The sequence below is a fragment of the Rubritalea spongiae genome, from assembly GCF_042652385.1.
In the GTDB taxonomy this organism is placed as follows: domain Bacteria; phylum Verrucomicrobiota; class Verrucomicrobiia; order Verrucomicrobiales; family Akkermansiaceae; genus Rubritalea; species Rubritalea spongiae.
This window is the reverse complement of sequence record NZ_JBHSJM010000001.1, coordinates 2,184,465-2,645,837: the sequence shown is the minus strand read 5'-3', so window position 1 is coordinate 2,645,837 and position 461,373 is coordinate 2,184,465. Positions and strand designations below refer to the sequence as shown.

Sequence of the window (461,373 nt, the reverse complement as noted above, 5' to 3'; positions counted from 1 at the left end):
CTTCGAAATGGATGGAGATGCAGAGGCCGAATCTGCTGATAAATTTAATAGCCAAGAGGGCGAATTCGTCGCCGGTGGAGATCGGCTCGAAGAAGGTGAACAAAGCCCCGGAATGCCAGTAAAAGCAAGACATCCATATAGAGACATTAGCTCTTCAGGAAGTCCATTTTCAGCAGATATAGCTCGATCTGATTCAGTCCTACGAGGTCCCACATGGTGGGCTTTGAGAGACTACGCGAATCTCTATAAGCAACTAGCAGGCAACTCTGGAAACCATGCACTAGCAGCGCGCTCCTATTATCCAAACTCAGTGCCAGGAAATGACTCTTTCTATAATCTGAGCTCCACTCTGACTCCTTTTGTGGGAAGATCTTTATGGGATTCGGAAATAGAACTTGGCGGAGCCCCCGGAAGCTTCCAAAGAAGATATATCTATAGACCTGCAAAATCCACGTATGCACCATCCTTTATAGGGTCTAGCATGCTTGTAGGGCTAAGCGCCACTCCAGCCAACACACTAGAGATCACAGTCGATTTCCTCGTCTTTCTCTGGAACCCCTACAATTGTCAGATAGATTGCCCAAATGGCGTTGTTTTAGCGCTTGGAGCCGAACTTCCTAATGCTGTGAGTATCTGGAAAGATTCACCAGGCTCTACTCCTTCTGAAATTAGATACCGACTAAGTGACTTAAGCCTCCAAAACCTCACTAATAAATATACAAATAGCATATCCTATCACATTAAGGGTGTAGGCGGTGGCAACTTATCTCTTAAACCTGGAGAAATAGTTGTTGCCTCTACTTCTGGGATAGATGGCGAACTAAATATTGGCTATGACGGGTGGGATATTGACTCAGGTCTTCGCTTAGATACTGGATTGCCCCTAGACCAAGATGATAAAATTTATTACAATCTTATCACAAATGCGGCCGTGGGTGGGCGGAATGAATGGGGGCTGCATCTTCCTGATCACGGAACTCTTGTTGACTTAACACAAGCAGATACTTTTGGGCCGCAATCTCAATATATAGGATTCCCCTTCAACGGGTCGCTAGGATCTAACGATTTTAAAGAATTAAAACAATTCGATCCTTCACTAGGCTACAATTCTGGGAACGGAGTCTATACCACCCTCGATCAGCTAAAGGGATCCAAACTTACCTTCGGCTTGCAGAGTTTGATGATGAAGCCAGCATATTGGGACGGCCCCGGCGCAAACCCAGTAGAAGTCTTTTCTCGCTTTAATCCTGTACCCACAATCGTGAAAAGGGAATTCAACAGAGTCTGCGGTCCAAACCAATTGTTCCATATCGTCTCAGGCACAGACATTAATCAAATTTTTAGTGAACACGGGATCGACTTTTCAGCTAGACCTGACGGCAGAGCTCACTGGGGACTTAATTCTAGATCCACCTCTACCGAACGTTTTCCGATGATACATATTCCACGATCTCCCTTACTCTCTGTAGCAGCTCTATCCCACGCGAACATTTCGCTCTCCGCCAATGAACCTTTCCGTGTTATTGGAAATTCTTGGTCATCTCCATATATCCCGACAAGCTCAGTATATGGTTCAGTGCACGATGAAGGTAATTATATTCAACGTACCGCACATGACCTCTCCTGGCACATGAATGATGCACTATTTGATCGCTATTTCTTCTCAGGTTTTTCCGGTGAATCCCCAAATGAGATAATCTCATCCTTTTACGATGGAAGTCATGGTGACGCCGAGGCCAGCCCTATTCTCAAACCTTATATCCCTTCAGACTCTACTCCCAATACAGTCTACAAAACTCTCAACATTGACGACAACAACGATGGATACAAAAAAACATCTGCATACGCACTTATTGACGGAGCATTTAACATCAATTCAACATCAGTAAATGCTTGGGAAGCCCTGTTAAAGTCCAATAAAGATATGGCCATCAAGTTTGCCGAAGGTGAAGAAGACACCTCTGACGGCACTCCATATCCTAGCGGAAATTTCCCCGTAAATGTCAATGACGGTGCTATCGAACATTGGGCGGGCTTCGCTAGATTAACCGACGATCAAATCAAAGAACTAGCCTCAAACATCGTAAAAAAAATTAAAGAAAGAGGCTCCCGAAATGGCCCATTCATGAGCCTCTCTGATTTTATAAATAGACCCATGGGACTCCACCAAGGTCTTCTTCAAGAAGCAATTGATGAAACTAGAATCAACGAAGAAGTCAGAGATTCCCTCGGCTCACTCTTACCCGTTTATGAATCAACGCCAATGAGCCATTTCCAACACGATCAAACTATAAATGATCTCAACGGTAACCAAGTGATTGAACGCTCTACTGCCATGGGCATCCCAGGTGAAATCAACCAAGCTGACCTACTCTTACCCATCGCCCCTCGTCTGCGCCCGAGAAGTGATACATTCACCATCCGAGCCTACGGAGAATCTCTAGATGTAAATGGCAAAAAACTAGCCGAAGCCTATTGCGAGGCAGTAGTTCAACGCATTCCAGAATACGTAGACTCCTCTCTCAACGACCCATGGGACGATCCCTCTACAAGCCCACATACATTCCCTAAACTCAAACCAGAACTCTCCACCGTCCTACAAGGCGTCAATAAAGCACTCGGAAGAAAATATAAAACCCTCTCCTTCCGATGGCTCAACCCAGATGAAATATGAAAAGCCCACTAAAAACCCTACTCCTCCTTTTCGCTCTATTTTGTAGCGCCCATGCTCAAAATGAACCCACTGCTACCAGATCGAAATCAAGCTTCACCTGCGTGATTTGGGATAAACTCGAGGCAACGCAATTATTCTACCAATACAACAAACAATTCCATCCATTAGAATTGCGTAAAGGCACTCGTTCGAAACCCTTCCCCATTGAGAAAAGTGACTTCTTCACTCTTTACACGGAAAAGATGGTCGATGGTGAAAAACAGTTCCTGCCATATGCTCAGAGCAAAATGCCCAACTTCAAGCAACGCGCGCTATTCTTACTTCTGCCCGATCCCAGCTCCACTGAAAGACCTCTCCGAATCATAGGTGTAGACGATTCTCTGGGAAGCTTCCCTCCTGGCTCATATAAATTCTTCAACCTAACCAAGACCCCACTTCAAACTCTCATCAACGGTGAAAAATCTCAAATCTCAGCAGGCGGCATCGAAGTTGTCGATGCCAATATCCCGAGCAAAGGCGGACTGCTTCCCTTCGTAGTTGGCGCTAATAAAAAGGTCATCTTTGAAACTCGCATCTTCAGTCAACCAAAGGAACGTAAAATGGTCTTCCTTTTTCCACAAACCGCTAAAAACAAACACTGTCCAATTCAGTTAAAATTTCTCTCCCAGCTCGTCAGCCCCAGCGAACTTGCAGCACTACGTTAACCAGCTAAGAGGCTATAAATACCCACTCATCACACTTCCTGAAAGATCTCCTCCAGAAAGCACAAAGGCCAAAGATAAGTTTTAGCTGACAACTACTTGCTCGAACTTAGTTTTTGCTAGACCGACTCCTAAAATGACGTGATCGGGGAGCCTCAAAACTTACGAATTGAGCATGCGTAATGCTCCACGCAGTAAATCCTCGGCGCTCACATTCGGGTCTGCCGCACACACAGCTTTCACTGCCTTACCTGCCTCCGCCTGCTTATAACCAAGACCTATAAGCGCTAATTGTGCGTCATTCGCAGCACTAGGAACCACGCTCTCACTCGCCGCTTTCCAACCATCGGCAACCCCCACCTTGTCCTTTAGCTCTAGCACGATTCGTTCTGCAGTCTTCTTGCCGAGCCCCTTAATCTTAGACAGACTAGCCACATCATTTTCCACCACCGCTGCCTTGAAATGCTCCACCGGCATTCCACTCAGCACCGCCATTGCGATCGCAGGACCAATTCCACTCACCCTATCGATCAGCAGCAAAAACATGTCCCGCTCAGCATCGCTTGAAAAACCATACAGCGTCTGTGCCGTCTCACGAATGTGTAAATGAGTGCGTAAATCAATTCCATCACCCTCTACTGGATTAAGCTGATCATAAGTCGAAAGAGGAACATGCACTAAATACCCCACCCCATTTACATCTACAACTAAGCGGTTTGGCAATGCCTCCAATACTCTCCCTCTCAATCTCGCTATCATGCTCCTTGCTATAACTTTCTGAATATATAAATGCCAGAGATATCCTCCCTTTTCACCAAATAATTAAGAACTTTTAATGAAACTCGAGGGACAATTTACCACAAGCTCCCTTACAAACCTTTCTGCTAAACATAAGCTTACTCATACAATTCTTCACATCTAAACAAAATTTCTAGCTCTTTTCGCTTGGCACACTCCTAAGAAATTTATTAATAGTTACATTTTGCGTTCGCTATTTGCAACAAAACCTGCTATGCTTCCCCTCGTTATGGCAACTACTAAAAGAACTCGCTTCTCTCGTCGCGTCCCAGATCACGTGACTGATGAGATCGTTCATGTCCTCGGAGCGGATGAACGCTTCTTTGGTTTCAATGAACTTTTCGAGAATGTTTTTGACCGTCTCAAAGAGCGCAACGCAGTTAGCGGTGGAGAAGAAATGCTTCGCTTGCGTGCTTATGAGAAACTTCAGAACCTCGTCACTCGTGGCATGGTTGAAAAGCAAGGCAAAGAATACAAAGGTCTCGCTCGTCTTCCTGAAGCACACAGCTCATTCGAGACGGAATAAGCATTCCTTCAATAATTACTATTATTTAAAACGACCCATGCTGAGCATTCAGCATGGGTTTTTTCTTGCCCTAGAAAAAGGAGCTTGCCCAGCAACTCACTAAGAACATAAAACTTAATACGTAAAACCTACACCAATTTTATGCTCGAAAGCTATTACCCAGTCATCCTCCAAGCCCTCACCGCCATTGGTTTCGCATCCGTAGCACTAGGCCTCAGCGTCTTACTTGGAAAAAAAGGACGCCGCGATGGAGATAAAGACACAGTCTACGAATGTGGCATGCTTCCCATCGGCAATGACTCACCGCGCTTCAGCGTAAAATTCTATATGGTTGCCATGCTCTTTGTCCTCTTCGACATCGAAGTCGTCTTCATGTACCCATGGGCAGTCCAGTTCTCAGAACTCATCGCCCAAAGTTCAGCCGCACTCTACAGCATCCTCGGCTTCATCAGCATTCTTGCCGTTGCTTACGTGTACGCACTCAAAAAAGGCGCACTCAGCTGGAACGATTAAAACAAGCTTACCATGCCAACTCGGCAATGTGTAGATCCCGCTAACAAATACCAGGAACCCCAATTTAAAGGAAAGCGAGAAATGCAGCTTTCCTTTTTTATATGCATCCTGCTTTTCCTACTTCCAGAGTTCACCTCCGATCGCTCCACTCTAAGCACCGCTTTTCAGCAAATCCCTACCGTTCTCTTTACTCTCTCTGTAATTCTCTACTTTGTTGGTTGCTGGCGAACCCTCCGAAGTAAAACTTACTCTCGAGCCTTATTCCTGCTCGCATTTATCCCTTTTCTAGGCTTTATCCTAATCTATTTTTTGCCTCAGAATAAAAAATACGCACCACGTCATTTTGCATGAATAGGAATACTCATTCTCCACTTGCGCGTAGCTCTGACTTGTCCATACTCCTCACGTGACTGACAAGAACCAGATACGCGAAAATCTACGTAGCGAAGGCTTTGAACTCATCGACAACACACTCACCCTACTTGTCGATAGCCTAGCAGATGCCCTAACTTCATTGGGCGAAGACGATCTTCTTCCTTTCCTTCCTTGGCGTGGTGAAACGCCAAAATCTGACCCGCCGGAAGGCATTCAGCAACTTTACTCTATCGGCTTCCAGCTTCTCAACATGGTGGAAGAACGCGTCTCCGCCGCCATCCGCCGCGAACGCGAAAAAGCACTCGGTGCCGAATCTATCAGAGGCCTTTGGTCACGCTCACTCGCAGAAATGAAAGAACTCGGCATGAGCGAAGATCAAATCCTCGAGGTCTTCAAGGACGTGCACGTCGAACCTGTGCTCACTGCACACCCAACTGAAGCCAAACGTGCTACAGTTCGTGAGCGCCACCGCGAAATCTATCAAAACCTCGTCACCAGCGAGTACCCTAAATTTACCGAGCGCGAAAAGAGCCGCCTGCAAAACAAACTCACCGCCGCTCTCGAGTCTCTCTGGCGCACTGGTGAAATCCACATGACGCGCCCAGACCTCAACATGGAACTGCGCAATGCTCTCTACTATCTCCGCGAGATGTACCCCGCCGTACTCACGCGTCTCGATGAGCACCTCCGCGAAGCATGGAAAGATGCAGGCTTCTCCGAAGATAAACTACAGGACCTCAACGCTCTGCCACGCCTCACCTTCGGCACTTGGATCGGCGGCGACCGCGATGGCCACCCACTCGTCACTCCAGAAGTGACCGAGCGCACACTCGGCGACCTCCGCTCACACTCATTCGTTCTTCTCCGTAAAGAACTTAAAGACCTCGCCTTCCACCTCACCATCTCCAGCCAGTTCCAGGAAATTCCAGAGGAACTCACAAAGCGCATCGAACTCCTCCGCGTCGATCTTAAAGACCCAGTATGGGCCAATGAAATCATCGAACAAAACCGCGATGAACCGTGGCGCCAGCTCGTCTACCTCATGCGTGGCAAGCTCTACGAAACTGCGTCCAACAAAGGCGGCTACCACGGCCCAGAGCAACTCGATGCTGACCTCGCACTTCTCGAGACTACCCTCGCAACCACAGGCTGTGCCCATCTCGTCGAGCAATACGTCACCCCTCTCCGTCACAAGGTAAAAACATTTGGTTTCCACCTTGCGACCATCGATATCCGCCAAAACTCCGAATACCACGATAAAGCGGTCAGCCAGCTGCTAGTACGTGCTAAAGTGGAAGACGGCGAAAACTTTGCGGATTGGTCAGAAGAAAAACGCTGTGAATTCCTTTCCAAAGAGCTCGAGCACACACGCCCATTCATTCACAATCGCTGCAGCGCTGGACCTGAAGCTGATTCCGTACTCAACTCCTACCGAGTCATCGCGAATCAACTCCACAACTACGGCAACCATGGCATCGGAGCATTCATCGTCTCCATGACACGTTCGGTCTCCGACCTCCTCGTCGTATACATTCTTATGCGTGAAGCTGGCCTCCTCATCAATACTGAAGACGGCCTAGCATCACCGATCGAAGTCGTCCCTCTTTACGAAACCAAGGAAGACCTCGATGCCTCAGAAGGGCTCCTCTCCGGATTCCTCGACCACCCAGTCACCAAGCGCAGCTACAAACTCCGCTTCCAAAACCAGCCGCCATTCCAGCAAGTCATGCTCGGTTACTCGGACTCCAATAAAGACTGTGGTATCCTCACTGCCGCTTGGGCACTCCACCGCGCAGAAAAAGCCATGGTCGATGTCGCTGCAGAACGCGGCATCAAACTAGGTTACTTCCACGGCCGTGGCGGCACCATTTCTCGTGGCGCAGGCCCGACACAGTGGTTCATGGCTGCGCTTCCACACGGCTCCATGTCTGGTCATTTCCGCATGACCGAACAAGGGGAAACCATTGCGCAAAAATACGCCAACCTTTCCAACGCGACCTACAATGCTGAGGTCCTACTTGCATCTGCTGCCTCCACTGCCGCAGAACACAAATTTGGCAATAAAGAAGACGACCCGTGCATCCAGTTCGTTTCTCGTCTCGCAGAAGGCTCAGAAGGCGCCTATAAAGAACTGCTCCGCACCGAAGGCTTCATCCCCTTCTACCGTGAAGCCACCATCATCGATGCTCTTGAAAATTCACGCATCGGTTCCCGTCCATCACGCCGTACCGGCAAAACCAGCTTCTCACTGGATGACCTCCGCGCCATCCCATGGGTCTTCTCATGGACCCAAGCTCGCTTCTACCTTCCTGGCTGGTTCGGCACAGGTACCGCACTTAAAAAACTGAAAGATGAGAATCCAGAGGACTTTGCCACACTCAAAGATAACCTCCCAAATTCCGTCTTCCTTACCTACGTCCTCACCAACGTAGAAACTAACCTTGCAAGTGCAAACCGCGAGCTCATGGAAAGCTACGGAGCCCTTTGCACCGACGAAGCACTCCGCGACAAATTCCTCGGCCTCATCGTCGGCGAGTACGAACTCACCCGCGACATGCTCCACGAAGTATTCAACGGGTCCTTCGAAGAACGCCGCCCACGCATGCACAAGACCCTCGAAATTCGTGAAGAACCACTCAGAGTCCTTCACAAACAACAGGTCAACCTCATTAAAGAATGGCGCGCATTGAAAGCCGGTAGCAAAGAAGAGGAAGCCGAAGCGCTCTTCCCTAAAATCCTTCTTTCTATCAACGCGATCTCCAGTGGCCTTCGCACTACTGGTTAATCACGACACTCATTTAAACAAATAAAAGCCCGCTCCATTCACTGGATGCGGGCTTTTTTTACGCCTAAATAATGAAAAAATATGAATAGTGTGTTGCCCCCCAAACGCACGCTATCCAAGGTTCCTATCTCCCAATGAAAGCTTGGCTCTATAAAATCTTGTTAGTTTTGGCCCACTACAAGAAGGGTCGCCCAATTACGTTTAATTCCCGATGAGATGCGTAATCTCACACGCTTTAAGCTAATCTGCTTCGTCATGCGTATACATGTAGCACACGCTTCATTAAGAGCAGATGAATGCTATGCTATATTTTTCAACAAACGAATGGTAAAGGCAGTCCCTACATTTAATTCACTCTCCACACTAATCACTCCACCGTGAGCTTCGACAATCGCCTTACTAATCGATAATCCTAGCCCTGTACTCCCGCCTTCGCTGGCGCGCACATCGTCTACCTTGTAAAATCGATCAAAAATATGTGGTAAAGCCTCCTCTGAAATCCCAGGCCCAGTATCTTTCACCACAAGCTCTATCCAATCAATACCCTGCTTCATTGAAACATCAATCTTTCCCCCATTCCGATTGTATTTGATAGCATTGCTTAACAAATTAATCAGCACCTGCTTCATTCGCTGAACATCGATCATTATATCCACAGGTTCAAGTTTAGCCGACATCCTGATATCCCGCTTTTGGGCAAGCGGCTCTAACAAAGTGACTACGTCCTCCACCAGTATCGCTAAAGACCCAGAACTCGGCTCCACTGAAAATTCTCCAGAATCTACCTTGGCCAACTCTAACAAAGATTCTATCAAACTCTGCATATGCTCTGCAGACTCGTGGCACACCTGAATCGTTTCCCTGTATTTTTCTGGGGAACGCTCACGCATTAAGGCCAACTCAGTCTTCGCTAAAATCACCGCCAGCGGAGTCCGCATCTCGTGAGACGCATCACCTGTAAAACGAATTTGCTGTAGAACAGATGCCTCAATTTTCTCAAACGAATCATTCAAAACTTTCCCCAAATCACCCAGCTCATTCTCTACCCGATCTAAATCAATACGGCGTGACAGATCACCTTCCGAAATCTGCACCGCAGTTTGAGCCATCGATCGTAAGGGCAACATCGCACGACGAGCAATCCACCATCCGCCGGCAAAGCCCACAAAGATAATCGCCGAACCAATACCTATCAGTTTCGCCCGAAAACTCGACAAATCCGCTGCAATACGATCTCCAGATACTCCCACCAGTACACCACCCCGTGGTGTCGGTTGAATCACCTCCCTATTCGCTCCATTCCAACGCGCTTGCACCCCTATTTCCAGAGTCTCATTCTTATTTAAGATAGTTGGTATTTCTAGACCCTCTGGAGCATTCTCGGACCGGTATAACTCGTCCTCTGACTCCCACGCCAATACATAGTATCCCTGATTCTCAACTACTGCTATCGGTCGTTCGTGCCGCACTCGTTGAACTCTGGGCTCAGATCCAGTAGCTCGCTGCACACCTTCCCCCTCACGGGAACCTCTTCTCGGCTCACTTTCCAGCCTCCCCGGCCTCCAACCAAAGTCTCCCCGTCCTTCCGAATGACGAGGCGGTGGGCGCATGCCTCGATCCCTCGACGGCCCTCCAATCTGTGGTGGGCGCTCACCTCGCATCGACATTTGCCGCATACCTTCATCACCTCCACCCTCTTGTTGATGTGGAACCATTACAAATGCCGGTAACAGCGCGTGCACAGGATTCCACAAATCTTTATCTAACAGCTGAACTTTTACTTCCCGCTCATAAAAGTAAAACGAGGTCAACATCCCGCCCACTATCACCACCAGCAGGATACTATGCCACGATTGAATCTGCCACCTTAGCGAACGGAAGATCCTCATGATGCCTCATCTATATAGTACCCATGACCTCGCTTTGTTTTCACAAACTGCGCGCCCAGTTTCTTGCGAACATTACAGACATACACTTCCAAAATATTTGAAACCACCTCTTTCTCTTCAGCAAATAAATGCTCAAACAGGTAGCTTCTCGACACCACCTTGCCCCTTTGAGTAATCAAACTATCAACCATTCTGTATTCTAACGCCGTTAGATCCACCACTTCCCCACCCTTACGAACCTCCTTTTTCCCGGTGTCTAGGGTCACATCTCCTACAGTAATCACAGGACTACGGCTCCCTCCTCTTCTCCTTAACAAAGCACGAATCCTCGCGCAAAGTTCCATTAGGGTGAATGGTTTCACCAGGTAATCATCAGCACCTGCATCCAAACCTCGTACGCGATCTTGCGCCGAATCACGTGCAGTCAGCATTAATACAGGTACCTCCAGATTCTTTGCTCGTAGTTTTTCTAAAATCTCCCAACCATTCATTCCCGGTAACATCACATCCAGCACCACAACATCATACTCGAAATTACTCGCCCGGTAACACCCCTCCTCGCCATCCGCCACAGCCTCCACCAGATAACCCTCTTCGCACAGCGCTTCCTTCAGTGTAGCCCTCAGCGGCGCATTATCCTCAACTAACAGAATCTTCATCTTTTTTATATTCTATGAAACTTTGTTTTAAATAGCCACCCAAAGTTCACTCACTAGCGAGCCTTACATATAAATGGGCACGCTCTATTCTTAACACGACAACATTAATATAAGATTAAGACGCACTCCTACTTATCCCTATCAGGAAAACATCACAACTTCCTAAGCCGTGTGAAAAAATTGATTTACTTCACAATGAGAGCTTACTTCAATTACAGCAAGGCGGTGAGGGAGGAGTTGATAAACATCAATAACTCCTTTGCCAACGCTGCTAAAATTGAAATGTGCCTCAAGGCTTTTTCTTAACGCATTTAGCCCCTTAACTTCATATCAGATACGATCCAGTCGTGCGGTGAGGCAATTTGTCTACACGACCTACTGACAATACGCCTATCTTCCAACAACCACGTCGTCTCAAGCTATAGACAAATCTATGAAAAACCCATTCTTAAAATTCCTCGCCTGCACCCTCGCCATAGCTTTCACCACGCACTCCGATGCGCTTGCTAAACCAAAGAGAAAGAAAAATAAAAAGAAGAGACCCGCTACAAAATCCGGCCATGCTTCCGAACTCCCAACCATCGAAAACCTCGGTAAAAACCAACTCAACTCAAATGGTAAACTCTACTTCGTAGACGAACGCACCGACATCTTCGTCGATGGAGAAGACAGCGAATTCGCAGACTTACAAGAAGGCATGCAAGTCTCTATCTCATCCCGCGTCAAAGAATATGGCAGGAATGGAGAACAAACTACCTACCTTGCCACCCGTATCTCCGCTCGCGAAAATAAAGAAATGAAGTCGGACAAAAACGCAAAAAACAGCAACAAAAAAAATACACGGAGATAACACGGAGCTGCGAGGATAAGCATGGCCATTAGCGACTTTTTTTGGGGAGTGCTTAAGTATGCTTCTTGAGTAGACGGTGCTATAAAGCCAGTATGAAAGACGCCAGAAGCGTATTTGTCCGGAGAAGCTACTTTTCCATACACCTAAATACCACACGTCATCTGACCGATACGTGCTAAACATCTTATGAATGTGACGTTATAGACTACTTAGGCAGGCTTGACCGCTGTACTGATTTTTGTGTAGATTTTTTGGTAACCATGATGCTAAGAATTTTATTCCTATCTTTCGTAGCAATATCTCCATCACTATGTGGCGCTAACCTTGCCGTGAATGGCGGATTCGACTCTACTGGAACACCCTTGCCTGGTTGGGATCTTAATGCTCCAGCTGGAACAACATTCAATCAGACAAATATAGATATACACTTCGGTGCGTCCCCAACCACTGAAAGCTTCATGGCTAGGTTTGCGGGTTCAAAAGCGGAAGCCTCCGTTTCACAAATTGTAGCTACGGTTACTGGGCAGGAATACCATGTGCAGTTTGATTATGGCTTCAGTAACATTAACCCAGCAAGTAATGATCAAGGACCGATCAACGTCGTTGGAGGAATGCGTTTCACTGCCGGCTCTGAGGACGAAAACACCTCAGCTCCTAGCTACTGGGCTGAAAGCTATGATGCCATTTCCAGCACATCTGGTCAATTTGTAACGTATGAATTCACCTTTACTGCGCAAACTGATACAACCAAGATTACATTTTTAGACATTCTAGAAGTTACTGGTAATCTGAATGATGGATCAGGACCGATGTCCAGTGGACATGATGCCGATTCCTTTCTCGATACCGTCATTCTCACCAAAGTTCCAGAGCCATCGACCAGCGCTCTAACGCTACTTTCAAGTGGTCTTTTATTGTTACGTCGCCAACGCTAAACGGTATTGGGAATCCAGTCGATCTTCTTGAACTTCGCACCATCAGCTCGTATCAAGACTCTCAAAAACTAAAAAGCAGCCGAGTTACCCCAGCTGCTTTTTTTAATTTCAATTCTTAGATCAGAAACCTTAAATCCCCTATTCCCACTCGATCGATGCCGGTGGCTTCGAGGAAATGTCATAGAGTACGCGGTTGATGCCCGCCACTTCATTAAGAATGCGGCTCGACACTTTACGCAACAATGAAGCCGGGAGGTCGACCCAGTCCGCAGTCATAGCGTCTTCAGAAATCACGGCACGGAGGTTTGTTGCAAATTCGTAAGAACGCTCGTCACCTTTCACACCCACAGTCTTCACCGGAATCAGTCCAGCATATGCCTGCCAAGTTTTTTGGTACCAGCCACTCTCCTTAAGTTCCGTGATAAAGATGTGATCGCAGTCGCGAATAATATCGAGACGTTCCTTAGTCACCACACCCGGACAACGCACTGCGAGCCCTGGTCCTGGGAACGGGTGACGGTCGAGGATATCTTGCTCGATTCCCATATTCGCACCGAGTTCGCGCACCTCGTCTTTGAAGAGTTCAGCAAGTGGCTCCAGCACTTTACCTTCCTTCTGCATTTCAAGGATACGGTCCACACGGTTGTGGTGCGTCTTGATCGTAGAAGCTTTTGAGTTTTCGTTAGAAGCGGACTCAATAACATCTGGGTAGAGCGTGCCCTGAGCAAGCATCTCAGCATTCCCAACAGCATCCCAGAACACATCGATAAACATGTTACCGATGATCTTGCGCTTCTTCTCAGGATCGCCTTCACCAGCCAATGCATTAAGGAAACGTTCAGACGCATCAACAACCTCAATCGGCACCCCCATGCGCTTAAAGTTTCGCTCGACTTCTTCAGTCTCATTCTTGCGCATCAAGCCTTGATCCACATAAATCGCTTTCACATTCACCCCAGCTTCGTGCAAAAGCACTGCCAGAACTGTAGAGTCCACACCTCCTGAAACACCACAAACCACCTGCTTATCACCGACCTTTTCACGAATTTCATCGATAAGCTCTTGCTTGAAATCTTCAATATGGAATGGCGCGAGCTCACCTGCGTGCTCGAGGAAATTTCTGAGAATTTGCGTCCCCTCGTGGGAATGCGTCACCTCTGGATGAAATTGAATTCCGAAAAATGTTTCACCCCATTGCAGCGAAACAGGAGTCCCGTGCTGATTCTTGGCAATCACCTTGCAGTTCTCACCTAGCGTATTGACCGTGTCTGAGTGACTCATCCAAACCTGAGATTCCTTGGAAACCCCAGCGTAAAGCCCAGTAGACTCGACAGGGTAAAGCCCAGCTTGACCGTATTCGCGATGATTCGATTTCTGTACACAGCCACCAAACTTAATGTTTAAAATCTGCATTCCATAGCACACACCGAGCACTGGCACGTCATAGCCCTTGAGCATTTCAAAATCAATATCCGGAGCGTCTACGTCGCTCGTGCTCTTCGGCCCACCAGACAAAATAATTGCCCCAGGCTTACCAATCGCATCGAGGTGTTCAGGCAAATAGAGTTTTGCAAAATAACCGAGTTCGCGCACGCGGCGCACAATCAGCTGAGTGTATTGGGAGCCGAAATCGAGAACGGCAACATGATTGATTTCTTCCATTGGATAAATGAGTTAATTCTGAAAAGTGAGCTATTCGCTCTTAGAAAATTTTTAGCAAAGCCACGCAGTCTTTCCGTTTTGAGTCTTATGTAGCTAAAACATAACACCTAAAACAACGGCGAAGACCTTAAGCAAGCGGCTGATAATTCGTAGGTTCCTCAGTAATGGTAATGTCATGAGCGTGAGACTCACGGAGACCACCTGCAGTGATTTGCGTAAATGCTGCGCGCTCGCGAAGTGTCGGAAGATCCTGTGCACCTACGTAACCAAGCCCTGAGCGAAGTCCGCCCATCAGCTGGAATACCACATCAGCCACGGGACCTTTGTATGGTACACGACCTTCTACACCCTCAGCCACCATTTTGCCTGAAGCATTCTGACTGTAACGATCCTTAGAACCTTTACGCATTGCACCTAGTGACCCCATACCACGATAGGTCTTAAAGCGGCGCCCTTGGAAATGTACTGTCTGGCCTGGAGACTCACGCGTACCAGCCAGCAGCGAACCGAGCATCACTAAGTCAGCACCAGCTGCCATCGCCTTCACAATATCGCCAGAGTAGCGGATACCGCCATCGGCAATCACCGCCACGCCACGCTCGCGACAAACGGAAGCAACATTTTGAATCGCAGTGAACTGAGGCATCCCCACACCTGCTACCACACGGGTGGTACAGATAGAACCAGGACCAACACCCACTTTCACCGCAGAAACGCCTGCGTCACAGAGGTCAGTCGCACCTTGAGCAGTCACCACATTACCAGCAACCACAGGAACACCGAGTGTCTTAAGATTTTTAATCACGTCGATCACCACCTTCGTGTGACCAGTGGCAGCATCAATAAAAAGTGCATCCACACCAGCCGCGACCAAAGCCTCAGCGCGCTTCATGTGATCCGGTCCAGGACCCACAGCTGCACCACAGCGAAGCTGACCATTCTCATCCTTCGCAGAATGCGTGAATGTCATGCGCTTCTCGATGTCTGCACCAGTGATCAAACCAGCGAGCTTACCGTATCCATCGATCAGCGGAAGCTTCTCAATACGGTTTTCATAAAGAATCCGACGCGCTTCCTCGATGCAAGTATCCGCTGGAGCCACCACTAGGCGCTCGATCGGAGTCATCACATCTTTGACAATGCGATTCTTGTTCTCCACATAGCCGATATCACGACCAGTCACCATGCCTTCGAGCGTATTGTCGGCATCGACCACTGGGAAGCCTGAGAACCCTTCCTGGGAAATGATCTCACGCACATCCGCCAGCGACATGTCTTTACTCACTGTTACCGGATCGTGAATCACAGCATTCTCCGAGCGCTTCACCTTAGCCACCATTGCCGCTTGTTCAGCAATCGTATTATTGCGGTGAATCACCCCAATACCACCCTCGCGTGCGAGAGCAATAGCGAGCTCAGCTTCTGAAACTGAGTCCATCGCTGCGGAAACTACAGGAACGTTGAGACCAATGTCCTTGGTCAACCACGAGGAAATGTCCGTCTCGTTTGGAATTACAGCACTGTGCTGCGGTACGAGAAGAACGTCGTCAAAAGAAAGTCCGAGAGAAATCTCTGCCATGCACGACACAAGGGACTTTTTTACTAACTTGCAAGTCCAAATCCACCAAGAGTCATTTTTACCCATTTCCCAGTCGATGCAATCAAGAGGACGGCTAAACAAATTGCCTCACATTTGCCGCAAAACAAAAAACTCCTTCTTGATTTTATCATCAGTGCCCAAAAACTAACCAGTCCTAACTTTTCTCCTATCATGCTCGCTATCTATTAAACAAACCTCACCAGAGCTAACCAAGACGCAGTCATTCTCAAACAAATCAGAATGGGACACTACACCGCAATTTAAGAATGGATTCAAAAAGCATCAAAGTCCGTCGACCTCAGCATTCAGCTCATCGAGCACAAGTTCATTCACATCTATCGACACCCGCAGTTTCATCCCTCAGAAGAATTCAGCAACTGGCTCAGAATAGACAAAAAACAACTGTCTAACCACCAGTTTCTATGCTCAATAACTAGTCAACTTCTGACTTCCAAACTACCATCCTTCTAGTGAAACACGTCTACACACTTTCCGAACTCCGCGATCCTTCTTTTGTCGCTGAAATGCCTAAGGCGAAACTCGCCGTCATTGGCTACCCGATCAAGCACTCGGCCTCACCACAGATGCACCAAGCCGCGCTTGATGAAGCAGGAATCGACCTCCAATACATCCGCGTCGAAGTCGAACCTGGCAAAGTGAATGAATGCTTCAGCGAAATGGAACGCCTCGGATTCGTCGGCTGCAACGTCACCGTCCCGCACAAACTCGAAGCGATGGAACTCTGCGACGAAGTCACTGACGACGCCCAAGCTCTCGCAGCCACCAACACTATCCATTTTAAAGACGGCAAAAGATACGGCCATAACACCGACGGACCAGGACTCGCACAAGCAATCCTCGAGGATTTTGGAAAATCGCTCACCGAACTCCGCGTCCTCATCCTCGGTGCTGGTGGCGGAGCCGGTCGCGCCATCGCCACCCAGTGCGCCCGCGAGGGCTCATCACGCATTTATCTCTCAAATCGCACAGTGGAAAAACTCGAGCCCATCGCCAAAAGCCTCACCGACGACTACGGCGCAAAACTCGTCTATACACTTTCTAACGATGACGAAGCCCTCACCATCGCCGCGGACAGAGTCGACCTCATCATCAACTCCACCTCACTTGGACTCAAAGAAGACGACCCATTGCCAATCCCTGCTTCAGCATTAAAAAGCACACATCGCGTCTACGATGCCATCTATAACCCAGCGGTCACCCCACTTCTAGCAGAAGCTAACAAGATTGGAGCCACGACATCGAATGGTCTCTCCATGCTACTCCACCAAGGCGCCATTTCCTTCGCATTCTGGCTCGGTCAAAAACCAAGTATCGACGCCATGCGTAAAGGACTCGGTAAGTAAACCGCGAACTTAGTCCTCCGCTTTCACTGGATCGTATTCCATCCAGTGAAAAGCCTTCACCTCATCAAGTTGAAGCTCACGCTCGCCGTCCTCTCCTGCTTTGTATGAAAGAGCTGCTTTCACACGAATCAAACCTGTACTATCTTTCTTCCTGATCACCCTTTTCTGATCATCCTCGCTAGCCACATCTATAGCGTCAAAGGCCTCTTTGAGCTTTAGGTAGCTAGGGTGCTCAGAACTCACTGTAACCTGAGGAGACTCTTGGTAACGGACTCCTGCTACAACCTTAGGCTGATAGAAAATTAACTTTAGCTCTCCTTCATCTTGCGAGCTATATCGCCGTCTTACATACAGCTTAAACGTCCAACTTCCCTGGGTCGGTGCACCAAACAAAAACTCCGTCCAGTCAGCATCCTGATAACGCACATGTTGCTCCCAATCGAGTTTCCAGCCGTCTCCCTTATTCCAAAATACTAATTCGTAGGGCTTCTGCTGCGCATCCTCGGCTAACAGTTCTATACGAGGAAATTCCCCATCATCCTTATAGGCAACGCCCAATTTCGTCATCCCTCCCCTTAACTCCTGCTCAACCGTTTGTTCGTAATAATACTGCATTTTGAGCAACTTACTCACCCCATCAACCACATACTCAGATCGCTGATTAAAATCATCTGTACTGATAAACCCTTTGTAAGCAACTAAGCTTTTCTTATAGGCATCGGCAGTTTTCTCACGGAGCTCACGCGCTGAATCCATCTGATTCTCTTTTGCTTCGCCGGAATCACCACGTGTATTCTGGAAATAAATGGTCCCCCCTGCCACAGCTATCAACAAAAAAAGCCAGGAGGCAACGGCGAAGCGTACTTGTCGCTTGCGTCGAACCATTTTCATCGACACGAAATCTGCAATATCCTTTCCTGGAACCCCGTGGTTGCCATCCCTGTCCACTGCCGCCGTAATATCCGCGACCGAAGCATATGTCGCGTCATGCTGTGGCGATTTCCCACAAAGAGAACACAAACTAGGTTTCCCAACGCCGAGAGGGGCTGAAAACACGGCATTGCAACGCACGCAATGAAATTGCCCTTCTCGAATCGATGTCTTTTCCGTCGCCATATTCAAAGTAAAGTATGACACATCAGCGAATTCCCCACGTGATAGCAAGAGGGAAGTTTAACCGAGCTCTAAACAAATCTCGAAATCACTGGTCCTAACTTTTCTACAGTAGCTTCTGGCCAGTATTCCTTTGGCGTAATAATCGCATTCTCCAACGCACGGTGCTCCACCCATTCGGCATCCACCGGAATCGCCGCTACCGCTCGCTTCAAGACGCGTTGTGCGAGTTCAGCATTTGCCGTCAAATGCCCAATCACCGTTTGCACATTCACCGCTTCTTCCTCCTCATGCCAGCAATCGTAATCCGTCACCATCGCCATCGTCGCCAATGCCATTTCAGCCTCACGCGCTAACTTAGCCTCAGCCACATTAGTCATCCCAATCACATCAAAGCCAAGCTGCCGATTCGCCATACTCTCCGCTTTCGTTGAAAATGCTGGACCGTCCATATTCACGTAAGTTCCACCATCATGCACTGTCGCGCCCTCAGCCTTAGTCGATGCTAATAAAATCTCTCTCAACTCTGCACTCACCGGCTCTGCAAAACCAATGTGAGCTGCAATTCCTTCACCGAAAAATGTATGCTCAGCCCTCCGGCTCGTGCGATCAAAATACTGATCAGGAAGCACCACATGCCGCGGCGCATACTCTTCCTTCAAACTCCCCACCGCTGCCACACAGAGCACGAATCGAACACCCAAGCTCTTCAGAGCCCAAAAGTTTGCCCGATGATTAATCTCTTGAGGCAAAAGCCGATGTCCGCGACCATGACGCGGCAGAAACCAAACCTGTTTGCCGGCAATCTCACCACCAATCAAAACATCAGAAGGATCTCCAAATGGAGTCTCCACCACCCGCTCTTCAGTCTGAGTAAATCCCTCCATCGCATAAAGCCCACTGCCTCCAATAATTCCAATCGCCTGATTCATGCGCGCAGCCTCGCACAACACCTCAACCCCACACAAGCCCAGAGTAGACAACAATCATTAGACTTCCCTCGCCATTCAAACCGTGGAAAGTCACATCGCCAAAATCTGGTAATCCCCCCATCGCGACCACGCCCTTCAAACCCCGACATCCTACCTGCAGACCTTCGACACTACGAGCCCCTACTAACCTTCTCAGCCATTTCACACAAAATGCCCTCCAAAGCCTCCATACTCCGCATCTCTGGCATCGCCACTATTTGTATTCTTTGTTACGTCGTGATCATCAATATCACTAACGCCAAACAAAGCCCCATAAGCCAACTCAGCCCAGAAGAATACGCCGACGGTGAAAAGCGTGCCGCAGAAGCAGCCAAGCGTGTCCAGCCACAGCTTACCCGCGACCTCGAAGCTAAGGGGCTCAAGCTCGGCTCACCCGTCTTTATTCGCATTTTTAAACAAAGCCGTGAACTCGAAGTCTGGATCGAAAACCCCGAAACCAAAAAATTCACACACTTCCGCAACTACCCCATTGCCGCCATGTCTGGCGACCTCGGCCCCAAACTAGCCGAAGGCGACCGCCAAGCCCCAGAAGGATTCTATGCTGTCAGCCGCCGGCTCATGCACCCACGCAGCCTCTACCACCTCGCCTTCAACATCGGCTACCCCAACCGATACGATCGCGACCACCACCGAACCGGTTCCGCCATCATGGTTCACGGCAATCGAGCTTCCATCGGCTGCTACGCCATGACCGATGAAAAAATCGAGGAAATCTACACCCTTTGCGATGCAGCCCTAAAAAATGGCCAAGCCTTTTTCCGCATCCACAGCTACCCCTTCCCGCTCACCGAAGGAAAGCTCCAACAACACGCAGACCACCAATGTCACAGCTTCTGGAAAGAACTACAACCCGGCTTCCAACATTTCGAAACCCATAACCGCCCACCCAACGTCCTCATGGAAAATGGAAACTATGCTTTCGAGCTAGATTCCTAATTCAAACACACTTCACACTTCACACTTTCCCCTCATCACTTATGACTTCCGCATGCAGCTCGTAGATCAATGGCTCGGTTCGAATATCGATTATTCAAGCGCCCTCGAGACCCAAGAAGCCAAACTTCTTGAAGTCCTCGAAGGCCAATCCCCGAACACCTTTTTCCAGCTCGAGCACGCCCCGATCTACACCATCGGCCGCACACGCGACCAATCCTCTCTGCGCAATCCCGAACTCCTCCCCCACCCAGTAGTAGAAATCAATCGCGGCGGCCAAGCGACCTATCACGGCCCTGGCCAACTCGTCGGTTACCCCATCGTCGACCTCCGCCCACTAGGCAAGGATCTTCACACCTACATCCGCGCTATTGAACAAGCCCTCATCGACACCTGCCAAGAATTCGGCATCGATGCCCACCGCCGTGATGGCCTCACTGGCGTCTGGGTAGACAATCGCAAACTCGCTTCTATCGGAGTCGGCGTGCGCAAATGGATCGGCATGCACGGCTTCGCCATCAACATCACCAAGGAAAGCCTCCGCGGCTTCCTCTCCATCACCCCCTGCGGACTCGATGGTGTAAAAATCACCTGCGTCGCCCACGAAGCTAAACGCGACATCACCGTCCAAGCGTTCGCCAACAAGGTCTCCGTCAACATGCTCAACCGACTTTCTGAGCTCGAGCAATAAAAAAGCCGAACCTCTATGGCTCGGCTTCAATGTGAGTAACAGAAACAACTAACGTCCAGTCGCAAGACGGTCTGCTAAGATCTTAGGCAGCCCCGCATCGAGAATCTTCTTCTGGGTCGTTTCAATGTCGTACTCAAGACGACGGAAAGTTACGATTTTGCTATCAGTATCATAAATACAATAGGAAGCTCTCCAGTCTCCGTCACGCGGCTGCCCCACTGAACCAGCATTGATAAAATACTTCATCCCCGGCTCGATAGCCACGGACTCTGGATCTACTTCTTGCACGCGAGTGCCGCGCACAAATACACGAGGCACGTGCGTGTGTCCGTGGAAACAAACTTGGGTAAACTGATAGGAAAAGTTAGACATCGCGTCGAACTTGTTCGTCACGTAGTTCCACACATTTGGCTGGTCGAGCGTAGAGTGAACAATTGTAAAATCTTCAACTTGGCGAACCATGCGCATACGCGCAAGCCATTCACGTTGCTCAGCAGTCAACTGGTCACGTGTCCACTGAAGTGCTTCCGCTGCAGTTGGATTCATCATTTCAAGAGAATGCTCACCACCTGCATCTTCATCATGATTCCCTTTCACTACCGGACATCCCATTTCTTGAACTTTTTCGAGACACTTCACTGGATCAGCGTTGTACCCGACAACGTCTCCAAGGCACACGTAACTGTCACAGCCCTGCTCATCTGCATCGGCCAGGACAGTCTCAAGGGCCTCCCAGTTTGCGTGAATATCTCCGAATAAAGCTATTTTCATATAGAAATTGGTGGTTTAACCAGAGGGGAATTCTGGATAAAGAAGCAATGCACATAGACGATGTTAAGGAAAAGAAAAAAATGCAATTCTCTCAGTATGTACGAGAAAAATTTCTGATCCGGCAGCGCTTTTATTGATTGCTATTTGCTAAATACTCCAACCTTTCTAGCAATTCTTTCACGCCATACATTGGTTTATAAGGATCCTCGACCGCATAGTAATTTTTTAATAGCGCCAGCGCTGTCTCACGATCGCCATATAAATCCTCAAAACTCAAAGGGTCAACCACTTCAACCCTTGGATGCATCTGTAAGGCACACAAACCATTTAACAAAGATGGCACCCTATTCTGAGGATTTTTAAAAAGCTCTCGCCCCAACTCATATGCCTCATCTACTCGCTCAGGCACACGTAACAGTGCATAAAATAAATTCCTCAGTACGCTCTCTCTTCTAGTTTCAGGCAAATCAATCTCAGAGAGTGTCTGCTCTAAGGTTTCAGCCACTTTCTCGTAATCTGGCTCCACAGTCGGCCGAGACCACATTCTCGCCTTCGCCATCCTTAACTCGTAACTCTCTGGATTCGCTCTAATTCCTCTGTCTAAAAAATTCTCCCCTTTACGCGTGTACTCTTCTGCCAATTTCATCCGCTTCAATGGTGCCAAATCCCTGTTCTCACGACTCGCACTCGCCGCATTATACGCCATGTGCCAACTACCTAAATCCCAGTAATACGCATTATAAGGGTCCAGCAATACAATGCTTTCAAACGAATCCTCCAGCCCACTCCAATCACTCCGACTGAGCTCCCCTGATGTTCTAAGAGCGTACAAAGCTGCTAAAGTAGGTCGCAAACTCCCAAACGACGCAATAAACCCCTTCTGACTCAAACTCGCACGAGCCTCCATATCAAAGGCGGGTGATAAAACCTGCCGATCCTGTAGTTCCTTACTGAGCGATTGCTCAAAAGGCATCCGCAATGCGCCAAACAAGGCTAACACCCCAAATACCACCACACTCTTGAACAAAGTCTGATTCACTACAACTCCTTTCGGCGAAAGACAAACCACGACAACACAATGTACACTGCAGAGTACAAACAGCCAACCAACGTGACTCGTCCGACTTCTCCCACTCTCAGCTGTTGTCCATTGATCACTCCCTCCTCAATACCTAACAACTTAAAATCAGGAAACAACAGAGCCACCCATCTCGAAGCCTCTAACATCATTGAGCTTCTACCTAATTCCTGCTGTTGGAAAAAATATTCACGAGCTTCCGCCTGAATCAAGCCCACCAGCACCACAACCACTGTGATCACAATAGTAAAAATGGTCGATGTCGAAAAGGTCGAAACCAACAAGGCCACTGCAGCCACCACCATCGCCTTCAAAAAAACAGCGAGAACTCCAGCCTGAAAACTCCAGGTCACCCCCTGCTCACTAATCTTCATCACTTGCACATCGATCACCTCTGCTGGCACTTTCTGTGCCTGCATCGCCATGCGAAGCTCCGCTATCGTCCCATTCACCTCATTGACCAAAATAAGCGAAAACAAAGCATCCATCACTAATAACCCCAGCCCCACTAGTGCCATCACTCCCAACCATTTCCCAATCAAATAATCTAAGCGAGGGACCGGTTTACACAAAATCGTATACAAGGTCCTATCCTCTAAGTCCTTCGGAATTAACAGAGCTGTGGCCGATAGTGCCAAGATCACCGAAAACATGTTCATCGCAAAAAATCCAGCTCCCTTGATCACCCGTAAATTCTGTTCCACTCCATCGACAGCGCCAAGTTCGCGCATATCGACAAACTGCAAACCTAACAAAATTAACACAAAAACCACCAGAAAGTAGAACACCTTCATCCGCACCAGCTGAGTGAAAGTATGACTCGCAATCACCCCAATTCTAGCAGCAGATATAAAACCAATATTCTTCATCTAACGCGCCTCCTCTCCTACTTGTTTCGCAATATCGATAAACAAATTCTCAAGACTCTTATGCGGTGCACCAGACGCCACAACAGCTCCGCCCTTACTCTCTACCAGCTCTTCAATCTCATCTAACACTGACCTTCCCACACCCTCGATCACTACCTCCTTACGATTCTGAACCGATGTTAATTCTTCTATCGTTCCCTCTCGCACCATCTTCCCATTAAAAATAATTCCCACTCTATCGCAAACCTCCTGCACTTGCTCTAACAAATGAGAGCACAAAAACACCGTAGTCCCTTGTTGCTTTAGTCGAAAAATTAAATCCCGAATCTGCCGCGACCCCACAGGATCAACCCCAGCAGTTGGCTCATCTAACACAACCAATTGTGGTTTCTGAATCAATGCCTGTGCCAACCCCACGCGCTGCAGCATCCCTTTCGAATAACCACCCAAACGCCTCTTCCGTGCGTTCTCTAAAGACACTAGCTCCAACAACTCGTCAATCCGCCCCCTCAGTTCCTTCCCACGCATACCACAGAGCTTCCCATAAAACTTGAGAGTCTCTTCTGCGGTCTGGTGTTTATAAAAATACGGATTCTCAGGCAGAAACCCCACGAACTGTCGCGCATCCACTTTCATCGAATCACAGCCAAACACTTTACACACACCGCTCGTCGGTTCCTGCAATCCCAGCAAGGCCTTCATCGTAGTGGATTTCCCTGAACCATTCGGTCCAATCAAGCCATACACCTGCCCTTGCTCGATCTCCAAACTCACCTCATCGACTGCACGAAATGTCTTCCGCCGAAAAGACGAAGAAAAAGTCTTTACCAGATCTACGATCTCTACTGCCGCTGCCATGAATCAAAACAATACGACTAACAACACGCATGACAACCCAAATGAAAACATCTCATAAAACAAACACTCGCAGCAGGTGACTGGCAGCAATATGACACTCTTGCCTTTAGACCTACTCAACACCCCGCTTGACTCCACCACCCCTCGAATGTAGCACTTGAGCACACTATTTCTGACTTCTTATTCTCATGTCAAAGCCAACTACCAAACCAGCCCGTCCATTCTTCTCTTCAGGTCCATGCGCGAAGCGACCTGGCTACGATGTTGCCAACCTCAACCAAGATTGTCTCGGACGCTCACACCGCTCTGCAATTGGCAAAAAAGTACTCCAAGAGGCTATCGACAAGAGCAAGACAATCCTCGGCATTCCAGATGACTATCTCGTGGGCATCGTCCCAGCATCTGACACTGGTGCCGTCGAAATGATTTTATGGCACGCTCTCGGTGCACGCGACGTCGATGTTTGCCACTGGGAATCATTCGGTAAAGGCTGGCTCACAGATGTGACTAAGCAGCTCAAGCTCGAAAACGTCAACGAAATCACTGCTGACTACGGCGTCCTACCAGACCTCACTCAGGTCAACCCAGCCAACGATGTCGTTTTCACATGGAATGGAACCACCTCTGGCGTACGCGTTCCAAATGCAGATTGGATCAGTGACGAGCGCGAAGGCCTCACCATTTGCGACGCCACTTCAGCAGCATTTGCAATGGATCTTCCATGGGAGAAGCTCGATGTCACCACCTACTCATGGCAAAAAGTTCTCGGTGGTGAAGGTGCACACGGAATGGTCGTTCTCAGCCCTCGTGCAGTCGAGCGCCTACAGACCTACAAGCCAGAACGCCCACTACCGAAAATTTTCCGTCTCACCAAAGGTGACGAAATCATCGAAGGCATCTTCAAAGGCGCCACGATCAATACACCATCCATGCTCGCAGTAGCGGATTACATCGATGCCCTCAACTGGGTCGAATCTATCGGCGGACTCAAAACAATGATTGACCGCGCATCTGCCAACGCAGCCGTGATCGAGAAATTCGTCGCTGAACGCGACTGGGTCAATAACCTAGCTATCGATCCAGCTACAGCTTCCACCACTTCCGTCTGCCTCACTCTCGACCTTGCAGCCGACCAAGTAAAATCTATGGTTAAACTTCTCGAAGCTGAAGACGCTGCCTACGACATTGGCGCCTACCGCGATGCCCCAGCAGGCCTCAGAATCTGGTGTGGTGGCACTGTTGATAGCACAGACCTCGAAGCCTTAATCCCATGGCTCGACTGGGCCTACGCAGAAGTCAAAGGCTAGCCCCCCTCATCAAACTCGCCGGTAATGGTTGTCTCGCGCAAGCGCTACGCCCCTTACCACTTTGAATTGCGCGTTAAAATCTACGTGTACTCAAACATTTTCAAACTCTGGCCTCTGGTCAGAGTTTTTTCTATAAAGGTGTCACCGTTCTTATTTCAGCCTTTCTGAGTATCAGATCCAAAACGTCAAAACACCTCCATATATTTTATTTCTTACGGAAAAACTTAAGCTGATGAGCTTTGTTAACAGCAGCTGCGGCATTGACCACCTGTAGCTTATCATAGATACGGCGTATATATGTCGCGACAGTACTATAGCTTATGCCAAGCTGATCGCTGATCTCTTTTTTAACAAGACCTTCAGCTAAAAGGCTAAGAATTTCCATTTCACGACCGGAAAGGTTTTTCTCTATTTGAATCACTGGTGATTCACTCTTCAACTGGTTTGCAAGAAAATGCGCAATACGCCAATCAAGGGAGGCTCCACCCTGCATCACTGTTAAGATAGCTTCCTTTAATTGATTAACAGAAGTCGACTTAGTGAGATAACCATCCGCCCCCTGTTGGATCGCAAGGAGAACATCGCTTTCTTTAAGAGATTGTGTCAAAATGATGATTTTACTCCCAGCAGCCCTCTTCTTGATCAAAGGGAGAGCTTCTTGTCCACTCATCTGAGGTAAGTTGAGATCGAGTAGAAAAAGGTCGATGGTCTGAGAAGGGTTATTTTCAAGGTGGCGTAATGCGTATTCAGCCGTGCCAAACTGCTCAATTAGGTCGATATCGGGGTCCTCTTGTAAGGCAAGTTCAACCACTTTCCGGTATTCCTTGTTGTCCTCTATGAGTAACACTTGGGTGGGTTTTGGCATAATTAGATTAATAGTAAAGGGTGAGTGAAATATGCGTTCCGTTGGGTGATAATTTGCTACTAGTTATTTTACCACCTAAAAGAAGGGCTCGACGTTTTAGGGAAGCAGGCAAACCTCCATCTACTCCTAAGCCGTTATCTTCTACAGTAAGCTGGAGTTGGGATCGGGAGGCTGTGAGATGTGTGCGGATTTTAGTGGCTTTAGCATGCCTAAGAATGTTGGTGAGCGCTTCTTTGTAAAAAAGAAACACGCCTATTCGTGCACGAGGTTTTAACCGGGTAAGATGCTCTTCACCTTCGAAGATTAACTCTGAATCCGTATCGGCGAGGAGGCGGGTCGAAAGCCGTTTCATCTCTTCCACGACGTCTTGATAGAGATGCTCGGCTTCAATCATATTGGTGCAGTAGCGAGTGGCCGCTATTGATTGATTAGATAAATGAGTAATTCGAGAAATAACATCTTGTAGCTTCGTATTATTAGTTGCTTCTTCTCTCGCTAAATTTCCTAACATACCAATGGCGTGAAGATTCGCACCAAGTTCATCGTGAAGATTCGCAGCGATACGTATGCGGGTCTGCGCGATAGCTCGCTTACGATTATACCAAAGAATAGCGACGATAATTATCGTAACTACAACAAAGCTGAAGAGTGACTTTTTTAAAAGTTCATGGTTACGTTTTTGACTGTCGTACCGTTGATTGAGCTCTGTTTGGATGAGAGACTTCATTCTCTCAAGATCATGGCGCATAGCAAGTTGATTAAGCCATTCCCGTATTGGCTGAATATTACCAAAATGGTTACGTCCGTCGGTCAGAGATTCTATTTTACCATGCCTAAGTCCCTTTTCTAGATTTTCAGTAAAACTCTTTCCTCGAATAACATTATCCCCTTTGGAAAATAACTCAACTTCAGTAAAACCAACGCAACGCATCACCCCTGAAGCCTCTGGTGCTTGGTAAGGTTGAATAATACGTATGCGCAGATAACGGCACAGAGTTTCAGTAAAAGGAATAATAATAATGGGGCCTGTGGCATAAATATTTTTCCGGTTATACTTCGCAAGGGCTGCTACATTAGAAAAATCAGCATCCGTTGCACCCTCCACCACCATTTCAAGAGGTATTGCGTAATCTCCGTGCTGAAGACGAGGAATAGTCTCAACAATGTCGCAGCTATGGAAATGGATACGATTGACTGGTAAGGTTTCCTTAAGATCAAGAGTAAGTGAATACGAGAATTTCTTATTTAAAAAGGCAACATAGGCTGAGCTTTTTTTCCCTTGAGCGGCATCCATCAGATAAGGTGTATGCCCATCCACAACCGAAACTTTTGGCGACCCAGTACGAACAATCGTCCTTTGAGAGGAGGATACAGTTACTTTCTGATGAAGCGCGATATTCTCTTCCCCACGCATCACCATGACTTCTGAAAAACCCATGGCATATTTCCCCTCGATGCCACTTAGAGATAATTTACTACATTGAATACGAATCCATGAAGCCGATCGGCCTTCTGTAGGAATAATCAAGGGAGCTATGCGTGGTAAGACCTTATCCGCTTCTGTAAAAGAGGCGATGACTGTCCCCTCTGTTTTTTTCCCATTACCTATCACAACATCAAACTCAGAAGGGAACCCAATAGATTGAACCTTTTCTTGAGGATCCCGCCACAGCATTGGTATCAATATGATTTGATCTATAGGCTGCTCTGCACTCCATTCGATCTGTACCCATTCATCACTCTGCGGATCTTTCCGAGCCTTCGATTGCCAACCATAATTGCCTACCCCATTGCGAAGAGTCATCTCAGCTAGCTCCCCCAGCTCTAAATTGATCGCTTTAAGTCGTTCTTCTAAACGCACAAGGGGCCAATGCTTGACATCCAACGCCTTAACTTCTGAAGCCTCCCCCAATTCAAGCACTCCTGTACTGAAGACAAGGAGCAAGAAATATTTGATCAGTTTTTTAAGCACTTTGATACGTAATTAATCATATTATTCATATAACAACGTTATACACAATGTTAGATCATTGCAGAAATGCACTACAGTGAATAAATGAGATAAAATAAAGTTAAGACTATAGCTGTCGAGACATTTCCAACCAGTAATTTAAAGAATACGCGTGTCCACAGATTGAGTGACTACCCAATCAATTACAATTGATAGTATAAGACTCACCCCCAATATACACCCCTTCAAAAAACCTGAATCATTAACCATAATATAAACTAATACACACTTCGTATTGTATGCACGTTAACTGTGATCCTAGCCAGTTAGAACAGATAACGTGAACTAACTACTTCCCTGAGGAGTTCACAACACAAACTCTAGTACAACCTGCTAATAGAGGTAGAGGCTCATGACTCGTTAACTAGGAAGTAAAAAACTCAACCCAATCACATCAAAAAATTTATAGAACTACATTAAGCGTCACCCCCCTAACAACATGACGCCTCTATTTTAATATTCACAACTGTGACATTTCCCCTGCTAAAACGAAACCTCAATTGATTCATTTAACCCCTCAATTGATTCATAATGAGTACATTAAAAAAACCACTCGAAAAAAAAATGCATACTCCATTATCAAAAAAAGCAACTACCAACCAAAGGGCGATTACACTTCTAATTACCACCTTGATTTCTGCATCCAGTTTTACTGCACATGCACAAAACCCAGGAGACCGAGCTCAGAAATACAGAGGAACGTGGTGGGGGAACATCCATCCCTCATTACTGGACGATAGACTACTAAGCCTAAAGACAATAGATGGTTGGGGAATAAATTTCACCAGTGGAGCGAGCGCATCAGCTAATCACTTTGCTCCCGTTCCATTGCTCAGTGGCTTAGCAGGATATAGTGATTGTTTCCCTGCTACTAACGATAATACCATGCAAGGTTACATCGATAAAATACGAGGTGCAGGCTGTATGGTAAGGGCTTACACGAACTGTGAAAACTTTCTAGGAACCAACGGAACTCAGCACGAAGCATTTGTAGCAAGTTGGAAAAATTGGTGTGATACCAACGCGACAGCTCAGGCTTTTATTAACAGCCAATCTTACCATACCAAGGACGGGTATCCAGATCGTCCATACTTGTTTTGTTATGCTGAGTTCATTTTGAAACATTATTCTCTGACCTATGGTCATAAAATCGACACTTGGGTATTTGATGATGCGCAGGGCTCAATGGCAGCCCAGGGAGATAATCCCACAAGTGGTAATGAAGATGATCAGAGACTCTATTTGGCATTTGCAGATGCGGCTCGTGCGGGTAACGATGATATTGCGGTAGCGTTCAATAATGGTCGAAGCACTGTTAATTACGACAGCTTTCCTTACGCTCATGCGGTTCGTGGAGATGATTTCACCTTTGGACATGCTTTTGGAGGAAATACGGATCACGCGAGTAAAGAGAATGGCGCATTTTACAGAAATTACCAACACATAACTCGTATGACGGAAACTAACGGTTACGTTCATGCCGGTGGTGCATGGTCTTGGGATGACAATATTGTAGGACATTTTATGACTAAATTATCAACCACAGCTTGGGATTATGGACCAGTTCCAGCGTGGGAACAGGATGATTTAAATCAATGGCATGAGGAAGCCCTCTTGGCAGGTGGAATGACAGTCTGGGGAGGCTCATTTAATAGGACTGTAACGACTGTCTATCCTTGGGTGTATGATCAGTTAGAAGCTGTAGATAATTACTTATTTGAGAATGGAATTTCGATTAACTCTTTCACTCCTGATCCTGATAAAGTGTACCACATTGAGAATCCGACGCATGGATTCCGCATCGCCGCCGACGGGAATAGTGAAACCCCTTATACCACCTCTCTTGGCGTGAACAATGACGACACACGTTGGAAATTTGTTCCTCAAGGAAATGGCTACTACCATATCCAGCGTGCCGCAGGGGGAGTAAAGCCACGCCTTCGCACCGATAACACGTCTAGTCCAGACATGCAGGCAACCTCAAGCTCAGGAGTCTACACTTACTATTCAATAATGACTAGTAGTCACGCAGGAGGCACTTATTACTTAACGCTCCCAGATGGGCCTGCGGATTATCAGCGCATGGGTGTGCATTCTGACGGAAGCATGGACTTCGACACGATCTCCAACGTAGGTGAAAATTTCTCTCTACGCATCGTGGAGGCTGACGAAAAAGTGAACCCAGTTGCTCGATGGAACTTCGATGAAGAAACTGGGAACATTGTGAATGATATCACAGACAATGGACATGATGCTACGGTTTCTGACGGAACATGGGGTGATGGAACGCTCGATTTCAATGGTACCAGCAGCACCGTGCAACTACCTAACAGTGTCTTCTCCGGAATCAGTGATGAGATCTCGGTTGCCATGTGGATCTATGGAGACACGAACCAGCCACGCAGAGACTCGATTTTCTATGCTACTAACGCCTCTGGGCAACGTGTACTCAATATCCACCTCCCGTGGAATAACTCACAAGTATACTGGGATGCTGGAAGAGATGCGTCAGGAAGCGTTGATCGAATCAACCTCACCGCAAATGCAACCACCTTCAAAGAACAGTGGAATCATTGGGTATTCACGAAAAATGCCACCACAGGAACAATGGCCATCTATGTGAATGGAGCTCTTTTCCATCAAGGGGCTGGATTTACCACTCCCATCCAAGGCATCACCAATGCGTCTATTGGCTCAGCGATAAACTCACTCTTCTATGATGGAGCGATCGATGACGTCGCCCTGTATGACACTGCATTAACCGCAACCGAAGTGACCAACCTTTACAATGAAGGCTTTTTTAACCCACTTGCGGTGTGGAACTTCAATGAGGAAGCTGGCACCCTTGCCGAAGACAGCTCAGGTAATGGCTACAACGGCATTGTCACCAATGGAACATGGGAGACTGGAGCACTAAGCTTCAATGGCACTGACACAAAGGTCTCCATTCCTGCCAATTTGTTCAGCGAAATTACTCATGAGATCAGTATTTCGATGTGGATTGATGGTGATGACACCCAAGCGAGAAAAGATTCTATCTTCTCGGCCTTCAATAGTGCCGGTAACCGCGTCTTCAATATTCACCTTCCCTGGTCTGACTCACAAGTCTACTGGGATGCTGGTGTAGGAGACCGCATTAACGCAACTGCCGACGCTTCCTCCTTCAAAAACGGGCTAAACCATTGGGTGTTCACCAAAAATGCAATCACTGGCGAAATGGCAATCTACCTTAACGGATCACTCTTCCAAAGTGGCACTGGCAATACATCCGCCATGAGTGGGGTCATCAGTGCATTCATCGGTTCCGAAAATGGGAGTTCATTCTATGCCGGAGCGATCGACAAACTATCGATCTACAACATTGCCTTAGACGCTCAAACTATCAGTGAGCTATTTCATATTGAGAACCAATAGTCTCCAGCATTCTACTCAATCAAAAGCCCTTATCTTGTCTTTAAATCAAAGTAAGGGCTTCCCACTCCCATTCGCCACCCGCTGTAAAACCTTTCGTTCCTTTTGGCAAACAGCACCTTTAACGAGTAATGCATATAATTAAATTTCAAATTATTACAAAAAAATAAGAGGTATCCTAAGAGCCATTACATCAGCTCCATTAAACGATATCAAATTCCCAAAAAAACTATGAAAATGACTACCTCACTCCTAGGGTTTTCCCTAGTCAGCATGCTCGCACAGCCTTGCCTAGCTCAGAATGACAAACCTAACATCATCATCATTTATGCTGATGACTTAGGCTATGGTGATATTGGTTGCTATGGGGCAGACCCCAATATTATTCAAACGCCTCGCATTGACAGTCTCGCTACTGACGGGAGGAAATTCACCGACGGTCATTCTCCTTCAGCAGTTTGTACTCCCTCGCGATATTCCTTCCTCACAGGGATTTACCCGTTTCGTGACAATATTTACACCCCGATTTTCTTGCGAAATCGTCTGATTATCCCTGAAGACACGACCACTCTTGCCGATGTTTTCCAGCAAGACGGTTACAGCACAGGGATCATTGGTAAATGGCATCTTGGCTTTCAAAATTCTAATCCAGTCGATTGGAATGCTGAACTCAAGCCGGGCCCCTTGGAACTGGGATTCGACTACTACTATGGAGTTCCTGTCGTAAACAGTAATCCTCCGTTCGTTTATGTCGAAAACCACCATGTGGTAGGGCATGTCTACGATCCAAACTCTCCCGATTACGACCCCTTCGATTACAGCCAAGGTGCCGGGAGCCAAGGTTATACTCAGCATCCCATTCATGAGAAGAATAAGGTCGATGACATCGGAGGCGCACAGGCAGCCCATGCTCTTTACCGAGACTATGAAGTAGGCCTCCACCTCGCGGACAAGACCATTGAATGGATCGATCAGAATAAAGACGACCCCTTCTTCCTCATTCTCTCGACTACACATATTCATCACCCTTTCACACCCGCACCTCAATTCCAGGGCACAAGCGGTGCAGGCCTCTATGGTGATTTTCTACATGAGTTAGACCATATTGTAGGAATGATTTTAGATAAGCTGGAGGCAGAAGGGCTTGATGATAATACTATAGTCATCTTCACCGCTGATAATGGGGGGATGGGCAACGAAACCGCTCGGACGGACGCCTTTGCCAATGGGCACAGTATTAATGGGGATTTACTAGGCTTTAAGAGTGACGGTTGGGAGGGCGGTCACCGCGTTCCTTTTATCGTTAAATGGCCTAATAAAGTTCCTGCGGGCACGGTCTCTGACCAGCTTATTAGTGCCGTGGATTTCATTCCTACTCTTGCAGCTCTCTCCGATATCGATGTCTCCGGCATCGAGATCATCGATGGGGTTGATATGTCCGAAGCTTTTACTGGTAACCCTACCAGTCAAATTCGAGACCACCTTATTGCAACTCCGCTTAGGAGTAATTTATTGACCATACGCCAAGGAGACTGGGCCTATCTGAGTGGGCAAGGTTCTGGAGGCTGGAACGGCGGAGTCACTTCTCATACGATGTCTGGTCCTCGCTCCACCAACTTCACTGGAGATATTAATTCCGATATTATCAATGGCTCTGTTTCGGCAAGCGCCCCCCCCGCTCAGCTCTATGATTTGAGTAACGATCTATCCCAAACAACAAATTTATACAATAGTGAATCAGCCAAAGTCTCGGAGCTATCATCTCTATTGGAATCTATCGTAAATCTAGAGCATCTCCGGGCTGAAATTCAATGGTCTGTTTCTCCAATTTCGACCAGTGAATTAGATGTAAATAATGCAGGTGATACCGTCATAGCGATTAATAATTCAAGCAACTCATTTGCTGCTATGAACCCAACTATTCTAGTTAACGACGTGGAATTTACTTCGAGTGGAGACGATTTATCTTCAGATTTCTCTGGAGATGGCTGGACGCCAAGTGACGTAGATGCTAACTATGATCTTTTACTCTCTAGTGTAGACTTCAAGAACTCTGGAACAGATTTCGAAAATGTAATTACCTTTGAAAATCTCAAGGTAGGGCGACCTTATCTTGTACAAGTCTGGTATGCAGCTAGTGCGCAGCCTCGAACCATGACCCTTGATAGTTTTGACTCCGATGGGTCAGGTAACCCTGTCTTAAATGGCTTAACGTATGCGACCGGAACTTTTATAGCGAGATATAATACACAAAGTATTGCAATGGCTGCGAGTAGCAGCGGGCCTCGCCTTACCGCATATCAACTCAGAGACTTAGGGGCTATCTACGATACCTGGATTGCAAACCAGCCAATCCCAACAACTACAGATAAAGATGCGGATGAAGATCAAGATAACATCCCAAATGTAATGGAGTTTGTATTGAATGGTGATCCAAATTCTCATGACACAATTATTCTTCCACAAGTAACATTAGAGTCTGATGGCAGTCGCACCTACCACTTCGTAAGGAGAATAGACTCTACGCTAGCTACCTCTCAAGTTATCGAATACAGCTCAGATCTAGAGTCTTGGTCGGAACTAGCTGAAAGTGAAATACCTAATGATATATCTGTGAACCCCGTAAGCAACAATCCAGAATTAGAAGAAGTATCTGTCAATCTACATAATTTAGAACTAGAAGGTAAGGTTTTCCTTAGATTACGAGTAAATTAAAAAAACAAATAATTATACCATCCGTATAAATGTCAACAGTTCTGGCGACTATACATTCAATTCTACAAAGTTATATAAATGCGTCACCCGAAAATTTTAAAAACCAATTTTTAAGGGGTAATTGAACTTAATAAAAAGTATGAAAAAAATAAAAAGTATTGCTGCTATAACTATACTAGCAGCTGGAGCTACCCAAGCTGCTACTATCACTTGGACTGGTTTCAAAACTACAGGAGATCCAACCGATGTTTTGAACGCAGGTACTACAGTTGAGGCATTTAACGCTACTAATGACACAGGTAATGTTACAGTCAATGGCGTAACATTCACCAATACAGATACTTTGCTAAGTAACGGTGCTGGCCCATTCTTCACCGATTTCACTAGTTCCGATCCAGGGTATCAAGCACTTCTCGAAACTACCGATTTTGCTCCTAATACTGGCGCTACTTTTACACGCAGTTTCTCTGGATTAACTACAGGGCAAGAATACGCCATTCAGTATTGGTTTGTTGCTAATAATGTAACCACACGTACAATGACAGTCACAGCAAGCGGAACCAGCACTACAGGCAGTGGTGATCTCATTTTAAATGCTAATGGGAATGGTACTGATCTCAACTCTGCTATCGGAACCTTCACTGCCGATGCTGCAACGCAGGATTTCACAATCATCTCAAGTGCAAATGGTGTCCGCATCACCGCATTACAACTTCGCGCTGTTCCTGAACCGAGCTCAGCAGCTCTTCTCAGCATTGGCGGACTTTCTCTTATTATGCGCCGCGCAAAAAAATAGAAAGCGAATCTGAAAGCGAATATTATGTGTTAAGCGATGGCTTCCGAGCCATCGTTTTTTTTTGAGCTGGCCTGACCCCGTAGAACTGCACAGCTCTACGGGGTCAGGCCAATTTGAGCTACTACTCCCAAAATAGCAAAAATGGCACCACCGATTAAAACAAGTGCGATCAATTAAGCTTCACCTTTTAATCTTCTCCCCATTTCAACAAATACAATTACACCTGCCCCTTATACCACTCCACAGCCTGCGTGATCGCGCCGGAAATATCAGTCTGCGGCTTTGCAAAAGGTGGAACAAACCACGGGTAACCACCAACTAAGTCAGTGATCACCGCCACCTCTCCATCACAAGTTTTCTCACCACAGCCAATCCCAATAGTAGGAACAGATAACTCACCTGTCAGACGCTCAGCCGTCACAGCGACTACACTCTCTAAAACGATCGCGAAAACTCCCGCATCTTCTAAAGCATGGCACCCCTCAAGAATAGCTTCAAATTCCTCCTCCGACTTCCCCTTTTTTTTATAGCCACCCTCCTCTAATACGCGCTGCGGTAGCATACCCATATGACCAAACACGGGAATCCCCGCATCCACAATAAGCTTCACCTTTTCAGCCTGGCGCACTCCACCTTCCAGCTTCACTGCATCAGCACCCGCAGCTACTAACAACTTGGCATTCTCCAACGCCTGCTCAGGAGTATCATAAGAATGGATCGGCAAATCACCCACCACCAGCGCGTTCTGGTTGCCTCTAGCCACCGCCGCCACATGGTGCAGCATATGATCCATCGTTACGTGCGTCGTGTCTGGATAACCCAAAACCACCATTCCAAGGGAATCACCAACCAATAGTACATCCACCCCTGCCTCGTCTAACAAACGAGCTGTGGGATAGTCATAAGCAGTAAGGCAGGAAATGCGTTTCCTGTTTTTTCGAGCTCGTAGAGCCTCAGCTTTCTCTTGGCTTGGATTCATAATCTACAAAAAAGTTACCACACTGACTGCACCAATGTCAGCGGTGGTTCATCGGAATCGAGATGCTCATAGTGCTCCGAAATAGTAACAGTGTCACCAGGTAATATCAAATGTGGCCGGATATCATTCAACGGCTGCAACACAAAACGCCGCTCTAAAATGCGTGGATGCGGAATCGTCAAAATCTCTTCTTTAATCACCCCACTTCCAAAATACAAAATATCTACATCGATCACCCGAGGTGCATTATACGCATGCACCGCCTCTCGCCCCATGTGAAATTCCACCCCTTGAGTCATTCGCAGTAGATCATAGGGCTCCCCAATGTAATCAATTTCGATGACCGTATTATAAAAATCCGGGTCATCGCTGGCGCAATCCACTGGCTGGCTTTGATAGATCGGAGCCTGCAGATAGAGCGACTCAGGATCGACTATACCGCGCAGCATGTTGCGCGCCACCTTGATGTTATTGAGGCGATTCCCTAGGTTTGAACCCAGTGCTAAACCAACGCGTAAAGCCATCGCCCCATCACATTTTAATGTTTACTTAAGCTCCAAGACATCCTGCATGTCGTAGAGACCAGCCGGCTTGCCTTGAATCCAAATCGCAGCACGCACGGCGCCACTTGCGAAAGTCATGCGACTCGATGCCTTATGCGTCAGCTCCACACGTTCACCATCAGCAGCAAACATCACTGTGTGATCACCCACCACGTCACCACCACGAAGCGTGTGCATCCCGATTTCTTTCGACGGTCGAGGACCGATGTTACCCTCACGACCGTGTGTCACATCGTCTTGATAGGTAGTATTCGTTTCGTCGTTAAGAATTTCTAACAACCGACGTGCAGTGCCAGATGGAGAATCGATCTTGTGTTTGTGGTGCATTTCAGTCACTTCTATGTCGAATCGATCATTACCAAGAATCTGTGCCGCCTTCTGAGTTAAATAGAAAAGTGTGTTCACTCCCACCGAATAGTTCGCTGCGAATACGATCGGAAGCTTCTTGGAAGCCTCTACGATACGCGCCTTTTCTTCATCGCTGTGACCAGTAGTCCCGATCACCAAGGGCACATTCTTTTCAAGCGCCTCTGCAAGCACACTTTCAGTAAAGCTATGTACAGTAAAATCGATCGCTGCGTCTACCCCAGCGAATGCTTCCGCTAGGTTTTCGTCGTGATCGTGCGTCTTTGCTACTGCGGCATTCGCATCCGCTTCAGCAGCTTCGATAAGAGCCTGCCCCATGCGGCCAGAACGTCCAAGAATGAGAAGATTAGTCATAATTTGAAATGCTTTGAAAATGGTTAGACGAGAGAATACTTCTGCAGAAGAACGCGCACTTGCTCGAGCTGTTCACCATCAAGCTGAAGCATCGGCAGACGAATTTCATTGGAACAAAGACCCATCAACGCCGCCGCTGCTTTAATTGGCATCGGGTTAGTATCTACACTCATCAAGGTACTCAAGAGGTCAAAGTATTCCTCTTGTATCGCTTCAGCTTTTGCCACGTCATTGGCGAGCATCGCATTCACTAGCTCAGAAACCTTATCTGGTACGATATTCGACGCCACTGAAACCACACCGCAAGCACCGCGTTTCATAAACTCAATAGTCATCGGGTCATCCCCTGAAAGAATTTCAAAACCCTCGGGAAGCGCAGCTTTGAGTTGATCCACACGCTCTGCACAACCACTCGCTTCCTTGATAGAAATCACATTATCACAATCTGCAGCCAACCGCGCTGCAGTCTCTGGAGCAATCTCCACTACTGAACGCCCTGGCACTGAATAGAGCATAATCGGCAAAGAAGTGCTCTCAGCCACTGCGCGAAAATGATGGTACAACCCTTCTTGAGACGGTTTGTTGTAGTATGGAGTCACCTGCAATGATGCATCCACTCCGATCGCTTCAGCTTCTTCAGTCAAATGAATCGCTTCAGATGTAGAGTTTGCACCAGTTCCGGCAATCACTTTGATCCGGCCCGCTACAGCATCCACAGCCATGCGAATCACCTCGAGATGCTCATCGGCATCCAGAGTCGGCGACTCACCAGTAGTTCCAACGGGGACTATCCCCTGAACACCACCTTCGATCTGCTTTTCGATCAATTGGCGGAATGCTTCTTCGTCGACCTTACCATCGCGGAAAGGTGTAATAATAGCTGTATGCGTGCCTGCGAACATGTGCGCAGCCTAATCACGGAAACTCACGAGTCAACGTTAGTTTTATCGACGATTCAGTAGCGTATCGCCCCATTAAAAATGGACACCTTAAAATATTCTCAGGCGTTCATATGCTGTAAAATCCGTCACGGGCAAACTTGCTTACCAGCGACAGATTAACTAAACTCAAGTTTGAATACTACTGCAGCCAACAGAATCATGCCCAAAGCGAACTCTTGGCCAATCGCTAACATTACACTACACACCAGCACCTAGACCTTTAATGCCAACGTAAATCGATATTGGGTAGGTGAAATGTATTTCCCCATCGAGCAATCGGGTTTTTATCCCGAGTTGGTCTCCAGTGAGGTCTGCACGAAAAATGTCTCTTAACTTTTCATCATCTCCAGGATTAGGAAACGACGCTGCCAATTGTCGCTCAAGCTCCATCTCAACTTCGTAGCCAGACCTCTGTATGTCAACCAGACCCGAAGAGGCTAACATAGAGTCAAATTCTTCGTCCGATAGCGCCTGAGTATGGGAAGGGTCCCGTAACCGCTCCATCTCATTATAAGCATCGACACACTGCGCAGGAAGCACCGGATCTGCAATCAACACACGCCCGTTGGGCTTGCAGACACGAATCATCTCCGACAAAACCGAAGAAGGGCTGGTGAAGTGATGGAATGTATAGCGAGAAATCACCACTGAAAATGTATCATTCTCAAATGGCAGTTTCGTTGCTGTGCCAACCTGCCAATCCATATTGAAAAGAGATTCTGATCTTTGCCGAAGTTGAGCCTCTTCAATCATCTTCTCGGTTAGATCGATCCCTGTCACCTTCTTTGCTTTTTTAGCGAATTCGCAAGCCACTATGCCAGGCCCACATGCCACATCCAACACTGTGTCATTAGAATCGACCTTAGAAAGCGTGATAAGAAGATCAACTGAATCAAGATGTCCCTTCAGTAAAGTAAACGGAATCGCCTGCTTGGTGAATTGTTCTCGTATGCGTATGTTGTGTTCTGATTCTGATGGCGTCATGCGGGTATGAATAATCAATTCCCTCAGATATTTCTTGTACCAGACTGATCGAGAATTCCACGCAGCTGCTTGCGATAGGCCGCGGGAGTCAGTTGAAAAATACTTCTAAACGCCTTGGTAAACTGGCTCTGGTCGTAAAAACCGACCTCAGCAGCTAACTCTGAAAGAGAAAGTTCACTCTTCAAAAGTAACCTAGCCCTTTCAGTACGGGAGTTCAGAGAATATGCCTGAATCGTAGTCCCGTAGCATTTCTTAAACAACCTATTACAATGTTCTTTTGAAAAAGGCATCTTGTCTTCGATATGTCGAAAACAAGCATCCGCGCCTACGCCAGTATCCATCATTTTCTTAAGCCTCAAAGGCACCCAATGAATACAAGTCAGCTCGTCCTCTTTAAGCTCATTACTCAGATCGACACCACATTGTTCCAAGATTTGCATTATGGAACCAGTAAGTGCACCCTTCATCGCCTCGTCAGCATCATAGTAATCCTGCATCCATTGAACAAAACGACGATACAGTTTCTCATCATGAACTAGGTTTCTAGGAGCCGCTTCATCCCCTGAAGAAGCTAAAATGGAACAATCCATCGATAGGACATGCACTCCAGAAAAGTCCATAGAAGTCGAAAGAATTCGATGAACAAACCCGGCAGGAATGAAGCAAATCGTTCCTTTGTTAAGGTCCAAAATGCGATCTACGATATTCATCTGGATCGTACCGCCTTCAACAGCCGCGATCACCGAATAGTCATGACTATGAATCCTTTCGCAGCCTAACCTTTCAGAGGAAAATCGAGCATCTACTACCATTGTTTTCTCACAAAACATGTGATTCCTTTAGCCGAGTGAAGTTAAGTAATTATTCATGACTGATTTAAGGATAGCTGACTAAGCTGGAAGTTACTACAAAAAACAGTCCTCTCCAAACTATTTGAAAGCTCCAACTCCAATCCCCCTTAGACCCCCTCCAAACACCACAACGCTCCAAAATGCCGATATCTCCAGACATAGAACAACAACTCACCAAACTCGGCGCCCCGCCCTCGACCTTGGTTGAAAAATTTATCCAAGGCTCAGGCTCCGGTGGCCAAAAAATCAATAAAACGGCCTCCTGCGTCTACCTCAAACACTCGCCCACAGGCATCGAAATCAAATGCCAATCTGACCGATCGCGCGAACAAAACCGCCTCGCCGCACGCCAAGAACTTATCAAAAAATTACTGATCCTCTACCAAAAAGCGGCCGCTGAAAAACGCGACGCCAGAGAAAAGAAGCGACGCACCAATCGCCCCCGCTCGCGCAATTCCAAAAACAGGATGCTCAAAAATAAAAAACACAACTCCCAGAAAAAGAACCTCCGCAGAAAACCGAACGCCCACGATTAGAACTCCCAGTCTACCTCCCGCATTTGCCTTGCGCTCAAACTACTTCCCCCGTATGACCAACGGCATGTGGAAAGGACGTTTCTCAAAAGCAACAGCAGACCTCGTACAACAATACGGCGAATCCATCTCCTACGATTGGAGACTTTATAAACACGACGTCGCGGGCTCCATTGCTCACGCTCGTGCACAGGTCAAAGCAGGTATTCTCACTCAAGACGAATTCGAACAAATCGAATCAGGCCTGCGCGACATCGAAAAAGATATTGATGCCGGCAACTTCGACTTCTCAATCGAGCTCGAAGACATCCACATGAACATCGAGTCCGAGCTCACTAAGCGCATCGGCGCCGTCGGAGGAAAGCTCCACACTGCTCGTTCACGCAACGACCAAGTCGCTACCGACACTCGCCTATACTGCCGTGAAGAAATCGACACCATCACCACGCAAGTCAAAGAACTTCAAGTAGCTCTTCTAAAGAAAGCAGAACAATACGCAGATGCAGTCATCCCTGGCTACACCCACCTTCAGCGCGGCCAGCCAGTCACCGTCGGCCATCACCTTCTCGCCTACGTCGAAATGTTCGCCCGCGACATCGATCGTCTCACTGACGCCCGAAAACGTGTCAATGTCTCACCTCTCGGCTCAGGTGCTCTCGCAGGCTCCACTATCAATCTCGACCGTCAACAAATCGCCGACGAGTTAGGTTTTGATAGAGTCACCACCAATTCCATGGACGCCATCTCTGACCGCGACTACATCATGGAATTACTCTTCGACTTCGCCCTCATCGGCACTCACCTGTCCCGCATTTCAGAAGATCTCATCCTCTGGTGTTCCAGCGAGTTCGGCTTCGCTACCCTTTCCGATGCCCACACCACTGGCTCATCACTTATGCCTCAGAAGAAGAACCCAGATGTCTGCGAAATCACTCGCGGTAAATCTGGTCGACTCTACGGTAACCTCGTTTCACTTCTTACCGCTGCCAAAGGTCTCCCCCTCACCTACAACCGCGACCTACAAGAAGATAAAGAACCTCTCTTCGATTCCATAGACACCATCAAGATTGCCCTCGCTGTAAATGCAGAAATGATCGCCGACATGACCGTCAATATTGAAGAATGTAAAGCAGCAGCATCCGACCCAATGCTCCTCGCAACAGATCTCGCTGACTACCTCGTCAAAAATGGCGTCCCATTCCGTTCCGCCCACGAACTCGTCGGCCAAGCCGTCGCAGTCGCAGTCGAGTCCAAGACTCCTCTCGATCAGATCGACCTTACTAAAATTTCCGAACACTACGGCGCTGACGCAAGCGCAGTTTTCTCACTAGAAACTGCTCTCAAAGCACGCACCAACCCAGGCGCCCCAAGCATCGAGAACGTCAAAGCCGAAGTCGCTCGTTGGAAAAATACTATCTAACAGCCAATATCACTTCACTCTCTTTCATTTCCAAATGCCCTGGGATCCTTTTTTCCTAGGGCATTTTTTTGACTTCGCTCAGTAGGCTGATACTCTAACGGAGGCATCTCTTAAGCTCTACCCCATGTCACTCCAAGACCTCATCTCACATAAAGTAGCCCATGAAGTCCTCACCGAAGACCATCTTCCTGAGCTCCATGAACACGAGGCTATCGGCACATGTATCCTCTATAATGCCACCGACCTCCATCAATGTGACCTTCAAAACGTCAATGACCTCCCTCAAAACCCTGACAAAAAAAACACCTGGATCCATTGGAGAAACCTCAATTATTGCCCTGAAACCATTGCTCTCTTCGATAAGTTCCAGCTGCACGCCCTGATCGCCGAAGACATCATAAACACCGACAGCCGTGTCAAAATCGAAGAGCTCGAAGACTCTATCTTCGTTTCTACCAACATCCCGATCAACTCTGTCGACGGCTTAGAAATGCGTCTTCAACATTTCTGTTTAGTCCTTACAGAAAACACTTTAATCACGTTTAGCGAAGCACCTGATTCCTTATTGGGCGATATTTTAAGACGCCTTAATTCCCCCAAACGAAGAATCAGAAAACAAGGAGTCGACTATCTTTTCTGGGCCATTTTAGACGCCATCGCCGACTACAATACTCTTTACGTCAACAATCTAGCAGACCACTTAGATGGTCTCGAAGACGACCTCATTGAGTCGAACCACTCTCTCACACTCCCCATCATCCACGCCACCCGTCGGCGCATTACGCAGTTCCACAGACTCACTCAACCATGTCGCGATATAGCATCGCGCCTCACTCGCTCAGACTCAGACCTCATCGCTGAATCCAGCACCCTTTTCTTTCGCGACCTCTACGATCACACCACTCAAACAGTGGAAGCCACTGAATACCTTCGCGAACAGGCATCAAACTTACTCGAGCTCTACTACACGACTACCAGCCACCACATGAATGAGGTGATGAAAGTACTCACCGCCGTGTCAGCTATTTTTCTCCCTCTCACCTTTCTCGCCGGTATCTATGGCATGAACTTCGATTACATGCCCGAGATCCACCACCCTGCAGCTTACCCCATTTTCATGACTCTGCTACTAGGCATCGCGCTCAGCCTCACTGTATTCTTTAAAAAGAAAAACTGGTTTTAACCAAAACTCTCAGCACTTCTTTACCCTTTTTCACAATGTCATCAGTTACTTCAAACAAGACACTCCATACACTAATCCTCTTGTTAGTGTGTTCCCTAACAAGCCTAGCCCAGACCCAAAAGTCCGATAATAAAGCTCTCGTTTCAGAAACCATCGATGCTGAACGCACTGAGTCGCTTGAGTCCTCAGTTATCGAAGACATCAAAACGACAGAACAGAAAATTAAAAAGACTCAGGCCCAGTTAGACCTCGTCACTAACTATCGAGCCAATGCCGAAAAACGCATTCAACTCATCGAGTCAGCTGGTCTCTCAATCGACGCCAAAACTGGCCAACTCCTCCGCCAACAGCGTTCCCAACTTCCTACAGTCTACTCACTTAAGCAACAACTCGATCAGGTCAATGTGGAGATCACTAATGCCGAAATCACTCTCCTCGATCTAAGCAATAGCCTTGAACCTCACCATCAAGATACCGACACCCTCGAAGCCAACTACGAGAAATACATCTCCAAACTCGACGAACTCGCTAAAATCACCCGCGAAACTCTCAACACTACACAATCCTATACCTACTACCTCGACGAAAGACTTCTCTGGATCCCTAGTATCAAACCTGTTCAATTAGGAGAATTCAAAACAGAGCTCTCTGCTATTATAAAACTGTTCTCCCCTTCCTCACTAGAGTCACTTTTTAAAAGCCTTCGCCGCGACATCATAAAATCCCCTCTACTGTGGATCGCAGTCCTCTTTCCCCTCATCATCCTTTTCTTCTTCACTTCTAAAATCAAGCGCGCCCTCGAAAAGCTCGCCTCTAGAGCGCAGCATCGCGACTGCCTTACCATCGCGCCCTCCTTCTTTTCCACCGTCCTTTCTCTACTTCTTTCCCAGCTGCTCCCTCTCGCCCTCTTTTTTCTCGCCTGGCGCTGCGACTCACCCGTCAATTGGAGCTCCGGCTTCTTCGCCGCTGCCATAAGCGTATCCTTACTTTCATTCCTTAACATTATCGCCACCCAATACGGACTGTTAGAGTCCCACTTCGGCACAGAAAAGCACAAGACTAAACTCCTTCATTTCCATACAGCGTGGGCGCTTGTTGCCATCCCATCGCTGCTTTTCCTCTCCTACTCTTTACACTCAGCCAGCATGTCTCCTACAGGGCGCATCAGCTTCATGCTCGCTATGGCTCTCTGCCTATACTTTGCCCACAGCTTACTCAAACCTAGCAAACGCCTTCTAGCTAGTGAACACACCCCAAATTGGCTACTCAAAACCCTCTACTCCATCGGTGTGCTCACCCCTCTCATTTATCTCCTTGGTTATGCCATCGGTTACATTGCCTCCGTCCAGACCCTCCTAGACCACACTGTCATCACTATCGTTTTCATCGCTTCTATCAGTATTTTTGCTCGCCTCAGCTCACGTTGGGTTCTCATCTCCCGCCGCAATTTTGCAAAACACCAAGCCCGTAAAAAACACGAAGCCCTTAAGGCTGAACAAGGAAGCAAAAACTCCAACGACATCCCATCCATCGAAGAAATTGAAGCCAACTCCGTTGATATTCAGGCCATCGCAACACAAACAAAAAGTATCATACGCTTCCTCACTACAGTCATCAGTATGATAGCCCTCTGGAATATCTGGTCGCCAGTGCTACCCGCCTTCACCGCTCTTGATAATGTCACTGTCGTTCAATCTCACCATCCAGCTTACTCCTCCGATGCACAAACAGAAGAAAACTCATCTTCTGCTAACTCAAACCCAGTTTCGTCCATTACCAGCGCCACCCAATCCTCAGACGATAATTCCACCTTCTTCTCCAATTCTATCAGCCTCGGTGACATTATTGGAGCCATTCTCATTATCGCCTTCACCCTCGTCGCAGCCAAAAACATTCCCGGTCTGCTTGAACTTAGCGTCCTCCGTAGGATCAATCTAAAGCCCGGTGGAAACTACGCTATCACCACAGTCTCACGCTACCTCATCATTACTAGCGGAATCCTTGCGGCCTTCGCTCAGGTCGGCGTCACTTGGAGCAGTGTAAAATGGCTCGCCGCCGCTGTCACTCTCGGTATCGGTTTTGGTCTCCAAGAAATTTTTGCCAACTTCGTCGCCGGCCTCATCATTCTTTTCGAACGACCAGTCAGACTTGGTGACATCGTCACCATTGGCGATGTCACTGGCCGAGTCAGCCAAATTAAAATCCGTGCCACCACCATCCAACAATTCAATAACCGAGAACTCCTCGTGCCCAATAAAGAATTTATCACTGGCCAACTCATCAACTGGTCGCTCTGCGACAATACCCTCCGCTTCGAAATTCCCATCGGAATCGCCTATGGCTCCGACACACAGAAAGCCACTGAAATTCTCCACGAAATCATTTCCAAACACCCACACGTCCTCAAAGACCCTGAACCTGATGTGCTCTTCCAAGAATTTGGTGCCAGCTCGCTCAACTTCGTCCTCCGTGGCTTCGTCAACCACTACCAATACCTCCTCAGCACCCAAAGCGAACTCCATTACCAAATCGATGAAGCATTCCGCGAAGCCAGTATCGAAATCGCTTTCCCACAAACCGATATCCACATCAAAAGCCTCCCAGCAAAAGCTCTCGAAGATATTCCAGAACAACAGTAGCCCTTCAATTCCTCACACCCTTAGGTTTTTCTTTACCATCGTCCCACATCCGCTACACAGCTCTGCATCAACTTTCTGTAGATAACTCAAGACAGTTATCCCTACCTTACCAAACGCTATGAAACCTTTCCCATTCGACGTCTTCGAGCCAAAGTGGCAATCCATCTGGGATGAAAACAAAACCTTCCGCACGCCCAACCCAGGCGACGCGGATTTCGACGCGACCAAGCCAAAGTACTTCGTCCTCGACATGTTCCCATACCCATCTGGCGCCGGTCTCCACGTCGGTCACCCAGAAGGCTACACCGCCACTGACATCCTCGGCCGCTTCAAGCGCATGAATGGTTTTAACGTCCTCCACCCGATGGGTTGGGACGCCTTCGGTCTACCCGCGGAACAATACGCAATCAAGACTGGCCAACACCCGCGTATCACTACCGAGCAAAACATCGACAACTTCCGCAAACAGCTCAAGTCCCTCGGCTTCGGCTACGATTGGGACCGTGAAATCAACACCACCGACCCAGGATACGTCAAGTGGACTCAGTGGCTCTTCATCCAGCTCTACAATTCCTATTTCTGCGAAGACGACAAAAAAGCCAAGCCAATTTCCGAGCTCGAAGCCAAAGGCCTCTCTCGCGAAGAAATCGACGCCCAGCGCCTCGCCTTCATCTCCGAAGCACCCGTCAACTGGTCACCCGACCTCGGCACCGTCCTCGCCAACGAAGAAGTCGAGGAATGGAAGGCAAAAGGTCACACCGTCGAGCGCCGCCCACTCAAGCAGTGGATGCTCCGTATCACCAAATACGCTCAGCGCCTCATTGACGAACTCGAGCCACTCGATTGGCCAGATTCCATCAAAGCCCTCCAGACCAACTGGATCGGCAAGTCCACCGGCGCTGAAGTCAAATTCGACATCGAGGGCAATGAAGTCACCGTCTTCACCACCCGTCCAGACACCCTCTTCGGCGCGACCTACATGGTGCTCGCACCCGAGCACGAACTCGTCAAAAAAATCACCACAGCAGAGAAGAAAGCAGAAGTCGACGCCTACATCACTGCCTGCGCGTCCAAGTCCGACCTCGAACGCGGTGACCTCAACAAAGACAAATCTGGTGTCTTCACTGGCGCCTATGCCACCAATCCAGTCAACGGCGAGCAAATCCCCGTCTGGATCGCTGACTACGTCATGATGGGCTACGGCACCGGCGCCATCATGGCCGTTCCGGCGCACGACGAACGCGACTATGAGTTTGCTCTAAAATTTGGAATCGATATCCGCATAGTAGTTATTGATCAAAATCCTGACCAAGCAGAGCCTAACAGTGGTCAAATAAAATCTACGCCCGGCGTCGCCGTAAACTCCGGCTTCCTCGACGGCATGAAGACCAAAGACGCCAAGAAAGCCATGATCCAGTGGCTGCTCGACAACGACAAAGGCACCTTCAAGACCAACTTCAAACTCCGCGATTGGCTCTTCTCACGCCAGCGTTACTGGGGTGAGCCCTTTCCTGTCCTTTGGGAAAATGGCCAGCATTCCGTCGTCTCCGAAGACGAACTTCCCATTCTCCAACCAGAGATGGACGACTTCAAGCCCACCGGAGACCCACGTGGCCCCTTGGTCAAAGCGACCGATTGGATCAAGTACTCCGAAACCGCAGAGCGCGAAACCAACACCATGCCACAATGGGCTGGTTCCTGCTGGTACTACCTCCGCTACTGTGACCCGAACAACTCCGAGCGCTTCATCTCTAAAGAAGCAGAAACCTACTGGAGTGGCGAAGGCGCCACCGTCGACCTCTACGTCGGCGGCACCGAGCACGCCGTCCTCCACCTTCTCTACGCCCGCTTCTGGCATAAAGTTCTCTACGACCTCGGTCATCTCTCCACCAAGGAACCTTTCCAAAAGCTCGTCAACCAAGGCCTCATCCTCGGCGAAGACGGACAGAAAATGTCCAAATCCATTGGCAACGTCGTCAATCCAGACGAAGTCGTCGAACAATATGGAGCCGACTCACTCCGCCTCTACGAAATGTTCATGGGCCCACTCACTCAAGTGAAACCATGGCAGATGAAAGGCGTCGAAGGCGTATCGCGTTTCCTCGGCAAAGTCTGGCGCGCCGTCTTCACTCAAAACCAAGCCGGCGAGTGGCAACTTTCTGAAAAGGTTGTGAACGAAGAAACTTCCGATAAAGCCCTCCTCAAGGTCGTCCACGAAACCATCAAAAAAGTCGGCGAAGACATCGAGTCTCTCTCCTTCAACACGGCGATCTCGCAAATGATGATCTGTACCAATGCCTTCACCAAGGCAGAGAAAATCCCAGTGAGCCTACTCGTCGATTTCCTCAAAGTCCTCAACCCATTTGCCCCACACATCACCGAGGAAATCAATCAACAACTCGGCAACAGCGAACTCCTCTCCGAGCAAGCATGGCCTCTATACGTCGAAGAATACCTCATCGAATCTGAAATCCAACTCGTCGTTCAAGTCAACGGCAAGGTCCGCGCCAAACTCACGGTTGCTAAAGATTCTTCTAAAGAAGAAGTCGAAGCCCTCGCCCTCGCCGACGAAAAAGTGAAGAGCTTTACCGATGGCAACACCATCCGCAAGGTCATCGTCGTCCCAGGCCGCCTCGTCAACATCGTCGCGAACTAAAGCTGCTGATTATTCACTCATACAGCCACAGCCTCACCAGCTGTGGCTTTTTTATTCTCCTCTTCCAGCACTTGCACACCCTTCCTAAAACTGCCACCTTGCCAGCAACGCGTCATGTCCACAGCCACTCTCAAACTCGCCGTCCTCAACGGCAAACCAGAAATTTTCCACACCCTCCAAGGCGAGGGCGTCAGCATGGGTGTGCCCTCCATCTTCATTCGCTCCTCACTCTGCAACCTCCACTGTACCTGGTGTGATACCGACTATACTTGGAACTGGGAAGGAACCCCGTGGCCACACGAAAATGACCAAGTCGAAGGCTATAAAAAATTCAAAAAGTCAGACTACATCCTCGAATGCCCGATCGAAGAGGTGGCTGCTCAAGTTCAGCATTTCCCTTGTAAAAACCTGATCCTCACGGGCGGTGAACCCCTCCTACAGCAAGACGCTTGGCTCGCCCTCATCAATTTCCTCCGCAGCAGTGATCCAAGCTATCGCTTCGAAATCGAAACTAATGGCACCCAACTTCCTAATTCGGAAATGGCAGAAGCCATTGACCAATTCAACGTCTCCACAAAGCTCAGTAATTCCGGCAATCCAGCCAAACTCCGCGACAACCCAAAAGCCATGCAATGGTTCGCGCAGTCGCCAAAAACCTGGTTCAAGTTCGTCATCCAAGACCCGACCGACCTCGCCGAGATGCAGGAAATCGAATTGAAATATACAATCCCTCGAGAACGTATTCTTCTCATGCCCGAAGGCCGCGACGAGAAAACATTGCACCGACGCCGCTTATGGCTCGCAGACCTATGTCGCGATCACGGTTACCGTTTCTCCGACCGACTGCACATCCAACTCTGGGGCGCCAAACGCGGAGTCTGATTTTCCCTTAAAAAATTTGTAACTTTCTCGCAACTTTTACCTAGCTCGCAAGTTCAACCCACTGAAGCCACCACAAGACATGAACACAAACGAAAACAACGACCCAGTCTGGAAATTGCTAGAAAATGCCTCTGAGCAAAAAGCTAGCCCTTTGTTTTCGCGTAATGTCATGCGAGACGTACGCCAAGAAGAGCAACTCTCTAAACCTTGGTGGAAGAAGCTTCTCAGCCCAGCCCCTGTTATCGGAACCCTCACAACCGCAGCAGCTTGTGTCGCTCTAATAATCAGTACTCAGCCCACTGAAGTTCCATATGCCCCTCCTGTAGCTCAGACTGAAACCATTTCTGCAGATCAAGGCCTTAATGCCCTCGCTGATACTATTCCGACAGACGATAGCTTCAGTGACCTCATTGATCCTCTTTCTCTTGTTGCAAGCAGTGACATTGAGTTACTTTCTGACTTCGAAATGCTCATGGAATTGTAACAATTCCACTTTATAAAATATTTTTATAAATAATTCTTAATAATTCGAAGTTTTAAAATAAATTTGACAAACGCTAGGTTTTTATAAAAAATTCTAGTAGTTAGATTCAAATTTATGAACTTCCTTCGCATAGTCTCCTTCATCGCTCTGAGCTGCAGCATGCTTCATGCAGGTAGCTTTAAGCATGTAGTGATCGATCCAGGCCATGGAGGAAAAGATAAAGGAGCCTACTGGGGTGGTGTTAAAGAATCTGACATCAACCTCAAAGTCGCGAAAAAGCTCGCGAACATTCTCCGAGCGAATGACCTTGAAGTCACACTCACGCGAGACTCCGACCAATTTGTCTCACTCAGCCGCCGTGCCGAACTTTCAAATCGCTACCGTGACACCATTTTCATAAGTATTCACTTCAATGCCAGCACGCACACATACGTCCACGGAGTTGAAACATTTTACGCAAGCAGTAAGGGCAAACAACTGGCAAATGCGATTCACTCTAGCATGCTAGAGCGCTTAAATGCCAAAAACCGCAGAATCCGTCTCGGTGATCGCTACGCAGTACTTACCAAAACCAACTGCACTGCAGTTCTCGTAGAATGTGGCTATATTAGTAATTGGGCTGAACGCCAGAACTGTAAACGCTCGTGGTATCACTCTCTTACAGCAAGCGCTATCGCTGATGGAATTCTTCATTATCGGTAGAATTTTCAGTGCGAAGTGGGGAGTTTCCTGTTAGTCATCATTGCGTGATCCGTACTCTCTTTTTTCTTCTCGTAATTGTCAGCACTCTCAATGCGCAATCCTATGTTCCCAGTGGCGAGCGCCCTCCGGCCTTCCCCCGCGAATTCCGTGGTGCATGGGTAGCCACTGTCTACAACATCGACTGGCCGAGCCGCCAAGGCCTTAGTGCTTCGACTCAGAAATCCGAACTCTTGGCTCTTTTAAATAAAGCTCAACAGCTCAACCTTAACGCCATCATCTTCCAAGTCCGTCCAAATGCAGACGCCCTTTATCAATCCAGACTAGAACCATGGAGTCATTGGCTCACCGGGACCATGGGGAAATCCCCAGGCTACGACCCGCTCCAGTACTGTATCGAGCAAGCCCATGCCAGAGGCATCGAAGTTCACGCGTGGTTCAATCCATTCCGAGCGCTCCCTAATAAGTCATTGCCGACCTCGAGCAACCATGTGAGCCGCACCCACCCACAACACACCAAAACTTACAAAAACTATAAATGGCTTAACCCGGCCGATAGCTTCACCCAGAAGCGAGCTCTCGCTGTCATTATGGATGTCGTCAATCGCTATGACATTGATGGCGTACACATTGATGACTACTTTTACCCCTATCCCACCCTCGTTGGTGGCCGCCCCTCACCCGATTTTCCTGACGGTAAATCCTCAGCCCAACGTCGCGCTTATGTCGATGGCTTTGTCAAAGATATGTACCGCTCAATCAAATCAAAGAAGCCATGGGTGCGAGTCGGCATCAGCCCTTTTGGCATTTGGCGACCAGGCGTTCCAAGCGGAATCGAAGCGGGAATTGATGCCTATGAACACCTCTGCGCTGATTCGCGGAAATGGCTCAAAAATGGTTGGTGTGACTACCTTTCGCCGCAGCTCTACTGGCGCATCTCACCTCGCAAACAATCTTACACAGCTCTGCTGACTTGGTGGAGACAACAAGGAACACGCCCAGTCTGGCCAGGCATAGCCACTGCAAGAATTCAGAGCTCAGATGACCCTGGCCGTCCCGCCTCAGAAATTGTCAATCAGGTCAAACTCTCACGCAGCGTCGGCCGCAACTGGGCTGGAGCCCTCCATTGGTCTATGAAATCACTCATGCAAAACCGTGGCGGCATCTCCAGCAGCCTCGAAAAAGGCCTCTACTCAGTTCCCGCTTTGGTTCCTCCAATGACTTGGATCTCTAAAAAAGCGCCCTCTGCACCTAAAATTGCAGCCAAGTCTTCGGGTGGGAACACTAGCGTAAGTATTGGTCGCGTTTCAGGCGTCCAACGCTATGCAGTCCAAGCACGCTATGGCAAATCTTGGAGCTCTGTCGCAGTCACAGCTCAAGCGAGTATCACTCTCAAAGGACGACCAGACGCTATCGCTGTCACCGCTGTTGATCGTTACGGTAATGCCAGCGGCCCTTCAGTGCTAGGAATACAACGTTAGCAAAAGCTCATAAATAGCTGACTTATCTGGCTTGACAAAGATTCTTCTGCAGTCATATCCCTCGGCCGCTCCTGCTCGCTATTTCTAGCTTTACTTCTGCTAGATTTACTGAGCATATACTAAAGAACTCTTAACAGCTTCGCCTAGCCACCTCACTCTCATGAAGATTAAACTCTTTCTTTCCGCTTCACTCGCAACGCTAGGGATCTGGCTCGCAGCTGCCTATTTCCACACAATTGATGTAGCTAGCTATCAATCTCATGAATCAACTCCTGAGACTGCACAATTAGAAGAAAAGCAACCAGCGGCTAAGCTCAACAAAGAGTCTGAGCTTGAGACACTCTCCTTAAATCAGTAAGACGTCACAAAATTTCAGCGAAAAAGCTCTGACTGTTCACACCGTCAGAGCTTTTTTGTTTCTCGGTAATTTTAATATTTATTCGCCGAGTAGCGTACTGCGGCTGTAAAGCGAAACCACGGGAATACCGCGAGCTTCGATCGCTGCGCGACCTCCTTCTTCACGATCCACAAGTACAAGTGCGAACTTCACAGTACCACCTGCACGCTCGATTGCTTCAATCGCTTTGATTGTGGAACCACCCGTAGTAATCACATCGTCAACAACTACGACTTGGTCGCCTTCTTTAAAATTCCCTTCGATCTGCTTTCCACGTCCATGTCCTTTAGGCTCTTTACGGATATTGAAGACTTGAATCATTTCGTCGGGATTCTCCATAGCAGAAGTCATTCCAACAGCTAGGGAGATCGGATCTGCACCCATGGTCATGCCACCAATCGCATCAATCTCAAGACCTTCAGATTGGATTCGCTCGCGTACTACCTTCCAACCCAATTGACCGACCAAGCGTGCGCCGACTGAATCAAGTGCTGTCACGCGACAGTCGATATAAAGGTCAGACTTGGCTCCAGACGCGAGGGTAAATTCACCAGTACGTACTGACTTTTCCAACAAAAGGGATTTCAAAGAGTCGTAAATCTCAGACATGCCAGCAGCATTTACTTGTGCTCGTAAAATGTAAAACCTTATCCGATCGCTCAGAAACAAAAATGCCCACAGCCTTGGACTGTGGGCATTTTGAAAATGTGATTAAGAAATCTAGTTTCTAGTGAGTTATCGGAGCCGATTCAGCGGCTGCTGCTTGTCTCTCGTCATAGGCCGCTTTGTTTTCTTCGTAAGCTGAGACGGACATATCGTTCGCCCACTTAGTGAATGATTTCTGAGACTCGACAACCATGGTGCCGATCATGTCAGCGTGACCTTCACCACAGAGCTGACCACAGACTACAGAAGTCTCGAGCTCTTTGAGTGGAGTGAACCACATTGGGATGTCTTTGCCTGGGATCGCATCCTGCTGTATACGCATTGGGATGATAGAGAAGTTGTGGATCACGTCAGTGGAAGTCGTCTGAACGATAGCTGGACGGTCAACTGGAAGCTTGAGAGTCGAAGCGATAAAGTCATCAAATCCGTTTGGATCGTTAGGGTCGATACATGCATCGCCTTGGGTACTTACAAGATCGCGATCGATGAAGCCGAACTTGCCGTCGTTGCCAGCGTAGTGGTACTTCCAGCCGAACTGGTAACCAATCGCACGAACACGTACCGGGTTTTCTTCAACAACCTTGTCGTAAGAATCTGTACGGTCAGCCCAGAGAGGAAGCGCGAAACCAAGAAGGAGAACTGCTTCAATAATGATCACACCAACCTCAAGGTGAGTGGAAACGTGGTTCTTCACACCGTGATATTGAGCCTTCTTGTTTTTCTTCTGATGAAATTTAAAGAGACAGACAAAGAAAAAGATCGTCCAACCAACGAAGAGCGCAAGCATGAACCAAGTGATAACATCCATCATGTGACCGACTTGGTCACCGTGTGCGGAATAGTTTTCAGGAAGGCCAAGCCAATCAGATGGAGAGAAGAGTGAAGCGAGTGTATGGTTGCTGAACATAGTGTGTGTTAGAGCAAGTAGTTAGAAAATGTGTTTAGGCCTCGTACGGGTCCTGAAATTGTGGATCGAAATTTGCCTTTGAACGGCGTGCAATACGGAAGATGACAAAACCTAGTGTTCCGAGAATTGGAATGAGTAGGCAGAGCATGAATAGAATAGCATAGCCTGCAGCGTTGTCTCCAGCCTTCTCGAAGGCATTAGCACAGGTTGTACAAGCGATATTTAGGTTGCTAATCATTTCTTTTCCTTTCTTAGTTAACTATACAGTTTCTTAGCTTTTTTGATAAAGTAGACGCCATATACTGGTGTGATTAGTGCGACTACTGCACAAACCCAGCCCACATTCTTCCAAAAAGATGCATCTTGAGAAACACCACCGGTAAATGCCCAACCCGCTACGAGAGCGAAGAAGAGTGTGACTACTGTGATGAATACGATATGGAATCCTTTAAGAGACATGGTTCTGGTTACTTAGAGTTTAGTGAGATGGATTAGCATCACCATAACCTGCAGGCATCAATCCGTCAAAAGTGATTGGATCATGGAATGCCCATCCGAAAAGCCAGATGAGAACTGCTGCAAATACAAGTGACCCAAAGAAGATCCAGTAGATCCCTTTTTTCTCATGGTTAAGGTGCATGAAAATATAGCCAACGAAGAACATCTTGGTCATTGCGATTGCGAGACCGAGAATCATATCCCAGACGTCGAATCCGTGACCGCCAATGTCGAGAGCTTCTACAGTAGCAACTAGAACAGTAACTACAGTTCCGACGAAGAGACCTGCTCCAACGAGTCCGTAGACTTTGAAGTGTGATTTAATTTCTTCAGGAGAATCTGCCATTTTGAATAGTGGTTAAATGTTAGTGAGCTAGTTTAAAATTACATGAGGTAGAATACTGGGAATACGAGAATCCAGACGAGGTCAACAAAGTGCCAGAAGAGACCGCCAACTTCCACTCGGTTCGCAAGCCAATCTGGATTGCTAAGATACATTTTACGACCGAAGAAGAGGTAGTAACCGAGAACGATTGCACCACCGATCACGTGAAGACCGTGAAGCCCTGTGATCGTGAAGTAGATCGCATAGTAGTTATTCATCTTAGGTGAGAATACAGAGTCGAAGCGAACGTCAGGTCGGTCAACATGCACGTGATGCGGGAATGTTGCTTTATGCTCGTCTGTCATGCCGATCACATCATAGATCATATGAGGCTTGTGATCATCTTTAACCTGCATCCAGTTCTCAGCAGTGATATTGTAATCGAGTTGAGCGTAACCGTACATTTGCTGCCAAGTGACACGGTACATGTCGATTTCTGTCGGTGTGCGCCCCTCGCCTGTGAGCATATCTTTCTTCTCCTTAAGGTGCTCAGCGAGATACCCACGCCAAACTTTATGAGTTTCCCAAAGTTTGCGGATCTTGTCACCACCCTCACCATGGAGGTGAAGAATTGGAGATTTCTCAATTAAAGCATCAGCGTCGAGACCTTTGCTCTCAGCTTTCATCACAAGGTGACGGAAGTCGATCGCATCGACATAGTGATATACAAGTGCTGAATCACCAGCTGTACCACTGATCACAGTTCCATCCAGAAGAGACACGTTAGTGGATTCACCTTCTTGGGAATTAGAAATACGTCCCCAGCCAGTGTCGAGTTTAAGCTCTGAACCTTTGGCGTCGAATATCATGTTGCCATTAGCGAGAAGGAACTCGTTGTTCTCTTCCGCTTGCTTGACAAGCTGTGTGTGGACGTCTGCAACAGTCGATTTCACTTTTGAATCGTAATCCTTAAGCCCCTTGAGCTCAGGGAATTTACCAGAGCGAACCTCAATCCAAGCATCCTTAAGAAGCTTGGTACGGAGCTCTTGGTTATGAGTACGCGCCTTGATGAATTCAGCTGCTGCTGTATCCAGCACCTCTGTTGAAAGTGGTGTGCCTACTGGGTAAAGAACCTTCTGAGTGAATTTCCCACCAGTGATTTCGCGTACTTGATACGCTTCTTTAAGCGTTGGAGCTTCAGAGCTTTGAGCGAGAATTTCAGCCACGTAATTTGGAGCAGCACTCTCGATCTTGAAATTGATTGAATCCGCTTCTACCGCATAAACATTACCGTGAGTCGGGTCTCCCTTTTCATATTCAAGGTGACCTTCAACCCATGCGTAATCATTGGTCTGGGTGCCGTGGTGCTCGAACTTACCTTTGTATTCCTTGGCCTTGAAGACCATGAAGATTGCAGCACAGAGGATAGTGAATGACATGTTTCCGACAAACATACCCCACTTGCGGAGCTTGAGACCGGCCCAAGCAAATACCACTGTCACTGAGGAAGCGATCAGAATGAAGGTGTTAATCAAACCCGGAAGGACTGGAAGCACACGCTCAGGCCATGGGTAATCCGCGAATACACGGAGGAAGATGTAGGATGAGAACAGGCCACCGAAGAGCATGACCTCTGAAGCGAGGAACAGCCAGATCGCGATCTTAGAGTTATTAAGACCGGTGTCCTTGCGTGGGTTAACGATATAAGGAATTTCCATTTTGAAATAGAGTCGTTAGATTATTTTGAAGTCTGCTAGCTAATTAAGCCTTGGCCTCGTCGTTAGATTTAGAAGCTACCTTCTTAGGCTCTTCCCACTGGGTGTAGAAATCTTCTTCACGGTCTGGACGAGAGTACTCGTAAGGACCGCGGTAGACAGCTACGTCGAATTCGAAGTTGCCGTGTCCTGGAGGCGTTGGAGTCGCCCATTCGAGAGTTGTTGCATCCCATGGGTTATCAGTGGCTTTCTTACCAGCGAACCAAGATGTGAAGAGGTTGATGATAAATGGAAGCTGAGCTGCTGCGAGTACGAATACAGCGATGGACATGGTATAGTTGAGATCGATGTTATCACGAACAATTTGTCCGAAAACGTTAGACGAATCTGCATCTACAACATAAGCGTCACCTCCATTGTACCAACGGCGGTGGAAACCAGCCATACCCTGCATAAGCATTGGGAAGAATACGAAGTTGATCGCGATCAGCGATGGCCAGAAGTGAAGGTGACCAAGGAAGGTATTCATGTGGCGACCGAACATCTTAGGGTACCAGTGATAGATACCAGCGAAGAGACCGAAGAGAATACCAGGTGCAACCACATAATGGAAGTGACCAATCACATAGTAGGTATCGTGAAGGTGGAGACCAACAAGGTTGAATGCGAGCGGAAGACCGGTGAGACCACCGATACCGAACATTGGAAGGAATGCACATGCCCAGATCATCGGCATAGTGAAGCGAATGGAGCCGCCCCAGAGTGAGATGATCAGTGAGGTAATGAGAACCACAGACGGTACGGAGATCAGAACAGTAGTGATCTGGAAGAAGGTAGAGATGCTAGATCCCATTCCAGTGATGTACATGTGGTGAGCCCATACGATGAAGGAAAGGAAACCAAGTACCAACACCGCATACACCATAGACTTATAGCCCCAAAGTGGTTTACGTGTATTCACTGGGATGATCTCAGCAACCGCAGCAATCGATGGAAGAAGAAGTACGTATACTTCTGGGTGACCAAGGAACCAGAACAAGTGCTGGAACAGAAGCGGTGAACCACCACCAGCTTGCTCGATCACTCCAGTTGCAGAAGTGTAGAGACCAGATGGCTGGAAGAATGAGGAACCGAAGAAACGGTCAACAACCTGCATGATACCAGCAACTTCGAGCGGCGGGAATGCAAGGAGTAGGAGGAATGCAGTTACAAGCATTGCCCATACAAGGAATGGCATACGCATCCAAGTCATCCCCTTCGCGCGAAGGTTAATAATGGTTGTAATCACGTTAACTGAACCTAATAGGGACGAAGAAATCAATAGCACAAGACCGAGCAACCACTGAGTCTGACCAGTGAAGAACTGGTTTGGATGTTGTGAATCTGCAATCGATGCAAGCGGTGGATAGTTTGTCCAACCTGACTTCGCTGTACCAGATTCGAGGAAGAATGAACCACACATCATGAGTCCTCCAACGAGGTAGATCCAGTAGGACATCATGTTCAGTTTAGGAAATGCCATATCAACAGCACCTACCTGAAGTGGTGTAACGTAGTTACCAAAAGCACCGAAGCCAAGTGGTACAACACCGAGGAAAACCATGATCGTACCATGCATCGCGCCGAACATGTTATAAGTTTCACCAGTCACTTTTCCATCAGTGAGCCAGCGGCCTTTCCAGGTATCCGTGAATACCCAGCTCAACCATTCTGGAAGCGGCTCGTTAGGATAGGCAATGCTCCAACGCATCACCATCATGAGGAAGAAACCAAACAGTAGGAACAGCAAAGCTGTAAGACCGTACTGAATACCAATGACCTTATGATCAGTGGAAAAGATATATTTCTGTATGAAACTTGGGTTGTGGTGATCGTGGTCGTGGTCACTCATAATTTTACGTCACTAATTGTGAAAGGTTGCGTGGGTCTAGATGAATTACTGGTCTGCGTCAACGACTTCTCCAGTCTTGATGTTAAGCAGAGTTTCAGGGGTAAGAGCTGGGGCTTCGAACTTCGCATCGCGGTGCTGAGCGAGATCGCCTGCACTGAATGGTTTCTTGCCGTATTCCTTAGAAATGGCACGAATCTCAGCAACTTGTTCAGGTGAGATAATTTCACCGACTTTGTTGCCAAAGCTATTTTGAAGATAGTAAGAAAGTGCCGCAATGTCGTAGTCGCTCCAGCCATCAGCCATTGGAGGCATCGCGCCATTGTATCCAGTGCCCTTAACTTCAATAGGTCCGGAAACACCGTGAATCATTACAAGAGCTGGTGACTTAGCGGACCCAGTAACCCACTCAGATCCTGCAAGTGGAGGGTAAACACCTGCTACACCTGCTCCTCCAGTTCCGTGACAAGAAGCACAGTTCTTATAAAGAGCGGAACCGCGCTTCATGTACGCGTCTGCTGCGAGCGCTGTTGGGATGGTCGAACCACCTGATTCAAATTCAGCACGAACGTAACCTTCCTTAGTAAAGGCGTCGTAGTCGAAGAGATTTTCTGAATCTAGCAGCACCGAACCACCAACTACAGCGACGATAAAGCCGGCGATCATGATCCAGATAGATACTGGCTCGAGACCGTTTTCACGGAGTTGTTGTTCACGGGAAGCCGCTGCTGCACTGCGCGTCACTTCTTCGTGCGCTTGTGCAACGTTTGTGGATTCTTCAAGATCCGGCTTTGTTGGATCTACTGGTACTTGATCAGTTGACATCGGAATGGTGCGGTTGGTGAGTGAAAATTGAGTTAGCTGCAAGCTCTTTGTAACATGCAGCTTGATATTCTTTACTTAGCGGATGCTTTTTTCTTAGAGCGGGCGTGGTTCATTGCGTAAGGCACTTCGGAATCACGCTTCATGTTGAGAAGGTAGGAAGTCAGCGCAAGTGCTTTTGGCTTAGCAACGACTTGCTCACCATTGGGACCTTCCAGAGCATTTTCATATCCTTGACCGAACACTGGTTGCTCGTCGAACATGTGCTTATTGGAAGGACAAACTGAATTCGGTTTCGCAAGGCGCGCATTGTAAAGCTGAGCAAAAACAGCCTTCTCTTTGTTAAATTTCTGATCCACAGTGAGCTCTTCTACTTTTACGCCGAGCTCTGCAGCGATCTTTGCATTTTCTTCAGCTGCTTGGATCTCGATACGACGACCGTAGTTACCGAGGTCTGGGCCGATACGAGTTTCACCAATCCAGGCAAACTCTTCACCTGCGTAGTCCCAAAGGTTGGACTCACGGCGAGTGTCACCTAGGTTTGGGTCTTTCTGAATACCTGCAAGATCAGGACGACCAAGGTCATTTCCTGCGTATGTAGGGCGTGAAAGCTGGCTGTGACACTGAGCACAACCTTCTGCTCCATAAATTTCGGAACCGTTTTGAGTGCGGCCAGCCTTCACTGGTGCATAATAGCCAGTCTTGCCATCATCCACTTCGTCGAATTGTGGAATCTCGACATTACGCATGGAGGCGTACGGGACAGCTACAACAACGAGCCATGGGAGCGCGAAGCTGGCAGCGAGGCCGATGAAGAATGTTTTAACAGTCATGATTTCGGAAAGCGTAAGTTAGATAGGAAAATGGATTAAGCTGCTGGAAGTGATGGCTCCTCGTGTTCGAGAAGTGTTGGATGGCTGCTGCGACGACCGAGACGTAGCCACATGAGAAGAAGGTGGAAGCAGAAGAAGACGTTTGCCAGAGCAACGAAGCCCCACCCTACTGTCACGCCCACTGCGTATGGAAATACACGCGCTTGAGCTGATTCATTTGGCACAGTCAGTGTCTCAAGGCTGTAACCGTGCATGAATGCACCGAGGATACAGCAGAAAAGAGCAATGAATACAACTCCGTAGAGTGAAAGCCAGAAGTGTTGGCGAATCAAACTACCAGCTATCCACTCGCGGTTCGTCACACGTGGTACGATGAAGTAGATCGCTCCAAACATACTCATGGAGAAGAAGCCGTAGAGGCCGAGGACTTCATAACCGTAGGTTCCGCCGAATGCGAATTGCGTAAAGCGGAGCGCGTCTGGCAATGCGAGCGCACCACCGGCAACAGTCGTTGCAAGAAGACCAATAATACCTGCGATGGTGAATCGGAGTGATGGTGAGTGAGCCACAGTAGATGATCTACCAGAAGTCGTTTTGAGAATGTTCACAGCTACACAGAGCGCTGGAATAATCACCAGTACTGCAGCGCCTGCTCCGAAGAACTGGAGGAATGCTGGAAGCGGAGCGCCCATGACTTTCTGCATACCAGCCCAAGGCCCGACGATTGCAAGCCCCCAGAATCCAAGAAGCGCAAGCTTGTATGAGTACACTGGGCGGCCAGTCACCTTAGGTGTGATGTAGTAAGCTGCAGCAATTGCAACTGGTGTAAAGAAAAGGAAGAACAGCGCTGAGCGGAACCAAGCATTAATACCTGCAGCCATTACTGCATTACCTTCTGCTGCAAATGCATCAATGAAGAAGTAACCTGAAAGCATCACCCACGGGAACCAGAAGAGTGCTGCGAGAAGGTACCACTGGGACACATAGACGTGACCACCGCGGCGTACGCGGAAAGAAATTACAGACCAAATACCGATACCGAAGTAACAAGCAACCAACACTGGGAACACCCAGTTTGGGAAGTACATCCATGGCTTTCCAGTACCTTGACCAAGAAGGATACCGAACAAACCGATTGAAATAATGAAGTTCCAAACGTGGCCGATAGTGAGAATCACTCCTGCCTTCTTAGATTCTTGGCGAGAAAGACGCGCCATGAGCCAAATAATCACACCGAATGCCGACTGAGCACCCCATCCGTAGATGAATGCAGCCATGTGCGCGTTCATTACGCGTCCAGCATTGAGGAAAGAACACTCACCGAGGAAACCTGGTGCGTAGTATTTTGCGGAAGCAATCACCCCGAGGATGAGAGCTACAGCCAACCAGGCTGCACCGCTTGTGAAGAAAAACATCACTGGATGACGAAGTGAGCGGTCAATCTGAGCTCTCAACTTCTTGTCTTCCACTTGCTGGCTTGTGATTTCTGATGCCATAGATCTATTTCTTTAGAAATTATTGTTTAGCTGGAGTTTCCTCTGCAGCTTTGTCAGCTGCAGCAGGCTCTTCTTTTTCTGCAGACTCTTCAGCTGCTTCCTCTTGCGCAGCAGCGTCTTCAGCTACTGGCTCTTGTCCGAAAGTACGATTGTGCTTCATTTCAGATGGCTTAGGACCATCGAGAAGTCCGATTTCTTTACCGAGACCGAAAACGTCATCAGGCTTCACCTGCACCTTGTTGTCACCCACTTCTTTGTAGGTGTTAAGGTCAGCTGCCTGCTCAGCGTCTACCTTGCGCTTAGTATCCACGCGTGGCTTAGCAACTTCAGTTTCATAATCTACAACATCGTCAGCGACGAAATTCTTAACAACAACTGCGGCAAGCGCGAACGCCGCGAAGAGAGCTAGCCCCCACCAAAAGGTGTTGAAGCGGCGCAGCGGTGTGTCTCTGAGATTAGGTTCCATGAGTGAATGATCGGTTGATTGGAAAAGTGAGTAGAGTCGGAATTAGTTGTGAAGATTTGCAGACTCGAGGATGCGTGGATCGCGGTTCGGGTAGGTATTTGCACTACCGAGGTTGCGTAAGAAGATAAAGGTGAAAAATGCTCCAACTGTGAGGAATGCGACAATGTCACCGAGGTAGGCAGCGTACGGCGCGGTGAGAAGGAGTTCACCCTCGTGTCCTACAAATTTATTCATTACAGAGAGTGAAGGTCCACGCTCAGGTATCACCGCGATGTAGAGATCGAGAACATGCATCACGAGAAGGTAAATACAGATTGGAACGACGAACTTCACAGTCTTTTTCATGTAGTGTGGAAGAAGAATCACGAACGGAAGTGCGAAGTGAAGGAACACGAGGAGTGTGCTCCAAAGGTTCCAGTTTGTAGAGCCATCAGAAGAGTTACGAAGAAGGAAGTAAGTAGTTTCTTCCGTGATATTCGCATACCAGATAAGCATGAACTGTGAGAAGGAGACGTATGCCCAGAAGATCACAAATGCGTGCATCAGCTTACCCATGATGTGGTAGTGCTCCTTAGAGGTCACCGTCGTGAGATATCCTTTAGAACGAAGCCATGTGAGCGTAAGGATGAGGATCGCCATGGAGTTAAGAGCGCAACCCGCAAAGAACCAAACACCGTACATTGTAGAGAACCACTTATAGTCAGTCCCCATCATGAAGTCGAAAGCAATGAAAGTCGCAATAACCGCAAAGAATGGCATCACTGCGCAAGAAAGCTTACGAGCAAGGATCAAACGACGAGTTGTCGGATTCGGATCAGAATCTTGATCGATAGAGATCTTACGAAGACCCCAAATACCAGCACCAAGGATGACGAAGAAACAAATCACACGAACAAGCCAGTTCTCAAGGGTCATATACCAATGCTTGTTAATCAGAAGATGATCGTGCGCATCGTGAGTCGCTTTGAGTTGCTTCACTTTAGGAGAAGTGTACGCGCCACCAGGAGCATTTGGATCAATATCTTCTGTTCCAGGAATAGTCTTAGCATTGTAACCAACTTTTTCCCCATCAATGACAGCATCAACAGCTTCTACAGTTTGCTGTACGTAACGATGACGGTTCATCCACTCGTACAGATCATCTTGAACAGATGGAATCATCAGTGGAATGGCGATTACAGCCATGAATGGGAAAACAAAACCTAGGTTCTCCATGATGCGGCGGATGCTGACCCCCCAACCTGAGTTAGTTACATGGTGTAAGGTCGTCCAAAAAACACCACCCAATGCGAGGGTAATGAAAAAGATGAAGGCGAAGAGCCATGAGTAAGCGTAGCCGCTCCCCCATTTTTCGCTCTGAAAGAGGAAGAAGGATGCTACGGCTCCAACAGCAAATACGATAAGAGAAACCATCTTAAGAAGACCAAGGTCTTTCTTAGCGATTTGTTCGCCGTTTGCTGGGATGTCCTGTGATGTGACGTGATGTGCCATGGGACTAGTGAATGTTAGGAAATGATTAAGTTAGATGAAAATTACTTAGCTTGTGCAGCGATTCCTGCATCGAAAGCGTCTTTGACTTGGTCGAGGGGAACCTCGCGAGAATACTGAAGTGCACGAAGGTAGGCAACAATGGCCCAGCGGTCTTTCACGTCTACTTGGTAACCGAATGCAGACATGCCGCCACGGCCGTTAACAATGATGTCATAGATTGCACCGTCAGGAAGTACTGTACTTTGAAGGTTAGCAACACCTGGGATGCCGTAACCAGCTGCCACACCTTTGCCGTTTCCGGAAATGCCGTGACAGACAGCACAATTTGCGTTGAAAACCACCTTGCCGCGCTTAATGAAAGCTGGAAGGTTTTCCTCGTTGAGGCCGAGCTCGTCCACTGGAAGACCATTACCGAACACTTCATCGTTGAGGAGACCTGTGTGGTAGTAGTCGTTGTTGTTAGTGAATGACTTGCTAGATGCATCTGCGAGATCAGCAGGTTCAAATCCTTGTGGAAGAGTTTCAGCCACTGGCTGGCGTGCACCTAGGCCATCGTGGAAGAAATCAGATGCCTCCTGTGGATCGATGCGATCCTGTTCGTCCATGTCAGGGAACAAACGGAATGGCGTGTGCTTGAATTTTTCGCCGCGGAATCCACCAACGCTGATCACAAGAACAGCGAGAAGAGCGTAAACAATAAAGAAATAGCGCATGAGTCTAAATAGGGATAATGGTTTAGTCTTCTTCCTCGACGAGTTCGATGTTTGAGCCCCCTGCTTCTTCGAGCAGAGCCTTTGTTTCTTCAGCTGAGAAGTTTGGATCGCGGGCTTCTATAGCGATGAAGAAGCCGTCGTCAGTCACACGGTGAAACTGGCGGCTTGCGAAAAGCGGATGGTTCAGGCGTGGAAGCCCCATCAGACCGAGAACACAGAACAGAACTGTGAAACCAGAAAAGAGAATGGTGAGCTCAAACATGATCGGGAAGAACGCCGCGGTAGTGAAGATGTTTGCTGGCTTGGACTGAACCACCGTTGGGTAGATCAAAACCTGGGTAATGAAGGCCAAGCTGAAACCAGTCAAAAGACCGGTCGAACCGCCGAAGAATACGAAGTATGGAAGAATGGAACGACGTACGCCCATTGCATCATCCAATCCGTGAATCGGGTAAGAGGAATAGCAATCCCACTTTTTGAATCCTGCATCACGCACCTTCTCTGCACCTTTGTAGAGTGCTGATGCGCTTTCGAATTCGGCGAGGTAGCCGTAGACGCGTTTTACTGATGTACTCACTGTTCTGTGATTAGGTAAATGTTAAAGGATGGTGTTAGCTGGGATTAGCACTCAACGTTTGGATTCTCGTTGAGCTCGTATTGGTAAGCGGCCTCGCTTGCAATACCTTTATCAGGATGTGCCTTCTTATCGTCGTAGTGAGCGTCTGCTTCGAGCAGTGTCCACTTGACCTCAGCAATGTTGATACATGGAAGGAACCGAAGAAAGAGCAGGAAGAGCGTGAGGAACATACCGATAGTTCCGACGAAAGTCATGATGTCCACAGGGCTCGCTTCGTAGTACTTCCAGTCACCTGGGAGCCACATACGTGGGAGAGTGGTCACGATGATTACGAAACGCTCAAACCACATACCAATGTTTACCAGCATACAGGTACCCATTACGATCCAGAGGTTTTCGCGGCATTTCTTGAACCAGAAGATCTGTGGTGCAATCACGTTACAGAACATCATGGAAACGTACGCCCACCAGTAAGGACCAGTGATACGAAGCTTGAAGGCCTCCATTTCGAATTTAGCACCTGAATAGTATGCCACGAAGAGCTCCATGATGTAGGCGTAACCAACGATCGTACCGGTCGCGAGAATGATCTTACACATGTTTTCAATGTGCTTCATTGTGATCACGTCGTGTAGACCGTAGATAGAACGAGCTGGAACCATGATAGTGATAACCATTGCAAACCCACCGAAGATCGCACCTGCCACGAAGTATGGCGGGAAGATTGTCGTGTGCCAACCCGGGACAGTAGATGTCGCGAAGTCAAAGGAAACGATAGAGTGCACGGAAAGAACGAGCGGAGTAGAAAGTGCCGCGAGAAGAAGGTACATCATCTCATAGTGGCTCCACTGGCGGTTACCGCCGCGCCATCCGAGTGAGAACACTCCGTAAAGGAACTTGCGGATACCTGGTTTCGCACGATCACGGATGGTTGCAAGATCAGGAACCATGCCCATGTACCAGAAAATAAGAGAGATAGTGAAGTAAGTAGAAACCGCAAATACGTCCCACAGAAGTGGTGATTTGAAGTTCTGCCAAATAGCATTCGCGTTAGGAATAGGAGCTAGGAACCAAGCCATCCAAACACGACCGACGTGGAAAGCAGGGAAAATACCCGCACAACAAACCGCGAAAATCGTCATCGCTTCCGCCGCTCGGTTAATCGAGGTTCGCCAATTCTGACGCGTCAGGAACAAAATCGCCGAGATCAATGTACCGGCGTGACCAATACCAATCCAGAAAACGAAGTTAACAATCGGCCAACCCCACATCGTGCGGTTCGTGTTACCCCATACACCAACACCAGTGGAGACGAGGTAAGTAAGACCACCGCCTACACCAATAAGTGCGATGAGTGCACATGGAATGAAGAGGATCCACCAAAGTAGTGGTTGTGGTTTCTCCACGATACCGGCGATACGGTCGGTAATCCATGCGTAGGAGCGGTTGTTAAGGATAAGTTTTTCACGCTCCAGAACTGGTAGCTTGAAGTTCTTATCTTCAGTGTTTGCGGGTGCTGAATCAGCCATGATAGGTGTTCTTGATTAGATTTGGTAGAGTAGTTCGGTCGCTCAGATTAGTGCATGTGGACAGTTGCTTTACCGACTGTCTTAGCTCCAGGCATTGACGTGTTAGGATTCTTCACACGTGCGAGGTAAGATGTACGTGGGCGAGTGCCGATGTAGTTGAGAAGGTCGTATGCACGATCATTGAGAATCTCGTTGTTCGCATTCTTGATGCGGCGAATCATCGATTTCGGATCCAGAAGGTTACCGAAGACAATCGCACCAGCACCACAAGCGTCCTGACATGCTACGCGCACACCGTCAGTCTTAGGCATCAGTTTCTCAGCGGTAATTTCTGCTGTGGTAGAACCACCAGCTGCGCCGACAGCATCCTTCTTAGCGAGACGCTTAGCATCAATCTTCGCAGACTGAAGACGCTGCACACAGTAGGTACATTTTTCCATCACACCACGCATACGAACAGAAACGTTCGGGTTGCGCTGAAGTGATTGGGAATCGCCTTCCTGCTTCACACCTGCTGGACCTTTATAGAGGTTTTTGTGAATGAGCGGGTTGCGCTTGTTGTAGTCGAAGAAGTTGAAGCGACGCGCTTTGTATGGGCAGTTGTTCGCGCAGTAACGTGTACCGATACAGCGGTTGTATGCCATGGAGTTGAGTCCGTCTTCAGTATGAACTGTCGCGTTCACGGGGCAAACTGTTTCACACGGTGCAGACTCACACTGTACACATGCAACTGGCTGCGGAATCATCTCGGGAGATTTTTCCCAAGAGTCAGTTCCTTCAGCATACTCGTCAGGTGCTGCAAAGTAACGATCCATGCGGATCCAGTGCATTTCACGACCCATTGCCACCTGTGTTTTACCAACAACTGGAATGTTATTCTCAGCCTGACATGCTACGAGACATGCGTTACAGCCATTACAGACGTTAAGGTCGATAGTCATTGCCCATTGTTGGGACTTATCAGAAAGATGTGGAGTACCTTTACGATCCTCTGGCTTGTAGAGGCTCATGTTCATTGGAGCGTGGGAATCCATCCCCTGCTTTTGAACACCTTTAAGCTGAGCTGCGTAATCTTTGTGGTATTTCTTATCCTCTGCTGTAGAGATTTCACGAGCGAGCGCACGACCATACATGGAATGATGTTCTTGTGTACGCGCCATCTTGTATGTTGCGCCATTTTCAACACGAGCGATTGTTGCACCCTGTGCGAAATAATCCGCATCACCACGAAGTGGATAAGCATTGAAACCAGTGTTAAGACCAACAACGGAAACGTTGTTTTTACCGTCTTGACTATATGCGATACCACCCTTCTTGAACTCGCTTGCGAAGTTTTCATCGTAACCTTGGCCATAACCGAGGGAAATGGAAATCACGTTCTGAGCCATACCGAAGGCTACAATCACTGGAGCTTCAAGAGTCTTACCGTTGATAGAAATCTTGGCAACTGGAGCGAAAAGGCTTGGACCTTCGCCCTCTTCAGGCACGTCAGACTTCTTGAGCATCCTATCTTTCTCGATACCGAGCGCTCCCCACCAAGCTGCACCTTGCTTCTCGAGCTCTACGAGCTCTTCGTAAATGCCTAGATCTTTTGCAGTCTCAGGCGCGAGGTAAATAGCGTTATCCCAACAAACTTTGGAGATTGGATCTGGAGCTTCTTGGAGCCATGCGTTGTCGATGTAGCGACCGTCGAGAACAGAACCGTCAGTTGCATAAACAATGTCGAGCTTCTGCGCACTTGGCTCAGGCTGCGCCGCAAGTGTTGGCACAGCTGGAGACTTACCACGAGCTTTGCGATAGCGTGACTTAAAGAAACCTTCACGAAGAAGCTTCATCCAAGCTGCCTGAGTCGCTTTAGCGCCAGATGCTTTCGCTACTTCAGTTTCGAAAGTTTTACGTACGGCTGTGTATGCTGGGGAAGTTTCTGATCCATTAGAATCATGAAACTTGCCGTCGAGAATTGCGGAGAGAAGTTCAAGCTCGGAAACACCACCGTATAGAGGGAGAATCATTGGCTGAACAATAGTATACACACCGCTTGATGTGTAAGAATCACTCCAACTTTCAAGGTAATGCGCCGCAGGGATGTGAAGGTCTGCAGCATTTGCAGTAGCGTTCACACGAAGACCGAGCTGCACAGTTTTTACTTTATCGAGCGCAGCTGCGATTGACGCATTTTCTAGCACTGGGTTCGCAGGTGTCAGAAGAATAACTGTATCGAGCTGACCGCCATCGATATCTGCGAGGAGTTGTTTCGCTGAACCGAGACCACCCTTGTTAGTCTTCACTGGATTCAAAGTCTTACCGAATGAACCAAGCTTCTGGTTAATAAGATGTGCGAGATCGTGGAGTTCTTTGTCGTAACGTGAACCGAGAAGCACCACTGCTTCACCACGGTTCTTAAGAAGATCTTTTGCACACTCGTTAATCCACTTTGCTTTCACACCTGTGAACTCACCACCAGGAACAGTCACTGACACGCCGAGCGCTTTAGCAACCTGTGCAAGGAAGCGGCCCACCTGTGATGGCGCCACTGGAGCACGGTGATCAGCCATACCACCTGTGAGCGAGTATGTTGGTTCAGCGATGTAAAGGCGATTGAGATTTTTCTGATTTTTTAGAGCATCTTTATCATAGTCGCGCCCATTGACATGGCGGCGATCGTAGAAACCTTTTACCGGACCTTGTTTATCAAGCTCGAGGAAATCGGAGTCGATAGAAAGAATACAGGATGCATTTGAATAATCTGCCACTACTTCAGCACCAGAACCGAAGATTGCCTCGTTAGACTCTTTACGCCCAGCACCAGCAAGTGCCTCGTAGCTGTAAAACTTAGCTTCTGGAAGCTTTGCCGAAAGCTGTTTACGAAGGCTTGTGCGCGTAGCGGAGTCATCTTCACCAAAGACAAAACCAACTTTACCAGACTTAGTAAACTCCACCAGCTGCTTCACTGCTGCATCGCGGGAAATCTTATTCCCTTTGTTCAAAAAGTCACGGGACCGAGCGGGATTGTAGAGATCGAGCACAGATGCTTGATCAAATGCACTGTGACCATCGTTATCTGGATGAATACGATTAGGCTCGAGCTTTGTCGGGCGACCTTGATAATTAGTCACCACTGCTGGCACTGCACCACCAGCTGCTGGTATAGAGGATGCATAGTAAAGCGGCTTACCTGGAATCACCCACTCAGGAGCATTTACGTAAGGAACGATAAGCGTCTCAGGGCGACGACATGCCGCGAGACCAAAACCTGCGAGCGCTGTTGACGCCCCCATTACTTTTAGGAAATCACGACGTGAAGATTCACGATCTTCTTCGTCAATCATGGTTTCAGCTGCACGTGGAAATTCACGCTCTAACCACTGACGGAGACCAGAAGTATCTTCGAGTTCACCAGCGCTGCGCCACACTTTTGTTGTGGACTCACCAGCAGGAATTTCAGGATGTTGCCATTTGCGTTTGCTCATATTAGGCAGAAAGGTTGGTAGTTAGATGGTGGAAATTAACGGTGACAAGTTGCGCAGCTTTCTTTCGGCTGAACGTCCCAGTGGTTCTTAAGGAAAGTACCCACTTCTTTTTGAACTTCTTCTTCAGAGGCTGTAGCGTCGTATTCTTCGCCAAACACCGCCTTCTGGAACTCAGGATGAGCTTCTACATAATTTTTCGCTGTATACTGAAGGTTAAACACCTCCTCTAGCGGTCGAAGATGCTTCTCAGGACTACGGTGACAGTCGAGACAGAAACCCATACTGTGATCCTTCTCTTGATAAACTGTACGCATCTCATCCACATTACCGTGACAGCTCACACAAGAAATACCGCGGTTAAGGTGAGCAGAGTGATCAAAGAAAACATAATCAGGCGATTTGTGAACGCGCACCCACTTCACTGGCTGACCAGTATAACCCTCATAAGACTCATCAATCGCAGCACGTAGCGGCGTAAGCTTTTCGGAATCAGTCTTCACATGCTGGTGACATGTCCAACAACGATCAGCTGTCGGCACATTCGCGTGACCAGACTCTTCAGCAAAGGAGTGACAGAAGCGGCAATCAAGACCGAGCTGCTTCACGTGAAGCTCATGATCGTATGGAATCGGCTGATCAGGCATATACCCCACGCGCTGAGTCTTAGGCGTAGCGTAATATGTGAATGCGGCGACGATACCAATAGCGAGTGATCCTACACAGATCGCTATTTTGAGCGGTAGTAAGTTGGTCCAGCGAGGAAAAATATTAGCCATGACGTGTCGGTGCTTGTATGTGCTTGTGAAATTTTTCACAAGGCTTTTTTGAGAACTATTTTGGCGGGGCGAGTATCAATACGAAACCTCATCTGGCAACCCGAAAAACTGCCATAAAATAATTTTTCTCCTAATCCACTCATTCTCTGTCTCACATAACGCATCCTGCACAGCGTGTTCAGCATTTTAATTAGTTAGGAAAACTTAGACAACGCCTAGGAGAACAACTTTACCGTCACCCGATTACCGACAAAATAAACAATACAAAACATTCTATTTCAATCGAATATAAAACCTAACATCAAACATCGACAGGCAACACAGCATTAACAAGCTCCTTACCCGCCTCGAACGCCCGTAAATTCTCCACCGTGGTCTCGACAATTCCACCCAAAGCCTCGCGTGTAAAAAATCCTTGATGCCCAGTGATGAGTACATTGTGAAAAGTCATCAAACGCATCAATACATCATCTTGAATGATACCCGATGACTGATCATCAAAAAAATAATCCTTCTCCTCTTCATAAACATCCATCGCTAGATAACCGAGCTGACCCGACTTCAGCGCCTCAATTGCCGCACGCGCATCCACCAATCCACCACGTCCCGTATTAATAAGCGTGAATCCTTTCTTCGATTTCGCGAAAGTTTCCTCGTCGTACAAGTGATAGGTTTCTTTCATCAGTGGACAATGAAGGCTCACTATGTCCGACTCCGAGAACAAAGATTCTTGATCAACCAAGCGATACTGCTTGGCCTCATCACTCGGGAAAGGATCGTAAACAATCACCTCACAACCGAAGCCCTTCATAATTTTCGCGAACAACAAGCCAATCTTCCCCGTTCCGTACACCCCCACAGTTTTCCCAACTAAATCAAAACCCAACAAGCCGTTGAGCTCAAAATTCCCCTCACGCACTCTATTATATGCACGATGTGTCTTGCGATTCAATGTCAGCAACATCGCCACCGCGTGCTCAGCCACCGCATTCGGCGAATAAGCCGGCACCCGCGTCACCGCTATTCCTAGCTCTTTCGCTGCAACGATATCCACATTGTTAAATCCCGCACAACGCAGCGCCACCAGCTTCACCCCACACTCACTAAGCTGCTCTAACACGGGACGTGTCAATTCATCATTCACAAACACGCAAACCGCATCGTAGCCCTCCGCCAAGCCCGCCGTCTCTTGCCGCAAATGGTTTTTTAAAAATAAAAATTCGTACTCCGCAGAATACTCCCCAAACAACTCCCTATCATACTCCTTCACTGAATAAAATGCCACCTTCATAACACCTAATAACAAGCAAATTCAGCGCCAAGCATCGAGCCAAATCCACTAAGTGGCAGAGGTTTCACATAACTCTCTCATTCAGCTTTAGCTGAAGAAACCGACACCGGCTAGTTCCCTACCATACCACCTGCAGATGCAACAGTCACGCAACTACACCGTCAACCAGAGAAGAATCCACAACGGAAAAGAAGCGTTGGCCATTACCATGATCTACCGAAAGCAACTCTAGCGTCCCCCTCTTCACATCAAAGCACCAACGGATCAGGCCACCATGCACACCCACTATAAAAGTAATGTCCGACAGACTAAACCTGCCAGACCCAGCATGAGCCATCATATTTAAAATCAATAGTCTACACCTAGTACTGGCGCGAGAACTTGGAAAAATCTGCTTTGCGCTTTTCTACGAATGCTTCACGACCTTCCGCAGCCTCATCAGTTCCGTATGCTAGCCGTGTCGCCTCTCCAGCAAAAACCTGCTGCCCGACCATTCCATCATCAGTCATGTTGAACGCGTACTTGAGCATCTTCTGCGCCGTTGGCGATTTATCATTGATGATACACGCCCACTCGAGCGCCTTCTTCTCAAGCTCAGCATGCGGCACAACCTTGTTTACCATCCCCATCTCATATGCATCCTGGGCGGTGTAGCGCAGCCCGAGAAAGAAGATTTCACGTGCACGTTTTTGCCCTACTTGCTTCGCCAAATACGCCGATCCATAGCCCGCGTCGAAACTCGCCACATCCGCATCTTTCTGTTGGAACACAGCGTGCTCTTCCGATGCTAATGTTAGATCACAGATCACATGGAGAGAATGTCCACCACCAACCGCGTAACCCGGCACCACAGCCATCACCACCTTCGGCATGAAGCGAATCAAACGCTGGACCTCTAAAATATGCAGGCGTCCGAGCCCTGCACCAGTCGCGTCTTCCGTTCCTGCATATTTATAACCATCCTTACCTCGAACCCGTTGGTCACCACCTGAGCAAAATGCCCAACCACCATCCTTCGGACTCGGGCCATTACCAGTCAAAATAACCACACCGACAGATTCATCCGTGCGAGCATGCTCGAGCGCCTGATAGAGTTCATCGACAGTCTGTGGGCGAAATGCATTACGACATTCAGGACGATTAAATGCAATCCGCACCGTACCGCCTACCTCAGCTTCGTGAAAGGTAATATCCTCAAAGTCATAGTCTTCGACTTCCTTCCAGTCCTCTGCATGAAAAATTTCTGAAATCATGCCTTCATTTAAACCTCTCGCGACCGACATGCGAGAGCAATTTAGTCAGTGCGAATTAAACTAATAGACACGCTGGATTACTCAACTTGCCCTGAGCATCGAACTCCACCCCTTCCGCCGCCAGCAAATCTAACTTTCGCGTGACCGCATCCCCTTCAGTCTTCCCCATATAACCTGCAATCTTCAACTGACTGTTTATCACCCTGTGACAAGGAACTTCCGGCGCATTCGGATTGCGTTTTAAGGCCTGGCCCACCGCTTGGGAAGACCCGCAGTTTAACTTTTCAGCCAAAGCTTTATAAGTAGTCACCTTCCCTTTGGGAATTTGCACAATTGCATCGTAAACGCGTTGTTCGAAGGCTGTGGGTTGGCGATTCATTCTACTTGGATATAAGCGTTCTAAACGCGAACGGAAATCTAACTTTGTTGCACAAAGGGAGGAATCGTCGCGCCCATCGCATCGGCTGCCGCGCGTAACAACTCAGCCTCACGGCTCGCCAAAACTCCATCAGCCATCACAGCAAGCCCACAAGCGTGCAAGACATCGCGCTTCATCGGTGGAGTCGACTCAGCCAGTTTCTCTAACACATCCTCTATCAGATGTAGCCCACATTGGTCCGGAGGCAAAATACCAGCTAAGCGTACACCATGTTGCGCTAAATCTTCCGCCGCGCTCACATATGCTGCTTCCAAATCCTCTCCATCAGCAGCACCAACTCCAGCCATCGTCGAAATCAACACATTCAACTCAGCATTCAACTGGCCTAACTTGTGATAGCGAATCCGCGCATCGCGACTTCCTTCAAAATAGGCAGAGAGATGGCTTTCCAAAACTTTCTGTAACATGAATTCGAAAATATCCACCTGACCATCGCTAGCTATCAACCACTGACTCGCCTTAATAAAGCGCTCATATTCTGGCTGCGACAACCGACGCAATGCCGGAATAGAAAGGTCAATCAAAGCAATCTTCTGCGACGAATGCTCATTCGCCAATTCCCCATACCACTGCGTAGCTAATTCGACAGCAGCCTCACCCATTTGCTTTTGCAGATACTTTAATTCCTTGCCACGAAGTTTTCGATCAGAAGCTAACAATAAACCGAAAATGAGCGCCTGCGCTTGCTCGCGATCGTGACACGCATCGACCCAGGATCTATCGAGGCTATCTAACACTGCAGCGCCAACGGCCACATTATTAAGCTCAGAATTGCCTAACTGGCTCCACTGCTCTCTCCCAACATTAGACTGTTGCGGTAGAGCACCACCTCCAGCGAAACCACTCATCCGTGCGTCTGGCTGCATTTCCCTGCGAGACGAAGCCACTTCCGGAATTACAGAACCTTCAAACTCACCATTCCAGTCTCCTTCAATCGCTTTGATTCTTACGTCCAGCGGTGGGTGGGTCGCAAAACCATAGGAAAACATCCCACCATCAGCAAAAAACATATGACTCGCTTCGCCAGCCTTACCAGCTTTCACTTCAGACCCATATTCTTGGCCACCAATTTTTTTCAACGCACCTGCAATACCCGCAGGGTCACGCGTAAACTGAACTGCTGAAGCATCTGCCAAATACTCACGCTGACGCGAAATCGCAGCCTGAATCATCCGCGCGAAAAAGACGCCTATCGCTCCCACTACTAACAATGCGATCGCCGCCACTAAGCCAATTAACGCTCCATTGTTATTCTCTCGGCTCCGACGCATGCTCACAAATTGCATGTGGAACAACAACTCACGTCCAATAATCGAAAGCATCATAATGCCAAACAACCAGCCAATCAGCCGCATGTTCAGCTTCATATCACCATTGAGAATATGACTAAACTCATGAGCGATCACCCCCTGCAGTTCTGATCTAGTTAAACGCTGGATACATCCACGCGTCACACCGATGACAGCATTTCCAGGTTCAGTCCCAGCGGCAAAGGCATTGATACCTGCCTCGTGATCCATCACCCATACTTGAGGAACCGGCACGCCAGAAGCTATCGCCATTTCCTCCACTACGTTCATCAACTTCCGCTCGTCAGTATCAGTCGTGTGCGGATCGACTTGGCGCCCTCCCATGTCACGCGCCACCACCTCACCACCTGCACTGAGTTGAAAGGATTTGAATAAATTTCCCGCGAGGATGACTCCAGTCGTTAGAATCGCAATCGTTGCAAAGCGCTCTAGATCCCAGAACTCTCCTTGCTCTACGATCCGAGCTCCTGAACTATCCACATAGCTCACGGTCTGACTCATAAAATACAATCCAAGGATCGCATAAATTGCCAGCACCACACCAATCAGAGCCACGATGAAGTAAAATACTAACAACTTGGTCCGACGCCGTGCGTCATCCTGCGCTTCGTAGAAATTCATGAACGAGAATTAGAAATAACTAACTGCACCTACAAACGCAGATCTTAAAATTCTACTTTCACCGCCTCACGCTCGCTCGCGTCAGAGACTTCGAAAAGAATCGCTTCACCAAAGTTAAACATTCCTGCAATGATGTTCGTTGGGAAAGTTTCGCGCTTCGTGTTATAAGTTGTCACCGCATCATTATAGGCCTGACGCGAGAAGCTCACTTTGTTTTCTGTCGAAGTTAGCTCTTCGCTCAACTGCATCATATTTTGATTCGATTTGAGATCTGGGTACGATTCAGAGAGCGCAAAAAGATTTCCTAGCGCACCTCCGAGTGCGCCTTCGGAAGCCATCAGACTCTTCATATTTTGCGCATCATTAGGATTCACATCCTTACGTGCAGATTCAGCTGTATTGCGCGCTTGAATCACTGCTTCCAAGGTCTCGCGCTCGTGCGCCATATACTTTTTCGCCGTCTCCACAAGGTTCGGAATTAGATCGTGACGGCGCTTAAGCTGCACATCAATCTGCGAAAAAGCATTCTTATAACGGTTTCGCAATTTCACTAAACCGTTATACATCCCAATCACCCAAAAAACGGCGACAGCGACAAGCGCTACAAGAATAATAAGCGTGATCGCCACACCACCAAGAGCGAGGGTTTGCATAAAGAAAGGACTGATAGTTTGCATAATGTTAGACTACTTAGTTTAAAATATTTCTCAAGTGAGATGCACTAAATCTTCACTAATTCCATACTTCTATCCATTACAAAAAATATTGGAATCTATAAACAACTCTCCGATACAACCCGGATTTCAAGTGCAGCCTCATTTTCTCCTTGCTCCACGTTGCTACTTATTCGCTACTTAAGCCAGTGAAACATTCCATCCTCGTTGCTGGCAAACCTGCCCTGAAATACGCCAAAGACGGCGTTGCTGAATACCAAAAGCGCCTCACCCGCTACGGTTCCTACGAACTCAAACATGTCAAAGATGGATCGAGCGAAGACGTCTCAAAACGACTACATGACGGCAGTACTAACAGCATCCGCATAGTCATGGATGAACGAGGAGAGCAACTCACTACTGAACAGCTCTTCAAAAAAATCAACCAATGGGAAATGCGTGGTGAAAAACGCGCCACCTATCTCATTGGCGCATCAGATGGGCACACCCAAGAACTCCGCGACCAAGCAGACCTCGTCTGGGCACTTAGCCCGCTTACCCTCCAGCACGAACTCGCCCTCGTCGTCCTGTTGGAGCAGCTCTACCGTATCGCCACCATGCAACGCGGTGAGCCCTACCACCGCTAAGCGCCAAAGAGTAAATAACGCCGTACCATATCTAGCGCCTTCTGGCTTACACAGGCTTTGAACGATTCGCGGTCGCGAGGCCAAAATTGCTCAATAGCATAAGCGTTATCTCCTTTAGCCGCAAAACCTAGCCAGACGGTACCAACAGGTTTTTCTGCACTCCCTCCAGTGGGACCAGCAATCCCTGTCACAGCAACAGCAATGTCTGCTTTGCTTGCTCGCAATGCACCTTCTGCCATAGCCGTCGCCACCTCCTCACTCACAGCTCCGAACTCTTCTAATATCTCAGCACCGACTCCTAACAACTCCTGCTTCGCCTCGTTAGAATAGGTCACAAATCCATGTGTAAACACCGCCGAAGCTCCCGAAACATCTGTAATTCGGCTGGAAATTCTCCCGCCAGTACAACTCTCCGCAGTGCTCAGTTTCTTCCCTTGATCAGCCAACAACTGCACTACGACTTCTTCGATACTACTGCCATTTTCGCTGATCAAATGCTCAGGATATTCACTCAGAGCGAAATCGCGAGCCTGAGCGACGACTGCCGATGAGCCAATCAAACGTAAATCTACTTCTGATGGACGAGCACAATAACCAACTTCCAGACCAGCCATACTATGCAAATTGGCATCCAGCCGTTCATGAAACGAACTCTCACCCACACCAGTAAATCGCAACTCTAACATTCTGTGATCATCAGCGATCTCTGCCAAAGCCCGAAGCCTATGAGGAACCTCAGCGCGATACATCGGATACAATTCATTCGGTGGCCCAGGCAGTAAAAATACGGCACAAGGAGAACTCTTCCCAAGTCTAGGCGGCACATACACGCCAGGTGCTGTGCCATTTGGATTCGGAAGCACTTCTGCTCCGCACGGAATCAAGGCCTGCTTCTTGTTAGAATCAGCCATTGGCTTCCCTAAACGTTCAAAAAACTCCACCACACAGCGCAAGGCGTGCTCATCCTCGATCAACTCGACCCCCATCGCCTCAGCAGTAGCCTCACGAGTTAAATCATCACTCGTCGGCCCTAACCCTCCAGTCACAATCAACACATCGGCACGCTCCACACTTTCTTTCATAGCCTCAACCACTGGCATACCATCTGGAACAGTAGTTTGCTTCGCCACTCTCAACCCGAGATTGAGTAACTCTTTCCCCAGCCATGCTCCGTGACTATTCAGAGTCGTGCCTAACAGCAGCTCTGTACCTGTGTTGAGAATCTCAATGCGCATGGCAAAAGGCTATGCACAATTCAAGCATTGGGCTATCTAGCAATTTACTTTTTTTGAACTGCTATCAGCGTGATATCATCCGATTGAAGAGCTCCAGAAACAAAGCTATTAATCGATTTCATCAAATTCTTTAACACGCTTTCCACACCTTCACTCGAAGATTCCTTCAAAATCTCCACCATCCGCTCTGCCCCGAACTCATCCTCCGCCAAGTTGTTAGCTTCTGTCACTCCATCGGTATAGAGCAATAAGGTATCACCCTCTTCTAAATCAAATTCATGCAGCCGCGTGATACGGTCAAACACAACTCCATCATCCAATCCTATCGCCAACCCAGGAGGCTTAACCCACTCGATACTATCTGTCGACTTCCGATAGATTGGAGCCTTGTCATGCCCCGCTCGCACTAGCTGAACATGTCCATTTTCTTCATTAATAATATAGAGAGCCAAGCTCACGAATGAATCTTCCTTGATGTCATTAAACATCAGCTTATTTACCTGACTCACCGCTGATAAAGGATCGGTACCTCGTCTTAACTCAGCCCTCAACACGCTCCGGCACATTGCCATCAGCAAACCTGCCGCCACACCTTTACCCGATACATCAGCAATCGCTATCCCCCACCTTCCTTCGCCTAGATCAATGTAATCATAATAATCACCACTTATCATTCGCGCTGGCCTATTCAAACCTTCGATCTCATAACCTAACACTTCAGGCTTCCCCTTAGGCAACAACACCTGTTGGACTTGTTGGGCAGTCCGAAGTTCACCTTCGATCTTGCGCTTCTCTCCAGCCTCTTGATGGATCGTAGCATTACCTAAAGCGAAAGCTGCTTGCTCACTCGCTGAGCGAAATAAAGTAAACTCACTCGTTGTAAACAGCCCTTCTTTTATAGGTCTCGCTACCGCCAGCACTCCTAGATCGCGTCCTCCATAAGTTAGCGGAGCTAACATTGCCGTCACATCGCCTTCATAATGCAGAAATGCATCATTAAAAGCTTCATGATATTTCACGTCATCCACTTTCTGAGGAACCCCTGCTGACAGCACTGAGCCTAACATCCCTTCACCCGCAGGAACCTTACTGAGCTGAACGTGACTCTTAAGCACATCCATATCTCCACCAGTTTTCTCAAAAACCTCCATTGGCAAACCAATTAAAAGAGGGCATTTTTTAGAGATATGCTTTGGCAACAAATAACGCCCAGACCCGCTCAACAAATAAAGCGCACCGCCTTTAGACGACACCACTTCTTTCACTCCATCCACGATCTCCCTATGGAGAGTCGATGCCGAATGATCTTCTTCCAATGCGATCCCCAGCATATGAAGAAAATCGAACAAGCGGTTCCCTTCTCCCTCTAGTGTCTTTTTCATTCCCTCAGTAACCTCTAACAACGCTTTAGTTTTGCGCCATTTAAGTAACAGCAGGAAAAGCAAAAAAGTCGAAAAGCACAGGCTTAAAGCTAGAGCATTTTCAATTTCATCCACATAGGACGCCCCCGTTAGTACCGTGCTCATTTGCAGTGAATCAGTATACTATTCATGCTGCTCAGAGTTTCGAGCTCGCAGCTCCGCCTCCAAACAATCCAGTACAGTTGAAAACTTCTCAGTGTTCGAATCATCGGCATCAACTAATGTCTGATGAGCATCAAAAACATGTTGCGTATTATCTGTCGCACCAGCAGCTCCCAGCTCCACCAGTGAAGAACGAATCTCCTCCTCTTCACCTTCCCAAGATGGCTTAGGTGGGTTGATCAACATTAAGGCACTTAAGCCAAGATCATCAAGCGATCTACTATTTTTCTCATTCGCAGAGGCCACCTCCATCAACCCTCCTTCAACTCTAGCAATGCGCATAGCGATACCCGCCATCGTCCCCATGAAAGTCGAGTCCATCCCCGTGCACGCCTCAAGATCAACCACCAAATGAGTCAAACCTGATCGAAGTTGTCTATCGGACCAATCCTTCAGTCGCGGGCTATTTGCAAATGACCCCTTACCCTCACAACGGATCCACCCGAGCCCCTCTCTCTTGCTCGCTAGAATGATATTCGATTTATTCACAGTCGGAATTGCTGATCTACCCGTCAGCCAATACCCCGATAATACGCTTCTGACTTCACCAGTCAACTCATAGCCGACTTAATTTCAAACGAAAGCCTCCACCTGCTAATCCAATGTTCAGCATGACACATCATTGCCATAAATAGGACTGATCATGTGCTATTAACTCCCCCCCGACATACAGCTCAGAGCGCCAGTTCAGCACTCGACCATCCTGCTGATATTCCTCACCAATTACCGAGAACTCAGTCACCCCTTTGCGCTTAGATGCTGGAAATCCTCTAACTTTTTTGTGCACCTTTGAGGCAGTCCCCGCCTGCCTGTACAAAAAAACAATCTCCACTGGACCCGTAGAATCATGCATCTCTCCCTTACTCCACTCCACAGTATAATAGCCACCTAACCTCCCCGCTCTTTCTTCAGCACTCACCGCACCCCGCAGACGCTTTTGTTGCTCAGACCGAGCCACAGGCGAATCCCTATCATAAATCTCAGTTTGCTTTAATTGATAGACGCTCACATCCAACTCAGGGGCGTTCGATGCACAGGCACTCAACAAAATTAACGGCGCAGCCAACAGCTGTAAACTAACATTCATGACGTCAATTGATTAAAAAAATCCAAAAATGCCAATCCCCAATATTGCCAACAGATCTTTAATCTGTAAAAACTAACCTCAGCCATCACAGATGATCGAAGAAATACACAAAAAGGTCAGCGCCTTTCTCAAAACCAAAGGCCTCCGCAACACACCTCAACGTAACGCTATCATTGACGTTATCTTCGAGTCTGATGAACACTTTACTGCCGACGAACTCTGGGAGCGCATTCGTAAATCCAATTCTAAAGCTTCTAGAGCCACCGTCTATCGAACTCTGAGCCTGTTAGTCGAAGCCAACCTCCTCCACGAAATCGACCTCGGCGAAGACCTCAAAACATACGACCCAAACTTTCACGACAAACCCGCACATAACCATCTCATCTGCGTGGATTGTGGAAAGGTGCTAGAATTCGAAGACTCCCATTTGGAGCTACTCAATGATTGCCTCACCAGACGCATGGGCTTCCGCCCAAAAAGCCAATCTATCCGCATTGAAGCCAATTGCGAAAAACTCCGCACCTCTGGCACCTGCCCAGACCTCATCAATGCCCGTGTCACAGGCAAACGCATACCTAAGAAACGCTAACTATTTTCGCGCCTTTCTAGCTTGCACTTCCGCACAGGAGAACTATAGATAACCCACTATTTCTCTTAGTCCCCTGTCGCATCTAACATCACCTTCCAAGCTGATACCACCAGTCCATCACCCTATGAAAGACGCATCCTTTTTCGAGAAACACCAACTACTCGATCATGGTGAGGGACTCTTCGACCATCTTCCCGGCTTCCTCTTCTTCGTAAAGGACATCAACTTCAAGTTCGTCTCCGTCAACCAACGCCTAGCAGATAAGCTCGGTGCTCCGTGCCCAGAAGCCGTCCTCGGAAAAAGCGATCACGATTTCTGCCCACCTTCTCAAGCCGAAATCTACGCAAAAGATGACCGACAAATCGTCGAGACCAAACAACCCATGTACAACAAGGTCGAACTCGTCCCCCGCGGAAAAGGCTTCGTCGACTGGTCCACAACCACAAAAATACCTCTTTTCAACAGAAAAGGCGAAGTCGTTGGCATCGCTGGCACCACCCGCCCATTTTCTACCGGCACCTCCGCCATCGACATCCACTCGGAGCTCGGCGCCCCACTCAGAGCTATGCACGAGCGCTTCGCCGAAAGCTTAAAAATCCCAGAATTGGCCAAAATAGCGAACCTCTCAGTCAGCGCATTTGAAAGAAAATTCAAAAAACAGTTAGAAATGACCCCGCGTCAGTACATTCGCCACCTGCGCGTACACGACGCTTGCTACAAGCTGAGCCACACCGACTCTCCACTCGCTGAGATCTCAGCATCATGTGGCTACGTCGACCAAAGCCACTTCAGCAGAGAATTCTCACGCATCATCAACGAAACCCCTCTGCAATACAGAAAACGTCACAGGGCCAACCCAGGAAAGTAGACTCTTTGCCGATTTTATACAAAACTCTCCCCTAGCAATACAAGACACAAACCAAAAAAAGGAACATAACCTTCACACGCTACGGCAGGTGAATCCTTTTCATCAATAAACCAAAACTCAATACATACTTATCATGGCACTTAAAATTCACAACGCGATGTGGCCAGGCCTCGTCGGCAAAGAAGAAGGCACTGATCACCCACCGATCTCCCTAGACTGCATGCTCGAGCTTACTAAAAACGCTGACATCAACGGCGAAAAGTTCGATGGCGTTGACCTCTTCCTCTTCCACCCACACACAGATCCTGAAGCCTCCGAAGACGATATCCGTCGCATGGCTGACAAAATCGCTGACAGCGGATTCAAGATCGGCTCCCTCGTGGCTCCAGTTTGGCCAGGTACAGTCGGTGGTTGCGCATTCGGCTCCCAAGATGACCGCGACAACTTCGTCCACGCTGTAGCGATCTCAGCAAAAATCGGTGAAATCCTCAAACAACACGGCGCTCGTGAATACGGCGTGATCCGCATCGACTCCGCAGGCGGCCCTGAAGACTTCGCTAAAGACGAAGCTGCAAACACCAAACTTCTCGCAGAAACATTCCAGCGCGCAGGCGCTGTAGCAGCTGAGCACGGCGAGCGCCTTGCAGCTGAAGGTGAGATCTGCTGGGGTGGCATGCACTCATGGAAACACATGCTCAACACTCTCGAGGAAACAGGTATGCCATCCACCGTTGGCTTCCAAGCTGACCTCGCCCACACCTACCTCTACCTTCTCGGCTACAATGCTCCTGAAGCAGCTCTCCTACAAGAAGGATACAGCGAAGAGCAGTTCTGGGAAGCATACAAGACCATGACTGACGCCCTTCGTCCATGGACAATCGATTTCCACGTCGCACAAAACGACGGTTCCGTCCACGGCACTGGCGACCACGACAAAACTGGCCGTCACTGTCAAGCTGACGACCCTAAAGGCAAGCTCGACATCACACGTTGTGCTGAAATGTGGCTCAAAGACTACGACCAGCGAGGCATCAAGCACATCTGCTGGGACGGCTGCATGTTCGACAATGACGTACTTGAGTCACCTAAAACTTGGGACGCCATCCTCGAAGCATCCATCAAAGTGCGCAATGCAGTAGGCTAATCAGACAATAGCGGTTCATCGGACCGCTATCTTTCTATCTATCACAATCTAACTTAGAAAAAATTATGCCAACAGTCACAGCAAACGGCATCCAGATGCACTACCAAGAGTCCGGCTCAGGCGAGCCACTCATCTGCATCATGGGCATTACCGCCCCAGGCGCAGTCTGGGAAGCACACGCAGAAGAATGGTCAAAACACTTCCGCTGCATCATGCCCGACAACCGCGGCGTCGGTCTCACTGACAAGCCAGCAGGCGCATACACATCAGAAATGATGGCCGACGATTACGCAGCACTCATGGACGAGCTCGGTATCGAATCCGCACGCGTTGTTGGTTGCTCAATGGGCTCTATCATCGCCCAGCAGCTCATGCTCCGTCACCCTAAGAAAGTGAAATCTGCAGTTCTCATGTGCACATGGGCACGCACCGACAACTACGCAAACGGCATCTTTCAGCACATGCAAACATGTAAGGCGCGTTTCACTCCAGGTGAATTCATGCACTACATCCAGACGCTTATCTTCGCTAAACCATTCTGGGATAATGCAGATTGCTTCGCCTCACTCGCAGAAGGCCAAGACGCCGCCGACACAGACCCAACACCACAGCCGCTTCACGGTCTCCAAGGCCAAGCAGCAGCTTGTACGTCTCACAACACCCTCGAGGACCTTCCAAAAATCCAAGTTCCTTGTTACGTCACAGGCGGCATAGACGACATCTTTACTCCTCTCTGGATGGCTAACGAAGTAGCTAACGCAATTCCTAACTGCGACACCTACTTCTACGACAATGCAGGTCACGCATTCCACTTCGAAAACGTAGAGACCTTCAACGCGAAAACCACTGAATGGCTCCTCGCCAACTAACGCAAAAGGGGCCCCAGCCCCTTCCCACTTAACTCAAAACTATAAAAATCAACAAATTATGAGCGATATTAAATTCGGATCACAAGTTTACACATGGTTCATGGACGGCTATGGCGACGGCAATGACAACAAGCTCGCCCACATGTCCAAAGTCATCAAAAAAGCAGGACTCACCGGCATCGAGCCAATGGTCCTCGAGCCATACGACAACTACTGGTTGGGCGATTGGAAAGACCCAGCAAAAATGAAGGCTGACCTCGACGAAGCCGGCATCGAGCTCATCGCACTTCCAATCATCTGTAACTGGGATCAAGAAAAGGAAACAGACTCCGAGCGTGCATGCGCAGATTGGGCTATCGAAACTCTCGCTGAGCACTTCCCTGGCGTACCTCTTGGTACAGTTCCACTTCCTAGTGGCCGCAGCGAAAACCTTCAACAACGACGCCTCAACCTCGTCAACAACGTCAACGCAGTCTCTCGCCGCGCTGCAGAGAAAGGTATCAAATGCTCTTTCCACCCGAACTCACCACCACAGTCACTCTGCCGCACACAGGAAGACTACGACATCGTACTCTCCTCACTCGACCCAGAAGCTACTGGCTGGACTCCAGACGTCGGACACATCATCCGCGGCGGCATGGATGTGATCGCTACCATGACTAAATGGCAGCACCTCATCAACCACATGCACTACAAAGATTTCTCAGGAAACGGCCCAGAGCCATGGGCTCAAATGGGAACCGGCAAAATCGACTTCCACCAAATCACAGAATTCCTTCTCCAGCGTAACTACAAAGGATGGATCGTTTGTGAAGACGAGTGCGAACACGCAATCAAGCACCCAGACGAAGTCACCCTTCAAAACGGTGAATGGTGTAAAGAAAATCTCTTTCCCCTTCTTGGCTAAGCTTTAGCAACCATTTTTTCAGCGCTCCCTCTTGCTTATTAGAGTGGAGCGCTTTATGCCTCCCAGGTGGCTCACTCTGGAACTGATAAATTCCCCTCCACATTTTCCCAACAACTTAATTAGCACACACTTCAAATGAAGAATCTTTACAACGTAAAAGACGCTCCGAAAAAAGACGACCTAGCTCTACGCGTCTACACATCTCGCCTTCTCGGCCAGGAACCAGACCTCGTCCTTCATGGCGGCGGTAACACCTCTGTGAAGACCACAGTCAAAGACTTCTTTGGCAACTTCGTAGACGTTCTTTGCGTCAAAGGTTCAGGTTGGGATCTTGCAACCATCGAAAAGCCTGGTTTCCCAGCAGTTCGCATGGACACTCTCCTCAAGCTCGCTGAGCTCGACACGCTTTCTGACGCCGACATGGTCGAACAACAACGCCTCGGCCTCCTCGACCCAGCTGCGCCAAATCCTTCTATCGAAGCGATCGTTCACGCAGTCATTCCTGCAAAATTCGTAGACCACACTCACGCGGACGCCATCCTCGCTCTCACCAACAACCCAGCTGGTAAGAAGCACATCAAGGAATGCTTCGGCGATTCCATGATCGTAGTCCCATACGTAATGCCAGGTTTCGTGCTCGCTAAAGCAGTGCAAAAAGCGATTGAAGGCAAAGACCTTTCCAAAGTCGATGGTCTCATCCTCATGAACCACGGCATCTTCACTTTCGATGACGACGCTAAGAAGTCCTACGACTTGATGATCAAAAAGGTCACACAGGCAGAGAAATACATCGCAACTCAGCTCAAGCCCAACCCAATCAAGAAGGCAAAAGTAAAAACTGACCTACTCGGTCTCGCTGCACTTCGCCAAGCAGTTTCCAAACAACGCGGCACAGCATGCATCGCTCGCCTTTCTACTTCAAAAGCAGCTAGCGCATTCGCAGCCAGTGAGAAACTTGCAAACATCTGTAAAAAAGGCCCAGTCACTCCAGATCACACGATCCGTACTAAGCGCCTTCCGCTCTACCTCGCTGACGGCGGCGACGCTACTAAAGCAGTAGCCAAATACGCGAAAGACTACACTGCTTACTTCGACAAGCACGCTACAGAAGAAACCATTCTCGACACAGCACCACGTTGGGGCGCATGGGCAAACCACGGCGTTGTATCTTTCGGTGCAACTCTCAAGGAAGCGAACATCATCGCGGACATCGCAGAGCACTCCGTTGACACTATTCTTAAAACCGAGCACGCATTCGGCGCTTGGAAAGCTCTCCCAGCAAAAGACCTCTTCGAGATCGAATACTGGGAACTCGAACAAGCTAAGCTGAAAAAAGGCGGCTCCAACAAGCCCGTTCACCAAGGCAAAATCGCTCTCGTAACAGGTGCTGCTGCTGGTATTGGTTTCGCATGTGCTGAACAACTTGCACTCCAAGGCGCAACAATCATCGGCGCTGACCTCAACCCTGAGATCGTCGAAGCAATGGAAAAAATCGGTGGACTCGGCATCGTTGCAAACCTCACTGACGATGCCGCTATCAAGGACGTTGTAGAAACCATCGTTTCTAACTACGGCGGACTCGACATCCTCGTTTCTAACGCAGGTATCTTCACCGCAGGCGCTTACCTCGAGAATCTCGAACAGTCTAACTGGGACAAGTCCTTCGCAGTCAACCTCACTTCTCACCAGAAGCTCCTCCGCGAAACAATCCCATTCATCAAGCTCGGCCTTGATGGAGCCATCGTTCTCGTTGGTTCACGTAACGTCAATGCCCCAGGCGCAGGCGCAGCATCCTACTCCTGTGCAAAAGCTGGCCTCAATCAGCTCTGCCGCGTAGCAGCTCTCGAGCTCGCTCCTGAAGGCGTACGTTGTAACATCATCCACCCGGATGCAGTATTCGATACCAAACTCTGGACTCCAGAAAACCTTCAGCGTTCCGCTGAGCGTTACGGCCTCACAGTAGAACAATACAAGACACGTAACCTTCTGAAAACTGAAATCAAGTCCGCTAACATCGGCCAAATGGTATCAGCTATGGCTTCTCCACTCTTCGGCAAGACCACTGGTGCTCAAATTCCAGTCGACGGCGGAAACGACCGCATCATCTAATCCCACATCCATTTACCATCATGTCAAATTTCGCACCAAAACTGCTCAACGACCCACTCAAGGCGGCAGACGAACTTCTCGAAGGTCTCGTCGAAGCATACAACGGCCAGTGCTACAAAGTCGGCACTCGCTCCATCGTTAAGAACGACATCCCTGACGGCAAGGTTTCCCTTCTCGTTGGTGGTGGCGCAGGCCACGAGCCAATCTACCACGCAATGGTAGGTACCAACATGGCTGACGGCGCAGCATGCGGCGACATCTTCGCAGCTCCAGCTCCAAACATCGTTCAAGAAGCAACTTCCGCAATTGATCGCGGCAATGGCGTTCTCTACCTCTACGGCAACTACGCTGGCGATGTTATGAACTTCAACGTCGGTGCTGAAATGGCCGAAGCTGAAGGCGCTGAAGTCAAAACAGTGCTCATCGCGGACGACATCGCTTCCGCTCCACCTGAGCGCAAGAAAGACCGCCGCGGTATCGCAGGTCTCGTACCAATCGTAAAACTCGCAGGCGCAGCATCTCAGACAGCTGAATCACTCGAAGACCTCGCTGCAGTAACTGAAAAAGCATGCCTCCAGACTCGCTCCATCGGGGCAGCTATGGCTCCCGGCTCCATCCCTGCTACTGGCAAGCCAACATTTGAGCTCGAACCAGGAATGGTCGGCCTCGGCATGGGCATCCATGGTGAAGCAGGCGTAGGCGAAATCCCACTCCCACCAGCTGACGAACTCACAGTTCAGATGCTCGACCTCATCCTCGAAGACTTTGAAAAAGATGCTGACGTAGAAGCGCTCAAATCTGGCGATGAAATCGTTCTCTTCATCAACTCACTCGGTGCTACCACCATGATGGAATGCCTCGTATGCATGCGCAAAGCTGCTGAGTACCTCGAAGAAAAAGGCATCGAGATCTTCGACGTGGTTATGGGACCTTACGTGACTTGCCAAGAAATGGCAGGCATCTCCTTCTCTGTCACTCGCGTTGACGAAGAGCTCAAGCAGCTCTGGTCCATGCCTTGTGAATCCTTCTGCTACTCCAAGATGGAAGGCCCAATCAAAGGTGGTACAGCGACAGTCACTAAAACAGGAAATGGCAACACAGGCGTAGCAAAAAAAGCAAAAGCAATCGCGCAGAAAGCTCTCAACCTTTCCAAGTCCACTGAAGGCCTAAGCGTTGAGCAAGCTCAGCAAATGGCTCTCAATGTCGCAGACAAGATCATCGCTGCTGAACCAATTCTTTCCCAAGCTGACCGTGACCTCGGTGACGGCGACCACGGCCTCGGTATGCAGCGCGGTTTCACAGCTCTCAAAGCAGCTGTCGACGGCACTAAATTCGACAACCTTCGCGAGCTCTATCAAACTGCAGGCACAGCACTCCTCTCCACTATGGGCGGAGCTTCTGGTGTAGTCTTTGGTTCACTCTACCTCGCAGGTGGCAAAACCATGCACGGCGCAGAGTTCTTCGGCTCACACGAGCTCGCTCACCTTCTTGAGCAAGCTCTCAAGGACGTCATGAGCCGCGGTGGTGCTAAGCCTGGCGACAAGACTATGATCGATGCCCTTCACCCAGCTGTAGAAGCTGCTAAAGCCAACATCGACAAGCCACTTTCCGAATCCATCAAGGCTGTTGCTGAAGCTGCCGAAGCTGGAAAAGAAGCATCAAAAGACATGATCGCTACTATGGGCCGCGCTAAGACGCTCGGTGAAAAGACCCTCGGTCTCCCAGATGCTGGCGCAATCTCCGTCACCATCATCCTCCAAACAATGGCGGATTACATCAATGACTAAACCAATTTCGGCTCCCGCGAGCCGCTAACAGAAAACTAGCTCGTGGCCTCAGCTGCGAGCTACTATTCACTCTAACTAATAAATAACCAAAACTAACACTATGGCAGATACAGACGATATCAGAGAAGGCGCAAGCTTCGGTCTCGACACACCAGCCTCCACCGAAGGCTTCTACCTCAAAGGCATCAACAACTCCGATTGGGGCCTTAAAAACCGCATGTCCCGCATCTTCAACAAGAAGTCCGGCAACTCCGTAATGCTCGCATTTGACCACGGTTTCCTCATGGGACCTACTTCTGGTCTTGAGCGTGTTGACCTCAACATCGCACCAATCGTAGAGCACGCAGATTGTATCATGGGTACACGTGGCATGATCCGTTCATCCATCCCAACTGATTGCTCCAAGCCAGTATGTCTTCGTACTGACACAGGCACAACTATCCTCACCGAAATGAACCACAACGTTCTTATCGCTGAGGAAGAAGCTATCCGCATGAACGTTTCTGCTATGGCTGCTATGCTCTCCGTCGGTGAAGATGAAACTGAGCACAAAACAATCGCTAACTTCTCACGCCTTGTAGACATCGGCTCCAAGTATGGTATCCCAGTCATGGGTGTTACTGCTGTTGGTAAGAAAATGGCGCGTGACGCACGTTACTTCGCTATGGCTTCCCGTGTATGTGCTGAAAACGGTGCATCCATCGTTAAGACTTACTACACAGAAGGTTTCGAAAAAGTAGTAGCTTGTACTCCAGTACCAGTTGTTATCGCAGGTGGCAAGAAACTCCCTGAACTCGAAGCTCTCGAGCTTTGCTACAACGCTATCCAGTGCGGTGCAGCTGGTGTTGACATGGGCCGCAACGTATTCCAATCCGAAGCTCCAGCTGCTATGATGGCTGCTGTTGCAGGCGTTGTTCACGACGGTCTCACACCACAAGAAGGCCTCGACCTCTTCGAAACTAAGAAGAACGAAGCTTAATTCATTCTCATACCAATCCTCTGGCGGTTCGCCGTCAGGGGATTTTTTGCCTCAAAAAAACCACCCATACACCCCAATATTACGGGTAATTCTGTTTTTTTATTCTTTTTTTGATAAAAACCGAAAAACCTGTAGTACAAATCACCACGACTCAATGAAAGCACCGATCATTCAAGCCCTAACTCTCTCGCTCACGGCAGTCACACTCTACGCCGCTGAGGATCATCTCGTTTTTGAACCACAAGGTTCAGCTAACGGCAAACACGTTGTCCTTCTCTCTGGCGATGAAGAATACCGCTCAGAAGAGTCCATGCCGATGATGGCTCAGATTCTAGCAAACAACGGCTTCAAAGCCACTGTGCTCTTTTCATTGAATGAAGATGGGACAGTAAATCCTGAAGCTGGTACAAGCCTCAGCAACTCTGCTGCACTTGATGACGCAGACGCGATCGTCATGTGTATCCGCTTCCGCCACTGGGGTGACGAAGCAATGCAGCGCTTTGAAAATGCTCTCAACCGTGGAGTCCCAATGGTTGCACTCCGCACATCCACTCACGCCTTTAACTTTAAAGACAAATCCAACAAGTGGGCTAAGTACTCTTTTGATGCAAAAGCTGACACAGGCTGGGAAGGTGGCTTCGGCCGCCAAGTACTCGGTGAAACCTGGGTCAGCCACCACGGCAAACACAAAAAAGAAGGCACACGCTCCAAGATTGAAACTGCAAACGCGAAGCACCCAGTGCTCAACGGTGTAGGCCCAATTTTTGGCACGACTGATGTCTACGGCGCAGCACCACTCGCTCCATCCACCATCCTTCTCCGCGGCGAAGTCACTCAGACTCTCGACCCGGAATCTCCAGCTGTCGAAGGCGCTAAAAATGCCCCAATGATCCCTATCGCTTGGGTGCGTGAATTTGACAATTCTGGAGAAAAGAACAATCGTATCCTCACCACCACTATGGGCGCAGCCACCGACCTGAGCGAAGAAAACCTCCGCCGCCTCGTCGTCAATGGCGTCTATTGGGGTCTCGAGATGGAAGTTCCTGCGAAAGCGGACGTATCCATCAAAGGAGAATACGCACCGAGCCCATACTCCTTCAAAAAATACAAAAAAGGCCTCAAGCCAGCAGACTTCATCGTGAAGTAACTCAATTTCCATTCAATTATTATGAAACACTTATCCTATCTTGCATTGAGCTCTGCGATTGCAGTTAGCTCAATTGCCACTCTTTACGCGGACACCACCGCCGATAAGAGCCAGGTAGCTGTGTCACAGACTTCTGGCGACACACTTAAAATCGCACCTAATAGCCACATCACCGTCATCGGTGGAGGTCTCGCTTCTCGCATGGTAAAGTTCAGCGAGTTCGAAACAGAGCTCCAAGTACGCTACCCAGACCTCAAACTCACCATCCGCAACATGGGTGATGAGGGTAACACTCCTGGTTTCCGTCCACATCCTGGACGTGATGCCGATAAACAATTTGCTTTCCCTGGCGCTAAAGAACTCGTCCGCAAGGACCTCCAAGCCAACAGCAAACCAGGCGGCCACTTCGAGACTCCTGACCAATGGCTCACCAAACTCAACACTGACGTTGTCATCGCCTGCTTCGGTTACGCTTCCGCATTTGACGGTCCGGAAGAACTCGATCGATACAAAAAAGAACTCGATGCCTTCCTCAAGCACACCAAAGCCCAAAAGTACAATGGCAAGTCTGCTCCTCAGATCGCGTTAGTTTCTCCTATCGCATTCGAAGACCAATCTGCCGATTTTGACGTTCCTAACGGTGAAACAGAGAACAAGAACCTCGCTCTCTACACTACGGCAATGAAAGAAGTCGCCGCAGCCAATGGCGTCCTCTTTGTCGATGCTTTTAGCGCATCATCCGACTGGTACAAAAACGAAGAAGAATACCTCACTCAAGACGGCTTCCAACTTAATCGCCAAGGTTACAAAGCTCTTGCATCATTCCTCGCCGATAGCGTTTTCGGCAAAGCTGAAGAAAAAGCTGAATCCAACCGCGAAGCTATCCTCGCAGCTGTTGAAGAGAAGAACTGGGTCTGGCACAACTACTTCAAGATTCCAAATGGCGTCCACGTCTACGGTCGTCGCTTCAAGCCATACGGCCCAGGTAACTACCCAGACGAGCTCAAAAAGGCCGCTGAAATGACAGCAGTCCGCGACCAAGCAATCTGGGCTGCTAACAATGGCAAAACTTTTGACGTCGCAGCTGCTGACGAAAAAACGCACAAGCTCCCTGAAGTTGAAACCAACTATACGCCAAGTAAGAAAAATGGTTCCCTTGATTATAACAAAGGACAAGCTGCAGTAGACGCGCTCAACGTGGCTGAAGGTTACAAGATTGAGATGTTCGCCTCTGAACAAGAATTCCCAAATCTCGCTAACCCTGTACAGATTTCCTTCGATAACAAGGGCCGCCTCTGGGTTGCTTGTATGCAATCCTACCCACACTGGCGTGTTGGCGATCCAAAACCTAAAGACACACTCGCGATCTACGAAGACACAGATGGCGACGGCAAAGCGGACAAAGAAACAATCTTCACTGACGAGCTCCACGTCCCGATGGGCTTCGAATTCGCTCCAGAAGGCATCTACGTTTCCCAAGCTGACTCACTTGTACTCCTTAAAGACGAAAACGGCGACGACAAGTGCGACAGCAAGGAATATATCCTTTCTGGTTTCGACGACCACGATACCCACCACGCGATCTCTGCATTCTGCACCGATCCATCTGGCGCTATCTACATGGGTGAAGGTATCTTCCTCCACTCCAATGTCGAAACAGCACATGGCACTAAGCGTGGTACAAATGGTGGATTCTGGCGCTATAACCCGAATAAAAAACACCTCGAGCGCGCAGCTCAGTACAACATCCCGAATCCATGGGGTATTGCATTCGATGACTACGGGCAGAACTTCCACCTCTATTCCTCTAGCCCAGCTGTGGGTTGGATGAACTACACTTCTATCAAGCCCAAATACGGCAGAAGCATGAAGCAGTCTGACATCCTCACGTCTGATAAGGTTCGCCCGACATCAGGACTTGAGATTGTCTCCAGCCGCCACTTCCCAGATGAAGTTCAAGGTGACATCCTCATTAACAACAATATCGGATACCTCGGCATCAAGCAGCACAAGCTCCTTGAAGATGGTACAGGCTATAAAGCGGAACACCGCCAAGACCTTCTTGTTTCTGATGACAAAAACTTCCGTCCAGTCGACCTTGAGTTCGCTCCAGACGGCTCACTCTACCTCATCGATTGGTCAAACATCTTGATCGGCCACATGCAGCACAGTGCACGTGATCCACACCGCGATCACAGCCATGGCCGCATCTACCGTATCACTTATCCATCGCGTCCACTCGTTAAGCCGGCAAAAGTCGCAGGTGCGCCTATCCCTGAACTCCTCGAAAACCTCAAACTCCCTGAGTACCGTACACGCTACCGCACTCGCCGTGAGCTCCGTGGCCGCAATGCTGACGAAGTCGTTGCTGCAACTAAAACTTGGGCGAAAAGCCTTGATAGCAAAGACCCTGAATACGAGCGCCTTCTTCTTGAAGCTCTCTGGGTTCTCTGGGGCGTCAATGAAATCGACGAACAATTCGTGACTAACTTGCTCAAAGCAAAAGACTACAAAGTACGCGCAGCTGCTGCACGTGCCGTTCGCTACAACCTTGATAAACTTAGCAATGGCCAAGAGCTCCTAGAACTCGCCGCTGCTGATGATCATGGCCGTGTACGTCTAGAAGCCATCAACACAGCAAGCTGGTTAGATAAAGAAGACGGCGTTGCTATTCTCGAAATCGCGGGTAAAAAACCTATCGATTCATGGATCAAGCAAGCATACAGCTACGCCAAATCTGACCTCACTGGCTCTGTAGTCAAAAAAGAAGTCGATCAAGAAGAAGTCGCATGGAAAAAACAAGGAATGAACAAAAAGCAAATCGCTTGGCTCAAGAAAGGCCGTGAGGTCTACCACCGCGAAGCTCACTGTGAAACTTGTCACCAGGCTGACGGAAATGGTCTTCCAGCAGCGAACTTCCCACCAATCTCCGGCACCAAGTGGGTCAACGAAGATCCTGATCGCCTCATCAAGCTCACGCTTAAAGGCCTCATGGGTGAGATCGAAGTCAAAGGTAAGAAGTACAATGGCTCTATGACTCCATTCGAAGGACTTCTTAAAGACGACGAACTCGCTGCAGTACTCACCTACGTACGTAGCAGCTTCGGCAACGACGCCAAGCCAATCACTACCAGCCAGGTGAAGAAGGTACGCGCTGAAATCAAAGACCAGGTAGGACTCTTCGACGCAGCCGAGCTCCTCAAACAGCACCCACACAAGTAAGCGAAAAGCGAACTAACACATTTATCAAAGCCACTCCAGCACATCGCGGAGTGGCTTTTTTACGTCCTAGCCATCACTATAAGTTTCAACGATTAGATATTCCAATTCGAAAAAACTTCACACTTCACACTTTCAAGTTGGCGCATACAACTTCAAACTCCAGTCCATGCAACAGTACCTCGACCTCTTACAAGATGTCCTCGACAATGGTGAAGAGCGCCACGACCGCACCGGCACAGGCACCATTTCCGTCTTTGGTCGCCAGTCCCGCTACGACCTCCGCCATGGATTCCCCTGCCTCACCACTAAAAAGTTGCACCTCCGCTCCATCATCCACGAGCTCCTCTGGTTTCTGAAAGGCGATACCAATATCCAATACCTCAAAGAAAATGGCGTCCGCATCTGGGACGAATGGGCAGATGAAAATGGCGACCTTGGTCCAGTCTACGGCCAACAATGGCGAGCATGGGCGAAAGAAGATGGCTCCACTATCGACCAAGTCGCTAAACTCATTCACGACCTCGAGCACAACCCACACTCACGCCGCCACCTCGTCTCCGCCTGGAACGTCGGTAAAGTAGAAGAAATGGCACTCCCACCCTGCCACCTCCTTTTCCAGTTCTACGTCCACGAACCAAGCACCCAAGGAGGCAAACCTGGCCTTTCTTGCCAACTCTACCAGCGCAGCGCCGACCTCTTCCTCGGTGTCCCATTCAACATCGCCTCCTACGCACTCTTCACTATGATGATTGCTCAAGTCCTCGGCTACGAAGCTCGTGACTTCGTCCACAGCTTCGGCGACCTCCACCTCTATAAGAACCACATCGAACAAGCAAAACTCCAGCTCACTCGTACCCCCCACGAACTCCCTACCATGTGGATCAACCCAGAGATCAAAAACATAGACGATTTCACCTACGACGACTTCCGTCTCGAAAACTACGAAGCAGACCCACACATCAAAGCAGCAGTCTCCGTCTAATGCCATGGAGAATCCCCACCAAACTCCCCAAAGCACGCCTCAAGTTAGCGACGAAGGTAAGTTTGCCTCCACATATAGATACCTAAAGCTCTCCATCTCCAGCGCCATAAGTCTCATCATCGTTGGACTCATCGCTTGCACACTCGCTCTAAGCTATAATCTCACAAGATTAGCTACGATCTCGATGGGCGTAAGCGGTATAGGACTAGCAATGATTGCTCTTGCTCTTTTGGTGATCATACCTTTCATCATGTGGGGCTTTCAAACTGGTGTAAAAGAAGCCAAACGCAATATCGTAACACTTAACACTAAACGGCACAGCCGTGACCATCTATGAATCTACCAAGAAAAGGCAGCAAAATCATCACCCTCGACGACGTCCAGTACCGCTGGCGCGCCTACTCAACCGCTAAAGGAACGGAAGTCCGTATCGCCTTTAACGAAATCGAAGGAGGACAAATCCTCGTCGCCCAAGTCCCAAAACTTTTTAATCTCAAATGGGTCGAACCAATCATCGACTTCGGTCTCGAAAATGGCTGGGAGCCAGACGAATACGGAGATCCACTTTACATCCGAAAAAACCGTGAAACCTTCAGACTTCTCGAAGAACACGAGATCGAATAAGAACAACATTACCCAACCTAACTTCTAACTACCCAATTCTAGAAAAATGAAATTCCTTCACACACGCATCCGCGTCAGCGACCTCGACAACACCATCGACTTCTACCAAAAACTCGGCTTCGAGCTGCGCGACCGCAAGGACTCGCCACAGGGCAACAAACTCGCATTCCTTGAAATCCCCGGCGCTGAACACTTCCTCGAGCTCTGCTACTCACCAGAATTTAAAGTCGAATTCCCAGAAGACCTCATGCACACCTGCGTCGGCGTCGAAGACGTCATCGCCTACTGCGACAAACTCGAAAACGACGGCATCGAAATCTGGCCTGGCAATTGGCGCGAAAAATTCGCTGACCCAGCAAACCGCCAAATGGCATTCGTCACCGACCCTGATGGCTACGAAGTAGAAATCCTTCCTATTCCATAAGGCACAATAATTTTCCAACTCAAGCGCCACGCGCATTGTAAGAGAGCTGAATCACTAGATTCAGCTCTCTTAGTTTTCTCCCACAAAAAAACGGCCAGCGTGTGAGGCTGGCCGTTTGAAAATGAAAATATGTTCTTAAGCCGGAGCTCCGACGACTTCACCCGCGAGCGGATCGTCATCTTCCTTATCGTCAGTCGGCTTCTTCGGCGTTGCTTCTGCACTCTCAGGAGCCACTGGTGGCTCTGGTGGAGTTGGAGAACTAGGCGGATTGCTCATTTCACCTTTATAAAGAAGGTCAGTGATCTGCTTGCCATTTAGAGTTTCATACTCGAGCAAAGCCTTAGCGATGCGATCGAGCGCCTCACGGTTCTCAGTGAGTAAATCCATCGCACGCTGATACGCTCCATCGATAAAGCTCTTAATCTCAAAATCGATCTTACGCGCGGTCTCTTCGGAGTAGTCCTTACTACCACCACCATAGAATTCACCAGCATCGCTTGATTTGTATTCAATCATACCGAGTTCATCGCTCATCCCCCACTCACAAACCATGCTGCGCGCCATACTTGTCGCTTGGCGAATATCGCCCATTGCTCCGTTAGTCGGGTTACCAAACATGATTTCTTCAGCCACACGGCCGCCCATAGCGACACAAAGCTGATCAATCATTTCAAGACGGCGATAGCTAAACTTATCTTCAGTCGGCAAGAACATCGCCATACCGAGCGACGGTCCACGCGGAATGATCGTCACTTTGTGCAGTGGATCAGTATGCTCTAACAAAATATTGAGAATCGCATGACCAGCTTCATGATAGGCAGTATTCTCTTTTTCCTTATCAGAGAGAGCCAAGGAACGACGCTCGCGTCCCCAGCGTACTTTATCACGCGCTTCTTCAAGCTCAGCGTTACTAATTTCTTTCTTACCAGTACGAGCCGCAAGAAGCGCAGCTTCATTCAGCAGGTTGGCTAATTCAGCACCAGAGAAACCAGGAGTTCCCCTTGCGATCACTCCAAGATCAACTTCACTAGAAATCTTAACCTTCTTAGCATGCACACCGAGAATCTGCTCGCGACCCTTCACATCCGGAAGAGACACGCGTACCTGTCGGTCAAAGCGACCAGGACGAAGTAGCGCAGGATCGAGCACGTCTGGACGGTTAGTAGCGGCAATAATGATCACGCCTGAACGCGCATCAAAACCATCCATCTCTACCAACAAGGCGTTGAGCGTTTGCTCACGCTCGTCGTGACCACCACCCATGCCGTGACCACGATGACGACCTACGGCATCGATCTCATCCACGAAAATAATACAAGGTGCACTCTTCTTCCCTTGCTCGAACATGTCGCGCACGCGACTCGCACCGACACCTACAAACATTTCGACAAAGTCAGAACCTGAAATCGAGAAAAACGGAACTTCAGCCTCACCTGCAATCGCACGCGCAAGAAGTGTCTTACCAGTACCCGGAGGGCCTACCATCAACACACCTTTTGGAATGTTTGCACCAAGCTTTTCAAACTTTTTAGGAGCCTTGAGGAAATCAACGATCTCATAGAGCTCTTCCTTCGCTTCAGAAATCCCAGCTACGTCCTTAAATGTCACGCGTCCTTTATCCTGAGCGAGAAGCTTAGCCTTACTCTTACCAAAGTTCATCGCCCCCTTACCCGCATTCTTCATTTGAAAGCGGAATAAGAAAAACAACACAGCAACGATCAACAGAATTGGGAAAATCTGCATTAAGATGAACCCCATCGTATTACTCTCTTGCTTGTTGCGAGCAATGTTGTTCACCAGCGCTACGTCTTCATCGGGCAGCTTGAAGAGGTTAATATCGACCTTGAAGCGCTCATATTGAGGCTTCGCATCCGCTAACAATGGATACACCTTGCGCGTTCCTTCGAGAACAGCATCGTTACTGCTCGAGGTCTTGTACAACTTTAAGCCCTTATCTCCTCCAAAAATAACCTCATCAAAGGCCATCCACTTGCGTAAATCCTGTAGCGAGCCAGAAACAGAGTCACCACCTTGGGAAATTTCTGAAACGATCTGCAAAGGTACGCTTTTATCACTCAGCAGACGGTCGTATTCTGCTTGCTGTAAATTCGTATTGAGCACCACGCGAAAACTCTGAAGTTCGGGTTCTGCCTTTAAATCACGATATTCAGTAACATCGCGCACGCCCTTCAATTGACCTGAAGTATTCGTGTCCTTCGTTACAAACTGAAGTTGATCAGTAGGCATCACCTGAAGTTCCTTCATCACCTCAGCTTCTGCTTTCTGAATCTCAGGCTGAGGCTTTCCAGCGAGCTCTTCGCGCACTTTCTTAACCGCAGGAATCTCTGCAGGATTAACCACCTGTCCTTTCTCGTAACTCTTACGGAAAGCTGCGAAATCAATCTCTTTTCCACTTTTCTGAGCTGTACTCATGTATGCTGCTACCAGCACCCCGATAGCTAAAGTGAACAAGATCATCACTCTCCAGTTAGGCCCTTTCTGCTGTGGAGATTGGCCACCTTTTGCAGGCTTCTTCTCTAGTGGTGGTTTCGGTGGTTGTTGATCTGACATAGGTGTAATGGGAAAATCTTTTCTGTAAAAAGCTGATAGCACGCGGTCTTTGGCAAACTCGCTTCGCGAGACGTTAGTACGGGTTTAGGAAAAATAAATCCTTTTTTCTGTCGGCTTGCCAGATGTGTCCCACAAGTGCAACATACTATTCAGTGAAATCGCCCTCGCAACCAAGAGATCATAAAGGAAACGCTCCTATTTTCAAGTCAAGTTCCATGCTGAAAGGATGGACAAGAAAGGCTCCACAAGGAGCTCACATGGTAGCCTCTCTTGTCGAAGTTTTTGCGGCATTCGTCTCACTCGACGAACAAGTCGATGCCGCTGAAGCCGAGGTCGCGCTCGATTTATTGCGCCACGCCTTCCCTGAAGCCGACCACCACTGGCTCGCCCGTAGGCTCCAAAAAGCCCTACGCTCTCCCACCAGTACAGCCGCTCTCGCCTCAAAACTTGGGGTCCAACTCAACCACGAAGGACTGGTTTCACTCGGTCTCCAGCTCTATCTACTCATTGATGCATCCTCCCGCCGCAACCGCGGTCGCAGAGCTTTCCTCGACCTTTTCCATCAGCTTGACGGCAATGGACTAGGGAAAATTATTCTTCAAGAAATAGAAGAAGGCTACTCAGGCAGCAAGAAACTCCCATTCACCCGTCTCATCTGCTCGACTGAAGAATCCGCAGACCTAAATCTCCCCTTCTCCCCTGAAAACTACGCTTTCCGTATTTATCAAGCCGGTCAGGTCATCATCATCCGTAACACTGGAGACCAAGCTATCTCCCTCAGTGGGTCTTCGCTGATCCCCGGCGGCATCATCCGCCTGCGCTCCCACCAGCGCATCATGCTCCCCAACTGGACACTCTCCTATAACGACCTCAACTTTTTCCTTAACTACAAGCGAACTGGCCAACCGCGTACCCTCTATCTTCACGAATCTGAGGGAGGGATCGTCTCCGAACGCAGCCGCACACGTCTCTCCAATATCCGCATCGACTTCGGTATCAGTGCAGAACTCACCGCCATTCGTCCCACCAACATCACTCTCAGCGGTCTCCCTCTCGAAGTGAACCAAATGCACGAGCTGACCTTCCACGACTTTCTCACCCTAAAAACTGGCGCCGAAGTCCAGCTCGAAAGCATCCGAAATCAAGCACTAGAAGCGGGTGGACGATTCCGCCTAAGTCGTGAAAAGCAAACCTGCCTCGTCTCAAATGACCCATCGGCAATCGGTAAAGGCGACCTCCTCATCTCTCCCGGACTCGCTGGAAAAATCACACTCAAGATCACCTACGACCCTGCGAGCTCAGTCGGTGAATTAGAAATTCTCGAGTCTGAACGAACGCTCCTAATGAACGGCCAACCAGTACGATCCGGCGCCTACCTCATGGACGGAGCCATCATCCGGCTCAGCGCCAGCCAAGCCGTCCGCTGCCGCTTTTCAGACGGCCTCATCGATGAAGAGCGAACCGTCATTAAAGAACTCCACCTAGACGGCATAACCCACAGATTCACTCGCAATACTACAGCTCTCGATAGTATCGACTTTAAAATCCAACGGGGCGAAATGCTCTGCATCATGGGGCCATCAGGCTGTGGTAAATCCACTTTGCTCTCCGTCATCGCTGGCCAACTCAAGCCCAACAGAGGACACGTCCGCTTTAACAGCATTTCACTCTACGAACACCGAGCACGGCTCGCTCCCTTCATAGCCTTCATGCCCCAGGAGGAAGCGCTCAACCCCCACCTCACAGTCCGTGAGCACCTCACCCACGCCTGCACCATCCGCAGACCTCACCTCGCCAGCCCCGAACATTCTCGCCGCGTCGATAGCATTCTAGCCGAACTCGCACTCGAACCACTCGCCGACAGAAAAGTAGGTTCCCCGGGAGATAAAACTATTTCCGGAGGCGAACGCGGCAGGCTCAACCTAGGACTCGACCTCGGCTCGGCTGCCGAAATATTCCTCTTTGATGAACCCATCTCAGGACTCTCATCTAAAGATTCTGAGCACGTCGCCGAATCCCTCCGCGCCCTCGCGCGAGATAAAATTGTCATCGCCTCTCTCCACCGCCCAGGCTCCACCGTCCTCGCTCTCTTCGATAAAGTCCTCTTGCTCGATAAAGAAGGTAAAGTCGCCTTCTTCGGCACGCCCGATGACATGTCGCGCTACTTCGAGTCCGCGGCGAAAGAGCTCCACATCCCCACCCTCAACCGAGCTGAGTTTGGCGCAAACACCATCAACGGCGCCGACTTCGTCTTCGACGTCTTAGAAACACCTCTTCATGGCACCATTGGTGCAAACGAATCTTCATCCTTCGCTCGACGCTTTCCCCCCACCTTCTGGCAGGAAAGACTCGAAAGCCAACGGCTGATCCAAAAAGTCTCTGAATCACAATCTCAAGTGCAGACACAACTCGGAGACATGCCTCGCGCTGATGACAACATGCCAGTCCCTGTCCCGCGCCCACGTCGGCATGTCGACCACTTCCGCTTGTTCCGCGCCCACCTCTCACGCTCATTTTTGACGAAATTCCGAAACCGCGGAACCTTCTACTGCACCATTTTAGAGGCTCCGCTACTGGCAGCACTCATCGCCATCACCCTTCGCGCATCCGCAGATGGTTCCTACGCCTTTTCCTCTGGTCTCCACATCGTCACCTACCTCTTCCTTTCTGTCACCGTCGCCATGTTTCTAGGCCTCACCAATAGTGCCACCGAAATACTCAGAGACCTTCCTATTCTCAGACGTGAACGCAATACCCGTTACGGAACAGGCCTCTACATCACCGCCAAATGCACCACCCTCAGCCTCCTTGCTGCCTTACAATGCGCGATTTACGTTTCCATTGGTCACCATTTTCTAGAAATTAAAGAAATGTGGTTTTCTCATTGGCTTTGGATGTCCACCACTGCCATCTGCGGTACCGCCATCGCCATGTTTATTTCGGCCATTGTAAAAAGTGAACGCGCAGCCCTGTCCTCGATCCCTCTTTTATTAGTGCCCCAGCTCCTTCTCGCTGGAGCTCTCGTCCCCTTCGGCGAAATGAACCGAGGCCTCTTTGTTGGCGGTGATAGAGCCAGAGATGACGGCGCTGAACCTGTCCCCGCCATGTTCATGCCGCTGCGCTATTCCTTCGAAGGTATCGTCCTCGCCCAAGCTACCGAGAACCCATTCGAAAAAGAACGAAGACGTATTCAGCAGCGCATTGATCAGCTCAAAGAAAAAGTAATTCCAGAAGATAAGGGCGAAGACACTGTTTACCTAACAGACGAAGAAGCCGAACGCATAAGCATCCTCACTTCAGGGCTCACTCGCCTCTACGCTGCAGAAGCTCTCGACCAAGAAGGCGCTGCAGAACTCTCACATAAAATCGCCGATGTTTCTCTGAACGGAAGCTTCGAAGACCTCGAGTCCCTCAATATCTACCTAGGTGAACCCGACGAGTCAGAACCCGTGCAATCCTTCTTCCAAAACACCCGCACCGAACTTCTCGTCAGACGTGCTGAAATGAATCGTGTCGACATGCACTCTAATAAAGACCGCTCAATCTTCCTAGCTGAATGGAAATTCTGGTTAGGAGAAAAGCGCAGTTCCTCTTTCTGGTGTAAAGCCGTACTCTTCACCGTCACCATCACCTGTCTCATTCTCGCCACTCTAGTGGTCACCCGCTGGAACAGAAAGGTCAGCTGATAAAGCCCTTATACCACTTCGCGATTTTAAAGAAACAAATGACGGTGTAATTTGTTAAGAAATCAAGGACCGCTGAAGAAGCTATGCGAGCATCGTGCCTGAAGAGAAATGCAGATTTATCAACAAAGAGCCCGACACCACTTTCTTTCGAGTAGCGCAATTCTTCAAGCCACCAAAAAAATTATATGTCTCTTTCGGAGTGCGATCTGGTATAATTAGTCCTCAAAAAAAATGCCGCACCATTCACGATGCGGCATTTTAAAAATATCGATTTCCAAGATTTTAGAATTTGTAGGAAACGCCAGCTACCAATTTCAAATCGTTCTTCTCTTTATCATCAGCAGGCTTGCTCTCATAGCGATTTTCAAGCGACACCTTAAATGCCATCGTCTCTGTGATCTTAGTTTCGAGCCCCGCCTGAAATTCTAGATGGTAATCACTAAAATCATCGAGTCTTGGAGAAATTGAGAAACTCTCAAACAGCTTAGCGCTCTCGTTAAATTTATGCTCGAATCTCTGCACGAAAAGACCATTCATATAAGTATCGTTACCACGACCCTTGTCCTCCGTAGTCACACCGAGACCTACTTCTGTAGAAAAGAAAGTTTCCTCAGTATCAATCCAGTAGTAACCATAGGTGAAGTTGAGTGAAAAACGGTAATCTAGATCAGCAAATTGGTCACTGCGGCCATCGAGAAGTACCCCAAAGAAATTTTTGCCAGTAAGCGTTCTTCTCCAGCTAGCCTTACCCACGATCTCATCCTGGTTCGTTGCACTATCTTCCTCGCCATAACTATAGCCAAGGCTCGCGAAATACGCATCCTTGTCTTCCTTCTTCTCAGTTTGGATTCCACCGCGAACGAGAAGACTATCGGTATTACCCTTAGAAAGGTTCAAACCAAAATCGACACTGCTCTCCCAGCTTGTATCGATAACTTCTTCGACCTCTACCTCTTCCTGCGCCATTGCCGACGCAGCCATCATAATGCCGCTAGTTGCGGTGATTTGGAGAAATTTTTTCATAAATGAATCACAAATTGAGCTGCGCTCTTAGTGATTCAACTTTCAATTGTCACGCCCTTTTCTTCATCATTTTGTGACAACCCTTCTTCATCTTACCTTCTCTATAGCAATGAGAAATGCCGGACTATTCGGAGCATTCACCATCCCATAGCGCATCACCCTCGCCTGCTCTCGCGTTAATTCACTCGCCCACTGGACTACCGCCTCGGCCTCGGCCTCGCCGCCCTCATGACCAGGATAACACATGATGCTCAGCACCCCCTTTACTCGCAGTAAACTCAGTGCCTGCTCCAAAGCCGGAAGAGTCGTCTCTACAGTCGTAATCACCGCCTTATCAGCTCTTGGTAAATACCCCAAATTAAACATTACTGCTGCCACAGGCCCCTCCACATAATCGCTCAAGTATTCATGCCCGACACAGTAAAAACTAAAAACATCTGCAGCAACCCCAGCTGCCTCAACCTTTCGCTGAGAAGACTCAATCGCCTCCGTTTGAACATCAAAACCAATCACGCGCCCACCAGCTCCCACCAGCCCAGCCAAAAACAAAGCATCATGCCCGTTACCCAAAGTCGCGTCCACTACAGTCTCCCCAGCCAACACAGCTCCTCTCACCATTTCCTGTGCCATCTCTAAAGGTCGTAACAACATGATAGAGCCCTCATAAGATACATTACACCTCACATAAAATGTAAAATATCCACCTAAACTATGAAAATATCCACAAAATGCTCTAATCTGCTATGTTTCAGCCCCTCACTCGATAAATATCTTCCCAAACATCGTACTTATGCGAATCATGACCAAATTCTTTATCCGTCCGATCAGTATCTCACTGGCGGCTCTCAGCCTTGTGCAAGCACCCACGTATGCCAAGAAAACACAATCTGACCGTAAAGAACCTTGGAGCCCAGAAAAACAAATCTCTCAATTTGAATTAGCCGACGGTTTCGTCATCGAACTCGTAGCATCGGAAGAAAATGGCCTCATTAACCCCATCGACCTCACCTTCGACGATTCAGGTAGACTTTGGACCCAAACAGCACGCATGTACCCGCTCGATCCCATCCCGGGGATTAGATTCGGAGAAGCGATGCGCCTCATGAAGGATCACAAACTCGCACAAACCGATAAGCGCTTCCAAAAAATTCTCCGCAAGTACCAACTAGAAGACCCAGGTACTGACCAGATTCTCGTTATCGACGACCCGACCAAAACCGCAAAAGGCCCACTCCACGTCTGGGCAGACGGCCTCACCATTCCACAAAGCATCATGCCCTATAAAGACGGTTGCTATGTGGCTCACGGCTCCGAAATATTTTACCTTCAAGATTCAGATAAAGACAATAAACAAGATAGCGTAAAGCCTCTTTTCACGGGCTTTGGCTTCCTTGACACCCACACCATGGCTCACTCCATCGTCAGAGCTCCCGGCGGCTGGATGAATTTCTCCCATGGCGCAGTAAACTCAGGTACTGTCACCTCCCTAATCTCTGGAGATAAACTCGACGTCACCTACAGTAAAAACCTGCGCTTTTCCCTAGATGGCAGTACCATGGAAATCCTCAATTGCCACCGCGACAATAACTGGGGCTACCAAGTGCTCTCTAACGGCCAGTGGTACGCCACTTCAGCAAACGATGGCGGTTACTCAGTTCTGCCAAGTGAATCGCAGAGCAGTATCGCAGGAAATGGCAATGACAACATTCGTCCTTACGCTCCATTTTTTCCGCCTGCCAATGACTTTCGTGTCGGCGGCACCGGTATTTCAGGCCTCGCCTTTTCAGAAGATGGTAAAAATGGCTTCCCCGCTGAATGGAAAAACGTCGCCATCCTCGCTAACCCAATCACCCAATCACTCAACTGCGTACGTATTGTCAGAAACCCAGACGGCTCTGTCACTTCAGAACTCCTACCTAATCTCCTTCAGTCGAAAGACGAATGGTTCCGCCCAGTCAATATCGAGTTCGGGCCAGATGGCTGCCTCTACATCGCCGATTGGTACAACAAGATCGTTTCTCACAATGAAGTCAACACCGACCACCCAGACCGCGACCGCAAACACGGAAGAATCTGGAGAGTACGCCATAAATCACAAAAATCATTCGAAATTCCCGACGTTGCAGCCGCCGCTAACGACAAACTGTTAGACCACTTAATTTATGGCAAAACACTCTGGGAAAAACGCGCAGCTTGGCACCAGATCGTCGACCGCAATGCCGCAGAACTTACTCCACAGCTCAAAGAATTAGCCACAGATACAACCACACCTAAAGAAGTCCGTATCCTCGCCCTTTGGTCACTTGAAGGACTCAAAATCTATGACTCTAAAATTATCACAGCAGCCATCGCAGACAATGACAGCGATATCCGCCGTGAAGCCATTCGCTCACTCGCCAGCTATCAACTCAAAGCATCCGAGGTCGCCCCGCTCCTCGCGCCATACATAGAAGATTCGAACTGCATGGTACGCTCACAGGCCCTACGCACACTCGCTGAAATCAAAGATGCCAACCAAGACTCCATCGCTCTTCTGGTAATAGCCTCGAAACCAGCAGCACCCAACGACAACCTCGGCGGCAACTACGAAAGGAACTTCGAGCGCTTTCTCGCACGTAAAGCCATGGAACAATACCCAGAAGAGGTAAAAAAATTCCTTCTCTCTGAGCGAGCGGACACTATGCCAGCTAGCAACCTCATCTGGGCATCGCAGGCTCTTCCAGCAAAGGAAAGAGTCACTATTTTTGTCAATAACTGGAAAACAGCCACCCATGGAAAAATCGATAAAAACACATTCATCTCCGCTTCAAACATGCTCGCAAATCCCGAGATTCACAGCGTAGTCTCGGAAACATTCAAACAGCGTCCAGATGAGATGCTAAACCTCGCTCTCGAAAACCTTGATCAAGTCGACGCACCAAAAGTAGCATTCTTTTTCTCCAAAAAAATCGAAACCGACCTCAACAGCAATGACCCAGCGCAGCGCAATAAAGCTCTTGATCTCATCGTAGCTCTCCGTTCACCACACCACACACAAACCCTCAGAAAATTACTTACTACCGATCTAGCAAATAGCGAAATCGCTAAAGTCATCACAGCTCTCGGCTATGATCATTCTGTCGATTTTGCGACCTATCACTCGATCTTAAAAAACCCTGACATCGACTTTACTAACAGACTGTCAGCTCTCGCCGCCTGTGCTCTCAAAAACGAAAAACAAGCATTCGCAGCGAGTCAGAAATTTGCAACAAATTTGAGCGACACCGAGAAGCAAGAACTCGTCTCTCGCCTCAGCCACACACTACAGGGCAGCAACATCATTAAACAGCTTTGGCAAACAAAAATCCTCACCACTAACGCCTGGGACTACGATGCAGCCTATTTCACACTCCACAACTACCCACTCAACTGGAGCGTAAAAGCAGGAAAGCACTGGAACAAGTCGCCACGCGCACAAGCCTTAGAAAAAGCAAAGAAAGATAAAAGAGCCCTCAAAATCTATGCTGATCTAAAGCAACAAGCAGAAGCAGACACCCAACAACTAGAAGAGAAGGTGAAAAGCTTTACTACTTCTATCAAATCCCTCGAAGGCAACCCCACCACAGGCAAAGCTCTCTTTCAGTCTTGCCTTGTCTGTCATAAAGTAGGCAACGAAGGGCAAGAGATCGCCCCCCCCCTCGATGGCGGTAGCAAGCGCAACACCGAGCACCTCATCACCGCTATCGTCAATCCAGATGAAGCCGTCGAGGGAGCCTACGGCCTCTACTCAGTCGTCAGCATAGACGGTTCCGTCAAACAAGGCCTCTTGGTCAAATCTGACGGAAATGGCATCACACTCGCAGCTCCAGGAGGACAACGCAGCTTTATCGCACGTGAAAACATCCTCTCAGACGGTGCCGTCCATGGCCGATCATTCATGCCAAAAGGCTTTAGCAGCTTCTCCCCACAAACTATGGCCGACCTAGTATCCTACATTAAATCCCTAGATTAAGCATTATCCACCTTGGCAAACCACCAAGTGTTGAAAAAATCTTATACCATTCTCCCGGCTATATTGCCGGAATGGATGATTTTGATATGAACGCTAGTCAGCGGAGCTGATTACAATAAAGAGCGGCATTACTTCGGCTTCATTTCTGCGTTTTTCCTCAGTCATGTAGCCTGCTACAATCCTTCGTCATGCCTTGAGATGAAGGCCAAATTAACACCGCCATTCCGACAATCTATCCACTCAAATGGTATTAGGCAACTACTGCTACTACCAACGATCACCTAATGGCGGATAAATCACAAATTTATCCGCCATTTCTTATTTATCCTAATCTATCCGACATCAAAACTTCTCAAAAACCAGCCCCCCAAAAAAGCTCCCCCTTAGCTTGAACTCTCAGCACAATTTACCGACACCCATACTCTCGCTCGATTAAAGGGCGGTATCCAAGTAGCGGCACAGTCCTTCAACAAAAAAACGCGACTCCGAAAAGTCGCGTAATTCATTGATATTGCAGTGGTACCATCGACCGGACTCGAACCGGTACGCCCCGAAGGACAGCAGATTTTAAGTCTGCGGCGTCTACCAATTCCGCCACGATGGCCTTGCTTCAAAGCGCTTAAAAGCGCCTATCTGCTACCTGCGAGGCGGAGACTAGCGACGAGATTGAATCTCGTCAATGGTTGCTTTCAGAGTTTTTTTCAATTCTCCCCCAGACTTTTCATAAGCCGCTGAAAGCGCTGGAATAGAGGCTGCTGTCCCCACTTTAGCTAAAATCGTTGCCGCTGACTCTAATTGGTAATTATCCAACTCTGGCCACACCGTGAGCAAACCTTGCTCCGCTCGCTCCCCAGCCTCTAACATCAATTCTTCGTAAACAATCACATCCTCAGCCCACGCATAAACTAGAATATCCCCAATGCCTTCCACGTTCTGCTCTACTAAATAATGCAAATAACTCTCAGGCACCTTCAACCCCACCTGTATCCGCTCACGTGCCTGCTCTGTAATGATTTCATCTGCCCCATCATCTGGGATTGCCCAAGTTCGAAGAGTATCCACGATTTCAGCCCGATGCTCCCCACTCTGATGCGTCAAAAGCACTAACAATTGCCGCACTATATCACTGCGCAACTTAATATCTTTCGTATTTCCTAGACGCTGAATTGCTGCTAACTGGCGCGTCGGATCAATGCTCCGTAACTCCTCTAAATTCTTCGAATGATAATCGGGATGGCTCTCATCGGTAATTTCTCTAGCGTCCGCCGTCGTCAAAGCATCCACATTCACCTCGATCTCTATCAACTGTAACTCCTCACGCACTCGAATGTCCTCAGAGAACTTCTTGGCAAAGTCAGCCGCGTCATCGATAGAAATCCGTGCATTATTGTAAATAATCAAAGTCGCTGGCTCGTTTTGAAGCTTTCTACCTTCGTAGACTCGGGGGATTTCTGCAGTAATCAGAGACTGCGCTAAATACTTTTTAATCGTTTCCAAGTGCACAGGCTTCGATCTCTTCAGCACAAAGGCTATCACCCTCTCAGGATGCTCCGCTTCTTCTATCTGCGTCTCCACCGTCGCATATCCAATCTCACTTTTGAAACGTAGTTCATCTTCACTCGTAAGATCCACATGCATTTCCAGATCAACCTCCTCTGGATTATATTGAGATGCCACCGGCGTCAGACGTTCTGGGTAAATAATAGGCATCGCCACTAATCCACCGACAAAGCACAAAGTAAGAATCACTCCTAAAATGCGATACTTCACAAAGCCATACAGCACTAATAAACTCCCTATGAGCGCCGCAAACCCAACTAAAAACCAACGTTTCTGATTGGGAACATCAGTAAGAATCCCACCATCGCCACTGCCAGCCACAAACAAGAAAATCACCAACCCCATGCCGATCAACCCACCAAAAATGCAAAGCAAGCGCATCGGGCTCATCGGCATCACTGCGTTCGGATCCGAAAACTGCGCGTAATCCGCTGCCTGAAAATTCACCGGAGCTGACTCGAGCGATTCTGGCGCTTTCCTCTGAAACACCTCCAAGTTCTTCGCCTTCTCACCCGGAAAGTAATCACGCCCCATCTTCACCTGATTGTCTCTAGAAATATTGAAATAGTGCTGGCAACTTCCGCACTCCACCGGCTCGCCTAGCAGTTCTTCCGAAACTACAAAACTTTGTCTGCATTCTGGGCACGCAATCTTGATTTCACTCATTCAATAAATCTTCAGGGTTCTCTGCGCTACGCTATACAACGAATGTTAGAATGACCAGTAGCAAAATATATCCTCTACCGACACGAGATGCGCTTGCGCTCTTCCCCCTTCAACGCTAACTCTTAGCCATGCTACCTGAAGTAGAGTCATTACTCATTGTCCAAGATCGCGACCAAAAAATCCAAGCCCTCCGCCAAGACCTAGCCAAAATCCCCCGCGACAAAACGCGCGCCGAAGAAAAACTAAGTTCGGATAAACAAGCTGTAGCTGACGCCAAAAAGGCTGCTCAGGAAAATGAAGTAGCCATCAAAAACCTCGAACTCGATATCGCCACACGCCGCGACACCATCGGCAAGCTCAAGGTGCAACAATTTGAAACCAAGAAAAATGACGAATACACTGCCCTCGGGCAAGAAGTCATCCGCTACGGCGAAATGATCGACGAGCTCGAAACCCAAGAACTCGAACTCATGGAAAAAGCAGATACGCTCAAAGCCACTCACGCAAAAACCGTCTCTGCCCTCGCTGAAACTCAGAAAATCGTCGACCAAGACATCGCCGATCTCGATGAACGAGCAACTCAAAGCCAACAACGACTTGATGAACTCCTAGCCGAACGCGTGCAATTAGTTCAAAAGGTTGACGACTCCCTCATCGCCCTCTACGACCGACTTCTCAAAAGTAAAGGAAACGACCCAGTCGCTCCACTTAAAGGCTCACAATGTGGGGGCTGCCACATGAAAGTCACCGCCTCTACCGTGGTGAGCGTGCAAGCCGAAGCATCTGTAGCCCAATGTGAAAACTGCGGACGCATCCTTTACATCTAGACTCATCACTCACAACTTCATTTCTAGACACCGTGCTTCCCTGGTTCGACAACGACAAGTTCCCCCTCTTCCTCGCCCCTATGGCGGGTGTGACCGATGTGACATTTCGAACCATCTGTAAAGAATTGGGAGCCGATGTCATGGTCACAGAATTTGTCTCGGCCGAAGGCATTGTCCGCCGCGACGACCGCACCCGCAAGTACACCGAGTTTCACGAAGGCCAACGCCCAGTGGGAGTCCAACTCTTCGGAGCCGACGGCGAACGCATGGGGGAAGCTGCCAAAAAAATCATCGACTGGAAGCAGCCCGACTTCATCGACATCAACTTCGGCTGCCCAGTCAGTAAGGTTGTCTCCAAAAATGGTGGATCGTCGTTACTCAAAGACTGCCCGCTCCTCGCATCCGTTGCCAGCGGAGTGGCTAAAGCGGTAGGCGACCAAGTCCCTGTCACCGCAAAAATCCGCGTTGGCTGGGATGAGAAAACTATCAACGCGCCTGAAGTTTGTCAGACACTCGTCGACTGCGGCATGCAGCAAATTGCCATTCACGGACGCACCCGCTCCCAAGGCTACAGAGGCGAAGCAAACTGGAACATTATTGATGAATGTGCTCGAACCGTCGATGTCCCAATCATTGGCAACGGTGACATCAACAGTGGTGAAGACGTAGAAAAACGTAAAAACAACACCGCAGTCTCTGGTCTCATGATCGGCCGCGCCGCCATGCAGAACCCATGGATTTTCCGCGAGGCCAAGCATTACCTCGAAACCGGCGAACACCTGCCGCCAATCACCATCGAAGAACGCTGGAAACTCATCATTCGCCACTGCACACTCGCAACTCATTCCGATCGCTATGGCGGCGAAGAAAAACACACAATTATGGCCATGCGCTCCCGTCTCATGGCTTACTGCAAAGGATTCTCCGGCGCCAAAGCCCTGCGCCAGAAACTCTGCCAAGTCGTCTCCGTCACCGAACTCGAAGACATCGCCGCTGCTCATCTCTCCGGCAAATACGACAATGTCATCGCCGAGTAGCGCGCATCGTCCACTAACCTCGTACTTTCGCAACAACTCATCATGAGAATGCACCGCCTTTTGGCCACATCCGCCGCTGATATCATCCATGCCGTTTTTGAACAGCGCAAGGTCCTCGACCACAGCCTAGCCAAAGCATTTCAAGCCAACCCAAAATGGGGCAAGCGCGACCGTAACTTCGTCGCCGAAACGGTCTTCGAAGTCGTCCGCTGGCGCAGAGCTTTAGCTTTCCTCGCTCAAGACGAAAGCACACCTGCTCTCTGTGCCGCACAATGGACACGCATGGGATATGATCTCCCAGAATGGTGGCAATACGACGGCTCAGATGCCGAAACCATCAAAGCGCGAGAAGCGGAACTCGCAGAACAACCACGCGCTGTCCGCGAATCGATTCCCGATTGGCTCGACGCTCTCGGCTCTGAAGAACTTGGCGAATCATGGGACGCGGAACTCGCAGCCCTCAACCAGCGCGCTCCTGTCTACCTCCGCGTCAACACTCTCAAAACCTCCCCTGCTGAAGCCATCGACTGGCTCGCCAGCTATCACATCCCAGCACACGAAGTTTCAGAACTGCCCAACACCCTCGTGCTCAACCCAGGTAAGACATTGCCCAAATCCTTGCGCCTCGATGGCCGCGTCGAAATCCAAGACGCTGGATCACAAATGATCGCCCCGCTACTCGAGCCTCAAGCGAATGAATGCATCATCGACACCTGCGCAGGAGCTGGCGGAAAATCCCTCCATCTCGCCGCCTTGATGCGCGGAAAAGGCAAAATCGTCGCCATGGACATTGTCCCGAAAAAGCTTCAGGAACTCCAGCGCCGAGCCAAACGCGCACGCGCCACCCGCACCATCGAAACCCAACTCATCAATCCGGAGGCCATCGCCACATACGAATCAATCGCCGACCGCGTTCTCATCGATGCCCCCTGCTCTGGACTCGGCACCCTCAAGCGCCAGCCCGATCTCAAATGGCGCATCAAACCTGCCACTATCCAGCGTATGCGCGGCATCCAACAAGAATGCCTGCAGAACTACTCCACCATGCTCAAGCCTGGTGGACGCCTCGTCTACGCCACTTGCTCTATCCTTCCCTCAGAAAATAGACAAAATGTAGACCACTTCCTCAACAATGCCCCATTCAAACTCATCAAGGAATGCCCAGTCTCACCAGCCGCAACTGGCTACGATGGCTTCTACGCCGCAGTTTTAGAAAAACTACCGACTTCCTAACAAGCGAATCACTCAGTAAGAATGATTCGCTTAATGGCTGAAAACGCAGATCTATAACCGCTATTCCTCAGCGAGCTTGAAGATAAATTCAGGGATACGCTTTAATTCCAGCTTGATACCTGTTGCCTCCAGCTCGTCTTCTAAATCGCGCTTCACCTTGCGTGCGACAAAAGGATGCAAGATAGGGTCATCATAATCATCCTCGTCGTAGTTAAAGCGCTTCAATTCTACTTTAAGCGCACCTCCAATATTACCACCAGGAACCTCAGCAAAGGCAATCTTCACCTTGTCCCCTTTTTTCAAGGTAATAAACTCACCATAGACATCAGCGGTCTTTGACTTTGTCTCCTTCTTGCGCTTCGAGAGCTCTTTTGATTTCAGCTTACTCACATCATGAAAGGAGTTATAAAAGACACACTTTCCATTCACGACCACGGCCATCGCATCATCAAACGCCCCAGCAAAACGGAATTCCTTAGTCGGCGCTTTCTCGATCTCACCCTCATAAAGAATCACCACACCTCTGGGATCAATATAGGGCGAACCGAACGCCGCTGGCACCTTATCCGCTGGTGCAGTACGCAGCGCCATGTATTCAAAATTACAGGTCTCATCCCCTATACTATACTTTGCTAGAGCTTCTTCAGAAAAGCCTTGTTCGACAAGTCCATCAAACGCCTTGTAAAACTCTTCCATTTTCACTCCCCCTCCGCTTGAAACTGGCGTTGGCTTCAGATTAAAATCGTTTTTCAAATCAAACAAATTGCCAGACAACCCCGTAGGTTCTTTTTCCCTACCGAAATAATCCTGCTCTCCCATCGAGAATGGATGCATCAAAAGGCTGAAAAAGCTGGCGTATAAACAAAGGAATTTAGGTGGTTTTATCATAACAGTTTACTCGAAATTAGTGAACATCCTTAACTTATCTCACTTCGCGATTCAAAAAAGACAAATGACGGTGCAATTTTTTGAGAAAAAAAAAGGCTCGATGAAGAAGCTATGCGAGCATCATGTGCGAAAAGAAACGCAAATTTATCAACAAAGAGCCCACACCACTTTTTTCACATAGCGCAATTACTCAATCCACTCTCATCCCGAGAACTCTTAACTCTTAAATTCTATCCATTCTACTCCGTAAACGACTCCAGTAATTTAACATCAAAAAAAGGCCAACTCCTCTCGAAGCTGACCTTGAAAACACTCTCTCATAGCCGACAAAGCTACTCGCGCTGCTGATACTTCTCTACGAGCTGAATGAACTCAGCGCGCTGCCCTTTGCCATCCGCACCTTTCCCCTTCTTTGCCAAGTCTAAAACCATGTCTAAGTCGCCAGCTCCTTTATATTCACTCTGACGAAGTTGCATACCAAAGAGAGCAACCGATGCTGCAAACTGCATATCTTCACTCACCTCATTCTTCCCATCTACAAAAGGAACTGAAAAGTACGAACTCTCATCATCCACCTTTTGCTCAGGCTGCTTGTAAGCAAGCTTCACAAAGCAAAGCTCATCACTTTCTTTCATCTTAGGCATCGGAGTTTTCTCTTCACCCTCGAAGTATCGCGAACCATCGACTTGATCACCAAAAGGCTTTCCATCCGCAGGAATGATTTCGTAAAGCGCCGTCACGGTATGACCTGCTCCGATCTCCCCCGCGTCGACTGTCTTATCTAGAAATGCCTCAGCAGGTAACATGCGATTGGCATAGCCAATTAAACGGTACGCTTTCACCTTCGATGGATTCATCTGCACTTGAACCTTCACATCTTTGGCAATAGTCACCATCGTTCCCATCATATCCTCTAACAAGACCTTGCGACCTTCTTTGATAGAATCGATGTAATTATAGTTACCGTTCCCATTGTTTGTGATCGACTCGAGCATCGCATCATTGATGTTACCTTGACCGAAACCTAACACGGAAATGTAAGTTCCTTCCTTAGCCCTCTCTTTCACCATTTTCGTCAACGACTTGTTGTCAGAGACTCCGACGTTGAAGTCCCCATCTGTCGCAAGAAGAATACGATTCACTCCACCTTTCTTAAACTGCTCCTTCGCCACTTTATAAGCCAGCTGGATTCCAGCACCACCAGCAGTTGAGCCGCCAGCACTCAAGCTATCCATTTTCTGTAAAATAGTCTGACGCCCAATGTCATCCACTGCCGTCGCAGGTAAGGCCAAGCCTGAAGCTCCAGCGTAAACTACAATACTCACCGTATCATTCTCATCCAGCTCTTCTAACAAATACTGCATACTCTTTTTTAAAAGTGGCAACTTGTCCTGACTATTCATCGAACCTGACACATCTAACAAGAACACTAAATTCGCAGCTGGACGCTCCGTCCGAACAATATCTTTCCCCTGAATCCCAACTCTAACAAGTCGATGTTTTCGCTCCCAAGGTGCAGCCATAGAATCCACCTGTACAGCAAAAGGATGTTCCGCTGTCGGCTGTGAATACTGATAATCAAAGTAATTAATCATCTCTTCGATCCGCACCGAATCCGCAGGAATCTGTTGCCCATAATTTATCATCCGGCGCACATTAGCGTAACTCGCCGTATCCACATCGACCGCAAAAGTAGAAAGCGATGACCGCTCATCCACTGGCGCTGTCCATTGATTATCGGCAAGTTCACCATAGCGCTCACCACTCATAGCTTGATAGGGTTTTCCAGGGACAGGAAAACAGTGCATCTCAGCAGCGGGAGGAGCACTCAAATTAGACTCCATCGAGCGTCGAACTCCTTGTGCAGCAACAAAACCAGGTGATGCTGGTACTTTTTTAGCATAAGGATAATCTGACTTCCCTTTCATATGATCTTTACCAAAACTATCTGCTAAATCCCCATCTGCTGAAAGGCTCAAATCCTCCACCGCCAGCTGACGATCCACCCGCCCCTCCAAAACCATCGCGCTCTCCCTCTCAGCCACAACACTAGGTTCGCTTAATGCAGGAGCTGAAGGTTTCCTGTCCCTCACTTCACCTAACTCATCTACGACATTCTTTCGTCCACTTACCGCTCCAGCATCAGAAGTCACCTCCACGTCATGCCGCGCAATGATATCCTTTTCTTCCGTTCCCCAGAAATAGCTAGCGCCAATTCCTAACGCTAGACACGCCGCCACACCGGTTCCCAGCGCCCAACGCGTTCCAGCGCTCAGCCCTTTAGCGGGCATCTCAATCACCTTCCCCTTCTCTGCTATTTTTTCCTCTAACTCTCTGAGAAATGCCTCATCATCTCTCTTTCCATTCTTTGCATGCTCTTTAAGCAACTCATCTAACAATCTATCTTTTTCCATTTTTCTATCCTCCTATTTATTTTCTAAACACTGGCGCAAGGCTTCACGGGAGCGCTCAAGACGCTTTCTCACCGTCGCACCTGCTACCTCTAACTTCTCCGCAGTTTCCTCAGTACTGCAGCCTTCATAATAAAAACTCCTCACCGCACCTAACAGCGCCTCAGGGAGTTTACCTATACAAGCTTCCAACTTCACGAAAACGCCCGGACCTCCATCCTGCCTCAGCTCTTGCCATGTCAACATTTCTGCCTCCATCGACTCCAACACCTCGTCTTCGATCGCTATTTGCTTGTTATTTCGACGCATCGTTTCACGCCATTTGTTGCGGATAATTCCGCGCAGCCAAGAGCCAAAATCGCGCGTCACATCGAAGCGCTCTTGATTCTCCCAAGCCGTAACTAATGAGTCCTGCACGATGTCTCGGCTCTGGTGCGTCTCACGGGTTAATGCCCGCGCATACACCAACAATTCGCGGTGGTGCTCGCGCGCCATATCCGCAAAGGTCTCCTCTTTTGTTTCATGTTTCATTACTAGAGCTTCCATAGTCTTTCATGTGCCATTGGCCCCAGCGATTCATTTTGTGACATCTTTCTACATTTTTTTAATCAATCCACTTCTCACACCGCACTTCCCACTCCACACTCCCCCAGTGCAGCAATCCGCTAGAGTCCTCATCGACGGCCCATCCGAGCTCGTCTTCGACTACATGATCCCTACTGACATGCCCATCGTAACGGGCTGCCGGGTTCGCATCCCTCTGCGCAATCGCGACTCCACTGGAACCGTCCTAGACATCGGCCCTCCACCACAAACAAACTTCACCCTCCGCCCGATTTCTTCCCTCATCGACCCCGAACCACTCATCACCCCCACCCTGATGAAACTCGGCAAGTGGATCGCGAACTACTACGTCGCCCCGCTAGAGCAAGTCATGCGCGCCCTCCTCCCCGAATCCGTGCGCCAAGACACCCATAGCGAGAAAACCCGCAAAGTCGTCGAACTCACCGCCATGCCCGCAACAGACGATTTGGAAAAAATCGCCAAACGCGCACCGAAGCAGCACATCATTCTCAAGTTGTTAGAAGCCAATGCCGGCGCAATGCCACTCAAGGATCTCGGCGGTGGCTCCGTCAGCGCCGCCGTCAAATCCCTCGAAAAAAAAGGCCACGTCAAACTGACCGAAGAAGCGGTGAGACGCGACCCAGATGAAGACCAAGAGTTCCTCGAGTCAAAACCACTCCAACTCAACTCCGAGCAAGCTGAGGCGCTCAAACAAATCCTCGAACCCGCCACCAACGAAAATGGCATCCCCAAACCCATTCTCCTCCACGGCGTCACCGGCTCAGGTAAAACCGAAGTCTATCTCCAAGCTGTCCAACACGCCCTCGACCAAGGTAAGAGCGCCCTCGTCCTCATCCCGGAAATCTCCCTCACCCCCCAGACCGTCCAGCGCTTCAAATCCCGCTTCGCCGCCCTCCAGGACCAAGTTGCCGTCCTCCACTCCCACCTCTCCCAAGGCGAACGCTTCGATGAATGGCACCGCATCCGCAACGGCCAAGCCCGCATCGTCATCGGCGCCCGCTCCGCCATCTTCGCCCCCCTCACAAATCTCGGCATCATCATCGTCGATGAAGAACACGAAAACACCTACAAGCAAGAAACCAGCCCGCGCTACCACGGCCGCGATATCGCCGTCCTCCGCGCCCACTTCGAAAAAGCCGTTGTCGTCCTAGGCTCAGCCACCCCCTCCCTCGAATCCTTCCAAAATACCCAATCGGGAAAATACCAACTCATCCGCCTCACCCAGCGCGCCGACTCCCAGGCCATGCCCATCATGCGCGTCCTCGACATGCGCATCGAAGCACAGAAACAAAAAGGCCGCATCGCCATCCTCTCCGACCGACTCCGCGTCTCGATGGAGAAAAAATTAGAAAACGGAGAACAAATCATCCTCTTCCTCAATCGCCGAGGCTTCGCCCGGTCCCTCCAGTGCCCCCCCTGCGGCCACGTCTGCGAGTGCCAACACTGCGCCATCCCGCTCACCTACCACCGTACCGATGACCGCCTCGTCTGCCACATGTGCGGCTACCAATCACTCCCACCTAAAAAATGCCCAAGCTGCGGCGACGAAGCCATCCGACTCCAAGGATTCGGTACCCAAAAGGTCGAAGAAGTCATCCAGAAAGTCTTCCCCCAAGCCCGCATGGCCCGCATCGACGCTGACACCATGCGCCGCAAGAACGCCCTGCGCGACACCCTCAATAAATTCAAAGCCCACAAGATCGACATCATCATCGGCACCCAAATGATCGCCAAGGGGCTCCACTTCCCCAATGTCACCTTGGTAGGGATTCTCAATGCCGACCTCGGACTCCACGTCCCCGACTTCCGCGCCGGCGAGCGCACCTTCCAGCTCCTCACCCAAGTCGCTGGTCGCGCTGGCCGCGGTGAGCTCGAAGGCGAAGTCATCGTCCAGACCTTCACCCCACACAGCCCCAGCATCCAGTTCGCCCGCCACCACGACTTCGACGGCTACGCCGAACAAGAACTCCAGTTCCGCAACCAATTCGGCTACCCACCCTTCGCCCACTGCGCCTTGTTAGGCACCCGCTCTACCCACGAACGCCGTGCCGAATTCACCCTCGAAAACCTCCACAAGCGCCTCAGCAAAGACCTCCCACCACAGATCGAACTCGGCGAACCCATGCCCTCCCCCCTCACCCGCGCACACGGCCAATTCCGCTACCAGCTCATGCTGAAATCCACCTCAGCCCGCGCCCTCCACCAGCACGTCCAGCGCGTCCTCTCCACCACCCCACCACCAGACGACGTCACCATCATCTTCGACATGGACGCCCTTGGCTTCTTTTAACAGGTTCCACCTCCCTCTGACCTACGAGGCAAAAGCCCGCATGAGGCAAGGACGCTTATCCCTAAGCGTCCAGCAGCGCAACGGTCTTCAAACCGAAAATCCCTCACCCACTCCTGCCAACTGCACCTCATCCCGTTCGCGATCCACATCCTTCGCTCCATAATATTAGACAGATAACTTTCCGGACACTATCGCCCATAGCACTTGGGCGCTCCAAACTGTGAAATGGAACAAATCTCTTACACTAAAAAAGAGACGACCTTTCTGTTTGATAAAACATCCCTTTTCTCCGTAAAGTCTAACGTGTCCGCTCTTCCAGTGTCTCTATGTTTGCCACCCCACCATTATGACAGATCATTCATTATTTTTCCCCGCGCAAATTCCCCCTCATTACTTTTCCCAATGTCACATAGAAAGAATTTCATTACTTTCCCCTCAGACAAATAAACCTACTGTCCTCCTAAAAATATGTCATGCGTTCACGAACAACTAAAAGCGTCACTAGATCGCTGGCTTGAAGTGCATTGGCATATTCACCAAATAGAAAAAAACTACCACTACCCAGATGGTGTGCGATACTCATTCAATTCCCTAATTCGTTCAGCCAAAGAAATACCTGATATAATTTCAATGGAGCTTCAAAATAGAGCAGACTACAAGAATAGCATTAAGCCATACATAGCTAGACTTAAGGAAGATCCATTATTTTCTCTTCTTTCTACTAGAAGAGATTATTTAGTTCACAGAGGCATGTTAGAAGTCAATAGCTCTGGAAGCATCGGAACAACTGAAGGCAAAAAACGACCTAAAATATCAGCTTCATTTCCTATTCAGCCATGGGAGTCAAGCGATGAGGCATACCAGCGCTTTCTTGTAGCTTGTAAAAAAGATAAAGCTTTACGCAGTCTTTTAGGACCTGACTGTGATTCTTGGCCCATCTTAAGGCGTAAATGGTGCATACCTGAATTCCCCGATAAAGATTTCCTCGAAGTGGCTATTCAAACATGGCAAACATTGGGAGATACTCTTTCAAGTATAATATCACAATTAGGAGGTGAAGTATTAGACACTACATTATCCTGTCAACATGACCCATACTACATAAGGAACAAAGAGTATTCTCAAGAAGAGTTTTTTCGATTAGTAGATGGGATCAACGTAGAAACAGGTGAACCCATAAAACAATAAAAATGGAGAACAAGGCGCAGTAGCCAACCACAGACGGCGCACGCTAGCCAAGTTTTCACTCAATTATAACTCCAAACAACAAGTCATACATCGCCCTCCCGTCTGTGGCGGCTATGCTATGACGTTCGCAAAAATAAGAATGGAAACCATATACTACGAACACGTTCCAGGAGGTTACGGGCAGATTCGCTACAATCCACTTCTCCTCGCAAACGTGACGAACACCCAACTAGAGGAATGGTTTCTGAATTACAAATATCTCCATTTCTTACTAAACAAAGATACCGAAGAGGAGTTCGCCCAATACAAGCTCCCCGTCGAATTCGAATACAGCATGAGAACGAGAAGTCGCTCTTTTCAAGAGTTAGCTGATCACTCGAAAATCTTAATCGACCAAAGTCTTTTTCAAGACCTATTCAGAGTCATGGTGTCGACGCTAGAAAAGGCTAACGAGATGATAGAGATAACGAACCTCAAGAAAGTTGGTTGTTCGATTGAGGACTTCAAGGTAGAGATAAAAAAGAAGGTGAAGGCTTTCCATAAGAAACCGTTCCCCGAGAAAGTAAAAAAGTTCGAGGTTGAGGAAGGCTTCAAAGAGTATCTCGAAGCACTAAAAGCAGTAAACAAAGCCAGAAACTGTTTTGAACATCGAAACGGAGTACTTGGAAAAGAGGACTGCAACAGCGGAGATAAGCTTGTCATGAACTGCCGTTACCCTGCACCAGTTGGAAGAGATAATAAACCGATTGAGATACTGGATCGCATGCCTCTTGGAGAGCACTATCGGTGCGAATTTGTCGAAACCAAGCTGAAGTATCGAATCTCCGAAAAGTTGAAGATGGGCTTCGTCGATTCCTATAAGCTTATCTACACGATCAACTTTGCCTTAAAGGGCATTGTTGATGACATTTATAGAAAATGTTCTTTTGACGAACAAATTTGGATTATAAAACAATTTAAGTGCGAACAAGACGCCGGCCATAATAAGACCGGCCATAATAAGACAGACAAACTTCCGAGGAGAAATTGAAATCTACAACTCAACGCTCTTTCTTCTAACAAAAATGGCCTCCCCCACGCTGACTCACCAGCACCCTGCATAAAAAGCACTCAAGGAATTGCATTTTTCGACGGATCATCCACCTCTTGGACACAGTACACCCTTGAAATCTCCCTCCAGATTCCTACTCACTTCTGTACACCCACCTCACCTCCCCCGTCTTGCCCCTTTACTCTAACTGCAACTGCCGAAGAGTATAGATTGGCGCTTGGGACACAGATCTCTGACACCTACTCGCCTTACTCACCCGTGGCTTCGGCCAATACCCATTGTCATTGAGCTGAGCAATCACCCCATTCACAAAGCTCTGGCTTCCAATCACTGCTCCATCGATAAGAAACTTCGCTCGACTGCTCACCAGTTCAGCAGCACTTAACTCTCCTGCTCGCGCTTGCTCCTTCTTAATTTCATCTTCACTAAAACCCTTTCGTTTATTGATTTTACTCCCCTGTAGAGCTTTCGCTTGCTCACTCTCACCTGGTGCGCGTGCATCTTCATAAAGGCCCAAACGATAGCGTCCTGCTATCTTGCGCCACGCATACCGATCCTTCACCTCTGATGATTTTAGAAATTGCTGCGTATGATGTTCATCATCGCATTTCTCCAACACCCGAGCTATACCTAAGCGGGCCTTTTCACCTCCAGCCACCGCCTCAGCGTAACCACACCAACGGTAATCTTTCGGGTCTTCCACCATTCCCGCCCGCACTGGATTTAAATCAATGTAGGCCGCCGTCACTCGTGCGACATGTCCCTCTTCGATGAGTGCGCTATTATAACGCTCTTCCCACAGAGTGCCTTTACGCTGATGCGCCTTATTAAACCATCGGCTAAAGCGCTGCTTCAGCGATTTCATAAATTGCCCAAGATCCCACATCCTCGAGAAGTAGCGTTCCCGTAGCTGGTCGTACGCTTTTTGGCCTTCTGGAGTAGCTGCTGCAGAACTCAACAAAGCGAGCGATTTCGCTATCACCTCAACTTCTGCACTCGGCATCACCAAACCTAATCGATCCAATAATTCTGCGTCACTCAATCCTCCTTCAGGTCGAGGCGGCACCTCTACTAACAAGTGGAAATGATTACTCATCACACAGTAACTCAGCACCCGCACACCGCAGAATGCTTCATACAGACGCATGAACTTTATAAATTGCTCCTTCTCGAGCTTCTTAAAATGAAAACGGCGCTCTACCACACGTGACACACAATGATAAATAGCCGATTTCTCCTCTTTGCCGACCCATGGGGCCAAGATACGAGCTTTAGCCATAGAGAGCACACTACCACGCTAACTAAAAGAAAACCAGTACTCTTCTAATAGTTGTCTGTCTAATATTTGCTTGTCTAATAGTTGCTTAAAATCATCCATTCCGACAATATAGCCGGGAGAATGGTATTAAGCCTCAAATAAAACTAAAAATCGATTAAGCCGGGCAGCTCGAGCAAGCTAACACAGACACCACGCCCCCACTCAAAGTCGATTGATTTCTCTAAACCATTACCCTGCGCTTAATGCGGGTTGGCACTCTCATTCCGAGTGCCATGCTTAAAGAGCAAACAGATAAAACAAAGACACACACTTACATGCATCGGTCGCGATGCATGTATGCTGAAAAGCGAGCATGCTATTTGTAGGCCTACCAGCTGGAAATCTCTTTCAATTTCGCCATCCGAGCATCGAGATCTTCGCGCGTTGCTGACTGGAGGCGCTGCGTTGAAAAGGCTTCGCATGTGAAACTCGCAGCCACTGTGCCGCGCACCATCGCCTGTTTGAGATCATCAAAACTATAAGTATCCGTTTCCAGGCTCGCTAGGTAGCCTGCCATACCTCCGAGGAAAGAATCGCCAGCTCCAGTGGGATCCGCCACATCTTTGAGCGGCCATGCCGGACAACGAAAGAGTGTGCCATCTTTTGCAAACAGCATCGCACCAAATTCACCGAGCTTGATGATCACGTGCTCAGGTCCTTTCTCTAACAAGCGCTCACCAGCCAGAACCAAATTCGAAGTCTGAGCAAACTCGCGCGCTTCAGATTCATTGATCACTAACAGGTCAATCTTCTGCAGCACTTCGTGAAGCTTTTCATTGGCTATAGCAATCCAGAGATCCATGGTGTCTGCGATGACATATCGGCTTTCAGCCTTACAGCCATCGAGCATTTCCAGCTGATTTTCAGGAGACATATTCGCTAACACGACGATCTCACTCTGAGCAATTTCATAAGGAACTTTCACCTTCCAGCCCTCTAACACATTCAATGCCACAGCATGCGTCTCGCGGTCGTTCATGTTTGCCATGTACTCGCCAGACCAAGTGAATGAAGCATCTTCAGAGCGTTCAACACCAGCCAAGTTCACACCATGGGATGCTAACATCTCGAGATGCTCTTGCGGGTAATCGTTTCCAATAATTCCCACTAGATTCACAGCATCATGATAATAGCTCGTCGCTAAGGATGCGTAGGCAGCAGAACCACCAAGAAGGTTTCTTCCTTCTGCGGTCGGCGTTTTTACGTTGTCGATTGCGACTGTGCCGCCCACGATGACTGATTTTTTACTCATGAAAATGTGTTATTCGGCTTTCCCTAACTGATCAACCACAGACTGAGCGGCCGCGAAAATATCCTCTGCGCCTAAAATATCAGAAACGATCACCACCCGCCGCGCACCAGCTCCGATCACCTCCTCTAAATTATCTCTTTTAATGCCACCGATGCAGAAAACAGGAATGCGTGTTCCGATCGTTCCCTGCACACGCTTGACCTCATCGACTCCGATCCCCGGACGTCCCTTTTTGGTTGGCGTTGGAAAAAGTGGGCCAAAGCCAATGTAGTCAAAACCATCTAACAATGCATCTTCAGCCTGATCTGGAGAATGCGTCGAACGTCCGACGATCATTTCTTCCCCTACCACAGCTCTCACCTGCTCTAAAGTTCCATCATCCTGACCGATGTGCACCCCATCGGCTCCAATCTTCTTCGCGATAGCAGGAAAATCATTCACAATAAATGGTACATCTGCAGCTTTGCAAACTGGCTGGATCAGCAACGCCAAACGCTCTATCTCTGCGGCAGAGACTCCCTTCGCACGCAACTGGATAATGCCAGCCCCGCCCTTCACCAACGCATGCGCCACCGCTTCTACATTTTCTGAATTGGTATAGCCCATGTCCACTATTCCGTAGAGCAACGCGTCATTTAGTTTAGATTTCATAAGTAATAGCCCTTGAGTCCTTTATTTATAAGCAACGGATCTAGAGCCAACATAGCACAATTCAAGCCTAATTGAATCAGCGCTTTGTACAGAAGCTCTTAACACCTGTAATTTCCTTTGCTCCACTGTCTTTATTACTTGCAAGATGGAGCTCAGATTCTTACCACCACGCAGAACAAATGGACGATACACCCACACCTATTGCAGAGATCGATCACGGTCCTTCTAAATTTGACATCTTTCTCGAAGAGAACCAGAAGCTCCTCATCGGTGGAGCTGTCGTTATTTTCCTCGGAGTCCTCGGTTACGTTGGCTACACAAGTTTTGCTGAAATGAAAGCCGCTGAAGCTGGCGAAGCTCTCGCAGCCGCTGAACAAAGTGCAGACATTCAACAAGTCATCTCTCAGCACAGCACATCCGCATCCGCTGGATCTGCAGCCTTACTTCTTGCCAACGAAAAGGCTCTCGAGTCGAACCAAGCTGCTATCGATGCGCTTCGTGATTTCATCTCCAACTACCCGAATCACCCAGCTCTCGCCACAGCGACTACTAACCTCGGCCTCCGCCTCCTCAACGAAGGAAAACTTGATGAAGCGCAAGCGCAGCTCAGCTCCGTCGAAGACATCGCAAATTCCGAGTACATCGCACCTGTAGCGAAAATCGGCCTTGGTGACATTGCTAAAGCAAAAGGTGACACCGAGCTAGCAAAGCAAAATTACAATGAAGTCATCAACCTAGTTGCGGATGCTGCTGGCACCGGTGACACTATCGGCACTGTGAACAAATTCGCTGGCTATACTCAGATCGCAAATACTCGTCTCCGCCTACTCACAGCAGAAGCTCCAAAAGAAGTAGAAAAGAAGACAACTCCTGAGCCGAGCATCGCTCCTACTTCACCTGAAGTGACCGAAGCTGAAGCTCCTACATCCAAAGAAGCCGCTCCTGAGAAGAAGCAACGGAAAGCAAAAGCGCGTAAAGCCAAAGCTAAAAAGTCAGCTACTCCAGAAGCCGATTTACAAGAAAATACGCTTTCTGAAGAAAAAGACGAAAAAAATTCACAAGCTAGCGAGTAAACGATATATACGCAGCAGTAAATTCTCCGCATTTCAGAGCGATCTATTTAGTCACTCACAATAATCACAAACCATTCATAATCAACCGTGTCTGTATTCAAAAAATATATCAGCAACCAAAACGAAGACCAAGGCTCACAAAGCAACACATCTTCCGCATCCTCCTCACCTTCATCAAAGCCAGCTCCAAGCCCGTCCCAAAGCTCAAGCACACCCGCTGCAGCTTCACAAAAGCCAGTAGCTGAATCCCGCCCGACACAGAAGTCCAACACTTCTCAAATCGCCGCAGGCAGTGGCCGCAACATGCTCAGCTCTGATGTGGAGATCAAAGGTAAAGTTCGCTTTACCAATGACCTTGTAGTCGACGGTAAGATCGAAGGTGAAATCGATTCTGATGGTTCACTTACAGTCGGTGAAAATGCTCGCGTACGCGCAGAAATCCGCACTCGTTCTGTAGTCATCTACGGTAAAGTTCACGGCAACATCACAGTTTCAGACCGCGTTGAACTGAAGGCAAATGCTGAACTCGTCGGCGACATCAAAGCCGCTACGCTTTCTATCGAAGCTGGTGCTATCTTCGTTGGTAAATCCACTGTTGGCGCTCCGTCTTCAACGCCTGCATCGAACTCAGCGGCAAATGCACCTGCAAGAAAACAAGCTCCTGCAGCAGCAGCAGCAGCTTCACGCTAGACTCTGCCAAGCAACCGGTCGACAAGCCCAATAAAAGGGCTAGACCAAACAACCAACTAGATTTCAACATCTAAATATTTCCATCAACGGACACCCCATTTCACTGGGTTGTCCGTTTTCCGTTCCTCACACAGTTTCAGTTCTATGCAATCATTTGACAAAGCAAGTGACTCACCTGCAAACTGATAACTGCCAACTGAAAATTTTTCCATGGCTACCACTGCTATTGACCTCAAAGAAGAAATCTTGCAGCTCAAGAAAGAGCGCAATGCCGTTATTCTCGCCCACAACTACCAAGTGGGTGAAATCCAAGACATCGCCGACTACGTGGGTGACTCACTTGGCCTCGCATACAAAGCTCAGGAAACCGATTGCGACGTCATCGCCTTCTGCGGCGTCCATTTCATGGCTGAAACTGCCAAAATTCTCAACCCGAACAAGACCGTCGTTCTCCCAGATCGCGATGCCGGTTGTTCACTTGAGGAATCCTGCCCAGCAGAAGACCTCGCCGCATTCCTCGAAACTAACAAGGAAAAAAACTACTACGTCATAGCCTACATCAACTGCTCTGGCGGCGTAAAAGCTCTCTGCGATGTCATCGTCACTTCCGGTAACGCCATCGACATCGTCAACAAAGCTCCCGCAGATCGCCCGATTCTCTTCGTGCCTGATGCCAACCTCGGCGCATGGGTCATGGAACAAACTGGTCGTAAAATGGATCTCTGGCAGGGCTCCTGTTACGTTCACGTCGAGTTCACCCAGAACTCGATCAATGCCATCAAAGAAGAATATCCTGAGGCTCTCGTCGTCGCTCACCCAGAGTGCACCACTGCTGTAAGAATGCTCGCCGATGAAGTCTGCTCTACCGAGAAAATGATCGCATACTGCCAAAACGCACCCGTCAAAGACATTATCGTGGTGACCGAGTCAGGCATGCTCCACCGCCTTCAAAAAGAAGCACCGGACAAGAACCTCATCCCTGGACCAACAGATAAATGCGCCTGCAACGACTGCCACTTCATGAAAATGAACACCATGGAAAAGCTTCGTGATTGCCTGCGCGACCTCACTCCTACAGTCGAGATGCCTGAAGAAATCCGCCAACGCGCTGAAGCTCCAATCATTCGCATGCTCGAACAATCGAAGTAAGTAAACAGCACGATCGATTAAATATTTCTAGAAAGCCACAGCAGCACACGCTCCTGTGGCTTTTTATTACTTACGGGTTGAAGCATCGGCCACACCACGTCAATATCTTACACAAATGCCACCGGAATCACCCAGCACCACAACGCGCACAAAATCAAAAACCGAGACCTCTCCACCGTGGTCGGTTGTGATTTTCGATGATCCAGTCAATCTAATGGCTTACGTGACCCTCGTTCTCAAACGCATTTTCGGCTACAATAAAGAGAAAGCTGAACAACTTATGCTAGAGGTGCACAATGCCGGAAAGTCCATCGTCTGGACTGGTGAAAAAGAAAAAGCCGAGCTCTACGTCCAGCAGCTCCACTCCCACCAGCTCAAAGCCTCTATCCAAAAATCCCAATGAGAGTCGCTCCTACACTCGATAAAAGTCTGCGCATCGACGCCGAGTCCCCTACCGACTGGCTGGTGTTAGAAATGATCTGTACCGATGCCAGCCATATGCCCGACGAACCTCTCGCCGACAAGCTAGCCGACTTCATGGCAGCTGACGAGGACTGGAATGAACTCATCACCCCCGAACTTTCTGACCAATTCAACGAGCAGATCCTTCACGTCTCTCGCGCCATCAGTACAGCTGAAAAAGGCAATGACCTCACTGGCTCACTCTTCATTACCTCGGAAGAAGCTGATATCTGGTTTGGCGCACTCAACCAAGCTCGACTCTCACTCGAGGAGCGTCATGAAATCAGCCAGTACGAAAACGACATCGATGAAGAAGCTTTAGAGTACGAAGACCCATCACTTAAAGCTGCTATCATTCGTTACCACTTTTACACCAGTCTACAGTCGATCATGTTAGACTACATTCTAGACTAACACTCTCTAATAAATGCCAACCAGCAATATCCACGTAATCTACGGCACTGATGACGGAGCATGTGCAGAAGCCGCACTCAAACTCTTTAACCAACTCAAGCCTGATGACGGAGACGACTTCGCCAATGACATTGTCGATGGCAACGCCGACAATGCGGAGCACGCCCACGAGATCTGCTCCAAGACGATTCAGGCACTGCAGACACTTCCCTTCTTCGGCGGTGGAAAAATTGTCTGGCTCAAGCGCGCCACCTTCATGGGATCCGATAGAACCAGCGAGGCCGAACGTGCTAAAGTCGGAGTCGAAGCACTCAAAGACACGCTCGAAGCGGGCCTAGGAGACGACATCACTTTCATACTCTCAGCCACAGGAATCGATAAACGTCGAGCCTTCTTCAAATGGCTCAAGGACAATGCAACCCTCATCGAGCACAACAAACTCGACACCTCAAAAGACGGTTGGGAAGAGCAAGTCGCCATGATGGTGCAAAAAAAAGCGAAAGAGTTAGATCTCAATTTTACGGCTGATGCGATGGAGCTCTTCGTCATGCTAGCTGGCGAAGACACCCGCCAAATCAATGTCGAAATCAATAAACTCGATCTCTACCTCGGGAAAGACCGCCGCACTGTAGAACTCGATGACATTCGTAAAATGGTTCCCCTTTCTCGAGCTGGACTCGTATTCGAAGTAGGCCGTGCATTGCAAAAACGCGACGGCGCACGCGCGCTCGAACTCATCGACCAGCAACTCGACCGCGGTGAATCAGCCATCGCCATTCTCCGGGCATCACTCATCCCCACCATCCGCAACCTCTTCATGGCGCGCGCAGCGGGTGAGAACATGAAACTCCCCAGCCATAACTACAAAGCATTTGCCGGAGCTCTCGACAATTTACCTGAAATGGAACGCGCTTGGCTCCCTCAGAAAAAAGCGGGCGGAGTCAATGCCTACCCACTTTTCCTCGCAGCCCGCGACGCCCAAGCCTTCCCGCTCACAGCATTAAAGAAGGCCATGGAATCTAGCCTCGATGCCGATCGTTCCCTCGTGACCACCAGCCTCGATCACCGCATGGTGCTTCACCGACTCGTGGTCGAACTCATGAGTAGCGCTAGAACCAGACGCTAAATGAAAATGGTCGTCCAAAACCTTTTTGTTAGCACCTGCGCTGGGCTGTTAGTCACGTAATTGCGAATCAACCCTTAGCCTTCTGTTTCGCCAACTGGGTGGCACGATAACGCATCAATGTCACCACCAATGCCGTCCATCCAGTCTGATGGCTAGCACCGAGCCCCTGACCTGTGTCACCATTAAAATACTCATAGAATAGCACTAGCTCTTCCCAATCTTGCCCTTGTCGATAATTATCCATGTTACTCAAACAGGGACGACTACCATTAGCATCAGGTAAGAACATTCCTACGAGGCGGTCGCTAATCTTGTCTGCGACCTCACCCAAACTTAACTTCACTCCTGAGCCTGTTGGAAACTCAACTTGGAAGTTATTGCCATAAAAATGCTGATACTTTCTCAGTGAAGCGATGATGATATAATTTACAGGGAACCAAATCGGTCCACGCCAGTTAGAGTTTCCACCAAACATATAATCATCAGATTCACCTGGCACATAGCCCACGGTGTGCTCCTCACCTTTCCAAACAATACTATACGGGTGCTCCTTATGGTACTTTGAAAGCGACCTCAAACCGTAGTCAGATAAGAATTCATCTTCATCTAACATCCGCACCAATAATTTCTCAAAACGGTCTCGCAGCGGAAGCATTAACAAACGAGATTCTTTATCATCACGCTGCTCGTCTCGATAGGTCGTGTACTCAGCAAGATCTGGGCGATTCTCAATAAACCAATTGAGACGCTTCTTGAAACCAGGCATTTTATCCACCTGCTTCATATCAATTTCAGCCACGCCCATCATGGTCAACAATCCAACCATCGAACGGACTTTCAGCGGAATTCTCTGCCCATTTTTTAAGACTAACTGATCATAGTAAAAACCATCATCCTCACACCACAGACCTCGCCCATCTTCTTCATTCATTGCACGCGCAATGCGGATGAAATGCTCAAAGAACTTCGAGGCCATGTCCTCGTATGCTGGACGTGTCTCAGCAAGCTTCAGGCACATCTCTAACATTTGAGAACAGAACCCACCCATCCAAGCTGTGCCATCAGCCTGCAACAAGCGCGCTCCATCACCTAAATCCTGAGAACGATCAAACACTCCAATGTTATCCAAGCCTAAAAAACCACCAGAGAACAAATGGTTCCCATCGTGATCCTTGCGGTTCACCCACCATGTAAAATTAAGACAGAGCTTCTGTACCGCACGCTCTAACCAATCAAGATCTGCGATTCCCTTACTCTCTAAAATCTGATGTACCTGCCACACCGCCCAAGCATGCACTGGTGGATTCACATCAGAGAAATTCCATTCATAAGCTGGGATCTGACCATTCGGGTGCAAGTACCATTCCCTTAAGAAAAGTAAGAGCTGCTTCTTGGCAAAGTCTGGATCCAAACGTGCGAAGGCCACCATGTGAAACGCACTATCCCAGCATGCAAACCACGGGTACTCCCACTTATCTGGCATCGACAAGACATCTCGCGCGAACATGTGACGCCAGTCCTTATTCCGCCCGTACAATCGAGAAGGAGTTGCGTTTTCCACTCCATTATCACCATGCAGCCACGGCTTCACGATGTAATAATAAAACTGCTTAGACCACAACAGCCCAGCATAGCCTTGAACTGCCACCCTCCTCTCTTCTTCGCTCAAGCCTTCCGGCAGCATGCTATCGTAGAACCCAAACTCCTCAACTTCACGAGAAGAAATGACTTCCTCAAAATCCTCAAATCGCTGCCCATGATCGTCTTCGACCGCGATCAAACGACTGCGAACCTCAAAAGTCTCTCCTGCTGCAACCGTAACTTTCATCCATGCCGCCGCTTTCGTTCCCTTCATTGCAGGATTTACAGCTTCCTCGCGACCATCAATCACATAATCGTGAAATGCGTCTTTTGTATACTCCACCTTATTTTCCTGCCCATAAAGCGAGTGCAAGTTTGAGTCATTTTCAGTAAACAACCATTCCACTGGCACTCCTGCCGTTTCGTCCAAATAGAAATGAAATTTACCCATATCACAGTGATCAATTACTAAGCGATCACCTTCTAATTTGATACTTGGCTTTTCCCAATCTGACTCAAAATGATCATCGCCCCATGCCCAGCTGTTGCGCAACCAGACACTCGGCAACACGTGAATGGTCTGCTCTTCCGAGCTGCGATTCGTAAGGCGAAGCCTCCAACACAAATCGCTCGGTTTCGCTTTCGCCACCGTTGTTTCCACATCCCAGTACATGCCATCCTCTAACACTCCTGTGTCTTCAATACCGTACTCAGGCTCCTCAGGCCCACGCTCTCGATTGGTCTTCACCAAATCTTCATAAGGAAATTCCGCAATCGGATACTTATAAAGAGCTCGCGTGTACGAATGCGTCGGCGTGCTATTTAGGTAATAATAACACTCTTTGACATCTTCCCCGTGATTTCCCTGCGTTCCACTCAAACCAAAAAGTCGCTCCTTTAAAATAGGATCCTTCCCATTCCACAACACAGGAGCGAAATTTACTCGCGACTTCCGATCACACCAACCTAACAGACCATCCTCACCCCACCGATATGCACGACTACGCGCTTGATCATGGGTAAAATAATTCCACGCATCCCCTCCTTCTGAGTAATCCTCACGCACAGTCCCCCACTGACGCTCCGCCAAATATGGGCCCCATCGTTTCCAGTTTCGTTCGCGTGAAGCTTCTTCTTCCAAACGTACACGCTCGGGGGTATTTCTCTCGTGCTCGGTGATCATCCTACGCGCAAACTAGCACGCTAAATACCACTTGTGAACATAAACTATGTCACACTGAGTTGTTAGAACAATCGTGTAGTTTATTGATGAATCCCACTCACTGATAACAGGAATAGTGGTTATTTTAATGGCTATATAAACCCTACCATATCCTCGGCTCGCACCCATCTATCAAACTGCTCATCTGTCAGTAATTTGAGCCCGACCGCCGCATCCTTCAGTGATATATTCTCTGTATACGCTTTCTTCGCAACTTCCGCTGCCTTGTCATAGCCGATATGACGATTCAGCGCCGTTACAAGCATTAGAGAGTTACTTAAGTGCTCCTCTATTCTCTCTCGGTTTGGCTCCATTCCGACAACACAGCGCTCAGTAAATGCCGCACATGCATCTCCTAATAACTCAGCAGACTGTAAAAAGGCATGAATCATCACTGGCTTGTACACATTTAGCTCAAACTGACCACTCGCACCCGCAAAACTGATTGTTGTGTCATTTCCTAACACTTGCGCACAAACCATCGTTAACGCCTCTACTTGCGTTGGATTCACCTTCCCCGGCATAATTGACGACCCAGGCTCATTGGCTGATAGCTTAAGCTCTCCAATTCCACACCGAGGACCAGAAGCTAACAATCGAATATCGTTTGCGATCTTAGTTAAACTCACCGCTAACTGTTTGAGAGCTCCATGTGACTCAACAATAGCATCATGTGACGCTAAAGCTTCAAACTTATTTGCTGCCGATTTAAATGGATGCCCCGCCAAAGCTGAAATTTTTTCAGCGACAGCCTCAGCGTAACCCTCCGGCGTATTCAAGCCTGTTCCCACAGCTGTTCCACCTAGAGCCAGTTCGCTTAAGTGCTCAAGTGAACGATCCAAAGATTTTAGCCCGTAATCCAATTGTGCCACATAAGCCGAAAACTCCTGGCCTAATGTCAACGGGGTCGCATCCATCCAATGTGTCCTCCCAATCTTCACCACTCCAGACCACTCTTCAGACTTCACTGCTAAAGCATCACGTAATCCCCTCACTTTAGGAATCGTCTCTTCGACTAACAACTCATACGCTGCAATGTGCATAGCGGTAGGAAAAGTATCATTCGATGACTGAGAACAGTTCACATCATCATTTGGATGCACCCATCTCTCACCTTCGCCCAATTGCCCACCATCTAACACATGGCTGCGATTCGCTACCACTTCATTGACGTTCATATTCGTCTGCGTCCCAGACCCGGTCTGCCAAATGACCAAAGGAAAATGGTCATCTAGCTTCCCGTCTATAATCTCATCACAAACTTTACTTATCAACTCCGCCTTTTTTTCATCCAACACCCTTAACTTACAGTTCGTCAAAGCTGCCGCTTTCTTTAAAACACCAAAAGCTCGGATGACGCGCAGAGGCATACTCGCCGCTTCCCCAATCGGAAAATTCTCAATAGAACGCTGGGTTTGCGCCCCCCAATACCGATCTTTCGGCACCTCAACTCCACCCATAGAATCATACTCAGTTCTCGTCTTCATACACTCATACTCTCACACAGCATCTCCTATAAAACCATAAAAGATGCTAGCAATGTGGACAACGTAGATGTGCCCACAGCCCTAACACATAGCATAGTTATGCTCATATATTTTACTTTCTGCTCGTCTCACCTCGTGATAATCCCTACTCCACATTTTACGTCGTTTTAATGAAAAAATCCTACATACTTCTTCTCCCTGTTCTCGTTTTACTCACCTGCTTTAGCTATCTGTCACTGAAAAGCACTAATAACACGGTAAAGATTGAGCCACAGTCTCTGGATACTTCTAAACCACAGAGAAATTTCATATCTCCACTTTCTACGGATCTGTTCAAGTCAGCTGTCTACACAGAGTCAGCACCTCCTTTGCCAGTACAACGTCAGGAACTCGTAAAAAATAGTGAAACTATTGTTACTGAGGTCTCCGAGACTGAACATGGTTACAAGCAATCCAGCCTTCTTAAAACTGACTTTAAGTACAGTCACGTTCAACGAGACATTTTCATCAATAAGCAAGGAGAGTATCTGAAATCCGAGTACTTCGTTGCCGACCACGTATTGATTAAATTCCCCTCAGAATTTTCCACAAAAGAAATATACAACTGGGCAAAACTACGGGGTTACCATGTTAGAAACAAGCTTAAGACAGATTCCATTTATCTCATAGCCACAGAAGCCCCACAGCTCTTCGACACCCAAAACCTCATCAATCAATTTGAACAGGACTTTCACGGTGCTGAATCTCTTCAAATCGCAGGGATAGCTGAAAAAGACTTTATCTATACAACGCAAGCCACCACCCCGAATGACACCTCTTATTCTAGCCTGTGGGGGCTGAACAACACTGGCCAAACGGGCGGATCAGCTGACGCTGACATTGATGCACCCGAAGCATGGGACATCACTACAGGTTCTTCTAATGTGACAGTCGCTGTCATTGACACAGGCGTCGATTTGGATCACCTAGACTTAGCTGATAACATTTGGACAAACCCCAATGAAATAGCAGGGAACGGAATTGATGACGACAACAACGGCTTTATCGATGATGTCCATGGCTGGGACTTCCGTAATGATGATTCCAACCCAGATGATGATGACGATCACGGCACCCATTGCTCCGGGACAATAGGTGCCGTCGGCAATAATGGCTCAGGTGTGGCTGGAGTCGCTTGGGATGTTTCTATTGTGCCTATCAAATTTCTAGGACCAAGTGGAGGCACAACCTCTGATGCTATTGATTCTGTTAACTATGCCACCTCACTCGGAGTCGACCTTACTTCTAACTCGTGGGGAGGCGGCGGCTATTCCAGCCTACTTGAGAACGCCATCCAAACGGCCGGAAATAATAACATTCTATTCATTGCTGCCGCTGGAAACGACAGCTCTAACAATGACATTTCACCACAATACCCATGCTCCTATACCATTGACTCTATCATTTCTGTCGCATCTACAACACACAGCGATGCTCTATCCAGTTTCTCTAACTATGGAGCCACCACAGTTGATCTAGGTGCTCCAGGTTCTAACATTTACAGTACAGTTAGAAACGGAGGCTACGCATCATTTAGTGGAACTTCAATGGCGACACCTCATGTAGCAGGTGTCGTCTGTTTAATAAAATCCATTGCCCCAGAACTAGGTGCGTTAGAAATTAAGCAACAGCTGCTCAACAACACAGACCCCATTGCCGCACTCCAAGGAATCTCCCTCTCTGGAGGAAGAATTAATGCTTTTTCTACTCTTTCTCAGCTCACAGGATCTTATACCAAAGTGGCTACTATAGATATAGAGTTCACATCAGGAAATGGAGACGACTACATAAATCCCGGAGAAACAGGAAACATCGTTGTCACCTTTAAAAATATTGGCACTGAGGATGCCCTAAATGCCTCAGCGCAGATATTTCCTAGCCAGCCTGTATCAGGTATTACTATCGACACTCAATCTATCAACATAGGAACCATTCCTGCTGGTTCTATCTCTAGCGAACACAGAATTTCATTTGAGGTTGCAGCGAATGCCGCTACCCCCCAATCGCATCTATTTGATATCAACCTTTCAGATGATTTAGGTACAGGTCAGACATACGCTTCAGCTTTAAGTATCTACACATCAGCTACCATATCAGGAAATGTATTTAGCCTCGAAAACAACTCGCCTGTTGCTGGGGCATTAGTCTCAGCTGTAGGTGAGATTTCTGTGAGTTCTAATACTGACGTAAATGGAAACTTCTCGCTCAATGTTGTAGATGGAGATTTTGACATCCAAGCCAGTGCTACAGGATTCATGAATTCCGAAGTCCTTACAGCAAGCGTACCACCGAGTCTGTCTGGCTTATCGATTGGTCTTGGTATACCTGATCTCCAAATCAGCCCAAATTCAATAAGCGAATCTGTCTATGCTGGCACCTCCATAACCACTGACCTCATACTATCTAATAATGGCACAGCACCTGTAGACTGGTCTCTCCTAACTAAAAAATTCACCGCAAACCAAGCTTCATCTAGAACTCTCTTAGCTCGAGAAGTGCCAACAAAGAACCCAGACTCGAAAACACCAGGATTACAGAGTAAGTTAGTTCTCAATAGTACGCAAAGTGACGATCTCACAGGTGTCACTCTAGGGCACATCGGATCAACTTCTAGTTACCTAATGAACGATGCCGAGTCACTAGGCGCTCAAGTAATTAATGTTACATTCCCAATAAACAGCAGCATACTCAATAGCTTAGACGCACTCTTCATTGATGATTCAGTATCTAGTGCATCATCGAGCGACATTACAACCATCAGAGATTGGGTGGCTAACGGCGGAGGTCTGATGCTTACCGGTGACTCCACTACCATCAATAATAATGCTCTACTCGCTCAGACTGGTATTCATACAGCTTTCAAAGGCAATTACACGACTGAAACCATTACGGACATCTCTTCTGACCCAATCACAGATGGAGTAGAAACGGTTTTTCTCAGCGCTTATGGCACGACATGCACTATAGTTTCTCCTGCTAAATCTCTAATGAGAAGCAATACAGGTAGTAGTGTCATGGCTGTTGCTCCTCTCGGTGCGGGGAATATCATCTACCTAGCTAATGAACTCAATGCTTCATCCTCTCTAGATGGAAGAGGGCTAGCCCTCAATTCTGCATCATATCTTTCGGGTGGCTCTTCATGGCTCTTTGCAAACCCCACTTCTGGTTCAATTTCAGCAGGACAAACTGAAACGGTAACAGTCACAATCGACGCAACCAATGCGATAGCTGGCTTGCTAGAAGGCGAAATCATCATTTCCAGTAATGATCTTGCAAATGATACTCAAACGATTCCCGTGCAAGTCAACGTAGTAGGTGCTGCTGCAATAGTTACAGATATAAATAGCTATGACTTTGGCTCGGCATTCATCGGTGGCACATACTCCACAGAGCTAACCATCAGTAATCCGGGCACAAACAATCTTATCATCTCTTCCACTTCTTTCTCAGGTGCAAGCTATAGCAGCTCTCTAAATACCCCTCTCACCATCTCACCTAAAGAAGAGGAAACCATACAGATCGATTTCAATCCACTCACGATCGGTATGCACAACGGAACGTTCAGTATTCATAGCAATAGCCCTACTACCCCCATTCATACTGTCAGTTTCGCGGGTGAAGGAGCCCCAGCACCGGTACTGAGCTTAAGCAATAAAAACATCTCAGTTTCAGTCCCGTTCAAATCAAGCCACGACGAAACTCTAACTCTCAAGAACACTGGCGGAGCCAATCTCATTTGGCAATCCTCTGAGCGATTAAACTCCGCTCACTCCAAGCGGTCTCTTAGCGATACTCTCGATGCGCTAGATACTAATTACGAAACTATCACAGACCTTATTCCTAACCGATTCGACTTCAGCGGAGGTGATTCAGGACACTACATTGCAGACGGAGGGTCGGATATGTACGATTACGGCAATTACCTCGAAACCAATCTTTCTAATTCTTCCATTTTCTATTCTAACAACCACATTCGTAATGATCCAGATTTTGGAGAAAATGGCTCCTACTTCACCCGTAAATATCCTGGATTATTTGTCTTAGGCGCAGAACTAGACTCAATTGATCATTTCAAGGTCAGCGGTAGTTTAGGTGCGGACGGCAGAGGCTATCAAGACTCAGCTGCTATCACCACAACATACTTGGGAACCAGTTACACCGGCTATATCAAGCGAGTGTTCAATGCGGGGACCCCTTCTGTAAACCATCTCATTATTGTCCCAACTGACTCATCAATCTCTCAACTCACTGGCTCCACCACTGAGTCAGATCAGCACGAACTCCACAATCTCACTAACACAGAGTCTCTGTACTATCTACTCTTTAGCTCAACAGAAGGTGACTACATTGATGACGCCACCATGCTGAGCATCATGGAAGAATTTCTTGTCCATACAGCCATTGATGTAGACTGGTTTTCAGCAAGTAGTTACAATGGATCAACAGCCCCATCCGAATCAGAAGCTATACAGATCGATTTCACACCAAATAAGCTTTCTGCCGGCACATACACAGCGGAACTCTTATTCGATTCTAACGATCCAGTCACTCCACAAAGTACAGTAACTCTGTCTATGACAGTAACATCACGCCCTATAATCTCTTTAGCTGAGAGTTCTATAGATTTTGGCAATGTCACAAACAACACATCTTCACAAACTCTTCTAACCATTGATAACATTGGCGATGAACCATTAACTATCAATAACCTCAGCCTCCCTCACTCCGATTTTTCTATCATCGGAGCCTCTTCCTTCGAGATCCAGCCGAACTCTAGTCGAGATATACCGATCACGTTCAACCCATCCTCCTCTGGTCCACAAACCACAACACTCACTATCTCGCATAATGGAGACCAAGGCTCAACTACCGTTAATATCACAGGAAGCTCTGTGACCTATACAGGAATCATTAGTCTACCTTCCAGCTTAGAGTACACTGTTGAGGCTGGATCTCTACAACCCACACAAATAGAACTTAACAGCTCACACTCACACGGTGTTTACTTTTATTCTACTTCCCAAAATCCCTCAACAGGAAATGGATTAGCACTCTCCCGTGCTAAAGTGGGAATACTCGCAACATCCAACACTATTGATTCTTCATTAGTCACTATCTTGGAAAATGAAGGTGCTCTCATCTCACATATATCGTCATCAGAAACACTTCTTTCGACAACACTACAAAATTTGGACTTCATCGTAGTCGGTAGTTCACTCGAATCCATGAACTATACAAACCTCCAAACTCTGAAAAATTGGCTGACTATCGGTGGGAGAATATTCATCTACAACAGCTCTAGTACACATACTGATCAATCCACCCTAGTATCAGATTTTGGCTTTAATCCAGACTACCAATATAATTCTAACACTCCTTCTAGCCAATGGAATGCTCTATCCCCTTCTCACCAAATTACTGTTAACCGTAGCATTCTCAGTGTCAACGACTCCAGCTACTCTTACCATCATAAATTCACCATCACCGATTCAACTATCGCGCAGGGAATCTATGAAGATAGCCTAGGATACATACGTGCTGTTGCTGCAGAAAAAGGTAATAGCAAAGTCATTTCGATCGGACATCTGGTAAACTCGAGTACATTTACGAATGACCCTAACAAGGTTCAGTTCTTAACAAGCTGCTGGGCTTGGTTGATGGGTGGTCATCCCTACTGGATCAGACCAACTCAAGTTGATGGATATCTCAGTCCAGGAGGCTCTCACACCTACCCTATCACGCTTGACGCAACTGATCTCATTGAAGGTCAATATTCTGCAAATTTACTTATCAAGAGCGCAAGCTCACATGCGACCGAAATCACTGTTCCTATAAATCTTACTGTAATTGGTAGCCCGACACTCGCTCCTTCTCACCAAGAAATTTTATTTGATCAAACCGTTCTCGGGAAAAATCAAACCAAGGTTATCCAGCTCAGAAACTCAGGCTCTAGCCCGCTCACTTTGTCTAGCATTAGCTCAGGCTCAGCAGACTTTACCACTGACTTCAGCTCTCCACTGACTCTACAACCTGGCGCCAGTACTGATGTGGCCATCACTTTTACCCCACAAACCGCCAAGCTTTACGAAGAAGAGCTCAGCGTGACTAGTAATGATCCAAACACACCGACTCTCTCTATCTCTCTTCGAGGCAGAGCTATTGGCGCACCTGAAATCCAGACACCTGACTCCATCTCATTCACTGCCATAAGTGGAGAGGTATCCAGTACTAGCTTCTCCATTCATAATGCGGGGCAAAGCAACTTAGACTGGACCCTGCTTCCCCTTAAAGAAATTGCTACTCCCTCTCTTGAGCAAATTCTTCAAACGCTCAATACTCGCTCAGATGAACTCCTAACAGCTATCCCGTCCCCTTACCTCTTCACCGATGGAGAACTAGGTTATGACATTGTTGATGGTGGAGAGGACATGTTTAACACAGGTAATGAACTCGAGACAAATTACGATTCCTCTATCCCGTACTCAAACTTTCAAATAGAGAGTACAAACGGTGATTTTGGCCCAGAAGGAGCCTACTTTACTGCGAAACTGCCTGGAGTCTTCGTGCTCTGCGCAGATTTGGATAATATCAGTTACTTCGGCATAGACGGCGGTGTAGGTGGAGGCAGCTCTGGCTCGATCTCAGTCAGTGATTTCACTCATAACCAAGCAGGTGTTGAATACCGAGTGTTCACTAAAAAAGTCTATGGAAAAGACAGCCCCTCAGTGAACCATCTCATCATTTTAGAAAACCATCCAGATCTCACGCGAGCCTACAATGCATCACCTGCATATGATGACCATAAGCTGACTGGTACCAGCAACAACACTCGAGTATATTTTCTGATGTTTGGACAGGAAAATGGCGGTGAAGTACCAGACGCTACATTCCAAAATATTGCCGCCAACTTCCTATCCCTTATTCATTTTACGGAAAACGATCAATTAACTGTAAGCCCCAAACAAGGTAGTACTATTGCCGCCTCGAATGACTCAATAAGTTTAGATTTTAACGCTCAAACTTCATACGCTGGAACCTTCCAATCCCTTCTAAGGGTTGGATCAAATGACCTAAATCTCCCAGTTAAAAATATTCCGATCAAAGTCACCGTCACAGGCACACCTGAGATTGCCAGCTCTTCTACATATATGAATTTCCCTGCAACTGTGATAGGCCTCGACACTGAACTAGACTTGGAAATTTCAAATACTGGTACTTCTGACCTCTCAATCAGCAGCTTGACTATCAATAATAGCCTATTTTCTACAGAGAATAACACCTTAAATATAGCACCTGGAGAGTCCTCTATTATTACCATCTCATACACCCCACACACTAACGGTTTCGAATCTGCAGCTCTCAGTATAAACTCTAATGCCGCAACCAACAGCACACATATTGTTTACCTTAGCGGCCTCGGAATACTACCACCTTCAGCAGTAGTTGACAGTAGCCAGAGAAACTACTCTCTAGGTGCCAACTCAGCTTTATTCAATACCCTTGAAATAGAAAACTCTGGAAGCAGCAACCTAGAGTGGAGCGCCTATATCGACTATGGAATGGCTGCGAACAACATTGGCACGCCACAATATGATGGCTTAAAAACATTAGCTATAGATTACTCAGAAAACGCTAATAGTTATGAATATATAAAAAACTATATCACCAGTTCAGGAGGCATCTTCACAACAATGGCTGATAATAATTTCGAGCCATCGGAGCTAGCGAAATATGACGTCGTCCTATTGGGTTCGAGCGCATCTTTGAGTGCTGTGGACTACTCTGCAATTAATACATGGGTCTACGCTGGCGGCTCCCTACTCTATGACTACGCTGGTTCCTATTCTTCAACTGCCGCTTCCAATTTGCTCCAAGGCACAGACATCACCGCAGTTCCCGCTACAAACAGTGGCTACGAAACACTAACTAATTTTGAATATCATGCTATCACATATAATGTGCAAAGCATCTATGGATATGTGTATATTAACTTCGAACTCACTGGAAATGCAACACCTCTGGCTACAACTGAAAATAATGCTATTTTCTCTGCTGCGACAAGCTATGGTAATGGCAAAATTGTATGCAATGCTGACTCGCTTGCCGATGCCTCGAGCACCAAAGAGAATAACCGCCAATTTATTGAAAATACAATACTGTGGCTTGGAAACAAACAGCGAGGCTGGCTAAACCTAACAGCTCAAGGTGGTAATCTCGCACCAGGTAGTACCTTGAACATCCCTTATAAAATTAATTCCTCAAACCTCACACTGGGTACGTACAATGCAGATATTGTCATAACCACGAATGACCCCAGCCATAGTGAGATCCGGGTCCCTATCTCCACCACTGTGACCAATGCAGCTGAAATAACAACAGATGTAGATGCTATGTACTTTGATGCGACTATCGTGAACGCTCAGAGCCACCAGATGCTCACAGTCACCAACCCAGGATTTACCCCTCTTACCATCCATTCAGTCACTGGATCGGGAGACTTCCATATCGACACTTCACTCCCCATCACCATCACTCCACAAACCTCCCAAAAAATCTCAGTAACTTTCACTCCTAGCTCAGTGAATCTTCATGAAGAAGTTCTCACCATCAACTCGAATGCTCTTAGTCACCCTGCTAAACAAATCGCTCTATCAGGGATAAGTATTGCCGCACCTAAAGTGATCCTAGGATCCTCAGCTATCACAATCAACAGATCTATCAACGAAAGCTCTTCATACGGTCTCACCCTCACTAACGGAGGTTCTAGCGTCCTTTCTTGGAAGATCAGAGAATTTAATAACTTTTCATCTGTTCCAGATAATCTAGCAGGAAGCTCCATCGGCCTCCTAACAAGCTCAACAGCTTCCTTCCCTGAGTTTCGCACGATTCTAACAAACTACGGGGCTAACATCATCAACATAAGCAGCAACATTACACCTGAGTCGCTGGAACTCATTGATGTGTTGATCTACGATGGCTCTAACATGCTCAGCACTCCTTCCATTGAAACAATTGCTGAATGGATCAATAATGGCGGAGCTTTGCTTGCCTGTGATGATGCAACCAATAACATGAACCTACTCCTAGCCCCCTTCGGCAGTAGTTTAACACACAACTATGGATCATATTACACACCGCTTTCAGCAGTAGGAGATCACGTCATAGTCTCAAATATACGCACTGTAGACGCCTACTATCCAGATGCCATACTCAATACTCCAGCTCATGCCACTCCTCTCCTTGAGTATAGTGATCAATCAATTGCTGGAGCTACCTACGACCATGGCTTAGGAAAGGTTATCTTCTTAAGCTATGAAGCCATGTACTATCGTAATTTCAGTTCAGGAAATGGTGAAAATTTCATCACAAATTGTGTCGCCTATCTATCCTCTCAGATCCCATGGTTAAATATTCCAAGTATCCAGGGAGATATCCTCGCAGGCGCCAATAGCTCTATCTATCTGCACATCGACACCAACGGGCTCAATCAAGGATCCTATACTGGAAATATTCTCATCACCTCAAATGACCCCACTAACAGTGCGATACAAGTCCCACTAACTCTCAATGTATTACCCGTATTCCCTCAAGCTGCCTACGACACGTGGCTAGGCAGCCACCTATCTGGTGAAAGTCAGCACCTAGGGTTTCACGAAGATTTTGATCGGGACAACCTCACAAACGGAGAGGAATTTTACTTCTCTACAAATCCAAAAAACAGAAAGAATGGAAATAACCTTCCAGCTGTTAAGATGTCAAATTCTGGACCAGTGTTGACTTACACTCGTACAAGCGAACTATCCGACCACATGCTTCTATGGGAAAGCAGCAATAACCTTTCTTCATGGGAACCTCATGATATGTCAGCAATTAGTTCAGCTGTATCAAAAACACTGATAGACAACGGCGATGGCACCACCACTGTCACCCTACTACTTGATCGAGCTAACCAGAGTAGCCAATTCTTCAGATATAAGATTTGGTCAGGAAACTCTTCAGAGGATTAACCCAGATTCGACTCCCCCCCTTTAAAGTCCTGATGAGTAAATTTTCGTATAATATTCGCTCGCCATTCGATCGGAATCGAAAAACGGAACTACATCCCGCATACTATTCTCTACGACCTTCTGCCAAGCATCGCTGTCATTGTAATACATTGGAAGGACCTGATCGTACATGATCTTGTAAAAACCTTCACAATCTCGAGCATCACGATCTTGATCACTAACCCCCTCAGGAGCTGCAGGAATGATAAACGAATTCTCACCATTTTTGGCAAATTCACACACCCAACCATCGTCAGTAGAAAGATTCACTGCTCCATTCATCGCAGCGGTCATGCCAGAAGTCCCAGATGCCTCGCGCGTCACCACAGGATTGTTCAACCATATATCTGCCCCACATTTCAGTAATTTAGAAAGTGCTAATTCATAGCCTACTAATACCGCTGTGTTGGCAAAACGCTTCGACATTTTCACCAACTGATTAAACTCATCAATCGCTGCAAAATCCTTAGGATAGGGTTTACCTGCCCAAATGATTTGAACTGGATAGGTTGAATTTTCTAACAAGGACTCAAATTTATTCCAATCCCGAGTGATCAAGCTAGGTCGCTTGTATCCAGCAAAACGTCTAGCCCAGACAATCGTCAGCACATCTGGATCAAACATCCTTCCCGTCTGATTCGCCACCTCGGTCACCAGCTTTTCCTTCATCTGGCGCTTACGCACCTGTGCGCGTTTACTATCACCTCCTTTAACAGCAACATCTAACTCTTTATCTGCCCAATACCGCTTATTCTGAGCATTCGTAATGTGTGTGATTGGACAAACCCCACTGTGCCGCTTCCACATATCGCGAGCCACTTCACCATGCAGTTTAGAAACTCCATTAGAGACCCGGCTCACACGAAGTGCCGCTAATGAATGATTGAACTCGTCATTACCCAAGTCAGTCACTTCAGATAATAGTTGCTCATTACAGCCACTGAAATATTCAAACTGGCGTAAAAGGTTTAAACTCGATTTCTCATTCCCTGCCTCTTCTGGCGTATGAGTCGTGAACACAAACTTCTTCTTAGTTTCCTCAAGCCCATGCTTCGCCGCTTCATAAAATGCAGCTGGCAATGGATGCGCTTCATTCAAATGCCAAACTTCTGGATCAACACCGAGCTTTTCTAACAAAGCTGCACCGCCCGCCCCTAACACAATACTCTGCGAGACCCGTGTCAATTTATCAGCATCGTATAATGAATGCGTAATCGTCCTCGACAGGTAATCATTTTCTTCAATATCTGTCGTCAAAAAGAACATCGGAGCACAGCCAAAAACCGTCGGACGCAAATACAATGCCTTCACCCAAACATAAGCTCCATTGACTCGAATCTGAAACTTCAATTCGTGATCCTCTAAAAAATGATATTCCTTCCTTCGATGCGCTGCCACCATTTCACGATTTTCATCCCGAACTTGATCGTAATATCCGAAGCTCCATAGCATCCCGATACCTACCAAGTTTTGTTTCAAATCATACGCACTACGCATATGCGAACCTGCGAGAAAACCCAAACCTCCCGAGTATGTTTTTAACGCTTGGTCTATCGCAAATTCCATCGAAAAATAAGCGACTGATTTAGTATACTCAGGAGCTATCTCATAGCCATGATTGTAGGGAGAGGGCAGAAAACTCATAATAATTAAAATACTCTATCTATCACTTAGTAAATTCCTCCTAGTTTGTCACGTGACACATTTGACAAGCTAGCCTCTAACAAGCGCTCAATAGCGCTTTGTTGTCTGTTTCTCACAAAATCGTCACAAAAATGACAATCTAGCGCTAATCAAAGTCAACCAAGCGTTAGTAAGCCTATCAACAACCTGCTTACTCTCCACGTCCCATGAAAATCACTACGAAACATGTGTGCGGCTTCGCCGGCGCGACTCTTGCAGTCACCGCCACCGTGAACGCTCAAACAAATGAAGCAGCTCAACCTACACAAGAGCTCGAACAAACTGTCCTCACTGCTGACGAAAACATCGTCGCTAGCAATGACGTCACTTCCGAAGACATTAAACTTGAGAACCCTGCAGACCTCAAGCAACTCTTCAAGAAGTCACCTGGAATCAATGTCAATGGCGGAGCTAACATGGCTCAACAAACATTCGTGAATGGCTTCGAATCCACACAAATGAATGTGACCATCGATGGTGCTTCACAAGGCAACCTTTTCCACCACCAGTCATCCACCCTTATTGATCCAAGCCTCCTTAAAAGCGTAGAGGTTCTTCCAGGCGCAGGTTCCGCTCTCGATGGCCCAGGCGCACTTGCTGGCTCTATTCGTTACGAGACCAAAAACGTTTTCGACTACCTCCCATACACATCTGGTGTTCAACTTGGTGCTAAAGGACCTGTAAACGTTGAATACGACCGCTTCGGCTCCGACTCCAAAGCAACTTACTACTCCAATGGCGAAGGCTATGGTCTATCACAGACTATCTACGGTAAATTCACTCCAGAATGGGGTTACCTCCTCAGCGGCTCATACACCGACCGTGACGAATACGAAGACGGTGAAGGAAACACAGTCGACAACTCTGGCTTCACACAAGCTGCTGGACTCTTCAAACTCTCTGGTAGACTCCAAAACGGTCACAGCATCGACCTTGGTATCGATTACTTCCAAAACGAAACTCTCGCATATGATCGTGTGAACATCGCTTCAGATTACCTCACTTCTAGAGGCCGCAGCCCAGGTGTGTTACAACAAATGAAGTCTACTCGCACCACTGCGACATTGGACTACGAATTTGCTCCAGATAACAATGAACTCGTAAATCTTGAAGCAAACCTTTTCTACACAGACCAAGACCTCGAACGCGAAGAGACCCAAGTAACTTCAGCTGTTGAAACACTAGGCCTCGATCTTAGAAACACTTTCAACTTCTGGAAGCTCGCTTCTACCTTCGGCTTTGACTATCAAGATAAAACAGGCAGCGCTGACTACGGTCCTGCTGATGCAAGCTGGAATCCAACTCAAGATCAGTCAGAGCAAATCTTTGGTTTCTACAACCAAAACATCCTCTCTGTCCACGAGCAAGTTGACCTTTCTTTCGGTGTCCGTTACGATAACTATGACTACACTGGCGGTTGGGGTGAAGAGCATAGCTCCGACAAATTTAGCCCAAATGCGAGCATCATCTGGAGACCTTCTGATTCTCTCACTGTAGATGCTGGATATTCTGAAGCATACCGTGGCGTTGGCATCCGTGAAGCATACATGGGTGGTGCGTACGCCAGCAACACTGAAGCCGAAGAAGCAAATACACTTAAAGCAAACATCGCTTATGATGACGGCACATTCTTTGGTTCAGGATCCATCTACCAACAAGAAATCGATAATTACATCGAGCCTACAGGTGGTGGCAACCTCGGAGACATCTCCACTCAAGGTTACGAAGTTAGCCTTGGTTTCCGCACAAACGGATTCACCACTACCCTTGCTGTAGCAGATACGACTCCTGAAATTAACGGAATCGAAAATGCAGAAGTGTATGGCACAGTCGTTGCTGGCCGTCGTTGGTTAGCTGACTTCAATTACGCTCATGGTGACACAGGTCTCGGCTTAGGTTACTTCATCGAGTACCGTGAGAGTGTGGATGCTGAATACCTTGACTACCCACCAGCATACACTAAAGATAGCTACGCTCTCAGCAGCCTCTACCTCACTTGGGACGTACAACAAGTAGAAGGACTCAACCTCCAACTCAACGTCGACAACCTCTTTGACAAACAATACATGGATCAAACCGTGTACGCAGCATCAGGTCTTGCTAGCCCAGGTCGCCAGTTCCGCATCAGTGCGAACTACACCTTCTAAAATTAACTCTATGTAGTTTTACAAGTCCCCCGTTATCATAACATAAGAGAAATATAAGCAGGTCTTCTTTTGGGGAGACCTGCTTTATCTAATTATCACCACCATGAAAAATACCATCTCCTCTTTATTGCTCACAGCACTTTGCTCAACCAGTAGCATGGCCGCCGAAGCAGCAGTCGACACCCTTATCAACGAAACAGCAGACAAGGCCACACCTCACTTCCTCTCCGCTATCGAACTGGCAAACGCCGACCAAAAAAACGAGCAAAACTACGCAGCCCTGGCTCAAGCAATAGGTACTCTCGGCCTAGGTAAAGCTCCAGACTTCCCCGCTCACTGGATCGCAGACGACGAGGAAGCCCACGAACACGCTCGCCCAGAGCTCGAAGAACGCCTCAAAATGTTTGCCCAGTACGACATCAAGCTGCTCAAAGCACTCGACGTCAATGGCGACCTCAAAACCAATGAAGCTGAACTCCGTGAAGGCATCAAGAACTCACTACTCTTCGTTCTCGACGACAAACTCAAAGTCGACGGTGACAATGACAAAAAGCTGAGTCCTAAGGAATACGCCCTTGCTGTCCCTGCGCACGACGAGGAGAAAGACGAAGACGGACTCGACTGGCACCAACGCGGCCACTTTGACCGTGATGACAAAAACAGCGATGGATTCCTCGACCAATCCGAAATGATCTCCTTCACTGCTGAAGGCGTTGTCTACCGCGCCGCTCTCATCCACAGCTCACTCGTGCTTCAAGGCGCTGATACCAATAAAGATGGTGAAATCTCCAAAGAAGAATTCCTAGTGCTCAATCCTAAGGCTGAAGAGCTCTGGAAAGAAATCGTCAAAGAGAAACCTTCTCTTAAGCTTGATTCCGCCTACCCAAGCATCTACTGGCTTGGCATGGATAAACTTAAAATGATCACAGATGCTTAATCGCATTTTTCTATCATTACTTTCTTTCGTTCTCTTCTGCACCCATTCCGGAGCAGAAGAGAACGACTATTTACCATGGCACTTTTCCTATCAAAGTGCCCTCGATGAGGCGCGTAAAACCAATAAGCCCCTCATCGTCGAATTCCGCTGTGCCCCCTGTGTCAATGGCCGCGAATTCGATGCTCAAGTTCTCTATACCGACCCCACCAGCTCCCGAGGTAAGTTACTCGACCAATATGTAAGAGCTCGCGTCACCACCATGACAGGTGTCGACATCGCCCACTTTGATCGAGACTGGCACAACTCACTTTACTACTTCATCATCAACGCAGACGAAGATATTTACATGCGTTACGGCGGCAGAGACGAAGCCTCAGCCACCACCTACCTCAATCTCGAAAGTCTCGAACTCGCCCTCCAACAAGGCCTAACAGAACACAAAAAATTCCTCGAGGGCAACCGTCCCTCTCCTTCACGTCCAACCAAGCGCACGCCAGCCGACTATCCCTTAATCAAAAAAAATGTCATCAGCTCTGGCCGCTGCACCGAGTGCCACCTTATCGGAGATTATACCTCCCAAGAAAAACAACTCGCAGGCACCCTAGATCCTATCACCGACCTCTATCAGTCACCAGACATCAAACAACTTGGATTGCTGTTAGACATTCCTAAAGGCCTCTTACTTAAAGAAGTCACCGGCCCCGCAAAAGACGCTGGCATCAAAGCTGGTGATACCATCACCAGCATAAACGAACAATCCGTCCTCACCTTTGGTGATCTGCAATACCAGTACAACAAAACACCAAGAATCGCCTCCTCAGTCCAGCTCACAGTCCGCCGTAAATCTGAATCTATTACGACCACTATCAAACTTCCATTCGAGTGGTGGAAAACCGATCTAAGCTTCCGTCATTGGTCACTCGAAACTCAACTCTACTTCAATTCAGAATCACTCAGCATTACTGAAAAACAAGAACTTCAACTCCCTAAAAACGGCTTTGCTAGCCGCATCACCAGCGTCGACTTCGAAGCCTTCCTCAGCCAGCGTCATCAACTCAAAATTGGTGACATCATCACTTCCGTAAATGGTCGCCAGATTGACCCGCGCACGACTGACCTTAAAGCACATATTCAACTCTCCCATAGCGCCGGAAAAAAACTCCAACTCACAGTCATTCGGGACTCCCAGGAACTCGAACTCCCACTCCAAACCGGTCAAACAGCCTTCAGAAAAGCAGCTGAAAACCTCGTAAAAACCGAACAACGTAACACTGCATGGTCAGCAACAGATACCATTCGTAAAGGCTCAGAAATCGTCGTCGAATACCGTGCCACCATCGCCAACAAGCACCTCATCATCGAAGCTAAACACCACAAAGGCTGGCACACATACGCGATAGACAACCCACAGCGAGCAATCAATCTGGACGGTAAAAAAGGCAACCAAGAACTTCCCACCCAAATCCAACTCCCAGCGGAGCTCAAAACACTCAGCAACTGGAAACAATCTGTACCTAACAATTACTCCAAACCTGAAATCCATTGGTACACATGGGGCTTCGAAGGAACTAGCTACTTCGCCATCGAACTCGCTAAAACCCCAACTAGCCCCACCGAGATCGGAATCAGATCCCAAGCCTGTGACGCTACCTCCTGCGCAGGAACATTCGACATGATCCTCAGTGTCCCCGCTCCTACCAATCTTAAAGAGAACCTAATCCTTCAAAATATACTCGATAGCTTAGAGCCAACACTCCCACAATCTAACTAACATCTAGCTAGCCCTCTCAAACTAGCTAACTTCGCAGCATCGCTAGCAAGTACCGCGTATATATCTCTACCAAACCACTCTAGCGAAGCATCTAGGTGCTCGAGATCACATGCATCGAAAAAGTGTTGGAAATCTAACTCTCCATCAAACAGGGAAACCATCCCTTCTCTACTACCGCTAGCAGAATACACATTACCAGGCGCAAACACTCCGAGCTTACTCCGCTCACTCACGTTTTTTAAATGCACATGCATGATTTGCGCTTCTAGCTTGTGAAATGCTTCCACAGGATCGGCTCCAGACTCCCACACGTGCAAAACATCAAAATTCAAGCGAAGATGGTCATGCCCCACTTCATCAAGTAACCACTGAGTCGACCTGAGTGAATCGGCAAAAGTATTCGGGTGAGTCTCTACTAATACATAAATGCCTCGTGCCTCAGCCAACGCACAGAGCTGCTTAAGGTAAATGACCAACTGCACGCGCTCATGAAAAGGCATCACATCACTACCCTTGCTCCCTGCAAACACACGAAGTTTCTTACAGTTCCAATTCGTAGTCATTTCGAGCAACTCCTCAGCTGCCGACAGAAAGTCCGCCTCACACTTCGTGAAATCGATATAATCACTGAGCATACTCACGTACATTCCCTTCGCCTTCAGCCAATCTGCATCGTAAATCTCGCGATGCTTCAAGCTACGTGCATGTCCGCCCCACATCTCAATCCCAGCAAAACGGTTTGCTCTAGCCCAGTCAGTAAGTTCAGCCAATGACAACAGCTCGTGTCGAAACGTAATGGTACAAAGTGATAAGTTCACGCTAATACTCCTTCTCTATTTTTATTGAACGATGCCACCCAACTCTGATGTGCAGTTCTCAACTCCGCCTTAATGGCAAACTCTAGGGCATCTAACTCCTTCAGTGAGTCACTCGCTTTTTGCAATGCACTCGCGCTACCCGTGACACTGTACTTCATTGCCAAATAATGAAATTGGTTAAAGCCTTCCGCGAGTTCTGCAATGCTCTCACACATCCTCTCGAATTGCTCTTCAGAATACACTTGCTGTAACCAATAATAGGCAAATGCGTGTTCGTAGGCGTATTTACGAATCGCTATCACAGGCAACTCCTGCAGCGCTTCACCCAACTTACTCAACGGATATGCTGATGAACCAGAACCATAGTCATCGAGACACTGCCTAAGCAATGTTTGGTAAACATTCTCTTGCTCATTTAAAGTGGCATCAAAGTAACGAGCTACCTCATCCCTTGTCGCTTCATGCAGAACCTCCGTATTGTAACTATAGCCACCACCTATCGAGGGAATCAACATTGACTCTAAAACTTGCTTACGCTCAACTTCGCCTGACCATCGGAAATCTGGATCGCGCATCAACAAGTTTTTACCAACAGCAACCTCCTCAAAAATTGCATAATGCGGGAATACCTTTTGATAATACTTATTCTCTCTAGCGGGCAACTTTGACATATCCACCATTGCAACCACTTCCTCAGCCGAGTCCTTAGTCGCGAGTAAGCCCTCGAATGAATCTACGTTTTCTTTCTGACTCTGTGAATGATCGTACCATTGCGTAACCTGCGCCCCATACAGGCATTCAAAACCTTTAATATAGAGAGAATGATCAATCTCTAACTTATGATAAAAGACCCTTCCCTTTTCATAAAAAAACGGTGCATCCCACAACCCGAAATACAAAGGCCGGTAATCAATCCCTTTCTCTTTAAGTGCATCACAAAAACAACTCACCAGACAATGCACCGTCACCTCATCTGTTGCAGTCTCTTCAGCCGCACCCTCAAAATGACCTAATAACAAATCAGCCAAATCTTTCACAGTCACGACATCAGCAAACGAAAACGAATCTTCGGGAAGTTCCAAGCCCGCAGACAACTCGATATGTAACAACAACTGCAACATACCCACTGAATCAATTTGTAGATCCTCACTAATCGCAGCACATTCATGGAACAGCTCCATATGCTTATGCTCCATCTCCTGCCTGAGCACACGCTCAATCACTTCTAACACTTCACTACGTTTCATCGTATCTACACAGTTTGAGCTGACATTTTTCTCCTATTAACCTTACCGTTTGCCGCCCTTTCGATCGACTTTACGCGATCTAACATTTGAGGAAATTGATGCTGCATCAGCTTATCTTTCAACCACTCTCTCAGCCCATATTCATTGAGGCTCTCATCTCCAACCCAGTGTGCTGCCACTTTTTGCCCAGCCACTGGATCGTCCACCCCAAACACCACAGCATCATCAATCAATGGATGCTCTAACAGTACAGTTTCCACATCGGCCGGATAAACATTCAAACCAGCGCAATTGATCATATCATCAATGCGCGAAACATAATACAATTGCCCATTCTCAAAATACCCTAAATCTCCAGTCTTGACAGTTTTCCCTAGTTCATTGACCACCACAATCTCTTCCGCGCTCTCATTTGAGCTTCCAGCAGAAACTTCAAGGTGAGCTAATGCTTCACCTATCGCATTTGGTTTATCCACCTGCTGACTAATGCTGATACATCCAGCCTCTGAACATCCATACTGTTGATAGAGCGATGAAAAGCTTGATTTGACTCTCTCAAAACTGCGCTGACTCATGCTCACTCCGGAGGTCATCACCGCATCCAGCGACAAACTCTTAGGAGCAAATTGACACAATATTTCCAAATACACTGGCGACGCATACAAAATATGCTTCGGGTGCTTCATCAAACATTTCAATACCGCCTTGGGGTTTCCATTTGAAACGATTTCAACCCTACTACCACGAGCGATCCCTACTAACACCCCACTGATAAAGCCATAAGAATGCGTCACAGGGCACGCCACTACCGATACCCTTCCTTTATTGACAGAAAGTAAATCCAAAGTGGAAGCGACCTCTGCATCAATACTGCTCCACGCCCTCTCTAACACCTTCGGTTCACCCGTCGTTCCCGAACTCATCTGCAACAAACCAGCAGAGCCATTGACACCGACTGCTCCATCAAGCACCTCAAAAGACTGAGCGTTCTCAAACAGCAAGCCTTGGCAACGCGCGTTCTTCGCAATTCTAAGAGCCGCCTCTTCTTCCGTGCCCGATGGAATAGCCAACACAGAAATTCCTTGTTCTTTACAAAACAGCAAACAACTCAGTACCTCCGCTGGATCACTAAGACAAACAGCTACCTTCCCACCTGACTGCGCCCAGCTACTCTGAGAATACTCTTCCCATCGCTGTTCAACATCAGACCTCACATATTCTTTACCGTTAACTACAAACATATGACTCAATCTGTATTGGATTTTTTACTAGATGATAATGAAACCCATCCTTAGGCTTCCCTTTTAATTTCGACTTAAGCAATGACTCCACCTTTATCCACTCCATGCTCTCTAGGTGTTCTGAATACAATCTATCAAGCTCTGGATATTTCCGATGATGCGCCTCAATCGATTCTTTCACCCAGCCCCAAAACTCACCTTCTACCATGCCATAATAATCGACAAGTAATCTAACGACCTCGCTCAGGTTATAGATAAACAAACATTCTATAACTAAATCTTTAACTGACTCAAAATTATCAACGCGGTAATGCGCTTCCGCAGCTACTTCATCTTGACCCAAATGGCTAAAATCTGGGCCCGCTACCCCTTCAGGAAGAAGCTCCTCAACATACTCGACCCCATCGTGAAAGTCTCTCAATGCTACAGCCACTGGGAACCCGCTATCCAATGCTAATAAGGTATTCTGACCGTGCCATTCACTGCCTACAGCATAACCCATCAGCAAGTGCCACTGAGGAAGCACTGCAACTTCTATCCATTGTCGCACCCACTTTTCTAAACCATATTTCTGAATCCATAAGTCAATATAAGGACGACCGTCTTCCTCGTACACCGCTAATGCATTCGCTGGAACTATCGAAAGCTTTCGCGAAAATCGCTGATGCGGTGAGTCTCGATAGAGAACTCCGAGCTGATCTAACAACTCACTACCTTCCACACTCAGCATCACCCCTCCGTATTCCTTCAGAATTTGCACCCCACTAGATTTCAAATACACATCACTCTCTACTATTCTCTCTAACCAAGTCGATATAGTCTCTGCAGCCAATACAGATACCTCGTCTAAGGTTCGAACCGAAGAAGTATTCACCAACTGCATCGGCAACTTCACATGTGCCCCGTATACATCATCTACCGGAATTAATGTCCTCAGCGACTGACTCGCAGAATAAAACTGTGATGACTTCCCCAGATGAACAACCCTCTGCTTCGCCAATAGATCTTGTACTTCCGGATGGTGCACTAATTGCTGCCACTGCCACGGGTGCACTGGAATCTTAACAGTTTCTTCATCGCCGATGTCACCTTTTATAATAGATCTACACACCTCAATTTCGTCTAATTGAAATCGACCCTCCATCTCTGGGCTATAAAGTTGATGATCTTCGACACTAAATCCTAATCTAGATTTGAAACAAGGATGGTACGGATGACCCTCGTCGATAAGATTCTCCAGTAACCTATATTGTAAACCTCTTCTACTCGGTAAACTCCTTACCTTGCCTAGATTCCATTCACAAAAATGCAGAGTCAAAACCAACTCTTTTGCCAGAACATCTAAATAATCCGATTCAGCATCAATATTATGCACTAAATCTAACAAATCAGGTATAGACCCATCGGTTTTGTTGATTGATCCATGCTCTATAAATACGCGATCATAGGCGTTTACCCTTGCCATCGCGTGCAGTTTGAGTTCACCCAGCACTAGCTCTATATGTAGTCGATCTTTCGCCGCCCCCACCACTCGCCAATCACAGAGTTCCTCATAAACTAATGCCTCGAGCAGCTGGCGGATCACACGCTCTTTCGGTTTTTCCTTATATTCGCTAGATACCATCGTTACTCTTTAGTTTTGAAGCTGTTTTTCAACTCCTACATATAGGGGGTTTTTAACTTCAACATAAGCGGCCTTGGCATCCGCACCCGCAAGCTCGTCGATCCCTTCTAACTGGGTGATCAAATTCGACTTACACTGAATCATTTTAGAATCTAATAAATACCAGATCAGAGCTCGCCCCCGTTCACCACACACCTTCTCTTTTTTTCGCAACAAGCGATGAATTAAATCAATGCCTAGCTCTTCTTCTAACAAACCATCCACACCAAAACGGCAGACCACTGCAAATACATGGTTAATCAGATGATAGTAACCCACCGCTTCATGCATTTCCTTTCTACTAAAAAACACACCAGAAAGGCTAGCTAGCCTCGGAAACTCTTCTGTAAGATCATCACTGAGAGATTCATCAATATAACACCCCTCTGTATCTCTATAATATAACTTAACGGGAAGACATTCTTCTATTTTAATCAAACAATTCTGCAGATGGCTTTCAAATGTGACGCCAAACTCATCATATAATTCAATGAAGCATAATAGCGTCACAGTTATATAGTTCTCAAACCACACTTGTGCTGCCAGCTTCAACGGCAACTCGTCCTTGTAGGCCAACTCAGTGACTAGTTGGAAGGTTTGAGATTTCATCCCAGGTAACGCTTCCTCAAACAGCGCCACTGGATTTACTACTCCTTCCGTGTTTTTTCTGTAAAAAGGATTCTCTCTGAACAAGCTCTCAAACCCAAGTTCCGCATCCCCATACTGAACCGATACCTGTCCTCTATCCGCTAAAAATGTAAATCCGTCGCTGCTATCACCTAGCCCTAGATACTTCACAGCCTTCACCACCTGTTCGCAGTATTCCAAATCACTCACCTTATTCGACCTAACAGAATTTGTGATTTTCACTGGAATCGACAGCTTCAGCATCATCTCCACCTCAGAATTATATACCGTTCGAACTGATGAGGTTGCATAAAACTCTCTCCCCTTAACCCCCACATCTAACAAAATACCAGACCCTATCAATTCCCGTATTCCCTCCTGCACGCGCATTTTACTCGCTTGTAAAGGGTGACAGACAACATACGCGAAACCTTCTGGCAAACTCTTAAAATCTTCCCCTAAACATTGCAGCATGATCTGATCATAATAGCTGCGAGAAATACCACCCACCTTCAACAAACTGCTATGCACTGCAAAATAGTGCAGTTGAAAACCTCTCTGGTATTCAGGACAATATAACTCCTCCTGCCAATCAGCCATACCCACTCTATTCTTAGGTGTAGGGTGAAACCAATGTCCCCACCTACTATCTTGCTCAGAAGAAATAAAATCTACACCACGCCGCAAACCTACCTTAAGCCCCATGCGTGCACCCTTCTCTAAAGCTTGATGACTCAATAAACTCCCACTCAAAAATTCTAAACGCTTATGACTATTCACTCCCCCCCTCACTCCATCACCCAAGTGTGCTACTAGCTGCGTCACCAGAGTCAGATAATCAACCTCTCTATGCTTAGCTCCTTCTGCACTTACTTCCCACACACGCCCATACTGATGTCCTCCCACGACCGATCGATAACGCACCTCTGCGATAAAAAATACACCACTCGCTAACACTGGAAGTTTCACAAACCACTTAGCATCCACCTCGTCAGCGAACAGCTGCACTTTCGAGTGTGAGCTGGCTAACCATTCTCCTTCATCCCATTCTCTAAGATAGCAATTCAGAAAAACTCGAAGTGAAATTTCACTGGCAATCGCATAACTCTGATTATCCATGCACACCTCCTTTCACCAACTTGTTAGGCTTATTCTGAATGAAGCACCAAATAGCTAGAATACATGTTAACGCCTCAGCCAGAGGCAAAGCCACAAAAAATGGATAATCAGGGTAACAATAGAAAACCACAACGAGGAACAATACCGGAAGCACTAGACTACGCGACAGAGCAATCATAGCTGACTCACCCACTTTACGCATTCCGGTCAAATACAGGGCCACTAGGATATTTACACCGTGCAGCATGAAAATAGGCCAAATTACCCACAAAATATCTTGAACCAATTCTAACACATTCGCTTCTGAGACATTGACAAACCATTGAGCTATTTCCACCCCGACTGTTAAAGCAGATAATACAAGCACGCCCCCCATGCAAAGCACCGCCCCAAAGGCTACCACCATCACTTTGCCTATCCGGTCTAACTTCCCTGCTCCGTAATTCTCTCCAACCAATGGCGGCACACCATCCGCCACACCAAAGGTCAGCATTACACTCACAAAGATAAGATAGTTAATCACACTAAACGCAGCCACTCCTGCCACTCCATAGCGACTCAACATCAGGTAATTGATCAGAAAAATCACCACTCCTACAGAAACTTCATTCACAAATTCAGAAAACCCATTGCGCGCACATCGACCAACAATCCCCCACTCCTTCCTCTCTAGCACCCACTCTAGCCGCGTTTGCTTCTTCCATAAAAACAGCAGTAGTAAACCGAATTGTAGCGCCTGCGAGAACAATGTTGCCCAGGCAGCCCACGCAATGCCCAACTCTAACTCTTTGAGAAAAATATAATCTAAAACTATATTGGATACAGCTCCAGCAACCAACGCCACTGTGCCCAGTTCAGGTTTACCAGCAACTCTCAAGAAATAGTAGCAAGCCATCCCCATCATCTGCAGCACCAGCGCATACCCTAGCACATCCATGTAAGCCCCCATATACTCTGCCACCACTCCACTCCCGCCTAACAACTTAAAAAGCGAATCTTGGCACGCCAGCGATACTCCTAGTATCACCAACGCTAACAGTAGCACGGAGCAAACTATTTTCGTAAATACAGCAGAAGCCTTGATTCTATCCCCTTCACCTAATGCTATCCCAGCTTCTACACACCCACCTACGGAAAGCATCAGCGCCAAGCCAAACACCAAGGTGAAAAACGGAATACATAAAGTCACCGCCACTAAGGCGTCAGCACCCACATATCTCCCCACAAACAAGCCATCTACCACACTCGCAGTCGTGATCGAGACTATCCCAATCAACGATGGAATCGCATATGTCCAAAACAGCTTGAACACCGATCCCTCTGTCACCTTGTTTCCCTGAACTTCCATATAAACCCCTAATATTGCTAATGAGATTCATTATCAATAACTGACAATGGAGACCCTAAATCTAACAAATACAGAAGGAAAGACTTTTCTCTATTTTTCTAACAAGAGGAAAAATATTCTCACAGAAAAATAAGCATAACAAATTAATGCTTATGTCTTTAAGAAAACTAAAAAACCTAGAAAGATTCTCCTAAAAACGAAAAGAAGCCCAACAGAAAGAGACTCTGCTGAGCTTGATTAATGAAATTAGCACCAGCTCACTAAACTTGAGCTATTGATGACAAAAAATGTTGCATAGCAGCTTTGTTACGCCATTTGACGTACATCGCTCACCTTACCATTCACGGCTGCAGCGACAACCATCGCTGGGCTCATAAGAATGGTACGGCCAGTTGGAGAGCCTTGACGCCCTTTATAGTTGCGGTTCGAAGAACTCGCGCAGATTTGATCTCCCACCAACTTATCTGGGTTCATCGCAAGACACATGGAACAACCTGCGTGACGCCACTCAAAACCAGCCTCACGGAAAATATCTGCAATACCTTCCTGCTCACACTGATGCGCAGTAATCTGCGACCCCGGCACCGCGATCGCTGTCACGCCATCCGCCACCTTGTGCCCTTTAAGAAGATTCGCTGCCTCACGGAAATCAGAAAGTCGGCCATTTGTACAAGAACCGATGAAGGCTACATCCACTGGAATTTCGCTCACTGGAGTCCCTGCAGGAAGCTTCATGTAAGCAAGAGCTTCATCGATGCTCGCCTTTTCCTCAGGAGTCTCAGCTTTCGCAGGATCTGGTATAAGCTCAGAAATTCCCACACCGTGATCAGGAGAAATACCCCAAGTCACAGTCGGCTCAATATCAGCCGCATCAAAATTCACCACATCATCGTAGTCGGCATCTTCATCAGAAGCGAAACTCTTCCAGCGCTCCACAGCTTCATCCCAGTCAGCTTCTTTCGGTGCATAAGGACGACCTTTTAAATACTCAAAAGTTGTTTCATCGGGGTTCACGTAACCACAGCGCGCACCACCTTCGATCGCCATATTACAAACCGTCATGCGCTCCTCCATTGTGAAATTATCAAACACATCACCGCCATATTCATAGGCAAACCCGATTCCACCTTTAGCTCCAAGATTACGAATAATGTGCAAAGAAACATCCTTCGCATAAACACCTGGCTTCAGCTTTCCATTCACGTTAACACGGCGCACTTTAAGCTTAGCCATCGCCAAGGTCTGAGTCGCTAAAACATCGCGTACCTGAGTCGTGCCAATACCAAACGCCACAGCTCCAAATGCCCCATGAGTGGCTGTGTGAGAATCACCACAAACAATAGTCGTTCCCGGCTGAGTAATCCCCTGCTCAGGTCCTACCATGTGCACGATCCCCTGCATCCCAGTATTAAGAGAGAAATACTTGATCCCGTACTCTTCGACATTTTTCTTCAACTCATTAATCATCGCCTCGGCCAAACCATCCTCGAATGGTTGCTGCTGATCTTTAGTCGGAACAATGTGATCAACAGTCGCAAAAGTGCGATTCGGGAATTTGACGGTCATTCCTAGATCACGTATCATACCGAAGGCCTGCGGCGAGGTCACTTCGTGAATCAAGTGTGAACCGATGAATAACTGCGTGCGTCCATCTTCCAAGATCCCGACGCTATGTGCGTCCCATGTCTTATCGTAAAGTGTCTTTCCCATAACTGCGTCCGTTCTGTGTGGAGGGCGAGAAAGATGGACACGTTTCCCCAGAAAGTCAAAAACCGATCGCATATCTTGAACACCCTTTTCCCAAAATCCAAACATCCTCGTCCAAAACACCCCAGAAGCCATCCAAAACGACCACGCCATGGAACAAGACGAACTACCCGACACCACTTTTCTTCCGCGTAGCGCAATTCTTCAAGCTCTCAAAAAAAATCATTTGTCTCATTTGGAATGCGATTTGGTATTATACCAAGAAATAGACGGCTTTTCTGTTTGATCAAACATCTCTTATCTCCGTAGAGTCTAACCTATCCGCTCTTCCTGTGTCCCCCTTTTAGCCACCCCTGTACCATGACAGAACATTCATTACTTTTCCTCGCGCAAATTCCCCCACATTACTTTTCCCAAGGGCGTATATAACCCATTTCATTATTTTGCCCTCTGACAAATAAACTTACTGTTGTGCCAAAGAATGAAAGCCATCACTTTTGCCGCAGTCGTTCTCGTTTTGGGCGGGTCTATATGGTGGAACGCGACTGGTGGCTTAGAAGGTTTTCTCGACAGGCAATATAAGAAAGGTATGGACGAATCTGGAGAAGAGAAGGCCCTCCAGGCTGATGTGGTCGACGCTCACAAGACCTCGATCCGACACAAGGAATCAATCATGAAGAGCTCTGAGTGCGGTTGCTTTCATTGTCTAGCGATCTTTACTCCTACCAGAATTGCGGATTGGGCAGACACCTCAGAGCCAGAGTCCCGTCACACAGCCCTTTGCCCTGAGTGTGGGATCGATTCGGTGATTGGATCGGATTCTGGCTACACGATTACCAAGGATTTCCTCTTGGCAATGAAGAAGCACTGGTTTTGACGCCGAGAGACAAAAACGGGCACAACAAGGCGTCGCACTCGACCGCTGACAGAGCTTGAGTTTGTCGACGCTTTCTGTAGTTTGAAGGTGTTCCATCGTTTCAGAGTTGATTTGTAATTCGAGTCAGTGGCGAGAGGACTTTGACGTTCGACGAAAAACTCCAAACCAACAACCAAATCAGAAACGAAAAATGAAACACCCACTAAAATCAATATGCACCCTTGTAGCCACTCTAATCACATTCGGATCGCTGGCTGGGGGAGCGAATGGAGCAGTGATTGTTGACAATCTTGAAAGTAATCAGCTTACAGGTCAGACCAATGATTATGGACAATCATTCATTTTTTCCAATGGAACCTCGTGGAATAGCCTTACTGTCAGCTTGTTTTCCACTGCTGGTAATCCCTCTGCTACCCCTTTTGCTGCAGGAACATTGTTTCTGCTGGACTCGGAATACTTAGGAGCACAAGCCGCCTTGAGCCCAGCGACTGCCGGATTTATTGCTGAAACCTCAAATGTCATTAACGGCGAATGGGTATTTAACCCAACCAAATCTATCGATGCCAATACACAATATTGGATATATACCCAAGGAGAAGCGATTACTCCTATTGCATTCAACGATTCTAATAATTATGCCGATGGCATCGCATATCAGGATACGGGGGGGGGATATGGAGCGGCTTCCTATGCTGATTTAGCCTTTTCGATTCAAGGTTCGGCTGTTCCAGAGCCTTCATCGGTTTTTCTTTTTGGAATAGGCTCCTTGTTAGGGTTTACTGTGCGGCGTCGAAGAGTCAATTAAGTCGAACAAGGCGGCGCACGCCTACCGCTGACCCGCTTTGAGTCGAAAGATTTTAGATATTATAACCGTCAACCCCAAGTCGAAGGCGCGTTGCCAGTCAGCGGTGGGTGGCCTCAAACGTTCTATCAAGAAAAATCTTACTCTCAATCGCGAACACTCACGAAATCACAAGCTATGGATCTTAAAAAAAATATGCCTATAATCCTTGCCCTTCTCCTACCTAGCTCATTGCAAGGTGCCACCGTTGTGCAGGAGTTTTTTTCACTGGGGGAGATCAATCCTTCAACCTGCCTTCCGGCGTCACCATGGTGGAATTTGAAATCTATGGTGCGCGTGGCGGCGACGGCTTAGATGGCAACGGTGGCTTCGGACATTTTCTCACAGGCTCTCTCACTGTGCCCGTCAATAGTTCTTTCACCCTACGCGTCGGCGGTAGGGGTGGTAATGCTCCTATTATAGGAGGAGGGGGAGGAGGAATGTCAGGGATTTTCACATCAGTTAGTGGGAGTTGGCAAATTATTGCTGGTGGTGGCGGCGGTGGCGGTCATTACTTTGATCCCTCAAATGTCTCAGGAGGTATAGTCGCCCACGGCGAACGCCCAGATGGCAACGGCTACATCAAGCTGACCTACAACACCGTGCCAGAGCCAAGCTCTGCATTGTTGATTTTGTTGGGGTCTGCCGCTGCACTGTGCGTGCGCAAACGGACTAAAGGATAGAACAAGACGGCGCTGAGCAACCCGCTCCGGATTCGGAGCCGGAGGCTAAGAAGAAACCTAAGCCAAAATCGGAGGAGCGCTCCCAGTAGCGGGTGACAGGCCTTCGACGTTAGGTCAAAAAGTATGGATGAAGAAAAAATAAATAAAAATTATAAGGGAACAGCTCCATATCTGGTTGTTCGAGAACTAAAGAAAGCAGTTGAGTATTATCATAAAGTTTTAGGGTTTAGTTACCCGAAACTGTGGGGCGAACCACCAACATTTGCAATGCCATCGCGAGATGGATTCATATTCATGCTTAAACAAGCAGAAGAAGGTGTTGAGATCGTTCCAAGCCGTAAGCAAAGTGGTTTTTGGGATGCGTATGTTTGGGTTGAGGATGTTGACTGCTTGTATCTAGAACTAAAAAATAATGGTGCGATTATTGATTATGAACCTTGCATTCAGAAGGAATACGATATGAAAGAGTTTGCTGTTCGAGACTTAGATGATCACGTGATTGCTTTTGGTCAGATTCTTACCACAAACTAATACCACTTCGTGATTCAAAAGAGACGAATGCCGGTGCAATTTTTTAAGAAATCAAGGCTAGATGAAGAAGCGATGCGAGCATCGTGACTGAAGAGAAACGCTGATTTATCAATCAAAGTGCCAGACACTACTTTTCTTTCGCGTAGCGCAACTCATCATGCCACACAAAAAATCATTCATCTCTTTTGGAGTGCGATTTGGTATAAGCCCCATCGTGCAGGCGGTAGGCTTCAACCACCGCCCCACACACCTCCGATCATAGGGGTCCGTAGCACGGCAATTCCAATCCGTCACATGCTACCTATCCGAGCCTTTCAAATCGTTGGATTAACGAATGTAGCACCGCTATTGTTCGAGGCTTAATAAGCCCTGCTCTTCCCGCCACTGGTTGTTCATTGCCTGACGAACCAAGCTCATCTGACTCATTCTCCAGTAGTCTTTCCTACTTCGCCTCGCAAGCGAAACCTTGAACCTGAAACATTAGAACTTCACAGAAACGCTTTCACCACCTAAAAAAAAGACGTGCTAGCTCTTCGTATCATAGGGTCTCCCATTCTCAACTTTCTCAACTATCTCGGTGAGCTGAGTAAGCTAGTTTCTGAAGTCGTTGCATCCCTCTTTCGAGGTCGATTTTGCTACAGTCAGTTAATGAAACAAGTCGTCGAAATTGGTTATCGCTCTCAACCCGTGGTGATTGTCACAGGAGCCTTCACCGGGTCCGTCCTCGCTGCCCAAGCACTCTTCCAACTCACTCAAATGAAAATGGAAACCATGGGTGGCGCCCTCGTCAGCGTAGGGATGCTGCGAGAACTTGGCCCGACTATCACCGGCCTCATGCTCGCTGGTCGAGTCGGTGCTGCCATGTCAGCAGAAATCGGCACCATGAAAGTCACCGAGCAAATCGACGCTCTCCGCTCGATGGATGTCCACCCTATCGACTACCTCGTCACCCCGCGTTTCGGCGCAATGGCAATTTCAGTCCCCCTGCTCATCGCAGAATCTGCCTTCTTTGGTATTCTCGCGTCCTACATTGTCGGCACCCAGATCTTTCACGTCGTTCCAGCCTATTGGCTCGACCGTATGAGTCACCACACCGATCTCTCTGACATCATCATCGCCACAATAAAAGGCTTCGTCTTTGGCATGCTCATTGTCCTCATCTCTTGCCATCAAGGACTCAAGGCGAACAACGGCGCTGTCGGAGTTGGACGCGGCACTACCAATGCCATGGTGCTCTCCTCACTCGCCATCCTCATCTTTAACTTCTTCCTCACGATGATCCTAAACATCATCTTCCCCCTCGGCATCTCTGGATAAAAAAAGCCCGCAGTACAATCACCGCGGGCTTCAAAAATGTTAAATGGTGAAACCAAGATTATTGAACGATGTGAATCGCCGCTGGCACGGTGATCACCTTCATTCCAGCAGATTGAGCAGCCATGATTCCAGGTGCCGCATCTTCTAATACCAAGCAATCTTTAGGATCCACTTCGAGACGTGCAGCAGCATCGAGATAAACATCCGGCGCTGGCTTACCACACTTCACATCATCCGCAGTCACCACCTCATCAAATAAGTCCGTAAGGCCCTTAGCTTTCAAAGTCGCTTCCACCACCTTGCGGCTGCCACCAGTCGCAATACCAACCGGCATTTTACCGCGAAGTGACTGAGCAAAGGCTACCACATCATCATTAAGCTCGACCTTATCAAGCTTAGTTAGGAAAGCCTGGCGCTTCGCGTAAGCCACTGCAGACGGATCTAAATCAAGGTTAAACTCACCATTGATTTCTCTAACAATATCTTTGGTTGGTCGACCACCCATCGAATAGAAGACATCTTCAGGGAAAACGTCTTTAGGCGCTCCATTTTTAGCAAGTGCTTCACACCAGGCTTCAAAATGGGCTGGCATTGAATCAACTAAGGTTCCATCGAGATCAAAGATTACTGCTTTGTAACCGGACTTGGGGATATTAAGAGAGCCAAACTGTTCCATTGATGCGTTTAGTGCCTTTTTCAATCACCCGTGGCAAGCTCAGAAAACGCTCAGGCGTCACAATTTCTTCACAAGAACTTCCACCCGAATCCCTTAGCCAAACAAAACTTATTTAACTCATTACACAGCAAAGCCTAAGCCACAGGGCTTAGACTTAAACTCCATTCATGAACCTCATGAATAAATCTATAATTATCTCAAAAACCTACAGGCTTACTTCCTCGTCTTCATAAACCCCATTGGCTACCCATTTGGTTTCAGAACCTCCATTCGCAATACTCACGACTCCTCGTATTTCCACCGCATCTGCAAACCTAACAGGTCCGCTCAATGAGAGCTTCTCCGCCCTCTTAAGCGATGGCTCACCGAGCCCCTCTAGGCTATCTACCAACTTATATTCACCACTTAGCTCAACTACAGGCGGCTTCCCTTGGCGTTCGTTCAGTAAAGCAATGCGCCCATCTTTCGTCGTCTCATAAGCATCCGAACGAAGTGTGAACAAATCACTCGTCGTCTTCACCGGAGCAAATCGTGAGCGTGGTACGCAAATCGCATCAGCACCTTTAAAACATTCAATCGCTGCACCCATAGCAGTTTCTAACTGAAATACTGCTTGAGATGCCTTATTGCGGGGGTCCACAGTCTTCTTGTTAATAATCACAGGTAGCGGAAGCACCCCACCTTGAGCATCGAGCTCTTCTTTAAGAGCTTCCAGATTAATCCAGAGACTATTCGTATTAAAGTACTGATGCTTCTCTACATTTTGAAAATCAATCAAATCTGCGTCAGGGCATTGCGCCACTTCACGTAACAACATTTGACCATCAGACTTACGGATCGCCAGATGCCCCCCCTTTTTATCAGACTCAGTCCTACGGGTAGCTTCCATCAAAAAGGGTTTTCCGCTTTCAGCAAAATAACGAAGAATCCCTGGATGCAAGACCGCCCCTAAATTATCTGAATTAGATACAAAAGCGTACTTCACTCCATCCGCTAACAGCTTATCTAACCAGCCAGATCCTGCTATCGCTGGATACAGATCGCCATGTCCAGGTGGACACCACTCCAAGCTTGGGTTATCTGAAAACTCCACTGGATCCATCGTCTCAGCATTAATTTTGGGGATCTGGTTCTGATGTAACTCCACATCCTCCTTCGCCGCTAGTCCGCGATCTGCATATTGCCCCAAATGCTCTAAAGTATCTTCTGACGTACTAAAGCTATTCATCAAAAGAAACTTCACTTGCGCACCAGTGCTCTCGCGAAGATATGAAATCTGTTCGACGATCACATCTAAAAAAGTAGCTCCATCCTTCACTTCTAATAAGCTCTTGGCTTTCTGCAGCCCCATGCTCGTGCCCAATCCGCCATTCAGCTTAATTACTACAGTCTGCTTCAAAAGCTCTGGCTCAAAGACTTCACCTTCCTTCGACAACTCTTCTAACTCAGTAAGATTCTTTACCGGTTCAATACTCTCCTCATCAATATCTGTCGAACTACCATCAGTCAGGATCTGATAATTTCGTTCAAAACTTTTGATTGCAGCTTCGCTGACACCGGCTTGCTCCATCTTATTTCGAAAAGGGGTAAATGAACTCATGAATAGATACTGCATTACGTATTCCTAAGATCAAGTCACGCCAGAAGTTTACTAGCCAAGGGAAAACCATGACTCCTTTGTCACATTACAAAAACCTAACAACCCCTTAAACCCTTTCTATCAAAAACTTACAACCACATCACCAAGCTGCCAACCAGCCATGAATTTCCTTCACCTCAATAATTTGATAACTCCTACACCAAAACCCCACGCCCAACTCGGAAAGCTCTTGCAAGATCACCATTCCGCACTGAAACTCAGCCCATGAATCAGGAAGTCATTCTCGAACGCGAAGTAGAAGCCATTCAAATCCCAAGCGGTGATAGCATCACCCTGCCAGTCGGCACACCGGTTGTAATCACTCAAACGCTCGGCGGCAGCTACACCGTCGCCACACAAGCTGGTCTGGCTCGTATCTCCGCTAACGACTCAGACGCACTCGGCATCGACGCCAACGAAGTCCAAGAGAAAAAAGAATACGAAAATAAACTCAAGGATGCGCCCCTCGAAGACCAAGTCTGGGCTCAGCTAAAAGAAGTCTACGATCCAGAAATTCCTGTCGATATCGTCAACCTCGGTCTCGTCTACGACTGCGTTCTCACTGAAAAGGAAAATGGTAAAACCGACGTAAACGTCAAGATGACCCTCACCGCTCCAGGCTGCGGCATGGGCCCAGTCATCGCTGCCGACGCCCAAGCCCGCATCATGTCACTCGACAATATCGAAGATGCTCAAGTCGATCTCGTCTGGGATCCCGTCTGGAACCAAGACATGATCACCGAAGAAGGCAAAATGAAGCTCGGTATGATCTAAAGGCTTTCAAGCTTTTAGACAAATTAAATAGAGGGGAGAATAAGAAAATCCCCAGTAAAGGCGCATTCGGAAAACGAACGCGCCTTTTTTAAACCACCACTCCAGCCACCCACTCACAGCACTCATGTCTTTCACATCCACTGGTCTAAACGACCTCTTTCTCTCGGCTCTTGAACATCAAGGACTCGACCATCCTACCCCCATTCAAATCGCTGCCATTCCAGCTATTCTCAATGGTAAAGATGTCATGGGCATTGCAAAAACCGGCTCAGGAAAAACTGCCAGCTTCGCACTCCCTATTCTTCAGAACCTTCTCACAGAAACATCAGCCAAGCACCGCGAACCTGCCGTACTCATACTCGTACCCACTCGCGAACTAGCAGACCAAGTACTTGAAGTCATTCGCAGCTTCTCGGCAAAGCTCCCGCAGCGCATTAGCTCTCTCGCCATCTATGGTGGGTCCTCTATCAACACCCAGATGCAAGCACTCGATAAGATCGACATCCTCGTTGCCACACCTGGCCGACTGCTCGACCTGATTGACAAAAATGCTCTCAAACTTAGCTCCGTTTCCACTCTAGTGCTTGATGAGGCTGATAAGATGCTCAATCTTGGGTTCAAGGAAGAAGTCGATAAGATCCTCAGCCTCCTGCCCAGCAAACGACAAAATTTACTTTTTTCAGCAACTCTCAGTGCAAACCTCACGTCCATTAAGAATGCCCTGCTCGATGATCCAACCATCGTAAAAATAGAATCTGATCCAGAGCAAGACACCATCATCAACGAGCTCGGCTACTTCGTCACAGCGGAACACAAAGGCCCACTACTGCGCTACCTGATCAAGCAGCAAAAGCACAAGCAAGTACTCGTGTTTGCCTCCTCAGCAAAGGCTGTCGACTCCATCGTCAATAAGCTCAGAAAAAACAAGATTGCAGCCTCCCCCATGCATTCAAAAATGAGCCAAGGAGCTCGCCAAGAAGCACTTCGTCAGTTTAAAGAAGCCAGCTTCCACGTCCTCGTTGCCACCGATCTTCTAGCCCGAGGCATCGACATCAAGTATCTCCCCTGCGTGATTAACTACGAGCTACCCCGCTCTCCAAAAGACTACATCCACCGCATCGGCAGAACTGGCCGAGCCGGTTCCCCTGGTGATGCCATCAGCCTCATCACCATGGACGAACTCCCCCACTTCCGCGTCATCCAGAAAAAGACCGGCAATAAAGTCCCTATGCAGCACAGCGACGACATTAACCTGCACGGATACTAGCCCTTCATCCCTTTACTCATTTCACAAAAAAAGGCGACCGCATCAGGTCGCCTTTTTCATTCCTACATCAAGGCCTCCCTACCGACCAAACTTATTCACTAACAGCTCCTTAAACTGCACACTAAAGTCGTTACCAGCCTCTTGAAAAACATTTCGAAGAAGCTCAGGATTCTCCACATAATCCGCCACAGTATACGCATTCTTAGAACGAAGCTCCATTGGCTGGCTAAAAAGCTTTTTCCCATCGGAAACGAACCAAACCCGCATCGTTACCACCGCCTGCAGAAATACAGCCTCACCCTCTCGAACTCTTTCCTGCAAGCCGTACGCTTCAATTTCTCCATCAAAGTAATGCGGCGAAGAGGGTGCCCAACGCGACCCCAAAAAACCATTCTCCTTCACCGCAACAATCGCTCTTTGTTCTAACGCTTCAGCAATCCTTGGATAAACCACTGAATTTATCTTATCGATCTCAGATTGGTTCCCATTTTTCTTAGCCAACACCCCTGCATCAGTTGCCTCTTCAAAAAGCACCCCAGTGACACCAGTGTCTTTCTTGCTAACCACGCTTTCATCACCAGTATACACAACAGGATCCTTGTGCTTGTGCCCCTCCATATCCACTGCCTGTACAGGCTGCTGAGCATCCGCGGCCACTCGATGGCGAAGCACACTCACTGAAGTGATCGCCTCCTTTTGCGCCTGCGTTAAATCAGTCGAACAACTTGAAAACACAACCATAGTGAGCGCTGAAAGAGAGAGGGAGCTGATAAGCTTTTTCATAAGTGGCCTAGGTATACCACACAACACACAACCACTGTCAACTAGACAAAACAAAGCCCCCTTCCTCGCTTCACCCAACAGAATCGACCTTGCACTCACCTAACACCATTGCTTAAATCCAAGCGCCACCTCTTTGTCGCACTCCGTAAACCATAAAACCTAAGCGCTATGTTCCTCGATTACTTCGCCCTCTTCCTACTCATCTTCGTAGTCATTGCCATTTTTTACGGCATCATTGCCATCCATGACATCCCTCATGAAATTGCGAAGAAGCGCAATCACCCTCACGAGGACGCCATCGGTGTGGCTGGCTGGGTAAGCCTTTTCACCCTCCACCTCATCTGGCCTCTTCTCTGGATCTGGTCCATGCTCTACCGCCCTGATAGAGGATGGGGACTTCAAAACTCCTCAGCTCCATCGTCCGACCAGTCAGAAGCCATCCAGCAACTGCGCAACGAAATCGAGAAGCTCAATCGTGAGGTCACATCCCTGCGCGACACAAAGAACGACCAGCATAACACTTCACTCTAACCACGACTACTCATGGATATTTTACTCGTTCTTACCTATCTTGGGATTTGCATTCTCGTTTTCAAAGTTTTCAAAGTCCCACTCACCAAATGGACAGTTCCTACAGCTGTATTCATCGGAGTGATCCTCATTGGAACTCTCATGCTGGCGATGAATTACAACCACCCAGCCTCACACGCTGCCTCGCGCACCTTCATCACCACTCCCATCATGCCAAACGTGCGCGGCCTCGTTACCGAAGTCCCCGTATCACCGAACCAACCAGTCACGAAAGGAGATGTTCTATTCAAAATCGATCCCACGCCCTTCCAAGAAGTGGTAAACCAAAAACAAGCAGCTCTCGATAGCGCTCGCGCCATGGTCGATGAACTCAATGACACGGTCAACCAACTCAACGCCGAAATCGACCGTGCTACCGCCTCTCGCGATCTCGCTCAAGAAGCATTCGATAGCTTTTCAAAAGTCGGCACAGGCGGCGTCTCTGCACTTCAAATTGAAAATCGCAGGCAATTGCTCAGTGAATCTGAAGCCTCCCTCACAGCTGCTCGCGCCGCCCATATCCGCGCTAAACACCAACTCGAAAGCCAAAATAATAACGCGATCCCACAAGCACAAGCCGAACTCGAGCGAGCACGATTCGATCTCGACAGCACCACCGTCACCGCCCCAGCAGATGGCTATGTCACCCAGCTCACCCTTCGCCGAGGAATGATGGCTGTTCCACTACCTCTCCGCCCCGTCATGGTCTTCGTGAACAAACAAGAAAACCGCTTGATCGCCAACTTCCGCCAAAACTCTCTCCGCCGCATTGCTGACGGTTCAAAAGCGGAAGTCCTTTTCCCTAGTCTCCCCGGCAAAGTATTCCAAGCCAAGGTTGACTACACCATGCCAGTCCTCGCCGAAGGTGAACTCCAGGCACAAGGCAAACTCATCAGCGCTCAACAACTCAACACACAAGGCTTGGTCCCCGTCGTTATCCACATCACCGATGAAAAATTCCCCGCCGACAAACTCCCACTCGGCATCAATGGCCAAGTCGCGATCTACTCCGAACACCTCGAAAGCCTATCGATCATTCGCAAAGTCCTCTTCCGCATGAAAAGCTGGAAAAACTTCCTCTACTTCGACCACTAAAAATTCTCGCTAACCGCGAATCACACATTCTCATTCGCTCCAAACGGTTGACTTGGCAGTCAACCATAGCTGACTCACTTGATTAGTTCTACTATGGAAAAAAACATTTCATACCTCCTCAGCTAGGTCACATCTTAAGAAACTAAAAAAAGTGCGCCATTGAAGACGCACTTCACTTAGTTTGCCTATTACCAGCTGAACTGTTAGCCCTGTGAGGCTTCATCTAACACCTTCTGTAGGCGTTCCTCATCATCATGCGCCAATGAGCTCTGGAGGACCGTGCCGCCAAACTCTGAAATACGCGGTAGCACCTTATCCTTTGTTATACTTTTCACGAGGACGAATAAAGCAGAACCATCCGCGTCGAGCGTCTTACCCAGCTCCTTCATCATATCGTCGTTAATTCCAATATCGGATAACGCACCAGAAACAGCTCCCGCACCAGCACCCGCCGCAAAGCCGAGCAAAGGATTCAAAAAGATTAAGCCAATCAACATCCCCCAAAAACCACCAGAAGCAGCCCCCATAGAAGTAAGGTTCACCGCCTGATTCAATTTCACTTTACCCTTCGAGTTCTTCGTCGCTACCACCGCATCTTCTAATTCAATGAGGTAATCTTTCTGCGCTTTAAGCAACTCGAGACGCACTTCTTCCGCCTTAAACTTGTCGTCATACACGACTGCAATAAATGTATTCATAGTATCAAAGCATCTAACACAGCGACTACTTCCAGAAAATGTAATTTCGCCAAAAGTTCCGTCACTATAATACAACGACCAACTTCAGCGATAAGCCATACACAACGCAACCACCTCCAGCCCTGCTACAGAAACCCCTTAGCCAGCTCTCGCGCATCAGCGTCGGCTGCTATCAATGCCTCAAGCGACGTCCCAGGTTTCCACTGATGCGCATCCATCGTTTGCTCGACCACCCGCCAGATGTCGGTGAAGCCAATTTTTTTCTCAACAAAGGCGTCCACCGCAACTTCATTTGCCGCATTGTACACCGCTGGCAAGGTCCCACCTTCCGTACCAGCTCTAACCGCTAAATCGATTGCCGGAAAGACATCACGTCGAGCATCCTCAAATTCTAACTTCCCGAGCTCGGCAAAGTTCAACGGCTTCAATCCATTGCTCACCCGCTCAGGGTAAGTCACCGCGTACTGTATCGGGAAACACATATCCGTCGTGCTCAACTGCGCCAACACGCTGCTGTCAGCAAACTCAACCATCGAGTGAACGATACTCTGCGGATGCACAATCACATCCACCCGGTCCATCTCCACTCCGAACAACCATCGCGCCTCGATCATCTCCAGCCCCTTGTTAAACAAAGTCGCCGAATCGATCGTGATCTTACGCCCCATCTCCCAAGTCGGATGCTTCAGCGCCTGCTCTAACTGAACATCTTTAAGCTTGTCTGCCTCCCATGTCCGAAATGGTCCACCAGAAGCAGTAAGAATCAAGCGACTAATTTCTTTCTGCTCGCCAGTATGACCTTCGAGACATTGGAAGATGGCATTGTGCTCAGAATCAACGGGCAGCACCTTCACACCTTTACGTTCCGCAGCCCCCATTACCAATTCGCCAGCCATCACTAAAATTTCCTTACTCGCCACCGCGAGCTCTTTGCCAGCCTCAATCGCTGCCAATGCCGGATGCAAACCTGCAGTTCCCACAATCGCCACGAGAACCATATCTGCCCCCTCGAGTTCCGCTAACTTCACCAACCCCTCTAACCCCACATAAACTTGCACATCGCTATCCACAGCCGCTCGTAACTCAGCCTCTTTTTTAGGATTATAAATCGCCACATGCTTTGCGCCAGTTTCTTGAGTCTGTTTTGCTAATGCTTCCACACTGTTCGCTGCCGCTAAGCCCACGATCTCCATTCTCTCGGGAATCTCCTGCGCCACCTTCAGCGTACTAGTACCAATCGACCCCGTAGAGCCTAACAAAACCACTTTTTTCCGCATCATTCTGAAATCTCTTTAAACTACCCAACAAAGGTAAAAATACAAAGCTGGTGCCGTGAAACACAGGCTATCAATCAAGTCCAATGCCCCACCGATCCCCGGCAAGGTGTTCCCACTATCCTTCACCTCAAGACTTCGCTTAATCACCGACTCAGCCAAATCCCCAGTCACTGTCAGCAAAGATAAAATCAAACTCAATACCACCACATGACCCCATCCACCTAACACCTGCAGCGAATCCTTACCAATCGCATACACCACACAGCCAACCACTACAGCCCAAACCAAAGCCCCGAAAAAACCCTGCCAAGTCTTCCCTGGTGAAATGTGAGGAATCATCTTGTGTTTTCCGATCAATGAACCCGTACAGTACGCGCCAATGTCGGTAAACTTCGTCACACAAATCAACCAGAGCATCACCATCGCACCTGGCACATCATGGAAAAATGACGATACGCTCGCCGCCTCTGGCACAAACAATAAACGCCCAATAAAGCTGAACAAAAAAGGCACATACAAAAAGCTCAACACTGTGCTCGCCACCTTGATCAACGGATTCCTCCCCTCAATCGGCTCACGCAGCTGCAAGATGAAACTCGACAACACAACTAAGGTGATCGCCGTCCCATCCACAAATCCTAACAATGGTAACGCATCCCCTCCACACGATGCTAACAAAGCCGCAACCGTCAAGGTGTAAGCGATCGCAACAAAGCGTCCCCACTTCTGCTGACACGGCATTTTACCGATATCCATCATCCGAAAAAGCTCATGGCTTGCAGCAATTGCTAAGAAACTCACCAAAGACAAATACGCCCATGGATTCATACTCACAAAAGTACCAGCCACAATCCCGATCAATAACAAAGTACTGAACAGGCGGGCGCCAAATACTTGAGCCTTAGATTTTGCTTCACTCATTCGTCACTGCATCCAAGCCAGCTCACACCCTTTTGGCAATGAGATTCCCAACAATTTCCCTCGATTACGTATTCACAAATCACCTCCTTGCGACTAGCCTGCACAGGTGACTCGACTCCTGCAACACGAGCTAGTGAAGCTCTTCCTATTTATTATTCTTAGTTTTCTAGGAGCCGCCCTGCTCTCTCCTCACCTCTACGCTTGGGGCAAAGACCTCGCCGCTACCCATGGTCCATTCCTTACTGAACCCGAGTTCTGGGACTCTCCCACCATCTGGTTGGCTGAAAAATGCGACAGCGCCCGCTTCTCCCGTTTTTTCAACCGCTCCCTCATGGCCACTGCCCTACTATTACTCTTTCCACTCATTCGCAGTTTGCGGAGTAAAGGGACGACCGGGGTGAAAGCACCCTTTTCACAACGCATCAAACCCGGCCCTCAAGGCTGGAAAGACCTCGCTGCTGGCCTCCTCTTCTCCGCCGGCTTCCTCACCCTCCTCGTCGTCACCATCTACCTCCTCGGCTGGACAGAAATGGAATCCGACTTCTCCCTCGGAAAAGCCATCCAGAAAGCCATCGTCCCCGCCATCATCGTCTCATTGTTAGAAGAATGGCTCTTCCGCGGCGTCCTCTACGATGTCCTCATGCGCAAGCTCAATGCCACCCAGACCATCATTGGCCTCTCACTTTTTTTCGCCGCCGTCCACTTTCTCGCTCCACCGAAAGGTGTCACCGTCGCCGACCCACGCCATTTCCTAGCAGGCTTCGAAATGCTCGCTCTCATTGGTCAAAAATTCCTCAACGCCGCCAGCTTTTTCGGAGTCTTCCTCACCCTCTTCGTCGTCGGTGCCACCCTAGCCTACACCCGACTCAAGACCGGTAAACTCTGGCTCGCCATCGGACTCCACACCGGCTGGGTCTTCTCACTCAAATTTACGAACAAACTCACCGACCCCACCGGTGAAGCCCCACCGCTTCTTTACAACGGCAGTATCATGGACGGCATCCTCCCGCTCCTCACTCTCGTACTTACAGCTCTGTGTCTCGTTTATTACCTTCGTCCTCGAAAATTGGGCCCATCCTAAATACCGCGCTCGATTACCTCTACCCACCCGCCTGCCACCATTGCGCTACCAGCACTAGCAATGGCCGCTACCTCTGCGCCACATGCTTCGACCAAGCCGCGCTAATCGAAGCCCCCTTCTGCCAACAATGCGGCGAGATGTACGACGGCAATATCTCTAACACCTTTCTCTGCCCGAATTGCCACAGCCGCCAGTTCTCATTCGACTTCGCCCGCGCGGCGCTCCGCAATACCAATGAGAACCACCAACTCATTATCGATCTCAAATACCTTAAACAATTTTATCTCGCCGGAGAGCTCGCACGCTACTGTGCAAACACCATCTCCACCGACTCCCGTTTTTCCCGACTCCCCTCGCCAGTCCTCATTCCTGTCCCCCTCCACTGGCGGCGCAGCTGGCAACGCGGATTCAACCAAGCCGAAGAAATCTCCAGAGCTCTCTCAAAGCTCACTAGTATTCCCTATAAAAAATGTCTCAAACGTACACGCCACACCCAAACTCAAACCAAATTAGACCGCAAACACCGGCTACATAATTTACAAGGAGCCTTCCAAATTCGTTCTATTCCTAAGCATTTCCGCTCCGCCATCCTCATCGACGATGTCTTCACCACTGGCTCCACTGCAGAAGCCTGCTCGTCCACACTGAGAAAACACGCACCCCAGCTCGAAAACATTGTTGTACTCACCGCACTCCGTGGCTAAGCTCGCAGCCAACAAAACGGCCTAGCAGCCAAATCTCAATACAGCTATGGGAATTTTCGAAAGACCAAAACTTCGCAGTAACAAGAAGAAGGACATGCCTAACGACCTCTGGATCAAATGCCCAGAGTGCTCATCCATGATCCACACCCTTGACCTCAAACAGAACGATCAAGTCTGCACACACTGCGAACACCACTTCCTCCTCGGATCTCGTGAGCGCATCGCATCCATCGCAGATGCTGGCTCCTTCGAGGAAACCGACGCTGGTCTATTCTCAAAAAACCCGCTCAATTTCCATAAATACGAGGAAAAAATCGAAATGCTGCGGAAGAAAACCGAGCTGAACGACGCCGTCGTCACAGGTCGCCTCACAGTCGATGGCAACCCAGCTATGATCGCCGTCATGGACTTCAAGTTCTTTGCTGGCTCCATGGGCTCCGTCGTTGGTGAAAAAATTACCCGCGCCATCGAAACTGCGATCAAAGAAAAGCGTGGAATGATCATCGTCTCCTCATCCTCTGGAGCACGCATGCAAGAAGGAATGCTCTCACTCATGCAAATGGCAAAAACTTGTGCGGCTCTCGCGCGCCTCTCTGAACACAGCCTTCCCTACATTTCACTTCTCACCCACCCAACCACCGGTGGTGTAACGGCATCCTACGCAACCATTGGCGACATCAACCTCGCTGAACCGAAATGCATGATTGGTTTCGCCGGCCCTCGCGTGGTCAAAGAAACCACTCACCAAGACCTTCCTCCTGGCTTCCAAACAGCTGAGTTCATGCTCGAGCACGGCCTCATCGACGCCATCGTCCGCCGCCAAGACGTGAAGAAAAAACTCGGCCAGCTCCTCAGCTACATGATGCCTCAGTAAGGTATACAGATTTCAGTGTTCAGTTTTCAAAATCACTGCACACCCAAAATTTCTCTAACGAGCAATGCCACCAAAGCATTGCTCGTTTTTCTTTCCCACACCAACGATTCCTGTAAATTCTCTCCAACAATCCCTCACAACACTTTCTGTAAATCCGCCACATTCTAGAATTCTGTATAAAAACCCAATCCATCAGCCACCCAGAATTAACACATAAAACCTAACACCAAGCGCAAAACCAACTACCAACTGAATACTTCTATGAACTACGACGAAGCTCTCGACTGGCTCTACTCAACCCAAAATTTCGGCATTAAGCTCGGACTCGATGCCCCTAAAAAACTCCTGCGCCAGTTTTTCGCCAACCCCACGCGCGAGACAAAAGTCATTCACGTTGCTGGAACCAATGGTAAGGGCTCCACCTGCGCCATCATCGATGCTCTCGCCCGTGCAGCAGGCATCCGTTGCGGTCTCTTCACCTCTCCTCACCTCGTATCCTACTGCGAGCGCATCCGCGTCAATGGAGCGATGATCCCTGAAGAAAAAGCCTTGGAGCACCTCAGCGAGCTCAAGGAACTCGTCGCCGACTGGGAACACCACCCCACCTTCTTCGAACTCAGCCTCGCCGTCGCAATGAAGCATTTCAAAGAAAGCGAATGCGAGCTCATCATCCTCGAAACCGGCATGGGCGGCCGACTTGATGCCACAACGGCTGTCCCCGCCGACGTCTGCGTCATCACCCCCATCGCCCTCGACCACTCCGAATGGCTCGGTGACACCCTCGAAAAAGTAGCTGGCGAAAAAGCAGGAATCATCTGCGAAAATAAACCCGTCCTCTCCGCCAAACAACAACGCGATGCCGCCATGGTCATCGCCGAGGTCGCCGACGAACGCCGTGCCCTACTCAGCATTATCGAGGGGCCTTTACTTGGCTACACCATCAACCTCGCAGGCAAGCACCAAGCTGAAAATGCCAAGCTCGCCATCGAAGCCGTCAACGCCCTAGAAATCCCACTCGACTTCGACACCGTCAAATACGCCCTCACAAACATCCAATGGCCCGGGCGCTTCGAAACCATCAGTTCCCACCCCTACATCATCATCGATGGAGCCCATAACCCCCACGCAGCCGATGCCTTAGTCGACACCTGGCACTCCGAATTCCCCGACCAAAAAGCCACCCTCATCTTCGGTGCCGTCGACGACAAAGAAGCCGCCACCGTGCTCGAAAAACTCAGTACCATCAGCGACTCCATCCACCTTACCCCCATCGACTCCCCACGTAGCCTTGACACTAGCGGCTTAACAAAGCTCCTCCCTCATTGCGCAGTCGAGACCCAAATAGAAAGTGATCTAACTAGCTGCCTTCAATCCCTCAAAAACACAAGCTCCCCCATCCTCATCGCAGGTTCCCTCTTCCTCATCGGCCAAGCAAAAGCAGAAATCGAACACACTGACTTCCAGAGAAGCACACAGTAAAAAAATACTGCCAACCTCACGCCCTCCTTTCCTTAAGCAACAAACTAAACGATCCTCACGTATCTCGCTTTAAAAAAAATCTCCACCTTTCTCACTAGCTTAATCTTATCTAAAGGTTCGTTCTCATAGATTAACGGCATGTTCATCCACCACATGCCATGAAACGAACTTATCACACAACATTCACGCTCAGCTTCATCACGTTGTCGAGCGCGGCTTTAATCGGCTGCGCAACCACAGCAAGTGTACCTGAAACCTCGGAAATCAACCAACGTATCCCGGGTACATGGTCCAACAAGCCCCAAACTTCGTCTAAAGCCAAAGCGACCAACTTGAGCAAGTGGTGGAAGCGTTTTGATGATCCGGTCCTTACCGACTTGATCCAACAAGCGTTAAAAAAGAATACCGACATTCGCAGCACTCTCTCTGCAATCCGCCAAGCGCGCGCTGAACTTGGTTTGGCGAACGCAGAGCTCTGGCCGTCAATCAACGGCAACCTCGGAGCCTCAAACTCGCGTGTTGATGACTTGCATTCAGATAACACGGTCTCGTCAGAGAACTATAATGCCAGCATCGACGCCAGTTGGGAAGTCGACCTATTTGGCCAACAAGCTAAATACCTCGAAGCGTCCAAGGCTGAATTAGCCGCGAGCATCGAAGACTTTTACGACGCGCAAGTAGCTCTCGCCGCTGAAGTCGCGACAACCTACTTAAATCTACGTTCCAATGAAATAAAACTCAACATCGTTAAAGAAAATATTAGTACACGAGAACACACTCTCAAAATCATTCAATGGCAAGAACAAGCCGGCGAAAATGATGCTCTCAGCACTAAACAAAGCCTCAGCACTGTGGAACAAGCACGTGCTCAAGTCCCCGACTTGGAACAGGACATTGAAGAAATTCGAAATAGTTTGGCTATCCTCACTGGTCACACACCTGCCGAGCTCAAAACGCTGAAGACAACTGCTAAATTCCCAGAGGCACCAGAACAACTCGCTCTAACTATTCCTGCCAATACTCTAGAGCAACGCCCAGACATACGCTCTTCAAAGCGCAAAATAGATGCCGCAGCGGCTAACCTCAGTGCCACAGAACTCAGTCGCCTCCCCACACTCAACCTGACTGGTTCAATCGGCATCGACGCATTCAAAGCAGGCAATTTCTTTGACCCCAAACAAACAATCGCCAACGCCATAGCCAGTCTCAGCGCTCCAATCTGGGATGCAGGGCGAATCAGTCGTAATATTGAAATTCAGACAGAAACACTCACTCAAGCGTATCTGAATTACGAGGCCACCGTGCTGAGCGCTCTATCCGAAGTGGAAAATGCACTCTCCAGCATCGATCACCTGAACGAAGAACTTGAAATTCTACAACGCGCCAGTCTCGCCGCCAGCGAAGCCACTCAGCTAGCTCAGTTCCAATACGAAAGTGGTGAAAGTGATCTCCTCACCGTACTCGCCACCCAACGCACCGAACTTGAACTAGATCAAGACCGAATCAGCACTCAAGCCGAAGTGCTCCAAGCCCACGTTGAACTCTACAAAGCTCTCGGTGGAGGATGGTCTACCTCCTCCGTTTTCACCCAACTCTAAATAATCCAACATGAATACAAACGATTCCGAATCTGATCTCAACTTGACCGAAGTAATCCAACACAACCACTCCCGTTCAAAGACCAAACGACTTCTGATCAGTCTTATATTACTCGCCGTGCTGGCACTCATTCTCTGGAAATTTCTCGGAGCGAATGCAGCATCTAATAGCAAGGGGCCAAACTTCCGTACCAGCACGATTACTCGAGGAGATGTCAGTCTGACAGTGACAGCCACGGGGAATCTGGAACCAACAAATGAAGTCACTGTCGGCAGTGAACTCTCAGGCACTGCGCGTGAAGTCTATGTAGACTACAACGACCGCGTCACGAAAGGCCAAGCAATGATGCGCCTAGACACAACAACTTTGGAAAACTCACTTAAGGCAGGGAAAGCTGATCTCGAAGCAGCCAAGGCTAACCTCGCAGAAGCAACTGCAACTTTAGAAGAAGCCGAAGCTACACTAACTCGTCAGAAAGAACTACACACGCTCAGTGAAGGTCGCATCCCCTCAAAGTCAGAACTCTCGACCACAGAAGCAGCTGCCAACCGAGCTGCCGCTGAAGTGCTCAGCGCAAAAGCATCCATCGCAGCAGCACAGGCTCAAATCAACATCATCCAAAGCAATCTGGAAAAATCCATCATCCGCTCCCCTGTCGACGGTATCGTCCTCAGCCGCAGTATCGATGCTGGCCAGACGGTTGCAGCTAGTTACTCCACTCCCGAGCTCTTCGTAGTAGCCGAAGACCTGACTCAAATGAAACTGGAAGTTACCGTAGCAGAAGCAGACATCGGCCGAGTAGAATCAGGTCAAAGCGCCAATTTCCAAGTCGATGCCTGGCCAGAGAGGAACTACGAAGCTGAAGTACTCAAAGTTTCTTACGGCTCCGATGAAACTGATAACGTCGTAACCTATAGCACCGAACTCACCGTTTCAAATGAAGATCTCAGTCTACGTCCAGGCATGACAGCTACCGCTGACATTCACGTTTCCCACCACAGCGAGGTACTTAGAATACCAGTGGCAGCCCTGCGTTTCAAACCCACACCTCCAGAAGAAAATCAGAAAGCTCTAGCTGCCAACAAAAAAAGTTTTCTAAGTAAACTCATGCCAGGTCCACCCCGACGCAGCAGCGGCGGGGGGCGCCCAAAAGGAGACAACCCTAAAACACGCGACAAAAATGGCAGTTCCATAATCTGGATTTTACAAGACGGCCACCCCACCCCGCTCGAAGTAACACTCGGATTAAGCGATGGGAGCTATACCGAAGTCATCGCCGACGGATTATCCGAAGGCACAGAAGTCATCCTAAGTGAAAACAACTAAGTATGAACACATCTGCACTTATTCATTTAGAGCAACTGACCAAAACCTACGGTGAAGGCGACGCCAGTTTTGAAGCACTCAGGGGCATTGACTTGAGTATTCACAAGGGAGAGTTTGTCGCGATCATGGGTCCGAGCGGTTCCGGAAAATCGACCTTGATGAACTTGCTAGGTTGCCTCGACCGCCCCACCACTGGTAGCTATAACTATCAGGGAATCCCAGTTCAATGCCTGGATTCCGTACAGCGCTCCTTACTCCGTCGACATGCCTTAGGCTTCATTTTCCAAGGGTTCAACCTCTTAGCACGTACCAGCGCCTTGGAAAATGTAGAGCTCCCCTTACTCTACCGAGGAATCAACCGCACCCAACGCCATGCTATGGCACGTGATGCACTCGCACAAGTCGGTCTGCCCGACAAAGAGCGCAACACACCAGCAGAGCTCTCTGGCGGCCAACAACAACGCGTCGCCATCGCTCGAGCCATTGTTACCAATCCCACAACGCTCTTTGCCGATGAGCCCACAGGGAATTTGGATTCAAAAACGACCACAGAAATCATGGACCTGCTCACCCGCCTAAACCAGCAGCGTAACATCACCATCCTCATGGTCACCCACGAAAATGATGTTGCCGCCTACGCCCAAAGAACCGTCCACGTCATTGACGGCCTTATTCAAAAAAACCGCAGCAACTCTCCACACAACACACCCGTTCTCTCATGATTGCCATGTTAACTAATGCCTTTCTCATCGCCTTGCGCGAAATCAAGCGCAACTTAATGCGAGCCTTTCTCACTGTGCTCGGCATCATCATCGGAGTCGCAGCAGTCATCACTATGGTCACACTAGGTGATGGAACCACCCAAGCGGTCAAAGATCAAATCTCAGACCTCGGCAGCAATCTAGTTATGGTGCGCCCGGGAGCAGGATTCGGTCCACGCTCCCGCTCCGCTGGAGTGCCCAATTTCACCGAGGAAGATGTCAAAGCCATCAAAGAACAAGTACTAGGCGTTGTCGCCATCGCCCCTGTTCGAAACACCTCACTGAGCACCATCTACCGTCAGGAGGCTCGCAATACAACCGTAACTGGCACCACGATCGAATACTTTAACATTAATAGCTGGGAACTAGCCGAAGGTCGCTACTTTAACGACTCTGAAGCCAAGACGGGCGCTGCCGTGGCTGTCATCGGCGACACCGTAAAGAGCGAGCTTTTTGGAGACGAAGAACCGATCGGTCAAAAGATTCGTGTCGGCCAGGCCTCTCTTCAAGTCATTGGTATCCTAAAAGCAAAGGGCCAAGCCGGGATGGGCGATCAAGACGACACAATGATCGTGCCACTCACCACAATGCAACGCCGTCTCGGTGGACGCTCATCTTCTCGCGATATCAGCCAAATCAGTATCTCTGCCGAAGACGATTTTGATAGCGACCAGTTAATCAGCGAAATCTCCTCCCTACTCCGCCAACGCAGGAACCTGCAAAGTAATCAAGATAACGATTTCAATGTCTTCGACACCCGCCAAATTGCTGAGACACTGAGTTCATCGACTCAGTTGATGACCACCTTACTCGCTGCAGTAGCGGCAGTGTCTCTCCTCGTTGGAGGCATAGGCATCATGAACATCATGTTGGTCTCCGTCACAGAGCGCACCCGCGAGATTGGGATTCGCCTCGCCATCGGCGCCACTGCTAGGGAAGTGCTTTGGCAGTTCCTAGTCGAAGCACTCACACTCTCTTGTGTCGGCGGACTGATCGGTATCGGTCTCGCCTACCTCTTCTGCACTCTCGTTGCGCCGCTCATCGAAATTGGCTTTGTCTTCAACACTCAGATTAATCTGATTGCCTTCGCCTTTTCGGCCTTGGTCGGCATCGTCTTTGGATTTGCACCCGCACGACGTGCAGCTAAACTTGATCCCATCGACGCCCTGCGTCATGAATAGAAATCAGCATGCGTATTTTAGTCATAGAAGACGATTCCGGACTCCGGCGTAGTCTCGTCGGAACCCTCAAAGATGCTGGCTTCGCCGTAGATGAAGCCGCCGATGGTGAAGAGGGGCTCTACAAAGCCTCAGAAGATCTTTACGATGCCATCGTGCTCGACGTCATGATGCCGCGTATGAATGGCTGGCAGGTACTGCAAGAACTCCGTCACGAACACAATACACCCGTGCTCATGCTGACAGCCATGGACACCGTGCCAGACCGAATCAAAGGACTCAACAACGGGGCTGATGATTATCTCACCAAGCCTTTCGATAGCGATGAACTGATAGCTCGAATCCGCGCGATCATTCGTCGCAGCCATGGCTCCAGTTCATCTATTATCCAAGTACAAGATCTACAACTCGACACCGCCAAGCGCACACTGAGTAATGCTAAAGGTGAGATCGAACTTACAGCACGAGAGTATTCGCTTTTTGAATATATGACCCTAAACCGCGGTCAAGTCGTCAGCCGAACCCTACTCTATGAACGCCTCTTCGATGAAACCGACAACAGTCTTTCTAACTTATTAGACGTCCACATATCCAACCTCCGCAAAAAACTCGGTACAGACATTATTAAAACCCGCCGTGGGCACGGCTACTATATCGAATGAAACTCCCCATTCAATCCATCCGCTGGCGCATTCAAGCTTGGCACGGCCTCATCCTACTCATCGCGATTGGCGCCTTTTGCTTAACCGCCTATCAACTAGCATGGTTTAACCAACTGCGCCGTATCGACAGCGAGATCCAACACCTAGAGCACAGCCTCATTCGTGCTCTAATCCACGCCAACAGTACGAAAACCGAAACCTCCGATCTAACCACTAATTCAAAAGCTTCCGAAAAAGAATCCTCACGACCTCTATTACCAGAAGAGTTATTAACGCAGCTCAATGCCAAAGCTATTAAACCGCCACCCGAGATCTTAGCTAATTTCAACGGCTCTGGACCTGGTCATCAATTTTTCAGCCTTGCCAACTCTGAAGGAAAAATCCTTCTACAATCGGACAACGCACCAAGCAGTTTAAATTTCCTTCCACTTCCTGATAGCAACAAGAGGAACGAAATCTCCCGTACCCATGGCACCTACCGCGAAAGCGCACGTAGTGCCCCCTTCGGCCTGTGCTCTATTGTCGGCCGAGACATCGCTCCCGAGCGGGCTGAGATGCAACGCTATGCACTCTCACTGGCTGCGATAGGTCTCACCCTCTGGGGCCTCGGACTTCTCGGCGGATGGTGGCTTGCCGGTAAAGCAATCCAGCCAATCCAACGCATCAGCCGCACTGCAACCCGCATCGCCGAAGGTAATCTCCAAGAGCGCATCGACACCAACGGTGGCAGCAGCGAACTCGATCAATTGAGTGAAGTGCTCAACCACACATTCGAACGCCTCAACTCAGCCTTCGAACGACAACGCCAATTTACAGCCGATGCCTCCCACGAATTACGCACTCCACTGACTATCATCATCTCCGAAACTCAACGGATGCGGAAACGCGAACACACCCGTAGCACTGAAGAATACCAAGAATCGTTCGATCTATGCCACGATGCAGGAAAACGAATGCGCCACCTAGTCGAAAGCTTGTTACTCCTCGCACGACAAGATGACGGCACTCCGACTAAGCACCATACCACTTGCCAGCTATCTGAACTCGCCAGACAAAGCATTGCGCAACACCAACCTCTAGCCGAAGCAAAATCGATCCAAATCCAATCCGATTTAAAAGACAGCCAACTTATTGCCGACCCCAACAGCTTGATGATTGCTATCAACAACCTCATCGGCAATGCCATTCATCATCAGCAGGAAAACGGCACAGTAAAGGTATCATGCGGCCAACATAACGACACCGTCTATCTACAAGTGAGCGATGACGGACCGGGCATCCCACAAGACGATCTTCCCCATATCTTTGAACGCTTCTATCGAGCAGATAAATCACGAAGTGGCGAAGAAACCCACTCTGGCCTTGGCCTCGCTCTGGTTCAAACCATTGCTCATAACATGAAAGGCCAGATCGAAGTACAAAGCAAAATGAATAAAGGAAGCTGTTTCACTCTACACCTCCCTGTAGAGCCAAGCCCCAAATAAAGCCTACCTCTCATCCTCGCTGCCCCAATGTGCGATAGGGGTGGCATCCTTCTGTACAGTCCTTCACCGTACAGCGGAGTTCGTTATTTTTTATACATTATTCTGCCAGGAGACTCGGAGAAAATCCGATCACAAGACACGCACAGCAATAAGTAAACTTCATAACAGGGTACCGAGAAAGCTTCACAGATAATTTGTGTGGCGCAAAAAACCTCGTCTGAAATAATTTCATGACAAGATGATTAATGTAAGCCATACCCTATGAATCACCTACGACAAAACCCAACATGCATCATTCTTTCCGCAAACTTCTCAAACTAAGCTTAGTCCTCTCCATCCTGCTCCCGTCCATCACTTGGGCTAAGACATCTGACGATATCCTAGAACCCAAAGTAGAAGGCAAAAATTCCATCAATCTCTTCGACGGTTCGACCCTTACTGGCTGGAAGGTTCCCTCTGATCGTTGGTCAATCAAAGATCGGGCCATAGTCGGTATCGCAGGTCCTGAACCTATCACCACTCCAGAATGGCTTTACACTAAAAAACACTTCAGCGACTTTATTTTAACCGCCGAACTTCGACTCACTGGCACGAAATCTCCCAACTCAGGTATCTACTTCCGAGTACAGCCCTTTCAATTCACCTGGCGCAGAACCCAGCAAACCTACTCAGCGCCCTCTGGATACGAATTCGATGTCGTCTCTGGTAAACATTGTGGCTCACTCGGCGATTGGTACGCGCGTCCCTCCTTGCGCATTTTTGCTAATAAAAAACTCATCGAACAAAGCTACAAAGCTAACGAATGGAACCGCATGACTATCCGCGCCATCGGCAACCGCATCGAGTACTGGATGAACGGCACCAAAATCATGGATTACACAGATAATGATCCTAAACGTTCCAAGGAAGGCGTCATCGGCATACAACTTCATGACAAAACTATCATGAAAATAGAATGCCGCAGCATGCGTATCCTTCCACTAGGAATTACAAAAAACTAGGCTCTCATTCATCAATCACCTCAGTATGAAAAAAATCTTCACATTCCTGCTCCTGAGCGTCCTCCCGCTTTCGGCACACGAGCACCACGATCTAGAAAAGGTCTCCGCCGAAATGGCAAAAGCTGCCAATTCATTGCTCAAATCGCTAGATGAAGAAACCGCAAAACGAGCCCAATTCCCATTCAAAGCTGATGAGCGCCAAAACTGGAACTACGTGCCTACTTCTCGTAAAGGCGTCTCTCTAGAAAACCTATCAGGGCAACAAATCGAACTTGTCCGCCAACTCCTCCAGTCCGCACTCAGCGACCCCGGATTAAAAAAAGTAGATACCATTATAGCGCTCGAAGCCTTCCTCGGTGAAACAGAAAATCGCCCCGATTTCCGCAACTCGAAAGCCTACTTCACCACCATTTTCGGAGATCCTTCCGCCACTGGCACCTGGGGATGGCGCTTTGAAGGACACCACCTCTCGCTCAACTACACCATTATCGACGGCAAACCCTCCTCACTCACTCCATCATTTTTTGCGGCAAATCCAGCCGAGGTCAGAGCTGATCATAAAATGAAAGGAACGCGTGCACTCGCTGCAGAAGAAGACCTCGCTCGCGCACTCGCATCCAATATAGCAAAAACAAATCAAGCTATTATCTTTAGTAAGAAACCACCGAGAGAAATCCTCACTCGTTCCACACGACAGTTCGACCAACTAGCACCAGTTGGCGTCGCTACTAAAGCCATGAATGCAGAGCAACAACAAGCTCTACTCACTCTCATCGAAGAATTTTCCAAACGTCACCGCAAGGAGCTTAATGAAGCTACCATGAAGCAAATCAAAGCTGAATTCACTATGCTCCACTTCGGCTGGGCTGGCAGTCTCGAACCCGAGCAACCATTCTATTATCGTATCCAATCCACCTCCTTTCTTATCGAAGTCGCAAACGTCCAAAATAAAGGCAACCATATCCACGCAGTCTGGCGGGATAGCGCAAACGACTTTGCCATCGACATCCTCGCCGACCATATTCACTCAGATCACTAATTCAATGCTTGCTCAGGCACTCTGTATTCTAGCATTTTAAACACACACACCATTCAAGCAGATGCTGAGCACCGAATTCATCGACCTCCTTAAAATCCTCATACGCCACCCCTGCGTCGTAGGTGCAGAACATTCCTTCTTCAGAGTCATTCAGCGCGAACTTGAAGAACGCGGCGCCAAAGTCACTTGGTATGATGGCTTACTCGTCGCGCAAGGAAGTAAACCAAACAGTGCGATGTTCTCAGCACACATTGACCGACACGGACTCATCTGTACTGGACCTAACGAGTTCCAGTACGCGGCATTCGTTACAGGGAACCGCACTGACCTTCTCAATAACGCCGTATCAGAAGAGCTCATGAATAAAATCACCGAGCGCTTCGAATCTGAACCCGTCTTCGCCTATGAACCGTGGTCTGGAGCCTATCTAGGTAATGGAGTCATTAATAACGCCTCCATCTGCGAGTTCCGTAACAACCTCATTTTTGAAATCGACGGTCTTTCTGGTATCGTCGCTGGTACCCCGATCGCCTTCAAAGACAAACTCAGTATCGCCGATGGCAGGCTCGAAGGCCAACTCGACAATGTCATCTCCGCCGCAGTGCTGATCCATCTTTTTTCACTTGGTTTCGAAGGTACCGCATTTTTCACCGCTGCCGAAGAAGCTGGCAAGAGTTGGCGTTACTTACTCGAATGGTTCCGCAGATTCGGCGGGTCTACTAATAGGCTTTTCGTGATCGACACTAGCCCCTTCCCTGACATTGAGGCAGCCAATGAGCAACTCCTCGTATTGAGAGAAAAAGATTCGAATGCCTCCTTTAACGAAGAATCGACCAGACGCATTGAAGAACTCTGCCGTGAAAACGATTTTAGCTATGTGTACAAAGATCGTTACATCGAAAATACAAACAAACATCTCGTCAGCATAGGTAAACAAGCTCGATCACTTGGTAGCACAGAATTAGGACGAATCGTGGCCGCCTCTCATGGCCTAGTCGACGGGACCACCATTCAGATCCCCACCACCGACTACCACACGATGGAAGAATCTGCCTCTTGGCAATCTGTGGATACACTCATCAGGCTGTTAATGATCGTAGCAAAAGAACCTCAATACGGCCCTCAGGAAACAGTCCCTCGGCTCACGACAGACATAAGTTAGCATCACTTTTACTAATCATAAAATCCACCCACAGCGGTCTTATCCATCACTGACACACTAACCCATACCCTCCACTCATTATGAGCTCTCACTCCATCTCTCGCCGCACAGCCCTCAAGCAAACCTTCTGTTTCAGCGCTGCCATGCTCACTGGCAAGCTACCTAGCCTAGCCTCAGCATCTGCGACATCCTCTCTCGAAGCCTTACACTTCACCATGATCGGTGACTGGGGAAAACCCAATGACATGACCCAACAAAAAGCTGTCGCAAAAGGCATGACCAGCTATCTCAGTGAGCGCTCGGTCAAACCCGACGCCATGTTTTTGCTCGGAGATAATTTCTATGGAAAAATGAATGGTGGCGTGAAATGCCCACGTTGGAAAAAGCAATTTTCTGAAGTCTATCCAAAGTCTGTCTTCCCTGGCCCGTGCCACGCCATCCTAGGTAACCATGAATACGACGACCAACCAAAAGTAAAAGTCGAAGCCCAACTCGGCTATGCCAAATTTAAACCTGGCACGCGCTGGAACATGCCAGCTAAATGGTACCGGCTCGACATCGGCCCCGCTGAAACCCCGCTCATGACCGTTCTCTGTCTAGACTCCAATTATTCCAACAAGCGTGACCAACTCACCGACGCAGAAAAAGCGGAGCAACTCGCATGGCTCAAAGCCGAACTCGAGAGACCTCGCAAAGCGCCTTGGCTTGTCGTCAATGGTCACCACCCACTCTACAGTAATGGCAAGTACGGTGACTTCCCAGAAATGATTGAAGAATGGGACGCCCTGTTCCGCAAACATAAGGTCCATTTCTATTTCTGCGGCCACGAGCACGACCTCCAACACCTCGAATTAGAAGATCACCCGACTTCCTTCGTCATCTCAGGTGGAGGCGGAGCTCCTATTCGAGATATGTGCTCCAATAACGAACGTGGCCCCTTCTATGAAGGCGTTGCAGGTTTCACCCATCTCGAAGTCACTCGCGAACGCTTCATCGTCCGTCACCTCGACAAAACTGGAACTCCAATTCACGCCTTCTCGAAAAAAACTGACGGAGCATGGAAACTCATGAGTTAAAATGTAATCAACTCATCATTCACTCCAATTCCCCTCATTTCTCACATCCCTTATTCTCTTGTGAGTTCTACTAAAAAACTGTTTAAAGCATCGAACTGTTTCATTTCTCTTTGTGCCCACGCTTCCGAAAATCCTCAATCTACAGATTGGAAAAATCGAAACCTTTCAGACACCGAATTGTCACAGTGGAGCAAAAAAACAATGGCCTAGCGCGATCAACAAGAGAACAATCACAGGTCCTGCCACTCTTACTAAAAACGGAGTCGAAGGCGATGAACATGCGGACAAGCAAGTCCATGGAGGTTTCGCAAAAGCGATCTGTGTCTATCCCTCAGAACACTTAGCATTCTGGGAATCTGAACTCGGACTCGAACTCCACCCTGGCAATTTTGGTGAAAACTTAACTCTACAAAACCAGCTGGAATCCAATGTCTGTATTGGCGACATTTTCCAAATGGGCGACGCAAAAGTACAGATTACCCAGCCTCGCCAACCATGCTGGAAACTCGCTAAATTCCATGGAATCAAAGAGCTCGCCCTCAAAGTTCAAGAAACTGGTAGAACTGGATGGTACCTCCGCGTACTAGAATCTGGAACCGTTCACGCCGGTACAAGGATCACTTTACTCGATAGGCCGTCTCCTATCTGGAGCATCGCTGCTGCGAACCAATTGATGCATCACGACAAAACCGACTTCTCATCTATTGAGAAACTACTTACTGAGTGCCCAGACCTTTCTGCAAGTTGGCGAAAAACCTTCGCCGCTAGATTAACGAAACAAACTCCAGAAAGCACTAAAAATCGCCTCCAATTCAGCTGATTTCTGAACCTCTCATTTGCGCTTCTAAGTCATACCTAGATTGATTTTTAGAGATTACCGGACTTTACCAACACTCGCCAATAATGCAACAAGGATGCATTTTTCTTGCATCACAGACAAACGCATCTTAATTGCATTTACTATGAACCAATTCGAACCACCCTCGCAATTAGCTAGACAATATGTGTGGTCTATTGATCGTTGGGGAATTTTCGCCTCTGTCTTATGCGCGATTCATTGCCTTATCACACCAGTTTTCTTCCTCCTCTTACCTAAATTTGGAGAACTCTGGGCACACCCTTCCTCCCACTGGATCATGGCACTCATCGTGATACCATTGGCCTTCATTTCAATTAAACTCAACCGACGCCAACCAAACAGCCGGCTCACTTCTACAATTGGAATTATTGGTATCATTTTCATCACCTTAGGTGCTCTAACACCATACGCTGAGAAGCATTTCGAAAATAGTTTTGCGTTTTCCTCAGCAAGCCCAGCAGAAACACAAGAAGAAGCATCTTGTACAGATAGCTGCTGCCCGACCGTTGCCGTTCAAGAAAGTGGTCAAGTACAATGGACCATCCCGCTCGCCAGTATCATCACGACCTTGGGAGGCCTCTTACTCATTGTCACACACTTCAGCAACATCCGCTGCTGTCTCAAATGTAAAAATTAAACGGTGATGATTTCTCTAGCTCGGGTAGTCGAAATGCGCCCATCTATCTTAATATCAGGCTTTCTTGGAGCTGGTAAAACCACTCTCCTTCGTACACTACTTCTCGCGCTACGAGAGAGTGACATTAAAGCGGACGTTATTCTCAACGATTTCGCCAACGCTGAAATAGACAGCGAAACTCTCCGCGAAGACGCAGCAAGTGTCGAAGCATTAGGTGCATCATGCGCCTGCTGTGAAGGCATGGAATTCCTTGTGGATATGGTCACGAAAACCGCTCAGTCGGATAACACTATATTGCTTACAGAACTTAATGGGACTGCTGACCCTTTACCGATTGTCGAATCCTTTACTCTGCTGGAAAATAAATTTAAGCTCTACCCTCGTTGGCATGTTTGTGTGATCGATGCCCGCCATTTCGAACAACGCGCTTACCACAATTTTCTGGAAAAAGACCAGCTTGAAACCGCTAGCCACTACATTATTTCGCATTCAGAAGATGTATCTCCAGAGCGTTTACGCGAAGTTCAAGATCGCTTAAAAAGTATTCTCCCTGCTGCCACTCTCACCACCCCAGCTAAACTTGCAAAATCAGCCACCGAGTTGGCGCTCACTAAGAAAAAGTGTGTTCTCAACGAACAAAATCCATCGCCGACGAAACTAAAAAAAAGCCCCTACCACCACCTTTCACACCAATTCACAGCCTGCCAGATCCAAATTCTTGAGAGAGTCGAACACAATGACATTCTAAAATGGTTAGAGGCACTGCCAGAGCAAGTCATGCGAGCAAAAGCCTTACTGGACTTAAAAGACGATACTGAAAAGCGCTACCTCTATGAACGCATAGGGTCTCACATTCCCAAAACTCCCTATCCAGTTCCTATCCGCGGCACAGTTCCAAGCTCGGCCATTCTTATCGGCCCTGATTTAGATCCAGAAGCATTGCTAGAACTTACACAGAGCCATCTCACGCCAGACGCCTCGCTTATCTGAATAGTGAGTTTGGTGTCATCACGCCCCAGTCACTTATGATGACGAGTAACGTTGACACACGGCCTAGCTCTCACAGACTATTTCCACTGATCTGGATCTAAGCCATAATAATCCACTAGCTGCTCATATACTTTTGGATAGCATCCCTTGAGCTGATGCGGTTTCTCGAAAAAAGTCTCCGTTACTACTGCAAAAAACTCAGCTGGGTTCTCCGCGCCGTAATCATCAATCACAGTGCGCTTGCCAGCTTCGACTCGTTTAGAAAATTGCTCAAATGCTGGTTGAAATGCCGCCGCCCAGGAGCGATACGCTCCGCGACTCCGTAAATAAGGAACTCCATCTCCAGCGCCATCAGCCTGATCGAGCTGATGTGCAAACTCGTGAATCACCACATCGTGACCATCCTGATCATTTCTCCCCCCACCTAACACACTGCTCCAAGAAAGCACTACAGAGCCAGTTCCCCAGCTTTCACCTAACCTAACATCCTCAGCACCATGCTGGCCAGGTGCCTTGTACGCATCTGGGTAGAGTAAAATACTTCTCAAATTTCGGTAATATTGATGAGGAGTTCGCAGTAAAAGTAAACATGCCTGAGCCGCTATCACTCGCTGCATGTGCAGAGTCACCTCTTCTAATCCACCACATGCCTCAAAATTCTTCTCTTCAACAAAAACATGAATCAAGCCATCCAGCTCATCCTTAAGACCTTCAGGAAGACGTGTATAAAGATGGAAATCCTCACCTAATTGTTCACGTTCTGCTGTCGTCAATCGCTTCTGTAATAATGCAGCTCTACGCTTTTCTCGACTATTGCCAAGCTTGCGTAGGATCAAAATAGCTACCACTAAAACCGCGGCGGCGAACAAGATGCTTGGCGTATTGAACATAAATTTATTTGCTGCGCTGATTCCAAGCGACAAGTTCCTCATACTTCACCCCACTGCCACCAAAAAGATCCAGCGCAGACCCCACCGTAAGATCAACGTTACCGCCACTCTCTACATCCACATCCAACACATCCTTCATTGTCCCTACTCCGCCAGCATAAGTCATCGGAATCCCAGCCCATTTACCTAATAACCGAACCAACTCCAAATCGACTCCACCACACAGACCTTCAACATCAGCAGCGTGGATGAGATATTCAGAACAATACTCAGCCATACTATCGAGCGATTCCCTCGTCACCTCCACATCCGTCAGTGTCTGCCAGCGGTTCATCGCGACAGTCCAGCCTTTCTCTGTACGGCGGCAACTCAAATCTACCACCAAACGATCCTTACCAATTTCTTCAGAGAGCTGCTTCAAGCGATCCTGACGAAAACTTCCATCCTTATTAAACAACCACGATGTCACTATCACCTGACTTGCTCCCGCATCGATCCACTCTGCGGCATTTTCAATCGTCACTCCACCACCAAGCTGTAGTCCCTGCGGCCATGCTGCCAAAGCTGAAAGTGCTGCATCCCGGTTCCCTGGACCAAGCTGAATCACATGCCCCCCCATCAAACCATCCTGTCGATAGCGATTGGCAAATTCAGCTGCTGATGCGTCCGCCACGAAATTTTCCTTCAAGCCCGAGCCATCGTCAGATAATGTGCCGCCAACAATTTGCTTCACTTGGCCATTGTGAATATCAATGCATGGTCTAAATTTCGTCATCGCTCTACCGACAAACAGAGTCTAGACACGAGCAAAGCGCAAGCTTCAAGCATATGAATCCATTTAAAATATCTATTCTAGCGACCCTCTATTTCCTCGCTTTCACCTCGTGTGAGAAACAAGTTCCAGAATCCACCGATTCCCTCGCTGATCAATCAAGTCTACCGCAAGGACCTGTCTCAGCTCCAGAAGGTATGGTTTGGATTCCAGGGAAAACCTATTGGCGAGGCAACGACCAAGACCCGGGAAACCTTTCCATCTTTCAAGAAGGTGTCACCAATCCTATCCAGCGCCAACAAATCGCGGAAAACCACTTTAAAGAAGAACGACCAGTACACCAAGTCACCGTCAAAGGCTTCTACATGGACGCTACTGAGGTCACTAATCGCCAGTTCAAAGAATTTGTCGATGCTACTGGCTACGTCACCCTCGCGGAAAAAGGCCTCTCGGCTGAAGAATTTCCAAATGCTCGTCCTGAAGATCTTGTCGGTGGAGCCAATGTTTACACCAAGCCTGCTGAAGAAATTAACCCACGCCGTTCCAATAATGCATGGCGTTGGTGGGCATTTACTGAAGGAGCAAACTGGCGCCACCCAGAAGGCCCAGATTCTTCTATCGAAGACAAAATGGACCACCCAGTCGTTAACGTAAATTACGATGACGCACAAGCCTACGCAAAATGGGCTGGCAAACGCCTACCTACCGAAGCTGAATGGGAACTCGCAGCGCGCGGCGGCCATGAGAAACGCATGTTCATCTGGGGGGACCACGTCAAAAAAGATGACAAGTGGGTAGCTAATTGCTTCCAAGGTGACTTCCCTAACAAGTCAGACAACCAAGATGGCTTCCATTTCACCGCCCCCGTAAAATCCTACCCACCAAACGATTTTGGACTTTATGACATGGCTGGCAATGTCTGGGAAATTTGCAGCGATTACTTCCACCCGCGCTACTATTTCGAGTTCGTCAAAGCCCCACACGACAATCCACAAGGTCCTGATTTCGGAATCACCGAAGGCCAATCCAGCGAAATCGAACGAACAGGCACTTACAGCGAAATCCCCAAACTTCCTGAGCTCACCAAACTCCGAGTCTCACGTGGAGGCTCCTTCCTCTGTCACTTCTCTTATTGCTTGCGCTTCCGCCCCGCCGCACGTCATTATAACGAACCTCTAACACCAGCACACCATACTGGCTTCCGCTGTGTGAAAGACGCTCCTGAAAATGACTCCAAATCTCAATAATTAGCACACTGTGACAAATTCCGAACTCATCGCCCGCGGCAAAAGCGTCATCGAAATCGAAATCGACGCTCTCCAACAAATCGTAACAAACTTGGATGATGACTTCGCTCAGGCGGTCAACACTCTCGCTGAGGCTATCGAAAACAAAGGGAAAGTCGTCGTTATTGGAATTGGAAAATCAGGGAATATTGGCCACAAAATCGCAGCCACCCTTAATTCAACTGGTTCCACTGCAGTGGTTCTTAATTCACAAAATGCTCTGCACGGCGACCTCGGAATGATCTCTGACGGTGATGCTGTAATCGCTTTATCCTACTCTGGTGAAACTGCCGAACTGCTAGACCTCATTCCTTTCGTCAAACGCTTCGACGTCAAAATCATCAGCATTACAAAAAGTAAAGATTCCTCTCTTGCCAAGTACTCAGATGTTACCGTCTGTACTCCTATCAGACGGGAAGCCTGTCCGCTCAATCTTGCACCGACATCTTCCTCCACTGCAGCATTAGTGATGGGTGACGCCCTGGCGATGACATTGTTAGAAAAACGTGGATTCACGCATGAAGAATTTGCTCGCTACCATCCAGGTGGCTCACTCGGTCGAGCACTTCTTACCAAAGTCGCCGACATCATGCGCCAAGGTATCAATATTGCTGTCGTCCCTAACAATGCAACGGTTGCCGACGCCGTAGCAGCTATGGGTTACGCCCGTACGGGTTCATGCATTGTAGTTTCACCAGATAACAAAACACTCTCAGGTGTTTTCACCCATGGTGACTTCGCACGCAGCTACACCACCGGAGAAAACATCGGCGCAAAACCGATTGAGGATTTCATGAAAAAATCACCTATCAGTATCCAAGAGGATTCCCTCGCCGTTGAAGCTGTGAAAATTTTTGAACAACACAGGATCGATGACATCATCGTTCTCAACGCTCAGAAAGAAGTCGTAGGCCTCGTTGACTCCCAAGACCTCGCTCGTCTAAAAATTGTCTAGCCAACCCGTCGTCGATTGCCTACCAAATCGACATCGAGTCACAGCAACTTCGCAGCATTTTCTATGAAAACTACGAAGGTGAGCACTCATTTTTCCAACTAAACTCTTCGAACTTAACACTTTTAAAATTATGGCATCAGTAGTCGCAACCAATCTCAAAAAAGGACAATGTATCAAGTACCAAGGTGAAACCGGACTTGTACTCGCACTCGACCACCGTACACCAGGTAAAGGTAACGCCCTCGTCGCAGCCACCATCCGCTCTTTCCAAACAGGCAAGACCAAGTCCATCCGTTTCGCGTCCTCCGATAAAGTGGAAATCGTAGAGACTGACCGCCAAAAGCTCGAATTCTCCTACGCCGACCCAGCCGGTTTCAACTTCATGGACCTTACTACCTACGAGACTATCACACTTGATAAATCCCTCGTAGAAGACTCCATCGACTATCTCAAAGAAGGACTCGAAGTAGAAGTCCTCTTTATCGAAGGAAATGCTGTTACTGTAAGCATCCCTGCCACTGTCGAACTTCTCGTCACAGAATCATCAGAAGGCATCAAAGGCGACACAGCGAACAACCCAACCAAACCAGCAACTTTGGAAACTGGAAAAATTGTTCAAGTCCCACTCTTCGTTAAAGAAGGTGACATCCTCAAAATCAACACAGAAGACGGCACCTACCTCGGTCGCGCGTAATCAATACGCACATCCACCTTTTACAAAAAAAGCGCTTCCAAATCCGGAAGCGCTTTTTTCGTCTATGCTATTACAGCATTGTATGCAAATAGTGAAACCCAAAGCCTCCAAACTTCACTCCAGAGACTCTAAAATTCTAGGCCTTCCGGCGTTCACGAGACCTATACTTAAATTCCGTCACCTTTACTCTCAGCCGTAAATCCTTCAAAGCTAGAATCGTTAGAAACTACTGAAGCGAAATCTCCAAACTCAGCCTCAGATTCCAGCGCATCCATAGCGCTCTCATCCATTGCAAGATCTGTATTGGAAACGACCTTCACGTCGCGCACTACTTTTTCACATGGCTGAGCATCAGTAAGCTTCGTCTGCTCAGTCGCAGCACCAAGCTCCTCAAACTTACGCGCGCTCACAAGCACACGTGAGTCCAGAGAACCCACTGCATTATTGAAATGGTTCACCGTCGTCCCGAGAGAACGTCCCACCTTGTCCACATGCTCAGTAAACTTACTCAAGCGCTCGTAAAGCTCCTGCCCCACAGCTGAAATCGCTCGAGCATTCTGCGCAAGCGCTTCCTGACGCCAGCCATAAGCCACAGCACGTAACAAGGCGATTAACGTCGTAGGAGTGGCGAGAATCACTCCCTGATCCACTCCTTTTTCAATCAATGAACTATCCTGTGCCAATGCTGCAGAAAAGAACGCCTCACTCGGCAAGAAGAGAACAACAAACTCGGGACTAGTCTCGAACTGATCTTGGTATTTCTTACTACTGAGTTGCTGGATATGTGTCCTCACTTGTGCAGCATGCCGCACTAGCGCAGCCTCTTTCTCAACATCATCGCTCGTTTCTACAGCATCTAGATATGCATCCATCGGAGCTTTCGAATCCACAATGATGTTCTGACCGCCTGGAAGCTTAACAATAAGATCTGGACGAAGCTTCTTACCCTCATCCGTCGTCGTAGTCGTTTGCGTTTCGAAATCGCAATGCTCTTGCATACCACTCATCTCCACCACGCGGCGTAACTGCATCTCTCCCCACTGTCCACGGCCTGTGGGTTGGCGTAGAGCCTTCACTAACTGCTTTGTTTCCTTCTGCAAACCAAGATGCGTTTCCTGCATATGACGCACCTGCTCTTGAAGAGATTTATACGCACCCTCGCGAACTTTCTCGATTTCAGCCACCTGCTTTTGCGCTTTATCTAATGACTCATTGATTGGCTTCACCATCCGCTCGACCGCGTCGACACGCTTGTCCATGTCTACCTTCACCGAATCTTGCTGAGCTTTAAATGAATTTTGAGCAAGCTGCAGAAATTGCTCCTGACTTGCTTTCAAGGCTTCATGCGAAAGCGCTTTAAATGTGTCCGCGAACTTTTGTTCAGCTTTTCCTAAAAGTTCTTCCTTCTGTTTCAGCATTTTTTGCTCCGCTTCTAACTTGGCGCGTAAGCCAGCTTCAATACTACTCAAGTCAGCTTCTTTTACCCGCAGAGCCACGACTTCTTTCTCTGCCCCAGACAATCTAATAGTTAGTTCGTCAGATTTCTGTTTCTCCGCATCTAAGGCACTCTGAAGCCTCCCCTCGACTATATCCACTGCAGACTTTACAGCAGATTTTTTTCCAGAATTACTAGCCATCCAAACCAGTACTGCTACCACTAACAGGCTGATTCCATACACTGCCCACATCTCAGGTGTTACCTTATCCATATCTTGATACTTGCGAATTTGAGATACCGTCACATACTAACGGTATCAGCTTACTGCTCGATGTGGTAACACATTGAACATGCTGATCAAAACATATCATTACTAAAATTATTATGGCTTACGAACTTCCTGAACTCGGTTACGCATACGATGCACTCGAACCACAAATCGACGCGCGCACCATGGAGATCCATCACTCCAAGCACCACAATGCATACGTCACGAACCTCAATGCGGCTCTCGAAGGCAGCGAGCTTGCAGAACTTCCAATCTGCTCACTCATCGCTCAACTCGACAAAGTTCCAGCTGAAAAACAAGCTGCAGTACGCAACAACGGTGGCGGTCACCTCAATCACTCACTCTTCTGGAAAGTAATCACTCCTGGTGGCGCTTCTACTCCATCCGGCAAACTCGCTGAAGCGATCGATTCTGCTTTCGGCTCTTTCGACGAATTCAAAAAAGCATTTTCGGCAGCAGGCGCGACTCGCTTCGGCTCTGGCTGGGCTTGGCTCTGTGTTAAAGAAGATGGCACACTCGTTGTTACTTCCACTCCAAACCAAGACAACCCAATCATGGGTGAATTTGCAGACACTTGCGGTTGCCCTCCTATCCTCGGTCTCGATGTCTGGGAGCACGCATACTACCTCAACTATCAAAACCGTCGTCCAGACTATATCTCCGCTTTCTTCGAAGTAGTAAACTGGGACGTTGTTGCTGAGAATTTTGAAAAATTCTCTGACGGATCCTGCTAAAATAGGTCTGTTCCTAACATTTATTCAAAAGCGTGCTCCCTACCATACGAGCACGCTTTTTTATTAAGTCCAGAATGGATAAACGAATGGGCGCTTGAAACTTCTAACTTCTAGCTCCAGACTCCCCCCATGCAAGTCGGCATCATCGCCAACCCCAACAAACAAGGTGCTGCGCACACCATCACAGCTCTCACTGTCGTTCTCCAGCAACACGGAATCGCCACCGAGTTAGAACATGATACCGCCCGTATCATTGGTGCGGAATCTCCCAGTAATGCCTCCGATCTCGCAAAATCTTGTGATGTCATCGCCGTCCTCGGAGGAGATGGCACCATGCTCAATGCCGCCCACCGTATCGGTCCTACTGACACCCCCCTTGCCGGAATTAACATCGGCACCCTTGGTTTTCTAACATCTTGTAAAGACGATGAACTGCACCTCTTTGCAGAAGGCTTACTTGAAAAATCCTATAAAGTCGTCCCGAGAATTATGCTGAAATCCAGTGTCATCTACGCCGATGGCAAAGTAGACACCGATTTTGCAGTGAACGAAATCACCCTCTCACGCGGTCAAACTGGCCGCCTCATCTCACTAGATGCCTACATCGACGGAGCGCTACTCAACCACTACCACGCAGACGGCCTCATCGTCTCCACCCCCACTGGCTCAACAGCGTATTCACTTGCAGCAGGGGGCCCTCTCATCTCTCCGATAGCGAAAGCCTTTGTAATCACACCTATCTGCCCCCACTCTCTCACTAACCGTTCACTCGTGTTAGACGAGCATTCAGAAGTAGAACTCGTCACCGCAGAATCCTCGGAATGCGCCTCATTCTACTCCATCGATGGACGCGAAGTCATTGAACTTCCATCAGATGCTCGAGTACAAATCAAAAAAGCTGATCATCAGCTCCATATCCTCCGACTGAAGGATCGCTCCTACTTTTCCACGCTCAGAGAAAAGCTCCACTGGGGCTAAGTCTCAAGAATCGCTTCATCTCCCTACCACGAGAATGGAACATTATTTATAAAAGCCAAAGCTCTCCGTTGACATGCCTGTAGCCTTTTCCATAGCGCGACAGCAATGCCTAACCTGAAAGCTAAGGGAATTTTTACGCCCGCATAGCTACTCATTCTCTCTTTTGCATTGTGAACTCAGTCATCTATGTAATGTTAGTACTACTTATATTTAGTTGCTGAAGTTCACATGAATAAAAAAATTATTATTATAGGAGCAGGGCCTGGTGGACTAACTAGTGGCATGCTGCTGGCACATCGCGGCTATGATGTCACGATCCTTGAAAAAGCCGGTGTTGTTGGAGGTCGGAATGCCCCTATACAAGCAGGACCATATACTTTCGATACTGGCCCGACCTTCCTACACCAAAAATTCACACTCGATGAAATTTTTGCAGAGATCGAACGAAAGCCAGAGGACTATATGGAATTCGTTCAACTCGACCCAATGACCACACTTCGATGGGGTGATGTTTCTCTAGTGACCAGCTCTGACCGTGAAACCATGGTTAAAAATATTGAAGCTAGTTTCCCAGGTGAATCCTCGAACTATGAACGCTTTATGCAGGACCACTCAGCCAAGCTTCGTACTATTTTCCCCTGCCTACTCCACCCCTATTCAAAACTATCGGATTATCTAAAACCTCATTTACTGAAAGCTCTCCCGTATGTTGCCACGAACAAATCAGTGATGGATGTCTTGAGTGAATACTTCACTGATGAAAGGTTGAAGCTAGCCTTCACATTCCAAGCTAAGTACTTGGGGATGTCACCGTGGAATTGTCCAGGCCTCTTTAGCATACTATCCTACATTGAATACGCTCACGGGATCTACCACGTTCAAGGAGGACTTTCTAACATTTCGGCTGGTATGGCAAAAGCCTATCAGGAAATGGGCGGCAAAATAATGCTCAATACCGAAGTCACTGAAATCACCTATCATGGAAAAAAAGCCGCTACAGTAGTTCTAAAAGATGGAACCTCCATGAAGTGTGACGACTTGATCGTCAACGCAGACTATGCCCACGCACGCAGCAATATCTTCGGCACGAAAAACCAAAGTCGTGAAAACTTACTTAAGAAAAAATATTCCTGCTCTACTTTCATGCTCTATCTAGGACTGGATAAGCTCTACACAGATGAACCACACCACCATGTCCTATTTGCAGACGACTACCACCAGAACCTACGTGATATCCAAGATGAACGTGTTGTCTCAGATGACATGTCAATCTACATTCGTAACTCGAGCATAACGGATCCTACTGTTGCCCCCGAAGGCCACTCTCAGCTCTATATTCTAGTTCCTACAATAAATACACGACACGGCCATCCTTGGGAAAAAAGCCAAGAAGAATACAAAAATAAAGTGCTCGATAGAATTATCGAACGCACAGGCATGAAAGATCTACGTGATCACATCGTCGAAGAACGCTGCATCACTCCAAAAGGTTGGGAAGAAAATGATATCTTCATCGGAGCTACTTTCAACCTAGCTCACACCCTCAACCAAATGCTCTATCTAAGACCTCAAAACCGGCTCAAAGGATTTGAGAATGTCTACCTCGTCGGCGGAGGGACTCACCCTGGCAGTGGACTACCTACGATCTATGAAAGTGGCCGGATCTCAGCTAATTTGATTTGTGAATCCCACGGAGATAATCGGTCCCGTATCGATCTCGCTACCGATATTCTCGAACAGTCTTAAACACATGAAACTAAGACTAAGTATCCTAACCATCTCAGTTAGTACATTAATCGTACCACTATCTGCTGCTACGGAAACTCATCAACTTGTCTCCACTCCACAATCCGCGAATAAGAATAGCACCTACCTCAATTGGCATAATCTCTGTCTCAACGCCGACACCGACACCATCGACACTCAAATTAAAAAATTTGAATCGCAAATAGCTATCCACCCGAACGATAATCTCGCGAAAGCGTATTTAGGAAGCGCCTACGCCCTGCGAGCAAAATCCAGCACGTGGTGGCTCACAAAACTCAAATATCTAAACAAGGGGAAAGCAACAATGAATGCAGCAATTGCGGCCGCTCCTAACGATCCGCGAGTACGCATGGTCAGAGCAATTGCTTACTACAAAGTGCCCAAACGTTTCGATCTCCGACCGACCTCTATCTCGGACTTTAAACAAATCATTCCAGTAGCCCTGAAAAATGCGAGTCCTCTCGCTATCAATGAAAGACAAGCTATACTTTATTATGCTTACTTAGCCTATGAAGACGAAAATCTGAAAGGAGCTGAAACCTTTAAACAAGCATGCTACAAGCTAAACTCTAGCTCAAAGTACGGCAAACTTACTAGACCATGATCTATTTCCTAAAGCGCTCCCAAAAACTCCCATGTACTCTCGAGGATGCTTGGAGCTTTTTCTCATCTCCACGGAATCTAGAAAAACTAACACCAGCTTCTATCAACTTTGAAATCAACCATTGTTCATCAGAAACAATGTTTCCTCATCAGTTGATTTCCTATAAAATAGGCATCGCTCCATTCGTCAAAGTAAATTGGCTAACAGAGATTACCCATATTTCAAAACATCCAAGTGAAGGATATTCTTTCATCGATGAGCAGCGCATTGGGCCTTACAAACTCTGGCATCACCATCATAAATTTGTTGCCACCGAAAATGGCGTCAACATGATCGATGAAGTGGCATATGCACTCCCTTTCGGAATATTGGGAACCATTGCTCATAAAATATGGGTTAAAAAGCAATTAGAGCACATCTTCAACGAGCGAGCAAAATTATCAGCTAAGATATTTAACGCATAAATCGCTTCAAACGATCTACTAAATCACCATAGGGTGGCATAATCTCAAACCACGGAATTTCCCAATTTGACCGTGTCACCACAGCTCTTTGATAAGAAAAAGCTTCGAATCCAAATCTACCTCGGTAGCGCCCGTAACCACTCTCCCCCACTCCCCCAAACGGCAAGTTTAAGTTACTGCTCTGCTTCATTGTGTCATTAATACAGACACCCCCTGACGGCACTTTTGATAAAACCCTTTCACTCCAATGGGGATCCGAAGTAAACAAATAAAGCGCCAGTGGAGCTCCTAACTCCTGTAGCTTATTGATGAGTTCCCCTTCATCACCATAGCTCAAAATAGGTAGAATTGGCCCGAAAATTTCTTCACGCATGATTGGATCATCCCAACTTGCATTAGGCAACAAAGTCGGGGGAAACTTCAAGTCTTCACCCTCCGTAGTGAGCTGGACAATCTCCCCCACTACTAGGCTTTGAATTCTTTGGTAGTGCCTCTCATTTACGATTTGAGCTAAATCAACTTTCCATAGCTCCTTCTCGAGCAAAGTAATCATTTCCGCCACCAATGCCTCTTTTAAATTTTCATGTACAACGACAAAGTCAGGGGCAAAACATGTTTGCCCAGCATTAAAAAACTTCCCTAATAAAACGCGCTTCGCCGTAAGCTCAATCTCAGCGGAATCGTCCACAAGACACGGACATTTTCCTCCTAGTTCTAACACATGTGGAATTAACCTCCCAGCCGCTGAGGAACCTACTATTTTGCCTACATGAGTACTTCCTGTAAAAAAAATGAAATCGACTGCTTGCTCCAGTAGTTCTTTAGCCACCTCCTCATTACCTCGAACCACCACAACATAGTCAGAAGTGAAGCATGATGTAAGAAGCTGCGATAGCACTTCTGCCGACTCTGGGGCATCCTCAGAAACTTTCAGGATCACTGTATTACCAGCAGCAATCGCAGATATCAATGGAGCTAAGGCAAGTTGGAAAGGGTAGTTCCATGGAACATAAATTAAAGAAACCCCATATGCTTCTCTCCTAATTTCACTCCGAACGGGCATAAAATAAAATGGACTTTTCACCCTCTGGGGTTTCGCCCACTTCTTCAATGAAGACCTAACAGCCCTTAACTCCTGCAGCACAAAATAATATTCAGCTAGATATGCCTCAACTCCTGGCTTCCCCAGATCAACCTCGAGAGCCCTTAAAATAACATCTCTAGAAGTAATCAAAGCCTTCTCTAAATCCGACAACGCTGCTATGCGAAACTTCACATCACGACATCGCCCTGATTTGAAGAATGCTTTCTGCTCATTGACTAGTTCAGAAATGTTATTTGAGCCATTCATCCTTTTCTATATCTCACTGCCTTAATCTATTGCCAGAGCCACGGATTAGCAAACATTACTCATGCTAGCTGGACTAATCCACACTATATGCGATTATTCTATCATGATAGAATCAAATGTATCTGTTATTGGGGCTGGATTAGGTGGGCTTTCTGCTGCGATCTCACTTAAATCAGCAGGATACAATGTAGAGATTTTCGAGAAAAACGAACGCATTGGAGGAAAACTCAATATCCTCGAAAAAGACGGCTTCACTTTCGATTTAGGCCCCTCGATCTTCACTCTGCCTCAAATCTTTGAAGATCTTTTCGCAAGGGCCAATAAATCTATGTCTGATTATGTTGAGCTCGATGCCGTCACCCCACACTGGCGAAACTTTTTTGAAGGAAAATCCACGATCGATCTCTTTCAAGATGAGAAACAAATGCGCGCAGAACTGGAAAAGTTGCCAGGTGACCCTCATCAGCATTGGGCCGAACTTCAAAGTTTTCTCGAATACGGAAGACAACAATATCAAATGATCGAAAGTGGCTACTTCCAGAAGGGTATCGATACTCTATGGGAGTTTATAGGACATTACGGATTCCAGCTATTCACCAAGAATATTGATTACAAAAACTCCATGTCGGAGTCGGTTCATTCTCACTTGAGCGACCCTCAACTGCGCCTCATCTTCGAATACTTTATCAAATATGTTGGTTCATCTGCGCTTGATTCACCTGGTTACATGAACCTGATGCCCATTATTCAATTTGATTACGGTCTATGGTATGTGCGTGGTGGCATGTACAATCTAGCAGAAGGACTTAAAAAACTCGTAGAAGAACTCGAGATCCCCATCCATTTAAATGCCGACGTTAAAGAAATCACTACAGAGAATAAAAAAGTCACTGGGATAAAACTTTCAAACGGAGAGTTCTACCCAAGCGATCTCATAGTCAGTAACATGGAAGTAATTCCTACATACAAAAAACTACTAAAGGAGAGTCAGCAATTCACTGATAAGTTAGAAAAATTTGAACCTGCGTGTTCTGGAATTGTTCTGCACATAGGTACGAACAAAAAGTTCCCACAACTAGCACACCATAATTTCTTCTATTCTGAAGACCAACATAAGCACTTCGATACTGTTTTTCACAAAAAACAACTCCCGGAAGACCCTACACTTTACGTAGTAGCGCCGACACGCACTGATCCCACTAAAGCCCCTGAAGGATGTGATAATATCAAAATACTACCCCACATTCCATATCTACAAGAAAACTCAGGCATCACAGTCGATGACTATATTGCTCTCAAAGATCGGTGCATCGATAAAATGGAGAGATGTGGCCTAACTGGGCTCAGAGACAGCATCATTGTAGAGGATCTGCTTACTCCTTTCGACATTGAGAGAATGTATAATTCTAACAAAGGATCAATTTATGGTGTCGTAACGGATTGGAAAAAGAACTATGGATTTAAGGCTCCCAAAGTCAGTACAAAATATAACAACTTGTATTTCACAGGAGGTAGCACCAATCCTGGTGGAGGAATGCCCATGGTCGTTCTTTCCGGTCAAAAATGTGCAGATAGGATTATAGCTCGCCATCCTCTCAAATAGTTTGTTCCTAATATTGCCAATCCTGAGCCTAGCCATTGCCCCTCTTTTGTGGGTAGTTTTTCGCCATCCACGCTTCCTCAACCAAGTAAAACAAACTACAGGTCAGAAGCCTAAAATATCTATCATTATTCCAGCTAGAAATGAGGAACATAATATAGGCATCTTACTCTCTAGCATAAGCGCACAGCACCTTTCCCCAGTCGAAACTATCGTGGTTGACGACGGCTCTACCGATGGCACCGCCGCTGTATCACGTGCTGCTGGCGCGCGGGTCACCCAAGCTCCACCATTACCCAAAAACTGGAAAGGTAAACCATGGGCTTGCCAACATGGAGCGCAACAAGCTCAAGGAACCTGGCTACTCTTCTTAGATGCGGACACTTCATTAGAGCCCGACACTCTAAATTATTTAAGCGGCCTAACAAACATCGAAAACTCAGCTTTCTCGGTCTGTCCAAACCACCGAATCCAAGAACTCTACGAAGAACTCTCCAGTTTCTTTAATTTGCTCATGGTCATTGGAGTCAATGCTTTTAGCCGTTTCAGCAGATCACACCAAACCAGTGCGCTATTTGGCCAATGCCTCTTTATCCAGTCAAATCACTATCAACAAATTCATGGCCATGAATCAGTAAAAAACCAAACCCTCGAAAACTTTCACCTCGCTCAAACACTCCTTAAGCACAACATACAGTGCCAATCTTTCCTAGGTGGCGAGCTCATATCCATGCGGATGTTCCCCAATGGGATCACAGAACTATGGAATAGTTGGAAAAAAGGATTCAGTAGCGGCGCCAGTAAAACTAACCCGACTACCTTAACGATCTCATCTATCTGGATCACAGGAGCGATGCTGTGCATCGTTAACCTATGCCTGACTCCCTTCATTGACTCCATAACCTATGTGTCCTTAAGCACTTTTTGCTACCTCTTTTATGTAGTTCAATGTTTCTGGGCATTCCGTTTAATAGGTTCGTACCGATACCTTAACGCGCTATTTTTTCCTATCACATTGATCTTCTATCAATGTCTTTTCTTCGTGAGTTTGATGACTAAAAAACATAACTCGACCACGGTATGGAAAGGTCGCGAGGTGAGTTAACCAGTCCCAAGAACATGCTTATCGAACTACCAAATGTCTGGACCATTCTAGGAAACGTTATTTTGATTCCAACCGCCCACTTATTTCTATCTTGGTTAAGCATCAAACTACCTAGTAAATGGTTCCAAGCTCCAACTGCGAGACAAGCACCTTCTTCGCTCTCCCTCTATGAAAAGTGTTTCCATATTAAAAAATGGAAAAAACTCCTTCCAGATGCAGCTCCAATGTTCGACGGATTCTCCAAAAAACGGCTAGCGAGCACTGAGGAGACTTACCTCATACAATTTGTAACAGAATGTAGGAGAGGACAATTTTCACATTGGTCACAATGGTGCGTCATCTCAAGTTTCATAGTTTGGAACCCATGGCCAGCCTGCATAGTCATCCTACTCTATTCAGGCCTTTCGAACCTCCCTTGTATACTCAACCTCCGCTATACTGAACTCAGAATCTACAAGTTCCTAGATAAGAAAAAGCACACCTAGCTGACTAGATGTGCTTATAAATTTTTCTACAGGCAACACGTGTTACCTAGTCTAGGCCAACTGCAATTTCCTATAAATCGCGGTCGAGGCGACACGGAAACGGCTTGCCACGAAGCTTCTGCCCCTTAAGACCGTCGATCACCTTGTTCTCCTGACCTTCAGGAACCTGTACTAGTGAGTGTTTCGGAAAGATACGAATCTTGCCCAGCGAGTTACTCTTCACATCACAGGAACTATAAATCATTCCCGCGATCTCACCTGGTTTTACGCCGAGTAATCCACCGATTCCTAAGAACACTTGCTTCATACCTTTGGCTACTTCATTGCGGCGCGCTTCACGATCGAAGTCTCCACCGCGCTCGCGGCGCTCGCCACGATCTCTGCCACGGCGTTCACCTCTCTCAAAACGATCTCCTCGGTCGCGTCTATCACCACGTTCACGGCGATCTCCTCCACGATCACCACCTGGACGGTCTTCTTGGATTTCTTCACCTTCACGACCAACAGCTTCACGCAACATACCAAACAGAGTACCTGCAATATCAGTTGCCGCATATCCTTGCTCTAACAAGCGGTCTACTAAATTGACGAAAGGCGCTCCCTTCTCTTGCTCTTCAAGCTTAAGCTTAACGCTCTCAAAAAGAACATCTGCGCGCTTACCTTCCACGTCTTCTTGGGACGGAACTTTTTCACGGCGGATTTTGCTGCGAATGTAGCGTTCTACATTTTGCAAACGGTACACATCGCGACCAAACACGAAGGATGCTGCTCGGCCAGTACGACCAGCACGGCCAGTACGACCAATACGGTGCACGTAATCTTCAGGATCCTGTGGAAGATCGTAGTTTACTACTAAATCCACTTCATCAATGTCGAGACCACGAGCCGCCACATCAGTCGCGATCAAAAGCTCAACCTTGCCGTCACGGAAACGATTAATCACGCGTTCGCGCATCTGCTGGGTAATATCACCATGCAAACGATCTGCAGTGAAACCACGTGCTAACAAAGCCTCAGTAGCTTCATCAACCGCACGCTTAGTGTTACAGAACACCACCGCCAAACGGAAAGCATTCATATCTAACAAACGAGAAAGAACCTCAACCTTTGAACGGTTACGCACCTCATAATAAGACTGATCGATACGATCAACCGTGAGCGCTTTCTTCGCGACTTCTACCTTTTCAGGATGGTCACCAAACTTTTCAATCAAGCGCTCGACATTCTTGTTCATCGTTGCAGAGAAGAACAAAGTCTGACGGTGTCCTTCGATCTGTCCTAGAATCTCTTCCATGTCATCACGAAAACCCATGTCGAGCATGCGGTCAGCCTCATCAAGAATCACAAGCTTGAGATCCTCGGTACGCAGCGTACCACGACGGAGGTGATCCATCAGACGGCCAGGAGTTCCTACCACCATTTGTGCTCCACGGAGTCCCTTGATCTGACGATCAATCGGAGCTCCACCATACACTGGTGTAGAACGCATTCCTGAGAGATTTGTTCCCAGCTTGCGAACTTCCTCACACACCTGAACACAGAGTTCACGAGTTGGAGAAAGAATCAGAACCTGTGGACGGTGAAGATCTTGATCGATCAATTCCAGCGCCGGAAGCGTGAAGGCTGCTGTCTTACCAGAGCCAGTTTCGGAAAGACCTACAATGTCTTTACCAGATAAAATTTTAGGGATAGCGATCGCTTGGATCTGAGACGGAGCCTCGTAGCCAAGATCGTGTACAGCGTCAAGTAAGGGCTTGGAAAGTCCCAAGTCCGCGAATGTTACATCGGTCATAGTCAGTTTCGGTTGTGCTGCCGCATCTGATCAATACCTATTCAACATAAATCAATAGCGGCTAAGGTGGGTCATCCACCCGACAAGGCGCGACCTATGCGCGCACTCCTCACAAATAGCAAGCATTATTCGAAAATTGGAACACAATCCACATTCCAAAGCCTAGAAGGCACCTGAAACACTATATGTAAATGTCCCGAGCTTTCGCCCCATCCGCAGGTCCGATCATCCCACGTTCTTCTAAAATATCCATCATCCGTGCTGCACGCGTGTAACCCAATCGTAGTCGACGTTGCAGCAGCGAAGTGCTCGCTTTTTGCTCCGTAGTGATCACCTCAATACATTTGAGCAAACACTCTTCATCAGCATCAGAAACATCATTCCCATCATCTCCACCGTCCACACCTCCTTGCTCAATGGTCTGCTGAATCGATTCCTCAAACTTCTGCTCAGTCTGATTCGAACAATGCTCCACAATCGCTTCCACTTCTTCATCTGAAACAAAGGCCCCCTGAGCACGCTCAAGCTTGGCAGAGCCTGGAGGAAGATATAGCATATCCCCTTTACCCACCAACTTGTCAGCTCCTTTAGTGTCGAGAATGACCCGTGAATCTAACGCTGAAGAAACTTGGAAAGCAATCCGGCTAGGAATGTTCGCCTTAATAATACCGGTCACCACATCCGCACGTGGCGTCTGAGTCGCGATAATTAAATGAATCCCAGCGGCACGAGCCTTCTGGGCAATCCGAGCAATATTCATTTCCACATCCGCTGGCGCTGTCTGCATCAAGTCTGCAAGCTCATCAATAATAACCACAATGTAAGGGAAACGATCTGGCATCTCATCTTCGTCGAGGTCTAACTCATCCTCGTCATCAGCACTCGATGACGGCCCTAACTCACCATCCTCTAGAGCCCTGGCAATCGACTCGATCACCTCTGGATCGGGCTCTTCTTCCACCTCCACATTTTCCTCTGGCTCGACAACTTCAGGCTCTTCTTCCTTCTCAGGACGTGGACGACTATTGTAACCATCAAAATTGCGCACCCCACACTTCGCAAATAAACGATAACGCTTCTCCATTTCATTCACCACCCAACGCAAGGCTGCCACTACTTTGTTAGGATCGGTAACCACTGGAACCACCAAATGCGGAAGGTTCCCATAAACTTGCATTTCTACCACCTTAGGATCAACCATGATGAAACGAAGCTCATCTGGGCTAAATTTAAATAAAATGGAAGTGATGATGGAGTTAATACACACCGACTTACCTGCCCCCGTCGCACCTGCCACTAACAGGTGGGGCATCGCCGCGAGATCTCCGATCACCGTATTGCCATAGACATCTTTACCCAGTGCCAACGGAATCTTCTTCTTCGCTGAAGTAAATGCTTCATCCTGTAATAGCTCGCGCAATGGCACCGCCACCTTGTTATCGTTTGCGATCTCAATCCCAACAGTGTCCTTCCCTGGAATTGGTGCCAAAATATTAATCCGCTCTGCCTTCGTTGCACGAGCAATGTCAGCTTCTAACTGAGTAATACGGCTCACACGTAACCCCATGCTCGGATAAACTTCATAGCGGGTAATCGTAGGCCCACGAGTGATGTCTCCAGCCGAAACATCCACGCCGAATGCCTTAAGCGTATCCACAATCGTCTTCTGGATACTCAGTAACTCACCTTGATCTGCACCCTGATCTTCTGGTTCAGAGTCGTCGTAGGTAAGCAAGTCAAAGCCCGGTAGCTCGTAGTCCTCGAACCCTTCCGTTGAGAGAGACACACCATCCTGTTTTTTCTTTTCAAATGGCTTGGAGCCGGGATCCATCCTCGGCTTTTTCCGCTGTGAGGAATCCACAATCTTCGGTTTTGGAATCTCTTTAAGGTCCATCTCCACCTGCGGATTCTTCTTCTCTTCCTCGACCCTTGCTTTTTTAGCAACATCCTCCTTCTTTGCCTTCTCTTCTTTAGCTCGCTCTTTCTCTGCGTCAGCCTTCGCTTTCGCCTCAGCCTTCGCCGCTTCACGCTCCTGCTGGCGCGCTAACTTCTCAGCATCACGCGCAGCACGCTTGCTTTCTTTTTCAGCAATCCGCTCCTTGTCTCCCAAGCGCTTCACCCGCCATTCTTGAAACTTCACCCAGCAAACTTTGCTGAATTGAATCGGGTGGAGACCCGTCAACATGATCATTCCGATCAAATACAACACCACTAATAAAATCACGGCACCAGTCTTATTTAAAAGCCCTTCAAGAACTTTACTCCCTAACCAATGACCGGCAAAACCTCCAGATCCCATGAAGTGATTCGCTACAGCCCATGAACTAAGCAGTTCCGTCACTGCTAACAAACAAGAACCACAGAGCACAAAACACACCAACCCAATAAGTGTACGCTTCGAAAACTTCGCTCCCATGAACGCATACGCCACTCCTAACCAAAGCAAACCAATCGGCAACAAATAGCCAGCCGCCCCAAAAATAAACAAAATGAAATACGCAAACAGCGCCCCCACTACCCCAATCGAATTCTCGCGCGGGATGTTCGGTTCATTATCCACCATCCCACCAATTCCCAAAATCGGCATATCGTGAGGGGTAAAGGTAATCAACGAAAGTATGAGAATCAGCCCGACACCTATCAATGCAATGCCTGCAACCTCATTAAACCATGGAGGCAAATTGCTCTCCGGTTCCTCACCTCGCACTCTATTCTTTTGGGATGCCATACGCTTTAGGTTTCTTTCTCCAGGCAGAAAACTACTCCCCAACATCCCAGCCGATCCAGCCCATGGCAAGCGAGAATTCTTAGCATGGCCTTATTGTAAAGATTCTATGAATGATTCAGTAAGCCATGAGCCCGCTCAGACATCATTTTCACTCGAGACAATTTCGACAAATGCTTGCTAGTCAGATACACCGCCGCAGCTCCTATTCCGAGTGGGAAAATAGCTAGAGGCAAAAAGAAGAAGGCAAAAAATACTGCTATCAGAATAGCCATAAGCACCCCGATCACCAATATACCAATCGAGCAACCGACAACCAGCCCGTTAGATGAGAGAGCACTCGTCCTCCAACCTGTACTCTCATTAGTCAGCGCCCACACCTGGGTCAAACCCTGCTCATCCACGCCGACAAACTTCACCACTTCCCCCTCCGATAACGGTAAAGGCACAGTTCCTCTATACTCACAATGGCGACCATTGACCTTCAACATCGTGATATGTGCCGTACGAGCAGAAGTCTCTCCCCCTCCTGAAACATGCGTTGTTCTAGTCAAGTCATCCACTCGCCCCCGATGAACTGTTAGTTTACCCTTCACAGCTTCACCATAAAACCCTGTATCTATTCCCAGCGAGTATAAAACCATCACGAGTTTCTATTCACTCATAGAAGCATACTTTGACCCCAGTTCGTTTTGCACGTAGACTCAACTCATCCCATTATGAAATTCTTTATCATCACACTCACAGCTGGCCTTCTCTGTAGCTACTTGCTTAGTGCAAAAGAAAAGCCGAGCACCCCAGTCCTCACTGAAGAAGAAATCACGGCTACCGAGTTCATCCGCGTAATGGAATCCGAAAACCAACTCAGCCTACAGACTGCCGTCACCCGCTACACCCGTGGTGTCGTCACCGTCGACCTCATCGGAGCAGTACACATCGCCGACCAAGTCTACTACGAAGCTCTCAACAAAAACTTCAAAAACTACCAAGTCGTCCTCTTTGAAATGGTTGGCGGAGAAATGTTAGGACAAGGTCGTCCCATCCCTAAGGTAGCTAAAGGCGAAGGCGCACTCGGTTTTCTCGGCACCGCCTACGAAAAAGCTCAACAGCTTCTCAAACTCAGCGGACAGAAAGATCAAATCGACTACACCGCAGAAAACCTCTTGCACGCCGACCTCACCATCGCCGAATTCCAAGCACTCCAAAAAGAACGCAAAGAATCGCTTCTCGGTTTCGCCCTACAGCAAGCACTCGTCTCCAAACCCAGCAAAAACCAACCGAGCTCCGTCGCCTTTCTTCTAGCACTCATGACTAAGGACGCTAACAAACTCAAACGCATGATGATGGACACCCTCGGTGACGGCGACACGAACATCTCAAAAATCGCTGGAGACAATGTCATCATCAGTGACCGCAATAAAAAATGCCTCGATGTCATGCAGCAGCAAGTTGCTGAAGGGCAAAATAAAATCGGTATTTTCTACGGAGCCGCCCACTTCCCTGACATGGAAAAACGCCTCAAAGACCTCGGTTTTTCCCAAACCGAACAAACGTGGTTAGACGCTTGGGTCGTCCCAAACAAATAGCAAAAAACTCGTCTATATTTCCAACCAGCTCCTGCACCCACCATGTGCTTTGCTGTAGCTCAGCTCAATTGGTTTCTCTAATACTTCAGTTCGAACGTAGGCGACATTGATGCATCCAGCATCCATCCCCTTGCCTTCCCAGTCGAATCGATCACGTAAAAGCTCTTCCGCATACACGTGCCTACCTACCAGCTCGAGCACCTGCTGCCAGTCACTAATCAGCTCACAGCGCTCCACCGAACAGCGGTATTTGATAAGCACCGTTTCGCCTAAATCCCACACCTTCTTTTCAGTCCCAGGCATCCACTGACGTGCAGGCTCCTGAATTTGTTCTGCCTGTTTATGGAAAAGTGTTGGGAATAGATAGAATTCATCGTGGATAAATTCAAAGCCTCCCTTCCCTTCGTGAATCCCACCTTTGCGGATAATCAAATCCTGCACCCCATGCCCTAGAGCCTCACATACAGTAAACCATTCTTTGAAAGCCATAGCCATGACCTACTTGTAAGACTACATCCTGTGACTATCAAGCTAGCAAATCGACCTTGCCGAGCGTTTCCAAATACGTAAAACTCAAAACCTAAACTCTTCACTCATGCAAGAAATCCTCTTAGCCACACTCACAGGCCTCCTTGTTGGAGTCATTTTCTCTGCATTAAAACTCCCCATCCCCGCTCCGCCTGTACTCTCAGGAATCATGGGAATTGTTGGAATTTTCCTCGGCTCACAACTCTACCAGTGGGTCATCAACACCTTCTTTTCATAGCAGCTAACATAGAAAACATAACGCCCTGCTGCCGAGAGAAGCTACACTGTACGACAGTCAGGACGCTATGAAGATTCTATATGATCTATGATTTATTAAAATCAACGCCAGGGTCGCCTTCCGCTCCACCTGCGACAATGAAGTTCAGCGTTGAGTCATCCTTCATTTCTACTGCCGCTACAATTTGGCTATCGTCGTCGCTCAGCACTAACAAGCCCTCGTCCATACTAGCACCTCCTTCCATTTTAAAAGGCTTCTTACCATCATCGTAACTCCAAACAAACTTGTCATCGTCACTGATAATCAACACGATTGTCCCTTCTGGAGTCTTCGCGGTCCATTTCCCATGCATCGAATCCAATGGCGGAGGGTTATACTCTTTTTTAGAATCAGTTGGCAAATCAGAGTCATCTCCATCACCAGTCGTTGAATTTTCGGTCAACTCTAACAGCTGCTGCGCCACTTGGTCGCGAGGCTGTAGCTCCACACACTTAGCAAATGCCTCAGACGCTTCATCTAAATGACCTGCTGTCATATAATGGTAACCTAACAAAAACTGTGCCTCAGCAGCCTTAGGTGACTTCTTAGCATAGTCCTCGAGCGCCCTAAGTTGAGCTTCGTAAGTGGCAGAAGAATCATATTGTCCAATCATCGTCTCCCAGCCCCAGCCAGGGCTTCCTGCGAGCACCGAATTTAGCACAGATGCTGCATCAGCGTATTTTTGCAGAGCAAACAGACAAAGCCCTTTAAACTCATGTTGAACTGTGTCGCCAGGATCGTAACTGATCGCTTCATCAGTCTTCTTCGATGCTGTGACATAATCCTTACTTTTAAAAGCAACACGAGCAGCCTCAAAGGCGTCACTTGCCTTCTTCGCCATCGTATCACTCTCCTCTTGGCTCATGTCAGAACGCTGCTCCACAGTTTGCTCAGCTGAAACGCCAACTGGCTCTGCATAGCTAAGATTACTACTTTGTCCACCATCGGTATAAACCACAACGGTCTGAGTCGGATATGGGTTGAAATAATGATAGTAACCACAATCAAAAATCAAGTTTCCTAAGCCCCACCCCACTAAGCCCCACGCGATCGCACGGCCAGCTGGATAGTAGTATGGTCGATAATGGTAACCATAATGCCAATGCCCGCCATGCCATGGATAATACGAACCAGCTCCCCACCAAGGTCTGCCGCCCCAATGTCTCGAATCTACTGACCAATTCACATTCCGGCTAAAGTTCACATCCACTTTGTTTCCAACATTTACATTTCCACCTCTGCCCGGCCTGTGACCCACGCCTGGACGATTATCCCACTTGGGAAGCCCCGGCTTACCAACCCCAGACACGCGATCCCCTATTGGCGGCTTGTTTATGGGCTTGCCACTCGACGGACGGTTTCCAGGCTTGGGTCGATTCCCTGAACCACCCGCTCCTGGAGGACTTGGTCTAGAAGCAATGCCATCACCAGGTTTAGGTCGCACCGAAGGGCGCTCACTAGCTCCCCCACCTGGGCGATTCTGTAATGGTCGCCCATCTATACCCAAACTAGGTTTAGAGTAATGGGAGTCTCCCGGTTTCACCGACGGACGAGTCGCAGGCCTACTTGGCCGTGAAGCACTCGGTCTATCACCAGGCTTCACGGACGGCTTAGAAACACTTGGTCGATCTACCGGGTTCACCGACGGTTTGGAAACACTTGGACGAGAGCTTGATCCACTAGAAGGTCTAGAAACACTTGGTCGTGTGCTGGGTTGCACTGACGGCCTCGAAATACTCGGTCGGCTACTCGGCTGCACAGACGGTCTAGAAACACTCGGCCGTGAGCTAGGTCTCGAACTAGTCATCGGCGCCCGCTTAACAGGGGCAGAACGCTGCATTGATCGTCCTGCACTAGCCCTATGGCCACCACCTCCTCCTCCGCCTGCACGGGACACACCTCGCGCCTCTATGATAGGTATTGCCACTAAGCTTAAAGTGGACCCTATCCACAAACTCTGAAATAATCTACATTTTGCTTCCTTCATGCTATTCTCCGGCTGGGCTTGTAAATGGTTTTGGCGGCGTCTTCACTAAACGCATTTCGAAATCTTCCTCTTGTTCACCAGCAACCTCACGTTGCGTAAATTCCCAGATCACAGACTTGTCCTCTTCGACTCTCACAGCCTGCTTGCTTGAAGTGGTCTCTCCTTGCGCATTCACACCTTCAGCCTTAATTGACCACCCTTCTTCACCCTTCACCCACACTGAATGCGAATGGCCACCGAGCGAATCAAAAGACCACGAAACCATCTGCTCAGCTGCGGCATCCCAACCAATGCGGATTTTAATGTGCACCGTCTCAGTATCAGGCGAAATATACCTGCCATTACCCACAATCCACGCCCCTGAAGGGTCCCATTTAAAATCTACTTTGTAAGCCGAATCATCCCAACGCGCCACCCAATCACCGACAAGCCCGCCGATCTCTACAAGCGCCTTATTCGCTGTAGACTCTAACACCTCACGATTTCGACTCTGTAAAATTTTCCAAGTTCCATCTTCTTGCTTTCCAATAATAGCCACATAAAAATGGGTCGAAAGAACCTCATCACCTTCTGAAAAAACAACAGCTCCCTCCTCCACCACCAACTCTGGTGTCTCAAAATGCACAGAAGTTGCTTCCAAGCCTACCTGCGAATCTGGATGCTCATTAAAAACTCGATTGTAATACTCCGCTATCGCATCCTGCCCCACCAGCTTCACATCCTCCGCCAATAAAATCTCGCCCTCCTCCGAAAATAATTCGGCTATAGCTCCTGCATCCTTGTTATTGAAAGCTTTTACATATTCAGCTGCAGCACTCTTAAGCTTCTCCCACTCCGGTTTCACCGCTGCCTCAGTAAGCTGTACTGCATCCTTCTCTTCCTCAGCATACACACCAAATGTTAGAGAAAGAGCCATACCCATGATGATACATTTCATGCTCTCCCTATTACTGCAGTCTCACCTTTCTCGCCAGTATTTTCTAACTGACGTAAACTCATCTCCCATAACAAAGGGAATCACAGCAACTCCAATTGTTCATAATTTGATTAAACTAACTAAATTATATATGCGGATAAAACCGCCCACTCCCGCCGCTTGAACCCTTGTCTCCAGTCGGAACTAAAGGATCGCATGGATGAGATTTTTAACCTAGCCCGCCTAGGTTTCACCCCTAACAAAAGCATTTAAGCCAAGGCTTTCTGCACAATCGCCAAAGCCTTCTCCGAAAAATCTAACTTCAGTGCCTCGGCATGACCCTTTTCGCTCATTTTACTCCAAGTCTTCTGAACTATTTTGATCATCTTCTCTTCTTCAGTATCATTGATCAAATCATCAAATTGGTGCTCCATGAATGCAAGGCAAAGCGCATCTTCCAGCGTCTGACACTCTGGGTCTTTCCGTAAATTCTTCTTCAAATTCAAATCCTGCACACGTGCGATAGTAGCCTCATCATAGCCCACCTCCTTAAGTAGCTCGCCCGCTTTCTCCGCATGAAACTTCTTCAAGTCGCTGCGCCAAGTGAGGTAGCCAGTGCGATCCATCGGATAACTCTTGCGCGGAATTTCCCAACGGCAAATGTGCTGGCAGCGCGATGCTAATAAAAGTTCATCAGACGCATCTGGATCTAACTTCTCCACCCACTTGGTATGCTGTTCAGAAAAAAAGAGCTCTTGTGGATACGAACTTCCATCAGCCTCCCACATCCTAGGGTCTTGTGAATTGGCCGCATCAAATTTTTCGAAAGCAACTTCAAACAGAGCATCTTTTTCCATGGCCGCAATCATACTCTCATCCTCTATTTACTCAACACGATTCCACACCTTAGCATCGACAATTCCCCCAAGCCTACACAGCATCCATCCCGTGAGCCACTCTCTCGACATTCTCTATCAGGACAACCTCCTTATCGCTGTGAACAAGCCAAGCGGCCTCACCTCCGTACCAGGCAAGGGCGTCCACGCAAACGATTCCCTCACCACTAGAGTATTAAACAAATTCCCACACGCTCCGAGCTACCCCGCCGTCCACCGGCTCGATATGGACACCTCTGGCATAATGCTTTTTGCTCTTGATCCAGAGACCCTCAAACATCTCTCCCGCCAATTCGAACAACGCCAAACGCGCAAAGAATACATCGCATTGTTAGAAGGAGCAGTCCACACTAGCAGCGGCCACATCGAACTCCCCTTCAGACTCGACCCCGACAACCGGCCACATCAAATTTACGACCCCGTCCACGGTAAAACAGGTATCACCGATTGGGAGTTGTTAGGAAATAAAAATGGACACGCCCGCATCCTCTTCAAGCCCATCACCGGCCGTACTCACCAACTCCGCGTCCACGCCGCTCACCCCAAAGGTCTCGCCAGCCCCATCATCGGCGACACTCTCTACGGCTCAGCCACCGAACACGGTCATCTCAAACTCCACGCCAGCCTGTTAGAATTCACCCACCCATACAGCCAGCAGAAATTGCTCATACAGTCCAAACCTAATTGGTAAAAAAGTCGCGTCTCGATAACGCGACTTCCGTTTATCAGAACTCCCGTTTTAACGAAAAGTCACCTTCACGCTCTTCGCTAGGTAGTCGAGGAGAGCTTGATGCGCTTTATCAACTTCTTTAGCTTTAAGCGTCTTATCCGCGGAACGATAGGTGAAGCTATAGGCCACTGACTTTTTATCGGCAGCCAACTTCTCTCCAGTCGGGTCGGTGAAGACATCGAAGCAATGAAAGTCAACCAACAAGCTTTCGTTGTGCTTCTTGATCGCGTTTTCAATGGCTGCATTCTCAAGTAAGATCGGTGCCTCCATCGCAGCATCGCGACTAGAACCTGGGAACTGAGGAAGTGGATCTACTTTTTCAATGCCAGTAGCGAGCTGCTGCAGCTTTACTAGATCAAGCTCAGCCACATAGACTGGGTTATTCGCATCGATCGCACGACAACGTGCAGGTGTGAGCTGAGCAAAAGCACCGATAGGTTTGCCATCAGCGAGTACATCAGCAGCAAGAATGAACCCTTCGCGCTTACGTTCCTTTAGCTGCACGACAGCTTTTGGAAGAGCCGCAGCAATCACGGCCTTAAGATCGTAGAGATCAACTATGTTAGGAGCTTTGTTGGCCCAGTTGAGTGGTGCATCTGTACCAGACATCAGCAGGCCAAGCGACTCGGCTTCAAGATCCTTCGCCTTGCCGCCACCAGCATTACGGAACTGTTTGCCCATTTCAAAGAAACGAAGCGACTTTCGCCCTTGGCGGATGTTACGTGCTGCTACAGCAACCAGTCCAGGCACTAAGCTCGGACGCATCACTGCGTGATCTTCAGAAAGCGGCAATGCTACTTTTACGAGATCGCCATCCATCAGTGGACGCTGCGGAAGGGCATCACACATCTGTGCGACCATGTTGTCGTTAGAGTGCTCAGCAATCAACTTGATCGTCTGTGTCTCATAAAAGCCGAGTGCAGCGAGTTGCTGTTTGAGTTGCAATTGGAAATCGTAAGCTTTGTCGACAGCGCTCTCGTCCACGTATGCGCCGACGAAACGACTCTCCACATTCTCAAGACCATGCACGCGTGCGATTTCTTCCACCAAATCGATGTGACGCTGGAGGTCGAGTCTGTAACTAGGAATATCCCAGCTGTTGTCTGCGCCTTCAGTCAGTCCTAGTTTAGTAAGAATGTCTTTTGCGGCATCAACAGTGATCGACCCTCCCATGAGCTGCTCAAGTTTAGCCACATCAAGAGTCACAGGCTGCGTCAGCACTGGAGCCTCCCCCGCGACTTCAGTAGCCCCCTCGATCGTTCCACCTGCGACTTCTACGATCAATTTCGCGGCAAGCGCTGCGGCGTTAAATACTGCTTGCGGATCAGAACCGCGCTCGAATCGGTACGATGAATCAGAGTTTAGCGCCGTGCGTCGTGAACTGCGGCGAATGAACGATGGCGTAAAATACGCAGCCTCGAGAATGATATCAACAGTGGTTTCCGTGACACCTGAATCTTCCCCCCCCATGATACCTGCCAGCGCAAGTGCATTACCTGCAGCATCAGAAATAAGAAGGTCCTCAGAGCTAAGTTCCACTTCGCCACCATCGAGAGCATTGAATTTCTCACCTTCACTGGCCAAACGAATATCGAGTGCGCCATCCACTTTAGCAGCATCAAATGCATGCAGTGGATGCCCTAGCTCGTGCAGGACAAAGTTAGTGATATCCACCACGTTATTGATCGGACGGAGACCGATCGCTTCGAGCTTCGTCTTGAGCCACGCTGGGCTCTCAATGACGTTTACTCCAGAAATTTTAGTTGCAGTATAAAGCGGGCATCGCTCCTCCGCAGAAATCTTCACTGTAGATGCTGCAGCTGTCTCGAGACTTGGCTGATCAAACGGCTTGCGTTCTTTTCCAGTGAGCGCAGATAGCTCACGCGCCATACCTGCGTGGCTGAGCAAGTCGGGACGGTTCGGAGTGATTTCCACCTCGATGATCGTATCAGAGGCAAACATCTCAACCAGTGGTTTACCAATCTCAGCATCTTCTGGCAGAATCATCAGCCCATCTTCCTCGTCGATTAGACCAATCTCACTCGCTCCAGCGAGCATTCCCTTAGATTCAACTCCACGCATCTTGGTTTCCCCGATGGTGAAATCACCAAGACTCGCACCTGGCAAACAACACGGAACTTTATCTCCGACCTTATAATTTTTTGCACCACATACAATCTGGCGCAGCTCACCTTCGCCCGCATCAACCTTCGTCACTTTCAGCTTATCTGCATCTGGATGCTGAACAGCCTCCACAATTTGCGCGACAACGATTTTGTCAGATGGAACACCAGTCTGAGAAATGCCCTCCACTTCCACACCGGCAAAAGTGAGAAGGTCATCGAGCTGTTCAATGCTGTGGTCGCTAAGGTCGAGGTGGTCGTTGAGCCAATTGAAAGATACGTTCATGGGACAATGCCTTGCAGCTGCGAGGCGGTGTTAAGTTTGATGTGTTAGCTGTTAGGCTCATGCACGGTGAAACCACCGTATCAAAACCCGACATTTGATGCGCTTTCACTGCAGGAAATTGCCCAAAATGTCAAACCTTCTGAGACTCCATACATTAGAGAGCACAACTCTTTCCCCGTGAACGCTCAAGTTTCATCTCCAATAAACTAGAATAAAAACCTCACTGCCATTTGGCAATCGGCATAGAGTGACCTTACTCAAGTTTAGACATGATCTAACTCAGCACAGACGACTTCAAAATTCTTTTCAACTGTCGGCAATAAATCAGGGTGTGGACATTCAGACTGGATAAAAATACCCAGTTCCTCACGGCCAATGATACCCTCATTGATCATGCCAGCGACAAAATCGATATCCTTCTTCCGACCCGCCTCTGTCTTGTTATACGCCAAATCAATCGGAGATAAACAATAGCCCGTAATATGATCGACCTTAAATTGAACACAGCGCTCTAACCAACCTGCAGGCTGTGACAACATGGTCCAGTCTCCGACACGCTCGACGTAGAAGTCATTCTCGTGCTCGAACTCACTAGCTTGCCCGACAAGATCATCGCCAGGTTTGAAGGTCTCCGTCTTTAGCTTTCGCAAAGGAAACATATCGATATCCGCTGAAAGCCTTAAGTACCCCGGAGCATCTGGATGAGAAGCTAAGATAGAAGCCGAACCGACAACTACAAAACGCTTTCTATCGTAAGCTTTTGCAGCCGCTCTCAGTGCAGTTTTAAGATCTGCTTCAAATAATTCACGCTGTGTGCTCATCACCACATTCTCTTTTTCATCAATCATAATTCCAGCAAACACTGTGCCATGTGCTACACGGCTTGTTAAACAACGTTCGAACTATGCTAAAACTTTCAGACTCCGAGAAGTAATTCTCTGTGTCAAATTCTTCAGAGAACTTAATAAGTTAAGCCAACTTAAAGGGTGCACATGCACGTAATTGGTCACTCTCTGGAGAGGTATCGCGTAACAAATTCGCGACGTAAGAAGCTGTCTTAGTAGTCAAGATGGTTTCCCATTCCTGATAAATTTCACGGGCTGGACACGCTCGTTTGGCTAGTTGAGAGCGGACTTTGCTCAAACCTTCTTCAATCGCTTTTGGATCATTCTCGACACGGTCAGCTAGTCGTTCTTGTATCCTCATCTGTCGGTAGCGCATGCGTTCTACGCCTGCAGCCTTCTTCGCCAAGATATCTTGAATAACTACATTGCTAACCATCGATTGAACCATTAACAGCTAACTTAAAGAATTTATTACCATCTGTAAAGCTTCAGATTGTTCCTTAACTTATGCAAACTGTTTCAAGAAGCGCGTATCGTTCTCGATCAAGAGGCGAATATCTTTAATTCCCCACTGGATCATCGCAAGACGATCAAGACCCATCCCAAAGGCAAAACCAGTCACCTTTTCTGGATCAAAAAGATCATCACCACGACTCTCTGCGAGCGATGCGAAAACCGCCGGGTCGACCATGCCACAACCGGCAACTTCGATCCACTTCGGAGCCTGGCCTTTAACATGAAGTTTCACATCAATCTCGAAACTCGGCTCAGTGAATGGGAAAAAGTGCGGGCGAAAACGCACTTCAGTTTCATTCCCAAACAATGCTCGCAAGAAGTACTCCAACGTCCCCTTGAGATCGCCAAGCTTCACGTCTTCTGCCACGAACAAACCTTCGAGCTGGTTGAAAACAGAAAGGTGCGTCGCATCAATCTCGTCACGACGATACGCAGAACCAGGTGCTATAATGCGCACTGGCGGCGTCGCCTTTTCCATGGTGCGAATCTGCACAGAAGAAGTATGAGTGCGGAGAAGTTTCCCGCTATCAAAGTAAAAAGTGTCCTTCTCGTTGCGCGCTGGATGGTCATCTGGCGTATTGAGCGCGTCAAAGCAATGGTACTCAGTCTCTATCTCAGGTCCTTCCGCAAGAGCGAAGCCCATCCGGCGCAAAATTTGAATCGCGCGATCCTTAATCAGAGTCAATGGATGAAGCCCACCTTCGAGTAGCTCGCGTGGAGGAAGCGTGAGATCGATCCCTTCTACTGACTTCTTATCAGCCTCTTCCTGCAAAGCTGCAAGCTTGGACTCGATCGCAGCCGTGATCGCTTGACGCGCCATATTCAGAGCCTGACCGTATGCTGGTTTCTCCTCATTCGGAAGATCTTTCATCGCCGCAGATGCCGCGGTGAGTCGACCCTTCTTGCCAAGAAACGCTACACGCGCCTCGTCGAGAATCTTCTGATCAGTGGCTGCTTCTATCGCGCTGAGAGCATCAGCTTGGATGGTTTCGAGTTCCTGCTTCATGGACGGCAAAGCCGTGCCATATTTCACCCGCTCTGTCCACTGGTTTTGCGCAGCGAGGCCTGTAAACTACGAGCCCGCTGCACATCCTTATAGCGTCTTACTGAGTGAGTCCTTGCACAAAAATGTCGAGCGTCCCCCTCACAAGCTGATCTTGCCAAATAATTGAGCGAGCACTCGTATCCTCCTCTAACAACTTGCTGACTCTATGCTGTTCACGCACATTCACACCTGCCGCGTGTTGCTGTGACTCGGCCTCTTCGCCTTCCTTTTTAAGGAGTTCAGCGCTCGCATCGAGTTGGAAATACGCCTCCTCTGTACTAGGCATTTGAGGAACCGATTGCAAAATCGTGTAGGCATCTTTGAGTCTGAAACTTAAATTACTGTTACGAGAAGTTTGCTTCTCATAAGGATCTAATTCCAACAATTTCAACCCAGCATCTTCCTTTAACTTCAGATTTGCTTTTGTCGGCGCCACATTGCTCGAAACGATTTTACTCCAAGCATTCAAATAGAGTGGATCAAGTTCCACAGCCTTCTTGTAATACTCCAAGGCCTTGTCATCCCGATTCCGTGAATCCTCCAGATAACCCATCAAGTAGTAGGTCTGCGGATGCTTCGGATTCTTTTCAATCAGAGAGGTAAACACCCTCTCCGCGATGCTTTGAGCCACTTCACCTTTGAACGCACCTTCACAACCAAAACAATGACTCTCCACTCGACCAAAGCTAGACGGCATCAGCTCAAATGCCCGTTGATAATATTGCTCGGCCTTTTCGTGTTCACCCATCTTTGCGTGATACACAGCAAGCCGTGATTGCAAACAATAGGCATCAGCGAAATGCTCGAGTGAGCGATTGTACTGCTCCAATGCACGCGTAGTAAGCCCCGCATAGAAGAGAGTATCCGCATCTTCACCCATCCTTATCGCCGCTACCACTTCACGAAAAAAATCCTCATCTTTCTGATTTCCCAGCCCCGCAAGAGCATCGGCTAAAACAGCGTACACTTGCATCCGGTCATCCTTCCCTTGCTCACCGTCTGACGGATCAATCGCGATACCTTTTCGAGCTAAAACCTCAGCTGATTTAAAATCTCCATTTTCAATAGCGAGCTGCGCTTTCCATATTAGCGGTCTCTCTTGAAACGGATTATGCGTAATCAGAGCATCCAGCAAACCCGCTGTCCCCTCATGCTTCAAACTCAACAGCAATTTGTACGCAGGATCGTAATTCAACATCTTCCCTTCGGTAAGTCCTTTCCTCAATAAACTAAAAGCCAAATCCTTCTGACCAGTCTCAGCAAATGCCCATGCAGCATCCACAACTAGCTCCTTCTTTGTTAACTCAAACAAATCCTTCTGCCCCCAGTAGGGAAAATGCTTCATCAACCATACAATATCCTCAGCTCTGCCCGCTTCACGGTAAAGCTCAACCAACTTCTCGCCAATACTCACTCGGCTGTCAGAACCGCCATACATTCCATAATAATATTGGCTTGGCTTTCTCGCTGCATCAAAACTCTTACGCAGTTCTAACAGATCGACTAGAGACTCCTGAGCATTGAAAAAATCACCTAACTGAATCGCTCTAGAAATACTCTCAAGCACTGCGTACTCGATACTACTAAAAACTTCTTCCCCACTTTTACTCTCTTTCAAATCTAGCTTCTGAGGCATCTCTAGCACCTTTTTGTATAGTGAAAGGGCGCGTTCCTTTTCACCCAGAGCCTCAGCTACTTTGGCCTCGGATTGATACAAACTAGCCAATTCGCTGAGCGGAAATGATTTTAAGCCAAGCTCCTTCTCCTCCTCGAGCACCGCCTCTAACTCATTCTCATAAACTTCAATCACCCCCTGCAGAAGCGCTATCCCTTTTTCCACCGCGTCCAGCGATAGATAGGTCATTGCAATACTTTGCGAAATTCGTGCCTCATTTAGAGTCTTTGGCTTCTCTCCAGGAAACTTCTCTGAGAACAAGGCCAACACTTCCTCACTTTTGCCCAACTCCAAACCATAACGGTTCACCAATTCCCACATACTGCCGCTCTCTGGCTCATCGAGCAATTTAACCAATGTCGCGTACGCCACCTCTTTCTCAGCCCGATTTTGCGGGTGAATCGATACACTACTCAATCCATTACGCCTCATCATCAGTGCCACAAGCTGAGGATCCATCTTAGATAAATTACCCAATCGAGCATTCATTTCTGACGCCCGTACTTTTTCAAGCACAGCTAGCGCACTCTTCGCTCCGTCTAGGTCCCCAGCGCACACCTTGAGATCAAAATGCATCTCGCGTACATTGCGCTGATCGTATTGAGAAAATTTATCCACCGCAGGAAGCATCCGCTCCAACAACTCGCGATCGCGTAAAACTGACATCAATTTTCGCGGATACACAGTGATGGCATCCTCTCGCTCTTTCAAAACCTTAGCTAATACCTCCAAGGTCGCTCGATCATTCGGCAAATTGATATTCACTCGACTCTGCCCCTTCATTCCTTTTGTTGTTAGAAAGTCGGCAACCTTCTCTATGTATGGCAAAGCTTCTTCCTCACCTAAAAAATGAACTAAGGCTGGAACCGTGAGACTCGCATAGCGCTGCGACTTCAACTGCGCTTCAGCTTGACTCACATTCTTCTCGAAACCCTCTAACAACATCTCCACATCCGCAAACTCTCTCTCATATTGGGATTTGAGGTTTGAAAAGTCATCTCGCTCAGAGCTCCCGCCACTAAGCATACGTGCGATGATCCATTTTTTCTTCTTCTCCTTCGAAAGATCGGCGTACAGCACTTCTTCGAACTCGGATTGATTCCCTTCTAAAATTTTAACCAAGAGCTTCAAAGCCTTTGCTGAGTTAGGAGACAAAGACTCGTCATTAGCAAACTCTTCTAATTCGCCAGACAGTTCCTCCCACGACTCTACATCAGGAAAAACCTTGAGCAACATTTGAGAAATCAATCGCGAGTACTGCCAATAGTTACCCGTCCGTTCCTGGATGCTCGAGAATGCTTTGAGCTGTTCCAGCCATTGCTTGTACTGCCCCTCCCCTGAAAGCTTTTCTAACTTCTGAAGCTCGAGATAGACCGATTCATAACTCACGGAACCCTCCCCACCCTGCTCTTGCTCAGCCACCATCAACACCTCCTTCAAGGCCTGCTCAGCAGATGAAATCTCCTCGGAATACCCAAATTCAGAAACAGCTAAAACAGCAACGACACCTCCAATAAATAAAGAATTCTTCATATGTTAGAATCTACCTAACAATTCACCAAGAAGCTCACAAGATCATTTCTCGTGTGTAGTCTTCATCACTCCCCCCGCAATATTAGTACCCTTACCAATAGAGGAAACAGTTTACTCGCATCCCCCATAGCGCACTCAAACACCTTTGTAGTGAATGCAGCAGTGACTCTACCGAAAACAGCGAAATGCAGTCGCCATGTGAGAGCCCAGATATGATAGCTACCTTAAAAATAGCCTAAGCAATCTGAACTAGAGGAAGCTATTCAGCTCCTCTGAAGACTTCGCTTCAATGAGTTCAGGTGCGAGCTCTTTGAATTTCGCAAAGTGTGCAGTCGCCTTGTGCTCCTCGAGCTGCTCAGCTGTCTCCCAAATCTCGATCAGGAAAAAGTCAGCGAGCGATTCTTTCTGTTGGTAAAGCTCATAGCTCACGCAGCCCGCTTCTGGCTTGGACTCCATTACCATCATTTTAAGAAGGTTCTCAAGTTCTCCTTCTTTCCCAGCTTTTGCCGTGAGGTTGATTTTCTTTGTGATCATGCCCATTCCTCTATCATCGCGACCACGCGATGCAAACCCAGACTTTCGACATTCCGACATTCGACACCTCGAGGAGCGCAGCTCCCCTGCATATCCCCTCCAAAAAAAATCAGCCACTCGGACGAACCAAGTGGCTGAGTATAAGAGTTGTTTCGTGAATACGAACGCTAGCTCATTAAGCAGCGTGCTTCTTCGCGAGAGCGTCTTTAGCTTGCTCAACGATGAGGTTGAAAGAAGCGATGTCGTTCACTGCAAGATCAGCAAGGATCTTACGGTCGACTTCGATTCCAGCAGCTTTGAGACCTTCGGTGAAACGTGAATATGTCATTCCCTGTGCACGAGATGCAGCGGAGATACGCTGGATCCAGAGACGGCGGAATTGACCCTTACGCTTCTTACGGTCACGGTATTCATATTGACGCGCCTTGATGACGGCGTCCTTCGCATAGCGGTATAATTTGGAACGGAAACCACGGAATCCCTTCGCACGTAGTAATACGCGCTTGCGACGGGAGCGGCTTGCCGGACTATTTGTTGCTCTTGGCATTTTCTTTTCCTGTTTTGATCAAACTGTTTTTATAGTTACTCCCGTAGTCTCGTTTGATCGTATTCTCACTAGGTGAGACTGGCTACGTGGAGTTCCTCTCGAGTCGCGAGAGGGCGAGTCTGTGCTCGCGATTCTAGTTCACTGGGTCAGGACCTAGAGAAATGGAAGTGATTCCTTAACTCTTGGTAGATCTGCGTCAGAAACAAGTGCAGCTTTTCCGAGGAAACGCTTACGCTTACGATTCTTCTTCTGAAGAATGTGGCGCTTACCTTGTTTACGGCGAAGGATCTTGCCTGTACCAGTGACCTTGAAGCGCTTAGCTACGGACTTACGTGTCTTCGCTTTACCTGCTTTTCTAGCCATGGGACGCGCAAGCTAGTCAGATACAACGATTTTACAAGACGAATCTTAGAACTTTTTAGCATTTTTCCTCTCCACCACCAAAAATCCATAAAAATTAAGATTTCTCCGCCGCATCTAAGCTAGATATTTACTAGATTTGCGCGCCAAACTACCAATGCTGTGCTAATACTCTCCCTACTATGAAAAAACTACTCACCTTACTCATCAGCCTCTTTATGTTCCAATGGGCCGCAGCCGACTCGCCCTATCGCCACGTCGTGCTTTTGAAATTTAAAGACGATGCCAGCAAAGAACAAATTACCACGATCGAAAAGCACTTCATTAACCTGAAAGATAAAATCGACACCATCCAAGACATCGAGTGGGGCATCAACGATGTGAGCAGCACCAGAGGTGATGGTTTCACCCATTGCTTCTTCGTAACCTTTGAAAACAAAGCAGGGCTCGATGCCTACTCGCCTCACCCTGAACATCAAAAATTCGTTACCGAGCTAAAGAAGGTCCTAGATAAAGTGCTCGTCGTCGATTACACCGCACAATAAATACCACAGTCATGTTCATCGAAGACAAAGACATCATCGCCGAACCCGCAGACATGGGGCTCAATGAGTTCTTTTCCCACCACCTTCTCAATCAAGGCGCTCCCTCCAAGGACATCATCCTCATCCGCGGCACCATCAAACCAGGCTTCGGCCACGACTTCCACTACCACGAGGACAGAGAAGAATTTCTCTACATCCTGAAAGGCTCTATCGAGCAATGGATTGGTGAAGAAAAACGTCTGCTTGGCCCAGGCGATGTCCTCTACGTCCCAGCCGGCACCATCCACGGTTCCTACAATGTCGGTGACGAAGACGCTCAACTTCTCGCCATTTTTAATAACAAAAATGCAGAAGCCGAACTAGCGACCGACGTCTCACAACAAGAACCCTGGGCCTCGATCAGAAACTAACTCGCACCTCTATACACCTCCCAAGCACCATTCAACAGGATTAGCTAGGTTTATTATTCTCTCTCCATGCCGAAGCCGACCAACAATGCGCGCACTCAGAATGATTTAAAAATCCTAGAATCCCTGTTGGCTCCCATTTTACAAGAATCATTCACCGAACGCAAAGACAGCTTTTTTGCGCTCAACATCGCCTGCGGCAGAGCTGACGAAACTGGCACACTCCTGCGCTGCCTCAGCCCGCTCAGCCAATCCCTTCACCTCACGGGAATTGATATCCGGGACCGCGAGCTCAGCGATGCCCGCAAGCGTTGGCCGTCGACCTCACAAGCTGACATTTCCTTTGTAAAGCACGATGCCAGCAAGCTGAAACTGCTCAGCACTCTCCCCAACGAAGTCGACCTCGTGATGATGCGTCATCAAAATTTCTGGAATGGCGCGGAGACTTGGATCCGCATTTACGACAGCGCGCTAAAGCAACTCTCACCGAACGGCAGACTCATCATCACCTCCTACTTTGACCGCGAACACAGACAGGCAGTACAAGCCATTAGCTCGCTCGGAGCTCAACTCCTCCACACCTTCCAAAACCCACGCTCGCGCGTCATTCTCAAACAGCCACTCAAATCAATCGACCGCCACATCGCAGTCTTCATGAGAAAAAACGAGGAACAAACAGACCTTCAATCAGTTATTTGATTGCTCGAGATCTAAACTTGCCAATAGTAGTTTGAATGCGACTGCTCATCCTGTTCCTCATCCTGCCATTGTTCTCGAACTCGGCTGCCGGTAAAATTCCAGATTTTACTAAGGGCGACACTCTAGCAGCTGATAGCCCACACGACTGGAACCTAGGCGCCACCGGAGCGCATGGTTGGGTTTATTGTGAAAAAGGTGGCTCAGCAAAAAGCCGCCAAGTCCTCATCACCAAAATCGCTGAAAACTCCCCAGCCAGCCAACAACTCGCAGTCGATGATATCATCATCGGCCTCAATGGCGCAGATTTCGAAAACGATGCCCGCATCAGCCTCGCCAAGGCGATCACCGAAGCCGAAGCGACCGACGGCAAGCTTTCCCTCAAAGTCTGGCGTAAAGGTACAATAGACAATATCGACTTGTCGCTCCCAGTGCTCGGCCGCTATTGCCCCACCGCTCCATTTCATTGCCCAAAGTCTCAAAAAATAGTCGATCAAGGCTGCGCTCAAATTGCTCAAACCATCAAGAACCCCGATGGCCGCAGAAGACATGTCGTAGTGAAATCCCTCAACGCTCTAGCCCTCATGGCCAGTGGGGACGACCAATGGATGCCACAGGTGAAACAAGTCGTAGATAGCCTCAAATCGTGGAAAATATCCGATCGCGACCTCCACTCCTGGTCCTCTGGTTGGGTCAACATTTTGATGTGCGAATACTATCTCCGTACTGGCGACCACTCAGTGCTTCCCACCATCCAGCGCCTCAGCATGCAAATCGCCGAAGGCCAGAGCCATGTCGGCACATGGGGACACCGCTTTGCCATTCCCGAAACAGGAATTGCTATCGGCTACGGCTCAATGAATCAAGTGGGTATCAGCCTTACCATCTCCCTCTTGCTCGCCAAAGAAGCTGGAATTGAAGATGCTAAAATCAATACCGCGATCAACAAAAGCCAAAGCTTCCTCGGGTTCTACTCCGAAAAAGGCCCCATCCCCTACGGCGACCACCATCCCTTTCTCAAAACTCACGATGATAATGGCAAAGCCTCGGGAGCAGCTGTGCTTTTCAACCTGCTCAACGATCAGACAGCCACACGGTATTTCTCTATTACCTCACTTGCCAGTTACGGCACAGAACGCGAAACTGGGCACACAGGGAACTTCTTCAATATGCTCTGGGCGCTTCTCGGAATTTCTCAACTAGACGAGTCAGCTACCGGCGCATGGATTCAAGAATCCGCATGGCTGCTCGATCTCGCTCGCACCCACACTGGTAGCTTCGAATTCCTCGGTAAACCTGGAGCCGTACGCGGCGAACATTCATTCGCTGGATGGGACTGCACTGGCGCCTACATTCTTTCCTACGCCATCCCCAACCGAAACCTCTACCTCACCGGCCATAAGAAAAGCTGCCTGCCAGCCTTAAGCCCACAACAAGTAGCCTCAGTCATCCACGACGGCAGAGGCTGGACACCCGAAACGGGCGCAGTATCCTACCAAGCTCGCAGCATTGGTGAATTGTTAAAAAACCTCGGGTCTTGGTCACCAGTCATACGCGAACGTGCAGCCATGGCTCTCAAGACGAAGAACCCTGAGGAATTCATCACACCCCTCATCAAGCTCACGCAAAGCCCTTCTATAAATGAAATCCTCGGCGCCTGCGCTGCTTGGGAACAATTAGGTACAGCTGGAGCAAAAGGCGTCCCCCATTTAAGCGAACTACTCAAGTCAGACGACTACTGGGTTCGGGTCCAAGCCGCCGAAGCACTCGCAGGTATCGGTGCTCCAGCACAAAAAACCATTCCGGAACTACTCAGCTTGATCACCGATGAGCCTATGCCCGGTGATAATCGTGAATACCTCCGCCGCTATGTCGGCCTCGCCCTCTTTGATTCCCGCTCAGGTCTCGTTCAGAAATCTATCGATACTATCGACCCTGAACTACTCTCAAAAGTCATTCGGACTCTCTTACACAACGAGGACGGTCGAGCACGCAGCTCACTCAAACCGATCCTCATTAAACTCCCAGCCAGCCAGATCAAACCTCTACTTCCAGCCATTTACCAAGCCGTTGTTCAGCAAGCTCCCAGTGGTGTAATGTTTTCCGACGGAGTTCGCCTCACTGGACTAGAAATTCTCGCACGCAATCGCGTGGCCGAAGGTGTCCCTCTCTGTTTAGACCTGATCGATATCGGCCGTTGGGGGCTCACTAAACGTTGGAAACCCTGCTTCACAGCCCTGCAGATCTACGGCGCCAATGCCAAATCCGAGCTCCCCATGATCAAAAAATTTGCCGAACAACTCTACAACAATCCCAAATATCAAATCTCCAAGCCAGAACACCCTTCACACAATAAAAAGATGGTTGAGCACTACCATACCCTCATGGCGATCATAAAAGAAATCGAAGCAGCCCCTCCACTGAGTTCCCCCATGCTTTCCATTAAAACTATTGGCAAGGAATTAAACTAGGCTCTCGCCCACGAGCGCAAACCTTCTGTGGTAACGACCGCCATTGAACTTTTTACAACATGTATAGCAGGCGACGTGTCGCTGCATCTTGCGTACCCGTTCGATGCTTTCAGAACAGCTCGGACAGGTGTAGCGCCACTTTTTCCTTTGCTCGCGGCGAGGTAACGGAAGTGTGTGCCTAGCACTCTCCCCTGGGATTCCTAAATCTGCACAGGCCTGCTGCCATTCAATACCGTGAGGAGCTATTCTCCGCCCCCCAGCGCGATGATAAGCAAGTAGATGCGCGAGCTCATGCAGTAACGTGCGCCGTACTTCTTCTATGCTGATTCCCACCAATTTAGGATTCAACTCCACTCGGCACTCTGGCCAAAATGCTCTTCCAGCGGTTGACCGCATACGCTTATTCCATACGACCTGAACTTTAGCGGCAAAGCCATCACCAGCTAATTCCTCTAGCCGACCAATCGAGCTTTCTAAAATATCACTGAGAGCGGCTTTGACCTCATCCATAATCAAACAAAAAAGAACCCGCATGATTGAATCTACAATCCTGCGGGTAAATAAAAGTAAGTCGAAGCCAATCAGCTTTTAATCACACCAGCCATTTTTGCTTGGTCGGTCAGCTGCATCAAATCATCAAGAATAAAAAGACTCTCGCGCTTTACTGGGTCCAATCCAGATGGCCATTCAGGAGTGATATCGAGCTCTTCAATTTCATCCTTCGCACGACTCATGTAATCGTCCTCATCTGAGCTAGGGTCGAAAACTGGCAGTTCCTCTTCGTCCAAATCATCGAGATGGGCCTTGTAAAAGACATAGTTCTCTTGGTCTTGCTTCTGCATTTCCGCGAAGCGCTTAATGCGTTCCTTATTACGCTCCTTCGTGCGGTTTTCCACCTCAGCGAGCTCTTGCTTACGAACATCAATGTTGAGAGAAAGCTCGTTCTTTTCGATGCGCTCTTTTGTTCTCTCCACATCATCTGCGAGATACACGAAGTCCTTTGAATTCTTTACACGTTCTAAACTTTTACCTTTAAGTTGAGCTATAAAAAGATTCTCTCGCGACTTCGGTGTATAGCCCGCAGCACGATTAATTTTATCATACGCTAAGGCATAATAGAGGTATTCTTCACCCACTTCGATAGCGTCCATCATGTTTGGTAAGACGATGTCAGCCTCAACCCCCTTCTTCTGAGTCGACATCCCAGAAACACGATAGAACTTTTGAATGGTTGGCTTGAGATAACCTGCTCGTTCGCGATTTGCAAAAAACGGCATCAAGCGTGAAATATCCATTGGCTGCTGCACAGTTCCTTTACCAAAAGTCGAACTGGTACCGATGACAACTGCGCGATTGTAGTCCTGCAAAGCACCTGCAAGAATCTCACTGGCCGATGCCGAAGACTTGTCGATGAGCACCACCATGGGCTTGTGGAAAATGGCTCGCTCATAGGAATTTTTTAAATCGATGCGGCCTAAATAATCTTTCACCTGCACCACCGGCCCCTTGCCAGTGAAAAAACCGGTCATCCGACGCACTTCTTCTAGTGAGCCACCACCGTTTCCGCGAAGATCGAGAACTAAGCCTTCCACTTTTTCTTTATTAAATCGGCGAAGAATTTTTTCTACATCCACCGAACAACGCGTCTCACCAGTATCGAAATTAGCGTAAAATGACGGCAAAGTAATCACTCCGATTCGGCTAATTTCTCCTTCTTCATTTTTCTTTTCAATGATCTCCCCTTGAGCGAAAGATTCACCCATTTCCACGGTCCCGCGATTAATCACGATGAACTTTGGCTCGCCACCATCAGCGGGCTCCACTTTAAGACGAACACTCGTGCCCTTCTCACCGCGAATCATGTCCACTACCTTGTCGATTTTCATGAACATAATATCGACGACATCCCCAGTGTTATTGCTGTCTACTCCTACGATACGATCATTCAGCTGAAGCTCTCCTTGATTCTCCGCTGGGCCACTTTTGACAATCCCCATGATCTTAGTCGCTCCATCTTCTTCAGCCTGAAGTAGGGCGCCAATCCCTACAAACTCATTGCTCATGCCTGACATAAAACGCTCCATTTCACGGGCACTAAAATAATCAGTGTGTGGCCCATAGGACTTTGCCACTGCTGAAAGGAAATAGTTCGCAATATCTTCATTATCGACATCATCTACCGCGCGCTTCACACGCTCGTAACGCAGCGTCAATTTCTCTGGAATTGGCTTCTCATCGAGCAATGGGTTCTTCTTTCCTTGCTCTTTTGCACGTTCGTCGATCACTTCACGACGCAAGGTTTCAGAAAGAACGGCATCCCCAACCATCCCTAACCAAAGTTTCTCCGCGTCCGCCTCATTTTCCGGCCAGCCAGTCAGCGTTGGCTCTTTTACATCGCGACGCGTGCGTTTGATGACCTTATCTTCAGTGAAATCAAACTCGTGGTTCTTGAGTAAATCTTTCGCATGTTCGATGCGTTGGTCCACGCGCTTGCGATACAATTGATAAATTTCTTGGGCCGGCTCCATGCTTTCCTTGTGCAGCAGCATGTCCGTCAACTTATCGCCGTACTCTTTCTCAATCTTTTGGATATCCTCTTGAGTGAAGTACATCTTACCGTAATCGAGCTCATTGAGGTACATCGTAAAGATGCGCTCACTCAACTTTGCATCGAAAGGTAATCGATCATAATGCCGGTTCTGCAGCATAATCGACATCTGCTTTCCGACCTCATTAAAGTCTGTCTCGGCAGCTGTCGCAGGAACCACAGTGGTTAGAGCAGCCACACCACTCAATACCGCATTTCTGATCGATCTCTTTATTTTCATAATAGCATGGGGAATCTCGCATTTTCTCCAGTATGCAAGTTTGAGGGAGTATATTCGTGCATACTCTCACACTTGTCGAATCCTTTCCTCGATTTCGCGATCTAATTTATTGTGACAATCTCTCTCCTCCCTGTCTACCATAGCAAACTCACTCTCACGCCCATTCCATCCCCCCTACTATTCCACCTCAAAGCACACAAGTTCCTCCCTCTCGCCACCCTGATCACTAACCGCTAAAGACTTACTCTCGTAGAGTGTCAAGCCTCCCTTCATCCTCTCTTTCCATTCAATATAAGAAATATCTTCGACCTCTTCCACCACCGCACCATGCTCTATCAGTTCTGCTAACAATTCTGTAGCCACAGCTTCATCCACCCGCAAAAACTCCGCGACCTCTCGAATATTCATACCCGAGCCTCGCATCTCGTCTAACAAGCTCCAAAGTTCCGCTGGCAGACGCAACTCGTCTCTGAGCTCAGCCGACGCAAACCGATAACGCCTCAAAGCAATTGGCAAAATAATCCTTTCCAGTAATTTCATCGCGTACTCATTCACTTTCCACCTCCATTTTCAACTAAATCTCCACCCAAACTGAGAACCAGATGACTCCGGTAGCCAGCCCAATTCACAGGAAATATAATCCCGTGGCTAGCCTTCGGTCTTCGTAGTTTTTCCCCTTTCACTGTTGCCACCACTGGCACCGAAACGAGAAATGGCTCACACAGATAGTTCCTCACATTGCTTGCCACGATTTTCGTCATCACTCGCATGTAATCCTTTCGTCTTTCCTCTAGCTGTTCATCATCCTCTATTCTGTCAGACTGCGCTGCACCTTGACGTTGTAAAATGGCATCCACCATCTCCCGCGACATCGTAAAATGCACAGTACCCTTGCGCGCGCCTAACATAGCAATAATCCCAGTGTAATCATCGTGCTCAAATGTCTCAAAAAGATAAGGAGTCCCCACCTCTGGCTCTTGCTTGGTACTCGATTGGAAAAAGCTCCACACTGACCACACGAAGAAACGTACTGTATCCTCGTCCACCCCTCGTCTTACTCGCATTTCCCTAACTGCCATGCCCACTCCCTCCTTCGTTTTCTCCACTCAGAGCATGGGCGCACGCCTCAGCAGCGTAGTAGTCATCCATTCCACTCCCATCCACATTCTCCAAGTTCGCTGCTGGGATAAGGCAGTGAATTTGTAAATATTTTCCAGCGACGTAACTAATACTTACTTTCCCTCCAAACTGAGAAATCACCACATCTCTAACTATTCCCATGCCAGCACCATGCCCAGCATACTCACTCGCCCCCCATTGCATTGAAAAATTCGGCTTAAACACCAAACTCGCAATCTCTGCCTTAGTCATTTTCTCAGCTTCATGCACACCGATAATCCCATGTGACAGCGCTTTATCCTTAATCGCCTCAATATCCATTCCGGCGCCGTCATCCCTAAATGTCAATGCATAGCACGGGCAACCCAGCACATTTTCAACACTTTCGCTTTTAATACAGTGCAGCACTATGCTCCCCTCCGCAAGTTTTCCTCTCTCACTTCGCTCACGAGGTGGCTCAATCCCATGCACCAGAGAATTGCAAACAACTTGGATCATCACGTCCTTTAGCGCTCGAAACGCCTTACTAGACATCGCATCCATCTCTAAACGTGATCGTACATACACTTCCTTGCCCAAATCACTCGCCAATTTACCAGCAAATCGACTGAGCTCTTCAGCCAAGCCCACGGACGCTGACTTACTCGCTTCGAGCGCCCTCCCAGTCGCATGCTCTTTGAGCACACTTTGAGTCAACTCCCGGTAATCACTCAGACGATCACGCAAAGCCGTCAGCTGCACTAGCGCACCTAAAAACTCATCTCCACGTACCTCTGACCGATTCCGCAAATGTGTAAGCGTAGCTTCCATTTCCAAGGCTACTTCCACTATGCTCTCAAGGCCTAACAGCACAGCCCCCCCCCTGATCTTATAGACCAACTTAAAAGCCTTCTCCACCAATTCTGCAACAGGAACACCATCCCCTTCAAAATCAGCATCGCGACTACGCAACAAGCCATTTATCTCTTCTACCACATGCTCGGTCTCACTCAGATACTGCTCAAACTCCTTCGAATCACACTGCACCACTTCTAGTAATAAATCCGTTTTACGCTCCTGATCCGCACTTGCCCGTTTCAGTTCATTCTCCAAAGCAGTAGTCTCCGTCACATCCGTAATAGTGATCAACACCGCGATGATCGAATTTCCTTCGAAAATACGTTCAAACTCAAAACTCAGGTGCTTACTAACAAACCCATCCTCGTCCCACTTCAAGGTGATTTCGATCTTCTTAAGCGGGTTGTACTTTTTCAGCTGCCTAGTGCTCGTTTTTGTCTGGAAATGTAACTTCAAAAAACGCTCAAGCGTCATGAGGTCTCGCTCTGAAATTAAGGGCTGCATCAATTCCAAAAATGAAATCCCTGAGAGGCGTTTAGTCTCAAAAATAGAGTATGTCGCCGCCGAAATTCGACGTCCAATCTTAAATTCTGGGTCTATCAGACACAAGCCGTGATCCACCGTGTTAAAGATCGTGTCAGACTCCTCCTTTAGGCGATTCAAGTCCACAGTAAGCTTCTCTTGCTCAGAAGCACGTTGTTGCGCCTCATCACTCGAGCGCCTCAACGACTCCAAAGTTCCTTCAAGCATCTTATTCGTTTCAAAGATTTCCTCCTTTGCTGCTTCTAACTCCTCATTTGTTCCAACCAACTCCGCATTCTTTGCCACCAAATCATCTGAAAATAGCTTTAGCTTCCGGTCGCGCTTCTTCAGTAAACCTACGGAATACAAGATCACATACGCAAAATTTCCTACCACCAACAACAATGCACCCGCCATCACCCACTGCAAGATATCAGACTTCGACTCAGCCTTATTCTCTAAACCAACCGTCAGCTGATTCATCAACTCTAACAAGCTGAGATTTGTCTCTGACATCTGATTTCTAGCCGCTTCCACAGCTTCTACGTCCAGTGTTCCCAAATCATTATTAGCAACCTTAAACACAGCTCCAGAAACCTCATCCCATAGGCGACTTGCTTCTTCTACCGCCCCTAACAAATGCACATCCTCGATCTTCTCTAAATATACCAAACCGCCATCAGCCCCTGTAGTACTCCCACCATTTCGAAATGCCAATAGAGTGTCATTGAATAAGCCTGACGATAAGCTCAGCTCCTCTTGAAACCCCTTAGCATCTTCTATGTCTCCAGCCATCAACGACGACTGCACAGCCGCCACAGATTTAGTCATCTGCTGTGACAACATGCGCTGCCTCCCAGCCAGATTGATCCCAGCCGAATCATCTTTTAGCGAATTTGAAATGACCATATTCGCCACTAACATCCCCGTCATAAGCACCACAAAGAGTACTCCGGAAAACTGAATCCCCCGATAACTCTGCAAATCCAGGAATCCCCTCCCCTTCTTCATCGTTTCTTGGAGCGCTACCTTTTTCATCTTCTTAACCATTCGTCAAACGAAGACACATCTTCCAGAGCATACCCGACAACCATGCACACTTTCCAAAGCCTTCATAATTAAATGTAAAGCAGTTGGCATACCTCTCAAACCAACCACCTCCTCATTTTTTTTCATCTCAAACATGACCCACCCTCATCCCTCTCCTCACCATTCAGCTTCCGACCTTTTTGCTTTGCTTCCCCTGCCAAATGTTTCACAACTGCCCCGCCCATGCACATTTCCGATATTCTAGCCCAAGACGGCCCGTCTCTCTCCTTCGAATTCTTCCCACCAAGAACTCAGGAATCCTTCGACGCGCTTTATGAAGTCATCGCTGAGCTCGAGCCCTACAATCCATCTTTCGTCTCCGTCACCTACGGAGCTGGAGGCACTACGCGCGATCTCACCCACGACCTCGTTGTTAGAATTAAGGAATCAACCGGCATTTCGCCAGTTCCCCATCTCACCTGCATCGGCCACACCGAAGAAGAAATCGACGCCATCCTCACTCGCTACGCAGAAGCTGGAGTTTCCAACATCCTCGCCCTCCGCGGTGATCCCCCACGAGATAACCCAAACTACGATCGCAGCAACGACGATTTCAAATTCGCCGCAGACCTAGTCCGCTTCATCAAAAAATTTAACGCATCCGGCCGCCACCCCGACCCACGTGGTTTCGGCATCGGTGTCGCAGGCTTCCCAGAAGGCCACCCAACCACTCCCAACCGAGTGCTCGAAATGGAATACCTCAAAGAAAAAGTCGACGCCGGAGCAGACTACATCGTCACTCAACTCTTCTTCGACAACCACGACTTTTTCGACTATCGCGAACGCTGCGCCATTGCTGGAATTCACATTCCTATCATTGCCGGAATCATGCCAGTCACCTCCCTCAAAGGAATGCGCCGCATGGCCGAGCTCGCGGAAGGTGCACGCTACCCAGCTAAACTCCTCCACGCACTCGAACGCGCCAATGGCGACGAAGCAGCTGTAGAACGCATTGGTATTCATTATGCTGCGCAACAATGCAGTGAACTACTTTCAAACAATGTCGCGGGAATCCATTTCTACACCTTGAATAAATCCAAAGCCACACGTGAAATTTATGCAAGTTTAGGCTTGAGCAATTCCTAGCTCTCTTCTAATACTCCCCCCACATCAGCGGCAACGTTGATCTCCAACAGCAAAAAGCGGGTATAGCATAGTGGTAATGCTCCAGCCTTCCAAGCTGATTAGGAGGGTTCGATTCCCTCTACCCGCTCCAGCTGATAAAAAGATAGCCGCATCCTCACACGATGCGGCTTTTTTGTATCCAGCTATTTACTCCCCTCTGAAACGATCTGCCAACACCTCGACCAAGGCACCAGCTTCACTCCCCACCAGTGCCGTCATCGCAGTTTCCAGAGCAGGATTCTCTTTCTGCGCCTCAGCACAAATCCCCGCCACATCCCCATTCGCACCCGCATGCCTTCCTGGCCCAGCAAACAGCATCGACACGATAACCCGCTCAGAAAAACCGGCTTGCCCGAGTAGATTCTCTAAGAGCGGCTCATTAAAATCGTACTCAGCGCCCTCCCGGCGCTCCATCGAGCAAGCTCGCACACAACTGATCTCATTTTTTAAAATCTCATTAAGCTGACTCGCCACCAGCTCACGCACCTCATTCACCGCCTTCGCTGGCGTACCGTGGTCACACATCGCAACCGCCGGTTTCTCCCAACCCAACTCATCAATCGTATCACGCACGAGCTTAGCCACTATCTCAGCTACCCGAAAATCACCCTCGCGCACTAAAGTCGCCGCAATCTCCACCTCCAATTCGGCCCATCCTTCATTCCGCAAATCCTCAACCCGCTTCGGCAAATAATCCACCAGCGCGCCACTAGGACCAAAGAACAAAGGAACCACTTTGTATCGATTCACTCCCAACTCCCGCTGAGCTCTCAAAAATGGCACAAAAGTCTGCGCCTTCACTCCACCTAGCTCCTCAGGATTCACCTTGCTCGAATGCAATAAAGAAACTGCATGCACCTCCTTCCCAATACACCGAGAAAGCCCCACTGCCAGCTCCCTCAACTGCAAGGTCGCGGCAGCCCTCAATGAGCCATTATCAAGTAGAAGAATTGATTCAGAAATACCAGCCATGCAAACATCTACCCCCCCATCCTCACACCGTCAAAAGCCAATAGACATTTTTGCAAAAAAAGAATTGCCACCAACCAAATCTCCCAGTAGCGTCCGCCCACCTCGCAAGGGGTGACCACAGGATATCAGGATCGGTGCCAGAGTGGTCGAATGGGCTCGCCTGGAAAGCGTGTGTGGCGGGAACGTCACCGTGGGTTCGAATCCCACCCGATCCGCCATCTGAATAAAGCTCGCACAGTCAACGACTTGCGAGCTTTTTCAATTTTAAGAATCCCGCCATTAATACACATACTAATACACCGCTCGTAGATTATCTTTATCGTTCGCATACGTTCGCGCACATATGTAACCCCTCCAAAAATTAGTACTATCGTATATGAACCTGAGACCTTTGATAGTTCACACAGCATTATCGCAATTCCGGGTCTCTCAGTGTTATAAATAAGTGATAGAGACGGATACCTACATGCCGTCCAAAACTTGCTGAGGTTCCCCCCACTTCAGCGCATGCGTAAGACACCGCAGTCCACCTCACCCGTGGCTGCGGTGTTTTGCGTTCAACCACTAATACATATACGTTATGGCCATTACCCTTAAATCCGACTACCGCAAGACCCTCGGTCTACCCGGTTATTCGAGTCACAGCTTCTCGGCTGCTATTGAAGTCGAGCTTAGTTCAGCCGATGATATCCCCGCTGAGATTCATCGCCTTTATCAAACACTTCAGCAGAACGTGGATACCCAGATCCAAGACCCTGGCTTCGTTCCACCCGGTGACTACGGCATGGAGCCAGCTGCTCCAACAGTCAGCAGCACTCCACCGCCCCAGAGGCAGACACAACCACGAGCGACCAACTATCAGCAATCTGCCCCAAAACCTCAGGCATGGAAGTGCTCAGAGAAGCAACGGAAACTGATCGATAAGCTCATCACTGAGTCAAAGTTCACGCTGAGCGCTGTAGAGTCTGTAGCTCAACATCGCTTCAATAAGGCCCCCGGTGCTCTGAACAAATTAGAGGCATCTGGATTGATCGATCTCATGATTAATCAGCCAGACATTTTCACCTTCGAATCAGGACTACGCTCATGATCTGTATTCCGAAGATGAAAGCCAAGGAAGCCGAGCCGACCTACATACTCCGTGGACAAGATGGTCCATTGGAGTACATCTCGGCCTCGCGCCTCAACTGCTGGATGGGCTGTCGTAGGAAGTTCTACTTCCGCTATGTCCTGAAGTTGCCCACATGCACATCCCCGGCACTTCATGTCGGTAAGTCCGTGCATAATGCACTGCAGGACTGGAACCATGGCCGCTGGGCTGCGAAGCCACTTGCCAGAGAAGAGCTACAGAAGCGCTTCTATGCCCACTGGGATAGTGAGCTTAAAGACAATCCTGTGACGTGGAAGACGGAACAGGATGAGATCGATCAATGCCAGCATTCGTGGAAGGTCCAAGAAACCTATCTCGACTCCAATAGCATTCCCCAAGAGGAAGCGCTCGAGGGAGTCGAGGTTCGGATCGAAGCTGAACTCGATGACCTACCGCCATTGCTAGGGATCGTTGATCTCGTCCGTGAAGGTGGTCGCATTGTCGACTTCAAGACAGCCGCGAAGACACCTAACGAGGAGACTGCTGCCTTCACGCATAGCACTCAGCTTTCTCTCTACGCTTTGCTGTACCGCGAAGCTACTGGGAAGGAAGAAAGTGGCATGGAGCTTCACCACCTCATCAAGACGAAGCAGCCAAAGGTTCTCGTCCAGAAATTAAAGCCCGTGACTGATAGGAAGATCACGGAGCTCAACGATACGCTTCACCGCTATGTTGACTCCGTTATCGATGAAGACTGGACACCCAGCCCGAACTTTATGTGCGGCAGCTGTGAGTTCTTCGAGCAATGTAAGCAATGGAAAGGAGCAGTGGCATGAAGTCATTACTCATCATATTGAGCCTTGCGATTACTCTGATGCTTCCCAGCTGTGATTCAGAGAGGAAGCCGAAGAAGCCAGAGCAGACCGTGGTCATAGAAGCAGCCGACTACAAACCAGTAGGTGAAGGCGTAAAGTTTCTCGGCCTCGCCCTACTTGGATCGACAATCGCCATCTGCATTACGGCACTGATGTATCAGGAAGGAGATAAAAATGATTAAGAACCTCCTACTCTACATCCACGTTCTCGCGTGCATCGTCTCCGCTGGGCTCACACTATGGCTACTCAACGACCTCTGGTCAGTACTCGCAGCCATGAGTCTCGGCGTAACGCTCACTTACTATTTCACCAAAGGTAAGAAGAGTAAACGCTGAGACCTCCATCAAGGACTCACACCGATGTGACGTCCTTTTCTAACCAATACTACTAACACGACGAACGAAGAGCCGCTGTTCCATCCCGGAGCTGCGGTTCTTCGCGTTCAACCCATTACTAAAATTATGATCAATACACTCGACGTAGAGGCTGTTCCTGCACCTCGAAACAACAACCTCTTGCTCCATTGCGGAGCGAACACCGTGGAACGCCGTGAGGTGTACCGTACTCCTAGTCCCGACTCTACAGCTACGTGGTTCCCTATGCCACACCGCCACTTGCTAGAAGAAGTAGAAAGCCAACTCTGGGACAGTGGCCTTGAGATCAAATCCGAGACCCATGCACTTAGTCACGAAGGTGATCGCTACTTCGGTATCATCGAAGTCTGCAAACATGGTCTCGATCACGATGACTACAGCTGGATCATTGGCATCAGGAACTCGCACGACAAAACCTACCCTGCTGGCCTCGTCGCAGGCACAAGGGTCTTCGTCTGCGATAATTTGGCATTCTCAGGCATGGTTAAGATCCAGCGCAAGCACACACGCTTCGCAGCTCGCGACCTACGCCACCTCACGAACCGAGCTATAGGGAAGCTAAGCAACAGACTTCAGCGACTCGATGAACGGATCGATAGGTACAAGAACGCCCGCGTCACAGACGTCATGGCTCATGACATGATCGTCAGAGCAGTAGATGCCAAGGCGCTCACCAATAGCCAGATCCCTGAAGTAGTCGAGCAGTGGAGGAAGCCATCACACGATTGCTTTAAGCGGCGTAACGCATGGAGTCTCTTCAATGCCTTCACCGAAGCCACGAAGAAGCTCAACCCAGCACTACAAGTCCAGCGCGGAGAAGCCCTTCAAGGTCTCTTCGACGCTAAGTATGCGCTCTGCTGATTGATCCCATAGTGGACGGTCTAGCAGAGTCTATCAAAACGCCCACACTTACCATGTGCGCGTTTTTTTAGCTATGACAACAGGCTAGAGAGAAAAACATTACTCCACCCCTATCTATGACATTCTATCACATGGGGTAGGTGCTCTCGAATCAGTTTGTTTAGCTCGATAACGTCCTCATTTGTAGCCATAGGGTGAGCTTTAATCCCATACACCAGTCTCTCTATATCGACGATGACTCTCCGTCCAAAATCTTCAGGACCATCCCTGCTGACCCTCCGCCCTACAGCCTCCATACCCAAGTCAATTAATAGTCTATACTCCTGTTCAAATCGAAAAGCTTCATCCTTATAGAAAAAGAGGTCTCTCTCAAATAGTTCTGTTCGTGGATCATCGGAAGCAACATATCTTACTGGAGACATGATCACTTTTTCATGCAACGAAGCTGTCAATTTTTCTGCTGTAGTAATTAGAAGCATAGAACTTGTACTCGAGGTGTAGGCTTCCCACATTTCTTGCGACTCATCTTCATTAATATGCCAACAATTGACGAACGTCGCAGCTTTAGCGGTGTCTCGGTACTCTAATTCCCTCTCATAAGCGTCAGCTGAATAAGAGATGACTGAATCCTGAGACACGTCGGACGTTGATGTGCGATACACAGACTTCTCAGACAAAGTCCCTTCCAAAGGATCTTCAAACTTATCAGCCCTACTAAAATACAAACTCTTTGTTTCAAGAAGATCCTTAAACTTCCACAGATCCATATATCTGAGCAATGGTTGAGAGGGGTGAACCTCTCCGCGTACGACATCCTCTAAATACACAGGAGTGGGTGTAGTCATAACCTCTCCAGTAGCTCGATTCACCATGGCTCTATATCCTACAATTGGGGTATTATTCATTACCGTTATTTTAGAAGAGCTCGTCACAGGCGTCTACATGAAACAGCTGTTCACGCGAACAACTTAATACAATCTACAATCAAAGCCACATAGCCCTGACTTGCATATCCCCACCTAACAAGCTAGCTATCCATTCATGTCTGATCGTGCTTTTTATGCCGTACTCATTGCAGTCATCCCGTGGGCTCTGTACTTTGGCATTCTTTGGCTACAGTTCCGCAAGAGACGATTACTGAGCCGCTATCCCCTGACTGCCATTCCTCGTCCACCGGGCTATAGCCTTCAGCAGAAGCTTTCCCAATTTAACGAAGACCTCTCCGTGTATTCTGCCGTACTGGTAGCCTCTGGGACTGTGGCAGGCCTTCTCTATTGGATAGGTATCAATATCATGACGGCACTCGTAATCAGTATAGCGGGCTCTACCGTTGCCATTATTCAACTCTGCAGAGTCCTCCCCAAGTATGCAAATTACAAGCTAGGCCTAATGGGCGAGCAAGCAGTTGGCTCCATCCTCAATACGCTCGCGCATGATACAATTCAGGTACACCATGATTACCAAGTTGCAGAGCCCGGGCAGAAGCCTTGGAATATCGACCACATCGTTCTAACGAGTGAAGGTGTATTTCTCATAGAAACGAAGACACGTCGAAAGCTCAAAGAGAAGAATGCCGAGGGCAAAGACGGCTACCGAGTTGAGTACGACGGGACCACCCTCCATTTCCCATTCGGATCTGACCACTTCGGACTCAGGCAAGCCAAACGTAACGCCGAATGGCTCAGCAAATCTCTCTCCAGCGCCGTTGGTGTGCACATTCCTGTGAGCCCAATTCTTACTCTACCAGGATGGATGGTGGAGCGCAAAGGTCGCGGTGACGTCCACGTGATGAATGAGAAGGAGCTACTCAGCTACTTCAAGAGACCAAAACCACTTATCACCCCTAAGCTACAACAACAAATCAACCATCAGCTAAAACAGCACTGCATGGTGGATCTCACAAAATAACATAGGTAATAGACAACATGATGGACGGCATCTGGGACGATGGAGAATGGATTAGCTGGGGTGAAATCAATCAGCATATCTATGAACAAGAGAAGCGTGACGAACTCAAGCAGAGAGGCATCACGGACGAGAAATACCTCCGAGAGGAAATGGCCAGAGATGGCGATGAAACAACACTCGTCGAAGAGCTCTTACACGCTTCAGTACAATACCATAAGGTGCACAAGCGTTACCTAGCTCCATACAGTTTCTTCAAGAAACATGTCGATGCGCTATGTTTAGACCCCGAAGAGTTAGAAGACGTAATGAGTGATGAACATTCTGAATCTGAGTACTCCTCGCCTGATTACTTCTTCGCTAGAGATGTAGAGCGTTACAAAAAAGGAGAGCTCATCCATACAAGAAGCACCCCCCCGATATCACACGGATGGCTTCTATCCTTTGCTGAACGTTACTATCAAGAATACAGCCAGCACTTACCTATCTATGGTGAAATTGGGGAGCGGTATGCAGCAGACCGTTTCGGCTTCACTCAAAACCCCGCTCTAGCTCAAGGCTCTGATGGCCGCATGAAAAAACCGGAAAGTGATCACACCAAGGCTTCAGTACTAATAGAAGTGAAAACAATCACCCCCATAAAAAAAGAACCTTACATCACCGTTAAGCGTGCAGGTAACTGGGGAGTCTTAGCAATCGTTAAAATTGACGAGAATATGCGTATTGAGGGCAAGCTCATCAAGCGCTCACTCCTCCTCAAAGGTCAGGATGACTACATCCGAGTGCACTGGGATGATTACACTTCAGACCACCTTGAGCTATCGCCAGAATATCAGATAATTTGAACTCTGAAGCATATAATTAAACTGAGACAGCCTTTCTCCATTGGTCTGCATGCGTCTTTAATTTTTTACAATAATCGCGCCATTTTTCATCACTAAGAAGGGAATGGAAGAAACATGCTTTTTTCCTCTGGTACGCTTTAATTTGTATAACAACATTAGCATCCAGAGACTTTGCTATCTCCACACGTGCAGCAACCGCTTTGGTACAGAGCCCCAGTACCCGATCTGGCGCATCCTCAAACATCTCATGAACTGTTCTTGAGGTCTCCTTTTCGTGTAAACTAGGTAAGTATTCACAGACAGTCAGGCTCAGAAGCTTCTCAATTTCTTGATAATATTCAGCTAATTGCGTTCGAATACTTTTCCATTCATCTACGCTCAATACAGTTAAACCTTCCTTGGCTAAACCTCCCTTAGCTCGCTCAATCTGGTCTACAAGAAGCAGAATCAAAGTCTCCATTACTTGCAGGTAATTGGAGACACTGAGAAGTTTACCGTTCTCTACATGTTGCGAGAGACGGCTGCGATGGCGACGAACAAAAGTTACTACAGCTTCATGGAAGCACGTAAACTGAATAAGACCACGTTCTCCTAGATCTCCGAAACCTGCAGGAGGGCCATCATATGAAGAATCACGTCTAGCAGCACTCAAGCTGCGGTGTGTCAAATTAATGGGTATATTGCAGTTATTAAGGAAGTTTTTCAGTGATAATTCATCATCCCATTCATAAAGCTCATGCAACACGCCCATGAAGCGTTGGGGACTTTCTGTAGCTTCTCTGAGACGCCTGCTTTGCCTAGCCCCCTGACCTGTTCTGGGATCAAATATGGCAGCAACTAAAACAGGATTACTCACCTTTACCGAAGCATCCCTTGTAGCCACAAGCTGAGCCACAGTAGAAGCCCCTACCATTCTTTTCACCCAATTCGAAGGAAGCTTAACTTGGAGCTCTCCTGAATGAGACTCTTCAATAGAAAAATCTCTGGGAGCTACATTTGCTTGAGAGAGACGGCATGAGAGGCTCATTACTTTTTCTTCAGTGGATAGTCTAAGAATGTCACCTTCTAACCTAACCTCCATGAGTACAACTTCATACTTCCTAGAAGAATTAACAGGCTCCCCCTCGACTCCTGACTGAGCTACAAGCTGATCCGGGTGGGTAACTTCCTTACCGTTACTCAATGGATCTAGGATTCCCATGGGGTTCAATATATGAGTTGGCTGAGGAGGGTAGAGCAACATCACTTCAACGTTGCCAGCATTAGCGCGTCTCAATAAGGCAGCAGTACTAAAGTTTGCACTACCAATCGCTAATGTGGTTTGACCGTCAGCTGACAACGCATAGCCTTTTGCATGAAGCGGCTGACGATGCTCAGCGTCTCCATATTTACAGTGATAGATGCTAAGACTCTTATTGTGTGCATAAGGATACTTTAGCCAATCAGGAGATAGCCCTCCGCGTTTAGGTTCAGTGTATACATTCACTTTCGGCTGCCCCAAGTTCTTGCAGACGGAGTCGAGTATCTGAGGTTTCTTATCGAAAAAACGTGAGACTAAGCTGAGCTCGTCTACTGATCCGAGTCCTTTAACGATCTGCGGCCACAGTGCTTCATCCAGATTATGAAGAAGAGAAGGTATCGTCTCCGGAGCAGATTTATCGAGAGGCGAAGTTAGCCATGGTGTATCCCTACGCACTTCATCAACATTCGAGCTCCCGTCCTTACTTGGCCATTGCTGAATAAGACTTTCAAAAAACTGAAAGGCTGACTGAAACAAGGCAAGAGCCTCTTCCTTTTTACCCACTTCGAACTCAAAAACAGAAACCAACTCAGCATTACCTCCGAGCCCATCCTGGGTGAAATTCGCACTACCTATGATCAGTAGACCACGCTTCTCTGAGGTAAATAAGAACACCTTAGGATGAAACACTCCTGGAACAGATACAGGCTGCAATAAGTAACGTCGGTTAGCCAGTTTTGGCACCCAGTCTTTATCTTGAGCTGTGCACTCGATAACCTCTTCATACTGCCCTCTATCCAAAAATACTGTAATACCACCTTTGCCTTGGAGGGCCTTGAATCGCTCAAGCATGTATTCTTCAAAGAACCGTGGACTAAAGGTAAAGGTCGATACCAGCGCGTGGTCGTACACATAGCTCTTAAGGAGCTTATGCAAATCACAATCTATTCGTGCATCTTTCATGAGCGTGCGGTGATAACCTCTGTTAGAACTCGGTAGCCCTCTGCCGTGAGCTTCAGGACCTCATGGGGACCTCCATCCTCCAATAAGCATAGATCCTGCAAAATTGTTGCTACCTGCGGATGACGGGTGGATCGAAAATTCGGTTTTAGGTCTTGAACTCTGATGAAACATCCCCCGAGCACTTCAAACCATGCTGCATCAAGTTTACCTTTATTAAGGTAGATCTCATTGTGTCGTGATTGAAAGTCTCGCACTAAGCCCTCCAGTGCAGAGGACCAATTGGGTTTCTCATCAAGCCATTGGTCCCCCCACTCAAATGCAGTACCAATACACCATTCGCGGTTAGCACGTACCAGCACATTAAGGAGTGCTGGATCATCACTATCTCTCCATTTGGCATACAGCTGAGCCCAGATCGTAAAAGCGCGACCGAGTCGAGTCACTGGAGTCTTAGAACTCTCAACCTTTGAATGTTGATAATATACCTGAGCCTCACTCAGCGGATGGTCACACGAAAAATGTTGCTGCACTTGTCTCGGTGAATCTCCCGCTCCAAAAAAGTCGAGCAAGTCTGCAGGACCATCTATTTTACACTCCATCACTCGTTCAAGCTCTTCAACAAAATCGGACTCGAGCATTAACTCAACCAATCTAGCCATAGTAACCCCTTCTGGTTGATTCCCCATAGCGTCGATCATTGCCTGGAGAAATTGCTCCGTGGCGTAGAGATAAAATTGATGGAGACTAAACTGTCGCCAATACATTTGAGTGTCTTCAAAGCAAGGATGAGAATGATACTTCCGGGAAGCTCCACCCTCTATATATAGCTCTCCATAATAGTGAGGCCAGAAGATACAAGATTGATCAATATCCTTTCTAGCCGGCACTGAATCAACCTCCTCATAAGCAGCCAGCACATGGAGCACTAGCCCGAGAGTTGCCTGACGATGACTCTTCGGGGTAGTCACATCTTCATCATCAAGGTCGAAGAAAATGCCAGTTAGTATATCACGCTCGGGCTTAGCCTCAGGTTCACGAAGCCCATCTAGACTAAAACATCTAGAAGACTCACTGAGCACAGAGGGCTGAACTCTCTGTGTACACACGTGTCCACTCTGGACATAAGATGTTCCACTAATTGCATTAGCAAAAGCCTCGGCTAACTTGCTCCCCCTACCAGGTTGAACCTTCCATGTATCTCCCTCTGACCACTGAATCAACCCTAGTTGGTCGATTGCACTACCATATGCTTGGCTGAATGCCCCTCTCGGGCTTGAAGGTAGGACTGGAAAAGTTACATCAACCAGCTCCTCTGAGGTGGGATCAGGAAGCCTCGTATTTACTTTATCTATGCCAGAGATTGTTAAGTCCGTGGAGCGCCCTAGACGAGAGCATATTGTGAAAGTGGTATCTATACAACGGAGTCTCTCATCAAAACCCTGTTTTTCATTATCAGAAACTTGATGGCACGTTCGAACAGCCCATGTATAGAACGAAAAGTAGCGAGCTCTGGGCGTAGTGGTGATTATCGATGGAAGCAAGAACCCGGTAAATTCATCTGACACACGGGACAAGCCCAGTGGATCTCGCCCACTTCCTTCCATCGCTACGCGCCGGGTCCATTGAGGTAAATATAAGTTCATGCTTCTATTACTGCCCTCTGCGCTGATCTACTTCCCTTAGTCGCTCCCTTGTAATAGATAACCAGACAACGACACTCTCCACTCTCTCCAGCATATTAATGCTCAGAGTCAACCAAGCCATTCTAGCCGAGTAATCTGGATTCAAGCTCATATCATCACACATTGATGTTAGATTCTTTCTCGGAAGCTTTATTACTAATCAAATGCACCACAACTTCCTTTGTATGATTAGGTTGGATCACGGCTTTATATGACACAGCAGGCCTCTTACTGAGTGGGTTATTCAAAATAGTAAGCTTAAACACCTTATTCTTATCAGGGCTAATTCTATAAAGATAATACTTAACACCAGTCTCTTTGGCACATTGAAGTTCATTTCCTTCTAACTCGATAGCAGCACCGGGACTACGGCGTCCTTTCACTTCGATAAATCTATCGATCAGGCTCATCTCTCTCTCTAAGCGCCCCTCTATCGTAGTTCCCTTTTCGAAAGCACTACGCTTCTCAAGCGTGTCGAAGCTGAATATATCACAGCGAGCACCATTATAACCTTTGATGCTACCTACCCGGAGAGGGAACCTACCCTGCTGTTTCTCGAAAGATTCGGCCATTTTTTCACATTCCTCTCCATCCATAGCTTCACCTGACCTTCTTGAACCTCCTCCTGCAGAGCCTCCCCCTACTTCACCAACCACCAGAGCTCGTTCAGAAGAAGAGGTGATCACATGCTTTCCGTCTTCTACTTGAATAGGTCCAGCTGCGGGGTAAACTATCTCGCTGTTATGGATTATCCCTCCGAAATCTTCTGAGTCGCCATCTAACGTTTCAGTAGACTCATCAACCACGCTCTCTTCGAGATCAATTACATCACTCACCCCCTTTGGTGCTTCTTGAGGCAGTGGCATAGGTTTAAAGACCGCCAGATCAGCATCTGAAACAGGCTGAAAATCCTCACCTATCATTTTCCGTAGAAGCGCGTCTCTGTACTCGGGGGCACATTTATATATGCTGGCGTATGCATCCCCTGAAGTGAGATCAAATAGTCGAGCTACCTCCCCTCCTATAGCTTCAGCTAACAAATCCTTGGGAAGGAACCCAAATGACCCATCAGCAACCTTTACAAAAATACAGCCAGAGTCAGTAACAGCGGACCAAGGATCAACCTCAAACACGTGTTCCTTTCCAGCTATACTAAGCTTCAGAGTTAGTTCATTACATACCTTTAGTTCTACAGCATCTAAGTCTCTCAACTTCTCTGCCTTAACAACCTGAGATTGACGAAGCTGCTTCAACCAAGGCTTCACATCTTCAAAGTATAAAGCCTCAGATTCACTATCTACCGACAACGTGTAGCTAGCTAGTGATTGACGCATAGAAGATTTAGTCAAATTCTCAACACCAAAGAGCTTCTTTACTTTTTGACCACCTACACGAGCGGGTAGATCAACTACAGCAACATCTTTAAGCATCGATCGGGGCACTACCTCTGAATCGATGTGTACCAAATCTTTCACCCTCATGTAGCTACTTTCCCCACTAACACTAGCCCACATTACTCCTTCATCGAGGAACTTCTGATACTCACATCCATGGTATCCATAGAGGTTTCCTTCACTCTCTAGAAACCATCGATACACAGACTTAGCAGCTTTACCGTCCAATGAAAGATCGGGTAAACGGTTCATCAAACCATACACCTCATCTCTGCTCAGACTATCGAGCCCCGGACTTACCCCTACCCTTTCCCAAGCATGCCGGAGTCTCTCAAATTCGAGTAACCCAAGCTCTTCTTTCTCTGATTTTTCAAAGTCACAAGGTTTAGGAAACAGAGCCTCAACCACTTTGGTTGGCAGCATCACATCTCTCGGTTTAGATTTCTCCCCATGAGAACTTGGTAACCAATCTGTATTGGCAATCATCCAAATGATAGCTGAAGGCATTAACTGAGAGCAACGTCTTTCATTATGTGCTCTGTAAGGTTTCGCCGTTAGCTTACAATGCTCAGAATGAGACTCTCTCCATCCTTCAAACCGATGATCTATTGCCGCCCATGACAATATCGCTAGAGGTGGAGCCATAGATAAAATATCTGAGAGCCCATCTACCATTACTACATCTCGCACCCTAGCAGTTTCGACATCACTGGAAGTCGAGTATGAAACATCCCCGAATAACGCCGGGTATGATATTACCGAACAAACATAGTCTTTAAATCCTGCCACCGAGGTCCCGAGCTTATCAACAATCTGTCTCGGCATGTCAGCCACACCAAGCCAGACTAAAAAGCTAACAACCTTCTCACTATTACAAGGCAACCCCAAATGCTCGCGATCAGCTATCAGCTTATCGTTCGCCCAATCACCATACAACCCCTCCAGCATACGCCCCTTGAGACCGTACTCTCGACTTAAATACAAGAGACCAGCTGGAACATACTCTCCATCTTTATTAGGAAGCTTAATGCTCAGGTCTTTGGGCAGTCCAACAACGCTATCATCTTCCCACTCATCATAGAGCTGATAGATCCATGCCACTAACTCTCTCCAGACGAGCCCCTCACGTAGGGCGGCTACCTCTATCACTTCTTTCGCTGAGACTACAAGTCTGCGAATCACACTTACATTTGAGAACTCTTCTGCCCCAAATTGCTTCAGTTTCTTCTGGAGATCCCGCACATCCTTCGGGTGAAGAACTCTCTCCAGTTCACGTTTTAGCTCAGGTTCAATGAAAGTAACATTTGTCCACGAAGGCAAGGAATCCATGACCTTAACCTCGGACAAGAAGGTCCTACTTCCCTCAGACACAGGAGTCCCTGTGTGATCGAGTAGCAGTTGAGAAAAGGCAAATTTATCTTCCAACTTTGCTTCTACTATTCCTCGGATAAGACGAACTCGAGCCTCTAGCCCCAAATAAACCTTACCACATCTCTCGACGAATGCGTCTGATTCCAGCTTAGCTAGTTCTAGAGAATTTATAAATGAGATATACCTCTGTTCCTCGGGACTATTCACTATATCACCAAAGGCTTTTACTGGGAGCCAACTATCTGAAGCTTGCTCAACGTGCCACACCTCACTCGACTTTCTTAACGTTCCATCCAAGCAAGGTAGTATGCGCCTTTTCTTAGCCTGCTCTATGATAAGTACTCCAAACCCAACATCAGCTAGCTCTCTTGGATAAGGCAGACCTCGCTTAGGAGCTAATTTATCGATGGCACTCCAAGGGCTCTCAGTACTACTCTGTAGTTCAGCAACAGAGACAAGCTTCACTGCTAAATCTCGAAGTATGTGAGCATTAATCTCACCCCGGGTAGGGCGCTTCCGGTTCTCTTCGAGTCTCAGGGTCGCATGACACACCACAGGTAAAGGCACCTCAACCTCTGTTGGGAAAAAGGAGTACAGTGGGTATGCTTCCTTTTTTGAGCTACCCTCCATCGGAACAGCAATGGTTATCTGATAGCTTTGAGCGCCTGCTTCACCATCTTCTAACAAATCGACAGGAACACGCTCATCACTGTAATCGTAAATCTTCCAGTCCCCTTTAAACTCACCGTCCTCTAGCAAATGGTATCGGCCAGCTTGAAGCTCTTTCCGACTCCAAACTTTAACAGGATCATCACCTCTCTGAATCTCGACCTGAGCGAGAGAATGCACAAAGAGTAGAATCTCATAGGGAAGTTCATCGAGCTGTTGCTCAGCATGCTTGTAAGCCCCTTTTTTTGAAAAGGGCATGCCCACAACCGTATCAAACCCTTCGCTCCGCAACTGCTCACTATGTTCATAGATCTTGCGTTGGAGCTCACAGTTCAACTGATGCTCAATATTCTGGGTATCTGAATACGCCGGGAAAGCGAGAAGAGGACAGACTACATCTGTTGTGTCGCCACGCTCTTTATTTACTGCTTCAGCTAACGAACCGGACTTACCCATCATCTTATGCAGAACCTTCTCACTGTGAGTTGGATCAAACACCAAGCGTAACGAACCGCTATTGATAATAGGAGTTCTTGACCAGTTAAGAATAGATCTGAAGCCTAAACCTTTCTCTCCTACCCTAACACCACTTTCTCTTTTTTTCGGGCTAAGATTCGCAGTCTGTAGTGATTTTATCCCCCCCTTTGAGAAGGGCACTCCAGTGTTAGCTATCAATAGCCCATGATCCAGAAGACAGATTCTTACTCGCCCGTTCCCACCTATTGCCGCAGCTGCATCACCAGCATTTTGTAACATCTCAAGGAGCTCTCGCCCCTCATAGTCATGTTTAACTTGGAGCTCTTGACGATAATCCGCAATCAAGCGATCCCCGTCTCTCAGCAGATATTCCTCACATCGCAGCTGCTCTTGCTCTTCCAACCAAGTTACCCATTCTGTCGCATTCATAATACCGGTATCAAAATTGCTCACTCTGCTATCCCCTTCGCTCCACGAGATCACTCAGTCGCCTAAATGCTGCACTTCTGCGATTAGAGGCAGGTATTTCGCTTATTATCTTAGATAGCTCACTTGGTATATAGTGAACATCATCTGCTATGGTAGCATCTAACAAAGCTATCACATTCCCTGGATGACGTTTGTGTAGATTAGATTCATAGATCTCATCACATAAATGATCAGGCCACCCCATCGGCTTAATCCACTCCTTTACTTCGGCCCAGGCCTCGTCGAACGCATCTCCAGCATTCACACAGATTTCGGCAAAGAACCCTCCTACATCCTCAGTCTTCTTCTCCTCATCCTTGGGCCATATATCTCTAATGAAAGGTTTAACAGTATTGCGCCAGTAATCAGCTCTCTTCTCCCCCACTCCCTTGAGCCGGGTAGATATGGATGCGGCCGCAAAACGTAATTGATAGAGGCTCAAGCTCTCGAAAATCGATCTTAAGTCCTCGTTAGTAAACGTCGCATACCGCGTAAGACCAAGGTATGTCACAACATCGGCAAACTGCTTTGCATTTGTATCCTCATTATTAAATCTACCCGAAGTAGCAATCAAATGCTCTTTAAGGTCAGCTACCAGTCCGGGTGATATGCGAGGCGACATTAAATAGCCACTCCAGGCTGCAATTGCCAGCTCTTCATGATTATCCCAATCAAACGCTACAATGACATGATCACGAGTCCATCCAGGATCAACTCGATACAAGAATTCAACATACTTAGACAAAATTAATATGCCATAGCTGTAGATAGGTTGCTCAAACGAACAGATCTGAGTAAACAGCTCTCGTACGTTACCCTCAAGTTTTCTATCTGTAGAAGAAGACTGATTCCACCACCAGAGGAATATTCCTTCGGCAACATCACCAATAGGATGATTAATAGCAGCCATTGCATGATCTGAACTTACAGGTTCTTCGTCATACACCCTGTGAACAATATCTTCACCTAGCTTGTAGACGAGATCATCCTGTCTACGTAACCTCTCTCCCCTTTTAGCAGTCAGATTTCCTACCTTGCATAAGGCATCTGCAACAGCTCTATGAATATCCTCCCTCTGTTCATAACTTAAGCGTAGGATAAAAGTCGCAGCGTAATTCCATGAAAGCTCCAACAATGTTTCTCTCGCACTCCATGCTCGTATACACTCGTTCACTCTATCAGGTAGCCAGACTTCCTTCTCAAAAATTAACTCGTTTAAAGCTTTAGCTGGTTCCTTAAACTTACGCCGACAGAGATCACTCCACTCACTCCTACCAAAACGGTCCACCTCTTTATTCTTGATCAACCACTCAACATAGTCATCCCCCATTGTTCTACAAGAAGCTGAGAGTTCTAGCTCAGCCTCTCCCATTTCCATAAAGCTAGTAAACTCCTCGCTTTGGTTCTCAGATAACCCTACATCAGGATGGGCAGCTTGATATTCATCCATATATTCTGCAGCATTTTCACCTAGTTCCCAACCTCCCTCGCGGAGTTTAGCTAACCTTAGCCAAATTTTATACGAACGCTTCCTCACTAAGTCTTCTTCAGTCTCGCCTTCATAGATCAACTCTTCAGCTGGCGCATTGAGAATCTCCTGCTCAAGACTACGCTTCAGAGCTGGTTCGACATCAGCTCCGATCACCACTAACAACCGCATCAACTCTCGACGATATGCATCATCCCATAAATACACTTCGGCAGAAGAAAGTAGGAATTCTATACGCTCATTACTTGATAAGATCTGCTCTTGGGCAGCCGCGAACATAGCCAGCCTTTTCAACATAATCGCAGTGCTATTGCTCCATTGGCTAATATAACCCCTAGCTATTACCTCATCCACCTGAAGTAGCGACGACCATGCATCTCTAGCCCAGCGAACGAGAGGTTGCCAGTTCTGCGTGTATTTACCCTGACTAGAATCAGAAATAGATGGCACCTCAAAAGATAAATACCATTTAGCTCCATCTTCACCATACAATTTGAGATGCAACTCTTCAGCTTCTATGACCATAGCGACGAAGTCATTTAGAAATACATGCAAGTCGTTGCCCCATCTCTCTGAATGTCTCTTCCTAGAGTTAAACTGAGAGTATACACGCTCACCTACAGCAAAAACACTGTAACGAAATATCGAATGAATACGTTCTTCTTCAGAACCATCTCCTTCACGCCCCGAGTATGCCTCTTCGATTATTATCTTAGGAAAAATACGCTCCCTAAGTTCATTTCTCAGCCCTCCTGTAGGGCCAAACATATCCAACTTAGAAAACCATTCATATACCCATCCATAATGTTGAAATTCTGAATAGTTCAGAAGTAGATACATCCAAGCCTCTCGCATGAGAGGTGTAGGAATAGCATCGGGAGCACCACCTAACATCTTCTGTAAAGCCTCTTCATCCCCGTCTTTTTCTGCCTTAGAGATCCTTTCTATCCTGCGCCAAATTTGATTGCGAAACTCACCATGTAGGACGCCCCCCTTCTTTGCTAACCATAATATGAGGTGAGGATTATTCAGATGCCTTAGCAGCCATCTCCCAATTTGAAACATAACATCGTCCCAACCCGACCGCTCATGATTTTGCCTAGTTAAGCTCATGTATGGGGCCTTCTTCCACGGTGTAGGCCGATCTATCATACTGAACTTATTATCCGTCTTTTTAGTAGAAGGTTCGTGGACGCCATATCGGCTTAGTTCATCTGTACCGAATAAAGGCTCAGAGAACACCTTCAACCATTCGAATGGAGGCACTGGGTTATGCTCTGCGAATGTACGAGCTGCTACGGAGTCAGTCATCGCCCACAGTACTCTACTTACAGTGAAGTCATCTCGCGTGATTGCTGTTGGTAGTTTTGAAGCCTCGTTAGCTATAATGCTAGATTTACCACCTGCACCTGTCGAATAAACCTTCGCCCACTCTATCATCGTCTGATGAAGGGCAGAATGCCCAACTTTCCCGGGTAGTACTTCATACAACACTGGTGTGACTCCTTTGGTCCGCCACTGAGCATCTGCATCTTTGGAGTCTCCTTCGTAACCCGCAAATGCATACGCTTCTGGCGTTTGCTCTCCTAGCAAAGCATCTGCCGATATTGCATCCATCATGTAGCGTAAGACCGGGTCGTCTATGCTATACCCAACAAAACAAACTGTATAATTACGAAGTAACTCGCTCACAAACCTCGCAGCCCACCTTTCATAGAGATAAGCCTTACCAAAGTCTCCACTCGTGACTACTAAGCGGTTGAGCTCTTCTAATGACGGCTCTTTTTTAGCTAAAAGCCCATGCAGGTACACGACACCATTCCACATGCTTTTCTTAGGAATAGGAAGATATGGCGCAGGGCAACTAGGCACTTCTAGTTTCTCTTTTTTGATAACTTGCTCAAAGATTCTATCAAAATTTGTAGTAACTAGCCGAGTCTTCCCCTCAGCGTCACAAGCTAGCTTGAGTAGCGCTGAATGCGTATCTTTAGCACCATCCTTTCCCCATCGCGGTTCGAGACTACTAGCCAACGCTCTGCGAACCCGTTCTCGATCACCCAGTCGACGCTCAAGCAGATCCAAAGTTTCATCGTATCTCCACTTTTTGAGAGCCGCCTTCTCCACAACACTCTTATTTGTTCCAGAGAGTTTGTAGATCTTTTCAACTAACCCTTCGAAGTCCGGCAAGCCTGCTGGATACGATATACCAGCGCCACAAAAGAAAACAACCTTCCCCTCCTCATGCGCTTCTAACAAGCGCTCAGGAATATCAGGACCATTAGTAACAAACGCCGGCATCTCTCTACCCCTTCACCACCTGTGCCTTCTCCGGGTCGTAACGGTACTCAGTTATCGTCCCCTTACGCAGCTTCTTGATCGTAACAGGCTTATTCCCGAAGGCTTCTAGAAATTGAAACGGAAAGTTCTCAGCATCGAACGGCTCTAGCGCCAGACTTGATACAGCTTCTTCAATCTCTACAGCATTCATATAATCTCTCAGGGGAATCAGGATCGAACCATCCGATCCATCTCACACAGGCAATAGGTCTAGCATTCCTACCTAACACGTCGAGCGGGAAATCAGGTCAAAACTCGGAAGTATTTCCTCACAGATTCAGGCACCCTCACTACAGCTTCACGATCATCACGCATGCCTAACCCCTACCCTCCACCATGGGACAATGGCAGGTATAAGCTCAAAAATCGTGGTACTTCAGATCTCCTCTCATTAAAAATATCACTAAAACGGCACTCTAAACGTTAAAGTGCCGTTTTGAAATTACAAGCAGCTTAGTCCTCCGGGAAACCCCTGCATAGAACGGTGTCGTCATGAACGAACACCAATCACGAACCGACATGGACCAGAGCACGCCATCCCAGACTGAGAGCAATGCCCAGGTCCTCATCACCCTCAAAGCGATCCTTCAGCAACTCACCTCCAAGGACACACCTACGAAGGAAGCGGTAACCCCTACCCACGTATCTGTGAGCACAGCTCCACCGTGTGAAGCACTGGAAGATATCGAAACACCAGAGGAGGCATCCTCTCCTAAGCTCCAGGACCTCCCTGAGTGGATCTCTGTAGATCTTGGCTGTGAAGCCACATCCATCGGCAAGACCCGCATGTACGACCTCCTCAACAATGGAGACGTCCACTCTATCCTTATCCGCAACAAGGGCTGCATCCGTGGCATGCGTCGCATCCACACGCCTAGCCTCATCGAATTCATGGAGAACCAGCCATCCAAGTAACCCTCTTTTTTTAGCCCAGACATGAACTATGACAGCACATACACGAGCTCCGCCGGAGCAAACTTGGCCCTTCGCCAGAGCGAAGGGATTCAACACTCTTGGAACCAAACATCCACAAGAACAAGCGACGCGTTCCCTCGAAAGAACCAACTGGAAGGTTGGCTCGGGGATGAGGGCGTACAGGGCGTATCACACGACCTGTACGAAGACTACTGGTGCGTGGGTCGTCAGCCCCTAAAGGCAGACATTCCCACCAACAAGGTGACAATGTTGAAGGACTTCCCGCTTCCTCACGAAAATATTGGAAAACGTGAGGGGGTAGCCGGGAAGCGTGCGCATGTAGCTGAAATATCCTACATGACGCCTCAGAGCAGAGAAGGAGTACGTACAGGAACATCTTCAAAAAGGCCTCGTAACACTATTAATTTGCGATCAGAGCTCCTAGAGCTCACCAGCACCTCCTCCGGGATACTGGAGGTGATCACCCTGGTACTTGATCGTCGGGGCGGTGATGACATCCTCCCTCTGCGTAATACACCAGCAGTAAACACGGTAACCCCCGTCCGTTACTCGTCAGCGAGAGTGCACAAAGCACTGGATAACGGGGAGTCAGGTCCGACAACCAAGCCAATGCCTCAGTGTAATGCTGCGGATACGCCAAATGCAGTCGGCCTCGGACACGTAACGAAGAAAGGAGGGAAGCTACGTCTTCTCAACTAACGCCGAGCAATTCGGAGTGGGAGAGAGCTGACACGCGAACCTTCCAACTTCAGTTACGGATACACAAGGCGCTCCAAGAGAATGACACAACGCTAGCAACGCAGACGACCCTAAAGCTCCTAGAGGAGAGAGCTTGCAGGGTGGCAGCTGTAGACTTCGTAGTCCACAAGCATGAGGACAAACAATCCTCAGGCCCAGATGGCAAGAAGTATAGAACAGAAGAAGAGAGGAACCAACTAGTCTCAGGAATGAATCTAGAGGCCCCCTACTCCGCCACCCGCAAACGCTCCTTTCCCAAGAAAGGCTCCAAGGGCTCAAGAACGATCGAAATAGCAAACTTTAGCGACCGAGTTAGAGAAAAACTGATAGAAATAGCTATCACCCCTTGGATAGAAAGAGAGCTCGCACCAGTGCAGTTCGGATTCCGCCAAGGGCGAGGCCAACAGGACGCCATTGCGTACCTTCGCCTTCTTCTATCCGGACACGGCCCCAAATGGGTAGTGGACGCGGACATCTCCAAGTTTTTCGACAAGATACTACACTCCGGGGTACTCGATAGCCTTAGGGCTCTCAACCCACCTAAGGAGCTTATCAACTACATCAGTAGTTGGCTGAATCAACGCGACAAACTCGGCAAGAAATCTGGAAGAGGCCTCCCGCAAGGCAGCCCACTTAGTCCAGTACTAGCCAACCTCGCTATATGTAAGCTTCCGCAACACCTGAGCCTCGGGAAGGGCGAACAAGTAATCATCTACGCAGATGACCTTGTATGCCTCACTAAATCTCAGGATAGAGCTGAACGGATCTACCTAAACATCGACACCCACCTCCAAACCTTAGGGCTAACCCTAAGCAAGGAGAAATCTAGTATTAGACATACTATGGATCAGGTGAACGGCCACAAGCCGGGATTCCACTTCCTAGGAGTCAGATTCTGGCACGGGCTAACGAATAAAGACGGCACCACTAAGCCCTACGCTTTAGCAATGCCATCAAAGGAGAACGTCAACGCCCTGAAACAGGAGCTAAAAGAGATCGTAAAGCAAACCACCGTCTGCAAGAAGTACAAGGATAGTAAGAACCTCCAGCGACCATTCGAGAGAATGATCAAGAAGCTTAACGCTAAGCTTAGGGGCTTCGGTAATTACTACAGGCACACCAACGCGAAACGCACATTCGGTAAGATAGATTCCTATATGCACGACACCCTCCTTAGAAAAGCCTTCAAGGTATTCAAGGGACAACCTCGAGCTAGGATAGTCAGAAGATACTTCAGCGGAGTATCCAGAGACAAACAAGGGAACCCTCTTAAGAAGCAGAATGGCGAAGAGCGTAAAAGAAAATGGATCTTCCAAGATCCGTTACATAAGGGAGCCGGACATCCACTCACAGTCATCAAGCTAGCGGACATACGTGTAGGAACACACACCATGGTAAAGCACGAGCGATCCTACTTCGACGGGGACTGGATCTACTGGAACACTAGAGGTTCTGGTAGATATCGAGGAACCCCTCAAGGGATCAACGCCACTGCTATTCGCAGACAACAGGGTAAATGCCCTCTCTGCAAGAAACCTCTTATCCAAAAGGAGACTGAACTTACTCAGCACTTAGGACAGGACGGTAAAGAACAGGTGATTCATATACAGTGTCTTTCTCACATAGAGCCTCAGTCCGGGGTGTAAGCCCATTGCGCAGAAATGTGCCCGATGGGTTTCAGCGGAGAATGTTTCGTGAGGAGCATTTGAAGCGTCCACCTTAGGCACGGAGTATCGGCTCCGTGCATATCCAAGAGTCATCAAGTCTAACGACTTTTTTCATCAACTAACTATTCCCGCCGTCACGGAGACGGCGGGCCACATCACCAAAAAACATGAAAAAGAACATCACTAAAGCCCCTCCGGGCCACATCTCCTTTAGCGACGCAGCAAGTCGCTACAAAGCAGTAAAATCCACCATCAAGGCTTGGTCTAAGAAGGGACTTCTTCCCACCGTACAACCGGGCGGAGATAGAGGCACGAAGTACGTCGAGATCGCTGCCCTCGAAAAGCGCCTGAAGGAAAGCAACGTGCAGAGTATCTTCAAAGACGACACTTCCCCCCTTGAAGCTTCGACCTCAGCCCAAGGTTCGGCCTCACCAAATGCAGATGACATTGAAACGATAGCGCCGGATGAGACTAACACACAGCAACCAGATAACAGTTCTAAGCCGGAGCCCTCCGAGATTAAGGCTATCCAAGAGCACCCTGAGAGAAATGAATCTAACAATGAGGAATTCACCTACTCTGAAGAGTTTTCCCACGAGGAACCCGACCTCCTGAAGTACCCTAAGGTGAAGAACCGTAAGCGTAACAAACGCCTAAGTGATGATCAGATTGATCGCATCATCATGAAGCGCACTCCTCGCCAGCTCCTACACCTTCGTGACAAGATCACTGATGTACTAACCCAAGGTCGAGATGACGACACCGCCTAGTTACCTGTCTATGGAAGTCGCTGAGATATTCAACATAACTGAGGAGTTCGTGGAAGCTCTGATCAGCGCAGGACTATTGGAAGCAGCATTCAGCTCGGGCCTACACCACATTCCAGTACATTCTGTTGATAAGCTGGATGCCTATCTAGGTTACCCCACCAAGATGAAGATCGTGCGCTTGGGCGCTCCCAAGAACTTGAAACCCTAACCTACGAGCACACCGCTGAGGAACAACCTTCAGCGGTGTTTCTCCTTCTCAATAGCCTTCTTAGCAACATTTCTATTCTTCAACCTCTCTTTAACCTCACCTCTAAGGTCCTGACTTACTCTTTTATCCGTGTCTATTTGGTTTTCAATGTACTTAACCAACTTATCAGGTGAGGGCCACCTAGCGTGTAGCTTATGGTATTCCCGAATGTACCTCCTGATGACACGAGTGTGAGGAAAGCGTCCATCTGGATTCACTGAACGCGTCTTGAACTTCTTACCTAAGTTAGCCAGCTCTCGCTTATTCAAATCATACGCAATCTCCGCTCTGCGCATTCCAGCACAGTATGCGACCCAAGCCAGCTCCTGAGCTTCCGCCCTGGAGCTCTGATATAAATCTAAAAATGTAGCAGCTTCAGAAGCTCTCCACAATAACTCTGTAGCCTGTAACCCTCGCTGATTAGCAGAATCGATTTCCTCCTCTAACTTCCTGATAAGCTCCGCTAATTCAACCCATATCAGCCTGGGGTCCCCGCCATCTAACGATATGCTACCATCCAACGCAGCCTCGCCCTCAAACAACAACTGGAAATCAAACGGCCCACCACCGGGAAGCCCCTTTCCTTCATACACATCATTATAAAGAATATCCCAATTGAAGAGTCCCTTCATATAACACATATCGTGAAGTTGTTGGTGTACTAGATCGCGATCCACTCTCAGCCCCAGCTCAGAGTGCTTTGCATAAATCGCTTCAATCGGCTTCCCGTACTCATCTTGTATTGAAACCAGTTCACTCAACGCCCTGCTCAACATATCTATTGGCTCACTCGCCACCACTCTCCCATTCTCACCCAGCTCTGCAAGTCGAAGACATGCTTCACCGCGAATCACACGATCTCCTATTTTCAAGACACGGGGCGGCACCCAAAACACCTCCGCTCCATCAGCTCCTTCATACAGAAGACAACGCCATGTCGCGGCCTCCTTCACCTCATTTGGAAAACAAATGCCCCCTGTACTATCCCAATCAATATTTTCACAATAAGGTGCCACCTCTACATTTATCCCCCTAAGCACCCGAGGCTCAGTAAACAAATTCACGGCATGCGAAAATGGAGAATTAGACGCCCTCACCTCAATCACTCTCCACCTACACCCCTTCCGTTTAAGATCTATGCGAGCACTCGCTAATGTATGAGCGAGCTCAGACACACCAGAGGATGTGGGTACATTTCGCATCTTCGCCTGGATATGCTCATCGGTGACAGCCTCTCTCTGATGTTTTCTCTCCTGACTGGCGGCAATCTTGTCAGCTCTCGCTTTACTTGAAAGCTTCGCGGTACCTTCACGTTGCTTTAACCTATCTAACTTTGGTAGTAGCTGACCTGTTACTGCCTCTGCATCCTTCTGGATTTCTTCCTTAAAATTACTAACCTTCCCTTCAAGATTTTCCACCTTCTTATCTCTCAGCTGCAGCTGTAACAACAACTCCTCCCGATCCATATCATCATACTGATGACTTGCTGTATTATTAGCCCCCATCCTAAATCCCCTCAGGTAATGCATCAGATGCACGTTGTAAGCTCTCTCTATCCGTCTTGATGTAGCCCTTGTGCACTTCAGAGCTTTCGTGCCCTACCCAATTTTTTACTGTTGCCTCAGGTATACCCGCATCATGAAGTAAGCTGATCGCAGTATATCGCAGGCTATGAAACCCTACAGTTGATGCCTGCCTCTTTGCATCTCTTCCCACTTCCTTACTTGAATGCCTTACGGGCTCTCTTAGTCCACAGCGTGCTAATATCCCTGAAAACTGATTAGACAGAGTCGTCGAACTCTTATTGTCATAGATATCGCCAAGCTCGGGGTGAATGAAGCCCTCTGGATCATCCCCGAACTCCAAGCTTTCAATGTGGGCTCTCAACGCTGTCGACATGGGAACCACCACGTATGCACCTGTTTTTCTTGTAATAATGCGAACTTCACCACGCTCTAGATCGATAGCTGACCAGCGAAGTGTAGAAAGATCTCCAAGACGTTGGCCAGTATAGAGACCAAAAAGAACCATACTTTTCCACTCCCCATGAGCCTCAGCTAAAATCTTCTTCAGTTCTACAATAGTAAAGGCCCGCTTATTACCAGCCTTAGCATGTTTACCCACTCCTAACTTCAACTCCAAAGTGGGGTCCTCGAGAATCAAACCTTCAGTCATTGCTGCGCGAAACATCGCCCTAGCGGCCTTCACCTTTTTACTAGCCGTACTAGCGCTAACACTTTCTAACAAGTGATTCCTATACGACGCCACATCCTCACGCCTTACATTATTGATATCCTCCTGAGCCCTCCCCCCTAACCATTCACAGAACGTGTTGAACGCATTCGTGTAGTGTCCTATCGTAGATTCAGACACCTCACCTCTTTTCATATTGATAAACTGATCACAGTACTGACGCACGTTCCGGGTCGCGATCTCTTGACCTGTAAGCTCTTGGTGAAACTCTGAAATCACCTCACGCACCTTACGTGCAGCACGCATGTTCTTGGAGGCATCCTCAAACTCATCAGCCATCTTCTGAGCCTTACGTCTATTGCCCTGAGTATTGCGCAACCCTGTAGAGCGATTCACTCGCTTACCATCTTGGTTCTTCCATCCTGCATACCAATTCCTAGAGCCCTTTTGCTTAAACACAAACGCCATGTGCGACTAATACACATACTAATACACAACGTCAACATTCGCCTAAGTTCACAAAACATAGAAAAACACAAAAACCTATATGAAATAAGTGATTAACACGTAGCACACACATCCTCGAACAACCACGAAATCGCCATTTCCGAACCGTGGGTTCGAATCCCACCCGATCCGCCATCCTTCAATAAAAACGACTCCAGTTCGCTGGGGTCTTTTTTGTTTTTGTAGAATGACTGTCAGAATGAGAACGCAGTTCGATTACAAAAGTAAACGCAAGAGAACTCTTTTCGCGAAGTAGAACTAACTCTATGGTCACTCAGCAACTCGACGCACAATTCCACTCGATCCATCTTCATAAAAGTGCTGCGCCCCTTATTTATTATAAGGTAAAACCTGCACAATTCCTCAAAGAGCGAGTTGCACTACTACCACGCCGCAGTGTTCGATGTCACCAACCAACACTCTTTTCGCGACTTCAGCTCCTAACCACTCGCTAACTCCATCGGGAAATAAGATTTCTACATCTTCGGCATCAATATGCAGGTTGAAATTAATCACCACTAAGAAGGCCTGAGCTGACTGCGGATCATGGCGCAGAAAGGCGTACAGACTTTTCCCAGGTTCTTCCCCAGCCAAAGCAAAACGTGGGTTTTCTAAATTTGCTGAATTCAATCCATAGACTCCACCTCTGACAAAGGCTGGTTCTTGCATTAAGTTCATCCACTCCACATACCATTCACGCAAAGCGAGCTGAGCTTCATCTAGACCTCCACCGTCATAAACGCCCTCATGCACCCACGCTGCTAGTCTTGGGAGTTGTCCATAATCAAAAATCGAACTGCGGCCATCGTCCTTCGCAAACCCTTCATCGCCATCGCCAACTTCCCCTACTTCTTGACCATTGTAGACCATGAATGGGCTTGGACCGACTCCTGAAAGGTAAGCCGTCACCGCCTTTCCGATGCGAGCTCCCTCTCCGCCCCAATGGTGCGACGAAGCCAAGCGTACTTCGTCGTGGTTCTCCGCATAGCGGAGCATTCGGTCACGACGTTCTGTCGCCCATAGTAACTCGTCTAAGTCAGTCGCATTTCGCCCATGCTCGACCATACTCTTCACCAGCTCGTAGCTATCGCCATCGTACACAGTGTCAAAACCATTTTCTAACAATGCTTCTAACACGTTTTTGTTAGTTAACTTCGCGGGATCACCGTCATAGGCCTCGGCCATAAAATAACATTGCTGATCGCGCAAACGAGCCCTTCGCGTGACCCAGGCCCAAAACTCCACCGGTACCATATGCGCCATGTCACAGCGAAATCCATCCACCCCCATCTCTTGCCAATAAGCGAGAATCGCATCCATCTTCACCCAGGTATCGGGCACCTCATCGAGCCGAGCCTCTGCTTCAGGTAAACTCTGTGTATCTCTACCTTTGGTATAATCATGACCGTAATTCAACTTCACGGTCTCATACCAGTCACTCAAGCTAGGGTTCCAAGTAGCGGCATTATTTCCAGTCACTCGCCCTCGACCCTCAGCATCGTAAATTCCCCCAGGCAAATACATCGGTCCATCACCTTCTAAATAGTAAAAATTATTGTTCCACGCAAAGAAACGACTTGGATCGTCACTCTCACCGAAATTTAAATCAGGTTGAATGTCACTATGATAACTGCGCGACACGTGATTTGGAACAAAGTCGATAATCACTTTCAAATCTGCTTCATGGCATCGATCCAATAGCTCGGCAAATTCCTCGAGCCGATTATCAGGCTCAATTGCGTAATCTGGCGACACATCAAAATAATCACGGATAGCATAAGGGCTACCAGCCTTGCCTTTGAGTAAAAGCGGATCATCCGCTGGTATATTAAGATAAGAAGTAGCACTCGATTGCTCTAACACTCCAGTCAACCAAACATGGCTGAAACCCATTTTTTTGATTTCGCTCAGCGCCTTTGTAGTGATTTCAACAAACTTCCCACAACCATTCTGTTCAATCGTCCCATCAACGACTCGTGCTGGATTCGTATTGCTAAAGTGCCTCACAAATAGCTGATAGATCGTCGTTCTCACTGAAACTATCCTGTAAAAATTCTCTTTCGAGTAAACACAATTAGTAAGTAAGCCATCTCCCTCGAATCATTTCCTTCTCATCAGAACAATTTAGTTATAAAAACAGGCCGAACAGAATGGAAAAGCAATTAATAGAAGTGGGTACCTTCATGACCTACACTCTCGCAATTATTGTATTCTTCGTGGGGGCTACCTTAACTCAAAAATGCAAGTTTCTCCGAGATTTTAACATCCCAGAACCTGTGACTGGAGGAATCATTGCCTCACTCTGCAGTCTGCTTCTCTATCTCACTTTCGACCTCGAGCTGAGTTACAACCTCGATTTCCGAGACGTACTCTTGGTCTATTTCTTCACCACCATCGGCATCAACGCCCGGTTCTCTGATCTCAAAGCTGGTGGCAAGCCACTCATTATCCTCACAGTTCTCACGATCGGTTATATCTTCGTCCAGAATACCGTCGGTGTCCTCGGAGCCTCTTTGATGGGTTTGCCAAAAGCCATGGGTGTGTTGACTGGCTCCACATCTCTAATAGGTGGACATGGTACCGCCATTGCCTGGGCTGATGAAATCGCCGTTGATTACGGTGTGCCAAACGCCCTAGAAGTAGGAGTCGCCGCTGCCACCATGGGACTTATAATGGCGAGTTTACTCGGTGGCCCAATCTCACGCTGGCTGATCAATAAATTTGGCCTTAAAGGCAACGACAGTACCAACCTCACAGTCGGCGTGAGTCACGAACAAGAAGACGTCGAAGAGATCACTCACATCAGCCTTATGCACTCCATTTTGGTGATTCATTGTGCCATCATTGGAGGAATTCTTCTCGATGGCTGGGTGAACCAATATGTGAAGCTTCCTCTCTTCGTATCCTGCCTCTTAGTTGCTATTTTCCTCTCAAATACCGTACCTTTACTTTTTAACAAAATGCATTGGCCTGCACGCACTAGAGGCCTAGCTATAATTTCTGACTTTTCGCTCGGCCTATTCATCGCCATGTCACTGATGGGAATGCAGCTCTGGACTATTGCCAAACTCGCGGGTCCCTTGTTAGGCCTCCTCGCACTCCAGGCTGCAGCAGCTATTCTCTTCATTAGGTTCCTCCTTTTCCCTCTTATGGGGAAAAATTACCAAGCCTCGGTTCTCAGTGCTGGCTTTGCTGGTTTCTCACTAGGCGCCACTCCTACAGCGATCGCGAATATGACAGCTGTAACCAAAGCCCACGGCCCCGCGCCGTTGGCTTTTATTATCCTCCCTCTCGTTGGAGCATTTTTTGTCGATCTCTCAAATGCTCTCATCATCCGCTTTTTTCTAGGTCTCTGATAAAAAGAAACCTCTGCACAGGTACCAAGCTGTGCAGAGGTAAAGTTGCTATCCCTAGCGATGCTATGTTGAAACTCTATTAAATTAGACAGTCTCTTGTGTGAGACAAAGGATCCCCATCCATTTGTGTTAATGCCTAACCGAGTCTCAATTAGCTTATGGTTTATAATACCCTAATATTCATCAATTTCCACAAATCTTCGCACGTTTTCCCAAAGAATCGGCAAACAAACGTCTGGATTTAAACGCCCTAGGATATTCAACTAACAGACAAAACTAACATCTGTTAGCTATTTCGTAGAGCCTTTCTTACCAGCTAAACCCACGAACTTCACTGGGACATCATTCTCTTGTTTTGCACCAGGTGTACTTCTACCGTTCTCGATATAACCCAGCATCAGCTCGTGTAACTCATTCACCACTTCTGGGTTTTCTTGATAAAGGTTCTTCTGTTCAGTTGGATCCGCATCCAGATCGAACAACTGCCATTTAGGTTCACCTGCCGGCGCTTTTCTCGGCTTTGTCCATCCACCAGAACCACTACAGAAACACAGCTTCCACTTCCCTTTGCGAATCGCAAAATCACCGCTAATAGAATGCATCACAATAGCATCACGTTCAACCTTCGTTGGATCCTTCAAGGTTTCATAGAATGACACGGAGTCGACGCCATCACTAGGCTTCACCTCTGCTTCTGCGATCTCAGCACAGGTCGCATAGAAATCTGAAAGAGATGTGATTCGGTCAGTCGTCGCTCCGCCTTTAATCACTTTCGGCCAAAGAGCGAGTGTAGGAACGCGATGCCCACCTTCGTAAATGTCAGACTTCATACCACGTAAGTCGCCATTCGGCTTATGCCCCTGCTTTGTGAGACTTTCAATATCAGCTACTGGCGAACAACCATTGTCAGTTGAGAACATCACTAGCGTATTCTCGTAAATGCCATTTTTTTCAAGCGCTTCGAGCACCTGACCGACCACCCAATCTGTTTCCATCAAGAAATCACCATACTCGCCAATTTCTGATTTCCCCTTCCACGCTTCACTCGGAACGATGGGAGCATGCGGTGAAGTCAGCGGGATATACATGAAAAATGGCTTATCTTCCTTCGACTTCTCGTTGATATATTCCACAGACTTTTCAGCAAAATCGATGAGACATTGGTCCGCCTCGAAATCAGGATCCGCAGCTCCTTTGCGCTTCCATTGCTTTGTCGCAGTTGCGTCAGCCACCGCCATTTCATTCTCGATGTACACAAACGGCGGCATATCGAGAGATGCTTGGATGCCAAAAAAGTACTCAAAGCCATTAGCCGTAGGCGTCACTGCTGGCTTAGTAAAATCAATATCATGACCAGTTTTATCTTTCGGAGTACTTCCCTCCTTAAACTGCCAGCCAATTCCTAAATGCCACTTGCCAATACAGGCCGTATTATAGCCATTTTCTTTTAGCAATGACGCCACGGTGGACTCGTTTTCCTTGATCAATGGCTTGTCGTGTGGGGACAAAAATACCGAGCGCTGCAAACGTGTGCGCCAGTTATAGCGTCCAGTCAGAACGCCATAACGCGATGGCGTGCACACAGATGATGTTGTGTGAGCATCGGTAAAGCGGAGACCTTCCTTCGCCATTCTATCGAGCGCAGGCGTTGGGGCTTTTCCTCCCATGTGAGAGACATCGCCAACTCCCATGTCATCGGCAAAAATAAAGATGATATTCGGCTTCTCATCAGCTCCAAATCCGGAGTAACTGAGTGCCATAGTGAATAATGCAACAATTGTTTTCTTCATAAATAGTTAAGTGGATTTACCAAATTAAAAATAGATCAGCGTTTAAGCTCTGAACTCGGCGGCAATGGCACGCTATTGGCTCCTCGCCATTCTACGAGTTCTATTAGGAGTTTCTGCGCCACCTCTGGATGACTTTTTGCTAGGTTCTTGCTTTCTTTAAGATCCTCCTCGGTATCGTAAAGTTCGATCTTACCCTCTTTCAGATACTGAATGAGTTTCCACTTTCCTTTGCGAATGATCGAACACGGAGGGTCTTTATAGGTACTGGCGATATGCCAAAACAACGCTCGCTCATTCAGGTCTTCCCCCTGCATCAGCGGCACTAGGCTATCGCCATCGAGCACTCCTGCATAGTTGTTGACCTCTGCTAGATCAATAAAAGTCGGGAAAAGATCTAGTCCCTGCACTGCCGTCTGATTGCGCGAACCTTGCTTTACCATTTGCGGCCAATGAATGAGCATAGGCACGCGCAAGCCACCATCGTAGACGTTACCCTTTGCCCCACGCAGACTCTTGCTCGCACTTTGCAAACCATTGAAACCATTGTCAGAGGTAAAGATAATCACCGTATTCTCACGTAAACCCTCGCGGTCTAGGTAATCGGTAATGCGTTTAATATTATCATCGATCGATTTCACCATCGTCGCGTACGCTGCGATTTCATTTTTCTTTTTGCCTATTCCTTGCCCAGTCGCAGGATCACCCTCTTTTTCCATGAAATGCTCCATCAGCTCCTCACTGCGTGGAACTGATGGACGGTGCGGCGCATAGTAATGTAAGTTTACAAAAAATGGCTCACCTTTATGGCGATCGATGAAGTCGATCGCATCACTGGTCAGCCGATCGGTCAGCCAAGCATCTTCTTCCTTTTCCGCAATGAATGGATTCTTGAACGGAGCCACATAGCCGCCACCTGGAGCGTTATACCCTTTCGCGTAACCACGTGATGGATCTCCCCACCATGTGCCACCGACGTTTTCGTCAAAGCCGCGACCGATCGGATAGTATTTGGCAATCTCAGGCTTCTTGTGTGCTTCTAACCAGCTGAGGTCTCCATTCTTAGGTTGACCCAGTTTTTTCTTAAAAGGATAAGACGTTTCCAGTTCAGGATAAGGCCCCACAATATGCCATTTCCCTAGGTGAATGGATTTATAGCCAGCCTCACTCAGAGGTTTAGAATAAACAGGATGTTCTTCGCCCACCGTCCACTTAGAAAAAATGTTATCATTGCTCTTCCCCTTCTCGAGAACTGGAACTGTGTAACAGCCTGTGCGGAAAGATTGCTGACCTGTGAGAATTGCCGCACGAGATGGTGAGCACGTAGGGTACATAAATGCGTTCTCGAACACGAGACTTTGCTCGGCTAACGCATCGAGATTAGGCGTCTCGAAATACTTGCTCCCCATGAACCCCACATCCTGCCAGCCGAGATCATCAGCCAGAATAAAGATAATGTTAGGCTGCTTCGCGTAAGCACAGACAGAACTCACAGCAAGCGCCAGAGAGATGACGATATTTTTCATATGTTTGATTGTTTGAGATTTTTCAATCGTCCTCCACCACTCAAAAAACTCCGAAAGGTAGCGACGAAAAATTCGCAGCCTACTTGGAGGTCACCCACCCATCAGCTGCGAATTTAATAAAGTTCTATGTGAACGATTCTTTATTTGAGAGTCAGAATGTAGTCGACCATCGCTTCGGCATCTTCTTTGTTGAAACCTAAGGGCGGCATCGCTCCATCCTTAAATTCCTTAGGCTTTTCAGCGAGTGGATTCATGATCGCATTGACGAGGTAATTACGATCAACCGTCACCTTCACTTCTTTACCATCACGAATCACCACTTGCTCACGACCTATAATGCCAGCGAGGTTTGGAGCCCCCCAGCCATTGTCCATTTCACGGTGGCATGCACCACAAAGTGATTGAAACTTAAGCTCAGCCTGCTCGTGCGCAGTAAGTTCTACCACATCATCAGCACCAGCATCTTTTCCACCCTTCTTCTTCAGTAGGGTGTACCAAAATTCATCAGTGTAGAGCAGTGATTTACCGTCCTTCTTAGGATCCATTTTGACATTCACCACCCAACCCATGTTGGCGCTACTCTTGCTACCATTTTCAATCACGTACTGTGGACTCGCATCCTTCAGACCATTAATGTAAAGGCGCAGTCTTTTACCGCTTTCATCAAACTCCATCTTATTAGGCTTCAACTTCACTTTCCCAACAGGAGCTCCACCGTAAGACTTCGTAGATTGATATGTCCATGTTTCTACAGCGATATCTTCCAGCTTAATGGAATCCTTCGAAATTGGCTTGAGAAACTCAACTATAAAACCTCCATCAGCGACCTTCACCGTGAGAATCTCATTGAAATCAGCTGGGACTTCTTCAGCGGCCTTCACGCGAAAACGTTGTAGACCTGTGACGCTACCATTGAATTCCCAAAGTCTACCCGCACCGATTTGGCCGATGTAATAGTTCCCATCAGGCCCCACTTCGATTCTGTTAGGGCCACCAGTGAAACCGTTAGCTCCATTTTTATCAGCTTTGCCTCCTGAATGCTTGAAAGCAACACCTTGCCAAACTCCATCCACTTCTTCAGTGAACACGCGTAGCACACGGCCCATCGTGAATTCGCAGAGAAGGATCTGACCATTGTAGGGCTCAAGCACTCCTTTGCGGTCACGAATCACATGCGGTTGCGCAGGTGAACGAGCTGCTTCGTTCTGAGGCAAATGCACGGTTGGTGGCGTCACGAAGTGAACATCCCCGTTTTCAGGCTCCACTTCAGCTGGTTGAAATGCCGCAGCTTTCCCTCCATCCGAATTATAGAGGTAATGCCCATAGAACGAGCCCGGCGTAATGCGGATCAACTTATTCGACGGATTAAAAATCCCTTGGTTATCCGCTACATAGCTCTCGTTCTCAGGACCGACTTCCACACCATTCGGAGTGCGGAAACCACCTGCAAGATACTGTATTCCGACTTGTTTTGGATCTTCAGAACCAGTCAACGGTCCAAAGATAAAATGAGAACCACGGTGCACCGCAGGGTTTGGTGGAATCATTTTATCACGCTTACCACCTAACAAAATAGCTGTGGTAAAGTTACCACAGAGATATTGCTTCCCATCCTTCATATACGGTTCGAAACCAATCGTGTAAGTATGAAAATTAATGGTCGAAGTTCCATCAACAACCACTGTCGCCTCTTTTACATCAAGAGAATCCTTCTTCGTACCGCCATCAAAACGAATAATACGCGTCTTCTCACCCACATAAATACTGTCACCCACGACACCAACGGAACAAGGCTCATAAAGGCCATCTGCAAGCACAGTAATTTTAATCTTTTCGCCATCTTTGCCAGCTTTCGCAATGTTGTCTACGCGAAGTAGCTTACCATTATGATCTGGCATTTGATTAGTACGGTCAGGAGCGAAACTAGCAACATAAAGAGCTCCTTCATGAAAACACATGCCTCCAATCTTAAGCTCATCACCACCTAGAACATCTAAATCCTCTAATGCAAAAAATGGATGCACAGAGTCTTGAGCCACGTGGGGCATCGCAGGCGCAGGGCGCGGCCCACGTTTCTTTTTCTTCTTCGGCTGATCAGCAGCCACTGCCGTGACTGAGGAAAGGCACAATGCGGCCCCCAAACCAAAGGTAATCGATTTTAAATAATTCATAATTTAGAGAGAAATTTTTTTGAAACCTTTCTTGCGTTTATCGAGATTCGCATTGATCTCCTCTTCTGTGATCTCTGGGCTCTCAACGCCACCTGCTGGCACAGGTAACTTCGCACACCAAACGATTCCATTTAGCACTTGCTTGCGAAACTCATCGTGTGCCCAATTCTTATGGTAATGCGCTCCTGTGACTCCCACTCCGCGGCCACCACCAGCACTTTCTTTCGCCCAAAACACAGTAAGCACTGAATCAGACTGCGCGCTCTTGAGCGTTTTTTGGGCCTTCTTCACTTTTGCGAGATCGCTCTTGTTGCCACGCATCACGGAATAGACTTCATCACTCTTCACGACACCCTCAGCGCCAAGCAGTACTTCCTTTTCGAAGTCGATGTTGAAATACCATTCGTCATGCGAGCTGTACTCCGCCACACCATTGTTAATCGGGTGCTTGTCGAGCGTGCTTTTGAGTGTCCAGTGTGGATTAGTCGAAAACTTATCTTTGTACACGCCACCTGTCCAAGATTTGAGTGAGCCATTTACACTTGTGTCTGGATCAACCGCATAGTGAATGAACATCTGTCCTACGCCCTTCTTGTGCAACCCATCAAAAAGCCCTGCATTTTTATTCACAAAGTGCGTCTGGTTGCCCTTGTAGTAATGAATGATCGCATCCGCATCATCGAAAACTGAAGTATCCTCAGGCCAATTATTCACGATCTCGATATCGAGATGATCCTTTAACTCACCCGCTTTGAGTGACTTTTCGAGAAGCTTTGCACCTGCATAGAACTCATGCGTTCCGCTGGCGTGGTTAAGATCATCACCGACAAGAAAGACAATCCGCTTTTTTCCGTCACTCGAAGGTTCCTTTTCCTCTCCTGAGCCTTGAGTTAGGCTCACTAACCCCAAAGTTCCAAGCCCTAAGGCCACAACTAATGGAATCTGTTTTGCGTTCATTTTCATATGTGTTTTGTTTGTTTGCTAAATATTAGAGGCCTTGATCCGAGGGTCGACCCTTTTCTTTCCGCAATATACTACAGCAGCATTGTTACTCTTAAAGCTGCCAAAATGTTACATCAGCGAACGATTTTAAGCAGATATTTCCGTCCAAAGATCACTCTATCAAGCTACTCCAAGATCAAACACACAAGAGGATATGGAAAAAACACATTGTCTCATATTCCGATTTCTATGAAGTATGCTTACAAGCAATCTAGTCTATATTTAATTTAGAAACCAAAACTCTATTATTGCCTTATGATCGTAAAAACAACCTGCACAGCTCTTTTAGGCTCAACTCTTCTCACATTTGCCGGAACACCTGCACCCAAAGACATGAGCCCATCACCTGAAGCCAAACCTATGGTGGATTCTAACTCATTCGCAGGATGGGCGCTCTCAGAAGCCGACAAGCCATGGTGGAGCATTAAAGATGGAATCATCACTGGTGGAAGCCTTGAAAAACCAGTCCCTCTCAATACTTGGCTTATTTCAGAAAAGAAATACGAAAACTTCGAGCTCACTTTCAAAATCAAATTTACTGGCAGCGAAGACAAAGAACAGAAAAATTCCGGAGTACAAGTACGCAGCCACTACGATGGCCAGCACATGATTGGTTATCAGATTGATGCAGGCCCATCTCACCCAAAAAGAGTCATCAACGACGGACTCGGATACTGGGGGGACATCTTCGATGAAGGCCGACGCCGCAAACTCGTCACCGCCATCAACCAGGACCAGCTTAAAGCCAGCATCAAGCAGTGGGATGGCTGGAATTCCTACAAAATCGTTTGCGACGGAAGAAACATCAAAACATGGATCAATGGCATCCTAGCCCAAGACTTCACCGAGCCTGATAAGAAAATCCCAGCCAATGGAATCATCGCTCTCCAAGCACACAAAGGCGGTAAGTTCCTCGTGGAATTTAAGGACATGAAAATCAAAAAACTCCCAGCCACCGAAGGTTCCACCAAATGGGGCGACCCAGACATGAGCAATGGAGGAGTGAAGAAAAAGCTTAAAAGAAAATAGCACTTTTCTAACAGCAAATAGCATTTCAACAGGGCTGGGTAAATCTACTCAGCCCTTCCTATTTTGCGAAAATGCTAAGAAGCCTTCAGCAGTGAACCACCTTTTACACTCATCTTAGCCTTCAAAATGAACCCGAGCCCAATCACGATCATGAAAGTGGAGAGAAACTGCCCCATTGTCATTTCCACGCCAACAAGTGTCACAGTGTCGGCATCCGGCTCACGGAAGTTTTCCATGCTTATCCGAAAGATCGCATAGAAAATGAAAAACAGCCCTGTAAGCACGCCGTGTGCTAGTTTAGGGAATTTAAGACGCACAATAAATAGAATCAGAAACAGAGCCAAGCCCTCCATTGCCGCTTGAAAAAGCTGTGACGGATAACGAGGTTCAAGAAATTCAGCCACCGCTGATTTCACGTCAGCATTCTCCCGCATCGCACTATTCAATTCTTCCACACGAGCATTATCGAGTGCCACGAACTCCTGAAACACAGCCGAACCTTCCTCGCTTTGGCCAGTTTGATATTGGAAACGAGCCTGATTCCACTGTTCCCAATACTGAGTATACGCGCCACCTTTGTCTGCGCGCGCTGCTGCTGCCATTGCATCGTAACGGCTTTCATACTCGATCACTTTAGGGTCCCACAGGGCATTGGGAAATTTCATAGCCCACGCAAAAGCAGCATCGGCACGCCCATACAACTCGCCATTGATAAAATTGGCCATACGCCCAAACATGATCCCCAAGGGCGCGACCACACAGAGCCCATCCCCCAAACCGGTCCACGACACCTTCTTTTTGCGAGCATAGAAAAAGGTGAAAATCATCAATCCTAAAATTCCACCATGACTCGCCATGCCACCCTCCCAAACCCGAAACAACATGAGTGGGTCCTGTAAAAATGCCTCCCGCTGGTAAATCAGTACACTGCCGATACGACCTCCAAGAAACACACCGAAAAAAGCGCAATACGCTATAAAATCCCCAGCAATCTTCCCGGGCAATACCCACAGTTTTCTATCACCCATCCAGCGGAGCAACAAATACCCCACGATGAATGCTAACAAATAGGCAAACCCATACCAACGGAGTTTGATTGAATCCGTGATCTCAAAGATCACCGGGTTGAGGTCATGAACGTATGTCGCTAGCACGGCAAATAGCTGACATATTCACCGAGCACTGTCCAGTAAGCATCTACATGCTAGAACATTCAGCACATCATTCTAGATAACTAGTAAATCCAGCCACAGTCTCAGCATCTAACTTTCTCACAAGTGTCTTTACCAGTTTCACCATTTCCAAATAGTCGTTGATATCGATCATAGCATTGTGCGAGTGGATATAGCGAGCTGGCGTCCCTAATACGATCGATGGTACCCCTTCGTTCGCCATATGAAAACTCCCCGCGTCTGTTCCACCGCTACTGCGCATAGTAACTTGGTGTTGAATCCCTTCTCCTTTTGCTATCTTGATCACAAACTCAGCAAGCTTAGGATTCATGATCGCAGTAGGATCCTGTAAACGAATCTGCACTCCACCTCCGAGTCTCCCCTGGCAGTCTTGCTTCGGCAAGCCTGGTGAGTCATCCGCTGGCGGCCCTTCTAACACAATCACCACATCAGGCTTCACCTTTGCTGCAGCAGCCTTTGCGCCTCGTAGTCCCACTTCTTCTTGGACAGTTCCGCAACTCACCAAAGTGTTCGGAAGTTCTTCTCCTAACAACTCCAAAGATGTTTGAATCGCACACGCCATCCCCACTCGGTTATCAAACGCTTTGGCTAAATAATAATCCTTCTTATGCATCGGCGTGAACGCACTCACCGGCGCAATAGGATCCCCAACTTGCACCCCAAACATACCCTCTGCTTCCGCTCGACTCGTCGCTCCGATATCAATGAAAAGAGCGTCCATCGCCATCACTTTACTCCGTTGCGATTCAGGCAAAAAATGAGGAGGACGACTCGAAATCACCCCCATAATCTTCTCCCCACTCCGCGTCTTCACTTCCACACGCTGGCTTAGCAAAGTATGCGTCCACCACCCACCAACTGGTAGAAACTTCAAAAATCCATCATTGCTGATACTCTGCACCCGAAACCCCACCTCATCCATATGCCCTGCGATCAACACCTTCGGTCCATCGCCCCTTTGACAATACACTCCTCCCATCTTATCGGTACTCAGTTCACCAGCTCCTGCTAGTTCCTTACTAAAAATGCTACGCACTTCATCTTCATAACCCGGCACGCTGTGCGCCTCCGTGAGCTGCTTTAGAAGAGATATCGCCTTGTCTTTCATCGTAAAAAAGGTAAGCAAGCGGTCGCGCTCATGTAAACTCATAAGCTCACTTGAGCTGCGCTTCTTCCATAGAAATCACTATTTACAATAACATCTAACTCTCAGCTCCTAACAGCTGACCCACACATCATGACTCAGGTAAGCGACCTTCACGTCACAAAAAACATCCCGCTTCCAACTCCAGCCGACCTCATGGCAGAGGTTGAGCGCACTGCCGAGCAAGCGACATTTATCGCTGAATCTCGCCAGACTATCCGCAACATCCTCGAAGGAAAGGACGAGCGATTTCTTCTCGTGGTGGGCCCTTGTTCCATCCACGACACAAAAGCTGGCATCGAGTATGCACTAAAGCTCGCAAAGCTTGCGGAAGAAGTAAAAGACAAGGTCTACATCGTCATGCGTGTCTATTTTGAAAAACCACGTACTACCGTCGGTTGGAAAGGACTCATCATGGATCCACATCTCGATGGTTCAGACGATCTCGCAGAAGGTCTCCGTCAAGCACGCACCTTCCTTCGTGAAATCATCGACACCGGCCTACCAACAGCCACCGAACTACTCGACCCAATCACACCACAATACATCGCCGACCTTATTTCTTGGTCAGCCATTGGTGCGCGCACCACTGAATCTCAAACGCACCGCCAAATGGCATCTGGTCTCTCCATGCCACTAGGTTTCAAAAATAGTACCGCAGGTGACCTCGTCGCTGCAGTCAATGCTATCAATGCAGCTGGTCGTCCACAAACATTCCTCGGAGTCGCGGAAACAGGCATGGCCTCTGCTGTCACCACCTCCGGTAATCCAGATTGCCACATCATTCTTCGCGGTGGGGAAAATGGCCCGAACTATGGAGCAGACGATGTTGCAGTTGCCATTGAAAAACTCCAAGCCAGTGGTGTAAGCGATGCCATCATGATCGATGCTTCCCACGCGAACTGTGACAAGGACGACAAAAAAATGCCAGCCGTCTATCGCGAAATCATTCGCCAGCGTGCATCGGGAAGTGACCGAATCGTTGGTGCCATGCTCGAGTCACACCTCGTTGCTGGTAACCAAAAGTTCCCACAGCCGCTTGCAGACCTAACCTACGGTCAATCTATCACCGACAAGTGCATCGACTTCGATACCACTGTGGAGCTCGTCAAAGAAACCCTTGATGCTCTCAGTTAAAACACTGAGTACGCAAAACTTTGTAAAATGCCCGCTCAGCCACGAGTGGGCATTTTTTGTATCTACAAAATGCAAACAACCGCCACGGTTTGACCCGAAGCGGCTGCCCTGCACTATGAAATAACGACATTGTTAATGGTAGTGCATCTACCTACTACATGTATAATTCCCAATCAAAATTATCTACCGTCCAAACTTAAATCGAAGTCCGCCACCTTGCGCCTGTTGCCCCATTCCCAAAGCCTCAATGCGTGAACGGATATCCGCTGGCACCGCTTCTTTATCTTTTTCAGTTTCGTACGGACCAGCATAAAGAACTTTCCCTAAGCGATCTTTCACTTCCACCTGCTTCCCTTCTTTGTCATTCAAAGTGAGGCGAATACTTCCCTCATTATCCATCATGGTGAAAGTGCCATTGTAATTGCTATGACCTTTCATCCGCATATTGTTAGGGTCAACTTGCATGTGCTGATGGTGCAATTGCTGAAGATCTTCAAACTGTGCACCCATCTGAGAAAAATGCTCCTGCATTTGCTTCATTTGCTGCTGCATCATGTCTTCGATACGGAGACGATCATTTGCAGGTAAATGTTGAAAAGCTTGAGGAAGCGTATTCTGCTCCGACGCAGATGGCGGAAGCACAGGCTCTTCAGCTGCAGAAACTGATGGCAAATGCGCAGGTCGCGCGTCCAGTTTCACTCGTTTAAGCTCCTTCTTACCACCAGTAAACACCTCCACATCTAACATTTCATCGACCTTTGCTGATTGCATTGCCTGGCGTAAATCAGTCATATCTTTAATCGGCTCATCTCCGATCTGCGTGATGATGTCGTACTTTTTAATACCAGATTTCGCAGCCGATCCATCCGGTGAAACCAATTCAATAGTAATTCCGTGATTAATTCCTAACTGCGCTCCTAGCGCCTCATCCACTGGCTGTCCGGCAACTCCGAGCCATGCTTTTTGCTCAGACTCGGCCTTGGTTACCAAAGGTGCTGGTTTGCCTTTAGGTTCTTTAATCGGTGTCAACCGCTCAATAGCGAAGGAAGTTCCACTCAAAGCAACGGCTGCTACACTTGTAATGCTTAGAATAGTTTTCATAAAAATTATATTTCTAACTATAGAGCGAAACAACGAGCTAGTTTTGTTTAATGAATCTCTACTGGCACTGCGTAGTATTCACGACGAGGTTGTTTCACCTTATAAACCTTGCCGTCGCGACCTTTAACTGTGACCTCATCTTCAAATTCCACCTGCATAATGCGCATTGGTCTGCCCATCGCATCATAAGTGATCACATCATCAGACGCTGCTTTCACTTGAGTTTCAAACTGTGTATTACTCGCTGGAATCACCGCCGACACCGAATTCGGTGGGATCACCTCTGCCAAGGGCTCAGGAGCAACGACTGCTTCAGCGAGCTCTGTTTGTGCCGGAGCAGCATCTTCACCTTTTAATATAACAAACGAAGTCGCTGCAATCAGCGCTACCGCTGCAGCAGACGCCCATATGTTGAAAAGTTTCATGCCACCTTTCTCCCTAGAAACTGGCTCAAATTGTACAATCTTTTCTTCAGCTGGAACGTGCTCTTGCCAGCTATCCATTGCTTGCTCCATCCGTGCTAGAATGTCATCCGGCATTTCTGCTGGTGAGAGCTGCTCTAGCTGTTTCTCGATCGCTCGTAGTTCCTCGTCCATGTTTCTGTGAGTTCAGTTATTTTGCTTCGCTTATAGAGGAAGGTTCCCCTCATTTCGGATTTGTGCAAGTTGCTTGCGCAGAGCTTCCAGTCCATACCGATATCGAGAGGCTGCCGTATTCTGTGATATATCAAGCGCTTCACCGATTTCGGCAAAAGTGCGCTCACCCCAGATTTTCATGACGATTACCTCTGAGAATTTATCAGGTAACTCCTTGAGCCCTCGTTCGATAAAGGCGCGAGACTCTTCATCTGCCGCCTCGCTATCGAACCATGGGTCCACCTTGCCGCCTGTTTCTTGCTGACGCTCCATCTCCACCTTTTCCTCACGTCTGCCACGTCGATCCTCCTTACGGCCTAGATCGATCGCGCATCGGCGAATTGCAGTGTAGAGATACGGAAGCCATGCTTGCTGCCCTCCGTCAAATGTGCCCTCACTTACTTTGCGGGCTAATTTCACGAGAGCATCCTGCAACACATCTTCCGCGTCTGCTTGAGATCGAGTTTGCTGACGTGCAAACAACAAAAGCTTGGAACCGTGCTCCCTGAGCCAGGTTCCCCAAGTCACTTCCTGTGGCTGGGCTGATGCTGTCGCGTTCGTCATTAATTCTTGATCTTCATCCATAGAAGCGTCCTCCATCTCAACTCTTGTTCATTTCTTTCTCAAAAAGAGCACATTATTAAGAACATGTACATGAGACAGCTCGATAAAGAACGAACAGTCGTTATTTCTAACTATTCTTCAGACATTGCCCCGTCAGCGATTCTTTAATCTCAACAATCGCGGCTGGAGCCCCTTCCGCTACGAGCTTCCCGCCATGTTTCCCTCCACCTGGACCCAGATCAATCACCCAATCAGACCGACGGATCACATCCAAATGGTGTTCCACCACAATCAGCGAATTCCCCTCATCACGCAAGCGCTCCAGCACCCCCATCAAAACATCCACATCTTGAAAGTGAAGACCTGTCGTCGGTTCATCTAAAAGGTACAAAGCATTGCCCTCACTCTGCTTGACTAACTCTGTGGCTAATTTCACTCGCTGCGCTTCTCCTCCACTTAAAGTATTAGCCGCCTGCCCTAATTGAATATATCCAAGCCCCACATCACAGAGAGATTTTAAAATGCTCTCCAACTTTGGAACCGCTCCGAAAAAAGCATGCGCATCGCCAGCTGTCATTTCTAACACATCTGCGATACTCTTCCCCTTATACGTCACTTCTAACGTTTCCCTATTGTATCGATGTCCACGACACGAATCGCAAGTTACATACACATCGCTAAGAAAATGCATATCAATCTTAATTTTTCCATCTCCTTGGCAGCGCTCACAACGGCCACCGCGGACATTAAAACTAAATCTCCCAGCTTTATAACCACGCTGGCGCGACAATGGTAGCTGGGCAAACAATGTCCTCACTAAATCTAAAGCACCAGTGTAAGTCGCTGGGTTCGAGCGAGGGCTTTTTCCCAGCGGGCTCTGATCCACGACAATCACCCGATCGATACCTTCCATACCCTCGATCCGCTCATGCTTACCTGGCAGCGCTTTTGCCTTATGAAAATGCCGCGCAAGCGCACGCCTAAGAATCGTATTCGTCAAAGTCGACTTCCCACTCCCACTCGCCCCTGTCACTGTGACGATTTTCCCAAGTGGAAATTCCACATCGATGTTTTGTAAATTGTGCTCCTTCGCTCCGAAAACTTTAAGAGCACCGCGAGCACCATGTCGCCCCACATTTAAAGGTGCCACCTTCATCTGCAGCCACTTGCCAGTAGGTGAATCTTTACATCCCATTACCTCTTCCGGTGTCCCTTCCGCTAAAATATAACCACCCTTCTGGCCAGCTACTGGCCCAATATCAATGACCCAATCCGCCTCACGAATCGTCTCCTCATCATGCTCCACCACCACCACTGTATTCCCAAGGTCGCGCAAACGCTTCAACGCTCCTATCAATCGCGTATTATCAGCCTGATGCAGACCAATACTCGGTTCATCTAACACGTACACCACACCAGCCAAACCTGCCCCGATTTGCGTCGCCAAACGAATCCGCTGCGACTCACCACCGGACAAAGTCCCACTCTTCCGATCAAGTGAAAGATACCCCAAGCCTACTTCATTAAGAAAACTCAACCGCTCTTCCACCTCACCTAACAAACTCTCAGCGACCTCGCTCTTCTCTTCAGGAATTTGTACAGAATCAATCCACTTTAATCCATCTTCAACCGACAGCTCACAAAACTCCTGAATCCCCAGCGCCTTTTCAGAACTATCTAACTTCACCGACAAAACCTGCGGCTTCAGCCGCTGCCCCTGACACGCCTCGCATATCTGGTTCGCCATATACTTCCCCATACTCCGCTTCACCCCGTCACTCGTCGTTTCCGCGTACAGTCGCTCAATCGTATTAGCTAAACCTTCAAACTCCTTTTGCCACGGCATTTCCTCACCATCACGCTCCCACATCATGGTGATTTTATTCTCCCCCATTCCGTAAAATAGCGACTCCTTAAACTTCTTCGGAAGCTTCCCAAATGGTTTATGAGTATCTGCTCCGAAATGTTCAATCACAGCATCCACCTGCCGTTGCATCCAACCTTTTTTCTTCTTCGTGCCACCCCATAAATTAAGAGCACCTTCAGCGATGCTTTTCTTCTCATTCGGTACTAACAAGGTTGTGTCACAAAACACCCGTGTCCCTAAACCATGACATTCCTCACAAGCTCCCTTGTGCGAGTTAAATGAAAAATCTTGGGGTGTCAGAGTCCCGATTTCAAACCCAGTCGACTTATTCCGATAACTTGTCGAAAAGCTCACTTCCTGCCACTCCTCCATTTCTGGCTCCATCACCAAACACCGTGCCTCCTGCCCACAAATCCTCAAACTCGTTTCCACACTATCAGCCAATCGACTCTCCATGCCCTCCCGCACCACCAACCTATCAACCACAATCTCCACGCTCTCGACCACTTCAGGCCATTTCTCCACCGCATCCTCCACCTCTAACAAATCACCATTCACCCGAACTCTCACAAACCCCTGCCTCTGCAGGTCACCTAACAGCCGCTCAACGTCCTCAGCTTCTTCTAACGGAACAGGAGCTAACATTATTAACTTCGTACGCTCTGGACTCTCCGATAGACGCTCAACAATATCCGCAGCAGACATCTTGTCCAAACGATCACCAGTCACTGGGTCGTGTGGAACCCCCACTGCCGCATACAAAACCCTCAAATAATCGTAGATCTCGGTAACAGTGGCAATTGTCGACCTCGGATTTCCACCACCAGCCTTCTGATCAATAGCAATCGCCGGGCTCAATCCCTCAATACTATCCACATCGGGTTTCTCTAACTGCTCAAGAAACTGCCGCGCATAGGCCGATAAACTTTCCACATACCTCCGCTGCCCCTCGGCATACAAGGTATGAAATGCCAGACTCGATTTACCACTCCCGCTCGGGCCTGTGATCACCACAAACTTTCCTCGCGGAATATCTACATTCACATTCTTTAAATTATGCTGCCTAGCACCACGTATCTTAATCGCATCCACGACTAACAAATAACACTCTTCAACTAGCAATTACCAGCCCAAGCATAGAAACAAAAAAGCACAGCTTACGCTGCGCTTTAAGTAATTTTAGAGATAGAGGTGAGAACTACATCTCACAGGGATCAGCTTACCAGCGGCCTCTGCCACCGCGATCACCACCACCGCCGCCGCGTGGGCCACCGCCACCGCCGCCGCGATTGTCTCTAGGTTCACGAGGACGTGCTTCGTTAACCTTCATGTTGCGGCCGTCAAGCTCAACACCGTCGAGCTGCTTAATAGCTTCTTGACCTGCTGCCGCGTCGTCCATTTCTACAAAGCCGAACCCCTTTGAACGGCCAGTTTCACGATCTTCAATGACCAGAGCTTTTGAGACAGTTCCAAATTGAGCAAACATCTCTCTTACTTCCTGATCAGTAACCTGATAGGACAAATTTCCTACGTATATATTCATATTCTTAATAATTCTGGCGATGTGCATATCACAAGGCCAACTTCAGCAATATCAACAAGTTCTATAATAGCTAGACAAATCTAAAATTATCTCACCTAACCCTTTTATTTGAACAAATTACGATGTCCTCGCAAATCACTAATTCTTTTGCAATGCTGTAGCTTACCTGCGCCGTAGAAGGTGCATCTTTTCCTTTGTCACAACTACTATCTCCCCACCAAAAAAAACACCAGCGATTAGCTTACTTATACCGCGGTGTCCTCGTGCTGCCCCCATCGTAACGTCCCCAAAGTCACCAGACTTTGCTCAATAACATGCGAAGGCATCCACTGTATCCAACCACAAAAAAGACCCGCACTTAGCGTTAGCTAAATGCGGGTCATATAACCTGGCGACGACCTACTCTCACAGGGCCTATCGCCCAACTACCATCGGCGCTAAAGTGTTTCACTTCCGGGTTCGGAACGGGACCGGGTGGTTCCACTTTGCTATGGTCACCAGAGGTCGGGCTGCTCCCTTAAGTTTGTCAGCTTGCTGTGTTCAGTTTTCAGACTGAGTCACTTGCCTGCGGCAAATTTCTTAAGTGTAGCACGACCTCTACCGGCCTTAGCTTATTAGCTTTGGTTGTGTGTAGATTGTCTACTTGGTTATTTAAAAGAGCTGCTTCATAGGAAGCGCTCTCTGACAACTGTATAGAGAAGACATAAAGTCTTTAACTGCCTGTAATGCGTTGATCACAGCTTTTTGCGTGTTTTGAATACTCTTGATTTGTTAAGCAAATTTAAAGCTTAAGGAATCAAGCCGAACGGATGATTAGTATTGGTGAGCTAAATACATTGCTGCACTTACACCCCCAACCTATCAACGTGGTGGTCTTCCACGATCCTTCAGGGAAAATTAATCTCGGGAGAAGCTTGGCGCTTAGATGCTTTCAGCGCTTATCTCGACCGCACTTAGCTACCCTGCGATGCTCTTGACAGAACAACAGGTACACCAGAGGTGCGTCAAACTCGGTCCTCTCGTACTAGAGTTTGAACCCCACAATTTTCCTACGCCCACAGAGGATAGAGGACCGAACTGTCTCGCGACGTTCTGAACCCAGCTCGCGTGCCGCTTTAATGGGCGAACAGCCCAACCCTTGGGACCTTCTCCAGCCCCAGGATGCGACGAGCCGACATCGAGGTGCCAAACCGCGCCGTCGATATGAACTCTTGGGCGCGATCAGCCTGTTATCCCTAGGGTACCTTTTATCCGTTGAGCGACGGCAATTCCACTTTCTACCGCCGGATCACTAAGGCCTACTTTCGTATCTGCTCGACTTGTTAGTCTCACAGTTAGGCTGGCTTATGCCTTTGCACTCAACACACAGTTGCCAACTGTGCTGAGCCAACCTTCGCGCTCCTCCGTTACTCTTTAGGAGGATACCGCCCCAGTAAAACTGACCGGCTGCCAGGGTCCCCCGGCCTGATTCAAGGCTCGAGGTTAGAACATTCAAAATTAAAGGGTGGTATCTCACTGATGACTCCATGATATCCTAAAACACCATTTCAACGTCTCCCACTTATGCTGAGCATTAAGATTAAATGAACACTAACAGCTTACAGTTAAGGTCCATAGGGTCTTTCCGTCCTTCTGCGGGTAGCCGGCATCTTCACCGGCGTTACAATTTCACTGAGCACCTAGTCGAGACAGCGCCCAACTCGTTGCACGATTCGTGCAGGTCGGAACTTACCCGACAAGGAATTTCGCTACCTTAGGACCGTTATAGTTACGGCCGACATTCACCAGGACTTGGACTCGAAGCTTCGCCTCAAGGGCTAACATCTCATCGTAATCTTTTGGCATTGGTCACGTGTCACATCGTATACGTCGACTTTCGTCTTAGCACAATGCTGTGTTTTTGCTAAACAGTCGGTTGGGCCATTTCACTGCGGCCCCCCTTTAACAGGGGGCACTCCTTATCCCGAAGTTACGGAGCCATTTTGCCGAGTTCCTTGACTAGGTTTCACTCTTGCGCCTTGGTATACTCTACCCACCCACCTGTGTCGGTTTGCGGTACGGGGTGCGTTTAATCGGGTTGGCTTTTCTTGGCACAACGTCCAGTAATGCGAATCGACCGTAGTCTCATCTCGGAATTCAATAACCTAGTTACTTTCTATCATGCGTCCCCTTCCCTTTGCACGTGCAGGAATATTAACCTGCTTTCCATCGCCTACGCCCTTCGGCCTCGGCTTAGGTCCCGACTAACCCTGGGATGACTAGCATTGCCCAGGAAACCTCGGGTTTACGGCGGAGCGGGATCTCACCGCTCTTATCGTTACTCATGTCTGCATACTCTCTTCTATAGTGTCCAGGTTCAGTCGCCATTCCCCTTCAACCTCTATAGAATGCTCCTCTACCACGCCGGGTCCCCGTAGGAACCCGACATCCAGAGCTTCGGTACTATACTTATCGCCAATCATTTTCGGCGCAGGATCTCTCGATGAGTAAGCTATTACGCACTTTTTAAATGGTGGCTGCTTCTAAGCCAACATCCTCACTGTCTATGAAATCCCACCTCCTTTCCACTTAGTATAGTTTAGGCACCTTAGCTGCTGATCTGGGCTGTTTCCCTTTCGACAATGAAGCTTATCCCCCACTGTCTCACTGCTGCGCTCTATTGAATGGTATTCGGAGTTTGATAGGGGTTGGTAGGCGGGTATGCCCCCTAGCCCTTTCAGTGCTCTACCCCCACTCATCAACACGCAACGCTGCACCTAAATGCATTTCGAGGAGAACCAGCTATCACGGGGTTTGATTAGCCTTTCACTCCGACCCACAGCTCATCCGAGAATTTTTCAACATTCACCGGTTCGGTCCTCCACTTAGTATCACCTAAGCTTCAACCTGGCCATGGGTAGGTCACCTCCGTTTCGGGTCTAGCACATGCAACTCATTGACGCCCTATTAGGACTTGGTTTCCCTACGCCTCCGATCCAGAAGATCTTAAGCTTGCCACATATACTAACTCGCAGACTCATTAAGCAAAAGGCACGCAGTCACTCCGAAGAGCTCCTACACCTTGTAGGCACATGGTTTCAGGTTCTATTTCACTCCCCTCACAGGGGTTCTTTTCACCTTTCCCTCACGGTACTGGTTCACTATCGGTCGCTAACGAGTATTTAGCCTTGGAGGGTGGTCCCCCCATCTTCACACACCGTTTCACGTGTGGTGTGCTACTTTCACCTAGCCAGATTAGATTTCGATTACGCGGGTTTCACGCTCTGTGCCGGAACTTTCCAATTCCTTCATCTATCTTCACTGGTCAACTAATGGTTAGGCTCTTCCGCGTTCGCTCGCCACTACTTACGGAATCTCATTTTGATTTCTTTTCCTCTGCTTACTAAGATGTTTCAATTCAGCAGGTATCGCGTATCCTTACCTATGTATTCAGTAAGGAACAATGTCATATTAATAACATTAGGTTACCCCATTCGGAAATCCCCGGGTCAATGGTTACTTGCACCTGACCGAGGCTTATCGCAGCTTATCACGTCCTTCATCGCCTGTTAGCACCAAGGCATCCACTATGTGCCCTTTCTAGCTTGATTCCTTATCTTTAAATCAAGTCGACAGCGTCCTCTTTGAAGTGTTGCTTACCCACTCCGGACTTTCTGTCTAAATTTGCCATATTCTACTAAAAATAAGCGTTAACTTATTTTTGGAAGTTTATATTTTTAGAGTATCCCAACTCGCAAAAAGCTTTCTCATTTGTGATTAATTGCATTTTTGCAGTTAGGAAAAACTTTCAATCTATTCTTTAGAATAAATTGTGTTTCTCTATACAGATGTCAAAGAACGCTGTCAGTCAGCGATGCTTTTCCACATTCTCATGTTGAGAGAAAAAACTGAATTGTATGCTGCGGTTCGCATTGTCATTGCTGACTTTGCGGACGCTTAATTGTAACGTGCAGATCATTTCTTAACTGCAGGCAATTGATTAAGTTCATCCTAATCTTTAGCCTTCGACCTATGCCTTCCGGCATTTGCTCCATAGAAAGGAGGTGATCCAGCCGCAGGTTCCCCTACGGCTACCTTGTTACGACTTCATCCCAGTTACCAACTACACCTTAGGGCCCTGCCAATGTTGGCGCAGACACTTCGGGTGCGATCGGCTTCCATGATGTGACGGGCGGTGTGTACAAGACCCGGGAACGTATTCACGGCACCGTAGCTGATGTGCCATTACTAGCGATTCCAACTTCATGGAGGCGAGTTGCAGCCTCCAATCCGAACTGAGCCCAGTTTTGTAGATTTCCTCCACCTCGCGGTCTCGGTTCTCATTGTACTGGGCATTGTAGTACGTGTGCAGCCCTAGGCGTAAGGGCCATACTGACCTGACGTCATCCCCACCTTCCTCCCAGTTGATCTGGGCAGTCTGGCTAGAGTTCTCAACTTAATGTTAGTAACTAACCACAGGGGTTGCGCTCGTTGCCGGACTTAACCGAACATCTCACGACACGAGCTGACGACGGCCATGCAGCACCTGTGTAAGGTCCCCGAAGGGTCACAGCCTTTCAACTGCTTAGCAATACATGTCAAGCCTAGGTAAGGTTCTTCGCGTTGCATCGAATTAAGCCACATACTCCACCGCTTGTGCGGGTCCCCGTCAATTTCTTTGAGTTTTAGTCTTGCGACCGTACTCCCCAGGCGGTGCGCTTAACGCGTTAGCTCCGGCACAGATGGGGTCGAACCCACCTACACCAAGCGCACATCGTTTACTGCTAGGACTACAGGGGTATCTAATCCCTTTCGCTACCCTAGCCTTCGAGCCTCAGCGTCAGTAAATGTCCAGTAAGCTGCCTTCGCCGTTGGTCTTCCTCTCAATATCTACGCATTTCACTGCTACACTGAGAATTCCACTTACCCCTCCATTACTCTAGCGCGGCAGTATCGGATGCAGTTTCAAGGTTGAGCCTTGAGATTTCACATCTGACTTACCGCGCAGCCTACGCTCCCTTTACGCCCAGTGATTCCGAATAACGCTCGGGACCTTCGTATTACCGCGGCTGCTGGCACGAAGTTAGCCGTCCCTTCCTCTTAGCATACTATCAAACATACTAGCTATTAACTAATATGCCTTACTCTGCTATGACAGGAGTTTACGACCCTAGGGCCTTCATCCTCCACGCGGCGTTGCACCATCAGGGTTGCCCCCATTGTGAATGATTCTCGACTGCTGCCACCCGTAGGTGTCTGGACCGTGTCTCAGTTCCAGTGTTGCTGATCGTCCTCTCAGACCAACTACCCGTCGTCGCCTTGGTGAGCCTTTACCTCACCAACTAGCTGATAGGACGCGAGCCTATCTCAAAGCACTAGCCCGAAGGCCAGCTTTACTCCGAAGAGCACATGCGGTATTAAACCCAGTTTCCCAGGACTATCCCCCTCTTTGAGGCAAGTTGCTCACGCGTTACTAACCCGTCCGCCACTAAGAGATCATTAGTAAACTAAATCTCTCTTCGTTCGACTTGCATGTCTTATCCACGCCGCCAGCGTTCATTCTGAGCCAGAATCAAACTCTCCGTATATTTTTTACATCTTTCGATGGAGTGTCTTGCGACACTCACTTTAAAACGGTTGGCGTATATATTTGCGTTTAAAAATAAATACTAAATTGACAAGTGCGATTGAAAACCCGTTTAAGATCTCCAATCTTGCCTGCGTCAGATTTTCATCTACCGCAGCGCACAATTCAGTCTTTCCTCTTCCACTTAGTTAAACCTTCCAGAGCGAACTCTGCATTTTAACCAAGCCATGTAATGTGTAAAAGATCTCGTTCAGCAGGAACTACTTAACTTGTGAAACCGTGTTTCAAATCAACTTAGTTAATTCCTTGCTGCGCTCCCCTTAGTGGGTGAGGCGGGGCGCAATCTACATATTCCATGACTCCGCGCAAGCTCTTTTCGCATCTTTTTTTAAACTTTCTCCCACTCCCTCTCCACAACACCCTCTAATTACAATAATTCTGCTTATCTTCTTTTTCTAAAATCATCCTCCCACTGTCCTCACGAGCTATCTTTTTAACCTTCATTTAATTGCTTCAAGGCTGATTTTAGGTCGGGATAGCGCCATTTATAGCCAGTTTGACTCAATTTTTCTGAGCTCACACGTTGGCTGACGAGCAAAGCATCGGCGAATCCTCCTAAAAACAAGCCACAATGCACAGGCCGGGGCTGGTAAAATCGCTGGGCGACAAAACTCTCCTACTAGCGCATTGGAAAAAATGGTGACCACTGGCCACACAGAAAAGAGTCACTACCGAACTAGATTCTCGGGCTATCTGGTTTCATAGAATGAAAAGCACACAAGAAATAGAGAGTTCAAAAAAACAACGTGAAATCTTGGTAGGGCCGGTGGGACTTGAACCCACGACCAAGGGATTATGAGTCCCCTGCTCTAACCACTGAGCTACAGCCCCCTTAGTAAGATTTACTCTCTCTCTTGCCTCATACGATGGTGAGTCGTGAAACCCTCCTTCAATTCGAGCTATTGAGAAATAGCACGCACAGAAAAGCTAATTCGCTGTGCGAAGTCGGGGATGTCTTACCCAAGAGCGAAGGGGGCTTGCAAGATAATTCGTTAATCTATGTGGATCGTCCTACCTGCTCCTATACCAGTGAGCATGAAAGCACTTCTAGCCATGCTCAATCTCCCAACAGCAGCGCACTACCAATCACATATCTGACAATACATGTATGCTCCGTATTGAAGGATCGCAAGAATGCTCTACCCTAGCGGCAAGGCGCCGGCCTGACATTCAAGATATGGGTCTACCGCCCATCCTGTTGCATCCCACTTCTGACGCCTTTTCTGTTAGCCCCTGATTATTTGCTATCATCCAGCGATCTGATATAGGTCAACAGGTCTCCGAACTGCGGCAGGGTAAGATCATCAGTTAGATGCAAACTCATCATGTTTAGGCCTGCGGCTCTCTGTGTAATGTCAGAAGCTTTCACTACAGTCGGTATGCCTGCAATGTTATGTAGCAGGATTTCATCAGCATCCTCTTTTACTATCGTTCCAATATGCGCCGTCCCATCACTTGTAGTGAGAGTCACCCAGGTTGGTGCAATCGTGGCTCCAGGCTTCAAGATCGCTTCTGATAGGTCAGCAAAGCTCATCTTTCCGAGTTTAGTCAGATCTGGGCCTTTCACTGTGCCTTGTTTATCAATATTATGACATCCCGCACAACCTACTTGCGTAATGATTTTAGCCCCTTTCTCAGCACTCCCCTTGTAATCACTCACAAAGAGCACCACATCCTCGATAGCTGTGGTTCCAATCTTTTTCACGACTGGTCCTTTAGAAGCTTTAGGCCGTGGGTTAAACTTCGGCACATAGGCTTTGTTCTTCTTTAAGATTTTAATCACATCCTGATTCTGCTGCTTCGCCAGCAAAGTGGAGAAAAACGCATTGATAGATGATGTCCCAGCCCAGTCGACAGGCGTGTAGTATGGACCACCTGGTTTGGGCCGCGTCCCCCACCAAGTGTCGCCCTCATAGCTTTTTTCCTTCTGGTGCAGCCTTGCCAGTACTTCGATCACCTCCAGCTGGTCTGCGTCACTGAGAGCATTTGCCTTCGTAATGAGAGCCTCCACCACCTTGGTAGAATGCATCGATTTCGCTGTGGCGAGAGCTCCTTGGTAGGTATCACCTGTACTTGACTTGATAGCCTCCGCTACCGCTTCTTCCGCATCGAGTGCCACCAATGCTTTTTGAGCCAAATGAGGAAGAATGATATCCGGATTGGGGACAGAGTGAGGGTTCTCAGCATTAGCCGCAACATAGCCAGCTGTCTCAGTCGGCTTGGTAGCGTGTTCGCTCACCGCAAACAACACCTTACCTTTTTGCTTCCCTTCGCCTTTGGCTCCCTGCGTAAGAATACCCGTTGCTGTGAACGTCTTCGCCCCCGTAGGGATAGCGTAAACAAGCTCAGCTTGAGCATGCACCCCAATACCCTTCACGCTTTTCCCCCTATGCGATAAGGGATTCCCTTCACAGTCTTGATTCACTCCTAAAATGCCACGATCTACACTCACAGAAAGAGGCTCCACTTCCGTGAGATCGATCTTTTTGCCATTTTTCAATGTAATGATGGGGTTCAGCCACGCTGCTTGGTCGTATTTATTATGATGCACTTGATCGGTAATAAGAACGAGTTGCGCTAAGTTTTCGACATCCACCTTGATCGGACGTTCCTGACCAATGTTAGATAAAATTTTGGTCTTAAATACTGTTTCTCCTCTATCCTTCTTTTTAAATTCCACCGAAGAGGCAGCCAGCGGTAGAAGCACGCTAGATGCTCTTTTGTCACCAATTCTACCCAAGGCGATCACAGCCGCAGCTTGCACTCTCGGGTTACTGTCATTTAGATAACGCGCAATAAGCTCTGTGTTCGCCTGTTTCGCTATCACTGCATCATCTGCCATTGCTCGGATCACATGCTCACGGATCACTGCATCGCCTAGCAGTTTCTCCAAACCAGTGAGCGCATCCACTCCCTTGATTTGAAGATATGCGTAAATCGCAGCAATGCGTCCGGACTTCCTATTATTAGCATTCTGCACGTAGCTCAAAATCTTCTCAGCATCAGCACCTCTAGCAACTAGTTCATGAGACGCATAGGTTCTTGCTGTGTGGCTCTCCGTATTGAGCAGCTCTAGCAATTTCCCTTCAGACAATTCGCTAAGCACTGGGAAAGGGTGGTATTTCCACCCTTTGGGCGCCACCATGGTGACAAATCCCTTGTTGGGTTTTTCCTTGTCTGAGTTTCCTTGGTAACCAGCACCATCCCATGCCGATATATACAGTCTTTCAGAACCATCAACATCCAGATCCGTCACCTGTGACACACTCATAAACTCCTTCACCCTGTTAGAAAAGGTGGCTCCCATTGGCTGCAATTCATGCGTGTAGATTTTACTATGCCCCCAATCAGCCAATAGCACTGAATCTTTAAATTCTACAGGCCACTGTGGTTCCTCTATGTAGAGCGCTCCCACACCTGAGCCAGCTCCGTACTCCCCCATTGCAGGAATCATATCCTCAGGAAAATTTGTATACAAACTAGGATAGCCGTAGTCGCCAGTCTGAATAAAATGAGAAGAACGCGTCCACCAGCCAATACCATCATTGGTATTTTCACGGGTAAATAGGTTCATCTCTGAATCAATCGCCACGTCATAGACATTGCGCGTGTTCTTCATATACATCTCTAGGCCTGTACCATCTGGTCGCACTCTCACCACACCCCCATGCATGGTTAATTTACGCCCATCTACCCCCTCAGCGTCCACCATGCCAAAGTCACCTACGGAAATGTAGATCCATCCATCAATGCCGTAACGGATGTTATTCGTACAATGATCCGCGCCACGGCTTTGAAGAAATTTTGAGTTTCCAATGTTGGTAACAAGTGCCTTGGCTGGCCCATCCGCCACCCCATCCCAGTCCTTGTCTTCAAATAGCGACAATTGCTGGTTGTCGTACTTGCCATCTTTCACGGTGGTGTGCAGAACGATCACCTTGTTGCCAAGCACCACAATCCCTCTGGGATTATCCACCTTTGCAAATTCCGTGACTCGATCCGCCTTCCCATCTGCATTTTCATCAACGAGCCTCACTACCTTTCCTAGCCCCACCTTTTTACCCAACGACCCCTGCAAATCCACGCCCACAAAAACCTCTCCAGTAGGAGCTGCGGCTATCACAGCCGGACACGGTGCCATAGTCGCGTCAGCATAAACAGCACGTTTAAAGTCATCAGATTCCTCACCAGCAAATACATAGGTGATACTCAGTGAGGCGATTATTATAATCTGTCGTAAATAGTTCATTTGAATCATCATCAAAAAATTTCAGTAACTTCCCGTAAATGCCGAGGGCTTAACATGCAGACGCATCGGGAATAATAGAGTTTACAGGAAGAAATACAATTATTGTTGAGCTGGCGACTCGCCTCCAACATGAGCTCTCACCCCATTGGCACCCATTAAATCCTTCAGTTGCTTTGCCATGAGTTCGGTTTTCTCAGGGTGCTTTTCAGCAATATTAGTCTGCTCAGAAGGATCCTCTGCAAGGTTATACAACCTCGCTGGCTGAGCCGCACCAGCCCACGACTTTTTCTCTGGCATGATATATTTCCATGCTCCCACTCGAAGAGCACGCCCCGTGTGGGCAGCTTCCTCAATCATAAACGGCAAACCTTTCGTATCCTTTCCTAACAAGGCGTCCAAGCTATTCCGACTATCGCCCGCCTCATCGGCAGGAATTTCCAAACCGAACAATTCTGCAAACGAAGCAAGCAGGTCGATCTGGTTCACTAAGGCATCAGACGTGCCAGGCTTGATCTTTGCCGGCCAACGCACAATGAATGGCACCCGTGTCCCTCCTTCATAGATTTGGTATTTGCCTCCGCGGTAAATTCCTGAACCATCGTGCCCTCGATCAGACTCGCCAAAAGACTTCTTCACTTTCGAGCCATCAGCATAGCCATCATCATAGACTGGCCCATTGTCACTAGAGAAAATCACAATCGTATTCTCACTCAGCCCGTTCTCCTCCAGAGCTTTCATGATCTCACCTGTCGTCCAGTCGAACTGCACCATCGCATCGCCTCGGAACCCGAGCTCGGTTTTCCCTTTGAATCTTGGGTTTGGAGCACGCGGCACATGAATATCTTGCGACGCAAAGTAGAGAAAGAAAGGTTGCTCCTTTTGGCTAGAAATATAGTCCACTGCCTTCTCCACAAACACATCCGCCATCGTTTCATCATCCCAGAGCGCCGACTTGCCACCAGCCATGTAACCGATCCGGCCAATCCCATTGATGACACTATGATTGTGCCCATGCGTACTGCGATAGTAAGTCATCGCCTTCGGATCCTTCCTGCCATCGGGATAGCGCGTGCTTCCGGGGCGATTTACTTTGTTGGGCGATGTTCCGACAAAGAGAGGGTCATTCGGATCCAGATTCACCACCCGATGCCCATCCAGATAGACGCATGGAACCCGATCGTTGGTTGAAGGAAGTAAGAAAGAATAATCGAAACCTATTTCCAGCGGCCCCGGCTTCACATCGCCATTCCAATCCACAGGTTTGCCACGTTCCCCGATACCTAAATGCCACTTACCGATCACCGCTGTGGTGTAGCCCGCTTGCTTAAAGAGCTTTGGCAAGGTCAACTTCTCCGTCGAAATGCTCAAGGGAGCATTCGGAGGTAAAATGCTGATACCATCACGAAACCCATGCACCCCTGTGAGCAGAGAATAACGCGAAGGCGTACAAGTAGCCGCCGCGCAATGACCATCCGTAAACAGTAACCCTTCTTTCGCGAGTCGATCGATATTCGGAGTCGGAATCATTTTTGATCCATAAGCTCCCACGTCACCATACCCGACATCATCTCCGTAAATAATGACGACATTCGGTTGCTCGTTCGGGGCGGCGATGAGCAATGTTGGCAATAAGCTGAATGCTCCAAAGATAGATCGAGTAAGTAGGTTCATATAAAAATTGATTCAGTAATAAATGGCGTCCTCTGCCCCCCCCTTGCTTTGCTCGTCCTAGACGGAAAGCCCGAAGATCCTGCAGAGTCCTTCATAGATACTGATTCAATACTCAGATTCTGACTCACAATCTATTAGTCAAATGACTAATCACCCGCTGAAGCCCTCCGAACGCCATTAAATCACGCCCGAACGCAACGCTTTCGCCACCGCACCCGTTTGCGATTGAACCTGCAGTTTGCTATAAATTTTCCCTAAGTGAAAAGCAGCCATTCCGCGACTCACTCCCATAGCATCCGCTATTTCTTTCACCGCCATTCCCTCTGATAGCAGACGCAGCACCTCCACTTCTTTCTCGCTCAAATCATAATTCTCAGCAGGCGTCGGCTTGCGTATTTTACTCAACACAAGGGTTGCTACCTCTGGACTCAGCGCTGCCTGCCCCATAAAAACTTGTTCTATCCCATTCAATATTTCCTCCCTCGAAGCACTCTTAAGCAAGTAACCTGCCGCTCCCTCGCTCAAGGCTTCAAACACCTTCTCTTTTTCTTTAGCAACAGTAAGCACCAACACCGCGACATCCGGAGCCACCTCACTCAGCCTGCGAATCCCCTCCACGCCACTCATCTCTGGCAAACCCAGATCCATGAGAATCAAATCTGGCGTCTTCTCACATTCCACCGCTTGCAGCATTTCCACGCACGAAGGAAAAACCCCAGTGCATGTGAGTTGCTCTTCGCGCTCCATCATTCGCTGTAAGGTCCGCCGATAATTGGCATCGTCCTCAACTATCCATAAATCAATCGGTATCATTTTAATTCGAGGTTTGGTAACTAGAAACCAGCTTACTGGTAAGCAGACGTAATGGCACTGACAGCACAATCAAGGTGCCGCCTCCTGGTGACGACTTCAATAGCATTTCCCCCTGCATCTCATCTGCTCGTTTCTTCAAACTCTTCAGTCCCCATCCTTTAAAGGAACGTTCAGGATCAAAACCACAGCCATCGTCCTCAAGCGAAATCGTCAACAGACCTTCATCCGTCTTGAACACGAGAGAGACCTTCTTCGCCCCCGAATGCCGGGCACAATTCGAAATCACCTCGCGAAAAAATAGCAATAAATGACGCTTATACGTCAATGAGACGACGAGATCAGGAAACTCTCCTTCCCTTTCCACCGACAGATCTACTCCACGCAGCATCCGCTGACAGCGTTCCTCCAAGCGCTCTAGCAGCTCAGGTAAGCGAATCGTCGACTTGTCCGTCAACCAGATCACTTCACGCAGCGACACGAACGCCTCCCTCGACAGCAGCACCAACTCCTCCACATCTCCTTGTAGCGTTTTGTCCCCCTTGCCCGAGCTTCCTATCTCTTCCGCCACCAGCGCTATACTGCCCAGTGTCCCGCCAACATCGTCATGCAAGTCGCGACTAATTTGGTAACGCATTTTCCGCACTGCACGAACCCGCTGCACAATCGCGATCACCGCAATGCTCAAAGCTATCAACACCAGCGCCACCACAACACCCACCCTCATGCGTTCAAAAAACTGATCCCAACGCCCATTGAGCTCCTCTATCCAAGCCGTATGTCGCTGCAGACGTCTACTCAGTTCCTCTCTATCGCGAAGTTTCAACAACCATTCTTGTAGAAACATCGCCGGCTTCCCGTTCGACATAAGATCGATCAGCTGTTCCGACCCCTGCTCCGCACCTTGCGGAAAGCCCTCTAGCCACACCTCCTTCACGCGATAGGTCTCCCCCGCATTTCCAACTAAAATCTCTCCCAACGAAAACACCCGTCGCCCATTGTGCTCAGGAAAATCACTCACCGTGATTTCAATCCACCTCCCCAGTCGATTGTATCCAGCCATACGATGCACATTGTTACTAGGATCCACCTCGTAACTACTTTGGGCCAAAGGTGCCTGCACCCTTCTCAGATGTTCCTTCGTATCCTGAAATACTTTCAGTTCCACTTTCTTAGGAAATCCATAACCAGGAATCAAAATCCCCTCCGGGGGCTTCGCTGGATACAAGGAGACCCAACCCAACCTTCGATTCCTCCCCAAATCAATATGAATCACACACGGCTTTGTCGGAGCTTCTTCAAACTCGACACTATAATCCTTCGCGCGTGAACCCTCCCGCTCCAACACATCGGCCGCCACAGGAATTCCTAAGTTCGTTTGCTGGTCGACGAGAAAACTACGATGCCAATACGGAAGCGAGGTGTACTCTCGACTTACCTCTACGGTCTCCGCCTTGAACACCTCATTCTTTGCAATCCCAAATAACTCGTCTAAAGCCAAATACTCCTTCCCTTCCTCCATCGCTCCGCGAAATACCTCTAGCCGCACCGCGTCGGGCCAAGGAGCCTGCAAGTCAATCACGATAGGTGACCGCCCTGGATCAGGACAATCCTCAGACATCCATTCCTTCACCACCCGCACACTGCCGTCATCTGCTATCTGAGACACCCTAAAACGACGGGGGAAACCGTAGCTCTGAACCTTGCTGAAGCGCCGATCCACCGCAGGCACAAGAACCACTTTCTTGATCGGAGCCTTCTTGTAAAACCGCACATCGACAGTCCAACGCGGCTCCTCGGGCAGTGTTTCAAGCGCTGGAAGATACCCGCCATGATACCCAAAGGCATCATTTTGCAGTACTGGGTCCAACTCCGGCAACAACTCAAGCTCAGCCTGCATCTGCTCCCTCTGCTGTTCAAGCCTCCGCAAAGTCTCTGGAATCGCAAATAAAGACACAGACTCTGGAGCACAGACGGCATCCTCCTCGCTCAAATCCATTCTCTCAGGCGCTCCCCAAGACGAGCCCTGACAATAAATCAGCAAAAATAAAATGAATGGGTGCAATCGCACATGGCAATCCTCTATCTCTCCCACACGAGAGTCAATCTAAAGCTTAAGTGGGTATTTTCTTCCATCACAGCGGCTATTCTAAATAACCAGTATTCCTAAAACCACGCACTTCGCTTCATACAATCAAAACTTCCACGCCGCCACTCAGGCAAACCATCCACATTCACCTAAAAGACGGTAATTTCAAAAACCCAAATCAACACCAACCCAAAACTTCCAATAATAAAAACAACTTTCACAGACAAAAACCCCGCAATTCACCTTTTTTACCAGAATTTAAGTCACTTTCGAGTTTACTATTCTAAAAATGGTGCCAACTTCCCCTAAACAACTCCATTTTCATTATGGCCAAGCAACAATTAGACGGAGCACAGGCTCTCATTAAAACACTCGATGACTTGGGTGTAGAATACATCTTCGGATACTCTGGAGGTGCCGCGATCCCTATTTTCGATGCTCTCGAGACCGTCAAATCTAAGATTCAATTCGTTCTCGCGCGTCACGAACAAGGCGCATGCCACATGGCTGACGGCTATGCTCGTGCTACTGGCAAGCCAGCAGTTGTTCTCGTAACTTCCGGCCCTGGCGCAGGAAATACCATCACTGGTCTCATGACCGCTCAGATGGACTCTGTTCCAATGATCATCATCTGCGGTCAGCAAGTCACTTGGATGCTCGGTAAAGACGCCTTCCAAGAAGCAGATATCTTCGGCATCACGATTCCTGTCGTGAAGCACAACTACTTGGTTAAAGATACAAATGCTCTGCCACGCATCGCCCGCGAAGCATTCCATATCGCCACGTCTGGTCGCCCAGGTGCAGTACTCATCGATATCCCAAAAGATATCAGTTCCGCGCCATTCACAGGTAAACTAAAAGACAAGAAGGCTGAAGAGTTCGACCTTCCTGGCTACAATCCTGAAGCCGCCTTCAATATCGACACTGCAGCGATTTCAAAAGCAGCTAAGCTTATTAAGAAAGCCAAACGTCCACTTATTCTAGCTGGCCAAGGCTCTATGATCGCACGCTCTCAAGAAGAGCTTCTCAAGCTTGTGGAAACACTCGACTGTCCGTTCACCACGACACTCCTTGGTAAGGGCACTCTCCCTGAGCGCCACCCTCTTTCACTCGGCATGCTCGGCATGCACGGCACCGCATACGCGAATAAAGCTGTCGTTGAATGTGATCTCTTGCTCAACATCGGTTCTCGTTTTGACGATCGTATTATTGGCCAGCCTGATAGATTCTGCGCTGACGCCAAGATCATCCACATCGACATCGACGCCGCTGAAATGAACAAAATGATCAGCCCAGATGTTGAAATCGTAGGTGATGCCAAAGCGGCTCTCATCGAACTCCTTAAAGAAATCGAACCTGCGAAACACACCGAGTGGAACGAACACCTCGATGGTTATAAGAAGAAGTACCCACTCAGCTACCGCAAGCAAGGCGGACTCCGCATGCAGCAGGTTATCGACGAATTTGATAAGCAAACTCAAGGAGGCGCTATCGTCACTACAGACGTTGGCCAGCATCAGATGTGGGCAGCTCAATTCTACCGCAATGCCAAAACGCATTCCTGGCTCAGCTCAGGCGGTGCAGGCACGATGGGCTTTGGTTTCCCTGCCGCTATCGGTGCAGCCTTTGCCTGCCCTGATCGCCAAGTCATTACCTTCTGCGGTGATGGCGGCTTCCAAATGACTCTTTTTGAACTCGCCACTGCTGCGATTCACAAGCTACCCATCAAGATCGTGGTTCTCAATAACCACTACCTCGGAATGGTTCGCCAATGGCAAGAACTCTTCTTCGAAGACCGCCTCTCTGGGGTAGACCTCGAGGGTAACCCGGACTTCGTAAAGCTCGCTCAAGCATACGGCATCAAGGCCATTAACATTAAGCGCCCCGCTGATGTCGAACGCATGGTCAAACAAGCGCTCGAGTACAATGATGGCCCCATCCTAATCAATGCCGAGTGCGTGAAAACGGATAACGTCTTCCCAATGATCCCCGCTGGAGCCGCACTCGAAGATATGATCACCGAGCCACCAAAGCATAAAATGGCGAAACCAACCGGTTCCACCTAGGTCTCTCTCTCACTAATAATCTCAACTATTTTAGAATATGTCTAAAAATATTGTTACTTCGGACACCCCAACAGAACCAAGCTCAGACCAAAGCAGCCACACACTCTCAGTGTTCGTCAATAACACCCCTGGTGTGCTCATGCGTATCACCCAGGTGTTCGCGCGCCGTGGATTTAACATCGATTCACTCGTTGTCTCTGAAGGCCGTGACGATCGCTTTTCACGTATGACGATTGGCATCACTGGCCACTCCAATGGCCTGGAACAAATCATCAAGCAAGTTTCCAAGCTCATCGACGTCATTCACTGTATTCAGCACGAAGCTGATGACTCCGTAGTCAAAGAGCTCATGCTTGTGAAAATGCTCGTTCAAGACACCGAAACTCGTACCGCAGCACTTCAAGTCATTGATCACTTCAATGGCAAGACCGTCGACCTCACTCCTGAGTCCATGATCGCTATGATCTCTGGAGACAGCTCGAAGCTCGATGCCGCCATCAAGATGTTTACCGGCTTCGAAATCATCGAAACGGTCCGCACAGGAAAAGTTGTCATGGCACGTGGAGCATCCACAACCTAAACTAACTATCTATCATCTAAATTTCTAAGCCGCACTTCGTCTCACGAGGTGCGGCTTTTTCTATAGATTGAGAGCAATCTCAAACCTCCCCAACACTTTCAGCCTTACTGCTTGCCACCGATTTAAAAATCGCATCCATCACCAAGTGATCACGCAGTCCCTCCCTACCATCTACCATCCAATCTTTCCCATCAAGAATCGCTTGTGAAAACAAATCGATTTGTATCTCAAAATGGTCAGTCTGTGGGAACTCTAAAGGAACATCAGGGTTAGAAGTCCACCCTTTCTGTCCTCTCGTTCCAAAGCACGGCTCCATCCCAAATCTTCCCTTATCAGCAAAAACGGTCATCCGATTGTAACCACCTAAATTAAAAGACGAAATCAAGTTTGCCGTCTTACCTGATGGGAACTGCATCGTCCACGTAGTCGTCTCGTCGACCTCAGCAAACTTCTCTAGATCAGTTTTCGTCTCGAGCGCACTCACAGTCACAGGCTCCTCACCGAAGATATAACGAGCCGCTTGAATGATGTAGACCCCGACATCGAGCAATGCACCACCGCCGAGATCCTTTTTCAGACGCCAGCCAGTATCATCACGCATCTTGAAACAGAATCCAGCGTCCAAGTGTCGTACATCTCCAAACACACTTTCCTTTGCAAATCGCATCATTTCCATATGGTGCGGCTCAAACTGTAATCGATATGCCACCCCCAATTGAACTCTAGCTTTCTCACAAGCTTGGATCATTTCTCTACATTCCTCGGAGTTCGTCGCCATTGGCTTCTCCACATACACATGCTTCCCAGCTTTCGCTGCTCGCACGGTAAATTCACGATGCATCGAATTCGGCAAAACGATATAAACCACATCGATCTCTGGATTCTCAAAGATCTTGTCGAAATCATCATAATTATACACTCCACTGTCAGGCACATCGTACTTTTTCTGCCAAATCTTCGCCTTCTCTGGAGTACCCGTAACAATACCCGCCAGCCGCGCATTCTTAGTTTTTAAAAATGCAGGACCGATTCGATTCTCGCTCAAGCGGCTCAATCCCACAATCGCCCAACCAAGCTTTTTCCCATTTTTAGTATCCGCTCGCTCCTGGCCTATAGCAATAGAAGTAGCTAAGCCCGCTCCGATAGCGGTCTGTAAAAATGGGCGACGTGCAATGGGTTTCTCATTCATTCAGACAAACTAAACTTAAGAAATTCAGAGATCACGCAAAAACATCAGATCATCCTAACAATTAAATCAAGTGGCTCCCATTATTGCGACAATCCTCCCCCTAACACTCAAAACTAACGAAACACCTTGATAATAAACCAATAAGATTTTATATTAAAAATTACTCATTTCACTTTTATCCACCATGAGCCTCCACCCGCCATACTCTAACACCGTAAAAAACACCATTGTCAGCTTCCTTAAAAATAAGCTTCCTTGGATAGTTCGTGAAAATAAGAAACCCGCGGAACCTTCTATCAAAACACGACCCGCTCGTCTCGGCCTCGCTCTTTCCTGTGGTGGTGCAAAATCGCTGGCACACGTCGGAGTACTCCAAGTTTTAGAAGAAAATAACATCCCCATTCACGCCATCGCAGGTTCCAGCATGGGCGCCTACATCGGCTCGCTCTGGGCAACCGGTCACAACGCTGAACAAATGCTCAAACTCGCCGCCGAAATGCAAGATCCAACCACGATGCGTAAACTTGCCGACCCCGTCATCCCTCCCATTCGCGGAGTCTTTTATGGCAATAAAGTAAAAGCACAGCTCGCCAGATCCATCGGTGCATCCACCTTTGAAGAATTAAATCGCAAGCTCCTCGTCATCTCCGCCAATCTCGACACCTACGAACGTATCGTTTTCCGCTCAGGATCTATTCTCGACGCCGTCCACGCCTCCTGCGCCATGCCAGGAATCATAGTACCAGTCGAAATCAATGGCATGCGCTGTACCGATGGAGGTGTTGTCGACCCAGTACCAGTTGGAGCCTTATCGAAATTCACAGAGGTCGATCACGTCATCGCAGTCAGTACCATTCCAACCTTGGAAGAAATTGACACCCACCTCAGCGCCTCAACTACAGCCGAAGACGACCGACAAGAAGAAGTCCAATCTTGGTGGCAAAAAGCAATCACCCAGCTCGGAAACAAAATCAATCCCGGCGCTCCTGGCAACATAATCGACAACCTCCGCCGCTCACTCCGCGCATCGCAAATCCGCATGGCACACGACTCCTGCTTACGAGCCGACATCACCATTCGCCCGATCTCACGTGGCAGCGAGTGGCACCAATACCACCAGTTCGAACAGTTCATTGAACTCGGCCGCCAGAAAACTCACGAAGTTCTCCCAGACATCCAAAAACTCCTCACTCCCAAACCCATAAACGATGATGAAACCACCGAGAAACCCTTGGTGGGAAAGCGCGTCGCCTAACGAAATAAAAAAACGTCAGTCCGCACTTCTCCACAGCTTTCTCAAAGACCGAGTCCTCCCCTTCTCGGCCTATTACGGGAAATTGTTCACAGAACACGGTCTCACTGCGGATTCGATCAAAAGCACAGAAGATCTTACCAAAATTCCTTTCACCACCAAAAGTGACCTCGGTGAAACCCGTGACTTCGTCATTATCCCTGATGAAAGAGTCCTCAAGAAACAGCTCGGCACGATTCTTAAACTATTCCGCCACGGCCCAAAAGGAGTGAAGCAAGCTCTCGCTGAAGAGCTCCGCCCCATTCATATGACTTCCACCACTGGACGCTCCGCCGAGCCCGTTCCTTTCCTCTTCACCAAACACGATCTAGCGAACCTTGAAACCAGCGGGCTGCGCCTCATGCAACTCTGCAATGCTCCCTCTGATTTCCGTGTAATCAATGCCTTCCCATTCGCCCCACACCTCGCCTTTTGGCAAGCATGGTACGCAGCCTTAGGAAACACATGCTTCACCCTCAGTACTGGTGGTGGAAAAGTGATGGGCACATCGGGAAACACTAAGGTAATCAATAAAATCCAGCCCGATGCCATCATCGCCATGCCCACCTTCCTCTACCACATGCTTCAACATGCCGCATCAGAAGGAATGCAATGGACCAATCTCAAACGACTCGTCTTAGGTGGTGAAAAAGTCCCACTCGGCATGCGCCGAAAACTCAAGCAACTATGCGCGAAAATGGGGTCACCAGAAGTTGACGTGATCTCTACTTATGGCTTCACCGAAGCAAAAATGGCTTTCTCAGAATGCTGTCCACCCAAGGGAAAGGACCCCTCCGGCTTCCACCTCTATCCCGACCTCGCATTCATCGAAATTATCGACCCTGATACCGGCGAACGCGTCCCCGATGGCCACCCTGGAGAAATCGTTTTCACCCCGCTCAACTCCCGCGGATCCATCGTCCTCCGCTACCGCACAGGAGACATTACCGATAGAGGAATTACCTACGATCCTTGTCCCCATTGCGGCCGCACATGCCCGAGACTTCTCGGACAAATCTCCAGAGTCTCAGACATTAAACGACTCAAAATTAACAAACTTAAAGGTACCCTCGTCGATTTCAGCCAACTTGAACACATTCTCGATGACACCGATGGCGTCGGCGCCTGGCAAGTGGAACTGCGTAAAGAAAACGATGACCCTCTCTCACTCGATGAAATTCACATCCACGCCGTTGCCATGAACTCCGGCGAGCAACAGGCGCTGTATGATCAAATCTCCCGACGTATTCGCAACAAAACAGAACTCAGTGCGAATTCGATCACCTTCCACAGCTGGGAAAAAATGCGTGAACTGCAAGGCGTGGGCAAAGAGCTCAAAGAGCAAAAGCTCATCGATAACCGACCCACCAATTAAACACCATGCTCTACATCTACCAAACCTCACGTACAGCCTTCACCAAAATGGGAGGATCCCTCTCTCATTTAGAAGCTACTGACTTGGGAAAACATGCAGTTTCTGCGCTTCTAGCAGATTCTAACTTTGACTCAGCAGAACTAGATGAAGTCATACTTGGCTGTGTCTGCCAGCCGGCCAATGCAGCGAACATCGCACGAGTCATCGCCCTCCGCGCAGGCATTCCCGAACACGTCATCGCATCCACCGTCCACAGAAACTGCGCCAGCGGCATGGAAGCTATCACCACAGCCTACGAACGTGTACTGGCAGGAAAAGGTGAATTCTTCGTTGTAGGAGGAGTCGAAAGCATGTCGAACGCCCCCGTTCTCTATCAAAAATCAGCGGTCGAAAAGTTCGCAAAACTCAATAAAGCGCAAAGCCTTCCACAAAAACTCAAAGCCGCTCTGCACTTTCGGCCAAACGACTTCTCACCACTAATCGGTCTAAGACTAGGCCTCACCGATCCCGTATCAGGTAAGAATATGGGCCAAACCGCAGAGCTGTTAGCGCGCGAGTATGACATCAGCCGAGAAGATCAGGACATATTTGCATCTAACTCACACGCCAAATCTCTAGCTTCAAAAGATGCTTTAAATAATGAAATCGCCCCCATTTACACCAAAGGAAATGCGATCAGCTCTGATGACGGCATTCGTTCCGACTCGACTCCTGAAAAGCTCGCGAAGCTGCGCCCCGTTTTTGAAAAAAATACAGGAACAGTCACCGCCGGAAACAGCTCACAAATCACCGACGGCTCAGCTGTCTTACTCGTCGGTTCAGAAGACAGAGGCAAACAACTAGGGCTCGAACCCATCGGAAAATTGAGCGGCTACGCTTATGCCGGCTGCGACCCTTCACGCATGGGGCTCGGACCACTCTTCGCTATGCAACGCCTCTTTTCCGAAACTAAAACCCATCTAAACGATGCTGATCTCATAGAAATCAATGAGGCCTTTGCTGCTCAAGTTCTCGCCTGCATTAAAGCGTCCAACTCAATCTCTCTCGCCAAAAAAGCAGGCTTAGACGCTCCACTTGGCACCATCCCGCTCGACAAACTCAATCTCCGCGGCGGCGCAATCGCTCTTGGACACCCAGTTGGTGCAAGCGGAGCGCGACTCGTCCTAACAGCCCTCGATCAACTCAAACAACGTAACCAAACCTTAGCTCTCACCACCCTCTGCGTCGGCGGAGGTCAAGGTGCCGCACTTTGGATAGAAAGGATTTCATAACGATGAACATCCATCTCACTACTGAACAAAACATCGCACGACTCACCTTTGACCGAGAAAATGCATCTGCTAATATTTTCGATAAAGACATCTTACTCGAACTCGATGCCCTACTCGATGGAATTTCTAAAATCTCCGCTCTATCAGCTCTAGTCATTCAGTCAGCGAAACCAAACATTTTCATCGCAGGTGCCGACCTTAAAACTCTCTCCTCAGCCGATGACAAATCGTTGTTAGAACTCATTCATCTCGGTCAGAAAGTCTTCAACAAACTTGAATCACTCCACCTCACGACCATAGCGGCCATTCACGGAGCTTGTCTCGGCGGCGGATTAGAACTCGCTCTTGCCTGTGACTATCGAATTGCTTCCGATGCCAGTTGTACTCGCATTGGCCTCCCAGAAACTCAACTCGGCATCTTGCCCGCATGGGGAGGTTCCACCCGTCTCCCCATGCTCATTGGGCTCCCGAACGCTCTTCCTCTTATTCTCTCTGGCAAAATTCTCAAAGCTGATGCAGCTCAACACAAAGGAATCGTCGACGCCGTCTGCCCACCTGAAAAACTGCGAGAATATGCAGCAAGCTTCCACACCCGACCAAAACGCGAACATCAGCTCTACCTCTTAGAACATAATCCGCTTTCAGTAGCGCTCATCCGAAAAAAAGCGTCCGACTCACTCTTCAAAAAAACGCAAGGTCTCTATCCAGCGCTCAACCTAGCACTTAAAGTCGTTTGTGATGGAGTACGTACCGGCCTAGAGCAAAGCCTAAGCAATGAACGAGAAGCCATCTCCGAACTAAGTCAAACTCCTGAGTCAAAGTGCTTACTCAATCTGTTTTTCCAAACTGAACACGCAAAAAAACTGAAGATCGCTGGCTCGGAAGCTAGACCACTTAACAACATCGCAGTTCTCGGAGCAGGAGTCATGGGCTCAGGTATTGCCTACTGGCTCTCTACAAAAAAACGTAAAGTCTTACTCAAAGACATCGATGAACAAGCCCTAACTAAGGGCATCTCCTCCATCGAAAAACTCTACGAGTCAGCAACCCAAAAACGCATTTTGAGTAAAATCGACGCCCAAGCCGGCCTCGACCGCATTCAAGCAACGAGCCACAACAATTCTCTCTGCGGCAAAGACCTTATCATAGAAGCCGCCACTGAAGACCTTGAGTTGAAAAAGAAAATCTTCACCCAACTATCAGAAAAATCGGATCCCTCCACCATTCTCGCAACAAACACCTCAGCACTTCCCATCCATCAACTCGCAGACAGCATTAGCCACCCCGAACGTCTCATTGGCATTCATTTTTTCAATCCAGTCCCACGCATGAAACTCGTGGAAGTAGTGCGGACTAAAACAACTTCAGATGAGACACTAGCATCAGCTGTAAACTTTGTCCAAGTTATCGGTAAGCTGCCCGTTGTAGTAACCGACTCTCCAGGTTTCGTCGTCAATCGCATCCTGCTTCCCTACCTTGTACGTGCTGGTGAACTTTTCTCTGAAGGTCATCCACCAGAAACCATCGACAAAGCGATGTTAGATTTCGGCATGCCAATGGGTCCACTCAGATTACTCGACGAAATTGGAATCGATGTAGCCCAACATGTTGCCAAAACCCTCTCCGAGGCCTTCCCCGATCGCATGAAAGTCCCTCCGATTCTTAACAAACTCATGTCGAGAAACCTTTTAGGCCGAAAATCCAATGCCGGATTCTACCTCTACAATAATGGCAAAACTCACGAAAACCCATCCATTCAGCCTAGTACCACCCCAGATAGCTCACGCTGCGAAATCCAAAACGACCTAGTTACACTCATGAGTAAAGAAGCTGCCATGTGTCTCGATGAAGGTGTGGCTGCGAGTGCAGCTGAAATCGACTTCGCAATGGTCATGGGTACAGGCTATGCGCCCTTCCGTGGTGGTCCACTCCGTTATGCACACGACACACAACTCCTCTCTCGCTCTTTTTACGAAGACTAACCAAATCTAACATCATGTCTGAAAAATCCCTTATAGACACCTCTAGCATGAGCGCTGGCCAACGTGCTGCACTAGAAATGGCAGAAGACTCACGCGATTCACGTGAAATTAGCGGTTTCGCTGGTTCACTCTTCATGGGCCAATCTAAACTTTCTCGACTTGTCCCCTTTCCTGAACAATCCCGAGAAGATCGAGAGCAAGGCGACGTCTTTCTTGAACAGCTCAGCACCTTTTTAAAGGAACACACTGACCCCGACAGTATCGACCAAAACGGCGAAATCCCCGACGCAGTTTTTCAAGGGCTCGGCAAACTCGGCGCGTTTGGAATTAAGATACCCCAAAAATATGGAGGCCTAGGGCTCTCCCAAACAAACTACTCGCGTGCAGCAAAATTGTTAGGAGCACATTGCGGCAACCTAACCGCCCTACTCTCCGCACACCAATCGATCGGAGTACCTCAGCCGCTCATCGTTTTCGGAACAGAACAGCAAAAACAAAAATTCCTCCCACTCTTTGCGAAAGGGCAAGTCTCGGCATTCGCACTCACCGAAAAAAATGTCGGTTCAGATCCTGCAAAAATGGCAACCACTGCTGAGCTAAACGCTGAAAGCACACACTATCTCTTAAATGGCGAAAAGCTCTGGTGTACCAATGGCCTCAAAGCCTCCCACATCGTCGTCATGGCAAAAACGCCATTGCCCGAAAAGCCCTACGCAGTCACCGCCTTCATCGTTGACACCACCTGGCCTGGAGTAGAAATCGTCACCCGTTGTCATTTCATGGGACTGCGCGCGCTTTACAACGGTGTCATCCGATTCACCAATGTAAAAATCCCTAAAGAGAATATTGTACTCACCGAAGGCAAGGGTCTCAAAGTTGCCCTAACAACTCTCAATACTGGCCGACTGACATTGCCTGCCGCCTGCTCTGGAGCCCTCGATCGTTGCCTCGAAATTTCCCTAGAGTGGACCCGTGAACGAGAGCAATGGGGGGCAGCCATCGGCAAGCATGCCGCCATCGCTGAAAAAATCGCAGACCTCCAAGCCGATGCCTTCGCTACAGATGCAATGGTACGCTATGTTTCTGCCTTAGTTGATCACGACAAATCCGCAGACATCCGCATCGAGGCAGCAATGGCCAAACTCTGGGGAACCGAAGCCGCCTGGCACGGAGTAGACCAAACCATGCAAATCAAAGGCGGCCGCGGCTACGAAACTGCCAACTCATTGCGCAATCGAGGTGAAACTCCCGATCCCATCGAACGCATGATGCGCGATTGCCGCATCAATACCATCTTCGAGGGTTCTTCCGAAATCATGAAGCTCTTCATTGCCCGAGAAGCTCTCGACCCACATCTCCGCAGAGGCGCAGCTGTTATCGATTCACGAAATCCACTTTCCAAACGCATTCCTGCCGCACTCAAAGCTAGCCTTCACTACGCACGCTGGTACCCGCTCCGCTGGCTACCTCTCACACTAGAAATTCCCACAAGAACCCACCCCGAGCTCAAGACACATTACAAAAGTATCAATAAGTGGTCTCGCAAACTCTCCCGCGCACTCTTTCACGCGATGCTCGTTAACGGTCCTAAGTTAGAGAAACGTCAAATTCTCTTAGGCTGTTATGTCGACATCGCAACAGAGCTGTTTGCCATGAGCTGCGCATGCGCAAGAACCGATTACTTGCTCCAACAAAACCCAACACATTCCTTAAAAACCATCCGCTATCTATGTGCACGCGGGAACACACGAATCCAACAATTCTTCAATAAGTCAAAAGACAAAACGAGTGAGAAAGGAGGCTATAGTCTAGCACAAGAACTCCTTTATTCCTGAGTTGATCTAAGCAACACTTCACCTATCTTAGCCGAACTATGAAGTTTGCGGCTAGCCGACCTAACAACTTCGATTGTCGCCTTAACTTGAATCGATTTTTACTCAATCACTGTGAATGACCAGCTCGATAGCGCTCTCGCAACACACTTTGGCCACTCACATTTCCGCCCTCTCCAACGCGAAATTGTTGACAGTGTTCTACAGGGAAATCCAGCTCTCGCCATCCTCCCCACAGGAGGCGGAAAGTCCCTCACCTATCAACTTCCAGCCCTATTGTTAGACGGTCTAAGTATCGTCATTTCACCTCTTCTCTCGCTGATTGAAGACCAGACCCAAGAGCTTCAAAAAAAGGGTATTCCCGTCGAACGTTATGATTCTACACAAAGTTACGACCAAAAACAGAACGCCTTAAAACGCATTGAATCAGGAAGCGTTAAACTATTCTACACCTCACCTGAATCTCTCGTCTCACCTGAGCTTCTCAAACGTCTCAAGTCACAAAATATTGCTTTAGTCGCCATCGATGAAGCACATTGCATCTCAGAATGGGGACATTCTTTTCGCCCATCCTATCTATTTCTTCCTAAAATTATTAGATCACTCAAACCTCACTCCATTCTTGCTCTCACAGCTACGGCAACCAAGAAAACAGCCTCCGACATCAGAAAACTATTCCGCATCAAAACTGCAGAACAATTTCAAAGCTCACACTTTAGAGAGAATCTCCATTTTAAAATCACACCAGTTTCTGCCGAAACTAGAAACAACGCGCTTCTCGAATCCTTGCAAACCAAGGGCCGCCTTCCTGCGATAGTCTACGCCATGCGCCAAGAAGACTGTGAACGTATCGCTTCCTTACTCTCAGATCACGGATTCAACACACGCTCTTACCATGCTGGGCTCACGAATAAGTCTAGAGTTTCCATCCAAGATGCATTTTTGCAGGATAAAATAGATATTGTCGTAGCCACGATTGCCTTCGGCATGGGAGTAGACAAACCTAACATACGATCAGTCATCCACTACCACCTTCCAAAATCTCCTGAAGGGTGGATGCAAGAAAGCGGCAGAGCCGGACGCGATGGAGCTTCTAGCCTCTGCCAACTCTTAGCCTGTGGCGACGACCTCGTACCTCTTGAAAACTTCATCTACGCCAAAGAAATAAAACCAGCAACCCTCCAGCGCTTTCTATCCTCACTTTCCTCCCAAGGGAATTCGGTTCAAATCTCTCCCTACCAAACTCGCATCCAATACGACTTCCTAGTGAGTACCCTCGATGTCCTACTGGCAAAGTTAGAAGTACGAGGTCATCTCAAGTTCACAGGATCTGAATGGCGCTACATCCGCGCATGGCCCGTTGCTGGCAAGCAAGTTGACCTAACAACTTATCCCTTGAAAATCCAACATGCTCTAGAAAGCATATTTTCCTTGGGTAATCGTTACGACACATTCGAGACAGAATCAGAATTTGGCATCAAACCTAACAAACTCTGGACCATACTGCATGAGCTACGTGACACTGGAGACATTGTCTACAAGCCAAGTGGTTGGTTGTGGAATTACAAACTGCTTAAACCAATCAATGAAGACCTCACAAAGGTCCTCATTCTAGACCTCTCATCACAATTCAAAAATGGTCTCCACAAAGTACACGCTGTAGAACAAATCGCGACAAGCCGCCAGTGCATCCCCTCTCACTTAGCAAAGTGGTTTGGCGAGAAACTGCCTCAATCGTGTGGCCATTGTTCCTCTTGCATCAAAGAAAAGCGTCCTAGGAAACTCCCCATTTCAAACGAATCCATACTTAGTGACGAGCAACTCGAACGAATCAAAGCGCTTCTTTCTCAATCTAATAAAAGATTTCAAAATGAACAACAACTCACGCGCTTCCTTTGTGGCATACCCTCGCCCTATATCCGTCACTACTTTCTTCATCAAAAAAAAGAATTCGGTATGCTTTCATACCTCCCCTATGCTGATGTGAATGCCTATGCCAAAGCAATGGTAACTGGCGTGTAACCCTATTTTTTGAGCTTTTTGAAGAGGTAGTCCAACGCACTTTTTTTTGCGTACTCTTTAATCAACGTGTCAATATCCGGCACTTTAGTACGCATCTCTATCTTCGGAGATGAAAGCACTCCACTAGTGTGAAGACTCACTGTAAGTTTACCATTTTTGATCCAGTCAGAATGAATCTCTTCAGCTAAATTCCCTCGAATTTCTTTAGGCACCTTCCCTACCAATTGATCAATATGCCGCACCATCGAATCACTCGCTTTTTTACTCGCGCTAAAGTCAACAAAGAACTCATGAGTGTCGTCTCCAGATTCTAACCAAGAAGGCTGGTTCAATGCGACCTCCCAATCGTGAAGCAGAATGGACACATCCTCCGAGATATCCACTCGCCCACGCTGATAGCTCCCCTTCAATTTACGATTACGCCCGAAAGTAGCGCGATCAGGCAAGGTTCCAATTGACACTCCAAACTTAGATAATTTCTCACTATATTTCCAAATTTTCTGAAGGTAAGGAACTTGCGTGTTGATATGTGAATTCTCAGAAATACTGAAATCTAAACTCACTATAGGGTCAATATCCCCAGTCACCGGATCAAATAAACGAGCGATTGCTGGCCCAGCTAACCCAAGTTCTCCATATTTCAGCTTTTTACTTGGGGAATCAAACACCTCTACCTTTGAAGTGAACTGAATACTAGCTTCATTCACCTTCTCTAAGGCCTGTGGATCGACCCTAATATTTTCTAACGAAACCCCACATTCCGATCCATGAATAAACAAACCAGTCTTCTCGATCTCTAAATCAAAACTCACATTCCGGATATCAACCGAATCCAGATAAGTAACAAATTGCTTCTGCTCTTTAGCGTTAAATCCTTCAGCTTTCTCTACCTGCTTTTCAGCCTCTGCTTCTGGACTGGCAAAAAGCGGGTCTAAAGAATTCGTCCCATCTTCGAAAAGACTCGCTCTCACATGTAAGCCATCAAGATCAAAATGCTCCACATGAATTTTACGAGAAAGTAACTCCCAAAGCGAAAGCTTAAAGCTCAGAGATTTCAGTTCAACATCACCTTCTAACAACTCTAAGCGATCACCGTACGGTGTGCCGATTGCAACAATTTCATCACGTGGCACAAGAATGACATCGTTGAGACTAACCTTCGTAGGAAATGAAAATAAAGCAACATCCACCGAACCAATCTGAACGCGACTATTAATGGAACTTTCAATTTCCTTCACCAAGAAGTCCTTAGTGAGTAAAAATTTGGCCAACATCGTCACTGCAATCAGCAGAACAATGATGGCCAGAGCTATTCCTATCATCCACTTCTTCATGGATGCTAAGATACTAAACAATTAATCATCCGTATACTTTTTGTGACCTTCTTTTTTAGTCTCTTTCATCTTCTCAGTCGCCGCTTCGATTTTCGCAGCGTCACCCTCTAGATAAGCGAGCTCAAGCTCACAAAGTGCGGAATAGTTCAGACCAAGAATACGACGAGAATCCGCGAGAGCTTTTTGCTTCTCAAGACCGTCAGGCATTTCAGCTACCATACTTGCCGTGTAACTCATCGACTTCAAAATCGCCTCATGAGCCGTTCTGACAGCATCAGCTGCAGCTGTGTAGTCATCCTTTGGAATGGTCCGAAGAGATTTAAGAGACTTACTTGCAGTACTCATTGCCTTCTCCATTTCCGTATCATCTGCTGACACGTTCCCAGTGGCAGTAAATGCTGCCAAGGCAGCAACAGTCATTATTCTGTGTAAAGTCATGATCCTACCATCTGAAGAAATTCACTCCTGTCAAGGCATCTAAATCCATCACGCGAATTTATCGACTTCTCTGTTGAATCCCAGCAGACAGCTAGCCAGAATCCTCCCACACATGGCAGCTGGCAAAGAAAAGAAACTTACCCCTATGATGGCGCAATACGTTGCGATGCGTCGTTCACTCCCAGAGGATGTCGTACTTTTCTTTCGCCTCGGCGATTTCTACGAAATGTTTTTCGAAGATGCCCAACGCGCCGCTGCGACACTAAATGTTGCACTAACTAAACGACACGATGTCCCAATGTGCGGTGTCCCCCACCATGCCGCGCAAGGCTATATAGCCAAGCTCGTCAAAGCAGGCATCCGCGTGGCCATTGGCGAACAAACCTCCACCCCAATTCCCGGCAAACTCGTCGAACGCGAAATCTCCCAAATCATTTCCGCCGGCACTGTTGATGACATCAACTTGTTAGACGACACCAAGCACAACTATCTAGCATCAGTCTGTTTCGCGGACAAAAAATTCGGACTCGCATGCGCCGACCACACCACTGGTGAATTCACCGTCACAGAGTTTGTAGATAAAATGCAGTTAGAGGACGAACTCAAACGTCTCTCCCCTTCTGAAATTATAATACCCGACGACCAGCTCGCTCAATTGGGAAGCATCGCTCACTGCATGCCCTATGACGGCTACGCCTTCATTCCTGAACAAGCGCAGCACATGCTCAAAGAGCAATTCAAAGTCCAGTCTTTCGATGGCTTCGGTTGCGCTGATATGACCGCTGCCACTTCTGCTGCAGGCGCCATTCTACATTACCTGATTCACCAACTCAGACGTTCCTGTGATCATCTTCTTAAACTATCGGTTCGAGACAATGCGGACTACGTACTTATCGACTCCGCATCTCAAAGCAACCTCGACCTTGTTGAATCCCGCTCGGGAAAAAAGCACACCTTACTCCACGCACTCGATCGCACAGCTACCCCCATGGGTGCCCGTAAACTACGCGACTGGATTCTCCATCCCTTACGTGATCTAGAGCCTCTCATTGCTCGCCAAGCCTTAATTGCATCCTTCCTCGAGCAACCCTATTTACTCAATCAATGTCGCGACTCACTGAAAAAGATCAAAGATATTGAGCGCACAACTGGCCGACTTTCACAAGGCTCTGGAAATCCACGTGACCTCCAGTCCTTAGGGCTTTCTCTAGCTCAGATACCAACCCTCAAAGAAGATCTAACAGCTGTCGCCGCAAGCACTCCTCTAGCCGCTCAGCTCCTCCAGGACATTCATACTTTCGAGGACCTCGTTCAGTTGTTAGAAATAGCTCTTGTCGATGAACCGCCAGCCAAGCTATCAGATGGTGGCATCATTCGCGATGGATACAACGAAGCTCTCGACGAACTACGCTCCGCTTCACGCGATGGCAAACAATGGATTGCTAAACTTCAAGAATCAGAACGCCAACGTACAGGAATTGACACTCTCAAGATCAAGTTCAACAACGTCTTCGGTTACTTCATCGAAGTCACTAAAGCCAAAGCAGAACTCGTTCCTGAAGATTACCAACGCAAACAAACAATGGCGAACGCTGAGCGTTTCATCACTCCAGAACTCAAAGAAGTAGAAAATAAAGTACTCGGCGCAGAAGAACGATCGAAGCAGCTAGAATCTGATGAGTTTTCAAAACTGCGCTCACATGTCGCAGCTCACCTCAACGAGCTCCAACAAACTGCCGACGCACTGGCCACACTCGACGTCCTCCTAGGCCTCGCCGAAACTGCTCAACTCCACCAACACTCTCGACCTCTACTCGACGACTCTCGCAAACTTAGTATCGTCGAGGGGCGCCATCCCGTTCTTGAGCAAACTCTCGTCGACGAAAAATTTGTACCTAATGATACACTCATTGAGCAGGAAGAATCACGACTACTCATTCTCACAGGACCTAACATGGCAGGTAAATCCACCTACATCCGCCAAGTCGCACTCATCACTCTGATGGCACAAATCGGAGCCTATGTCCCAGCGGAGTCTGCACACATTGGCCTAGTCGACCGCATATTCTGCCGCGTCGGAGCCTCCGATGACATCGCCCGTGGCCAATCAACCTTTATGGTCGAGATGAATGAAACTTCACTCATCATCAACAATGCATCCGAAAAGTCCCTAGTGATCCTAGATGAAATCGGCCGAGGCACCGCAACATTCGACGGACTCTCCATCGCCTGGTCTGTAGCGGAACACCTGCACGACGTTTTAGAATCCCGCACCCTCTTTGCGACTCACTACCATGAGTTAACTGATCTTGCAAACACACGGAAAGCAGTCGAAAATTACAATGTCGCCGTCCGCGAGTGGAACGACGAAATCATCTTCCTCCGCAAAATTCTCCCCGGCTCAGCCGACAAATCCTATGGCATACAAGTAGCAAAACTAGCTGGCCTTCCCGCCACCATCGTCAATCGGGCCAAAGACATTCTCTCGCATCTCGAAATGAATTCTTCAAAACCAGACGCCCAGAAAAAACCCCGTGCGAAGAATACCAAAGCGACAATGCCAGAATCAGACACCCCCCAAATGGACCTATTTACTTAGATTCTGAAACGAGCCTTCACCGCATTACGCTTCAGCTCTAACTCCCTCCACTCATTGGTCAACCGCGAGGCCTCGATGACTCCGCAACCTGAGGGCACTTGAATTTCATTACCGCTCCAGTACACCCCGCGAATAGTGACTACAGCGTGAAATACACCATTGTCGTAAACGCCAAAAGGAGCCCCGAAATATGCGGGAGCTTCTAACTCGTTTCGCCAACGATAAAGCATTTCTAAGGTCTCCTGAGTTCGTGGATGCGGCCCCAAGGCTGGCGTCGGATGCATTTTACGAAGTAGGAAATCAATACTCTGATCTCCATACATAAAAATCTCCAAAGGCGTGTGAAAGTGTACCAGTTCACCCAAATCCATAATCCTGCGCTCACTACGCTTCACCATCCCCAAGTCCGATAAATTCGCAACTAAGGTCTGAGCCACATATTCGTGCTCACGAATTTCTTTTTCATCAAAAGCGAACACACTCCGATCACTCGCCCGTGCTGTTCCAGCTAGAGCCATAGTTTTAAATCTTCCCTTCCTCAGTTGAAACAACAACTCAGGAGTTTGGCCGCAAAAACCATTCTTCCCCTCAACCCACGCATAAGAATAAAAAGGCTTTCGATGATCCGCTAATTGCCCAAGCAAACCTCTAACCAACCCACTCTCAACGACTCCGCATTCCGTGGCTACAGGTACAGACTTCTCCAGCCCTCCTGTTTGGATCGTCTCATTGATTTCACTAAAAATTCTCGCGAAACCTCCAGCTTCAGGTGCCTGCCAGCACACATTAGGGCTTACAAAATCCTGCAGAGCATCTGCTTTCAATCGATGCACCTGCTTCGGCACCTTCCACGGCTTCGAATCTGAAAGCGCAAAATCATTTTTGTAAAATGCGACCCCGTCTCTAGGACATTGAGAAAATTCAGTAAACGGACCTTCACCCACTAACAACTCACCATCAGCTGTACTAATTAGCGCAAAGTCATCGTTGAGAAAATTCATCGTACTATTAGCCAAAAGCTTTCATGAATCCAACCTCAAGCGCCAATGGTTCACTCACATTAGTTTCTAACAAGCTCCCTAACTTTTCCAAGGACTCCATGCGTTGCAATAATGATTCCAAACTTTCAGCCTCAGCAACAGATTTTGTTATTGAAGCGTACTTCGGGTAATCCAGCTCAGTCACTCCGCATTTCTGCCGCACCACATCTCCAAGCCACGTAATCAAAACATCTAAAAATTGCGCACGCTCTAACAAGTACTCACTCTCTGTAAGCGCTTTGTAGTAGTTCTCTCTCTGTTTTAACCAGTCTCCCTCAGTTGTCTGCTTATAAGTCGTAATTTCTTCTTTCTGAGCAGCATCATTTGCCTTCGCTATTTCAGACTTGCGCCGTTCTAACACCTTTGAAAAAGCTGCCTTTAAAGTAAGCGCACGACCAACCGATCCAAAACCAACTTTGCCGATTTTCCCAAGTACTTCTAACAGCTCAATCTCGCCATCATACTCTTCGCGCTTCGCATGTGTGATCAAAGGCAACTGCACACAGCGTGAGAGAATTGTCGGCAATAATCTATCAGGAGAACTCGTGATCAATAGTAACAAGCATCGATCCGGTGGCTCTTCGAGCGTTTTTAAAAAAGCATTCTCAGCTTCCACGCCCATACGATCAGCCTCAAGGACAACTCCCACCTTCCACTTATCTTTTTCAGAAGCCTGATACATTGCTTTCTCAAGCTCACGCATCTGCTTCACAGAAATTCTACGCGACTTCATCTCTGGACGAACCACCCGAACCAAATCCCCTTCAAGCTCGTCAATACTCTGTGGCTCAGGATCTGGAGCATCACCAAATAACTCTAAGCCCGCAGTAGCGTCCTCCACTCCATTGATCAACTCGATCATCTTAGAAGCCAACCGCTCTCCACCGGCAAGCGCTTCACCTGTAATCAAAAAAGCATGACCTAAGCGCTCACGCTCATAGGCTGACTTAACCAATTCAAATGCTTTCTCTTCAGTATATGCCATTTCCTCTCACTATGCTCGTTAGAACCTATAAAATAACAACCGAAATCTAGCCGATTTTCACAGCTTCTGTCCACAAAGTAGGATCCAAGTCCTCTTTTGCACGTGCCGCTAAAACATCCGCCAAATCCGGCGATTTTAAAACAGCAATCATCGTCGAGCCTGAACCACTCATCATTGCCGCTTCCACCTCCTCCTGCTTCAATAACCACATTTTCATCTCGGCCAAGAATCGATGTTTCTGAAATACAGGGCGCTCTAAATCATTCACCATCGCACCCCACTCAAATTTCTGCGGCAAATAATCAATTCCAGAAATCTCACTCGAGTCGAACCACTCCTTATAAGCAGCAGGAGTACTCACCCCAAAACTAGGCTTCAATAAAAGCGCATTCACTTCATACGACCAATCTACCGGCTCCACAATCTCCCCTCGCCCTCTGCAATCACAAACACTGTCGTACACAAAAAATGGCACATCGCTGCCAATCTCTGCCGCCCAATCCGCCAAAACTTCCACGCTAACACCTGTCTCTTCTAACAAATTAAAAGCTCTCAACGCAGCAGCTGCATCACCACTTCCTCCACCTAACCCAGCTCCATACGGAACACTCTTCTCTAACGAAACCTCATATGCGCATGCTTTGCCAGTTTCACGTTGGAAAATACGCACCGCCCTAGTCACTAAATTCATTTCATCCAATGGCACACCCGGAACATCACAAATTAACTGGTACTTTTCAGCAGCTCTAAAAATCAATCGGTCAGCCAGACTAATCGGCGCCATCCGAGTCTCCAATCCGTGAAATCCATCATCGCGTTTCCCTAGAATTCTCAAACTAAGATTCACCTTCGCACGCGCTATTTCAATATGATCATCCATCACCTGCGCATGTTTTACGCTTCTATTCCAAAGATAGCCAGCATTCTTCCCGTCGCACCTCTCTCTACGCGATACGAATAATAACGCCCCAAATCAGAACTCGTGCATATGCCACAATCATGAAATTCAACAATGCCCAAACGCTCAGCATTCATCCGAATCTGGCATGCAAAATCAACATCATACGCTGGTGGACGAATGCACGGAGCTAAAACCCCAATCACATCCCCTGGATCTGTACCATACACCTCCTTCATCTTCCGCAACGCCTCTCCTAAAATTTCTAACTCAGTTCCCTTCTTGCCCGAATGCAAAAGACCAATCGCATTATGCTTCTTATCTAACAAATAAATCGCACCACAATCCGCAACATAAATCCCCACAGCCACACCACGTACATTCGTCACCAATCCATCCACACCGCCTATCAAGGCCCCCTCCTTAGAATCAACCACAGCCACCTCTGCACCATGAACCTGTTCCGCTCTCCAAAAATTACTCCATTCAAATCCTAAATTCCCTACCGCCTCTCGATGAAACGGCTCTAACCTCGCGATCGTTGCATCACGATCCGTATCCACCTCCACCCCTTCAACACGTCCCACAAATCCACACTTGTATCCCTCCATCGAAAGCGGCTTCAGAAACTCTTGATCCATACCCCAACTACTATCTTCCCCCCCAAAAAACACCAGCGATTAGCTTACTTATACCGCGGTGTCCTCGTGCTGCCCCCATCGTAACGTCCCCAAAGTCACCAGACTTTGCTCAATAACATGCGAAGGCATCCACTGTATCCAACCACAAAAAAGACCCGCACTTAGCGTTAGCTAAATGCGGGTCATATAACCTGGCGACGACCTACTCTCACAGGGCCTATCGCCCAACTACCATCGGCGCTAAAGTGTTTCACTTCCGGGTTCGGAACGGGACCGGGTGGTTCCACTTTGCTATGGTCACCAGAGGTCGGGCTGCTCCCTTAAGTTTGTCAGCTTGCTGTGTTCAGTTTTCAGACTGAGTCACTTGCCTGCGGCAAATTTCTTAAGTGTAGCACGACCTCTACCGGCCTTAGCTTATTAGCTTTGGTTGTGTGTAGATTGTCTACTTGGTTATTTAAAAGAGCTGCTTCATAGGAAGCGCTCTCTGACAACTGTATAGAGAAGACATAAAGTCTTTAACTGCCTGTAATGCGTTGATCACAGCTTTTTGCGTGTTTTGAATACTCTTGATTTGTTAAGCAAATTTAAAGCTTAAGGAATCAAGCCGAACGGATGATTAGTATTGGTGAGCTAAATACATTGCTGCACTTACACCCCCAACCTATCAACGTGGTGGTCTTCCACGATCCTTCAGGGAAAATTAATCTCGGGAGAAGCTTGGCGCTTAGATGCTTTCAGCGCTTATCTCGACCGCACTTAGCTACCCTGCGATGCTCTTGACAGAACAACAGGTACACCAGAGGTGCGTCAAACTCGGTCCTCTCGTACTAGAGTTTGAACCCCACAATTTTCCTACGCCCACAGAGGATAGAGGACCGAACTGTCTCGCGACGTTCTGAACCCAGCTCGCGTGCCGCTTTAATGGGCGAACAGCCCAACCCTTGGGACCTTCTCCAGCCCCAGGATGCGACGAGCCGACATCGAGGTGCCAAACCGCGCCGTCGATATGAACTCTTGGGCGCGATCAGCCTGTTATCCCTAGGGTACCTTTTATCCGTTGAGCGACGGCAATTCCACTTTCTACCGCCGGATCACTAAGGCCTACTTTCGTATCTGCTCGACTTGTTAGTCTCACAGTTAGGCTGGCTTATGCCTTTGCACTCAACACACAGTTGCCAACTGTGCTGAGCCAACCTTCGCGCTCCTCCGTTACTCTTTAGGAGGATACCGCCCCAGTAAAACTGACCGGCTGCCAGGGTCCCCCGGCCTGATTCAAGGCTCGAGGTTAGAACATTCAAAATTAAAGGGTGGTATCTCACTGATGACTCCATGATATCCTAAAACACCATTTCAACGTCTCCCACTTATGCTGAGCATTAAGATTAAATGAACACTAACAGCTTACAGTTAAGGTCCATAGGGTCTTTCCGTCCTTCTGCGGGTAGCCGGCATCTTCACCGGCGTTACAATTTCACTGAGCACCTAGTCGAGACAGCGCCCAACTCGTTGCACGATTCGTGCAGGTCGGAACTTACCCGACAAGGAATTTCGCTACCTTAGGACCGTTATAGTTACGGCCGACATTCACCAGGACTTGGACTCGAAGCTTCGCCTCAAGGGCTAACATCTCATCGTAATCTTTTGGCATTGGTCACGTGTCACATCGTATACGTCGACTTTCGTCTTAGCACAATGCTGTGTTTTTGCTAAACAGTCGGTTGGGCCATTTCACTGCGGCCCCCCTTTAACAGGGGGCACTCCTTATCCCGAAGTTACGGAGCCATTTTGCCGAGTTCCTTGACTAGGTTTCACTCTTGCGCCTTGGTATACTCTACCCACCCACCTGTGTCGGTTTGCGGTACGGGGTGCGTTTAATCGGGTTGGCTTTTCTTGGCACAACGTCCAGTAATGCGAATCGACCGTAGTCTCATCTCGGAATTCAATAACCTAGTTACTTTCTATCATGCGTCCCCTTCCCTTTGCACGTGCAGGAATATTAACCTGCTTTCCATCGCCTACGCCCTTCGGCCTCGGCTTAGGTCCCGACTAACCCTGGGATGACTAGCATTGCCCAGGAAACCTCGGGTTTACGGCGGAGCGGGATCTCACCGCTCTTATCGTTACTCATGTCTGCATACTCTCTTCTATAGTGTCCAGGTTCAGTCGCCATTCCCCTTCAACCTCTATAGAATGCTCCTCTACCACGCCGGGTCCCCGTAGGAACCCGACATCCAGAGCTTCGGTACTATACTTATCGCCAATCATTTTCGGCGCAGGATCTCTCGATGAGTAAGCTATTACGCACTTTTTAAATGGTGGCTGCTTCTAAGCCAACATCCTCACTGTCTATGAAATCCCACCTCCTTTCCACTTAGTATAGTTTAGGCACCTTAGCTGCTGATCTGGGCTGTTTCCCTTTCGACAATGAAGCTTATCCCCCACTGTCTCACTGCTGCGCTCTATTGAATGGTATTCGGAGTTTGATAGGGGTTGGTAGGCGGGTATGCCCCCTAGCCCTTTCAGTGCTCTACCCCCACTCATCAACACGCAACGCTGCACCTAAATGCATTTCGAGGAGAACCAGCTATCACGGGGTTTGATTAGCCTTTCACTCCGACCCACAGCTCATCCGAGAATTTTTCAACATTCACCGGTTCGGTCCTCCACTTAGTATCACCTAAGCTTCAACCTGGCCATGGGTAGGTCACCTCCGTTTCGGGTCTAGCACATGCAACTCATTGACGCCCTATTAGGACTTGGTTTCCCTACGCCTCCGATCCAGAAGATCTTAAGCTTGCCACATATACTAACTCGCAGACTCATTAAGCAAAAGGCACGCAGTCACTCCGAAGAGCTCCTACACCTTGTAGGCACATGGTTTCAGGTTCTATTTCACTCCCCTCACAGGGGTTCTTTTCACCTTTCCCTCACGGTACTGGTTCACTATCGGTCGCTAACGAGTATTTAGCCTTGGAGGGTGGTCCCCCCATCTTCACACACCGTTTCACGTGTGGTGTGCTACTTTCACCTAGCCAGATTAGATTTCGATTACGCGGGTTTCACGCTCTGTGCCGGAACTTTCCAATTCCTTCATCTATCTTCACTGGTCAACTAATGGTTAGGCTCTTCCGCGTTCGCTCGCCACTACTTACGGAATCTCATTTTGATTTCTTTTCCTCTGCTTACTAAGATGTTTCAATTCAGCAGGTATCGCGTATCCTTACCTATGTATTCAGTAAGGAACAATGTCATATTAATAACATTAGGTTACCCCATTCGGAAATCCCCGGGTCAATGGTTACTTGCACCTGACCGAGGCTTATCGCAGCTTATCACGTCCTTCATCGCCTGTTAGCACCAAGGCATCCACTATGTGCCCTTTCTAGCTTGATTCCTTATCTTTAAATCAAGTCGACAGCGTCCTCTTTGAAGTGTTGCTTACCCACTCCGGACTTTCTGTCTAAATTTGCCATATTCTACTAAAAATAAGCGTTAACTTATTTTTGGAAGTTTATATTTTTAGAGTATCCCAACTCGCAAAAAGCTTTCTCATTTGTGATTAATTGCATTTTTGCAGTTAGGAAAAACTTTCAATCTATTCTTTAGAATAAATTGTGTTTCTCTATACAGATGTCAAAGAACGCTGTCAGTCAGCGATGCTTTTCCACATTCTCATGGATTTGAAGAAAGACTCACTTTAAGAGTGAAATTTAGGAAGAATAGCTTGCATTCCCCTACGGTCACCCGCAGGCATTTTACAAGAAAAATGGTGGGCCAGACAGGACTTGAACCTGTGACCCCACGCTTATCAAGCGTGTGCTCTAACCAACTGAGCTACAGGCCCAAAATTGTGAAAATGGTGGAGGTTACCGGAGTCGAACCGATGACATTCTGCTTGCAAAGCAGACGCTCTACCAACTGAGCTAAACCCCCAGATCGAATTTAGAATTTCTTTCCAAATTTCACTCTTAAATATTTTGTTTCCTTCGTTGTGAAGAGAAAAAACTGAATTGTATGCTGCGGTTCGCATTGTCATTGCTGACTTTGCGGACGCTTAATTGTAACGTGCAGATCATTTCTTAACTGCAGGCAATTGATTAAGTTCATCCTAATCTTTAGCCTTCGACCTATGCCTTCCGGCATTTGCTCCATAGAAAGGAGGTGATCCAGCCGCAGGTTCCCCTACGGCTACCTTGTTACGACTTCATCCCAGTTACCAACTACACCTTAGGGCCCTGCCAATGTTGGCGCAGACACTTCGGGTGCGATCGGCTTCCATGATGTGACGGGCGGTGTGTACAAGACCCGGGAACGTATTCACGGCACCGTAGCTGATGTGCCATTACTAGCGATTCCAACTTCATGGAGGCGAGTTGCAGCCTCCAATCCGAACTGAGCCCAGTTTTGTAGATTTCCTCCACCTCGCGGTCTCGGTTCTCATTGTACTGGGCATTGTAGTACGTGTGCAGCCCTAGGCGTAAGGGCCATACTGACCTGACGTCATCCCCACCTTCCTCCCAGTTGATCTGGGCAGTCTGGCTAGAGTTCTCAACTTAATGTTAGTAACTAACCACAGGGGTTGCGCTCGTTGCCGGACTTAACCGAACATCTCACGACACGAGCTGACGACGGCCATGCAGCACCTGTGTAAGGTCCCCGAAGGGTCACAGCCTTTCAACTGCTTAGCAATACATGTCAAGCCTAGGTAAGGTTCTTCGCGTTGCATCGAATTAAGCCACATACTCCACCGCTTGTGCGGGTCCCCGTCAATTTCTTTGAGTTTTAGTCTTGCGACCGTACTCCCCAGGCGGTGCGCTTAACGCGTTAGCTCCGGCACAGATGGGGTCGAACCCACCTACACCAAGCGCACATCGTTTACTGCTAGGACTACAGGGGTATCTAATCCCTTTCGCTACCCTAGCCTTCGAGCCTCAGCGTCAGTAAATGTCCAGTAAGCTGCCTTCGCCGTTGGTCTTCCTCTCAATATCTACGCATTTCACTGCTACACTGAGAATTCCACTTACCCCTCCATTACTCTAGCGCGGCAGTATCGGATGCAGTTTCAAGGTTGAGCCTTGAGATTTCACATCTGACTTACCGCGCAGCCTACGCTCCCTTTACGCCCAGTGATTCCGAATAACGCTCGGGACCTTCGTATTACCGCGGCTGCTGGCACGAAGTTAGCCGTCCCTTCCTCTTAGCATACTATCAAACATACTAGCTATTAACTAATATGCCTTACTCTGCTATGACAGGAGTTTACGACCCTAGGGCCTTCATCCTCCACGCGGCGTTGCACCATCAGGGTTGCCCCCATTGTGAATGATTCTCGACTGCTGCCACCCGTAGGTGTCTGGACCGTGTCTCAGTTCCAGTGTTGCTGATCGTCCTCTCAGACCAACTACCCGTCGTCGCCTTGGTGAGCCTTTACCTCACCAACTAGCTGATAGGACGCGAGCCTATCTCAAAGCACTAGCCCGAAGGCCAGCTTTACTCCGAAGAGCACATGCGGTATTAAACCCAGTTTCCCAGGACTATCCCCCTCTTTGAGGCAAGTTGCTCACGCGTTACTAACCCGTCCGCCACTAAGAGATCATTAGTAAACTAAATCTCTCTTCGTTCGACTTGCATGTCTTATCCACGCCGCCAGCGTTCATTCTGAGCCAGAATCAAACTCTCCGTATATTTTTTACATCTTTCGATGGAGTGTCTTGCGACACTCACTTTAAAACGGTTGGCGTATATATTTGCGTTTAAAAATAAATACTAAATTGACAAGTGCGATTGAAAACCCGTTTAAGATCTCCAATCTTGCCTGCGTCAGATTTTCATCTACCGCAGCGCACAATTCAGTCTTTCCTCTTCCACTTAGTTAAACCTTCCAGAGCGAACTCTGCATTTTAACCAAGCCATGTAATGTGTAAAAGATCTCGTTCAGCAGGAACTACTTAACTTGTGAAACCGTGTTTCAAATCAACTTAGTTAATTCCTTGCTGCGCTCCCCTTAGTGGGTGAGGCGGGGCGCAATCTACATATTCCATGACTCCGCGCAAGCTCTTTTCGCATCTTTTTTTAAACTTTCTCCCACTCCCTCTCCACAACACCCTCTAATTACAATAATTCTGCTTATCTTCTTTTTCTAAAATCATCCTCCCACTGTCCTCACGAGCTATCTTTTTAACCTTCATTTAATTGCTTCAAGGCTGATTTTAGGTCGGGATAGCGCCATTTATAGCCAGTTTGTCTCAATTTTTCTGAGCTCACACGCTGACTAGCCAATAAGGCATCAGCAAACTCACCAAGCATCAACTTCAACCCGAAGGATGGAACTGGGAGTATCGCTGGGCGATTCAACTCACTTGCGAGAGACTTTGTAAACTCGACATTCCTCACCTGCTCTGGTGCAACCAAATTATAAGCACCACAAGCCCCCTCAATTTGAGAAAGGTGAACAATACCACCCACAATGTCATCTATATGAATCCACGGGAACCATTGCTGACCACTCCCTAACCTCCCACCCAGCCCGAGCTTAAAAATAGAAGCCATTTTCTTCCACGCAGCAGATTCTTTACCTAATACAACGCCTATTCTAATAGAAAACACCTGACACGTAGAAACCTCGATAGCCGAAGCCGCTCTCTCCCAATGCTCACAAAGCTCTGCCAAATACCCATCTGCAGTAGGACTTTCTTCAATAAGCTCAGATTCACCTCCATCTCCATAGATACCCACGGCTGATGCGTTCACCCAAGTTTTAGGACGATCTTCACTAGGTAATTGCGAGACCATTTTCGTAATCTGCTCAGTCACACCCACTCTACTTTCCCAAAACAACTTTTTATTCTCTTCTGTCCAGCGTTGATCTATCGGCTCACCAGCTAGATTTACTAGCACATCCAGACCCGACAAAGCCTCAGCTGAAAGCTTTTTCCAATTCTGCCCAGCAACCTCTCGCTCCTTCCTCGAAAAGCGAACCACCTCCCAGTCCATTGAATCATATTCACCAGCCAACTTGCCACCTAACAGGCCAGAAGCTCCAATAATGCCGACAGAGTTTTTCATACTCTCAAAATGCGCATGTGAAGGTAATTGGTCAACTGACCATTTCCCCCTTTCATCTTTACTAGTGGCTCGCGCCATCACTAAATAACACGCATGAATCGCACCGCCGCTAGTCTAGCAACCATTTTGTTGAGCATTTCTTGCTATGGACAAGACCTAGAACCCAGCGGCATCGATCTTCAACTCACTCCAGCAATGCCGAAGAGCTTACGCATCACATCTGAAAACGGTGCTGAGTACAATCACGACACCGGCCTCGTTCGCTACCAAGGAGGCGTCCAAGTATATGCTGATAACGGCATGCAACTTTTTGCCAACCAAGCGCTCCTTGACTCAAAGAAAAGCACTCTGCATCTGCGAGGGAACGTAAAAGTATATCAACACGCCACCTTGCACATAGGCAGCTCTGCCTCCTATAATTACCAAACCGAGAATCTAGACACCTCAAATCTAAAAACAGGGATAGATCCCATCCTGCTCGATTCTGAAAATTTCAAATCGCAAATGGTCGATGGCGAGATCGCCTATATTGGCACAAACTCACGTCTCACCACCCACGATAAAGAGCACCCCAATTACTGGTTGAAAGCCAAAAAAGTCGAAGTCTATCCAAATGAAGAGGTGATTTTTAGAAATCTAACTCTAAGAGCTGGCGACACACCCATCTTCTGGCTTCCATACTTAAAGCAATCACTCGACACAGGCCTAGGTTATCAATTTACCCCTGGTGTACGATCTAATTGGGGGCCCTTCTTGCTCAATCAATACAACATCATGCTAGGAGGGACTGAAAATCCAGTTAGCGGACAAAAGGAAGACCAATGGCTACTCTCCGAATGGCAATTTGACATCAGAGGTAAACGCGGCATCGGAGCAGGAGTCAATCTGATTGACATCCGCTTAGAGGACAACCCGAATTTAGGATGGCTAAATTTATATTACGCCAACGACCTTGACCCCACCATCTCTCGGAACTCGCTACCGAGAGACCCAATCAGTGATGACCGCTACGAGATCGAATTTAAATACCGCTACGATTGGTCTAATTCCGCAGACAGCGAAAATGTCATCGACGCGAACTTCACTTATTTGAGCGATCAATACTACCTTGAGGACTTCCACGAGAGCGAATACACCCTCAACCCACAGCCAGACAATATCTTAGGCTACCAACACAGGAGAGACAACCTACAAGCAGGCATCTTTGCCCGCGTGCAACTTAACGATTTTTATCAAGCTGACTCTCGTCTACCCGAAGTTTATCTAGACCACGTCAAACGCCCAATTTTCGGCACTCAAATACTTCATGAAGGCTCTAGCGCTATTGGACTCTATCGTGAAGATCTAGGTTCACCCACTAAAGAAGACTTAAGAGACGAGCTGCTCGAAACCAACTTAAGCCCTAAGCGAAGAGGCGAAATCTACGACACCTTAAAAAAGAAAGATTTTGGCAGAATCCATACTTATCAAGAACTCTCTCGTCCAATTGAGATCTCCGAAGGCTTCACAGTAACTCCTAGAGCCGGGGCTGGTTATTCCTACTACTGGAATGAAGGCGAACAAAATCAAACTCACAGCGCCCCCCATGGTCACCTAGGTTTAGACGCGGCTCTCAAAATTAGTCGCAGATACGACACGATCAAAAACCAACGTTGGGGACTCGATGAACTCCTGCACGTCATTCAGCCCTACACTAACATTTCCGTCCTAGCTACTAACGAACTGGACGAAGATCAGTCCAAAATTGACCGCCTCACCGCAACCGAGCGCCCACGCCCACTCGATGTCTCAAGATACAATGCCATTGATGATTACCGAAATTGGTCGATCGCTAGAATTGGAGCTAGAAACACCCTCCTTACCAAACGCGACGGAGGAACACACCGATGGCTCACCCTCGATTCCTACATCGATGCTTTCCTCAATGACCCTGAATTTGATCGTAGCTTCTCTAATGTTTACAATGATCTCCGTTGGAGCCCCGTTCCATGGACTCAGCTCACCCTCAACACCCAGTTTCCAGTATCAGGAGACGGTTTCACCGAACTCACCACATACTTAAACCTACTACCCACTGAAAACCTCGAGCTCGGCTTCGGCCATAGCTATCTGAGTAACCATCCTGAAATCGACGACAGCAACTTAGTGCACGCCAGAATTTTCTATCGTCTCAATCACAAATGGAGCTTTGCCACCTACCATCAATACCAACTCGATGACAGCACTCTAGAGCGCCAGGAATACTCAATTTATCGCAACTTTCAGAGCTGGACACTTGGGCTAGGAATGTTCGAGAGAGATAATCGCCTCGATAAGGAATACGGAGCACTCCTAAACATCTCACTGAATGCCCTCCCCAGCTTCAACCTCCCCTTTTCAATCGATGCCAACTCTAGCCAATAACTGAAACATGAAACCAAACGAATTACTCGACACGCTCCGATGGCGCTACGCCACAAAAGCATTTGACCCCAATAAAAAAATTCCAGCAGACGTCTGGAGCTCTATTGAAGAAAGCCTCGTCCTCACACCCTCCTCATTTGGTCTCCAACCATGGAAATTCCTCATCGTCACTAACCCCGAGATCAAAGCAAAGCTACTTCCTCATTCATGGAATCAGCAACAAATCATTGACTGCTCCCATCTCGTAGTACTCACCGCACAAGCTCCTGTAACCGGTAATGAGTTAGACGACTTCATTGACCGCACTCACGAAATTCGCGGCGGAGAAAAAGCTGATCTTCAGTTTTACCGAGACATGATGGGCGGCTTCGTTGCGAAGATGAGCGACGAACAACTTCTCACTTGGGCAAAAAACCAAGTGTACATCGCCCTTGGCCAGCTCATGACTAGTGCAGCCGCTCTCGGTGTCGACGCCTGCCCAATGGAGGGTATCTCTCCCACTGACTATGACAAGATCCTAGATCTCGAAGGCTCTGGCTATTTCACCACAGTCGTTTGCCCTTTAGGCTACCGCTCAGATGACGACAAGTACGCCAGCCTGCCAAAAGTGCGCTACGAAAAAGAACAAGTCATCCAGCACATCTAAACTGAACATAAATCCCACTCAAAATAAAGCTCCGCAGGAAACCTCGGAGCTTTATCGTCTTCTATGGAAACGCTTACTTATTGCTGCACCTGATCAGCACCGCTAATCTGTTCAACCAGAGCAGCAAATTCCTTCAACTGCTCATCCTTCAGAAGGTTTCGCGTCAACAGGCCCACTAACAAAGAGCCCCGTACTGTGTTCACCCCGATAAACTGTAAATAGTTTTTCGCGCTTACCTTCATTCGCAGACTCATTGACCTCCCAGCCTCGAGTCGACGCCCGTCAGTAGCGGCAATCACAGCAAGGTGCGTCCACTCCTCATTGGGCATCGCTGAATGCAGAATATCTCCATCGCGATCTATCACACAGAGTCCTTCACACTTCGCGTTATCGTTCAGCCACGCTGCCAGCTCGGGAAGCTCAGCTTGACGTAGCTTAGTACTCTCCACAAGACCAGCCTTCTTAGCGATCGCGCTCGCCTTAGCCAAGGCTTGGCTTGCCTTACTGCGAATCGGGTTTTTCTCAGCTTGAGCTACAGGCTTCATCAGAGCGTTCGCCAGTCGATTCAGCTCCTCCGTGTCGAGCCATGGTTTAATAGAATCCATTTCAATCAATAATGTTAGGCGTTGTCGCGACTTAATCCAAGCTTCGATTCGATCTCCAATCGCAGCCCATTAAAATTGTTTGATAATGCCTCAGCGCCCTGCAGCACACCTACTGGCACACCCTTCCCGCTTGCTTTAAGAAACAAATCATTTCTGCCAATTTCTTCCAGCATCACCAGCGCCTCAGGCAAGAGCTCCCTCAGAGAATCTGCCGCCTCGGCTGACTCTGCAAGCTCTCTCTGCACCATAGTCAGCAAGACTCCTAGAATTTTCAGCTTCGGATTCATCGCTCTCAAATCCGTCAAACCCTGCAGCATTTTAGGCACCGAACGAATACCGAGCGGCTCAGCCTGCTGCGGCACCAAGGCTGCATCAGCACAAACTAAAACATCACGCGTGATACCAAACAGTCCCGCAGCACTATCGAAAATCACTAAATCGTAACCGTCACTCTCAGCATCATCGATAAAGCACTGCACTCTCTCTGCAACACTTTCATTATAACCACCACCCAGCTCATAGCCTTCGCCCTGCCCTGATGGGACCATTGAAAAAGTCTCCATCCGAGTAGGAACTACCAAAGACTGCAAACTGCAGCCATCCTCACTTAAGTAATCAAAAAAGCCCAAGAGCTTTCGCGACTGACGGGTCAGCGATAGTCCCACTGATCCCTGAGGATCAGCATCTACCAATAACACTTTTCTGCCCGCTTTGGCGAAAGCAAAGGCTAGATTGATCGAGACAGTCGTCTTTCCGACGCCGCCTTTTTGACTAGAAATAACTATACTGGTCATTTGAGAGTTTCTCTAAAAATTTCCTAAGTTAGGAGTCTCGACTCCCAACGCTTTGTTACCTAGACAAGTAAACTGCCCCCGCTAGCAGAGAAAGGATTTTCTTCCGCTTAGAAGTATTAACTTGCCTCATCCACAATCCACTTGACCAACTGCCTCCTAGGTCAAATATTCAGCTACAGCATCGGGGACGTCCGCCCTTCCTCCCCGATTCTACAAGCAGGACACCCTGCTGGCACTCTCGACTCTTAGGTCGTGCACTTTCTAATCGATAACTTTCACAACATACATGTTTTCAAAACTTTTCAGCTGGGGGTCCAAAGACATTGGTATTGACCTCGGCACCGCCAACACCCTTGTAAACGTTAAGGATCAAGGCATTGTCCTCCGCGAACCCTCAGTAGTCGCGGTCAAAGCTGGCACCAATGTGGTCCTAGCTGTAGGCGATGACGCCAAGCGCATGCTTGGCCGTACACCTGGTGACATCGTCGCCATCCGTCCGCTCCGCGATGGAGTAATCGCCGATTTCGAAGTCACCGAAGCCATGCTTCGCCACTTCATCAACAAAGCCAACAACAAGCGCCGCTCTAATCCGCGCGTAGTCATCGCCATTCCTTCAGGCATCACCGAAGTCGAGCGCCGCGCCGTCAGAGAATCTGCCGAACAAGCAGGAGCCCGCGAAGTTTTCCTCATCGAAGAACCGATGGCAGCAGCTATTGGTGTGGGTCTGCCAGTCCAAGATGCATCCGGCAACATGATCGTCGACATCGGCGGCGGTACTACAGAAGTCGCCCTCATCTCTCTCGGCGGCATTGTTTACAGCCGTTCAGAACGTACAGCCGGAGACAAACTAGACGCCGAAATCATTTCCTACATGAAGCGCGCCTACAATCTCATGATTGGTGAACGTACTGCGGAAGAAATTAAGATCCGCCTCGGCTCTGCAGTTCCATTGCCTAAAGAAATCACCATGGAAGTCAAAGGTCGCGACCTTGTAGCTGGCCTGCCAAAAACGATCAAAATTTCTTCTGAAGAAGTTCGAGGCGCTATGGAAGACCCTCTCGCTCGCATCGTCGAAGCAGTTCGCACGACATTGGAGCGCTGCCCGCCTGAACTCGCAGCTGACCTCGTTGATCGCGGGCTCGTGCTCGCCGGTGGTGGAGCTCTTCTGAAAGGTCTCGATAAACGCCTCAAACAAGAAACCGGGCTCCCGGTTCACGTTGCAGACGACCCGCTCTCAGCTGTCGCCGAAGGTACAGGCAAAGCGCTTCAGGAAATCAACTTCCTGCGCCGTGTCACCAACATGGAATAAGCTTTTTGACAAAGCCAATCGCCTTTGCACTCTTGATTTGTGACTTTTAGACTTTTGACTCACCCGCCACAGTCTATGGTCACAAAGTCTTAAAAGATAGACGTCGCCACATTGCGACGTATTCAAAAAAGCATGAAGCCTCTGAATCTCATCACCCTTCTCTTATTCCTTGCGGGAGTCGCCTGGGCGCTCACTCGCAGTGAAGAAGGCGTGCGCCAGATTCAGCACAGCTACTACGCCGCTATCGGCCCATTTTTAAAAAGTGGCTCTTCACTGGAAACCAAAGCTCGAGCTTTCACCAATGAAGTAGAACACTCCAAAACCGTCACTGCCAAACTTGATGCGGCAGAGGCGGAACTCGTAAAACTTCGGACCGAAGCCTCGCATCTGCGAAAGCTCGAAGAAGAAAACATTCAACTGCGTGCTGCACTTAAGTTCCAGCAACGCTCCCCTTTCAGCGTCATTGCTGCAAAACTCATACGCCGCAAGCCTGCGACATGGTGGGAAACCATCACTATTGATCGTGGGCAAGAGCACCAAGTGGGCGTCCAGCTCCCGGTGCTTGCTGCAGAAGGACTCGTCGGAAAGGTAGACCGACCAGACGACGAGACCTCCACCGTGATTTTGCTGACTGATGAGAAATGCCAAGTATCTGCTAAGATCAAAGGCTCTCAAGAAGTCGGCATCCTCAGCGGCCAGCGTGCGCAACACGGAGAAGAACCCATGCTCCGTCTGCGCTACCTGTCCAAAGAGGCGAAGATTAAACCCGGCTCAAAAGTGATCACCACTGGCCGCGGCGGACTCTTCCCTGCTAACATCAACCTAGGCACTGTCGTTTCTTCAGAAGTCGGCGCCGTTGATGCAGAAGCACTGGTGAAACCTGCAGTAGACTTTGCGGCCTTAGACACCGTATTCGTCCTGTTAGGGCATCAATAACCAGTGATTAGATACCACATAAGCCTCTTTATCCTCCTGCTCGCTGCCTGCATTTTGCAGCAGTTTATGCCTGCGGTGACTGGTCTCTTCGATGCACGCATACTTGTGCTCCACCTCGTATTCCTCTGTGCCTCGGTTACTGTAGGTTTCTCACCCATGCTCATGCTAGCCTTCGTCGGCGGCTTCCTCTGGGATGCTAATAACACCCTCGGACCACAAGGAGGTGACCCAGATATTTACCTCCACCAAACCGACTCGTTGCGCTTCGGCTACTCCATTCTACTCTTCGGTCTCATGGGTGTGATCATGCAGGGAGTTCAACCGCTTTTCCGCAAAGGCATCTGGCAAATTTCTGCCATCATCTCAGGCATCGCTATCTTTCTCTATCTACTTATCGAGTACTTACTCATCAATTTCGTCCGTGGCGAATGGAGCTTCCCCAGTAAAGTGCTCTATCAAATCTGGATCACCGCCACCCTCACCATGTTCTGCTCTCCAGTCATCTTCTGGATTCTTTTCAAACTCGCCAAAGTTTTCGACTACACCATCCGCTACGACGGCCTCAACCGTCGTTACTTCACCCCTGAAGCCTACAAACTAGAAAGTTAATGACTAGCTCACGTTTCAGATTCCGAATCTACATCCTCACCGGCATCGTACTGGCTGGGGCTGGTGTCTTGTTGACCTCTCTCTACGATTTTCAGATCGAGCGCCAAGACGAATTCCGCAAGCTCGTTCCTACCAACTACGAAGTGAAAATCCGCGAACCTGGAGTCCGCGGCGAAATTACAGACCGCACCGGACTGGTTCTCGCCAAAAACAACCGGAACTACCAACTCGTTTTCAACATTAAAGAAATCCACAAAGACTTCCTTAACCATTGGTATGAACAACATAAGGGAGAAAAAGATGCAGAGCCTCCCGGCATCATTGATATCATCAACAGTTGGGTTCGCCCTCGTCTTGCCAAACAGCGACTCGACACCACCTACAGCGCACGTGCGCTCGAAGCGCATTACAAGACCCACGGCGGCCTCGTCCCCTTTGTTTTCCGGGACGACCTCAGTTACGATCAGTTTGCCCATTTTGCCGAGCATTCACTAGAGCTGCCAGGCGTCTACGTCACCGTCTCACCTCGACGCGAATACCCCTACGGCTCGCTCGCATCACACGTTCTTGGCTATTTAAAACAATGGGAAAAGGGCGATGTCCCGCCAGACTTCAAGCACTACACCGGCGACCCGAAAGGCATTTCTGGGGTCGAAGCCACCATGAATCAATACCTCGTTGGTACTGAAGGAATCAGAACCGTTCTCAAAAATGAAAAAGGCCAAAACCTGCGAGTCGTCGACTACATCAAGCCGGCTCAAGGCTCAAAAGTCGAACTCACTCTAGATTCTAAAATCCAATACCTCACTGAAACCGTCCTCCGTCGCGCAGGACGAGCAGCAGCTGTTGTGATGGATCCCAGAACTGGCGAAGTCCTCTCCATGGCATCCGTACCAGACTTTAATCCAAACGACTTCATCCCCAATATCACCTCTAGCAAGTACGCGGCGTACCGTGAAAACAAGTCAGCGCCCTTTCTCAACCGAGCCATCAGTACTTTCCCTCCTGGCTCCACCTTTAAAATTCCCGCTGCTATTGCTGGCTCCAAAAACGGTCTTCACGGAATGCACTGTGATTGCGTTGGTCACACGTCCTACGGCAAAGCAAAAATTCGTTGCTGGAAACAATGGGGCCATGGCGTCCTCGCACTCGAAGAAGCGATCCAGCGTTCCTGCAATCCCTACTTCATGAAAATAGCCAACACCCTTGGCACTGAAAAAATGGTCGAAGAATACGCGTTGCTCGGCATCGGTAAGCCCACTGGCGTGCGACTTCCAAAAGAAGCTCCAGGAATCCTCCCTGGCTCAGTCGATTGGCAGCGACGCTACCGAAACAAAGTCATGACTCCAGCCCTCACTGGCATGCTCTCCATCGGCCAAGGCGATTCCGAAGCCACTCCGCTACAAATGGCAAGCATCGTCAGCGCCGTCGCCAATGGCGGCAAACTCTACCAACCACGCATCATCAGAAAAGTCAGCCACCCAGACCTTGGCATTCAAATCTCTAATCGCCCAAAACTCAAAGCGGACCTCATCCTCGACGGACTCAATCCCGATCACCTTCAATCGATCCGCGAAGGCATGCGCCGCGCCGCTCACCAAACCGGCGGCACCGCCAGCCGTGCTGTCCCCAAAGGCATTACCATAGGAGCCAAAACAGGAACCGCACAAACCTACGATCTCGGAATCAAAACCCACGTCGCGTGGACTGTCGCCTTCGCCCCCTATGACGATCCACGCTACGCAGTCGTCGTCGCCGTCAAACGCGGAGGAAGTGGCGGCAAGGTCGCAGGACCACTCGTAAAACTCATTCTCACAGGGCTCTTTGCACAAGAAGAAGGCCACTCATTGCCATTGAAAAAACAGATCCCCTACGAAGGAAATACCAATCTCATCTCAGAAATATCACTCCCGGAGGACAACCACCTCGATGCCACTTTTGCCGCCAATGGTGAAACTGGCGACGAAGCATCCTCCATCGTCATCATTCATCCAGAACCAGAAGAAATAGAACAACTCCCAGCTCCAAGCATTCGCGCAGAAGTCGACCAACGCGGCTCTGTCCCGCCTCGCGCCATTTTAATCCAAGAATAATTTTATCTTAACCCTATGAAGAAACATAAACTTTGGGCTACTCAGCCCCGAAAAAACAACTAGAACCATCTCAATTCAAACCCCAACATCAATTTTTATCCCCCCACCAATTTCCAACTATTTATTATGATTAAAAAAATCAAACAAGCTCTTGGGCTCGGTGAGCCCAATCCCCGTGAGGGAGTTTCACTCGTTATCAATGCTGAAAAGCTTGAACGCCGAGTCGCACTTATCGAAAACGGCAGCCTCGAAGAATACGATGTCGAACGTGAAGGCGATGCCAACATCGTAGGCGGTATCTTCAAAGGCACCGTCAAGAACATCGAACCAGGTCTCAAGGCCATGTTCGTCGACATCGGCATGGAGAAAAATGCCTTCCTTCACTTCTGGGACGCTATCCCAGCCGCACTCGACGGCGGACTCGAAGAAATCGAACGCGAAGGTCGCCCGAAAAAGAAGCAAAAGAAAATCACTTCCAAGGACATCCCTAACATTTATCCGATTGGATCAGAAATCATGATCCAAGTTTCCAAGGGCCCAATCGGAAACAAAGGACCACGCGTAACAACCAACGTTTCACTCGCTGGCCGCTACCTTGTCCTCATGCCATTCTCAGAACAGTTTGGTATTTCCCGCAAAGTTGACGATCCAAAAGAACGCCAACGCCTACGCCGCATCATGCAGAAGCTTAAAGTTCCTGAAGGCATGGGCATCATCATGCGTACTGTGGCTCAAGGCCAGCGTGCGCGCCATTTTGTACGCGATCTCGCCATGCTCCTTGAGCAATGGGACGAAGTCGAACGCAAGCGTGACTCCAAGAAAGCCCCAGTCTGTACCTTCCAAGAACCAGGACTCATCGAACGCACCGCGCGTGACTTCCTCACTGACGAAGTTGACCAGATCATCTGTGATGACCTAGAGACCACCGAGTTCATGCGCGAAGTCGCTGGAAAAATTTCCCGCCGCGCCAAGCGCCGCATTCACCACTTCCCATCACGTCGTTCGATCTTCAACAAGATCGGCGTACAGAAACAGATCGATGAAGCCTTCCATCGCCAAGTCTGGCTCCCATGTGGTGGCTACCTCGTGATCGATGAAACCGAGGCACTCATCGCCGTAGACGTCAACACCGGCCGCAACAAAGGCTCCAAGGACGTCGACAAGATGATCCTTCAGACCAACATCGAAGCCGCAGAAGAAGTCGCCCGCCAGCTCCGCCTGCGCAATATCGGCGGACTCGTCGTTGTCGACTTTATCGACATGCGCCACCGCCGCGATCAGATGGCTGTCTACCGCGCGATGAAAGAACGTCTCAAGCGTGATAAAGCAAAGACTCAAGTCATGCAGATCTCTCCGATCGGTCTGATGGAAATGACACGTCAGCGTCTCAATGAATCTCTCCGCGACACCATGTATGAACCATGCCCATACTGCCAAGGTCGTGGCCGCGTGAAGACCACTCTCACCATGTCTGTAGAAATTCAACGTCGTCTCAACACCGTCATCCAGCGCAATGCTGAGCAACTCGGTGACCTCGTTGTTATGGTAAATCCAGACGTGCTTAACCGCTTTAAGAAAGAAGACTCCAAGCTCCTCATGGAACTCGAGCGCAGCCACAGCGGCCGCCTCATTTTCCGTACCGACGCCACCATGCACCGTGAAAAGTTTGCAGTAATCGACGCAGAAACAGAAAAAACCGTATTCCAGTCCTAAGAAATGGCCGTTGATCGAAAAGTCGTTGAGGCAAAAGTCGACGAGGTTCTCAACGCAAACAACAAGAAGTCAAAAGCGAACGCTGCCGCGAAAAAGGAACAACACCCTTTCCCCGGTGGCATGCCCAACATGGGTGCAGATAATCCCTTTGCTGCATTTGGAGCAATGGGCGGCATGCCAAATATGGCTGGTATGCAGGGCGGTAAGCTACCGCTAAAAATGCGCATCATGGCCAAGCTCGCCCAGCTTGCCACCAACCCTAAGTTCTCCCGTTTCCTCCAAAAGAAATGGTGGCCGCTGTGGGTTGTGGTTGGTATTTTACTCTCAGGCTTCATCGTTATCGGCGCAGTGCTTTTCCTCATTTATAAAATGATCATGGGAATCGTCAGCGCCTACACCGACATGTTTAAAAGAAAATGAAGAACCTGCTTCTCGTCATCAGCTTCTGGCTCGTCGCCTGTGCTCTGTCGCAGGCGCAAGCCTTGCTGTCTCCACCCTTCGGCTTGAAGTGGGGAGACTCCCCGCAGAAGCTGTTTGATTGGGCAGATAATCAAAAGCTCGACGTGACACTCAGCCTCCCCGGCCACCAGCGAAACGAGCGCCACGTCATCATTAAAAATTCCAAAGGCAACCTCCCCAGCCACGAAGCCAGTTCGCTCGAAGCTCGTTTCAACCAAGGCAAACTCTACGAGGTCACTCTCAATTTTGCCGACCCACAGTGGTCACTCTCCACAGCGAAAATGAAATGGAACGAGGCGCGTCGAGCCCTCACTGCCCAGCACGGCCAGTTTAAACTCAGCGGCAAAAAACGCGACACCAGCACCGATAAGTTCGTCACCGACTCCGTCAGCTATCACATCGAACCCGTCTCAGGGCTCTTTCTAATGATGTCCTACACCGAGCTCCGCGACAGCCTCCGCAACACCAGCAAAGCTCGCTTCTCACTCATCTACCACAACGACAACGTCGTAAAGCGCTAAGAAAAAAAGCACTAAGCTACTTCTCGATAGATATTCTCAATTACTCCGTAAACAGAGTACATTATGAAAAAGGGAATGGCATACCTGCTCATCATAGCATCACTTTTCTGGGGAGCGGCTGCAGTATTCGCAGGAGAAAAAGCGAACCCTATCAAAGTAGCATGCGTAGGCGACAGCATCACCTATGGTTTTGGGATAGAGAATCGCGAAACTCAAAGTTACCCAGCTCAATTAGGTCGCACTCTTGGCGCTAGATTCTCAGTCCATAATTTTGGTCGTAATGGGCGCACCGCTTTAAAGCGGGGTCACGCTCCTTATTGGAAAACGCCCGAGTACAAAGCAGCCCTTGCGCTACAAGCCGACATCGTAGTGATCAAATTAGGCACAAACGACTTGCGATCGATGAACTGGGACAAGCACAGTGCCGAGTATGTACCCGATTACATCGATCTCATTCGCTCGTTTCAAGCACTCGAAAGCAAACCTACAATCTGGATCTGCTATCCGGTCCCCACTTATCCAGGACATGATAAAATCAAGTTCAACAACGACACAATTAAGCATGATCTCGTTCCGAAAATTGACGAAGTGGCAAAGCAAACTGGAGTCAACATCATCGACCTCAATACCACTTTAAATGATCAGGAAGAAATGTTCCCTGACAAAGTCCATCCCAATGCAAACGGAGCGAGACTCATCGCAACAGAGGTCGCGAAAACCATTCGGCATAAATTTCCAGTTCAAACGAAATAAGTTCTCCCTCCCTTTAAAGGATTCCTCTAGCTACCAGCAATTACTTAACCAATCATTTCAGGAATCTATACTTTTTTGCGCAAAGTCACGTCTAGCAACAGGTTCGAATATACCCCCACATAAATATGGCCGAAATCCATGTACTTGGGAAATCGGCCATAGCTAAATGTCTCTTTGTTGTCTTCTACTCGACAATCATCTTACCCTGCATCACCTGCCAGTGACCTGGGAAAGTACAGATGTAGGGGTATTCGCCCTTCTGCTCAGGAGCTGTGAAGTAAGTCGTGTGTGAGCCTTTCGGATCAACCACGAAAGTAAAGGCAATGACGTCTGACTTATCGTCAGGAACGTAACTCTTTTTGAGAGCTTCAGGATCACTGAGCATCTTGAAGGCGGCTTCGCCTACTGCTTGTTTCTTACCCGGTTTCACGATCACAAGGTTGTGCGGCATCACATCGGCATTCTTCAGAACCAATGCAACGGACTCGCCGGCTTTCACCTTAAAGCTGGTCTTATCGAACTTGAGGCCTGGAGGCGTGCTCACGACGACTTTTTTCGCGTGATCATCTTGCTCGCCAGACTGGGTATCGAGATTTTCGATTTCTCCTTCCACCCGGTCACTGCGCAACACAAACTCGCGATTCTTGTCCATCTTCGGTGCAGCTCCTTCAAATTCCTTGTATTCACCAAGGTTAAGAATCGTTGGGAAAAGATCAGTCTTAAACTCTGTTCCATTAGCTGTTTTTAAATGCATGCGAAGGTGCATCTGCATCGCAGGTTGAAGGTCGGGAATCTCCACAAATATCGATTTCTTATCTGCTAAGAGATGCGCACTCTTCACGTTAAGTGGATCGTGACCAAGCGACTTCGGCTCTTTAAGAGAGAACTCGGGCGAACCGTATTGTTTAGTGTGATTGTAATCCCACATTTGCGCGAAGTAATGCTTCACGTCTTTCACCGCTGCTGCATCTAATTCATTTTCGAAATGCACTGTGATGCCATTGTCAGAAGTAGCGAAACCAAGCGGCTCATACATCGGCTTTCCAGTGTAACGGATACGGTGCAAACAACCATCCGCTAGCGCGTAGTCGCCCCAACCGTCGAGACCCACAGTGTAGACCTGACCATCGACTGGATTCACTGCAGCACGCAAGACGCCGCTGGCGAATTCACCTTTCATCGGCACTGTCGCGATTTGGCGAGTTTGCTCTTTGCTAAAGCTCTTATCAAACAGAATTTGATACCAAGAACCATAACCGTAACAGACAGAGACCAGCCCTTTATCGCCAAGCGGCCCCCATCGTGTATCTTCGACTTCGAGGAATCCACCGGTTGAATTATCAATACCACGTGGAACATAACCGAGCGGCACAGAGAGCGCCTCTCGGTTCTTAAAACCATGATTGTCGCCTTCTTTGAGTTCTAAAATGGCTGACGCAGGTGTCGAAGTTCCCTCCTGCGGACCTACTAATATCGTACCATCAGACATAGAACCAAAACCCATGCCATTGCGGATTCCAGTGCTCAAGGCTGTGTATTCTTTGCCGTCTGGCGAAAGCCGATACCCAGTGATTCCTGAAACAAAGTAGATATTACCATCGGCATCGCGCTCTAAACCATAAGTATGCGTATGGCTTCCCATTTGTGTCGGGAAGGTATTTGAGAAGTTGCTATAGAAATCTGTTTCTCCATCACCATCGAGATCTTGAAGCTCAGTGATCTGCTCGCGCTCTAGCACATACACCTTTTCATCCCAGACTTGCAGGCCGAGTGGCTGGTTCAAGCCGGTAGCTATCTTCTGCCACTTTGTCTGTGAGCCAGTGAGACCCGTCACTTTATAGACCTCACCCATTAAGGTAGAAATGAACGCAGCGCCGTCCTTATTGAAATCGATCCCAGAAAGGAACAACATGGAGTTGTTCTTATTCTCAAGAGGAATGTCAAAATCATCGATCACGTAAGCCGCATCGTCTTTCGCCTTGGTGACAGCAAGGTTTTGCATGTCATCGCTCCAGCGCGATTTGGGCTTTTTCACGAGTTCAGAGAGCCTGACTTTTTTCGCGCCTTTCTCAGCTGCAACAAGCTTATCGCCGAGCGCCTTTTTATCCGCGCTCATGAAAATGTTCATCCCGCTGCCAGCTAATTGCTTAGCGATACTGAGAACAAGCGTATTACCTTTAGCTTTAAATATATTCTCCCCAGCTGCTTGCGTCCGAACTGCGAACTTGGTTTTGCCGTCAGCCAGCAGCCCAGTTGCAATTCCATCAGACACTTTCAAAGACTTGCCCTTGATATCAAAGAGAGCCACTTCGGCGCCCTCAAAGTCGGAAACAAATTCTAAAGTGCGCTGATACACACCATTGGGTAAACCTTGCACCGCATCGAGCACTTCTGAGCCATCTAACTTGTAGGCAAACACGGATACTCCCTGAGAATCATACATTCCCAAATATTCTTGCTTAGAACGGTCCACCAGCCAGCCCACTACGGCTTTGCTCGGTTTACTTCGATCATAAGCTAATTTGATAGTCTTACCATTTGAGCCAAAGCTCGCTTTGCCTTTCAAGGTAACACCGCGACCAATCCCCCAACGCGTTGGGTTAAATACCGGCTGGCTGCCACTCCAAAAGCGGTAAAAGCTCAAATTCGTCTTCGGAGAAAATGCAGTGTAAAGCTTCTGCTCAGAATCTACGAGAACACTTACTGAATCGGTAATAACATTATCCATTTCCTGCCCCCAGAACTGGGACTGCCCCATCGCATTCCAGCGAGGATCTTTGTAGTTGTTCTGGTTGTGCTTCCCCCAGTGGCCGTGGCTACCGCCATCGAGCCCAGGATACGCAGGAATGATCGCAGGCACCTCATTCGCGGGATCCATATAGTAGTCCGCTTGACGCTGATAGAAATCATACAAGCGCACTTCATTAGTCTTCTTGTCTGCGAAACGGTAGTCTTCTCGCCCTTGTTTAACATCGGCATATGGATGCTTTGAGGCATTCGCTACATTGAGTTCCGCTGCATGCAGTAGAGGGACAGATGCAAGGAAAAGTAGAGTCGATTTATACATCGGCTTGTGAGTGGTTAGAATTTAAGACGCTGTGAATTACTCGCCCTTCTCCAAGCTAATGAGGTCACTCGGTGTGCGACCCTTGACGTAAGGAACACGCGGATCGTTCGGGATAGCTGGGAAGGTCTTTGTGCCAAACATCGTAGGATTGTAGGCAGAGACAAATTCCACATCTGCTTTCTCAGGAACCGGTAGTTCAAGTCCCCAGAAGACACCATTAACGACTAAGCGTCTTAGGTTTTCATCGAGAAGGTCATCAGCAGAGCCCATAGTAGTCGTTACAATCTTACTCTCATTCCCATTCTCGTGCTTATAGCTCCTAGTCCAAGCCACTGGTTGCAAGGTGGCACCTTTCCCATCAGTCACGATGGCAGAATCTGACTCTAAACTTTCAGTGATTTGGCCACGTAGGAGAATAGTCGAAGGTTCTAAAGGTTTTGCCTCATAGATGTCTGACTTACAAAAAATAGACTCTACACCATTCAACACTGGGTGCTCTTTATTCGCTTCCTCAGCAATAGTACGGGTTCCCTGTACCGCATGCTTGCCCCAATGAGAAACCCATGTTTCTCCAAGTACTTGCTCCCCAAAGCCTCCACGCATTTTTTCCGACTTACTATTGAAGCTCAAAAATGAGTAGTCCGAGCTACCTTTGATTTTAAAGCCATGCGTCGTAGTGCGCATTCCCACCACAGGGATTCCACGCTCAAAGGCTGCCATGAATTTTCCATTTGTCTCATCAGGCCAATTACGGAAACGGATACTCAACACTAGAGCATCGGCTGAATCTAAAGCTTCTGGATACGAGAGGCTCTTGTGGTTCAACGGGTTTACAAACTTGTTCTCTTTATCCATAGAAAAGAGCACAGTACACTTGAACCCTTGCTTTGCCAGGAGCTGACCAAGCATCGGCATTGCTTCTTCCGAGCGATACTCTTCGTCCCCTGCGATCAAGACAACGTGCTTATTTTTGCCTGGAAGCGCTGGATCTCCTTCAAAGACGAGATGGTCTGCTGGTTGTTCGGCGGAAAGTGATGCAGCCGTAGCCGCGAACGTAAGAGTGGTGAGTGTAAGTTTCTTCATATGTGTAAAAAGCTTTGTCCGCCTTCGCACGCATTTCAAACACAAAGACAATCTGCTTGAGCTATGAGAAGACAAAATAACTACGAACAGCAACAAGCAGCTCTCTCAAAAAGCAGCAAGAAATGTGTGAATTACCAACCAGCTGATCAGCTCACTCAACCTTGCGGAAGCACCCATTCTTCCCAAGGACCAGGAGGAACATCGTCCGCTTCCACAAATTTCCAAGAAACGCGCTCACCGCTTTTTACTCCTAGAAAATCACGTACTGCAGGACTGATGTCTAAACCAGCGTTGCCATTGCGGTTCGGCTTAGGTCGTCTCCCTTGGAAAACATACTCATAATCGTCAGTGTAAAACGGCCCACAATCTTCCCACTGCGCGTAGCAAACTTTGTGCCCCGTATGGATTGCTACCCAGCGCCCTTTACAGACAGAACGTCCTGGCACCGTTGCGGCACGCCAAAACCATTTAATCATCTTCGATGCCTCCGGCTTAAATCGTCCCCCACCGCGAGCTATGTCATTGTAGGGTAAAGCGATATAAAATGGGTTCATCTTAGGGCGAAATGTCGCAGGAAAATAACCATTTCGATTCTCTGGGTCGTCAACCCCACCGTAGCTTTCTCGCCAATTGGGGTCCCACGAGCTAGCGTGATTATGGGTCGGGTTATTAGCACTCGAATCTTCACCCACCCAAAAAATAGTCACTGGGATATCGCGCTGCCACGAATATTGATACCGCTCATTCGGCCCCTCATATTGCTCCACAATCACCTTCGCCTTTTGTGGAATGCGATACGGATCCCTGAGCGATTTAAATCGAGAGCGCATTTGCTCAAGTTGCTCAGCATGCTCGACCGCTAGCCGCTCTTCCAAATGATTCGCGCTCACGCCCCCTGCCATCAAAATGGCAAGAAGTACCTGTAACATGTGTCGGCCATCGGTGTGAAACATCGCGCATAGCTAGCATTTCTTAATCACCCCAGCAACCAACAATTCACGCCTTGTGCGAGCCATAAAAAAACCTGCACAGGAAATCCCGTGCAGGTCTTGAAAGTTCCTTTTGAAGAAATACTTATTCGTCTGAAGCTTCAAGCTCAGAAGTATCACCTTCTGGAGATTCACCATCCGGAGTTTCCCCTTCTTCAGCTTCGAGCAAAGCTTCTTCTTCAGAGTCTGGCACAACTCGTGCAATGTCCTGAAGTTTCACGTCATCCGACATGGTCACCAGCTTCACACCAGAAGTGTTACGGCCAGCTTCTCGGATATCAGCACAGCGAATACGGATCGATTGACCATCAGAGGTCATCAGCATCAACTCATCCTCTGGCAGCACCATGACGGCTCCAACAACTTCACCAGTTTTCTCATTACACTTCATGGTTATAATGCCCTTACCGCCACGGGACTGTGAGCGATAATCTGCAAATGGTGAACGTTTCCCGATGCCATTTTCAGAGGCGACTAAAAGCGTTCCCTCATCATTAACAATCGCCATCCCCACAACGTAATCGCCTTCAACTGGTTTGATCCCTGCAACACCTGCAGTTGCACGTCCCTGAGCACGTGCTTGATCTTCCGTGAAGCGAAGTGAGAGACCCTTGCGAGTGACTAGAATCACTTCGTCATCACCTTTAGTCAGGCGCACATCAATCAGTGAGTTACCCTCATCCAATTTAATCGCGATGATACCATCCTTACGATAGTTCTTGAAGTCAGCAAGAGCTGTCTTCTTGACCTTACCTGAACGTGTCGCGAAGAGAACGAACTTATCTTCCACTGCGAGCGTGATGTCGTTGCCATCCTCATCGAGCTGACGCTCGAGTCGGAGCGTTGCCGCGACTGTTTCGTCTGGCTGAAGGTTGAGCACGTTTTTAATAGAACGACCTTTGGAAGCTCTTGAGCCTTCTGGAAGTCCATAGACACGCTCTACAAAGACACGACCTGTATTGGTAAAGAACATGAGGTAGTCGTGTGCTTGAGCAGAGAAAAGATGTTCAACGAAATCCTTTTCGTCATCATTCTTATTCTTCGTCTCCATGCCTTTCACACCTTTACCACCACGTGCTTGTACGCGGTACTCAGCGCTCGGAGTACGCTTGATGTAACCTTTGTTAGAAAGAGTCACGATCATACCTTCGTTCGCAATAAGATCTTCGATCGCGATCTCGCCTTCATCAGGAAGGATCGGGCAACGACGAGGAGTCGCGTGCTTCTCCTTAATCTCAAGAAGCTCAGCCTTGATAATATCGAGAACGCGAGCTTCGGATCCAAGAATATCAAGGAAGTCTTTAATCTCTTCAAGCAGCTTGTCGTACTCCACTTTTACCTTATCCTGCTCCATACCAGTGAGCTGATAAAGGCGGAGTTCAAGGATCGCATTCACCTGGCGGTCAGTGAAGACGTAGCGGTCATTGATAATGCTCGCTTGATTGCGAATCATAATGCCTAGACTTTCCGCTGTGGAAGCCGGGAAGTCGTAACCTTTCAAACGTGTTCTCGCTTCATCGCGGTTCTTAGAATCACGAATGATCTTAATGAAATCATCGAGGTGTCCAAGAGCGAGCAAGAAGGCTTCGAGGTTTTCTGCGCGAGCTTCTGCTTTCTTCAGCAAGTAACGTGTGCGGCGGATCACCACATCGCGACGGTGCTCAATAAATGCATCTAAGGCATCGATCAAAGAAAGTTGCTTAGGACGGCGTTCGTGAATCGCCAACATGTTCACTCCGAAGGAAGTCTCCATTGAAGTGAGCTTAAAGATCTGGTTCATCACCACCTGCGGACGAGCATCACGCTTGAGAGTGATCTCAATGCGAGTCTGGTCATCGGAAAGGTCACGCATGCCAGAGATATCCGTGAGGATTTTCTCTCTAACAAGCTCAGCAATACGTTGCTGTAGTACAGCTCGGTTCACACCGTGCGGCACCTGAGTGATGGTGATAATGGAAGTACCTGAAGCCTTTTCTTCGACTTCCATAGTTCCTCGCATTTTCACGCTACCACGCCCAGTACGGAAATAGGAATCAATCCCTTTGAAGCCACGAATCTCACAGGCAGATGCGAAATCTGGCCCTTTGATGTATTGCTTCATCTCCTCAATAGAAATCTGAGGGTTGTCAATACGCGCACAAACGCCATCGATCACCTCGCCCATATTGTGGGCAGGGATGTTCGTCGCCATACCCACCGCAATACCTGTACCTCCATTGATTAAGAGGTTAGGAATGGCCGCAGGAAGCACGACTGGCTCATCACGCGTTTCATCATAGGTCGGTGTGAGGTCGACTGTTTCCTTTTCAAGATCAGTCATCATCGCTGTACCCATGTGAGTCAGACGGGCCTCAGTGTATCGCATCGCCGCAGCGGCATCACCTTCCACAGAACCAAAGTTACCTTGACCATCGACCAGCGTTTCACGCATCGTCCACGGCTGAGCCATGTTCACCAAGGTCGTGTAAATAGAACTATCACCGTGCGGGTGATACTTACCCATCGTGTCACCCACAATACGCGCACACTTTAGGTGAGCCTTGTTAGGTGAAAGTGATAGATCGTTAAGCATCGCATAGAGAATGCGTCGCTGAGAAGGCTTGAGGCCATCACGCGCATCAGGCAATGCACGAGAAATGATCACGGACATGGAGTACTCCAAGAAAGAGTTAGACATCTCCTCCGCCACGTTGATCGGCTTAATTGAATCGTTCATCGTTTTTTAATTAAGTTTTTTTAGTAGCGGTTATTAGACGTCAAGATTACGGACATTAAGCGCATTATCTTCAATAAAGCGCTTACGTGGCTCCACGATATCTCCCATCAGCACGTCGAACATTTTGTCAGCTTCGAGTGCATTTTCTTCATCGAGTCTGACTCGGAGGAACTGACGTTTCTCAGGGTCCATCGTCGTATTATAAAGCTCCTTAGCATTCATCTCACCAAGTCCCTTGAATCGTTGAATACGCATTCCCCGACGACCAATTTCCAACACTGAATCTAGCAGTTCGAAAAGGTTAAATACTGGAATAGCCTCAGCGTCATCGTCGCTACCATCTACCAATTGGAAGAGAGGCTTATCTTCTGAATAGAACGGGTGAGCTGGCACACCGAGCTCTTCAATACGAGCGAGAATCTTCTGAATCGCAGTCGCTTCATGCAGCTCATGCTTCATCGCACGGCGCTGAAGCCCTTCGAATTTATCCTTGTACTCAGCTTCTTCTTCCTCAGTGAGATCTTCGCCAAAGAGTCGAAGATCTCGGTTGTCTGCAGCGAATTCGAGAAGCTCTTTCTCTGTGTCAAAGTACTTAATAAACTCTTCATTCCCTTGGCGCACGCGCACGAGATACTCAGGAAGATGACCATCTTTTTCAGCTGCAAGCAACTCGCGGAAACCTCCTCCGTGACCTTCTAGAGTGTTAGTGAAGCGCTTTAGCTGGGCCAAAGAATCGAGCACTGACCGTAAGATTTGTGGATCATTGACCGCTTCCTCACCATCTTTTACCAAACGTAAATCTTCTGAGCCCAGCTCAATTAGAATCGTGTTCAGTGCAGCATCGTCAGCGATATATTCTTCGCGTTTCTTACGTGTGATTTTATACAATGGAGGCTGCGCAATGTAGAGAAAACCAGCTTTTACTAGCTCAGGCATATGACGACAGAAAAAGGTGAGAAGAAGGGTTCGGATGTGAGAACCGTCCACATCGGCATCCGTCATAATCACGATTTTCTGATAGCGCACTTTTTCGATATTAAATGCACCTTCTTGGTCTCCTTCACCGATACCTGCGCCGATCGCTGTGATCATTGCCTGAATTTCCTTATTCTGCAGCGCCTTATGCAGACGAGCTTTCTCAACATTGATCACCTTACCTCGCAGTGGAAGGATCGCTTGGTTGATACGATTTCGACCAGATTTGGCCGAACCACCCGCAGAGTCACCCTCCACAATGTAGAGTTCGGATTTAGCAGGATCGCGCTCAGAGCAATCTGCAAGCTTACCCGGAAGACCTCCACCGGACATCACTGACTTACGCACCGTCTCACGCGCTTTGCGTGCGGCTTCACGCGCACGGGCCGCATTCACAGCCTTGTCGATGATCTGCTTTGCGAGATTCGGGTTTTCGTCAAAATATGCTTGAAGCCCTTCGTAAACGATCGATGAAACCACGCCTTCGATTTCCGCATTCACCAACTTATCTTTGGTCTGCGAACTGAAACGCGGGTTAGGCATTTTTACACTGATCACACAGACAATACCTTCACGTACATCATCACCAGATAGAGATGGATCCTTATCCTTAAGAATCTTATTCGCCTTAGCGTACTGGTTGATAGAACGTGTTAAAGCTCCACGGAAACCAGTGAGGTGGGTACCACCATCGGCATTCGGAATGGAGTTCGCGTAACAAAGGATGTTGTCTTGATAGCTGTCGTTGTATTGGAAAACTACGTCCGCGAAGACGTCATCTTCTACGACTTTACCATCGTAATCGATTTCTACCTGACGCTTACCAGTAAGCACGACAGGCTCTTCATGCACAGTTGTTTTGTTCTCACTCAGCTGAGCGACGAACTCTTCAATGCCTTTTGCGTAATAGAATGTTTCCTTCTTCTCACTCTCAGGACGCTCATCTTCCAAAACTATCGTTAGCCCTGGGTTGAGGAAAGTGAGTTCGCGAAGACGTGTTGCTAAGCGATCAAACTCAAAATTAATAGTGTCAACAAAGATGGTCGCATCTGGGAAAAATGTCACCTTGGTGCCAGTCTTGTCAGAAGGAGCTTCACCTACAACCTCGAGCGGTTGAGTGGTCTTGCCGCGCTCAAAAATAATTTGGTGCACTTTACCTTCACGAGTCACCTCGGCTTTGAACCAATCAGAAAGAGCGTTCACACACTTGGCGCCAACACCATGGAGACCGCCAGAATACTTGTAAGCACCTTGGCCGAACTTACCACCAGCGTGAAGACTTGTAAGTACAAGCTCCACAGCGGGAATGCCAAATTTCGGATGGATGTCTACCGGAATGCCGCGACCATCATCGGAAATCGAGATAGAACCATCCACATGGAGCGCAACAAGTATAGTAGAACAATAACCAGCGAGATGTTCGTCAATGGAGTTATCTAAAACTTCAAAAACGCAGTGATGTAGGCCTCTAACATCGGGGTCACCGATATACATACCGGGACGTTTTCGGACGGCCTCAAGACCCTCCAATTTATCGATTTGCGAGGCGCCATATTCCTGATCTCCGGAAACATTTGTATCAGCCTCTTCGGGCTCAATAGGCGTATCTGACATGAGTGTGAAGAAGGTATAATTTCCCCTTCACAACACAAGAAAGAAGCGCTCCCATTTGACACTTTTTTCACCATTTTCCTAACGACAAAAAAGACCCTCTAGTAAATACACTAGAGAGCCTCATAAATCAATGATATTCAACTAGATTTCCAGCAATTCGCACTGCCATTTCATCAGCACTTCAGAAGGCTCTACCTCGTTCGCCGCAAGGGCTTCAATCGTAGCCTTAGCAATAATCAGTGAACTGTCGATATCTAAGGATTCAGCCACCTCATCTCGCTTAGCAGCAAGTGCGACACAAGCTTCATCAAAGGCTTCATCTTTGACTCGCCGTTTGGCAACCTTCACCCGCTTCGGCCAGAGGTTTTCTGGCACCTTATCGGCTTCCTCAATCGCCGTATAAAAATTCTTTCTACGCGATGTGCGGAAATGCTTAGGCAGTTCGATTGGCTTTTTCGCCAATAGGTCAGCAACCCAAGCAAACAGCTGCTTGTTACCACAGACCATAAATGGAGGCTTATCCCAGTCTGAGGCTTCACTATCACGCCAATACCAAAGTGCGCGGAGGTACAATAAACCTTTCGGCGCAAGACGCCCAGCTCCTTGGATTCTCCACGGATCTTCTTTCGTTTGTGGCCGGTCTAAAACTTTCTGGCGAGCGTGAACACAGCTTTCAACAAACCATTCATAGCGCCCTTTTTCTTTCAGTTGAGCCAGTAGAATATCCACCATTGGCTTGAGATAAAGAACATCGTTGATCGCATATTCCGCCATCTTCTCTGTGAGTGGACGTTTCGACCAATCAGCCTTCTGCGATGCTTTTTCTAACTCAACACCTAAAAAATGCTCCACTAAGTTTCCGTACCCAAACTTGCGCACACCTAACAGCCGCGCAGCAATTTGCGTATCCCACACGACAGGAGGAATAGCATCTAGATCGCGACGCATCAGCACAATATCATAATCGGCACCATGCATCCACAGCTCAGACTCCTTGATCATGTCTGTTAGTGGACTTAGATCCTCAATTGCCAGTGGGTCAATCAACGCATGGCGCTCACCGTCACTAAACTGCAGTAAGCATAACTTTTCGTGATAACAGTGTAGACTATCCGCCTCTGTATCTAGCGCCTTAAAGTCCCCTTTGCACCCTGCCAAAAATTCAGCAAGCTCTTGGGTGTTTTCAATCATAGTATTTACGAGGTTTATTCAACTGGGAATCTTAGCGAGTAATCCCTTTCAGTAATAGCTCAGTGTTCGTTTGTGTTTGATCTAACGCTTTGAGCAAAGTCATAATAGCATCTCCAACTGGCAATGCAGCAACAACCTTACGAACTTCTAACACTGCTCGCATTTCATCCGGGTGATAGAGTCGGTCATCATTTCTAGTCCCACTTTGTGGTATATGAATAGCTGGATAGATGCGACGTTCAGCCAAATCTTGATCCAAGCGAATCTCCATGTTGCCCGTTCCCTTGAACTCTTCAAAGATAACTTCATCCATCCGACTTTCCGTCTCAACCAAGGCTGTTGCCAAAATAGTCAACGAACCTCCTTCTTGGACATTACGAGCTGCTCCAAAGAACTTACGAGACTTTTGCAAAGCGGCTGGATTAACACCACCACTGCCGATTGGCCCATTACTCTGTGCGTTGTTGTGGCCACGGGCAAGACGGGTCAGTGAGTCGAGCAACAGAACGACATCTTTTCCCATTTCAACTAAACGCTTAGCGCGCTCTAACACAAGATCAGCAACCTGTGCATGACGGCGCGCCGGCTCATCAAATGTAGAACTAAAGATATGTGCATCTACAGTCTCTTCGAAATCTGTCACCTCTTCAGGACGTTCATCTAACAAGAGAATAATCAGCTCCACTTCAGGATGATTATGGCGAATAGACTTCGCAATCTGCTTCAACAAGATTGTTTTACCACCACGTGGAGGAGCCACGATCAATCCGCGCTGGCCCTTGCCTAAGGGCGCAATCAAATCAATAAGTCGCACACCGACTCCACCGTCTTTACCATTTTCAAGGATGATCCGTTGATCTGGAAACATTGGCGTAAGCTTATCAAAGTCTTTTGGCTTTACGTATTCCTCAACGGGCAATCCTTCCACTTCTAATACCTCCATCGCTGACAGGTATTTATCCCGACCACGTGGAGCGCGCATGCGCACTTTCACCTTTTGACCGATCAATAATCCGTGATTGCGAATCAACTCACCACCTACGTAAAGATCATCTGGCGATGTCTTAAAGGAACGCATGGGGTCACGAAGCATCGCGTAATTATCCTTTGCCTGCTCCATGTACCCTTCTCCTTCGAGAACAGTTCCGTGCTTTGCATAAAAGGATAGGATATCAAACACGAGTTGACTTTTTGTCGCCGTTGCTTGGGATCTGATTGGCAGTGACTCCACGATCTCATGTAACTCAGCTAAAGGCTTTTCGCGAAATTCATTCACATAAACAAACTCAGGAACTTCAACCTGTGTCTCTACGGCCTCTTTTGATTCAGCTTGGCTAGAAGAATTCTCTGCAGAAGAATCTACTTCTTGCTCATTTTCTGGTGATGCGTTTTCCTCACTCATTGATACTTATTTTCTATAAATCTTTGGATTTGCGTTTCTAATACGCCGATAGGCCCTTCATTCCATAGCACAACATCGGCACACTTCTCCTTCTGAGAAATGGGAAGTTGTGCCGCAAGAATGGCCTGAACAGTCGCATCATCGAATCCGTTCCTCATTATCAGCCTCTGAACCTGCGTCTCACGCGATACAGCGACTACCAGATTTGCATCCTGACCGAAGTCAAAGCCTCCTTCAAACAAAAGGGGCACGTCTGCAATAAACGATGACGTCGAGACACTTCTACGTGATTCCTCCAGACATTCAAGACAATCTTTTCGCACCAAAGGATGGATCAAATCCTGGATCTCTTGCTTTAATCCACTATTTGAAAACAAACGCTTCCTCAACCATTCGCGATTAAGTGCTCCATCTTTAATCACAGCTGAATCGCCAACAATCGATTCCAGCTCAGTTAACACTGCTGGATCTGTATAGATTCTAGCCACGGAAGCATCAGCACAGAACACACTAACCGTGGGATCGAGCTTCTTAAAACACTCAACTGCAGTCGACTTTCCAGTCGCAATTCCACCTGTCAACCCTAGTACTCTCATCACAATAAAAAACGGGGTAGCCGCATCGCGCTACCCCGTCATAAATCAATCAATGGATAATTGTCAGATTATTTGATGGTCGGAAGAAGTCCGTCGCTACCTCCACCTAGTGATGAAGCACCAGATGAATCAAGCTCACCCATGCTGTTACGCACAGACTTACCAGTAGCATCAATTATGTTCACAGTCGTGAAGATAATAAGGTTACTCTTCGTGTGGTTTTCCGAATTAGATTGAAAAAGACGTCCAATGAGTGGAATATCACCAAGGACTGGCACTTTATCTTCCACCTTCTGTACATCTTCCTTCATCAATCCACCAACTGCAACAGTGTGGCCATCATAAATGGTAAGACCTGTTGTTACACGGCGTGTGGAAAATACTGGCATCTCAATACGGTTATCAGTGAGAGTCACTGTAACTGGGTTACCGAGAGCATCAGTACCTGAAGTCTGAATTGGAGAACCGTAGTTAATGAATCCTTCGAATTCTACGATCTCTGGAGCGAAACGTAGATCGATAGTGTAGCCATCATCACCGAGTGTCGGCTCCACCTCAAGAATCACACCAGTGTTACGAGTCTCGAACGCCGTCGGAGTCGCTGGAGTCACAGGGAACGAATTCGTAGATGATGTAGTAGTCCCGAGAATACCAGTAGTCCCAGTATTATTATTACTACCAACACTGTTTGGAAGTTCTGGTGGTTCATACTCAGTTGGGTAAATGAACTCACGAATAATCTCGATTGTCGCTTTTTCACCTGAACGAGCCACAATGCTTGGAGCCGTCATAATGTCGGCACCTTTCTTCTGAGAAAGACCACGCATGATCATTTGAACCTGGCCATCACCATACACTCCTGAAAGGGAAAGAATCCCTGGTGCAGCAGTGTTACCAGATGCTAGTCGGTTCGGGTTATTCAAGAAGGCATCAATCGCATTTCGATCGATCGCATAAGTACCTGTACGATTCCCTGCTGTAACAATATTTGAAACGTTCGCAGTCGGGTCACTTGGAATACCTGGAATCTGAGGAGATGTGAAATCTGAACCAATACGAGGTGCCCCACTGCCAATTGTGCCCCCACTAAGGAACTGCGTTGCAGAACCATTCAGAGTCACAGGTGAAAGAATCCAGTCGAAGCTAAGCTCGTCTGTATTTTCCTGAGTCACCTCAACAAATTTCGTAGCAATACGAATCTGCTTTGGTTTCTGATTCTTGATGTCGTTTACAAGTTGCTCAACGATATCTAGGTTGTTCGCAGTGTTACGTACAGTAAGCGCAGAGCGTGCACGAGAGAAACTCGCTGTCGCTCCGTCTGGGAATACCACACCACTTTTTTCAAGTAGATCTTTTACAGGAGGAGTGGCTGCAATACCACTACCGCCACCTGAATCCACTGGATCTGCAAATGGATCTGAGCTAGCAGCACTGGCGGAACCGCTAGTATCACCGATCAAAGTCATGAAATCTGGTGGAACACTAAACGAACGCGTGTAAAGCTCAGTATCCTCAAATTCGTTCACAGGAAGAAGCTTCACTGCATAGTCTTCTACTTTATAGCGAAGACCGGCCTTATCACAAATTTGCTGAAGCGCTACCTCGAGCGGCACATTGCGCATTTGAAGTGAATCAATAGTTGTTGAGCTAGTAGAAGTGCTCGCTCCGAATTCAGATGCAGCTGCATCCTCTGAGCCTGAGTTTGACTTCGGAGTAATCACTACGAAGTTTACACCCTTCTTGGTAGGATCTAACTCCAATGTATCCAGCTCACGTGCACGTTGACGTAATTGGTCCACTGCATCCGTGACGGAAATATCTTGGAAATCAACTAAAGGAAGAATGATATTCTGCAACTTACGGCGGATATAAAGAGCACCAGTAACGTCCTGTTGTGATGTTCCTGTTAAATCATCTGTAAATTGTACACGTGGCGCCACAGTGAGCTCCCATGCTGCATCAACTTCCTTGAGGAGTTCAGAACGCGTATGGTCATACGCTGCACGATAGTAATCTGATTTTGTGTTAGCGATTCGCTCAAGCCCACGTCTAGCGGCCTTGTTGTAACGGTCGATGCGTAATACTTCTTTGTATTCCTCTTCAGCTTCATCATATTGACCTAGGTTATAGTAACCCTCAGAACGGTAAAGGTGCTTGCGTACCTTCTCGGTATCTTGTGTGTGCTCATAGGTAAGCACCGGATTTGTGCGGATCGGATCATCGAGATACTCGAGCTGCTGTTTCGCAGCCATGTTAAGCGGATCCTTATTAAGGACTTCCGTGAGCAATTCACGAGCTTCTTGATAACGGCCAATTCGACGGTACTGCTGAGTTAGAGCAATGGAGCCATCTACTAAATGACCTGTGTATGCGTGACGGCGATCCGCTACAGCTGGACCAGATGGAAGAAGACTAAGCGCTTTTTTATATTGAGCTACAGCTTCTTCATACTTGGACTCAGCATAAAGCTTGCGACCTTCAAGTAGGGCGGCATCCGCTTCTTGCACCTGTGCAGCACGACGTGCGACCTCTTGCTGAACAAGGGATTGCGCGTGAGCCACATGGGAAGAAAGCGGCATAACAGCAGCCGCCGCCATCAAAATGGCAGCAGTGCGACTGGAACGATGCGTAGGTATTTTTTCCATGATTGGTAGGTAGGTTCTTCTAATAATGGGGGGCTTGTGAAGTATTTTTTTTAGAATTCTACAATTTTTAGAACTCTAGTTAGTCTCTATTACTTAATTTATCTCGATTCGGACTAACAAAATTTTTATTTACTAACAATAAATTCCTTAGAAGTCTTAACTCCTTCTTCAGAATAACTAACCGTTATGATATATTGATCCCCTCTTGGATCGATAGATTCAACACGGTATGGGCGCTCTGTTGCGTTTTGATCATAAGGTAGAGAAAATGTCTCAAATTCTGACACAATGAAGCTTTCATTGTCTTTATCCAATGCCTTGAGACGAAACTCAACCGAAAGGTCCTGAACTTCAGTAAACCCACCAGGTTTATCACCCCGGCGCCATACGGTAAACTTCTCGCGATCTTCTCCTTTGTAACGCGGAGTATTATCCTTAATCTCGTAACCGTCCTGAACGCGCCCCCCTGGGCCAGCTTGGTCTTCGACTTTACCTACCAAGGTAAAGCGACCTTTGATACCCTCCTCATCGCGTGCAAAAAATGCATCACCGACAGAGACTCGTTCATTAAAACGACGCTTCTTCGTATCTTGGTAATACAAAGTAATTTGATCAGCATTAAAAATACTCCAGCGCATCTGCATCTTAAAGACTTCTACACCTTGAGGCTCAAGCTTTGCTATAGGATTGGGATATGCCGAACTATCAGCAGGGTTTGTCTTCGCTACAAACTCCTCGCGGTTGGTGAAGCCATCTTTATCGTAATCACGATCAGCAGAATTCACATAACCTGGATCAATTCCATATTTTCGCCACCATGCGTTAGCGATTCCTTGGTGCACATTCTCGCTGTCATAAAGATCCACTGCAGTAGACTGACCCTCTTTTACATAAAGAGCCTGTCCGACAAAAAGATCTACCTCACGACCACTCACTATCTTTTCCCGAATTTGCGCTGGAGCACTACGGCTCTCTAACACACTTGAGACCTCAGCTAAGGCCTCCACACTCGGGTCATCGTTCCGGTCAAAACTTAAAGCTTTAGCACTAACATCATCTTTCCCAATAAAACTTAGTGCAGCAACTCCTGCAAGAATGGCCACTGCACCACCTAGTGCAGCCTTTTCATAATTTTCCTCTATCCAAGACATACTAATTTTTTGTTATGCTTCTTCGTCTGACTCTGTCGGCAACTTGGTGCTCTCCTGTTTAAGCACAATAAGATCTAACTTGAGATACACATTAATCTGCTCATCACCTAAGATCTGCATCAACAAGCGACTTTCATCAGCGTCAGATGCTATCACTGCACTTTCTACTTCATTCTCTGATGAGCTTAGCGCATCTTCAGCTCCCTCTTCCACTGTCATCCCCCCTTCATCCACTGTCTCCGTATCGAAGCCAGCAAAGGAATCAAAGCTATCAAATGCAGGTTCATTAGCTGTAACTACAGGAAACTTAGCATCTGAGGCATTCGGTGGAGTCTGGCGCTCATTTTGAATACGTATCGCATTCACAGCAAAATAGTATTCCTTGGAGCTCGCGACGTCTTCTAAGAAATGCTTAAAGCTCTTCTCAGAACAACGGAAAGACAATTCCAGAGGATAGACATCGTAGATTTTCTCATCAACTTCAGCACCTCTACGCTTTGTTGCTCTATCCTCTTTTTTAGGTCTTGCTTCAACCGCAATCTGAGGTCGCACCACATTCAGTAAAGCTTCTGGTTTCTGTTCAGCTAAATCGCTAAACAACCACTCTAAAGCCTTCATCTGGTAGTTCAACTCACCAGTTGCCGCTGGACGCGGAAAAGTCCGTGAGTATGCCTCAAATCCATAAAGGCAACCTTCAGGAAGCTCCACGCCATTCGCCTTAAAAGCTTCGTCCAAACGGCTGCGATAGCCACTCACCTTATTACTAAACTGATCTGGCTGAAAATCTTGAACCTCTTCAGCAGTCGGTCTGTAACGTTGATAATCGCGCTGTAAAGCGTGCGTCACACGTGCGTAATCATCCACGTTATCCTTGTATGCTTGCACATTTTCTGGGGTCGGATATGGCCTCCCCTCTTGTAGTTCACGCTCTTGTTTTAGAGCTTCATCAAGCGCACTTTGTGCATCTTCATAATCTCCGCTCTGCCCACTAGCTAGAACGATCAAGGCGATCGAACCGACAAGGGTTCCCCCCGCTAGCGCGGCTGTAAATTTATTTTCTTGAATCCAGCTCATTGTGTTAATCGAGTTCAATTGGTTGCTTAAGTGGAATAATAAGCGAATAGGATGCAGCATACTCACCATCTTTAAGCATGCTCGAGTTCTCTAAATACTCGTCAGTAGTCAACTCACGAACTTCGGTCTTCTTCCCATCCTTCACTTCAATCTCCAAAGTGAAGAACTTCGAGTCTGTGGTAAGTTTTTTAACCAAATCATTAACAGTAGACGCTCCGTTAGCTCCCCTCCAGAGTCCCTTCACGCGAACGGCATTAATCATTGGCGCTACATAACGGGAGTTAGGGCGACCTCCTGGCAGAAACTTCGGTTGCTCCAACTTAAGATCAGTCAAACTACTCGTCCCATATGCCTGTGAGGCGAAATCACCTCTTACTAGTTCAGTAACATTTGCGTTGCCTGGTACAAAATCGACCACCGGAGAAAAGTCCGTTACCCAAACATGGGTGTCACCGAAGCGTTGCTTAAAATCATCAACCATTTCTAACCAGTAACGCTGCCCTTCATGCGCAGCAACCAACTGATCACTAAAGTCTTCCAACCACTCAGCACGCTTGGCCTGTCTCTCAATTGGCTTCGCAGAACGTGTGAGCACCTTATTGCGCTCCTTCACCTCAGAGACTTTAGCTTGTGCGTCGCTCGCCTTCATTGAGTTTGCAACGTACAGCAAACCAAATGCGCCAAGAATAATCGCAGCCGCACCAATCAAGAACGGACGACGTCGTTTATCTTCGCGTTCGGCCTGAACCACTTCCGGCACTAGATCAATCGCGATCGGTGCTTTATCAATCGAACGGAGCGCCAAGCCGACCAGCTCACCGATCTGATGCGCTTGTGCAGAAATCTTATCCACATCCACTCCCTGACCGACAGAGATACGCTTCAATGGGTTGAAAAACTCAACAGGCAAGCGTAGTTTTTCTTGGAAAAATTCTCCGATGTTAACAAGGTTTGCCCCGCCGCCCGCTATGAAGACGCGCTGCGGTGCGCTTCCTCCATGCTGGCTACGGAAGAAATTCGTTGTCCGCGCAATCTCAGCAGGCATACGGTTTAAAGCCGTACGAATACATGTCGCAAGCGCTCCTGTAAGTTCATCCATCCGCGATGTATGACGCGTATCCAGCGCAACCATCCCATTTGTCAACTTCTGTGACTCAGCCTCAGAATAAGAAACGCCGTACTCTTTCGAAATCGCGCTAGTCACTGCAGCACCGCCAATCGCAATGCTACGTGTAAAGATGCGTTTCCCTTCGATGTAGATCAGATTACTCGTGCGCGCACCGATATCAATCAACAAGCAGGACTCCTCAAGCTCACCGTAACTATAGCGAAATGCATTTGCTAAAGCCATTGGTGATGTATCCACCAAGTTCGTGCCTAACTCAGCTTCGCGCACACAATTATTCAACTCATCCAGTGCATCCGCCTTGATCGCCACTAAGACAACCTCTTTCTCAGCCCCGCTAGATTCTAACAACTGCCAATCCCAAACAACTTCATTGATTGGAAATGGAACGTGCTGTTGCGCTTCAAATGCAACCAACTGCTCGAGATCATCATCTCCCAGCATCGGCAGCTTCACGAAACGAGTGAAGACAGATTGCCCAGAAATAGCATAGTCGACATTCACCTTTGAGACGCCTAAGCGAGAGGATAACTCACCCACCGCAAGCTTCACTTGCGACAACCGAGTCATCTCTGCTGCAGGATCAGCTAAGATTGTAGTCGTTTCATATTTCTTAAGAATTAATCCTCCGTCCTTGGAACGGGAAAACATCCCCATACTCACCGTCTGTGAGCCTATATTTAATGTAATCAGCGACTGTGAGTCAGCCATAATAATGTGTGCAGTTTTTTATGAAAAAGAAAACGTCTAAGCGCTAAACTAAAGATTAGCACTTCGACTGAATTAGCGACGCTCTGGTTTAATTTCAGCGTAGCGGTCCCACCACAAGAACTTAAACGGAGTTTCGTTCTTATTAAGAAGAGGAACACGATCGTAACGTGATAACGAACCTGATGTCCACCAACCCAGCTTCTGACCTTCAGTAAAGTAACGGCCTTTGTCATCAGGAAGCGAAGTGCCATTCACTAACACCTCACCACCAATAGCCTTAATCATCGTTTTGCTCGCTCTATCAGAGCCACTGATGCGCTCGATGGCAGCGGGAGACAAATAAACAGATGAATACACCTCTTCACCTACGGGGAAGTTCACATGCTCAACTTCCTTTTCTAACAACAAGACTCCATTTCCATCTGGGTTATCGACGGCTACGAACCATTTAACAGTCACAGAATCTACAAATGCATGCTTATACGATTTAGGCATTTCGATCTCTATCTTCACTTCCGCTTCGAGCCAATCTTTTGGCTTCCAGCTCTTACGACCGGTGTTACCACCAACTTCTGGAGACTGCAGCGTGTCGAATTTTAGATCCGAAGCTGACACCTTCCCTGCTTGGGCGTGGACATTGCTAGCCATTGTTAAAGCGGCTAGCGCCACCGTAGAAATGAGCGTTTTGAGTTTATAATGCTTCATAGTGAATAGGTTTCATAGTGTACTAACGAAGCTCAACTGCTTTTGGCGAGAATAAACATTCAAAAAACACAAAATAAGTGACAGAAACGCCCTTCTAGTACGTATTCAGCCCTTTTCCGTCAGAACTTCGCGCAATACATCACCCGCATTCTCTATTTCCACTCTTGCGCAAATTATGATGTAAAGCTAAACCTCCTTCCATATGGCCAAACAAGCGAAAACCGCGATCCAACCCACGCGTGCAGAAGACTTCCCAGAGTGGTACCAGCAAGTCATCAAAGGTGCTGATCTAGCAGAGAACTCCGAAACGCGTGGATGTATGGTCATCAAACCTTGGGGTTACGCCATTTGGGAAAACATCCAGCAACAGTTAGATAAATACTTTAAAGCGACTGGCCACCAAAACGCTTATTTCCCACTTCTCATTCCACTTTCCTATTTTGAAAAAGAAGCTGAATGCGCTGAAGGCTTCGCCACTGAATGTGCCGTTGTCACTCACCATCGCCTAGAAGCGACAAAACAAGAAGATGGCTCCACCACCATGGAACCTGCGGGCAAGCTCAATGAGCCATACGTCATCCGCCCGACTTCCGAAACAGTAATAGGTGCAGCATTCGCTCGTTGGACCGAATCCTACCGTGACCTTCCATTACTCATTAACCAATGGGCTAACGTCATGCGCTGGGAAATGCGCACCCGCATGTTCCTTCGCACCGCAGAATTCCTCTGGCAAGAAGGACACACCGCACACGAAACTAAAGAAGAAGCACTCGAGGAAACACGTCAAATGCACGCCATTTACGAAAAATTCCTCCGCGAACACCTCGCCATCCCCACCATCCCAGGTGAAAAATCGGAAGCCGAGCGCTTCCCCGGTGCCGACATGACACTCACAGTAGAAGCCATGGTGCAGGATAAGAAAGCAATCCAAGCCGGCACCTCACACTTCCTCGGCCAAAACTTCTCCAAAGCTCAAGATATTTCCTTCACCGCGCGTGATGGATCAACCCAACATGCATGGACTACATCCTGGGGCGTTTCTACCCGCATGATCGGCACCCTCATAATGGCTCACTCTGATGACGATGGCCTTGTTCTCCCTCCGCGCATCGCTTCTCAACAAATCATCATCATTCCCGTCACTCCGAAAGAAGACACGCGTGACGCCATTATCGATGCCTGTGAAGCGCTCGCAAAAACCCTCCGCGCGAAATCATTCCATGGTGAACCACTCCGAGTACTTGTCGACAAACGCGATCTTCGAGGCGGCGAAAAGAAATGGGAATGGGTCAAAAAAGGCGCTCCTATCCGTATCGAAATCGGCCCACGCGACCTCGAATCACGTAAAGTCTGCCTCCAACGCCGCGACCAAGCGTCTAACGAAAAAGCATTCCTCGAAAAAGAAGAATTCCTGCGCAATGTTGAAGACACACTTCAAGCAATCCAAGACAACTTGTTAACCCGCGCGACTCAATTCCGCGACGCTAATATCACAGAATGCAACGACCTATCAGATTTCGAAAAACACTGGAACGCAGAACAACCAGGCTGGCTCATTACTCCGTGGGCTGGAAGCACTGAGGAAGAAGAGACTCTCAGTAAAAAGCACAAAATCACAATTCGCTGCCTCCCTCTCGACCAACAAGACGGTGAGCAAGCACCATGTATCCTCACCGGCGCCCTCACTAAAGCGCGCGCCATCTGGGGCCGCAGCTACTAACTCATCGCCGCCGAGCTCCCACTCGGCACAACAGCCCAAGTCAGCACCTAACAAAAATATGACTTGGATAAACCCCACACGACCATGCTCGAACTCCAAGACGTCAAAACTCACTTCACCGTCAACAAGGGCCTCATATTCTCCAAGCAGGTCGATACAGTAAAAGCAGTCAACGGCGTAAGCCTCAGTATTAAAGACGGTGAAATCCTCGGACTCGTGGGCGAATCTGGTTGCGGCAAATCCACACTCTCCCGCACCATCATGCAGCTCATCCCCGCCACAGATGGAACCATCACCCTCGAAGGCACCGAACTCACTGGTCTACCAAAAAATGAAGTGCGCGCCCGCCGTCTCGACTTCCAGATGATTTTCCAAGACCCTTATGCCTCTTTAAATCCACGCATGACAGTCTTTACCTCACTTGCAGAAGCTCTGACTCAGCGCCACCCTGCGCTTAAGAAAAACAAAAGCAAACTCACCGATGCTGTGGTAGAACTCATGGAACGATGTGGACTCAACCCCTCCTTCATGCAAAAATACCCGCACGAGTTTTCCGGCGGTCAGCGCCAGCGCATTGCCATCGCTCGCGCACTAGCACCCGAACCAAAGCTCATCATTGCTGACGAACCCGTCTCAGCTCTAGACGTCTCCATTCAATCTCAAATTCTCAACCTCCTCCTCGATCTGCGTAAGGAACTAAACCTCACTATGATCTTCATCTCCCATGATCTCTCCGTAGTTCGCTACATTGCCGACAACATCGCAGTCATGTATAAAGGCGAAATCGTAGAATACGGCGAAGCCGACCGTGTTTTCAACCAACCTGAACACCCCTACACCCAACGCCTCTTAAAAGCCATCCCTCAGCTCTAGCAGGACTTAAAGCACTCCCCACACTCATTCCGTGTCACATCCGACAAGAAAGTTAGACTAATAGGTCTTTTCTTGTCGCTCCATTCGCGGTAAACCGCCCTTAGAAGCTCATTCATGCTTATGAAATTTTTACTCCACATAGTCCTCGGCCTCGGCCTCGCTCTTTCTGCTACTGCAGCTGTCGAGCTCAACGGAATCGCAGCCAAAGTGAATGGACGCGTCGTCACCAAAAACGAAGTTGCCTTCTCACTCGCTCCCCTCAGAGCCTACCTTGCTAGTAAGTATCCACGTAAAACACCGAGCTACTACAAAGAAATTGAAGAAGCTAAAGACAAGATCGTCGAAGAACTCATCGAACGCGAACTCGTCCTCTATGAATTCAACACCATGGGAGCTCAGATCCCAGAGCACATCGTAGACTCAGAAATTCGCCGAAAAGTACGCAGTGACTACAACAACAACGTCGGCCTCTTCCGCGAAGAACTCCAATCCAAAGGTATTTCCTTCAAGAAATACCGTGAACTCATCCACCGTCAGCTCATTGTCCAAGCCATGCGCTCCCAGCAATTTTCAGACACCCCTCCTGCCACCCCAGAAGAGATGCGCTCTGAATATGCTAAAATCAAACCAGAGCTCCGCGACACCTCTAAAGACCGCTGCGATTTCCAAAAAATCTACATCCCAAAACTCGATGAAGATGATCTCACTGCCACTCCAGAGTCTCAGCTCGTACTGACTGAAGAAATCGTAGCAAAACTCAAAGACGGTGCAGACTTCGCCGAACTTGCTAAAGAACACTCTAAAGACGCATGGGCAGATGATGGTGGACTCCAAGAAGATGTCGCCCGCATCGACCTCTCCCCAGTCATTGCCACCATGATCTTCGAAGAACCAACAGGCTCTGTCATCGGCCCACTCGAAGACGCTGGCGGTTTCCATATCATTGTCGTTAAAAAGAAATACCTCGGACCTGCACCAGCCCTCTCCGACCCAGAAGTCCGCAAACTCGTCCGTCGTAACGTCGAACGCGAAAAGTCTTCAGAAAGATACCAACGTTGGATCGACGGGCTCAAACGCAAAGCTATGATCACCCGCAATATGTAAGTTGCACACCTCTCTACTTCCCAACAAAAAGGCCAAGCAAAAACTGCTTGGCCTTTCTTTTTACGTAAAAAAACCTATGTGAGAAGATCTCTAAGCTTCTCTTGAAACTTGATCAGATCTTCCTCCTCCGGCTGGTAACCTGGAGTGTCAGCGTCCAGAGAAAGACGCCCCATCTCATCGATCATCCACAACGCTTTCTCCCCGTCACTGAAACTCACAGAGCCAGACTTCAGAGCTCCTGGACGTACAATTTCATCCACTGATGCTTCCACCTCACCCGTCGGAACCTTAATCGGGTCCTCAGGTTTCGGAGCGTCCGCCGCAGTCTCCTCACTTTTCAGCTCAATCCCAAGGTCTAACACGAGAAAGCGCGTATCCATATACGTCACTTGGATCTCTAAATCCTCCTGCATTCTCTTCTGAATATCTTGGAGCTGCGCTCCTTCTGCAGCCCATGCTTCGATTTGTTCCTTCTGCTCGCTAGTAAGTTGTGATGCACTAAACATAATTTTCTCCCCCCTTCTAACCAAGAACTCTAGCAGTGGGAAGAAAAACCCCATTCATCTAATGCAACAATATCAGTCCATTATTTTCCTTTATTCTTCAACCTTCTCTAACTACTAATAAATCAATCACCTTTTAAATTCTATGGAGAAGTTTCTCTACCCTTGTACCCTTGCTCTCACCCTAGCACTAGCATCCTGTGCCGTTGGCCCCAATTACGAAGTCACCATCCCGACTTCCCCAGACTACTGGAATACCAATCTCCAAACTGACCTCAAAAAAGGGACTCCTAACATCGAAGGATGGTGGCGAAAATTCCACGATCCTACACTCAATAAACTCATCGCAATCGCGAAAGAAGAGAATAAAGATCTAAAAATCGCGGCCGAGCGAGTCCTCGAAGCTCAAGCACAATTTGGAGTCGCTTACGCCTCTCTTGCTCCAGGCGTTGCAGGTTCAGGTCTCTATGATTACTCGCGCTCTAGCGAATCCATGTCCTTTTCTAATCCTAATCCATCAGACACCTACGGACTCGGCTTAGACGCCTCATGGGAAGTAGATTTCTTCGGAGGATTACGCCGCTCTATCGAATCCGCTGGCGCCAGCGTCCAAGCTACTGACGAACTCTACCATGACACCATGGTTCTACTCTATTCAGATGTCGCCACTCGCTACGTTGAATATCGCACCCTTCAAAAACGTATCAAACTCGCTGAGGATAACATCGTTTCTCAGGGGCAATCGGTCGAAATTACAAAAGATCGAAAAGCTGCAGGCCTCGCTCCCCAAACCGATGTGTCACAAGCTCAAACTAACCTAGCCACCTCAAAAGCTCTTATACCTCAGCTTAAACTCCAGCTTGCCTCTACTCGTAACCAACTCGCCTTCCTCCTCGGTCGCTACCCTGGAAGTATAGAATCCATTTTAGGAAACAGCACAAACATCCCCAAACCTCCTGCAAACATGCGCGTAGGCCTCCCAGCAGATATGCTCCGCGCTCGGCCCGATGTCCGCGCTGCAGAACGCCAACTTGCAGCACAAACCGCTCAAGTTGGAGTCGCAACTGCCGAGCTCTATCCTAAGTTTTATATCAACGGCACTCTCGGCCTCGGTTCACAAAGCTCCGCAGACCTATTTGATTCTAACTCGCGCATCTACAGCCTAGGTCCCTCTTTCCAATGGAGACTCTTCGAAGGCGGTCGTATTCGACAAGACATCAAAGTCGAAGAATCAAGAACCCGCCAAGCCCTTCTCAACTATGAGAAAACAGTGCTCAATGCAGTCACTGAAGTGGAAACCGCACTTTCAAACATCAATCACGAATATAATCGCCGCAGCCATCTCAACACCTCAGTTGTAGCGGCCCGTGAAACCGTTTCCCTCATTAAAGAAAACTACAAAGAAGGTATTGTTGACTTCCAAAACGTCCTCGATGCTGAGCGCACTATTTTCGGCCAAGAAGATGCTGCTGCTTCTAGTGAAGGCATCTACACCGCCTACCATATTCAGCTCTATCGCTCGCTTGGTGGCGGCACCAAAATGCGTCCAGTTTCTCAAAACCCAGCAAAATAATGAAAATCCTCAGACCTCTCGCTCTCGCTACCTGCGCGGCACTCCTTTCCATTTCCTGTGGTAAAAAAAATGAATTCGCTCCACCGCCTCCAGCTGAAGTAGAAGTTCAAAAACCTATTGTCAGAAAACAACAAACATATTCTGAATATTCAGGGCGGGTTGAAGGCATGCAGCGGATTGAAATCCACGCACGCGTCCAAGGTATTCTTAAAGAAGTCACCTCAGACTTTAAACCCGGAGAAATCATCAAAAAAGACACATTACTATTCAAAATCGATGATATCCCCTTCCAAGCTGCAGTTAGAAATGCCAAAGCTGAACTAGCTAAGGCCAAATCCTCTCTCAGCATTGCTAAAGTCACGCTAGAACGCCGTAAACGCGCTGGGCAAGGGGTGTCCCAGTTAGACGTAGACATCGCAGAAGCCGATGTCCAAGCCGCAGAAGCAGCCGTCCAGTCAGCTCAAGCAGCTCTCACTACTGCCCAAGAAGATCTCAGCTTTTGTGAAATTCACGCCCCCATCACAGGCCGAATTTCAGAACTCGCAGTCGACCAACACAACCTCGTTGGACCCAGTACAAATTCCCTCCTCTGCACCATCGTGCAAGATGATAAAATGCGTATCTACTTCGAAGCAAATGAACGCCGCGCACTGCAATACCTACGCCGGCGTCAAGAATTTGAAAATAAACACGTCCAGCCTCCTAGCGTCACCCTCACTCTAGCAGACGGTAAATCCTACGATCACCCTGCTCAGATCGACATCGCTGATAATAAAATCGACAGTGACACTGGAACACTTCGCGTCCGCGCCGTCGCTCCAAACCCAGAAGGAATACTCGCCGACGGACTCTTTGTTAAAGTCAAAGTTCCTAAGCAAATGGATCCAACTCAAGCGATTCTCATTCCCACAGTCGCTATCCAAAAAGACCTCGCTGGCGACTTTGTCCTCACCGTCGACTCAAACAACAAAGTCGTCCGAAAAAATGTCACCGTCGGTGACCCAGTCGGACAACTTAAAATCATCAATGAAGGCCTCAAAGGAGACGAAAAGGTCATTACTAGCGGCATCCAACGAGCGCGTGAAGGTGCGACAGTCACAGCAAAAACCGTCAAAAATGAGAACGATATTGATGAGAAGTCTACAAAATTGCCCTCCATCACCATTTCCTCAAAATTCACTGGAGACGATCCCGCATTGATCGAAGAAAAAGTAACCAAACCGATCCAAGAAGCTCTAAAGGAAGATTCTGTAGTCGACTCCGTCAGCACCCAAGTCAGAAACGGAAAGCTACTCGTCACCTTTTTCTTAAAGCCTGGCACAGACTTAGACCAAGCCACTACTGATCTCAGGACTCGACTCGACAAAGTAAAACAAAACCTTCCAGAAGAGTTCAGTGACCTTGGCTTTGAGCTTAAGAGCACTCCCGCTTCTTCACAATAGCCGCCACTTTTTACAAACCAAAAAGCTCTATTGAGCTACCCACCATGTTTAGCGAATTCTTCATCCGTCGCCCCATCTTCGCCACCGTCATTTCGATAGTGACGATCATCCTCGGGCTCGTCGCTCTTCTTGCTCTCCCTATTGCGCGCTATCCAGACATCGCACCTCCCACTATTACTGTCTCTGCATCTTACCCTGGAGCCGACGCCCAAACAGTGGCCGACACCGTCGCCACTCCTATTGAAACAGAAGTCAATGGCGTAGAAAACATGATCTACATGAACTCCGTCTGCGGTAACGACGGATCCATGACTCTCACTGTCACCTTCGAACCTGGCACAGATCTTGATATCGCCAACGTTCTCGTACAAAACCGAGTCTCTATCGCCGAATCCCGCCTCCCAGAAGATGTCCGTCGCCGCGGTATCACTGTTAAGAAAAAGTCCACGGACATCATCCTCTTTGCTGGTATCACATCAGAAATTAACCCTGACACTGGCAAACCCTATTACGACGATGCATTCCTCTCCAACTACGCCACCCTACAAATGCGTGATGAACTTTCACGTGTCAATGGGGTAGGAGAAGTGACGGTCTTCGGCGTCGGCCAACTCTCCATGCGTATCTGGCTCGATGTCGACCAACTCGCTATCCGCAACCTCACCCCCACCGATGTTGTCAATGCCATCGCTGAACAAAACGTCCAAGTCGCTGCTGGCCGGATCGGCGCACAACCCGCTGCCCTTGGCACTGACCTTGAATACATCGTCACCACCCCAGGTCGCCTCGTTGATATTGCCGAATTCGAAAACATCGTCATTCGCACCACTGAGGATGGCCGACTCGTCAGAATCAAAGACATCGCACGCGTCGAAGAAGGCTCAGAAACCTATAATTATAAATCTCTCCTCAATGGTAAAGACTCAGCTACCATGGGCATCTATCAGATCCCTGGATCGAACCTCATGGACGTCGCAAACGGCGTAAGAGCCAAACTCGAGGAACTTGAAACTCGCTTCCCTGAAGGTGTTAGCTACGCCATTGCATACGACTCCACGGACGTCGTCACTGCTTCCATCCGCGAGGTCATTATAACTCTCATTGCCACACTGATACTCGTTGTTTTTACCGTCTATATCTTTCTCCAGAATGGCCGCGCCACCATCATTCCCTCAGTCACTATCCCAGTTTCACTCATTGGCACCTTCGCCGTCCTTCTCGCTCTTGACTATTCTATCAACCAGCTGACTCTCTTCGGCCTCGTACTCGTCATAGGTATCGTTGTTGATGACGCCATCGTCGTCGTCGAAAATGTCGTGCGCCATATTCAAGACGGCAAACCACCACAAGAAGCAGCCATCATCTCCATGAGAGAAGTCTCTGGCCCAGTCGTGGCCACCACTCTCGTACTTCTAGTTGTCTTTGTCCCTACTATTTTTATTCCAGGCATTACCGGCACACTATTCAAGCAATTCGCCGTTACCATCTCTATAGCCACGATCTTCTCCTCTATCAATGCTCTCACCCTCTCCCCAGCTCTCTGCGCACTCATACTGAAAAAGAATGACAAAGAACCTGGCGGTCTATTCAAGGCCTTCAATAAACTTGTGACACGCTCCACAAATGGCACAGCATGGGCGGTCCAAGTAGCCGTTAGAAGGTCCTTGATCGGGATCATCATCTTCGCTGGAGTCATCACTCTCGCCGTATTCGGCTTTTCTAAACTACCTACAGGCTTCGTTCCGCAAGAAGATGAAGGCTACTGTGTCGTGAATGTCCAACTACCCGACGGCTCTTCTCTCAACCGAACCCAAGAGGTTATGGCTGAAGCGTCAGAGCGCATTCAGAAACTCAACGGAATAGCACACGTGCTTGCCGTCAGTGGTTACTCTATCATCGACGGAGCTTCATCCCCCAATGCCGGAATGATGTACGTTACTTTCGAAAACTGGAGCGAACGAGAAGAGCCCGCACTCCAACAATCCGGGTTGCTCAAGCAAATCAATGGCACCCTGTCACAGATCAACCAAGCCGTCATTATGGCCTTCCCTGTCCCCTCTCTCCCTGGCTTAGGTACCTCCTCTGGTTTTTCATATATGCTTCAAGACAAAGGAGGGGTAGGACTCAATCAACTCCAACAAGCCAGCCAACAACTCATCGCTGACGGCAACTCCCAATCTGGCCTCAACGGCCTCAGCACCACCTTCCGGTCTACCGCTCCTCAACTCCGAGTAGACATCGATCGCGAACAAGTGAAAAAGCGCGGCATCTCGATGAGCGAAGTATACAACACCCTTTCCATTGCCTTGGGGTCTGCCTATGTCAACGACTACACTAAGTTCGGCCGCGTCTTCCGTGTCACCGCCCAAGCTGATATCCCATACCGCATGCGTCCTGAAGACATCACCCAGCTTAAAGTCCGGACTCCTTCAGGAAAAATGATCCCCTTCGGCACGATCGCCAGCGTCAACGAAATCCTCGGCCCCCAAGTCATCACACGCTTCAATCTCTACCCATCTATTAAAATTATTGGATCCTCTGCCCCAGGGTTCTCCTCTGGTGAGGCTCTTAAGATCATGGAAGACATGTCACACAAAAGCCTGCCTGCCAGCATGGGCTACGCCTGGACCGACATGTCCTACCAAGAACGTAGCATTAACCCTCTCGCCATGGCCGGCATCTTCGGGTTCTCAGTCCTCATGGTTTACCTCGTGCTCTCAGCTCAGTACGAAAGTTGGTCAATCCCCATCTCGGTTTGCCTCTCAGTTCCCACCGCTCTCCTAGGTGCGGTAGCTGGCCTTATGCTGCGTGACATGTCTAATAACATCTACACTCAGATTGGTATCGTTCTCCTCATCGGTCTCGCTACCAAAAGTGCCATCCTCATCGTCGAGTTCGCCATGGTCGAAAAACAATCAGGTAAAAGCACTCTCGAAGCCGCTACCAATGCCGTCAAACTCAGATTCCGTGCCGTACTCATGACTGCTTTCTCCTTCATCCTCGGCGTCATCCCACTCCTAGTCGCCTCCGGTGCCGGTGCCGAATCCCGTAAGGTTCTCGGTACTACCGTTGGCTTTGGACTCCTTGTCGCCACTGCGGTCTCCCTAGTCGCCGTCCCTATGCTCTACTCCATTGTCCAAAACCTCAGTGACAAAATGAGTTCCAAAAAAACGTAAAGTTGCACATGCTTTCTCTTTTAGACTCAAGCAACCATCATAACTAGGAAATATAAAAAGAGCTAACTTGCCAGCCCCTTCATGATTTCAAGCTTCTGCGGGGCTATGCAGCTTCGACGGGGCATCAAATTATTGAGGTTCAACATTACACTTTGAGAGGAAGTGAAATAGATATTTTTGCTATCAACAGCAAATTATCAACAAACAAAACTCCTATCCCCCTCTATAGGGGAATAGACAATTTAATATTTTCAGTCCAACAATACCCCTGCGAATTATAACCCAATCGTTTACCAATTAGCTCGCCGCTGCACGCCATCTTGCAGAATGAGTGAAACTAAACGTTCCTTGTAATTCGCACCACTTTTATAACCCCCGAAATCTAATACTCAACACCGAGATGCTCTATCTCTAAACCCCTAGACTCACCCCTAAGTCTTATGTTCCGCCACCCCCGATCCACAAAGCAAGCACTTCAGTATAGCTATGGAGAGCGCCTCTCCCGAGCAAACAGGCAACGCGCGCAAATGTTTATAAGTAAAATTCTTATAGGAGCCATACTGATTACAGCTATAGGCCTTACTTTATTGCAACCTCCACCTTTCAATTCTCTCTACAACCAATTTATATCAATGTTAGATTAACGACAATAGTCATCTAACACACAACACACTGCGCTAGTGTGGACAAATTGATTTTCTGCACGATGGGAAATAATTTCTATTTTTAGCAAGGCCGTGAAGGGAGAATTGACCGACATCAATGGCTCCTTTACCAACCTGCTAAAATCTAAATGAGCCCTAGGTTTTTCACAACACATTCAGGCTCTCAAATTCATATCAGATACAATCCGATCGTGCGGTGAAGCAACTTGTCCACACAGCCTAAGCTCACATTTCGGATTTCCCATTGGCTCACCTTCCCCCAATTAGGGGAATAGACAAATTACAAGATGCCAGCAATCATCCCCTCCAGTGATGCAGATACATACTTTCTGCCTAAGAAGACCCTCTCCCACTCATGTGTGTGTCGTATTTAAGGTGGCGAGAGGGAGCTTCCACTCCCCTTTGAATCTCTGACAATACACTGTTTTCTCATTAAACACTCTCATCTTTGAGAAACTTTATACTAGAGGAAAGAGTCAGAAAATCCATAGATTTAATCTACTCCAAACGTCTACCAGACTAGTAACCATCGAACTATTCTTCAGACCGTGGACAATTTGATTTTCGACACGATGAGAGCTTATTTCAATTAGCATCAATGGCTCCTTTGCCAACGCTGCTAGAATTGAAATGCGCTCTTAACCCATTCAGGTGCTCAATTTCATATCAAATACTATCCGGTCGTGCGGTAAAACAATTGGTCCACACGGCCTAAGTTAACAAATCGCGCATATCAGCTTCGCTGAGGCCGCTCATCATCGGTTGGCTTTCATCGCCAATCGCTGCACCGATCAGACCACGCTTCTTCTCCTGCAACTTGAGGATTTTTTCCTCTACAGTGCCGCGTGTGATCAACTTGTAAACCGAGACAGGCTTTGTCTGACCAATACGATACGCGCGATCAGTCGCTTGTGCTTCCACAGCTGGGTTCCACCAAGGGTCAAAATGCACCACCATGTCAGCAGCGGTCAAGTTGAGACCGTATCCACCAGCTTTCAGTGATATCAAAAAGACGTCAGGACCATTTGCATCTTGGAACTTCCTCACTTCACCCGCGCGATCACGAGTGGAGCCGTCGAGGTATGAATAACTCAGCTCTTCTTGTTCCAAAGTCTCGCGGATAATTCCTAACATCTTAGTGAATTGGCTAAACACCAACACTCGGTGCCCGCCGCGCTTTGCTTCCTTCAGTAAGTCTAGCAACATCTCTAGCTTAGCCGATAGCTCAGCCAAGGTATTTTCATTGATCTGCTCGTTACCCAGCAAACGCAGATCACAGCTCGCCTGACGTAAACGAAGCAACACCGTAAGCATCTGCATCCGCGCACGACCACCGTCAAGCTCATCGACCTTACTCACACCTTGACGCAAAATTTCTTCATATGCTTTCTTCTGCAACTGCGATGGCTCACACCAAACCACTTGCTCGAGCTTCTTCGGAAGATCCTTCGCCACTTCAGACTTGGTGCGGCGGATCATAAAAGGCTCTACCCGCATACGCAACCTACGGAGCACATTTGCATCGATTTGAGCACCAGAGAGCGCCACTTCGTAACGATTCTTAAAATCCTCTCGCGAGCCCAAATATCCTGGGAGCAGAAATGCATAAAGCGACCACAGATCACGCACCGCGTTTTCCACCGGTGTCCCTGACAAGGCCACACGAGCGCTCGCTGTGAGTTTACGCAAAGCTTTGGCCGATTGAGTATCGGGATTACGAATGATACTCGCTTCATCAAGCACCAGCATGTTCAGCTCAAACGATTGATATTCGGAAAGATCCCTAGCCACTAAGGCATAACTGGTAATAATAAGATCGTATTGAGCTAACTTTGCAAAATGCTCCTTCCTCTGCGGCCCGTGCATCACTTGCACTTTTAAATCAGCAGTCCACTTTTCCGCTTCATCAGCCCAGTTTCCTAACAATGAAGTAGGACAGACGACTAAAGACGGCTTGCCCGCCACTTGCCGCAACTGCAGCACAGAAAGAGTTTGTAGTGTTTTACCCAAGCCCATGTCGTCAGCCAACAAAGCTGCGTTCTCTCTCTCACATCGCTCGTAAAGCCATGCGATCCCTTCCTCCTGATACCCACGCAATGCACTAGTTATTCTCTTAGAAAGTCGGTCTAATACCTTCCGATCAGGCACTGCCGCAGACTCACCCTGATAATAATCACGAATCCTCCTCAAGTATGCACCTTGGTTTTTAGCGACATAAAATTTCCCACCTTCTTGGCGCGGATCCGTATCTCGTAACACCGTTTCCACCATCTCCGCATCGAACTTCGACATCACCACTTGCTTGCCATTTTTTGTCGTCGCCGTACGTCTACCAGAAGCTAGCATCTTCTGAATTGCTTCACGTGGAATGTCCTTACCTCCATCCGTCTGAAATCCATAATCAAAAGCCAACCAGTCCTCACCACTCCCCTGCACCTGCATATTTGGCCTCACTCTCACCAAATTGCCTTTGATCGAACGCAACTTCCCACCAGTCTTCACTTCCCACAAATTCTCTAACTCAGGCAAGGCATCTGTTAAAAAATCAATTACCGCATCGTCGCCACCCAGCTCCCAATGCCCACTCGTTCCAAAAATTTGGAAACCGTAACGCATCAACAAACCAGCTGCTTCATCTTCCGCATCGCGATTCCGCTCGATCCATTGACCCTCTCTCGCAGGATCTTCTACCGGAAAATGCACACTCTCAGCCCCGAATAAGCCCAAAGTAAGCTCCACTCCCCTCGTGTAACGAGCTTGAAGCTTAGCACGTAATTTCTCAGTAGAACCTTCTAACTCTAAAACAAATTCTGGCGCACCTTCCTTCACTGGAATCCGCTCCAAGACCGAGCCGTCATCCCATAGAGCAAACTTCTGCCAGGCAGCCATTTCCTTCAAAAATGACTTCATCGGCACGAACACTGCATTCCCAGCTGCAATCCGCAACCACTGGCGTTCATTCAGCACCTCTGATACATCGATCGCCACCAACACCCTTTGATCCACATCCCACAGCCACAAATCCCCATCGGTGTACCACAAGGCACCATGCTCTTGCACCGATGGACAAACCGATAATTCCACCCGGTCGTCCTCCAGTCCAACATGCATAGGAACTCTCACCCCACTCATACCGATATTTACCTTCTCCTCCCCTGCAAGCACCGCCGGATGACCGTCGAGACATTTTAAAAATTCTAAAGCTTGCTTGCCTTTGAGCCCTAACATTGGCGCAATCTTACCACCCGCAAATACCTCTAACCATTGCGCCAGCTTTAGGTCACCAGCCACCGCTTCAGTTTCGCGTTCCATCAAACGCAGCGACAAGCCACCTTCGGGTAGACCTTTCGGAAAAACCGGTGGGAGCAATACCTCTGCTGTAAGAATATTGCTAGGCACTCTCTGTGGACCTGAATCTTCCACGACACTTTTTTCTTTCTTCTCCGCTGCACCATGGATCACCCCCAGCATCACCGCCACCGCATGCGCACAGATTTCCCCTGTGCGACGACAGGCCAACTTCGGACACACAGTATCGATGTCTGTATCTGAATGTACCCGCACCGTCACACGCGTTGGCTTCCCGCCACCAGAGATTTCACCATTGATGAGACCTTCGTTCTGCTGCGCTTTCGTCACCACTCCACGGGCATAAATTTCCTTACCTGCCTTCATCGCTTTCCAGCCAGCCACCTTGCGAATCCATTTTTCGTCGATCTTCATCTTCTTTTCTCTTCCGTGCCCGCCCTCTTTTATGCAAGTCTCCACGTACTGCAACCTTAACAAGGCAGAGATTCATTTCACCACCATGACCGTAGTCGCCATCGCTAACCAAAAAGGAGGAGTCGGAAAAACCACGACCGCCATTTCACTCTCAGCAGCTCTCGCTGAACGAGGGCAGCGCGTGCTCTTACTCGACCTCGACCCGCAGGCTAACGCTACCTCAGGTCTCGGCATCGAACCCGATAGCGAAGGTTCCATGTACTACCCGCTTCTCGGTGAGGCAAAAGTGAAAGATAAAATCATTCCCACCCGCATCGATAACCTTTCCATCGTTCCCTCCGGAATGGATCTCGCTGGTGTTGAAATCGAACTCGCACGCAGTGACAATCACCTCTCTCGTCTCCGCAAACTCCTTCACAAAAAGAAATTTGAGAAAGATTTCGATTTCTGCATTCTCGATACACCTCCATCGCTCGGTGTCCTCATGACTACTTCACTCGCTGCAGCAGACGAAGTCATTATCCCCCTTCAGTGCGAATGGTTTGGCCTCGAAGGACTCGCAAAAATCGTTCACGTCATCGAACAAATCCGCGAATCAGGCACCGCCCCAGAGCTCACCCTCGAAGGCATCCTCATGACCATGTTCGATGGACGCACCAACCTCTCCCGCCAAGTCGTCGAAGAAGTATCTAACTACTTCCCTGAACAACTTTACCAGAGCGTTATACCGCGTACCATCCGCATCGGTGAAGCACCATCCCACGGCATGACGATCTTCGAACATGAGCCGAACGGTACTGGCTCCCGAGCCTATCGCGCAGCAGCAGAAGAATTCCTTATCCGCCACTCCATCGCTGGTCCCCAAATCGCCTAATGCCACTGGGAGAATAGTATAAGAAAAGAAATCCTTGCATTCAGCGCTGCGGCTTACTACACCCTCCCCCGTCAAGGGCTGTGGAGTCTCAGCAGGTGAATCCCGCCAGGCCTTAATCGGAGCAACGGTAGCTTGTCTGTGATTGCCGCAGTCCCTTGGCACTTTTTGTTTTCAACGCGGGCTTTTATTTAAACACCACTTTTGCCATTGCATCAGATCCCTTGCGTGTCGGCCAAGTCGTTCCTTCTTTTGGCCAACCGACGTAAAGTAAACCCAGACAACGCGAACCCTCTTTCAGCCCTAGGAAATTGGCAAAACTCTCAGCGTATGTCGCCGGTGGTGACGACCAGAAAACGCCCAATCCCACAGAACTCGCTGCGAGATGTAAATTCTGCACCGCAGACGCCACAGCAGCAACTTCCTCAACCTCTGGTACAGACTCCTTCGGGTCACGCTCCATCACTATCGCCACAACAGCATGAGCCATAAATGGATTCTTCGCCATTTTCTCATACTTTATCTCTTGGAATTCAGACTCTGGCGTCGCCTCTTTGTAGGCCACTTGTAGCGCTTCTCCGACTTCTTTACGCGCATCACCTGCAAATACTGTGAAACGCCAAGGCTCCGTGAGTCTGTGATTTGGGGCCCAGTTCGCCGCTTCAAATAATTTCTGCCAAAGTTCATGTGAGATCTCGCGATCCGCATCCATGGTGGCCGGCTTGATACTACGACGCTTCGCAATCAGTTTAGAAACTTCATCAATCTGCATGCAGCAAACGCTGCCCGTTCCACCACAAAATTTCAACGCCTATTTCAATGGGAAACACACTAGAGTAATGGCCGCCTTTTCTCCTCGTTCCTCAGGTAATGTCACATACTTCTCAAATGGCATCACCGACTTGCTCTGCTTAAACAAACGTGCACGCGCACGCATCATTCCCGCCGCCCACGCATTACCCAAGTGGCGATACGCCCCCGTGTGACCAATCACATATGCATGACAACTCGGCCGCTCCCCCATCACAAAACCATAGGGAACCTCCACTCGCGCATCATGCCGCAGAGGATAACACACCCGATAATGCACCACGCTCTTATTCACATCCCATTTCTGATAAATACTAAATGGCTTCCGCGCATCTTCAGGCAAGACACTCGCATCAGCTTTCTCCACCCAAGTCATCAATTTCTTAAAATCCTCACCCATTGCAGTCTCAATAGCCGAAATCGCACAATGCCGCTCAATTCCGATATAACGCGTACCTTCGATTTCCTGTTCACCCACAAAATCTAACACCGAGTAGATTTGCCCCTCCTCTAACAGCTCTCTGAGCATTTTAAGACCGCGTTGATAATCCATGGAAATGAACTGAGTCATCGGCCGCTTCATCCAGAACAGGAAAAAGGGCAACTTACTTTCCATGCTCCACGTTACTTTTGCGACTCCATCATGCTCCTCGATCAATAAGCTCACATCAGCCTTACTCCGCCACGGCTTAAAAAATTCTAACGAAAAGTCAATCTGCCTATACGGAGTCTCCTTCACTATCTCCATCCTACCTGAGCCCACAAACTTCCCCTTCCATGAATACGCATTGTTACCAAAATCTAGTTGGTAATCAGGCTCTGCAAGCAACCAAGGTGACCATTCAGGCCAGTTCTTAAACTCGCGCAAATAGGCATAGATATCTTCTACCTTTTCATTGATCACGATGGATTCAGAAACAAAAATTTTGGCCATGATTAAAGCTATAGCAAAGGAATGCGCTGACACCAAAGAGAATTTCACGCTAAAATCTCAGACAAACACTTGCATAACTTACTCCCATTGCTAACAGAATGAGGTATGAAACCACTCCTCAAAACAGCCTTGGCTCTCATCGGTGGCTTTCTACTTATCTTCATTCTACTCCACAGCACAGGCCTTCTCACTCAAGAAGACATCGCCCAAATTGTTAGAGACTCACAGCATTGGCCAAAGGTCTGGGTCGCTCTCATCATTATCGCCCTCCTCACTTCAGACATCCTAATTCCCGTCCCAGGAATCGTCGTCGTCAGCCTCGCCGGCTTCTTGCTCGGCCCCATTTGGGGTGCTCTTTGTGGCTCCATCGGCCTCACCCTTGCTGGCGTCTGTGGCTATGTGCTTTGTAGAATCTACGGCTACCGCATGCTCCATCGCATCTATAAAGACAAGGAGGCTATCGCCGACATGCGCGAGACATTCCACCGCCACAGCATCATGGTACTCCTTCTTTCGCGCGCCGCCCCAATGATTCCAGAAACAGTCAGCTGCCTCGCCGGAGCCACCCATATGCCATTTCTCAAATACCTCATCACCTTCGCCACCAGCTGCACCCTCTATTCCATCATCGTCGCCTTCGCGGGATCGCTCTCCACTTCAGATGACCTCACCCCCGCAATCATCGCCTATTTCTGCATCATGGCCATCCTATGGACCGGCTGGTTCATTCTCAAAAAACAAATGCAATCGAAGAGCTAAATTCAAAATCCCTCCATCGCGACCACGTGCTGCTCACTCGACCTTTGACCTCCGACACCCCGAAGCCGCCATACAAAACTAATACCATTTCGCAATTCAAATGGGACGTATGGCTGTGCGGTTTGGTATAAGCCTTCCTCATGCTACTGCCCGAGCAAACACCTCACCGCAGCGAGACCGCTTGCATCATCCACTAACGACCCACATAAATTAACGGCTCCAAATTCAGCTTGCACCTTTTGCTTTTCCCACAACCTTCCCTCACCCTCTAACATATCCTGCACCACCACTGGACTCAGCATTGCCACCGACTCACAAAGTTCGAAATGCAAGAGGTTGTATTGCATCTTTAAAAACTTAGGACCTAACAACTGTGGCGCCAAGTGCTGCCCCTCATGCTGTTCCACGATCCTTTCACAAGCGTGAATATAGTAATCTAGAAAAGGATTTCCCTGTTCAAAAACACAAAGCGCATTGTGCACCCCGCGCCTCACTTTGCAGCTCTTTTCAATCCAATCTTCTCGCCCAAATGCATAACCGTTCTTAATTCCCACAGGAAGACGCATCGCTTTTGGATCAAACACCAACACATCCGCATCGAGCCACACCACACGCTTCTCCCCTGCTTCTAACGCACGCTTCACTAACAACAGCCGCCCCAGATCAACCAACATCGGCCAACGCCTCTCTAACTTCCTAACAAACTCTACAGGCAGCAAAGAAAGAACCTCCCTATCACCCGCACAATAATACTCCGCCCCCACCAGCTCAGCCCACTCCCGAACAGACTCCATACAACGCTGAATCCATTCTGGAAGATTTTCAGACCTATGAGACTGGAGAACTAACATATAGCTATCCCTAAGCGAGCCATCCAAAGTATACAAGTAGCATTGACTAGAAGCCAACTCAGAGACACAACTCGCAATAGAATGAATACAACGTGGCTACACTGGAGTGGTGGCAAAGATTCCGCCTATGCTCTCACTCAACTTTCAAAAGAGAAAACTCCATACGGACTAGTCACTTCTCTCAGTGAAGAATTCAGGCGTGTCTCCATGCACGGTGTGAGGGAAGAACTTCTCGAAGCCCAAGCACAAGCTCTCGGACTCCCACTTCACAAAATGTTCATCCCGCGAGATTGCAGCATGCAAGACTACGACCAGCTTCTCAGCTCCGAAATGGAACTACTCAAATCCAAAGGCGCTACACACTGTGCCTTTGGCGACATTTTCCTCGAAGACCTCCGCATCTATCGTCAAAAACAAATGGATTCGGTACAGCTAGAAACCACCTTCCCCATTTGGAAAGAAGCCAACACCGCGATCATGGCCAAACGCATCATCGATTCTGGAATCAAAGCCATTATCGTCTGTCTCAATGGAAAACATTTTCCAAAAAGCTTCCTAGGACGTAAGTACGATATCAATTTCCTCAATGATCTACCACCAGGTGTTGACCCGTGCGGCGAGAATGGCGAATTCCATACCTTCGTCTACGACGCTCCCATCTTCAACTCTTCCATTCCCATCGAACTCGGCGAAAAAATCGACAAACTCTACACTCCTGCTAGCCAAGAAGACGACGAACCCGAGTGCGGAGCCACACCCGCCTGGGACACTCAATTCTATTTCCAGGACCTTTATCTAGCCTAACAAATTTCTACTATGACTACTCAAGAAGCTCTCGAAATAGTCAGCTACAAACTCGGCGCTAAAAATGGCGCAAACGCCCTCACAGATCCAGTTCTCATCAAGGAACACATCGAACAAGCTATCGCTGATAAAGCCAGCGACTCTCTCCGAGCCATCGATGCCAAAACTTACATGCAAGCCATGAAGCATGTAAAAGAAGAACGATTGCGACTAGCCAAAGTGGCAGGAGAAGACTTTCTTTCTAACAATCTAAAGAATGAAGGCGTAATAGAAACTCCCTCAGGCCTTCAATACAAAATGCTCACAAGCACCGATGCGCCAAAGCCAACGCTCTCCGACACAGTCACCGTACACTACCACGGCACCCTCATTGACGGCACCGTATTCGAAAGTTCAATCGAACGAGGTTCTCCATCGACATTTGCAGTCAAGAAAGTCATCGACGGCTGGAAAGAGGGGCTCCAACTCATGTCGGTCGGTTCTAAATTCCAGCTCTTCATCCCTCAATCCCTCGCATATAGCGATCGTGGATTTGGCACAAAGATTCCACCATTCGCCACGCTCTGCTTTGAGTTAGAACTGATAGATATCACTACTGATTAAGGCTCCACTGGCTTTGACTTCCCATCTAACATGTCCTGATACACCACCCCGTAAATATTCCACACGGTAACGAAGAGCGCACAGATAATAGGCCCAATGATAAAGCCTACTGCGCCAAACATGAAGATCCCGCCTAAGGTTCCTATCAAGATGTAGATATCAGGTAAATTCGCATCTTTGCCCACCAGTGCTGGACGCAACACATTATCGACAGAACTAACAACTCCGGCACTCCACGCAAAGAGTAGAACTCCCGCCATGTAGTCACCACGGATTAGCAACCACAACACCGCTGGCCCCCAGATGAGAGGCGTACCTATCCCAGGAATGACTGAGAGCACCATCATAATGGCCGACCAGAAAACGGCGCCTTCTATACCCGCAAAATAAAGACCTAATCCACCCATCGCACCTTGAATAAAACCGATTACCACAGAGCCCTTCAGTGTGGCACGTGTCACCTGTAAAAAACGACTCAACATCGCTTCCTGATGCTCGGCACTCAAAGGAAGAAAATGCATCATCTTCTTTACCAATTTCGGGCCATCGATGATAAAAAAGAACATACCATAAAGCATCACGAAACAATTAAGGAAAAACGACGCCGCCCCTGTAGTCATACTCGTGAGACTTTTCATGAAGACCGTAGCCACCTTGCTCGCAGCTTTCCCCAGCATGTCTAACAATTTTTCCTGTTCTGGCAAAAACTCTTCAACTGCCGGAAACTTCTGAATTAACCATGCACCGCTCTCTTCGATACTTGCATGTTCCGCCTGAGACTGCAGCCACTCGAAAGCCGTCTCGCTCACCCTATACGCCTGTCCCACTACCACACTCGCCAGCGCGACCAAAGGTAATCCTACTAGCAACATCGCCAAAACAATCGTAATGATCGAAGATAGTGCCTCCCTCCCTTTAAAGACGATTTTCAGACGTCGGTACACTGGGCGAAGTAGGCCAGCAAATATACCAGCTAACAGAAGAGGCATGATGAAGTCCTTCACCATAAAAAGGAACAGCACCGAAATCCCCAATGCTAGCAACAACACGATTCCACGGCGGAATGTGTCTTGGTTATTCAAAAAGTTAGACTCCATATATACTCATTCTTATCTAGTTATTCACCCGATCACTCAAGCTCCAAATCACTCCCCCTGTCGCACTTCAGGGTCGATATCGATTGGAGGCTTGCTCGTTTTTTTGATGTTAGAAATGCGACCATCGTTCTGACCATCGCCATCAGCATCTTCTACTGGTACGACCTTGATATCTACTTCCACTGGCACCGCTCTCAGCCCTGCTATAATTCTTTCTAAATGCGCAATCGTCGTCTCGCCCAAACTCTGAGGCTGTGTATAATTTGATGCCGCACTTACAATTCCATCTTTGATTGAATCTAATCCGTCATTGAATTGCGTGAGCTGAGCTACGATTCTAGCAACAGGATCATTCTCACCACCAGCAGCGCCCATTAAGAGATTCTTCTTAAAGCCTTTCTTGATATCCTCCCAACGTTGCGCTTCTTCATCAGTAAGTAAGCCTTCCATTTCGCGAAATTTGAGCAAGTTCGACTCAGCTCCCGTCGTCAAAGTCTGCGATTCATTTTCATAGTGATCGACCACCAGCCCTTCGACTTCCTCATCAGTCATCAGTGGTAGCACCTTCTCCGCGATGCGGTTCATATTTCGGTACGACCCCTGTAGCTTAAATGCGGGTTCGGTACGATACGCATCTTCCTGCGCAGCACTGCGAATATACTCCAGATTCACGCGCAAGATAGAATCGCGCACGCGATAAAGATGCTTCGTTACGCGCACCATTTCATCGATTTCTGCAGGTGTGTAATTCCCTTCGAAATCGACACCTTCTTGGCTGCCAGTTCTGGCAATTTGCATTACAGCATACACATCCTTCTGACTTCTGCTAGAAAGCTTGTTCAGCACAATGTTAGAAGTGAGTGAATTCTCAATGTAAGAAGCCTTAAAGTCTTCAGCATGACCACCGATAATATCACCAAGATTATAAGTATCCGCACGGTTGGCTAACATGTCTGGAATTTGGAATTTTCCACCAGTTTCTGTGTAGGGGTTACCCGCCATCACTACAGCCACTTTCTTACCTCTCAAATCATAAGTTCTCGCAACTCCATTATGAACACCTTCGATCTTTCTTTGGCCGTCACAGAGAGAAATAAACTTCTGCAAAAACTCAGAATGAGTGTGCTGAATATCATCGAGATAAATCATCACATTATCTCCCATTTCCAGCGCAAGATTCAGTTTTTTCACCTCCGCGGCCGCCGTAGCATTCGGTGCCTCAGCCGGATCTAGCGAGATCACATTATGTCCCAGTGCCGGCCCATTGATCTTCATAAATGTCAAACCTAGCCGGTTCGCCACATACTCCATCAGTGTTGTCTTTCCATAACCTGGAGGAGAAATGAGCAAGAGTAAGCCCATACGGTCTGTACGCGTGTCCTTACCCGCAGTACCGATTTGCTTCGCCAAATTATCACCGACCAGTGGTAAAAACACGTTATTGAGCAATTTATTGCGCACAAAAGCACTCATCACCTTTGGCTTAAATTCTTCGAGACGCATGCGCGCACGCTTCTCTTCAACCAGATCCTGCTTCAGTTTTTGATACGCCTCGAAAACTGGAACATCTTTGCGTTCAAAACGCTGTAACCTATCCGTAAAGTCATTGTAGTTCAGCTGATACACACCTCCCTGAATTCGAGAATGATCCCCGATCATTCCTGAAAGTTCCGCTTCAATGCGCACACTGAGCACATCACGTTGCTCAAAACCACCACGCGTGAGATGCGTAGCTGCTTCTATTAAAGTAGATTCTTTTAATGCATCTTCTCCAGCAAGATAGCCTTCTAACCAATCTTTGTTAATTTGATAGTCGGCCACTATTGATCCTAGCAATGTCTCCTGATAGGCCTTTTCAGCATGCTTCACCGTCAAGCTATGCTTGAACTTCTTCACTAGCTCAGCCGCTTCTGGCGCGACTACAAAATGCTCACTACTAGAAAGTTCATCAACTAAGTAGACCGCTGCATTCTCTGTATCAGCATCTTCTATCAATGAGATTCCAGACCAATGATTCAAGTAGCTCAGAACTTCCTTAACCAAAAGCTTAGCCTCTTTACCACCCTCGCTCTCATTAAAGATTTCTCTCCGTTTCGCGTGCGCACGAATCTTTCCTGCGAGCACTTGTTTTTCCTCACCGTCCCACGCATTCCAAAAAAGAATCGCCAGCGAGCGGTCTTTTGCCTCATAGCGCAACAAACCAATTCCTGTATGAATCGGAAGTATTGCCCCTAACAGCTTAGCTGCATCGAGGTCATGCACACCTTTGGTATAACTCTCCGCATAGAGCGGCTGCATGAACTTTTGCACTTCACCTAATAAAAACTCAGGCTTCCATTCCTCTGGCGCTAAACGTGTAGTCTCAGCACCAACTGCTGACTGTAGATACTTGTAAACAAGATACTCAGCACGATAAACCTCAGAGTTTTCAGAAACCACTTCCTGATCCCACACACCACGAGTTGCTAAAAATCTCTCATCCTCTATCACCTCAAAGAAATCAGTACCATTTAAATGGAAACACATTTCTTCTTCATGAGGAACAATGGTCAATTCGAGCTCTTGCGTATTAACATTGAACTTATTCTTTCCAAACTGGATGACATTCTCACCATCTACATAGAGCTCATTGCGATCCTTCAGCGCTCTAACAGCATCTTCACGAATCGTTTTCAAGCGCGTCTGAATATCATCAGCCTTCACACTGTCACCCAGATCGATCAGCTCAGCAATAATATCGCGCACTTTCTCGATCATCAGGTCACCAGCGAAATAACCATTGATCTCATTGATTTCTTTAAATCCAGAAACCCTATTCGCAATACCGCTCAGTACGCGCTCAGCTGATTTCACTAAACTGTTTGCGCGTTTACTCTTCTTCTCGAGAAGCTGCTGTTTACGCCCCTCAAAGGCATTGTAAACCTCTTCACGCTTAGTAGTAAGCTCTTCGACATATTCATCAAACTCAGAAAAACGCCCCTCAAGCTCCTCAATCTGCACCATCAACTTGGTGAGATAAGCATCAGTTTTTTCTGCAGTGTCACACAAATCCAGGTAGTTCACCACCGCCTGACTCAGTAGATTCATCTGCGCGCCAAACTGTGCCACACCCTCACTCTTCGAGAGCTCCTTGCGCTTATTTTTTAATTCCGCTTTGACCCCATTTAAGGTGGAATAAATCGTCGAAATGCTCTCAATGATCGCAGTCGTCTGTGTCGAATCTTCAATCTTGAGATTCGAGACCACATCAATCAGCATCTCTAACTCGAGCCCAGCATCGGTAATCCCCTCCGCCAGTTCGTCCGCTTCAGTCACTTTAGACAAGGCTCCAAGAACCTTGCGTTGTTCCGCTACTTTTGCTCGATAAGGATCCAGTGCTTCAGGCTTTAACAAGAAGCTTACAGTCTTGCCTGAAACTAACTCGGTCGCTTCTATCAGACGTTCCTCTAAGGCATCGACACGAGGTAAATCCATGTATCGCATTTCGCGCAAGCCGATCACTTCTCCTCGAATCGTGCGCAAACCTGCGAGCTGCTTCACAAAACCAAGAATGTCGTCTGGTGGACTATGCTCCGCATCACGCAACAATCTCTCACAGCGCTCTGCTACATCCTCAATTCTCTCAGCAGAAGTCTTGCGCAGCGTCTGAACTTTATCAAATTCTTCAATCGCTGAGTTCGCTGCCTGCTGGATACCAGCCAAAGGTTCTGCGAGGTTTTTAGTCTCCTCATTACTGATCCAGAAATAACTATCGAGCAGTACTGTCGATTGCTTCACTAAGTCAATATAAAGGCCTGCGTAGTTATCCTCTTTATCTAACAGAGTGAGCAATTCGCGACACTCCGCCATTGCTGAAACCAACCCAGCATTGCCGATCTTAAAGAGATAACTGTCCTGATCCTGCTCTTGGGCAGCAACTGCCTCCATGCTCAGAATGGGTGTCTGCCAAATCTGTAGAGTGTGATGCTTCTGGGCTTCAGCTTCAGTTTTAAAATAAATCAGTTCACCATTATCAAAAATCGAATAACCGTTACACACCACTGGAGTCTCAACAGTTTGTTCGATTAAGTTATAGTTCAACAAAACGTAGTCACCACTCGTTCTGTTATAGAATGCAAACAGTGTGTCTTCGCCATTGGCAGAACTCACCTTGCGTTCAAAACGCATGTGCTCAAGTCCATGATCAAAAGTCTTCAGCTCACCAGTCAGCAAGTAATAACCATTGGCAAAAATGATCCCTTGATCCTCTGGAAGAAGCACGCAGGACTCACCAATCGCATCAATCCGATCAACTGATTGATTCTTCTCATTGAAGACTAAATAGCGATAGTGCTTCTCGCGATACGGTAAAATTTTGAGAATGATCAATGGCCCAACAATGGCGTAGGAAATGTCAGCATCATCCAGTGATTGATCCGGATCTTCAACCTCTTCTTCATAAATCCCTTTTCCGTCAGCCGTATTATCCTCAATTTTAAGCGTCAGATCACCCCCGACCGTTTCAACGAAAACTTTCTCCTCAATTGAAATATGTGGATGCTCGCCAGCTCGATGCATATCTCGATTGACCCGCTTCCATTTGAAGCCATGTTGCTCAGGAAATTTATATTCGTGGTCAAAACGATTCCCCAAATAATCAAGCGTACCGTCTCCTTTAAGAATAAACTTAAAGGTCTTAATGTCATTAAGATCCTTCCCGACTTGTAAAGCAATATACAAGTTAGGCCCGATCACCATCGACTTCAAAAAGACCGTCTCTCGATAATATTTATAGAGATAGCCAAAATCATCAGCAAACTCCTTGTTAGGAATAACCTCTGTAATCTCTAACTTATGAAAGCTGTGGTCTACCGGATTGTATTCGTAGGCTGCAAATACATCAGAAATGTCTGTCGTCTGCTTCAGACCAAACTGGATGTTGTAACCAAACAGAAAACGATTGTTACCAATAGCAATCAAATCACGCGGTACACAGTTATGCTCTGTCGTCACTCGCTCAGTAGCGATTAATGACGACTCCACTGCTCCGAAGATCGACTTGCGCTCAGCATTTAAAGCCTCCAGCCGTTCACGCAGAACCACTGCTTGCTTCTCCAAACGAGCTCGAATCACTTCATAAGCTCCACCTTCTAACTGTTTGTTCTCTTCTGACATTTTCTTCTAACCTCGGAGTAATCCAAGGTCCTTTTCTATCGCGAAACACGCGAAAATTTCGAAAAGCGGATGATGCCCTTTAAGCATCTAACGTCTTGGAATCTATCATGATCCTCTCGTATTCCACTTGTGGATAATGCCCAAAATTAATGAGCAAACCTAATTTATAGCACGTTATTCTGAGGTAGTTATGAACTTGCTCTCTATGCGCATCATTCAGCCCACTGACTGACTTTAGCTCTACCACTATCTTGTTAGAATGCTCATAGACTTCTTAAGGTTCAACAGGAGGTGAGGATCTTACCGCTACTCTACACAAAAATTTCAAAACTTCCGTCTATTTCGCGGTAAAGCCCCTCCCATTTTAAAGGAACTTTGATGCTGGGCTGTTGGCTAGGCCGAAGCGTTCAGCAGAGCCTAACAGTCCTACGAGCTTGTCGCGGGTTTCACCTTCAGCCATTGGAATCATTTTTCCTAACAGAGCACTGACACTGAGGTTCTTGATATCTTCGGTAGCGATCCCGAACTGGTCGATCCAGCTCGCCACTTGGCTCTTGAAGTACTCAGGATCACCATTGAAGAAGGTTTCCTTCACATCCGTAAGCACCTTGGAGTTGTTCACCATACGGTCAGCTACCTTACCTTTAGTAACCGCATTGGTGATCTGGTTGAAGAACTCAGACTCACCACCGACAATGTCGATCTTAGCTTGCTTAAGCGCTTCGCCGATAACCACAGCCTGCTGTTCCGCGATCTGACGCTGAACATCGATCTCTGCCAGCTCGATCGCTTTCTCTTTGTCGAGCTTGAGCTTGAACTCTTCGTGCTCTTGACCTGCTTCTTCGAAGAGCTTCATCGCAGCAGCTTTCTGCTCGATACCCTTCGCTTCCGCTTCGAAGCTGAGTGCATCCACTTCCGCTTGCGCAGCACCTTGCTCCTTCAGAGCTGCTGCATCCGCTAGCTTGACCTCTACTTGACCAAGACCCTCCGCAGAAGTTTCCTTCGTCACCGCTTCGGCAAGCATCTTCTTAGCACTCGCTTCTTTCTCAGACGCGGTGAGTGCAGCCTCTGCTGTGATGATCCGCTCTTCAGCTTTCAGCTCGCTTGCTAACTTACTTGCTTCTGCCGCCTTCTGCACGGTATACGCATCTTCCTGCGCCTTGAGCTCTGCAGCTTCTTTACGCGCTTCAGCTTCTTTCACTTCACGAATCAAACGATCTGCAGCTTCCGCTTCAGCCGTAGTAACAGTCACTTGTTTATGACGCTCCGCTCCAGCAAAGGCCTCGGTATCCTTAATCTTCTCCTGTTCGATGACCACAGTCTTCTCGAGAGCAACACGATCTTTGATCACTTCTTGAATATTCTTCTTCTCGATTTCAACCGCTTTATCTTTCTCAATCGACTTGAGCTCAGTAATACGGTGACGCTCGATTTCTTCTAACTGACGCTCACGTTCCACACGCTCTTGCTCGACAGCATCGGTACGCTCTTTATTACGCTGAGCTACAATCACTTGTCGCTGCATATTTTCTTCAGCCACCTGAATTTCTTCTTCTGCGGTAATACGAGCATGCTCAGATTTCTGATGCTCCTCTTCACGCACCTTGTCCGTTTCTGCTTGCTCTCGGAGTTGCACAATCTGTACTTCACGAGCCTGCTTAGCCTCAGTCTCAGCGAGCTGACGCTCAAGTTCCAAGATAGCTTCGCGCGCTTCTACGTCCTGTTGCTTAATCACTTTCTCCTTATCGCGTTGAATGTGGTTAGAAAGCTTTGCCTGACCTGCTGTCAGTTCAGTGATTTTCTTAATACCTTCCGCGTCAAGAATGTTATCAGGATCGAGCGCCTCAATCGGCGTCTGCTCTAGGTAATCAATCGCAGCATCATCGAGCACGAAACCATTCAAATCAGTTCCGATACATTTCAAAATCTCCTCACGGAAAGTATCACGCTCTTCATAGAGCTGGATGAAATCAAATTGCTTACCGACCGTCTTCAATCCTTCCGAAAACTTCGCATCAAACAAAGCGCGAATTTCTAACTCAGACGACGCGCGATCACAACCAACTGCCTCTGCCACTCGCACAACTTCTTCCTTCACGTTATTTACGCGGACAAAGAATGCCACCTTGATATCAGCTCGCATATTATCCTTACAGATCAGACCATTCTTACCCGTACGATCGACCTCTATGCGCTTCAGTGAAATGTCCATCAACTCAGCGCGATGGATCACTGGATACACCATCATGCCAGTGAAAGTAACCTTAGTCTCACCCAATCCTGTGCGGATCAAGGCATTGCCCTTTTCCACTTTTTTGAAGCAATTGGTGAAGGCCCAAACGCCTATCACAATTGCGAGCAAGCCTGCGCCTACAACTACTAACATCCCGTTAGTCAGTATATCTGACAGGCTTGCCACTGGCTGCTCTAACGCAGCAATCATTTCTATGCTCGTATTCATATGTTATGTTTTTCTTAGATTTAAATTTGTTTTACAACGTAAACACCCGCTTCCTCATCGCGCGAAATCACTACAACTCGATCACCTTTCTTAAGAGACTCATCACCTTCAGCTAAGCGACAGTTGATCAATGCTGGTGCTCCATGTTTTCGAAACACACGTACTTGCCCGAAACTCTCTGTTAGACGACCAGTGACCACTTCGCTCTCACAGCCAATAATGGGCTCTTCATCGTCTTCACCTTTCTTAAAAGCTCTAAATAAAGGGATCAATGGCTTGGTTATCACTGCAATAACAAGACAACTCACCACAAATCCAACAAGCCAAATCACTAATGGTAGCAACCAATTCCCTTCTGGCTTAAAAATATAAACACCCACTAGCGAACTAAACCACATCCCTAGAGATAGAAAAGTCACTACGATCATCAGTGGGACGTCAGTGGCATTCACAAATTTTAAAAATGAAGTGAACATTCCCCCGCCACCGTTGCCGACATCGCCGTCAAAATCGGCATCAGAGTCAAGATCGAGATCAATGTCCAAAGCATCCATATCGATTGTACCTAACAGCGCTAGAAGCCAGTAAATACAACACAGCACGGTCATCAGAGTAAACGGAATGACCCATGGATTTAAGGAGAGTTCGAGGATTTCTTTCACGACGAAAACACTAGATGAAATAATCGTCCGTTTCGCCATTACAAAGATGGGAAAATTTTCCCACCCCTAGTTTAAAACGCTATGATGAACTCATTTTTTCCAATCCACAGCAACCTCCGCTGGATTCCCCGCCTTATCCTCATAGCGAATCACACCGTGCTCCAGACCGTACTCGTGCACACATTTAGTAACCTTCACATCGAAGCAACAATACTCCGCAATCTTCATGATAAAGGTTTTGTCGCCAGTTTTCTTATACTCATTCCACCAGCGAAGCGCATCCAGACCATCAGCAGTCTTACCCATACCTAGACTCACCTTGGCTGCCGAATCTAACTTGAGTCGAAAACCTAACTTGTCCTCGCGCTCCAGATCTAACATCATGTCTAGATTCATGGTCTGATTCTCTAGATCATAAATGGTATACCCCTGCAGCACTGGATAATCGAACTGAATATGATTCCAGCCCACCACCAGATCAGCTTTCACTAGCTGTTCCACCAGCGCATCCATCTGCTCCTCACCATACACATGATATTGACCACTCTTAGTCGAATAAGTCACAGCCACAGAAACACCCATCTTGGCTTTATTTTTCGCACCGCCAACGGCCGAGAAGCTCTTCTGTGTCTCTAAGTCAAAATATACAATATCACGCATGCCTGATTCCTAAGTATAGATTCCTCCCCCTCGCTGCAAGTCGCTTTACTGCTTCATCCAGTCCTCGACCCCAAGCGTCTTATACATTTCCTCCATAACCTCCTGTGAGATGAGCGAGCTGAAAACGACATTTACGATCAATACGCTCACAATGTAAGCCACCACATGCAGCGCAGAAAATGGTCGAGCTAATACGCGGTAGCGATGCGGCATGTCCCATAAAAAATAACCAAAGCGTTTCGCCATAAACCACGAAATTGCAATCGCGAACGGCATCATCACCCACATCCCCAAGCCTAATATCCACGCTCGCAGTGAACGAATCACAGACCCCTTCAAAGGAATTGCCAAGCCCAAGTGGTCAGTCACCTTCAAGCCTAACAAGAACTTCCCAGGCGATGACTTCCACAGATGCGTCATCAGACCATCCAAAATCACATATGCTATCCCCACTCCCAGAAACTGCATCATCGACTCGCCCATCAAGGCGTCGAACGCACGCTCCTGAAAACACACAAAGATCAGTGAAATATACAAAAGGTAATCAAAAATCCGCGCAAAAAATCGCCGCGTCATATGTAGCGGCGGAGCCTTCGCCACTTCCCTTGCGATCGCCTCCTTCAGCTCCTCTCTCGGACTCTTCTGAACCTCCTCAGGCATCGGCGGCGGAGTCGCATCTTCTTTTTCAGCAAATAAAATAGAAAATTGCGGAATCGTGTCAATGCGCACCCAGCCCTCAGCACCTTGATACCACGCTAAAGTATCAGCAGAAATTTCCCCCGACTCAATGCGTTCGCGCACAGCATAGCTCTCAAAAGGCCCACCCTTCTCACCATTTTCTATCAACCAAACATTCATGCCCACCTAGAGATTTCTTAAGGATTTCGCCGCGTCAGTTCGCGAGGCCACATACGCCGGTGCATACGCTGCTAAAGCACAAAGCACAAAAGCTCCCACCGACACTAATACCATTTCTACCGCGTTGATCTCGTAGGGCAAAGTGTCCATCCCATAAAATGACTGGGAAAATGGATCGAAGCCCATCGAGCGCAAGCCCCCCTGAATCAATCCCAGATTATTCAAAACTAACAGACTCATCGCCACCCCAACTAAAGATCCTGCAAAACCAACAATCACACCCTGAAAAGCAAACACATTAGTGACTTGTCCCGGAGTTGCCCCCAAGGCCTTCATCACCCCAATCTCGCGTTTCTTTTGTAAAGTCACAGTAAACATCACCGCGCTGATAGAGAAAATCGCAATCAACATAATAAACGACAAAGCCAGAGTCATCATGATCTTCTGCATACTAATCAATGCAAATTGTTGCTCGAATGCTTTCATCCAAGTCACCGGATACCAACCCGCAGGGACCGATGGCAGCACTTCACTATCTAATACCTGAGACGCTAAATAAGGATCCTTCAAACGCAGCGCCACTCCATTCACCGCGCCAGAAGAGCCAACACCAGCAAGCTCTTGAGCTAAGTGCAATGGCACTAACAAAGGTGGCCCAGGGGCGAATCTATCAGCGCGGTAGATTCCTGCGACCCGTACATCTTTAGGCAAGGCCAGCTCATTGATTTGTAAATCTTCCTCCCGGTCCAGCACCTCCACATCCACGTTTTTCAGTTCGTCCAAAGTGTCTGTAAGCTGTTTAAATCGCCCGATCTCGTAGTAATTATAATCATCGTCGTATTCACTCGACTGAGTCAGTTCGACCACCTTCGTTAAAAGATCGCTCTCACCTTTGCGGACATTTTGAAATTGAAGTTCTTCTACGAACCCTCGGAAACGCTGCAGTTCACTAAACAAAACTTGCTCTTTGCCATCCTTCTCCACCCAGTGTTCAGATATATGCGCACGCGCTCTAACAAAATCTTCTGCAAAACGCTCATACACCGATGGCGAACCTTTCCTCTCCAACAACGGCTTCAGCTGCTTGATGTTGCGATTCGAAAACACCTCTAACACATCACCCACCTGCAACATGTGATCTTCTGCAAAAATCGACGACACCACTGCCACTTCTCCCGCCTGATCAGCATCATCGAGTCCACCGACATAGCCCATCCCCATATCGACATCTCCAGCAACCTCTAATTTCTTTAAATCCTCAACCGCTTGCTGATCTTGAGTATCCACTCCTCGCATCGCGACCGGAATCGCACTCTCACCCAAGTAAGCAATCACGTAATCGCGGACCAAGGGATAAGCACTCTCCACGTTCGGCAGCCCCTCCATTCTCGTCTCTAACTCCCGCCATTGCTGTTCGGGAGATTCCACCTCGCCCTCAGCATTCGGCATATCCCACGGCATTTCTCGAACAATCGTAATATGTGGCGATTCCCCCAGCACCCTGTCTTTCACCATATTCTCAAAGCCCGCCATCACTGACATCACGACCAACAACACCATGACTCCTAAAGCCACTCCGGCCAATGAAATGAGCGTAATCACAGACACGTGAGTCCGCAAAGGATTGAGATAGCGCAGGGCGAGTAACAGACTGAAGTTCTTAGTCAAAGTAATGCTTGAGTTGAGAAAGGGAAAACTCGCATTTCAGCCACCAATGTCCAACGCAAAAATACACAGAGATTTATTCTAACTCCCAAACCCCACCGCAGAAGCCATGCGCCCTGATTCCTCCCCGCTCTATACCGATTTCTACCGCTCCCGTTTCGAGTAAAGTCATCTGAATTACCTTTGTATTCGTCTCTAACTTTCGCGGCCCCACCACCCAACGCGCCTGCACCGCATCCAGCAAATCGTCTCCCCACAGTTCATCCTTCGCATGGCCACTCCACACCACAATATCTGCAGACAAATCATAAGATCTACTCTGTAGCCATTGCTCAAAACGATATCCCACATCTTGTAAAAACAAAATCTTCGTCCCCCTCCAGTGAAGCAAAAAAACAGGACAACGGTCATCCGCGACTCCCACTAATTGCTCGGACCACGAGATCACCTCGATATAACTTTCCTCCGTGAGTCTATATTGCTTCCCCTGCTCCGCATAGATCACCTTCTGTGAAGGAGGAACCTCATAAACCTCAAGTTCCCTCTCCCCTAGCAGCAACTGTTTCGTCTCAAAATACTCTCGCAGAACTTGGAAACCACCCACGTGCCGATGGTCCACGTGACTCAAAATTACACTGTCCAGCCGTGCTCCATTTTTCACCAAACTAGGCAAGACCTCTCTCTCACACTGCCGTACATCTGCCACATCTAACATGGCTCCGCCACCAATCCCAATATAGTTCGCCGACGCCCCACCCTCCAATGCATAGATAACTAGCCTTTCTCCACTCGACCACGCGGCAGCTTTATAGTGAGACGCGGGCACCTTAGAGGCAAAATCCACCAATCCATGTGAACTCGCTGCCACTTTGGTATTCAAGGTATTCAATCCCTGCCCCAGCGGTGACCACACCATCCCTAAAACGATGGAAAGCCCACTTAAACAAAGACTGCAATACAACAAGCCAACCACTGGCAACGACACAATAATCGACATCGGAGTCACCACCCCAAAATGAAGAAAGGTCAATGGACTAGAACCTACCCAGGCGCTGCCCGCAACCACTAAGCCAGCCTGAATCTTTCGCCGCCACACCAACCACCATTCCTGACCACGGCTATACAAACTTCTCGGCAAAAATGGATCCGCATAACTCACCCAAGCAAACACCTTAGTAAATACCGTCCCAAACAAGGCTACAGCAAATAGAACCGCAAAAGAAAGCTGGAACCCTGGACGAAACAACATGTGCCCATCCAATAAAAGAGCCACAATTACTCCCACGCCTATGCTATTTACTAAAACAGCTTTGCGCCCAACCACCCAAGCTCCTAATAAAATAGCTCCCATCACAGCCGCGCGTAAGGCTGGCGGCCTGAGTCCTGTCACCAGTGCATAAAAAAACATCGACCCAATAACCAAGCTCACCCACCCCCACCGCGGCAAACCGAACATCTTCAAGAAAAAGGCAACCATTCCGCCCACCATCATCACATGCAAGCCACTCACTGCGAAAACATGAATAGCCCCACTAAGACGATAGGCGTCCAATAACTCTTGAGCATCTACTGGACGCTCGCCAAGCGCCATTGCTACAATGATTTTCGCCTCAGTACTCTCAGGGTCCACCCCTAATAATAGACGATCCCTCAACCAAGTGCGCACCTGGACAGCCATCCTGCGCACGCTCCAAATCGAACGCGACGTTCCCTCCCAGCTCCGCGGCACAAAAGCCGCACTCACTCCCTGCCGGTACAGCCATTCCTTCTCAGGAAAAGTTTTCGGATTCAACATCTCTCTCGGCGCCACAATTCTCCCTTTTAGCGCAATCACATCACCAATCTGTAACGTATGCGCATTCGTACCTAACCACACTCGCATGCGCACGCCCTCTAACTCCTCGTCTACACTCCTAACTATCGTACTCTGCCCACTTGGTTCCTGCTCCACCACAGCTTCTAACTCCCACCACGAACCATATTCCTGCTCAACAGAGCCTTGCGTTTCCAAACGATGCTCATGCATTCCACCTGCCAAAACAGCAAATAATACAGTCAGCCATACAAGATATTTCCTCCCCTGGTAAGCAACCAGAATAGCGAGCGACATCAATAGCCACCAAAACCACGCACCACTATCAACTATCCCGACTGCGGCCATCACCACCAACGCCGGCCCCGACATCGGGAATCTTGCAGAACATTGAAATACCCTGCTGACCCACCCCATACTACAATGCGCCTAACTCTCTGAGCTGATGCGTCGCATTTGCCGAAAATTGAGTATCGGGAAATTTTTCACAAACTTGCCGTAACACATCGATCGCTTTCTCCCTATCCCCCAAATTTTCAAGATTCACCTCCGATATGCGAAACATGAAAAATGCCGCATCTTCTTCAAGCCATTCCTGACTACCTAAAGCCTCTTTTAAGGTCGCCTCAGCACCTTCCGGATCATCTAGATGAGCCAGCTGAACCTTAGCCAACTCAGCCCAAGCAAATCGATTATCTGGCTCTTTCATTACCACTTGTCTTAGCGATTCCAAAGCTTCCACATATTCACCCTGAGCCAACAACGAACGCGCTTCACGCATCGGATCGCCATCATCACTCCCCCCTTTGGGATCACTAAAAATCAAACGTGAAATACCATCAGAAATAGCAGGGAGTACAAAAATTAAAAAAAGCAGCCCCGCATACAAGCCTGCGAGAACTGTTACAGAGAGCCTAAAGAAAATGTCAGTATCGGATGATGTCGCATAGACGTGCTTCACAAAGAAGGCGACGCCTATACCGATTGATCCGAGAATGAGTGCTTTAGTCATATTGAAAACCCGTGGTAAGCACATTGTCTAACACACGAATTCGAGCAGAAGCAAGCTCCAAGACCCAGATAATAAATGAACTAATCTTTACCTACTAGTCCAATCGCATTCACCAAGCTCTACTTCATCCAGAGCTTCTCTACCTCTTGTTCACTCAGAACACGCCATTCCCCCAGCTCTAAGCCCTCCATTTTTAAAACTCCTATCTTCTCCCTCACTAAGCGCAAAGTGGGATTACCCACCTTTGCAGTCATCCTACGCACTTGCCGATTCCTCCCCTCACTAAGCTCCATCCGTAACCAGCTCGAACGCTTCGCAGCCGCAACATCCACTGCTGGAATGCGCTCTACGAGCCTAGGATGCTCAGACAATAATTCGACACGACACTTCTTAGTCACATGCCCTTTGATTTCCAATCCTCCGCTTCGAAGCCGGTGGACCGCTTCCTCCGAAGGAACCCCATCCACCTGTACCAAATACGTCCTTTTGTGTCCCTTATCTGGATTGAGTAAATCAGTTTCGAGCTGCTTGTCATCGGTTAACAACAACATCCCCTCAGAATCCATATCTAAGCGCCCTACCGGATGAAGCTCAGGTGGCAAATTAAGCTCACCTAACACTCGCTGATTCGGAAAGTCAGGGTTTTTGTTAAACTGACTCAGAACCCCGTAAGGCTTATTTAATAATATAACCATCACTCTAATATTTTAAGTCTGGCATCTCTAACACATGACAAATGTGCTCAGCCGTCAGTTCACCCATCGTTTTTAATTTTGAAAATTTGCTCGTCTTATGCATTCTATCAAGCTCACCACCCAATTGAGCAACATGCTCAATCGGACAGATTTCCGAACGCTTCATCATACTCAATACAGCAGAAAGCCGTCGATGTTCAGAAGCTGCACGACGCGCCATTTGTGAGCGTTCTTCTTCCGCATACTGACTAATCGTCTGCCTATTCAGACAAGAAAAACTCAACTTGGTAATCTTTCTGTTAGAACGGAAGTTATATGATAAATAAACTTTCCCACCTCCCTCATAAGACTGCTGATCAAAATCGATCGGCCTCACCCTATACTGGACTTCTTCGAAATCGGGAGTGATATCTACCACATAGTTCACCGAACGCATATCTCCTAACAACCTAATAAAGCAACGTTCATTAAACTTAGTAAACTCCTTGGCAATACGCACCTTGTTGAGCTCAGGGTTATCCAAGTAATCTCTCAAGAAAACATTCCCTGGAACCCCTGCGATGTGATCCTCGATCAAAGTATTCCCATTCACTAAATAGTTAATTCGATTCGGTGAAAGAATATGCTCCAGCTCCAAACCAAAGATCCGTGAAGCATCTGCCACCTTCACATAAAAATAATCCGAGTTGTCATTAAACTGGTTGGTAATCTTAATCCGAAACGGCCGCGAATTCCCAAATTCTCCAAAGTCGATCCGATCCACTGATAGATGCTTGTGTAGTGAAGTATCACCGCCGATTTTTAACGCGGTATAAATACTGATCAGCTTATCACAAATATCTCGATATTCCTCTGGTGGATACATCACAGTCAGCCAGAGTGTCTCCTTCCCTTGTGGATCATCGTAAGGAATCGCACCGACGTACCTTAGCAAATCGTCATAAACTAAAGGGATATCAGAATGCCTACCAAAATGATAAAGGTACTGATGCAGTGAGCTATTTACTGGGTATTGCTGCTTTCTCTTAGCTATCATGGATAATCAAAGATGGAGAGCTAGCATAGAACTAGCAAGCAACAAAACTTTCAGCGATCACCCTAGCCACTTGACTTGCTCCATGTAGCATTCACCTATATTCCAAACAGCGTTTCACACTCATGATCACCACATTTACCCGCGTACAAACCGATGACCTCGATGATCTCATCCAGGACGAAGAACTCGTGATCAGCCTTGTCACCGAACTTGGTTTCGATGCCAACATTCTCAAGCAACTCGCAGGGAATGCAGAAGCAACCGATCCCGAAACTCTCTTCCACACTTTAGAAAATCGCTGGAACGGCCATGGCCAAGTCTTTTCACTCGAAGACCAAGCCGAACTACTCTCTCACATCGTACAGCACACTGAATCGCTGAAAGACTCCCCACTGGCGACATTACCCTCAGCAGGACGCGCCACACCTATCAACATCGATAACGAAAACGTCCGCGTCCTGTTCCCCTCACAAATCGACGAAATCAACGACGCCCTCATAGCTCTCCCAGTCGAAACCCTCCAAGCACACGCGCAGCAACTCACCGAAAACTCCATTCTAAAAATCGAACAAGCCGAATTGATCTCAGCCCCCCTCTGGCAGCTCTACGACGGCCTCTGCACCTTCTTCCAAAACGCCACAGACGCAGACGAATACATCCTGTTAGCGAAACAAACTTCCTAACACCACCCAGCTAAAAAAAAAGGCGGAGCCATGTCTGACTCCGCCTTTAAAAATAGATCTGTGAGCTATTAAGCGTTCGCTTCTACGCTCTTCGACTGACGTTCAGAGCGCTTGCGCTCGTTCGGACAAAGTACGCGCTTACGAATACGGAGGAAATTAGGAGTCGCTTCTACGAGCTCATCTCCATTAATGTATTCGATCGAACGCTCAAGACCCATACGAATCGGTGGAGCGAGAGTCGTGGTGTTATCCTTGCCAGCAGAGCGATGGTTCGTAAGAGCCTTCTCTTTCACTGGGTTTACGGAGAGATCCACCTTACGTGGGTTTTCACCGATGATCTGACCTTCGTACACTTCGTCACCAGGAGCGATAAAGAGCTTCCCACGATCTTCAAGTGGAAGAAGTGAGTACTGCATCGCTGTACCAGTCGCCATGGAGATAAGAGTACCTGTAGAACGGGTGCTGATCTCACCACAGTGTGGAGCGTATTCCTTAAAGAGGTGAGACATAATCCCATGACCACTTGTTAGGTTGAGAAGTTCAAATTCGAAACCGATGATTCCGCGAGTAGAAATGGTCGCCTCGAGAGTCGCACCGTGGGCATTAGCACCCATGTTTTCCACGCGCGCCTTGCGGTTTGCGAGAGTCTTCATGACACCACCTAGTGCGTCATCAGGACATTCTACATAAAGAGTTTCGAACGGCTCCATCAGTTTGTCGTCGATACGCTTAGTAATAACGCTAGGACGTGACACAAGAAGCTCGAAGCCTTCGCGGCGCATTGTCTCTACCAGAACTGCGATCTGCATCGCACCACGTGCTGAAACATTAAAAACACCAGCATGCTCAGCATCTGATACTTCAATGGAAATATTCGTTTTAATCTCACGGTCAAGACGCTCACGGATGGCTCGGGATGTCACGTGCTTACCATCGCGACCAGCGAATGGACCATTGTTGATGCTGAACTGCATCGTGATTGTCGGAGGGTCAATGTTTACGAATGGAAGCGCTTCCGCGTTTTCTTCCAGCGCAAGAGTCTCACCGATGTCGATGTCTTCAAACCCAGAAATACCTACAATGTTACCAGCACCCGCGACAGATGACTCATCAGAAGCACTCGCGCCGTATTCGAATACGCGTGTGATCTTGCTGCGAACTTTCGTTCCATCTTTACGGAGAAGCCAGACGTTATCGCCTTTTTGAATGCTACCGGAAAGCACTTTACCGAGAGCAACACGACCAACGTAGTTATCCCAGTCGATGTTAGAAACAAGCATGCGGAACGGCTCTTCAGCTTTCGCTTCAGGAGCGGGCACGTTGTCGACAATACCTTGAAGCAATGGAAGCATGTCCTTTTGCTCATCATTTTCGAGGTCTGCTACGAAGAAACCATTCTTCGCGGAACCGTAGAAGAACGGAGCTTCGAACTGCTCTTCTGAAGCATCGAGATCAAGGAAAAGCTCAAGAACCATATCGCGCACCTCAGATGGGCGGGCGAAGTCGCGGTCAACTTTGTTCACAACAACGATAGGATGAAGACCTTCAGCGAGCGCCTTCTTGAGAACGAAACGTGTCTGAGCCTGTGGCCCTTCGTACGCATCAACCACAAGGAAAACACCATCCACCATCTTCATTACACGCTCCACTTCACCACCGAAATCGGCGTGACCTGGAGTATCGATGATGTTGATCGTGTGATCATTCCAATGGATAGAAGTGTTTTTGGACTTAATAGTGATCCCCTTCTCTTTTTCAAGATCCATGGAGTCCATCGCACGCTCTACCTTCTCTTGGTGAGCGCCATAAGCACCACCAGCTTCTAGGAGTTTGTCCACCAGCGTCGTCTTGCCGTGGTCAACGTGCGCAATAATTGCGATGTTTCGAATCTTGTCAGTCATAAGAAAGTGAATTTGGAAGGACGGACAATCCCCATAATTCACTCAATTGCAACGCCAAACTCACTTCATCTCATCTTTTTACAAAATACGCACACAAAAACCCACTTAACACACACAACCTAGACGAGTTAACCTTCCATACTCAAAGAAACGTAAAGCTAACTTCAGCAAAGAAAAGTTAAACGCTTTTCATCTACTCTGCAGACAAATGGAGCTCACTAATCAATAAGGGAAACCGAAAAACCAATTCAATACTCCTAATCTCCTAGTAAAGATAAGCCTAGCACTCCTTCAGTCGCTTCTGCTATTCATTGTCTGTAGCTCTCTCATTCACCATGTCACCTTACACCTTCTATTTCGCCGGCGAACTCTTCAGCCAAAAACACCTCCTTGGCAATGCCATGCTCGCCAAAGCCATTTTTGACCAATCCAATGGAAAATACCTCGCTATCCTCCCGCAGGACCTCGAATTCCGTGACACCTCGTCGCAGGCTATCCGCGATCAAGACCTCGTCAGCCTTATCCAATCAGATCTCGCGCTCTTCCACTTTGATGGACCAGAGCTCGATTCAGGTACAGTGGTCGAATTCATGACCGCAAAATTCGCAGACATTCCTTCCGTCGTCCTCCGCACCGACTTTCGTGAAGCTGGAGATCAAGACGGCAAAGGCGACCCATGGAATTTGATGTGCAGCTTCTACCCTCGCACCGAAACCGTTCTCTCTCCATCCATCCTCTCTTCTGCCGATGCTGGCCACCAACGGCAAAACATCGAAAACTATTCCAGCGAGCTACTAGAACAAAACCTCATCGCTCAAATCAAAGCTGTCGATACCACAGCCCAGCAGGTCATCGATGCTTTTGATAAAGTCATCCAACAATCTCCAGTGATTAAACAAGACCACCAAGCAGCAATCTACGAACACCTCAGCCGCTTCCCTGGATTTACAGACCACAGCAATGAATACGCCCAGCATATCCAAAAAGCTTTAAAGCTCAAAAAAGGGAAGAAGCTCCTCTAAGGCCTCCCCCTTTCCTCAGCTAAAAAGGCCAAATCACCTTAGCTAATTTACCAAAAACTCCGCCCTTTTCACGCGGACGATCTTCATCCATTAGCTGCGCATAGCGGATAAGACCCACAGCTGTAGAATACTGCGGGTCGCGGAAATACTCGTGAATCCCGCTCACTTCTGGCTGTTCTGGTCGGTACACAGGTAACTTAAATACATCATTGGCTAATTCGCCAAAACCACGCATCAAGCTCGTGCCACCAGTCAGAAAAACTCCTGTCTGAATTTTCTCCATAGCACCATCTGGCAACTTCGCCTTCACCAACTGTAAGGTCTCTTCCAAACGGCCACGGATAATGTCATTGAGCAGCTGACGCTTAATCTCTAAATCTGGAAAACCCTTATCATCAGGAATCGTAACGGTTCCGACAGAACGAGCTGGATCTCCCGATGCATCACCTTCCGTACACTTCACCTTTTCAGCCTTAGACAAAGGCATCTGAGTCACTAAGTGAATATCATTCGTCACATGATCGCCACCCACTGGAATACATCCTGACGCCGCGACTGCACCATTCAGATACATCACATAATCAGTCGTCCCGCCACCTATATCGATCACTAAGGCACCCGAATCCTTATCCTGCCGGTTCAATGCAATTTGCGCCGAAGCAATCGGTGCAAATACCACATCATCGACATCCAAGGGAATCTCACGAACACATTTAATGCTGTTCTGAATGCGATTCTTCACTCCGTGGACAATATGAAAGTCAGCATCGAGCGTCCGACCTAACAAACCAATTGGGTTACTAGCCTGCTCATTTCCATCGATCAAATACTGACGCACGATATTGTGCAAATAGACATTATCAGAAGGAATCGCGATATCTCTAGCAATCTCTTTCGCCTCCTCCATGTGCTCTGTCGTAATCTCCTGATCTTCGTCAGGCAGACGGAAAGTACCACGATTATTGACCCCCAAAATGTGCGAACCAGTCACTGATAAAAATACGCTCCGGATATCTACATCGCACACATCTTCTGCTTCTAACAATGCTTGGCGCACACACGTTCGCACGTTCGCCATATCTGAAATTTCACCCTTGCGCACGCCAGCCGTTTTCGTCTCGCCCACGCCTAAAATTTTGACGGAATTATCCGCCTTCACTTCACCTACCACCATGCATGTCTTGCTGGTGCCGATTTCAAGACCCACGTATATCTTTGATTTGGCCATCTATTCAGTCCGCAACTCTTCTAGTCGTTCACACTTGTTAATCCGTCGTCAGAAAGCGACGCCGGCTCCTTAAATTGTCCAGGAATGTTGTGCTTTGGTAGCAAATTAATCCAGGAAAGTTCACGATCAGTCTCAGCTGCATGACGACGAGCCGCGATGAGATCACCGAGCTGACGCTCATGCTCATACATCCCAAAGGTCGCTTCTACTTCATCATTACTCGTCACTTGGAGACTATAAAAATTCACTACTGCCACACGCTTTACAAACCACTCACCCCGTACCTTCTCATTAATTAAATTCACTAAAGATAATGCCCGCTCAGCTTCCTTGTGCGACATTTTCCCACCTAACTCAAACTCGTCCTTCGCCGCTTCATGAATCTCTATCACTGGCAAATTGCGAGCCACATCCCATAGCTTGCCTTGGCACTGAAACACGATGCCCTCCGCATCCATCAAAATGCCAGAATGCGGGTTGCGACCAGACATCGCCAACTTTGGGCACGCCACCCAAGCGACGGGAACACGTTCCTCTATCGTCACCCTAACAGTGTCGGGAAGCCGACGCTCTATCGCAGCTGTGACAATCTCTGGACGCGCAATCAAACGCGCCTCAGCTTCATCTATATCAAATGAGAAAACCGTCCCACTTGGATCGATCTGAGCAATTTTAGCCACTTCACTCTCATTTAAATAGCCATTGGTCTTCAGCTCTAAATGACGAAGTGAAAACTCAGGGCTACTGAGGAAATGATCCTGCACGTAGTTGTAACTATAGACTCCACCCACACCTAACAGAGCGAGCACGAGTGCTAATTTGAAAACGCCACGCATCGCTCGTAGCGACTGAAACATTACAATGCGCGGAGAACTGACCTGCAAGTGAAGCATGCGGTCCTGTCTCGCGCGCGTGTAGCGTGTGTTCGTTTTCTTTCGTTTAAACATTAGCGTGGGGTATTCAGCGAAACTTCTGCAATCTTCAAACAGAGTTTACCGAATGAATAACCAGCTTCTTTCGCTGCTTTTGGAAGAAGGCTACTTTCTGTCATCCCAGGAATGGTGTTAGCTTCTAACACATAAGGATTACCATCGGCGTCCAACAATACATCAACTCGGGAATAAACTTCAACTCCCAAAGCGCGATGTGCCGCAAATGCTGCATCTTTCACCTTCTGAGTAAGCTCTGCACATAGATCAGCTGGACAATAATAATCCGTCCCCCCTTCACCAGTCATCCAAGGATACTTATTAGAAATGTCGTAAAAGCCGCTGCGCGGAGCAATGTGAATGATGGGAAACACTTCTCCATCCACGATCCCGACAGTCAGTTCCTTACCTTCCACAAATTGTTCTACTAACACCTCATCACCATACTTCGCAGCATCTTCCATCGCAGCTTTCGCCTCCTCTTCAGTGTGTGCAATGTGTACTCCCACACTCGATCCTTCACGTGGAGGTTTAGCCACGTACGGCAATGTCATTTTAGGCATCTGCACTCCACCACTGCAATCCACAGTCTCAGATGCCGGAGTCGGAACTCCCTCCTCGATAAAACGCTTCTTACTAGCCACCTTATCAAAAGCTAACAAACTAGAAACTGAGCCCGCACCCGTATAGGAAACCCCCTGAGCCTCGAGCTGTCTCTGCAACTCACCATCTTCACCAAAAGTCCCGTGAATTGTGTTAAACACTAAACCCACGCCCTCTGGCGCGACGATTTCGTGACCATCCACCACAAGCTCCACCGCATCCACACCTTCTTCTAATAAAGCTTTGAGCACTGCTTGACCAGTCGCCATAGAAACCTTGTGCTCTGAACCTGGGCCTCCCATAGCCACGGCAATTTTTATATCTTTATTCATTTCTTAACTCCTCAGATTTTTAAATACGAAATCTTCGTAAAATTCTTAAAATACGTGTTCGTCTTCACCGATGATTTGCACCTCAGTTTCTAACTCAATTCCTTTTTCAGAACGAGCTTGCTCACGGATTTGTTCAATCAGCTCTATCACTTCACTAGCACTCGCCTTGCCATCATTTACAATAAAGTTGCCATGCTCTAGCGATACTCGCGCTTTACCAACCGAGACATCTTTAAAACCAAGCGTGTCTACCAACATTCCTGCCGGCATTGGCTCTGGATTTTTAAAAACACAACCTGCACTCGCCGCCAGCGGCTGTGAACTGCGACGTTTCTGCATCGATTCTTCCATGCCCTGCTGAATCTCTTCCGCCGCAGCCTTCTCTCCTTTAAACTTAGCACTGAGCGCGAAATTGCGCCGAAGCTCTGGCACGTTTCGATAGTATGAATCAATCTCTTCTCTTGTCCGCGTGCGAATCTCACCATCGCCATCGAGAAATGTCACTTCTAACACTTGGTCAAAAGTCTCAGCACCCATCGCACCTGCATTCATCCGCAGACCTCCACCCACATTTCCTGGAATTCCTTCCATCCACTCGAAACCAGTAAGACCAGCTTTCTGCGCGACACTCGCTAACTTTTTGAAGCGAACTCCAACACCAGCCGTAATCGTCTCACCATCCACGCGAACTTCACCAAAGACTCCTTGAGATGGATGAATCACCACGCCGCGAATTCCACCATCACGAACTAACAAGTTAGAACCACGACCTATCACACGCACCGGCACACCTCGCTCACGGCAGTATTTAACCACACTCGAAAAGCATTCAAAAGTCCCCGGCTCTACCCAAAACTGTGCAGGCCCACCGACTAACATCGTCGTGTGCTTACGCATAGGCTCATATAGTGATACTTTGGTATTTCCTTCTCCACACTCCCCAATCAGATCTTCCACCACTTTCTGATCGCGCGCAACCTTAGTACCTGCTTCGTGCACATTTCCTGCTCCCAGCGTGATTAACATATCTCCCTCTCTTAAAGCATTGCCCACCACATGATGCGCTTGAGCAACTTGTCCCACCACTTCAGCACGCACCGAACCATTCGCATGCACTGCATCAACAATAGTCTGACCGCTCACACCCTCGATTGGTAACTCTGACGCAGGATAAACATCAGTTACGAATACTCGGTCTGCAGCTTGCAACACCTTGCCAAAATCATCCGCAAGCTTCTGCGTCCGAGAAAAACGATGCGGCTGAAACAACACAACAATGCGTTTTGGATTCAGTGACCGCGCAGTCTGCAAGGTCGCCTCAATCTCTGTCGGATGATGTCCATAATCGTCAACCACCCGCAACATCTTACTCAAGTACTTGGTCTCAAAGCGGCGGCGTGCACCAGCAAAAGTCGAAAGCGCATGAGAGATATGGCTAAATGCCACCCCACATTCCATCGCCAAAGCAATTGCAGCCAGAGAATTTAAGGCATTATGGCGGCCTGGGACTCCAAGCTCAATCGCCCCGATCCATTCTCCATTCCTTTTCACATCAAAGGAAACAATACCACCTCGCTCCACCACGTTTTCAGCCACAAAATCAGCGTCACTCCAGCCATAAGAAATAGAACCTTCCCTCGCAGCACAAAGCTCAACAGCGACTGGGCTCTCCTTGCAGTAAACAATACTATCAGAAGTTCTATCTAGCAGAGTGGAGAACACCTCTTTGATGTGCTCAATGTCACGATAAAAATCGAGATGCTCCTCCTCCACATTTAAAACAATGCTGTGTTTCGGCTGATATAGCGCTAGCGTCCCGTCACTTTCATCACCCTCAGCTACCATCAATGATCCCTTAGGATCCCAATGCGCATTGGTTCCTAACACCGGAATCTCAGCCCCAACATAATGCGACGGCTGAACAGCCCCACGACGCAAAATATGCGCACTCATTGCCGAAGTCGTCGTCTTGCCATGAGTTCCTGAAATCACCACACCATCCTTCGTCGCCAAAATCGCAGCCAAGCATTCCGCCCTACGCACTGTAGGAATTCCGCACTCTCTGGCAGCTGCTAGAGCCACATTTTCATCACGAATCGCTGATGAATAAACCACCACCTCAGCATCCTCCACTGCATGTGCACTGTGTGGACTGTAAAAAATTAAACCAGCACGCTGTAACCTCGTAGTTTCCGAACTCGTCACACGATCACAGCCGCTCACCTTGTGTCCCATCCCTAACAACAGAGACGCTAAACCACTCATCCCTGAGCCCGCCACACCGATCAAATGCACCCGCATCGGCTGGTCCTGCCTCATCAATCTCTCTGTAAAATCCTTCATATACTTCTAAACTTTCTCCACCTCTGCGCACACTCTCGTTGCAGCATCCTTCACCCCTAGTGCAGCCGACGCTGAACTCATGTTCACCAAACGCTCCGTGTCTCCTAAAATAGCAGTCACATCGGCAACTAACACACCAGCGTCCAAATCTGCTTCCTGACGCAGAACCGCCGCATCAGCCTCCACAAACACCTCTGCATTCTTCGTCTGATGGTCATCAGCCGCATAAGGATACGGCACTAAAATCGATGCAATCCCAAGATAGGAAATCTCACTCAAGCTCGAGGCACCTGAGCGGATCAAGGCAAGATCTGACACCGCATACACACTCGCCATGTCATCACAAAACTTAATCAAATGGTGCGTTGGACAATTGTCACCGAGCTCAGCCTTCACCCGATCGTAATCAAAATTCCCAGTGATGTGGACAAACTGCACCTCTGGCATCGCCTTTGACGCTTCTACCACCAAACTATTCAGCTGCTTCGCCCCTTGGCTTCCGCCCATCACTAACACCGTCTTTAACTCCGGATCTAAACCTAACTTTTTCGCAGCCTCCTCACGACTAGGGAGCTGCTGAATTTCTTCACGTACAGGAGTGCCGGTAATCTCCACTTCAGAGTTTGGAAAAAACTGACGTGCAGCTTCCATCCCTAGCAACACCTTGTCACACCACCTAGCAGTCAAACGGTTCGCTCGGCCAGGCACTGCATTTGAATCATGCACAAATGTCCGAGCGCCCATTTTCTTCCCAGCCACAACAGGAGGCAAGGAGGTAAAACCACCCATTCCCACAACTGCATCAGCTCCAAATTCTTTGAGAAGAGCCTTACACTGATTTGTTGTCTTCCAGAGCTTCCACAAGAAAGGAATCATTTTCGGGGACAAGGTCGCAGGCTTTGCTACCGCAGGGACTGTATCGAAAGCCAAATCTCCATATTTGGCAGACGCTTCTGCATCCACCTTTTTCTCAGAAATTAATAAGCGCACATCATGTCCACGACACTTCATTTCCTGAGCAACTGCGACTCCAGGGAAGAGGTGACCTCCAGTCCCTCCACATGCGATAACTACCTTCTTTTTACTCTCCATGATCTGCGTCCAACAGCATCGTCGGCACTACCACAAACTCAAGTAAATTTACCGCCATTTCACACACACCAAAAACACCACTCAAACATTAAACTAATGGATCCGCACAAGCGAAGCCCCCCCCTAAGATCACTGAGTAGTTTGAACCAAGTAAATGTCCAAGCCACTTTAGCTGTCCTATAAATTAAAAATCTGCCTGCTAGATTCCAACACATTCTATGATAGGCTCCCACTCGACCCTCAATTTAATCCACCATGAACGCCTTACTCATCTTCCTCAACGAACCTATCGACGGCAAAGTGAAAAAACAACTCGCTGCTAGCATCGGAGATGAACAAGCCAACCTGCGCTATAAAGCCATCGTCAGCGTCCTGCTCGAACAGCTCGAAGGCCTCTCAAATACCCATGTGCGATTTTGCTACGCACCTGACGATGCCGGCGATGCGATTACGTTCTGGCTCATTCCTGAACTCCGAGGTGATGTCATCAAACGGAGTACGGACTTTATTTTCACCCCAGAAAAAAATGCTCCCCCCTTTACCGTCGACTTCCATCCACAAGGCGAGGGTTCTTTATCCTCATGTGTCCAACGCGCGACCGACCAGGCATTCAGTGAAGGCTACCAAAAAGTGGCTGTCATTGGTACCGATTGCGTCCACTGCGGCGCCCGGTGGATCAACGCCGCATTCCTACAAACCAAGGAAAACTCCTGTGTTATCGGCCCCGCTGAAAATGGCTCTTGCTACCTTCTCTCCACAGCTAAGCCCACGCCCACACTCTTCGCAAACGCACCCTGGGACGACAGCGAACCACTAGAAGCCACAAAAATTGCAGTGAAAGACGCTAATCTCGAATTGGTAAAGCTCCCGCCCCTCCTCAGCATCGAAGACGAAACACACTGGAACTCAGCCATCGACTCTGCCATCGGAGGCAAACTCAAAGCTGCACTCAAAAAACTCACTAACTAAGTGAGGATTTCATCGTCTTCAGCATCAAGCCATAACATGCTCATCAGCCAAACTATAGGCTGCCATTTTTACCGCAGCACGCATGCCTACTGATTCAAAACCATGATCAAGATCGTCCACTAAATTACACGATTTCAATAGCGCGCGCACATCTTCAAAAGAGCGCTCACTCCTCATGAGGTAGCCGTCAAATCGCTGATTAAATTCTCTAACGTAATCCTCGGGCACGTTATGACCCACCGCCACTTCTGGGTAAGGCGCAAAATCAATATAGCGGTTCGAAGCTGTAAAAAGGTGGTGCTCATGCGGCGGATTGTCGGTAATTTGAGCACTTAACTTTACGCGTGTTGTGATCCGCTCAAGAGAACGCTTCTTCTCCAATAACTTCTTCCTCCACACTTCTTCTTTCCAATCCTTTTTAAACAACATTAACGCATAAGAATGCACCCCGTCATCCTGCACTGCATACATCGTTAAATCAATTTCTATAGCGTACAGCCTCTTCAAATCTGTAGCACGACCTCCCAATATACCACTATACTCCCCAGCTTCTTCTCCGTGATATAACACAGTAATGGCTGAAGCCAGCTCACCACGTACATCTAATAAGGATAAATCGTAAAAGTACTGCATAAAAATTGGGGATTCTTAGACCTATCATTAAACACTACATACACACCCCAGTCAACAAAACATAGAGATATTAATTTAATAACAAAAATTAATTATTAACACAACATTAACAACATCACAAAACTTCTATATTGGGACTCCATCTCTCCCACCCATTAGAAGCCAGAAGAACCACTGACAGGTTAAGCAACCACGCTCCACAATGTGACAATATCGACAAACTTCTTGAACATCTTCTGTGAAAGGGCACAAGCAATGGCACCCACACACACCAAATGCCTTACACCATCCTCCATTCCCTACTTTGGCTGAGCGGCCTGCTCTTTGGCATAGTTCCCTTTTTTATGCACCACAGCTATGGAGAAGCATCTCCCTACTTAGGTGAAGATAACTTCGGTAGCCATATCTTAATCGTGCTCATTCTAGCGGCGATCGGCTCCACCATTTGGGGCGCGCTATCTCGCTGGCTCAGCAGTGGCGACTTCATTCAGCATAAAGCAAAATCATGGATGCTCTTCACTCTGATAGGCTTGTGGACCATTCTCCCTCTCGCCTTTTTCAATATTCTCAATGACTGGAGCTACCTCGCCGCAGCTTCTGCCCTCTTCACCATTGTTGCGGTCGGAGCCTCACGCATTTCCCATCACCCTACTCCCACTCGCGAGGAACTACGTAAAGTCTGGCTATGGCTCACCAAACCTCAGTCATGGAACGGCCCTTTCTTCATCGCGCTCTTTGCTCTCCTTGTTTGGCATAATGTTACACTGATCAACGCCATGCATGAGCTCGCCGCTGTCCACAAGTTCAGCCTGATCTTGAGCCGCATGTGCACTCAACTCGCACTGACCGGAGCCCTCTACTTTCTCATCCTACTTTCCATTGAAAATGGCCCCCGCTGGAGTCGTCCATTTATCTGGGCCATCATCTCAGTCGCTCCCATCTTCATCCTGCTCGACCTCATGATGCACAGCTTCTGGAACCAAACATTCCTCAGCTTTCTCAACAATCTTGGAACCGATGGTTTAGTCAATTTCGACCGCGAGCTTAGGGGCGGCGGAGTCGACCTCACCATCCTCGGGGTACTAGGTATCGCCAGCACAGTCATCCTCCTATCCTGCGGTATTACCTTACTCTGCTCTAAACTCGGCAAAAAATGGGAATGCGCTCCCGTGTGGATAAGTCTCATCACTATTTTAGGCTTCACTGGTGCCACCATTGAACAAGCCATTGGCATGAACTGGAAATCGCGTCGCCATTGGATGCAAGAATACCAAGAATTCGGCCTCCAGCTCTCCCCTGTCCGACCCGTCCATGGAATCGCTCATTTCGATGTCGCATTCAGAGAACATCACTGGCAATCCCAGCACCAATCCTTTAACTTCAAACACAATCCAGACATCTACCTCGTTTTCATTGAGTCACTACGCCAAGATGCTCTAACCCCTGAAATCACCCCATTTCTCTACCAATTCGCCCAAACCGAATCCCAACCGATCGGGCGCACTTGGACATCCTCCAATGGAACGCACCTCAGTTGGTTCAGCACTTTTACCAGCCGCGTCGCCACCGCCCGCGAACACAGCCGCGACGTAGCCCGCGCAAATAACTGGCCAGGACTCGACGTCTTCCACCTCTTTAAAAATTCCGGCTACGACCTGCAGATTCACACCGCTAAAAACCTCGAATTCCGCGACATGGGATGCCATTTCATTGGAAATGAAAACTCGCCATTTAGCGTGGTTCGCGAGTGCATCGAAGGCGATGCCACCTACGGTCTCAGTTACCCCGAACGTGAAGTCATCGTTTTCGACGATCTAAAACAACAAATTAATACGCAAGCGGCAGGTGGCCATTTCATCATCAGCACCATCGACTCCCCCCATTACAAATACAGCTGGCACAAAGATTTCGACATCCCTTTCCCCGACTACTATCCACACGCCTTCTTCCCCTCCTCGCCAAGCCTAGAAGACACACGCCTGATTAAAAACCAATACTTCAACGCTATCGCTTGGGGCGACCATCTCGCCAAAGATTTCTGCCAAAACCTTAAAGACATCGGTAAATACGATGACTCGATTGTCATTTTCATGGGAGATCACGGAGAAGAATTCCAAGACCACGGAGGCTGGCTCCACGTTTCTTCACTCGAAAATGAACAAGTCCAGTCCCCGATGCTTATCAAATGGCCAAAAAGCATGGGCCGTGGCCCAGAAGTCGCAGAAGCTAGCCACCTCGACCTCATGCCCAGCCTGCTCGATTACCTCCGAGCCGAAAATACCCAGTTAGATACCGCCGGTATTTCCCTCCTCAAAAACTCTGGCCCGCGCACTAACATCTCCACCACCGCCCAAGGCGGACTGACTAAAGAAGCCATGCTGCTCACCCGTGAAGGCTTCAAAGCCTACTTCACTTGGCCTCAGTACTACAATGGCCGCCCAAGCTCCTCCGTCACGCTCACCCGCTTCGTGGGACCAGAAGGCGATATCCTACTCGACTCCCCAGAAGACTACGCCAATGCCCTGCAACAATTCTTCCCAGACGCCTTCTCCCGCTTCTTCACTAAGTTTGAACTGAACACAAATGAATGATAAAAAGCCCCCTGCTTCTTCCGAAACAGAGGGCTTGCTTATACTACATGAATTTTCTCAGCGGTCACATTCGGTGAAGATTCAGGGCTAAGCGCGTCAAACTCGGCTCCGCGTCTTGCATTGCAATCGCAATCGTGGGAACTTGAACAAACCTAGGCGAAGCATCTTGCTCAGCTCTCGGTCGTTCCATCCCCCCCGCTTGGTTTTCTTCAATACATAGCACATTGGGTGCCACTCTTCCGCGCATAGAAGTCACTGCCAACATTTCAGCATGAGCAGAGACTCGATAAGGTTTTTTTAGTCTCATTGTGTGTTTGAGTGTGTGCCTGCTCAACCCCGCAGCTATCAAAGGTCTCCCAACCTCAAAAAAGCGGCATGGAAACCAGTAAGATAAATTATCTAAACTTCATACGATTCGTTCAACTGTGTATCACAATTTCACTAACTGTTAGTATGCGCCCCCATGATTTAACAACGAAAAACCCCTCACAGCATGACAGTGAGGGCTAACAAGAATTAGTTAAGAATCATTTCCTTTTCCGAAAAATTAAAGCCATTCCAAGCAATCCTATCATCGCCGCTGTAGACGGTTCAGGAATCGGAATAGTCGTTTTTGGCAGCACTTCTTGTAACGGAGCCGTTGTCGTTATTTTAGGGGCATTTGCCATCGCTTGTGTAGCTAAAATCACTAGAGCAGCAACAGCGCATGACCCTATGGGGATAGGGGTTTTCAGAGTCATGTTTATGTGTATTCTCCTTCTCTATAGAGATTTAACAAACCCCTAAATAAGAAGTTATAGATATATAATCTTCTAAGTTCACAGTCAAGAAGAATCCGCCGCCACATTTTTTGTTAACTGCTAATGCTCAGCAAACCACGCAACAATTTGCTCCGCAGATTTCGGACCAATGCCATTCACCATTTGCAACTCAGCTTCACTCGCCTTCTTCACCTCAGTCACCGAACCGAAATGCTTCAATAAGGCACGCTTCCGCATTTCTGACATCCCCGGCACATCATCAAGCAAGCTTTCGCTCATTCGCTTGCGCAACAATAGTTCATTGTAATTATTCGCATAGCGGTGGGCCTCATCCCGAATACGCTGCATTAATTTCAGCGCTCCTCGACTGTGATCGATCCGTAGCGAGTCGCTTTCTCCAGGAAAGAAAATTTCCTCCTGCTGTTTAGCCAATCCCACAATGGGCAACTCACCAAGCCCTAGTGCCATCAACTCCTCATGTGCCGCCGAGAGTTGCCCCTTTCCCCCATCTACAATCACTAAATCAGGCAAACGGATCGGCGCTAACCCCTCATCCCCCAGTCGATACAGCGCCTGCACTAGCGGCTCTTGGTTATGCTCAAAAAACTCGCGATTCGCCTTCTGCGCCTCCAACACAATCCGGCTGTAACGCCTTCGTACCACCTCCGCCATACTCGCAAAATCGTCCTGCGTCGCCACCGTCTTCATCCGATAGCGACGGTAATTCTGATTATCTGGAGCCCCTTCAGAAAAGCGCACCATCGATGCCACAATGTGCGTACTACTCACATTCGAAATATCAAAACACTCCATTACTACGGGCGGCCTAGCTAAACCTAAATACTCACCCAGCTCTGCCAGATCCTCCGTCGGCTTCACTGTCGTCGGCACACCACGCCCCCTCGAAAATTGACGCGCTGGGCTCAGTGTTTTTTCTAAATTCTGAATTACATCTCGCAAACTTGCCGCCTTTTCAAAATCCATCCTCTCAGCAGCCTCTTGCATCTGCTCTCGTAAATGCGCAAAGCGCGAACGCTTCCCCTTACCATCCAGAAAATCCACCGCCTCCATCACCCGAGCGCGATATTCCTCCACGCTCACTTTCCTCACACACGGCGCTGAACAATTCGCAATCACATCCGCATGGCAATGCTTGTACTCGTGCTGTCCTGGATTTTTCTGACCACAAGTGCGCAAGCCAAATTCATTGTTCAACCATTCCAAGGTCGCCTTCAAAGCCCCAGAATGCACAAAAGGCCCAAAATACTTCGCCCCGTCTTCCTTGCGCAGTCGCGTCAGCTCAAAACGCGGCAACTCCGTCCTCAGCTGCACCTTCACCAACCAAAACCTCTTATCATCCCGCAAACTCACATTGTAACGCGGACGATATTGCTTAATCAGCTTACTCTCTAATATCAAAGCCTCTTCCTCGTTGCGCACCGTATGCGTCTCAAAATCCCAAATCGACTCGATCAATGAACGCGTTTTTAAGTCAGCCTTCACCTGACGCGATGGCATGAAGTAACTCGAAAGCCGCTTCTTCAGGTTCTTAGCCTTACCCACATAAATAGTGTTCCCTATACGATCCTTCATCAGATACACCCCTGGCTCGGTTGTCATCTGCCTCATGCGCTCGCGAAAATTTGGCTTCTTCTCCATCTCTGACATGTCGCGCCATCACGAAAGACTCTCCCCCCGCTAGACGTATGCTCAGCATACATCCAACTCTCATTTCGGCAACTGGGTAAAATACAATCCAGCAGAACAGCCGCCCATTCGCAACATTCTCGCTACTGACACTCCGAAAACTGTAATCATAGTACGGTCAACTCTTGCGAAGCCCGTAAGCCTCGCTACACTCACCACATCATGATGAAATCCATGTTCACCACCCTCGGCCTCCTCACCGCCAGTGCGGCAGCCCAAGAGACAGCACCCCAACCACCCGTAGAACTCGATGTCTACAACCTCGTGGTCGAAAAGGGAGGCATAGTTATGTACCCGCTCGTGCTGATTTCGATCATGACCCTCGTCCTCGTCTTCTTCTACTTCATCACCATCCGTCGCAACTCCGTCGTCAGCGATCGCTTCATGAGCCAAGCAGAAGCCATGATCCGTAAACGCGACTACCTCGGCCTCGTCGCTCAATGCCATCGCGAAAACAAATCCATCTCCCGCGTCGCCGAAAAATCACTCGACTTCATGACCCAAAACTCCGGCGTCTCTTTCAAGGAAGTCCGCGAGGTCGCCGAAGCCGAAGGCTCACGCCAAGCAGGCATCCTCACCCAGCGAATTTCCTACCTCTCAGACATCGGAGCCATCGCGCCTATGATAGGACTACTCGGCACTGTCATCGGCATGATTAAGTCATTCTATCAAATCTCAGCCGGCAACTTCGAAGGCGTCAAACAAATGGAGCTCGCTGGTGGCGTCTCAGAAGCTCTAATTACCACCGCCTCAGGCCTCATTATCGGTATTGTTGCCCTCATCTTCTATTCAGTCTTCCGCGGACGCGTCCAAAAATACATCGCCGAGCTCGAAGCTGCATCCACCCACCTCATGGCTCTCCTAGCCGCACAGTACCACAAAGGCAAAGGCGCCACTCCTAGACCAGTCTACGCTGATACAGACGACGAAGATGGCACCATCGAGGAAGAATTCGCCTTCACTAGCCGCCAAGGAAAATCCGCACCCTCGCCGATTGACGCTACCCGCCCAGACGTAGAAGGAATTTAATAAGGCTGGGCACTTATCCTTAAGCGTCCGGCTGCGCCAAAATCGACCAACCTCACCGTCAAGAATATCCAAATCCGATAGCTTTCTCTCAACTCAACCATTTCCAAGACATCGCCCCAGCCGGACATCGGCGGAACGATGCTCCTACATAGATAGCATGAAATTCCACAATACACAGCCACCACCTGCAGGCTTTCAGCTTGCACCGATGATCGACGTGGTCTTCTTGCTCTTGATTTTTTTCATCGTCACCTACCAGCTCTCAGATTACGAAACCGAGCTCGAGGTGAGCGTCCCCACCGCGGAAGAAGGTGCTACCACTACTCGCGGCTACCTCGAAGAACTCGTTAACATCCGTAGCGATGGCACCATTGTCATGGAAAAAACGGTCTATACTCTCGATGAACTGCAGGCAAAAATGGAACGTCTGGCGCGCGTGAATAAAAACCAACCGATCCGTATCCGGGGCGACGGCGACACCAAGTATCAAGACATCGTCAATGTCATCGATCGCTGCCGTAAAGCTGGTATCTGGAACGTCTCCTTCGCTACTCAAAAGCCAAAAGTTCAGCGCTAGCACAGCTGACCGCTGATCCATTTTCATACTTCACACTTCCCATTTCTCACTCCACACTTCGTCTCATGCGCGCACTCTTTCTCGGTCTAGGCATCGTCCTCACCCCAGCCATCGCATTTTCCCAACAAGGCCAGCAGACTCTCCAGTCTGATCCTGGCAGCGACTACTTCATCCGTGCCCGCCAGCTCTACGACGCCGCCGTCCAAGAACCCGATAAAGGCCAACAGCAAGCACTCTTCGAACGCTCTATCCCGATTCTCGAAGACTACCTCCGCGCCTACCCGCGCCACAAACACTCACAGGCTGCTCATTACTACCTAGCGGAGAGCTACCACAACACTGAAAGACCTCGCCAAGCTGGGATGCTCTACGATCAGATCATCCAACAATATCGTACCGGACAATACGTCGCCGCAGCTGCCTACCGTCTCGCTTACGAAAACTACAATGCCAAGCAGTACCAGCGTGCTGCGCGCTTGTTTGGCCTCACTGCCGACAATGCGACTAAACCAGAAGACAAGCTCCGCTCCGTCTACTTCCGCGCCCAATGTTACCTCCTACTCAACGATCAAAAACGCGCCCTCCCTCTCCTCGAGCAAGTCGCTAATAGCCCAGTCGACAGCCCCTATAAAAACCAAGCAAAGATCTCCCAAGCACACATTCTCCTCGCCGATAAAAAATACGCCGAGGCGCTACCGATTTACGAAGCATTCATCACGCCCAACCAACCTCCAGAGCTCGCTGCTGAAACGCACTATCACGCCGGGGTCGCTGCCGCCGCTCTCAAGCAAAATGATAAAGCCAAAAAACACTTTGAAGCTTCCATCAACGGTGTCGAATCCCCTTGGAAATCCAATGCGCACATCGCCCTCCTCGGCATTTACTACCAACAGCGAGATTTCGACGCAGTCCTCAAGCAGCTCAACACTTCAAAAGTAGAACTCGGCAAAGAACAACTCGCCAAGCAAGGCGTCATCGTCGGCCAAGTCTACTTCCAAAAGAAAAATTACCCAGAAGCCATTAATTTCTTCCTCGATGTGGAACGCTCCGCACCTGGGACAGATGCAGCATTCGAAGCCGCTTACTACAAGCTGCTCAGTCTCTATAACATCGACGCTGAGCGCATTCCCAAAATGGTCGACCAATTCGTCCAAAACTACGCCGTCGGCCGCGGCACCAGCAAGTTCATCCATCAAGCTCTTCTAATGAAGGCCGAGTCGCTCTACGCCGATAAGGAATACAAAGAGGCGGCTGAAGCATACAATGCTATAAACGCCAAGTATATCGACGACAAAAACCGTCCCTCCATGCTCTACAAAAAAGCTTGGTGCCTCTCCGAAACAAACAACTACGAAGGCGCCCGCGCTGCATTTGGCGACTTCATCAAGGAAGCCCCCGAAGACAAGCGCATCTACAACGCCTACGCCAAACGTGGACAAGCCAACATGGAGCTCGGCGACCGCGTCAATGCTCTGCGCGACTTCGATAAAGTCATCAAATCCTCCCCCAATAGCCAAATTGCGTCGATGTCACTCCAGCTAAGCGCACGTATCCAACGCGATGCTAAGAACTTCGACGATGTCATCGACAGACTTGAAACACTCCTAAACGATTACCCAAAAATCGATACAGTCACCAAGGCAAACAGCCACTATTGGCTCGGCTCAGCCTACTTCAAGCAGGATAACTTCAAAAATGCCATACCTCACCTCGAGGCGGCAAAACAGATGGACGCCGCTGCGTATGGCAAGCAAACTTCAATGCTGCTAATCTTGGCTCGCTACACTCTAAAAGATGTAGACGGACTGAAAAAAGCGCTAGATAATGCCGAAAGCACCGACCTCACCGACCAGATTCCTCTCCCCGTCTACCGCTGGCTAGGAAGCCAATGCTACAAAGCTGGCGATTACGAAGAAGCCGCGAAATATCTCGAGAAAGGTTGCGAACAAGGCGTCGCTCAAAAAACTCCCGCTGTCGTCTGGCGCTTACTTGCCAAAGCCCAACTCAAAACCAGCCAATTGAAAAAAGCACTCACTTCCGTCGACAACCTCCTCACCATTGAAGAAGAAGATGCGTATAAAGTAGAGGCAATGCTCGACAAAACAAACATCCTCATCGGCCTCAAGCAGTTTGACGAAGCCAAAACTGTGGGTGAAGACGCACTCGCCCTCCGTCCCTCTGGTAAACCAAAAGCAGGCTTGCTGCTCGCACTAGGAGATATTGCCTACCTCCAGAACGATTTTGCCTCAGCGGCAGAACACTACGTTCTCGTAGTCGAAAACTTCCCTGAACTCGCCATCCACAAAACAGCACTCGATAAACTCATCGATTCACTCACCAAAGCAGGCAAAAGCAAAGAAGCTCTCGACTACAAAAAAATCCTCCAACAAGAATACCCAAATAGGTAAACCTCCTCTCATTTTTAAAACTGAGAATCACCACGCTATCGCAACTTAGATGCAATAATAATTGCCATGTCTGATCTAGCCACCTAGATAGCAGCCATGGATAACGTGCCTATTGTCGCCCTTTGTGGCTTTCTTGGTTCCGGAAAGACAACACTACTCAGGCGTTGGCGGCGAGATGAAGCACTCGCCAACGCTGCCTTTATCGTACACGACCTCAGTGAGCAAGGGATCGACGCCTCGCTGCTCTCTCCCGATGATAAAACGCCTCAAGCTGGTAGCTTAGTAGGCCGAGTCGCCGCCCTGCATGGCCAACACTCGAACAAACAACTCAGTGAGTCACTAGGTACGACGCTTGAGGAAATCTCGGCACTGAACCCCTCCATAGTCTTAAGTGAGAGCACTGGAGCTGCGCGCCCGTGGCCACTAATCAAGGCACTCACTCAAGACTCCCGATTTTTCCTGAGACACTTTATCGTCACAGTCGACGCGCTCAATCTACATCGGGATTTCCTAGATGGAAAAATGCTCACAGCTGATCTCGATGCTCATGGAGATCCAGCACTCTGCCGTGCTGTGGAAGTGCTAGCTGAGCAGCTCGCATTTGCCAATGTCATCGTCCTCACTAAAACGGACACTGTCACTAAGGCTGTGATTGAGAACCAAGTGAGCTATCTACAAAAGCTGCAACCACACGCCACCATAGCCCTTTCAGCTCGTGCCGGACTGCTATTACCGCAACTAGAAAACACCCCTCCACCCAATTTCCTCACCTTATCGAACAAAGCCAAACAGCTCGGATTAATCCAACAGACTTCTACAGCAGAAAATGTCGAAGCGGTAGTATTCCGCGACCAACGACCATTCCATCCGCAACGCCTCCACGAAGCTTGCATGAATCATTTGGGAACCGGGCTCTATCGAACAAAAGGCTTTTTATGGCTCGCATCGCGCCCCGACCACACTCTCCTCTGGCAACAATCTGGTAGCCAAATCTCTCTAGAACTCACTGGCCTATGGCGCGCCGAACTCGCCAAGAATGCCGACGGAAAACTCCTTCCTGAAGAAGTCGAGCATCTGCAAAACATGCTGAAAAATGAACACCCTATTTTCGGTGACCGCCACAATGAGATCACCATCATAGGCATTGAAACCGACAGAAATGCCTTCCTCTCAGCTCTCAAAAACGCACTCTGCACCCCACAAGAGATCGAAGCTTGGCAGAATGGTGAATCATTTCCCGACCCTTGGCCAAAATCTCTACGCCACAGCCAATAATCACTCCACATCGCCAACTATTGCAACTTTATTGCATCAACTCTTGACTAGCTGCATAAATGCAAATTAATTGCGTTTATGTCCGCGGCCGCACTAACGCCCTTCATTGCAGAGAACAAAAACTCTGGCATCACTCTCCCTGAAGAGACTTGCCCAGTTTGCACCTGTGTTGTGTGCGGTTGTGAGAGTGTTGGGAAAACACAACTATTAGCCTCGCTCACAGGCAAACTTCCAGTGCCTGAAAATTTCCGCGGTTCCACTATTGCCTGCGAAACCTATAGCGATGGGGACCTGCGCTGGACAGATACGCCCGGTATCGTGCGCGAATCCGAAACACATGCCACACGCATTGCTTTAGAACACATCGGCTCGGCGGATCGGGTGATGGTTGTAGTTCGTGCAGACCGCGCTAGAGAGGAACTTCCAGCGCTCCTTTCCTCTGCAGCTGGCAAACCAGGCTTTATAGCTCTCACCTTTGCCGATCAGATTTCGCGTGAGAACGAAATCGAAACGAAGAAGCTAGAAAAGGCACTCGGTGTCCCAGTTTTTCCAGTCGATGCGCGCAAGCTAAAATCTACTGAAGCATCGGCAATTCGAGACGCAGCAGCTTCCCCCATTACTGAAGCCGGCATCTTCCCCTCTCATCTACCAGAGAGCTTGCCTCTTCCAAAAACAACTAAAACTACGAGTAAGAATTTTTGGGAAATACTCTGCTCAAACCCGCTCGCATCCTTGCTGCTTCTGTTTCTCCCAGCAATGCTCGCTATTCTTTATACCAATAGTTTTGCAGATTGGCTCTATGACCCTATCGCAAATACAATAGCGCCAGCACTAGAGGCGATAGCGACTTGGCCAGCTCTCCCTGCAGCTCTAGTCGGTGGTGATTATGGAATACTTGCCATGTTTCCATTTCTGCTGCTCTACGCGATTCCTTCGATCATCGTCTTCTCAGCAGTTCTCGCGATTTACAAGTCGACCGGCCTCATCGACCGCTTGTCCTACTCACTCCACCCATTGTTACGCCCCGTAGGAATAGGCGGCCGCGACCTTGTACGCGTGGTAATGGGCTTCGGCTGTAACGTTCCAGCCATTGTAGCCAGTCGCTCCTGTCATAGTTGCTCGCGCTGTGCCTGTGTTTCAGCTATCTCCTTTGGCGCCGCGTGCTCCTACCAACTTCCTGCCACCCTTGCTGTCTTTGCCGCAGCAGGTATGGCCGGACTCGGCATCGTTTACCTCGTAGCTCTAGCAGTAACTACGCTGGTTTATCTACGGTTCACCACTCCGAAAATTTTACGCCTCGCGAGTAATGCGATTGTCTCCCCGCCAGCGAACTCGCTGAACCTTCCCTCATGGCGTGCTGTATGGAGAGAAATTGCCAGCAACCTCAAATCCTTCGTGATCATGGCATTCCCAGTTTTTGTAGTGATCTGTATTGCAGCCGCTCTGCTAGATTATCTAGGAATACTCACGGGTCTGTCTGGGCTTTTAGCTCCAGCTCTCGCTTTATTTAACCTCCCAGGAGATGCCGCATCAGCAGTGGTGCTCGGATCTATTCGTAAAGACGGTATCGCGATTGGCCTACTCGATAGCAGCGGTGATGGGCTAAAGGTTGCTCTCACGACACCTGCTCAAGTCCTCACAGCCGTTTACCTATCTGGAGTTCTATTACCCTGCCTCGTCACTGTTTTCACGATCATTAAAGAAATGCGCTGGAAGTTCGCAGCTAAACTCTGTGCCAAACAAATGCTGTGGGCTTCAGGTTTTGCCATGATCATCGCCTGGACTGGTGCCCTCCTCTATTAAGCAAATTCATCACTGAGTAATGAACAAACCAGTTAGAAAACTATTCTCCGTCGAGCAAGAGGAACCCGAAAACAATCCGAACCAGAAGGAAATGCTCAACCGCAAAGGCGAAGCTCGCCGTGTCGTCAAACGACTCACAACGATTATTAATGAGCATAACCAAGCATCGCTTTCTCTAAACGTCCACCTTGCTGGAGAGAAACTCAAAATCGTTACCAATGCCCTGCGCGACCACGCAAAAGGCGGCACAGGAGAAATCATTCTCAAAGGAGAAAATGAAATTCTCGCGCACTGTCTCAATCGCCTTTTCGAGGAGCTCGTAGAAGAGCCCAGCAACATCCTCTACACCACCTCCACTGGAGCCGATTCCATGCGTTACGATGCCATGGAGCCAAGTTTCTGGATCGAGTGTTTAGACCTGTTAGATCAATCGATCGCAGGCAAAAAAACTACCTAACATCCCCTCATTCAACTCATCATATTCCAACAAAAATTATGCCTAACGACATTGAATCCACTATTTCCTCAATACCATTCGCTGAGCGCCAATCTGTACTACAGATAGAAGAAGGCACAGACCTTGCACCAAAGTTTGATGAAAAGGGCTGCATCCCATGCATCACCATGCACGCCGGCACCAAGGAGGTGCTCATGTTTGCTTTCATGAACGAAGACGCGCTTCGCCTCACTATGGCGACAAGCTTAGCACACTACTGGTCACGTTCTCGCCAACAACTTTGGAAAAAAGGCGAAACATCCGGCATGTTCCAACATGTGAAACGTATCCTCATCGATGACGACCAAGACTGCGTGATCATCGAGGTCACACTCACACCGCCATCCATCGGCGGCAAAGAAGCGTCCTGTCACGTTGGCTATCGCTCTTGCTTCTACCGTGAGATCCCACTCAATCCTCAACCAGGCAAAGCAGTAGAACTTAAGTTTACCGAAGACGAGAAATCCTTTGACGAAAAGGAAGTCTACAAAGGCACCGCGAACCCCACGCAACTCTAATTCCAAGATGTCAGAATCTGCACAGTTTACCCAGACAAAGGTCCTTATCGTCGGTGCAGGACCGGCTGGCCTTGGTGTCTCCGTCGCACTCAAGCAAGCCGGCGTCACCGAACAGCTGGTGGTCGATTCTCGTGAAGTTGGAGCAGCTTTTCGCTCTTGGCCAAAGGGTATGTCCTTGTTGACTCCATCTTTTTTCTCGAACTCCTTCGGCTTGACGGACCTCAACGCCATAGACCCAGTCACCTCTCCTGCTGACTTCCTAAAAACACAGCACCCACATGGCGAAGACTATGCAAACTACTTGCAAGCAGTAGCACAGCACCACAGCCTACCAGTACAAACTGACCGTGCAGTCATTGCTGTAAAAAAAGAACCATCGGGTTTCCGTGTGGCCACCTCTAAAAGGGCGATCAAGGCCGACTATATTGTCTGGGCTGCGGGACAGTTTTTCCACCCTCGCGACCGCGACTTTCCTGGAGCAGAGTACGCACTGCACAGTTCTAAAGTCAAAGACTGGAACATGCTAGAGGGGGATAGTTTCACCATCATCGGTGGCTATGAAAGTGGAGTTGATGCCGCGCTCAAGCTCGTACACCTCGGAAAATCCGTGCGTCTTATTTCACGCGGCGAGCCATGGGCATCTGACCACCCAGACCCATCACAATCACTCAGTCCCAGAACTCTCGACCGCTTACGAGCCTTGCTTGCTAATCCAGAAAAGATGCGACTGTTAGAATTAGTCAAAAATACTACAATTAAGAGTATCGAAAAAAGTGACGGCTTCTGGATTCTTCGCGATCAAGACGACTTTCCACTCACCGCCTCGACTCAGCCAATTTTAGCAAATGGCTTCGAATCTGGACTGAGTATAGTCAGTGATCTCTTTGAACACGACAAGCACAACCTTCCCGTGTTCAGTGAAGAAGCCGATGAATCCACCATCACTCCTGGACTCTTCTACAGTGGCCCATCGCTCGTGCATCGCAACGCACTGTTCTGCTTCATTTACAAATTCCGTGCACGCTTCGGCATCATTGCCGCTGAAATTGCACAACGACTTGGCATGCCCGATGTGGAGCAAAAACTCGAAAGCTACCACAAATCCGGCTTCATGAATCGCGACCTTGAATGCTGCACTGAGTGCGAGTGTGCCATTGAAAATTCAGAAACATACGTTCCAGAACCTTCTACATTTTCTAACAGATGAATCTAACAAGAAAACTCCCAGTGACCGTCCTGTCTGGATTTCTCGGCTCGGGAAAAACAACCTTGCTCAACCACATTTTGCGAAACCGTGAGGGCAAACGTGTAGCAGTGATCGTCAATGATATGTCCGAAGTCAACATTGACGCTGACCTTGTCCGCAATGGCGACGCCTCCCTTTCTCACACCGAAGAGAAAATGGTGGAAATGTCTAACGGATGCATCTGCTGCCCCCTGCGAGAAGACCTTCTGCTAGAAGTAGGCAAGATGGCTCGAGAGAAACGCTTCGACCACTTGGTTATTGAGTCCACCGGTGTTTCCGAACCTATGCCCGTCGCCGAGACCTTTACCTTTGAAGACGAAAATGGAGAATCACTCGGAGACTCCGCTTACATCGACACAATGGTAACGGTGATCGATACTCCTAATTTCCTGCAAGACTACTCGACTACCGAATCTCTAGACCAACGTGGGCAGGCGATCAGTAAGGACGACGAGCGCACCATCGTTGACCTGCTCAATGACCAGATCGAATTTGCTGACGTCATTTTGGTAAACAAAATCGACATGATCTCAGCCGAGCAACTGCACCGTGTGCACGGCATGATACGCGCACTCAACCCACGGGCAAAAATATACGACACGGTAAACTCTGAGGTCCCTCTCGGAACCGTAGTTGGAACAGGGCTCTACGACCAAAGCCGTGCAGCTGCCCACGAAGGCTGGCTAGACTCACTGGTAGAGCACACGCCTGAAACCGAAGAATACGGTATTTCTAACTTTATTTACGAGCGCCGCATACCCTTCCACCCCCAGCGCTTCCATGATTGCCTTCATAAAAAATGGCCAGGCGTCATCCGCTCCAAAGGGGTGTTCTGGCTAGCCTCCCGGCTTAAATTCGCAGGCTTTTGGTCACAGGCGGGCTCTCTGAGTAGCCACCAATGCGCAGGCTATTTCTGGGCTGCCGTGCCAAAGATGCACTGGCCAGAGGACACCACCCACATTGACCGCGTGTGGGACGGTGAAAATGGCGACTGTCGCCAAGAGTTAGTACTGATCGGTCAAAACATGGATCGCGAAGCTCTCACAGCCATGCTGGATGCCTGCCTCCTCACCGATGAGGAAATCACCACCAACGAACGCCAATGGCACAAAATTTTTCCCGACCCATTTCCTAAATGGAAAATCGGACTCGTCTAATCGCGAAATGTTTATGATCAAATCACCCCAAACAAGCTTTTCCCCTCTACCCAAACTAGTTGCAGCTCGCCCGATGCTGATGTTCACGGGCTTCCTCGGTGCTGGAAAAACAACCCTTTTAAGAGAGCTTCTCAAACAACTCAAAACCCGAAACCACTTAGCTGACGTCATTCTCAACGATCGTGAGAATGCTGATATCGATAAGGAAACATTAGTAGACCATGCCGCAGACATCGAGGCCCTCACCGGCTCCTGCGTCTGCTGCGACGGCTATCATACTCTTGTCAGATTAATTCTTGAGGCCTCAGAAAGTAAACACGATGTCCTACTCATTGAGTTAAACGGGACTGCAGACCCAGTACCTTTGCAGGAATCTTTTACGCTATTAGAATCTAAATTCTGCCTGCGACCTCGCTGGCAAGTGTGCGTGATTGATGTACGACATTTTGGCAAACGAAACTACTTCAACGATCTAGAAGAACTACAATTAGAAACGGCAAGCCACTACTACATCTCGTGGGACTCAGAGCTAACAACTGAGGAACTTGAGCAGCTGGAGTCTGAAATCAAAGAGATCAATCCTAGAGCAACTCGTGCAACTGCAGCCGCACTAGCTGACGCACTGAGTCAGGCTATTCAAAGTAATTCCCGTCACGCTATAGCGACTCAGCAGCCTCGCGGCAGCAATCATCAATCAGTGAACCTCTCCCCAGCAGTAGCTCCAAACGTCAAGCACGACGAACGCCACAAACTAGCACACGCATTCACAGGCTGTCAGATAATCATTCCCGAAGCAGTAGAAACATTTGCAGCAGAGGGCTGGCTACGCGCAATCCCTAGTTCTGTGATTCGCGCCAAAGCCTTACTCATTCTAGAGAACGATCCTAGCAAACGCTATTTGTATGAACGCGTCGGAAATTTCATTTCACCCGATCCCATATCTGGCCCCAACAACAGTGAGGCTCCATGCTCAGCGATTTTTATAGGTGCTGACATTGATCCACTAGAAATCCTCCGCCTGTCCAAAGAAATCCTTCACCCAGATTGCCACTTTCCCGAGTAATCAATCACAGCTCAACCCTATTGAGAAGCTTTACTAACATGCCACTTCGACTCTACGACACACTCACACGCAGCACTCAACATGTACATCCTATGGACAGTGACACAGTACGCTTTTACTGCTGCGGCCCGACTGTGTATGGACCTGCACACATTGGTAATTTCCGCACCTTTGTCATGCAGGATGTTTTTCGTCGAGTCGTAGAAGCCGACGGCACAATCACTCGCCATGTCAGAAACCTCACTGATGTAGATGACAAAACGATCCGCGAATCTCAAAAAGCTAGCCTCACACTTGAATCATTCACCTCAGAATGGACACATAAATATCATCAAGACTGTCAAGCGCTGAACCTTCTCACTCCTCATGTCGAGCCTTCAGCTGTGGCACATATACCTGAACAGGTCGCCATGATTGAACAACTCCTGGCATCAGATCACGCCTATATAACGAAGGACGGCTCTGTCTATTTTCGCATCGATTCCTTTGCCGAATACGGTAAGCTCTCAAGGCTCAAAGAGCGTGAAATCACTACGACTCAAGTAGAACGCCAACAGTCGGACGAATACGAGCGCGAGTCCGCAGCCGACTTTGTACTCTGGAAAGCGCGTCGTCCCGAAGATGGCTACAACTATTGGGAATCTCCCTGGGGCCAAGGTAGACCAGGCTGGCACCTCGAATGTAGCGCCATGGCCATCAAGCACCTCGGAGAAAGTTTTGATCTTCACTCGGGAGGTGTAGACCTCATTTTCCCTCATCACGAAAACGAAATTGCACAAAGTGAAGCCACCACCAATAAGCCTTTTGTACGCCATTGGTTCCACATCGCTCACCTCATGGTTGATGGAGAAAAAATGAGTAAATCGCTCGGTAATTTATACACCTTGGCTGATATAAGATCGCAGGGGTTCACTGCAGAAGAACTGCGCTATGTGCTGCTCTCAGCAAACTACCGTCAGGTGCTCAATTTTACTTGGGACTCACTCACTGCAGCTAAAAAAGCCCTCTCTCGCTTACGTGATTTCAAACAGAAATTAGGTAATTCGCCTGCGACAAACAGTCATGATTTTAGCGTCTTCCACCCCGTACTAGTTGCTCTTCAAACCGATCTCAATACGGCGGACGCACTAGGTCGCTTGTTCAAGATTATTAAAACCGTGCAGTCCGACCTCGCCCAAGAAAAACTCACACCCGATCAAATTCACGCTGCCCGTATTGGTTTCGCCAATGTGATGAAGGCATTTGGCTTCAGCCTAACGGATAACCAGAACAACGACGCGCCAATCTACATCAAGCAGCTCGCTGAAACCCGCTGGCAAGCGAAACAAAACAAAGACTGGGAGCAATCCGATGCATTACGAAAAGAGCTCTCCACAGCTGGCTGGACAGTCAAAGACACCGCCGACTCATACACAATTATTCGCCTCTAACACTTTATGAATGCCATGACACCTCTTGAAGAGCTTCGCCACTCTACTGCTCATATTCTAGCAGCTGCAGTCCTTCGCCTCTATCCCAACACACGCCTTGATATTGGACCTCCAACCTCAAACGGCTTTTATTATGATTTTGACAGTGAGCATAGATTTAGCACGGAAGATTTTGCCACGATTGAACGTGAAATGCAGAACATCATCTCTGAAAACCAACCCTTCATACGTAAAGAAGTCACTCGTGAAGAAGCTCACACACTTTTCAGAGACCTAGATCAACCATTCAAACTTAGCCGCCTTGATGATATTCTGGAGAGCGACTCTATCAGTATTTATACGAACGGTGAATTTAACGACCTATGTGCGGGTTCACACATAGAATCCACAGGCAAAGTCGCAGCTTTCAAACTCACTAGCGTGTCGGGTAGTTACCATCGCGGCGACCACACTCAACCTATGCTGCAGCGCATCTATGGCACTGCGTTTCCAAGCCAGCAGGAACTCGATGACCATATGGAACGAATGGAACAAGCTGCTCTGCGAGACCACCGCAAGATAGGTCAAGAGCTCAAACTTTTCTCTCTAGATTCCAAGGTCGGCAGCGGCCTCCCGTTACTCCTGCCTAAAGGTGCAGTGATTCGTCAGCAACTTGAAAAACTCATTAACGATAAACTTTTCGAGTATGGCTATGAGACACTTTATTCACCACACATTGGTAACATCGACCTCTTTAAAACATCTGGCCACTATCCCTACTACGCAGAGAGCATGTACGAGCCGATCACGATCGATGAGCGTGAATTTCTGCTCAAACCGATGAACTGCCCAATGCACATCCAAGCGTATAATGCTGAGCCGCGTTCCTACCGCGATTTACCTCAACGCTACGCTGAGTTTGGCACCGTTTACCGTATGGAGCAAAGTGGTGAACTCAGCGGACTGACCCGCGTGCGTGGCTTTACCCAAGATGATGGTCATGTTTTCTGCACGCGCGCCCAACTTAAACAGGAATTCACAAGTTGCCTACAACTTGTCCAAGAGGTGATGGCTGTATTCGGTCTGAAAACGGAATGCCGTATTTCCCTTCGCGACCCTAACAATACATCGAAGTATGTCGGAGCTGATGAACTGTGGCAGCCTGCGGAACGCTGTATCCGAGAAGTAGTCGACGAACTTGATCTCACCCATTCGGTAGGACTCGGTGAAGCAGCGTTTTATGGACCCAAGCTAGATTTCATGGCATTAGATTCCCTTGGCCGTTCATGGCAGCTCGGTACTATTCAGGTCGACTTTAGTTTACCCGAACGATTCAAACTCGAATATGTAGGAAATGATAATAAACCGCACCGACCAGTGATGATTCACCGTGCCGTTTTTGGGAGTATCGAACGCTTCATGGGACTTCTCATTGAACATTATGCTGGTGATTTCCCAACGTGGTTAGCTCCTGAACAACTGCGTATCATTCCTATCAGTGATGCTCAAATCCCTGACGCTGATGCTCTACTCACTCGCTGTAAAGCACTGCGCATTCGCGCTTCAATAGACACTCAAAAAGACAAAATGGGAGCCAAAATCCGACGCGCTCGACTCGATAAAGTCCCGCTAATGGCAATCATTGGAAAACGTGAGGCTGCCGCCTCTCAAGTTGCCGTTCGTTCCCGCAAAGAAGGAGATGAAGGGACTGTAGATATTGATGCCTTTTTAAAACGCATAGATCAAGAAGCTCAAAGTAACCGATAGAATTAGAAATAAACACGAAGACAAAATGAATTCTTCAATAGTAGAAACGCCGAAAGCCGACCCGCAAAAAGACTGCGATACTCGTGGCATAGCTATCGATCATGTCGGTATCAGCAACGTTCGCTATCCCATACTTATCGCTGGGTGGGACAGCACCCGACAAGAAACAAAAGAAGTTTCCATGTCGCTCAAAGTATCTCTTGCGCCTAATGTCCGAGGCATTCACATGAGTCGCTTATTAGAAGGTGTTCATCATTGGAGTGGGGCTCTTTCTATCAACAATATGGAGAAATTCCTGAGCATGATCCGTAAGCAACAAGAGTCACACACAGCAACCGTTGATTGCCGTTTCACTTGGTTTGTGAAGCGACCTACCCCTAAAACTGAGCTCCCAGCTTGGCAAGGTATTGAGACTACTTGGCACGGCCACCAAGACAACGAGGGTAGCACAGTCGGCTACACTCTAGACATTCCTGTCACCACTCTCTGTCCATGTAGCCGTGAGATCAGCGACTACGGAGCACACAGCCAGCGCGGCTGGGTAAAGGTCAAATTAGAATGGAATGCTCACGATGAAATCATATCCCCTCAAGAGATTTATAATAAACTGCAAAACGCGGGAAGCGCTCCGATCTATCCATTACTCAAAAGAGCGGATGAGCGCCATGTCACTATGCTCGCATATCAACAACCTGCATTTGTTGAAGATACACTGCGTAAAGCTGCATTGATCCTCAAGGACGATACCCGTGTGAAGAGTTTCGAACTTCATATCTGTAACGAAGAAAGCATCCACACCCACGACGCTGTCGCCAGCCTATCTTTCACTAGATAACACTCACCCCATTTCTATCATGATACTTAACGACACACAGATCTCAGAGCGTGCAGCCGCTGGCATGATTTCCCCTTTCGAGCCCAAACTCGTGCGTCTCGCTCACAATGGAGACCAAGTTCTATCCTTTGGCCTCTCCAGCTTTGGATACGATTTGAGACTTTCCTCTCATGAATTTAAAGTATTCCGTCATGTGCCAGGAACGGTAGTCGACCCCAAAAAATTCAAACCACAGAACTTGGAAAATGTGGCGCTTGAAACTGACGATACTGGTAGCTTCTTCATTTTGCCAGCACGTAGCTATGGGCTTGGGGTGGCCGTAGAAAAACTCACTCTGCCAGAGAACACCACTGCTATCTGTGTCGGTAAGAGTACCTATGCACGCTGCGGGATCATCGCCAACGTGACTCCTGCCGAAGCGGGCTGGAGCGGACATCTTACTCTGGAATTTTCTAACTCTTCTGCAGCTGATTGTAAGATCTATGCAGATGAAGGAATCGTGCAAATGCTGTTTTTCCAAGGTGATCCCTGCGCAACGTCCTACGAAAATAGAACGGGTAAATACCAGAACCAAGAACAGCAAATCACGCTCCCTAAAGTTTGAAAAATTCCACTTACAATTTCAATGAACACAACCGTAATTTCTTCTCTTTTCGATAAATGGAACCAAGCAATTCAAACTGGTGACCCAAAAGTCGTCACTCAACTCTACGAATACAACGCAATCTTGATTCCCACAATTTTAAACAACGTTCGTCACAACCACGAGGAAATCGAAGACTACTTTGTGACATTCCTTGCTCTGAGCCCAGTCGGAAAAATCGACGAAACCAATATCCGCACCTTTGGCGACATTGCAATCAATTCAGGCGTGTACACCTTCACCCTCAAGGACGAACAGTCTGTGACAGCACGCTTCACTTACGTTTATCGGTGGAACGGGCAAGACTGGAAGATCGTGGAGCATCATTCCTCACAATTTCCTGTGTAGTACACACAAAAATCCCGCTCAGAGGACTCCGAGCGGGCTATGAATAACACTGAGAAATATCCGGATCTCGACTTATTTTTTGGGATCTAGGTTTTGGACGATTTCCTCCTCGCTCACCGGAGAAGAATCGACACCGTCCATTGGCACCTCTACCTTACTAATCCAGCACAGTGCATTGAGAATGGTTTTGCGAAAATCATCATTCTGCCAATTCCTGTGGAAATGGCCTCCAGTAAACCCAAAACCACGCCCACCATCAGGACGCTCCACTGACCACATCAGTGCTTCCTCACGACCTTTGGCATCCATAATGTGTTGATACGGACCTTTAGGATGCACATAGCGTCCACTCCGGACCTCATCGCTCGGCTTAGCCACAAGAATGGGGGTAAACTTCACACCCTCAATTTCTTTCGGTCCAGATGCATCAAAATCTTCCGCAAAGCGCATGTTGAAATACCATTCATCTAAAATAGAAAATGGTTGTACGCCATTGGTGATGGGGTGATCTGGGAGCTTCTGTATTTCAGCCTGCCAAATTGGATTACATGAATAACCCTTTTCGTAACAACCTCCAAGCCACGACCGAAATCCCTGATCAGCCACCTTCTCAGGTACTTCAACGCCAAAATGCATACAGCCAAATCCCCCGCCTCGCTGTACTAATTTCTCTATTTGCTTGAGGCGCCCTTTATCCTCCAGAAGAGGATGACGCTTTAAACCGTCCGAGAAACAAACTACTGCATCAGCATCCTCAAAGGTCTCCTCATCATCAACCCACCCCATTTCATGGCGTTCGACAATTAACCCTGGCACTTTACTTAAGCGCTTCTCTAACAAAATAGTGCCGGCACGAAACTCATGCATCATCGGCGGATGACTCGGCTTGCCTGCTATCAAGATCAGCTTTCTAGGTTTGCCTGTTTCCTTCGCCGCAAAAACGCGAGGCGCTATTGAAGTGGCTAATGCTAGTTTAATAAATGTCGAACGTCTCATGATAATACTTATTCAGATGTTATGAAAATTGGTTGGATATCCCACTTCGGATTTTGTCCCAAAAATCGGCACGGATTGTTATGAAAGACTTCGATGGCCTCCTGAAGCGTATTGCCACGACGTCTATACTCTAAAACACACTGTTGAAGAGTAAAGGGATCACTCGGCCCCCAATCGGCTGATGAATTGACCAACAACCTCTCAGTCCCATACTTTTCTAAAATGTCTACAGCACGCTTCGGGCTGCACTTTGTCACAGGATAAAGTGTCATCCCCGCCCAGTAACCAGCGTCGAGTACTGACTTCACAGTTTGTTCCTCCACATGGTCGATCCAGATCTTAGCAGGGTCAACATCGAGCCCAGCTAGGATTTCTAAAGTGCGTTTGGTTCCATGTTCTTTATCACTAAGATGAGGTGTGTGAATAAGGACTAACTGGTCATGTTTCATCGCCAGCTCCACATGTGCCGCCAAAGCATCGCATTCATTAGGAGTAGACTTATGAAGACCTGTTTCACCCACTCCAAGCACATTTGGCATTTGCAAAAACTCCGGCATCGCACGTAGCACTTCCTCAGTAAGTTCCTTGTTCTCCGCTTCTTTTGGATTTACTGCAACCCACGCGAAATGCTTGATGCCATACTCTGCCGCACGAGTAGGCTCGAATTCAGTAATTTGGCGAAAATAGTCAATAAATGTCTCCGGATAGCGACGATCAAAACCCGCCCAAAATGCGGGTTCACACACAGCTGTCACTCCAGACATAGCCATGCGCTCATAGTCCTGCGCGGTACGAGCAATCGCGTGATAATGCGGTTGAATAATCTGCATAACTAGACTGTGGCAAAAAGATGAAGAAGTTGTTCAGCGCGATTGTCTGAACTATCAGTCTTGGCTAACAGACTCAGCGCATTTCGAAGACATTCTAACTTCTCCGGATTCTCAGCATTCTGACCTGTACGCTGAACTGCAGAATCATAGCGATCAAACATCGCTGCTATTTCTAACAAAGCACAGCGCGACTCCAAGTATTCCGAATCAATCACTTCTTGTGGTGTGAGCATAAAGTAAAATTAGTTTTTATATTCTCTCTTTTTTAGCGATCCTCATCCAATTATCGCAAACTAGTTGCAACTACTTAACGCCTCATGACATTAACGCAAGTAATTTGCGTTAATTATCACCAAAAAACACCAATGAAGACGAAGACTATAACTCTGCCAGAATTCTAGAAAACGGTATCGAGGTGGCCCTAGAATACCATCGCTCCCCACGAGAGCATCATCGAAGCCTGCGGACCAATAATATGCTAGAATCGATTATGAAGAAAATCCGTCGTCGCACTCGAGTTGTAGGAAGCTTCCCAGATTGAAAAAGTGCTCTAATGTAAGTCTGCACTAGGTTGAGGAATATTAGCAGTAAAAGCTGGCCAGGAGGACGTAGTTACCTAGATATGGCACGCCTGAAAAAATGGATGTAGAACGAGGGCACAACTACATCGATCAGAAGAACTTGACGAATCTGAATAAGAAAAGAGAACAGAAACCAACCAATCGTCTGAACGACTAAAAACTAATTTGCGAAAGATTCGGCACACTACCACGACGAGCACACGGATCTAGAAACATCGAAAACTACAGATTACGCGTGATCGCTCAATGCGGCTAACCAACACAATAAACTCAAAAACATGCCTCTCCCCAAACTTTGGTGTATACCCAGCGTTCGTCTCTCAGGATGGGTCGTATAAAAACAAAAAGCCCCACCATATGGTGAGACTTTTTTATATAAATGGCATCCCGTAGGGGATTCGAACCCCTATTGCCGCCGTGAAAGGGCGGAGTCCTAACCATTAGACGAACGGGACGCTTAATGGTTGCGCTGAGCGCGGGCGCAAAGAACCACACTCACTGACTCTGCGCAAGATCTTTTTAAAACTTTTTACTTATTTTCTGAAAACAACTGTTTGCTTAAGCCAAATCACTGCCGCGCAACGCATGGTCCGCTGATAAATCAGAGCCCTCTACTAAACCCAAGGCGACAGCCTCCTTCATCGGCACCGGCTTCGCTTGACACACTTTTTGCCACCCTTCGAAATTCCAGCGATTCGGAAACCCCTTACACTGAAATGGCTTCACCGATTGGATCTTACACACACCATCCTCCAACATGATGCATTCATGGTTCTCTCGCTCAATCAACGATAAGCCTGAACGGTTCGTCCGCAGACGAGTAAACTGCTGAATAAAATCATCAACCTTCAGTCCTAAGAAATTTGCTATCGCATCAATCTCGTCATCGTCCACGCGTACATCGCCTGGCCATTTACAACAAGCTAAGCAGCGATCACATTGATACCAAACATCCTTCTCCATACCTCTCGGTAACCACACTCCCTTAAATTGAAAGCGCAAATTCCACCCAAGCACAGACTGGCTAGAGACTCACGTAATGACGGTCCCCTGAAATCTGCTTATAATAATGATTCACCCGACCTTGAAACCACGCCCACTTTTTCCCCGGACGCCCGTTATCCAAAAGATAATGCGGGCAATTCTTGTGGGGTTTCGCAAGCCCTTTACGTGGCCAATGATAATGAGGAACTACATTCTTGAGTGGGATATGATGCTCGTGCATCAAATAAGCAGTTAGCTTAGCTGTACGTTCAATCGTAGCAGAACGGCTATTCCCGCGGTTCTCGCACATTTCGATACCTATAGAGAGACGATTCCCGGGACCGTTGAAGTCCGCATGCTCACCCTGCTCATTCGTCGGCATATGCTGAATCGTCACATCTTGATCCGTACTGAAATGCCACACCAAATAACCAATCCTATTACCACCTTTGCGCTTGTACGCCCTTAACTTCCCATTCTTAAGTGCAAGCGAGTGCCTACGCGCATCAGCTCCAGTCGAAAAATTCTGCGTGCTATGAATTGTAATATACTTAGGTCTCATCGAACGATGATACTTACGCGCATGCGTCCCTTTAGGTATATAATCTTTATAAAGATTCACCTCCTTCAATAAATCTTCTGGCCGCTTCCCACCCGTACTTGTTCCTCCACTCACATAAGTCGCTGTCGAGCCCAATTTAGGATCACTCGAAACAGGCTTTACCATAACCACAGGAGGAGAAGGAGATGAACACGAGACTAATGCGGCAATGAAAGCTAAGAGACTAAGCGGGAGTAAAATAAGGATGGCGCGCATAATGTCAGACTATTAGCACAATTCTCACATTCTGGCGAGATGCGATTCCTAAAAACATCACAAGCCTATAACCCATCAAACATACCTATTAACGCAGCAAGATTTCCCACACTACCTGGGATGATTCGTGCAATATTATATTGCGAACTCTTTACTTATAAATCTTCGACCAAGTCGAGCACTCCACTCAGTGCAATGGAGTAATCACCTGTAGCTTTTTTGTGATAACGGCGTAGCTCCGGTTCAACTCTCTGCAAAGCACGCACTAAATCGTCCTGCCAATTTTCTCTCACTCCACCTACTCCAACCACACAGCTTTTAAGAATATCAGCGATCTCCAACTGCACGTCTTCCGTAGAAATCTCTATGATCTCAACCAAATAGGGAACAACCACCACTGCAGCTGAACGCACCCCGTTACGACACAGCATACGCCAAACATCATGACTCGCTTTCATAGCTCTTGCCCGTTTCCGAGAAGCTAAGTCTTGAAGTATTTTTTCTAACCGCTCCGAGGATCCTTCAGAAACTTCATAGTCCTTCCACTGCACCTCACGAAGGCGCATCCACAATGCTTGTGCCATGACATAGACTAAAACTGGTACTTAAGCGAAACACAAGTGTCCTTTCGCACCCACGCATATGCATACCGCTCCATAAAAATCGACTTTCACATTATATTGGCCGAGTTCACCGATAAGAGACGAGCCGCCAACCTCAATAGCTGATATGCTCTCAAGCCATAAACCATGGTACATTCACTTCGATACTCAATTGGTTGTTTCAGATTAGCTCCCTATCCTATTTTTCCATAACACCCAATATTTTTGGTCATATCGTGCCTTCACAAAGCCGCTATTTTTCCACACACTCCCTAACTTGTGAGCGATCTCCATAAAGCCTTCATCCTCGGCGCCGGCCTTGGCACCCGTCTTCGTCCCCTCACTGAAAGTGTCCCCAAACCTCTCATCCCCTTTAAACACGAGCCTTTTGCCCACCACGTGCTACGCCATTGCCAGTCCGCAGGCATCGATTCCTTTGCGATCAACACCCACTATCAAGCCGCCTGCTGGGAGCAAAGCTTCCCCAATAAAAAATTTGAAAAATCATTCATCGAGCTATTTCACGAACCTGTACTTTTAGAAACTGGTGGAGGCATCAAGAATATCGAATCGTGGATCGGTAGCGATCCCATCCTCGTCTACAATGGTGACATCCTCACAGATCTGGATCTCGGAGCACTAATCGAGACTCACAAAAATTCTAACAATACCGCCACTCTCGCACTTTTTTCAGAAGGCCCCATGCGAAATGTCGCTGTCGAAGAAGACAAAATAATCGACATGCGCCACTCTCTTGGAATCCATCCCGGCACCCACCAGTTCACTGGAATCTACATTATTGAGCCGGAAATTCTCGACCTCATCCCCGCCAACGAAAAAATTTCCATTGTTCCCGCCTTTCTCGAACTCGCTAAACAAGGTAGACTCGGTGCGCATATCGCCGATGGCGCGAGCTGGCAAGATCTCGGCACCCGCGAAGAATACGTTTCCGCCCACTTCAACAACATCAATGGCACGCCAAAAATTCACCCGACTGCAAAGGTTGCAGCCGATTGCCACATCGAAGACAGTTTCATCGGCCCTGACAGTGTGATCGAAGCTGGCTCTCATCTTCGCAACACCATCGTCTGGCCTGGCGCCCGTGTTGCTGCCAACTCCATCCTCAGTGACTGTGTCGTCAGAGAATCAGCCAGAGGCACTCACAGCCACAAAGACCTGTAAGTTCATGCGCTCCAAACCGCACAAACCCCATTCGCAAATGGATCTAGCAAAAGTATCTACAAACTACCGCTTGCATTTGTAGCCAGATCTTGACACTTGAATCTCGAAACTTGAATCTTTCACAACTTCAGTCTGCCAACTGAAAACCGCCAACTGGAAAACTACTAGAAATGCCTACCGACACACTCCTCACAGCCACCCGTGCTCATCTCGATCTGGAGCCCACTCACTCGGTCATCATTGAACCTATTGTCAAAGGTGGCTCCGGTCGTACAATCGTACGCATTAAACCACAAGGCTACCCGACCTATATCGGCATTTATTACACGCTCGAACGCGCGGATAACGCCAACTACCTGCCAGTCTCAAAGTTCCTCAAAAAGGCCAAGCTCAACGTACCCGAAGTACTCTACGACAACACCGGCCGCCGGTGCGCACTCATCGAAGACCTTGGCGAAGTCGACTTGCTCTCACTCAAAGACGAGCCTTGGGAAGTGCGCGAGCCGATTTACCGCTCAGCCCTCAGCCAACTCGATAAACTCTTTTACACCCGCGCCCCTAAAGATCTCGAATTTCAACCCGAATTCACCCCCGAGCTCTATCGCTGGGAACAAGACTACTTCTACGACAACTTCGCCGAAATTCACCTAGGCATGAGCAGCGGAGAAACAGCAACACTCCGCAATAATCCAGCAATGTTGAAAATGGCTGAATCGCTCGGAGCCTCCGCTCGCCACCTCGTCCACCGCGATTTCCAATCGCAAAACATCATCGTCAAAGACGAAAAGGCCTACCTCATCGATTTCCAAGGCATGCGCCGCGGCCGCCAAGAATACGACCTCGCCTCACTCATCTACGATCCCTATATGGAGCACAGCGAACAAGAACGCGAAAAGCTACTCGATCTCTGGGAAGATATTTCCGAAGAGCGTCCAATTGATGACATCTTCAAAAAATGCGCAACCCAGCGTCTGATGCAGGCACTCGGCGCCTATGGCAACCTCGTCTCTAACAAAGGAGAAGACTGGTTCGCTCAGCACATTCCTGCCGCATGCCGCTTACTCTGCGATGTCATTACTGGCAGCGATGTAGAACAAGCGATCCAGCCTGTGCTCGACGTAGCCAAGGCCAAATATAACTTCTAGTTACTTCGCGATTGAAGCTCCTTCGGATATTCCAAGCTCTACTTTTCCTCATTACACTTGGGGTTGGCTTGCTTGGACTCTTGCTATGGCAACCACAAGGAGCGCTCGACTGGGCTGACGATTTCTTTTCTCCATCTAGAAATGAAAGTTTCCGCATCGGCGCTAAAATCGAAGATAAAGTGCCAGCTGGCTCGCGCGACCGAATCATTCGTGAAATCGCCCCCCCCTCACACACCGCGCTAGAATACGTAGTATGTGAAATCGATGACGACCCCGAGCAAGTCAACGCATTCGGCATCTATCATCCAGCAGACCTCGCCATCACCCTTGGCAACCTCAAGGAACAAGGCGTCCAGCGTCTCTTCATTTCCACCCACCTTCATTGGCCTGAAAAAGATCTCGAAGAGACCAATACTCTCGCCACCGCCATGCGGCATTTTCAAAGCGTCGTCGTCACCGCCCCCTTGCGCCGCAACTTTAAAAGCGACCCCATCCCGCCCGAATTTCTCAGCGCATCCATCCCCCTCAGCCAAGTCACCGGACAAACTGAGCTTATCCCCGTCGTGAACTCTTTAGCCGTCCCTCCAAGCGTGCTCTTCCCTGAAAATGTCTACGCCGGATTCAGCCAACTCGAATCTGAACAAGCCACGGATCAGCCCCCACTCCTCGCACGCTGGAATGAACGCATCGTCTTCTCCTCCACTCTACTCACTCTCATGCAGCACTGCCGCATCAGCCCCGACCAACTACAAGTAAAACTCGGCTCGTGGATTCGGATCGGTAACACTGGAAACATCATCCCAATCGACAACTTCGGCAGATTCGCACCCGATCCGAACCTCACTCTCCAGAAAGAAACCGCTCCCATGCGCACCATCAGCTCCGCACTCAGCGGAGAAGCTAGTATCATTGGCGCCACCCAGACCGCTGCCATCCTCACCGCGACAGGTGAAAAGTCTTCCCAGTTTGAAGCCGTCGGCCACCCCTACCAAAAACTCTCCCAGCTCGCATTCACCCCCAGAGTCACTGGCGCCATCACCCTCCACCGCATCCCCATTTGGCTCGAATGTATCATTCTTACCGACCTCGCACTCCTCTGCGCTTGGCTCCTAGCCTATTCCTCAGGCCGCCGAAATATTGCCTTCATTATTTCCATCATGGCAGTCCTCCTCCTCTTGCTCATTCTCTACCACACTATCCACTACTGGAGCCCCACCTCTATCTATCTCCTCACACTCATGGCAGGCTGGACACTCAGCTTTGTTCTCGCTAAACCCGCCCGCCGCACACTCAACTCAGACTCATAAACAACCGATGTCCATCGAAGCCTACACCGAAAAAGCCGCTACTCTTATCGAAGCATTACCCTACCTGCAATCCTTCCGCGGTCAGACATTCCTCATCAAAATGGGTGGTTCAGCCATGGAAAACCCTGAGTTAGTGAAAAAAGTCATGCGCGATATCGTCTTTCTCGAAGTTGTAGGCGTGAACCCAGTCGTCGTCCATGGCGGAGGAAAAGCAATCTCAGCCGCGATGAAAGAAGCTGGTCTCGAAGCCGAATTCATCGGCGGATTCCGGGTCACAACTCCCGAAGCCATCGAAATTGTTGAAAAAACCCTCAGCGACACCCTCAACCCAGGCCTCGTAGAAATGCTTCGCGAATTCGGAGGCAAAGCCCTCGGCGTCCCAGGAACCGATGTTTTCATCGGAGAGCGCATCAAAGGCACCACTGACACCGGCGAACGCGTCGACATCGGTCGCGTCGGCCAAGTCGTTGGCTCTCAACAAGAAAAAATGCAAGAAGCGCTCAACGCGAATATCGTCCCCGTCATTTCGCCACTTGCTTCCGAACTCGGCACCGGAAAACCTCTCAACGTCAATGCCGACCTCGCCGCTGCGGCGCTGGCCAAAGACCTCCGCGCCGCCAAGCTCATCTACCTCTCAGATGTTCCGGGCCTCATGAAAGATCCTTCAGATCCCGATACCCTCATCCCATCCATCAACCCTGAGCAAGCACAACAACTCATGGCTGACGGCACCATTTCCGGCGGAATGATCCCTAAAATCAACTCCGCACTCGATGCCCTCAAAAATGGTGTCGAAAAAGTACACTTCATCGACGGCCGTCAAGCTCACTCTCTCTTACTGGAAATTTTCACCAAATCCGGCATCGGCACAGAAATCACAAAATAAATCTCAGTGATTTAGCTCACTAACCTTACATTTTTACTATCTCCACCTAAAATGCCGAGTCACTACTCGGTATTTTTTTTATTTACACTACTTTTTTCGTCTATCAACAAACGCCCAAAAAAGTAACTGAAACCCTATTAATTCAATGGATTTAGCGATTTAATTCAAACGATTGATTGCTTGAGCGACAAAAAAAATAGCAAAAACGTTCAAAAAGAACTTGCGCAAAGACCGGTTCCTATGCATCTTTCTCCCACGACACGACGCAAGTCGATCGTCTGGCCAGGACCGGTATTTCGGGGGGAATTTTCCGGTTCTGTGCCTAACTTTCCTAATCAAGCCCAATCATGCTGAGTTAATCGCAGATTGGGCTTGATTTCTTTTAAGAAAAGAGCTTCAACCTTCTCTCGCAACGGAGGTTAAAGCCTCAACCAAATGAACAACTGACTTATGGAACCATCGAACATCATCCCGTTTGAACAACCAAAGCCAGTGAATCGATTTCCCGGAACACCTATGAAAAGCGACCTTGTCGAACAAGCATCAGAGATCGTCATCGATCCACAAGTCCTCATTAACGTAGTATCACAGCGTGTACGCCAACTTAACAATGGCCGCGCTCCACTCGTTGACACACTACCAAGCATGGGCGCAGCTGACATTGCTCTTACCGAAATTATCGAAGGTAAGATCAAAGTTGAAGCACCTGCTGAACAATAATCTGTTCTCGCCAGCCACCCGGAACGAGAAACGTACATGAGTGCCGAGATTTCTAAAAACAGGAAAGCCCGCCACGAGTACCACATTCTCGACACCTACGAAGCTGGCCTAGAACTCAAAGGCACGGAGGTCAAATCCATCCGTGCTGGGAAAGTCAATATTGCTGACTCCTTCGCTCGCGTCGAGAAGGGTCAGCTTTTTTTATACGGCTGCGACATTCAGCCATGGGAAACAGCCGGGACTTGGTTCCAACACCAAACCCGACGACCTCGACGACTCCTCGTCCACAAGGCCGAAATCCTCAAACTCGAGCAAGAAACATCCCAAAAAGGCTGCACACTCGTTTGCCTGCGGATGTATTGGAGAAACCGACGCGTCAAAGTAGAAATTGGTGTAGCCAAAGGTAAAACACACGCTGACAAACGCCACAGCCTCAAGGAAAGTGTCGAAAAACGTGAAGCGCAACGCGAAATGCAGCGCTTCAACAAAGGCTATTAAGTCTTCCTCTAGGAGAAATGCTTACCTACTGCGCGAGTAATAGCGCACCTTGAATTCCGGCATTCTGCCCTAAGACCGGAGCCACGACATAATTTTTAGTCTCCTCCAGTACTGTAAAATACCCTCCGGCAATCTCTCGTAAGATCGCCTCCACCTTCACATGAAATCCAGTCACCTGTGACACACCCCCTCCGATAATAACCCGACTTGGGTTGGTTACAGCTAACATCGACTGAATTCCATGCGCAAGATACCAAGCTTCGATATCCCAAGCCCTCTCATGAAAGGGGATCTCATCCCCAGCCGTTCCCCAACGCTTCCCAATAGCTGTACCTGAAGCCAAACCCTCGAGACAATCACCATGGAACGGGCAAACACCCTCAAACGAGTCATCTGGGTGACGCGGCACTCGTAGATGTCCGAATTCTGAATGAACCGCCCCGTGAAGTAACTTTCCGTCCACAAAAAAACCAGCGCCTATTCCCGTGCCGATCGTGATGTACGCCACATTCTCAAACCCTCTTGCCGCGCCGCTCTTGACTTCAGCCAGCACAGCAGCATTCACATCCGTATCCAGCACAAGCTCAGCGCCACTCAAACCCGCCTCCAGATACCCCATTAAATTAAAACCTGACCAACCCTCCTTCGGCGTATTCAATATACACCCGTAGTCCTCGCGTGCTTCATTCACCGAAACCGGCCCAAAAGCGGCTACTCCTAGCCGACTCACTACTCCTCGCTGGCTCAACCAGTCCATCGCAACATCCAAGGTCTTCTCAGGCTCTGTAGACGCAAAACGATACTGCTCAGCGATCTCGCCGGCCACACCCGCTACAGCAACCACCGTCTTCGTCCCACCAAGCTCTATTCCAGCCAACATACTGATCAAACTAGCACCACTTCTCCTAAGCAGAAAAGCCCTGACTTAACTTTCTTCATCCACCACCTCCTGAACGAAATCGGAGACATTCAACATTTAATCAATTCTGCAATGACTTCAGGATAAAGCCTATGCTCTTCCTCCTGAATACGCTTATGCAAAGTCTCCTCAGTATCGTTTGAATATACAGGCACTCTCGCCTGCTTAATGATCGGACCGGTATCCATCCCCGCATCCACATAGTGCACAGTGCAGCCACTCTCAGTCGCGCCGTCATTCACAGCCTGCTTCCATGCCATAAGGCCTGGATAAGCCGGAAGAAGCGATGGATGAATATTCAGAATCCGCCTTGGAAACACATCAAGAAAAGGCTGTTTCACCAAACGCATAAAGCCCGCAAGGCAAATGAGTTCGACTCCAGCATCTTTCAAACGATGAGCCACCTCAACCTGCTTCTCGTCTGGGAACTTCGTCTTAAATCCTCCACAATCGATCACTTCCGCAGTAACACCTGCTCGTCTTGCGCGTTCTAAAATATAACCCTCGGGATTATCACTTAACACCAGCACAAGCTCTGCATTCAACGTACCTGCTTCGATTGCATCCAGAATCGCCTGTAAATTAGATCCAGATCCAGATCCAAGGACTCCGATTTTTGTTGGCTGTGCCATTGAAAGCTGAGGGTGAAAATTTGGAGAAAAAAAATGCCAGCCTTGAGTAAGACTGGCCTAATGAACAAGTGGTACAGGAAGAGGGATTTGAACCCCCGACCGCCTCGGTGTAAACGAGATGCTCTACCGCTGAGCTATTCCTGCTTTCACTTGCGTCGTGTTGCCTCGCGGCGACGGCGGAAATATGCATAGTCTCAGACGCCGCGCAAGAGAAAAAGTATACATTTTTTGAAAAAAATGATCAGTCATTATTTCGCAGTACTATTCCATCCTTCACGACTCATTGGTATTTAGAAAGAACAGTTCAACTCTTGCCTCCTCGTACATATGCCTTATCACAAAGCCTATGCAATCAGTTGAATTCGACCTCGACGGCACACATCGCGATAAAGCCTATAGCATTTTAGCAGGAGTCATCACCCCTCGTCCCATTGCCTGGGTGACCACAAAAAATGAAGACGACTCAACCAACGTCGCTCCTTTTTCTTTCTTTAACTGCTTCGGCTCGTGTCCACCACTTGTCATTTTTGCTCCAGGTAACAAAGAACCCGGCACCCCCAAAGACACCGCGCGCAATATCCGTCGGCAAAGAGAATTTGTCATCCACACCGTCGACGCCACAGTCGCCGAAGCTATGTGCCAAAGTTCTGCTAGCCTGCCATACGGACAAAGTGAGATCGACACCAACCAACTCACTCTGGTTAACTCCAGCAGCATCTCCACTCCACGCATCGCGGAAGCCCCCGTCGCCCTCGAATGCACCGAACACAGCACCATCGAGATTGGCTCCAACCGTCTCGTCCTTGGCATCGTTCATAAAGTCCATGTGCGCTCCGGACTTATGGACCCTGACTCCTGCCGGATCGACCAGAGATCCTACCAACCAATCGGCCGCATGGCTTCTCCGGACTGGTACTGCAACACCGAAAAACTCTTCAAAATGTCGATCACTTAGTCATTCTTAACTATCCATTGACATAAAGCAGTTAGACATTAAAGCTCCCACCCCTCCATACCTAAGGAGCAATCTAACTAATCTATGAATAAACCACTCATTGCCGCAGCAGCTCTAACGACCACTACAATCTGCGTACAGGCACAAGACGATAACCAAGTAGACTCTTTTAATCTCTACGGAGCCTATTCAGCAGGTTACCTCTTCGAAACCGAAGAAGCACTCCACACACTCCGTCTTGGTGTCGAACACGTATCGACCTTCTACTATCTCCAACTCGGCACCTACAGTGTCGACCTTCCGTCCGACTCAGACCTCGAGTCCTTCACGGTCTCAGCAGGTGTCACGGGCCGCCGCGAATTTGCAAAAAACTTCGTAGGCTACATTGGTGGCAGTCTTGGAATCCTCAATGCTGAAGGCTCTGAAAGCCACAGCAAAGACGATGATACAGTCTTCTATGCAGATGCTGCGGCTGGCTTTGAGCTACTTGTCAGTGAAAATGTAAGTTTCAATACCGGCATACGCGGAGTCTACGCAGAAGACGCTAACATCTTCGATTACCAAGGTGGCGTCTACGGAGCTGACGGACTCGATGAGTCATTCGACATAGCTGTCGAACTCGGCATTATTGTCCGCTTCTAACGAGCCCTTTCTTCTCACCTCATCTTTAGGCGTAGCTTCTCAAGCTACGTCTTTTTTTGCGTCCTGACACCATTGAATCAAATAGGCCAGCGCGGTAGAACTAGACAAAAGACCATGAACTACCACCTCAGTACTCATGTCAACTACAGCAAAGCCCCACCCTGCCTTCACTCGCCTACGGCAATACCTATCATAACCTAGGCTAGAGCTATGTCAGTCTAGCATCACCCCGACACACAACCACACTTGGCTGAAGGCCTAGCCTAATAGAAACAACCACAGATCACACACCTCACCACAGAAAAAAAGCCCATAGCTAAGGCGCTATGGGCTTTAAAAACATTGAATTCTAAACCTTTAAAATTCGTAATTCTATAAAACTCTCTCATTTTACATAAAACTGAAGCCACATGGACTAATATTGTACTAATTTAACGTTCGGCTAATTTGAGATTCAGCCCGACAATTTTCGAAGGTTGTACTAATTCCTCTGCCCTTACATTTAGAACTCCAGCTATAAGATCAATTGGAAGTCTCAAATCCTCAACTATTCTAGAAGAACGCATTCCTCCCTTGTCCGTAATAAGCCTCCACGCATTATTCAAGAGACGAGGCTGCTCAAATGGAATTTTGTCATCCAATGGCTCAGACTTTCTATAACCCTTTGAAGAAATTTGTATAAATAACCTCTTTTGGTCTGCTGCACTTATTAAACCAAGAGTGTTAGCCCTCACAATCATAGCTTGCATTGATACAAGCCATCTAGGCTTAAGAGATTCAAACGACTTCAAAGTCGCTTTATATACCTCGCCCCCAAAGGTTCGCCTAGGCATCAAGAAAGCTGAAGCGAATGCATTTGCCTCCTTCTCCACCCTCTTTAACACAGCAGGCTCCGCTAATTCTCTCTGAGAAACACTGCTGTGCATGAGAATATGTCCCAATTCGTGAGCCGCATCAAACCTAGATCTAACAGAAGATATCTTATCATCTCCGAGAAACACAATTGGAACTCCATTCACATATTGCGAGACCGCATCAAGTTTTGCATTAGATGATTTCTGCCTAACAACTGCTATACCTTTAGACTCTAATAAATCTACCATGTTGGAAATCGGACCATTACTCAACCCCCAGTGAATACGTAAGTTTGCAGCTAAGGTTTCTATTTCATCAAGTGTAAGCCCTTTTTGATTACAGGTACATTCTTCAATTCTCGAGCAAGTACACTTTCTAGACAACTGATCATTTGGCAAGTCCAGCTCGGGAAAGGTCACGTAGGAAGACAGCCAAGAGTATACTTGGAAAATCCAGCTTGTCTCTTGAGAACGAATAGCTTGCTCTTTCTTTGTTCTAGCACTCAACTGAGACCTAAAAAAAGTAGTCCCTCGCTGCGTAATTTTGGTGAAGTGCGCCCCAGTAAAATATGACATAGGAAAGCCTAATTCACTTGCAATCTTTATCAAAACCTCTGGATCTGGCACTCTGACACCAGCCTCATAATTTGATATTGCTTGGGGCGTAACTTTTACCTTTCTAGCCAGCTCAGCCATCGAAAAGCCAAGACCAGCTCTCACCTCAGTCAGTCGAGAAGGTATAAATTCTATGTTTTTGTTTGGTAAGTCCATAACTTAGGAAGTCTTTTCCTCTTCGTCGCCATCATTCACGCGAAGCTCAACATTACCCAAGGTAATTTTCTCAATCGGAGCCACTTCATTAGACTTATCAGCAGTTTCGTCAAGGTCTACATTATTGGCGAATAAGGCAATGTTAGCACCGAAAGATCTCGCCACAGTCTCACCAGCCTGAGTTCCCAAAAGAATAAGCTGGGCAAAACGCGAAGAAGCCTCCCCATATGCCATCACCAAATTAATAAGCCCTGTATCACCATCAGACAGCTCTACCTCAGCTTCGGGAAACAGTTCAGGAAACAGCACCTCCTCCTTCATTGAGGCAGCACGAACCGAACGGTACTTTGAATGCTTCGGTAGCTGGTCTAATTTTGAAGCATGAGCGAAAGTCACGGAATACCCATCCACCCTATAATCAAGATACTTAAGTCCTGAGTTCCCAGCATTCCGCCATTCTACAGAACCTCTAATTTTATTGAGACTCACAGCATCGTACACAGCATTCTCAAGGGCGTGCCAACGCACATTACCAGCTAGATAAACTACATTAGGACCACAGATATCTCTGTTCTCCATCAAGAATTGATCCTTGCGATCATATGCAGACTGAATCAGCTCAAAGAGCTGCGCCGCGACATCTGCTGGAAACTGATTTACGAGTTGTTTGAAGGAACAAGAATTAGGGGCATTCGATTTCATGAACACAATATGTTGCATTTTTGTTAATACTACAACAATTAATTGCGTAACTCCCGCTACAGGAATTGCACAGTTTAACGCAACACGCTAATGTAGAAATATATACAAAAAATATAAATTTCATTTTTTGAATATTCAATGAAGCCTCCCTCTCCCCCATTTATCAAATTTTTACTCCTCGCGCACCTCTGACTAAACCAAAGGGTACTTGAGCCTCTTACCCAAAGCCCCAATTTGACTCTGAGCGTTACAAGTTACCAAACTTGACACACATCTCAAACAAAATCAAAGGTTAAAAGGTAGTTCGAAAAGCAACTCTGAGTAACTTTAAGCCAGTAAAGTAACTTACAAAGTAGCCAAAAACGACTTTTTGTTTGCTTTCAAATTACAAATGTAGTCCTGGACGAAGGATATGGCTTCACACACAAACCAGCGTTTACCTGTTAAGACCATGAACAAATACGTTGCCTACTATCGCGTCAGCACTGCCCGTCAGGGGCAAAGCGGACTCGGCTTGGAAGCTCAGCAAGCAGCCGTGCAAGCTCATTTAAAAACGACAGGTGCTGAATTAGTGGCGGAGCTCATCGAGGTCGAAAGCGGAAAGAAGACCAAGCGCGTCCAGCTCGACGAAGCCATGAAGCAATGTAAGAAGAAGAAAGCCACACTTCTGATCGCAAAACTTGATAGACTAGCGAGGAATGTGCATTTCATTTCAGGTCTCATGGAAAGCTCCGTTGAGTTCCTAGCCTTGGATATGCAACACGCCAACCGCCTCACTATTCACATTATGGCGGCTGTGGCGGAAGATGAAGCCGCAAGAATCTCAGCTCGAACCAAAGCAGCTTTACAGGCAAGCAAGGCAAGAGGAACCGAATTAGGAAAGAACGGCAAGAAGCTGGCAGCTCAGAACCTCCAAGCCGCCAAGAAGCGAGATGAAAGAGTCATTCCATTAATCCATAAGCTTCAGGACAAGGGGATAAAAACGCTGTCAGGCATAGCTAGGGCATTGAATGGGCAGGGAGTCAAAACTACCACTGGTAAAGAATGGCATGCAATGACAGTGAAAAGACTTCTAAAACGAAATGTCAACCCCACTCCTCATTGACGAGCCCCCTGCAACCATACTCTTTAGATCTTGAATCTCATTGAGGGTTATTGCATTAGTGAAGGAGTCGTACATAATCAAGTTCCTCCCACCATGTCTAAAAGCTATAATTCTCTGGTTAGCGAAAAAATTCTACCGCTCTCAGTCGCTGCCAATCTTTCCGAAGCGTTCACAGAATGGAAATTTACGGAACACACAATAGATCATGAGTCGGCAACTGAAGAATGTGGACTTTGCTCACAAAAAGATCTCAGATATCACTTCGAAATCGAAAATGAACTGACCTCTCACAAGCTCATGGTCGGCTCTAGTTGCATTCTGAAATTTGATGTTAAAGTTTTCGAAGACGGCGAGTTACTAAACAAGCAAGATACAAGGCGTAAGCTCAACAAACTCATAGAACGGATGCATCAAGAGTCCTGTTTTAAGGCTTTAGAGATGGTACTGGAAGAGGAAGATAACCCAATCCTAAGAAACGCTTTGTCCTACTATAAAAAGAACAAGTACTTTACACCGAAATTTGCATTCGTCGTGTTATGGAGGCTCAACACGAACCAAATCAATCACAACCCTAGTTACTTCAATGTCAAGCTAAACAAGGACAGCTACAAGAGAGACTTGGAAAAAATGAATGAGTTCAGAGTACATACAATTTGGAAATCCCTGTCTTCTTCACAAAGGGCATTAGCTGAGCGACTCGGGCATAAACCGCCAAAGTCTTTATAATCACTCGCCCTGTACTTTTCTAGAGCGACGAGGACACAGTTGTCCTAAGCAAGGCTGCAAAGGACAACAGCTACACCCGACTTTCTGTCGCGGACGGAGGTTGTCTATGAGCTGAGACTCAAACGATGAGGCGGCTAGACCCTACAACTAGCTCATCTTATCCCAACAAATGCCCGACACACTCTGTGCATCGCGTCTTATTTCTTCCTGTTTCGGACTATCACAGGAACCGCTTGCGAACCAAATGGCTCACTCCCCTTCCTAAAGGGTTCTAAATCAAGGGCGCAAAGTCGTTTTATCGAATCCGTGACCGCATGGTTGTAGAGAAATATGTCAGACGCTCTACTCGTCTCATTTTTTGTGGCGCTACTCTATAGCATCCATATCTTCTATCACTCTTGTGACCCTACGACGAGCGATACCAGCTAGGCGACGCTGCGCCCTCTCCTCTAACTCCTCGTCATTCTCAATCTCCAGTAACGCCTCAGACAAACGCTTAACGCTACACCTAGCACGCTGAATACGATCAGCATGATACAACTCACGGTCTTCTCCATGAAGATCTTCCATAGATTTTATATCTTTCATACATAGTATTACAGAAATCCATATGTTTTGTGAAACGTGTGCCGCACTTTTTTTGTGTTTTCTTCAAACACATGCGACATCCCATTTCAGCACACTCTCCACTTGCTCAACGTCGAGTCTTTAGATCTATAATGTCATAGTACGCATTTGGATCAAATTTCCAATTCCGCTCACCGAGAACAACAGGAAGTATCGTCTCATCCTCGACTAACAATCTAAGAGCATATCTTGAAATGCCCCATTCCTCACACGCTTCCTTAGTTGAGAGAAGCCCTCTTTTTACTCCGCCGTGGCGGTCGCTACTACTTATTTTCGCCATGCTGTCGAGCAAGGTCTCGAACCTTGTTCGCCCCGCTCTTGTCACCAAGAGTGGCGCTCGACATATTAAAATACTCTATTTGAGTATGCCACGCATTATAACACAATTTTCGCCAGAGTCAAGAACTTTTGTGTTGACATACTCAATTTTCACTATCTCCAAAAACATCAACTACAGGCTTATCGATAAGATCAACATAATGACGCTCTGTGGTGATGATAGATTTGTGTCCCAGATATTTCGACGCAACATGGATTCCCTCAACACGCAGCACTTCACTTCCAAACTGCTTTCTCAACATGTGAATGAGCTTATTGTCGTGGCTATCTTTACCCACCCCCTGCTCCTCTAGCCACTTGATTACTGAAGTCATGTCAGAGAACAACCGACTTTGCGTGTTCCCTCCTCGCTCACATGGAATCAACCATTGTGTATCGGGTGTGTAATCAGATGAAGCCTCTCTTAACTCAAACAGCTTTTTCGCCAATTCTGGAGGTATCGGAATACTCCTCCCCTTCCCATTCTTCGGAGTCCACCCACCCACAGGGCTCACATCACACCAATACTCCTCATCTACATTTCTCAGCCAACTGACTTGCGCATGCTCAATCTCAGCCCTCCTCAAACCAATACCTAAAGCCATTTTCACAATCATCGCTTGAGAACTAGGAAGCTTCTCACACCCTTTCCCAATTTCCTTTTGCTTCTCTATCGAGAAAGGCTTGTACGGCTTAATCTCCTCCTTCAGCAACTTATCATCCGCAAATGGGGTCGTCATCTGGATGCCCTTACCCGCTAGAAACTTCAAGACATCATCACGAAAGAGAGAACGCACTGCCCTCATTCTATTGTTCAGGGTAGCATTCGCAGCTTCCCCAACCTTACAGATATCATAGAAGCTCTTCCCTTCAAAATCTTCGATGTGCTCAATCTCGGCATAGCTCGCCACCTGCTTCAAGCGGTGAAAGTAACTCTCGGCTGTCGATTGTTTCACAGGGCTTGGGTTCTTGCTTGGCAAATTGAACTCCTCGTACAGCCGAATGAATTCCTCAATAGTCGTCTTAGTGCCACGCTTCTTGATCCGCTCCCCCAATGTCTTTGCAACAGCTTCATCCCAATCGTAGGTCTCCAAGAACCCATTCAGCTTGTTGATCCGATTCTTTGCCTTCTTAAGATCATCCGTCTTCAAACGGACTGAACGCTGCTTCCCCTCCCACATTCGACGATACCGATACGAGGCACCGTGAAAATCCAATCCTTTGACACCAGTTTCCTTTTTAGCAGCCATACTGAACACTTATGCCACATCCTCCAAACTAGTCCAAACACAAAATCTCTAGTCCATTTGGACAGATTCCCGAATTACCCCACATCCTATCGAACTACTTTGGACTAACACCATCCCAACAAAAAAGAGCCTCAATCCTCTATACTAAAGGGATTGAGACTCCATGAAACCGTTTCGAACCAGATTGAACCAGTTCTAACTATAGTCCAATTTTAGAATTCGTAATCGATATAGAAGTTAAACTGCCCCCCCTTGTCCGCACGCTCGTCAGGCATCTCTAGAGGAAACGCGTAATCCAGCGCAATCGGCCCGAATGGAAGGTTCATACGCAAACCAACTCCGATATCAGAATAATACTCACCGATATCAAAATCCCAACTATCTAAACTTACGAAACCAGCATCGTAAAACGCAGCGCCTCGCACTGAAGAAATCACAGGGAATGACCACTCCACAGTCGCATAACCAGACGAATCACCGCCGTAAACTTCTCCTGTGCCTTGCGGAGAATCATAGTCGCGTGGACCCACATCACGATATTCAAAACCACGAAGGTTTCTCGCTCCACCGAGGAACTGGCGGTCGTAAATTGGAGTCTCTCCACTAGATGTTTCAACCATTGAAATGTTACCGTTCACTTCAAGAATGGAATCAAACCATAAGTTCCAGAATTTAGAACCTGTCAGGCTAAAGATAAAGGAATCGGTATCCCCCCCAAGAGCACTAACAACAGCTGTAGCTCCCACGTCAATTTTGTGCCCACTACGTGGCGTCTGTAGTGCATCTCGGCTATCCCATACATAATTTAAAGAAATTGCTGGACGAGTGAATTTACCACCAAACTGTTGGAACACAGAAGTGTCAGGAACATCATTTTCAACATCCACCTTAATTTTCTCCCAGCGCATCTCCCCACGAAGATAAGCAAAGCGACCGATTGGCTTACGCATGAACAGCGCTCCACCTACATTGCGTTGCTCATACTCGTCAGAAAGGTTTTGAGCTCCATGATAGAAAACTTCGCCACCAAGTGAAAGGCGTCGACCCAAAAACCACGGCTCTGTAAGCGAGAGACTAAAGTCCTGGGTTTCGGAACCCATCCTGAGATTCAAGCTCATACGCTGACCACCTCCACGGAATTTCCAAGGATTGGTAATATCAAAGTTTGTTTCTTCCACCGTGATGTAACCCACCACGCTATCAATCGAACTAAATCCGAGACCGAAACTCAACTGACCAGTCTGCTTTTCCTCAACTAACACGTTGATATCACGATACCCTTCTTGGTCAGATGGAGAGCCCTGCGCTACCACATTTGAGAAATAGTTTAAACCTTCGAGACGCTTACGGGTTGTTTCTACATCAACAGTATTAAAGTTGTCCCCTGGTTTGAGAGGGATCTCACGACGAATCACTTTGTCTTTCGTTTTATTGTTACCCTCGATCGTCACGCGTCCCACCTTATAAGGACGACCTTCAGTAACAGTGTAGGTGATATTCACCGTATTCTCACTCGCATACTGAATATCAGGATCCACGCTAGCATCAGCATAACCACGGGAACCATAATAGCTACGAATCGTGGTAATATCCTTACGCATTTTGCTAGCCGAAAAAGTATCACCATTGTTCAGTGTCAAAACGGGCATTAACTCCTGCGGTGAAAAGACTTTCATCCCACTAGTGAAACGAATCTGATTCACCGAATACTGCACACCTTCATAGATGTCCATTTCCAACTCAATCTTGCTCTTATCTCCACCAGTAAACAACTCAGTCAAGGAGCTCGATTTAAGCACGTACTCCACATTATCACCGGCTAAAAAGACAATATCACCATTCTCGTTCGGTTGTCTCACCATCCGTTTGAAACCAGATGTCTGAGCTTTCAAGTAACCATTATTCCGGTAAAAATCTAGGATTCGGTCTTCGTCCGCTTGCAACTCATTGACGTCAATACGCCCAGACTTCGTGATGAAAGATAATATATCCTTCTTCTTAGTCTCCATCTTCCTACGTAAGTCACCATCGGAAAATGCATTATTCCCATTAAACTTAATCGCTTTCAACACCAATGCCTCACCCTCATTAACCTCGAAAATCACATCACTGAACCCAGCTCGATCCGTCTTCTGCAATCGATGCGTCACATTAACATCTGAAAATCCATACCCTTGGTAATACTCCTCAATCTTCTTGCGTGCCTCATAGATCGCCACATCACTAATCGGCAAACCTGGCTTCAACTCAGTTTCCTTTGCCAACTTGCCGTCTGAAAACTCTTCATTCCCTGCAAAACCAACACCCGCCAACGCTGGACGTGTCATCACTTCAACAATCAATGTCATCCCAGAGCCAGACTCTTCACCAGACATCGTCACATCATCTACCAAACCAGAATTTACTAATGAGCGAATGTCATCATCTAGCTTCTCAGCACTAAAAGTCTGACCAGGCTTCACCGACATTAAGTTTCGAATCCGCGCCTCATCCACAGTTTTCGCACCTGCATAACGCACCTGTACGGAATTAATCTTCTTATCGGTGAAATCTTGCGCGAGCGCTATCGAGGCAATCCCTAGAAAAAGGGCAATGCAATACCTCAAAGAGGCTCGGAAAGACGAATGAACTTTGGTCATTGTTGAATAGATAGTTAAATTAGAAAACCTGAAATTTCAGAGGGCCGATAACAACCCCTCCCTAGCAGAAGGTCAAGGCGAATCACAATTCGCTTCAGGGCCCAAAAAGAACATTTCAGAGAAGAAATTTCATTTTTATCCACTTTCATCTTGCACAGCTCACAAGGACATGCTTCTTTGCGCCCGCGCTCAGCGCTAATCATTCTGCGTCCCGTTCGTCTAATGGTTAGGACTCCGCCCTTTCACGGCGGCAATAGGGGTTCGAATCCCCTACGGGATGCCATTTCTTTTTGAAGAAGTGCAATCAACAAAAAAGCTCATCAGCAATGATGAGCTTTTTTTATTTGGGCATGAGAATACTGTTCGGCTGTGATACCCTGCTCATTTTAAAATAAAAAGCCTCACCACTCACGGTGAGGCTTTTTATGTCTCATTTCTGGTCATTGTATAACCAGACCTTTAATTAGTCTTATACCACTCCTCGCCTTACGGAGCTAAGTAAGTCATCGACTCTACCCCTTCATCAGTATTCTCTGACTCACCGCCTAATCCAAATGGATGACTATTCCCGTCAATAAGTGTACCTCGAATTGTGAGTTGGCCTTCATCCACAAATTCAAACTCTCTAACAATGAAAACCTCCTCATTAGAATTAAAATCAACAGCAAAGCTATCAATCAATGTCTCAGCTTTAACTGCCTCTATGAAGGCATTCAGATCGTCCCGGCTATCGCTTGCGATAAGTGCATTCAGCTCATCTTCTGCCGAACCTCCTGGACCTACCACACTATTAAACTTAACTAGGGCTTCAGCCTCACTCAGACGATCGTCGATCAATGTCAACAATGGTGCTCCAGACTCTTTGTAAGCAAAACTTAAACCCTCCGCTCTCTCAGCACCAGCTGACAAATCGCCCTTCCGTGCATCTACATCTGTGATGGTAAACAGAAGAGTCTCACCTTCTACAAGAATCTCAAAAACACCTCCATCTACTTGGTTCAACACAATACAAAAATATACTTACTGCTGAACAATTATTCCTGTGGGGGCTCCAGGTCAGACAAACACTTAAATGGATTACACGAACAATATCTATCGATATAACTAGGGGCAATACAATTCACCCCCCACATATAGGGGGGGATGATAACATGAACGCACTTTTGCGAGTGTAAAGGCACCCTGATACCTATTACAACCACACATGCTTGCCTCCATATTTATGCAGTTATATGACTAAGATTTTTTATAAATTTGTCACCCAAACACACTCGTACGGCTCCAGCTCAACACACTGCATTCCCTCAGTAATTTTCGCTCCAGTAAGAAGATCGTACCAGCTCTCAGTTGCCACTAAATTCAATTCGACGATCGGAATCGATTGTTTCTTGTCTGAGATGTTGTGCAGCGCAAATACCGATTGGTCACGATTAAGGCTCGCGCGCCAGAAGGCGAAAACCTCCTTGCCAAAATGCAGGGTGTATTGTGTCGCATTCGGGTGGAAAGCAGGTTGCTTACGACGGATCTTGATTAACTCCCTCAGGGAATCAAACACCTTGCCATGATGGAGACTCGAATCTTCAAGCTTCTGCTTGAGTTCTTCGGCATCCCATTTGTGTCGATTGATCGCTCTCAACTCACCACTCTCAGCCACTCCTTGTGTATCATTTTCAGTACCTAACAAGCTGTGAATGTAAAATGCTGGAACACCTTCTAAGGCTAGCATGATTGTGTGCGCGCAGAGAAATCGCTCCACCTGCCACTGGTCCCTCGAGCCTCCAATTTTACCGGCCAAGGCACTAAACAGCGAAATGTTAGCCTCGTATGGTTTCAACTGACCATCGGGCATCTTGCGCATCGAAATCTCCCCACCGAAGGAGCATAGCGTATCAGTCAGCCCCTTCAATTCATCATCTGAAAGCAAACCTTCCGCTGGACGCAAGCCTATGCCATCATGTGATGCGATGAAGTTGAAATACGAACGGCCGCGGCGCGCTGGAGGCATCGACATCATCCATGTCTTCAAGTGCGTACAATCACCGCTCAGCATTGTATTCACCAATAGCGGCGGCAGCGAGAAATTATAGATCATGTGAGCCTCGTTATCATTGCCGAAGTATGAAAGATTCTCTTTGTTCGGCACATTAGTCTCGGTAATAATCACTGCTTCTGGCTCGAGCGTTTCTAAAACAAGTCGCAGTAATTTAATAATCTCATGCGTCTGATCTAAATGCACACAGCTCGTTCCAGACTCTTTCCACAAGAACGCGATCGCATCCAAGCGGAACACTTTGACCCCTTCTGCTAGATAACGGCGAATCACCCGGATAAATTCAATTAACACCTTCGGATTGCGGAAATTCAGATCCACTTGGTCTGCACTAAAAGTACACCAGACCTCCTTCACTCCATCAGCGGTCTCTACCGGAGTCAACAGCGGATGCGGCCTCGGACGAACCACCTGTGAGACATCCTCGTAATCTTCTCCTAACACAAAATAATCCGAGCCAGGATCTCTACCCTCTTTGAAATTCTTAAACCATTCCGATTCACTTGAGCAATGGTTAATCACCAGATCTGCCATCACTGTGAAGTCATTGCTAATTTCACGAATATCTTGCCACGAACCAAACTCCGGCTTCACCTTGTGGTAATCAACCACCGAGAAACCGTGATCCGATGTAAAAGGACAAAATGGTAAAATGTGTACTCCACTCGTCACTCCACGCAAATGAGTGCGTAACATGTGTTGTAGCGTGTGTAGCGGCTTCTCACCCTCACGCTTTATCGAATCTGCATATGTAATCGTGTAAACGTCATTCTCATCCCACTTATCCGCCACATTGTGCACTTCTACAGCAGCTTCTGTAAGTCCACCTTCTTCCATGATTTCGGAAGTGATCTCAGCAGCATTTTCTTCACCATAGACCATCTGCACATGTTGCTCCACACGCAGGCGCACTTGCTGAACTCGGGGGTGGTTAGCTTGGTCATAAGCTTTCCCACCAAACTCTCTCATATCTGCATCCACCGCTTCTAACAGCTCATCCATAATATCAGGGAACGCCGACTGAACACGATTCCAGCTCGGCATAAATGGAGTTTCCATCGATTTTTCAGGATCTAAGAACTCGTGACCTGCTTGCATCACATTTTCAGCAAATGCTTCTACCGCAAGACCCTCAGTGTGACGGTCATACTTCAGACCATTCATCACTGCATCATTGTGATAGCTATCTACCATATCCAGAGCAATACGGTAATACGTCGCCTTAATCGTACGGATGCGCTCAGGCGAAAAGACTTCACCCTGCGTCGCCATTTTACGGTACAAGGACTTCGCAATGTCACTACTCATCTTAGAAAGACCACGCGTCTTATCCTCTAACGACAAGTCTTGGTGCTTGTGGTCGTAGATATCAGCAATATCCACCTGGCAAATCTGATTGGTTGCGTAGTTGCGGTGCATCTCAGAAAGAGTGCCCATTTCCAAACCCCAGTCAGAAGGGATACGGATATCCTCAATCACATCGCGCGCTAAAGAAAATTCACCAGCAAGCGGATAACGGAAACTATCTAAGTAGTTCAGATAATCGTTTGCCCCACATACCTTCTTCAGAGTTCTCAATAATGGTGTCACTAACAAGCGACACACTCTCCCGTTCATCGAATTGTTGGCAACTCGCGCATAGTAACCTTTACAGAATTTGTAACTGAACGAAGGGTGCGCCACCGGATAGATCAGGCGAGCTAACATGTCACGCGAGTACGTTGTAATATCGCAATCATGCAAGGCTACAGCCTCTGCTTTCTCAGACGCAAGAACGTAACCAAACATATACCAAACATTCCTCCCTTTACCTGGCTCCTCAGGCGCGAGCCCTTTCTCTTGCAGCTTCGCATCTAGCTTGCGCAGGCGTGGTCCATCATTCCAAAGCACTTTTGGCTGCTGTGGTAAGCGGCTAAAAAAATCGAGCGCGTAGCGATATTGCTCT

General features: G+C 48.2%; 363 protein-coding genes, 9 tRNA genes, 6 rRNA genes, 1 other RNA gene and 2 pseudogenes (2 of these 381 running past the window's edge). 183 read left to right on the top strand and 198 right to left on the bottom strand.

Features of this window, described 5'->3' with window-relative positions:
- Positions 1 to 2,674: the 3' portion of a hypothetical protein gene (locus ACFPK9_RS11745; protein ID WP_377095090.1), read on the top strand. Its footprint begins 920 nt before the window's first position; only the last 2,674 of its 3,594 coding nucleotides appear in the window; its start codon lies beyond the left edge, outside the window; its stop codon occupies positions 2,672 to 2,674.
- The gene (locus tag ACFPK9_RS11740; RefSeq protein WP_377095088.1) at positions 2,671 to 3,378 is read left to right on the top strand and encodes a hypothetical protein; all 708 of its coding nucleotides are present in this window, start codon (positions 2,671 to 2,673) and stop codon (positions 3,376 to 3,378) included. The genes ACFPK9_RS11745 and ACFPK9_RS11740 overlap by 4 nt, the downstream gene beginning before the upstream one ends.
- A 159-nt stretch (positions 3,379 to 3,537) precedes the next feature.
- Here ACFPK9_RS11740 and ruvA read toward each other — a convergent pair whose 3' ends face one another.
- A complete protein-coding gene (gene ruvA / locus ACFPK9_RS11735) occupies positions 3,538 to 4,134 on the bottom strand; it encodes a Holliday junction branch migration protein RuvA (RefSeq protein WP_377095087.1) in 597 nt (198 codons plus the stop codon).
- A gap of 268 nt (positions 4,135 to 4,402) precedes the next feature.
- Between ruvA and ACFPK9_RS11730 the strand changes: the two genes are divergently transcribed.
- The 3 genes from ACFPK9_RS11730 to ACFPK9_RS11720 all read left to right on the top strand — a co-directional run bounded on the left by ACFPK9_RS11730 (position 4,403) and on the right by ACFPK9_RS11720 (position 8,372).
- Complete coding sequence (locus ACFPK9_RS11730; RefSeq protein ID WP_377095086.1) at positions 4,403 to 4,699, top strand: hypothetical protein; 297 nt, start codon at positions 4,403 to 4,405, stop codon at positions 4,697 to 4,699.
- Between the two features lie 141 nt (positions 4,700 to 4,840).
- A complete protein-coding gene (locus tag ACFPK9_RS11725; RefSeq protein ID WP_377095085.1) occupies positions 4,841 to 5,212 on the top strand; it encodes an NADH-quinone oxidoreductase subunit A in 372 nt (123 codons plus the stop codon).
- Between the two features lie 406 nt (positions 5,213 to 5,618).
- Entirely contained in the window at positions 5,619 to 8,372 is a 2,754-nt protein-coding gene (locus tag ACFPK9_RS11720) for a phosphoenolpyruvate carboxylase (protein WP_377095084.1), read from the top strand.
- Between the two features lie 299 nt (positions 8,373 to 8,671).
- On the opposite strand, the gene ACFPK9_RS11715 is transcribed toward ACFPK9_RS11720, so the two are convergent.
- Entirely contained in the window at positions 8,672 to 10,186 is a 1,515-nt protein-coding gene (locus ACFPK9_RS11715; protein WP_377095083.1) for a sensor histidine kinase, read from the bottom strand.
- A 71-nt stretch (positions 10,187 to 10,257) separates the two neighbouring features.
- A complete protein-coding gene (locus tag ACFPK9_RS11710; RefSeq protein ID WP_377095082.1) occupies positions 10,258 to 10,920 on the bottom strand; it encodes a response regulator transcription factor in 663 nt (220 codons plus the stop codon).
- Positions 10,921 to 11,353: 433 nt separating this feature from the next.
- On the opposite strand from ACFPK9_RS11710, the gene ACFPK9_RS11705 reads away from it, so the two are divergent.
- Both ACFPK9_RS11705 and ACFPK9_RS11700 read left to right on the top strand, forming a co-directional pair.
- Positions 11,354 to 11,770 carry a hypothetical protein gene (locus tag ACFPK9_RS11705; protein ID WP_377095081.1) on the top strand — a complete coding sequence of 139 codons (417 nt, stop codon included), beginning with the start codon at positions 11,354 to 11,356 and terminating at the stop codon, positions 11,768 to 11,770.
- A 329-nt stretch (positions 11,771 to 12,099) separates the two neighbouring features.
- Positions 12,100 to 12,705, top strand: coding sequence for a PEP-CTERM sorting domain-containing protein (locus ACFPK9_RS11700; RefSeq protein ID WP_377095080.1), 606 nt, complete (start codon positions 12,100 to 12,102; stop codon positions 12,703 to 12,705).
- A gap of 138 nt (positions 12,706 to 12,843) precedes the next feature.
- On the opposite strand, the gene guaA is transcribed toward ACFPK9_RS11700, so the two are convergent.
- A complete protein-coding gene (guaA, locus tag ACFPK9_RS11695; protein ID WP_377096632.1) occupies positions 12,844 to 14,358 on the bottom strand; it encodes a glutamine-hydrolyzing GMP synthase in 1,515 nt (504 codons plus the stop codon).
- Between the two features lie 136 nt (positions 14,359 to 14,494).
- Complete coding sequence (gene guaB / locus ACFPK9_RS11690) at positions 14,495 to 15,946, bottom strand: IMP dehydrogenase (protein ID WP_377095079.1); 1,452 nt, start codon at positions 15,944 to 15,946, stop codon at positions 14,495 to 14,497.
- 491 nt (positions 15,947 to 16,437) lie between these two features.
- On the opposite strand from guaB, the gene aroE reads away from it, so the two are divergent.
- Positions 16,438 to 17,331: a shikimate dehydrogenase gene (gene aroE / locus ACFPK9_RS11685; RefSeq protein WP_377095078.1), complete on the top strand. Its 894-nt coding sequence runs from the start codon at positions 16,438 to 16,440 to the stop codon at positions 17,329 to 17,331.
- Between the two features lie 9 nt (positions 17,332 to 17,340).
- Here the strand turns inward: aroE and ACFPK9_RS11680 are convergent, their stop codons facing one another.
- Both ACFPK9_RS11680 and mtnP read right to left on the bottom strand, forming a co-directional pair.
- The gene (locus tag ACFPK9_RS11680) at positions 17,341 to 18,447 is read right to left on the bottom strand and encodes a hypothetical protein (RefSeq protein WP_377095077.1); all 1,107 of its coding nucleotides are present in this window, start codon (positions 18,445 to 18,447) and stop codon (positions 17,341 to 17,343) included.
- 68 nt (positions 18,448 to 18,515) lie between these two features.
- On the bottom strand, positions 18,516 to 19,376 hold the full coding sequence (gene mtnP, locus ACFPK9_RS11675) for an S-methyl-5'-thioadenosine phosphorylase (RefSeq protein ID WP_377095076.1): 861 nt from the start codon (positions 19,374 to 19,376) through the stop codon (positions 18,516 to 18,518).
- A 210-nt stretch (positions 19,377 to 19,586) separates the two neighbouring features.
- Here mtnP and ACFPK9_RS11670 point away from each other — a divergent pair, with 210 nt between their 5' ends.
- A complete protein-coding gene (locus ACFPK9_RS11670) occupies positions 19,587 to 20,372 on the top strand; it encodes a L,D-transpeptidase family protein (RefSeq protein WP_377095075.1) in 786 nt (261 codons plus the stop codon).
- 52 nt (positions 20,373 to 20,424) lie between these two features.
- Positions 20,425 to 21,060 carry a lipoyl(octanoyl) transferase LipB gene (lipB, locus tag ACFPK9_RS11665; protein ID WP_377095074.1) on the top strand — a complete coding sequence of 212 codons (636 nt, stop codon included), beginning with the start codon at positions 20,425 to 20,427 and terminating at the stop codon, positions 21,058 to 21,060.
- 48 nt (positions 21,061 to 21,108) lie between these two features.
- Here lipB and ACFPK9_RS11660 read toward each other — a convergent pair whose 3' ends face one another.
- From ACFPK9_RS11660 to ACFPK9_RS11645, 4 genes are all read right to left on the bottom strand, one after another.
- On the bottom strand, positions 21,109 to 21,831 hold the full coding sequence (locus ACFPK9_RS11660; RefSeq protein WP_377095073.1) for a metallophosphoesterase family protein: 723 nt from the start codon (positions 21,829 to 21,831) through the stop codon (positions 21,109 to 21,111).
- Positions 21,832 to 21,961: 130 nt separating this feature from the next.
- Positions 21,962 to 22,870, bottom strand: coding sequence for a hypothetical protein (locus tag ACFPK9_RS11655; RefSeq protein WP_377095072.1), 909 nt, complete (start codon positions 22,868 to 22,870; stop codon positions 21,962 to 21,964).
- A complete protein-coding gene (locus ACFPK9_RS11650) occupies positions 22,870 to 23,778 on the bottom strand; it encodes an ABC transporter permease (protein WP_377095071.1) in 909 nt (302 codons plus the stop codon). Before ACFPK9_RS11650 ends, ACFPK9_RS11655 begins: the two co-directional genes overlap by 1 nt.
- Complete coding sequence (locus tag ACFPK9_RS11645) at positions 23,779 to 24,636, bottom strand: ABC transporter ATP-binding protein (RefSeq protein ID WP_377095070.1); 858 nt, start codon at positions 24,634 to 24,636, stop codon at positions 23,779 to 23,781. It abuts the gene before it with no gap.
- Positions 24,637 to 24,824: 188 nt separating this feature from the next.
- Between ACFPK9_RS11645 and ACFPK9_RS11640 the strand changes: the two genes are divergently transcribed.
- Positions 24,825 to 25,943, top strand: coding sequence for a phosphoserine transaminase (locus ACFPK9_RS11640; RefSeq protein WP_377095069.1), 1,119 nt, complete (start codon positions 24,825 to 24,827; stop codon positions 25,941 to 25,943).
- Positions 25,944 to 26,148: 205 nt separating this feature from the next.
- Here the strand turns inward: ACFPK9_RS11640 and ACFPK9_RS11635 are convergent, their stop codons facing one another.
- Together ACFPK9_RS11635 and ACFPK9_RS11630 are read right to left on the bottom strand one after the other, a co-directional pair.
- Positions 26,149 to 26,808 (bottom strand): response regulator, encoded by a 660-nt coding sequence (locus ACFPK9_RS11635; protein ID WP_377095068.1) that lies wholly within the window; start codon positions 26,806 to 26,808, stop codon positions 26,149 to 26,151.
- A gap of 7 nt (positions 26,809 to 26,815) precedes the next feature.
- A complete protein-coding gene (locus ACFPK9_RS11630; RefSeq protein ID WP_377095067.1) occupies positions 26,816 to 28,780 on the bottom strand; it encodes a sensor histidine kinase in 1,965 nt (654 codons plus the stop codon).
- Positions 28,781 to 29,383: 603 nt separating this feature from the next.
- On the opposite strand from ACFPK9_RS11630, the gene ACFPK9_RS11625 reads away from it, so the two are divergent.
- From ACFPK9_RS11625 to ACFPK9_RS11615, 3 genes are all read left to right on the top strand, one after another.
- Positions 29,384 to 32,233 (top strand): LamG domain-containing protein, encoded by a 2,850-nt coding sequence (locus ACFPK9_RS11625; protein ID WP_377095066.1) that lies wholly within the window; start codon positions 29,384 to 29,386, stop codon positions 32,231 to 32,233.
- A 228-nt stretch (positions 32,234 to 32,461) separates the two neighbouring features.
- Positions 32,462 to 34,945, top strand: coding sequence for a sulfatase family protein (locus ACFPK9_RS11620; protein WP_377095065.1), 2,484 nt, complete (start codon positions 32,462 to 32,464; stop codon positions 34,943 to 34,945).
- A 139-nt stretch (positions 34,946 to 35,084) separates the two neighbouring features.
- Positions 35,085 to 35,741, top strand: a complete 657-nt coding sequence (locus tag ACFPK9_RS11615; RefSeq protein ID WP_377095064.1) for a PEP-CTERM sorting domain-containing protein — start codon at positions 35,085 to 35,087, stop codon at positions 35,739 to 35,741.
- Between the two features lie 217 nt (positions 35,742 to 35,958).
- Here ACFPK9_RS11615 and panB read toward each other — a convergent pair whose 3' ends face one another.
- From panB to ACFPK9_RS11585, 6 genes are all read right to left on the bottom strand, one after another.
- The gene (gene panB / locus ACFPK9_RS11610) at positions 35,959 to 36,720 is read right to left on the bottom strand and encodes a 3-methyl-2-oxobutanoate hydroxymethyltransferase (protein WP_377095063.1); all 762 of its coding nucleotides are present in this window, start codon (positions 36,718 to 36,720) and stop codon (positions 35,959 to 35,961) included.
- A 14-nt stretch (positions 36,721 to 36,734) separates the two neighbouring features.
- Positions 36,735 to 37,244, bottom strand: a complete 510-nt coding sequence (gene folK, locus ACFPK9_RS11605; protein ID WP_377095062.1) for a 2-amino-4-hydroxy-6-hydroxymethyldihydropteridine diphosphokinase — start codon at positions 37,242 to 37,244, stop codon at positions 36,735 to 36,737.
- A 21-nt stretch (positions 37,245 to 37,265) separates the two neighbouring features.
- Positions 37,266 to 38,003, bottom strand: a complete 738-nt coding sequence (gene dapB / locus ACFPK9_RS11600; RefSeq protein WP_377095061.1) for a 4-hydroxy-tetrahydrodipicolinate reductase — start codon at positions 38,001 to 38,003, stop codon at positions 37,266 to 37,268.
- A 23-nt stretch (positions 38,004 to 38,026) separates the two neighbouring features.
- Positions 38,027 to 38,905 (bottom strand): 4-hydroxy-tetrahydrodipicolinate synthase, encoded by an 879-nt coding sequence (gene dapA, locus ACFPK9_RS11595; RefSeq protein ID WP_377095060.1) that lies wholly within the window; start codon positions 38,903 to 38,905, stop codon positions 38,027 to 38,029.
- 237 nt (positions 38,906 to 39,142) lie between these two features.
- Positions 39,143 to 39,928, bottom strand: coding sequence for a class I SAM-dependent methyltransferase (locus tag ACFPK9_RS11590; protein ID WP_377095059.1), 786 nt, complete (start codon positions 39,926 to 39,928; stop codon positions 39,143 to 39,145).
- Between the two features lie 23 nt (positions 39,929 to 39,951).
- The gene (locus tag ACFPK9_RS11585) at positions 39,952 to 40,758 is read right to left on the bottom strand and encodes an AraC family transcriptional regulator (protein ID WP_377095058.1); all 807 of its coding nucleotides are present in this window, start codon (positions 40,756 to 40,758) and stop codon (positions 39,952 to 39,954) included.
- Positions 40,759 to 40,919: 161 nt separating this feature from the next.
- On the opposite strand from ACFPK9_RS11585, the gene ACFPK9_RS11580 reads away from it, so the two are divergent.
- From ACFPK9_RS11580 to ACFPK9_RS11535, 10 genes are all read left to right on the top strand, one after another.
- Positions 40,920 to 41,315 carry a peptide chain release factor family protein gene (locus ACFPK9_RS11580; protein ID WP_377095057.1) on the top strand — a complete coding sequence of 132 codons (396 nt, stop codon included), beginning with the start codon at positions 40,920 to 40,922 and terminating at the stop codon, positions 41,313 to 41,315.
- On the top strand, positions 41,311 to 42,732 hold the full coding sequence (gene argH, locus ACFPK9_RS11575; RefSeq protein WP_377096629.1) for an argininosuccinate lyase: 1,422 nt from the start codon (positions 41,311 to 41,313) through the stop codon (positions 42,730 to 42,732). The genes ACFPK9_RS11580 and argH overlap by 5 nt, the downstream gene beginning before the upstream one ends.
- Before the next feature lie 124 nt (positions 42,733 to 42,856).
- Positions 42,857 to 43,915, top strand: a complete 1,059-nt coding sequence (gene corA, locus ACFPK9_RS11570) for a magnesium/cobalt transporter CorA (RefSeq protein ID WP_377095056.1) — start codon at positions 42,857 to 42,859, stop codon at positions 43,913 to 43,915.
- Between the two features lie 35 nt (positions 43,916 to 43,950).
- Positions 43,951 to 46,554, top strand: a complete 2,604-nt coding sequence (locus ACFPK9_RS11565; protein ID WP_377095055.1) for a mechanosensitive ion channel domain-containing protein — start codon at positions 43,951 to 43,953, stop codon at positions 46,552 to 46,554.
- A 118-nt stretch (positions 46,555 to 46,672) separates the two neighbouring features.
- The gene (gene leuS / locus ACFPK9_RS11560; protein WP_377095054.1) at positions 46,673 to 49,210 is read left to right on the top strand and encodes a leucine--tRNA ligase; all 2,538 of its coding nucleotides are present in this window, start codon (positions 46,673 to 46,675) and stop codon (positions 49,208 to 49,210) included.
- A gap of 114 nt (positions 49,211 to 49,324) precedes the next feature.
- On the top strand, positions 49,325 to 50,092 hold the full coding sequence (locus tag ACFPK9_RS11555) for a 7-carboxy-7-deazaguanine synthase QueE (protein ID WP_377095053.1): 768 nt from the start codon (positions 49,325 to 49,327) through the stop codon (positions 50,090 to 50,092).
- 79 nt (positions 50,093 to 50,171) lie between these two features.
- Entirely contained in the window at positions 50,172 to 50,576 is a 405-nt protein-coding gene (locus ACFPK9_RS11550) for a hypothetical protein (RefSeq protein WP_377095052.1), read from the top strand.
- 114 nt (positions 50,577 to 50,690) lie between these two features.
- The gene (locus tag ACFPK9_RS11545) at positions 50,691 to 51,278 is read left to right on the top strand and encodes an N-acetylmuramoyl-L-alanine amidase (RefSeq protein ID WP_377095051.1); all 588 of its coding nucleotides are present in this window, start codon (positions 50,691 to 50,693) and stop codon (positions 51,276 to 51,278) included.
- Between the two features lie 44 nt (positions 51,279 to 51,322).
- Positions 51,323 to 52,756 carry a glycoside hydrolase family 10-like protein gene (locus ACFPK9_RS11540; protein WP_377095050.1) on the top strand — a complete coding sequence of 478 codons (1,434 nt, stop codon included), beginning with the start codon at positions 51,323 to 51,325 and terminating at the stop codon, positions 52,754 to 52,756.
- Positions 52,757 to 52,916: 160 nt separating this feature from the next.
- On the top strand, positions 52,917 to 53,114 hold the full coding sequence (locus ACFPK9_RS11535) for a hypothetical protein (RefSeq protein WP_377095049.1): 198 nt from the start codon (positions 52,917 to 52,919) through the stop codon (positions 53,112 to 53,114).
- Positions 53,115 to 53,192: 78 nt separating this feature from the next.
- Here ACFPK9_RS11535 and pyrE read toward each other — a convergent pair whose 3' ends face one another.
- From pyrE to ACFPK9_RS11425, 22 genes are all read right to left on the bottom strand, one after another.
- Positions 53,193 to 53,762 (bottom strand): orotate phosphoribosyltransferase, encoded by a 570-nt coding sequence (gene pyrE, locus ACFPK9_RS11530; protein WP_377095048.1) that lies wholly within the window; start codon positions 53,760 to 53,762, stop codon positions 53,193 to 53,195.
- 118 nt (positions 53,763 to 53,880) lie between these two features.
- Positions 53,881 to 54,726, bottom strand: coding sequence for a cytochrome c oxidase subunit II (locus ACFPK9_RS11525; protein ID WP_377095047.1), 846 nt, complete (start codon positions 54,724 to 54,726; stop codon positions 53,881 to 53,883).
- Between the two features lie 34 nt (positions 54,727 to 54,760).
- Positions 54,761 to 54,964, bottom strand: a complete 204-nt coding sequence (locus ACFPK9_RS11520) for a hypothetical protein (RefSeq protein ID WP_377095046.1) — start codon at positions 54,962 to 54,964, stop codon at positions 54,761 to 54,763.
- A 17-nt stretch (positions 54,965 to 54,981) separates the two neighbouring features.
- Positions 54,982 to 55,185, bottom strand: a complete 204-nt coding sequence (locus tag ACFPK9_RS11515; protein ID WP_377095045.1) for a hypothetical protein — start codon at positions 55,183 to 55,185, stop codon at positions 54,982 to 54,984.
- A 19-nt stretch (positions 55,186 to 55,204) separates the two neighbouring features.
- Complete coding sequence (locus ACFPK9_RS11510; protein ID WP_377095044.1) at positions 55,205 to 55,570, bottom strand: cytochrome C oxidase subunit IV family protein; 366 nt, start codon at positions 55,568 to 55,570, stop codon at positions 55,205 to 55,207.
- A 38-nt stretch (positions 55,571 to 55,608) separates the two neighbouring features.
- Positions 55,609 to 57,267 (bottom strand): cytochrome c oxidase subunit 3, encoded by a 1,659-nt coding sequence (locus tag ACFPK9_RS11505; RefSeq protein WP_377095043.1) that lies wholly within the window; start codon positions 57,265 to 57,267, stop codon positions 55,609 to 55,611.
- 43 nt (positions 57,268 to 57,310) lie between these two features.
- Complete coding sequence (locus tag ACFPK9_RS11500; RefSeq protein WP_377095042.1) at positions 57,311 to 59,155, bottom strand: cytochrome c oxidase subunit I; 1,845 nt, start codon at positions 59,153 to 59,155, stop codon at positions 57,311 to 57,313.
- A gap of 45 nt (positions 59,156 to 59,200) precedes the next feature.
- Positions 59,201 to 59,977, bottom strand: a complete 777-nt coding sequence (locus ACFPK9_RS11495) for a c-type cytochrome (RefSeq protein WP_377095040.1) — start codon at positions 59,975 to 59,977, stop codon at positions 59,201 to 59,203.
- Between the two features lie 71 nt (positions 59,978 to 60,048).
- Complete coding sequence (locus ACFPK9_RS11490; RefSeq protein WP_377095039.1) at positions 60,049 to 60,807, bottom strand: hypothetical protein; 759 nt, start codon at positions 60,805 to 60,807, stop codon at positions 60,049 to 60,051.
- A gap of 35 nt (positions 60,808 to 60,842) precedes the next feature.
- Positions 60,843 to 62,303, bottom strand: coding sequence for a cbb3-type cytochrome c oxidase subunit I (locus ACFPK9_RS11485; RefSeq protein WP_377095038.1), 1,461 nt, complete (start codon positions 62,301 to 62,303; stop codon positions 60,843 to 60,845).
- 19 nt (positions 62,304 to 62,322) lie between these two features.
- Positions 62,323 to 62,769: a hypothetical protein gene (locus tag ACFPK9_RS11480; protein ID WP_377095037.1), complete on the bottom strand. Its 447-nt coding sequence runs from the start codon at positions 62,767 to 62,769 to the stop codon at positions 62,323 to 62,325.
- 42 nt (positions 62,770 to 62,811) lie between these two features.
- Positions 62,812 to 64,260: a hypothetical protein gene (locus ACFPK9_RS11475; RefSeq protein ID WP_377095036.1), complete on the bottom strand. Its 1,449-nt coding sequence runs from the start codon at positions 64,258 to 64,260 to the stop codon at positions 62,812 to 62,814.
- A gap of 41 nt (positions 64,261 to 64,301) precedes the next feature.
- On the bottom strand, positions 64,302 to 64,973 hold the full coding sequence (locus ACFPK9_RS11470; protein WP_377095035.1) for a c-type cytochrome: 672 nt from the start codon (positions 64,971 to 64,973) through the stop codon (positions 64,302 to 64,304).
- A 22-nt stretch (positions 64,974 to 64,995) separates the two neighbouring features.
- On the bottom strand, positions 64,996 to 65,550 hold the full coding sequence (locus ACFPK9_RS11465) for a DUF3341 domain-containing protein (protein ID WP_377095034.1): 555 nt from the start codon (positions 65,548 to 65,550) through the stop codon (positions 64,996 to 64,998).
- 44 nt (positions 65,551 to 65,594) lie between these two features.
- Positions 65,595 to 67,079 (bottom strand): NrfD/PsrC family molybdoenzyme membrane anchor subunit, encoded by a 1,485-nt coding sequence (gene nrfD / locus ACFPK9_RS11460; protein WP_377095033.1) that lies wholly within the window; start codon positions 67,077 to 67,079, stop codon positions 65,595 to 65,597.
- A gap of 47 nt (positions 67,080 to 67,126) precedes the next feature.
- Positions 67,127 to 70,549 carry a TAT-variant-translocated molybdopterin oxidoreductase gene (locus tag ACFPK9_RS11455; RefSeq protein ID WP_377095032.1) on the bottom strand — a complete coding sequence of 1,141 codons (3,423 nt, stop codon included), beginning with the start codon at positions 70,547 to 70,549 and terminating at the stop codon, positions 67,127 to 67,129.
- A gap of 35 nt (positions 70,550 to 70,584) precedes the next feature.
- Positions 70,585 to 71,325, bottom strand: a complete 741-nt coding sequence (locus ACFPK9_RS11450; RefSeq protein WP_377095030.1) for a cytochrome c3 family protein — start codon at positions 71,323 to 71,325, stop codon at positions 70,585 to 70,587.
- Positions 71,326 to 71,626: 301 nt separating this feature from the next.
- Complete coding sequence (locus tag ACFPK9_RS11445; protein WP_377095029.1) at positions 71,627 to 72,616, bottom strand: 2-hydroxyacid dehydrogenase; 990 nt, start codon at positions 72,614 to 72,616, stop codon at positions 71,627 to 71,629.
- Between the two features lie 362 nt (positions 72,617 to 72,978).
- Positions 72,979 to 73,869, bottom strand: coding sequence for a 1,4-dihydroxy-2-naphthoyl-CoA synthase (locus ACFPK9_RS11440; RefSeq protein WP_377095028.1), 891 nt, complete (start codon positions 73,867 to 73,869; stop codon positions 72,979 to 72,981).
- 55 nt (positions 73,870 to 73,924) lie between these two features.
- Entirely contained in the window at positions 73,925 to 74,248 is a 324-nt protein-coding gene (locus ACFPK9_RS11435) for an MGMT family protein (protein ID WP_377095027.1), read from the bottom strand.
- 38 nt (positions 74,249 to 74,286) lie between these two features.
- Complete coding sequence (locus ACFPK9_RS11430) at positions 74,287 to 76,239, bottom strand: M48 family metallopeptidase (protein ID WP_377095025.1); 1,953 nt, start codon at positions 76,237 to 76,239, stop codon at positions 74,287 to 74,289.
- A 44-nt stretch (positions 76,240 to 76,283) separates the two neighbouring features.
- Positions 76,284 to 76,916, bottom strand: coding sequence for a LemA family protein (locus ACFPK9_RS11425; RefSeq protein WP_377095023.1), 633 nt, complete (start codon positions 76,914 to 76,916; stop codon positions 76,284 to 76,286).
- A 185-nt stretch (positions 76,917 to 77,101) separates the two neighbouring features.
- Here ACFPK9_RS11425 and ACFPK9_RS11420 point away from each other — a divergent pair, with 185 nt between their 5' ends.
- Positions 77,102 to 77,539, top strand: coding sequence for a 23S rRNA (pseudouridine(1915)-N(3))-methyltransferase RlmH (locus ACFPK9_RS11420; RefSeq protein ID WP_377095022.1), 438 nt, complete (start codon positions 77,102 to 77,104; stop codon positions 77,537 to 77,539).
- Here ACFPK9_RS11420 and ACFPK9_RS11415 read toward each other — a convergent pair.
- The 4 genes from ACFPK9_RS11415 to ACFPK9_RS11400 form a co-directional block, all read right to left on the bottom strand.
- Positions 77,536 to 78,774, bottom strand: coding sequence for a competence/damage-inducible protein A (locus ACFPK9_RS11415; protein WP_377095021.1), 1,239 nt, complete (start codon positions 78,772 to 78,774; stop codon positions 77,536 to 77,538). The two genes, ACFPK9_RS11420 and ACFPK9_RS11415, sit on opposite strands and share 4 nt — an antisense overlap.
- A 44-nt stretch (positions 78,775 to 78,818) precedes the next feature.
- The gene (locus tag ACFPK9_RS11410; RefSeq protein ID WP_377095020.1) at positions 78,819 to 80,300 is read right to left on the bottom strand and encodes a SpoIIE family protein phosphatase; all 1,482 of its coding nucleotides are present in this window, start codon (positions 80,298 to 80,300) and stop codon (positions 78,819 to 78,821) included.
- Between the two features lie 18 nt (positions 80,301 to 80,318).
- On the bottom strand, positions 80,319 to 80,846 hold the full coding sequence (locus tag ACFPK9_RS11405; RefSeq protein WP_377095019.1) for an STAS domain-containing protein: 528 nt from the start codon (positions 80,844 to 80,846) through the stop codon (positions 80,319 to 80,321).
- A 130-nt stretch (positions 80,847 to 80,976) separates the two neighbouring features.
- Complete coding sequence (locus tag ACFPK9_RS11400; RefSeq protein ID WP_377095018.1) at positions 80,977 to 81,444, bottom strand: hypothetical protein; 468 nt, start codon at positions 81,442 to 81,444, stop codon at positions 80,977 to 80,979.
- 91 nt (positions 81,445 to 81,535) lie between these two features.
- On the opposite strand from ACFPK9_RS11400, the gene ACFPK9_RS11395 reads away from it, so the two are divergent.
- The 14 genes from ACFPK9_RS11395 (at position 81,536) to ACFPK9_RS11330 (ending at position 97,095) form a co-directional block, all read left to right on the top strand.
- Entirely contained in the window at positions 81,536 to 82,033 is a 498-nt protein-coding gene (locus ACFPK9_RS11395) for a Fur family transcriptional regulator (protein WP_377095017.1), read from the top strand.
- 124 nt (positions 82,034 to 82,157) lie between these two features.
- A complete protein-coding gene (locus tag ACFPK9_RS11390) occupies positions 82,158 to 82,901 on the top strand; it encodes an AraC family transcriptional regulator (protein ID WP_377095016.1) in 744 nt (247 codons plus the stop codon).
- Positions 82,902 to 83,034: 133 nt separating this feature from the next.
- Positions 83,035 to 84,045 (top strand): sugar phosphate isomerase/epimerase family protein, encoded by a 1,011-nt coding sequence (locus ACFPK9_RS11385; protein WP_377095015.1) that lies wholly within the window; start codon positions 83,035 to 83,037, stop codon positions 84,043 to 84,045.
- A gap of 65 nt (positions 84,046 to 84,110) precedes the next feature.
- Complete coding sequence (locus ACFPK9_RS11380) at positions 84,111 to 84,914, top strand: alpha/beta fold hydrolase (protein WP_377095014.1); 804 nt, start codon at positions 84,111 to 84,113, stop codon at positions 84,912 to 84,914.
- 58 nt (positions 84,915 to 84,972) lie between these two features.
- A complete protein-coding gene (locus ACFPK9_RS11375; protein WP_377095013.1) occupies positions 84,973 to 85,821 on the top strand; it encodes a sugar phosphate isomerase/epimerase family protein in 849 nt (282 codons plus the stop codon).
- Between the two features lie 135 nt (positions 85,822 to 85,956).
- Positions 85,957 to 87,930 carry a bifunctional aldolase/short-chain dehydrogenase gene (locus ACFPK9_RS11370; RefSeq protein ID WP_377095012.1) on the top strand — a complete coding sequence of 658 codons (1,974 nt, stop codon included), beginning with the start codon at positions 85,957 to 85,959 and terminating at the stop codon, positions 87,928 to 87,930.
- A gap of 20 nt (positions 87,931 to 87,950) precedes the next feature.
- Positions 87,951 to 89,717: a dihydroxyacetone kinase subunit DhaL gene (gene dhaL, locus ACFPK9_RS11365; RefSeq protein ID WP_377095011.1), complete on the top strand. Its 1,767-nt coding sequence runs from the start codon at positions 87,951 to 87,953 to the stop codon at positions 89,715 to 89,717.
- Between the two features lie 100 nt (positions 89,718 to 89,817).
- Positions 89,818 to 90,696, top strand: coding sequence for a 3-hydroxy-5-phosphonooxypentane-2,4-dione thiolase (gene lsrF / locus ACFPK9_RS11360; RefSeq protein ID WP_377095009.1), 879 nt, complete (start codon positions 89,818 to 89,820; stop codon positions 90,694 to 90,696).
- Between the two features lie 154 nt (positions 90,697 to 90,850).
- On the top strand, positions 90,851 to 91,843 hold the full coding sequence (locus tag ACFPK9_RS11355) for a ThuA domain-containing protein (protein ID WP_377095008.1): 993 nt from the start codon (positions 90,851 to 90,853) through the stop codon (positions 91,841 to 91,843).
- Positions 91,844 to 91,864: 21 nt separating this feature from the next.
- A complete protein-coding gene (locus tag ACFPK9_RS11350) occupies positions 91,865 to 95,065 on the top strand; it encodes a PVC-type heme-binding CxxCH protein (protein ID WP_377095006.1) in 3,201 nt (1,066 codons plus the stop codon).
- 166 nt (positions 95,066 to 95,231) lie between these two features.
- Complete coding sequence (locus tag ACFPK9_RS11345; protein ID WP_377095005.1) at positions 95,232 to 96,047, top strand: thymidylate synthase; 816 nt, start codon at positions 95,232 to 95,234, stop codon at positions 96,045 to 96,047.
- 4 nt (positions 96,048 to 96,051) lie between these two features.
- The gene (locus ACFPK9_RS11340) at positions 96,052 to 96,384 is read left to right on the top strand and encodes a hypothetical protein (RefSeq protein ID WP_377095004.1); all 333 of its coding nucleotides are present in this window, start codon (positions 96,052 to 96,054) and stop codon (positions 96,382 to 96,384) included.
- Positions 96,381 to 96,671, top strand: a complete 291-nt coding sequence (locus ACFPK9_RS11335) for a hypothetical protein (RefSeq protein WP_377095003.1) — start codon at positions 96,381 to 96,383, stop codon at positions 96,669 to 96,671. The genes ACFPK9_RS11340 and ACFPK9_RS11335 overlap by 4 nt, the downstream gene beginning before the upstream one ends.
- Positions 96,672 to 96,717: 46 nt before the next feature.
- The gene (locus ACFPK9_RS11330) at positions 96,718 to 97,095 is read left to right on the top strand and encodes a VOC family protein (protein WP_377095002.1); all 378 of its coding nucleotides are present in this window, start codon (positions 96,718 to 96,720) and stop codon (positions 97,093 to 97,095) included.
- Positions 97,096 to 97,230: 135 nt separating this feature from the next.
- On the opposite strand, the gene ftsH is transcribed toward ACFPK9_RS11330, so the two are convergent.
- Positions 97,231 to 99,666 carry an ATP-dependent zinc metalloprotease FtsH gene (gene ftsH / locus ACFPK9_RS11325; RefSeq protein ID WP_377095001.1) on the bottom strand — a complete coding sequence of 812 codons (2,436 nt, stop codon included), beginning with the start codon at positions 99,664 to 99,666 and terminating at the stop codon, positions 97,231 to 97,233.
- Positions 99,667 to 99,923: 257 nt separating this feature from the next.
- Here ftsH and ACFPK9_RS11320 point away from each other — a divergent pair, with 257 nt between their 5' ends.
- The gene (locus ACFPK9_RS11320) at positions 99,924 to 103,352 is read left to right on the top strand and encodes an ATP-binding cassette domain-containing protein (protein WP_377095000.1); all 3,429 of its coding nucleotides are present in this window, start codon (positions 99,924 to 99,926) and stop codon (positions 103,350 to 103,352) included.
- A gap of 282 nt (positions 103,353 to 103,634) precedes the next feature.
- On the opposite strand, the gene ACFPK9_RS11315 is transcribed toward ACFPK9_RS11320, so the two are convergent.
- Both ACFPK9_RS11315 and mnmM read right to left on the bottom strand, forming a co-directional pair.
- On the bottom strand, positions 103,635 to 104,375 hold the full coding sequence (locus ACFPK9_RS11315) for a DUF481 domain-containing protein (protein ID WP_377094999.1): 741 nt from the start codon (positions 104,373 to 104,375) through the stop codon (positions 103,635 to 103,637).
- Between the two features lie 87 nt (positions 104,376 to 104,462).
- The gene (mnmM, locus tag ACFPK9_RS11310) at positions 104,463 to 105,026 is read right to left on the bottom strand and encodes a tRNA 5-(aminomethyl)-2-thiouridylate-methyltransferase MnmM (RefSeq protein WP_377094998.1); all 564 of its coding nucleotides are present in this window, start codon (positions 105,024 to 105,026) and stop codon (positions 104,463 to 104,465) included.
- A gap of 148 nt (positions 105,027 to 105,174) precedes the next feature.
- Between mnmM and ACFPK9_RS11305 the strand changes: the two genes are divergently transcribed.
- On the top strand, positions 105,175 to 108,366 hold the full coding sequence (locus ACFPK9_RS11305; protein WP_377094996.1) for a PVC-type heme-binding CxxCH protein: 3,192 nt from the start codon (positions 105,175 to 105,177) through the stop codon (positions 108,364 to 108,366).
- A gap of 517 nt (positions 108,367 to 108,883) precedes the next feature.
- Here the strand turns inward: ACFPK9_RS11305 and ACFPK9_RS11300 are convergent.
- A tRNA-Leu gene (locus ACFPK9_RS11300) sits at positions 108,884 to 108,970 on the bottom strand.
- Between the two features lie 50 nt (positions 108,971 to 109,020).
- Positions 109,021 to 110,592, bottom strand: a complete 1,572-nt coding sequence (locus ACFPK9_RS11295; RefSeq protein WP_377094995.1) for a zinc ribbon domain-containing protein — start codon at positions 110,590 to 110,592, stop codon at positions 109,021 to 109,023.
- Between the two features lie 128 nt (positions 110,593 to 110,720).
- Between ACFPK9_RS11295 and ACFPK9_RS11290 the strand changes: the two genes are divergently transcribed.
- Genes ACFPK9_RS11290 through ACFPK9_RS11280 form a run of 3 tightly spaced genes read left to right on the top strand, consistent with a single transcriptional unit; the run spans position 110,721 to position 113,689 of the window.
- Positions 110,721 to 111,419, top strand: coding sequence for a zinc ribbon domain-containing protein (locus ACFPK9_RS11290; RefSeq protein ID WP_377094994.1), 699 nt, complete (start codon positions 110,721 to 110,723; stop codon positions 111,417 to 111,419).
- Positions 111,420 to 111,451: 32 nt separating this feature from the next.
- On the top strand, positions 111,452 to 112,456 hold the full coding sequence (gene dusB, locus ACFPK9_RS11285) for a tRNA dihydrouridine synthase DusB (RefSeq protein WP_377094993.1): 1,005 nt from the start codon (positions 111,452 to 111,454) through the stop codon (positions 112,454 to 112,456).
- Between the two features lie 48 nt (positions 112,457 to 112,504).
- Positions 112,505 to 113,689 carry an RsmB/NOP family class I SAM-dependent RNA methyltransferase gene (locus tag ACFPK9_RS11280; RefSeq protein WP_377094992.1) on the top strand — a complete coding sequence of 395 codons (1,185 nt, stop codon included), beginning with the start codon at positions 112,505 to 112,507 and terminating at the stop codon, positions 113,687 to 113,689.
- A 60-nt stretch (positions 113,690 to 113,749) separates the two neighbouring features.
- Here ACFPK9_RS11280 and ACFPK9_RS11275 read toward each other — a convergent pair whose 3' ends face one another.
- The 3 genes from ACFPK9_RS11275 to ACFPK9_RS11265 all read right to left on the bottom strand — a co-directional run bounded on the left by ACFPK9_RS11275 (position 113,750) and on the right by ACFPK9_RS11265 (position 117,519).
- Positions 113,750 to 114,577, bottom strand: a complete 828-nt coding sequence (locus tag ACFPK9_RS11275) for a hypothetical protein (protein WP_377094990.1) — start codon at positions 114,575 to 114,577, stop codon at positions 113,750 to 113,752.
- 332 nt (positions 114,578 to 114,909) lie between these two features.
- Positions 114,910 to 116,991, bottom strand: coding sequence for a vWA domain-containing protein (locus ACFPK9_RS11270; protein ID WP_377094989.1), 2,082 nt, complete (start codon positions 116,989 to 116,991; stop codon positions 114,910 to 114,912).
- 12 nt (positions 116,992 to 117,003) lie between these two features.
- Positions 117,004 to 117,519, bottom strand: a complete 516-nt coding sequence (locus ACFPK9_RS11265) for an RNA polymerase sigma factor (protein ID WP_377094988.1) — start codon at positions 117,517 to 117,519, stop codon at positions 117,004 to 117,006.
- Between the two features lie 121 nt (positions 117,520 to 117,640).
- On the opposite strand from ACFPK9_RS11265, the gene priA reads away from it, so the two are divergent.
- From priA to ACFPK9_RS11250, 3 genes are all read left to right on the top strand, one after another.
- A complete protein-coding gene (gene priA, locus ACFPK9_RS11260; protein WP_377094987.1) occupies positions 117,641 to 119,863 on the top strand; it encodes a replication restart helicase PriA in 2,223 nt (740 codons plus the stop codon).
- Positions 119,864 to 120,331: 468 nt separating this feature from the next.
- Positions 120,332 to 121,051 (top strand): hypothetical protein, encoded by a 720-nt coding sequence (locus ACFPK9_RS11255; RefSeq protein ID WP_377094986.1) that lies wholly within the window; start codon positions 120,332 to 120,334, stop codon positions 121,049 to 121,051.
- Positions 121,052 to 121,190: 139 nt separating this feature from the next.
- A complete protein-coding gene (locus ACFPK9_RS11250) occupies positions 121,191 to 122,081 on the top strand; it encodes a hypothetical protein (protein ID WP_377094985.1) in 891 nt (296 codons plus the stop codon).
- A gap of 199 nt (positions 122,082 to 122,280) precedes the next feature.
- On the opposite strand, the gene ACFPK9_RS11245 is transcribed toward ACFPK9_RS11250, so the two are convergent.
- The 3 genes from ACFPK9_RS11245 to thiE all read right to left on the bottom strand — a co-directional run bounded on the left by ACFPK9_RS11245 (position 122,281) and on the right by thiE (position 125,323).
- Positions 122,281 to 123,381, bottom strand: coding sequence for a transposase (locus tag ACFPK9_RS11245; protein WP_377094984.1), 1,101 nt, complete (start codon positions 123,379 to 123,381; stop codon positions 122,281 to 122,283).
- Positions 123,382 to 123,748: 367 nt separating this feature from the next.
- A complete protein-coding gene (locus ACFPK9_RS11240; RefSeq protein WP_377094983.1) occupies positions 123,749 to 124,672 on the bottom strand; it encodes a PfkB family carbohydrate kinase in 924 nt (307 codons plus the stop codon).
- Between the two features lie 9 nt (positions 124,673 to 124,681).
- Positions 124,682 to 125,323, bottom strand: coding sequence for a thiamine phosphate synthase (gene thiE, locus ACFPK9_RS11235; protein ID WP_377094982.1), 642 nt, complete (start codon positions 125,321 to 125,323; stop codon positions 124,682 to 124,684).
- 179 nt (positions 125,324 to 125,502) lie between these two features.
- Here thiE and ACFPK9_RS11230 point away from each other — a divergent pair, with 179 nt between their 5' ends.
- The 6 genes from ACFPK9_RS11230 (at position 125,503) to holA (ending at position 130,237) form a co-directional block, all read left to right on the top strand.
- Positions 125,503 to 126,396, top strand: coding sequence for a tetratricopeptide repeat protein (locus ACFPK9_RS11230; protein WP_377094981.1), 894 nt, complete (start codon positions 125,503 to 125,505; stop codon positions 126,394 to 126,396).
- 87 nt (positions 126,397 to 126,483) lie between these two features.
- The gene (locus ACFPK9_RS11225; protein ID WP_377094980.1) at positions 126,484 to 127,086 is read left to right on the top strand and encodes a bactofilin family protein; all 603 of its coding nucleotides are present in this window, start codon (positions 126,484 to 126,486) and stop codon (positions 127,084 to 127,086) included.
- Positions 127,087 to 127,296: 210 nt separating this feature from the next.
- Positions 127,297 to 128,235 carry a quinolinate synthase NadA gene (nadA, locus tag ACFPK9_RS11220; protein WP_377094978.1) on the top strand — a complete coding sequence of 313 codons (939 nt, stop codon included), beginning with the start codon at positions 127,297 to 127,299 and terminating at the stop codon, positions 128,233 to 128,235.
- Positions 128,236 to 128,350: 115 nt separating this feature from the next.
- A complete protein-coding gene (clpS, locus tag ACFPK9_RS11215) occupies positions 128,351 to 128,638 on the top strand; it encodes an ATP-dependent Clp protease adapter ClpS (RefSeq protein WP_377094977.1) in 288 nt (95 codons plus the stop codon).
- Entirely contained in the window at positions 128,635 to 129,111 is a 477-nt protein-coding gene (locus ACFPK9_RS11210) for a DUF2017 family protein (RefSeq protein WP_377094976.1), read from the top strand. Before clpS ends, ACFPK9_RS11210 begins: the two co-directional genes overlap by 4 nt.
- Positions 129,112 to 129,124: 13 nt before the next feature.
- A complete protein-coding gene (holA, locus tag ACFPK9_RS11205; RefSeq protein ID WP_377094975.1) occupies positions 129,125 to 130,237 on the top strand; it encodes a DNA polymerase III subunit delta in 1,113 nt (370 codons plus the stop codon).
- Positions 130,238 to 130,304: 67 nt separating this feature from the next.
- On the opposite strand, the gene ACFPK9_RS11200 is transcribed toward holA, so the two are convergent.
- Positions 130,305 to 133,001, bottom strand: coding sequence for an MGH1-like glycoside hydrolase domain-containing protein (locus ACFPK9_RS11200; RefSeq protein WP_377094974.1), 2,697 nt, complete (start codon positions 132,999 to 133,001; stop codon positions 130,305 to 130,307).
- Between the two features lie 131 nt (positions 133,002 to 133,132).
- On the bottom strand, positions 133,133 to 134,527 hold the full coding sequence (gene fumC / locus ACFPK9_RS11195; RefSeq protein ID WP_377094973.1) for a class II fumarate hydratase: 1,395 nt from the start codon (positions 134,525 to 134,527) through the stop codon (positions 133,133 to 133,135).
- Between the two features lie 170 nt (positions 134,528 to 134,697).
- On the opposite strand from fumC, the gene ACFPK9_RS11190 reads away from it, so the two are divergent.
- Positions 134,698 to 144,573, top strand: a complete 9,876-nt coding sequence (locus tag ACFPK9_RS11190) for an Ig-like domain-containing protein (RefSeq protein WP_377094972.1) — start codon at positions 134,698 to 134,700, stop codon at positions 144,571 to 144,573.
- A gap of 21 nt (positions 144,574 to 144,594) precedes the next feature.
- Here ACFPK9_RS11190 and glgP read toward each other — a convergent pair whose 3' ends face one another.
- A complete protein-coding gene (gene glgP, locus ACFPK9_RS11185; protein WP_377094971.1) occupies positions 144,595 to 146,256 on the bottom strand; it encodes an alpha-glucan family phosphorylase in 1,662 nt (553 codons plus the stop codon).
- A gap of 206 nt (positions 146,257 to 146,462) precedes the next feature.
- On the opposite strand from glgP, the gene ACFPK9_RS11180 reads away from it, so the two are divergent.
- From ACFPK9_RS11180 to ACFPK9_RS11170, 3 genes are all read left to right on the top strand, one after another.
- Entirely contained in the window at positions 146,463 to 148,442 is a 1,980-nt protein-coding gene (locus tag ACFPK9_RS11180) for a TonB-dependent receptor plug domain-containing protein (protein ID WP_377094970.1), read from the top strand.
- A 103-nt stretch (positions 148,443 to 148,545) separates the two neighbouring features.
- Positions 148,546 to 149,379, top strand: a complete 834-nt coding sequence (locus tag ACFPK9_RS11175) for an EF-hand domain-containing protein (RefSeq protein ID WP_377094969.1) — start codon at positions 148,546 to 148,548, stop codon at positions 149,377 to 149,379.
- Positions 149,372 to 151,150, top strand: a complete 1,779-nt coding sequence (locus ACFPK9_RS11170; RefSeq protein ID WP_377094968.1) for a Trx7/PDZ domain-containing (seleno)protein — start codon at positions 149,372 to 149,374, stop codon at positions 151,148 to 151,150. The genes ACFPK9_RS11175 and ACFPK9_RS11170 overlap by 8 nt, the downstream gene beginning before the upstream one ends.
- Here the strand turns inward: ACFPK9_RS11170 and ACFPK9_RS11165 are convergent.
- The 7 genes from ACFPK9_RS11165 to leuC form a co-directional block, all read right to left on the bottom strand.
- Positions 151,147 to 151,968: a sugar phosphate isomerase/epimerase family protein gene (locus ACFPK9_RS11165; protein WP_377094967.1), complete on the bottom strand. Its 822-nt coding sequence runs from the start codon at positions 151,966 to 151,968 to the stop codon at positions 151,147 to 151,149. The two genes, ACFPK9_RS11170 and ACFPK9_RS11165, sit on opposite strands and share 4 nt — an antisense overlap.
- Positions 151,965 to 153,215, bottom strand: a complete 1,251-nt coding sequence (locus tag ACFPK9_RS11160; protein WP_377094966.1) for a DUF6005 family protein — start codon at positions 153,213 to 153,215, stop codon at positions 151,965 to 151,967. Before ACFPK9_RS11160 ends, ACFPK9_RS11165 begins: the two co-directional genes overlap by 4 nt.
- Before the next feature lie 5 nt (positions 153,216 to 153,220).
- Positions 153,221 to 154,456 (bottom strand): AMP-binding protein, encoded by a 1,236-nt coding sequence (locus ACFPK9_RS11155; protein ID WP_377094965.1) that lies wholly within the window; start codon positions 154,454 to 154,456, stop codon positions 153,221 to 153,223.
- Complete coding sequence (locus ACFPK9_RS11150) at positions 154,443 to 156,080, bottom strand: IucA/IucC family protein (RefSeq protein WP_377094963.1); 1,638 nt, start codon at positions 156,078 to 156,080, stop codon at positions 154,443 to 154,445. The genes ACFPK9_RS11155 and ACFPK9_RS11150 overlap by 14 nt, the downstream gene beginning before the upstream one ends.
- 9 nt (positions 156,081 to 156,089) lie before the next feature.
- Positions 156,090 to 157,451, bottom strand: a complete 1,362-nt coding sequence (locus ACFPK9_RS11145; protein ID WP_377096626.1) for an IucA/IucC family protein — start codon at positions 157,449 to 157,451, stop codon at positions 156,090 to 156,092.
- 406 nt (positions 157,452 to 157,857) lie between these two features.
- Complete coding sequence (locus tag ACFPK9_RS11140) at positions 157,858 to 159,213, bottom strand: MATE family efflux transporter (RefSeq protein WP_377094962.1); 1,356 nt, start codon at positions 159,211 to 159,213, stop codon at positions 157,858 to 157,860.
- A gap of 306 nt (positions 159,214 to 159,519) precedes the next feature.
- Positions 159,520 to 160,923, bottom strand: a complete 1,404-nt coding sequence (gene leuC / locus ACFPK9_RS11135) for a 3-isopropylmalate dehydratase large subunit (RefSeq protein ID WP_377094961.1) — start codon at positions 160,921 to 160,923, stop codon at positions 159,520 to 159,522.
- A gap of 478 nt (positions 160,924 to 161,401) precedes the next feature.
- Here leuC and ACFPK9_RS11130 point away from each other — a divergent pair, with 478 nt between their 5' ends.
- The 5 genes from ACFPK9_RS11130 (at position 161,402) to ACFPK9_RS11110 (ending at position 165,169) form a co-directional block, all read left to right on the top strand.
- Positions 161,402 to 161,797, top strand: a complete 396-nt coding sequence (locus ACFPK9_RS11130) for a hypothetical protein (protein WP_377094960.1) — start codon at positions 161,402 to 161,404, stop codon at positions 161,795 to 161,797.
- Positions 161,798 to 161,987: 190 nt separating this feature from the next.
- Positions 161,988 to 162,602 carry a PEP-CTERM sorting domain-containing protein gene (locus ACFPK9_RS11125; RefSeq protein ID WP_377094959.1) on the top strand — a complete coding sequence of 205 codons (615 nt, stop codon included), beginning with the start codon at positions 161,988 to 161,990 and terminating at the stop codon, positions 162,600 to 162,602.
- A 305-nt stretch (positions 162,603 to 162,907) separates the two neighbouring features.
- Positions 162,908 to 163,321 (top strand): PEP-CTERM sorting domain-containing protein, encoded by a 414-nt coding sequence (locus ACFPK9_RS11120; RefSeq protein WP_377094958.1) that lies wholly within the window; start codon positions 162,908 to 162,910, stop codon positions 163,319 to 163,321.
- 123 nt (positions 163,322 to 163,444) lie between these two features.
- Positions 163,445 to 163,852, top strand: a complete 408-nt coding sequence (locus ACFPK9_RS11115) for a VOC family protein (protein WP_377094956.1) — start codon at positions 163,445 to 163,447, stop codon at positions 163,850 to 163,852.
- Between the two features lie 522 nt (positions 163,853 to 164,374).
- Complete coding sequence (locus ACFPK9_RS11110) at positions 164,375 to 165,169, top strand: MlaE family ABC transporter permease (RefSeq protein ID WP_377094954.1); 795 nt, start codon at positions 164,375 to 164,377, stop codon at positions 165,167 to 165,169.
- Positions 165,170 to 165,227: 58 nt separating this feature from the next.
- Here ACFPK9_RS11110 and ACFPK9_RS11105 read toward each other — a convergent pair whose 3' ends face one another.
- Entirely contained in the window at positions 165,228 to 165,869 is a 642-nt protein-coding gene (locus ACFPK9_RS11105) for an HAD family hydrolase (protein WP_377094953.1), read from the bottom strand.
- Between the two features lie 181 nt (positions 165,870 to 166,050).
- Positions 166,051 to 167,445, bottom strand: coding sequence for a UTP--glucose-1-phosphate uridylyltransferase (locus tag ACFPK9_RS11100; RefSeq protein WP_377094952.1), 1,395 nt, complete (start codon positions 167,443 to 167,445; stop codon positions 166,051 to 166,053).
- Positions 167,446 to 167,709: 264 nt separating this feature from the next.
- On the opposite strand from ACFPK9_RS11100, the gene sufT reads away from it, so the two are divergent.
- The gene (gene sufT, locus ACFPK9_RS11095) at positions 167,710 to 168,258 is read left to right on the top strand and encodes a putative Fe-S cluster assembly protein SufT (RefSeq protein ID WP_377094951.1); all 549 of its coding nucleotides are present in this window, start codon (positions 167,710 to 167,712) and stop codon (positions 168,256 to 168,258) included.
- A gap of 124 nt (positions 168,259 to 168,382) precedes the next feature.
- Positions 168,383 to 169,525 (top strand): DEAD/DEAH box helicase, encoded by a 1,143-nt coding sequence (locus ACFPK9_RS11090; protein WP_377094950.1) that lies wholly within the window; start codon positions 168,383 to 168,385, stop codon positions 169,523 to 169,525.
- A gap of 78 nt (positions 169,526 to 169,603) precedes the next feature.
- Here the strand turns inward: ACFPK9_RS11090 and ACFPK9_RS11085 are convergent, their stop codons facing one another.
- Positions 169,604 to 170,308: a hypothetical protein gene (locus ACFPK9_RS11085; protein WP_377094949.1), complete on the bottom strand. Its 705-nt coding sequence runs from the start codon at positions 170,306 to 170,308 to the stop codon at positions 169,604 to 169,606.
- Between the two features lie 168 nt (positions 170,309 to 170,476).
- Between ACFPK9_RS11085 and ACFPK9_RS11080 the strand changes: the two genes are divergently transcribed.
- The gene (locus ACFPK9_RS11080; RefSeq protein ID WP_377094948.1) at positions 170,477 to 170,839 is read left to right on the top strand and encodes a DUF3302 domain-containing protein; all 363 of its coding nucleotides are present in this window, start codon (positions 170,477 to 170,479) and stop codon (positions 170,837 to 170,839) included.
- A gap of 12 nt (positions 170,840 to 170,851) precedes the next feature.
- Positions 170,852 to 171,973, top strand: coding sequence for an HlyD family secretion protein (locus tag ACFPK9_RS11075; protein WP_377094946.1), 1,122 nt, complete (start codon positions 170,852 to 170,854; stop codon positions 171,971 to 171,973).
- A gap of 203 nt (positions 171,974 to 172,176) precedes the next feature.
- Here the strand turns inward: ACFPK9_RS11075 and ACFPK9_RS11070 are convergent, their stop codons facing one another.
- From ACFPK9_RS11070 to ACFPK9_RS11060, 3 genes are all read right to left on the bottom strand, one after another.
- Positions 172,177 to 172,671, bottom strand: a complete 495-nt coding sequence (locus tag ACFPK9_RS11070) for a DUF1269 domain-containing protein (RefSeq protein ID WP_377094945.1) — start codon at positions 172,669 to 172,671, stop codon at positions 172,177 to 172,179.
- 125 nt (positions 172,672 to 172,796) lie between these two features.
- Positions 172,797 to 173,951 carry a 1-deoxy-D-xylulose-5-phosphate reductoisomerase gene (locus tag ACFPK9_RS11065; RefSeq protein ID WP_377094944.1) on the bottom strand — a complete coding sequence of 385 codons (1,155 nt, stop codon included), beginning with the start codon at positions 173,949 to 173,951 and terminating at the stop codon, positions 172,797 to 172,799.
- Between the two features lie 12 nt (positions 173,952 to 173,963).
- A complete protein-coding gene (locus ACFPK9_RS11060) occupies positions 173,964 to 174,869 on the bottom strand; it encodes a phosphatidate cytidylyltransferase (protein WP_377094942.1) in 906 nt (301 codons plus the stop codon).
- Between the two features lie 133 nt (positions 174,870 to 175,002).
- On the opposite strand from ACFPK9_RS11060, the gene ACFPK9_RS11055 reads away from it, so the two are divergent.
- The 17 genes from ACFPK9_RS11055 (at position 175,003) to ACFPK9_RS10975 (ending at position 192,781) form a co-directional block, all read left to right on the top strand.
- Positions 175,003 to 175,950 carry a CPBP family intramembrane glutamic endopeptidase gene (locus ACFPK9_RS11055; protein ID WP_377094941.1) on the top strand — a complete coding sequence of 316 codons (948 nt, stop codon included), beginning with the start codon at positions 175,003 to 175,005 and terminating at the stop codon, positions 175,948 to 175,950.
- Positions 175,905 to 176,654 carry a ComF family protein gene (locus ACFPK9_RS11050; RefSeq protein ID WP_377094940.1) on the top strand — a complete coding sequence of 250 codons (750 nt, stop codon included), beginning with the start codon at positions 175,905 to 175,907 and terminating at the stop codon, positions 176,652 to 176,654. The genes ACFPK9_RS11055 and ACFPK9_RS11050 overlap by 46 nt, the downstream gene beginning before the upstream one ends.
- A gap of 46 nt (positions 176,655 to 176,700) precedes the next feature.
- Positions 176,701 to 177,528: an acetyl-CoA carboxylase, carboxyltransferase subunit beta gene (gene accD, locus ACFPK9_RS11045; RefSeq protein ID WP_377094939.1), complete on the top strand. Its 828-nt coding sequence runs from the start codon at positions 176,701 to 176,703 to the stop codon at positions 177,526 to 177,528.
- Positions 177,529 to 177,789: 261 nt separating this feature from the next.
- Complete coding sequence (locus tag ACFPK9_RS11040) at positions 177,790 to 179,007, top strand: bifunctional folylpolyglutamate synthase/dihydrofolate synthase (RefSeq protein ID WP_377094938.1); 1,218 nt, start codon at positions 177,790 to 177,792, stop codon at positions 179,005 to 179,007.
- A gap of 158 nt (positions 179,008 to 179,165) precedes the next feature.
- A complete protein-coding gene (locus tag ACFPK9_RS11035) occupies positions 179,166 to 180,605 on the top strand; it encodes an efflux transporter outer membrane subunit (RefSeq protein ID WP_377094937.1) in 1,440 nt (479 codons plus the stop codon).
- 10 nt (positions 180,606 to 180,615) lie between these two features.
- Positions 180,616 to 181,932, top strand: a complete 1,317-nt coding sequence (locus ACFPK9_RS11030) for an efflux RND transporter periplasmic adaptor subunit (protein WP_377094936.1) — start codon at positions 180,616 to 180,618, stop codon at positions 181,930 to 181,932.
- 2 nt (positions 181,933 to 181,934) lie between these two features.
- Entirely contained in the window at positions 181,935 to 182,654 is a 720-nt protein-coding gene (locus tag ACFPK9_RS11025) for an ABC transporter ATP-binding protein (RefSeq protein WP_377094935.1), read from the top strand.
- A gap of 5 nt (positions 182,655 to 182,659) precedes the next feature.
- Entirely contained in the window at positions 182,660 to 183,874 is a 1,215-nt protein-coding gene (locus ACFPK9_RS11020; protein WP_377096623.1) for an ABC transporter permease, read from the top strand.
- Positions 183,875 to 183,882: 8 nt separating this feature from the next.
- Entirely contained in the window at positions 183,883 to 184,533 is a 651-nt protein-coding gene (locus tag ACFPK9_RS11015) for a response regulator transcription factor (RefSeq protein WP_377094934.1), read from the top strand.
- Complete coding sequence (locus ACFPK9_RS11010) at positions 184,530 to 186,017, top strand: sensor histidine kinase (RefSeq protein ID WP_377094933.1); 1,488 nt, start codon at positions 184,530 to 184,532, stop codon at positions 186,015 to 186,017. Before ACFPK9_RS11015 ends, ACFPK9_RS11010 begins: the two co-directional genes overlap by 4 nt.
- A gap of 287 nt (positions 186,018 to 186,304) precedes the next feature.
- Positions 186,305 to 187,018: a 3-keto-disaccharide hydrolase gene (locus tag ACFPK9_RS11005; RefSeq protein WP_377094932.1), complete on the top strand. Its 714-nt coding sequence runs from the start codon at positions 186,305 to 186,307 to the stop codon at positions 187,016 to 187,018.
- A gap of 25 nt (positions 187,019 to 187,043) precedes the next feature.
- Entirely contained in the window at positions 187,044 to 188,057 is a 1,014-nt protein-coding gene (locus ACFPK9_RS11000) for a DUF3500 domain-containing protein (RefSeq protein WP_377094931.1), read from the top strand.
- Between the two features lie 61 nt (positions 188,058 to 188,118).
- Positions 188,119 to 189,219, top strand: a complete 1,101-nt coding sequence (locus ACFPK9_RS10995; RefSeq protein ID WP_377094930.1) for a peptidase M42 — start codon at positions 188,119 to 188,121, stop codon at positions 189,217 to 189,219.
- An 80-nt stretch (positions 189,220 to 189,299) separates the two neighbouring features.
- Positions 189,300 to 190,295 carry a metallophosphoesterase gene (locus tag ACFPK9_RS10990; RefSeq protein ID WP_377094929.1) on the top strand — a complete coding sequence of 332 codons (996 nt, stop codon included), beginning with the start codon at positions 189,300 to 189,302 and terminating at the stop codon, positions 190,293 to 190,295.
- 112 nt (positions 190,296 to 190,407) lie between these two features.
- Complete coding sequence (locus ACFPK9_RS10985) at positions 190,408 to 191,115, top strand: MOSC domain-containing protein (RefSeq protein WP_377094928.1); 708 nt, start codon at positions 190,408 to 190,410, stop codon at positions 191,113 to 191,115.
- Positions 191,116 to 191,257: 142 nt separating this feature from the next.
- The gene (locus ACFPK9_RS10980; protein WP_377094927.1) at positions 191,258 to 191,791 is read left to right on the top strand and encodes a MerC domain-containing protein; all 534 of its coding nucleotides are present in this window, start codon (positions 191,258 to 191,260) and stop codon (positions 191,789 to 191,791) included.
- 6 nt (positions 191,792 to 191,797) lie between these two features.
- Positions 191,798 to 192,781 (top strand): GTP-binding protein, encoded by a 984-nt coding sequence (locus ACFPK9_RS10975; protein WP_377094926.1) that lies wholly within the window; start codon positions 191,798 to 191,800, stop codon positions 192,779 to 192,781.
- 77 nt (positions 192,782 to 192,858) lie between these two features.
- Here the strand turns inward: ACFPK9_RS10975 and ACFPK9_RS10970 are convergent, their stop codons facing one another.
- Positions 192,859 to 193,671 (bottom strand): M90 family metallopeptidase, encoded by an 813-nt coding sequence (locus tag ACFPK9_RS10970; RefSeq protein ID WP_377094925.1) that lies wholly within the window; start codon positions 193,669 to 193,671, stop codon positions 192,859 to 192,861.
- A 4-nt stretch (positions 193,672 to 193,675) separates the two neighbouring features.
- Positions 193,676 to 194,446 (bottom strand): phosphoribosylformimino-5-aminoimidazole carboxamide ribotide isomerase, encoded by a 771-nt coding sequence (hisA, locus tag ACFPK9_RS10965; protein ID WP_377094923.1) that lies wholly within the window; start codon positions 194,444 to 194,446, stop codon positions 193,676 to 193,678.
- 53 nt (positions 194,447 to 194,499) lie between these two features.
- Between hisA and ACFPK9_RS10960 the strand changes: the two genes are divergently transcribed.
- The 3 genes from ACFPK9_RS10960 to efp all read left to right on the top strand — a co-directional run bounded on the left by ACFPK9_RS10960 (position 194,500) and on the right by efp (position 197,378).
- On the top strand, positions 194,500 to 195,690 hold the full coding sequence (locus tag ACFPK9_RS10960; RefSeq protein ID WP_377094921.1) for a formylglycine-generating enzyme family protein: 1,191 nt from the start codon (positions 194,500 to 194,502) through the stop codon (positions 195,688 to 195,690).
- A 10-nt stretch (positions 195,691 to 195,700) separates the two neighbouring features.
- Entirely contained in the window at positions 195,701 to 196,684 is a 984-nt protein-coding gene (locus ACFPK9_RS10955; protein WP_377094919.1) for a KpsF/GutQ family sugar-phosphate isomerase, read from the top strand.
- Between the two features lie 130 nt (positions 196,685 to 196,814).
- On the top strand, positions 196,815 to 197,378 hold the full coding sequence (gene efp / locus ACFPK9_RS10950) for an elongation factor P (RefSeq protein ID WP_377094918.1): 564 nt from the start codon (positions 196,815 to 196,817) through the stop codon (positions 197,376 to 197,378).
- 167 nt (positions 197,379 to 197,545) lie between these two features.
- On the opposite strand, the gene ACFPK9_RS10945 is transcribed toward efp, so the two are convergent.
- Positions 197,546 to 199,087, bottom strand: a complete 1,542-nt coding sequence (locus tag ACFPK9_RS10945; protein WP_377094917.1) for a DNA recombination protein RmuC — start codon at positions 199,085 to 199,087, stop codon at positions 197,546 to 197,548.
- Positions 199,088 to 199,200: 113 nt separating this feature from the next.
- Here ACFPK9_RS10945 and ACFPK9_RS10940 point away from each other — a divergent pair, with 113 nt between their 5' ends.
- From ACFPK9_RS10940 to ACFPK9_RS10920, 5 genes are all read left to right on the top strand, one after another.
- A complete protein-coding gene (locus ACFPK9_RS10940) occupies positions 199,201 to 199,839 on the top strand; it encodes a superoxide dismutase (protein ID WP_377094916.1) in 639 nt (212 codons plus the stop codon).
- Positions 199,840 to 199,968: 129 nt separating this feature from the next.
- Entirely contained in the window at positions 199,969 to 200,817 is an 849-nt protein-coding gene (locus ACFPK9_RS10935; RefSeq protein WP_377094915.1) for an NAD(+)/NADH kinase, read from the top strand.
- A 228-nt stretch (positions 200,818 to 201,045) separates the two neighbouring features.
- Positions 201,046 to 202,563 carry a phytoene desaturase family protein gene (locus ACFPK9_RS10930; RefSeq protein WP_377094914.1) on the top strand — a complete coding sequence of 506 codons (1,518 nt, stop codon included), beginning with the start codon at positions 201,046 to 201,048 and terminating at the stop codon, positions 202,561 to 202,563.
- Positions 202,564 to 202,567: 4 nt separating this feature from the next.
- Positions 202,568 to 203,188 carry a hypothetical protein gene (locus ACFPK9_RS10925; protein WP_377094913.1) on the top strand — a complete coding sequence of 207 codons (621 nt, stop codon included), beginning with the start codon at positions 202,568 to 202,570 and terminating at the stop codon, positions 203,186 to 203,188.
- Entirely contained in the window at positions 203,185 to 203,652 is a 468-nt protein-coding gene (locus ACFPK9_RS10920; RefSeq protein ID WP_377094912.1) for an SRPBCC family protein, read from the top strand. Before ACFPK9_RS10925 ends, ACFPK9_RS10920 begins: the two co-directional genes overlap by 4 nt.
- On the opposite strand, the gene ACFPK9_RS10915 is transcribed toward ACFPK9_RS10920, so the two are convergent.
- Positions 203,642 to 205,003: an aldehyde dehydrogenase family protein gene (locus tag ACFPK9_RS10915; protein WP_377094911.1), complete on the bottom strand. Its 1,362-nt coding sequence runs from the start codon at positions 205,001 to 205,003 to the stop codon at positions 203,642 to 203,644. The two genes, ACFPK9_RS10920 and ACFPK9_RS10915, sit on opposite strands and share 11 nt — an antisense overlap.
- A gap of 61 nt (positions 205,004 to 205,064) precedes the next feature.
- Here ACFPK9_RS10915 and ACFPK9_RS10910 point away from each other — a divergent pair, with 61 nt between their 5' ends.
- From ACFPK9_RS10910 to ACFPK9_RS10900, 3 genes are read left to right on the top strand one after another with little or no spacing between them, the layout of a single operon-like run.
- Positions 205,065 to 206,606, top strand: a complete 1,542-nt coding sequence (locus ACFPK9_RS10910) for a phytoene desaturase family protein (protein ID WP_377094910.1) — start codon at positions 205,065 to 205,067, stop codon at positions 206,604 to 206,606.
- Between the two features lie 13 nt (positions 206,607 to 206,619).
- Entirely contained in the window at positions 206,620 to 207,708 is a 1,089-nt protein-coding gene (locus tag ACFPK9_RS10905) for a glycosyltransferase family 2 protein (RefSeq protein WP_377094909.1), read from the top strand.
- Positions 207,684 to 208,193, top strand: coding sequence for a glycosyl-4,4'-diaponeurosporenoate acyltransferase CrtO family protein (locus ACFPK9_RS10900; protein WP_377094908.1), 510 nt, complete (start codon positions 207,684 to 207,686; stop codon positions 208,191 to 208,193). Before ACFPK9_RS10905 ends, ACFPK9_RS10900 begins: the two co-directional genes overlap by 25 nt.
- 70 nt (positions 208,194 to 208,263) lie before the next feature.
- Here ACFPK9_RS10900 and ACFPK9_RS10895 read toward each other — a convergent pair whose 3' ends face one another.
- The 3 genes from ACFPK9_RS10895 to ACFPK9_RS10885 form a co-directional block, all read right to left on the bottom strand.
- A complete protein-coding gene (locus ACFPK9_RS10895) occupies positions 208,264 to 209,985 on the bottom strand; it encodes a DEAD/DEAH box helicase (protein ID WP_377094907.1) in 1,722 nt (573 codons plus the stop codon).
- Positions 209,986 to 210,166: 181 nt separating this feature from the next.
- On the bottom strand, positions 210,167 to 212,713 hold the full coding sequence (locus tag ACFPK9_RS10890) for a DNA translocase FtsK 4TM domain-containing protein (RefSeq protein WP_377094906.1): 2,547 nt from the start codon (positions 212,711 to 212,713) through the stop codon (positions 210,167 to 210,169).
- Between the two features lie 104 nt (positions 212,714 to 212,817).
- The gene (locus tag ACFPK9_RS10885) at positions 212,818 to 213,357 is read right to left on the bottom strand and encodes a hypothetical protein (RefSeq protein ID WP_377094905.1); all 540 of its coding nucleotides are present in this window, start codon (positions 213,355 to 213,357) and stop codon (positions 212,818 to 212,820) included.
- A gap of 72 nt (positions 213,358 to 213,429) precedes the next feature.
- Here ACFPK9_RS10885 and ACFPK9_RS10880 point away from each other — a divergent pair, with 72 nt between their 5' ends.
- Complete coding sequence (locus ACFPK9_RS10880; RefSeq protein ID WP_377094904.1) at positions 213,430 to 214,296, top strand: hypothetical protein; 867 nt, start codon at positions 213,430 to 213,432, stop codon at positions 214,294 to 214,296.
- A 12-nt stretch (positions 214,297 to 214,308) separates the two neighbouring features.
- On the opposite strand, the gene ACFPK9_RS10875 is transcribed toward ACFPK9_RS10880, so the two are convergent.
- Positions 214,309 to 214,785 carry a DUF1802 family protein gene (locus ACFPK9_RS10875; RefSeq protein WP_377094903.1) on the bottom strand — a complete coding sequence of 159 codons (477 nt, stop codon included), beginning with the start codon at positions 214,783 to 214,785 and terminating at the stop codon, positions 214,309 to 214,311.
- 106 nt (positions 214,786 to 214,891) lie between these two features.
- Between ACFPK9_RS10875 and ACFPK9_RS10870 the strand changes: the two genes are divergently transcribed.
- Positions 214,892 to 215,062, top strand: a complete 171-nt coding sequence (locus ACFPK9_RS10870) for a XapX domain-containing protein (protein ID WP_377094902.1) — start codon at positions 214,892 to 214,894, stop codon at positions 215,060 to 215,062.
- 85 nt (positions 215,063 to 215,147) lie between these two features.
- Here the strand turns inward: ACFPK9_RS10870 and ACFPK9_RS10865 are convergent, their stop codons facing one another.
- On the bottom strand, positions 215,148 to 216,743 hold the full coding sequence (locus ACFPK9_RS10865) for a tetratricopeptide repeat protein (RefSeq protein WP_377094901.1): 1,596 nt from the start codon (positions 216,741 to 216,743) through the stop codon (positions 215,148 to 215,150).
- A 7-nt stretch (positions 216,744 to 216,750) separates the two neighbouring features.
- Between ACFPK9_RS10865 and ACFPK9_RS10860 the strand changes: the two genes are divergently transcribed.
- Positions 216,751 to 217,062 carry a hypothetical protein gene (locus tag ACFPK9_RS10860; RefSeq protein WP_377094900.1) on the top strand — a complete coding sequence of 104 codons (312 nt, stop codon included), beginning with the start codon at positions 216,751 to 216,753 and terminating at the stop codon, positions 217,060 to 217,062.
- A gap of 27 nt (positions 217,063 to 217,089) precedes the next feature.
- Here ACFPK9_RS10860 and ACFPK9_RS10855 read toward each other — a convergent pair whose 3' ends face one another.
- Positions 217,090 to 218,025 (bottom strand): YybH family protein, encoded by a 936-nt coding sequence (locus ACFPK9_RS10855; RefSeq protein ID WP_377094898.1) that lies wholly within the window; start codon positions 218,023 to 218,025, stop codon positions 217,090 to 217,092.
- A gap of 248 nt (positions 218,026 to 218,273) precedes the next feature.
- The gene (locus ACFPK9_RS10850; protein ID WP_377094897.1) at positions 218,274 to 218,861 is read right to left on the bottom strand and encodes a DUF4202 domain-containing protein; all 588 of its coding nucleotides are present in this window, start codon (positions 218,859 to 218,861) and stop codon (positions 218,274 to 218,276) included.
- A 91-nt stretch (positions 218,862 to 218,952) separates the two neighbouring features.
- On the opposite strand from ACFPK9_RS10850, the gene ACFPK9_RS10845 reads away from it, so the two are divergent.
- Positions 218,953 to 219,591 carry an RluA family pseudouridine synthase gene (locus tag ACFPK9_RS10845; protein WP_377094896.1) on the top strand — a complete coding sequence of 213 codons (639 nt, stop codon included), beginning with the start codon at positions 218,953 to 218,955 and terminating at the stop codon, positions 219,589 to 219,591.
- 48 nt (positions 219,592 to 219,639) lie between these two features.
- On the opposite strand, the gene pheT is transcribed toward ACFPK9_RS10845, so the two are convergent.
- From pheT to rpmI, 8 genes are all read right to left on the bottom strand, one after another.
- On the bottom strand, positions 219,640 to 222,039 hold the full coding sequence (gene pheT / locus ACFPK9_RS10840) for a phenylalanine--tRNA ligase subunit beta (RefSeq protein WP_377094895.1): 2,400 nt from the start codon (positions 222,037 to 222,039) through the stop codon (positions 219,640 to 219,642).
- 263 nt (positions 222,040 to 222,302) lie between these two features.
- Positions 222,303 to 222,887: a DUF6036 family nucleotidyltransferase gene (locus ACFPK9_RS10835; RefSeq protein WP_377094894.1), complete on the bottom strand. Its 585-nt coding sequence runs from the start codon at positions 222,885 to 222,887 to the stop codon at positions 222,303 to 222,305.
- Positions 222,888 to 223,008: 121 nt separating this feature from the next.
- On the bottom strand, positions 223,009 to 223,320 hold the full coding sequence (locus tag ACFPK9_RS10830; protein ID WP_377094893.1) for a hypothetical protein: 312 nt from the start codon (positions 223,318 to 223,320) through the stop codon (positions 223,009 to 223,011).
- Between the two features lie 69 nt (positions 223,321 to 223,389).
- The gene (gene pheS / locus ACFPK9_RS10825) at positions 223,390 to 224,406 is read right to left on the bottom strand and encodes a phenylalanine--tRNA ligase subunit alpha (RefSeq protein WP_377096620.1); all 1,017 of its coding nucleotides are present in this window, start codon (positions 224,404 to 224,406) and stop codon (positions 223,390 to 223,392) included.
- 97 nt (positions 224,407 to 224,503) lie between these two features.
- A complete protein-coding gene (locus tag ACFPK9_RS10820; protein ID WP_377094892.1) occupies positions 224,504 to 227,653 on the bottom strand; it encodes a tetratricopeptide repeat protein in 3,150 nt (1,049 codons plus the stop codon).
- Positions 227,654 to 227,902: 249 nt separating this feature from the next.
- The gene (locus ACFPK9_RS10815; protein ID WP_377094891.1) at positions 227,903 to 228,187 is read right to left on the bottom strand and encodes a putative quinol monooxygenase; all 285 of its coding nucleotides are present in this window, start codon (positions 228,185 to 228,187) and stop codon (positions 227,903 to 227,905) included.
- Positions 228,188 to 228,362: 175 nt separating this feature from the next.
- Complete coding sequence (rplT, locus tag ACFPK9_RS10810; protein ID WP_377094890.1) at positions 228,363 to 228,734, bottom strand: 50S ribosomal protein L20; 372 nt, start codon at positions 228,732 to 228,734, stop codon at positions 228,363 to 228,365.
- A 153-nt stretch (positions 228,735 to 228,887) separates the two neighbouring features.
- Positions 228,888 to 229,097 (bottom strand): 50S ribosomal protein L35, encoded by a 210-nt coding sequence (rpmI, locus tag ACFPK9_RS10805; RefSeq protein ID WP_377087670.1) that lies wholly within the window; start codon positions 229,095 to 229,097, stop codon positions 228,888 to 228,890.
- A gap of 179 nt (positions 229,098 to 229,276) precedes the next feature.
- On the opposite strand from rpmI, the gene ACFPK9_RS10800 reads away from it, so the two are divergent.
- From ACFPK9_RS10800 to ACFPK9_RS10785, 4 genes are all read left to right on the top strand, one after another.
- Entirely contained in the window at positions 229,277 to 229,639 is a 363-nt protein-coding gene (locus ACFPK9_RS10800; RefSeq protein WP_377094889.1) for a Dabb family protein, read from the top strand.
- Between the two features lie 11 nt (positions 229,640 to 229,650).
- Positions 229,651 to 230,049, top strand: a complete 399-nt coding sequence (locus ACFPK9_RS10795) for a cupin domain-containing protein (protein WP_377094888.1) — start codon at positions 229,651 to 229,653, stop codon at positions 230,047 to 230,049.
- Between the two features lie 66 nt (positions 230,050 to 230,115).
- Complete coding sequence (locus ACFPK9_RS10790) at positions 230,116 to 230,745, top strand: class I SAM-dependent methyltransferase (protein WP_377094887.1); 630 nt, start codon at positions 230,116 to 230,118, stop codon at positions 230,743 to 230,745.
- A 35-nt stretch (positions 230,746 to 230,780) separates the two neighbouring features.
- Entirely contained in the window at positions 230,781 to 233,213 is a 2,433-nt protein-coding gene (locus tag ACFPK9_RS10785) for a DUF6288 domain-containing protein (protein ID WP_377094886.1), read from the top strand.
- Here ACFPK9_RS10785 and ACFPK9_RS10780 read toward each other — a convergent pair.
- The 5 genes from ACFPK9_RS10780 to ACFPK9_RS10760 form a co-directional block, all read right to left on the bottom strand.
- Positions 233,205 to 233,723: a SprT-like domain-containing protein gene (locus ACFPK9_RS10780; protein WP_377094885.1), complete on the bottom strand. Its 519-nt coding sequence runs from the start codon at positions 233,721 to 233,723 to the stop codon at positions 233,205 to 233,207. The two genes, ACFPK9_RS10785 and ACFPK9_RS10780, sit on opposite strands and share 9 nt — an antisense overlap.
- Positions 233,724 to 233,794: 71 nt before the next feature.
- Positions 233,795 to 236,041 carry a carboxy terminal-processing peptidase gene (locus ACFPK9_RS10775; RefSeq protein WP_377094884.1) on the bottom strand — a complete coding sequence of 749 codons (2,247 nt, stop codon included), beginning with the start codon at positions 236,039 to 236,041 and terminating at the stop codon, positions 233,795 to 233,797.
- A gap of 177 nt (positions 236,042 to 236,218) precedes the next feature.
- Positions 236,219 to 236,581 (bottom strand): hypothetical protein, encoded by a 363-nt coding sequence (locus ACFPK9_RS10770; RefSeq protein ID WP_377094883.1) that lies wholly within the window; start codon positions 236,579 to 236,581, stop codon positions 236,219 to 236,221.
- 11 nt (positions 236,582 to 236,592) lie between these two features.
- Positions 236,593 to 237,105 (bottom strand): chemotaxis protein CheX, encoded by a 513-nt coding sequence (locus ACFPK9_RS10765; RefSeq protein ID WP_377094882.1) that lies wholly within the window; start codon positions 237,103 to 237,105, stop codon positions 236,593 to 236,595.
- A gap of 4 nt (positions 237,106 to 237,109) precedes the next feature.
- A complete protein-coding gene (locus ACFPK9_RS10760; RefSeq protein ID WP_377094881.1) occupies positions 237,110 to 239,557 on the bottom strand; it encodes a type IV pili methyl-accepting chemotaxis transducer N-terminal domain-containing protein in 2,448 nt (815 codons plus the stop codon).
- Between the two features lie 234 nt (positions 239,558 to 239,791).
- On the opposite strand from ACFPK9_RS10760, the gene metF reads away from it, so the two are divergent.
- Positions 239,792 to 240,694, top strand: coding sequence for a methylenetetrahydrofolate reductase [NAD(P)H] (gene metF, locus ACFPK9_RS10755; RefSeq protein WP_377094880.1), 903 nt, complete (start codon positions 239,792 to 239,794; stop codon positions 240,692 to 240,694).
- A 56-nt stretch (positions 240,695 to 240,750) separates the two neighbouring features.
- A tRNA-Gly gene (locus ACFPK9_RS10750) sits at positions 240,751 to 240,824 on the top strand.
- 56 nt (positions 240,825 to 240,880) lie between these two features.
- Here ACFPK9_RS10750 and ACFPK9_RS10745 read toward each other — a convergent pair.
- Positions 240,881 to 241,705: a sirohydrochlorin chelatase gene (locus ACFPK9_RS10745; protein WP_377094879.1), complete on the bottom strand. Its 825-nt coding sequence runs from the start codon at positions 241,703 to 241,705 to the stop codon at positions 240,881 to 240,883.
- A 128-nt stretch (positions 241,706 to 241,833) separates the two neighbouring features.
- On the opposite strand from ACFPK9_RS10745, the gene ACFPK9_RS10740 reads away from it, so the two are divergent.
- The 6 genes from ACFPK9_RS10740 to ACFPK9_RS10715 all read left to right on the top strand — a co-directional run bounded on the left by ACFPK9_RS10740 (position 241,834) and on the right by ACFPK9_RS10715 (position 244,906).
- Positions 241,834 to 241,923 (top strand) — tRNA-Ser (locus ACFPK9_RS10740).
- 362 nt (positions 241,924 to 242,285) lie between these two features.
- The gene (locus ACFPK9_RS10735; protein WP_377094878.1) at positions 242,286 to 242,795 is read left to right on the top strand and encodes a hypothetical protein; all 510 of its coding nucleotides are present in this window, start codon (positions 242,286 to 242,288) and stop codon (positions 242,793 to 242,795) included.
- Positions 242,792 to 243,631 carry a RecB family exonuclease gene (locus ACFPK9_RS10730; protein ID WP_377094877.1) on the top strand — a complete coding sequence of 280 codons (840 nt, stop codon included), beginning with the start codon at positions 242,792 to 242,794 and terminating at the stop codon, positions 243,629 to 243,631. The genes ACFPK9_RS10735 and ACFPK9_RS10730 overlap by 4 nt, the downstream gene beginning before the upstream one ends.
- On the top strand, positions 243,628 to 243,852 hold the full coding sequence (locus ACFPK9_RS10725; protein ID WP_377094876.1) for a hypothetical protein: 225 nt from the start codon (positions 243,628 to 243,630) through the stop codon (positions 243,850 to 243,852). The genes ACFPK9_RS10730 and ACFPK9_RS10725 overlap by 4 nt, the downstream gene beginning before the upstream one ends.
- Complete coding sequence (locus ACFPK9_RS10720; protein ID WP_377094875.1) at positions 243,845 to 244,006, top strand: hypothetical protein; 162 nt, start codon at positions 243,845 to 243,847, stop codon at positions 244,004 to 244,006. Before ACFPK9_RS10725 ends, ACFPK9_RS10720 begins: the two co-directional genes overlap by 8 nt.
- A gap of 126 nt (positions 244,007 to 244,132) precedes the next feature.
- Positions 244,133 to 244,906: a DUF932 domain-containing protein gene (locus tag ACFPK9_RS10715; RefSeq protein ID WP_377094874.1), complete on the top strand. Its 774-nt coding sequence runs from the start codon at positions 244,133 to 244,135 to the stop codon at positions 244,904 to 244,906.
- A gap of 110 nt (positions 244,907 to 245,016) precedes the next feature.
- Here the strand turns inward: ACFPK9_RS10715 and ACFPK9_RS10710 are convergent, their stop codons facing one another.
- On the bottom strand, positions 245,017 to 245,811 hold the full coding sequence (locus ACFPK9_RS10710; protein WP_377094873.1) for a hypothetical protein: 795 nt from the start codon (positions 245,809 to 245,811) through the stop codon (positions 245,017 to 245,019).
- 136 nt (positions 245,812 to 245,947) lie between these two features.
- Here ACFPK9_RS10710 and ACFPK9_RS10705 point away from each other — a divergent pair, with 136 nt between their 5' ends.
- Together ACFPK9_RS10705 and ACFPK9_RS10700 are read left to right on the top strand one after the other, a co-directional pair.
- Positions 245,948 to 246,814 (top strand): nuclease-related domain-containing protein, encoded by an 867-nt coding sequence (locus tag ACFPK9_RS10705; protein ID WP_377094872.1) that lies wholly within the window; start codon positions 245,948 to 245,950, stop codon positions 246,812 to 246,814.
- A 17-nt stretch (positions 246,815 to 246,831) separates the two neighbouring features.
- Positions 246,832 to 247,656, top strand: coding sequence for a hypothetical protein (locus ACFPK9_RS10700; protein ID WP_377094871.1), 825 nt, complete (start codon positions 246,832 to 246,834; stop codon positions 247,654 to 247,656).
- A gap of 16 nt (positions 247,657 to 247,672) precedes the next feature.
- Here ACFPK9_RS10700 and ACFPK9_RS10695 read toward each other — a convergent pair whose 3' ends face one another.
- From ACFPK9_RS10695 to ACFPK9_RS10675, 5 genes and pseudogenes are all read right to left on the bottom strand, one after another.
- Positions 247,673 to 249,859, bottom strand: coding sequence for a hypothetical protein (locus tag ACFPK9_RS10695; protein ID WP_377094870.1), 2,187 nt, complete (start codon positions 249,857 to 249,859; stop codon positions 247,673 to 247,675).
- Positions 249,856 to 250,938 carry a hypothetical protein gene (locus ACFPK9_RS10690; RefSeq protein WP_377094869.1) on the bottom strand — a complete coding sequence of 361 codons (1,083 nt, stop codon included), beginning with the start codon at positions 250,936 to 250,938 and terminating at the stop codon, positions 249,856 to 249,858. Before ACFPK9_RS10690 ends, ACFPK9_RS10695 begins: the two co-directional genes overlap by 4 nt.
- Before the next feature lie 719 nt (positions 250,939 to 251,657).
- On the bottom strand, positions 251,658 to 255,881 hold the full coding sequence (locus ACFPK9_RS10685) for a sacsin N-terminal ATP-binding-like domain-containing protein (protein WP_377094868.1): 4,224 nt from the start codon (positions 255,879 to 255,881) through the stop codon (positions 251,658 to 251,660).
- Between the two features lie 28 nt (positions 255,882 to 255,909).
- A complete protein-coding gene (locus ACFPK9_RS10680) occupies positions 255,910 to 259,707 on the bottom strand; it encodes an SIR2 family protein (RefSeq protein ID WP_377094866.1) in 3,798 nt (1,265 codons plus the stop codon).
- 58 nt (positions 259,708 to 259,765) lie between these two features.
- Positions 259,766 to 259,897: pseudogene (locus tag ACFPK9_RS10675) on the bottom strand (type IIL restriction-modification enzyme MmeI); the annotation flags it as partial.
- A gap of 368 nt (positions 259,898 to 260,265) precedes the next feature.
- Here ACFPK9_RS10675 and ACFPK9_RS10670 point away from each other — a divergent pair.
- The 6 genes and pseudogenes from ACFPK9_RS10670 (at position 260,266) to ACFPK9_RS10645 (ending at position 263,857) form a co-directional block, all read left to right on the top strand.
- The gene (locus ACFPK9_RS10670) at positions 260,266 to 260,661 is read left to right on the top strand and encodes a hypothetical protein (RefSeq protein ID WP_377094865.1); all 396 of its coding nucleotides are present in this window, start codon (positions 260,266 to 260,268) and stop codon (positions 260,659 to 260,661) included.
- A 28-nt stretch (positions 260,662 to 260,689) separates the two neighbouring features.
- Complete coding sequence (locus ACFPK9_RS10665) at positions 260,690 to 260,899, top strand: hypothetical protein (protein WP_377094864.1); 210 nt, start codon at positions 260,690 to 260,692, stop codon at positions 260,897 to 260,899.
- A 29-nt stretch (positions 260,900 to 260,928) separates the two neighbouring features.
- Positions 260,929 to 261,381 carry a hypothetical protein gene (locus ACFPK9_RS10660; protein ID WP_377094863.1) on the top strand — a complete coding sequence of 151 codons (453 nt, stop codon included), beginning with the start codon at positions 260,929 to 260,931 and terminating at the stop codon, positions 261,379 to 261,381.
- Positions 261,382 to 261,407: 26 nt separating this feature from the next.
- Positions 261,408 to 261,614 (top strand): annotated as a pseudogene (locus ACFPK9_RS10655) (reverse transcriptase N-terminal domain-containing protein); the annotation flags it as partial.
- A 15-nt stretch (positions 261,615 to 261,629) separates the two neighbouring features.
- Positions 261,630 to 263,066 (top strand): reverse transcriptase domain-containing protein, encoded by a 1,437-nt coding sequence (locus tag ACFPK9_RS10650; protein WP_377096617.1) that lies wholly within the window; start codon positions 261,630 to 261,632, stop codon positions 263,064 to 263,066.
- Between the two features lie 188 nt (positions 263,067 to 263,254).
- A complete protein-coding gene (locus ACFPK9_RS10645; protein ID WP_377094862.1) occupies positions 263,255 to 263,857 on the top strand; it encodes a hypothetical protein in 603 nt (200 codons plus the stop codon).
- A 237-nt stretch (positions 263,858 to 264,094) separates the two neighbouring features.
- Here the strand turns inward: ACFPK9_RS10645 and ACFPK9_RS10640 are convergent, their stop codons facing one another.
- The 3 genes from ACFPK9_RS10640 to ACFPK9_RS10630 all read right to left on the bottom strand — a co-directional run bounded on the left by ACFPK9_RS10640 (position 264,095) and on the right by ACFPK9_RS10630 (position 268,811).
- Complete coding sequence (locus ACFPK9_RS10640; protein ID WP_377094861.1) at positions 264,095 to 265,642, bottom strand: hypothetical protein; 1,548 nt, start codon at positions 265,640 to 265,642, stop codon at positions 264,095 to 264,097.
- A complete protein-coding gene (locus tag ACFPK9_RS10635) occupies positions 265,611 to 266,765 on the bottom strand; it encodes a tyrosine-type recombinase/integrase (protein WP_377094860.1) in 1,155 nt (384 codons plus the stop codon). Before ACFPK9_RS10635 ends, ACFPK9_RS10640 begins: the two co-directional genes overlap by 32 nt.
- Positions 266,766 to 267,167: 402 nt before the next feature.
- Positions 267,168 to 268,811, bottom strand: coding sequence for an alpha-amylase family glycosyl hydrolase (locus tag ACFPK9_RS10630; protein ID WP_377094859.1), 1,644 nt, complete (start codon positions 268,809 to 268,811; stop codon positions 267,168 to 267,170).
- A 143-nt stretch (positions 268,812 to 268,954) separates the two neighbouring features.
- Here ACFPK9_RS10630 and gltS point away from each other — a divergent pair, with 143 nt between their 5' ends.
- Positions 268,955 to 270,160: a sodium/glutamate symporter gene (gltS, locus tag ACFPK9_RS10625; protein ID WP_377094858.1), complete on the top strand. Its 1,206-nt coding sequence runs from the start codon at positions 268,955 to 268,957 to the stop codon at positions 270,158 to 270,160.
- Positions 270,161 to 270,450: 290 nt separating this feature from the next.
- On the opposite strand, the gene ACFPK9_RS10620 is transcribed toward gltS, so the two are convergent.
- The 4 genes from ACFPK9_RS10620 to ACFPK9_RS10605 form a co-directional block, all read right to left on the bottom strand.
- Positions 270,451 to 271,920, bottom strand: coding sequence for a sulfatase family protein (locus ACFPK9_RS10620; protein ID WP_377094857.1), 1,470 nt, complete (start codon positions 271,918 to 271,920; stop codon positions 270,451 to 270,453).
- 65 nt (positions 271,921 to 271,985) lie between these two features.
- Positions 271,986 to 273,473 carry a sulfatase gene (locus ACFPK9_RS10615; protein WP_377094856.1) on the bottom strand — a complete coding sequence of 496 codons (1,488 nt, stop codon included), beginning with the start codon at positions 273,471 to 273,473 and terminating at the stop codon, positions 271,986 to 271,988.
- A 140-nt stretch (positions 273,474 to 273,613) separates the two neighbouring features.
- The gene (locus ACFPK9_RS10610; RefSeq protein ID WP_377094855.1) at positions 273,614 to 275,644 is read right to left on the bottom strand and encodes a c-type cytochrome; all 2,031 of its coding nucleotides are present in this window, start codon (positions 275,642 to 275,644) and stop codon (positions 273,614 to 273,616) included.
- Positions 275,645 to 275,647: 3 nt separating this feature from the next.
- The gene (locus ACFPK9_RS10605; protein WP_377094854.1) at positions 275,648 to 276,607 is read right to left on the bottom strand and encodes a ThuA domain-containing protein; all 960 of its coding nucleotides are present in this window, start codon (positions 276,605 to 276,607) and stop codon (positions 275,648 to 275,650) included.
- A gap of 294 nt (positions 276,608 to 276,901) precedes the next feature.
- Here ACFPK9_RS10605 and ACFPK9_RS10600 point away from each other — a divergent pair, with 294 nt between their 5' ends.
- Entirely contained in the window at positions 276,902 to 277,675 is a 774-nt protein-coding gene (locus tag ACFPK9_RS10600) for a 3-keto-disaccharide hydrolase (protein ID WP_377094853.1), read from the top strand.
- Between the two features lie 74 nt (positions 277,676 to 277,749).
- On the opposite strand, the gene lgt is transcribed toward ACFPK9_RS10600, so the two are convergent.
- Entirely contained in the window at positions 277,750 to 278,829 is a 1,080-nt protein-coding gene (gene lgt / locus ACFPK9_RS10595; RefSeq protein ID WP_377094852.1) for a prolipoprotein diacylglyceryl transferase, read from the bottom strand.
- 67 nt (positions 278,830 to 278,896) lie between these two features.
- The gene (locus tag ACFPK9_RS10590; RefSeq protein WP_377094851.1) at positions 278,897 to 280,018 is read right to left on the bottom strand and encodes a M42 family metallopeptidase; all 1,122 of its coding nucleotides are present in this window, start codon (positions 280,016 to 280,018) and stop codon (positions 278,897 to 278,899) included.
- Positions 280,019 to 280,105: 87 nt separating this feature from the next.
- On the opposite strand from ACFPK9_RS10590, the gene ACFPK9_RS10585 reads away from it, so the two are divergent.
- Positions 280,106 to 281,149: a 3-deoxy-7-phosphoheptulonate synthase gene (locus ACFPK9_RS10585; RefSeq protein ID WP_377094850.1), complete on the top strand. Its 1,044-nt coding sequence runs from the start codon at positions 280,106 to 280,108 to the stop codon at positions 281,147 to 281,149.
- A 183-nt stretch (positions 281,150 to 281,332) separates the two neighbouring features.
- Here the strand turns inward: ACFPK9_RS10585 and ACFPK9_RS10580 are convergent, their stop codons facing one another.
- From ACFPK9_RS10580 to ACFPK9_RS10550, 7 genes are all read right to left on the bottom strand, one after another.
- Positions 281,333 to 282,250: a S1C family serine protease gene (locus ACFPK9_RS10580; RefSeq protein WP_377094849.1), complete on the bottom strand. Its 918-nt coding sequence runs from the start codon at positions 282,248 to 282,250 to the stop codon at positions 281,333 to 281,335.
- Positions 282,251 to 282,297: 47 nt separating this feature from the next.
- Positions 282,298 to 282,846, bottom strand: coding sequence for a hypothetical protein (locus tag ACFPK9_RS10575; protein WP_377094848.1), 549 nt, complete (start codon positions 282,844 to 282,846; stop codon positions 282,298 to 282,300).
- Positions 282,847 to 282,876: 30 nt separating this feature from the next.
- The gene (locus ACFPK9_RS10570) at positions 282,877 to 283,470 is read right to left on the bottom strand and encodes an RNA polymerase sigma factor (RefSeq protein WP_377094847.1); all 594 of its coding nucleotides are present in this window, start codon (positions 283,468 to 283,470) and stop codon (positions 282,877 to 282,879) included.
- Positions 283,471 to 283,576: 106 nt separating this feature from the next.
- The gene (uvrA, locus tag ACFPK9_RS10565; RefSeq protein ID WP_377094846.1) at positions 283,577 to 286,438 is read right to left on the bottom strand and encodes an excinuclease ABC subunit UvrA; all 2,862 of its coding nucleotides are present in this window, start codon (positions 286,436 to 286,438) and stop codon (positions 283,577 to 283,579) included.
- Between the two features lie 97 nt (positions 286,439 to 286,535).
- Positions 286,536 to 286,859, bottom strand: a complete 324-nt coding sequence (locus ACFPK9_RS10560; protein ID WP_377094845.1) for an RNA recognition motif domain-containing protein — start codon at positions 286,857 to 286,859, stop codon at positions 286,536 to 286,538.
- Positions 286,860 to 287,245: 386 nt separating this feature from the next.
- Positions 287,246 to 287,361: ribosomal RNA gene (rrf, locus tag ACFPK9_RS10555) — 5S ribosomal RNA — on the bottom strand.
- A 290-nt stretch (positions 287,362 to 287,651) separates the two neighbouring features.
- A 23S ribosomal RNA gene (locus tag ACFPK9_RS10550) occupies positions 287,652 to 290,449 on the bottom strand.
- Positions 290,450 to 290,670: 221 nt separating this feature from the next.
- On the opposite strand from ACFPK9_RS10550, the gene ACFPK9_RS10545 reads away from it, so the two are divergent.
- Positions 290,671 to 290,799, top strand: coding sequence for a hypothetical protein (locus ACFPK9_RS10545; RefSeq protein WP_377094844.1), 129 nt, complete (start codon positions 290,671 to 290,673; stop codon positions 290,797 to 290,799).
- 96 nt (positions 290,800 to 290,895) lie between these two features.
- On the opposite strand, the gene ACFPK9_RS10540 is transcribed toward ACFPK9_RS10545, so the two are convergent.
- From ACFPK9_RS10540 to ACFPK9_RS10510, 7 genes are all read right to left on the bottom strand, one after another.
- Positions 290,896 to 292,426 (bottom strand): 16S ribosomal RNA (locus ACFPK9_RS10540).
- The 16S, 23S and 5S rRNA genes sit together here, the layout of an rRNA operon.
- A 492-nt stretch (positions 292,427 to 292,918) precedes the next feature.
- Positions 292,919 to 293,062 (bottom strand): DUF1731 domain-containing protein, encoded by a 144-nt coding sequence (locus ACFPK9_RS10535; protein WP_377094843.1) that lies wholly within the window; start codon positions 293,060 to 293,062, stop codon positions 292,919 to 292,921.
- 178 nt (positions 293,063 to 293,240) lie between these two features.
- Positions 293,241 to 293,316 (bottom strand) — tRNA-Ile (locus tag ACFPK9_RS10530).
- A 406-nt stretch (positions 293,317 to 293,722) separates the two neighbouring features.
- Positions 293,723 to 296,734: a DUF7133 domain-containing protein gene (locus ACFPK9_RS10525; RefSeq protein ID WP_377094842.1), complete on the bottom strand. Its 3,012-nt coding sequence runs from the start codon at positions 296,732 to 296,734 to the stop codon at positions 293,723 to 293,725.
- Positions 296,735 to 296,833: 99 nt separating this feature from the next.
- Entirely contained in the window at positions 296,834 to 298,405 is a 1,572-nt protein-coding gene (locus ACFPK9_RS10520; RefSeq protein WP_377094841.1) for a sulfatase family protein, read from the bottom strand.
- A 177-nt stretch (positions 298,406 to 298,582) separates the two neighbouring features.
- Positions 298,583 to 299,218: a response regulator gene (locus ACFPK9_RS10515; RefSeq protein WP_377094840.1), complete on the bottom strand. Its 636-nt coding sequence runs from the start codon at positions 299,216 to 299,218 to the stop codon at positions 298,583 to 298,585.
- A 1-nt stretch (position 299,219) separates the two neighbouring features.
- Complete coding sequence (locus ACFPK9_RS10510; protein WP_377094839.1) at positions 299,220 to 301,214, bottom strand: sensor histidine kinase; 1,995 nt, start codon at positions 301,212 to 301,214, stop codon at positions 299,220 to 299,222.
- Between the two features lie 416 nt (positions 301,215 to 301,630).
- Between ACFPK9_RS10510 and ilvB the strand changes: the two genes are divergently transcribed.
- Together ilvB and ilvN are read left to right on the top strand one after the other, a co-directional pair.
- Positions 301,631 to 303,370 (top strand): biosynthetic-type acetolactate synthase large subunit, encoded by a 1,740-nt coding sequence (gene ilvB / locus ACFPK9_RS10505; protein WP_377094838.1) that lies wholly within the window; start codon positions 301,631 to 301,633, stop codon positions 303,368 to 303,370.
- A 37-nt stretch (positions 303,371 to 303,407) separates the two neighbouring features.
- The gene (gene ilvN / locus ACFPK9_RS10500) at positions 303,408 to 303,950 is read left to right on the top strand and encodes an acetolactate synthase small subunit (RefSeq protein WP_377094837.1); all 543 of its coding nucleotides are present in this window, start codon (positions 303,408 to 303,410) and stop codon (positions 303,948 to 303,950) included.
- A 79-nt stretch (positions 303,951 to 304,029) separates the two neighbouring features.
- Here the strand turns inward: ilvN and ACFPK9_RS10495 are convergent, their stop codons facing one another.
- Positions 304,030 to 305,139: a Gfo/Idh/MocA family protein gene (locus ACFPK9_RS10495; protein WP_377094836.1), complete on the bottom strand. Its 1,110-nt coding sequence runs from the start codon at positions 305,137 to 305,139 to the stop codon at positions 304,030 to 304,032.
- Positions 305,140 to 305,323: 184 nt separating this feature from the next.
- Here ACFPK9_RS10495 and ACFPK9_RS10490 point away from each other — a divergent pair, with 184 nt between their 5' ends.
- From ACFPK9_RS10490 to ACFPK9_RS10465, 6 genes are all read left to right on the top strand, one after another.
- Positions 305,324 to 306,394, top strand: coding sequence for a patatin-like phospholipase family protein (locus ACFPK9_RS10490; protein WP_377094835.1), 1,071 nt, complete (start codon positions 305,324 to 305,326; stop codon positions 306,392 to 306,394).
- A complete protein-coding gene (locus ACFPK9_RS10485) occupies positions 306,348 to 307,805 on the top strand; it encodes a phenylacetate--CoA ligase family protein (RefSeq protein WP_377094834.1) in 1,458 nt (485 codons plus the stop codon). Before ACFPK9_RS10490 ends, ACFPK9_RS10485 begins: the two co-directional genes overlap by 47 nt.
- 5 nt (positions 307,806 to 307,810) lie before the next feature.
- On the top strand, positions 307,811 to 309,076 hold the full coding sequence (locus ACFPK9_RS10480) for a thiolase family protein (RefSeq protein ID WP_377094833.1): 1,266 nt from the start codon (positions 307,811 to 307,813) through the stop codon (positions 309,074 to 309,076).
- A gap of 2 nt (positions 309,077 to 309,078) precedes the next feature.
- On the top strand, positions 309,079 to 311,058 hold the full coding sequence (locus tag ACFPK9_RS10475) for a 3-hydroxyacyl-CoA dehydrogenase NAD-binding domain-containing protein (protein ID WP_377094831.1): 1,980 nt from the start codon (positions 309,079 to 309,081) through the stop codon (positions 311,056 to 311,058).
- Positions 311,059 to 311,072: 14 nt separating this feature from the next.
- A complete protein-coding gene (locus ACFPK9_RS10470) occupies positions 311,073 to 312,893 on the top strand; it encodes an acyl-CoA dehydrogenase family protein (protein ID WP_377094830.1) in 1,821 nt (606 codons plus the stop codon).
- Between the two features lie 111 nt (positions 312,894 to 313,004).
- Positions 313,005 to 314,912 (top strand): RecQ family ATP-dependent DNA helicase, encoded by a 1,908-nt coding sequence (locus ACFPK9_RS10465; RefSeq protein WP_377094829.1) that lies wholly within the window; start codon positions 313,005 to 313,007, stop codon positions 314,910 to 314,912.
- Between the two features lie 2 nt (positions 314,913 to 314,914).
- On the opposite strand, the gene ACFPK9_RS10460 is transcribed toward ACFPK9_RS10465, so the two are convergent.
- Positions 314,915 to 316,246 carry an AsmA family protein gene (locus ACFPK9_RS10460; RefSeq protein ID WP_377094828.1) on the bottom strand — a complete coding sequence of 444 codons (1,332 nt, stop codon included), beginning with the start codon at positions 316,244 to 316,246 and terminating at the stop codon, positions 314,915 to 314,917.
- Positions 316,247 to 316,267: 21 nt separating this feature from the next.
- The gene (locus ACFPK9_RS10455; protein ID WP_377094827.1) at positions 316,268 to 316,684 is read right to left on the bottom strand and encodes a hypothetical protein; all 417 of its coding nucleotides are present in this window, start codon (positions 316,682 to 316,684) and stop codon (positions 316,268 to 316,270) included.
- A gap of 112 nt (positions 316,685 to 316,796) precedes the next feature.
- Here ACFPK9_RS10455 and mutS point away from each other — a divergent pair, with 112 nt between their 5' ends.
- Positions 316,797 to 319,283, top strand: a complete 2,487-nt coding sequence (gene mutS / locus ACFPK9_RS10450) for a DNA mismatch repair protein MutS (RefSeq protein WP_377094826.1) — start codon at positions 316,797 to 316,799, stop codon at positions 319,281 to 319,283.
- On the opposite strand, the gene ACFPK9_RS10445 is transcribed toward mutS, so the two are convergent.
- From ACFPK9_RS10445 to ACFPK9_RS10400, 10 genes are all read right to left on the bottom strand, one after another.
- A complete protein-coding gene (locus tag ACFPK9_RS10445; protein ID WP_377094825.1) occupies positions 319,280 to 320,284 on the bottom strand; it encodes a chorismate-binding protein in 1,005 nt (334 codons plus the stop codon). The genes mutS and ACFPK9_RS10445 overlap by 4 nt on opposite strands.
- Positions 320,285 to 320,291: 7 nt before the next feature.
- Positions 320,292 to 321,308: a hypothetical protein gene (locus tag ACFPK9_RS10440; protein ID WP_377094824.1), complete on the bottom strand. Its 1,017-nt coding sequence runs from the start codon at positions 321,306 to 321,308 to the stop codon at positions 320,292 to 320,294.
- A gap of 46 nt (positions 321,309 to 321,354) precedes the next feature.
- A complete protein-coding gene (gene ispE, locus ACFPK9_RS10435; protein WP_377094823.1) occupies positions 321,355 to 322,188 on the bottom strand; it encodes a 4-(cytidine 5'-diphospho)-2-C-methyl-D-erythritol kinase in 834 nt (277 codons plus the stop codon).
- A 14-nt stretch (positions 322,189 to 322,202) separates the two neighbouring features.
- Entirely contained in the window at positions 322,203 to 322,847 is a 645-nt protein-coding gene (locus tag ACFPK9_RS10430; protein WP_377094822.1) for a laccase domain-containing protein, read from the bottom strand.
- A 189-nt stretch (positions 322,848 to 323,036) separates the two neighbouring features.
- Positions 323,037 to 323,152 (bottom strand): 5S ribosomal RNA (gene rrf, locus ACFPK9_RS10425).
- A 290-nt stretch (positions 323,153 to 323,442) separates the two neighbouring features.
- Positions 323,443 to 326,240: ribosomal RNA gene (locus ACFPK9_RS10420) — 23S ribosomal RNA — on the bottom strand.
- A 374-nt stretch (positions 326,241 to 326,614) separates the two neighbouring features.
- A tRNA-Ile gene (locus ACFPK9_RS10415) sits at positions 326,615 to 326,691 on the bottom strand.
- Positions 326,692 to 326,704: 13 nt separating this feature from the next.
- A tRNA-Ala gene (locus ACFPK9_RS10410) sits at positions 326,705 to 326,780 on the bottom strand.
- Positions 326,781 to 327,001: 221 nt separating this feature from the next.
- Positions 327,002 to 328,532 (bottom strand): 16S ribosomal RNA (locus tag ACFPK9_RS10405).
- A gap of 492 nt (positions 328,533 to 329,024) precedes the next feature.
- Entirely contained in the window at positions 329,025 to 329,912 is an 888-nt protein-coding gene (locus tag ACFPK9_RS10400; RefSeq protein WP_377094820.1) for a TIGR01777 family oxidoreductase, read from the bottom strand.
- A gap of 93 nt (positions 329,913 to 330,005) precedes the next feature.
- Between ACFPK9_RS10400 and ACFPK9_RS10395 the strand changes: the two genes are divergently transcribed.
- Entirely contained in the window at positions 330,006 to 332,315 is a 2,310-nt protein-coding gene (locus ACFPK9_RS10395) for an LPS-assembly protein LptD (RefSeq protein WP_377094819.1), read from the top strand.
- Positions 332,316 to 332,322: 7 nt separating this feature from the next.
- Positions 332,323 to 332,961, top strand: coding sequence for an NAD(P)H-dependent oxidoreductase (locus ACFPK9_RS10390; protein WP_377094818.1), 639 nt, complete (start codon positions 332,323 to 332,325; stop codon positions 332,959 to 332,961).
- A gap of 77 nt (positions 332,962 to 333,038) precedes the next feature.
- On the opposite strand, the gene ACFPK9_RS10385 is transcribed toward ACFPK9_RS10390, so the two are convergent.
- Both ACFPK9_RS10385 and ACFPK9_RS10380 read right to left on the bottom strand, forming a co-directional pair.
- A complete protein-coding gene (locus ACFPK9_RS10385; protein ID WP_377094817.1) occupies positions 333,039 to 333,566 on the bottom strand; it encodes a hypothetical protein in 528 nt (175 codons plus the stop codon).
- A 14-nt stretch (positions 333,567 to 333,580) separates the two neighbouring features.
- Positions 333,581 to 334,360 carry a ParA family protein gene (locus ACFPK9_RS10380; protein WP_377094816.1) on the bottom strand — a complete coding sequence of 260 codons (780 nt, stop codon included), beginning with the start codon at positions 334,358 to 334,360 and terminating at the stop codon, positions 333,581 to 333,583.
- 286 nt (positions 334,361 to 334,646) lie between these two features.
- On the opposite strand from ACFPK9_RS10380, the gene ACFPK9_RS10375 reads away from it, so the two are divergent.
- The 8 genes from ACFPK9_RS10375 (at position 334,647) to ACFPK9_RS10340 (ending at position 342,753) form a co-directional block, all read left to right on the top strand.
- Positions 334,647 to 335,669, top strand: a complete 1,023-nt coding sequence (locus tag ACFPK9_RS10375) for a rod shape-determining protein (protein ID WP_377094815.1) — start codon at positions 334,647 to 334,649, stop codon at positions 335,667 to 335,669.
- A 132-nt stretch (positions 335,670 to 335,801) separates the two neighbouring features.
- The gene (gene mreC / locus ACFPK9_RS10370) at positions 335,802 to 336,605 is read left to right on the top strand and encodes a rod shape-determining protein MreC (RefSeq protein WP_377094814.1); all 804 of its coding nucleotides are present in this window, start codon (positions 335,802 to 335,804) and stop codon (positions 336,603 to 336,605) included.
- Between the two features lie 3 nt (positions 336,606 to 336,608).
- A complete protein-coding gene (locus ACFPK9_RS10365; RefSeq protein WP_377094813.1) occupies positions 336,609 to 337,214 on the top strand; it encodes a hypothetical protein in 606 nt (201 codons plus the stop codon).
- Positions 337,214 to 339,307: a penicillin-binding protein 2 gene (mrdA, locus tag ACFPK9_RS10360; protein ID WP_377094812.1), complete on the top strand. Its 2,094-nt coding sequence runs from the start codon at positions 337,214 to 337,216 to the stop codon at positions 339,305 to 339,307. The genes ACFPK9_RS10365 and mrdA overlap by 1 nt, the downstream gene beginning before the upstream one ends.
- Positions 339,308 to 339,433: 126 nt before the next feature.
- On the top strand, positions 339,434 to 341,020 hold the full coding sequence (locus tag ACFPK9_RS10355) for an Rne/Rng family ribonuclease (RefSeq protein ID WP_377094811.1): 1,587 nt from the start codon (positions 339,434 to 339,436) through the stop codon (positions 341,018 to 341,020).
- Between the two features lie 3 nt (positions 341,021 to 341,023).
- A complete protein-coding gene (locus ACFPK9_RS10350; RefSeq protein WP_377094810.1) occupies positions 341,024 to 341,440 on the top strand; it encodes a hypothetical protein in 417 nt (138 codons plus the stop codon).
- The gene (locus tag ACFPK9_RS10345) at positions 341,437 to 342,000 is read left to right on the top strand and encodes a hypothetical protein (protein WP_377094809.1); all 564 of its coding nucleotides are present in this window, start codon (positions 341,437 to 341,439) and stop codon (positions 341,998 to 342,000) included. Before ACFPK9_RS10350 ends, ACFPK9_RS10345 begins: the two co-directional genes overlap by 4 nt.
- Positions 342,001 to 342,063: 63 nt before the next feature.
- Positions 342,064 to 342,753, top strand: a complete 690-nt coding sequence (locus ACFPK9_RS10340; RefSeq protein ID WP_377094808.1) for a GDSL-type esterase/lipase family protein — start codon at positions 342,064 to 342,066, stop codon at positions 342,751 to 342,753.
- Positions 342,754 to 342,937: 184 nt separating this feature from the next.
- Here ACFPK9_RS10340 and ACFPK9_RS10335 read toward each other — a convergent pair whose 3' ends face one another.
- From ACFPK9_RS10335 to ACFPK9_RS10275, 13 genes are all read right to left on the bottom strand, one after another.
- Positions 342,938 to 345,820, bottom strand: coding sequence for a plastocyanin/azurin family copper-binding protein (locus tag ACFPK9_RS10335; RefSeq protein ID WP_377094807.1), 2,883 nt, complete (start codon positions 345,818 to 345,820; stop codon positions 342,938 to 342,940).
- A 36-nt stretch (positions 345,821 to 345,856) separates the two neighbouring features.
- On the bottom strand, positions 345,857 to 346,903 hold the full coding sequence (locus ACFPK9_RS10330) for a ThuA domain-containing protein (RefSeq protein WP_377094806.1): 1,047 nt from the start codon (positions 346,901 to 346,903) through the stop codon (positions 345,857 to 345,859).
- A gap of 155 nt (positions 346,904 to 347,058) precedes the next feature.
- Entirely contained in the window at positions 347,059 to 347,832 is a 774-nt protein-coding gene (locus ACFPK9_RS10325; RefSeq protein ID WP_377094805.1) for a hypothetical protein, read from the bottom strand.
- A 145-nt stretch (positions 347,833 to 347,977) separates the two neighbouring features.
- The gene (gyrA, locus tag ACFPK9_RS10320) at positions 347,978 to 350,608 is read right to left on the bottom strand and encodes a DNA gyrase subunit A (protein WP_377094804.1); all 2,631 of its coding nucleotides are present in this window, start codon (positions 350,606 to 350,608) and stop codon (positions 347,978 to 347,980) included.
- 33 nt (positions 350,609 to 350,641) lie between these two features.
- Positions 350,642 to 353,197, bottom strand: a complete 2,556-nt coding sequence (gyrB, locus tag ACFPK9_RS10315; protein ID WP_377094803.1) for a DNA topoisomerase (ATP-hydrolyzing) subunit B — start codon at positions 353,195 to 353,197, stop codon at positions 350,642 to 350,644.
- A gap of 141 nt (positions 353,198 to 353,338) precedes the next feature.
- Entirely contained in the window at positions 353,339 to 354,388 is a 1,050-nt protein-coding gene (locus ACFPK9_RS10310; protein ID WP_377094802.1) for a ribonuclease D, read from the bottom strand.
- 31 nt (positions 354,389 to 354,419) lie between these two features.
- On the bottom strand, positions 354,420 to 355,790 hold the full coding sequence (rho, locus tag ACFPK9_RS10305) for a transcription termination factor Rho (RefSeq protein WP_377094801.1): 1,371 nt from the start codon (positions 355,788 to 355,790) through the stop codon (positions 354,420 to 354,422).
- Positions 355,787 to 356,386 carry a dephospho-CoA kinase gene (coaE, locus tag ACFPK9_RS10300; protein WP_377096615.1) on the bottom strand — a complete coding sequence of 200 codons (600 nt, stop codon included), beginning with the start codon at positions 356,384 to 356,386 and terminating at the stop codon, positions 355,787 to 355,789. Before coaE ends, rho begins: the two co-directional genes overlap by 4 nt.
- A gap of 68 nt (positions 356,387 to 356,454) precedes the next feature.
- Entirely contained in the window at positions 356,455 to 359,031 is a 2,577-nt protein-coding gene (locus ACFPK9_RS10295) for an Amuc_1098 family type IV pilus outer membrane protein (RefSeq protein ID WP_377094800.1), read from the bottom strand.
- A 125-nt stretch (positions 359,032 to 359,156) separates the two neighbouring features.
- Positions 359,157 to 360,182: an Amuc_1099 family pilus-like system protein gene (locus ACFPK9_RS10290; RefSeq protein ID WP_377094799.1), complete on the bottom strand. Its 1,026-nt coding sequence runs from the start codon at positions 360,180 to 360,182 to the stop codon at positions 359,157 to 359,159.
- A 12-nt stretch (positions 360,183 to 360,194) separates the two neighbouring features.
- Positions 360,195 to 361,256: an Amuc_1100 family pilus-like protein gene (locus ACFPK9_RS10285; protein ID WP_377094798.1), complete on the bottom strand. Its 1,062-nt coding sequence runs from the start codon at positions 361,254 to 361,256 to the stop codon at positions 360,195 to 360,197.
- Between the two features lie 4 nt (positions 361,257 to 361,260).
- Positions 361,261 to 363,093 (bottom strand): Amuc_1101 family PilM-like pilus complex protein, encoded by a 1,833-nt coding sequence (mul2B, locus tag ACFPK9_RS10280; RefSeq protein WP_377094797.1) that lies wholly within the window; start codon positions 363,091 to 363,093, stop codon positions 361,261 to 361,263.
- 72 nt (positions 363,094 to 363,165) lie between these two features.
- Positions 363,166 to 363,798, bottom strand: a complete 633-nt coding sequence (locus tag ACFPK9_RS10275) for an Amuc_1102 family pilus-like protein (protein WP_377094796.1) — start codon at positions 363,796 to 363,798, stop codon at positions 363,166 to 363,168.
- 202 nt (positions 363,799 to 364,000) lie between these two features.
- On the opposite strand from ACFPK9_RS10275, the gene proS reads away from it, so the two are divergent.
- The 3 genes from proS (at position 364,001) to ACFPK9_RS10260 (ending at position 367,495) form a co-directional block, all read left to right on the top strand.
- Positions 364,001 to 365,518 (top strand): proline--tRNA ligase, encoded by a 1,518-nt coding sequence (proS, locus tag ACFPK9_RS10270; protein ID WP_377094795.1) that lies wholly within the window; start codon positions 364,001 to 364,003, stop codon positions 365,516 to 365,518.
- A gap of 63 nt (positions 365,519 to 365,581) precedes the next feature.
- Positions 365,582 to 366,391, top strand: coding sequence for an ABC transporter ATP-binding protein (locus tag ACFPK9_RS10265; protein ID WP_377094794.1), 810 nt, complete (start codon positions 365,582 to 365,584; stop codon positions 366,389 to 366,391).
- A 120-nt stretch (positions 366,392 to 366,511) separates the two neighbouring features.
- On the top strand, positions 366,512 to 367,495 hold the full coding sequence (locus ACFPK9_RS10260) for a peptidylprolyl isomerase (protein ID WP_377094793.1): 984 nt from the start codon (positions 366,512 to 366,514) through the stop codon (positions 367,493 to 367,495).
- A gap of 74 nt (positions 367,496 to 367,569) precedes the next feature.
- Here the strand turns inward: ACFPK9_RS10260 and ACFPK9_RS10255 are convergent, their stop codons facing one another.
- Complete coding sequence (locus ACFPK9_RS10255) at positions 367,570 to 368,001, bottom strand: hypothetical protein (RefSeq protein WP_377094792.1); 432 nt, start codon at positions 367,999 to 368,001, stop codon at positions 367,570 to 367,572.
- A gap of 142 nt (positions 368,002 to 368,143) precedes the next feature.
- Between ACFPK9_RS10255 and ACFPK9_RS10250 the strand changes: the two genes are divergently transcribed.
- From ACFPK9_RS10250 to ACFPK9_RS10240, 3 genes are read left to right on the top strand one after another with little or no spacing between them, the layout of a single operon-like run.
- Positions 368,144 to 369,571, top strand: a complete 1,428-nt coding sequence (locus ACFPK9_RS10250; protein ID WP_377094791.1) for an efflux transporter outer membrane subunit — start codon at positions 368,144 to 368,146, stop codon at positions 369,569 to 369,571.
- Positions 369,571 to 371,013: an efflux RND transporter periplasmic adaptor subunit gene (locus tag ACFPK9_RS10245; RefSeq protein WP_377094790.1), complete on the top strand. Its 1,443-nt coding sequence runs from the start codon at positions 369,571 to 369,573 to the stop codon at positions 371,011 to 371,013. The genes ACFPK9_RS10250 and ACFPK9_RS10245 overlap by 1 nt, the downstream gene beginning before the upstream one ends.
- Positions 371,014 to 371,057: 44 nt before the next feature.
- The gene (locus tag ACFPK9_RS10240; RefSeq protein ID WP_377094789.1) at positions 371,058 to 374,189 is read left to right on the top strand and encodes an efflux RND transporter permease subunit; all 3,132 of its coding nucleotides are present in this window, start codon (positions 371,058 to 371,060) and stop codon (positions 374,187 to 374,189) included.
- Between the two features lie 1,376 nt (positions 374,190 to 375,565).
- Here ACFPK9_RS10240 and ACFPK9_RS10235 read toward each other — a convergent pair.
- Complete coding sequence (locus ACFPK9_RS10235) at positions 375,566 to 378,577, bottom strand: SNF2-related protein (RefSeq protein WP_377094788.1); 3,012 nt, start codon at positions 378,575 to 378,577, stop codon at positions 375,566 to 375,568.
- 85 nt (positions 378,578 to 378,662) lie between these two features.
- Between ACFPK9_RS10235 and ACFPK9_RS10230 the strand changes: the two genes are divergently transcribed.
- A complete protein-coding gene (locus ACFPK9_RS10230; protein ID WP_377094787.1) occupies positions 378,663 to 379,451 on the top strand; it encodes a ParA family protein in 789 nt (262 codons plus the stop codon).
- 69 nt (positions 379,452 to 379,520) lie between these two features.
- Positions 379,521 to 379,615, top strand: an RNA gene (ffs, locus tag ACFPK9_RS10225) — signal recognition particle sRNA small type.
- 20 nt (positions 379,616 to 379,635) lie between these two features.
- On the opposite strand, the gene ACFPK9_RS10220 is transcribed toward ffs, so the two are convergent.
- Together ACFPK9_RS10220 and ACFPK9_RS10215 are read right to left on the bottom strand one after the other, a co-directional pair.
- Positions 379,636 to 380,220, bottom strand: coding sequence for a nitroreductase family protein (locus tag ACFPK9_RS10220; protein ID WP_377094786.1), 585 nt, complete (start codon positions 380,218 to 380,220; stop codon positions 379,636 to 379,638).
- Positions 380,221 to 380,259: 39 nt separating this feature from the next.
- Positions 380,260 to 381,192 (bottom strand): SRPBCC family protein, encoded by a 933-nt coding sequence (locus tag ACFPK9_RS10215; RefSeq protein WP_377094785.1) that lies wholly within the window; start codon positions 381,190 to 381,192, stop codon positions 380,260 to 380,262.
- 105 nt (positions 381,193 to 381,297) lie between these two features.
- Between ACFPK9_RS10215 and ACFPK9_RS10210 the strand changes: the two genes are divergently transcribed.
- Positions 381,298 to 381,951, top strand: coding sequence for a TVP38/TMEM64 family protein (locus ACFPK9_RS10210; RefSeq protein ID WP_377094784.1), 654 nt, complete (start codon positions 381,298 to 381,300; stop codon positions 381,949 to 381,951).
- 143 nt (positions 381,952 to 382,094) lie between these two features.
- Here ACFPK9_RS10210 and ACFPK9_RS10205 read toward each other — a convergent pair whose 3' ends face one another.
- Positions 382,095 to 382,802 carry a hypothetical protein gene (locus ACFPK9_RS10205; RefSeq protein ID WP_377094783.1) on the bottom strand — a complete coding sequence of 236 codons (708 nt, stop codon included), beginning with the start codon at positions 382,800 to 382,802 and terminating at the stop codon, positions 382,095 to 382,097.
- 81 nt (positions 382,803 to 382,883) lie between these two features.
- On the opposite strand from ACFPK9_RS10205, the gene ACFPK9_RS10200 reads away from it, so the two are divergent.
- Entirely contained in the window at positions 382,884 to 383,606 is a 723-nt protein-coding gene (locus tag ACFPK9_RS10200) for a Dph6-related ATP pyrophosphatase (protein ID WP_377094782.1), read from the top strand.
- A 12-nt stretch (positions 383,607 to 383,618) separates the two neighbouring features.
- Positions 383,619 to 384,209 carry an FKBP-type peptidyl-prolyl cis-trans isomerase gene (locus ACFPK9_RS10195; protein ID WP_377094781.1) on the top strand — a complete coding sequence of 197 codons (591 nt, stop codon included), beginning with the start codon at positions 383,619 to 383,621 and terminating at the stop codon, positions 384,207 to 384,209.
- Here ACFPK9_RS10195 and ACFPK9_RS10190 read toward each other — a convergent pair.
- The 12 genes from ACFPK9_RS10190 to ACFPK9_RS10135 form a co-directional block, all read right to left on the bottom strand.
- Positions 384,206 to 385,306, bottom strand: a complete 1,101-nt coding sequence (locus tag ACFPK9_RS10190) for an AI-2E family transporter (RefSeq protein ID WP_377094780.1) — start codon at positions 385,304 to 385,306, stop codon at positions 384,206 to 384,208. The two genes, ACFPK9_RS10195 and ACFPK9_RS10190, sit on opposite strands and share 4 nt — an antisense overlap.
- Positions 385,307 to 385,354: 48 nt before the next feature.
- The gene (locus tag ACFPK9_RS10185; protein WP_377094779.1) at positions 385,355 to 390,460 is read right to left on the bottom strand and encodes a DNA repair ATPase; all 5,106 of its coding nucleotides are present in this window, start codon (positions 390,458 to 390,460) and stop codon (positions 385,355 to 385,357) included.
- 79 nt (positions 390,461 to 390,539) lie between these two features.
- Positions 390,540 to 390,707, bottom strand: a complete 168-nt coding sequence (locus tag ACFPK9_RS10180) for a GxxExxY protein (RefSeq protein WP_377094778.1) — start codon at positions 390,705 to 390,707, stop codon at positions 390,540 to 390,542.
- Positions 390,708 to 390,824: 117 nt separating this feature from the next.
- Positions 390,825 to 392,921: a flotillin family protein gene (locus ACFPK9_RS10175; RefSeq protein ID WP_377094777.1), complete on the bottom strand. Its 2,097-nt coding sequence runs from the start codon at positions 392,919 to 392,921 to the stop codon at positions 390,825 to 390,827.
- A 20-nt stretch (positions 392,922 to 392,941) separates the two neighbouring features.
- Positions 392,942 to 393,622 carry a hypothetical protein gene (locus tag ACFPK9_RS10170; protein ID WP_377094776.1) on the bottom strand — a complete coding sequence of 227 codons (681 nt, stop codon included), beginning with the start codon at positions 393,620 to 393,622 and terminating at the stop codon, positions 392,942 to 392,944.
- 51 nt (positions 393,623 to 393,673) lie between these two features.
- Positions 393,674 to 394,243 carry a ribonuclease H-like domain-containing protein gene (locus ACFPK9_RS10165; RefSeq protein WP_377094775.1) on the bottom strand — a complete coding sequence of 190 codons (570 nt, stop codon included), beginning with the start codon at positions 394,241 to 394,243 and terminating at the stop codon, positions 393,674 to 393,676.
- Positions 394,244 to 394,288: 45 nt separating this feature from the next.
- Entirely contained in the window at positions 394,289 to 395,101 is an 813-nt protein-coding gene (locus ACFPK9_RS10160) for an RDD family protein (RefSeq protein WP_377094774.1), read from the bottom strand.
- A gap of 6 nt (positions 395,102 to 395,107) precedes the next feature.
- A complete protein-coding gene (locus tag ACFPK9_RS10155) occupies positions 395,108 to 396,769 on the bottom strand; it encodes an FtsX-like permease family protein (protein WP_377094773.1) in 1,662 nt (553 codons plus the stop codon).
- Positions 396,770 to 396,842: 73 nt separating this feature from the next.
- Positions 396,843 to 398,951 carry a ComEC/Rec2 family competence protein gene (locus ACFPK9_RS10150; RefSeq protein ID WP_377094772.1) on the bottom strand — a complete coding sequence of 703 codons (2,109 nt, stop codon included), beginning with the start codon at positions 398,949 to 398,951 and terminating at the stop codon, positions 396,843 to 396,845.
- Positions 398,952 to 398,997: 46 nt separating this feature from the next.
- Positions 398,998 to 399,540, bottom strand: a complete 543-nt coding sequence (locus tag ACFPK9_RS10145; protein WP_377094771.1) for a tetratricopeptide repeat protein — start codon at positions 399,538 to 399,540, stop codon at positions 398,998 to 399,000.
- Positions 399,541 to 399,710: 170 nt separating this feature from the next.
- Complete coding sequence (locus tag ACFPK9_RS10140) at positions 399,711 to 400,286, bottom strand: pseudouridine synthase (protein WP_377094770.1); 576 nt, start codon at positions 400,284 to 400,286, stop codon at positions 399,711 to 399,713.
- A gap of 4 nt (positions 400,287 to 400,290) precedes the next feature.
- Positions 400,291 to 401,322, bottom strand: coding sequence for a hypothetical protein (locus tag ACFPK9_RS10135; protein ID WP_377094769.1), 1,032 nt, complete (start codon positions 401,320 to 401,322; stop codon positions 400,291 to 400,293).
- A 122-nt stretch (positions 401,323 to 401,444) separates the two neighbouring features.
- Here ACFPK9_RS10135 and ACFPK9_RS10130 point away from each other — a divergent pair, with 122 nt between their 5' ends.
- Positions 401,445 to 402,005, top strand: a complete 561-nt coding sequence (locus ACFPK9_RS10130) for a DUF1877 family protein (protein WP_377094768.1) — start codon at positions 401,445 to 401,447, stop codon at positions 402,003 to 402,005.
- 68 nt (positions 402,006 to 402,073) lie between these two features.
- On the opposite strand, the gene typA is transcribed toward ACFPK9_RS10130, so the two are convergent.
- Positions 402,074 to 403,906, bottom strand: a complete 1,833-nt coding sequence (gene typA, locus ACFPK9_RS10125) for a translational GTPase TypA (protein ID WP_377094767.1) — start codon at positions 403,904 to 403,906, stop codon at positions 402,074 to 402,076.
- Between the two features lie 335 nt (positions 403,907 to 404,241).
- Here typA and ACFPK9_RS10120 point away from each other — a divergent pair, with 335 nt between their 5' ends.
- Positions 404,242 to 404,928, top strand: a complete 687-nt coding sequence (locus tag ACFPK9_RS10120; RefSeq protein WP_377094766.1) for a nucleoside 2-deoxyribosyltransferase — start codon at positions 404,242 to 404,244, stop codon at positions 404,926 to 404,928.
- Positions 404,929 to 404,947: 19 nt separating this feature from the next.
- Here ACFPK9_RS10120 and ftsA read toward each other — a convergent pair whose 3' ends face one another.
- The 5 genes from ftsA to murG are packed head-to-tail and all read right to left on the bottom strand — an operon-like array spanning position 404,948 to position 411,455.
- Positions 404,948 to 406,156 carry a cell division protein FtsA gene (gene ftsA, locus ACFPK9_RS10115; RefSeq protein ID WP_377094765.1) on the bottom strand — a complete coding sequence of 403 codons (1,209 nt, stop codon included), beginning with the start codon at positions 406,154 to 406,156 and terminating at the stop codon, positions 404,948 to 404,950.
- Positions 406,157 to 406,176: 20 nt separating this feature from the next.
- Complete coding sequence (locus ACFPK9_RS10110; RefSeq protein WP_377094764.1) at positions 406,177 to 407,103, bottom strand: cell division protein FtsQ/DivIB; 927 nt, start codon at positions 407,101 to 407,103, stop codon at positions 406,177 to 406,179.
- The gene (locus ACFPK9_RS10105) at positions 407,103 to 408,020 is read right to left on the bottom strand and encodes a D-alanine--D-alanine ligase family protein (RefSeq protein WP_377094763.1); all 918 of its coding nucleotides are present in this window, start codon (positions 408,018 to 408,020) and stop codon (positions 407,103 to 407,105) included. Before ACFPK9_RS10105 ends, ACFPK9_RS10110 begins: the two co-directional genes overlap by 1 nt.
- A 45-nt stretch (positions 408,021 to 408,065) precedes the next feature.
- A complete protein-coding gene (murC, locus tag ACFPK9_RS10100) occupies positions 408,066 to 410,363 on the bottom strand; it encodes a UDP-N-acetylmuramate--L-alanine ligase (protein ID WP_377094762.1) in 2,298 nt (765 codons plus the stop codon).
- Positions 410,364 to 410,369: 6 nt separating this feature from the next.
- Positions 410,370 to 411,455, bottom strand: coding sequence for an undecaprenyldiphospho-muramoylpentapeptide beta-N-acetylglucosaminyltransferase (murG, locus tag ACFPK9_RS10095; protein ID WP_377094761.1), 1,086 nt, complete (start codon positions 411,453 to 411,455; stop codon positions 410,370 to 410,372).
- A gap of 255 nt (positions 411,456 to 411,710) precedes the next feature.
- On the opposite strand from murG, the gene ACFPK9_RS10090 reads away from it, so the two are divergent.
- Positions 411,711 to 412,424 (top strand): TIGR04282 family arsenosugar biosynthesis glycosyltransferase, encoded by a 714-nt coding sequence (locus ACFPK9_RS10090; protein WP_377094760.1) that lies wholly within the window; start codon positions 411,711 to 411,713, stop codon positions 412,422 to 412,424.
- 24 nt (positions 412,425 to 412,448) lie between these two features.
- On the opposite strand, the gene ACFPK9_RS10085 is transcribed toward ACFPK9_RS10090, so the two are convergent.
- The gene (locus ACFPK9_RS10085; RefSeq protein ID WP_377094759.1) at positions 412,449 to 413,057 is read right to left on the bottom strand and encodes a hypothetical protein; all 609 of its coding nucleotides are present in this window, start codon (positions 413,055 to 413,057) and stop codon (positions 412,449 to 412,451) included.
- Positions 413,058 to 413,332: 275 nt separating this feature from the next.
- On the opposite strand from ACFPK9_RS10085, the gene ACFPK9_RS10080 reads away from it, so the two are divergent.
- Entirely contained in the window at positions 413,333 to 415,648 is a 2,316-nt protein-coding gene (locus tag ACFPK9_RS10080; RefSeq protein WP_377094758.1) for a sulfatase-like hydrolase/transferase, read from the top strand.
- 64 nt (positions 415,649 to 415,712) lie between these two features.
- On the opposite strand, the gene ACFPK9_RS10075 is transcribed toward ACFPK9_RS10080, so the two are convergent.
- From ACFPK9_RS10075 to ACFPK9_RS10065, 3 genes are all read right to left on the bottom strand, one after another.
- Positions 415,713 to 415,955 (bottom strand): hypothetical protein, encoded by a 243-nt coding sequence (locus ACFPK9_RS10075; protein ID WP_377094756.1) that lies wholly within the window; start codon positions 415,953 to 415,955, stop codon positions 415,713 to 415,715.
- A 220-nt stretch (positions 415,956 to 416,175) separates the two neighbouring features.
- Positions 416,176 to 416,316, bottom strand: a complete 141-nt coding sequence (locus ACFPK9_RS10070) for a PEP-CTERM sorting domain-containing protein (protein WP_377096613.1) — start codon at positions 416,314 to 416,316, stop codon at positions 416,176 to 416,178.
- A gap of 192 nt (positions 416,317 to 416,508) precedes the next feature.
- A complete protein-coding gene (locus ACFPK9_RS10065) occupies positions 416,509 to 418,029 on the bottom strand; it encodes an excinuclease ABC subunit UvrC (protein ID WP_377094755.1) in 1,521 nt (506 codons plus the stop codon).
- A 249-nt stretch (positions 418,030 to 418,278) separates the two neighbouring features.
- Between ACFPK9_RS10065 and ACFPK9_RS10060 the strand changes: the two genes are divergently transcribed.
- From ACFPK9_RS10060 to ACFPK9_RS09990, 15 genes are all read left to right on the top strand, one after another.
- A complete protein-coding gene (locus ACFPK9_RS10060) occupies positions 418,279 to 419,145 on the top strand; it encodes a MotA/TolQ/ExbB proton channel family protein (RefSeq protein WP_377094754.1) in 867 nt (288 codons plus the stop codon).
- A 157-nt stretch (positions 419,146 to 419,302) separates the two neighbouring features.
- Entirely contained in the window at positions 419,303 to 419,722 is a 420-nt protein-coding gene (locus tag ACFPK9_RS10055; protein ID WP_377094753.1) for an ExbD/TolR family protein, read from the top strand.
- A gap of 65 nt (positions 419,723 to 419,787) precedes the next feature.
- On the top strand, positions 419,788 to 422,130 hold the full coding sequence (locus tag ACFPK9_RS10050; RefSeq protein ID WP_377094752.1) for a tetratricopeptide repeat protein: 2,343 nt from the start codon (positions 419,788 to 419,790) through the stop codon (positions 422,128 to 422,130).
- A gap of 96 nt (positions 422,131 to 422,226) precedes the next feature.
- A complete protein-coding gene (locus ACFPK9_RS10045; protein WP_377094751.1) occupies positions 422,227 to 423,405 on the top strand; it encodes a CobW family GTP-binding protein in 1,179 nt (392 codons plus the stop codon).
- A 78-nt stretch (positions 423,406 to 423,483) separates the two neighbouring features.
- Positions 423,484 to 425,208, top strand: a complete 1,725-nt coding sequence (locus ACFPK9_RS10040) for a nucleoside recognition domain-containing protein (protein WP_377094750.1) — start codon at positions 423,484 to 423,486, stop codon at positions 425,206 to 425,208.
- A gap of 19 nt (positions 425,209 to 425,227) precedes the next feature.
- The gene (locus ACFPK9_RS10035) at positions 425,228 to 425,665 is read left to right on the top strand and encodes a hypothetical protein (RefSeq protein WP_377094749.1); all 438 of its coding nucleotides are present in this window, start codon (positions 425,228 to 425,230) and stop codon (positions 425,663 to 425,665) included.
- A 38-nt stretch (positions 425,666 to 425,703) separates the two neighbouring features.
- Positions 425,704 to 426,222, top strand: a complete 519-nt coding sequence (gene hisI / locus ACFPK9_RS10030; RefSeq protein WP_377094748.1) for a phosphoribosyl-AMP cyclohydrolase — start codon at positions 425,704 to 425,706, stop codon at positions 426,220 to 426,222.
- Positions 426,223 to 426,229: 7 nt separating this feature from the next.
- Positions 426,230 to 427,429: an NAD(P)/FAD-dependent oxidoreductase gene (locus ACFPK9_RS10025; protein WP_377094747.1), complete on the top strand. Its 1,200-nt coding sequence runs from the start codon at positions 426,230 to 426,232 to the stop codon at positions 427,427 to 427,429.
- The gene (locus ACFPK9_RS10020) at positions 427,426 to 428,625 is read left to right on the top strand and encodes a GTP-binding protein (RefSeq protein ID WP_377094746.1); all 1,200 of its coding nucleotides are present in this window, start codon (positions 427,426 to 427,428) and stop codon (positions 428,623 to 428,625) included. The genes ACFPK9_RS10025 and ACFPK9_RS10020 overlap by 4 nt, the downstream gene beginning before the upstream one ends.
- Positions 428,626 to 428,638: 13 nt before the next feature.
- Positions 428,639 to 429,688, top strand: coding sequence for a GTP-binding protein (locus tag ACFPK9_RS10015; protein WP_377094745.1), 1,050 nt, complete (start codon positions 428,639 to 428,641; stop codon positions 429,686 to 429,688).
- 38 nt (positions 429,689 to 429,726) lie between these two features.
- On the top strand, positions 429,727 to 431,118 hold the full coding sequence (cysS, locus tag ACFPK9_RS10010) for a cysteine--tRNA ligase (protein ID WP_377094744.1): 1,392 nt from the start codon (positions 429,727 to 429,729) through the stop codon (positions 431,116 to 431,118).
- A 6-nt stretch (positions 431,119 to 431,124) separates the two neighbouring features.
- Positions 431,125 to 432,864: a threonine--tRNA ligase gene (gene thrS / locus ACFPK9_RS10005; RefSeq protein WP_377094743.1), complete on the top strand. Its 1,740-nt coding sequence runs from the start codon at positions 431,125 to 431,127 to the stop codon at positions 432,862 to 432,864.
- A 25-nt stretch (positions 432,865 to 432,889) separates the two neighbouring features.
- The gene (gene folE2, locus ACFPK9_RS10000) at positions 432,890 to 433,699 is read left to right on the top strand and encodes a GTP cyclohydrolase FolE2 (RefSeq protein ID WP_377094742.1); all 810 of its coding nucleotides are present in this window, start codon (positions 432,890 to 432,892) and stop codon (positions 433,697 to 433,699) included.
- 19 nt (positions 433,700 to 433,718) lie between these two features.
- Complete coding sequence (gene dcd, locus ACFPK9_RS09995; protein WP_377094740.1) at positions 433,719 to 434,303, top strand: dCTP deaminase; 585 nt, start codon at positions 433,719 to 433,721, stop codon at positions 434,301 to 434,303.
- 21 nt (positions 434,304 to 434,324) lie between these two features.
- A complete protein-coding gene (locus tag ACFPK9_RS09990) occupies positions 434,325 to 434,690 on the top strand; it encodes an SgcJ/EcaC family oxidoreductase (RefSeq protein WP_377094739.1) in 366 nt (121 codons plus the stop codon).
- 72 nt (positions 434,691 to 434,762) lie between these two features.
- On the opposite strand, the gene ACFPK9_RS09985 is transcribed toward ACFPK9_RS09990, so the two are convergent.
- The 3 genes from ACFPK9_RS09985 to ACFPK9_RS09975 are packed head-to-tail and all read right to left on the bottom strand — an operon-like array spanning position 434,763 to position 436,749.
- Entirely contained in the window at positions 434,763 to 435,686 is a 924-nt protein-coding gene (locus tag ACFPK9_RS09985) for a ThuA domain-containing protein (RefSeq protein WP_377094738.1), read from the bottom strand.
- Positions 435,687 to 435,694: 8 nt separating this feature from the next.
- Positions 435,695 to 436,516 (bottom strand): TatD family hydrolase, encoded by an 822-nt coding sequence (locus tag ACFPK9_RS09980; protein ID WP_377094737.1) that lies wholly within the window; start codon positions 436,514 to 436,516, stop codon positions 435,695 to 435,697.
- A 2-nt stretch (positions 436,517 to 436,518) separates the two neighbouring features.
- Positions 436,519 to 436,749, bottom strand: a complete 231-nt coding sequence (locus ACFPK9_RS09975; RefSeq protein ID WP_377094736.1) for a hypothetical protein — start codon at positions 436,747 to 436,749, stop codon at positions 436,519 to 436,521.
- Between the two features lie 161 nt (positions 436,750 to 436,910).
- Between ACFPK9_RS09975 and ACFPK9_RS09970 the strand changes: the two genes are divergently transcribed.
- Complete coding sequence (locus ACFPK9_RS09970; RefSeq protein WP_377096610.1) at positions 436,911 to 437,057, top strand: transposase; 147 nt, start codon at positions 436,911 to 436,913, stop codon at positions 437,055 to 437,057.
- A 420-nt stretch (positions 437,058 to 437,477) separates the two neighbouring features.
- On the opposite strand, the gene ACFPK9_RS09965 is transcribed toward ACFPK9_RS09970, so the two are convergent.
- The 4 genes from ACFPK9_RS09965 to ACFPK9_RS09950 all read right to left on the bottom strand — a co-directional run bounded on the left by ACFPK9_RS09965 (position 437,478) and on the right by ACFPK9_RS09950 (position 439,482).
- Positions 437,478 to 437,552: transfer RNA gene (locus ACFPK9_RS09965), tRNA-Glu, on the bottom strand.
- 103 nt (positions 437,553 to 437,655) lie between these two features.
- Positions 437,656 to 438,060 (bottom strand): YkgJ family cysteine cluster protein, encoded by a 405-nt coding sequence (locus ACFPK9_RS09960; protein WP_377094735.1) that lies wholly within the window; start codon positions 438,058 to 438,060, stop codon positions 437,656 to 437,658.
- Between the two features lie 61 nt (positions 438,061 to 438,121).
- Positions 438,122 to 438,808, bottom strand: a complete 687-nt coding sequence (locus tag ACFPK9_RS09955; RefSeq protein WP_377094734.1) for a peptidoglycan recognition protein family protein — start codon at positions 438,806 to 438,808, stop codon at positions 438,122 to 438,124.
- A 245-nt stretch (positions 438,809 to 439,053) separates the two neighbouring features.
- Positions 439,054 to 439,482 carry a hypothetical protein gene (locus ACFPK9_RS09950; RefSeq protein WP_377094733.1) on the bottom strand — a complete coding sequence of 143 codons (429 nt, stop codon included), beginning with the start codon at positions 439,480 to 439,482 and terminating at the stop codon, positions 439,054 to 439,056.
- 297 nt (positions 439,483 to 439,779) lie between these two features.
- Between ACFPK9_RS09950 and ACFPK9_RS09945 the strand changes: the two genes are divergently transcribed.
- The 6 genes from ACFPK9_RS09945 to smpB all read left to right on the top strand — a co-directional run bounded on the left by ACFPK9_RS09945 (position 439,780) and on the right by smpB (position 445,238).
- A complete protein-coding gene (locus tag ACFPK9_RS09945) occupies positions 439,780 to 440,682 on the top strand; it encodes a nucleotidyltransferase family protein (protein ID WP_377094731.1) in 903 nt (300 codons plus the stop codon).
- 170 nt (positions 440,683 to 440,852) lie between these two features.
- Positions 440,853 to 441,827 carry an aminoglycoside phosphotransferase family protein gene (locus ACFPK9_RS09940; protein ID WP_377094729.1) on the top strand — a complete coding sequence of 325 codons (975 nt, stop codon included), beginning with the start codon at positions 440,853 to 440,855 and terminating at the stop codon, positions 441,825 to 441,827.
- An 11-nt stretch (positions 441,828 to 441,838) separates the two neighbouring features.
- On the top strand, positions 441,839 to 443,134 hold the full coding sequence (locus tag ACFPK9_RS09935) for a hypothetical protein (RefSeq protein WP_377094728.1): 1,296 nt from the start codon (positions 441,839 to 441,841) through the stop codon (positions 443,132 to 443,134).
- 7 nt (positions 443,135 to 443,141) lie between these two features.
- Entirely contained in the window at positions 443,142 to 444,020 is an 879-nt protein-coding gene (argB, locus tag ACFPK9_RS09930) for an acetylglutamate kinase (RefSeq protein ID WP_377094727.1), read from the top strand.
- A gap of 450 nt (positions 444,021 to 444,470) precedes the next feature.
- Complete coding sequence (locus tag ACFPK9_RS09925) at positions 444,471 to 444,740, top strand: DNA-directed RNA polymerase subunit omega (protein ID WP_377094726.1); 270 nt, start codon at positions 444,471 to 444,473, stop codon at positions 444,738 to 444,740.
- Between the two features lie 36 nt (positions 444,741 to 444,776).
- Positions 444,777 to 445,238: an SsrA-binding protein SmpB gene (gene smpB / locus ACFPK9_RS09920; protein ID WP_377094725.1), complete on the top strand. Its 462-nt coding sequence runs from the start codon at positions 444,777 to 444,779 to the stop codon at positions 445,236 to 445,238.
- Positions 445,239 to 445,263: 25 nt separating this feature from the next.
- Here the strand turns inward: smpB and ACFPK9_RS09915 are convergent, their stop codons facing one another.
- From ACFPK9_RS09915 to ACFPK9_RS09905, 3 genes are all read right to left on the bottom strand, one after another.
- The gene (locus ACFPK9_RS09915; protein WP_377094723.1) at positions 445,264 to 446,118 is read right to left on the bottom strand and encodes an ROK family protein; all 855 of its coding nucleotides are present in this window, start codon (positions 446,116 to 446,118) and stop codon (positions 445,264 to 445,266) included.
- An 89-nt stretch (positions 446,119 to 446,207) separates the two neighbouring features.
- Positions 446,208 to 446,789, bottom strand: a complete 582-nt coding sequence (gene purN, locus ACFPK9_RS09910; protein ID WP_377094722.1) for a phosphoribosylglycinamide formyltransferase — start codon at positions 446,787 to 446,789, stop codon at positions 446,208 to 446,210.
- Positions 446,790 to 446,858: 69 nt separating this feature from the next.
- Positions 446,859 to 446,933, bottom strand: a tRNA-Val gene (locus ACFPK9_RS09905).
- A 202-nt stretch (positions 446,934 to 447,135) separates the two neighbouring features.
- Between ACFPK9_RS09905 and ACFPK9_RS09900 the strand changes: the two genes are divergently transcribed.
- The gene (locus ACFPK9_RS09900) at positions 447,136 to 447,744 is read left to right on the top strand and encodes a flavin reductase family protein (protein WP_377094721.1); all 609 of its coding nucleotides are present in this window, start codon (positions 447,136 to 447,138) and stop codon (positions 447,742 to 447,744) included.
- Between the two features lie 84 nt (positions 447,745 to 447,828).
- The gene (locus ACFPK9_RS09895; RefSeq protein WP_377094720.1) at positions 447,829 to 448,386 is read left to right on the top strand and encodes a hypothetical protein; all 558 of its coding nucleotides are present in this window, start codon (positions 447,829 to 447,831) and stop codon (positions 448,384 to 448,386) included.
- 431 nt (positions 448,387 to 448,817) lie between these two features.
- On the opposite strand, the gene ACFPK9_RS09890 is transcribed toward ACFPK9_RS09895, so the two are convergent.
- Together ACFPK9_RS09890 and ACFPK9_RS09885 are read right to left on the bottom strand one after the other, a co-directional pair.
- Positions 448,818 to 450,011, bottom strand: coding sequence for a helix-turn-helix domain-containing protein (locus tag ACFPK9_RS09890; protein ID WP_377094719.1), 1,194 nt, complete (start codon positions 450,009 to 450,011; stop codon positions 448,818 to 448,820).
- Positions 450,012 to 450,014: 3 nt separating this feature from the next.
- Entirely contained in the window at positions 450,015 to 450,713 is a 699-nt protein-coding gene (locus tag ACFPK9_RS09885; RefSeq protein ID WP_377094718.1) for a hypothetical protein, read from the bottom strand.
- Between the two features lie 451 nt (positions 450,714 to 451,164).
- Between ACFPK9_RS09885 and ACFPK9_RS09880 the strand changes: the two genes are divergently transcribed.
- Complete coding sequence (locus tag ACFPK9_RS09880) at positions 451,165 to 451,818, top strand: recombinase family protein (RefSeq protein ID WP_377094717.1); 654 nt, start codon at positions 451,165 to 451,167, stop codon at positions 451,816 to 451,818.
- Positions 451,819 to 451,911: 93 nt separating this feature from the next.
- Positions 451,912 to 452,544 (top strand): hypothetical protein, encoded by a 633-nt coding sequence (locus tag ACFPK9_RS09875; RefSeq protein WP_377094716.1) that lies wholly within the window; start codon positions 451,912 to 451,914, stop codon positions 452,542 to 452,544.
- Positions 452,545 to 452,910: 366 nt separating this feature from the next.
- Here ACFPK9_RS09875 and ACFPK9_RS09870 read toward each other — a convergent pair whose 3' ends face one another.
- The 3 genes from ACFPK9_RS09870 to bamA all read right to left on the bottom strand — a co-directional run bounded on the left by ACFPK9_RS09870 (position 452,911) and on the right by bamA (position 457,378).
- Positions 452,911 to 453,132, bottom strand: coding sequence for a hypothetical protein (locus tag ACFPK9_RS09870; protein WP_377094715.1), 222 nt, complete (start codon positions 453,130 to 453,132; stop codon positions 452,911 to 452,913).
- A 461-nt stretch (positions 453,133 to 453,593) separates the two neighbouring features.
- Positions 453,594 to 454,739, bottom strand: coding sequence for a site-specific integrase (locus ACFPK9_RS09865; protein WP_377094714.1), 1,146 nt, complete (start codon positions 454,737 to 454,739; stop codon positions 453,594 to 453,596).
- 212 nt (positions 454,740 to 454,951) lie between these two features.
- A complete protein-coding gene (gene bamA, locus ACFPK9_RS09860; RefSeq protein WP_377094713.1) occupies positions 454,952 to 457,378 on the bottom strand; it encodes an outer membrane protein assembly factor BamA in 2,427 nt (808 codons plus the stop codon).
- A 208-nt stretch (positions 457,379 to 457,586) separates the two neighbouring features.
- Between bamA and ACFPK9_RS09855 the strand changes: the two genes are divergently transcribed.
- Positions 457,587 to 457,661, top strand: a tRNA-Glu gene (locus ACFPK9_RS09855).
- A gap of 203 nt (positions 457,662 to 457,864) precedes the next feature.
- On the opposite strand, the gene ACFPK9_RS09850 is transcribed toward ACFPK9_RS09855, so the two are convergent.
- Both ACFPK9_RS09850 and ACFPK9_RS09845 read right to left on the bottom strand, forming a co-directional pair.
- Positions 457,865 to 458,383, bottom strand: coding sequence for a hypothetical protein (locus ACFPK9_RS09850; RefSeq protein ID WP_377094712.1), 519 nt, complete (start codon positions 458,381 to 458,383; stop codon positions 457,865 to 457,867).
- A 241-nt stretch (positions 458,384 to 458,624) separates the two neighbouring features.
- Positions 458,625 to 461,373, bottom strand: the 3' portion of a protein-coding gene (locus ACFPK9_RS09845) for an alpha-amylase family glycosyl hydrolase (RefSeq protein WP_377094711.1). 233 nt of this gene lie beyond the right edge of the window; only the last 2,749 of its 2,982 coding nucleotides appear in the window; its start codon lies beyond the right edge, outside the window; its stop codon occupies positions 458,625 to 458,627.

Coding starts and splice junctions, on each gene's coding strand:
- ACFPK9_RS09895 (WP_377094720.1), top strand. CDS start 447,829: ATGAATAAACCACTCATTGCCGCAGCAGCTCTAACGACCACTACAATC.
- ACFPK9_RS11010 (WP_377094933.1), top strand. CDS start 184,530: ATGAAACTCCCCATTCAATCCATCCGCTGGCGCATTCAAGCTTGGCAC.
- ftsA (WP_377094765.1), bottom strand. CDS start 406,156: ATGGCCAAATCAAAGATATACGTGGGTCTTGAAATCGGCACCAGCAAG.
- ACFPK9_RS10380 (WP_377094816.1), bottom strand. CDS start 334,360: ATGACCAGTATAGTTATTTCTAGTCAAAAAGGCGGCGTCGGAAAGACG.
- ACFPK9_RS10475 (WP_377094831.1), top strand. CDS start 309,079: ATGAACATCCATCTCACTACTGAACAAAACATCGCACGACTCACCTTT.
- ACFPK9_RS11585 (WP_377095058.1), bottom strand. CDS start 40,758: ATGTTTTGTGAGAAAACAATGGTAGTAGATGCTCGATTTTCCTCTGAA.
- ACFPK9_RS11410 (WP_377095020.1), bottom strand. CDS start 80,300: ATGAGCACGGTACTAACGGGGGCGTCCTATGTGGATGAAATTGAAAAT.
- ACFPK9_RS10855 (WP_377094898.1), bottom strand. CDS start 218,025: ATGAAATGTATCATCATGGGTATGGCTCTTTCTCTAACATTTGGTGTG.
- ACFPK9_RS10790 (WP_377094887.1), top strand. CDS start 230,116: ATGCCGAAGCCGACCAACAATGCGCGCACTCAGAATGATTTAAAAATC.
- ACFPK9_RS10350 (WP_377094810.1), top strand. CDS start 341,024: ATGGCCGTTGATCGAAAAGTCGTTGAGGCAAAAGTCGACGAGGTTCTC.
- ACFPK9_RS09940 (WP_377094729.1), top strand. CDS start 440,853: ATGCCTACCGACACACTCCTCACAGCCACCCGTGCTCATCTCGATCTG.
- ACFPK9_RS10470 (WP_377094830.1), top strand. CDS start 311,073: ATGTCTGAAAAATCCCTTATAGACACCTCTAGCATGAGCGCTGGCCAA.
- ACFPK9_RS10980 (WP_377094927.1), top strand. CDS start 191,258: ATGAACCAATTCGAACCACCCTCGCAATTAGCTAGACAATATGTGTGG.
- ACFPK9_RS11065 (WP_377094944.1), bottom strand. CDS start 173,951: ATGATGCGGAAAAAAGTGGTTTTGTTAGGCTCTACGGGGTCGATTGGT.
- ACFPK9_RS11035 (WP_377094937.1), top strand. CDS start 179,166: ATGAAACGAACTTATCACACAACATTCACGCTCAGCTTCATCACGTTG.
- ACFPK9_RS11635 (WP_377095068.1), bottom strand. CDS start 26,808: ATGCCAAAACCCACCCAAGTGTTACTCATAGAGGACAACAAGGAATAC.
- thrS (WP_377094743.1), top strand. CDS start 431,125: ATGAATGCCATGACACCTCTTGAAGAGCTTCGCCACTCTACTGCTCAT.
- ACFPK9_RS11100 (WP_377094952.1), bottom strand. CDS start 167,445: ATGAGTTCATTTACCCCTTTTCGAAATAAGATGGAGCAAGCCGGTGTC.
- ACFPK9_RS10685 (WP_377094868.1), bottom strand. CDS start 255,881: ATGAATGCGACAGAATGGGTAACTTGGTTGGAAGAGCAAGAGCAGCTG.
- ACFPK9_RS11330 (WP_377095002.1), top strand. CDS start 96,718: ATGAAATTCCTTCACACACGCATCCGCGTCAGCGACCTCGACAACACC.
- ACFPK9_RS11515 (WP_377095045.1), bottom strand. CDS start 55,185: ATGTCTCTTAAAGGATTCCATATCGTATTCATCACAGTAGTCACACTC.
- ACFPK9_RS10340 (WP_377094808.1), top strand. CDS start 342,064: ATGAAAAAGGGAATGGCATACCTGCTCATCATAGCATCACTTTTCTGG.
- ACFPK9_RS11335 (WP_377095003.1), top strand. CDS start 96,381: ATGAATCTACCAAGAAAAGGCAGCAAAATCATCACCCTCGACGACGTC.
- folK (WP_377095062.1), bottom strand. CDS start 37,244: ATGGCTTTACGCGTTGGTTTAGCACTGGGTTCAAACCTAGGGAATCGC.
- ACFPK9_RS10970 (WP_377094925.1), bottom strand. CDS start 193,671: ATGTTCAATACGCCAAGCATCTTGTTCGCCGCCGCGGTTTTAGTGGTA.
- ACFPK9_RS10200 (WP_377094782.1), top strand. CDS start 382,884: ATGAATACAACGTGGCTACACTGGAGTGGTGGCAAAGATTCCGCCTAT.
- ACFPK9_RS10725 (WP_377094876.1), top strand. CDS start 243,628: ATGAAGTCATTACTCATCATATTGAGCCTTGCGATTACTCTGATGCTT.
- ACFPK9_RS11495 (WP_377095040.1), bottom strand. CDS start 59,977: ATGTCAACTGATCAAGTACCAGTAGATCCAACAAAGCCGGATCTTGAA.
- ACFPK9_RS10240 (WP_377094789.1), top strand. CDS start 371,058: ATGTTTAGCGAATTCTTCATCCGTCGCCCCATCTTCGCCACCGTCATT.
- ACFPK9_RS11275 (WP_377094990.1), bottom strand. CDS start 114,577: ATGATAAAACCACCTAAATTCCTTTGTTTATACGCCAGCTTTTTCAGC.
- ACFPK9_RS10720 (WP_377094875.1), top strand. CDS start 243,845: ATGATTAAGAACCTCCTACTCTACATCCACGTTCTCGCGTGCATCGTC.
- ACFPK9_RS11625 (WP_377095066.1), top strand. CDS start 29,384: ATGCATACTCCATTATCAAAAAAAGCAACTACCAACCAAAGGGCGATT.
- ACFPK9_RS11565 (WP_377095055.1), top strand. CDS start 43,951: ATGTCATCAGTTACTTCAAACAAGACACTCCATACACTAATCCTCTTG.
- ACFPK9_RS10705 (WP_377094872.1), top strand. CDS start 245,948: ATGTCTGATCGTGCTTTTTATGCCGTACTCATTGCAGTCATCCCGTGG.
- mnmM (WP_377094998.1), bottom strand. CDS start 105,026: ATGTTGTTACGACCTTTAGAGATGGCACAGGAAATGGTGAGAGGAGCT.
- holA (WP_377094975.1), top strand. CDS start 129,125: ATGCCAACCAGCAATATCCACGTAATCTACGGCACTGATGACGGAGCA.
- ACFPK9_RS10765 (WP_377094882.1), bottom strand. CDS start 237,105: ATGCGAGTAAGACGAGGGGTGGACGAGGATACAGTACGTTTCTTCGTG.
- clpS (WP_377094977.1), top strand. CDS start 128,351: ATGCCACCGGAATCACCCAGCACCACAACGCGCACAAAATCAAAAACC.
- ACFPK9_RS11395 (WP_377095017.1), top strand. CDS start 81,536: ATGATCGAAGAAATACACAAAAAGGTCAGCGCCTTTCTCAAAACCAAA.
- ACFPK9_RS11145 (WP_377096626.1), bottom strand. CDS start 157,451: ATGGGGCTTAAGGTAGGTTTGCGGCGTGGTGTAGATTTTATTTCTTCT.
- ACFPK9_RS10275 (WP_377094796.1), bottom strand. CDS start 363,798: ATGAAGCATTATAAACTCAAAACGCTCATTTCTACGGTGGCGCTAGCC.
- ACFPK9_RS10515 (WP_377094840.1), bottom strand. CDS start 299,218: ATGATACCGATTGATTTATGGATAGTTGAGGACGATGCCAATTATCGG.
- ACFPK9_RS11020 (WP_377096623.1), top strand. CDS start 182,660: ATGTTAACTAATGCCTTTCTCATCGCCTTGCGCGAAATCAAGCGCAAC.
- ACFPK9_RS11315 (WP_377094999.1), bottom strand. CDS start 104,375: ATGAAAAAATTTCTCCAAATCACCGCAACTAGCGGCATTATGATGGCT.
- ACFPK9_RS11025 (WP_377094935.1), top strand. CDS start 181,935: ATGAACACATCTGCACTTATTCATTTAGAGCAACTGACCAAAACCTAC.
- proS (WP_377094795.1), top strand. CDS start 364,001: ATGGCCAAACAAGCGAAAACCGCGATCCAACCCACGCGTGCAGAAGAC.
- ACFPK9_RS10975 (WP_377094926.1), top strand. CDS start 191,798: ATGATTTCTCTAGCTCGGGTAGTCGAAATGCGCCCATCTATCTTAATA.
- ACFPK9_RS09875 (WP_377094716.1), top strand. CDS start 451,912: ATGTCTAAAAGCTATAATTCTCTGGTTAGCGAAAAAATTCTACCGCTC.
- ACFPK9_RS10660 (WP_377094863.1), top strand. CDS start 260,929: ATGTTGAAGGACTTCCCGCTTCCTCACGAAAATATTGGAAAACGTGAG.
- ACFPK9_RS10900 (WP_377094908.1), top strand. CDS start 207,684: ATGGAAAGGTCGCGAGGTGAGTTAACCAGTCCCAAGAACATGCTTATC.
- ACFPK9_RS09890 (WP_377094719.1), bottom strand. CDS start 450,011: ATGGACTTACCAAACAAAAACATAGAATTTATACCTTCTCGACTGACT.
- ACFPK9_RS11230 (WP_377094981.1), top strand. CDS start 125,503: ATGGACGATACACCCACACCTATTGCAGAGATCGATCACGGTCCTTCT.
- ACFPK9_RS10375 (WP_377094815.1), top strand. CDS start 334,647: ATGTTTTCAAAACTTTTCAGCTGGGGGTCCAAAGACATTGGTATTGAC.
- ACFPK9_RS10160 (WP_377094774.1), bottom strand. CDS start 395,101: ATGAATGTTTGGTTGATAGAAAATGGTGAGAAGGGTGGGCCTTTTGAG.
- ACFPK9_RS11385 (WP_377095015.1), top strand. CDS start 83,035: ATGGCACTTAAAATTCACAACGCGATGTGGCCAGGCCTCGTCGGCAAA.
- ACFPK9_RS10210 (WP_377094784.1), top strand. CDS start 381,298: ATGAAACCACTCCTCAAAACAGCCTTGGCTCTCATCGGTGGCTTTCTA.
- ACFPK9_RS10525 (WP_377094842.1), bottom strand. CDS start 296,734: ATGAACTATTTACGACAGATTATAATAATCGCCTCACTGAGTATCACC.
- ACFPK9_RS10480 (WP_377094833.1), top strand. CDS start 307,811: ATGCTCTACATCTACCAAACCTCACGTACAGCCTTCACCAAAATGGGA.
- dcd (WP_377094740.1), top strand. CDS start 433,719: ATGATACTTAACGACACACAGATCTCAGAGCGTGCAGCCGCTGGCATG.
- purN (WP_377094722.1), bottom strand. CDS start 446,789: ATGGCACAGCCAACAAAAATCGGAGTCCTTGGATCTGGATCTGGATCT.
- ACFPK9_RS10260 (WP_377094793.1), top strand. CDS start 366,512: ATGAAATTTTTACTCCACATAGTCCTCGGCCTCGGCCTCGCTCTTTCT.
- fumC (WP_377094973.1), bottom strand. CDS start 134,527: ATGAAGACGAGAACTGAGTATGATTCTATGGGTGGAGTTGAGGTGCCG.
- rho (WP_377094801.1), bottom strand. CDS start 355,790: ATGAGTGAGGAAAACGCATCACCAGAAAATGAGCAAGAAGTAGATTCT.
- ACFPK9_RS11155 (WP_377094965.1), bottom strand. CDS start 154,456: ATGTTTGTAGTTAACGGTAAAGAATATGTGAGGTCTGATGTTGAACAG.
- ACFPK9_RS11545 (WP_377095051.1), top strand. CDS start 50,691: ATGAACTTCCTTCGCATAGTCTCCTTCATCGCTCTGAGCTGCAGCATG.
- ACFPK9_RS10055 (WP_377094753.1), top strand. CDS start 419,303: ATGAAATTCCACAATACACAGCCACCACCTGCAGGCTTTCAGCTTGCA.
- ACFPK9_RS11350 (WP_377095006.1), top strand. CDS start 91,865: ATGAAACACTTATCCTATCTTGCATTGAGCTCTGCGATTGCAGTTAGC.
- ACFPK9_RS11390 (WP_377095016.1), top strand. CDS start 82,158: ATGAAAGACGCATCCTTTTTCGAGAAACACCAACTACTCGATCATGGT.
- ACFPK9_RS10015 (WP_377094745.1), top strand. CDS start 428,639: ATGATCAAATCACCCCAAACAAGCTTTTCCCCTCTACCCAAACTAGTT.
- ACFPK9_RS10715 (WP_377094874.1), top strand. CDS start 244,133: ATGATCAATACACTCGACGTAGAGGCTGTTCCTGCACCTCGAAACAAC.
- ACFPK9_RS10650 (WP_377096617.1), top strand. CDS start 261,630: ATGAATCTAGAGGCCCCCTACTCCGCCACCCGCAAACGCTCCTTTCCC.
- ACFPK9_RS10680 (WP_377094866.1), bottom strand. CDS start 259,707: ATGCCGGCGTTTGTTACTAATGGTCCTGATATTCCTGAGCGCTTGTTA.
- ACFPK9_RS10070 (WP_377096613.1), bottom strand. CDS start 416,316: ATGGCAAATGCCCCTAAAATAACGACAACGGCTCCGTTACAAGAAGTG.
- ACFPK9_RS09980 (WP_377094737.1), bottom strand. CDS start 436,516: ATGCAGATTATTCAACCGCATTATCACGCGATTGCTCGTACCGCGCAG.
- ACFPK9_RS10920 (WP_377094912.1), top strand. CDS start 203,185: ATGATCTATTTCCTAAAGCGCTCCCAAAAACTCCCATGTACTCTCGAG.
- mtnP (WP_377095076.1), bottom strand. CDS start 19,376: ATGAATCAGGCGATTGGAATTATTGGAGGCAGTGGGCTTTATGCGATG.
- ACFPK9_RS11580 (WP_377095057.1), top strand. CDS start 40,920: ATGCCGATATCTCCAGACATAGAACAACAACTCACCAAACTCGGCGCC.
- ACFPK9_RS10645 (WP_377094862.1), top strand. CDS start 263,255: ATGAAAAAGAACATCACTAAAGCCCCTCCGGGCCACATCTCCTTTAGC.
- folE2 (WP_377094742.1), top strand. CDS start 432,890: ATGAATTCTTCAATAGTAGAAACGCCGAAAGCCGACCCGCAAAAAGAC.
- ACFPK9_RS10025 (WP_377094747.1), top strand. CDS start 426,230: ATGTCAGAATCTGCACAGTTTACCCAGACAAAGGTCCTTATCGTCGGT.
- ACFPK9_RS09925 (WP_377094726.1), top strand. CDS start 444,471: ATGGAACCATCGAACATCATCCCGTTTGAACAACCAAAGCCAGTGAAT.
- ACFPK9_RS10250 (WP_377094791.1), top strand. CDS start 368,144: ATGGAGAAGTTTCTCTACCCTTGTACCCTTGCTCTCACCCTAGCACTA.
- gyrB (WP_377094803.1), bottom strand. CDS start 353,197: ATGTCAGATACGCCTATTGAGCCCGAAGAGGCTGATACAAATGTTTCC.
- murC (WP_377094762.1), bottom strand. CDS start 410,363: ATGAAGGATTTTACAGAGAGATTGATGAGGCAGGACCAGCCGATGCGG.
- ACFPK9_RS11250 (WP_377094985.1), top strand. CDS start 121,191: ATGGAAACCATATACTACGAACACGTTCCAGGAGGTTACGGGCAGATT.
- ACFPK9_RS11000 (WP_377094931.1), top strand. CDS start 187,044: ATGAAAAAAATCTTCACATTCCTGCTCCTGAGCGTCCTCCCGCTTTCG.
- ACFPK9_RS11245 (WP_377094984.1), bottom strand. CDS start 123,381: ATGGCTAAAGCTCGTATCTTGGCCCCATGGGTCGGCAAAGAGGAGAAA.
- ACFPK9_RS10075 (WP_377094756.1), bottom strand. CDS start 415,955: ATGAGACTAAAAAAACCTTATCGAGTCTCTGCTCATGCTGAAATGTTG.
- ACFPK9_RS10945 (WP_377094917.1), bottom strand. CDS start 199,087: ATGGATAAGGTAACACCTGAGATGTGGGCAGTGTATGGAATCAGCCTG.
- ACFPK9_RS11480 (WP_377095037.1), bottom strand. CDS start 62,769: ATGGAACCTAATCTCAGAGACACACCGCTGCGCCGCTTCAACACCTTT.
- cysS (WP_377094744.1), top strand. CDS start 429,727: ATGCCACTTCGACTCTACGACACACTCACACGCAGCACTCAACATGTA.
- ACFPK9_RS10445 (WP_377094825.1), bottom strand. CDS start 320,284: ATGAATTTTCTCAACGATGACTTTGCGCTAATTAGTACAGCTGATGGT.
- ACFPK9_RS11445 (WP_377095029.1), bottom strand. CDS start 72,616: ATGAAGGTGGCATTTTATTCAGTGAAGGAGTATGATAGGGAGTTGTTT.
- ACFPK9_RS10620 (WP_377094857.1), bottom strand. CDS start 271,920: ATGGCACTCAGTTACTCCGGATTTGGAGCTGATGAGAAGCCGAATATC.
- ACFPK9_RS11060 (WP_377094942.1), bottom strand. CDS start 174,869: ATGAGTGAAGCAAAATCTAAGGCTCAAGTATTTGGCGCCCGCCTGTTC.
- ACFPK9_RS11375 (WP_377095013.1), top strand. CDS start 84,973: ATGAGCGATATTAAATTCGGATCACAAGTTTACACATGGTTCATGGAC.
- ACFPK9_RS10285 (WP_377094798.1), bottom strand. CDS start 361,256: ATGAGCTGGATTCAAGAAAATAAATTTACAGCCGCGCTAGCGGGGGGA.
- ACFPK9_RS10935 (WP_377094915.1), top strand. CDS start 199,969: ATGCAAGTCGGCATCATCGCCAACCCCAACAAACAAGGTGCTGCGCAC.
- ACFPK9_RS10290 (WP_377094799.1), bottom strand. CDS start 360,182: ATGTCTTGGATAGAGGAAAATTATGAAAAGGCTGCACTAGGTGGTGCA.
- typA (WP_377094767.1), bottom strand. CDS start 403,906: ATGACTGACAAGATTCGAAACATCGCAATTATTGCGCACGTTGACCAC.
- ACFPK9_RS10580 (WP_377094849.1), bottom strand. CDS start 282,250: ATGAAAACTATTCTAAGCATTACAAGTGTAGCAGCCGTTGCTTTGAGT.
- nadA (WP_377094978.1), top strand. CDS start 127,297: ATGGCTACCACTGCTATTGACCTCAAAGAAGAAATCTTGCAGCTCAAG.
- ACFPK9_RS11520 (WP_377095046.1), bottom strand. CDS start 54,964: ATGATTAGCAACCTAAATATCGCTTGTACAACCTGTGCTAATGCCTTC.
- ACFPK9_RS11160 (WP_377094966.1), bottom strand. CDS start 153,215: ATGAAACGTAGTGAAGTGTTAGAAGTGATTGAGCGTGTGCTCAGGCAG.
- ACFPK9_RS10190 (WP_377094780.1), bottom strand. CDS start 385,306: ATGGAGTCTAACTTTTTGAATAACCAAGACACATTCCGCCGTGGAATC.
- leuS (WP_377095054.1), top strand. CDS start 46,673: ATGAAACCTTTCCCATTCGACGTCTTCGAGCCAAAGTGGCAATCCATC.
- ACFPK9_RS10085 (WP_377094759.1), bottom strand. CDS start 413,057: ATGCAGTACTTTTACGATTTATCCTTATTAGATGTACGTGGTGAGCTG.
- thiE (WP_377094982.1), bottom strand. CDS start 125,323: ATGAAATCTAAACTAAATGACGCGTTGCTCTACGGAATAGTGGACATG.
- ACFPK9_RS10195 (WP_377094781.1), top strand. CDS start 383,619: ATGACTACTCAAGAAGCTCTCGAAATAGTCAGCTACAAACTCGGCGCT.
- ACFPK9_RS10335 (WP_377094807.1), bottom strand. CDS start 345,820: ATGTATAAATCGACTCTACTTTTCCTTGCATCTGTCCCTCTACTGCAT.
- ACFPK9_RS11730 (WP_377095086.1), top strand. CDS start 4,403: ATGGCAACTACTAAAAGAACTCGCTTCTCTCGTCGCGTCCCAGATCAC.
- ACFPK9_RS10165 (WP_377094775.1), bottom strand. CDS start 394,243: ATGCGTGATATTGTATATTTTGACTTAGAGACACAGAAGAGCTTCTCG.
- ACFPK9_RS10130 (WP_377094768.1), top strand. CDS start 401,445: ATGATCACCACATTTACCCGCGTACAAACCGATGACCTCGATGATCTC.
- ACFPK9_RS10710 (WP_377094873.1), bottom strand. CDS start 245,811: ATGAATAATACCCCAATTGTAGGATATAGAGCCATGGTGAATCGAGCT.
- ACFPK9_RS10105 (WP_377094763.1), bottom strand. CDS start 408,020: ATGAATAAAGATATAAAAATTGCCGTGGCTATGGGAGGCCCAGGTTCA.
- ACFPK9_RS11710 (WP_377095082.1), bottom strand. CDS start 10,920: ATGAAGATTCTGTTAGTTGAGGATAATGCGCCGCTGAGGGCTACACTG.
- ACFPK9_RS11070 (WP_377094945.1), bottom strand. CDS start 172,671: ATGAATACATTTATTGCAGTCGTGTATGACGACAAGTTTAAGGCGGAA.
- sufT (WP_377094951.1), top strand. CDS start 167,710: ATGAATCAGGAAGTCATTCTCGAACGCGAAGTAGAAGCCATTCAAATC.
- ACFPK9_RS11120 (WP_377094958.1), top strand. CDS start 162,908: ATGGTGGAATTTGAAATCTATGGTGCGCGTGGCGGCGACGGCTTAGAT.
- ACFPK9_RS10600 (WP_377094853.1), top strand. CDS start 276,902: ATGATCGTAAAAACAACCTGCACAGCTCTTTTAGGCTCAACTCTTCTC.
- ACFPK9_RS11345 (WP_377095005.1), top strand. CDS start 95,232: ATGCAACAGTACCTCGACCTCTTACAAGATGTCCTCGACAATGGTGAA.
- ACFPK9_RS11040 (WP_377094938.1), top strand. CDS start 177,790: ATGAACTACGACGAAGCTCTCGACTGGCTCTACTCAACCCAAAATTTC.
- ACFPK9_RS11295 (WP_377094995.1), bottom strand. CDS start 110,592: ATGAGTGAAATCAAGATTGCGTGCCCAGAATGCAGACAAAGTTTTGTA.
- smpB (WP_377094725.1), top strand. CDS start 444,777: ATGAGTGCCGAGATTTCTAAAAACAGGAAAGCCCGCCACGAGTACCAC.
- ACFPK9_RS11340 (WP_377095004.1), top strand. CDS start 96,052: ATGGAGAATCCCCACCAAACTCCCCAAAGCACGCCTCAAGTTAGCGAC.
- ACFPK9_RS10325 (WP_377094805.1), bottom strand. CDS start 347,832: ATGTTACAGGTACTTCTTGCCATTTTGATGGCAGGGGGCGTGAGCGCG.
- dapA (WP_377095060.1), bottom strand. CDS start 38,905: ATGTTCGCAGGCACGCATACAGCTATTATTACACCTTTCCGCGATGGT.
- ACFPK9_RS10065 (WP_377094755.1), bottom strand. CDS start 418,029: ATGACAACCGAGCCAGGGGTGTATCTGATGAAGGATCGTATAGGGAAC.
- ACFPK9_RS10400 (WP_377094820.1), bottom strand. CDS start 329,912: ATGAAAAACTCTGTCGGCATTATTGGAGCTTCTGGCCTGTTAGGTGGC.
- hisA (WP_377094923.1), bottom strand. CDS start 194,446: ATGACGAAATTTAGACCATGCATTGATATTCACAATGGCCAAGTGAAG.
- ACFPK9_RS11150 (WP_377094963.1), bottom strand. CDS start 156,080: ATGGTATCTAGCGAATATAAGGAAAAACCGAAAGAGCGTGTGATCCGC.
- ACFPK9_RS10490 (WP_377094835.1), top strand. CDS start 305,324: ATGAGCCTCCACCCGCCATACTCTAACACCGTAAAAAACACCATTGTC.
- ACFPK9_RS11550 (WP_377095052.1), top strand. CDS start 50,172: ATGAACACAAACGAAAACAACGACCCAGTCTGGAAATTGCTAGAAAAT.
- ACFPK9_RS10990 (WP_377094929.1), top strand. CDS start 189,300: ATGAGCTCTCACTCCATCTCTCGCCGCACAGCCCTCAAGCAAACCTTC.
- ACFPK9_RS10090 (WP_377094760.1), top strand. CDS start 411,711: ATGAACGCCTTACTCATCTTCCTCAACGAACCTATCGACGGCAAAGTG.
- ACFPK9_RS11620 (WP_377095065.1), top strand. CDS start 32,462: ATGAAAATGACTACCTCACTCCTAGGGTTTTCCCTAGTCAGCATGCTC.
- ACFPK9_RS11115 (WP_377094956.1), top strand. CDS start 163,445: ATGGATGAAGAAAAAATAAATAAAAATTATAAGGGAACAGCTCCATAT.
- ACFPK9_RS10395 (WP_377094819.1), top strand. CDS start 330,006: ATGAATCGCACCGCCGCTAGTCTAGCAACCATTTTGTTGAGCATTTCT.
- ACFPK9_RS10835 (WP_377094894.1), bottom strand. CDS start 222,887: ATGATTGATGAAAAAGAGAATGTGGTGATGAGCACACAGCGTGAATTA.
- ACFPK9_RS09955 (WP_377094734.1), bottom strand. CDS start 438,808: ATGGTAAAGCCTGTTTCGAGTGATCCTAAATTGGGCTCGACAGCGACT.
- glgP (WP_377094971.1), bottom strand. CDS start 146,256: ATGAGTTTTCTGCCCTCTCCCTACAATCATGGCTATGAGATAGCTCCT.
- murG (WP_377094761.1), bottom strand. CDS start 411,455: ATGGAGAGTAAAAAGAAGGTAGTTATCGCATGTGGAGGGACTGGAGGT.
- ACFPK9_RS10880 (WP_377094904.1), top strand. CDS start 213,430: ATGAAATTCTTTATCATCACACTCACAGCTGGCCTTCTCTGTAGCTAC.
- ACFPK9_RS11615 (WP_377095064.1), top strand. CDS start 35,085: ATGAAAAAAATAAAAAGTATTGCTGCTATAACTATACTAGCAGCTGGA.
- ACFPK9_RS11075 (WP_377094946.1), top strand. CDS start 170,852: ATGGATATTTTACTCGTTCTTACCTATCTTGGGATTTGCATTCTCGTT.
- ACFPK9_RS10800 (WP_377094889.1), top strand. CDS start 229,277: ATGAAAAAACTACTCACCTTACTCATCAGCCTCTTTATGTTCCAATGG.
- ACFPK9_RS10510 (WP_377094839.1), bottom strand. CDS start 301,214: ATGGATTTGAGCGAGGAGGATGCCGTCTGTGCTCCAGAGTCTGTGTCT.
- ACFPK9_RS09885 (WP_377094718.1), bottom strand. CDS start 450,713: ATGAAATCGAATGCCCCTAATTCTTGTTCCTTCAAACAACTCGTAAAT.
- ACFPK9_RS11255 (WP_377094986.1), top strand. CDS start 120,332: ATGTCATGCGTTCACGAACAACTAAAAGCGTCACTAGATCGCTGGCTT.
- ACFPK9_RS11200 (WP_377094974.1), bottom strand. CDS start 133,001: ATGATCACCGAGCACGAGAGAAATACCCCCGAGCGTGTACGTTTGGAA.
- ACFPK9_RS10460 (WP_377094828.1), bottom strand. CDS start 316,246: ATGAAGAAGTGGATGATAGGAATAGCTCTGGCCATCATTGTTCTGCTG.
- ACFPK9_RS10385 (WP_377094817.1), bottom strand. CDS start 333,566: ATGGATTCTATTAAACCATGGCTCGACACGGAGGAGCTGAATCGACTG.
- ACFPK9_RS10850 (WP_377094897.1), bottom strand. CDS start 218,861: ATGGAAAAAGATGCTCTGTTTGAAGTTGCTTTCGAAAAATTTGATGCG.
- ACFPK9_RS09880 (WP_377094717.1), top strand. CDS start 451,165: ATGAACAAATACGTTGCCTACTATCGCGTCAGCACTGCCCGTCAGGGG.
- ACFPK9_RS10780 (WP_377094885.1), bottom strand. CDS start 233,723: ATGGATGAGGTCAAAGCCGCTCTCAGTGATATTTTAGAAAGCTCGATT.
- ACFPK9_RS10875 (WP_377094903.1), bottom strand. CDS start 214,785: ATGGCTTTCAAAGAATGGTTTACTGTATGTGAGGCTCTAGGGCATGGG.
- ACFPK9_RS10150 (WP_377094772.1), bottom strand. CDS start 398,951: ATGTCGGGGCCGGCGTTGGTGGTGATGGCCGCAGTCGGGATAGTTGAT.
- ACFPK9_RS10670 (WP_377094865.1), top strand. CDS start 260,266: ATGGACCAGAGCACGCCATCCCAGACTGAGAGCAATGCCCAGGTCCTC.
- ACFPK9_RS10140 (WP_377094770.1), bottom strand. CDS start 400,286: ATGGTTATATTATTAAATAAGCCTTACGGGGTTCTGAGTCAGTTTAAC.
- hisI (WP_377094748.1), top strand. CDS start 425,704: ATGCCTAACGACATTGAATCCACTATTTCCTCAATACCATTCGCTGAG.
- ACFPK9_RS10585 (WP_377094850.1), top strand. CDS start 280,106: ATGACTCAGGTAAGCGACCTTCACGTCACAAAAAACATCCCGCTTCCA.
- ACFPK9_RS10815 (WP_377094891.1), bottom strand. CDS start 228,187: ATGATCACAAAGAAAATCAACCTCACGGCAAAAGCTGGGAAAGAAGGA.
- ACFPK9_RS10925 (WP_377094913.1), top strand. CDS start 202,568: ATGAAACTAAGACTAAGTATCCTAACCATCTCAGTTAGTACATTAATC.
- ACFPK9_RS10485 (WP_377094834.1), top strand. CDS start 306,348: ATGATGAAACCACCGAGAAACCCTTGGTGGGAAAGCGCGTCGCCTAAC.
- ACFPK9_RS11415 (WP_377095021.1), bottom strand. CDS start 78,774: ATGCGCATTGAGATTCTCAACACAGGTACAGAGCTGCTGTTAGGCACG.
- ACFPK9_RS11090 (WP_377094950.1), top strand. CDS start 168,383: ATGTCTTTCACATCCACTGGTCTAAACGACCTCTTTCTCTCGGCTCTT.
- mutS (WP_377094826.1), top strand. CDS start 316,797: ATGGCAGCTGGCAAAGAAAAGAAACTTACCCCTATGATGGCGCAATAC.
- metF (WP_377094880.1), top strand. CDS start 239,792: ATGCACATTTCCGATATTCTAGCCCAAGACGGCCCGTCTCTCTCCTTC.
- ACFPK9_RS11015 (WP_377094934.1), top strand. CDS start 183,883: ATGCGTATTTTAGTCATAGAAGACGATTCCGGACTCCGGCGTAGTCTC.
- dapB (WP_377095061.1), bottom strand. CDS start 38,003: ATGACTAATCTTCTCATTCTTGGACGTTCTGGCCGCATGGGGCAGGCT.
- ACFPK9_RS10520 (WP_377094841.1), bottom strand. CDS start 298,405: ATGAACCTACTTACTCGATCTATCTTTGGAGCATTCAGCTTATTGCCA.
- ACFPK9_RS10665 (WP_377094864.1), top strand. CDS start 260,690: ATGACAGCACATACACGAGCTCCGCCGGAGCAAACTTGGCCCTTCGCC.
- ACFPK9_RS11590 (WP_377095059.1), bottom strand. CDS start 39,928: ATGACGCCATCAGAATCAGAACACAACATACGCATACGAGAACAATTC.
- ACFPK9_RS10050 (WP_377094752.1), top strand. CDS start 419,788: ATGCGCGCACTCTTTCTCGGTCTAGGCATCGTCCTCACCCCAGCCATC.
- ACFPK9_RS10390 (WP_377094818.1), top strand. CDS start 332,323: ATGAAACCAAACGAATTACTCGACACGCTCCGATGGCGCTACGCCACA.
- ACFPK9_RS11535 (WP_377095049.1), top strand. CDS start 52,917: ATGAAGATTAAACTCTTTCTTTCCGCTTCACTCGCAACGCTAGGGATC.
- ACFPK9_RS11175 (WP_377094969.1), top strand. CDS start 148,546: ATGAAAAATACCATCTCCTCTTTATTGCTCACAGCACTTTGCTCAACC.
- accD (WP_377094939.1), top strand. CDS start 176,701: ATGGGAATTTTCGAAAGACCAAAACTTCGCAGTAACAAGAAGAAGGAC.
- ACFPK9_RS10605 (WP_377094854.1), bottom strand. CDS start 276,607: ATGAAAATGAACGCAAAACAGATTCCATTAGTTGTGGCCTTAGGGCTT.
- ACFPK9_RS10110 (WP_377094764.1), bottom strand. CDS start 407,103: ATGTTTAAACGAAAGAAAACGAACACACGCTACACGCGCGCGAGACAG.
- ACFPK9_RS10570 (WP_377094847.1), bottom strand. CDS start 283,470: ATGGATGAAGATCAAGAATTAATGACGAACGCGACAGCATCAGCCCAG.
- gltS (WP_377094858.1), top strand. CDS start 268,955: ATGGAAAAGCAATTAATAGAAGTGGGTACCTTCATGACCTACACTCTC.
- ACFPK9_RS10615 (WP_377094856.1), bottom strand. CDS start 273,473: ATGAAAAATATCGTCATCTCTCTGGCGCTTGCTGTGAGTTCTGTCTGT.
- mul2B (WP_377094797.1), bottom strand. CDS start 363,093: ATGGCTGACTCACAGTCGCTGATTACATTAAATATAGGCTCACAGACG.
- rpmI (WP_377087670.1), bottom strand. CDS start 229,097: ATGGCTAGAAAAGCAGGTAAAGCGAAGACACGTAAGTCCGTAGCTAAG.
- dhaL (WP_377095011.1), top strand. CDS start 87,951: ATGTCAAATTTCGCACCAAAACTGCTCAACGACCCACTCAAGGCGGCA.
- ACFPK9_RS11525 (WP_377095047.1), bottom strand. CDS start 54,726: ATGTTCAGCAACCATACACTCGCTTCACTCTTCTCTCCATCTGATTGG.
- ACFPK9_RS11725 (WP_377095085.1), top strand. CDS start 4,841: ATGCTCGAAAGCTATTACCCAGTCATCCTCCAAGCCCTCACCGCCATT.
- ACFPK9_RS10775 (WP_377094884.1), bottom strand. CDS start 236,041: ATGAAAATAAAGAGATCGATCAGAAATGCGGTATTGAGTGGTGTGGCT.
- ACFPK9_RS10020 (WP_377094746.1), top strand. CDS start 427,426: ATGAATCTAACAAGAAAACTCCCAGTGACCGTCCTGTCTGGATTTCTC.
- ACFPK9_RS11510 (WP_377095044.1), bottom strand. CDS start 55,570: ATGGCAGATTCTCCTGAAGAAATTAAATCACACTTCAAAGTCTACGGA.
- ACFPK9_RS10060 (WP_377094754.1), top strand. CDS start 418,279: ATGATGAAATCCATGTTCACCACCCTCGGCCTCCTCACCGCCAGTGCG.
- ACFPK9_RS11280 (WP_377094992.1), top strand. CDS start 112,505: ATGCACCGCCTTTTGGCCACATCCGCCGCTGATATCATCCATGCCGTT.
- panB (WP_377095063.1), bottom strand. CDS start 36,720: ATGAATCCAAGCCAAGAGAAAGCTGAGGCTCTACGAGCTCGAAAAAAC.
- ilvN (WP_377094837.1), top strand. CDS start 303,408: ATGTCTAAAAATATTGTTACTTCGGACACCCCAACAGAACCAAGCTCA.
- ACFPK9_RS10635 (WP_377094860.1), bottom strand. CDS start 266,765: ATGGCGTTTGTGTTTAAGCAAAAGGGCTCTAGGAATTGGTATGCAGGA.
- ACFPK9_RS10215 (WP_377094785.1), bottom strand. CDS start 381,192: ATGGCCAAAATTTTTGTTTCTGAATCCATCGTGATCAATGAAAAGGTA.
- ACFPK9_RS10255 (WP_377094792.1), bottom strand. CDS start 368,001: ATGTTTAGTGCATCACAACTTACTAGCGAGCAGAAGGAACAAATCGAA.
- ACFPK9_RS10730 (WP_377094877.1), top strand. CDS start 242,792: ATGATCTGTATTCCGAAGATGAAAGCCAAGGAAGCCGAGCCGACCTAC.
- ACFPK9_RS10185 (WP_377094779.1), bottom strand. CDS start 390,460: ATGTCAGAAGAGAACAAACAGTTAGAAGGTGGAGCTTATGAAGTGATT.
- argB (WP_377094727.1), top strand. CDS start 443,142: ATGTCCATCGAAGCCTACACCGAAAAAGCCGCTACTCTTATCGAAGCA.
- ACFPK9_RS10175 (WP_377094777.1), bottom strand. CDS start 392,921: ATGAATACGAGCATAGAAATGATTGCTGCGTTAGAGCAGCCAGTGGCA.
- ACFPK9_RS10345 (WP_377094809.1), top strand. CDS start 341,437: ATGAAGAACCTGCTTCTCGTCATCAGCTTCTGGCTCGTCGCCTGTGCT.
- ACFPK9_RS09990 (WP_377094739.1), top strand. CDS start 434,325: ATGAACACAACCGTAATTTCTTCTCTTTTCGATAAATGGAACCAAGCA.
- ACFPK9_RS10430 (WP_377094822.1), bottom strand. CDS start 322,847: ATGGATCAAGAGTTTCTGAAGCCGCTTTCGATGGAGGGATACAAGTGT.
- ACFPK9_RS11660 (WP_377095073.1), bottom strand. CDS start 21,831: ATGAAAATAGCTTTATTCGGAGATATTCACGCAAACTGGGAGGCCCTT.
- nrfD (WP_377095033.1), bottom strand. CDS start 67,079: ATGGCTGATTCAGCACCCGCAAACACTGAAGATAAGAACTTCAAGCTA.
- ACFPK9_RS10785 (WP_377094886.1), top strand. CDS start 230,781: ATGCGACTGCTCATCCTGTTCCTCATCCTGCCATTGTTCTCGAACTCG.
- ispE (WP_377094823.1), bottom strand. CDS start 322,188: ATGGATGATCATATTGAAATAGCGCGTGCGAAGGTGAATCTTAGTTTG.
- ACFPK9_RS10820 (WP_377094892.1), bottom strand. CDS start 227,653: ATGAAGAATTCTTTATTTATTGGAGGTGTCGTTGCTGTTTTAGCTGTT.
- ACFPK9_RS10045 (WP_377094751.1), top strand. CDS start 422,227: ATGGATAACGTGCCTATTGTCGCCCTTTGTGGCTTTCTTGGTTCCGGA.
- ACFPK9_RS10895 (WP_377094907.1), bottom strand. CDS start 209,985: ATGACCGATGTAACATTCGCGGACTTGGGACTTTCCAAGCCCTTACTT.
- ACFPK9_RS10610 (WP_377094855.1), bottom strand. CDS start 275,644: ATGAATTATTTAAAATCGATTACCTTTGGTTTGGGGGCCGCATTGTGC.
- ACFPK9_RS10080 (WP_377094758.1), top strand. CDS start 413,333: ATGCCTTACACCATCCTCCATTCCCTACTTTGGCTGAGCGGCCTGCTC.
- ACFPK9_RS11400 (WP_377095018.1), bottom strand. CDS start 81,444: ATGAATGTTAGTTTACAGCTGTTGGCTGCGCCGTTAATTTTGTTGAGT.
- ACFPK9_RS10230 (WP_377094787.1), top strand. CDS start 378,663: ATGACCGTAGTCGCCATCGCTAACCAAAAAGGAGGAGTCGGAAAAACC.
- ACFPK9_RS11030 (WP_377094936.1), top strand. CDS start 180,616: ATGAATACAAACGATTCCGAATCTGATCTCAACTTGACCGAAGTAATC.
- ACFPK9_RS10940 (WP_377094916.1), top strand. CDS start 199,201: ATGGCTTACGAACTTCCTGAACTCGGTTACGCATACGATGCACTCGAA.
- ACFPK9_RS11650 (WP_377095071.1), bottom strand. CDS start 23,778: ATGAAGAATATTGGTTTTATATCTGCTGCTAGAATTGGGGTGATTGCG.
- efp (WP_377094918.1), top strand. CDS start 196,815: ATGGCATCAGTAGTCGCAACCAATCTCAAAAAAGGACAATGTATCAAG.
- ACFPK9_RS11140 (WP_377094962.1), bottom strand. CDS start 159,213: ATGGAAGTTCAGGGAAACAAGGTGACAGAGGGATCGGTGTTCAAGCTG.
- lipB (WP_377095074.1), top strand. CDS start 20,425: ATGCAGCTCGTAGATCAATGGCTCGGTTCGAATATCGATTATTCAAGC.
- ACFPK9_RS11440 (WP_377095028.1), bottom strand. CDS start 73,869: ATGATTTCAGAAATTTTTCATGCAGAGGACTGGAAGGAAGTCGAAGAC.
- ruvA (WP_377095087.1), bottom strand. CDS start 4,134: ATGATAGCGAGATTGAGAGGGAGAGTATTGGAGGCATTGCCAAACCGC.
- ACFPK9_RS11270 (WP_377094989.1), bottom strand. CDS start 116,991: ATGGAAAAAGATAGATTGTTAGATGAGTTGCTTAAAGAGCATGCAAAG.
- ACFPK9_RS10770 (WP_377094883.1), bottom strand. CDS start 236,581: ATGAAATTACTGGAAAGGATTATTTTGCCAATTGCTTTGAGGCGTTAT.
- ACFPK9_RS11490 (WP_377095039.1), bottom strand. CDS start 60,807: ATGACTGTTAAAACATTCTTCATCGGCCTCGCTGCCAGCTTCGCGCTC.
- ACFPK9_RS11435 (WP_377095027.1), bottom strand. CDS start 74,248: ATGAATCGCCAACCCACAGCCTTCGAACAACGCGTTTACGATGCAATT.
- ACFPK9_RS09985 (WP_377094738.1), bottom strand. CDS start 435,686: ATGAGACGTTCGACATTTATTAAACTAGCATTAGCCACTTCAATAGCG.
- lsrF (WP_377095009.1), top strand. CDS start 89,818: ATGGCAGATACAGACGATATCAGAGAAGGCGCAAGCTTCGGTCTCGAC.
- ACFPK9_RS10890 (WP_377094906.1), bottom strand. CDS start 212,713: ATGGCATCCCAAAAGAATAGAGTGCGAGGTGAGGAACCGGAGAGCAAT.
- ACFPK9_RS11680 (WP_377095077.1), bottom strand. CDS start 18,447: ATGGCGACGGAAAAGACATCGATTCGAGAAGGGCAATTTCATTGCGTG.
- guaB (WP_377095079.1), bottom strand. CDS start 15,946: ATGGCAGAGATTTCTCTCGGACTTTCTTTTGACGACGTTCTTCTCGTA.
- ACFPK9_RS10035 (WP_377094749.1), top strand. CDS start 425,228: ATGAACAAACCAGTTAGAAAACTATTCTCCGTCGAGCAAGAGGAACCC.
- ACFPK9_RS11425 (WP_377095023.1), bottom strand. CDS start 76,916: ATGCAAACTATCAGTCCTTTCTTTATGCAAACCCTCGCTCTTGGTGGT.
- ACFPK9_RS10915 (WP_377094911.1), bottom strand. CDS start 205,003: ATGAATGGCTCAAATAACATTTCTGAACTAGTCAATGAGCAGAAAGCA.
- ACFPK9_RS10245 (WP_377094790.1), top strand. CDS start 369,571: ATGAAAATCCTCAGACCTCTCGCTCTCGCTACCTGCGCGGCACTCCTT.
- ACFPK9_RS10455 (WP_377094827.1), bottom strand. CDS start 316,684: ATGACTTTACACAGAATAATGACTGTTGCTGCCTTGGCAGCATTTACT.
- ACFPK9_RS11005 (WP_377094932.1), top strand. CDS start 186,305: ATGCATCATTCTTTCCGCAAACTTCTCAAACTAAGCTTAGTCCTCTCC.
- gyrA (WP_377094804.1), bottom strand. CDS start 350,608: ATGAACGATTCAATTAAGCCGATCAACGTGGCGGAGGAGATGTCTAAC.
- ACFPK9_RS10695 (WP_377094870.1), bottom strand. CDS start 249,859: ATGAAAGATGCACGAATAGATTGTGATTTGCATAAGCTCCTTAAGAGC.
- ACFPK9_RS10220 (WP_377094786.1), bottom strand. CDS start 380,220: ATGCAGATTGATGAAGTTTCTAAACTGATTGCGAAGCGTCGTAGTATC.
- ACFPK9_RS10795 (WP_377094888.1), top strand. CDS start 229,651: ATGTTCATCGAAGACAAAGACATCATCGCCGAACCCGCAGACATGGGG.
- ACFPK9_RS10310 (WP_377094802.1), bottom strand. CDS start 354,388: ATGATTGAAAACACCCAAGAGCTTGCTGAATTTTTGGCAGGGTGCAAA.
- ACFPK9_RS10745 (WP_377094879.1), bottom strand. CDS start 241,705: ATGGCTGGTATTTCTGAATCAATTCTTCTACTTGATAATGGCTCATTG.
- ACFPK9_RS10170 (WP_377094776.1), bottom strand. CDS start 393,622: ATGGCGAAACGGACGATTATTTCATCTAGTGTTTTCGTCGTGAAAGAA.
- ACFPK9_RS10295 (WP_377094800.1), bottom strand. CDS start 359,031: ATGGAAAAAATACCTACGCATCGTTCCAGTCGCACTGCTGCCATTTTG.
- ACFPK9_RS11455 (WP_377095032.1), bottom strand. CDS start 70,549: ATGAGCAAACGCAAATGGCAACATCCTGAAATTCCTGCTGGTGAGTCC.
- ACFPK9_RS10830 (WP_377094893.1), bottom strand. CDS start 223,320: ATGGTTAGCAATGTAGTTATTCAAGATATCTTGGCGAAGAAGGCTGCA.
- ACFPK9_RS09900 (WP_377094721.1), top strand. CDS start 447,136: ATGCAATCAGTTGAATTCGACCTCGACGGCACACATCGCGATAAAGCC.
- ACFPK9_RS10575 (WP_377094848.1), bottom strand. CDS start 282,846: ATGGACGAGGAACTACGAGCGATCGAGAAACAGCTAGAGCAGCTCTCA.
- ACFPK9_RS11715 (WP_377095083.1), bottom strand. CDS start 10,186: ATGTTGACCTCGTTTTACTTTTATGAGCGGGAAGTAAAAGTTCAGCTG.
- ACFPK9_RS10040 (WP_377094750.1), top strand. CDS start 423,484: ATGTCCGCGGCCGCACTAACGCCCTTCATTGCAGAGAACAAAAACTCT.
- ACFPK9_RS11210 (WP_377094976.1), top strand. CDS start 128,635: ATGAGAGTCGCTCCTACACTCGATAAAAGTCTGCGCATCGACGCCGAG.
- ACFPK9_RS10440 (WP_377094824.1), bottom strand. CDS start 321,308: ATGGCATATACTGAAGAGAAAGCATTTGAATTGGTTAAGTCAGCCTAT.
- rplT (WP_377094890.1), bottom strand. CDS start 228,734: ATGCCAAGAGCAACAAATAGTCCGGCAAGCCGCTCCCGTCGCAAGCGC.
- ACFPK9_RS11130 (WP_377094960.1), top strand. CDS start 161,402: ATGAAAGCCATCACTTTTGCCGCAGTCGTTCTCGTTTTGGGCGGGTCT.
- ACFPK9_RS11190 (WP_377094972.1), top strand. CDS start 134,698: ATGAAAAAATCCTACATACTTCTTCTCCCTGTTCTCGTTTTACTCACC.
- ACFPK9_RS10135 (WP_377094769.1), bottom strand. CDS start 401,322: ATGATAGCTAAGAGAAAGCAGCAATACCCAGTAAATAGCTCACTGCAT.
- coaE (WP_377096615.1), bottom strand. CDS start 356,386: ATGAGAGTACTAGGGTTGACAGGTGGAATTGCGACTGGAAAGTCGACT.
- ACFPK9_RS11555 (WP_377095053.1), top strand. CDS start 49,325: ATGTCCACAGCCACTCTCAAACTCGCCGTCCTCAACGGCAAACCAGAA.
- ACFPK9_RS11305 (WP_377094996.1), top strand. CDS start 105,175: ATGACCAAATTCTTTATCCGTCCGATCAGTATCTCACTGGCGGCTCTC.
- ACFPK9_RS11170 (WP_377094968.1), top strand. CDS start 149,372: ATGCTTAATCGCATTTTTCTATCATTACTTTCTTTCGTTCTCTTCTGC.
- ACFPK9_RS11290 (WP_377094994.1), top strand. CDS start 110,721: ATGCTACCTGAAGTAGAGTCATTACTCATTGTCCAAGATCGCGACCAA.
- leuC (WP_377094961.1), bottom strand. CDS start 160,923: ATGGGAAAGACACTTTACGATAAGACATGGGACGCACATAGCGTCGGG.
- ACFPK9_RS11430 (WP_377095025.1), bottom strand. CDS start 76,239: ATGAATTTCTACGAAGCGCAGGATGACGCACGGCGTCGGACCAAGTTG.
- pyrE (WP_377095048.1), bottom strand. CDS start 53,762: ATGTCTGAGATTTACGACTCTTTGAAATCCCTTTTGTTGGAAAAGTCA.
- ACFPK9_RS10760 (WP_377094881.1), bottom strand. CDS start 239,557: ATGAAAAAGGTAGCGCTCCAAGAAACGATGAAGAAGGGGAGGGGATTC.
- ACFPK9_RS11180 (WP_377094970.1), top strand. CDS start 146,463: ATGAAAATCACTACGAAACATGTGTGCGGCTTCGCCGGCGCGACTCTT.
- ACFPK9_RS09915 (WP_377094723.1), bottom strand. CDS start 446,118: ATGTTGGCTGGAATAGAGCTTGGTGGGACGAAGACGGTGGTTGCTGTA.
- ACFPK9_RS10995 (WP_377094930.1), top strand. CDS start 188,119: ATGCTGAGCACCGAATTCATCGACCTCCTTAAAATCCTCATACGCCAC.
- ACFPK9_RS11740 (WP_377095088.1), top strand. CDS start 2,671: ATGAAAAGCCCACTAAAAACCCTACTCCTCCTTTTCGCTCTATTTTGT.
- ACFPK9_RS10120 (WP_377094766.1), top strand. CDS start 404,242: ATGTCACCTTACACCTTCTATTTCGCCGGCGAACTCTTCAGCCAAAAA.
- ACFPK9_RS10205 (WP_377094783.1), bottom strand. CDS start 382,802: ATGTTAGTTCTCCAGTCTCATAGGTCTGAAAATCTTCCAGAATGGATT.
- ilvB (WP_377094838.1), top strand. CDS start 301,631: ATGGCCAAGCAACAATTAGACGGAGCACAGGCTCTCATTAAAACACTC.
- ACFPK9_RS11505 (WP_377095043.1), bottom strand. CDS start 57,267: ATGGAAATTCCTTATATCGTTAACCCACGCAAGGACACCGGTCTTAAT.
- bamA (WP_377094713.1), bottom strand. CDS start 457,378: ATGACCAAAGTTCATTCGTCTTTCCGAGCCTCTTTGAGGTATTGCATT.
- ACFPK9_RS10700 (WP_377094871.1), top strand. CDS start 246,832: ATGATGGACGGCATCTGGGACGATGGAGAATGGATTAGCTGGGGTGAA.
- ACFPK9_RS09950 (WP_377094733.1), bottom strand. CDS start 439,482: ATGGCACAAGCATTGTGGATGCGCCTTCGTGAGGTGCAGTGGAAGGAC.
- ACFPK9_RS10870 (WP_377094902.1), top strand. CDS start 214,892: ATGCAAGAAATCCTCTTAGCCACACTCACAGGCCTCCTTGTTGGAGTC.
- ACFPK9_RS10910 (WP_377094910.1), top strand. CDS start 205,065: ATGCTAGCTGGACTAATCCACACTATATGCGATTATTCTATCATGATA.
- ACFPK9_RS11500 (WP_377095042.1), bottom strand. CDS start 59,155: ATGAGTGACCACGACCACGATCACCACAACCCAAGTTTCATACAGAAA.
- ACFPK9_RS10590 (WP_377094851.1), bottom strand. CDS start 280,018: ATGAGTTTACATGAGCGCGACCGCTTGCTTACCTTTTTTACGATGAAA.
- pheT (WP_377094895.1), bottom strand. CDS start 222,039: ATGAACGTATCTTTCAATTGGCTCAACGACCACCTCGACCTTAGCGAC.
- pheS (WP_377096620.1), bottom strand. CDS start 224,406: ATGAAGCAGGAACTCGAAACCATCCAAGCTGATGCTCTCAGCGCGATA.
- ACFPK9_RS11240 (WP_377094983.1), bottom strand. CDS start 124,672: ATGAGTAAAAAATCAGTCATCGTGGGCGGCACAGTCGCAATCGACAAC.
- ACFPK9_RS09865 (WP_377094714.1), bottom strand. CDS start 454,739: ATGGCTGCTAAAAAGGAAACTGGTGTCAAAGGATTGGATTTTCACGGT.
- corA (WP_377095056.1), top strand. CDS start 42,857: ATGTCACTCCAAGACCTCATCTCACATAAAGTAGCCCATGAAGTCCTC.
- ACFPK9_RS10355 (WP_377094811.1), top strand. CDS start 339,434: ATGATTAAAAAAATCAAACAAGCTCTTGGGCTCGGTGAGCCCAATCCC.
- ACFPK9_RS11320 (WP_377095000.1), top strand. CDS start 99,924: ATGGTAGCCTCTCTTGTCGAAGTTTTTGCGGCATTCGTCTCACTCGAC.
- ACFPK9_RS11370 (WP_377095012.1), top strand. CDS start 85,957: ATGAAGAATCTTTACAACGTAAAAGACGCTCCGAAAAAAGACGACCTA.
- ACFPK9_RS11265 (WP_377094988.1), bottom strand. CDS start 117,519: ATGAAACATGAAACAAAAGAGGAGACCTTTGCGGATATGGCGCGCGAG.
- ftsH (WP_377095001.1), bottom strand. CDS start 99,666: ATGTCAGATCAACAACCACCGAAACCACCACTAGAGAAGAAGCCTGCA.
- ACFPK9_RS11705 (WP_377095081.1), top strand. CDS start 11,354: ATGAAAAACCCATTCTTAAAATTCCTCGCCTGCACCCTCGCCATAGCT.
- ACFPK9_RS09975 (WP_377094736.1), bottom strand. CDS start 436,749: ATGCTCACACCACAAGAAGTGATTGATTCGGAATACTTGGAGTCGCGC.
- ACFPK9_RS11380 (WP_377095014.1), top strand. CDS start 84,111: ATGCCAACAGTCACAGCAAACGGCATCCAGATGCACTACCAAGAGTCC.
- ACFPK9_RS10330 (WP_377094806.1), bottom strand. CDS start 346,903: ATGAAGAAACTTACACTCACCACTCTTACGTTCGCGGCTACGGCTGCA.
- ACFPK9_RS11485 (WP_377095038.1), bottom strand. CDS start 62,303: ATGGCATCAGAAATCACAAGCCAGCAAGTGGAAGACAAGAAGTTGAGA.
- ACFPK9_RS10235 (WP_377094788.1), bottom strand. CDS start 378,577: ATGAAGATCGACGAAAAATGGATTCGCAAGGTGGCTGGCTGGAAAGCG.
- ACFPK9_RS11085 (WP_377094949.1), bottom strand. CDS start 170,308: ATGAAAAAGCTTATCAGCTCCCTCTCTCTTTCAGCGCTCACTATGGTT.
- ACFPK9_RS10735 (WP_377094878.1), top strand. CDS start 242,286: ATGGCCATTACCCTTAAATCCGACTACCGCAAGACCCTCGGTCTACCC.
- ACFPK9_RS11470 (WP_377095035.1), bottom strand. CDS start 64,973: ATGCGCTATTTCTTTATTGTTTACGCTCTTCTCGCTGTTCTTGTGATC.
- ACFPK9_RS11080 (WP_377094948.1), top strand. CDS start 170,477: ATGTTCCTCGATTACTTCGCCCTCTTCCTACTCATCTTCGTAGTCATT.
- mrdA (WP_377094812.1), top strand. CDS start 337,214: ATGACTAGCTCACGTTTCAGATTCCGAATCTACATCCTCACCGGCATC.
- ACFPK9_RS11450 (WP_377095030.1), bottom strand. CDS start 71,325: ATGGCTAATATTTTTCCTCGCTGGACCAACTTACTACCGCTCAAAATA.
- ACFPK9_RS11475 (WP_377095036.1), bottom strand. CDS start 64,260: ATGGCACATCACGTCACATCACAGGACATCCCAGCAAACGGCGAACAA.
- ACFPK9_RS10560 (WP_377094845.1), bottom strand. CDS start 286,859: ATGAATATATACGTAGGAAATTTGTCCTATCAGGTTACTGATCAGGAA.
- ACFPK9_RS11355 (WP_377095008.1), top strand. CDS start 90,851: ATGAAAGCACCGATCATTCAAGCCCTAACTCTCTCGCTCACGGCAGTC.
- ACFPK9_RS10960 (WP_377094921.1), top strand. CDS start 194,500: ATGAATCCATTTAAAATATCTATTCTAGCGACCCTCTATTTCCTCGCT.
- ACFPK9_RS11670 (WP_377095075.1), top strand. CDS start 19,587: ATGCCCTCCAAAGCCTCCATACTCCGCATCTCTGGCATCGCCACTATT.
- ACFPK9_RS09960 (WP_377094735.1), bottom strand. CDS start 438,060: ATGGAGAAGGATGTTTGGTATCAATGTGATCGCTGCTTAGCTTGTTGT.
- mreC (WP_377094814.1), top strand. CDS start 335,802: ATGAAGCCTCTGAATCTCATCACCCTTCTCTTATTCCTTGCGGGAGTC.
- ACFPK9_RS11125 (WP_377094959.1), top strand. CDS start 161,988: ATGAAACACCCACTAAAATCAATATGCACCCTTGTAGCCACTCTAATC.
- ACFPK9_RS10495 (WP_377094836.1), bottom strand. CDS start 305,139: ATGAATGAGAAACCCATTGCACGTCGCCCATTTTTACAGACCGCTATC.
- ACFPK9_RS11645 (WP_377095070.1), bottom strand. CDS start 24,636: ATGGCAGCGGCAGTAGAGATCGTAGATCTGGTAAAGACTTTTTCTTCG.
- ACFPK9_RS10930 (WP_377094914.1), top strand. CDS start 201,046: ATGAATAAAAAAATTATTATTATAGGAGCAGGGCCTGGTGGACTAACT.
- ACFPK9_RS11640 (WP_377095069.1), top strand. CDS start 24,825: ATGTCAAAGCCAACTACCAAACCAGCCCGTCCATTCTTCTCTTCAGGT.
- ACFPK9_RS09870 (WP_377094715.1), bottom strand. CDS start 453,132: ATGAAAGATATAAAATCTATGGAAGATCTTCATGGAGAAGACCGTGAG.